This window comes from Priestia sp. FSL H7-0729 (assembly GCF_038005685.1).
In the GTDB taxonomy this organism is placed as follows: Bacteria; Bacillota; Bacilli; order Paenibacillales; family Paenibacillaceae; genus Paenibacillus.
The window spans coordinates 1-461373 of record NZ_JBBOTQ010000001.1 but is presented as its reverse complement, the minus strand read 5'-3'; the positions used below and the strand labels follow the sequence as shown (position 1 = coordinate 461373).

Below are 461373 nucleotides of genomic sequence, written 5' to 3'. Positions count from 1 at the left end.
AATCGGTACTCTTTCCAAGGCGATCGGGGTTGTCGGCGGTTATGTGGCGGGTAAACAACAACTGATCGAATGGTTGAAGCTGAGAAGCCGTCCGTTTCTGTTCTCGACATCGCTACCTCCGGCGGCAATCGCTTCCTGTAGCGCTTCTATCGACATTTTGATGAATGACAAAGAACTGATCGAGAAGCTTTGGGAGAACGGCAATCATTTGAAAAATGGCTTGAGCCGGCTTGGATATGATGTAGGCCAAAGCGAAACGCCGATCACACCTTGTATCATTGGCGATGAAGTGACCACCCAACAGTTCAGCAAACGGCTCTATGAAGAAGGCGTTTACGCCAAGGCAATCCTGTTTCCTACGGTCCCGAAAGGAACTGGAAGAATACGCAACATGCCGACAGCTGCCCATACCAAGGAGATGCTGGGCCAGGTGATCTCTGTTTATGAGAAAGTTGGCAAGGAAATGAAGCTAATATAGTGCATTCGCGGGAGTCTATTTCGGGAGGAATGTCTTATGAACAAGATTTTGGTGACCGGGGCACTGGGCCAAATCGGTTCTGAGTTAGTTGTTAAATTACGTGAGATTTATGGTGCGGATTACGTCGTTGCTACGGATCTTAGGTCATCAGCCCACGAAATTACCCGATGCGGACCATTCGAGCTGCTGGACGTGACGAATGATAAGGCGATGTTCGAAATTGCCAAGCGGTACGAAGTGGATACCATCATGCATTTGGCTGCGCTGCTGTCGGCTACCGCAGAGGAGAACCCCCTTCTTGCCTGGAATTTGAATATGGGCGGGTTGATGAATGCACTTGAAGTATCCAGAGCGCTCGGCTGCCAATTGTTCACGCCAAGCTCCATTGGATCTTTTGGCCCTACGACTCCGAAATACAATACCCCGCAGGATACGATCCAGCGGCCCAATACGATGTACGGCGTGAACAAAGTGTCCGGCGAACTGCTTTGTGATTATTATTTTTACAAGTACGGCCTGGATACCAGGGGGCTGCGATTCCCAGGATTGATATCTTATATGACGCCTCCTGGCGGAGGAACGACGGATTATGCCGTGGAAATTTATTACGCAGCCGTGACGGCTGGCCGGTATAGATCTTATATCGCCAAGGGCACAGACATGGACATGATGTATATGCCGGATGCCCTGAACGCTATTATCGATTTAATGGAAGCGGATTCATCCCGGCTGATGCACCGAAACTCATTTAATGTCACTGCAATGAGCGTAGATCCGGAGGCGATCGCTGCAGCGATTCGGGAGGAATTCCCCGGTTTTATCCTCGATTATGACGTTGATCCGAAGAGACAGGCGATAGCCGATAGCTGGCCACATTCCATTGATGCGACGGCAGCAAAAACAGAATGGGGATTTCATACCCGCTACGACTTGAAAGCCATGACGAAGGATATGTTATCACAGCTAAGCGGGAGGCAAATGCTTCGCAAAGCTTAAAGTTATTGTAAACTCGCTTTAAAGAGCGAGTAGAAATACAAAAGAATCTGCAGCAAGAGGAGGTTTGACGTTACCCATACCTTTTGCTGCAACTTCCTCGATTACCGATTAAAAGAAACCGACCTTGTTCCAACTTTAGTAGAATTTAAGGTCGATTTGTTCGTTTTAGTGAGGGGATACTACTACTAATGTAATAAAGATAAATCCATATTTCATGGCTAGACGTTAATAGAGCCTTTACTAATCCTAACTGTCAATTATGCTCTTGATATTTTTAATTGTTGCGAAGTGCATCGCTTCATGATAAATCAGAAACCCCAGTAATTGTTCTGCATGAGTAAAGATACGTCCTGTAGAAGACTTGTAATGAGGATTGATTTCTTCTCTCAATTTGCTTAAAAGTGTTGATTCAACCCTCCCAATTTGTTCGGTTAACAATTCGATTATCTGTGCCATCGTTGGAGGCTCTATATTCCAGTCAGATGGTTTCGTTCCAGGATCAAACAACTTATTAAAATGTGCAGGATATTTGGTTACTTGCCCAGTAAGTTGGAAAGCGAACTTCTCATGAATAACATACATGTGGCCTAGATTCCATTTTATATTGTTTTTCAAACCTGTTGGAGTTATTTCCGAGGTGGAGTCATTTATATTCCTCACATAATCAATTGCCTGACGGCGAACAAATCCCAATTGATCTGCGACAAAATTGCTCATGTTATTGACCTCCCATAAAGTCGATAATGAATTATTAAGAAAAAATCACTTGTTTTCTGGGTGAAGAAATTCCGCCAGTTATACAAAAAAATACTTTTGTGTCAGTGTGCAGAGTTGCTTTCAGAAACATAAGTTGAGACTCGTTGTGACAGATTTGCCAACGTACGTTCAAAATAGGATTCATCATGAAGTGCTCTACTCAGAATTAATCCCCCTTGAATACTAGCAATTGTTTCCTCTGAAATTTGGTCAGCAGTATCTTTAGAGATACCTGCTCGAACTAGTGCCGCACTTAATGATTCAATCCATCTAATAAAATATTGCCGAATCACAGCAGCGAATCGATCTCTTGTTTCGTCCAAAGCGAATGCACCAATAAGGCATATACGCTGACCGGATTGAAAATAAGTATTGACCTCTTGCCACATATGATCAATGGCTGCCTTGGTTTCATTCTTTTCTAGCGGCTCAAAAATGTTCTTGATAAACCATTGATCAATATGAGCGAGAATTTCAGCAGCCATCTCATCTTTTCCACCGGGAAAGAAATAATATAAGCTTCCTTTAGATAGACGCGTACGGGCTGTAATTTTACTCAAGGATGCGCCCTCATAACCTAATTCACGAAATACCTCAGTGACAAGAGGAATGACATCGGATTTTTCAAAAACAGTGCGCGTCATAGGTTTAACTCACTAAGGCTTGGATGTTCAGCAGGGCGCGTACCGAGAGGCCAATGAAATTTGCGATCTTCTTCCTTAATCGGCATGTCATTAATCGAAGCAAATCTACGTTGCATTAAGCCGTCATCAGCGAATTCCCAATTCTCGTTCCCATACGATCTGAACCAATTGCCACTATCATCACGCCATTCATATGCAAATCTTACTGCAATACGATTATCCGTATATGACCAAAGTTCCTTAATAAGGCGATAGTCCAGCTCTTTAGCCCATTTTCGAGTTAATAAAGAGACAATCTCTTGGCGGCCTGTTATAAATTCGCTCCGGTTTCTCCAATAACAATCCTCAGTATATACAAGGGAGACGCGCTGAGGGTCTCGGCTATTCCAGCTGTCTTCTGCCATACGCGTTTTTTGGATTGCTGTCTCCAGAGTAAATGGGGGAGTTAGTTTATTCATTCATTTTTCCTCGCTTTCTATACTGTTTGCGCTAGTATAAACCGATCGGTCTATAATTGCAAGTGTACATCCCAAATTCAATATCTAATTCGAATTGGTTACAGAATCATAATGTACCAAGTAGCCGTCAATCTTATGCATAGCAGCTCTTTTTGTGTACTACCAATGATCAAGAGGGGGTTCATTCTTCATATGCGTATTCTATGAAATAATGAAAGAGCAGGACGTCTCCTATAGAGGAGACGTTCTACTTTTTCTCGAACTTAATTTAGTCCTGCAAAAACTCGATCAATGCTGCATTAAATTGTTCAGAATGGGTCGCATTAAATCCATGGGGCCCACCTTCGACAACGACCAGTCGACTGCCAGGAATGGATTCATGAGTACGTTGTCCACTCACCTCCAAAGGCACGATAGCATCTGAATCGCCATGGATAACCAGTGTTGGAATATTAAATTTCTCAAGATCCTGACGGAAATCGGTCAGTGCAAAGGCAGCAATACAATCCAATGTGCCTTTAGGTGAAGCCGCAGCTGCAATATCCCGATTATAGATGCGGAATGGTTCGCTCACGAGGTCTGTACGGTCTCCAGCAGCGAAAAAGTTACTTGTAAAACCATCCAGGAAGGCTAAACGATCCGCCTTTACCCCGTTTTGGAATTCTGCAATTGTTGCATCATCCAATCCGCCTTGAGGATTATCTTCGGTTATATAGAGATATGGAGGAACGGCTCCCGCAAATATGGCTTTGGAAACGCGCTCTGTTCCATAGGTTCCCACATAACGTGCAACTTCGCCGCCGCCCATGGAGAATCCGACTAATGTGGCATCGTGCAGATCAAGGTGTAGAATCAATTTATGCAAATCCGAAGCGAATGTATCATAGTCATAACCATCCCAAGGTTGAGAAGACTGACCGAATCCACGACGGTCATATGTGATAACACGGTAGCCTGCTTCAATTAAGGCAGGAACTTGCTTCTCCCAGGATCGCCCACTCAAAGGCCAGCCATGAATCAGAATAATTGGTTTTCCCGCACCATGATCTTCATAATACAGTTCAATTGGTTGTTCATTCTCAGCACCTACATTTACTTTAGCCATGGAAAATACCTCCATTAGTTGTTATATTTTTGTTTATACAGAAGCTATTTGGCTCAGAAACATGAATGGGGCTTGTTCATGGATCACCTCACTTTATATACCGTTTGTATCAATATAAACCGATCGGTTTATAAATGCAAGTTTTTAAATCTTACCTGGTCAACCGCTGATTAAACCAACCTAGAGACAATAACTCAAAAACACAAAGAAAGCAGCTGATCAATCATCGGCTGCTTTTTTCATTTTATAAATGATAGTTACCTTGGGAGAGACCAGAGACAGTTTATGACACAACGGGCAGCGATTATTATTATAAACTATTCTCGTTAGAGGTTCCCCTTAATAACTTTCTGTATGCGAGAGGACTGAGCTTCATCTTTTTTTTGAATGATTCTATAAAATAACTTTGGCTACTGAATCCCATATATGAACTTGCAACGATTGTCTTGTCAAGGGAAGATGAGTTGCACGGGAATAATGGCGTTCTTAGGAGAATACATATCTTCCATCTGTTCACGTAACAGCTTGACTGCTGTTCGTGCCATTTCCTGTTCATCCTGCTGCACATAAGCTACGCCAGAAAGATGTGGATTATCGAAAGATAGCAAATCGATATTGGAGCGATCGTTCAGACGACAGATAGCGGTCGATGTAAGGCGTGCTGTTTCTTCAGTCAAGGAGAAGGCTGCCGTAATTTCACTGTGGTTCTGTAAGAATTCGCTTACATAGTCCAATGCATGCTCGCTGCGTAGAATGTTGAGAGGGATGTGACACCACAAGCTCTTGTCAATCGAGATACCTTGATCTGTATATGCCTGCTCGAAACCAAGCGTGCGATCCTCGACGGCTGTATTGGCATTTTCAGGTGAGATGAGCGCAATCTGCTGATGACTCTTGGATAACAAATGGGATACGGCCTTATACGCACCGCCGTAATTGTCGGATGTAATGGTGTACGTCTCAATGTTGCGCAGATAGCGGTCGATGAACACACACGGAAATCTGTCGAGCGACAGACGCAGTAATGATTCGTTGTACTTCTCATCTTCCGTCGGAAAAACGATCAGCCCCTTCACACCGAGTTCCGTTAGTGTACGGATGACGTTTGTTTCGATAGAGGAGGACTCTCGCGTGATGCTAAGTACCATGTTGAGGCCGGCTTCTTGCAGGAATTGTTCTGTGTAGTCAACGAGCTTTTGAATGACACGGGTTCTCATCGTCGGAATGATGAAGCCGATGAGCGGTATGGAGGACGCGCTGCCTTGGGATGGTGGAGAATGGATGCTAGAAACAACAAGACTTGAAGAGACGAATGAGCCTTTGCCTTGTACGCGTATAATTAATCCTTCGTCAGCGAGTAGGGTTAGGGCGTTCTTGACGGTAATTTTACTTACTCTGAATTCGTCCATTAGTTCTTGCTCAGAAGGAATGCGGTCTGTGGGCCGAAGCTGCCCTGATTTAATTTTCTGTATAATATTTTCTTGAATTTGTTTGTAGAGCGCCAGCTTTTTCAAAGAGTAGCATCTCCCCATAAACTTTATGATTTTATAATCAATTGGTTATATAAAGCCTATTTCATATATATTATAATACGGCATGTAAAGCGCTTACAATATGAAATCTGAGAAATTGTTGCGATGGGGTCTTTTCTTTGAACGGTTAGAATGATGTTGAGAATGGTGGTGCTAAGATGGATTGAAACCGCTTAAATTAACAGAACTAACTAGTCAGCCGACTTTTCAAATGCATAACACAAAAAGAGAGGATGACGAACAAATGAAAAAACGCAGTATGTTAATCTCCATCGTTACAGTCCTTATGATGTCCCTTTTTTTCACAGCATGTGGTAACCCTTCTGATTCAAATACGGAAACACAGCAATTAGGCGCTAATGCCGGTGAGAACGCAACAGAATTGTCGTTTTGGACATTTGTGGATTTGCACGGCAAGCATTTGGATAAAATGCTGGGCTTATGGAACCAAGAGAACCCAGACAAACAGATTAAGTTGAATGTAACGGTTATGCCTTACGATGATATGCACAACAAGCTTTTATTGGCAGTTACAAGCGGAAAAGGTGCTCCTGATATCGCGGATATCGAGCTTGGTCAATTCCCTAAATTCCTGGAAGGTGACAACGTTCCACTGGAATCTTTGAATGATGTATTTGCACCATACAAAGACGTTGTTGTTCCTTCGCGTGTCGAGATTTACTCCAAAGCCGATCAGGTTTATGGCTTTGATTATCACGTAGGTGCAACACTTGCTTTCTACAACACTGAAATTCTCGAACAAGCAGGTGTTGACTACAAGAAAATCATAACGTGGGAAGATTACAAACAAGCAGGTATCAAGGTTTATGAAAAGACTGGCAAGTACTTAGGTACTGCTGATACATCTGCTACGTGGCAAGCATCGTTGCTGTTAGCTCAGCAAAACACTGATTTTACAGATGAAAATGGTAATCCAAAGGTGAACTCGCCTGAAATGATTAAAGCGTATGAAATGTTAGTTGATCTGCAGAAGAACAATGTTATTCATACGATCCCAGGCGGACAACCCGACACAGAAGAAGCAAAAGGCGAATACAACAAAGGAAACTACGCAAGTGCATTGATGCCTGAGTGGTACATGTCCCGCTTTGTAAACGAAATGAAGGACCTTAACGGTAAGTATGCAATTGCTCCATTGCCTGTATTTGAAGAAGGTAATCCTCGTTCGGTTGGCTTAGGTGGTACTGGGACAGTTGTTACGAAGAGTGGTAAAGACGTTCAATTGGCCAAAGAATTTGTAGCCTTTGCTAAGCTTTCGAAAGAAGCTACGACTGAAATCTGGAATACACTTGGATTTGACCCAATCAACATGGAAGTATGGAAAGACGATGCAGTAACGAAAAACCCTGATAATGAATACGTCCAATACTTTAAAACAAATGCATTTGATACTTTGAATGAAATCAAAGACGAAATTCAAGCGATCAAATCCGTTAAAGCTTCACCGACCATCGGCAATATCTTCAATACGGTTACTTTGAACGCCATCTTTGAAGATGGTCAAGACGTGAAGGAAGCGTTGGATGAAGCACAAGCAGCAATTGAACAAGAATTGAAATAAATATAATAAGTAAATGATTTGGTTAAACCTGTCGGCAGGTATAGTAGTCGGCAGGTTTAACCTTAGTCAAGGGAGATTGAGAATATGATAAAGAAATTTGTATACTCTCAAAAAGTGGCGCCTTATGTTTTTGTGTTGCCATTTATACTTATATTTTTGATATTCTGGTTTTTTCCACTTGTAAATTCATTCGTAATGAGCTTTCAAGATCGGATGTTGGGACAGGATCCTAAATGGATTGGTGAAGCAAATTATTCGAAACTACTTACTGATAAAGTGTTTTTGACATCTATTAGAAATAGCGTTGTGTACATGTTAGGAACCTTAGTGCTGTTAATTCCTTTCCCAATGTTATTCGCCGTTATGATCAACAGTAAGTTAATGAAGGGAAGAGAGTTTTTTAAATCTTCGTTCTTTCTACCTGCGTTAACATCTGTCGCAGTTGCGGGTACCATTTTCCGCCTTACATTCGGTGAAATGGAAGGTTCATTAATGAATAGTTTCCTGGGTCTATTTGGTATAGAGCCTATTAAATTTTTGAAAGACGGAAATTGGAGTATGGCAGCACTGTTAATCCTCGCATGTTGGAGATGGACAGGTGTTAATATGCTTTACTATCTATCCGGTTTGAAAAGCATTGACAATGAATATTATGAGGCTGCTTCAATTGACGGGGCATCTGCTTGGCAGAAGTTTAGAACGATCACAATGCCATTATTGAAGCCGACCACAGTATATGTTACGACAATAAGTGTTTATGCAGGATTAGCCATGTTTACCGAGAGCCTGATGATGTTCAACGGTAACAATTCACCCAAAAATATTGGCTTAACCATTGTTGGATACCTGTACAGACAAGGGATTGAGCAGAATAAGCTGGGTTACGCAGCTGCAGTTGGTATCATTCTGTTAGTCATTGCTATGGTTATCAATTTAACGCAGTTGAAATTTAGTGGAATGTTCAAAAAGGAGGAGGATTAAAGTGGGCAGAAGTCAGACGAGGAGTGATTTCATCTCTAGAATAGTAATTATTTGTTTATTCATAATACTATTCGTTTTAATTATGATTCCATTCTATGCAGTGGCCCTATCTTCCTTTAAACCCGGTGAATCATTAGTTAGATATGGTCTTAACCTAAGTTTGGATTTTGAAATCATGAGTTTTGATAATTTCATCTATCTGTTTACTGGACAACATGATTATTTTGTGTGGTTTTGGAACAGTATGATTTTAACAATCGTTCAAGTGGTTTTAACGCTTTTTGTAAGCGCATTTGTTGCTTATGGTTTTGCAGCATATGATTTTAAAGGTAAGAACTTCCTCTTTATTTGTGTTTTGCTCATTATGATGGTGCCTTTCGAAATACTGCTGGTTCCTTTGTACAGCCTAATTAATGATTTGGGAATGGTGAATAGCTATTCGGCAATCATTCTGCCCGGTATAGCCAATGCCGCAACAATATTTTTCTTCAGGCAATATCTACGAAGCATACCCAAAGAGATTATTCAATCCGGGCGGGTTGATGGGGCAAACGAGTATGCGATTTATTTTAGACTAATTATGCCGATTATGAAGCCATCCTTTGCAGCGATGGCCATTCTGAATGGTATGAATAGCTGGAATAATCTGTTGTGGCCATTCATGGTGTTAGGAGATCAGAGTAAATATACACTTCCAATTGGTTTGAAAACGTTGTTAACTCCTTATGGCAATAACTATGATCTATTGATCGTGGGCTCCTTCTTCTCCATCATTCCAATTTTTATACTGTTCATTGCTTTCCAGAAATACTTCATAGACGGTATGACTGCAGGTGCAGTTAAAGGGTAGTAATATTATGATGAAACAGGTGATAAGATGGAAGTCCAAAAAAGAGTGTTACACGACGTACAACCATTGATTGAGCAGAAAGCCGATCCTTTTATTTACCGACATTCAGACGGTTATTATTACTTCGTAGCATCCGTTCCGGAGTATGACCGGATTGAAATCCGTAGAGCCCAGAACCTTGAAGGGCTTGTTACATCAACTCCTGTAGTGATCTGGAGAAAGCGCGAGACGGGTATCCTTAGTGCCAATATTTGGGCACCTGAACTGCATTTTATTGATGACAAATGGTACGTGTATTTCGCTGCCGCACACACGACGGAAACGAATGAAGGCTTGTTCGATCATCGGATGTACGTGCTAGAGAATGAAAATGTCAATCCGCTCGAAGGCAGTTGGACGGAAAGAGGGCAGGTTCGTACCGAATGGGAAAGCTTCGCCCTTGATGCCACTACCTTTGAGCATAATGGCAGCCGTTATTACGTATGGGCACAAAAGGATCCAAATATCGAAGGTAACTCTAATCTGTATATATCCAAAATGAGCAATCCATGGACGCTGACTGGGCCGCAAACGATGATTTCAATGCCGGAATATGACTGGGAAATCATTGGTTATAAAGTGAACGAAGGCGCGGCATTTATTCGCAAGGATAATCGGGTATTCCTCTCTTACTCGGCTAGCGCCACCGATTTCAATTATTGCATGGGCTTACTTGAAGCCGATGCGGATGCTGATTTGCTCGATGCCGCCTCATGGCGCAAGTCGCAAGCAGCGGTTTTCTCCACTGATGAGAGTATCTCAATGTATGGTCCCGGTCATAATTCCTTCACGGTGTCAGAGACTGACGAAAAGACGCTATTTGTGTTCCACGCAAGAACGTACAAGAACATTATAGGAGAACCGCTGTACGATCCGAATCGCCATACATTTGTGACGGAGCTTTTGTGGACGGCAGACGGTAGGCCTGATTTCCGCGGCTCTGTTGCAGCACTTGCACGTTCTGTAAAGTGAACGAGTGTCCAACAAGGTTGGTTGATGGATTCAGTTATCCCGGGAAAACATATCAAAAAAGAAAAGTCGCTGATCAATAGGATCGGCGGCTTTTTTTATGTTATCGGTCCGAGTTATAGTCCATGCCAAGGACAAGAACTTCTACGATTGCCGGAATGGACAAGAACATTGTCCGATTGCCGTTTAAATGTGCATCTAAAGGACTGGATTTGAGTCACTTACAGCTAGACGACCTGTAAGGGGTAAGTTTCTGATTTGTTAGAAGGCTAGCATATGACAAGGTTGTAATTATGTAAATTTCAGTTGGAAATGATGATTTCAGCCTGATGTAATGATTTGTAAAATAAGGTTATCAAAAAAGAACAAGGAGAGGTTCCCATGACAAAGCCAGACGTCACGCACCATCCACAGACCTCAGGTTATAGCCATAAAATCAACGATCCATTCTGGTCGCATTATATTGAACTGGTCCGCAACGTAGTTGTTCCTTATCAATGGGAAGCGCTCAATGACCGTATCGAAGGAGCTGAACCAAGCCGGGCCATTCGGAATTTCCGCATTGCTGCAGGGGATGAAGAGGGCGTTCATTATGGCATGGTTTTTCAGGATAGCGATGTTGCGAAATGGATTGAAGCAGCTTCGTATCTGCTCTCCGCGAAGCCCGACCCGGAACTGGAGGTCCTCGTGGATTCTGTTATTGAGATCATAGCTCGGGCACAGCAAGCCGATGGCTATTTGAACACGTACTTTACCCTCCGTGAACCTGGGGCGCGCTGGACGAATCTCGCCGAGTGTCATGAACTCTATTGTGCAGGACATATGATTGAGGCTGGTGTGGCGTACTATCACGCCACGGGCAAGCGCACGCTGCTGGATGTGGTTATTCGCCTGGCGGATCATATAGGCACCGTGTTTGGTACAGAGCCGGGACAATTGCCAGGTTATGATGGACATCAGGAGATTGAACTTGCACTCTTCAAATTGTATGAGACGACAAAGGAAGAGAAATATCTGGAACTGAGCCGTTATTTTCTGGATCAGCGGGGAGCGAATCCGCATTTTTTTGTAGAAGAATGGGAGCAAAGGGGCCGTACCATACATTTTGGCGAGTTGGACATGGTTCACCGTCATACGTACTCCCAGTCCCACCTGCCCATTAGGGAGCAATCGACAGCAGAAGGTCATGCGGTTCGCCTGGTGTACATGTGCTCGGCTATGGCAGACGTAGCTGCGAAAACGGAGGATATGCCGCTGAAAGAAGCCTGTGAACAGTTGTGGAGCAACATCGTAAGCAAGCGAATGTACATTACGGGAAGCATTGGTTCATCAGCCAAGGAAGAAGCATTTACAGGCGATTATGATCTGCCGGGAGATACTGCCTACGCAGAGACCTGTGCCTCAATTGGCCTGATCTTTTGGGCGAAGCGCATGCTGCAGATGGAGCAGGATAGCCGGTACGCAGATGTTATGGAGCGGGCACTGTACAATACGGTGATTAGTGGAATGTCTCTGGATGGCCAACGTTTCTTCTATGTGAATCCGCTTGAAGTCGATCCGAAGATTCAACGTGTGAATCCTAATTATGCCCACGTGCGAACACGCCGGCAAGGGTGGTTTGGTTGTGCCTGCTGTCCGCCGAACATTGCGCGATTAATTGCCTCGTTGAATCTATATGTATATACCCCGGCAGTAGAACAGGCTACGTTGTATGTGCAGTTGTACATCGGCGGGGAAGGGGAGTTCACACTTGAGGGTAGGAGAGCAGTCCTGACCATGGTCTCTGACTATACCTCCACCGGTAATGTGAAGTTGATCGTTCGGCCAGATGCCGCGGAGGGAATGCAGTTTACGATAGCTCTGAGAAAGCCGGACTGGTCCAAGATTCCCGAGCTGTGGATTAATGGGGAGAAGACCGAACAGGATGAGTTCACTTTTGAATGCGGTTACATTAAGGTGACCCGTACGTGGAAAGCCGGTGATGAGATCAAGCTTCACTTCCCAATGGAGTTGCTGCGGATGAAAGGGCATGATCACATCAAAGCCACTTTCGGAAAAGTAGCCATCCAGCGGGGACCGTTTATGTACTGTCTCGAAGAAGTCGACAATGGCCGCGACTTGCATCGCATTCAGCTGCCCCGAGATGCCGAGTTTCATATCGGTAGCGGGGAAGTGATGCCTCTGGAGGTTCCGGCACTTACAACCATTGGACAGAGAATCGTATCCGAAGAAGAATGGGGGATACATCTGTATCGAAGTGATGTTCACTGGGATACACAGCCTGCCGAGCTTCGGTTCATTCCTTACTTCACTTGGGCCAATCGGGATGAAGGAGAAATGAGCGTTTGGGTTCGCGAAAGTGAATAAAAAGAAGTCTACTAGTGCTGCTGCAGTTTATTGATCTGAGTTGTTGAACTTGCTGCGGAAGTTGGAAGGAGAGATGCCCTCTTTTTTCGAGAAACAGGAAGAGAAGTAGGATACATGATTGAAGCCGATCTCTTCGGCGATGCGAGCAACGGACCAGGCGGTTTGCAGCAGCAGCTTCTTGGCCTGTTCGATTCTGTAATGCAGCAGATATTCCATGGGTGTCATGCCATACACTTTCAGCATGCTGCGTGCGAGATAGTTTGGATGGTAGTTGAGTTCCTTTTGCAACATCGGATTGGAGATCGGTAGCGGGTAATTGTGGCGGATGTAGAGTTCAACTTTCTCGGCAATCCGGATTGCGGCAACGTCAGACAGTGAAGACAGCCCAAGATCCAGATGCTGCATAAATTGCTGGAAGGTCGCCTGTCGTTTCCAATTGCGCATGGACTGAGGTTCCTGATCAAGCTGAGAGAAATGCTCCAGCAGTTCCATATCTTTGATTGCAATGTGCAAATGTTTGGGAATGAAGATGGAACAGACATCACAGTGGTTCAGATATGCGCTCACCTTATGTGTCTCGATTAACTCGGCTTGATTGGCGAGGCATTCGTCCATGTTGGCAGATTCTCTCCAGCTGCCAAAGGTTTGAAAATGAATCCAGATCATTTCCGTTTCCGCCTTACAGGCTGCGCTGCCGTAATGATGTCCATCCGGCTTAAGGATCAGTGCTTCTCCTTGGTTCAGAATCCATTCAGTCCCGTTCTCGCTAATGGCGAGCGAACCGCGTGTAACAACAATTAGATCAAAAACACCGATGTCACTGCGGCTAATGTGATATTCACCGGCTTGGTAACAAGCACGTCCGCAATCAATAAAATAGGGAATGGGCGGGGTGATGAAATGAAGGATGGGCGAGTCCAATCCGGCACCTCCGAGCAGGTTGAAATATTTAAAATCCATGTTGGCATCGAGCATTTATTTTTTATGATACAGCAAGTAACATAAAAAATAAAGCGCTTACGAAATTCAGTTTTAACCTTCCACGGATTCAGGTTTAGAACCTTATCTTCACTCTTTAGAGATTCTACTTTAGACGAAAGAATGAACGTCATTTTCGATGGATCGGTCAAAGATATTTCGTAGAAGAAACTATACTTACCGGTTTAAGAGAATTAAACCCCTAATGGATATGATCACATATATACAGGAGGTTATAATGACAATGATTTCGAAAAAGTGGAAGCCGCTCATGATTGCGCTGCTCTTGGCATTTTCAAGTCTGCCGCTGCAGGTTAGCGCTTTGCCTGGGGCCGCGATGGCTGCGGTAAAGACCGGTATCTCCAATGCCAGCCTGTCGGCCAAAGTCGGCGACTTAGGTCAGATTGAAGAGCTCTATATTAACAACAATCCTACCAATAAACAGGGGAAGCCAATCAATTTCGTCCTGCCTAACACTACATCGCCGCAGAATGGTACCCAGCACCAATGGATGGGGGAACTGATCTTCTCTTACCGTACGGGTGCCAATGGACAATTCCCTGATAACAGGGACGGCTTTGTAGAAGTTGATACCAATAAAACATTGGCTGCCGGGGGATCTACACAAGTCTCGACCATTAATCCGGATAACCCCTATATGAACAAGACCGCATCAGCAGACGGCAAGAAGGTAGAAGTCAACTTTATTGGACAGAACCTAAATTCTACAGACCAGCGGGTAATGAAGGGCTTCGATGTGAAATCCGTATTTGATATGGAGACCGATGATGGTTCAATGCTTTGGGAAATTACGGTGAAGAACAAAAGCAATCAGTATATCGAATTCGGGGATATCGGCTTGCCGATGCCTTGGAATAACAAATATCAGACCTTATCCGATACCTATGATGACCGTGTGACGGTGCATAATTTCGCAGGTGCTGACAGTGGGTATTCTTATGCCATCCGCACCAGTGGTGAGGGGAACTTCATGCTCTTCACTCCGGTGCCGGAGAGCGGCGCTCGAATCGAGTATGTGGATTATTGGATGCATGAAGCAGGAGAGCGACGTGCTGCAGATACCTTTAAGAACTGGACAGGAGACAGTGGCGGCTGGTATCCAGGGCTGAACGTGCTCTATATTCACTCCAAAGAAATCCAGAAAACGGGACGCGGATACTTCACTGATGCTTCCAGCCTCGTTCTAGGACCGGATGAGTCCAAGACGTATAAGTTCAAATTCTCAGCAGTCCGTGGAGGAGACAACACGCCGCAGGAAAGTACCCAAAGCCCAAATAACAGTTCGACCTCGATGGAAGACCGTGAAGCCAATCTGCGGTCCATCCTATATAAATCAGGCATGATTGATGCCGTAGCGGTGCCGGGCTTCCAGACTGCAATCAATATGCCTGTCAAGCTAGACCTGCACTATGACGACAATATCGTTGATGTACAATCCATCGATATTCAAAATGTGGCAGAGAATGATCCTTTTGATGAAGCGCATATTCCGGATATCAAGCCTGGGAAGAGCAGAAAGGAAATGGTTGACAACTCGCGGGCCGGACGTGGACTGTCTGACGGGAACCCTGGCTACAACGAGTCGGTTGAGTTTGTGGAGACCAAGATCGTAAATGGTGAACAGCATCACATCTATTCGCTTCAGTTTGATTCGATCGGCAATAACAGCGTGCGTATCGAATATAAGCTGAAGGACGGCAACGAATGGGTGGATAAATTCACTCAATTTGAATTCAATGTTCTAGCCGAGCTCGATGCAGTCTCGGATGCCCATTCCGAATTCATGGTCCAGCAAACACAGGATAAGAACCTGGAAAGTCCGACTTATGGTAACTATTTCGACTGGTATCTTACAAGTGGCATCGATCTCAATACAAGCCATTGGGGGGATGACTGGAGCCATGATAACATCAACTTCATGACGATGAAGAACTATCTGGCTCCAAGTCCCGATGAAATTCGCTCTATCGAGACATACCTGATTGATTTCATGTGGGAACGATACATGAAGAATACGCAGGATAGCTACATCGTTGCGAACTGGCTGAAAGATTCTGGAGCGTACACCGACAAAGATAAGCCTTATACTCGTACGTTCTCCGAAATCATGGAAGCTACAGGATTTTTCAACATGTACCGGATTCAGAAGGCTTATCCTAATCTGATCGAGTACCGGGAATCGCCTCAGTTTTATCTGGAGAAAGCTTATAACATCTACTATAAGCGTGTTTCCACCGGGGCCATCGGATTCTATGGCGAGCAGCAAATCCCGCATATGATTGAAGCACTGAAGGAAGAGGGGATGCAGACCGAGTCAGCCAATCTGCAGAAAAAGTTCGCCCTCGACAAGGGACGGAATATGACTAGAGCCACTTATCCTTACGGGTCGGAATTTGAATATGACAATACTGGCGAAGAAGGGGCTTATGCAGCAGCGAAGGCACTGCGCACGTACTATCCAGCAGACGCACTTACAGGTGCAGCTGAGAAAAGTATGGAAATGGCCGATTGGAAAACACGTGCCATGCGCGGTATTCAGCCTACCTGGTTCCATTATTCCGTGCCCGTTTTCCGCGGCGGTGAAGGCTGGTGGAATTTCCAATACACTGCGTCTCTAGCAGGATACATTATGGATGACTGGTTAAGGTATGAGAACGATGGCAGATCGGTGGAGCAGAAGGCCATTGCACAGCAGCGAAATTATGCCGCGAAGATTTCGAACTTCAATGCCGTCAATATGGGACAGATTTCGGCTAATTCAGTTGGCAGTACCTCTTGGAGATATTCGATGTATAAAGGAGGTACAGGTACGAAGGACGTATACGATGGCGGCTCACGCGTCATGAGTAACGGCTGGAATGATTTTTCGGGCGAATCGGAAGAAGGCCTCTATGGTTCCCTTCTTAGCATCAGTTCCGATATTGTTACAGATCCGATATTCGGGCTCTTTGGTTATGGAGCGCTGGTGAGTGACCAAGGAGACAGCTACAACATTACGCCGAAAGACGGTTTCGGCAAACGAATCAATCTGATCGATGAGAAAATCTATTTGGAGCTGGAAAGTGATAAAGTAGAAAGCGCGCAAATTCAAAAAAATGGTAAGGGTTTTACACTTCAGCTCCTGAATCCATCAGGGAAAGCGCATACTTCACGGATTTTGTTTGATGGAGTGGGGATGGAGAATGGCTACTATACCATGAAGCTGGATGGTGCAGCTGCCGGACAGTTCTATGTTCAGAACAATGAAGGCGTTGCCATGTTTCAGATGGGTAGCGTGCAGCGTGCTGAATTGATCATTGAAAAGTCAGCCGGCGGCGAAAATGAAGCTCCGCAAATTACTGTAGAGCTGGCGACACAACATCCACAGGCGTTGATTCCATTTATGCTGAATGGGATTGTAACCGATGATGGCGCGCCGAAAGGGACTCTATCTTATCAATGGGAAGTGGTCAGCGCTCCGGAAGGCGGCAAGCTAACCTTTACTCATCCGAAAGCAAGCATTACACAGGCTACGGGTACCAAAGCAGGTTCGTATACGGTTAAGCTTAGTGCAAGTGATGGACAACTGATTGGCTCCAGCCAAATCATCTTCGAGCTGGCTTCACCGCCGGATAAACAGCCTCCAGCAATAGGCCAAGTGACTGCGGTTCAGGATGTTTCCAATAACAGTATTGTAGTATTGTCAGGGGAGGCAATTCCTGACCCTGTGCATAGCGATGCAGAAGAACCCCAGTTGAAGTACACTTGGGCCGTCAAGCAAAAGCCTGAAGGTTCAGCAGACATTTCCTTTGTAGATGGTGACAAAGCTGCAGCCTATGCGCGTATAAGCACGGCAGGCACCTACACGTTTACCTTCAGTGCGGCAGACGAAGATAAGAAGGCCAGCAAGGATATAACGATAGAGATCAGGGAAGATACCGTTGACGTTTACCGGGCATTAAGCGTAGTGACCAAGAAGGATATTGAACCAGAACTTCCTAGACAAATCTATATTTTGTCAGAGGAAGGGTATCTAGAGCAGGAAATCACTTGGGATGCTATTGATCCAAGCAGCTATGCTAGTGTAGGCCAATTTGAAGCCAGAGGAACGGTCAATGGAAGTGCTTTGGAGGTATGGGCTACCGTACATGTCGTGAATACTGAGCTGCAAAATGCGGCGCTGACAGCCAAGGCTTCCGCTAGCTTCTCTGGTGGCGACGGTTATCCGGAAGCGATGAATAACGGCATTGAACCTAAAAGCTCGGCAGATTTCTCTCCGAACCGAGGTGCCCCCAACAGTGCATGGCATAACTGGGGTAGAGAAGGAGATCCAGCATGGGTGACGTATGAATGGGATCAGCCATTCCTGGCCTCATCCATCGATGTATATGTATTTCAAGACAACGGCGGAAACTTTCGTCCGAAGGATATGCAGCTTATGCTTCGCGGCGAAGATGGGAAATGGTATACCCCGCGAGACATAAAGGGATTGGGCAATGAACTTAATAAATACAATACAACGACCTTTGAGCCAGCCTATATTACAGGTGTTCGTATGGACATGAAGCCTTCCGTTAATGGCAGTGGTATTCTGGAATGGAAGGTATACGGCTATACCGGAGCGGTAGATAAGACAGAACTGATCAAGGTCTATAACTATGTAAATACATTAAATGCTTCGAACCTTGCAGATCCAGGTCTTGCACCAATCGAAGCGGCGAAGACGAAAGCAGCTGCTGTGATCAAGAATATAAATGCCACAGACGAGGAGATTGCCCTGGCGCTCGAAAAGTTGCTGACGGATTTGCGTCTGCTGAGTCCGAATGACGGTAATATGGCTTTCCTCGCGAATGCTTCTTCCAGCTTCACCTCACCCTGGGAGAGTCTGGCGGCAGTGAATGATGGAAGGAAGGATAGCAACAACATTTCGCATTGGGGAACCTGGGGTCATGAAGGCGCAGAGGAGTGGGTGCAATATGAATGGCCGCAGGGTACATCTATCAGGAGTTCGAATTTGGTGCTGTGGTCAGATGGCGGTGGAATCAAGCCGCCTACCCAAATTGTATATTCCTACATCCCGGCGGATAGCGCAACTGATGAATGGATAACAGCGGGAACGATTACGGAGGGAATCAAAGTGGTTGAACATATTCCAGCAGAATCCTCCAATCCTTACACATTTGACTCGGTGCTGAATGTAAAGGCAGTGCGGGTTACCCTGACCAAACAATCGCGGGCAGGCGATAACGGTGTAGGCCTATGGGAATGGGAAGTTCACCAGGCCATACCCAATCCTGATCGTGAGGCTCCAGTAACACCGGCCGGTGTGGCACCGTCCATTCCTGATGGAGATGACGGCAAACTGATCGGTGTGACAACAGAAATGGAGTATAGGAAGGAAGGCGAAGAAGAATATATTGCAATTGCAGGAATTGAGGTCACAGGTCTCACCGCCGGTAAATATTATGTCCGGTACATGAAGACCGGTTCGCTGAGCGCCAGCCTGGATAAGGAAGTCGTTATTCCGGAAGGGCAGACACAGGAGCAGGCTTCACCAGATGCGAGTGGGTGGGTGATCTCACACGCCAATTCGGATACCGGCTTAAAAGGCATAATTGAGGGCTTGGATGATACGATGGAATACCGGAAGCTGGGCGAAGAGGACTACACGCCTGTTACAGGTGCAAGTATCAACGATCTGGAGCCTGGCAGCTATCAGATCCGGTATGCAGCCACAGACAGCCTAAAGGCAAGTCCGCCGGTAACCGTGGACATTCGCAATGAAGCCAAGGCAGACAGAGAGGCACCAACAGCGGAAGGACTCGTCATTACACCGCCTACAGCGGCAGGCGAGAATGATGGCAGAATTGAAAATGTGACTTTCGATATGGAGTACCGAAAAGCGGATCAAGGTGGTTACATGCCGGTTAGTGGATCCAGTATTGAAGGCCTCGAGGCCGGCAGCTATGAGCTCCGGTACGCCGGGACGGATATGAGCAATCCAAGTCCTGCTATCCTGATCGTTGTGCCTGACGGAACCAAGCAGGAGCAAAGTCCGCCGTCCAGTGCAGAGGTCAAGGCTGTAAATGTCAGTGCAGCCGGGGCCAAGGATGGTAAGATCACTGGTGTAAGTCCTGTAATGGAATATCGGCAAGTAGGAGTGAACGCTGGCAGCTGGAATGCGATCACAGGCACAGAGGTTACAGCTCTTGGTAACGGACTCTACGAAGTAAGATATAAAGAAACGGCAACTCAATATGCGAGCCAATCCCTTACTGTCGTTATCAACGATCCAGTTGTCAATCCAGAACCACCGACGGAAACACCGTCGTCAACAAATGCACCTGTGTCAGTGACCACACCTTCACTGGCTGCTGAAGACATCAAAGTCGAAGGGAATTGGATTAAGATTGTGGCACCAAAGACGGATACCAAAACCGGTAAAGCTAAAGGAGCACCCATCCGGCAGGAATATCTTAATAAGGCTCTGGAGCATGTAAAAGCGAATAACATGAATATTAAAACAATCATGGTGGACATACCGAAAGCAGAGGGAGCCAATTCCTATGCGGTTGAGCTTCCGGCAGCTGCACTAACCGCAGCGCATGCCAACATCAAGATTGAGATTAATACGGAATTTGGAACCGTTGCAGTACCTTCTAATTTGCTGAAGTATGTATCAGGTGCCAAAAATGTGGAACTGTCACTGAACCGGCTAGATACAGTAAAGCTTCATTCAGATGTAAAATCAGTGATAGCCAGCAGACCTGTTATTGCATTCGCTGTTCAATTAGATGGAGAAGAAATGGCAACCTTGAATGCACCGGCTGAAATCAGACTGCCTTATACTCCTGATGTTGAAGAATTGGCCAATTCCAAATACCTTACAGTTTCGTACGTGGCTGTAAACAGTACATTTGTTCAGCTACTGAACGGAAAATACGACAGTGCTCTACAAGCCATGGTTTTTCCAGCCGCAAACACAGGTCAATATGCAGTTGTTTATACGAAGAAATTCTTCAATGATGTCATCAAGGATTCGTGGTACGCACCAGCGGTTGAAACAATGGCCTCCGAAGGATTCATCGACGGGACATCAGCAACAAGCTTTAGTCCCGGCCAAAAGGTCACAAGAGGTGAGTATCTAGCTTGGTTGGTAAGGACACTCGATCTCAAAGCAGAGTTCAACACCACATTCAGTGATATGAAGCGAACAGACCTCTATTATGAGGAAATCGGAATCGCCAAAGCACTCGGGATTGCCCTGGGCTCGAACGGCAGCTTTGATCCGGAAACAGAAATTGCTCGACAAGATTTGGCTGTGCTGACCACGCGGGCTTTGCGGGCAGTAGGCAAAATCGAGCAGAACCGTACAGCTGAGGAACTCAAAAGATTTACAGATGCGGCAAATGTAGCAAAGTACGCAGTTGATGATATGGCGACTATGGTTAAAATGGGTTTCATAAACGGGCGAAGCAATGTCATCTTGAGTCCTACCGGAACGACAACCAGAGCAGAAGCTACACAAGTACTGTATAAGATATTCTTACAGCTATAATTAAAGAAACCGACCTTGATCCTGTTTTCTGCAGGTCCAAGGTCGGTTTCTTTTTTAGGGAGTGCTTCAAGCATAATACCGTGCCAATGATAATTACCCACGTTTTTTAGCTATTAACAACTTAATATTGATTACGATATATATCACTCTCTATCTAGCCAGCTACTGTTCGCAAGCATTTATCACTCATCATCTATAGCAATACCTGCGGCTTTTAAGTGTCCATGAGTTAGAATTTTTCCGAATTGAGAAGCAAGTTCACTTGGAGTATAAGAAAAATCATTTTTAACCCACCATATTACAATGCCCATAAAAGTAGATGCGATATATTGAAGTAATAATTCCTTTGAAATCTTCAGGGGAATATCATCCAAGCCATCTACCACTGTATTTTTTATAATTCCCTCCATTTTTGATTGAAACCCATAAATTCTATTCTCATCAATTAACAATGCTTTATAAAAGGGAATATTGCCTTTAATTTTCTCAAGTATGGTTTGCATTAGTTGTTCAAGCATAGAGCCACTTATAGGAGATTTACTGCTCGAACAAAGCTTGAGAGTACTCTTTAATTCTTCTAACAATTCGTCCATAGATACATTTAATAAATCGGGTTTGTTCTGATAATGAAGGTAAAATGTATTTCGGTTAATCATCGCCTTATCGGCAATATCTTGGATTGTAATCCCTTCGTACCCCTTTTCATTTAGAAGTTCTATAAACGCCTTTTTTATCGAATGTTTGGAGCGAAGGATACGCAAATCGGTTTTTTTGTTCATTATGACTCGTTCCCTTAACTTTTTTTTGTTAGATATACGACATTTGGCCTCAAACTGTATTTTATCTCTCAAAATCAAAATTATTAAACATTGAATGCTGACCTTTTGTTAATCATAATAAACAAAAGATAAATATACAACAGATTGACCATTATTTATCTTACTGATAATTAACTCTAACTAAGGGAGAGATTTTAGATGAAAACGATAGCGATTGTTGGAGCAGGCGCAGGATTAGGCATGTCCATTGCAAAGAAATTCGGACAAAATGGCTTTCGCGTAGCGCTTATTGCACGAAATGAAGAAAAATTGAACCAACTGGTTATTGAATTAGAACAATTGGGAATCGAAGCTGCTTCATTTCAAGCGGACATATTAAACAAAGAACAAATTGAGACGGCTTTTGCTGCTGTTAAAGAGAAGTACGGATTTATTGATGTTCTTGAATACAGTCCCACGCCGAGCTTTGACTCAGTAGCGCCAACACTAGATGTAACTGAAGAAAATGCGTTATACCAATTTCAATATAATGTTTTAGGTGCTCTATCAAGTGTTAAACAAGTACTTCCGGATATGTTGGATAAGCAAAGCGGTGCTCTGTTATTTACAACTGGAGGTGCTTCAGTGCACCCAGTTCCAAGGATGGGTAATGTCGGAATTGCAATCTCAGGACTCCGTAATTATATCTTTAATTTGAACAGCGAATTAGCGGACAAAGGAGTTTATGCAGGTCACCTTTCGATCGGAATCTGGATGCAGCCGAATTCAGGAGTTCAAGATAAAATCGCTGATATTTGGTACGACATGTACACCAAAAAAGACAGAGTAGAAGAGTTTATAACTGAAGATAAAGTGTGAATTGAATAATTTATTTTAAAGGAGATACAAGAAAGAATATGAATATCACCATTTTTGGTGCAAGTGGTGCAATTGGACAGCTTGTAACACAACTAGCTTTAGATCACGGAGATTTCGTTACGGCATACGTCAGAAACCCCCAAAAAATCAGCCTCAAACATCCAAATTTGAGCCTTGTACAAGGGGAGCTTTCGAATACTTCTACCATCGAGAAGGCCATTACCGAATCCGATGTCGTAATCAGCACATTGGGGCCAGCATCCGATATGTCACGAAAGCTTAAAGGCACGCCGATTGCTGACGGGCACGAACTGATGATTAGGGCTATGAACGAACTTAACAAAAAAAGGTTCATTACACTTGCGACGCCAGCTTTGCAATCAGATGACGATAAGAAAAACATGTCCACGATACTTCCAGGTGTATTAGCCAAAGTTCTCCTTCCAAACGGTTATGCAGAAATGAAGAAAATGGAAGGAATGATTAAAAAATCGAATCTGGATTGGACAGTCGTTCGAATTATTAACCCCAATGTAAAATATACAGGGCAGTCTTACGACTATTCATTCGGAGATCAATCGGCTAAATGGTCTGTTTCTAGAGAGAATGTTGCCGAATTCATGTACTCTGCCACTCGAGACAACCAATTGATTAGAAAAATGCCTATTATTTATAACAAATAAGCTCAATAAAAATGTAGTATTCACCGCTTAAGGTGGTTAGTGAGGGAGGATTCAAAATGAAAATCGAGATATGGTCAGATTATGTTTGTCCATTTTGTTATATTGGTAAACGACGATTAGAATCTGCACTGGAGCAATTCGCTCTTTCGAATGAAGTGCTTATTGAATATAAAAGCTTTGAACTTAATCCGCAAACATCCATGTACTCAGGCAAAAGTATGCATCAAATACTTTCTGAGAAACATGGTATGAGCATCGAGCAAGCGAAAAAGGCACATGCTGAACTTGAACAACAAGCAGCAATGATGGGTCTCGTGTATAATATCGACCAAATAAAGCCCACCAATACGTTTGATGCGCATCGTTTAACCCAGTATGCCAAATCTGTGGGTAAAGATCAGGAATTAGCAGAGAAGCTGTTCTACTCTTATTACACGGACGCCAAGCTAATTAGTGATCATGTTACTTTAGCAGATATTGCAGAATCAGTTGGAATGAATAGGGACGAGTCAATGGCAGTTCTCCATGATCCATCCAAATATGCTGGCGAAGTGCGTTCAGATGAAGCCACAGCAAAACAATTAGGGATAACAGGAGCACCTTTCTTTGTCATTGATGGAAAATACGCGATATCCGGCGCACAACCAACAGAGGTATTTTTAAAAGCTCTTAACCAAGCATCTCAATAAATAATACCAATAAGCATTCTAAAAAAAGGTGTCGACTGCTTTTTGTCGGGACCCTTTTTTTATTGTATAAGCCCTTTGATGAGAGATTCGGATAAATCCACAGTAGAGTCGTATATGTACCGAGAATGTGAGTTGAAGTAATTGAATGAAGAGAAGGACAGGAGACGAATATGAGTAAATGTAATGATGGAAGACTATGTTCGGTTGGATATCCTGCATTAATAATGCAGGAATTATGTTTCCTCCTTACTCCAAAACGGTTAATGGGTTTGAGAACCAGTTCGAAAGGCTGAATGCTATGTTAGGAAGTAAAATGGATGAGGATTTCAAATCAAGAACAGGGATCTCGCCGAATCAGTTTAGAAAATATTAGAGTTATCCGGACAAACAACTTAATGGAGTGAGTAATAAAATGAAATATTAATTGCTTCTCAATCGTGTATGCGATATATTGCATATAAGAATAATCGTAATGAGGATGAAAACCATGCCAATTCCTAAAGATTTTTCCTTACCCGTTCGTATGTCCGCAAAAGAAAGAGCGTTTTCTCAGATTCAGCGATGGATCATTGATGGAACACTGCAACCAGGTGAAAAGCTTATTGATGCGGAAATGGCTGAATCGCTTGGAGTTAGCCGGACACCGATTCGGGAGGCATTTCAGTTACTCGAAGTTCAAGGCCTCGTGTCTATGCATCCAGGAAAAGAAACAAAAGTAACGAATATTGAGAAAAACGATATTTTTAAGATGTATTCAACCATGGCTGCTCTTCAGGCCTTGGCTGCTGAAATCACCGCCCAAATTATTGTTCCAGAACAGATTGAGAAACTAAGATCTATTAATTTGGAATTTGCAAATTCCATTAAAAATGGTCAAGTGTATCAGGCCATGGAGGTGGATGAACAATTTCATAATTATATTGTGGAGCTCTCAGATAATTCTTATGTGGCCACATTTAATACCTCTCTCCAGATTCACATTAGGCGATTTAAATATGTGTTTTTAAAACAACCTATTACAGCTACACTTGCTTCAGTCGAAGAGCATGATTTGATTATTAAAGCTTTTGAAGGCAAAAATAGTGAGGATGCTCACGTAATAATGAAACAAAATTTTATTCGACCAATGCAGGAACTGAACGAAATACTTTGAAATGAGGGGTAAGGACATGGAAAACAAAAAAGATCTTCGTATTCGAAGCAAAGTGATCAGTGAAGGTGCTAACCGGGTTCCGAACAGAGCGATGCTGCGTGCAGTGGGTTTTCAGGATGAGGATTTTAAAAAGCCAATGATCGGAATAGCGAGTACGTGGAGTGAGGTAACGCCATGTAATATGCACATCAATGATTTAGCGGTGCAAGCTAAGCAGGGTGCACGTAATAACGGCGGTGCTCCACTAATTTTCAATACAATTACCGTTTCGGATGGGATCTCCATGGGGCACGGCGGGATGTTGTTCTCACTGCCAAGCCGGGAAGCTATAGCTGATTCGATTGAAATTGTAACCGGAGCGGAGCGTTTTGACGGCGTGGTTGCGATCGGTGGGTGTGACAAGAATACTCCTGCATGTCTGATGGCTATTGGACGGATGAACATTCCTTCCGTTTATGTATATGGAGGAACCATTCAACCGGGTAATCTCGATGGTAAAAATGTAGATATCGTTTCGGCTTTTGAAGCCGTGGGTCAATATCAAGATGGGAAAATAACAGATGAACAGCTGCATAAGGTCGAATGTAGCGTTTGTCCAGGTCCAGGGGCTTGTGGCGGCATGTATACCGCTAACACGATGGCGGCAGCTGCAGAAGCAATGGGTATGTGTTTACCTGGTTCTTCTTCAACATCAGCCATTTCAGCCGATAAAGCATTGGAGTGCGAAGCAGCCGGTAAGCAGGTCATCTCACTTCTTGAACAGGAGATCTATCCAAGAGACATTATGACGAAGAAAGCATTTGAGAATGCGATCACGGTTGTTATGGCTCTAGGCGGGTCAACCAATGCGTTTCTCCATCTGCTAGCTATTGCGCACTCGGTTGAAGTAGATCTAACCCTGGATGATTTTGAGCGTATTCGTTTGCGTGTTCCTCATTTGGCGGATCTGAAGCCAAGTGGTCAATACGTCATGCAGGACTTGAATGATATTGGTGGTGTTTCCGGGGTAATGAAGCTATTGCTTGCTGAGGGTTTACTTCATGGGGATTGCCTCACCGTAACAGGTAAAACGTTAGCGGAGAATTTAGCGGAATCTGCTCCACTTGAAAATGATCAAGAGATTATACGACCGCTCAATAATCCACTTAAGCCAAATGGACCACTGGTTGTACTTCGAGGAAATCTCGCCCCTGAAGGCGCTGTTGCGAAAATGTCAGGCATGAAGATCCAACAGTTCTCTGGCCCGACTAAGGTGTATGATAGCGAAGACGAAGCGACAGTAGCGATTATGAACGATGAAATTAAAGAAGGGGACGTCGTGGTCATACGCTATTGTGGTCCAAAAGGTGGACCTGGTATGCCTGAGATGCTTTCCGTTACAGCACTTATCGTAGGAAAAGGACTCGGTGGGAAAGTCGCCCTTATCACAGATGGTCGATTCTCGGGTGGTTCACATGGATTTGTAGTCGGCCATGTATCACCTGAAGCACAAGTCGGTGGACCGATCGGTTTGCTTAGAAATGGGGATATTATCACGATTGATAGTGACATCCAAGAGATGAAGGTTGAAGTGTCAGAAGAAGAGTTAGCCGCTCGAGCGAAAGCCTGGGTACAACCTCCACTGAAAGTGAAATCCGGTGTACTTGCCAAATATGCTAAATTAGTTTCCTCCGCTTCCAAAGGGGCAGTAACCGATTTGATGGAATAAACCAAATACAATCAATAGATTTTAATGAGTACTTCTTCAAGTCGCTCCGCTATGCGGGGCGTCTTTTTGTTGCTATCAATCACATGAACGATATAGATATTGCGATTGAAAATAGAGTTCATTATGGATAGGAGACAATGTGGAGAGAGCGATATTAATCATATCTTCAAGATCTTCACGGCTAGCACCGTTCACGGCCTGAATCGACATGCCAGATATGAGAGTTGCGACATAGGTGTAGTTAACAAAGGTGACTCTTATCCACTTTAAACATTGTATAAAGTCATCTAGGAATGGAGACGGTATGAAGAAAAAGGTGGTTAAGAAATGTATCGTTTGTATATATCGTTACTCTGTCTATTGATGTTGATCTCACCATCTTATGCTTCCCCTTCCTCTGAAGATGCAGGTTCTCTTATCAATGAACTCCGTCAAGGAGGGTATATTCTTTATGTTCGTCATGGGGAGGCGAATGTAGGAGAGGATCAACCAGGATTTAGTCTGATGGATTGTTCCACCCAAAGGAACCTGAGCGTTATAGGAAAAGAGCAAGCAAAAAAATATGGGGAAGCCTTACGAAAACTTAACATACCCGTTACTCTTCCGGTCGAATCAGGTCCATTATGTAGAACTGTGCAAACTGCCGAAGCGGCATTTGGTACACAAAATGTAACTATTAAAGAATTCTGGTTGAGAATATATGAACTTAGCAAGAATATAGGTGCTGAAGATTCAAAACAAATAGTTAAGGACTTTACAAATGAGGTTGAACATGTACCACCTAATAATTCGAATAGAGTTATAATAGCTCACTCTTTTCCATCCGGTATTGGTCTAGGAGACATCCCCAATATGGGAACGGTAGTAATTAAACCGCTGGGAAATAATCGAGGGTATGAGGTTATTGGAAGGCTGAACCTTGAGGATGTATTAATGCTGGCAAATATGTAGTTATTCAACCTAAAGTAAAGGAGCTTTTGTTAGAAAAAGCTCCTTTTTAATTTAACTATAATTTGATAAATTTTAAAATTTCTTCGTTTGAATTTCCAATATACTGAAATGGGCGGAAATTGTACATTTTTTCGGGGGAAGATCTTTAGTATGTGTATAGGAAAAAACAAGAGGGGCTTATACAATAGAGAATGTAAACGCTTGCTTTTAATTCTGAGGATGCAATCACTGAATGATCGTAATCCCGTAATCGCCGGATATTGGAGTGTTATTCCTGGACCGAGCGCGGGAATGCCTACATGCTGGCCGATGAGGCGCCTTGGGCAACGTTACAGAGAACGCCAGCTCTGCTTATTATGAAAGATTCTACTATTCCAATACCAAAGGAGATGCCTTATGAATCAACAACAACTACCTAAGCCCCACCAGCCGCTCGTAACCCACATCTTCACTGCGGACCCGTCCGTCCATGTCTACGAGGGCAAAATCTACATCTATCCTTCCCATGACCTCGATCATGACGAGCCGAGCAACGATAACGGCGACCAGTATAAAATGGAAGACTATCATGTGCTCTCGATGAACAACTTCGATTCCCCAGTGGTTGATCACGGCGAAGCGTTACATCTGAGAGATATTCCGTGGGCCTCCAAGCAACTCTGGGCACCGGATGCCGCTTATAAGAACAATACCTATTACCTGTTCTTCCCGGCACGGGATCATGACGGCATCTTCCGTCTGGGTGTGGCAACATCAGAGTCTCCGGCAGGCCCGTTCACGCCACAGCCGAATTATATGGAAGGCAGCTTCAGTATCGATCCGGCCGTACTGGTGGATGAAGACAATCAGTCATACATCTATTTCGGCGGACTCTGGGGCGGGCAGCTGGAGAAATGGCAAACCGGCAGCTTCGTGCCAGATGCAGAAGGACCTACTCCAGACCAGCCGGCGCTTGGACCGCAAGTTGCACTGCTTAGCGACGACATGCTGTCTTTCCAGGGCAAGCCTGCCGAGATATCGATTGTCGATGAAGACGGAAATCCGATTCTGGCCGGGGATGAGGAACGAAGATATTTTGAAGGCCCATGGGTGCATAAATATAACGGCTATTACTACCTGTCCTACTCTACAGGAACCACGCATAAGCTCGTATATGCGATCAGTAAGAACCCGATGGGACCCTTCACGTTCAAGGGAGAGATTCTCTCTCCGGTTATCGGCTGGACAACCCACCACTCCATAGTGCAAGTTGAAGACAAGTGGTATCTGTTCTATCACGACAGCTCCCTGTCGGAAGGGGTCAACCACAAGCGTTGCGTTAAATATTCCGAGCTGAAATACAACGAGGACGGAACGATCCAGAAGATCAATCCTTATCCGGATGCCGAGTAAGCTAATGGGTCAGCGGAAACAGATAAGATTACAAGATAAGGCATAACATGAGGCAGCTCCTGACGGGGCTGCTTTTTTAATAATAGAACTAGTTGTCTCACTCTATTAATACTGGGACTGGTCGTATTTCTAATCAATTACGGATCTTTGTTGGTGTGAATGGTCTGTTAAACCAAGGAGTGAGTATAGTTGGAATCCAAATTATTAAGAATTAATGCTGACATCCCCAAACTAAGAGTGGTAGTCTAAATTAGAGGATGAGTGCTAATAAAAAAAGACAGGGCAGTATAACTTGGAAAGGAGATTTTGCTTGTGGATGCATGGCTGAGCAATGAAAACCGCGCATATGTTGGTCTTGATCCTGTTGAATCGCACTGGGATAGGGTAGACATCAAGAAGGGCTACTATGTTTATTTTGATGGAGACGTCATTCGTAAACGAATATCGAGCCTGCCGGAAAGCTATGTGGAAGAGGATGTGTATATTGAGGTGCGTGATCGGCAATTTGTTGTGCCCAAAACCAGCAGAGGCAAGGAGAAGAAATTGACCTACACGACAGTATCCGGCTTCAAGGCAGAAGGTGTCACGTTCTCCGCTGGAATCAGTACGTATGATGGTAAGAGTTACGTTACAGCTTATAATACACGTAACAGCGTGAGTCTACCGATTTCGGGCTGTTCCCATATGTCATGCAAAGCAGAGGTCATCTCCTGGCTGGAGCATTTTCCGGGCACCGTGCCGGATGACTATGACCGCAAGCTGGATCGATTGAAAAATATGCCAAATCAACGTTATCAGGCGGTGCCAGGTGATATTTTCAGAGTAGAGTTGGATTTGCATACTGATGGGTATGTGCTTGTGATTGGTAACCTTCGTCAGATGGAAAAGGATCATTTATTTGCCGAGCAAAGCATCTGGAGAACGGTCTTGACCATGCCGCTGTTTGTTAGGCCCTTCTTATGGAAGACAACGGAGCGTTCCCCATTGCTAGCGGATATTTTGGCGGCACCGATGTCGGAGACAACGAGGATTGTGATGGATGACTTCTTTCTGCGTGGAGGATATGAGTTTGTGTATCATAAACCATTGGAGGAAGAGGATATCCTATTTCCTATAGGGTACGGACCGACAATCAGCGTGACGAATGAGCGTGTAGTCCGTTTGAGCTGGGGCTTGGGCACGTTGCATAAACCAGAGGAGCAAACGACATTTAGGCTGGAACGGAATTTCATGAATCACGGAGCTTACTCGGGTCTGACTACCGAATGCTTTGGCCCGCCGTCTGAGCGTATGCATGAGAAGGACCTGGCCCATCCGCAGTATGCGAAGGAGCGTAAACTGGCGTTGGCGGAATTCGGATTATCGGAGGACATTACATATGATGAATTTTGCCAGAAAACGGGGGCTATGACCCGCTCGCAGTATATTGATTATGTAAAAATAAAGTATCCCATACCCCGTTGCACAAAGTAACGTATGCCTTCCGCGACAGTAGCCTGTCTTTAGCCTTGTAGTGTAGGGTAGGGTAAGGGTATGTCGTTGGAGAACAACATTGTTTCCATTCAAGTCGCTATTATAGCGGCTTTTTTTGTTATATTGAACCAAGTTCTTATATCAAGCTAAGGACAAGAACCTCAGATACAGAACTCGCTGAGATTCTGTAAAGCCAGAGTGAATAGAATTAACAATTGTACCGTCGAACTCAGATTTCCATCTTGTAATCACTTAGAGTAACTTGACTGTCCCCTCACATGATCCCTGCTGAACAGGTGACAATTTCCTTTTTTGGATCAATTGTTCAGAATCGGTTCAGAATCCAACTGTATAATACCCCTTAAGTCTTTTGATATAAAAAAATCAACTAGAAAGGATGTAAAGAATGAGCAAGAATATGCTAAATGCAAAGAGAGCAGTATCTATGATACTTACCTGTCTATTAGTTCTGGGCGGTATCCCCGGATTTCACACTTGGGGAGGAGAGCGTGCTCACGCAGCCACCGAATCTTGGACAACTTTAGGTTCCCCGGGGATTAGCTCTGGACAAGCTGAATATATTTCACTGGCCTTGGATCCTCAAGATAATCCTTATGTTGCTTTTAAAGATGAAGGAAACCTCAATAAGGCATCGGTCATGAAATTTGTTGATGGTGCATGGGAATATGTAGGGGACCCAGGAATCTCAACAGGACAAGCGGCTGAGTTGTCCCTAATCTTCGATAAGCAAGGTACACCATACCTTGCATACTCGGACGCAGCCAACAATTATAAGCTGGCGGTTAGGAAATTCACGGACGGTCAATGGCAACCCGTGGGGGGGCAACACGCCTCGGTAGGTATAGCGGACAATATTCAAATCACCTTCGATTCCCAAGATAACCCTTATATTCTCTTTAGAGATAGATCGAATGTGAATGTTCCTGTTCCCCTTGTCCTCAAATTTACGAGTGGTGCCTGGGCAACTGTCGGTGGAGCACCTGTAGTAACACACGATACCAATGAAATGGCTCTAGCATTGGATTATCAGAATACTCCTTATGTTGTCTATAATGATGGAACGGACAATTATCAGATGTCTGTTAAGAAGCTTAATGGTAATACGTGGGAATATGTAGGCCAAAGAAAGCTAACTAATGGTCAAGCCTCACATTTTTCAATCGCAATCGGATCAGACGATATCCCTTATATTGCTTTTACCAATCAAGATATTTCTTTTAGAAACTCTGTAATCAAGTTTACGGGTACGCAATGGGAGACTCTAGGAACCAGTGGCTTAGCCACGAATGCCTCCAGAGAAAACATATTGCTTTTTGATTCGATAGGAACCCTTTATATTGCTTATAGCGAAAACGGCGGCATGTTCGGTGGGTCACGTCCTCAAGCAGCTGTCAGAAAGCTCGTCGGTAATCAATGGCAACCTGTTGGAGGAGGTAACTTCACAGGACCTAACACTCTTAACCAAGTGCAGAATATTTCGTTTGCTCTGGACTCCAAGGACATTCCATACGGCGCTTACCGGGATCAATCAGCTGGTCAGAAAGCAACCGTGAAGAAACTGGTTACCCAGTATAACGTCAACTACAATGGAAACGGTCATGAGACAGGTAGTGTTCCCCTAGACAATCAGGGCTACTCTACGGTATCACCGGTCGTCACAGTAGCTGGAAATACAGGGAATATGGAGAGAGCAGGTTACACTTTCTCACACTGGAATACAGCAGCAGACGGAACGGGCACAAGCTACAATCCGAATGATACGTTCAACATCAGCAACACTGACGTCACACTCTACGCACAATGGCAAAGTGGGATTTCTGAGATTACCTTCGTCACGAACGGAGGCACCTCGATCTTGCCGCAGTCGGTCGAAAATAATTCTAAGGCAACAGAGCCATTGCCACCAATTAGAGATGGATATAAGTTCTTCGGCTGGTACACGGATATGGAGATGACACAGGCCTATGATTTCGAGACACCCGTGACTAGTAATATGACGCTTTATGCCAAGTGGCAATCCGAGAATGCAACACTGGCCAGCTTAAATGTAGGTCAAGGTACTCTTGATCCAGGTTTTATGCCAACAGAACTGGATTATCAAGTCGATGTAGATCCTGAAGTAACCAGTCTAGACTTCTCCTTCTCTAAGGCTGAGAGCAGCCAGATTGTAAATGTCACTGGGGCTACTGAGCAATCCGTTATTGATGATGTGTATTCCTATAGGGTTTCTAACCTGGTGACAGGCATGAACACTGTACAGATTATCGTTACAGCTGAGGAGGGCAACATCAATACTTACAATCTAATTGTAAAACGTACTAGCTTACTTAGTGAAAATGCCGATCTGGGCGGTTTAAAATTGTCGAGCGGTACATTATCTCCAGCCTTCAGCCCGGATGTGGAGCAGTATACAGCAACTGTAAGCAGTTCAACTAGCTCGTTATTAGTTAGTGCCACTCCTGTTCAAGAGGGTGCGAGCGTACAGATCAATAGTACGAGTGGAAATATTGCAAATATTGCGCTCGAAAACGGAAGCAATACAGTAACCATCGAGGTGACTGCACCGAATGGCAGCGCTAAGAAGACATACACATTACTCATTACTCGCAGTATCAGCAGTCCTGATACCCCAATTGATAATAATCCAGGCAGTGGAAACTCTGCTGGAACTATTGGTACAGGTGGAGCGAGCAACGGTGGTGCAGGTGTTACTCCCCCATTGACAAATAATAATAGCAGCAGCGACGTTCAGGTACTGGTGAACGGCCGGGCAGAATCTGCAGGAAGCTTAACAACTACCACAGTGAATGGAAAGCAGGTTGTGAGGATCTCTGTAAATGCGGAAACAATCGCGCAAAAGCTGAATTCCGAACCCGCTGGCTCTGTAATCACGATTCCAGTCACGGGTAGTCATAGTACGAATGCGAGTGTAATTATCGGTGAGTTGAATGGACAGACAGTGAAGCTCATGGAAGATAAACAGGCGGTGCTGGTGCTTCAGACAGACACAGCAAGTTATACACTACCAGCAAATCAGATTCAAATTAAAAGTGTGGCTGATCAGCTTAAATTGAATAGTAACGACTCCCTTGAGAGCATCAAGCTTCAAGTTGAGATTGCTGAAGTAGATCCGACTACGCTGGAAGCAGCGAAGTCCGTTGCACAGCAAGGTGGATATACGCTAGTCGGAACACCTGTGGAATTCAACGTGATCGCTAGCTATGATGGTAACACTACATCTGTAAATGAATTCAGTAGCTACGTAGAGCGTACCATTGCTCTTCCAGCCAACAGTACTCCTGACCAAATGACAACAGGCGTCGTTATTGATAAAGATGGCAGCGCTCTTCATGTACCAACGAAGATTACAACAATAAACGGCGTGTACTATGCGCAGATTAGCAGTTTGACCAATAGTGCATATGGTCTTGTGTACTATCCTCAATCCTTCACGGATGTGGCAAACCATTGGAGTAACACAGCAGTGAACGATATGGGTTCACGTATGATCGTGAGCGGCGTATCGGACAGCACGTTCGAACCAGATCGCAGCGTTACACGCGCAGAATTTGCAGCCATCGTCGTACGCGCACTTGGTCTGAAGCCAGCTGATGGAAGTAATATTTTCCCTGATGTCAACGAGACAGACTGGTATGCAGGTTTCGTGAAGACCACTACTGACTATGGTCTGATCAGCGGCTATAAGGACGGCACATTCCGTCCTCATGAGCAGATTACCCGACAGGAAGCAATGACTCTAATCGCACGAGCTATGAAAGTGACAGGATTGGACAGCCAGGTGCCTGCTAATGCAGTGCAGCAATTGTCAAGCTTCGCAGATTCAGTACAAGTAGCCGAATGGGCGAAAGAAGCAGTAGCAGCCAGTATCCACACGGGAATTCTGACAGGTCGCGATTCGAATACGATTGCGCCATTGCAGTCGATCACAAGAGCTGAGACAGCTACAATCCTTAGACGACTACTGCAACAGTCTGACATAATTTAAGATAACAAAGATTCATGACTAGTTGAGTATCACCACTGACGCTTACGTCAAAAAACTAAGTTTTTTTAAACCCGTTAATCTATGATATGATGAGATTAACGGGTTTTTGATCGGGATGAAGTGGATTGGGTGCGGTAATGGAACAATGTTGTTGTCGAGGGATAAGAACATATTCCCATTGAAATCGCTATTATAGCGGTTTTTTTTATTTTATCGATACAAGTTCTTGTCCCGAGCCAAGGACAAGAACTTGTACCGACTTCCGGAATGGACAAGAGTATAGTCCGATTACCGGGTAGATGTACATCTAAACATTTATCAAAAGCACTTAAATTATTTCTACTAGTGGAATTGGTATCAGCCAAATAAAAAAGAAATAGTAAGGGAGAGACGAATAATGGCAAGTGAAAAAAGGGTTAGAGTGAAGATAGGAGATGTCTTCGCAATTAGTCTTAATCAGAATCGTTATTGTTATGGCCAGGTTGTATCTGAAGGAAGGAAAGAATCAGATGTATCTAAAAGAATTTGACTTAGACTTACCATATATCGCGAATGATAAAAGCATTGAATCTATAATGAAAATACAAAAATGTGAGTACAACGAAGCAACAAAATTAGATTATGAATTAAATTGGAAATGGAAAAGACGTTCATTTAGATTGGAAACTCGCTGTATTACAGCGATGTTTGAACGTTTATTTGGAAAATACAAAACGAAAGATTGTTGGAGAATCCTAATAGAATGTGTAGAAAACATATCGGACGAAAGAATTGTTAATGATTCAGGTGTGTGTTCGGCGCCAATCCAATTTAATTTGAATGACTTTCGTGAAAAAAATGAGTTTGAGAAAAAAAAGGTTTCACTTCGACTACTCATGGACGGGATCGAGAAACTTGCTCTACGTAATAGTTGGAAGATTGATCCATTTAGAGAAATAGCATTACAAATTGAAGATTTAGGTTATGTAAATGAATGGACTTGGAAAGAAACAGTAAAGAGTCCTAATAAGAAGTACAATGCTAAAGTTATATGCCAACATAATGTAGAAAGCAATAGCTATTCTACAACGAGATGGTACGCAAGTGCTTTTAGAAAAGGTCATATCAGAACAACCAGATGAATTTGCCTATGCTAAACATTTAGGCGAACTTAAATGGGAATCTGATTTTGAAGTTGCTTTGATCAATAAAAAAGGAAATGAAAAGTATTTGGTAGCCATTGAACACTAATTATATTGTCGTTAGAAAAAACTGTATAAGGACAATATGCCCACTTGATGGAAAAGGAAAAGAACGTATCAACAATTTAACAAAACAAGATTTACCAACACCTCATGTTAAAGACAACTCAATACCTGGGGGAGTTAGACCAGCAGGAAAAGATGAATTCCGCAGAAGAGGTAGATATGATGAACACATTAAAATGGCTCCAAAACTGGTATCTTGAAAACTGTAATGGTGATTGGGAGCATTCGTACGGTGTTAAAATTGATACTGTGGATAATCCCGGTTGGTCTGTCAAAATCGATTTAGCAGATACTTTTTTAGAGGATGCTCCGTTTGATATGATCGAAGAAGAGAGAAATGAAGATGATTGGTTCTACTGTATTGTAAGGGATAGAGTGTTTCACGGTGCAGGGGGAGCATCAAATTTGGATGAAGTACTAGACTGCTTTAAAAATTGGGTTTCGAGTATAGAGAGATGTTAATTATGTAGTACCTGAGGAAGAGACCTTAATTGGTTAAATGCCATTTAAGGAATTTAGGTGTTTTTCTGTACAAGTGGATATGTTGATGAAATCTCCTTTAGAACAAATTATTAATCGGCTTGAACACAAGGAAGAATGGGTACTAGATGAATGTTCAGAGGGTTATATCTACTACAACATCTATAATTCTGAATTTAAAATTGTACTTTATGAGGACGAAAATGCTCGACTTGAGCAAAACCATGATTTTTACGCCTTTGCGATGAACGACCCAGAAACCTTGTATCGACAGTTTGACATTCAATATCAAGGTATTCAACAATTTAGGGGACAAATCGTTGTTCTTGATCGTGGTCGATACCCAACGGTTATTCCTGAAAAGAGTAGGGCTCAGTTTTTAGAGGATTATGACTTTGGATATTTCATTGATGGTAGTACGACTTATAAACTGAGCGATTTTTTTACATTGAGAATAACGATAAAGAAGGGATTTCACGTAAACTTTTTTTAAAGTTATACTTTTATTTAAAATGAAGCCTACGCTAGCTTGAGCATATGAAAACACTAAAAAGCAGCTGATCAAAGTAATCGGCTGCTTTTGTTCGAGTCTTAGATAAGGGTAGTAAAGCATGAGAGCGTTTAGTCATGACCGATCGTGTCTGTAAGGCTATCTCTGAGCCAGCCTGAAATCATTTCTTCCGAATCCTAAATAATTTAGTTAGGATTAATAATGAATATTGAAATAACCACCACCGAGGCCATTCGGAGATGATGCATATATTTGTTGATAACCATAGGCCCCTGGAATTATTACTGTTTGACTTCCATATTGAGTGGCTTCATGTCTTACAGGATATAATGTTCCATTCTCATTTCTGAGTTGGAAGTAGTAGGTGCCTAGAACATTAGCTTGAAAAGTTATTGTAATTGTTCCCGTCATATAAATATATGGAGTGTAAACTCCACTATCAAAATAACCGGGGTATGGATTGCTTGCAAATATACTGATTCCATCTTTCACTTGTCTCTGCATAAGAATATCTTGTGAGACAGGGGGAGTGGGAGTCAAAGCTTGATCAGCAAAAGCAGCTTGAAAAGGGACTATCATAGAGAGGGCTGAGAGTAATGCAATCGTTGTTTTTTGATATTTTTTCACGATCAACATCTCCTTGAGAGTTTTTGATTTTACATTTTGACATGATTTTTACAAGTAAAACAACAAGGAACAGTGAAAAGGATACTAATTAATGTTTTCCTCCCCCCCAAGATATAAATTGGTTTTACAATGATAACAATACACATATTTCCATAATAAAACAGATACAAAAATCACTATCACTCCAATTTATGTAATATTTTTGAATTAATTAACAAAATTTTCACTTATTATTGTTAAAAAATAAGAACAGAGGTTGGCTTAATAGGAACGTCTTGGGTGTGTGAGTTGCGCCGGCGGGCGCTATGGAGCTGCGTGGATCTCGTCCGGATTGGAGAGAGCAGCCGCGAGCCGGTCGCTCGGACTTCAGCTCGTCATCGCTCGTGTACGTGCCTGGTTGCTCGATACTTCCTGAGAAGGACAAAAGGACAGACTGCTTCGTCATTGGTGTGTGAGCTGCACCGTTGGGCACTATGTATAAAGAATGCGCTTATCACAGCTGTTTTTTGTAGAATGACATAGTCGCCAACCAAGAAACTCCTTATAAAACAAGGGTTGACATAAAAGTTGTCAAGGGACAAGAACATATTCCTATTACCGATTAGCCATATATTTAATTGTTGTTTTACCCGTTAATCCATTCAATTTACGGGCAGAATAGCGCATTAGATGTGTTGTACTTTGAATACATTGCAATATAACAACTGATACCTAATGTGCCATGAATCGTACCAGACCCGTGATGAACTGATCGCTAAAATCTCGGCAGGGCGCGACGAATCATCCAAACAATTATGTAAAAATCCGCGCTAGCAAGGGGGGCATACACACCCCTTGCTAGCACGGGTTCTTATCAAGTACGATTTCACTATTTGTCACAGAGGATCAACTAAAATTAAAGTGAGCAGATTGCCTTACAAGGATTGCCGACAGCCAAAGTGTAAGGCGGAATATCCTTAGTAACTAGACTACCTGCACCGATTACACTGTTCTCGCCGACCGTTACACCTCTTAGACATCTGAAAAGGATCGGTCTCCCGACCCTGCTCACATAGCCTAATAAATTATTTAGTTTCCATCAGTTGAAGGATATGTCTTGTTAACTAAATCAAGCCCGTAATCTTCCAGATTGCCATTAACCGCATTCATTGTCCAGTCGGATATGGACATACCTACATTCTCAAATTTATCGAGAAAATGGGGTGTGGCTATAATGGTGTGCATCGTTAAATTTCGTGGATCATCGTACCATGGTAACCCATCCCAAATAAACAAATGGGCTCCAGCTTGTTTTTTAAACTTAGGTATCGATTCATTTAATATTTGCTGATATATATCTGTCTTTCCTTCGTCGACCTCCATTTTTCCTGCATCAAAGTAATTTTGTACCTTCGCTAGATCTCCGTCCCTTGTAGAAGAATCAAATAATATGTTAACCTGATCCCCCCACTTCTTGTGTAGTGCAGTTAAACTGTCTAAAGTAATATTGTTAGACACTAATCGGTCAGATATATGTTTTGGTGATTTCCATACATCTGTTGCGATACTATGCCAGTCATCATTGAGAAGCAAAGATGAATCCACTAAAACCGTCTTACTCTTTGCTTCTGGGAAATAATTAGTAAATACATCATCGGAAAGGAGCGATGCACCCCATCCACCGGCACTATAGCCTGTAACTAAAACTGCATCGGGATTGTTAATATTAGCATGCTCCATAACTTCTTCCATCGTCGTGGTGAAATTAGTATATCCATTATGGTACAGTGTTTTTTTCTTTCCTTTTTTGTCTGTAAATTTGAACTCTCCAGTTCCTGCATGAAAGTCTCCTGTAGCATACGGGAAGGCAATCACAGTCCAATCTTGAAAAGGATTAACATCCGATGCTGTAGCAATTCCGCCCATGTTCATTGTGAAATTTGCCAAAAAATCGATAGGAAGCTCTTTTGTATTAAAAGTTTCGTCTCTCGCCGTTTCTTCATTGACGCTGACCCCGCCTCCTGCGAAATAAACAATCACTTTATTTTCACTGCCTTTTTTAAAGAGCGCTCGGTATCTGCTTCCATCAGATGCTTTCATATCGCTAGTTGTAACACGATACCATTTATCAATTTTCGGATCATCTTTTAGTTTTGGATATTGCAAAACAAATAAATAAATACACAACAAGACAACCATAATCACAGCAAATATAATGCTCAAAATTTTAAAAACTTTCTTCATGTCGATCCTCCGAAATTCGCTTTTGATGATGTGTAATGTATTTTATTCGGTTGGCATGTATCGTTTCAGATACTCGTTTACCTTATCCATATATTTGGCATAGATTTTATTATCATTTTGCAGACCGTGCCCTGAATGGGGGAATTCAAGATAATCATGCGGAACATTGTTTTCCTCTAATGCGCTGATCAAATGTTGTACTGCTGCGAATGGAGCTACCTTATCGTGTTTTCCATAGGCAGCAAGTGTGGGTACAGAATTTTTATCAACCCACATAAACGGTGAAATATCTTTAACAGCTTCATCATAGCTTGCTGTTCCAATCATATCTGGTGTAATCGTGTTACCGGACATAATGCTGAATAAGCCTGCTGCTGCATCTGGATTCTGGTCGAAACCGTAGGGAGTCCAGTCCTCTGGATAAAAGCTGGGCGGACCTACCGCCTCAAAGATCATTTTGACAGGGAGTGGAGAGGTGGCTGCATCACGATAAGCATATAATAGCGCAAGAGTACCGCCTGCCGAGCCACCGGATATAGCCATTTTATCTAGATTGTAGCCTAACTTTTCCGCTTCTGCTTTTACAATGGGAATACTTTTTTTGATTTCCTGTGACATGGTGTACACCGTGGCTTCGGGGTTATTTTCATTGCGCAGCGTATAATTAATACCGGCGGCGACATAACCTTTTGACGTGAGCCATTTCAGCATATTGACATCATCACTTTTGTCACCGGTTGTAAAACCGCCTGCATGGAGATATACGACGAGACCATAGTTTTTCTTTGTATGATCTGCTGGAACATAGAGGTCAAATTTATTTTGCTCCTTATCGTCATAGGCGATATCCGTATATACCCGCCCAACCGTGTCATTCCAATTAACCTGCATTTCTCCAGACAGTGGATTGTATGTCATTTTGATGAATGCTGAAGCCGCGAATACAACAATGAAAGTAACTATATAGATCAATCCCCACAACACTCTTTTTCTGCCTTTCCCTTTATTTGTCATAAGAAGTTACCTCCGAACAGAGTACCACCGAGCATAAAATTTAAAACGGCCCGCACCGCAAGCCGGCCTAATACTGCAGCTACGATGATAATTAAAATTAAAGTAATAATGCGATTTCGTGTGAGTGTCATTTGCTATATCTCCTCTTATTTTGAACACGTCCATTGTACAAACAACATAAAATAGACGTATCATTTTTTGTGTAACAAATGTATCATCGGTTAAGATTAGAATCAATGAATCAACTCAAAATGATACAGAAAGGATAAAATGTAACGTGGCAGATAACAAAATGAAAAGCACACATGTGAAGCTACAAATCACAAAATCACTTCTTGATTTGTTGAAAATGAAAGAACTTAAGGCTATCTCAATCAGTGAACTTACCTCCTCAGCACAAGTCAGCCGCGTTTCGTTTTACAGGAATTATGATGAAAAAGAAGATGTACTAAAGGAATATCTTTATCATTTAATAGACAGTTGGCATGCAGAATATCAAGATAGTGGGGGCACATCGGAAGATGAACTTTTGGGAAGTTTGTTTGGACATTTTAGTAAACACAGAGAGTTTTATCTGCTTCTGAGTCAAAGGAATTTGTTCTATCTGTTGAAGGAAATACTTAAAGAGCTATTCGGACCCAAACCAGAATATCCAAACTTCGGTGCTTATGTAGCGGCTTATTTTTCATATGGGTTGTTCGGCTGGATTGAAGAATGGTTTGCCAGAGGAATGCAGGAAACTTCAGAAGAGATGACTTTGCTTCTGCAAAGTCGTGATTTGAATAAAAAATAAACTTCTTGAAGTTGTCGGTATCTGTACATTTTCCCAGTAGAAAACAATCCCATTTTCTCATTGTAAATGCTGAGAAAAATGGGATTGTTTCTAGATTGAAGGAAGAGTCACTTCAAAAGTTGTACCTGTGTCATCAGAGCTTGCAACCTGAATTGTCCCACCATGCAGTGCAACAATCTTATGTGCAATGCTCAGACCCAATCCATTACCAGGGGAAGAATGAGATGAATCTCCTTGATAGAATTTATCAAAAATGTTTTTTTGCTGACTCTCATTAATCCCAGGACCATTGTTGTGAATCGATATACGAACCTGTTGGTCCTTCGAGTCCATAGCGATTGTGATCTCGGAATATGAAGGTGAATACTTAATGGCATTGTCCAGAAGATTGATCCAAACCTGACTAAGCATGTCCTCATTCGCCGTAACCATCAGTTCAGACGAATCGAACTGAAAGCTTATATGCTTCACAGACCATTTCGGCTCTAACAATACAATCACCGTTCGGATGTGTTCAGTTAAGTTGAATGACGTTTTCTCCGTAATGATGGCTTGGCTTTCGACCTTCGATAACTGAAGCACATTCGTAGCAAGTTCAGCCAACCGTTCAGATTCATTGATGATGATATCCAAATAATCATTGCGTTCCTCATCGGTTAAGTTTTTTCTTTTCAGTACTTTTGCGTAGCCTCGCAAGGAAACAATCGGTGTTTTGAATTCATGCGAAAAATTATTAATAAAATCGGAACGTAACATTTCAAGACTACCGAGTTCTTCAGCCATGTGATTAAAACTTCTGTTCAGTTTTCTTAGCTCTTTTGGCCCTTTAAGCTGAATACGAACCGAAAAATTTCCTTTGGCCAATTCTTCAGACGCACGTATGACTTTTCGAATCGGAGAGAGCGGTATTCGGCTAAATACCAACGATGCAAGGATACTGACCAGAATACTCACCGTTCCAAAATATGTAATAAGAACCAAAGCGCCACCTGAATCTGGATCTTCGGCTGGAGGAGAAGGGTAAAGTCCGATATAGACAAAAAATACGACAATGACCAGCGAAAGAAAAATAGAGACGAGCAAAATAAACAACACAATGAACGTAAACATAAACGTTAGTCCAAATCCACGGAGAGACCTCTCTTTAATAAAATTCATTATTTTTCTACTCACTATGTTTTACCGCCTTATAGCCAATTCCTCGGATCGAGATAAGCTCAAATTCGGGATAATCGCCAAATCGCTTTCGTAATCGATTGATGTGAACATTTAATGTGATATCGCTAGTTTCGGAGTCCATGCCCCAAATTTCATCCATTAATTGAATACGGGTAAAAATTTTGTCCGGATAGGACAGCAACTTGTACAATAAATAAAATTCCTTCTGCGGTAGTGTCTGCACTTCATCTTCTCTTGTCACCGACAATTCATCGTATTGTAGTGTAATTTTACCTAGTTTGAGCATCCGTTCGTTCTGGATCTTGGCTCGACGCAACAAAGCTTTCATTCGCAGAAGCATTTCGTCTTCGTCCACGGGTTTGACCATATAATCATCTGTTCCTGCCATGAAGCCTCTACGTTTGTCAGCGGGTAGATGTTTGGCACTAACCATCAGTATAGGGATATCATTTCTGCCCTCTCGGATCGTGTGAGCCAATTCGAATCCATCCATTTGAGGCATCATGATATCAAGAACAATCAAATCAATATGTTGCCTGTCTAACAATTCCAATGCCACAATGCCATTCTCCGCCAGAAATACCTCGTATCCTGCAGATCCTATAATCGTCTTCATTAATTTGGCGGTATTTATATCGTCTTCTACAACGAGGATTTGAAACATTCCGCTCATTCCTTCCTATACATCTGTAATAACTGAACTGCATTCTATCACAATCAGCACCTTGAGGTGAACAACGAAGGTTCACTCTTCCTCGTTTATTTTCAGTTTATACACTCGTGGTAATGTGAGTCCAGTGAAGAACAATTCATCTACCAGCGAATGCTTTGAATGTTCAAATATGCATCAGCTTGCTCATTCAGACTAATTAAAGATGGAGGTGCAGCAATAATATTAAAATGATCACTTGCTTGTAGATTAGGGTCTCAAAATCATGTAAATGTTATTATGACCCTGATTCCATAAAACGAAGCATAGGAATAGAACAATTAGGGAAATGGTTGAGGTGAAGTTTTATGAGAATAATTAAAAGAGTTTTATTAAGTGTAGTTGCAATCGTAATTGTTGTTATTGTAGGACTTCTTGCGATTTTTGCGTATCGCAGTGCAAATTATTATAAATTAGTGGAGACGGATAAGCCCATTGAAGCACAATATACAGCACTTGGGCCATACAAGGTTTCCTATCAGGAATTCGACTCAGAGAATGCTGCCTTTAAGAAAAATGAGATTTGGTATCCATCCGACATGAACAAAAGTGAATCTCCACTCCCCCTTGTCATCATGGCTAATGGTACGGGAATTACGGCTTCCAAATACAAAGCGGTTTTTAAACATTTGGCTTCCTGGGGGTTTATTGTAGTGGGTAATGAGGATGAAAATTCAAGAACTGGTGCATCTTCATCAGCTAGTCTTAACTTTATGCTAAGTTTAAATAAGGATCGCACCAGTGATTTTTATGGAAAGATCGATGTAGACAACATTGGAATTGGGGGACATTCCCAAGGCGGCGTAGGAACGATTAATGCTGTAACCAAACAGGACAACGGCAACTATTACAAAGCCATGTATACAGCAAGCACGACGTCAAGCTTCTGGGGACAGGAAGGCCAATTGGGAACGGATTGGAGTTATGACGTATCAAAGGTCCATATTCCCACTTTCATGGTTGCTGGTACAGGATCTTTTGATGCGGGAACTGCCGAAGATATCATGGCAACAGAAGGGCAAGGTATTACTCCGCTTTGGTCACTTCAGAAAAATTATGCCGATATTCCCCATACAGTAACCAAAGTTATGGCAAGACGTGTCAACACGGATCACGGTGATATGCTCACGCATGCTGACGGATATATGACAGCGTGGTTCATGTATTGGCTGAAAGCTGATGTACAAGCGGGAAATGTATTCTTTGGTGACGATGCAGAGATACTTACGAATGCGAACTGGCAAGATGTTACGAGAAGTCCGCAATAGCTACATGAAGCGATTTTTTTTAAGAAGATCCCATTTTCCAAGAGGACACTGAAAAAGTCTCTTATAAAAAAGCTAAAAAAACGAGCCTCTAGAATCACTTCTAGGGCTCGTTTTGCGTTCCGTAAATCATATTTGACTCCCTAAAGTTTTGGGTCATAGGCATCATCACATCAGTTTATTTTCAGTTTATTCAGATCAGATATATTACTTAAGGAAAATAGGACACAATTTGTGTTAATCAAACCTGGAGGAATATGGGGAGGAGTGAGTATTGAAAACATTAAAAATTTGTCTGTTCGTCCTCGGACTATTGGTTCTCAGTTTTATCATTGTGAAGTGCATTCAAGTTGGAATACTTGTTCAATTTAAGAGTATTTTTAATGGCACAATAGAACCGAACGTCAATTAAACGGGAGTTGATTTTGCGTCATCTTATTGCAATTTCATTGGAAAGGAAGAGGAATGGGGGGTACTGGGACCCAATGCAGGACAAACCCTGAATCCCAGCAGTTTGGAAGAATATGCTGAGAATATACGAAACGAGATTCGTAAAGTGAAGCAGTTGACGAATAAAAGCTTTGCGGTAAATTATATGTTTCCTTTGGATGAGAGTGGTACTAATCCGTTTACTACCTTGCTTTTCAATATTTTAGTCGAAGAAGAGGTGAAATATGTTGTCGCCATTGGTAATCAGATGATTCCAAGCGAAATGGAAAAATTAAAAAAACAAGGGATAACGGTTCTATATCGACCGATCACACCTACCGTTCAAAACACCATGGAAGCTGAAAAACATGGAGCCGACGCAGTTATTGTCACTGGTAGTGAAGCAGGCGGGCATATTAGTCAGTTCAATGTTAGTCTGTTTACGCTGTTACCCCAAGTGACTTCAGTTGTCGGTTTACCAGTGGTTGCTGCCGGAGGAATTATTGATGGACGAGGAGCTAAGGCAGCCTTTGCGATGGGAGCCCAAGGGGTATATATGGGAACAAGATTCATTGCAACCGTGGAAAATCCGGCGAGTCGTGCTGCTAAACAGGCGATTATCGAGGTTCACAGCGAAGAATTGCTCGAACTCGAAGGGGTTCATGAACGAACCATTCCAACGCCAGAGGCGTAAAAGCATAACAACTCATTCAAGAGGGGAAAGCTCAAGAAGCGGTTCCTTACCATAAAAACGGATATAAAGAGGTACTCCTACTGGGGGACTTGGAACAAGGGACCATTAGCGTTTCTCCATCAGCAGGGGGAATTCAAGAAATTCTGACTTGTCAGGAAGTTGTAGATGAGATTGTTAACCATATTAGTCATTCATGAGAGCCATTGTAATCAATGGTACTCTGGTTATTGTTCATTCATTTTAGATGTTTACTCACATTGTTCTTGAAATCTCGTGGTATCATGCCGTAAATAGCCTGGAACACCCGATTGAACGTAAGCTGTCTATCGAATCCTGCATTTATCCACACCGTTGTTAGAGACGCATTTGTGGTACGAATTAACATGGAAGCATACTCAACCCGAAGCATCGATAGATAGTTTTGCAGGTTCATCTTGAATCGCTTGGAGAAGATACGAAATTCCCAGTTATTTCGTAACGGTGAACCATATCAGGAAATATCATTGTTGCGTCACCTTCGTGCAAATCATATGTTTGATCATTCACTTCAATCCGTTGAGATCCTGAAATGACATAGAATTTCAAGATATCCATGCATATGTGGAGGGAAAGAATTCTCCTTCAAATTCCGGATAACCGATAATTCATCCTTACGAATCTCAAAAAAAGGTAACATCCGTCTTAACCTCCAGTGCAATTTTGGGCTAGTTTTATATTCTTTCAAATAGATGGAGGAGCAGGACATGCGAAAGAGTAAAACGTTTATCTATGTTGCAACTACAAAATCTTTAACAGAGCGTGTAAGCGAAGGGCACCAAAGCTTAATTCTGCAGGTGAGAAATACACTAGGACTTGTCATTGGAGTCCATAAGTGAACGATTGCATTATACGCCGAACTATCTTACCGAAAATACGCGCGAAGGAGGAAATCTTATTAATCTATGTCGTGGGACAAGAACATGTTCCCATTGAAGTCACTATTATAGCGGCTTTTTTATTTTATCGGAACAAGTTCTTGTCCCAAGCCAAGGACAAGAACTTGTTCCGATTATCGATTAGGCGTATATCTAAGCCTGCACGGCGAATCAATTCAATCGCTGTTCTGCCCTTGAGCGTTAACTGCATCTTCTTCCCCTGCAGCGTAATGTAACGAGGTAGAATCGCTTGGGGGCAGAAGTACAGAGTATCAGGAAGCAGATCATGGCGATTCCACATCTATACGTTCTGGACAGCAGAAAAACCGGGTACAGAGCATTACGTTACATCCTTCGAGCAGCGAGGGGGATCGGTCATGAAGGGGCCAGTGAAGACATGGCTTGGTGCCATTATTGCATTAGGCATGATTGCACTACTTATCGGATCGATCTTTAAAGGGAATCGCATTGAACAAGAACAGCGCTGCGGAACGCTAACGATCGTCAAATCCAAAATGACCAATGTAGAGCTGGAGTCGCAGAAGGAAGGACAACCCAATATTAGTACGTTAGCTTATATCATTAAGGTCAAATTAGTGGATGGACAATGGAAGCTTGATGATTTGGGTGTACGTTCAAGGGCGTGGAACCCATGAGGATATTGCGAAAGAAATCCATGTCGCTCGCGCTATCGACTACCGGGGGATCGAACGGGGAAAGGACTGTGTGTTCTCCAATACCCATACCGGGCTGGTAGACTGCTTCATTGGGATGAAGGAGCTTCAGCAGGAACACGCCAAGAGTGACGTCCTCTTTGGCACCCGTGCTTGCCGCATGCGGGTGGTCACTTGATCGGTCAGTTCCAGAAAAATGTTACATTAATTAAATCCAAACCCCAGAGTTAGCTGTCTATATAACAGGAGGTGAACGACAATGATCGATGCACAGCAACAAATCAACGCCGCACAAAACGGAGATCACGATGCTTTCGTTTCTCTTATAAAGGATCGAACGGATAAGCTGCACCGAGTGGCTCGCCATTATGTACGGGAGTCCAAAGATGCGGAGGATATCGTTCAGGATGCCCTGGTTAAGGCTTATGAGTCACTGCACACGCTGCAGCAACCCGAAGCCTTTGAGAGCTGGCTTACCAGAATTGTGGTGAACCAGGCGCTCAATTATTTGGAGAAATCCAAGCGTGTTCACCTGAGCGATGACCCGCAGGTTCACGAGCACGCGGCCGTTAATGATATTGATCAAACCCTGGATCTGGAGCGTGCATTGGCCAGTCTGAATCCAAAGCTGCGTCAGCTCCTATTCTTAAAGTATAAGAAGGACCTGACCCAGCAGCAAATCGCCCATCTCCTGGATATGTCATTAGGTACTGTAAAAACACAATTACGGAAGGGGCTGGAACATTTGCGCAACGAAATGGCTCAAGATTTTCTCGAACGAGACCTGGATACATTACGCCTGCAGTTAAGACAACAAGTAGAGCACCAGTTTGCGGTTTCACCGGATTATGATCTGATCGTCAATGACTATCAAGAGAATACCATGAGGGGAAAAGGAAAAGGTGAAGCGGGATTTTTGTGGATTAAATCTGGGAGTGATGACGCCGTTTCTGCTACTCTCTCCAAGGACGGCAACTTGATAGACTATTCCATTTCCTGGGCCTCATTGGACAACGAGACACGGCTATCTGAGGAGAAGCTCAAACAGCAGGCAGAACAATTCCTGGAAGATCATTATCCCGGCGCACTGCGTGATTTTCCGTATTGTGCGATGGAGTGGATGGAAGGGATGTTTGGGTACACACGACAGCAGAAGGCGATGGGGCTGCCGCTTCCTGAGACGGGATGCCTGATTATGGTTCACCCCAGCGGTCGCGTGCTCGGATTTAGGTACTACGGAACCGTTCCAGGGCCGGCACTCCCAACCATGATCACATCAGAAGAGGAACAGATGGCGTGTATGAAGTCGAATTTTTTGCTACATGTGGAATATTGCGTATTGGACAAAGCCGTGTACACGGATGGTGATGATCAGGTCCATCTTGTTTACGCCCCCCGAAGTAGAGGACTAATTTATACTGCATCATCACAAGAGGAAGTTCCAACAGCCTATAGGGCAGAAGTTGTCCCCTTTGACCCAAGAACTCTGGACGAGTGGGCAGGTGAGTTCCCGATCGCACGAAGCCTAGAAGAGTTGATCGGCGTAGACAACGACCAATTTCAGTTAGTACAAGACGACAATATTGGCTCGAACACCAAGTTGATGGTGTGGAAGCAACAGAATGAAGAGCGTCCAGCCAAGAATGTCCGGTCTTGGAAGGTCTATTGGGCTGATCAGATGGAGGGAGCGGTCAAGGCGCGAGTAGACAGCCAAACCGGACAACTGATTGACTTTGTTTCGCATGGTAAGCCAGATCAACTAGCTCCATTAACCTGGGATCGAGACGCATGTATAGAAGTAGCTATGGACTATTCCGAGGACTAGCAGCCGAAATGTTGCCGTATCTCAAGCGTCTAACTGAAGAGACCGACGACGAAGATCGTTTGGAAATCATTCGCTTTGGTGTATATGTTCAAGACGTATCTGTCAGGGATGAATGCTATCAACTAGCTGTTGACCGCTCTAATGGGAGGGTAAAAAGTTTGATGTCCCCCTCCATAAGGCCAGAACAGTTAAAGAAGCTGGAGACCGTGCCTTCATTTGATTACCAGACAGCCATCCTCCGATGGACGGCACAGGCCAAGCTGCGTCTGCAATGGGAACGGATGCACAATGCTAGGGCGGAAGAGGCCCCGTACGAACTAGTGTATCGAATGATTGGTAGCGAGCACGAGCGGACGCCCGAAGTGCTTGATGCGCATACGGGGAAGTTATATGAAAATACTTTTTACTGAATAACAAAAAGATGGTCAGAGGAAGCAAACCATATATGGAATTTATTAAACTCCAAAATCAGTTGAAGCATATGTTAGTCCTTGTTGCGAAGGTGAGGAAGAGGAACTTACCTAAGAAGGAACAATGTTCTTGTAGTAAAATAATACTCGAAACGGAATAAAAAAAGGTGACTGCATATACGCAATCACCTTTTTTTAATGAAGATCAGCAACTATATTACCCTTGAATCCAATCCATAGTAACGATAGAGGATTTGCTTGGCTCTAGCATAGATGCTCCACCTAAATAAGTATCCCCGAAGATTCCTTTTTGATAAACTTGACAGAAAGTTGACTTGTAGACGGGATATCCAACTACAATTCCAGTTTTTTGACCTGGAATGTTCATTGGAACCATAACTGATGTAGAAACGCCCACTGATTCGTTAAGTGATCGTCCGAACTCTGCCGCCACAAACTCTTTCACTCCAACGCTTAGGGAGGTTTGTACCTCAACAGCAACGTTCTCATTTGCGGAGACTGTGATTTCTACCCCATTGCAACTTTGTCCTTTTGCCTTTGTGCAAAAGTGCTTTGCTCTTGCGATTTCAGTCCATCCATCGATATATTGAGGTGTTCCTTTTGTAAGTTTAAACCCAAAAATATTCTGAGGGTTAACAGATTCATTATCCTCTTGCAAGAATTCTCTTGAGCCGCGCGGGTCAGTATTAACAACGCGAATCGTTTGTAACTTCGCACCTTCTGACGGCTTTTCAATACCGTACTTGGAAATGATTTCATCTTGGTTTTCTTCTGTCACTTCAATGACTTCGTTTTCCTTTATCGGTACACCATTAAGATAAACGTAACCGCTTTCGATTTTACCTGAGTCAACTGGAATTACTTGTGTCTCAGATGCGCTTGCAAACGAATAAACTGATACAGATAAAGCCATGATTGATGCCAACATGAGTGATAACTTCTTTTTCAAAGAATTATTTCTCCTTTAGTATTATATACTAATTATATCCAATAACCCAAAAGGGATCAACCTATATTTGTAAATTAAATATATAATATGGATTATTGTTCACGTCTTCTATTACAAGCTGTTAATTACTGATGTATGATGAGAGAAAAGAGATATTTGAAGACAATTTGTATTACCCATTAGATAAAGACCTTGACATTGATTTAGTGAGTCCATTGGCAAAAAAACATTTGATTCAAATGATTCAAGATAGAAAAATTCTGAAAAGTCACCAACTTAAACTTGAAGACATGACTCATCTGATATCCCACGACAGGAGCGTAAAGGAGTGAAGTGTACATGAAAGGGCATGGATGGGGATCAGGTCACGGCTGGCGGACCGGTACAATGCCGATGAGATTATGCTGGCTACGGTATCGCCGGATTTTGGACATAAATGCCGGATGTATGAGCTGCTCGCTGAGGTAATGAGGCAGGCGTGAGCCTTTCTTTGCTGGCTGCGTACGGACTTTGGACATAGGACTTTTCTGCCGAAACGGTTTAACCTCCGGCTGGAATCGATAGCTGCATAACCATTTTTTTGGGGGAAGATGTGTTGAAAGTAAACGTTCGGATTGGCATGAGGCGGACAAGGCCTATGTTCCAGCTGTGGATCGGCCAGTCTGGTCCGTTCGTAGGGCGTTCTCACCACGAGCTAACGTATCTCCAACTCAAAGGGGGTGTCTCAAGCAGCCATTTCATGGCTTTTGAGACACCCCCTTCTTATTTAACTTCCAATTATATTGATCTGTAAGTAACCATTGAAAGTGAAGGATTGCATTCAGCGTTGGTAAGGGTACAGGCAGAGGTAACTAGATACCAAATAGGATATTTAAAATTACGTATGAGGATTTTCATTTAATGCAAAGCCAAGGGGAATAACTTTCTCATAGAGATAAAAAGAATTCTTGTATTCATGCCTTATCGCAATTCATAAGGTATAATTTTATTGTAATGATTCTTTGATTTAGCAGTAAAACACAACATCTATAGGAGACTCTTATGACCACTGAACAGTATAGTGATATTTTATTGGACTCGGTTCCAGAGGTGACTCAGGTTAACTACACTTACAGACAAAGTGCGAATGTACTTTTCAATTTCATGCCTAAACTTGAATACCTAAAAAGTAAATTAAGCAAAAAAGCATTGATTCCGAGATTTTATGAGGAAAACATTGCTTATTTGGATTTGTCACATATGGACAAAGTGGCATTTCCGATGGTCTGCTTCTGTGATATTCATCTAAACAAATTAACGTACCATATGGGAGGCTCAAATAGCTCTGATGGATATGGGCGATACGGAATTGGTATGAGCAAGACGTGGGGCATCCAAGAAGGTGTTCAGCCGATTAGTTATATGAATAGTTCATCTGCTTTACTCTCTGACTTTAAAATAGCATTCAAGCACGCTATGGAACAAATGAATGATGGTACCGGGGATGAAATTCTTCAAAATCAATTGTTAACACACTTGCTTTTTATCAAACCCTTAAACGGAGAAATGGCTAAGCAAAGAGGCACTTCTTTTGAACACATATCTAAGAATTTTCATGATGAGAGGGAATGGAGATTCGTCCCTAATTTTAGTGATGTAGATACAGATTTAAGTTTATTAATCCCACAAAACGTTCTGGTGAATAACCTGAACAACTTGGTATGTAACGCTTATTCAGAAGGCATTGAGCAAAAAGAAGAACTGTGGTTGAAGTTTGAATATGAGAAGATTGAATATCTCATTGTGGATACAGTTGAAGATCGAGATAATATAATTCATTTCATCATGGATGAATTACACACTGATCATGCCACAAAATATATTCTAATCTCTAAAATTATGGTGTTTACTCAATTAGAGAAGGATTGGTGAAGCATGTTTTCTAACTTTAAAGAATCATTTAAAAAATCGGATGGTAATGTCATCCCAAAAGAAATTGTTGAGTCTCTCAATAAAAGGTTACCTGATGGCCTAATATACAAGCGTGTAGCTAAAGACCTCGTAGTAGCAGTTCCTAGCGAGGGTAGGGAGATGCAGTTGTCCGCGAAGGTAAAAATCCCTGAAAATCTAAAAATCTACGAACCGGAGCAGCTCTATGATATTCTCTACAGAACACAAACTGAACTTAAAATTGATAAAAATGTTCCAGTGAAAATAAATGGAATCGATATAGCTTTAGATGAAGCTGCATTAGCTCCCCTAATTGCAAGCAAGAATACTGAATTCTTCCTACAGCCAAGGCCATTCCCGTCACCTTATGAACTTGAGTTTTCTGGAAATGGGCACACTAGAACATTAACTATGCAAAGGCAGCCCCTAGCTGATCTAAATAAAACTTTGATAAAGAATATAGACGATGACGCTTTGCAGGTATCCATGACAGTAATTGAGGATACAGAAACACTTCAATTTTCCTTTAATTTCAATCTCCAAAATGTTGATACTATCGATGAAGTATTAAGTGTTTTATTAGTATATCAGGCATTTATTCAGGGGGACGGACAGGTTATTGGTATGAACTTACCCTCAGCTCCAATCAGCGACGTAGAGAAAGAGACATTGAATGATCTATTAACTTTCTGGAGCAAGATGAGTAACGTTGAGAAAAAGTTAGGTATCCAATTTCCATTAGATCTGCCATTAAGTGATGAGGAAGACATATGGTTAATGAAACTGTACGCATCCTTTGTTAAGGAAGAGCCATTTAGAGAGAATATAGAGTATACTTCGATTTCATTTGATCCTCCTGAGAATATTGATAAAGAACGGTTAATTAGTCAATCGGCTGGTTTTACGTTTTTGCAGCCTGAGAATATCAACCTACTTGGGGTAGATCTGGAACTGTTTGCAGTGATGGGCGTATATGATTTGCGTATTACAGATATAATCCCCAGTAAAACAGAGCAAGGAAAGTGGGAATGTATAGTTGAGAATAGGTCTGATCAAAAGAGCTTCAGGTCGATGATATACCTTAAGTCGTATGAAGAGGCTTTGGAGTTTCAAAAGAACATAAAAGCGCTTCATGAGGCTCGAGATTTGTTTAGCATATTTGAAGAAGATAAATAACTTTAAATTATACTGTGATGTGTAGATCCAATTGGTCGATTCTTTCATTAGGGATAAGATCGGTCCAATCCATTGGTTCAGAAGTAAAGCCGGTACCGTAGGTGGAGGTTGTTAATTATGAAGAATCAGCCTCAAAGGCAGTCGACAAACTGAAGGAACTTCTAAAAACACATCCAGGAATTAAGCAATATGAATTGGCCAAAATGTTAGGGGTATCCAAACCGCGAGTGTCACAACTACTTAAGAAGATCCGAGCAAAAGATAATATGAATTATTAAGAATGCCAGTTAACCTATATACACCCACGGAGGAGAAAATCATGAATAAAGAACATATTTCTAATGTCACGAACAAGATTGTACCTCTCATTAAAGAGTGGCAGAACCGGCCTCTGCAGGCATCTACGCCATCGTCTATTTGGATGCCATTCACTTCAAAGTGAAGCAAGATGGAGCCATTCAACAAAGCTGCCTACATGGTCATTAGCATGGATCTGAACGGTAATAAGGACGTGCTGGGCATGTGGATCGGGGAGAATGAATCCTCCAAGTTCTGGCTGAGCTTGTTAAATGAACTTAAAAATCGTGGAGTGGGGGACATCCTCATCATCTGTGTAGATAATCTCTCCGGGTTCTCTCAAGCCAAAATTATTGACAGACCCAACAGTTGCGGGACGACTTAACTACCGTTAGAAGTCGGAACTTCTTAGGAAGCACCATATTCGGCCAAGTGATCCCCGCAGTTCCTGCGGTTCGGTGTTCGTTACACGGAAGCGGTCAGACTAATTTGGAGCAGGCCCCCTCAGCTCGAATATCATCATCACATTGGAGATCTCACTCCAAAACCATCAACATTGCATCACTCAATTAATGTAACTAAGAAAATCGGATGAAGGGATTGAGTTTCCTAAAATTTGTGCCTATGCTTATGCTTATGTTTTTTGGAGGAAATCTATTTTAAAGGAGGAACATTTCTATGGCTACAATTCTTTAAGAACAACCTTGATTTCTGATGCCGAACCACTAATTATCAGGGATCTTCTGGAGTATTTTTCTGATCAGGTCGTCAATTATCAAATGAAGATTCTCCAAAGGCTTGATGCGAGGATACTTTCCTGGATTCTTGAAAAACTAGTCATGCAGTTCAGTGGAAATTTCTTCTGTGCTTGGTTAGAGATTGCAGAGAAGAGGAGTAAAGAAATTAGCGTACCATCATGGCAGGAAATTAAGAACATGAGAGATCAGTCTTTTCCCAGTGTTGCTTTTAAATACAATTTTGATGAGAACAGCTCTTCCAGCAGCATTGAGTATTATCATTTAAGTAAAAATAACCCGATACTTAATAAATTCAAATGTCCTTATCAGCATGAAAGTGCTACACACCACAAAAAGTTGCGATGTGTAGTATTGACATAAAGTCGCCAACTAAATGTCCTAGAGAAGAAAAGAGAGATAAATTCTCTAGGAGATTTACATATGTACAAAATACGAGTTTTGTGAAACAGTACTAATGATTTAAAAGCTGCACAGTGATTTTAACCCTGTACAGCCAATTCCTTATAATCTCCTGGATTAATCCCAGACTACTTCTGTTCCTGCTATAAAGTCGTGAATCGCACGTCGATCTTCACGCATACCGACCATAAAAGCGCTCACGATTACTCCGATACCCAAAGTTATTACATACACAAGTCCAGCCACAACAACTCGCATTAGCATTGTACCAATTTTGGGCGGTTCGTGTGTATCGTAGCTACGGATTCGAATTCCACATATACGTTTTCCAATGGTTCGACCATACCAGTAAACTGGTAATAAAATTGAGTATAACGCACTAAGTAGTTTCGCAATCGGCTCATCCGCATCAAAGTTGCCGGTAAGAACACCCGCAATAATCACTAAAGGAATTGAAATAATAAGACTATCCAGAATGCTTGCTCCTAATCTAATCCAAAAACCTGCTTTATACAAAATACTTTCCTCCAAACTACAATTTTAAACTAAGCGGCTAAATTTCTTCATAAACTCCCTTCATTAGAAAACATCTAAATTTATGTACACAACTCAAATAGTATAACAGAAAATTTTACCTATTTACGGTATAACTCCTATTTTTCTCATTTATCTTTGTGAATTTTATTACAAACTAATGAATTTCATAATTGATGTCGTCCATTCACTTTTTACACTTCAATAATCCCCTTTTTATTTTTGTAGCTTCTGCTTCGTAATAACACAATAATAATTATGTAAACTTAGTAAGGATACCTAACAGAAGTTAAGTCCTATTCTGTTCATTCTACATCTGCCCTCTTCGCCAAATCTTAAACTCCACAATAGCATAAACTACACCGGCGATGGCAAAGATCCAGACAGATGTCATTGGGTTGAGTTGATATCCATTTACGAAATATGGACTGTACATTTGATCAAAAATCCACAACCCTCCCCATCCAAAACCACACATATATATGATAGTTCTCACTGCAAGAAAGCGCACATATTTACGCAACAACCATGTGATTGGGCTCAAAATTACAACATAAAAAGCCAATATATAGTGACCGAATCCCAGGATGAGCGACAAGATATATATCAGAACTCCAAGATTACGCAAGCCATAATACTCTGTTGTTGTTATTTGGTACCCTTCAATCCTTTCAAGAACAATGAGTGCTGTAAAAAAAATCCCGATAAATAATAGTCCTAATACCACAAATCGTTGAATCGCGTTCACCAACATCAGATCCCCCCCAATGTCTAAACGCATCAAGAAGCGCTCAAGTTACATGATTTCGAACAAATAACACAAAGACTCGTCTACTTTTGTTCTTTTAGAGCCTCCAGCGCGATCTGTTTGCCGCCCCATCCCTCTGGATCAGAAATACCGTGCTTAAACTTGAGAATGACTGGTGAAGTATTTACATTCTCGCCAAGCAAAAGAAAGTGTTGTTGGAAAAATTGTTTTTCACTTGTATAGATAAATATGACTTTTCTGTTCTAAAACCCCCGTAATAACTTTCATTTAGTATAGATAAATATGTGAATTGACTACTTATTACATAAGCAGTAAAAGCCGCCATCGTTGATGGCGACAAAGTTCAATCGATCGTGGTTGGTCATGCAATTAGAATGACACTCACATATGGAATGCTTTCCAGAACGAACCTTCTGTATTAATGATATCCTTGATCTGGACAAAAGGAATCGTAAACGTTGGAAATCCCGCCGCATAAGGTGCGATATCATATGGATTGAAGTAGAGATGCAGCGCATCCGCTGTGACAAAAAACGGCTGATCCGCACTAATACCCTTGTAAGTGTCCGGAAACACATACGAGTATTGAGGATCATTTTTGATCTGATCCCCCACAATCTGGCTTAACACTTTTACGTAGTCACTATTTGGCTTAAATAAATCCTTCAGCTCATACAACTGGCCATTCGTCAGGTTAATGATGGCATAGATCATGGTAGGCATACCATGCGCCGCACCCGCTGGATAGTTATAACCTGTGAGTTGCAGCTGCAACAATTGCTGCTGATAGAACGTGATATCAAAATCTCCTGTATACGTGTAATCAAGCTGCTGATCGGCAGGGATCGGTTTAACCTGTGAGAGCTCCTTCAACTTGGCATTCAGCGCAAGCTGCTCCGCTTGGTTCATTAATCCCTCCACTTGCGGATAATATACGAGATAGTCCCTGTTCGGTTTGTACTTCTCTTCACGTACACGATACGGCGTATGAAGTGGAACGATTGTATTTTGCCGCCAGATGATCTGCCCTGCCCGGTTCACATAAGATAAGCGTTGGTCTACATAGGCCTTAATCAGATCTGGTGCCACGACCTCCAGCGTACCCGAACCTTCTACATGAGGATACCCAGCGGCAGGTCTTCCACTCAGATCCAGCAGATAGGTCTGTCTTCCGTCCGAAGCAGATGCCAGACCGTTTGTATAATTGCCTACATCGCGATAAATGAACTCCGTAAGCCTTCTACCATTAATCTCTGCAATCGCGTATACAGAGCCAATATAAGGCTGCTCCGGATTAATGGCTTGCCCCAACGCATAACGATGCTCTCCTAATTCGCGAATATCATTATACGCGGGTTGAATAATAAATGATCCTTGCGTATTAATGACCCCATAGTTCGATTTGTAGTCCTCCGCTGTATTGACAATCGCTTGCCCGCCGCTAAAAGGAAATGCAGATGAAAATTTGGGCTGAATGCGAATATTACCCCGTTCGTCGATGTATCCATATTTGCCCGAAGCCTCTTTTTGAAAAGCAAGCAGTCCATCCCCCAGTGGTCCCACATAGGCATATGGATAAGTCGCGAGTCGATGTCCATTGCGATTAATAAGCGCATATTCATTGTCTTTGATCTGCACAACCGCTTTGCCATCTTGAAAATCATTCCCTGACGTGAACTGTGCCGGAATCACCTCAGTTCCCGAGGCATCCAGATAACCATAGAGACTCACCGAGCCACCTGTCTGACCAGGGTTTGAATTGTAAAACAACGCGCGGCCGTCCTTCATATTCGAGATATACGGGTAAGCCCGTTTGGTCAGGACTGTACCTTGTTCATTAATCATCTTAAATCCTTGAGAATCAATCGTTATCGCCCGTTCTTCGGAAAAGGAATTGATGGAATCGTATACAGGTTGAACGACATACTGCCCTTGAAGATTAATTACGCCAGCATGACCATCCTTCACAACCACAGCCAATCCATTGGGCTGGAACGCTTGCGCGTCATCCAGAACCGGCTCAAGCCGAATGTGACCTTGGGCATCCATATACCCCCAACGCGTCCCATTCGTGGTTCGAACGGAGATGGGATATAACCATGTCGTTACACGGGCATGGCTTATAGGGACCATCGCCTGCTTAATTTTCTTTTCCAACCCCTGTAGCACCTCTCTGGAAGGATACGCTTCCGGGAAACTGAGTGCCTTCTGAACTGAAACGAGTGCTGCCGGATATTGACCTGCATTGTACTGAGCATCTGCAAGGTAATACCAGTAGAAGATATAATCAGGATATTGCTCGGTTAGTTGCTCGTAATATTGCACCACTTTGGGATAATATGCTGCATATACGTCCGGTGCAGGAACCCATTTTCCATTCTGCCATCGGATAATCTCTACACGATAGGCTTCACCTGTATCATGTATCCAGAGTGCGATCTCCACCATGCCATCTCGGCCATGCGAACCAGGCATATCTATAATCTCTGCATAGCTATAATATAGATCGTCAGGCGCCAGATCTTTGAGCCCTGATTCAGTCCACTCATATACGGCAAGCTTAGACCAAATCGATCCAATCCGCCAACCGATGATGAGATTGTTCCTTGCCGTTGAAGTTACAGGAGCTGCTGTCATTAAAGTCACCCCATACCCCAATCCCTTAATTAGAGCCATCTTGATCCAATGTCCTTGAACAAATTTCAGGATGAGCAAATACAGCTCACCATTCAACTGGTAAACTGCCGCAATCTCCGGCATACCGTCACCGGTAAGATCTGCCGCATAGATCGCTGGATGTTGAACAGGTTTATCAATAGTGACGACCGTTGCACCAGCCGGTATATGTTGATTCACAATCTGCGTTAACAGCGGTTCGCTCATGGACATCTCAGTTTCCTCCCTTATGACCGCATTCGCCTAATGGTATGCGTCATAAATTGGGATATGACATGTAATTCATTTTATATAAGTTGAACTAAAGAATATTAACACTTACCACTCCGATGACAAAACAACCTTCAGATCACTGTTATCCACTTTTTAATTATTTATCTATCTTGCAAAGTCACTTTCTTTCCATTGATTATCAGGTAGCTCACATCGTTCACCGGAATGGTCTTAGGGGATATCCACTTGATGAGATCCTGATCCAACTGAAGGAAACCTGATGCGCCAGACAACTCTGTACCGTCCTTCAAGTATACTTTAATACTCAGATCTTCCATCCGAAAATTGCTCAACGCCTCTCCTTTAAGTGTGACACCAACCGAGGAGAGTGTTACATTTGCCTGTAAGCCTCCATTTGCATCAAGCTGAATGTTTCCCGTCTTACTCGAAGTGTTTTGACTCAAGTTAAAGGTCGTTTTCCAATCTCCCTGCACAACTTCACTAATACTTGTAAAGCTACCTTGAAGTCTCAGTGTATCTAATTTATCTACAGCGGACAGATCATAAACAAACTCCTTATAATCTCCTCCATATCTAACCCCGTCTTTCATGTAATGTCCATAGCTAATAGAGTATTCAGGTATATCTAACTTTTGACCTTGCTCATCCGTGAAGTAAAAATATCCATGATTATACTCGCCTATCCTATTATCGGGATTAATCTGAATGTGGAACTTGCCATCCACGAATCCCATATTGGAGATATGCATCCAATCAATACCGGAAACGTGGACATTCGTGACATCCTGATGCAGGACAGGAATTGGATCAGTATCCAATTGAATATCAGTTTTACCTCCCGAGCCGCTTATGCGATCTCGATCCAGGATTTCATAGCTATTGATTTTCTTTTCTTGTAGCAACTGCTCCCAGTCCACTTGTACGTTGTAACCATCTTGAAGAGATGTACCCGACATCAGCGTATTAATCTGAACTGTAATTCGGTTCTTGGTGACTTTTCCTTGAATGAGGAATCGAACAATAGCCGTTTTCTCCGCATCATCATAATGAATAATCTGAGCGTTGTTTGCATTACCTCCGCTTACCCTGTAATCATAAACATCCAGTGTCTTGTCAATACGATGACCCGTCAGATCCGACAATGAAACATAGATTTCCGTTGTATCTCCGTCCCTGACAGCACCTATAACCTCCATTCGAATCCCTTGATCTTCACTCACGTGGTGAACAGGCTGAAGAATACCAATTCGATCTGCACCTATAAAATGAAGAACAGAAGACAGATCAATGATTCCAACTGATGCAGCTGCCCCTGTAACCAGACATAAAGATAACGCACCGGTTATAGGAATATAGATGGCTTTGCGATACTTTCTCCTCCTATTTATGGACTTCTCGGTCTGTGCGGATGGGTATAAAATGGGTGCATATAAAGATGAACCTGATCTCGTCGTGGTTCTTGGCTCATTTAGCGCCAATTTGTCATAGAATAACTTCTTAATATTTATGAGGTTCTGCTCAGTGAATTTTTCTTCGGATTTTCGCATTTAATCGCCTCCTTTATTTCCTGTTCATCCACCATGATCTCAATCGTTGCCTGGAGCGATAAAGCTTGTTATGGACTTGCCTAACGTGCAGGGACAATGCTTCCGATATTTCATGGGGTTTCTGTCCTTCGTAAAACCGTCGCTTCATAATTTCCCGTTCCGGTTCTGGAAAAGATTCAATCATGTGATTAAGTTCCGTATATGTCTCTTTACTGATCATCTGAACCAACAAATCCTCCGTTTGCACCAAATGAATCTCTTCTTCATATGTAAGCTCAGATCTTCGCTTAAGTTTCCTGTAGCGATCAATTGCTTTATGTTTGGTGATCAATGCAAGGTAATTTTTCAGGCTACTTCGCCCAGATTGGAACGCATCCGGATTCTGCCAGAAAGCAAAAAATGTATCTGCAACGCATTCTTCAATCTCTTCTGTCGATGCATGATGTAGGATGGAATGAGCAATCTTCCATAACAAACCTGCATAATGATTCATCACCCATTCCATAGCCTCCGGATCACGATTCGCCACTGCCTTTCGTATTTGTTCTTCTTCCACGATTATTTATTCCTCCCTTCCATGCTCATATGAGTCACGAATGTTCGTGTTGATCCTTGATTCATACCTATATTCGTTTGGCAAATAACTTTTACTTACTCCACGATAAAAAAAGATTTGCAGTGACCTTGTGGCCTTCTGCAAATCTTCTTATTTCTATACTATATCTTATTCATTACATCAGATCGCTTCATGCGCCTTCGCTTCGCGGTTACTAACCAATATTATGCCTCTTCTTGTACACTAAGCTGTACATATTGGGTGAGACGACAATATTGAAACAGCAGCAGCTCTTCATTACCTTGCCCAAGAGCCACGCTACGCCCTTCCTTGATAACGTGATTCAACAACTCATGCTGGAAACTCATCTGCAACCGCAAGGATTCCACTGCGAGCTGCTCAAGTACTTCAATATCGCGGATTGCAAACTGGGATACACCACGCAGTAAAAGCTCTTCTGACCAGCCACTAATACGCTGCATGAACTGATTATATTCTTCCAAGTCTCCCCATCCTTCCATTCCCGATATCCAATTTCAGACTGAGCACCGTCTGACCCTTCAGGAAACTGATCGGGCTAATGCGTTTGGGTTCCACCCGCACAAAGGCATAGAAGTGTTCAAGGGATTGGGAACCATATCCTGACTCCAGTCTTTGGATCATCGTCTGCCAATCTGTTGAATACGGGAGAGTGAGAGTCAGTAGTTCTCCATCGGTACTCTCAACCTTTAGGACAAGATCTTGCGTTTGTTTGACAAAGCTATGGTCCACCATTCGGGCAACTTTGATCACAGCCAGTCGTTCTCTAGGCGCAGTGAATAAGGCGAATGTTCGCGATTCCTCTTGAAGTACAGACGATACATTTTGCATGGTTCTGCCCATATTTAACGTTTCCACACTCGTTCGTGGCAAAATCGCAAGTTTGGCACCTTCCCCGGAAGAGATCCGGCGTTCTTCATTCACTTTAACTGAATGGAATTGAACTTCTTCACCCACAAACTGGCGAAAGGTCAGATGAGGCAGCCATGGTGTGAATGCACCATAATGCTCTGTATATGAGAACTGCTGGTCATCATAATACACAGCACGTACATCACTATAGGTGTAGATTTCCTCATCATCGAAACAATAGAAATAATAGGTGATACCGCGGAAACCGGATCGTGTCTCCCATGCATCGGCTCCCAGTCCATATAGATGGAGTGAAGGCACTGTATAGTATTTACTTCGAAAACTGCCAATGAGCTGACTCTGTTGAATGGTTGATACTTGTTTCTCTTCAAGGACCTGGAGTGCAAGATACAGCTTGCTTACCCGATCCAGTATGGATTGCATGGAGAAACGTATATGTCTGTTGAAAAACAACTGTAGTTCGCCTTGTATCCCTCGTAGACTGCGTTCTATGTCAGGCAGGTTGCCACTATGAGCTGCAATTGCTAAAGTCTCCAGTTGTGCCATATAGGACTGCGGAAGACGGGCCAGTCCCGTCTTCAACAATCCTGCCAGCATCATGCGACATTCCTGCACCGTCTGCAGAGAGAACTTGGCTTCGTACACCCGTCCACTTAGTACCCCCGTATCCTCCAGCCCTTTTAGTGCTCGATATCGTAGCAGAGCTTCCAGCTTGGCCATCTTTCCAGCTGTCTGCGGTACCTTACATAACGCTTTTGCAAGACTAGCTTCCTCGGTAAAAGACACCTCAATATTCTGGGCTGTCAGATGTACCGTAAGAAGTGAATCTTCAATGATCTTAATTTCTTCTGGGTACCTTAGTCGGAAAACAACTTCCTCTATCATGTAAGAACTATATGGTTTAATGAGTAGTGTTAGATCAGACTCCGTCATCCAGCGGAAGCGCGAATCGATCTCACGAGGCACCCCAGGCGGAACTTTACCGGGATCGTCCATGTTTGATACTTCGTTTGACACTGAGTCTGTTACGGATATGTCTTTTGATACGTCCAACGAATCATTCTCAGAAATTCCTAATTCCTTATCCGGCATTTCCTTCTCATCTGCACTCATCGAACCCTCTGAAGAATGTTCCCGTTGATCATATAGTATGGCGATCAGCACATGCTTGCAGATATGCTCTGACGGACAGGAACAATCCCAATGATCCAGCGTATTCTCAAGCGTACAGCGTGTACCATCACTTAACTCGCAGCTCACAGATGATGCATTCCATGTGTACGTTACACTTACACCATTGTCCAACTCTTTTAAAGACCTTTTGTACAGTCCCTTGTTAGCGTACCGGATTAGATAATCCTCTGTGCACAGCTTCGAAAAAATCCGGAATTTCTCCTTGAATGCATTCACGTTATCAACGCCCCGTTGCTCTCAGAATATCGTAGATCGTTTCACTGAATACACGACCTGGAACGTTGCCCAGAGCAATCGGTTTGTTGTCACCGTAGTAATAATATTGCTTGTTATTAGGTTTAAAGAAATGTAGAGATTCAAGGGTGATGTCATCCAATCCCTCGTAATACGAAATACTCGTACCACTGAATTGTAATTCCGCAACAAGATCTCCGTACTCTTTATAAAACTCATGATACCAGCCGCCGTCCTGTGCCTGTCCTTTGATCCAACCGTATTTCTCCAGTGCTTTGGGGAAAGACGTTGGTGAGAAGTCAGACTCAGGCAGACGATCGTATTCATTCTTCGTCTTGTCCTCATCTTCAGGCTGATGAATTTCACGATTCAGTTGTTCAAACGGCTGCTTGATCTCGTAATCCTCCAACTGCGTTGTCCAACCTTCAAGCGTCGCCTGATCCAGTTCCAATGGGTGTATAAGTCCCACTTGTGCACCTGAAGGCAGATCAACCTCATCTTCATCCACGGAATTAAAGGTGCCGTCCTCCATATAACGGAACGTACTGATCAGAGCGCCATCCTCATACGTTCCCCAGATCAGACCAACAGCAAATTTTTGCATGATGACATTATCGACAAACAGGGATTTCCACTCATCGGCAGACCATAGACGTTGCTTGGACAATGACTCTTCCAGACGCTGCGCCTGAATGTTAACCATGGATTTGAGATCTTTTTTCAGCTGCGTAAACCGCGCCTTGGACTGTGCTGCGAGTTCAGGATCGTCTTTCTGTGCAGGAGCAGGCAGACTCTTCACGGATTTGCCCGTTTCTTCATTGAGAACAACCACTTGCAGGTCTCCATTGACCTTAATCAGGAAGGAGCGTTCTCCGTAACTCAGCTGCATGGTTCCTTTTTCATCAAAACCAAGCGTAGTGACCAGCCGATCTTCCAATTGTTCCGAGGTAAGTCCCATATTATCAGCTGCAAGCTGCAATGCTTCTTCTGCTGCACCTTTCACTTGTCGGTTCTTCACGCCACGTTTGATCTTGTCAATCGCCATAAGAGCGGATGGATCTTTCAGATAAGCGAGCACTTTTACAGCATCTGCTGCAATCGCGCCACGACTGTTTTCGGTCCATTCCTTAATTTGCGGAGCCAGAATATTCACAATCTGAATATCACCAAAGAGTGCTGAAACATACATCACCCACTTCTCTTTCGCAGGAGCACCTTCCTGAATCCAGACCTGAAGCAATTCACTTGCAAAACGAGCGAGCGATGCCTCACTTACGTAGTCCCGTAATTCATTTAACCTTTCATTGGGACCAGATGTATGATCCAAAGATTGCACCAGCACATAAAGCTTAATTCGGTCATCTACCGGCTGATTATCTTCTGTCCGTATCAGGGAAGGGAGATCTTTCAGGGACAACCAGCTTAGTCTGGACAGCTTTTTGCTATCTGCCTGATCGGCGAGTGCAGCATGAGCATACTCCGGGCTCAGATCCGCGGTATCGAGCAGAATTTGAATCAGGTTCTTCCAATCCGCTGCCTTCTCTTTCTTCAAAAGCTCACCGTACAACTCCTTGCTGTTTTCCAGACTGCGGACTGCGGTCAGAGCCATCTCTTTGATTCCCGCTTTTTTCTCCGAAAGGTATACGAGCGTATACAAGTCCTGATCAGGTATCCGATTGAATTCCGCTAAAGCCACACCGTTGGCCTTCTTGGACGAATCCTGCAATCCGGCACGAACCGCTTCGGCCAGTTGTTTCTTCGAGAGCTCATTACGCTGTTCAAAAGTAATCTCCAGAACTAAAATACGCGTATCCGTTGGCAGTTTCTTGTACTGTGTCAGTGCGTAGTCCAGATTCTGCTGAATGATTCGGCGGTATTCCTCATGTGGCATGGCTTTGTATCTGTAGTCGGTCATGCCATTCAGAGAGATCAGGCTGGTTAGCAATTTCTCGCGTTGCACCTCAGGATCTTGACCATAACGTTGAAGTAGTTTCTCTCCACTAAACGCGTATGAGTTATACATGTCTGAGACAATATCCAGCGTCCAATCGGGATGAGTGGTCAATATTGCGAATCTGCGCATCGCTTCCGACTCCATGGGCAGAAAACTAATACTAATGAGATTATGAACACGCTTCTTGTCCCGATTCAGTTGATTAAACAACCCGCGACTATTCGGGTCTTGCCAATATTCCTCAAGGGTGTTTTCCCCACTTAAATATCTTGCAATCGCAATTCCTTGGCGTCCCCCATCCAATGGATGCCGAAGAGCGTTGAATACCGCTTGCTCCAACGACACCTCCGCATTGGGCAGCTCCAATCCCTGATCCTCCATGAATTTTTGAATGCAGAGTTTAAGGAATGGCGTTTTGATAATCTCGTAAGCTCGAATCGCTTGTTCAGGATGATTCGTGATCGCAGATCGTAACATGTTCCAGGATACGGTATACATATTAAGCTCATCTCTAAGCATTTCAACCAACTGATAAGGCTCATCCAGAGGCAAAAGTCCAGCAAGCAGATCATTCGGACTCTTTGCTCTCGGGTCCATACTTAGCAGGTAACTGCGAACTTCAAGTGGATAAATCTCATGTAACTGATGCAGGGTGTGAAGCAAAATATCCCCGATTTCACTCTTCGCATCAAGAAACCGTTGTTTGCCTCCACTAATATTAATCAGGTACAACAAGGCACTGCTCACCAGTACCATCGTTTGATGGAATACAGCGTGTGAACACTGCTCTTTTGAAGAGTATGACGTATTGGGGTACATCTCAGCTATGAGCTGACTACGCTTCTCCTTGAGGAATTCATCCTTCAATTCTTGGGAAGATCCGTTATGCTTCCCTTGAATGTTACTGACCACTATAGGTTCAATCAACGTATGTAGCTCATCCCGCAACTGATCAGGATCATTCGCCATCACATGTTGAAACAACATTGGCAACGATTGAGCAGAAGATTCAATCTCTGCATTAGAAGGGGTATCACTCAGCTTCGAATATAGTTGCAGGAGCATTAATGCATTAATGACATCCCGATAATTCCCCTGACTGTCCGCTTTTTTGGAATCAAAAAGCCACTGGGCACGTTTTAATTTACTCTTCAATTCAGCCAGAATTTCGTTTTCGCCCGCAAACTGTTTGATCTTCTCCAACCGGGCCAACAACCCGCCCATGCGATCAGAACTTTTGCTTTTCCCGCTTAAGCCGTAGGCTTCTGAATCATTTCCCATACAGATGGTAAAGGCATCCGTTCTCCATGTATTTCTTTTGGAATAAGTCGATTCCAGATATATCACAATAGCCCCTGCACGGTAAAAGATGTCTCCATCCTCTTTTTTGGCGAGCTTCATGAGCAGATCAATCGTTTGATATACATAATGACTCGAATTTCCCAACATATCCGGGAACTTGTCTGTCGTTCCCAAGACATAATCAATAATCTCGGAGCTTCGATCTGTTTTTAATGAATACTCGTTTGAACACGTTACTGCGAATTTTTCCACCAAAGTTTCTACTGCACGGTCTGCGGTAAGCATTACACATTCCTCCTTGAATTTAAGTGATGATCTCGCCAATCCAATCCGCAAGTTCGTTAGGCGTAATGGCTGCTACATGTGCGCCCATATTGGTTAACGTCTGTGCTGCGTGTTGGTTATAGACTGAATTCCCGTTAAAATCGAGCGCAGTGAGAACCAGCAATTTGCAGCCTGCATCGATGATATCTTTACAGGCTTTGTACATCTGTGCAATCGGGTAACCTTCCTCCAGGTCACTGACCAGAATAAAGATCGTCTTGCCCGGATTATCGATCAGCGTCTCGCCATAACGCAACGCTTTGGTAATATGTGTCCCCCCGCCCAGCTGTACATTCATAAGCACGTCTACGGGGTCTTCCAGTCTGTCGCTCAAGTCAACCACTTGCGTATCAAATATGAATAGTTTGGTTCGTAGCGCATTCAGGCGATAGAAGATGCTGGCCATTACCGAACTATAGATAACTGAATCCAGCATACTGCCACTTTCATCCACACCAATGATGATGTTCCACTTGTTATGAGGCTGTATATTCCCGTCGAAATACAGTCGATCAATCACAAATCTGCGCTTGTTCTTATCATAATTCTTCAAATTTTTGGTGATGGTTCTTTTGAAATTCAGATTGCGTAAGGATCTTACTGAACTGGAGGTATAGCGACTGCGCTTACCCATGATACTGGCTCGAGTCTGAGATTCAAGCTTGCTTCGGAGTTCCTCAACCACCGTCCGCACGATCTCTTTGGCGCTCTTCAACACCTCACCTTTCATTCGGCCTTTGAACTGCATAATGTTCTTGAGCAGATTCATGTTGGGTTCAAGGGATTCAAGCAGCTTTTTGTCTGTTAACAATTCGGTCAGTCCATAGCGGTCGAGTGCCTGTTTCTCCAAAATTTCTACCGTAGGTTTGGGGAATAGCCCCCTAACCTTGTGCAACCATTTCGGTACAGTCAGATTGGACGCACCTCGTCCTCCCTCTTTTCGGTAACCTTGTTCTTCACCGTATTCACGGTTATAGAGATACCCCAGAATCTCATCCATTTCCGTATATTGAAATTCATTCGAAGTGTATTGGTCTGTATTGCACAGCCCTTCTTCGGCCGATTCACCGAGAATCAGACGCCAGCGATTTAAGGTTTCAGCAGAAGGATGCTCCCCTCGTTTGCCTCCATCCAGATTGGACCTTTCATGGTTATCTCTGGATTCGCCCGCTCTCCGATTCGCCTCATTCATATTAGCTTCCATGCGGCAAACTCCTTTCGAAGCGCTTCGTCCCATGCTTTGGACTGGATCAGCATCTGTTCATCAACCGCAGGTCTCGACATCTCCTCTGGCTCAACCTGATGCAGACTTGCCACCCGTTCAGCAATCAAGCCCGTCTCCATTGGTGTAAAGTAGGTGAATGCCAACCGCAATTCCGGTACCATACTGATGAAATCGTCGTATGACAGCTTTTCAATTAAAACATTCAACTCGGATAAGAGCTGATCTTCATATAAAAAAGCGTCACGTGCTACCGTGAATACACCTTGTAAAAAAAGTGCCGTTTGACGGGTCTGATCCGGTGTACCATGGATATAACTGCGAGCACGATCAACAATCTCATCCCTGGGCCTGTCGCCGAGCCCTGAGGAAATAGCTACACATACTCCCTCCAATTGAGCCGGAAGCTGGTGATCAGACAGAAGCTCATTCAGATGAATTCGGAATGTCTCATCCCGAAAATACGCCTCTGATGACTCCGCGAGCATGGCTAGCAGCTTCAATCCCTGAATAATGCCTTCATGTTCATCCGGATTGGCTCTGGAGAGCTGTAGCAACTTGTCCACAGCGTTCCTAAAAGCTTCGGATACAAGATCAGGCAGATGTTGCTCTTCAGATAATCCTAGTAGCCTGCGGTGCTGGTGAATTCGGTTCAAGACTTGCAAGCTGTTACATAAGGATAGAAAATTCCCGTCGGTTCTCAGCGCCGAGCGCACCTGTTCATAGAGCTTCATTGCTGTGTCTTGAAGCCCCATGAGCAGTGCTTGAAGCATGAGCCCGGCAAGTTCACCGCTATGATGATCCGGGATCTCCTGCATCTGTTCTTCCATTTTGCGTGTGGCTGCTCCAGCAAGCGTTCCGCCATAGAGGGAGTTCTCTATTAATCGGGATTCAATGCGGGAAGAGTACATATAAACCCAGGTTTCGCGAACCAGATTCATGTCACGCTCTGCGATCCAGTCTGGCCCCGATTGCCGTTTCGCGAATTCTGGAACCAGATAGGTGATGCATTGAATCAATTGGCTTATCTGACGATGCTCCGGTTTCGCATACAGATCCAGCACTTTCTTGTGTTGTCCTGTTGTGCGAATCTGCAATTTGTAGACTGTACAACGCGCCTTGAAATCCTCCACGATGGGGATACTGAATGAATTGGGAGCCACGCTTCCAATGACGTCTCCTGTCAACAACTGCTGTAGCTCTTGCAACGGTTTATCGGTAGCCAAGGTAAGCTCCCCCTTCACAAAGGAAGAGAGTGCTGCATCCATCAACTCGTAGACGCCGCCTTCCCTTTTACCCCGCAGCCCGGCAAGCCCCTGAATCATACTGTACGCCTCAATCGCATCACTGGTTGATACATGTTCGTGACCGTCCCGCAATGTGCGCATCAGCCGAGACAATAAGTCCAGAGCCGTTAGATTGTAAGGTGTCCTCTTCTTGCGGAGCAGCTGGTTCCAGATCTGATTGTAATAATTCACATAGGGCATGCCGCTTGCATATCCATTAAGCCGATCCGCTTCAGCAAAAGTATAGACCATCGGGTACATCTGTTGGTGAACCGCACTTGGTTCAACCGCACATTGTGGAGACGTACCTGTTTTACCTTGTTCAACTGAAAATTGATCCGCCTGCTGTTTATCCATCTTCGACTGTTTCAAGTCGGATTCATGTTTCTCCGGCACTAACAGTCCATACGTATGAAATCCACCAGTAATGACAAGCACACGGTCATGCTCCTGTACCGCTTGTTGAATGCGTTGTTTCATATGTGCTTCCCTTGCCAGATCACCAGTAGAGTGTAATCGTTCCACGGAATAGCACATTCGGGAAAGTGTGCAATATGTGAATACATCCTGTACGAATTCGGGGGTGGATTTTTCCAGACCGCCAATCTCAAACACTTTTTCCCACAATTCATCAAAACTGCGACAGTTTGTTTTTTGGCACAACCGGTTAATGAAGTCAGACCCCGCAAGCAAGGTTTCGTCTTGAATGGAGATCTCCTTTTGTTCTATCTGGCCGGATTTGGATGCACGAGTGGAGAAATGTTGATAGTCCAGATCAATAAACTTCGCCGGAATGTCCAGTCGTTTTGCTTCTTTCAAAGCCACATATTCTGGCGAATAACGAAGCATCGGATAATAGCAAGCTTCTCTTTCCAATTCAATCTCATAAGTGTAGTACAGACTGACAGGAGGTAAGGTTGCCTCATCACTCAAAACCGAAATTAATGGATTACCACTCTCTGGTCCTTCAATCAGAATGATATCTGGCTTGTACTCTTCGATTAAACGTAACAAGTGATATGAACATGCGGGACTATGATGTCGTATTGGATAATAGACCGTATGATTACTCAGGTTATACACCTGGGATTCGAACAAGGATTGCAACTGATCAACATCAGGGTCCAGCACTGCTGTTAACCGATCCATTTTTTCTCCTCATAATAGTCCTTCCACATTCCCTCTTCCCTGGAACGCTCTTTTACGACCTTGGAGAAGTAGGTTTTGAGAATGGACAGATCCTTGTCGTTTTCCTTTGCAATCGTCCCTAGCATGTTCTGAACTAACCGATCAAGCGCAATAGCCTTATCTTCGTAGTAATAGGAAGTCATCGCACTCTGGACATAGACAGACACTGCTTCTGCTGTACTCATTGAGGCTTGAGGTGTATCGAGCTTGTAGCCTTCCCGTGTCATGCCGGTGCGCAGTTCCATAAATGTTGTAGCCAGCAATTCAACCACATCCGGGTTAATGTCAATATCAATTCCACTATGTAATAACAGGCTTCGTGCCTGGGATTCAATAATTTTGGCTTCCATCTTCACGTTATGAATGGGTTTGATTGTTTCAAAATTGAAGCGCCGTTTCAAGGCACCGCTCATTTCGTTAACACCTTTATCCCGAATATTGGCTGTAGCAATAACGTTAAATCCCGGCTGGGCAAACAGTACACCGCCATCCAATTCAGGAATGCTCATGACCTTGTCACTGAGAATACTGATCAGACTATCCTGCGCTTCAGCGGGACAACGTGTGATCTCTTCGAAACGGGTAAGAATGCCTTTCTTCATTCCGTTATATAACGGCGATGGCACAAGTGCAGCTTCCGAAGGGCCTTTGTTCAGCAACATGGCATAATTCCATGAATACTTGATCATGTCTTCCGTCGTACCTGCTGTACCTTGAATCGTGTTCAGACTCGTACCGGAGATTGCAGCGGTCAGAAGTTCACTAAGCATGGTCTTGGCTGTTCCGGGTTCTCCCACAAGCATTAACCCCCGATTGCCTGCCAGAGTGACTACTGCACGTTCGATCAACACGTCATTGCCATAAAATTTGCGGGTAATCGGGATTTCTTCTCCATTTAATAGCGCTGGCTTATCCCTGCCAATAATAAAATCACGCACATAGGCGGGAGATAACAGCCAGTTCGGAGGGCGTTTTCCCTGATCCTCTTCTCGCAGTGCACGTAATTCAACCTCATATAATATCTCGGCGGGTGGTTTAAGCATCTCCATCGTCAAGGTGTCTCCTCTCACATAACAGATCGTATGTTCTTATTCCTATCATTTTATCACAGCACTCGAACAACTACCCGGTAAAACGATAAAAATGGTTGAAACGTCCTTCTTATCAGCATTCTTCCTAAGTCCATGGACATAGCCTCTAGCACAAATATGAAGGTGAAATATCCTCACAGTCGTGCCAAAACACGGGTTTTTAATCCGAACAGCATGCTTATAACTAGTACATTTGCATTGTAGGTCATATGATCCTAGGAATCATTACACTTCCCATATTGTGTTTCAACCAAATGAGGACGAATATTACGATGAATATTACAAAGAAGACACAGGTCAACAACCGATGTCTTCTTATACATTCTTATTTCACCCGATATCAATTAATTTTGATCGAGAATACTCATCTCTCAGATGTTCCTGCTACATTCTACGCCCGCATGAAGCGGAATACAGCTCGTACCACTCATAACGGGTAAGCTCAATATTGATTGCATCACGACAGGCCAGAATACGTTCTGGTCGAATCGAACCAATGACAGGCTGAATCCCTGCTGGATGCTTCATTAACCAAGCCAGTACAATAGCTTCCGGTGTCACCCCACGCTCCTTGGCCATTCGATCAACCCGCCCAGCCGTATGCTCAATCTCCGGACGTTGTCCCTCAACCACTCTGCCCGTAAATCGTCCTTGAGCAAGTGGCCCCCATGCCTGTAGTTGAATAAGTTCTGCCTGACAATATTCCATGGTGCCATAGGGAAATACGTTGTCTCTGGCTTGGGGGCGATTCACCGTCACACCAGCTTCTACGAATCCGATCTTGTCGAGACTCATCTCCAGCTGATTCACTATTAGAGGTACTCTACTATGAAGCTGAAGAAGTCGAATCTGTTCAGACCCCATATTAGACACACCAAAATGGCGTACTTTACCGGAATGATGCAGATCAGCCAGGGCTTCTCCAATCTCTTGTGGATGGGCGAGCGGATCAGGACGGTGTAACAGCAAAATATCCAGATATTCGATTCCGAGTCGATCCAGAATACCGTCTACACTCGCCAGGATATGTGCACCTGAGGTGTCATAACGCTGCGGTCCTTCATCATCCCCCACAAGACGTATACCACACTTCGACTGTATAATGATCTGTTCGCGTAAGCCAGGAGTTTCGGATAAAACTCGCCCCAATACATGCTCTGCCTTACCGCGTGTGTATATATCCGCCAGATCAAAATGGTTAATGCCTATTTCGATCGCAGCTTCTACCGCTCGATGACCTTCCACGACAAGATCTGAGGTAATGGGGAGCCCGTCCCATTCACCCCCAAACCGCATACAGCCAAGAACCATTCGACTTGCCGGAATCTGGTGGTGATGCAAAGGAAGTTGTGCGTAAGACATGTCAGCGTTCACCTCATTTTAATTTTACGAAGTTTGGTTATGGATTCTCTCTACCATGTCTTCTTCCAACTCCCTCTATTTTCCTGCACTATTATCCACATGGACCAAAAACAAGGTTTCAAAAGCCTACGTATTGAATATATAGAAGGTGCAGATATATGAAGGAATATGAGAGGAGATTTTGCATTTGAAACCGAATGAAATGAACGAATCCTCAAAACCAGCGTTTTTTACCAAAGAATTCACGCAAAACCCTTACCCGGTATATGAAAAGTTAAGAAAAGATGAGCCTGTTTTCAGAGTCATGTTTCCACATGGAGAATTCGGCTGGATTATTACCCGATACGAGGATGCCGTCCAGATACTGAAAGATCCGCGTTTCAGCAAAGACATGGTCCGACGTTACGGCGCTGACAATCAAAGTATTTTCTCGAATAATATGTTATTTTCTGATCCGCCAGATCATAGACGTCTTCGGGGACTTGTGCAAAAAGCTTTCACGCCCAAAATGGTCGCAGACATGCGAAGCCATATTCAGGACATTGCTGATGATCTGCTGGACAATCTTCCATCACAGGAAAAAATGAATCTGATCGATGACTTTGCCTTCCCGCTGCCCATCATTGTGATTAGTGAGATTCTGGGAGTACCTCTTGAGGATCGTGACAAATTCCGCATGTGGTCCAATACGGTAATTGATGCCTCCACAGCCGAGAGTGCCGAGCTGTTTGAGCAGCATGCCAAGGAGTTTACGGATTACCTTACGGCCTGGTTCGCGAAAGTACGCCAGAATCCCGGCGCTGATCTGATCAGCCAGCTCGTCATTGCAGAAGAATCAGGGCAGCAGTTAACTGAACAAGAACTGCTTGGCGTTGTCTCCTTATTAATCATTGCCGGTCATGAAACAACGGTTAATCTCATCGGCAACGGCATTCTCGCCCTGCTGGAGCATCCGGAGCAACGCGAACTGCTGATCAAGCAGTCCCAGCTTATTCACAATGCCATTGAAGAGATGCTTCGTTACAACGGACCGGTGGAGTTCAGCACATCTCGCTGGGCTCTGGAAGATATTGAATTCCGTGGAGAGCACATCGCTCAAGGTGAACTTGTTATCGTTGCGCTTGATTCGGCTAATCGGGACGAACAGCAGTTTAAGGATGCTGATATCTTCGACATTACCCGCGAGAAGAGTTCACATCTGGCCTTTGGCAAAGGCATTCACCTTTGTCTCGGAGCACCGCTTGCACGCCTGGAAGGTGAGATTGCGGTCAGCACACTTCTGAAACGTTTTCCAAATATACAGCTTCAGGCAGATGTGAATGAACTGGAATGGAGACCTGGCATGATTGTTCGTGGTGTCAAGGAAATCCCGGTTCAACTTAAATAATGGCTAATGAGGAATACATGAAAGTGAGGCACATGACATCATGGAAATGAACACCTTGGTATGGATTGTTTTGCTGCTTCTGATCCTTGTATTACTGGTCAGAGTCACCAGCCTGCAACGCCAATTGAATGAATTGAAAAGAGATGTGGAGCGTCTGGAGAATGGTTCAACCGCAACCTCCAGCCCACGCTCCAACTTCAATTACACCTTGTCGCCGAAGGAAGCATCTCCTTCACACACAAGCCATCCAGCCCCAACGGATCTGGATCAGGAGCTGCTTGCACTTATACAACAAGGGAAAAAAATTATGGCGATCAAACGACTGCGCGAGGCCAGAGGTCTATCCTTGAAAGAAGCCAAAGACTATGTCGATGCACTGGATCGGTAGACGAATTGTAAAGCAAAAGAGAAAACAAAAAGAGAGGTCACTGTACGCATACAGTGACCTCTCTTTGACCATTTTAACGATTCTATTGCCGATAAGCTTAACGCTTATTGGGCTGTAACTGCACCATCAATCGGATATACTGCACCATTGATATACGGCGCTTCATCTCCCAGAAGGAAGGAAACCAGGTTCGCGATCTCTTCCGGTCTGCCAAGGCGTCCAGATGGAATGCTGTCCACCGTTGCTTTGAACACTTCAGGGTTATCTTTACCAAACTGAACAACCATTGGTGTCTCAATAGTGCCTGGCGCAATCGCGTTCACACGAATGTTATCCTTGCCATATTCAATTGCAGCTGTGCGGGTCAAACCGACCACGCCATGTTTGGTTGCTGCATAAGGTGCCACCGCGGGTACACCAACAATACCAGCTGTAGAGGCTGTATTCAGAATGGAACCCCCACCTGTCTTGAGCATTTCCGTAATCACATATTTCAACCCGTAGAACACACTTCTCAGGTTAATATCAATAATCTGGTCAAACTGCTCGATCGAATGTTCAATCAACTTGATCCCAGGACCCGCAATACCAGCATTATTAAAGAACATGTCGATTCGCCCGAACTCTTCGACTGCTTTTTTTACATAATTCTCAACTTCAGGTGCTTTACTCACATCTGCTTGTACAAAAATAGCTTTACTTCCCAGCTTCTCAATCTGCTTAACGGTTTCACGACCTGTCTCTTCGACAAGATCCACAACAACAATGGATGCGCCCTTTTCAGCCAGCTTTAGCGCTGCTGCTTGGCCCAATCCACTTCCTGCTCCAGTAATAATGGCTACTTTTCCTGCGTGACTCATGTTGATCTCCTCCATGGGTGTGTGTCATCTGGTGATTGTTCAGATACGATACGAAAACGTACGTACATGCAATGTTGCCATATGTAGGTCAAAAATGGCATAAATCTTTCCTGCCTTTACCTATTCTAATAGACTTTCGACATAAAAACAAATCATATAATATGTATTCATACTATATAACATGGCACATTTTCAGCGGTTTTATTGAAGGAGCACGCACATTAATGTCTTGCTGCATGCTCCTATTTTACATCTACAATACTTTTAAGATCGGTATCCATACCACTTCAAATGGGTCAGTTGCATATCGTAATGCCTATCTCAGCAGATTGGTTTTTGCCAATTCAATAATTTCGTCACCGCGTCCGTTTAACACGGCTTTCATCATCCATAAAGTGAATCCTTCCGCCTGTTTGAACTCAATCTTCGGAGGTAAGGACAATTCCTGACGGTTCACCACGACATCAATCAGTACAGGACCATCATGCTGAAGTGCACGCTGCACAGCTCCCTCCAGTTCAGCCGGATCTTCAACCCGAATCCCTTCCATGCCCATGGCCTGAGCAACCATCGCAAAGTTGGGATTGACAAGCTCTGTTCCTGATTCCAGGAATCCGGCAGCCTTCATCTCCAGCTCAACAAAACCGAGTGCTCCATTATTAAACACCACAACTTTGATCGGCAGATTATGCTGTTTCAATGTCAACAGATCACCCATCAGCATCGTAATACCACCATCACCCGACAACGAGATGACTTGTCTTCCCGGATCAGCGACCTGAGCGCCAATTGCCTGTGGCAAAGCGTTTGCCATCGTACCATGACTGAATGAACCAAGCAGCCTGCGATTACGAGACATCTCAATATAACGGGCCGCCCATACTGTCGGTGTACCGACATCACAGGTGAAGATGGCATTTTCAGCTGCAGCATCACTAATGACCTTTGTCAGGTACTGTGGATGGATAGGCTTTTTACCCGGTTTTCCAACGGCTAGCTCGTCCAGTTCTTTACGTACTTTCACATAACGATCCACACTTTTACTCAAATGTTTGTCACTGTGTTCTTCTGTTAGATATGGAAGCAAAGTTTCAATGGTTGCTTTTACATCCCCACATACGCCATAATCCAGCTTCGTACGCCGACCGAGATGGGTAGATTGAATGTCGACCTGAAGCACTTTCGCATCTTCGGGATAAAATTGACGATATGGGAAATCCGTTCCCAGCATCAATAATACATCACAGTCCATCATGGCATGATAACCGGATGAATACCCGATTAGGCCAGTAAGGCCGACAGAGTAGGGGTTGTCATACTCCAAATATTCCTTGCCTCTTAACGCAATAACCATGGGGGATTTCAACCGATCACAGAGCTGCATAAGGGATTCCCGAGCGCCTGCGCAGCCTGCACCGCACAACAACGTAATTTTTTTGCCTTGATTCAGATATTCTGCCAATTTCACGAGTTCCGGCTCAGAAGGATGTACCACAGGATTGGTCGCGTGATATACATGCTCTGGCACAGGCAGATCCGCCGCTTCAAGTCCAGCTACATCCCCCGGCAATACAACGACAGATACACCTGAACGTGCGACTGCTGTCTGGATGGCCATCGTAAGGGAACGAGGCATCTGTTTCGCTGTTGTAATCACTTCACAATAATCGCTACATTCCTGGAACAGATACTCCGGATGAGTCGCCTGAAAATATTCGCTGCCAATCTCGTCACTCGGGATATGGGCAGCGATGGCGAGTACAGGCACACGATTGCGATGACAGTCGTACAGACCGTTAATCAGATGCATGTTACCAGGCCCGCTACTTCCTGCGCAGACAGCGATACTTCCACTAACCTCAGCGTCTGCCCCAGCAGCAAATGCAGCCACTTCTTCATGTCGCACATGAATCCATTCGATCTTGCCCGAACGACGGATGGAATCAAGTACCGCATTCAAGGAGTCTCCAACAATGCCATATATGCGTTTGATGCCAGCGTTCAATAAGGATTCAACCAGAACGTCCGCGACTGTTTTTTTCATAAGTGATAGGTCTCCTTTAATTGCTCATTTTGATTATGTTTCCACTCTGTTAATATACCTATTCTTATACCCCAATCTTCTGAAACCCGAACCAAATCATATGTATGTCTGGATATATAAAACGAAAAACCTGCCCCTTAAATCGTTATTACAGTGTTAGCAAAATGCCAAAAAATCCGCTTGTCGAATGACAAACGGATTACGGTTAAACTCAATTTATTCATATTTTATGTGGATTTCCAACCAAATCCAACGCGTACACTAGATGGCAGGCATCACATTTCCGCCACTTACCGGGATATAGGCACCCGTGATAAATGAGGACAGATCCGAAGCAAGAAAAGCTACCGCATTGGCGATTTCCTGATCTTCACCCCTGCGTTGGAGTGGTACAGTCCGCGTATATGCCTCATCATGTCCAGGCTCACTGGAGCGATCACGCTCACTAATCGTCCATCCAGGTGCAACCTGGTTTACAGTAATCTGATACTCGCCTACCTCTTTGGCAAGCACCCGATATACGCCATCCATGCCACGTTTGCCAGCAGTGTAGGCAGATTGGTGAGCGAAGTTTTGCATCGCACATTCCGTATTAATGCCAATGAATCGACCGGCTTTGACATCTTTCATATGAGGAATGAAAGCTTTGGCTAGATACACACTCTGCATAACACAGGATTCGAATTGGCTTAAGTAATCTTCAGGAGACTGTTCCAACACCGTTGTCCATTCATATTGAATGACCGCATTGGCAACGACGATATCCACTCCGCCGAGGACAGGCTGAATCTCATCACGCACCCGAAATGCCGTATCCTGCTTCGTAATATCTCCCTGTACAATTACAGCCTTACGACCAAGTGCTTTAATTTCATCCTGAAGCTCCCGGGCCTTGGTATCATTATTTATATAATGTAGAGCCAGATTGGCGCCACAGGCTGCCAACGTGCGGGCGATCACTCTCCCCAGTTGACCCGTTGCGCCTGTAACCAGAGCCGTTTTTCCGATGAGATCCAATTGCATAACAGCAAAAACCTCCTTTAATTTATTTTATCGAAAACGGTTTCGAAAAACGCTATACTCTCTCGCTAATCACAAATATGAAGAGAAGAATACAGCATTATACAATGCTGTATATGGTAAGTCAGCTTTCTTCCCTATATGTAGAGAAAGAATATTAATTATGATGTTGAATAAGATCAATTTCCTGGAAGCGACTGACTTCCTTTTCCCAACGCTCTTCTACATATTGACGGTGAACCGGGTGATTGTTGTATGCATCATACGCAGCCTGATCCGCAAAGACCATCGAAAAGCTGTAGTCAAACTCATTCTTCTCACTTACCTGTTTCAGAACCTGAAATTGCTCTACCCCAGGAATGACAGCCAGTGCATCCGAACTTTCCTTCAAAAAGGCTTCGGCCTCCGGTGTATCTTTACCCGCGTAAAGTGTAAACGTTACCATATGTGTGATGCTGCTCATCTCTATTTCCTCCTCCAATATGTTCGTACTCTGTTTCCTAGTGTACATCCGAATGTGTTGTAAGCGCAATAATTGGTTGAATTAATTTTTATTAATACACAAAAAAACCTCAGGACGAATCCCGAGGTTTTCTTGTAATGTATGGACAAACTTATTTGTTGATGTTGTATTTACGGTTAAATTTATCAACACGGCCACCGATATCCACGTTTCTTTGTTTACCAGTGAAGAACGGGTGGGATGCGGAGCTAGTGTCCACACGGATTACTGGGTAAGAGTTACCGTCTTCCCATTCCATAGTTTCGTTAGAGAACTTCGTGGAAGAACTCAGGAATTTGAAATCAGCACTTGCATCGTAAAAAATTACGAGTTGTGTCTTTGGATGGATGTCAACTTTTGGCATAATCTATTTACACTCCTTTAATATGGGTACTTCTTTAGAATCAAACTAAATTTTATTATACTCTTTTTTTGGACAAAGTACCAGCAGGATTTGAGGAATACCTAAAAAAAATATGATTACTGTGATTTTGCACCTAATCAGTTGTTACGCCGTCCCTTTCTCCAGTACATTCAACATGTACTCCAAAGCCTCCAGTTCATCCCTGCCCCTTGTCTGTAATCTGACAACACTACCATATCGAATGGGAAGTAACGCCATTCCAAGCAGGCTTTTGACATCTACACGATGCTCATGCTCAGACTCCATATACGACAAAATAATATCCGAGGAAAAACGTGACGCTTGAGAAGATACCGACATCAGATCATCCCGATGAAAATCAGCGTGTATCATAAATTCATGTACTCTCACAACCTTCATTTCCTTTCGCTAGGTACTTGTTCACCGTTATGGTGTGTATCCTTTTATATATTAAAATCTTCATGAATTATACCATGTTATGGGAGCTTGTCATCCCTTTATTTCGTAAAAAAAACAAAAAAGAGTCCTGAACTGCCGGACTCTTTCAAGTGGTTCTTATCTGCCGTTCGGATATACCATGACCTTCAAACTACCGCTCTTATTGTGTAATGCACGCTCCATCGCTTGCTGTGTCTCTTCGAGTGAATAACGATCTGTAATCAGGGACATTACGTCATGCTGACCAGAGCTCAGGAACTCTATCCCTGCCGGATACGTGTTGGCATAACGAAATATGCCATAGATATCAACTTCATTGTCCGCAATAAAGGGAACATTGAGTGCGATCTCATCCTGTGCAGGCAGGCCCACAATCGCCAGTTTTCCTCCACGTCGAAGGGAATACAGAGCGGATTGTAGTGCCTTCGGATTTCCCGCTGTTTCCCATGCGGTATCGACACCCAGACCATTGGTTAACTCGCGAATCACAGCCAGCGCGTCTTCATTCCGCACATTAATGGTATGAGTGGCCCCCATCCGGCGGGCTGCTTCCAGCCGAACTTCCTCCAGATCCGTTACAATGATCTTCTCTGCACCAAAAGATTTGGCAGCAGCCACAGCCATCAGTCCAACGGGACCCATACCCATAATCGCAAGAGTCGTACCCGGAGCAAACTTGCTCCGGCGTGCAGCGTGAATCCCAACAGAGAATGGCTCGTTCATGGCTGCTTCTTCATAAGACAGATGATCCGGGATCGGGAATACCATGTCTTCACGCATCACCATGTATTGTACAAATGCGCCATCCACCGGAGGGGTCGCCAGAAATTGTACATCTGGACACAGGTTATAGCGACCTTCCTTGCATGCCGTGCAACGTCCGCAAGTCACCCCAGGCTCAATAGCAACCCGATCGCCTGTTTTCAAACGTGATACGTTCGAGCCCACAGCAGCAATGATCCCCGCACACTCATGTCCCAGAATGATTGGTTTCTCCACTACAAATCTGCCGATGCGTCCATGTTCAAAATAATGCACATCCGAGCCGCACACACCTACAGCCATCACCTGAATTAACACCTCATCTGCTGCGGGCTGCGGAACGGGTTGTTCCTCAATAATAATGTGTCCTGGCTCTGTCATGACAGCGGCCTTCATGAACTCGGGCAGTTGATGTTGTCCCATACGTATCTCCTCCTCAGGTATGTCCATGCTGTCTATTCTACATCAAAGAAAACAAGGTATATTCTCTCTTTACTTTCACCAATCAATAGATTGTTCGACCTTGTTCGTCCGCAATGCCGCTCTTACGATAGAAATACGTATTGATCATGTCCCGCCATTCCTTCGCATGTTCGGCCTGATTATCCTGTAATGAAGCAACTTTGCTGAAAATGTGCGGGTCAATTTTGCCCTCCAGCTGTTTCCATGTCTCGGCTAACGCCTCCGCCTGCGCAACACCTTCAAAGTGTGTATCATAAATATGCTGAATGACCGTCTTACCTGAATGCAGAACATGGGTGTACGGCACGTGATGGAAAAATAAGATCAACTCATCCGGACAGGTGTCCAAGGACTCATAGCGATCCGCATTCTCAGGGTGATACTGTGATGTGTATCCTGTACCGCTCTTCACGGTTCGATCTACACCAATGCCATGACAATCGGCAAAGTGATACGTTCCCCATTTGGAATACTCGTATCCATCTACATTGGGCCCGTAATGATGCTCGGGATTAACCATCCAACCCACGCCGAGAGGGGCCGTGTAATTCTCATAGATATCTAATGAAGTCAAAAGCATGCCCGTAACCTGCCGTACAACTTCTTCATCATGTCCAAATGTGAGTCTCACCCACTCATCGGCAATCTCTTCCGCGGACAGCTCCGGATTCCACGCAAGTCTTCCGTATCCATACAGATTCGCCTGCGCGAGTGGATGTCCTGTCCAACAGGCATCAGCACCAATGTTGGAGACTGCCGCGAAGCCACTGTGAGGTCGTTTATACAGAGAACCGTCCGCAATTCTCTTGATCTCTGAACCTTCACCTTTAGCGTATGTGTCAAAGTCAAGTACTTCTTTCCACTGGGGAACCAGATAACAGAGATGACGCTGTTGCCCGGTATACTCCTGTGTGATCTGGAATTCAATCACCTGATTCGTATGTTCCATGGCGCCGAACAGTGGGGATACCGCCTCCCTCACCTGAAAGTCCATCGGCCCATTCTTGATCTGCAAAATGACGTTATCGGCAAAACGCCCGTCCAGCGGCGTAAAGTGGTCATAAGCTGCCCGTGCGCGGTCTGTGGAACGATCCCGCCAGTCTTGCTTGCAGTTATAGACGAAGCAACGCCAGATCACCAATCCACCGAATGGCCGAAGGGCTTCAGCCAGCATGTTCGCACCATCAGCATGATCACGGTTATACGTGAACGGTCCCGGACGATTCTCGGAGTCTGCCTTGATCAGGTAACCGCCAAAATCCGGAATGGCTGCATACACCTTCGCTGTTTGAATGTTCCACCATTCCCGTACCTGCGCATCCAGCGGGTCGGCCGTCTGCAATCCACCAATCTCGATCGGACTCGCGTAGTTGGCGCTCAGGAACAATCGAATGCCATACGCTCTGAATTCAGCGGCAACCTTCGCGACATCACCCAGATAACGTTCTGTCAGAAACAGGCTCTCACGACGATGTACATTGACATTGTTGATCGATATGGCATTCATACCCGTCGAAGCGAGCAAACGTGCGTAGTCCCTGATGCGGTCCAAGTCCAGTGTGAATTCCCCGTTATCATAGAAAATGGAGTCTCCTGCGTATCCACGTTCAATGCTGCCGTCCACGTTATCCCACTGATTGATCATCCGTAGCGCATTGGTAGGCTGCTCTGTAATGAAGCTCCGTTTACTCACAGCACCATCCGCCTCACTTGCACTTCCTTGATCCATTGTCAGTTCCCGGAGCAGATGGAATGCACCATACAACACACCTTGGGGAGTCTCTGAACCAATGATCAGTAGACCCTCGGTCTCACGAATGATGTACCCTTCTCCTTGAACCGTTGAACGCTCTGTCTCACTGAACGACGCAGCCACCGAAGTGCTCCCGTTCCAAGTACCGATTCGTATTGCGGGAGCAGAAGCCTGATTGTCCCGCTCACTTTGCTGAGCATCAGACAGCTGACTGACTGTCGGTTTCACGCCATACAACTTCTCCAGTCCCCGTGAAAGTTCGGTCAGCGCTGTTGTGATTACTCCATGCTTCTCTTCCGCCATTATCCGCTTGCTCCACGCAGGAGCCGTCTTTGGGGCAAGTCCATTTGCTCTTGGCAATTCGGAGTGGTACACCAGCCATGCATCATACTGCGGACCTGACAAGGCAGATTGAACGATAGATTGGCTCATTGTACCGCCTCCTTGCTCGCATAGATCTGGGTAAGACGATTGCCTTTTCCTTCGAGTAACCATAGAATCGACGTTACACCACGCGGATAGTACTTGCTACCAACCGCTACACCAGACAGGATCTGGTCACTCCAGCACCAGTAGGATTCCTCCGGATGCAGCAGCCAGTTGACATGAGCTGCGTCTGCTGCCTTGCCTGTCTCATTCCATTCTACGTCCAGAAGCTCTCTTGCGATAAACTGGGACAAATAGATTTTGCTTAACCACGAGTTATTGCTGGTCGAGGACAGTTTCCAGCCGCCATCTTCGAACAGGCATGTTCCCGGTACAAGAACCGTCTTCAGATGAGTTTGGAGTGCTTTCAGATAAGAGCCAAAGCGACCATTGACATCCAGTGCTGCTTCACAGCCCGTAAAGTAAGGGAACACCAGACCTTCAATCGCCGGAATGATTCGAGAATCATTATTCTCTGCAATAACAGCCGGAATGTAGCCTCCATCCGTCAACTGTGCAGCAATGCTGGCAGCGCAGCGATCCGCCTGAAGCCCTGCTTGATGTGACAGATCTGCCAACTTCTCCGTTGCGAACAGCTTCTCCAATGCAACATAGACCGCCCAACATTTACCTGCTAGATAGATATTATTGCGAGACTGACCAAGTGACACATCCAGGCTATCGTAAGTTGTAATTTCCGCTCCACCTTGGGTACGACTGCTATCCAACCCCATCAGACCGTTACGCTGCTCCGCGTTAGGATGGTCACGATTAAGCATGCTTTCGAAGCAATCCTGGATAACAGATAACATATTTTTCACAAATGCTTGATCCTTTGTCTGTTCAATGTATACGGTCGCGCAACAGAGCCAGTTCACCAGTTCCTCGTGGCTCATCTGTGAGAAGCAGTCATCAATGCCAACCAACTCATATGCCGAGTGCCCCGGGCGTGAAAACACATTTGCAACACCAATATCATGGGTGAAGGTAATTCCACCTGGATATAACTTCTCTTCCCCCGGGAAACGAACCTGATCGGTATAACTGTATCGTTTCACAAACCACTCCAGCTCATTACGCACCGTCCATGGATTCAAGGCAAGCTCGAAGTACAACTGATCAGCTGTCAGATCAAGTGTATTCATCATCCGATACTCCCCTTCGTTCACCACCCAGAGTGGTTCACCATCAGCATCCAGCAGTTGGGTACTGGCATAATAGCTGTGAATGGAATGAGCAAGCATGAATGATTGGTCTTCAGTCAAAGCCGCTGTTCCAAGGCGCTGTTCAACTTCTCCACAAGATGCGGTCAACTCACTGAAGCGTTGGAGTGCATACGCTCCTGCTGCCTGAATATCGGAGAAATATCGCGTATACCAATACGTTGTGTCCATTCCAGTTGTCACAATGCCCCCGCGATAAAAACATACAGCGAATTGATACGTACGTTTCTCTCCAGCCGGCACCTCCATCAGTAGTGCAGCGGTTGAGCCAAGTCCAAATTCCAGATTCTCCCGATGTTGCTCCTGCAAGAGCTTCTCCAGCGTAAACCCGCGTGCGGGCCACAGTCCGTCATCTGCCGACATAATTGCTGTAAGTCGACCTTGTCCCACACCTGTGATGGAGCCATCTTCCGGTCCCCCAATCAGACGCATCGCAGAGTACGGATCATTGCCCTGATAACCAAAGTAGGCTTTGCGTGATTGTTGACCTTGCGTATTGTCAATCGTCATCTCTACCAATACGGCAGGTACGAGTGCATCCATTAAGGCTTCACGATCCCCACTTGTTGGATCAGGTACTGGACGTACAGGCGAGTAGATACGGAATGTCAGATCTCCTGCAGTCCACGTATCCGTACCTGAGGTAAATTCACGGGTAATATCTTCATCACGAAAAGACGCAATCAGAGGTTGTGGAACTTGGGACGCTGTGGTTGACGCCGTGTCACCATTCTCCAATTTCTCTACATCATAGCGGCTGCTCTCATCTTCGGAAGCTTCATAAAAAGGAAGCGCCTGATAATTCTCTCCATCACGAGATTGTAATCCAATATATACATTCTGGTCTGCCGGTTTGCCGAGTTCAAGACCCAACCCGCCTTTGGCTCCTTTGTACCCCAGTGTAAAACTCGCAAAAGCACCAATTGGTGCGTGATGTGCATTATAAAAGATGGATTTGGATGTGCTCACGAATCATAACCCCTCTCAAAATAGTTTGCATACGTTTTCATTAGCCCCATCCTAACACGTGGTTTCAGCTCAGACCATGAGCAAATCAATCTGATATTTACCCAAATCAAGCTGATAGACTATAATGGATTAAAGCGGTTACACAAAAGCATTCCATTTGATATAAGTGCGTAATCAAAAGCGCTTTTTTTGAACAACCTCTATAAAGGGGGATCTTCCATGTCTTCAACGTATTTACCTCCTACTTTGGGAGAAAGTGTCCATGAAATTTTTTATCCAGATGTGCAAACAACCGTCAACCTGTTCGCCATTCATTTACGAAGTGTCGGTACGGACTGGGATTACCCGGCGCATGAACATCCTCAATATGAATTGAATTATGTTACGGAAGGCGAGCAGCGCATGATGGTGAACGGAACCCTATATATTCAAAAGGCTGGCGAACTGCTCCTGATTCCTCCAGGGAGCATTCATTCCAGCCAGAGCCATAACGGTAAGGGATTCACGTATTTTTGCATGCATTTTGACATTGATGATCAGTTGTTTCTATCATTGCTGGCTCGCATCAAACAAGTGCGATTTAGTAGGGATAGTCCGGTTACACAGCAGATTGAGCCGGTTTTACGCAAACTGATGTCATCTGCGGAGGATGAAACAGCAAATACAATGGTGCAGCGTATGCAGCTGCAATCTGCGGTATTCGAATTATTTGGCCATCTGTGGGAGGCGGTCTCACAAGAGGCAGCGCAATGGTTTACCGACGACGGACATGAAAAGATTGAACTCGCCCACCAGATTCGCAATCGACTGCAAGGCCTGATGAGTCAGCAATTCAAACAGGGACACGAATCGAATGGTCACTATGGCATCGATGATATTGCAGCAGAGCTGGGCATCAGTTCTTCTCATTGTAATCGCGTGTTCAAGCAGGTATTCGGTCAATCTCCTCGTGCTGTATTGTCCCAGTTAGTTTTGCATGAAGCGAAGCTTCTTCTGGGCAATCCGAAGCTATCCGTTCAGAATATTGCCGTCATGCTTGGTTACAAGGATATTGCCCATTTCAGTCGTCAATTCAAACGCTGGTCCGGCATGTCACCATCCCGCTATCGACAGGAACAGCCTGCTCTGGAATGAAGTCCAGTAGCAGGCTGTTTGTCTTTCTTATTATTTATTTCAACAAACGCTTAATCAACTTCAGCTTGTTATCATACGGTGGATACAGAATTGGCAGATTCAATTTGGTGCTTTTTTTCAGTACACTTTTCAGATGGGAAAAGGTTTCGAAGCTGTACTTGCCATGATATGAGCCAACACCGGAATGACCAACACCGCCAAATGGCAGACGTGGATTCGCAACATGTGTGATGGTATCGTTAATGCAGCCCCCGCCAAAAGAAACTTCGCGTAGTACTTTGTCCTGAATCTGGGTGTCGGAAGTAAACAGATACAAGGCGAGCGGTTTCGGTCGCTTTACGATTTCCGCAATGGCTTCATCGAGCTTACGATAGCTGATGATCGGCAGAATCGGTCCAAAAATCTCATCTTCCATCGTCGCTACATCCCAGGATTCCGCATCAATTAATGTAGGTTCAATGAAACGGTCTTCCTCATCCGATGCGCCACCATATATCACTTTGGCCTGATCCCGTTCAATCAGAGTTGTCAGACGCTTAAAATGACCCTTGTTCACGATTCGCCCATAGTCCTTATTCTGCTGGATATCCGTACCAAAGAAGGATACGATCGCTGCTTTCATCTCTGTAATTAACGATTCCTTCACGCGCTCATGCACGAGCAAATAATCGGGTGCAATACATGTCTGTCCTGTGTTGAGCAGTTTGCCCCATATAATGCGCTGGGCAGCTACTTTGATATCCGCCTGCTCATCAACGATGACCGGACTCTTGCCTCCCAGTTCCAACGTAACGGGAACAAGATTTTTGGCAGCTGCCTCCATTACAATCTTGCCAACCGGTACACTGCCTGTGAAAAAGATATAGTCAAATGGCGCGTTAATCAGCGCTGTCGTTGTGTTTTTGGCACCGTCAAGTACTTGAACGTATGCCGGTTCGAACACGGTAGCTATCATTTCACGTACCACAGCGGACACCGCAGGTGTATTCTCTGACGCTTTGAGCACGGCTGTATTGCCTGCCGCAATTGCACCTACCAACGGTTCGATCAAGAGTTGAAATGGATAATTGAAAGGTCCGATGATTAGAACAGACCCATAGGGTTCAGGTATAATAACACTTTTGGAACCGATGAGTGCCATTTGCGTTTTCACTTTAACGGGTTTCACCCATTTCTTCACTTTACGAATGGTGTGTGTGATGCTGTCCATCATAAATCCGATCTCGGTTGTGTAGGATTCGAACTCACTTTTGCCCAAATCCTGATATAGCGCTTCTGTCAGTCTGGTCTCATACTTTTGAATGGCCTGCTTGAGTAGGGTCAGACGGGCAATTCGAGCTTCTGCCGATCGTGTGGCCCCGGAACGAAAAAACTGTCGTTGCTGCTCCAAAATCTGTTCAACTTGTTGACTGGTTACTTCCTGTTTCATTGTTGTCATATATACATGCTCCTCTATTTAATATGGATTAAGCGTTTAAACTTACGAACCTATTAGGTACATGCAAAAGCATGTTTTATCACTACCACTATTAATCTACAGACACTCTTCTTCCAAAGCAGCTACCAGTTCCTTCAATAGTTCCACCGATGCACTCAATGAAGCCGAATAATAGCGCTGTGTGCCTTTCTGTTCCACGGATATGAGTCCCTTCTCTAACAACAGCTTGAGATGATGAGATATAGCTGGCCGGGACAGGCTGGATTGTTCGGTAATTTCATTCACCGTCATTCTGCCCTTCTCGGTGAGTGTCAGCAAAATGGCTTGACGATGGTTGTCACTTAACACCTGAAATAACGGGATACAGGTTTGGAAAACGCTGATTGCTTTCTGTCCCATGGTTTCACCTCTATACGATTTCTTTATAATATTCTAACGTATAAATTCTCCGTTATATGCGTCTGTTGGTTTAAACATTCGAACCCAATAAACTGAATTGTACTCTGCATTTCCTTGAACTGCAAGTGAATCGTCAACTAAATTTAATATAATGCTGATAAAGCGCTTCCATACTACCATACAAGTATGGTAGTATGTCAATGAAGGAGTTGAAGTTGTGGAATATACCCCAAAGTTATCATCCAAAGCCGGTTTGCTATCTGTTGCGAGCAGCATGTCTTCCATGAATAAGCAATCTTACTCAACGCGAGATGTCGTTTACTTCACGCTGAAACAACTCATTCTGAGTCTGAAAATGCCTCCGGGAACAGCTATTTCTGAGAAGGAAATTTCGCTGGAATTCCAGGTGAGCCGGACTCCTGTTCGAGAGAGTTTTGTAAGGCTTGCTCAGGAAGGTCTGCTGGAAGTGTACCCACAGCGTGGCACATACGTCTCTCTGATTCAGGTCGATCTCGTTGAGGAAGCAAGGTTCATGCGTGAACAGCTCGAACGAGCCGTAATCAGGCTTGCCTGCGAGAACTTTCCGAAAGAACAGATGGTAGCTCTTGAACAGAACCTTGCGTGGCAGCAGGAATGCAGGATCAAACCGGATGATGAACGAATGTTTCAATTGGATGAGGAATTCCATAGCACTCTTTTTGCAGGCTGCAATAAAAGCAACATCTGGACGGTTATCCAGCAGATGAATGTACATTTGAATCGAAGTCGCATGTTACGCCTGTCCTCGGATCATCAGTGGGATCACTTGATTGAACAGCACCTGTCGATGGTCAAGGCCATTGAGCAGCATGATGCTGACACAGCAGAGCGACTGATGCAGGACCACTTGCATTTAACTGTCACCGATTTGGCTGTCCTGCAGGATACATATCCTTCCTATTTTCAATGACTGCATTTTTCTTACTACTATTCATGATGAGGTGAACGTGATGAGAATGGTTTTTCGCTGGTTCGGCGAAGGCAATGATACGGTAACGCTGGATCATATCCGGCAGATTCCGGGTGTAGAAGGTATTGTGTGGGCACTGCACGATGTTCCCGCTGGCGAGGAATGGCCAATGGATAAGATACTCGCTGTCAAAACGGCAGCGGACAAGGCGGGGTTACATCTGGATGTCGTTGAGAGTGTGAACATTCATGAGGATATCAAGTTGGGTCTGCCATCAAGAGATAAATACATTGCGAACTACATTAAAACGATGGAGAAACTGGCTCAAGTGGGCGTTAAGGTCATCTGTTACAACTTCATGCCAATCTTCGACTGGCTTCGCACGGATATGCACAAGGAAATGGAGGATGGCTCAACTGCCCTCTTTTATGAGCACAGTAAACTCGCAGATATAGAACCCCTGGAACTGGTTCGACGCATTACCGAAAACTCTGAACTCACCATGCCAGGTTGGGAACCGGAACGATTGCAGTATTTGACAGGTCTCTTTGAAGCCTACAAGAATGTAACCGAGGATCATATGTGGGAGCACGCACGTTATTTCCTGCAAGAGATTATGCCTACAGCCGAACGGTTGGGGATTCGAATGGCCATCCATCCGGATGATCCGCCTTGGCCAATCTTTGGATTACCGAAGATTATTACGAGTCAGGATAATGTACGAAAATATTTAAATCTATATGATAGCCCATATAATAGCGTGACACTATGCAGCGGATCTTTGGGAGCGAGTGCTGATAATGACATTATCGGGATGATCCACGAGTTCAAGGATCGGATTCCATTTGCCCACATTCGTAATGTCAAAATCTACGAAAACGGCGACTTTATCGAGACCTCACATCGCAGTCAGGATGGCAGTGTTGATATTGCAGGGGTTGTTGAGGCTTATCACGATATCGGTTATGAAGGTTATGCAAGACCCGACCACGGTCGTCATCTCTGGGGAGAACAGTGCCGACCTGGCTATGGACTCTATGACCGGGCTTTGGGAATCATGTATCTCTGGGGCGTCTGGGATTCCCTGCAAAGGAGGGCAAAAGCATGAGTGAACACCAATATGAACGCTCAACTCGTCTCGAAGGCAGAACAGTTGTAATCACCGGAGGTGCTGGGGTATTATGCCGGTCCATGGCGGAAGAACTCGCTCGCCATGGTGCAAGTGTAGCCATTCTGAACCGTACCGTGTCCAAGGGACAAGAAGTTGTAGCTGCAATTGAAGCTGAGGGTGGCAGGGCGATTGCTGTTGCCTGTGACGTAACCCAGGCTGAGAGCGTGCAAGCGGCGGCAGATGCTGTGCTGGAGCAACTTGGACCCTGTGATATTCTTATTAATGGCGCCGGTGGCAATAACGCCAGTGCCAACACCACGAATGAAATTTTCAGATTGGAAGATCTGGCGCAGAATGATGTCACTACGTTTTTCGATGTATCTGTAGAGGGATTTCGTCAGGTGATGGATCTGAATTTTGTTGGTTCTCTCATCCCCACTCAGATCTTTGCAAAACATATGATAGAGCGGGATGTACCTGCCACTGTCATCAACATTTCTTCCATGAGCGCCCCATCGCCCATGACGAAAGTTCCTGCGTACAGCGCTGCGAAGGCAGCCATTAACAACTTTACGCAGTGGCTCGCCGTTCATCTGGCCGAATCCGGTATTCGTGTGAACGCTATTGCACCCGGATTTTTCCTGACTGAGCAAAACCGTAATCTATTACTGCAACCCGACGGCTCACCTACGGAGCGTTCCAGTAAAATTATTGCTCATACACCCATGCGCCGTTTCGGCAAACCGGAAGATCTGCTGGGCACATTGATGTGGCTTGCGGATGAAAGACAGTCCGGATTTGTCACTGGCACAGTCATTCCAGTAGATGGTGGATTTATGGCGTACTCTGGTGTATAACGATAAAGGCGAGTGCTTCGCTTTGAAACCGATACTTGGAATACTTATCCATGTGTCGGTTTTTTGCGTTCAAGCATAAGTTCACCCAGCCTAGGAAATGCTTGTCATAGAGAATTGGAGAAGTGAAGTAAAGGAAGGTGATACATATATGATGGAAGAAACATGGGTTGTGGCAGTTAGATCTATTATTGCCTTCCTGACCCTGATCATCTATACAAGGGTGCTGGGCAAACAGCAAATGGGTAACTTAACGTATTTTGATTACATTAACGGCATCACAATTGGTTCCATTGCGGGAACGTTTGCAACGGATCTCTCGTCCAAAGCGTGGATTCATTTTGTGGCCTTAACCATTTTCACAATCATTACAATCATCTTTCAGTACATTACACTCAAGAATCGTACCATCTCCAAATTAATGGACTCTGACCCCACCTTAATCATTCAAAACGGTAAAATTCTCGAACAGAACCTGAGTAAAATGCGAGTCAAATTTGACGAATTAACCATGATGCTGCGGCAAAAGGATGTATTTGATATTACAACGCTGGATTATGCTATCCTGGAACCGGACGGTAGCCTCTCTGTTGTTTTGAAACCTGAGAATCAACCTGTCACCGCGAAAGACATGCATATGCACCCACCCAAGAGCAAGCTGATGACCGAGATTATCATTGATGGCCTGCTGATTAAGCAAAATCTGGAAGAAAGAAACAAAGACATTAACTGGCTCAGCGAGCAGCTGAAAAAGCAAAAGATTACGATACAAGATATTGCTTTTGCCGCCATATTGCCCAATGACAAATTGTATGTGGATCTGTTCAAGGATAAAATCACTGAAAAAATCGATATGGGTGATTATGAGGGGCCTTTCTAAACTCTTTACATCAAGGAGGCGGTTGAATGAAAACGCGTTTCTGGCTGTTATATGTGCTTCCGATCTTCCTCATTCTTGTGTTCGTTGCAATTATGGCTAGCGGAGCCTTTCTAAAAAAGCCCTTTGGCACCGATGATCGCTTGCTTCAATCTATACAAACCTTAGAGAAAGATGTTGAGGGCAAAAAGTGGACTGAAGCCCAATCTCAAGTGAATTACGCCATGAATGCCTGGGATAAAATCGTCAACCGCATTCAGTTCAGTGTCGAGCGTGAAACCATATATGATATTCTGGGCACCCTTGCGCGGATCAAGGGCGGCGTTGCGGCAGAGGATGATAAAGCGATTATGGAAGAGATATATTACTTTTATGTGCTATGGGATAATCTTGGAGATTAAATTTAATGCTTTTAATATCAGATGTAAGCCCAAATACAAAAGGCACTTTCCTTTATATGAAGAAAGGAAGTGCCTTCTTTGCTTTGATATAACTTTATATTCGTTACGCTCTTCGTAATCCCCGAGAACGTGATGAACGCGAAGTGCCTTCTTTCCGGAAAAAGAGTGTAAGCGCACCTTTGGCACACCACAGTGCAAACAAAGCAAACAGTGTTCCCCAGAATAGCGCCGGAAGGAATGTCTGCTGAGCGAGATTCGCCGCATCCCCTGCCCGTGAAGGCTGAGTCCAGGACATTAATCCAACGTATACGGCACTGACGACCGACTCTTCCAGCGTAAGAAACGCCAGTAGCAGATAATAGAATTTCACGATCTTGGCGCCAAATATCATGATGACCACATTCAGAACGATGAACCCGGTCAACCATAACATGCCGAACTCCCCCCTGACATATAACAGGAGCGAAACCAGAGCGACAGCCGTCATAATCCCAAGTCCCCACATATGCAAGCCTTTGCGATATAAGTAGAACAATAGCCAGGCGAACAAGGATGCACTGATATATCCCGCGAGAGAAACCAATATGGATCTGCCTGGCGTCAGCATGGATGAATACGTTACACCGCTATGATCAGCGTACAATTCAATCCGCAGCACTTTACCAGATAACACCAGTGTCATTAGTGCATGACCGAATTCGTGAATCATCGTATCCAGGTTACGGAACAAGGACGAGAATGGAATGAACCGTGTTAGAAAGACGGAGCCTAGCAGAAAAAGTATCGTTTTGACCCACTTATTCAATCGTGTCATACCTCCTTTACCTTCAAATGAAGCCTATCCTTTATACTACGCTTTTTTCACTCGATTCGTTTCGGCTTCCAAACTGTAAGGCGCAGTGCTCCATCCACCAGCAGAAGCTCCGATTGTGTCCAATGAAAAAAGAAGACAAATCATAGCGGCCTTTTTCGGCCTCTAGCGTAACAAGCAGTCGATTCCGCATCCGATGGAGCGCATAGTGCACGAACTGATCTGCAACTTCACTTTGTACCAGAGTAACATAAGCATAAAGCGAATGATCGACAGGTTCGTCAAGCGGACTCACCCCTGCACATGAAAATTCCGTCTTTACCCCCGCCTTCTGAAGTATGGACAGTGCCTTCACGAGTTCGGCATCGACTTCAACACCGTTCCAAATCTCTGTTTTCTTCGCGGATACCGTATGTTTGTCACGTTCCGTCCAGTGCATCAGCTCCAGCTTGCGTCTTCTCCACAGATGGGCAGGCTGTTCACTTAACAGCACTTCATGTTCCTCATTTAAATTCATGCAACGCTTCCTCCTGTTCTCCTTGATCCGGTCACCTTATTTAAACAAAGAGAGAGCACATCACTGTGCTCTCTGCTTTGCAAAAAGGGAAAGGAATGGCAATCCATTCCTCAGCATGTTGTATTATTGTACCTTTTTCGGTGAGAGGCATCAAACTGATCTTTTATTATTCGTTCAGCGCCAGTTTCAGAGCCTCCAAATTTTGTCTCATCACGCTAATGTAGTCCATTCCTGCCGCGATCTCTTCCTCGGTGAGTCCCTCGATCGGGTTTAATACAGCCGTTTTGGCTCCCACTTCACTTGCGATCGTCTCAGACACTTTGGATGAAACCAGTGTTTCGAAGAAAATTGTCTTCACCTGATGCTCTTTCGCAAAATCAATGACAGATGCCATCTGTGCTGCCGAAGGTTCTTGCTCAGGAGACAAGCCTGCGATGGGCACCTGTTGCAATCCATATTCCTTGGCAAGGTAGCCAAATGCAGCGTGTTGTGTGATAAAATCTTTGCGTTTGCTATCCGTCACAGCCGCCTTGAAATCTTGATCCAGTGACTCCAGTTGAGCAATGTAGGTATCTGCATTCTGCTTGAACTGTTCAGCATGTTCCGGGGCGGCCTGCGCCAGTCCTGCTTCAATATTACGTACTTCTTTGACAGCCAATGCAGGTGACAGCCATACATGGGGATCCAGTCCACCGTGATCGTGCCCGTGTCCTTCTTCCGCCTCAGCGTCATGATCGTGGTCGTGTTCTTCCGTAGTGACTTCAACCGCATGATCGTGATCATGTTCCTCTGCAGTCGCTCCATTTGCAGGGTCATGGTCATGGTCGTGTTCTGTTGCCTCCGAATCTTCATGATGGTGGTCATGTTCTCCACCTTCAAGCAGATCGATGTCTTTGCTTGCTTCCACTTGAACAAGTTTTCCGCTACTAAGGCTGTCTTTTACTTGATCCATCCATGATTCCATACCCGCACCATTGTATACAAGTACATCCGCTTTTTCAATGCTGGCAATATCTTGTGGTGTTGGCTCCCAATCATGAGGCTCCATTCCTGCTGGAACGAGTGTATGCACATCAGCCAGATCACCTGTCACATTTTTGGTGAACTCATACATCGGGTAGAAGCTGACCTGCACGTTTAATTTTGCGGTTTCCGTCTCGACTGGAACGGAAGTGCCTGTCGAAGCTGTATTTGCATCAGAAGCGGATTTTTGTCCGCAGCCTGCGACGATAAGTGTGAGACTGAACAACAATCCGAGCGTAGCTTTTTTACTGAATTTCATGTGATGTATTCCTCCTAGAATGGTTGATCAGGATGACGTGCTGTGATTTCGTTTCTTTACGATGACGTTTGCGATTATATCGTGCAATCAGCTTTTGCGCTGATATTCCAGTCAACAGGATGACCAACAGGATGAGTGCAATTGTTCCTCCCGGTGGTGTATTTAGATGGTAAGATGTTGTGAGTCCGCTAAAAATACCGATTAATCCTGTAATTACCGCTACAATGATGGCTGCTGTAAAACTGCGAGACACTCGGAGTGCCAAGGCAGCAGGCAATACAATGAGAGCAGACACCAGTAACACACCGACGATCGGCATGGCTGAAGCTACAGTCATTCCTGTCAGAATGGCAAAGGCAAACGATAAACCTCTCACCTGAACGCCCCCAATGGAAGCTGTCTCTTCATCAAAGGTAAAGTTATAGAGCGGTCTTCGGAGCAGGATGAAAAAAAGCAAACCTATGACACATACTCCGGCCATCATCCACAACTGCATATCGCTAACCGCGACAATAGATCCAAATAAGTATGAACTGAATGTCTTGGACAGATTGGTTTTCAGACTCATCAACACCACAGCAAGAGCCAGCCCTGAAGTCATGATGATCGCCACAGGTACCTCGCTGTAGGTACGGTAACTTCGCCGAAGTTGTTCAACCAGTAATGCACCAATAATTGCAATCGCGAATCCGCAGATCACCGGGTTAAGATTCATGACCGAACCGAGCGCAACCCCTGCGAGTGAGACATGGGATAACGTGTCTGCCATAAGGACCTGCCGCCTGAGCATCAGATAGACCCCGAGAATTGGAGCGATGACTCCAATCAGTCCACCTGCCCAGAAGGCACGTTGCATGAATTCGTATTCAAACACTGCCATTCCTCACTTTCTTGCCGCTCCAAAGTAATCGTTCGATCCAATCGATCTCCCATCTCTTCCAGTCCGTGAGTAACCATAATAATCGTTAACCCATGAACATCAGCATAGTGGCGCATCAGATTGTAAAACCCTTCACGGCTGTGGCGGTCCATTCCCGTTGTAGGCTCATCCAGTACCAGAACCTGCGGTTGCCCAGCCATAGCTCTTGCAATACAGATCCGTTGCTTTTGTCCACCGGACAGCTCACCGACACGTGTATTCCGATATTCCCACATGCCAACTTCCCGCAGACTGCGTTCAACGATGGCAGCCTGCTCTGCTGTGAAGCTGCGGAATAGTCCTAGCCTGGTGTAACACCCCGACCGGACCAGCTCATTCACCGTACTGGGAAATCCACTATTGAACGATGCAACCTGCTGGGGCACGTAACCGATATTGAACTTGTTCCCACGTTTTAACTGCGGATTCATATGTATCGTGCCGCTCCAGGGCTTCAATAGCCCTAGCAGCAGCTTTAACAGGGTCGTTTTGGCAGAACCATTGGGACCTGTGATGCCTATGAACTCTCCCACATGGATATCCAGCGACAGTTGATCAATGACCGGCTCTTCGCCATATCCAAATACAACATCACGCATGGAGGATAGTATCATGCCTCTCCCTCTTTTCGTAAATATTACGATTTAAAAATAACAAAAAAATTTATCTGGTTTCCCGGTGGATCGTCATTTTCTTCAAACGTGGGGAGTACTTCTTCATCTCAAGTCTCTCTGGATGGTTACGTTTGTTCTTGGTTGTTGTATAGTTGCGGTCCCCGCACTCGGTGCAGGCTAAGGTTACAATGACTCTCATGGTTGTTGCCTCCTCTTATTTAATCGTAATAATTACTATTTAACAATCTTAGCCTATGCCTTTTCTTTTGTCAACTCTACTATGTTGAAGAATCTTAATTAATCGTAAAAATGTTGATTAGAACATAGGAAAGATGTATGTTGCCGCACGTACAAGCATATATTTTGGTAAAGTCCTAGTTGTGGAGGTCTGTTTCATGAAAATGGCAGCCAATCTGAAGCTCCTGTCCTTGCTGATCCCTTGTGCATTTCTTGTTCCCGTGTTGATCACAATGGCTCCAGACTTGAAGGAAGCATGGAACAGTGAAGCTTTGCAAAATATGAAAACCGTATTCATAGGTATCTTTCTTGAAGCCGCACCATTTCTGCTCATGGGTGTGTTATTGTCCTCGCTCATGCAGTGGTTTGTATCCGAAGAAATGGTCCGCAAACTCACGCCCAAGAATCCGATCGGCGGTGTGCTGGTTGCGGGGCTGCTCGGTATTATTTTTCCCATCTGTGAATGTGGCATGATCCCGGTCGTAAGAAGGTTGATGCACAAAGGCATGCCTGCCTATATCGCAGTTACGTTCATATTGAGCGGTCCTGTCGTCAATCCCATTGTATTTACTGCTACCTTGCTCGCCTTTCCCTCCCATCCTGAGATTACCATCGCCCGCATGGGACTCGCCTTTGCCGTAGCAGCTTCTATAGGCATGCTCGTGTATGTATTCGTTCGTCGTAATCCCCTTCGGTTGCCAAAAGTCGCAGTGACAGAGGTTAAGACGCATCCCGGATTTAAAATGGCTCAACCTCATGCTCCTGCAAATGCTCATGACCATAACCATGTGAAAAACTGGCGCAGCTTCTTTATCCATGCCGGAGATGAATTCGTCGATATGAGCAAATATCTGGTAATCGGTGCACTGATTACAGCCTGCATCCAGACATTCATTAGCCGCAGCGATCTGATCTCACTTGGCAATGGCCCTGTCGCCTCTTACGTGTTCATGATGGGCTTTGCTTATGTCCTGTCTCTCTGCTCCACTTCGGATGCTTTTGTGGCTTCTGCGTTCTCCCATACGTTTGCACTGGGGCCGCTGGTATCCTTCCTTGTGCTTGGTCCAATGTTGGATTTCAAAAGCACGCTCATGTTACTCTCAACCTTCCGTACCCGGTTTGTTATTGGGCTAAGTCTAGCCATTATTACACTCGTCTTCGCCGGCTCGTGGTTGATTAATCTGCTGGTATAAAGGTTGAGCAACATACTTCATGACCTGAATGGTTAATCCCATGAACTAACTTACTGAAGATGAATAGAAATGAGGTGATGTTATGAACCACACTATTAATACGATGAACAAACCTCCTATTCCATGGTCACACGTCATCCAATGGCATAACTTGATCCGTGCGGTCTGGATCGGCGGGTTGGCAGTTTACATTATTAACTTGAACTCTAGTGATTCGCTTCATTATTATCTGGCTCCTACCATGCAAAAACTGTTGCTATGCTGCCCTGTTCCCTTATTGTTTATCGCTGTTATCATGGCCTGGCATGGACTGTTCAGTAGAAACGAGATTCATTGTGACTGTGAGCATCCACCGCCCTCAGGGTTCCTTCGCAGTTCAATGGTATATGGCCTGATTGCCATACCCTTGTTGCTGGGATTTCTGTTACCTGATCGGGCTCTCGGCAGCTCCATGGCCAGTCAGAAAGGTATGTCTCTCACCTATGCCCCTCCCGAGATTCGTCGGAAAGAACCTTTACCTGATCCGGCAGCGCAATTGAATGTACAAGATCTCACACAAAAACCAACGACCGTTCAGCCTGCATCGGCCACCAAAGTACAGTTCATTCCCCCAGACGAGTATAGCCGCGAATTCGCTGAACTGGCGGAGAAGTTGTATGCAGAACAGGTCATCCGAGTCTATCCCGAGATCTTCTCTGAAACCCTCGGCACGATTGATATGTTCCAGCGACAATTTGCAGGCAAAGATATCTCCTTAACCGGTTTCGTTTATCGTGACAAAAGCATGGATCATGAATCACATTTTGCACTCGGGCGATTTCTCGTCATGTGCTGCCCTGCTGATGCGGCTCCCTTCGGCGTGATGATTCACATCCCGGAAGCGGATAGCTTCCCTACAGACAGTTGGGTGCAAATCGATGGCAACATCGGCTCGGCACAGGTGAACGGTAAGGATACCATTGAGATTCGGGCCACAAAGGTGACACCTGTATCCGAGCCGTCCACCCCTTACATTTATACGAGTGCCGATTCCGTGATAGCGTATGAACAAATAAAGAGCCGGTAATCGCTATCATTTAACAGCGCACTATTCAACAACAAAAAAGCCCCAAAACTATGGATTACATAGCTTCGGGGCTTTCATGTTCAGTCAGGAGTGAGATTTCATCTCATCTACTCTGATGATTTATTATTCGGTTACGATATCATGAACCAATACAGGCGCATCGGCATGATCCGCAATTGTAATGTTTTCTTTGATCTTCGCGATGACGTCTGCTACGTCTTCACGATTGGCATGGATCGTTACGAGGGACTCACCAGCTTTGACTGGGTCGCCGACTTTTTTGTTCAGCATCAGACCAACAGCGAGATCAATTTCGGATTCTTTCGTTGCACGGCCTGCGCCGAGCAGCATTGCTGCCGTTCCGATTTCGTCAGCGACGATTCCAGCAACATAGCCGTCTTTATCTGCTGGGACTTCAACCAGGTATTGTGCTTGTGGCAAACGATCTGGATGATCCACAACCGAAGAGTCTCCTCCTTGGTTTGCCAGGAAATCTTTGAATTTCTCCAATGCTCTACCGTTCTGGATCACTTCTTTCAATTTCTCCTCAGCATGCTCCAAGGAATCTGCCTTGCCAGCAAGGAATACCATCTGACGTCCAAGAGCCAGACACAACTCTTCCAGATCTTTCGGTCCTTTACCTTGCAGGGTTAGGATGGCTTCTTTCACTTCAAGCGCATTACCGATCGCCAGACCCAGTGGTTGGGACATATCGGAGATAACCGCCATCGTTTTACGTCCAACATTGTTACCGATGCTTACCATAGCATGTGCCAATTCTTTAGCATCTTTTGTTGTTTTCATGAATGCACCGGCACCCGTTTTAACATCCAATACAATAGCATCTGCACCTGCCGCAATTTTCTTACTCATGATGGAGCTGGCGATCAGTGGGATCGAGTTAACGGTAGCTGTTACATCACGCAGAGCATAGAGCTTTTTGTCAGCTGGCGTGAGGTTACCACTTTGCCCAATAACGGCAACCTTGTGCTCGTTCACGAGTCGAATGAACTCTTCTTTTTCAAGCTCTACGTGGAAGCCAGCAACGGATTCCAGCTTGTCTGTTGTACCACCCGTGTGACCAAGTCCACGTCCGGACATTTTGGCAACAGGAACATCCAGCGCAGCTACGAGTGGAGCGAGCACCAGTGTTGTTGTATCGCCAACCCCTCCTGTGGAGTGCTTGTCTACTTTGATGCCTTCGATAGCAGACAGGTCAATCGTTTCACCGGAATTCACCATCGACATGGTCAGGTCCGCGCGTTCCTTGTCTGTCATATCCTTGAAAAATACTGCCATCGCCCATGCGCTGACTTGATAGTCCGGGATCTCTCCTTGAGTGTATCCTTGAACAACAAAATCAATCTCAGCTGTTGTCAGTTCTTTTCCGTCGCGTTTCTTGGCAATAATGTCTACCATTCTCATGATGATCTCTCCTTGTGTGTGAAATTGATTGTATAGAACACGTTGTAGTTACAGCGTTCCGGCCCCGGATCGTTCCTCCGATCGCTGTTGTCTCCAAGTTTTTTTGATCCTTTTTGCAATGGGAAAACTCGGAGACAAAGGCGAACGCTAACGCTTCTTCAGAATCGATTCCGGTTCCTTCACTCCGTGCTTAAGACAAATGCTTCGATTAAAATCAAATGATGTTTGAATATAATTCTGATCGCTGTTGTCTCCAAGTTTTTTCGATCCATTTTGCAATGGAGAAAACTCGGAGACAGCGTATCCTTCCGAAGCAGCTTTCTTTCAGCAAGCTTTTAGGCGAGCGCTAACGCTTCTTCAGAATCGATTCCAGGTCCTTCACTCCGTGCTTCGAACAAAAGTTTCGATAAAAATCAAATGATTATGAATATAAAATACAACAATTACAGTGTGATTGCTGTTTCCAGAGCTACTACCATCATGTCGTTGAACGTTTTTTGACGCTCTTCGGCAGATGTTTCTTCGCCTGTCAGAAGGTGGTCACTTACCGTCAGGATGGTCAGTGCGTTAACACCAAACTTGGCAGCGATCGTGTACAATGCTGTTGTTTCCATCTCTACGCCGAGTACGCCGTGCTTCATCAATTTCTCAGTGACGGAACGGTCGTCACGGTAGAAAGAATCGGAGCTGAACACGTTACCGACGTGAATCTTCATGCCTTTAGCTGTTGCACGGTCATATGCTTCTTTCAGCAGAGAGAACGTAGCGATTGGCGAGAAGTCATATCCACCGAATACGTGCTTGTTCATGCTGGAATCTGTACATGCTGCTTGTGCAAGGATAACGTCACGTACACGTACATGCTCTTGCATACCGCCACAAGTACCTACACGGATCAGGTTTTTCACGCCATATTCACTGATTAACTCGTTAGCATAGATTGCAAAGGACGGGATACCCATTCCTGAACCTTGCACCGAAATACGGTGTCCATGATATGTACCTGTGTAACCGAGCATTCCACGAACCTCGTTGTAACATACAACATCTTCAAGGTACGTATCTGCAATATACTTCGCGCGCAAAGGGTCCCCTGGCAATAGGATTGTTTCTGCGATATCTCCGGGTTTTGCTCCAATATGTGTACTCATGAATGAATCTCCTCCAGTAATATATAGTCTATTATGATGGCAGGAACCGGAGCAGCAGAGCTACTCCGATGTCTCCTATCCCATTTTCGTAAAAACCTATTTCAGATCCTTCAAGAAGCTGGTGCCGTATTCTGGCATTTTCACTCCAAAGTTCTCGGCTACGGTTGCGCCAAGGTCAGCAAATGTGCTGCGCAGATCAAGCTTTTTGCCCTCACTGAAGCGTGGAGAGTAAGCAAGAAGAGGTACATATTCACGTGTATGGTCAGTACCACGATAGGTCGGATCGTTACCATGGTCAGCTGTAATCAGCAGCAGGTCATCGTTGGTCATTTTGGCAAAAATCTCTGGCAGTCTTGCATCATAGTCTTCAAGCGCCTGAGCATACCCTTGCGGATCACGACGGTGACCATACAGGGCATCAAAATCAACCAGGTTCAGGAAGCTGAGTCCAGTGAACTCTTCATCCATCGTCTCAGACAACTTGTCCATGCCATCCATGTTCGAGACGGTACGAACAGCCTTGGTCACACCTTCGCCATCATAGATATCTGCGATTTTACCCAGGGCAATCACATCAAATCCGCCATCTTGCAGTTCATTCATAACCGTACGACCAAAAGGTTTGAGCGCGTAGTCATGACGATTCGCAGTACGTTTCCAGTTACCTGCTTCCCCTACAAATGGACGTGCAATGATGCGGCCGAGCATGTACGGATCTTCGAGTGTTATTTCACGGCAAAACTCACAGATCTCGTACAGTTCTTTCAGTGGAACAACATCCTCATGTGCTGCAATTTGCAGAACCGAATCCGCGGATGTATAGACGATGAGCGCGCCAGTTTCAACATGCTCTGCACCCAGCTCATCCAGAATTTCCGTGCCGCTGGCCGGTTTGTTACCGATTACTTTGCGGCCCGTTTTCTCCTCAATGCGCTGAATCAACTCATCGGGAAAACCATTCTCGAACACACGGAAAGGTGTATCAATGTAAAGACCCATCAGCTCCCAATGACCTGTCATGGTGTCTTTGCCTCTGGATGCTTCCTGCATCTTGGTATAATACGCTTTAGGTGTATCCGCTACAGGAACACCCTCAATTTCTTTGATGTTGGACAGTCCGAGACTGGCCATGTGAGGCATGTTCAGACCTCCGCGTTCACGTGCAATGTGACCGAAGGTATCCACATCAAAATCATCGAATTCTGCTGCATCTGGCGCTTCGCCGATCCCTACAGAATCCATAACGATTAGATGTACTCTTTTAAATGTTGACATAACCTAAGCACTCCTTCCAATAATCCGGTTTACAAGAACAGTCCGGCGATGATCGCCGACAATACACTGACAAGCGATGCACCGTAAAGCAGTTTCAGACCGAAGCGGGCTACCACATTACCTTGTTTCTCATGAAGTCCCTTCACCGCACCGGCAATAATACCGATGGAGGAGAAGTTGGCGAACGATACGAGGAAGACGGATACGATCCCTGTTGTTCTGGCAGACAATAATGTCTCTTTCGCTAGAGCAAGCATGGCGACGAATTCGTTGGATACCATTTTGGTTGCCATAATACTTCCCGCCTGAATCGCTTCCTTCCAAGGAACACCCATAATAAAGGCTAATGGTGCAAACACATAACCAAGCAGCTCCTGGAACGAAATGCCAAGCACCGCGCTGAAAATTCCGTTAACAAGTGCAATCAAGGCAACAAAACCGATTAACATCGCAGCCACGATGATGGCAACTTTGAATCCATCCAGGATGTATTCGCCCAGCATTTCGAAGAAGGACTGTTTCTCCTCTTCCTGTACTTCCAATATATCTTCTTCCTCTGTAACCTCATAAGGATTCACAATGGAAGCAATGATAAAACCGCCAAACAGGTTCAGCACAAGTGCCGTAACCACATATTTCGGATCAATCATGGACATATAGGCACCGACAATCGACATCGATACCGTGGACATCGCCGAAGCACACAAGGTGTACAGCCGATGTTTTGGCAACAACCCAATTTGTTTTTTCACAGAAATGAACACTTCAGATTGCCCCAATACAGCCGAAGCAACCGCGTTATATGATTCCAGTTTGCCCATTCCGTTGATTTTGCTTAATACCAGACCAATATATTTTATAACAAAAGGTAAGATTCGGATATACTGCAATATACCAATAAGTGCAGAGATGACTACAATCGGCATTAGGACGTTCAGGAAGAACGGAACACCGCCAGTTGCGTCTTCAACCTTCGTCAAATCACCGAATACAAACGCAATCCCTTCATTTGCATAATCAAGCAAACTTTTAAATACGGTCGCAAATCCACCAATCAGCCATGTCCCGACCCCCGTATTCAGCAAGGCATACGCCAGAATAATCTGTAGAACAATCATAACGACCAGCGGCCGATATCGAATCTTTTTTTTACCGTTGCTTGCGATATAAGCCAGTCCAAAAACAACGAGTAAACCAAGAAGGGCAATTAGAAATTTCATTTGATCTCTCCTTTGAAGGTAGTTAAGCCGGATGTGAAATTCAGCTCAAAGGGTGTCTAAAAGCATTTTTATAAGTAATCTTTCAGAAAACTTATGAAGCGCTTACAATAAGTTCCGTTAATTAAAATATAAGTGTAAAATGGTGTTCCCTGTACCTGAGACGAATCCTCAAGTACAGAGAACATAACATTACTTTTATTTATCAAGCTTTTTCTTTTCCTGATAAGATGCTTTTGCTTAATAAGAAGATGTAGACTGACCGCCCTGCATAATCTTCACGCCAGAGCTTGCACCGATCCGAGTCGCACCCGCTTCAATCATTTTCTGCATATCTTCCAGGCTACGTACACCACCGGAAGCTTTAACGCCTACATCAGGACCTACTGTTTTACGCATCAAAGCGATATCTTCAGGCGTTGCTCCACCTGTGGAGAAACCAGTAGAAGTTTTAACAAAATCAGCTCCTGCTCGTACAGCTGCCTGACAAGCACGTACTTTCTCTTCATCCGTCAACAGACAAGTTTCAATAATAACTTTCACCAAAGCTTTACCCGCAGCCGCTTCAACGACAGCACGAATATCTTGTTCAACATAATCATCTTTGCCATCTTTCAAAGCACTGATGTTAATGACCATATCGACTTCAGTTGCACCTTTAGCAATCGCATCCTTGGTTTCAAAAGCTTTTGTCTCCGTTGTGGATGCTCCCAGAGGGAAACCAATAACAGTGCAGATGTCTACGCCAGTACCCTGCAACTGCTCAGCAGCATAAGCAACCCAACCTGGGTTAACACATACAGAAGCAAATTGATATTGCTTCGCTTCTTCGGTTAACTTGGCCATTTCACTTTGCGTTGCGTCCGCACGAAGCAACGTATGGTCGATCATTTTAGCTAATTGTGGTGTAGTCAATTGAATCTCTCCCTTATCTGAACTAGTTATTTTCTATACCCTTACACTAACATGAACATATGTAAAAATCAACTTGAACTTTTGTTCACACCTTAACTTACCGTTCTTGCTTCTTTATATTTTCTGCCTAACAAAGCAAAACATCCGCCCTTTTTACGTGGCAGATGTTGTCATCCATATCCATTTGAAATTAGAATCGCAGTAATGCCTGGGCTGTGTACTGATCCGTAACCAGAATATTCGCATAATGACCTTTAAGCGCGGCGTGAATCGCTTCAATTTTGCGTTGTCCTCCGGCTACCAGAATGGATTTTTCCTTATTTCTCAATTCAGCCAAGTCAATGCCGACGGTTCTGCTGTTGATCTCTTCACTGATCAACTGACCTTCCGCATCAAAAAAGCGTGAACAAATGTCACCTGCACCGGAGTTCATCAGTAATTGCTGCTCTTCTTCATTGAAGTAGCCGAGCCTGAACAATAACGCATCTTCTTTCACAGTACCCACAGTGAACAAAGCAATGTTAGCCTGTCTGCCAAGCTCTACGATTCTGCCGATATGGCGATCGGCTTCGACCATGTTTTTTACTTCAATGTTGTCGAAAATAACAGGCAGCGGCAAATACCTCGGTACTGTATGGAATGCCTCAGCGAATAAATGTACAATCTCAGCCGCATACGTATTGACATGGGAATGGCTCACGCCCCCCTTCAATTGCACGACTTCGACACCTTTAACCTGCTTGGGGCGAAGCTGCCGTGCTACGGCATGCATGGTTGTTCCCCAAGTCACACCGATAATATCTGCATCCTGAACCGTCTCTTGAAGGTAGTCTGCTGCTCGTTTGCTAATATGCTTCTGTATCTCTTCATCACTCTTCAGAGGGGCAAAACACACAAGTGCCGTATCCAGATCATATTTCGACTTAAGTTCTCCGGCAATGATGTCGATATCCTCCAGCGGGTCCATAATTTCAATTCGCACGTATCCACGATCTTTGGCGTACTGTAGCAATCTTGACACCGTGGGACGCGACACGCCCAACCGGGCGGCAATATCCTGCTGGCTATAATCGGACTGATAATACAATTTCGCTGCTTCAATGCTTAATCGTTGCTTCTCCAGGTCCATTCCCATGTGCGCTCATCTCACTCATCCTATTGTCTTTGGAAAATAATACTCGTCCTGTATATTATACATGGATTGAGTATCTGGTCACTATATAGCAACCAATTCAGTATCATGATCGATCCATTCAATTCCTATCTGACGTATAAAACGGGGAAAACGATGCATACTACTGCGGTCGCTTCATCATTGCCAAGATCGCTTCATCCCATTAATCGCACAGAGAGGAAGAACTACATGTCTACCTTATTGTATATTACTGCCCATCCTCATGATCATGAAACCTCCTTCAGCATGGCTACGGGCAAAGCATTTATTGATGCGTATCGTGAAAATCACCCTTCGGATGAGGTTGTTCACCTCGATCTGTATCGCTCAGATATTCCCCATATCGATGCGGATGTCTTCAGTGGTTGGGGCAAACTGCAATCGGGCAGTGATCTGACTGCCGAAGAACAGGCGAAAGTAAGTCGTTTGAATGAACTGTCGGATCAATTTGCCTCAGCAGATAAATATGTTTTTGTAACACCGATGTGGAACTTCTCATTCCCTCCCATTCTGAAGGCTTATGTGGACTCCATCTGTGTAGCCGGCAAAACATTCCGTTACACCGAACAAGGTCCTGTCGGACTGTTGACTGACAAAAAAGCCTTGCATATTCAGGCCCGCGGCGGCATTTATTCCGAAGGCCCAGCGGCTCAGATGGAATCCGGTCATCGTTACTTAAGCATTATCATGTCTTTCCTCGGTGTGCCGAAGCTTGATGGCATTTTTGTCGAGGGCCATAATCAATATAAAGATCGTGCAGATGAGATCAAGCAACAAGCTATAGAGCAAGCACGAACTTTCGCAAAACAATTTTAAGAGAGTCGTTCAAATAATACGCTTTTAATTAAGAATGATGCCTTGTGGCATCCATCAAAAAAAAACAAAACCCGCGTGTTTCCTAGGGATATTCCCAGGAAACACGCGGGTTTTTGATGTATAATCAACCTAGAGCTTATTGATGTCCAGCACTGGCACGGCTCATGGTTTCAAGTTTACGTGTGATCGCATGACGGTCTACTTTCAATCCCCAGATCATCTCAATAATCTGCTCTTTCTCCTCAGGATTGTCAGCATGCTTCAGTTGTATTAACAGATCATGCATCTGTTCATTAATGCCTTCAAATTGGCTCCATAAATCCTGTCTTACCTCTGTAGAATCCAGATGATGATTCGCATCGACTTCTTCTTTCAATGCTTGCAGAATGGCATCTTTCCATTCCTCATCACCTAGCTGTTTTGCAATGTTCAGGAGATCCAGATAATCGTCAACAAGAAGTGAGTTCAATTCAGCATGTGTTTTCATCGTTTATTGCATCCCCTTTTCGTCTATTTACCAAGTATTATACTCGGTATTTCAGGTTATGCAATACTTGTGGAGAAAAATATAAGATTATCTAGTTTCATGTCAGGTTTTGACGAATGATTAACCCGTCTTAAGACTTGAGTTGTTGCAACAGCTGCACACGGTAGGCTTCACTTTCAAGGGATTGAATTTCCTTATATTCTTCAGCAGTTAACACTTTGGGTTCTCCGGCTGCCTTGGCGATCATATATACTTTCGCGCTTTCTTCCACCACCTGGGTGCGGTAATAGGCTTCGCGGAGGTTTTTACCTGTAGTGACCAATCCGTGATTGACGAGAATGAGTGCCGTATGTTCCTCTACCTTTGCTGAGACTGCATCGGCAAGTTGTTTCGTCGTTGGCAGAACATATGGAACGAACCCGATGTCGCCTACCAATGCAGACTGATCGGGGAACAAGTGTGGCAATTTATCGAAAACGAGACTGAGTGCGATCGTATACGCAGGATGCGTATGCACAATGGCTTGGATATCCGCATGGATACGATAGCTATACAGATGCATCAATACTTCAGAAGATGGACGTGTTGATCCCGCACTAGTCTGACCTGTCTCGATATCAATAGCAATCCACTCATCCGGTTCCAAGTCTTCAAGTGCATAACCACTTGGAGACAACAGCATCGTTCCTCCAGCACGAGCACTCAGATTCCCGCCGGGTCCTACCACCAACCCTTGAGCAACTGCTCTGCGGGCATATTTCGTCAATTCTTCCCTTATTTGCTGTTCAGACATTGTTCCTCACCACTCCTCATCCTTTTTTTTTAGCAAGCATTTTGCATCCATGTTCATTGCATCTGTTCATTACCGTTTGATTTGATACAAACTTTGGTAGCTTGCATATGCTTCCTGCCACAGCTCTATATCCTTAGGCTCATAGGTCTCGGGGGAAAAGGAAGCAGCCATGACTTCCCGGACCTCGGCCAAGCTCCCCACTTCTCCATGTGCCAAGAACTGCAGCATGCAATTGCCAGCCGAAGTCGCCTCTGCCGGGCCCGCCACCACCGGAATACCTGTTGCATTGGCTGTAAACTGACACAATAGTCGATTGTGTACGCCGCCACCAACCATATGAATGACACGAGGTCTTGTATCTGTAATCCATTGCAGTTCATCCAGCGTCTGCCTGAATTCCAGTGCAAGACTTTCCAGAATGCAGCGCACAATCGCTCCAGTCGTTTCGGGTACAGTCTGTCCGCTGACACTGCATTGTTGCCGTATTCGTTCAGGCATTTTCCCTGGCGCCAGATACACACCATCTCCCGGAGATACGTAACATTGATGCGGCGTTGCCAAGGTAGCCAGCTGAACCAGTTCTTCGTGTGAAAAGAGTTGATTTTCCCGCTCCCACTGTCGTTTACATTCCTGTAGCAGCCACAGACCTGAACGATTTTTCAGGGTGCGAACTTTGCCATTCACGGTCCCTTCATTCGTGAACCCCAGTGCACGGCTCCGGTCATCCAATACAGGCGTATCACGTTCCATACCCATAAGAGACCAGGTTCCACAACTGATAAACGCAAAATCTGAATCCATCGCTGGAATCGCTGCCAAGGCTGAGGCTGTATCATGTGATCCCACTGAGACGATCTGCATCGGTCCAGTTTGTAATTCTGCGCACAATTCAGGCGTTAAATTACCCAGTACGGTACCGGACTGAACGAGCCTTGGAAATAATGTTTCAGATATACCAAGACGCCCGATCAGATGTTCATTCCAACGTGCCTCGCCTGCGTGCAACAGCCCACTGGTACTTGCAATCGTATACTCACAAGCCTGCTGACCGGATAGATAATAGTGAAATAAATCAGGCATAAATAACATCCGCACATCCGGACGCAAACCCTCGGCCTGCTCTCGTACACTCCCTAGCAGTTGAAATACGGTGTTGATCTGCTGCGGCAGGACACCGGACATGGCATACAGTTCTTCTTCTTTCACCATGTGCAGAACTTCTTCCATCCACTGTGCATTGCGTGCTTCCCTATAGTGACGTGGGTTCGAGTACAATCTTCCCGCACCATCCACCAATCCATAGTCCACTCCCCATGTATCCACTGCTATTGAACGGACCGATGGAGAGATACCTTGCGTCCCTTTCACAATGCCTTGTTTTAATTCATGAAAAAGTCGCAAAAAATCCCAATACAATTCGCCCCCCAGCTGCACGGGTTCGTTGTTGAATCGATGCACTTCTTGTAACGAGAGTCTGCTTCCATCAAAAGAACCCCGGACTACACGTCCACTACCGGCGCCGTAATCGGCAGCAAGCACATGTGTTGCTTGATTGCCCATTCTACCAAGCCTCCTTAACTCTACGCGATATGCCGTATTCGAGTTCTGAACACAGCTTTCAAGAGAACGCCATGTTACCTCATTTCAAGGAACATGGCGTTTTGACAGGAATGGAACGTTATTTCAACGATACAGCGGGCCAAACACACTGCAAGCACGGTAGTCTGCACTCTCCGGTTCACTGGTGCCGAATAATCCCCATGCACGCGGACGGAAAATCTCCGATTCAGGTACATTGTGCATATTGACCGGAATACGAAGCATGGAAGCGAGCGTAATCAGGTCAGCACCTATATGTCCATACGAGATGGAGCCATGATTAGCGCCCCATTGATTCATGACCTCGTATACGGAAGTAAACGCTCCCGATCCGGTTAGAACAGGTGCAAACCAGGTGGATGGCCATGTTGGATCTGTTCGCTGATCCAGCGTATCATGCACATCTTCAGGCAGATCGACGGTGTATCCCTGAGCAATTTGCAGTACCGGTCCCAGTCCTTTGACGAGATTCAGACGTGTCATCGTTACAGGCATGCCACCTTTGGTCAGGAAATCTGCTGAGTAGCCGCCTCCACGGAAATATTCTACGGATGCAGGTCTCCACGATGTTGCTTTCAGACATTCCTGAACTTCCTCTTCTGTAATTTCCCAGAATGGCTTGAGGACAGGCTTCCCGTCTCTGGACTGTTGTCCTGTGCCATCCAAAGCTGCGGAACCCGAGTTAATCAGATGCAGGATGCCATCCTTTGCGTTTCCTTCCAACTGGTGACCTGTCACACGCTGTACCGAATCCGGACTCCAATACGTACGTACATCAGCGAAGATCTGAGCCGTATGTGTGAGCAACGAACCGAACAACATCGATACGCCATTCAAGCTATCATTTTCTGTTGCAACCAGATAAGGCGCACGTTTGCCATTCCAATCAAAAGAAGAGTTCAATATCGACTCCAGAAAATCTCCGTTTGGAGAATGATCCGTCCACTGCCGTTGTCCCTGGAAGCCGGATACAATGGCGTGGTGGCCCATCGATTCCTCTGTAAACCCCAGCTCTGCCAATCTCGGGTTGCCCGCCATGAGATCACGCACGATTTGGGTCATTTTCACAACCGTTTCCCATTCGTACTCTTTGCGTTTGCGATCCGTTTGCAGATGGGTAGCGTTGTTGTCCGGACCTTCGCTACAATTCTCCTTCACCCATGCCAGCGCGAGCTTATACTCCTCGGGGTCGTAGATTTCTTCTTCGATACGGCGAGTAAGTTCGCTCATATCCACGTATTCATTGCGCATGCCCAGATACTCCTGGAAAAATGAATCGTTCACAATCGAACCCGCAATTCCCATGGACACCGATCCAATGGACAGATACGCTTGCCCTTTCAAGGTAGCGGCTGCAAGACCCGCACGGCTGAAACGGAGCAATTTCTCACGCACGTCATCGGGAATCGTTGTATCTCCGCCATCCTGTACATCCTCTCCATAGATCCCAAAGGCCGGAATCCCCTTCTGTGCATGGGCAGAGAGTACTGCTGCCAGATATACCGCACCCGGACGCTCAGTTCCATTAAAACCCCAGATCGCTGTAGGAATGGCTGGCGACATGTCCATCGTTTCGGTACCATAACACCAGCATGGTGTCACGGTGATCGTTACACCCACGTTGGAACGGCTGAATAGTTCAGATGCTGCGGCCGCTTCAGCCACTCCACCAATACAGGTCTCAGCCACAACACACTCTACTGCTGAGCCGTCAGGGTAACGCAGTTCGGCTGCAAGCAGCTCGGCAACGGATGTCGCCATCCGCATCGTCTGCTCTTCCAGTGACTCCCGAACACCCTTGCGTCTTCCATCAATCGTGGGACGAATACCAATCTTGGGGAAAGCCTGCTTATAACGATAATCCTGATGTGTCATACTGGAATGCCTCCTTCAATTCGTTTCATAGAATTTGGGTTGAATTGAGAAACCTTCTGTCTGATCCATATGCATTGATTGGAATGAGATAATGACGGAAATACAACCGATACCCGAGTGGCACGCAAGAGATGCATACACAGATTATCAAGAGCATTACTCGATATTGAATGCGTTTACATATTTGAAAAAATACCAATAAACCATTTCATTAATCAGCTATGGATGTAGTCCCTCTATTCAAGAAAATGGAACGTGCATAAGCGAATTCAACGAAATGGTTTATGTAGTAAAAACGTTCAGAACCCTTTAGGGTTATCGGTAACCCTAACATAGCATGAGCCTATCTTGCTGTCAATTGGCATTATCCTATAGAATGGTAAGACTATGTTGCGGAAAGGTTAGATCTCTTATGATTACCATTTACGATATTGCCAAAAAAGCCAACGTCTCCGCCATGACGGTCTCCAAGGTCATTAACCATACAGGCCGCATAAGTTCCGCGACACGCGAACGTGTGCAACAGGTGATCGACGAATTGGGCTACATTCCAAACTCCAATGCACGCAGCCTTGTGCTTCAACGAACCCAGATGCTCTCCCTGCTGATTACGGATATTACCAACCCTTTTTATACAACACTCGCCCGTGGTGCCGAAGATGCAGCCCATCTTCGCGGGTACCGGCTTTTATTCGGTAATAGTGACGAGGATTACAATAAGGAAAAGGATTACGTGGATGCGATTCTGTCCACTCGGGTGGACGGTGTACTCTTTGCCCCGGCGGGAGATCGGTCTCTGCCTCATCTGAAACAGTTACAGGAACGTCACATTCCGTTTGTCTTTCTGGACCGCACCGTACCTGGCATTACATCAGATATCATTGCCGGTGATAGCCGGGAAGGTGCAATTGAGCTGATCCGTTATTTGGTGCAATTGGGACACCAGCGCATTGCACTGGTCAATGGTTCTTCGGAGGTTTCTACCGCCAGACTGCGGGAAGAAGGTTATCTGGAGGGTTTGCGTGAGGCTGGAGCAGATCTCGATCCCGAGCTTGTACTTCGAACCGGGTACCGGGATTTCAGCGATGAAGAGGGAGTGGATCGACTACTCTCTCAACCGGAGCAACCAACAGCCATTTTTGCAGCCAACAACATGCTGGCGATTGGGGTCATCCGGCTTTTGCGCAAACGGGGACTGCGCGTGCCAGAAGACATCTCCGTCGTGTGCTTTGACGATCTGGATCTGGCTTCTGCCTTTGATCCTTTCTTGACCGTAGTGGCACAGCCCGCATATGATTTTGGGTTTCGCGGCGTACAGATGCTAATCGACCGGATTGAGGGAAAAGCCCCTTCCGAATCCCAGACCGTCATCCTTCCATCAGAACTGCGCATACGTGCTTCTGCCGCTGCCCCACGTGAGCCAAAATAGAGTTTGGCGCAAGAGTAGACTGAATTAGTTCCAATTCAGATTTGAAAAGAGATACAACATAAAACAGGGTGCACCGGAGAATACGCTCTGGTTGCACCCTGCTTTATGTTTCATTTGTTAGAATGATCTATTCCATCTATTCGTTTGGTTCATCAATTCCCATTCAGGCGATATGTCTACCGCTCCGACTGTAATGCGAGAGCGACTTCTCGAACAAGTCCCGGGAACCAGTCCATCAGAGGTTCGAACGTATATCCAGCTTGTTCTGCCTTGGTCGTCACCATCGTCCATGATTGCTCAACGCCGAAGGGTGACATATCTTCTTTCACCGTTTCCGTGAGGATCTGGGACTGCATGCCCGTGACCGTCTCGATCAGATGTATCATGGCTGACAGCGTAATTGCACCCTTGGAAGCTGCATTCACCGGACCGGTAATGGAAGAATGTCCCAGCCAAGCAAGAAATCTTGCCGCTTCGGTAGAATTAATGAATCCAATCTCTGCATCCGGATTCGGCATGCCAATCGGTTTTCCTTTTTGCACATGTTCAATATGAAAATGAAGTCTTCTCGTATAATCATCAATCCCGAGTACAATTGGGATGCGCATCGCCACAACCGGGAAATCCGCTTCCTGGAAAAAGACAGCCTCCGCAAGCCGTTTGCCTTCGCCATATGATAAATCTTCCGCACTCCCATACTGTAATGGATATGTATACGGGTCAAAATCCGTTTCCTTGAATCCAGGTCTGGGATCACCGTACACCGAGAGTGTCGATGTCAAAACGTACCTTTTGGTGCGTCCTGCAAAAGCTTCACATGCCGCTTTCGCTGCATCCGGGGAATAACAGATATTGTCGTACACAACATCCCACATGTCTGTCTGTGCAACCTCTGCCAGAGATTCCGGGTCTTCACGATCCATCTTGATCCGGTTCACTTCCGGTCCGAAGTCGACATCCGTGTTACCGCGAGTTGCGACTGTAATCTGCGATTTTCCTTCCCACAGCAAGTGATCCACGAGACGTTTGCCGAAGAAGCGTGTACCCCCAAGTATAAGAACTTTATTCATCCGAAAAACCTCCTATCTTGTTCGATTTTGTTTCACAATTTGAAGCATGGTGTGCGCATTGCGTTGAAACTCATATGAAGTTGGTTCTTCGGATACCGTGTACCCAAGCTCTTCAAGTATTAATTTTAATGCATCCATATGCTTGTAACGTTCGCCAGACAGATCAACTGTTGGAAAAATGCGAACCTCTCGTTTGGTCACACGCAGTAGTTCCATCACGGTTGCAACATGAAAATCAACATCCAATCGATCCGCATACGTAAACAGGAAATGGGCGGATAACGTCAGATCGAATTGTTCATCCGCAAAGGGAATATCCGGGAGCACAGACGCTACATAACGGTCAGGAAACTTTCTCATATCTGCAATACAGTCTGTGATGGCACGAGTTCGTTCTTCCTTTAACCCCTGGATGGATTCAAATTGATCCCACACATAGTTCCCTTGCACGGGTTCCATCTGTTTCATCGTATGCTCAATGTCCTGGAATCCCTTTAGTTCAAGCTCGTCAATCTCGTAGTGGTAGGCAATGTCCACGGCCATGGGGTCAGCCCCCGATTTGCGCGCTTGGCTACTGAACGAACACGCTCCACTTGGACAATCCAGAATGGACTTGCCAGCAAGATCCTCCACCGTTAAGTTGAACATCTTCATATATTCCTCGAAGGTTCTTCCTATGAAAATAATCTGTGTCAGTTCCAAACTACCAGAATCATGGGACTGCTGATCTTCTCTGCTGTTCTTCTGCTCTTCTATACTATTGCTCTGCTCTGCTCAACTCTTCTCATCTCGTCTCAGCTACCTTTCCTGTTTTGGAATCAATCGTTAGGGAACACAAGCCCAATCTGCTTCCGAATCTGATCCATGACCTGCATCGTAACATAAGAGCGTTCATACGTGTTCATACTGGATTCCTTTTGGCCTTCCTGAACCAGATTCACGAACTCCTCCACTTCATAATACATCGCCGGATGTTTTTGCTCGACTGTGAGCTGTTCCACCGTACCGTCATTGTATCGTATCTCTGCATGTTCAGGTGAACCAATCTTGTCAATGATGATGCTGCCCAGTTCCCCCATAATTTCGCTTGGTAGATGAGAGTTGGAGATTTTGGAGTATGTAACGACCGCATCCATCCCATCATAATCCAGCAGCACGCTACCCTGTCCATCCACGCCTGATTCCAGCATCATCGCTTGGGATTGAACCCGATTAGGTGCACCGAACAAAGTAATCAATGGGTAGAGACAATACACACCGAGATCCATTAACGCCCCATTGGCGAGTTCAGGCTTGAACGCGTTCAGGACGATGCCTTCTTTGTACTTGTCGTAACGCGAAGAATACTGAGAGTATCCCGCGACGTATTTGCGGACAGGCCCGATTTTATGCAGGCTTTCCTGTACTATTTTGAACTGGGGAACAAGGGTCGATTTCATCGCTTCCATGAGTAGAACCTCGTGTTCTCGTGCTGTATCGATCATACTCCGAACTTCGGCGCTATTTGCAGCCAGAGGTTTCTCGCACAATACATGTTTGCCGTTTCTCAGAAAAAGCTCAGCCTGCTCTGCATGAATCGTATTTGGTGTTGCAATGTAGACTGCATCAATCACATCACTTACCGCCAACTCTTCCAGATCGGTGAATCGGTGTTCAACATCATATTTATCTGCAAATGCATTAGCCTTTTCTTCAGTTCTTGAATACACAGCGGTTAATTTGAATCCTTCAACCTGTGCTGCGGCTTCAAGAAGCCTTTCTGTAATCCAGTTGGTACCCACTACGCCAAAACGAACCATGCTACCTACCTCTTTCATCTATAAATTTCATTTGAGATATTAACTGCTTTCCATCTTGTATATTGTAGCTCATATTTCGTTCAGATTGAAGGAAAGAGCCATATCCCAAAATATTGATATCTTGCTTTTTAAGCTGAAACTTCGTCAATCCCTTGGAATCAGGGGTATAATTAGAGATGAGGTGATCACCGTGGAAAGTCCAGATCAAGATCGTATACAGCCCGAATCAATAGATGAAAAATACTGGCATGCCATCATCCACAACGATAATTCTTATGATGGAACGTTCTTTTACGGTGTGCAGACAACGGGCATTTTCTGCCGACCTTCCTGTAAGTCCAGAGCACCCAAAGCTGAAAATGTACTGATATTTCAACATGTCGAAGAAGCATTGGCACGAAAGTTCAGACCATGCAAACGTTGTAAACCAACAGGCGAGCGTGTACCTGATCAGGAGTGGATATACGGGATCACGGATTACATCGAACATCATTACGCCGAACCTCTAACCTTGGATGTCCTTGCCACTGTAAGTCATGGCAGTCCTTATCATCTGCATCGTGTGTTCAAGCGGATTACAGGCCGCACACCGGTTCAATATATTCAGGAAAAACGAATCACCGAAGCCCGGAAGTTGCTTGAACATACCAGACTTACTGTCACTGATATTGGACGCCAAGTCGGTATACCCAACTCAGCTTATTTCATTACTGTATTTCGCAAACACACAGGTCTCACACCTGCACACTACCGCGAAAGGCATGAGAACTTATGAAAACAAATCTTACTTACAAAGTACCCAAAACATTACTCAACAAGGGGACAGGGTTTCTTAATGGCTATACACATACGCTGAATCCTTACACAGGCTGCGCCTTCGGTTGTTCCTATTGTTATGTCAGACAGATGCCTGTCTCCTTATTTCGCAAAGAGGATTGGGGGAGCTGGGTTGATGTGAAACAGGAGGCCTCCCGAGTGTTCGCCAAAGAATTGCAGCGTGCCCTGGCGAAAGGCAAAGTCACGCTGTTCATGTCATCCAGTACAGACCCGTATCAACCCGCCGAATACAAGGAGTGTATCACGCGTTCATTACTTGAAACGATGGTACAGCATCCGCCCGATTTTGTATTAGTCCAAACCCGAAGTCCACTCGTTACCCGGGATATAGATCTGTTAGCACAGTTAGGTGACCGGGTTCGGGTCAGCATGACGGTGGAGACAGATCTGGACGATATGCGCAAGCATTTCAGTCCTTCCGCTCCCCCGATTGCAGGCCGCTTACGTGCATTGGAACAGTTGCGAGATGCCGGAATACCCACTCAGGTTGCGATTGCTCCCGTATTACCCAGCAGTGAACAGTTTGCAGCTATACTGAGACCTCTGGTTCAGCGTGTATGCATTGACGATTATTTCATGGGCGATGGCAGTGAGGGCAAGCGCACCCGTCGACTCGGCATGGAGTCGCTATACCAGCAAGTTGGGATGGAGCACTGGTATCAGCCAGATGCGTATCAGACTGTGGTTCAGCGAATGAAAGACCATTTTGCCGAGAATGAAATTTGGATCAGTCAGGCGGGATTTGAGCCATAAGTGACTATTTAAGTTGTACCAAAGAATATATACACTGGACACTCCGATGACAGAACAACCTTCTGATCGCTGTTATCTCCAATTTTTTCTGATTCGATAAAAAAACAGCCCCTTTCCTGGTTTGGAGGAAAAGGGGCTATTCGTCATAACGTAAACTTTAATAGTTATCTTACTTATCCAATGTATACAATGGCAGATCCACTGGCAATGCAGCCGGGCGCTGACACGAACTTTTCATCTGGTAAAACGTCTGTTCATCGGATGAATCGTGGAATGCCCACATGGCCTCAAGAACATGGTATGCCAGTTCCCCGCTCGCCCGATGTGCACGTCCGCTATGTGCTGCATAGGCCATATCTGCTACACCAATGCCTCGTGTATTCTCCTGATACCCTGGGAGGAGCGGAACTTCCGTCCATTCCTGTTCACCCAGCAAGCGGTAACGTACCGGACCGCCGAAGGTATTGGGGTCAGGTACTTGCAATGTACCGTGCGTGCCATATATCTCAATCGGTGGCAATGAACTTCCGCCAAATACGTCAAAGCTCGTAATCAGCGTGCCAATGGCACCCTGCTCAAACTGCAACAGACCCGTAACGTGAGTTGGAATTTCGACGGGAACCACTTGGCCTCTCTTTTTCTCACTCGTAATCGTGCGTTCTTCCATGGCTTTACCTGTCATGCCCGCAATGGACTTGATCGGTCCCATCAGTTGAACCAATGCCGTGAGGTAGTATGGACCCATGTCAAACATTGGCCCACCGCCTGACGCGTAATAAAACTCCGGATCTGGGTGCCAGTGTTCATGACCACGGCTCATCATAAATGCAGTCGCCGCTACCGGCTTTCCGATTACTCCTTCCTCCACCAATTGAAGTGAAGTCTGGATGCCTGATCCAAAGAACGTCTCTGGTGCGCAGCCCACAAGCAGTCCTTTACGCTTCGCTGTTTCGAGCACAGCCTGACCTTCCTCACGGGTAACTGCTAGTGGTTTTTCCACATAGACATGTTTGCCTGATTCGAGGGCCCGCAAGCATACATCCGCATGAACGGAAGGAATCGTCAGGTTGATGATCAGCTCAATCTCGGGATCAGCCAAGATTTCATCCACGCTGTATACGTTTGGCACGTTATAGGCTGCAGCTTGCTCCTCTGCACGTTTCCGATCAAGATCCGCAACAGCAACAAGTTCCAGCACCTCGAACCGGTGACAGTTTTCCATATAAATACCGCTGATTTTACCGCAGCCAATAATGCCTACTTTCATTGTTTTCATGCCTGAGGCTCCCTTCGCCGTGGATCAGAAATGGTTTATCCATTGAGGATGAATTGTTGACACTGAAGTTACGTTTGCAATCAAACTACAATCTCATTAGTTCTGGTTGTCCGCCATACCTGTATACACTTCGGTTGCTGCACTTACTCGACTCTTGGCAAGTTCTTTGCCTGCTGCTGTCCACTTGAAACCACTGCGCATCATTTCAGTCACAGGTTTCATGTCTACAATGTCAGCATGGTGTCCCAGTGAGTTGTAAAATACCCGACCTGCGCCCCATCGTTTAGTCCAGACAACAGGCATATCCACCGGTCCATTCGCTGCATGCGGACCACTCACCACTGGAAAACGAGTTGTGGCCAACACTTCCACTGCCGGGTCTACGTGCAGGTAGTACTGTTCACTTTTTACCTGAAAATCTTCAATGTGATCCAGTAACGGGCTAGAGCCGCGCTTCATGTTCACCATATACTCCACACCATCGTTACCTGGATGAGCAACCCATTGTCCACCCGTCATGAACTGCCAGTCTACGTTATTTCGGAAGGCATCACACATCCCGCCATGAAGACCAGCCAAGCCCACCCCACTCTGAACAGCCGCTGATACGTTATTGACCAGTTCCTGCTCAATCTGTCCCATCGTCCACAAGGGTACGATCAAATCCAGACCCATCAGCTTCTCTGCATCTGCATAAGACTCCAACGTATTCGAGACTTCAACCTCAAACTGCTCTTCCTTCAATATACGTTCAAAAATCGCTGCTACCTGCTCCGGTTCATGTCCATCCCAGCCGCCCCATACAATAAGTGCTTTACTCATCGTTTCATCACTCGCTTTCGGATATATTAGTTGTGTTCAACTCTAATCCTGACGTCTCTGTCTCGCTGTACATCTTGCTCACATTTCTTCAAGCGTCACCCAGCGCCGCTCCGTCACCGAACGTTCCACGGCTTCCAGTACAGCCTGACAAGCGACCCCATCGTGGAAACTCGGTGATGGTTGTCGTCCTTCAGAGATCGCAGTTACCAGCTCCAACATTTCATGCGTGAACGTGTGCTCGAATCCAATCGTATGTCCGGCAGGCCACCAGGCTTCAGCATATTTGTGTGCAGGATCGGTTGCCAGTACACGACGGAATCCCTGTACGTCCTCTTCATCCTTAGTAAAATACACTTCCAGTTCATTCATACGCTCAAAATCAAATCGTACACTGCCAAGACTGCCGTTAATCTCAAACGAGTTCGTACTGCGATGGCCCGCTGCAAAACGTGTAGCCTCGAAGCTGCCCAGCGCACCTCCTGCCAATCGGGCCAGGAATAGCGTCGCGTCGTCGACGGTTACTTCTCCTTTGGGTGCATCCGCATTCGAACTACCTTTTGCACTCAGTCCGGTCATCTCGGCTGCAAGTGGTCGTTCTTTGATAAATGTTTCGCTCATACCGATAACTTCCTGGAATTCACCAACGAGGAAACGAGCCAGGTCGATTAAGTGCGCACCCAGATCCCCATGGGAACCGGAGCCAGCTACTTCTTTTTGCAAACGCCATACCAGCGGGAACGAAGGGTCCATGATCCAGTCCTGAAGGAAAAACGCACGGAAATGATAGATTTTGCCCAGTCGTCCGCTCTCCACCAGATCCTTCGCTAATTGCACTGCTGGTGAGAAACGATAGTTGAACCCGACCATATGAGCGACTCCGGCCTCCTCTGCTGCCTGAAGCATCTCACGCGAATCCGCGAGGGACAGAGCAAGTGGTTTCTCACAAAACAGGTGCTTGCCCTGACGGGCTGCTTCCAAAGCAATTTCCTTGTGGGCATCACTTGGCGCGTTAATATCAATCAGGTCGATATCATCCCGCTTCACCAGTTCGCGCCAATCGGTTACACTTTCGGACCAGCCGAACTGATTCGCTGCTTCCTGCACTCCCTGCTCGTTACGTCCACAGATCACAGACATCTCAGGCTGCAGCGGAGCAGACGGAAAAAACATCGGCAGACTGCGATAGGCATTACTGTGGGCCTTCCCCATAAACTTGTATCCAACCATTCCGACACGAAGACGATTTGACATGGTCATTTCCTCCTTTGGAATAATAAAAAGTCTTTCAATATGTGTACCAATAAACTATTGACGGATAGAAGAAGCACGGATGATCAATTCGGTAGGCAACAACGCTCTCGCTGATTCGGTTAGCGTCACAACTGAGTTATTCGCCTTATGCGTGATACCTGCAGACCCATGCATAAGCTTCGATGCTGCAAGTTCACCCATCTCAAAAAATGGAACCCTGACGCTGCTCAGCGGCGGAACCGCCATCTCGGCGGCATCGGAGTCGTCATAACCGACAAATGCCGGAAAATCCTCCACCCGAATTCCCCGCTCACGCAAACCATGCATGACCCCAATGGCCATCCGGTCATTGGCCGCAAATACAGCATCAATCTCATGTAGGCGATCTGCTACAATCGCTGCTGCCTCAATCCCACTTCTTCTACTATAATTTCCCTCAAGCAAGAGACTTGGATCCAACTCCATACCTGCTTCTTGCAAGCCAAGACGGACACCTTCCATTCGCTCCTGGCTGTTGGAATAGCTGTCTGGACCATTGAGAAAAGCGATTTGGCGATACCCCTGATCCGTAAGATGGCGTATGGCAAGCCTGCTGCCTTCCACATGATCCGCATCCACTTCCGTGAACGATTGGCCCGCAAAATGCTGATTCATTACACAGAATGGGTGTCCTTCCTGGTGAAGCTGCTGCATGGCTGCCAGTTCTTCATGTTCATCTCGGGCACCAAGGATAATGCAAGCATCCACTTTCTGACGCCGGAACAGATCCGTATAATTCATCACTTCACCGGGTGTCCGGAACATAACCAGCAGGTCCATGCCATTGTCTCTGGCTTTGCTTCCAATCCCACTCAGCATTTCCGAGAAAAAATACGCCGAGAACAGATGCGCCTTCGGAACATAAGGCAATACTACGCCAAGGTTCCCGCTTTTACTTCTGGCAAAACTGCGAGCAAGTGCGCTGGGCACATAGCCTAACTGTTCGGAAGCTTCAAGAACCTTGCGGCGTGTCTCTTCCTTAATAGGACCTACCCCATTATGCACCCGGGAGACCGTCGCCTCGGAAACACCCGCAAGATCAGCCACTTCTTTACGAGATGCCATGAATTTCACCCCCCTTTATATAAGTTGAACTAAAGATTATTTACACTGACACTACGATGACAGAATAACCTTCCAATCGCTGTTATCCCCAGATTTCTTTTGATTCCCTTTTCTTAAGGGAAAATCCGGTGATAAAGGCGAACACTTCGCTTTTTCAGGTTTTTTCTGTCCTCTCCGTTATCGTGTAAATGATTAGTTCAACTTATATAACTCATCAGCAATAATGTAATAATTAAAAATCGATATTTATGTACGCGCGTACATTTTCTCATGCTATGTAACCGTTGTCAATGCTTTAATACAAAAAATAATGAGGGCTTGGATTAACCCAAACCCTCATTATTTTCTTGCCAGCGCTGATACTTTTATTAACTCCTTGCCCTGTAACCTTAGGGGTTCAAGTTACTTATCAAACTCACTACAACGCTCTCAGTTGATGCTATTTGTTTAATTCATGGAGAGTCCGGCTCACAACGTGGTGGTAACACTATGATCAACGGAGGATTGACTAAACTCTGCCTGTTCCAACGTTTTTACATGATTCGGAATGCGGTCCGATGGTTCAGGCGTGGATTGAAGCTGTCTTACTTTGTGCAGCACTTCTTTGTTAGGCAAGAAGTGTTGGGAACGAATGAATCGAATGGTTTTGGTTTTGGCACGCATGACAATCGAATCCGTCTCGGCGCGATCATCCGCAAGATACCGTACCCCTCCCAAGATCTCCCCTGGCGTCACACCCGTTGCGGCAAAAATGACGTCCTCCGTACCGATCATATCCTGCATCGTTAATACTTTGTACGGATTATCAATCCCCATCTGCAGGCAGCGCTGGAATTCGTCTGCATTGGCAGGCATCAGGCGACCTTGAATCTCGCCCCCAAGGCAAGATAGCGCTGCGGCAGCCAGCACACCTTCCGGCGCTCCTCCAGATCCGACATACAGATCAATGCCCGCCTCCGGGAAGGCCGGTGCCATTGCACCCGCCACATCACCGTCACTGAGGAACTTGATCCGCACGCCGACCTTGCGCAGTGTCTTAATGATGCTCTCATGTCGCACACGATCCAGAATCATCACTGTCAGATCCGAGATGTTTTTGTTCAATGCGGCAGCGGCTTTCTCCAGTGTGACTTCAACCGGATCTTCTATGCTGACCTTGCCTACAAGTGCAGGCCCTACCGCCAATTTCTCCATATACATATCCGGTGCGTGGAGCAGGTTACCTTTTCCCGCCACTGCAATAACCGATAGAGCGTTGTTTAGTCCTTTGGCCACGATTTCTGTACCTTCGAGCGGGTCTACAGCCACGTCAACCTCAGGCCCCTCAGCGTTGCCCACTTCCTCGCCGATGTACAACATGGGTGCTTCATCCATTTCTCCTTCACCGATTACCACCGTGCCGCGAATGGACACGGAATCGAACATGGCGCGCATGGCCAAAGTAGCTGCTTCATCTGCACTGTTCTTGTCGCCTCGTCCCATCCAGGGTGCTGAAGCTAACGCAGCCAATTCTGTTACTCTGACAATTTCCAACGCCAGTTCGCGTTCCATATTTCCCACTTCCTTTCCAATTTCCAAAAGCATATCGTGAAAGCGGTACTAAATCCATCGCAAATCCATATGGAATTGATCTATAATCGGCGTCGTAGCGCCTTTCGAACGATTTATACCTTATTTATCCAATTAATATTTTGATTGATTTCAGCCCTTTTTTTGGCTCATTCGAAGAGTACAATCCACCTCATTTCTCACTTGATACATTAATTTTATTTTCCATTTTCCGCGTCTAAAACCAAATAGTTTAACATGATGAATTAGCACGCCCTTTTCATGCGCAAAAAGTTCTTCTAACATGATATATGTACAACTAATATAGTGATTATTAAGAACGTAACACGATCTATTAGACGACAAACGAAAACGATTTTCGAATGGCTGTCCAAACGCAGAAATAAACTAATAAACTGTACTGATCTTCCTCGAATTCAATCGGCTCCCTTAACGATTATTGAGCTGAATTTTACTGTCCATTATGTATTAATCAGGACTTTAACTTTTCCTAAAGCCATAGATACAGCTTATGATGGTCATCGAAAATAATAAGTTTACATAATATTAATTATGTGATTTTTCTCGTCCATTTCTACATTTTATTATTCAACGGTTCTGGCAAAACATAAAAAAGCCCGAAAGAATTCTGCTTAACAGCATTTTTTCTCCCAAGCTTATCTCCTCATTGAACCAGTTACTGTATCGTTTTGGTCATTATAAAATCAATCTGTTGCTCATCTCCCATGTAAAAAGTATGAGCTCCAGTCTGTACAAACCCCATCTTTTCATAAAAGGCGATGGCATTTTCGTTTTTCTCCCATACCCCTAACCAGATACTTGTTTTATGATGTTCTCTTGCCACCTCTATGGCTTTATGGAGCAATACTTTACCAAGGCCATGTTTTTGGAATTCTTTCTTGATGTATACCCGCTCAATCTCAAGGGATTCCACGCCCATCTTCTCAGACTGGGCATCATTGATATTTACCTTCATATACCCTGCAAGATCATGATTGACGGAAATAAAATGAAATTGTGAATCCGCCATGGACAGTTCTGCTTCTAATTGTTTCCGATTAAACGCCTTTTCCAGATAAGCTTTCATATTTCCAGGTGAATTTTGCGCTTTAAACGTTTCATTAAACGTCTCATAACTGATCTCCTGCAGTTCACTTATATGTTCACTGGTGCATCTCTCTATACGAATCGTCATCTATATTCACATTCCTTTAACAAGTTAATCATGAATCATTTGTTGCAAATGCAATAAAAAAGGATTACATTGAATTTATCTTACTTTTGTTGTATTTGCAACATAATATCAAAAAAAGAGGTTGAATGAATTGAAATATGTGCTTTTTGTCGCAGGTATTCTCATCTTAACGCTGGGCATTTCCCTTACCATCCAATCAGATCTGGGCACCTCGCCGTTTGATGCACTTTTGGTAGGGCTTTCCCAACATGTAGGCCTAAGTGTAGGAAGCTGGGAGGTCATCATTGCTTTCCTATTGATAGGATGCAATTCGCTTCTGAAGAAGCAAAAACCCGAGTTCTTGGGACTCGTCACCGCATTCATTACTGGTGTGGGAATTGATCTATGGCTTTATGTATCTGAATCTTTAGTCACGCCGGTAGTTTGGTACAACCAACTCATGACTTTTGCCATTGGCTTAGTAATTATAAGTATCGGCACGGCAATCTATTTACAGACCCATTTTGCCCCCATTCCGATTGACCGCTTAACATTAATTCTGCATGAAATCACTCGAACTCCCTTATTTGTATCAAGAACATTCATTTACTTTGTATTTCTGATATTGGCATTCCTCCTCAGTGGTCCGATCGGGCTTGGAACGTTGTTAACCGTCTGTTTTGCAGGTCTCCTCCTTCAGTTCATCATGGCCCATACGAAAAAGCTAATAGATCGCATAGTAACAGACAGGGATACATCATCACATACTTAAAGTGAAAAAGAACATTCCGTCTAACGGGTGTACCACCGACTACACAATAAAAGGCTGAATCAGAGGTTTAACCCCTGATCCAGCCCATGAAAAGTGCTTCTCCCTTACGGCTCAATTCCCCATACCAGCTGACCATTCACATAACCAGTAACCTTATCATGGTTTGCGAACTGACTACCGGATGCCTTGAACGAGTAATCGTTAGTCTGAGTGTAATTCGTCCAATTGTTCTTGGAGAAGCGAGCTTGAACCTCTGCGCTCTGACCTGCATTCAGCGTTCCCGCCGCACTTGTAAAGCCCACTTCAAGATAATGATCCGCCCCGGCAACTGGAGTCGCCAGTTTAACGAAATTGCTCGTTACATTCGCGCTGCCCATACTGGCCCAGTCGGACCAGAAACTCTGAGCTTCTTCCCCGTCAATCGTATAGTAATACCGGAGTTTTACATCACTCAACGAAATGGCCGAATTACCAGAGTTGACCAATTTGAATTTGGGTGAAATTCCGTTGGTGGATGCACTTGTATTGCCGTTAAAGGCTTGAATCGTCAAATCCCCTGCTGGCACAGTAACCGTGCTATCTACTACGTTCACCGTAAACACAGCGTTATTTCCTCCATTGAAGTGAAAGGTCAATACGTTCTGACCCAAGGGCAGCGTAGCGAGATAGGATTTGTTCAGAACAACAGCAGAGCTGGACGCTGTATAATTCTGACCGGATACAAGCGTAGCATTCCCCTTCGTGATGCTTGTAAGCTGACGGCCGTTGAGGGTGAGAGTGACGTTAATATCCTGCGCGGGATTCGTCGCTTTATCAAATGTTGCACTCACAGGAGAAATCGCAGCATTCGTGCTCGGTGTTGAATCCACAATTTTGACTTTTAACACAGGGTCCTGCCCTTGATTAAAATCCAGAACAATCGAATGGTCGCCAACTGGCAGGGTCGCCAGATAAGCTTTTTTCAGCAGCAATGTGCTTCCGCTCAGAGTGTAGTCCGTGTTTGCGGTCAACACATAGTTGCCTGCCCGAAGAGCGTTCAGTGTATGACCATTTGCATTCACAGTTACAGCCTTGTCGCTTTGATTGGGTGTGTATTTGTCAAATTCAACGTTTGCAGGGGTAATGGATGCGCTGGGATTCGGATTGTTAACCTTTAGATTTGGCAGCTCATCCAACGTAATGACATAATCACTTTGATAAAGTGTTTTCAATGTTGCCGGATAATTAAATGCAGAACTCATCAGATGCTCGCCATACCAAGGACAGAAGTACAGCCATCCTGATTTCTCCTCTGTCAGATTTTTCACGCTTGGGATTGTGTCATTCTCCGTCATGGCTACCATTTTCGTACCGTTCGTCAACTCAACAAGCTTATAGAAAATCGAGGTAATTGCATCCTCATTCGGTACGCCAGACAAACCGTCATAACGGTTATAGATCGTATTATATTTATCATATCCGACAAGATCTACCTGATCATCGCCCGGATACCAAGCAGGAGAAGTGCTGTATACGTAGCTGTTGTAGGTCCAGATCAGATTGTGCAAGCCATACGTCTCGGTCAGTTCGGTATAAAGCAGATCCCATAGCTCTTTGTACACTTCTGCGCCTGCCGAAGCCCACCAGAACCATGCACCTTCCCCGTTCAGTCCGCCGTTGCCTTCAGCTTCATGATACGGACGGAACAGAACCGGCACGTTGTTGTCCTGCAAAATTAGCAGTTGTTCTGCCAAATCCTCAATGGTCATCATCACGTATTGATACTCTTTGGTACCGGGAATTACCGCATTTGCTGTATTAAAATTCGTTTCGGTTGGCTTATACGTAGCTTCTTTCCAGTCTACAAAGTCACCGAGCTCATACGTATTGAAATTTCGAGGCACATTGATATGCCAGGAAGCTGTTGCAATACCATCACGGTTATTCACCCAATCAATCATGCGATCGGTTGTACCGTCTTCCCAACCATACAGCGGATTGTAATTCATCAAATCAAAGCCGCGAATAGCCGGATACTTCCCGGTCAGATCATGAATCCATTCGAATTCAAGCTCTGAATCTCCGTCATTCCCTCCTCCGTAGATTTCTTGTTGACCAGAAATAATATTGTTACCATATACCTCCGTTAAATAATTCATCAAAATTTGTGTTTCCGGTGTGGCCTCAGGATCACTCAGAATAGGCTGTACATTCAGGGGGTCCAGATCCGCATAATCCACTGTAAAAGTATCAAAATACGCGAAGCCCCAGCCAGCCTTCAGCTCAATCGTGTTGGCACCCTGATTCAGCTTGTGAAAGCCAAAATCGAAGTCTGACCATGTTGTCGTGTAAGGCAGCATGAACGCCCCTTTTGTAACACCATTTACGATTAAATTTTGTGACCTGCCATCTGCACTGAGCTCCTGCATATATCGTGTGGAGATTGCGTACATGCCGGTTTCCGGGACAGTAACTGTGAAGGTTAGTGTGCCAGAGTTCTGCATCCAGACAAATCCGGCCCCTGAGAATCCGGGCTTGGGTTGTCCATAGATCGAAGTGACCACTTGAAGATCCGGGGTGAGTTGCGCATCTTCGCTTTCGATGGTGAACAGTGGGGTGTCTGCATGAACGGGCGCTGTCATTAATCCAAATAGTAGGGCCAATGCCAGCATCATTGCGGTTGCCTTTTTGAGCAAATTTTTCATCAATTCCATCTTCCTTCCCAAGTGAAATATGATAATGAAATGTCAATGAACCCATTCATGATGACGCTTTCATTGTAAACATAGCATGCACAACAATTTTTGTAAATATATGGTGATTGCAATTGTTAAAACTTCTTTTATACCAATACTTTCAAGATTAATCCTTAAAACGATCTGTACCCTGATGATTCTCCGAAAACGGTTCATTATCTCACCAAAATCGGACCTTAATTTCATCTCCCGTTATATGATTGAAGACATAAAAAAACAAAAAAAAGCATTCCTGGATCGAATGCTTTTTCAAAAAACGTTTCTTCAATTCACCTTGCTTAAGTCTTCGTCCCGTCTCAACTAATAGTCTCCTCGGCAGATATTTCCTTTATCGCACAGCTTTCCCCTGCCTTGCGTACCGCCCGAATAATGCCACCGTAGCCGGTACAACGACACAGATTCCCGCACAACCCCGTTTCAATCTGTTCTTGAGAAGGCTCAGGATGTGCATCCAACAATGCCTTGGTTGAGATCACCATGCCCGGAGTGCAGTAACCGCACTGGAAGCCCCCTTCCTCCACAAAAGCCTGTTGAATCGGATGCAGGGTGCCTTTCTCCTCGCCATGCAGACCTTCAATGGTCATTATGTCACTGCCTTCACATTGATAAGCCATGACAAGACAGGAATTCACGGGCTCTCCATCTATCAGAACCATACATGCGCCGCAGCGACCAACTTCACAGGATACTTTGGTACCCGTCAGTTGCAAATGAGTCCGAAGCACATCAACAAGTCGAGTCGTTTGCGCGATCTCCAGATGTTTCTCTTCGCCATTCACAACGGCTGTCCAGTGACTCTCAAGTGGCTTACTCATGATGGACTCACTCCTTCCTGCAAAGGTACATTTAAAGGCCTGACCAGTAGTTCCCTCGGTACAGGGAGACGGTTAACCCATACGCCTGTCGCCTGGTGAATGGCGGCTGTAATGGCTGGCGCAAGCGCTACGGAACCAATCTCACCAATGCCCCTGGGCCCGAATGAATCACCCTCGGGTAAGTCTTCGATGGCTTCAACCTCCAGGTTGGTATGAATGTCCTTAATGGTTGGGATCAGATACGTGTCGAGGTTCGTGGTTACATAACGGCTGTCCTGCATGACCGCATCCTCGGTCAACGTGAATCCCAACGCCATGACACTCCCGCCTTCAATCTGTCCGATATAGCCCATAGGGTTGATAACCGGACCTGCCGCTACGACATGGCGTGTATCGAGCAGCTTGGTTTCTCCGGTCAACGTATTGACTTCCACCTCTGCCGCAACCGCCGCATACGTATACAAATAATGCCCGCCTACCACATTGTCCGGCGTAGTTGGGTAATCGAACTTTGTATCGAAAATCCATTCATCGGCTTCGCCCTGCGTCGCGAGTTCAGCATACGAGATCACTAAGCCTGATGCGCCCCCCTCTTTCGCCTTGTATTGGGATGCACCCAAATAACTTTCAGCAACTTGAGCACTTTCAGTCCCCTTAGCAACAATCTCAACCACTTCAGTTCTTTCAGCCTTCTCTGCTTTTCCTGCTTCAGACATTTGATTTACGTCTTCCAGTGCCAAGGTTACTTCCTTCTCGCTCTTTCCTGTCCTTTGCACATCTGTTTCTATTTCTGTTTCTACTTCTAAAGTTTCGGCAGGAAGCTGGCCTTTGCGCCATATCCCCCCAGGTCCTGTTGCCAGTTCATCCGCCGGAATGCCCGACAATTCAGATGCAACAGCGAGAGCACGGGAACGAAAAGGAGTCTGCAAACGTTGAAGGGCCATCCAGGCCATCGTTGTTGAACGTGAAGCCGTACTTGATCCGCTGTGTGGCACACGATCCGTATCTCCAATAATGATACTGAGATCCGATGTACTGCATTGGAATAGATCACATAACATAATTTCCAGCGTTGCAACGAGCCCCTGACCGAATTCCTCGTAGCTGAATGCCACCTCAATCTTGCCTTCATTATTCAGGGACAAGCGACCGCCCGCAGGATCTGGAATGCCATAACCGAGCCCTGCACCATGCATGGCAATTGCTGCTCCGACACCACGCTTGATCCATGGCGGCAAAGTAGGATCTGTCGGGGGATGCTGATGTTTCTGCCACAGTTCGGAGCGATCCAATGCCTCCCATACTTGGGACAGTCCATCCGTAACCAGAATACGTTGATTCAGCGGTCCGGGATCATTCTTTTCTCTCATATTACGTCTGCGGAACTCCCAAGGGTCCATGTTCATGATCTCTGCAAGCCGATCCATCTGGCCTTCCATGGCAAAAATCGCCTGGTTCCCACCAAATCCACGAAACTCACCCGACAATCCATTATTCGTATACACAGACACACCTTCCACATCCACATGAGGGATGGCGTATGGTCCAAGACAATGCTCGGTACAGAAGTTCAACACGGGTGCACCCAGTGTGGCATACGCTCCCGTATCTGCTGTAATGCGGACACGATGCGCTTGTATGATGCCTTCTCGACTCATACCCGTTTGCATTTCAATCTTCATTGGATGCCGTTTCAACCCTGCACGCACGGATTCTTTACGTGAATTATGCATTTTCACAGGACGTCCGCATCTCAAGGCCAGCAGTGCACCATAAGGCTGTACGTTAAGCTCATCTTTTCCGCCAAATGAACCCCCAATCGGTGAAGACACCACACGAATATCTTCTTCAGGACAGCCAATAATCCGCGCAAGCTGCATCCGATCCTTATAACCGTGTTGCGTTGCCGCAAATACATTCAGCCTTCCCTCTTCATCCGGGACAAACAGGCCACCTTCTGTCTCCATGTACGCATGCATCTGGCGAGGTGTATAATACGTCTCTGTCACGATATGATCACACGTGGCAAAGGCTTGCTCGGCGGCTCCACGTTTGATCTCCGTCCGATGCAGCACATTACCTGGACCATGCTCATGCAGCTCTGGTGCACCGGGAGCCAACGTAGCGTCTGTGCTATTAAGCGGAGTGAGTTCCTCATACTCTACGCGAATCGCATCCAGCGCAAGTGCCGCACGTTCCGGGGAATCCGCAGCAACCGCTGCAATGGCATCCCCAACATAACGAACGATATCCTCGCAGAATACAGGCTGATCCGGGGTGGCTATGCCAAAACGATTCAGACCAGGCACATCTTTGGAGGTCAGAACCGCATAGACACCTTCCAACGTTTCGGCTTCCGAAGTATCTATAGATAATATGCGAGCATGAGGATAATCACTTCGCAATACTCTGCCATGAATCATGTCAGGTAGCGTCATATCCGTCAGATATTGAAGCTGACCTGTTACTTTGGGTGCCCCATCTGGCCGCAGGTGCCAGCGTTTCCCGCTCTGTTTCCGATTCAGCAGCACAATGCCTCTCCCCCTTTGCTTGATCCCATTTAACTATACGTGAAGTGCCTCCCATAGCCCGGCACCAAGCAGGTTGCCTGCGGTCTGTTTACGATAATGTTCCGTTGCAAATGCATCACCATAAGTTGTAAATTCTTCAGCCACAGCAGCTGCAAGAGCCGCCGCTTGCATGACAGTAGCTTCGCTGTTAAGAAGCAGCTGTTCTGACTCCAGCAGTCTCATCGCCATGCCTGAGCCCCCGCCTGCAGCAATCGCAATCTTAGTCCAGCGATGATCCGAATCAATCTCACCGTATAACGCAACCGTCACCAGCGATGCACTGAACGTCTCCCGTCGACCCAACTTGCGGTAAAAGGAAACTTCCCTTGCAGCAGGCATCTGCCCACTGTCCACATCAAGTAGAGAGGATGGTCTCATCGGGATATGAATCGATATTAATACATCCCCTGGATTACGGCTGCCATCCCGTCCACCCTGAAGCCAGGAAGACACACTGCGGATTTCAATTCCGCTGTCCGTCAACCAGTGCAGCTTCGCATCATATACGAGCAAAGCAGGCAGTGTATCCCCTACTCCGGACACAATATTCCCGCCAATGGTTGCCACATTACGAATGGAAGGGGCAGCAATTCCATTCACCGCCTCTTGCAGGATCGGCAGTTGATGCAGCAACACTTGTGAAGCACATTCCTTTAATCGGGTCATTGCGCCAATGACGATCTCATCTCCACGATTAGATATCCCTCTCATTTCAGGAACACGAGCCAGGCTAATCATGTGTTCAGGTGCAGGAATCAAGCCTCCCTCCCACTGGGTTCGCAGCAATGTTCCGCCTGCCGTGAAACAACATATTTCCTTCAGTCTACTTCTCAACGTTTGCAGTTCTTGCAGGTTCTCCGGCTGCCATACCGATGGCAATGCTCCAGAACCGTATGCTGGTGTTACCATCGCCGCATCCCCTTTCTCTCTCTTCCATGGGCAGGACATTCAACCGTCTGATCCAGATAATTCTTCAAATCATATGAGAGTTCAGCAGCAACGTCAATTACCTTCACATCGTTTTGGATAAATGTATAAAACCTGTGTTCTATTTGTGCTTGATGCATTATGATCTATCAAAAGCTAACATGTAGTTTCTTTCTCCACACGTAAAAAGAAGACAAACAGGCCAACCAGACTGCCTGGCTGACCTGATCATGTAATTAAATTATACATAGTTATTAATCTTCTCCTGTTATATAGTCTGCCTGCCCCGATTCATATACATGATTCAAAATGCGTTCCAATTCCGGTTCTGTATCTGCGTCCCAGAAACTCGTCTCAGACAGGGGTACATGTACTCCGGAATAATTAGCGCTGCGCATAATCTTGCGTGCCCCCTCATCTCCATGCAGAGACAACAGAGGACCGAACATATGGGAGCGAAAAGCAACGGGCGGCTTGCCTCCCTCACCGTTAGTAGCTGCGACATAGTCACACAGCTTGTGGGCAGCCAGTGCTGTGCTCACCCGATTAATATCCTGCGCCTTTAATAGAGGCTGATCACCCAGTAACATGAGAATGCCCTCCGGTTGGTACTCCATGGCCGACAATACGCCAGAATGAAGAGAATTCGCCATGCCACAAGCATAGTCGGCACAGACTACAATTCGAAGTCGCGCTGTGGGATGATAGGCATAAGTGGCAGAATCAACCCATTTTACAGGCAGCCAAGCCAATGAATCTTCCGGTTTGACCACACAGACCACTTGATCCAGATCCGAATCCAGCGCAGCTTCCAGTGACCATGCAGCCAGTGACCTCCCGTCTGGCATGACAACCGAGAGTTTATCCCGACCAAGGCGACAACTCTTACCTGCTGCCAGAACGATGCCCGTCATTCGCATGTGCAACGCTTCCCTTCTGCCCCACCTCAGAACTCAAGGAAGAAACCTTATGTTTACATGCGATCAATTCCGCTGCAATGCTGATGGCGATCTGTTCGGGACCGTCCGCCCCGATGCTCAAACCAACGGGAGAATGTACATTTTTCAACGGTGGTAAGCCATCCAGCAGACGGGCTGTTCGTGTTTTGGAACCCATGATCCCAAGATACGCGTACTCACAATCCACTACCATCTCCAACAGTTCACGTTCGCGGGGAAAATTGTGAGTCATCAATATCAAATAATCCCCTTTGGTTACGTTTAACAGAGGCATAATCTCACGCGGGAAACCCAATACTAGTTCAGCTTCAGGGAATCGTTCCGAGGTGCATAAGGACTCTCGCCAATCCGCTACAACCACACGGAACCCTGCGGATCGGGCGAGTCTGGCAACAGGAATAACATCATTCCCGGCTCCGATGATTATCAACCGAGGTGTAGGTGTGTACAGTGAAGTGAGTTGCAGCGGGAGGTCCCAGGGATTCGTTGAAACCGTGTTGTTGGTCGCTATTTCAGCGTCCGCCTTAGAGATATGTTGTGAATTAACGGATAGATGGGAAGAGTGAGATCCGTTTGACGTAGCAGGTATCACTTCAGGCACAAGCGTAAGGCGAGGTATATCGGGAGAATGTTGTGTTGATGTTGAATGTTCATACTTGGTATTTCCACTGCTGTGCTGCATATCAACCTGCAATGGCGATCGATTATGATTCGCTACGCGATCATGAGGAGGGACGAGCGAAGGACGCAAGACCGGATGATGCTCTTTTTCCGTAGCCTCAATCCGTTTCCATCCATATTGAACCCTTGTGTAATCATCTTGAAACGTTCGGGTTAACGCTGTTGCAGCGCCGGATTGCAAACACTCATGCATCTTCTGCAACGTAGATCGGAGTTCACCACACACTGGTTCAAGCAACACAACAACGATTCCGCCGCAGCCAATGGTCTCCCCCCAGGACAGATCATCCTCGGGACGCATGTCGTACTCCGCGAATCCCATCTGCTTCGTATCCAGCACATGGCTCACCCGGGCCTGAAGATCACTCTCCAGGCATCCCGGACTGATACTACCATACATTTGGCCTTCCTCGGTCAACAGCATAGAGACTCCCTGCTTACGGTAGGCATGACCCTCTACCTTAATCGCTGTTGCGAGCACGCAGCGCATTTCACGGGCTGCGATTGTACACAGATCATGCATTTCCATAGTCGTCTCCATCCTTTCTGGAATTGCATAAGTTCCCTTCAATCAGATGCGCTTCATCAATCTCGCAATACTTTTATCCGACTCACGTAGGACAATGCCACGATCGATCGTCTGAATCTTACGATTTTTGAGTACAATGCTGCCATCGATAATTACGGTGTCCACACAACTACGTGTTGCGGAATAGACCACGCGTGAATAGACATCCGTCTCATAAGAAGGGTACGTGTGGAAATCATCCAGATCCAGCAGTAGCATATCTGCCTTTTTGCCCACTTCGAGACTGCCGATTTCCTTCGATAAGCCGAGCACCTCTGCACCACCCATGGTAGCCATGCGCAGTACGGTCCGGGCATCCATCACCGTTGGACCATGAGGAATCTTCTGCATCAGCGCTGTGAGGCGCATCTCCTGAAACATATCCAGATTGTTGTTGCACGCCGCACCATCAGCCCCGATCCCAACAGCGATCTGACGATTCAGCAGATCCGGAATATCTGCTACTCCGGAGGAAAGCTTCATATTCGATCCAGGACAGTGAGTGACTTTGACTCCGCGCTTGCGGATGATCTCTTTCTCTTCCTCACTCAACCATACACAGTGGGCCAGCACCAATCTTGGGGTAGCCAGACCAATATGATCGAGGTATACGATGTTACGCATTCCGCGTTCGTGTTCTACGAGTTCGATCTCTCCACGATTCTCGGAGGCATGGGTGTGGACTTTGACATGATATTTATTGGACAGGTCGCGTACCTCTATCAGCAATTCTTCAGTACACGATACAACAAAGCGTGGACAGAACGCATATTGAATGCGACCTCCGCCAAAACCGTTCCATTTCTCCAGCAGATCCACACTCTGTTGCAGCGAAGTTGCTGTATTCTCACGCAAGGGTTCCGGAACTTCGTCTCCATGATCCATCATCACCTTGCCAGAGATGACCCGGATGCCGCTCTGTGCCATCGCCTGAAACGCCGAGTCTGTGTGATGTACCGTCTCCATATCCAGAATGGTCGTGGTTCCGCTGGAGATCAATTCGCCAAGTCCGAGCATTGCCGAATAATACACGGACTCCTCATCATGCGCTGCTTCCAGCGGCCAGATGCGTTGACGGAGCCAATCCATCAGTTCCAGATCATCCGCACGTCCACGGAACAAGGTTTGACACAGATGAATATGTGTCTGGATGAAGCCCGGCAACAGTACTTTGCCGCGAGCATCAATGACTTGGTCAGCCTGAACATCGATATGCGCTGCAATCTCCTTGATTTTGTTATCCTCGATCAACAGATCTCCAATGAACACTTCTTCTTCTGCATTCATCGTCACAAGCTGTGCGCCTTTCAGCAGGATCGTTCCCATGCCAATCTCCCCTATCTGTGTCTGTCTGTATCATTCAACTCGCTGTTATCGTGTAAATATCCCGTTGAAATTATAACTGTTCATGCAGCTGTTACCATCCAATAGCTATACCATCGCCTCTGGGGTCTGCCGCGCCACTAATCATGCCGTCCTCACGAATGACAATGCCTTGCGACTGTCCCATAATACCGTCCCACGGTGCTCTCGCTTCAACGTTATGTCCCCACTGGGCAAGGGTTGCACATACGTCATCATGATATCGGTTCTCCACACGCAGCGTATCGCCTTCTTCGCCCCAGGTACGTCCGTACACCCAACGTGGCAAGCTGATTGCTTCCTGAATGTTCAGCCCGTAATCAAGCACGCCGGTAAGCACCGATAATTGTGTCTGCGGCTGGCCTTCTCCCCCCTGTGTACCCACGAGCATATAGGGTTTGCCATCTCGTGTAACAAGGCCCGGCATGAGCGTATGGAATGAGCGTTTGTTGGGTTCCAGAACGTTAGCGTCCCTCGGGTCTAATGAGAAAAACGATCCCCGGTTCTGCATGATAACCCCCGTATCCCCTGGGACATAGGCTGCACCGAAGTCAAAATACAAGCTTTGAATGAAGGAAACGGCATTGCCTTCGCTATCAACAACCGCTGCATACGCCGTGTCCTGACCTATCGTTTTGGACAAAAACGGCTGTGCCACAGGTGGAGCAGACTGAATCTCGTTCCACAATTGGTCTCCGTAACCCTTGGATAACAGATGTTCCAGCGGAATGTCCCTGAAATCAGGGTCCGTCAGATAACGATCACGATCACGAAACGCCTTTTTCACCACTTCCGTCATCAGATGATAGAATTCGGGTGACGTGCGTGCCACCGAGGACAGATCCATATGCTCCAGCATATTTAACATCATTAGCATGGAGAAACCCTGCGAGTTGGGCGGCATCTGATGAACCTCATACCCACGATACCCTGTACTGACGGGCTTCACCCATTCTCCCTGATGACCTGCAAAATCCGCTGGTGCAAGCATGCCCCCATCCTCACGAATAGCCGAAGTCAGACGATCCGCGAGTTCTCCTGTATAAAAAACATCTCGCCCTTCTGTCTGAATCAGACGAATCGAGGCAGCAAGATCAGGCTGGATCAACAGCTCGCCTTCCTGCAAAAGTGTACCCATAGGGGCAAATACCGCTCGCAGCGGTGTATGACCCAGTATGAAATCCTCATCCCTTTCCATCCACAGGCGAAGATTCCGGGATACAGGGCATCCTTTTTCCGCATACTGCGCAGCAGGTTCAAGCAGTTGCTCCCACGGTAACTTACCGTACCGGGTCCAAACTTCCCACCAGGCATCGACCATTCCCGGAACCGTGATGGCACTAAGTACACCGCGCTGAGGAATAGCACTCATACCCATCGCTTTGAACGTATCGGCATGAATGCCTGCGGCTGAGCGACCACTTCCGTTATAGGCGGTAATCTCACCGCTGGCTCCATCATGAATCAGGAAGAAGGCATCCCCGCCAAGTCCGGTCATATGCGGATATACCACGCCCAATGCTGCACTGACCGCAACAGCAGCGTCATAAGCATTCCCGCCCTGCTGGAGGATGGAGCTTCCCACTGCACTCGCCAGATAATGAGGAGTAGTAACCATGACCTCTCTGGAGATTGGCATCTGATTTAACATAAAGCGCCCTCCTTCCCTGCATACACATCCAATGCCGCCTGCACTGCTTCACCGGCTGGTAACACATGACGATGACGGAGAAGGACAGCTTCCAGCGCTCCCAGCACATGAAGTACGTTTTTGCGTTGGCAGCTGAATCCCATTGTACCGATCCGCCAGATTTGCCCTTTCAACGGTCCGAATGAACTGGCAATCTCAATGCTAAAATCGTTTAGCAACATGCTGCGCACCGACTCACCATCAATTCCCTCCGGAATCGTGATACAAGTGACCATCGGAAGTTTACTGGACATATCCCCATACAGTTGCAGTCCCATTCCCTGGATTCCAGCGACCAATGCACGTTCATTCACAAGATGTCTCTGGAACCTGGATTCCAATCCTTCTTGCAGCAATATGCGCAAACCTTCGTGAAGACCATAGAGCATGGAGGTAGCCTCCGTATGGTGGTTCAACCGTGCTGAACTCCAGTAATCCTGCAATTGGCTCAGGTCAAAATAATTGCTGGCAATGGTTCGGCCTTCTGCCCGCGCACTGGTTGCGTCTCGGAGTCCGCGTTCAACAGTTTTGCGGCTCATCAGTTTCTGTTCCACACGATTGTTGTACGTGAGAGGCGCCATCCCTGAAGGAACGGACAGGCATTTCTGCGTTCCGCCCATCACCGCATCCAGATACCAGGCATCCGTCTCCACGGGAGTCCCGCCGATCGTTGCCACAGCATCTACAACGAGTAAAATATCGAGCTCGCGACAGGCTTTGCCAATCTCGGCAAGGGGCTGCATCTGTCCGGTGGAAGTTTCACCGTGAACCATGGCAACTAATTTTGGTTTATGGGCATGGATCGCTTTGATCACCTCTTCCGGATCAAATACCGTTCCCCATTCCGTTTCAAAAAAGACAACCTCGGCACCACAGCGTTCCGAGATTTCAACCAGCAGATGTCCAAATCGTCCGTAGATCGGGACGAGAACTTTGTCACCGGGCTGGATCAGACTGACCAACACCGCTTCAATGCCTGAACGGGATGTGCCATCGACCGGATAACACCACTCGTTATCTGTCATATATAACTCACGCAGCATTGCCATCGTCTCGTTCATCAAGGAGGTGAACTCCGGGTCAAACTGCCCCAGGATAGGAAAGGATAATGCTCTGAGAACACGTGGATCAACTTCAACCGGTCCCGGGGTCATAATGGTCCGCAAGGACGGAGATAACTCTTTATAGCTGGACATCTGCATTCAACTCCCGTAACCGTATTTATAGAGTAGCCGGACCAGAACCTGAAAACCGTGCATCAGGTCTGCTTCAGCTGTATATTCAAGTGGATTATGACTGATACCGTCCTGACTCGGCACAAAGATCATGGCCGTCGGACAAGTCGGCTGAAAAATCTGCGAATCATGTCCCGCACCGCTTGGCATTAGCCAATAGGACAACTGCTCCTGCTCACAGGTATCTTGGATGTCTGAGATCATCTCTGCATTCATAGGAATGGGCGTCACCGACAGATGTTCTTCCCAGTCCAGTCCGAGCTGCTGCTCGGCTGCAATCCGACTAAAAGCCTGGAGCATATCCTGCCAGCAACGATCAATACTTTCCTGCCGGATATGGCGGATATCCAATGAAAACACCGCCCGTCCTGCAACCACATTCCCAACACCCGGATCGGCTGTGATTCGCCCAACCGTGGCTACCAGCGGTTCTCCTGCTTCCAATGCGTTATTCCTTACTGCAGTAATCATCTCAGCTGCTCCAGCAAGTGCATCTTTGCGCCAGGACATCGGCGTTGTTCCTGCATGATTCGCTTCCCCGCTTACCGTAATACTGAACCGCTTCTGACCTACAATATCGGATACGACTCCAATCGAATGTCCGAGACGTTCCAGAACCTGACCTTGCTCAATGTGAAGCTCAATAAAGGCACCATATTTTTTCGCAGCCGGTCTATATGCACTATTGGGCCCAAAACCCGCATCGCTGATCGCTTGTGCAAAGGTAACGCCATCTTGATCCCTCAAATGCTCCACATCTTCCAGAGAGGTTGTTCCTGTTATACTGCGTGAACCCCAATATGCAAAAGGGAATCGACTCCCCTCTTCCTCGCATAGGGATACCACTTGAAGTGTGCGCTTCGGCGCTCCAAAATGCTTCTGCAAATACTCCAAAGCAAGGACACCCGCCACCACACCGTAAGCACCATCATATTTGCCACCATACACCACGGTATCCATATGTGATCCGGTCACGATCGGTAATTCTTCAGCACCAGTCGCTGATCCCATACCCTCGCCCTTCAGTGTGCCATACAGATTCCCGGACTGGTCGAACTCGGGAGACAGCCCTTTTTCCTGCATTTTGGCAGCAAGGGCACCTTGTGCTTCACACCAAGCCGAGTCATACAACAGCCTTGTGACGCCGCCCTGTGCGTCTGCACCATATGTCGACAGCCAGTCTAGCATGGCTTGCAGCTCCACCTGTTCCATATCTGGCAAAGAAAGAGGTGCATTATTCGTACCGGATGACCGGTAAATTCCAGACTCCGTCATGGCGTTTCCTCCGTTCCCGCTTCGATGGGACTAGAGGAGTAAGCCGCAATGTGTTGTCCGACAGGCACAGGAGATAACCCGGATTCCGAGTTGTAGACGCGCTGCCCACGGCAAAATACATCTGCTATCTGACACTTGAATGTACGTCCTACATAAGGACTCTGTTTATGCGTATAGAGCAGATCCTCTGTGTTCAGGTTTGTACTCTTCTCCCAATCAATCAGAACCAGATCTGCATCCATGCCAATTGCAATCTCCCCTTTATTCTCCAGACCAAGCCTTCTGGCAGGCTGCAGAGAGAGCACTCTTCCGAGCAACGGGAGGTCAATATTTCGCTGAAGATGTCCATCCTCCAGCATGATTAGCAGTGTGCTTTGTGCCCCGGATATGCCGCCCCAGATTTCAAAGAAGTTATCCGATTGTTTCATGGATGGCGGGCAAGGAGAATGGTCTGAGGCAATAACATCAATCATTCCTGAACTCAGTGCATCCCATAACTGCTCCTGCTCGGAAGAGCTGCGAAGAGGTGGAGCGCATTTCGCTACAGCACCCAATCGGACCACATCCTTCTCGGTCAGCGTCAGATAATGAGGGCATGTCTCCGAAGTGACGTCTTGCCCACGCCGTTTGGCTGCTGCAATCAGATCCAACGCTTCCCGGGTGCTAATATGCACAAAATGCAGCGCACACCCGGTCTGTTCGCCGTATTTCAACGCTCGGGCAACCGCGACGACTTCAGCTTCCACAGGACGAGAGCGGATATAATCCATCGGTTCCGTCTTTCCCTCAGCGATGCTTCTCGCACCGAGTTCGGCAACGATGCCTTCGTCCTCTGCATGAAGTGCCAGCACACGGTTTAATGTTGCAAGTTCTTTCATCCCATCCAGCAGCGTATGATCATCAGCTCTGGCAAAGATGTCTTCCCCATCACCACCCGGTTCCGACATGAATGCCTTGAATCCGGCAGCACCCAGCCGTGTCAGTGGAGCAAGTTCCTCCCGGTTGCCGGGAACCAGACCTCCCCAGAAGGCATAATCCACATACGATTGGTCTGCCGCCGCTTTCCTTTTCATGTCCCATGCTTCCGGCCTTGTGGTTGGCGGTACGCCGTTAAGCGGCATATCAACATAGGTCGTGATTCCCCCTGCGGCAAGGGCTGCCGAACCCGATCGGAATCCCTCCCAACTGGCGAGTCCGGGTTCATTGAAGTGTACATGAATGTCCACGACACCCGGCATCACTGTAAGCCCCTCAGCTTCTATGATGCAAGTCGCTTCACCAGCGGTCAGCCGTGTGGACAGTTCCGTAATTTTCTCACCCGTAATGCCAATATCCAGTTGCTCTACCCGATCTCTCAGCACCACCCGGCCCCCCCGGATGATGGTATCAAATGTTGTCATGTGGATGACCCTCCCCCTGAATCAGAACCGGATATGTGCATGTTCAGCTTCCCCGGTATGTACTGTAACCTCCTGGAGCAATCAATAATGGAATATGGTAATGGCTTGAGGCATCAGATACGGCAAAACGTATCGGAACAATCGTCCATAATGCCTGCCCCAGCTCCTCCAATGAACGATGTGCGTAATAACTCTCAACATGGAATTGAAGCTCATATATCGCTGGCTCCAACTTGCCTCCATCCAGCAGCGGTGCATCCAAACGCCCATCCGCATTGGTCACCGACTCAGCTACTTTTGTCTTGCTTTCCTGTTCTCCATTCCTATTCAGGGTATACAGTTCGATCCGAACACCCGCAGCAGGCACGCCTTTGGATGTATCCAGCACATGTGTTGTAATTCGTCCTTCAGACATCGACATTAGACATCACCTGCTTTCCCGGCGTCACGGCCATCTGTTCCCAGATCATCCCTTGTCATCGAGAAACCCTGGAATCCATAAGGTGGTCTCGGTTCGGTAAATACTTTGCCTTCTCCCTCTTTCACTTCCTCCAGCACTGTCTCCCAAGTCCGATTGTTGGATTCAAATGAAACCTCACTCAGTTGTTCAAATCGACTTAACAACCTTCGTCCAATCTGGTAAATCAGATGTTGAATGGAAGCAGATCGACACTCGTGAAACACCGCAGCAGCCAAATCTCTGACCTGTTCCGCCGCTACATACCGTCCACGCTGATCATCCATGCCATCTCTCGGATCTTCATAACGCCAATTGATGTTCAGGAAAATAAATAACGGTCGATCCCATGTCTCTGGAAGAGTGGTATATTCATCCTGCATAAATCCGGCAAATTCACTGCCTTTGACTTTGATCAGTCTCAGATCGGCTACACCACTGAAATGGTTGCTTAATTCGATCGAGTCTCCTGTTCGTTCTGCTTCCACGGCAGCTGTCGCACGATCATTCTGTGAATAACGAAATACGAGCGCACTCGGTCGATAACTCCCTTCCAACCCAATCGGTACATCTTCAAAAGGAATCTGGTCCGCTGTCATCTGAACCTTGCTCATCTGCGGATACGTCTCCAGGAAACGCCGACTTACAAGCGCAAGAAATCCTTCCACCGTCGCCCCTGTGTAATCCGCTGCATGTTTGAGAATGAAATTCTTCATCGAATCGGTTGCCACCACCAGCGAATTATCCCCTTCTGCAAAAGAAGGCAAGAATTCATCGCCCTGCACGGCGACCTTAATGTTTAATCCAAACAGAATATTGCTGCGTCCCATAAAAGGAGATTCCGGAATGGACTGTATACCCGTCAACGGTTTGGCGTAGGAACGGTACATCCACACATCCCCTTTGCCGTAATACATGGTCCGCTGCTGCACTGCGGCCGGCTTGCTCACGAACTCATGTTCATGACCGATCTGTGCGAGCCATTGCTCCAAGCGAATGCCCGCAATCTTGAATACTTCCTTCAATGCAGTCTCGAATTCTTCTTCCCTGCCTCGGCGATGACGTTGCCTCATGGATTCGAGGATGGAGCTCGCGGTATGGCCTTTTACAGCCAATATAAAAGGAAAGCCAAATTGGCTTGTATATGCTTTGTTTAAATGTTGAAGTTCGTTGTATTGCTCTTGTGAGAGTGAATCAAGGCCTGCACCTGCCTGCTCCTGAACGGAGTTGCTGCTCATGCTGATTCGTGCCCCAAGATCCGGGTGATTTCGAAGCAACTGCAACTTCACCTCATCATCCGATGCCTGAACCACATCCTTCATCACGTTCATCATCTGTTCAATTGAATCAAACGGTCGTAAAAGCCCGGAACGTTCTGCTACCCATGATGATTCCTCAAATAAGCCGCCAAACGTATGCACGAACTGCGTGATAGACCAGTTGTTAACAAGTTTAATTAAGTCGCTCATGTTAGAACCTCCGGTCTGTTGTGGATTATTGTTCTTCATTCTAAGTGTCGTTCAATGTCGCGACAACAATATTTACGCAATTTTGTAATATAACATAACATCAGAGTTGCGATTTGTTTGCCGTGCACGGGAAGTTCAGCTTTTGTTGTCCTTAAACATGAAAAAACCGCACTCCATCAAGGGAATACGGTTCATGGTTCTGAGACTCAGTAACATTGTCATCTTGCACAATGCGCGGTTTAGAGTTGCACATTGTGCGGTCTTGCAGCTGCTTTGTCCCGCACAAACTTGCGGAAGGTGAAGACCAGCTTTAATTTCAGCAGATCATTTGTTTTCTTAAAGTCCATTTGCAGCAAGCTGCCGACTTTCTCCATACGATAAGTGACTGTGTTACGATGCACAAACAGCTGCTTGGCAGCTTCATTGATCAGTCCATCATTCTCGATAAAGGACTCCAATGTATTCATCAATACCTGATTGGGATCACCATCCCTGGCAAGTAACGGTTCAAGTACTTTATTGCAGTAATTCTCCATGATGTTATCCGGTACATGTTGGAACACATAGGCAAATTCGAGCATTTCAAATTGCAAAGCACGGTCTTTCATGCCGAATCGACGAGCCAGTTGTCGGGTATCCAGACATTCCTGATACGCTTCACGGAGCGATTTGGGTTCGTGTTTCATTTTGCTGATCCAGAAACGCGGGGCCGGTGCCCCTTTTGCTTCTTGTGCTGCCAGCACATCACCGAACCGGTTCAACAGAAAACCTGACAGTTCCTCTCCATAGTCTCTCCCTGTTGGACAGGTATAGATGGACAGAATGCCATCTTCGATCTGAAAATGCTGTGAGGCCGTGAATTGCATCAGTGGATTGTATTGTAATTCACGATGAATCTGTTTAAGCAGCTTTCCCTCGGCGAAGAGAGTCGGCTCAAGCGTAATCAGTACGCACTGATACGTTCCCTGGAACAGATGCACACCTTTATTCTCACTCATGGTGGTCAATTCCTGAATGGTCATTTTGTTATCCAGATATTGTGAAAGCAGCGTACGCATCTCATCTTGCACGGTCGGATTAATATGCTCACGATAAGTCATATCCATATAAAATGCCAGTACATCAGCAGCCTGTTGGAACAGCTCCTCCTCTGCCCGAAGCGATAAGGCTGAATCGGTAAACACCAGCAACGATCCGTATTCTTCATCATTTTGCTTGATCGGTACGCGATGACAACTACCCTGATTCCATTTCACTCGGTGCATGACCGATTTCCATGGCCAGCCCTGGGTTACAGCATCTCCTGCAATGCCTTCACTACCGTAAAGCACATGCCCACGTGAACCAATGACGGCAAGTGGATAATTCAGCACCGTAGCAAGTTCGGCAAACACATTCCGGTGTGGCTGCTGTTGCAGTGCAAACTGCATTAATTTCTTTTGCTTCTGCACAACCTCATGCAGCAAGCGGTTACTGCGTTCATGTTCAGCCTTGAACAAGGCATTCATCTGGTCCGAGAAGGTGAATTGAAAAGGAAGCTCAAGCAATGGTAACCGAAGTCGATCCGCTTCCTCGACAATGCCTTGAGGAATGGACTGCCAGAAGCGTCCCAGCTTGATGCCGAGTCCTGCACAGCCACGTTCGTTCAAGCGCCGCATCAAACGCAGTGCATCTGTTTCACTGTCTTTCATAATAAAAGCGGTGGTGAACAACATTTCTCCGGATTTGATCCAATCCGCGATATCAGGAGCGTCCATGACATTAACGGATTTCATCATCCGTGAAGTCCCTTCTCCACCCGCAACCAGTTTGGCCTCGGACAACGGGTATACCTGTAAAGCCTCTCTAACCGTAAGTTGCATGGACACTACCTCCCATATATATAACACGTAATCATGTTATTTTCGTTTAAGCAGAATTATTTCTGGATTACATTCCTAATTAAATCTATATTCATCCATTTAATCTCGTTTGTTGTTAAGTATTATAACATCATTTTTCTTAATAAAGCTTACATGGCAAAAAAATAAAACCTATGACCTAATTACAGCGCACTTCCCTGTAATCGGCATAGGTTTTAGATCAGATCTCCAATGTTTCGTGATTCATCCATAATTTCATACGAGATAATACATCTTTGATATTCAGCGGTTTGCTGAGATAGTCGGAAGCGCCTGCTGCGATACATTTCTCCCGATCCTCTTTCATGGCTTTGGCTGTCAGTGCAATGATCGGAAGCTGAGTCATGCCAAGCCGTTCACGGATCTGGCGAGTCGTCTCATAACCATCCAGTTCCGGCATCATAATATCCATCATGATAATATCAGGCTTGACGCCTCCACGCTCCAACAATTCCAGACATTCGTACCCATTTTGAGCTGAAATGACATTCATGCCGTATTGTTCAAGAGCGTTAGCTAGCGCATATACATTTCGAATATCATCATCAACGACAAGCACTTGACGACCACTGAGCAACGCTTCTTCCAGAGGTGTCAATAAAACATCAGATTGTTCAGAAGTCATTGAAGGAAGCTTATGAATCTCAGGTGTAGTGGTAGCCACCTCATTGAGGAACAACCGTGATGCATTCATCGTCTCAGGTTCATCTCTTCGCAGTGGTAGGAAGAGCGTGAATACACTGCCATGGCCTTCACGGCTTGTTGCCGAGATTGAGCCCCCCAGCAATGTCGCAAGTGATTGAGAGATGGATAGGCCCAGCCCTGTGCCACCATATTTTCGTGCTGTAGCTCCATCCGCCTGTTTGAAGGCATCAAAGATCTGCAGAAGTTTGTTATCTGCAATGCCAATTCCCGTATCACTGACGGAGAACGCAATCACGTCGGTCTCTTGCCCTTTCGCTTCAGGGTTAGCCAGACTCATTCGGGAGATCGTCAAGGCAACTTCCCCCTCACTAGTGAACTTGAATGCGTTCGAGAGCAGATTTCGGAGAATCTGGTGCAATCTCATCTCATCGGTCACAATGGTTTCCGGCAAAGGACTTTGGAGCTGAATCCGGAAATCTATTTTTTTCTGCTCCGCTGTTTTCAGGAAATACTGATTCATGACTTCAGGCAGACTGCCCAGATAGACATCATCAAAATCCACTTCCATCTGCCCAGCCTCCACTTTGGACAGATCCAGAATATCATTGATTAGATTCAGCAGGTCCTTGCCTGACTTGTGAATGACAGAAGCATAGTTCTGCTCTTCACTGTTCAAGTGTTGATTTTTATTTTCAGACAATATTTCGGACAAAATCAACATGCTGTTAAGCGGAGTCCTCAGTTCGTGAGACATGTTGGCCAAGAATTCGGATTTGTACCCCGAACTAGTTCGAAGCTGATCGGCTACGACCGAGAGTTCATTGGCGGATGTCTCAGCAGCGCTCTTCTGTATTTCCAAGCGTTCATTAAGCATATGAAGTTCTTCGGTCTGCATTTGCAGCTCCTCTGTCTGAGACAGCATCTCTTCAGTCTGTACCTGAAGTTTCTCCGATTGTGCCTGTAATTCTTCATTCAGAACTTGTGACTCATCATATAATTGCTGTAATTCCATGCGAGTGACCGTTGAGTGTAGTGAAACACCGAAAATCTCTGTTAGTTCTTGCATCAGCTTCATGTCATGCTCTTGCAACGGTTTCATTGAAGCAAGCTCAATTACCGCTATTGTTCTACCTTCGAACAGGACCGGTACCACGGTAAGTGATGTGGCGGATGCATGTCCAAGACCCGATGAGATTCGGATATAGTTTTGAGGCAGATCATTCATGCGCAAGACTCGCTTCTCGACAGCACTTTGCCCAACAAGTCCCTCACCTGGGGCAAGTGACACTTTACCGAGCGAACGTTCTTTCTCTCCATCCGCAGCGTATGCAGCCACGCGTAGCAGTCGATTGTCTTTCCAATGATATAAGACGCTATAAGGCACTTCAAATAACATGGCAAGCTCGTTCAAGAACAGGCGGGACAATCCCTCCAGATTGGTCGGATTCTGCAAAAGTGTAGCAATCCCCGCGATCTGATCCTTGACCCGATTCTGTTCTTGTACTTCATCCAGCAATTTGTTCGTTTCGTGGCCCAGGTCCCCCACTTCATCATGTGTCCGCACCTGGATTCGTTGCTTCAGGTTTCCACCTTTGGAGATATCACTGATCGTCTGCATAACATCTCGTAACGTTTTGACGATATTGCCTGATATCACCAGAGCTGCTGCAATCGATAATGCCGCAATAACGCCCCACAGCGTATACATAATCGTCAGCAGTGTGGAACTGCGTTTGGCAAGTTCCGTAACCCTCGCCTCGGTCAGAGCGATCTCTGTGTTACGGAAGGTGGTAAGTTGGGAGCGAATTAGATCAATTTCAGTTTTACCCGGATCAGATTGAAAGAATGCAACAACTTTTGCTTGATCCCCTTGCTTTTTCAACTCCACTAACGGCTCTCCAGCAATCTCAATCCAGCGCGTAATATGGGCTTTGATGCTTTGCAAACTTTGCTGCTGTGAAGGATTGTCGCTAATGAGAGCGTTCAACTGATCATAGTTGGAACTCCACTGGGACAGACCTTGGGAATAAGGCTCCAGGTAGCTCTCATTGCCTGTAATCATGAATCCACGCTGTCCTGTCTCCATATTCAAGACATTTTTTTCAATTGCATTGGTCAGATTATGTACTTCCAGATCATGATGAGAGATAAAATCATTTTCCTTCTGTAACACATTAATCTGGGCCGTAAGCACTAGCAGAACAGCTCCAAATAAAAGCACAACCACAAGATAGCCCAATAAAATTTTGGAGCGTATCGTAAATCTTCTCGTTTTTGACAACGCAGAAACCTCCAAATATATACGAATCCTATTCAATTAAATGAATACTGGTGCATATGTAGTTTATATGTATACGTATAGTCTGACAAGCTTTAAGTTCATCGGAATCCATAAGAAAAACGACCTACTTATGCAGGTCGTTCTCTTCATTGATCTACACTGCTCATTTTGACTGATTTTAGGCCTTTGGAGCGATCATTTTGGCTGGATCAACATATTGATCAAATTGCTCTTCCGTAAGCAGCCCTGTTTGTAACGTCGCCTCTTTTAAAGACAAGCCTTCTTTATGTGCAAGCTTCGCAATTTTAGCTGCATTCTCATAACCAATATGCGGATTGAGCGCCGTAACCAGCATAAGTGAATTGTTCAGATTATGTTGAATCTGATCCAGGTTAGGCTCAATGCCTACGGCACACTTGTTATTAAACGCAATAATGGAGTCCGCCAGAAGTTGCACGGATTGCAAGAAGTTATAGATAATAACCGGTTTGAATACATTCAGTTCAAAATTACCCTGACTTGCCGCGAAACCAATCGCTGCATCATTACCCATGACCTGCGTAACCACCATCGTAATGGCCTCGCTCTGAGTTGGGTTGACTTTACCCGGCATAATGGAGCTGCCTGGTTCATTCTCCGGAATACGGATCTCGCCCAATCCACTGCGAGGGCCACTGGCCAACCAGCGGACGTCATTGGCGATTTTCATCAAATCAGCTGCAAGCGCTTTAACAGCACCGTGCGCATATACGACTTCGTCATGACTTGTAAGTGCATGGAATTTGTTTGGTGCAGATACAAAATCTTTCCCCGTATGTTTGCCAATCTCCTTGGCAGTGAAGTCCCCAAAGTCCGGATGAGCATTGATGCCCGTTCCAACAGCTGTACCGCCGATCGCAAGCTCCTTCAGGTACTGTACACTTTCACGGATCATACGCTCACTCTTGCCTAGCATGGCTTCCCAACCGCTGATCTCCTGGCCAAGCGTAATTGGTGTTGCATCCTGAAGGTGGGTACGTCCAATCTTGATAATATCCTTGAATGCCTCCGACTTGTCAGCAAAAGTGGCTTTTAATACCGAAATTGCCGGCAAGAGTTGATCCTCAACAGCCAGAACACCTGCGACATGCAATGCCGTTGGGAAAGTATCGTTGGAGCTCTGGGACATATTCACGTCATCATTTGGATGCAGACGCTCTTCCTTTCCCTTTTGCTCCAGCAGTTGGTTCCCCAGATTGGCAATCACTTCGTTTACGTTCATATTGGATTGCGTTCCGCTACCAGTCTGCCACACGACCAGTGGGAAATGGTCATCAATACGACCTGCAATAATCTCGTCTGCTGCATAAGCGATGGCATCGGACTTAGCGGCAGATAATTTACCTAATTTATGGTTGCTGGCCGCAGCACTTTTTTTCAAAATGGCTAGCGCACGGATAACTTCCATCGGCATATGTTCACTGCCAATGGGGAAATTCTCCTTGCTGCGCTGCGTCTGAGCTCCCCACAGCCTGTCGGCTGGTACTTTCATTTCGCCTAACGTATCTCTCTCAATGCGGTATTCCACTTGCTTGTCCTCCTCCAAAAAGATGGTTTGGGTCTCTACAAAGCTTGTGTATCTCGTCATATTATACATGATTTACGAGCAGGTTTTCACCTTTTCGACAAAATTGTAAGCGTAGCGCAAAACGAACGTGAATTATTTTTGTGCCGCAATTGGATACAATCGGCTGCTCTGTTCGAATAGTTCACCTGGTTCCAGACCGACCAATCCGATTTCTTCTGCCGGGATGCCTTCAACATTAGGAGCGTTAACCAGGTTCATCTGTGGTTCAGGACAGAAGAATTCGCCACCCATGTTATTATTCCAGATCATCCAGTGCTTGTAGGAAGTACCTACATCATATACCAGTTTGTCTCCAGTACGGTGGTCCGTGAGCTCCATATAGTTACGACCATTTTGCGGTTCTGCAGTGTAATGATTATCCATGGCAGCAAAGAACGGACTAACTCCGTCTTTCTTCAATTGTTCTTCCTCAGGTGTAAGCGGTTGAAATTGTCCTGTTGGCAGAGAACGCTCATTCAATTCACGTCGTTGCCCAATCGTAACTTTGGCCGTGTAATCCGAGGATTGACTATCCGGTGCAAAAGGAACAGCAATTGCTGTGTGGAATGCAAACAGATTAGGCATGTATTCTTGCCCGTTATTACGAACAATCAATTGTTGCTGAAGCCCTTGGCTGCTCAAAGAGTAACGAAGCGTCACGGTGAACGTAAACGGCAGGTACTGATAGAATGCATGTCCTTCTTTCACATCTTGGCTAAGCAACACATAGCTCTCCAACTGATCAGAACCATATCCTTCGACCTTCCACTCCGCATCATGCAAAAATCCATGCAAATGGTTGCCTGTAGCCGGTTCGTTCACAGGCAATTGATAGACTTTACCATTCCAGGGGAAACGTCCATCCTCATAACGGTTCGGTGGAGAAAGAATCGGAATTCCATAGACCGCTGGTGCAGCCATAAACTCATCCATCTGATCCTGATTCGGTTCTCTCAAATAACGGAAACCCTTTTCAGTGTCACGGAAAGCAACGAGGTTGGCACCCACGCTTGGAATAACTGCCGCTTCAAACTGATTAAAACGAAGCCAAATGGCCGGTATCCCTCCAAATTGTTCTTCAAATGCTGCATTTTGTTGTGTCATCGATATATGTACCTCCTGCATACTAAGGTTATATTATACGGCTCGACTATATCATGCCCGAGCACAAAATACCAATCTATGATAGAGAACAAATTCATGATAGAAAAACAAAAAAGACAGCTGCAATCCGCTGCGGCTGTCTCTGCTTGCCTTCTTCTGTTGGTTCAATTAATCCACATATTTGCCGTGATCCGGCACAGTGCTCTCTTCAAAATCCATATCAAGCCGCTTCAGGGATTCTGCCAGCATATTTCCGCTCAAGGCATGCCCATGCCCGGTAATCGCAAGTTTTGGCTCCAAATGCCTTATATGCTGGACGGATTGATGAGCTGCCTGCCAATCAGTCGTGAAATAGGAAGGCGGGCCATGCAACTGTTTGTCCTGAAGCAACACACTCCACAGCGATTCCTGTTTCACTGTGATGATCGCGTCTCCTGCAATTAATAAACGGTCTGCTTCCCGGAACAGCGACACATGCCCAGGAGTATGACCTGGCGTGTGCACCCACTCCCACCCTGGTACGCCTGGAACGGAATGATCATTGGGTAAACTGAATATCCGATCATCCAGATTGATCGCCTCATTAGGATAAGCGAATGACAACCTGGACATCAAACCTCCACCTACAGAAGGGTCCGCTGGTGGGTAATCTTTCAATCCTGTTAAATACGGAATTTCAAGCGGATGAGCATACACCGGTACACCCCAAAATTGTTCCAGCTCAATAACGGTCCCCACATGGTCGAAGTGACCATGCGTCAATATGATCGCAGACGGCGGACCCTGAAATCGTTCTGTTGCAACCTGAACAATATGATCTGTGAACCTCGCCATTCCGGTGTCCACGAGGACCCAGTTCCTGCTTCCTGGCTCTCCGATGAACACGACATTAACAAATAGTGTACGCAGACTGAGAATATCGGGCGCGACTTCTTCAAGTCCCGTCAACCCTTCTGTAATCAGATTGTCAGATGCCATTCACGGTTACCTCCCATTTGGCGGATTGTCTCTCTGGTTCCATTCTTCTCGTAGACTTCCCTTTTCTGGATCATCTATTCAACATTTCCAATAAAATAGACGGTATACACCCTGTTTCGGGCATACACCGTCTAGTATAGTCATCGACACAACACAATAGAACAAGAACATCTCGGCTAGTTAAGCCGGAAATGCCTCCAAAGCAGCATCGAGCAATTGATTGTACAGATCGTCATCATTCTCCAGTAACTCGTCCATACGCAGTAACTCTTCTTCATCACCCGATTGCTCCGTGAAATGCAAACTGTAGTCCCAATCCTTTCCGTTCTTGCTCATGAAGGTAATCTCATATACTGACTTTTCGCCTTCTGTGCGATAAACGGTATTTCCTACATATCCTTTTTCACCTTCACGGCGCATTTCAGCACTTATAATTTCAATATTCACAATCATTCTCTCCTTTAATCTTTCATCTACAGGCGGTCTCCAACATTTCTGGGAAACCTAGTTTGGTAATTATTATTGGTTAATTGTACAATATATAACGTAGCAACGTATACCTTATTCAATGAAGGAACCATTCTGAGTCCTTACATAGTTGTAATGAGGACTATAATAGCCAACAAGCTACGATATTATTATCACATTGGAGGAAAAAATAGCATGAATACTTTTGAAACGAATCTGCAGCAGTATGCTGAACTGGCTGTACAAGTCGGTGTCAATATCCACCCCGGACAGACACTTGTGGTTAACGCGCCAATCTCTGCAGCACATTTTGTACGACTGATTGTCAAAGCAGCGTACGGTAAAGGCGCCAAATTGGTCAAAGTTAACTGGAGCGATGAGACCGTTACACGTCTTCATTACGATCTTGCACCAGATGAAGCCTTCTCCATTGAACCGAAATGGTTTGCAGCTGAGATGACTGAACTCGTCGAAGAAGGTGCCGCTATTCTGCACGTCATCGCTGAAAATCCGGATCTGCTTAATGGTGTAGCTCAGGAACGCATCATTACTAGCCAAAAAGTGCGCGGCAAAGCGCTCGAAAAATACCGTTCGTATCAGATGGCTGACAAATTCAGCTGGTCTATCGTGGCCGTCCCTTCTCCGGAATGGGCAGCTAAGGTGTTCCCGGATCTGCCAGAAGCACAACAAGTGGATCGCCTGTGGGACGTCATTTTCAAAACCGTACGGATCGGTGAGCAGGATGCTGTTGCCGAATGGAAAACCCATTTGCAAAACCTTGATTCCCGCGCTGATCTGCTGAACAACAAAAAATACAAGAAGCTTCACTATACAGCTCCAGGCACAGACTTGACCATTGAACTTCCGGAAGGCCATATCTGGGTATCCGGTGGAAGTGTGAATGAGCAAGGACATGTCTTTATTGCCAATATGCCTACGGAAGAAGTATTCACGGCTCCGCTGAAAACGGGTGTTAACGGCACAGTGCGTAGCACGAAACCACTGAGCTACGGCGGCAACCTGATTGACGGATTCTCCCTTACATTTGAGAACGGTCGAATCGTAGATTACACCGCTGAGCAGGGACTGGATGCACTCAAAAACCTGATTGAGATGGATGAAGGTGCACACTATCTGGGTGAAGTAGCCCTCGTTCCACACCAGTCACCAATTTCGGATACAAATATTTTGTTCTACAATACGTTGTTTGATGAGAATGCCTCCAACCATTTGGCGATTGGTAATGCCTATGCCTTCTGTCTGGAAGGTGGTAAAACGATGTCCAAAGAAGAGCTGATTGAACGTGGTATGAACTCCAGTCTCACTCATGTAGACTTCATGATCGGATCTGGAGAAATGAACATTCACGGCGTAACCTCCGAAGGCACGGAAGAGCCGATCTTCCTGCAAGGAAACTGGGCATTTTAATCCCGTTTGATGTGGAGAGAGGAGATTACTCCTCTCTTTTCCTGTGTCAACAGGTCAAAAATTCAACAACTGGAGGGAACGCATATGTTAAGTTTTGAACAAAAACTGGATCGTTACGCAGAACTGGCTGTAAGAGTAGGCGCAAACGTGCAGCCAGGACAAGTATTTGTCATTAGTGCAATGATTGATACCGCTGAATTTGTACGCTTGTTGGTGCGTAAGGGATACGAAGCTGGCGCCAAGCAGGTTATTGTAAAATACGGAGATGAAACCGTCAATCGCTTGCGGTTTGAGATGGCCCCTGAGGAGTCCTTCCAAGAGCCACCGAAGTGGCATGCAGCGGAGCTTGAAGAACTGGCAGCCAATAATGCAGCTTTTTTGACCGTATTGTCATCCAGCCCAGACCTGATGAAAGGTATTGACCCGGAGCGGATTTCCACCCATCAGCGTACATTTGGCCTAGCGATGGCCAAGTACCGTCAGTATCAACAGGCGGATAAAATGAGCTGGACGGGCGTGGCTTGTCCATCCCCCGATTGGGCAGCCAAAGTATTCCCGGATCTCCCTGCAACGGAGCAGGTTAACCAGCTATGGGAAGCCATTTTTGCAGCGGTGAGAGCCGATCTGGAGGACCCTGTTGCAGCCTGGGAACAGCATATTGGAAGACTGGAAACCAAGGCAGTTGCCCTGAATAACAAAAAGTATCAAGCACTGCACTTCCTCTCCCCGGGGACGGATCTGACCGTTGAACTTCCTGAGGGACATATCTGGGCACAAGCTGGCAGCGTGAATGAGCAAGGTACGCCTTTTGTAGCGAATATCCCTACAGAGGAAGTATACACAGCTCCAGCCAAGCATGGTGTTAACGGTACAGTATCCAGCACCAAACCGCTCAGTTATGGTGGAAGCATCATTGATCGTTTCTCACTCACCTTCGAGAATGGGCGCATTATTGATTTTCATGCGGAGGAAGGTCACAATATGCTCGAGAGACTCATCTCTATGGATGAAGGTTCGCATTACCTTGGCGAAGTAGCTCTAGTTCCCTTCCATTCCCCAATTTCAGAAAGCGGTATCTTGTATTACACCACATTGTATGATGAGAACGCCTCCTGTCACCTTGCAATCGGCAGTTCTTATGCCTCTAATATCCAAGGTGGCAAGACAATGTCTCCCGAAGAACTTGCTGCTCGCGGCATGAATTCCAGCATTACTCATGTGGACTTCATGATGGGCTCGCCCGAGACGGATATCTACGGTATTACGGCAAACGGTGAACGTGAAGCCATCTTCCTTAAGGGAGACTGGGCATTCTAACGGGATAACGGTTAAGTTCTTCCCCGGAATATATTTTCACTGAACAGTCATCAAGGCTTTCTTGCAACCATGTGCTTATGGTTGCAAGAAAGCCTTTTTATTAATTTTCAGCAATTTGTCCGGAGGCAGCACATGCTCTCTTCATCTGGTTTTTTTCGGACCAACCTCCCATTGTATCGTTTCCATATTATGTTGTAAAATGTAATGATACCAATGTTTGTGGATTGTTCACCAGAAAGGAGAACATCATGGCCAATCGGCTCCAGTTACTACTCGCCTCAGATTTCCATAATTTAGGATCTACACTTCAAGAAGAAGTGTATTATGAATATTATAATATGGTACATGGTCTTATCGTTTATATCATCAAGGAGCGTGCAGCAGCAGAAGATATTATTCAGGAAGCTTTTATCAAAATCATTAAAAACAAACCCATCTTTGAAGACGAGGTCAAACTAAAAGCCTGGCTCAAGGTCGTCACGCGGAACACCGCTATCAATTATCTGAGAAAAAATAAAAATAACCGTAACCAATTGGATACAGATAGTGTTTTTATAGATATAGAGACGATGAATCAGACAGCAGCTTCCGTGGAAAGCATGGTAGAGACGCAGATGATGGAAGAGTCTATTGAATATTATCTCGGACAGCTCAAACCGGAATATCGTGTACTGGTGGAGTTACGGTGGAAAAAAGGTCTCTCCTACAGAGAGATGGCCGAACTGCTGGATACCTCCGAAGACATTGTGAAGCAACGTTTGTTCAGAGCCCGCGGCAGTATCAAGAAGAAATTACATAAGGAATGGGGTGGAAGCATTGAGCAAAGGCAAGTCCGATAAGCATGTGGAGCGATTCGATTCAGAGATGGAAGACGACTATTTCGACGCTGCGTTTGATCTGGCTTTTGATGAAGCTTTCCATCAGGCCGTCTCTGCCCCTTCCGCCTCCCATACCGAATCCATGCAGCAATCCTGGCAGAAGGTACAACGGGAAATTAACAGAATCGGTTTACGTAAAAAAAGAATACGTACGTTAAGGCTATCTGTTGTAGTCGCTGCATCCGTGACCATCGGGGCGGTTATTTTCAGCCTGCCGTCCGGTACACAAGCCGTATCCCCATTTGTGCAATCCATCAAGGATTGGGGCAATGGCATGAAATCCATTATCATTGAGGATCGTACGACCCATCTGGGGGCTGATCCGTCAACAGCCAAAACGCCTCCACCACCGGAAACGGGATTGGAAGATATGCTTAAAGCACAAGAAGAAGAGGCTCTTCATACACCTTCGTATGAGTTATCGAGCCACATGCTTCGTCCAGTACTTGTTACGGAAGAGATTGCACGCGAAGGGTTCATGGGTGACTTTCTGTTATCCAAGGCCATTCCGGAGCGATTCAACAAGGTCAAGTTCGAACTCGTACTCGATACTGAAAACCCTGTGAATCCTGACGATTATTATGAGTCCACACAAATGCGAGTTCAATATACCAGTGAAGGCAAAAGCATAGAGGAGGAGATTATCCAGTTTGATTATGTCTATGTTATGCCTGGGGAGAAAATTGAAGGGGCCATGCTTCGTGACATGAGCACCGTGAAGCTGGCTGACGGCACAGAAGCACTAATGTATATCGGCCCACCCTATAACTCCTTTCAGTGGATGATGGGTTCCAACAATATGAGTCTGTTTGGCACCCTTTCGGAAGAAGAAATGACTGCTATTGCCAACGATTTTCAAGAGCAGAAGTTTCCCGGCAGCACCCGTCGCTAAGTTTAAAATAACACGTTGCCAGAGACATGTTTGCTTGTATCCGTAGTACTTCCATCATACGCTGTATGAATACTGGTAACGCGATAATAATATCCTGGCATAACGGTCCAATCCGATGAGGCATTCAATAGATTTGTATTCGTTGCATTGTTGGAACTGGCTTTGAAAGTTACCCATGCTGTTCCTGTCCAGCGCTCAAGTCGATAATCTACGGAAAGTGTCTTCATTGCTGTATATGTTGTGGTTTTGGTATTGACAATAGCCGACAGGCCTCCTCCTGGGATAATTGCACCGACCGCCTGATAGATATGTCCAAGTTCGCGAGTGTTAGCAAGCGAATGGATGGATGGTTCTGGCGGCGGTGGAGCTGTAAGAGCACCAGAGGACACGGTGATCGTCGGGCTTGCAACGGCTGGCTCAGACGTAGATATAGCCAGGAGCGTTGGCACCATTAACAAGGCAACAAGGCTTATTTTTAGTTTAGATGCTGCACTTTCCGTTTTCATTTTCCGCATATTATTCCATCCTCCGCTTCATACTTGATTTTGTGTAAGGGTATAAACGGACGGATCGGGTGACAGGTTTCAAAAAAATTTAGACGCTCCGATGTTGCTGTCGGAAGCGTCTTTTGTATTTTATATACATTTCTAACATTGTGAAACTTAAATTATTCCATCCCGTATGTATTGGATAATGCCAATATTAATAACTGCACTACAGAATCATGAGCATGCAAAAAAAGCTGTACGATGACCATTATGTCACCATACAGCTTCATTTGTTTCAATTTTGATCTGGCTACGCGCCTTCTTCTTCAACCAACAGTTCCAGCTTAATCACATTTACTCGGGAAATCCGTTTATGCTCTGTCTCTTGAATGACAAATACATAACCTCCATACTCAACCGATTGACCGACCTCAGGTGGAATGGCATCTACTCTGGAGTATAGCCAGCCTCCGATGGTATCGTAATCGACACGATCCATCTCCAGTCCGAATCGTTCACTGACTTCTTCAATCAGCATCAATCCATCAATGGAGTATTCCATCTCATCCACTTGCTCAATGGCAGGACGCTCCTGGTCGAATTCATCCTGAATCTCACCTACGATCTCTTCCATGATATCTTCAAGTGTGACAAGCCCGGAGGTTCCCCCGTATTCATCAATCAGAATCGCAATCTGTGTCTTGCTGCGCTGCATTCGCTTGAGCAGATCACTGATCAGGGTAGTATCTGGCACAGCCAGGATAGGCCGGATCACGGAGATGGTATCCGTAAGTTGGGATCGCATCAGATCCTTAATGTGAATAAAGCCGATAATATGATCCTTGTCTCCGTTATATACCGGATACCTTGTTCGCATACTCTCACTGGCAATCTCCAGATTTTCCAGCATGGACTGATTGGCATTCAGACAGATCATTTCCGTCCGCGGAATCATTATTTCACGGGCAGTTGTATCCGTAAAATCAAATATATTATCAACAAGTGCTAATTCAGTGTTATCAATTAAACCGCTCTTATTGCTTTCTTTCATGAGAATACGTAATTCATCTTCACTATGCGCGTCGTCCATCTCGGAAGCAGGTGCCATTCGGAACAGTCTCAACAAGCCGTTAGCCATACCGTTCAGTGCCCATATGAATGGATACATTAATTTGTAGAAGAACGTTAGCAAGGCCGCTGACCACAGTGTGATCGTTTCAGACTTTCGAATCGCCATCGTCTTGGGAGCAAGTTCCCCCAATACAATATGCAAGATTGTAATAATTACAAATGCAATGGCAATAGAGATTCCATGAACATAGACCGGTCCTAGTCCAAATGCGGTAAACAGAGGCTCTAACAGGTGTGCAATTGCAGGTTCACCCAACCATCCAAGTCCCAGTGAAGCCAGCGTTATACCTAATTGACAAGCTGACAGATATGCATCCATATTACGTATGATATTGGAAGCGTATTTTGCATTTTTGTTGCCTGTTTCCACCAAAGCCTCAATCCGACTTCCACGAACTTTCACCATCGCGAATTCCGCCGACACAAAGAAACCATTCATTAATACAAGTAAACCGATTAATAATAAATTTAAAATACTCGGTAAGGGGTCACTCAAATTTTCATCCTATTCGCCGTCATTCTTCGGCAAATAGGTCCACCTCCTTCGAAAATGTAGGATATTAGCCATTCTGCCGCTCATATGCAATTTCAACTTCCCAATGCTTCCACCTCCACCTTGTTCTGTCGAATAATAAAGATATGCTTCTTTTATTATATAATTCTACACTACACAGTCAATCCGTGTCCTATGACAACGAAATGGCACAAACGCCTTTTTTCTTTAACAAAAGTAATGATTACGCTGTTTCTTTAACATTTTATAAACCATCATCTAACCAGTTCAAAAAGAGTATCCTAGCTCATGCTTCCGCGTGGCTAGATACTCTCTTTTCGCAATACTGTTATTTTCTCAAATTCTATCCGCTAATTACAATGTCGACTCAATCTCTACTACAGTCTCAGAAGCAGGATTCCAGCGCCATCTGGCTTGTTTTCCACTTGCATTATGCAATCCACCGATCCAGAATTCGTCTTGCTCAAGCAGTGCCCAATCGGCTTCTCCATTCAATACCTGAATTCCGAGTTCCGTTAACGACAGGACTCCGTCCCGGAATGTTTCATCATGCTGCATGAAATTAGGGAATGTTGTTGCACCGGTCATCTGAAGTAGAGCATGCGTTCCTTCTGTCATTCGCCTCAGATGTGCCCAGTATTCAAGATCACCCATCCCAAGAATATGCAGCTTGTCCCCAACCTCGCGAAATAATGGATATGGACGATCTACACCCGCTCTTATGGTCTCCAGTGTTGTCTGCTCAATGATCCCTAGACCGTTCAATACAGATGGCAAACGAGACAAGTGTGCCTTAAAGGCAGCTTTTGTAAAGGGTAGCGCAGAAGTGTCCGTCTGCAAGTAATCCAGATGATGCCGGATATCCGTTGACGTATAGGCTTCCCAGAACTGTGCACCGGCTTGTAGCTCGTCCGTGTTAATCACATGCCAGCTACCGGACAGCCGCTCAATCTGTGTGGAGGTAAGCTGTCCCAGTCCTCTAAAGTGCTCAATTTCTGGATACGAGTCAATACAGAGCAGATTTAGTATCGTATTCTGGAGCGCTTGTCCTTTGAAATAATGTAACAGGTAAGATAACATCGTCTGATCATAGAGGTCGTATTCAAACCATAGGACAATCTCCTTATATTGTTGAAACGAATGCAACTTGCGTTCAAGCTCCTCAATCTGCAAGTATTCCGTCTGTGGAATGCCCAACTGCCGTTCTAATACGGATGCCCGATTCTTCCGCTCCTTTGCATCATCCATATGTTGAACTACCGGTCCGAACGTGTACAATTCTCTCCATACGAGGATATCTCCCTCGATTCCACTCTCTCTTAAACGATTGGCAGCGTGATCCCCATTCATAATGTGTAACAACCCTTTTCCTCCTTCATACAAGTCACTGAACACAGAAACCAGATCCCTTACTGGCATAGAGCGCTTAAGTTTGGATCGGGCATCGAACAGTCTTTTCTTTAATGCAGGTACCTTGACCCCGAGGAAATCCGATATTTCCTTGAGTGAGTATCCTTCCAAATAAAACAGTTCAACAGCTATCCGCATCGATGATGGCAGTATTGCAATAGATTCACGCAGCGTACGATGCATCTCGTTTTGCACCGCCTGTTTTTCCGGATTATGTGCCTGATCCTCCTCTTCATGGAAAACATGCTCCAACTCCTGAACGGGAATCATGGTATGCTGCTTGCGTCGTAACCAGCGATAACACTGTCTCTCCACGATCACCTTGAACCACCCCGGAAAGGCCTCCGAGTCCTCCAGCTTGGACAGATTGCCAAAGGCCTCAGTAAATGCCTCCTGTACGACATCTTCAGCCCAAAATGTGTCTCCTAAACGATTGTAGGCAACAGCAAGAGCCATCCCGCGATATTGAGACATCAGTTGTGCGTAAGCTTCGGGTTCCCCCTTCATCGCTCCTTCAATCCAAGACTTCAATGCTATGGACTCCCTTCATATAGGCATGTTGCTTGTTCTGTTCATATATAAGTGCCATGTTTTTATCAAAAGGTTACGTCTGACTCGGTCTATTGAAACAATTTCGCATAAATGCTTATGTAAAAAGCCGTCCCGTCTACAGATAACCTCCGCATTCGGGACAGCCTGAAATTCAGTATGTGTCAGAGATGTCAAATATCCATTGAAATCGTGAAGCGCCGATTAACGTCTGCTTGGAGCTTGTGGGTAGTTACCTACCACGCCCGGATATTGATACAACAATGGCTCATCAAATGTAGCATAGTCGAAGTTGACCATCAACAGCATGATCCGTCTTCCTGTCTTCGGGTCGCTGATAATAATATGGTCACGCCCCGCTGCTTCAATAATACCTTGGAATATGCGAGCGTTCCATTCTTTGTTGCCTTCGTATGTCATGTAGAACGTTCCGAATTTGCCAAGATTCAGACGCAAAATATTCTCGATGTACGATTGCTCAAATTGAGGAGCCGTTGTTGTAACCACAGCACCCGTGGGTGTCATTGGACTTCCGCTGGATACAAGTGGCGGTACACTAGTTGAGCTAGGGGATACCATGCCTGGTGTTGGTGACATGCTAGGCATTCCGTTACCAATTTTGTATGACGTACCTTGAACCTGAGAATTGGCTTGTTGACCCAACACAGAATTCGCTTGCTGACCCAGTGTTTGAGTCGTTGGTTGATAAGGCTGATTAATCATTGTGATTCCTCCTAAAGTTTAATATACTTCCGGACAGTCATCGCCTGTCGGACTGAAGAAACAATGTGCTTTGAAACGTCCTGTATTTTGCTGGTTATACCACGTATCCGGACAGTCGCCCACAGGTCGGAAAAACCACAACGAGTTGCTGGCTGGCCAAAACCGTTCTCCATTGATTACACGTTGCGCCAGACGAATCTCGGATTGTCTCGCCCGTTGGTAGAAGTATCCCTTCTGTGTTGACTCGAAGCCTCCGGGGTTCTGAAATACCATGCGGTTGATGTCTCGAATATCCCCAAAGTCCAGACAGTCCACCAGCACCCGGTTCACACCTACATTGCCTACAAGCAACATGCCCTGTTCGCCGTCACCTTCAGCCTCCGCCCTCAGCAGTCTAGCGAGCAGCTTGACGTCCTCTGAGTTGGCTTTAATAACAGCCATAGTTTGTTACCTCCCTTATTTCAGCTGTTCATCACCGTACATCGTATTGTGCAGGAGCCCATTCGGTGACACGATTCCATCTTTTTTCCACAAAAAAAGCCCGGAACCCCACCCAAGGTGAAGTCCCGAAGCAATTCATTTCTTATAATACTCGCCGGTTTAAGGCTTGGCTTCAATCCAATAATCGTAAGCATGAACAATGTTGCCCTGGTAAGCCTGATGTTCGGCCAGCAGATCCGGAAGCTTGGCAAGCTGAAGTTCCATCTCCGCTGCCCCTTTCTCATAAAAAGAAATATGAGGACCTTCATGATTCTGCTTCATCTCAACCGAAATCATCAACCTTTTGCCCAGACGATCTGCAATCTCCATCTCCTGACTCACAACAGCAGCAATGCCATTGGACCCTTCTGCATGATTACGGAATGCCATCATCGACACATGATCAAGTGTATCAATCATAAACTCTGTCACAGACATGTCTTTTCCCGGCAACGGGAAGGTATCCAGCCATACAGCAAGATCTGCACTTGTTTCAAGATCGCTGTCCTTCTTCGTTTCTTCCTGGAAAAATGTAATGTTGGCCGCCCATTCAGTCAACAGGGTGTCCGGATTACTTTCCCACTCCGGCAAAGTGTAAGGCTCAATATCCAGATGGATGCCTTCAAATCGTTCATCCGGCTCGGATTCAGCATTGTAGTTTTTCACATAATCAATCAATCGCTGAATGCGTGGACGGTTTTCCTTTTTGCCCCAGATCGGGTGTCCGCCCATCGCATGGATCTCAATGCCCTGCGCTTTTGCCCTTTTCACAAAACTGCGGTAACTGGAATAAGGTTGATCCAGATCTAACCGAACATACAACCAGTTAATATTTTGCGCTCTCGCAAACTCTAGTATGTGCTCTCCCCCGTCATTCGTCACCTGAGAGGCCTCCCAGATATACGTCCCCCGAATCTCGGGTGATGGCAGTTCTGATGGCTCCAATTGTCCCCAGTATACGATGTCATGTACAGCAGAACCAGCGTAGGAAGTATGGCTGCTGAATGCTGCGGCAACTTCTTCCATAACGCTTTCCAGCTGCGATGCACCTTTACCGGCAAATGTCGTAAATTCCTCACCAGGCATGGGTTTGGTGTTCAACCCAACCGTGACGCTTACATCGCTGGTATCGGCCCAGTTCATTTCCTGTTCAATTAAACGGATAATCCCATTATTCCCTTGTGCGTTATCACGGTAAGCGAGTAAAGTGACATGATCTACTTGTCCAATGAACCAACGTGACAATGGTTCGTTATCTGCATCCCCAGCAACTCTATTCCCTGTAACGGTGTACGAATCCAGCCAAAATGGCAGATCCATATTCATGGCAACTGCACCATCCTGTCTCACTTGCTCAAATAACAGATTCATATTCGCTACCCAGGATTGTACCAGTGACTGGGCATCTTCTTGCCAAGCTGGTAACACATAGGGCTTGATATCCAGATGAATGGCATCAAATTGCTCGTTGGGCTCAGCAGCCTGATTGTAGTCAGTTACCCATGACGCTAATCTGAGCATGGGGCCTTCACGGCCACTTACCGCCCAGGATGGATCACCTCCCAGCGCTTCAACCGCAATACCTGCACGGCTAGCTTTGGCTATAAACGTCTGGTATACCTCCTTGGAGAGTGTCATGTCTACATTCACGTACAGCCTGTTTATCTTATGTTTAGCTGCATTGGCCAACAGCTCATCTCCGTTGCTAACAGACTGTGCCTGCCATACCCAGGCCGCCCGTATATCCGCGCCGTCAGCTTCAGCAGGTGACTCATTCCCTATCATTATCATCCCTCCGATCAGCAGTAACAGCCAAAATACCTTCCGGGATTGTTTCCCGAACATATACTCCCTCCATTCCTCTACTGTTGTAAAATCACATTTATTATAGCAACCGAGTTATCAAAAACAAATAAGCCCAAGTGCTTAACTTGGGCTTATTACTCTTAAGTTGGTATAGCGGAGGGCTCGTCCGGCTCTATCCCGGTTCTAGTCCTCATATATCATTTTTCGGGTCATGCCTCCATCAATAACGAGGTTGGTCCCTGTGACAAAGGTATTGCTTGGATCAGATAAATATAGACAAGCACGGGAGATATCGGAAGGAACACCCACACGACCGGAGGGATGCTGTTCATGATCCTCCTTTTTCAATTTATCCATGTCACCTGTCTCAATCCATCCCGGACTGATACAATTGACCCGAATTTGGTCTTTGCCCAGTGAGACCGCCAGCGCATGTGTCAGAGCCACAATCGCTCCTTTGGAAGCGGCATAAGCTTCGGTATCCGGCTCAGACATCAGTGCACGTGTAGAAGCCATATTGATAATGGCACCCCCGTGTTCATTGCTTTTCATATGTTTGGCTGCTTCCCGACTCGCCAAAAAGCAGCTTCTCACATTCGTATTGAGTACATCGTCCCATTCTTCCAACGTTAGCTCATAGGGTGATTTCCATTTGGCGAGTCCTGCATTATTCACCAAAACATCAATTTGTTTGAATTCATCTACGGTCGTACGAAAAAGGTTCGTAATGTCACGCTCGCTCCGAACATCACATTGGACAAAAATGGCTTCTCCACCTTCATTACGAATGGAAGCTGCGGCTGCCGCACCCTCCGCTTCCTTGTAGTCAGCAAGTACAACTTTGGCCCCGGCAACCGCATAAGCCTCAGCCACACTCCGTCCTATTCCCTGAGCGGCACCGGTTACAACAACGACCTGATCTGTAAATGACATATTCATTGCCTCCTCTATGGTAATGATCCTTTGATCATAATCTCATTATGCCTCTTCTTATATAAATACACGTCAGGGCCATTAAGAAACGCTTGTCCAGCAAATAATCAAAAAAAGCTCACGCCATCCTGGCGCAAGCTGCTCGGTTTAACCACGTAGGCGTTCAGAATACACGCGATTATATCGCTCGAAGCCTACATAACGCGTTCCTTTGAATGAGAGCCGTCCTTCGTCCCCCTCAGCGCACAAACCATACTCCTCGCCATTCACTTTGAATTCGAGCCGATCTCCACTCTCTACTTCAAAGGTGACGTAGTATAACGTTCGTGCTGTACTGCCTGGTTCAGATTGCGACTGACTCATCTTCATCCGTCTGCTGGTGATACGTGAAGGCACGGTCAACAGCGGCTCCGAGTTGTTGCGTCCCCACCTCCATACCTCTTTTCCCATCGACAGAAGGACTATACCTATAATCAGAACAAATACAACCGGAAAGACGGTTCCAAACAAATCAAACATCCAGGATGATTCAATGCCCATGTCTCTCCCTCCGTTCATACAACTTAGGACAGCCGGAGTCTTGACCCGTCTTCTGTAATGTATATGCGGACGGACACGGAACTTGTTAACCCGATTAAATATTTGAACAATAAAATCAAGGAAGGAGTGAATGAATACATATGTACAACATCAGCTCCAACGGAGATAACAGTCTGAGTAAAGCACTGTGATCTCCGTTCAAGCACACCAACGTTACCATTGGGGATGCATATTTAATAAAGCAAAGTACAATTAGCCAGGGCTGTTAACGGACTCATGCTAATTGTGTGATCACAAGGTGCCGATACAGGTCTTGTTCCGCCCGCAAGTGGCGTAATTGTTAACGCAGTAGAATTACCAGCTGGGTTCCGAACGGTCAGAATAGAATTAATCACGGTTGTCTGTACCAAGGCCATACCCACAATCTGAGACGTTCCCGTAGCTCTCCCAACTACTGTAGGGGCCAAATCCGTCCCATTGAGGGTCAAGATTAATTGACCCGCTTCATTGATGCTCACTTGGAACAAAATCTGATACGTACCAATGGCTGCCAGATTGAATGAACTAGGCCCCGTGCGGGCGATCGTTGTTCCACTTGTTGGCCCATCCTGAGGAAAGCTTACATCCGTACCGGGAGCAACCGTTGCAGCATTATCAGGTGGCATCAGTGCGAAAAAGTCAGCGAATCCCAGCACGCTTCCGGCTGCTCCTGTCGCTCCTGTAGATCCTGTTGCCCCAGCGGGACCAGCTCCTCCTGTCGCTCCTGTCCCACCCACTGCTCCAGCAGGGCCTACCGCTCCTGTTGCACCAGCTGTACCTGCCGGGCCTACTGCTCCAGCAGGGCCTGCCACTCCTGCTGCACCGGCTGTGCCTGCCGGGCCTGCCACTCCTGTCGCACCCGTCGCCCCAACAGCTCCAGTGGGGCCAGGAAAACCTTGAGCTCCAATTGCACCGGCAGGCCCAGGGTTACCCTGCGGACCCTGTGGCCCTACAGCCCCTGCCTCTCCCGGAATTCCCTGGGCTCCCATGGGTCCAGCAGGTCCGACCGGACCTTGAGAGCCTGCGGCTCCAGCAGGACCAGGCTGTCCCTGAGGTCCTTGTGGTCCAGGCGGCCCTCCCGCCGGTCCTTGAACTCCAGGTGGCCCTTCTACCCCTTGTTTACCTGGAATACCCTGTACACACTGCACGCCTTGTATCCCTTGTGGTCCTGTTGGGCCAACGACAGTAGGAGTAGATATGTTCACTTCTGGAGGCGGACATTTTACGTGAACGAACTTCTTAACCACTTTCAATCGGCGTTCTTTTCTTTTAAGTTTACACGGATGTAATGCTGCCTTTTTTCTCTTCATTCGTTTCTTCACTTCTGAATGACTCACCATGTGGACACCTCCCTATGGACATAGTTTAACGTAAGTATGTAGATGAATAGATGCGTGGACGAACAACCAATTTAATTAAAAAGCTCAGCTGATTTACAAGAAAACTATAAATTCCGTAGCAATTGCCCATACGTTTTATCTATATTTCATAACCATCGACTAAAGCGAACTTGTTTACGTAGGGAGATTTGTTCACAGAAAAACTCATGCCAATTGGGCATGAGTTTCATGTTTTAACCATGCAGATTTTTCGAATAATGCCGATTCGTTCGTTCAAAGTAAAAATACCTGTCCCTTGAGCGGGCCTTCTTAAATCTGCTTAGGATGTACAACGATATATGAGTTTTGACAAAAGGGTAACCACGAACTCCATAACGTGTTTAGTTCACTTATGCTGATTTTTCGGTTGTAATACTCTTCATCACAATTAATCTTGTGATCTAACGATTCAGCCAAGTAAAAATGCGTTTCATCGTAACCAACAACAGGAACAAAATGCAAGTAACGTTGTTTGGCATGGACTCTAATAAATAAAATAACAGGTACCCCTTGACTGATCTGTTGCTTCAACGTATTCACATTACCACGTAAGTACTTTGCCTGGTATCCTCGCTTTCTGAAAAAAACAACAACCGCTTTCGGATATACGGTTCCATCCAGTAATTTGCGAGGATAGGTTTCATAAAGCTTAGTACCGTTGGACTCCAAACCGAAATGTCTCAAGACGAACGCACTGGAAAATGCAGCACATTCATAATTCTTTTGCATATCCAGTCGATTGGAAGATTGAATGTAATATGTACTTGGCACATTGACGGTGTTCATGCGATCTTTCTTGGGAAAACTGAAATAGATAGAGATCACCCAGAGGATGATCAACCAAAGTAATACATTGAGAAACAATACTTGTCCTCCTTCGCTTAGCAGACGATATACACTACTCTTTAAGTATCCTTAGGTATTCATTCCTCGCACCAGTTTTTTAGAACCCATTCTTTAATCTGTTCAGCCACTTCCTCTGCTGTAAGTTCTGCCGTTTCAATTTTTTGCATTGGCGGGTCAAATGCAGTTTCCGAATTCTGAAGTAGCCAATTTGCAAAATTCTTGTGATCTTCGATCGAGTTCTCATCCCACCCACGAGCTCTTAAACGCGTCTCGCGAGTAACGTCGTCACAATGCAAATTCATATATAGAATTCGATCAAATCGATCGATGTAGTCGGACGATGCAATGTTTTCCGGCACCATCGTTCCGCATAAAATGGTTCCTCGTCCACTTAGCGATATGCTATACGCAATCCTCAACCAATTCTCTTTGGCAATCTGCCTATCCACATTATCGATGATATCCATATCAAAGACGTCAAATTCGGGAAGCTGCTTGCGAACAAGCGAAGAGATCGTTGTTTTTCCTGTTCCACTTGCGCCTGTCACTATAAATAAAGGTATTTTGTTCATATAAGTTCCCCCAATAACTAAGTCCGCTTCTAAAGTTTCCTCGCTTTGATCACAAAGGTTACAGGTAACACCTTCGCTCTTTTAAGGAGATTATCGCTATTATCATGTAATTGCATAATATCCTCATCGGATTCCTCGATCATGTGTTCAATGACAAATCCCGCTTTTGCTAACGCATTGACATAGGTTGATAGTTGACGATCAGCCAAGGTTAGTTCACCCTGAACAAAATCAGGAGATACCGCATACCACGATTCATCAGAATATGGCTTATTAAAAACAAATCTATCGTTTTCTTCAACAACACATCTATGAATTGGATGAGACCAGCTGAAAATAAAAATGCCATCTTTCTTTAAATAAGAAGCGATTCGGCTGAAAGTACCTTGAAGATCAGTGGTCCAACCGATGGCATAAATCGAATACACAGCGTCAAAATAATTCGTAGGAATACCACATTCCTCTTCCATGGGTGAACTTATCAATGTTGCCGAAATACCGTGTGTCCTCAAGTGTTGTTGTGTCTTTTCTATCTGTTTCTGGGATATATCCATACCCCATAGCTCGCCAGCTTTGTGGTCTCCATGATACTGCAAGGATTGACCATCTCCACAGCCCACCTCTAACATCTTTAATTCTGAGACATCACCAAAAAGTTGGTGTTTTTCTTCTGAGATAAACGCTCCATAATGTGGAAGCACGATCGCTCTCAAAAAGTCATTCCCTTTTGTATTCCAATAGAAGCTGTTTGTTTCATAAACACTGTTCTTGTCCATCTGTTAGCCTCCCTTTATACACTACATACAACCAGAACATCACTTGTTACCTTCGTTGAAATATGTAATCTCATTTCCATTAAGTAAGCTTGTAAAGCCGTTCTTGTAGTAAGGCATCAGTTCATCTGCCTGTGTTATATCCAACCATGCCATCTCAGAGATTTCATCTGGTCTTGATATCCCTTCTCCCCCTCCGACAATTTCTGCTCTGAATGTGATAAAAATGGCATGTTCCTGTATTTCTTCAAATTTACACTCGTTGATTGCTACAATACCGTGCACGCTAACATCAAGTCCTGTTTCTTCTTGGGCTTCCCGGATTGCTGCTTGTTCCCATGATTCACCAGATTCAACAGCTCCGCCAGGCAGCGACCAGCTTGAACGCCCTACATTCTTTACTGCAAGCACTTTAGACTTGGATGGATTGGTCAGTAGTGAGTAAACTACATCGACTCGTTTCATTGATATGAACCTCCTTTCCGGAAACATTAAATATTATTCTTATCACTGAACTCAATGCAAAAAGGTTGCATCTCAGGGTTCAAGCAATACTCTATTCTTTCTCTGAAGTTTTTCCATTCGACTTTTAAAATCGCTTCTTCAATTGGAAAGAAACCAGACTCTAAACTCTCCGATGATGTCATTAATTCCCCACCTATCGGTCTTGCTAGAAATAATGTGTTACAGATTGAATTTTCGATATTCTGAAAGATGCCGCAGAATTTGATGATTTCAATGTCGATGCCAGATTCTTCTTTCGTCTCTCTGATCGCAGCTTGACTAAGAGATTCTCGTTCTTCCACTTGACCACCTGGCATTTCCCATCCTCTTCGTGGACCTCTAATAAGTAATAATTCATTTTTGTCGTTGATCACGATTGCAGCGGCAGATACGATATGTTTTGGAGGGCTCATTTTTTCGACTCCTTCTATAGAGATTGATATACGTTGGAATATAATAATAAAACCAGACTAAAAGAAGTTATATATCCCGTCTTCAAAATAATTGTACTCTTCATCCGTTATTCTTAACTTTCCATACCCGTTATAAAATATTTCTTTATCTCTTTCATTATCAAACGCATTAAGTTTTGGTCTAATGGCTAATGCTACATCATATCTTGGATCGCCATATGCCGCTCCTGCCCAGTCAATAACTCCAACAATATTGCAATCATTAACTAGCACATTATCTATAGTAAAATCTCCATGAATGAAAGTATGGTCTATTGGTTTTGGCCTTGCTTTTTTCAACTGTTGAAGTCGTTCTGCTGAGCCGTCTACAGCAAAGTGAGTTAGATTATATTCTGCTTTGTTAAGCATTGTATCTAACCAGAGACTGTCATTATTCAATAATTCAACAGGACAAGAACATTCATGTATTTTCTTTAAACAGAGCCCAAAGTTAAAAATCGCTTTTTCTTTACTTTGAAGGTCAGGCATCGTAGAGAGAAATTCTCTTAAACTTATTCCGTCAATATAATCCATCAGAAGCCATCTCGATGTCTCCTCAGTATGAAACAAAAATACCTTTGGAACAGGGAGTCCCGAATGATGAAGGTATCGAAGCATCTTATATTCATCGGATAACCATTCATTATATAGATCGTTTTCTGTCTTCTTGATGATGTACTTTTGGTCGAACGTATCCAGAATAGCCACAGTAGAAGTATGACCTTGCTTAGGAAAAGTGATTTTCTGAACTTTCCCTATATGTTCTTTTATTTCAATGGGGAGATCCTGAATATTCATGGTTTCGTCCTTTCTGTTATTTCGTACCCTTTCTGATTGAGTGCACGTTGCATATCGCTCTAAAAGTACAAATCCCATCCCATAATAAAAGTAGCAAATAGGAAAGCAGATATGCCAGACATGATATAAAATACCGTTTGCTTTTTACTGTAATTTCTCTTCAGCAATTTGTAGAACATCAAAACAAGGTACGCCGCTGCTAGAATCACATAAACCAAATTGAAGATGAGATGGATGCGTAATGAAGAATAGGGGGAAAAGCCTAAGGCGCGCATGAACAATAGAGTCGTATTTAAAATCAATGCTACACTGGCAATATTAATAGCAATATGATACTTATCAAAGCCTGTACCGGGTCTTTCCCAGTTTTTTAATTTGTATTTGGATAACCGAATAATATAGCCAATTATCGCTCTCAAACTGAGTAGGATGGCTACTGCAAGCGCAATAAAAGATGCTTTGATCAAGTTTATCGTCAAGTTGGATACGGGCAAAAAGTCATTATAAGGAATGGAGACCTTCTCAATAGTCCCGTTACGCTCAACAACATTTGCAAAGTTACTAAGGTCAAATGTTGTATACTTCTGCAGACTTAACATCGAATATGCCTTCGTAAAACCGGAAACGACCCGTCGCGCAGGCAGATAATATCCTCCACTCTCAGATGTAACCGAATTTGTACTGAAGCTACTTCCAAACACTTTTTGGACAAGACCAACACTATAAGCCATTTCATTTGACTGGTTTGTCATGACCACTAACCCAAATTTAGACTCCGGGTCAATAACAAATTTACTTGTAAAGCCCGCCGTACTTCCAGCGTGTTCAAGTGCAGGCACCCAGTACTCCACTTCAAAGAAGCCATGTGCAATTCGAGGATTAGAAGTTCCATCATAATATAGACTTGGTGACAGCATCTCGTCTAACGTTTCCTTATTCGTGAATAATAAATTGCTATGATCCACCGGCATTAAAGCTGCGAGAAATTTAGCTGCATCCTCTGCTGTGCCAATGGCGGCCCCCGCAGGGTATAAGCTTATGTATGCTCTGTTCTTAGGGATGAGTTTCAGACTCGTAGTGTACCCTTGAATCTCATTTCTCTTTTTCAAGACGTTTAGATTATCATGCTGTGACGGGTGCATCGAAGTTTCTTTCATATTCAGCGGTTTAAATATATGTTCATTTACATATTTATAAAATGGTTGTCCGCTTTGCACTTCAACGATGTAAGCAGCCATAGCCGTACCATAGTTTGAATAAGCAACGACACTCCCAGTTTTATCAATCTGCCTTGGCTCAAATTTTTGTAAAGCTTCACCTAACTCCACAATATCACTCTCGGATGAATACCATAAATCGATCAATCTATCCTCCCACCCTGCGTTATGATGCATTAGGTTCCTTAGGGTGATGGGAGCATCGTATTCAAGCTTCTTAAGAAACCCTTCTGGTAAATATTCCTGAATATCGGTATCCAAATCAAGCTTCCCCTGCTCTACAAGTTGCATAACACTCGTCCAGACTAACAGTTTAGAGGTTGAACCCCATTCAAATACACTAGAGGTGTCTGCCTGTCTCTTTTGCTCAAAATCTGCGTAACCATAGGCCTTATTCACAATCGTCTCACCGTTCTTGATAGCTACAACCGATACGGCAGCGGTTTTCTTTTGATTTGTGGCCACATATGAATCAATCGTTTCCTCTAGTGAAGACAACGCAATTCTGGAGGGTGTTGTCTCCACCTGCTCTACCTCAGCGCGCGCAGATACCGGACATGTCATTATGATGAATACAAGTACAAGAACAGAAGCGATTGCTTTATTAACATAGGAATATTTTTGATTAATCTTCATCCGCTACCCCCTTATTATCTAATATAGTTTTCATGCCTTTATAACAAAGACTATAGGGAACATATTTGATTTATTGGCAAAATTGTTATTTTGTAGTTGCATTAATTCATCATCAGATTCCTCAATCAATTGCTCAATGGCAAATTCAGTTTTGGCCAACGTATTCACATAGGTTGATAATTTACGACCGATAGTGGTGGCTTAAATCAATTCCACATTTTGAGAAAATTACCTTAATTATTTCTATAATAACCCATGCTGCAATATTCGCGAAGTACATTTAAAAGCGCATACATTTCACTCCAAATCAAAAAGAACCTCAGGAGCGTTCTTCGTGAATATAGCTAAGCGTTATATCAGACCCATCTTACTATCTTTTCGCTGACATAAGTTTGTAGTTATACAAGTTGATTTATTGCTTCCCATCTGAGTTTTAGTTATAAAAAGTATCATTTATATATTGAATCATATTACGCATCCTCCCTGCCTTGGGCAGCGGAAAGAAAGCATCGAACAGTTAGAGAGAGGTGTCCTATGGAATAATATATGGTTACATATCAATCCAGCAACATAAATTATTTTAAAATATAAAAATCCCTGCTAACTTTTAATGTCAGCAGGGATCCTTTTTCATTTTTAAACTTCCACAGCTTCCGGTCTTTTCACTTGAAGAGGCGGAGGAATAAGCCACCCTTTTTCTTTACTCATTTGGAGAATACGAAGGCCTAAAGCGGTTTTGGTAACGTGATATTTCGCAAATAAGGCTCCGATATCTTCTCTAATGGATTGGCCCATAACTTGACTACAAGCAACCAATCCCATTGAAGTATCAGAAGCAATACTTGCTGCTATCTCAGGATCTGTAATCCTTGCACCAACAGGAATGTCTTCCAGTTTTACTGGAGGTCTTTCTGGTAAAACTGGTGTTGTAGCAATTCCGTTATCAATGAGGAGAGTATCACACTCTTTGATCTCAAGTTTAGCTTGATCAATTAGTGCCTCCAATATTTTTTTCAAATCTTTATCTCCTGCATGATTAGAAAATGCTTGGTAAAAGGAAAGTGCCCCCTTCGCGACCGTTGAACATTGCCATACGCTGAAGATTTCACCGTAATGCATAGGTTCATTTTTTGGATTACCACTTAATATTCCCATCATAACAGCTCCTTCAAATTTTAATGACCACCAGAAGTATAGTTCCATGTTCATGAGATACATATTCATAAGTAAAAAAATACCGATGGTATAATGGATTCATTTTTTTCGCACAGCGACACGCATGTAAAAAGCGCTAGTTTTGTCCATTAATTGTTTGCTAATCCGCCTGCGGAAGGGTAGGAAATCGGATAATTCTAAACTTCTGGGTATACTACAGCAAGTCAATTTAACATCGATAAGGAGGATGAGCTAATGAAAGAAGAATTGAATTACGGTACAGATTATAAGTTTATTCCTGTAACTTCAGTGGGAAGTGGTATGGGGACTGAAATACTACCTGATTTATTTTGCTACACGATTCAAATTGTAAATATCTGTTTAGTAGGTAACCCGAAATCTGACGAGTTCGTTTTAGTAGATGCCGGAATGCCAAAGTCAGCAAATGAAATAATTTCTGTCATTGAGGAACGTTTCGGTGCAAACAGCCGGCCCAAAGCAGTAATTTTGACCCATGGACACTTTGATCATGTCGGAGGGGTGATCGAACTCGTAGAACACTGGGGAGTTCCGGTTTATGCACATCCGCTAGAGCTCCCGTTCCTCACAGGGGTAAAAAATTACCCGGAACCAGACCCTACGGTTGAAGGTGGTTTGGTAGCGAAGATGTCGCCATCTTTTCCCAATGAACCAATAAACCTTGGAAGTCATGTACAAACGTTACCCCCGAACGGAAGTGTACCCCATATGCCAGGATTTAGGTGGATTCATACCCCAGGACATTCTCCCGGTCATGTTTCGTTGTTTAGGGAAAGTGACGGAGCGTTAATCGCAGGTGACGCCTTTGCTACTGTAAAACAAGAGTATATGTATAAAGTATTAAATCAGGAATTGGAGATAAGTGGACCCCCTCGCTATTTAACAACTGATTGGGAAGCTGCAAAGCAATCTGTTGTTAAACTTGAGAGTTTAAAGCCATTGGTTGCTGTAACTGGCCATGGACTACCGATGTCTGGTGAATTACTAACAACAAGCCTGAGAAAACTGGTTAATGAATTTGACCGTATTGCCGTTCCGGATTATGGAAAGTACGTAAACTAATTTTTCTCTTCGAGCATAGTACTGTGAAGTGATAAATATGAGTGCGCTGTGGAAATGTGATTTTTTCAGTTGTTTTCAAAAAAAATAAGCCCCCAGCAGGGGGCAAAACGTTGATATATCAGCTTTTTTTGATCAGTCTTGATGACTAAGCGTACATCAAGTCCATAAACCCGCGAGTTACTTCTCCACCTTCTGCTGGTTCGGGCTGGTCTGCCTGTGCGTGTTCTGCCATGCAAGCCTTCACCGCTTCCTCTGTCGTACAACGATTCGCATCGTCACATGTGTAGCATAATTGAAGCATATATCTGGTTAAATCGTCCGCCTGCGTGAATTGAGTCTGATCGTTGGTTCTCATCTTCATCACTCCTTCTCTTGTTGAGTTAAATATATCACCTTCTAACAGTTTTATTTGTGATTTATTTCACAAACTAAACAAAAAAGAAAAGGAACCTTTCGGCTCCTCACTTTCCCTATATCTAATCACATCGATAACACTCTACATTTAAAGCACTTTCCAATGTACACCGCCGTCCACCGTTTGCAATAACAACGATCTTTTGGCATCTGTATTCTCAACCAATACCCAGCCTAGCTTGGAGGTAATCATCTGAATCTTCACGATCTCGGGATAGTCTTCGAGTATTTTCTCAAGCACACTGCTTGCAGGAAGAGCATTCCACGTTTTACCCGTATCCTTGGTGTGGTAGGTTATGCCCTTTTGCATGGCCCAACCTTCCGATGCATTCAAAAATACAGGTGAAAGATTGCGATTCGCACCCGTTTGTTTGTTTAAAGTAAAATTGGACAGCTTCCAGCTCTTTCCGCCATCAGCGGTAAAGAATCCATTGAATGTCGTGCTCTCCCCATGGGAACATGACATGGACATCCAGGCTGACTGTGCTTCACGTCCAAAAAATTGTGGTGGACTGATACTGAAATTACCACACCCGTTGAATTTTTTTCGATCAAAGAAAGATGGTCCTGCATCCCAGTTCTCTCCGCCGTCTGTGGTCACATACAACTTCGGTGTACCGAACTCAATCGCTGTCAAGAAACCATGCTTCGGATCCGAGAAAGTCATGCCTGTGGTATATCCACGTCTGGAAATCTCTTCTGCTTCCTGTTTATTGTCTTCATCACTGGATGACATCCGATTCCAGGTAATTCCGCCGTCCTCGGTAAAGTACAGTTTCTTGTCCTGCTTACCAATAGCGGTATCTACCGTGGTAAGAATCCAGCCTTTTTCAGGAGATACAAATGAGATCGCAGTCACTTTATCCGTCTTGGATAGAGAAGAGAGACTCCAGGTTACGCCCCCATTGTTGGTGCGAAGCACCATGGTATCTGTTCCCCCCATGCCTTCTCGAACAATCCAACCATGTGTACGATCTACAAAATAAATGCTTTGTCCATATTTAGGGTTAGCCGGAAATTGTACATTTTCCGAGGGTGAAATATTAGTCCAGGTTTTCCCCTGGTCCTGTGTATAGTACAGTCGCAACGCATTCCGCGTCACACCCCACGCCAATCCCCCGTTGTCATTGAGCAACTGAAAATCGGTTAATCGGGTCTGTATTTGGTACTTGGCCATATCTGCAGATTCTGTACTGTTTACAGGGGGAACGACAGTTAATGTCTGCCCTGTATTCCCGGCGTCCTCTTGCTGCTGCGGAGGTTCTGCTACCGGAGGTTGATCTGAGTCGGTGCATGCAGCGAGTAAGGCTGCTATACCTATAGACAGCAATGCTGTCTGCGCGATTTTGATCCATTGCGAACGCAAGTGGGTTCCACCTCTCTCATCCAATATACAGGCGCGCATGCCTGTCCTATGGCGTTATATTTACGATTCATCAGAATCCACTGCTCCTATTCTACCACAAACCTTGCGTAAAAGGCTCATTGCCCCATCTAGGGCTGCCCTACTCCCTCTTTTCAACTGAAGCTCTGGGCTAGGTGTTGCACATGTATATCATTAATTTCATCCTAAACTGTTTTTCGACGGAATAATTGGTAAAAAGACATGAAATGTGAACTATTTTATAGACAACACTCGCTTTATATTCTGTAATCCCTTAATATGGATGGGAGTATAACCCAAAAGGAGTGGATATGAACATGACAAATAGTGCAGCATTGAAACCAAGTCGTGTCGTGATTGTAGGCATGGGTGCGGTGGGAACAACAACGGGATACACGCTAATGTTGAGACAGCGTTCGTCCGAGTTGGTATTTGTGGATGTGAATCATGATAAGGCAACCGGCGAAATGCTGGATATGAACCACGGTCTTCCGTTTACGGGTGGCGTGAAAGTATGGGCTGGCGATTATTCCGACTGCAAAGATGCAGATATCATTATTATTACAGCAGGTGCTTCCCAGAAACCAGGCGAGACCCGGATTGATCTGCTGAAGAAAAATGCAAGCATTTTCAAAGAAATTATTGAGCGTATTACTGAAGTGAATTCTCATGGTATTTTGTTAATCGCAACGAATCCTGTAGATATTCTGTCCTATACTTCATGGAAACAAAGCGGATGGCCGGCTTCTCGTGTCATTGGTTCAGGTACATTGCTCGATAGCGCACGTTTCCGTTACCTGATTGGTAAGAACAAAGGGATCGACCCACGGAGTATTCACGCCCACATTATTGGTGAGCATGGTGATTCCGAAGTACCCGTATGGAGTTTGGCTAACGTTGCAGGAACAGATCTGGAATTGGATGAAGAAACACAACAGGATATCTTTGACCGTACCAAAAATGCAGCGTATGAGATTATTAATGCCAAAGGCGCAACTTCCTATGCAATCGCCCTTGCTCTGGACCGCATTGTAGCTGCAATTCTCGGCAACGAAGGCTCCGTTCTGAACGTGTCCACATTCCTCGAAGATTACAATGGCGTCTCGGATGTCTATCTGGGCGTACCATGTGTTGTAGATCGCAACGGTGTGCGCGAGATTCTGCCTCTTCCATTGAATGAATCCGAGAAAGTGGCTTTCCAGGCTTCTGCTAACAAATTAAAAGAACAAATCGCTGGATTGGAGTAACCCAGGCTTAGAACACGAACTCTTTTATGTTATGAACAATTCAACGCATTAAACGTTATGAATTAAGATACTCGTTATAGCCCAAAGAACCATTTGTTTCTTCCAGAGAGAAAATTCAAATGGTTCTTTGGTTTGATATCAATAATAAGAAAGACTGCTTAAGATACTAGACGTCTGATTAGGTTAACATAATATTAATTATGTTATAATATTCATCATCTATATGAACACAGAAAGAGCCTGTCACTTGGACAGACTCTTATTTTGGATTACATATTGGCTTTCTTACTTCTTAATATGTCGGGAGTTTAACATCCAGCAGAGCCATGGCCTCTTCTTTCTCCCTGCTGGTGACATGTGTATAGACAGTTGTCGTTTGAATCGATGCGTGACCGAGCAGCTCCTGTACCGTACGCAGGTCGGCTCCACGCCGCAACATCATGGTCGCGAAGGAATGACGCAGCTTATGACTGGAGTAGTTTTGACGTTGATTGGTTGGTGATTCCTGCTGGAAGCGTTCAAAGGTTTCCGTTGATATGAGCTGAATGCTGCGAATCGACAGTCTCTTTCCTTTTTGCGAGACAAACAGTGCTTCCTCTTTCGGTCGCCAAGGTTCCAAACGCTCAGCCATCGCTTGAGACAATACGTTTGCCACGGTCTCCGGTACAGGTAGCGAGCGCCATTTACGACCTTTACCAAATACATCCAATGTACGCCGCTCCGCATTATAGTCTTTGCAATCCAAAGCATGCACTTCTCCAACCCGTAATCCCATATACCCCATCAGTAGGAAAACAGCCAGATTGCGTGTGCGATACTTGCCTTCTACCGACTCCAGGAAACGTGTCAGCCCACTTTCATCAAGGAAAACGGGCGCACGGTTCTTCTCGGTTTTGGATTTTTTGATCCCAAAGGCAGGATTATTGGTTAACAATTCGAGCTCAATGAGGGACTTGTAAAAGCAGTTCACCGCCGCATGTTTGCGATTTCTCGTGGCATCACTAACCCCACGCTCCCGGGCACGGGACAGAAAAGACAACACATGCAGCTTTTTGACCTGCTCCAGTGACTTCCCTTGAATGGAGATCAGGAATTCCACCACGTCACCCGTGTATGATTTTACCGTATGGCCTGTATATCCGGCGTCCTTCATCCATATGTGAAAAGCTTCTAGCTCGTCCGCATATTGCTCCTGGATCTCCTCAGTCATCATCTGTCTTCCTCACCTCAATTCGGTTAAAATTGACTAAGATTAATTACACGGGCACTGCGATGACAGAACAACCTTCCTAAGCTAAACAGATACCCTACTCTTCTTCCACTATGACAACGTTGATCAACGGAATAATCACTTCGGGTTCGCCCTGACTGCGCGTAAGTACAAACGATGGCAATGGATTCTCGTGCAGGCCATTTACGGATTCACAGATCTGAGTATACATATCCATATGCAATGTCTCACCTTCACCCGCCACATCAATGAGAGGCCAATCGTTCTGAACACAGGCAGGCCAGTTCGCCAGTTCATTCGCCGGCACAATACTTAATTGCTGAATGGACGGATCGATACGGTAGATTCCTTGCCGTTCAGGTTCATCACCCAGCTTGTCCACGGCAAGCATTCGAGCAGATGACTGGTCCGGTGCAGAATAGAGTGAATAACACCACGGCGTCACGCCCCATGCCATCGCAATTAGACCTTCTTCCAGCAACGTATCCGACAGTTCCCCTTCTGCAAATTGTTCAATCAGATTGTGGTTACCTGGTCCGATCAGTTCCTCTATACGTTGAGCAAGTCGAGGCAGGTCAGCGAGAATGAATCCTCCTCTGCCGTAGGAGTCAAACACATGGTGATTTCTGCTCCACACAGCTTGAGATGATGAATTCAAGGACGCTGCTTCTGCCGGGAAAAGCGATATATATACGGTAATCACCTGCGCGTACTTAACCATCGCAATCTGCTCAGGTTCAAGCGCGCCTTCAGCAATGCGAGGTGTTTTCATATGCAAGGAGATTCGAAGTTCGTATTCCCCTTCTGTAAATGCTGACCAACCCAGATTAACCTGCTGTTCTACACCTTCAATAGAAGCAATGGAGATCGTGCTATCCGGTTTCAGGTTAACAGCATACTGCATGTATGCCAGCTCCTGACCATAGATGATATTGGCATCCTGACGATTGACCGGTGAATCCAACGGTTGTGCAATGACAGATACCTTACGTCCATCCTTCAGAAGACGCTGCGGATCAATATCCAACTGTAAGGTTTGTGAATCCTCTAATTGTGAAACAATTAATTGCGCCTCTGCAAGTACGGATGAGTCAGCTAATGCAAATCCAAAAGTTGCATTTTGATGATTTGAATTCGTATGTAATGGTGTGTTCATGATACATCCCCTCTCTTATGTCTGATGGCATGTCACAACCCCAAATATATTTCATATTTGGCTTAGCCGCAACCCCGCCCCCGTGATTAAGTTCGTCACGTCCCTAATTACTTACCCATATATGAAGAAAATTCCAACCTTCCCCTGCTGTTATCCTCCTTTGTCCTGCTATATAAAAAAATCCCCATCCCGCTTCGCCTAAGCGATACGAAATGAGGAAAAATGAAGATGTTCTCGGGTAAAGACCTTCTCGACTAATCTATTTGTCCTTCGCTCTGAAAGCACTGGAGATCCGGCGTGCCGGATTCAGATGACTGTAATGCCGTCCATACGCAAAGTAGATAATCAATCCGATGATCAACCAAGCAAAGAACGTTATCCATGTCAGAGCCGCAAGGCGTGTCATCAGGTATACACAACCCAAAGCACTCAGAATCGGAATCAGTGGCACAAGTGGAACGCGGAATCCGCGTTTGAGATCCGGGTTATTTTTACGCAACACAATAATGCCCAGACTTACAACTGCAAAAGCAAACAACGTTCCGATGTTCGTAAGCTCTGCCAAGTGTCCCAGCGAGATGAACCCGGAGAACAAAGCCACGATAATGCCTGCAACCCATGTTCCTACCGCCGGTGTCTGACTCTTACCACTAACTTTGGAGAAGACGGGAGACAGCAGTCCGTCACGAGACATGGAATAGAGCAGTCGTGTCTGGCCATACATCATGACCAGCAATACCGTCGTAATCCCCGCAATTGCTCCAAGAGATACGATCCAGGATAATCCCTTTAATTGAACAAATTCAAATGCAAACGCCACCGGATCACTTACATTCAACATGTTATACGGCACAATGCCTGTGAGAATCAACGAAACAACAATGTAGAGCACCGTACAGATCGCCAGTGACGCAATAATACCGATCGGCAAATCCCGTTGTGGCCGTTTGACCTCTTCTGCCGCAGTGGAGACCGCATCAAATCCGATGTAAGCAAAAAATACCGTAGCTGCTCCCGCAGTTACGCCTGAGATACCAAAGGGCAAGAAGGGTTGCCAGTTCGTTGGCTCTACATAGAAGACACCCACACCAATGAAGATCAACACCACGATAATTTTGATCGCGACCATGATGCCGTTCGCACGAGCCGCCTCCTTCACCCCTCGGGTTAACAGGAAGGTGATAATTAACGTAATGACCGCAGCCGTGATGTCAAAATAAGTTCCTTTTTCCGGACTGAACGCACTCGTCAGTGCATGTGGTAACTCCAATCCGAATCCGGACAATAACGTCTGGAAATATCCTGACCACCCGCTGGCTACTGCCGCACTCGCGAATCCATACTCCAATATCAGATCCCATCCCAGAATCCAGGCAATCACTTCACCAAAAGCCGTATAACTATACGTGTACGCACTACCCGATGCCGGTATGCTTGAGGCAAATTCCGAGTAACACAAGGCAGCGAATGCACATATGATACCTGCCAGCAAAAATGACAGTACAAGTCCGGGTCCGGCATACGTTGCGGCAGCTACACCGGTAAGCACAAAAATGCCTGTACCAATAATGGCACCTACCCCAAGTGTGGTTAAATCCAACGGACCGAGCGCTCGTTTCAATGCACTGTTGTTATCGCCCCCGGAGGCAATTGGTTTTTTACGAAATAATGAAGATCGTTGTTCGTTCTCACGCATAGTCATGTTCCTCTCGTCATGAATCTTAAATGTGCTATGGATGTAGCAGAGATTGGATGGCTTCCCATCTGTTCTATGAAAAAGTCATTTGTTCTATCTTATCGATCACCTATAAAAACCTATCGAATTCTACACGTTATCGCGTTGCTTGGTTAAATTTATTTTTAAGGATCTCTTATTTTGTTCTTTTTTCGCGAAAATTATCATGAACTGTTGCACGGTGATGAATATGAAAATCGTTTTAAAACAAAACTGCGTATAATTTATATTATGCGCAGTTTTATGAGCCTTAATTTTCGTGATTAATACATTATCATCCTTGTTATCCGAAGTTAAGAAAAAGAGAGCTCTTTTCGTCTTTTTCCGCTGTCTCTTCCTCTCTTATCCTGTCTAATTCAACGATATGAAGGCATGTAAAAGAGCCACATATCATTATGCGGCCCTTCATTTCTTACTATAGGTAGAATTGTATATAAAAATACGAACTGACTTCATTTCAGTTTTCTATGAAAAACGATTCATGAAAAAGCAATTCTCTCCGCATCCGACATCCGATATTGGGATAACAAATAATCTTTGCTCTTCATCGCCGTATGACGAATTGCGTCCAGATCAACATGGAGCAGCTTGCCCTCTCGCTTCACGAGTCTACCTGCCACAAAGACCGTATCCACGTTGGATGGATTGGCAAATTGCACAACAGCGCCGATTGGATCATGAACGGGGAACATATTCAGATCGGTGGTCCGAATCATGATCAGATCTGCTTCCTTCCCTGGGGTCAACGTGCCCACCTTCTGTTCCAATCCCAATGCTTGGGCACCAGCTGAAGTTGCGAATCTCAGTACTTGGCTTGACTGCAAGTTCAATTCACCCGGCATCTCACCCTGTTTCAGAAGTTGTTCATTGGCTCTGGATCGTTCAGCTTGCAATGCAAACTTCATCTGTGAGAACATATCTCCGCCTGTGGACGTTACCACATCTACACCCAGTGTAGGGGTTCCCCCGTGTTCAAGAAAATATCCGGTGCCCGGATATCCATGCCCCATCATCATTTCGACCTCAGGTGTGACCGACAAGGAAGCGCCGCTATCTGCCAGCATTTTGTATTCATCCATGCCCATAGTGTTACCATGAACAATATTCACTCTTGGACTCAACAGTCCCGCTTCGTACAAGTGGCTAATGGATCGATCCACAGAACCCCAAGTGCCAAATCCGGCATGCATGGAACAGATTGCATCCAACTCTTGAGCCAGCTCGATCTCCTTCACGGTTGTATCCCAATGGCTGAACTCCGGACCACGAATAGCAAGCCCATAGGTAAGCAGCTGATCCCGTGATGAAAAATACCGTTCTTTGACTCTTCGCACATCATTCGAATATGTCAGTAGGCTATCCCGATTCCAATAGTTTGTCTCACCAGGTACTCCGTGAGCAAATACCGCGCGAATCCCCGCATCCTGAAGTCCACGAATCAGTTCATCTGTGTGCTCAGTGGAGTATGGCATGCTCCAATCTAATACGGTCGTCACTCCTGCATTAAGCGCTTCCAAGGAACCGAGCAGGTTAGCAATATAACTATCTTCTGGACGGAGCTTGCTTCCCATCGCACCATAATAGAGATTCTGCAAATAAACGGGTAACGACCAGTTGGTTCCCGCTGTTTTGACCAGTGATTCCCACATATGCCGATGCGTGTCCACCAGCCCAGGCATAATAATCATCGATGAAGCATCAATGACCTCCGCACCCGGAATATCCAGGTCGGGCTGGATCGCCATGATCAGTGAATCCTGAATCAGAACGTCTGCCCTCTTATACTGTCCAATTCGAGCATCCATCGACAACACACAGCCATTTTTCAACAGATAACTTGTCCGCACAAGACACATCTCCCATCTGATTTGGTTAGAAAGACGATCACATTCTTTATACGAATTCGTACTGCTTCTGACTATTTTTTCGCTAGTATATATACATTATATAGTTATTGTTAGTATTTATCAATTTTGGGATTTGCGTTTCGCCCGAAATCTTCTAACCTTCATCAGATTGCCACACATCTTATCATCACAGTACTTCTGTGTTCTGCTTCGGGTGTCATCATAGAACATCCAGCGACAATCCGAATTATCACAGATCCGAATCCGATTACTCTCACCCTCCACCAAAGTCATAGCAAAGTCAGCAGCAACCTCAGCCATAACCTGCTGCCAATGAGCTTCTACAGCTACCAATCGAAGTTTCAATTCCTGATCAATTGTAATCAATGTTCTTTTTACACGCCCTGCTTCCATAACGCTGTTCAACCATTGTTTTTCTGTATCCGTTAATGATGACCCACAAGACAAGCGGGCTCCAAGAGCCATCAATTTATCCCTGAAATTTCTCATCGATAACTCATCTTCTGGAGAGGCAGGGACAGAAGCCTGAAGTTGCCATCGATCCAAAAATTCTTGCTGCCAGCTCCCCTTACCGAGCCTGTCCTCCGATCGATCTCCCCCACGCCAATCATGATAATCGCTGTTTACAAAATCAGTCCAAAGTCTGTCCATGTTTACCTCCGTTCAGTGTAACTATCTTAATTCAATAAAGGCGGTTACACTCTGTCTTTGATGTGTTATATTAAGTGTAACCTCATTAATCAGTTTTAGCTAGTTACGTCATACATCACAATAATACTCAAGGAGGAAACGGCAATGACAAAAACAACAGCATTAGATGTGTTACTGATTCAAAAGGATGATACATGGGATCAATGCAATTGGATTGTACCTTTGTCGAAGTCCTTGGAAGGTCTTACAGCAGAACAAGCAGCCTGGATTCCACCCTCAGGAGGATTAAGCATCTGGCAGTTGGTTAACCATATGTATTATTACAATCATCGCTTATTATGTCGTATTCAAGGTAAAGAGCCTACTCTTCCTGCTGTAGACTCCAATGAATACACGTTTGGTAATCCTGGGGATGCAACGGATGAAGCCGGATGGAATACACTGATGAAGAGTACAGCTCGATTAGCCCAACAGTTGCGAGATCAATTGGCTGCACTTGAAGAATCTGACCTTGAAGCTGCATATATGGATTCCAAAGAGAAATGGGCACACGAACTTGCCCGGTGGATACTTCACGATGCCTATCACGCAGGCCAGATCGTGCTCCTTCGCAGACAGCAAGGAAGCTGGAAAATCGTTTTCTAAAATAATGCTTGAACTGCTAGCGCTTACAGGAATAAGATGAACTTATTAATGTTACAGCTTGTTTAATACACTATATAATTGAATAGGATCTTCGGGGTAGGGTGTAATTCCCAACCGGCGGTGATGTTCTTCGGAACCAGCCCGCGACTCGCTAGTTGTTCTTAACAAAGGACATCTAGCGACTGACTTGGTGTGAATCCAAGGCCGACGGTACAGTCCGGATGAGAGAAGATCAACACATTGACATGCCGTTCATGGGAAGGCCTCTTTCCTGACGCATGTCCTTGGATGAGCCCCCGTTTATTTGGTTTATACCAAAACGGGGGCTTTTGTCGATTTTGCCAACTGAAGATTCCGTGTTCTGACGAAGGAGTCCTGAATATGGAAAAGACATCAGCAGCATCACCTGTTTACCGCAAGGAACGAAGTAATACCGGATTCTGGCTTGTAGTTCTCGGAGCTGCCCTGTGGGGTGTGGACCCACTCTTCCGCATTATTTTACTCAAAACAATGACATCCACACAGATTGTACTGGTCGAACATATCATCGTAAGTCTGGTCGCCATTCCCGTGCTGTGGAAATTCCGGGCTGATCTGAAAAACCTGCGTGCTCGCCACTGGATTGCGGTGATCTTTATCTCATGGGGAGGATCAGCACTCGCAACAGTATTGTTCACCATGGCACTTACACATAACGATCCGAATACGGTGCTGTTATTGCAAAAAATGCAACCCCTCTTTGCTATCGTACTGGCTAAGCTGTTATTGAAAGAAACGTTGCCACGTCGCTTCGGCGGACTGTTCATCATCGCATTAGCAGGAACGTATCTACTTACATTCGGCTTCACATTGCCATTAGGGAACTGGGACAACTGGATCCATGCTGGAAGCTTATTATCTCTTGGAGCTGCTGCTTTATGGGGAGGTTCAACGGTTATGGGCCGACTGATGTTAGGGCAGGCACGTTACGAAACCGTCACCTCCCTTCGCTTCGTGGTTGCTCTCCCGCTCCTGATCTTTATGACGTGGAACGAAGGTGCGGCATGGACACTTCCATCCGGAACTGGAGAACAGACTGCTGTCATTCTCAACATTCTCGGTCAGGCCTTGTTACCAGGTCTGCTCAGTCTTCTGTTGTATTACAAAGGTCTGTCCTCAACCAAAGCTTCTGTTGCAACTCTCGCGGAACTTAGCTTCCCGATGGCAGGTGTGTTGGTGAACTGGATTGCTTTCCGAACATTGATTACATGGGAGCAACTGCTCGGTTTTATCCTGATATGGGTGGCGCTTTTCGCCATTTCCAAACAGCAGGAACGATCATCAACTCCGGCCGATGCGGCACCAAAGCTGCGAACAGAGTAAGGTAATGTCCGAGCATCACATATAAATCAATAATCATCAAATATTAAAATTAAACCATTGCACATCAATTAGATGAGCAGTGGTTTTTTATTTCCATGACTCGATAATAATTGAACTGTTTTGTCTTTTGTCTAAACCGGTGGTACGATGACATATGGAATAAACAGATGAATTATATTCAGAGAGGAACGATCAACATGTCTTCATTCTCATATACCTCCTACGACGCCGTAGGTTTGGCTGAACTGGTCCGATCCCGGGAAGTATCCCCGGTTGAATTGCTGGAAGCGGCGTTTGCACGCCTTGAAGAAGTGAATCCGCAACTTAATGCGGTCATTCGTACATATGAAACCCGTGCACGGGAGGAAGCTGGCTTAGTTCGCCCTGGAGAACAACCTTTTGCCGGTGTGCCCCTGCTCTTGAAAGATATTTCGCAATCTTTGGAAGGTGAATTTCTAACTTCAGGCTCACGTTTGTTCAGCGAGCATCGCGCATTACGCAATTCGAATTTTGTCACTCGACTGCGTGATGCAGGTTTTATCATCATGGGACATACCAATACGCCCGAGTTTGGCTTGAAAAATATTACCGAGCCCCGTCTTCATGGTCCAAGTCGCAATCCATGGAATATTAATCACTCCCCAGGCGGTTCAAGTGGCGGTGCCGCCGCCGCTGTAGCTTCCGGTATCGTTCCACTTGCCGGTGCCAGTGACGGAGGCGGTTCGATCCGTATCCCGGCTTCTTTTAGTGGCTTGTTTGGTCTGAAACCAACTCGCGGGCGCACACCTGTAGGACCAGGAGTTGGTCGACAATGGCAAGGCGCGTCGATTGATTTCGCCCTCTCTCGCTCGGTTCGGGACAGTGCTGCATTGCTTGATACCTTACAAGTCATACAGCCTGAAGCTGCATTTCATGCCCCACTCTTTCCAGGCAGTTACTTGGCAGATATGAGCTATCCACATCAACGCAAACTGAAAATTGCATACACAACCGATTCGCCCGTAGGTACACCCGTCAGTCCAGAAGCCAAAGAGTCTGTATTCAAGCTCGTTCGCTGGTTGGAAGACCAAGGTCATCATGTTGAAGAAAAGCTGAGCCCAGTCAACGGAGTCAGATTAATGGAGAACTATTACATGATGAACAGTGGAGAGATGGCCGCGATGATCTCTTCTATGGAACGCTCCATGGGTCGGGCTCTGACCTCCGATGATATGGAGATTGAATCATGGGTTCTGGCTGAAGCTGGAAAAAAGGTGTCCGCTGCGGAATTCGTGCATAGCTTAGCTGAATGGGATGTAGCTGCAGCCCAGATGTCCACTTTGTTCGAGCGTTATGACTTCTACATCACACCCGTTAATGCTTTTCCTGCGCCTAAGATTGGTGAATTAACACCTCATGATGAACAGATCCATAATCTGATGCGGATTAGTGAGTTGGACAAGACCCAGCAGCAACAACTCATCTATGAAATGTTTGAGCCAAGCCTTACTTATACTCCGTTCACCCAACTTGCAAATCTGACCGGCCAGCCTGCGATAAGTGTACCTCTGCATATGACACCTGAAGGTTTGCCAATGGGCGTTCAAGTGATGGCAACCAAGGGACGCGAAGATTGGTTATTACATCTGGCTGCACAGCTGGAACAATCAGAACTCTGGGTCGGAATGAAAGGTAACCCCATGTTTCCAGCTTAGAACGTTCAGCGTGTATCTACCTTTATCATTGATCTTTACCCACCTGAGTAGGATGTGTTGCCAAAATAGTGCATGAAAGCTTCGTCTGCTCCGCATACTGAAAGCAAAAATAGCGGAGGAATGTGACGAATGAATATCAAACAGTCTCATAAACAGTCCTTTCGTATCCCTGCCAAAACGGGATATGCTCTGAAAGTAAACAAGGGTTCTTTATTACGTATAACAGATCTGGAGGGACAGCAGGTCATTGATTTTGTGGCTTACGATGCGCACGATGCTAACCATCGCTTGGACCCCGGTGTGACCATGGACGTATTGCGTACTTACCGAATTAAACCTGGACAGTTTGTGTATTCCAATCAATATCAACCAATACTCAAGATTGTCCGTGACACCGTTGGGGTACATGATTTCTTTAACTCCGCTTGTCGTCCAGAGATGTATGAGGTGTTATACGATAAAAAGGACCACGCCAGTTGTTATCACAATCTGAACACGGCACTGGAACCCTTTGGGATCTTACCACCGGATCAACACTATCCCTTTAATCTGTTTATGAAGTCCGTTGTTGAGGGTGAAGGTAAGATTGATGTTGTAGCTCCCGATTCTCGAGCGGGGGATTATATCGAGATGGAGGCATTAATGGATCTCACGATTGGGCTCTCCGCTTGCCCTTGTGAAGAAAGCTCATGCAACGGCTACAACTGCACTCCAATCCAATTGGATGTGGAACTTTAACAGAATAACAAGGCCTTGTTATGATACAAAGCAGCTTGTTCTAATTCACTCCTTGCGGGAATACGATGACTTGTACCCATTTTCTGTGACGACTGGTACAATTCATCGAACCCGTTAAGGAGTGAACGTGTTTATGTCTGTACTGTTCAGTTATATTATTCTGGGAATATCATTGTCCGCTCCAATCGGTCCGATTAACGCCGCTCAACTCGACCGTGGAGCCCGACATGGATTCATGCATGCCTGGATTTTGGGGCTCGGCGCCATGTTTGCGGATTTGGTGTATATGCTGCTGATTTATTTTGGAGTTGCCCATTTTCTGGACACGCCGTTTATGCGCTCTTTTCTCTGGTCATTTGGAAGTTTTATTCTGATTTACACAGGAGTGGAAACACTCTCGAAGCTTAGACAAGGAATTCAAGGCAAATCTACTGCGGAAGCGACTGTTCGAAAATCATTTATTTCCGGCTTTTTGATGGCCCTGTCCAATCCACTGAATATTTTGTTTTGGCTCGGCATCTACGGCTCCATTCTCGCGACGACAGTGAAACATACGGACACGGCTCATTTGCTGCTCTATAGTTCAGGCATATTCATCGGTATCTTGGTATGGGATGTCATCATGGCTGGAATGGCCAGTAGATTCCATAAACATAGCAACGAAAACATCTTACGCTGGATCTCGGTTATTTCAGGAATTTGCCTAATTGGATTTGGTTTGTATTTTGGGTACGAAGCTGTGCGTTCCATTTTTTTCTGATAATAAAATCAGGCTGGACAGTCACCCAACTTCCCCCGCATTAATACTGTAACGGTATCATGTGGAATGGAGTTGGGAATCCATGGCGGAGCTGTATAGTGCCGAAGAAATAAATAGTTTATATGAGCGTCTTCCATCTTGGCAGCAGGACGCTTATTCGCAATTTGCAGATATGATCGCCGATGAAAATAATACGTATCCATGTGTACCAGGACGAATGGGATTTCTGTCAGGACATTTGAGATATGGCTTTACGTGTGACCCCCGATCAGAACATGCTGCTGGAGATATGGCCGATTTGCTTAGACAATATGGTCCTGTCTCCAGAGACACTGGTCATTATGCTTCCATGGTCGTGATCTGTGAGACGCCAAGTGATCTGAAAGATCATACAACGGTGGAGCAATATCAGACCTTATTCTGGCAAATGCTTAATCGGGTAAGTTCACACGATACCGAGCCTTGGCCGGAACATATTTCAACTGATCCTCATGATTCATCATGGGAGTTTTGCTTTGGCGGAGAGCCATATTTTTGTTTCTGTGCGACTCCCGCACATGAACTCCGAGCTAGTCGGCACTTTCCTTATCTCATGTTTGCCTTTCAACCGCGATGGGTATTCGAATCCATTAACGACAACACGCCTCTAGGCCGTAAAATGAAAACTTTGATTCGCAAACGTCTCGCTGCGTATGATGCTGTACCTGCTCACCCGTCACTGATGTGGTATGGTCAGCAGGATAATCTGGAATGGAAACAATATTTCTTGCCTGATGATGAGCAGACACCTTCCAAATGTCCATTCATGCGGATGAAGCAAGCTTTGGGCAAGTTGACGAAATAATCTTACGTCGTTCATTAATCCGTTGTACGACATCCACGAAAGTTGCTGAAAGGTACTTATGGTTTGGATGGTGCTGACTGCGGTGGTTTCGAGCCACGTAATTTGTGAACGATATACGTGATGATCCCAAGGAACACCAGAAGTCCCACACTTGCCAGCAGACCCGTTCTGCTGGCTTTTTCCATCGCTGTTCCGGCCACTGCAGCTACAATGAATACGATGGCAATCCATACTTTGATGCGATTCCACTTCACAGGCTTCATTTTCTTAATGTATGTGATACAGATGAGCAGCCACGTATACATCAATACCAGGCTACCTGCAGTCGTCACATATTCAAACAGGCTCTTGGGCATCCATAATGCCATCAATGTTGAGAGGAGTAAACCGGCCGCTGTACAACATAATGCCTGAACCGGAATGTCTTTTTTCCCCCACGTTTTCGTAAATAGCTTCGGCGCATCTCCATCTTCTGCAAGTTTCATTAACATGGATGTAATCGCATATAGTGAAGCCACCATCGTTGAGAATCCTGCAATGATCAGAATTCCGTTGAGAATGTGGACCACTATGGTTAAGCCGATGGTTGACATGGCTTTGACAAGCGGACTTTCATCTGGAGTCAACTGAGCTGATGGCACGAGCAACAAGATCAATGCTATCGCAATAACATAGAGTGTACTCACCGATAATAGCATTACTCGGCCTGATTTCACTGCATCTTTTGGCTCTTTCAGGTTGGCTGCCATCAAGCCCATGACCTCGATCCCGGCAAAAGCAAAGAATGCGTAGATGAAACCGGTCCATACCCCTTTACCTCCATGAGGGAACCATTCATTCTTTAATTGTTCGGGGGTCACTTTTACAGGTAACCACCCCAGACAAGCTGCTCCTGCTATAGCTATAAATGCAACCGTTGCAGCAAGTTTGATTACAGCAAGAATATTCTCCGTTTTGGTTAATCCTTTCGCTCCCAGTGCAGCAATGAACAGGCCGATAGCCGCGTATACCGCAACAAATGCCCATAGCGGAAACTTGGGAAACCAGAATTGAGAAAAGAGACCCAGTGCTGTCAAAGAGCTACCCATGATGAGCATTTCGGAGAACCAGTACATCCATCCACTTCCAAAACCAGCCCACGCTCCAAATGCTTCGCCTGCATAGGTTCGAAATGCCCCTTCCTTAGGATCATCTGCCGTCATCTGCGCCAGCGCACCAAATACAAAATAAGTACCCGCCGCAGCGAGCACCAACAATACGAGTACTGAGATGCCAGCCCAATGAATCGCGAGACTGGTTCCCAGGAAAAATCCCGTTCCGAGCGTGCAGCCCGCGCCAAACAAAGACAGACTGACCCAACTTAGTTTTTCGTCATCCTTCTTCGTGTGTACCTGACTCTTCATGATGCTCCTCCTTCTGCCTTATCCCCTTACGGTTTACAGGTCATGGAGGTTTTATGTCTGCATTGCCAAAAGAATTATTATTAGTTTACATAATAATTAATATGTATTTACCTATATAAAATTTTACTATCTCCGTTATGCGGAAAACTTTATCAACTAAAAAAAGAAAAACCTTCACTTTAAATATTGTGAGAGGTTTTTCCTTTGGATATATCTAATCTGATATGTCTAATCAAAATTTGCATCTACTTATTTTTGTGTTGCTTCGTACAGACGATGTAAAATGGTTGCTGCTTCAGCACGTGTCACAAAATCTTTTGGACGAAGGTATCCGTTATTTGCAGTAATAATACCCATATTAGTTAGTGTGTATAAAGCTTCTGCCTTAAAATCTTGAGAATCACCATCATAATAGTATTCTCCTTCATCCTGATCAATGTAAATCACCGGATAATTAACCGAGAAATTATCATAGTAACTTGCAGGACGAACCTTAATATCCTTGTAGTTTGAAGTTGCAGAAAGTACATCTTCAATTTCGGGATGCAGGGTCTGATCGGTGAAATTAGTTCTAATTGAAGAAATCATTATAATATCCCATCGAGTTAAAGGTTTATCAGGTTTAATTGAAAATTTATAATCTGGGTATTGCCCATCTAAACCTTCAAAAAAGCTCCACACGTAATCTCCATTGAATATAGCTGCAAAATCTTTGTTTGCCCAATGTTTACGTGCATCTACAAACTCTGAAGATTTTCCATCTGAATAATTAATTTCTGGGAAAAGCTTATGAAACATATGTACAAACTCTGCTTTGGTTATCGTTTTACCTGGTTTAAAACTTCCATCCTTATAACCGCTAATAACGCCTTTACTTACCATCAATTCAATAGACTCAGCAGCCCATTCATATTTTTTGCCCTGAACATCAGAAAATGTATTTGCTGCATATGAGGATTGGGCAAAAAATAATGACACAACGATCAGTGGCATTACTAGCCACTTCTTTTTAAACATTAACCTTCACTCCCCCTGTTTTATATAGATCAATCTACTGATTTAATATCGGCCTTTCAAGACCAAGTTATTAGAGTACGATAAGATTATTCCTATAATTCACTGCATTTTTGTATATTCCCATAAAAATAGTCATTGACATTAAAAGTTTGAAGTGGTTTCTCTTTCTAACGTGGTGGTGCGTCAACGTAACTATATGCTAAATGGTAACTAAGGTGAGAAAATGTTTTTCTATTCTGAATTTTTCATATGTTGAAATAATATAATAAAATCGTTGTTTCATTCATATCAAACGCAGATTTGCTATTTTTCTTATAATCTCAAAAGCTTCGTCGTTTTTTATAAATTTAGTCGTTTGTAAAACGAAAAGTTCCCTTCCTGGGAATGTTCTTTTTCATCCTTTTTCATCGGTTTTCGGACTAGACTGACGTGTAAACGTGGTTCCCTAGTGGTTTCTCAGCCCTTGTTCTGAAACTGTTGTGAATTTTTCATATGTTGAAAATATTTTATGTTGGGTAAAAAAAAGCCGCCATCATGGCGGCTTCGTTAATAATTCTGTTTTTAATTTTAAGTCCTACCCGTCCAATCTGCTCCGGCAATTTCCTTCCATCTAGCTCTAATCTCGTCATACAGCTTCTGAGGTAACGGCCCCTTGGCCACAAGATCCGCATTTTGCTGCCAGCGATTGGGCTTAGCTGTTCCTACAATAGCCGTATCTACGCCTTCCGTACTTAGTGCAAAACGCAGTGCAGTTTCTACCGCTGCCTGGGCATCTTCACCCAGAAAACCATATTCAAGTTCACTTAAACGCTTCCAATATACATATGGATATGCATCTTCGGAGAGCGTTTCAAATGTCCAGGCCACATTAGCAATGGGCCTTTTGGCGATTACTCCCATATTTCTCTTTCTCGCCTCAGGCAAAGTCAGCTCAATCGCTTCCTGATCTGCTATATTTAATGAAGTCTCCAGGCTATCAAATACTCCGGTCTGAATCGCATAGAGCGCATCTGTTGTATCCCCACTATATCCGATAAACCTGGTCTTCCCTGCTTCCTTGGCACGTTGCAGTACTTCGATTACTGCTCCTTGTCGAAGTACCTCTTCAGAACAACTATGCAAATGGATTACATCCACATAGTCCGTTTTCAACCGCTTCAGACTACGATCAATTGTCTGCTCCAGTACTTTGGCGTCCCAATCCGGACCATCAATCCCGGCTGCATGTCCACATTTGGTGAACAAATAGTATTCATCGCGCCGATGTGACAACACCTCGCCAATTAACTCCTCGCTGTCACCATAACATTCAGCCGTATCAATCACGTTTAATCCTGCATCCAAGGCACTATTCAGCAATTGTTCAACATCGCCTCTGGATGAATCCCGAATCTCCGACCCACCGAACCCTAGTGTGCTTACTTTCATACCCGTGTTTCCGTAATTACGCGTCTCCATAGTTATCTTCCTCCAAGTTCAGTGAATTGGGTACAGATAATTAGAAATACAGAATAACAGCCCTTATGTTATTACCCATGTGTTGGTTATGTCACCCATTTTTAGACTGCTACCAACTTAACTCATCTAGAATCCGTAAATGGACATGCCACCGTCAACCAATAACGTCTGACCTGTGATGTATCCCGCTGCATCCGATGCCAGGAATACGACCGGTCCTACCACTTCCTCCAATTCTCCGACACGCTGTAGCGGTGTACGACTTACAATTTCCTGCAAATACTGGGGATCATCCAGCAGCTTTTCGGTCAGAGGTGTTCGGAAATACCATGGTCCTACTGAATTGACACGGATACCATATTTCCCCCATTCCAGTGCGAGCACTTTGGTCATATGAATTAATGCAGCTTTGGTCGCACCATATACAACCCCTGTCCGCAAAGCCGTATGCCCACCTACCGAAGAGATGTTGATGATCTTCCCAGTCCCACGTTCTTTCATATGCTTACCCGCCAATTGCGAAGCAAAGAAAGCCGATTTTAAGTTTGTCTGCATGATGGTCTCCCACTGCTCGTCCGTAACTTCCAGTGCCGGTGTCCGTATGTTCATACCTGCGTTATTCACCAGAATTTCCAGACTACCCATCTCCGAGATTGCCTCTTGAAACGTCTCTTCCATTTGTTCTTTTGATGTCACATCCGCAGTTAGAGCGAGCGCTTTACGCCCTGTCTGTTCATATATGTATCCGGCTGTCTCCTTAATTTCTTTCATTGTTCGGGATACAAGCACAACGTCACTGCCGGACTGGGCAAGTCCAATTGCAATTGCTTTTCCGATCCCTCTCCCTGCACCTGTCACCAGTGCTGTCTGTCCATCGAGATGGAATGTGGGTACGTTCATGTCACTCACTCCTTCATTAGATTTATAAGTTGAACTAAAGATTATTTACACTGACATTACCATGACAGAACAACCTTCCAATCGCTGTCATCCCCAGATTTTTTATATGTAGGTAAATCCCTATTTGAATCAGGTTACAAAATACTGGCTTGGATTGCCCAGTTCCGGATGGAACTTCTCTCGAAAACGGCCTCCCGTATAATCCCCTATAATTTTTCGCCAGAACGCCTGCGCAATGACGTTGTTACGAACCTGGGTCACTTTCCATCTTCCTGGGAAACGTTTGAACAGCTCATATGCTGCCCGAGTGCCTACGCCACTACGCCGATACTTTTGCATCACAAAAAACTCAGTCAAATAGTAGTCGTTATCCTTACTTCCAGGCTCTAATTTCTCCACCAAAGCAAACCCTGCAGGTGCCCCATCACTTGTAATCAAAAAAGGAAACTTGCGGTCTTCTTCTGTCCAGAATGCCTCCAGGCCGGGATATTCCGGAAAAATACCGTTGCTGTCCACATCAATATTGAGATATTTGGTAAAATCATATAGATAAAATTGCATTAAATGCCGAATCACCTGACTGCGTTCCCGGGGAACCAGCTCTATTTTCATATTCATCCGGTTCACCTCCTCTGCTCTGCGTATACTAATTACTTTAAAGGTTTACGCGCCGAAGGGCAAGGAAGCATCTCCTACATACTGCCTACTTAGGTGAACAAGCTGTGAGCATGTAAATTATGGTACACTAGAGCATAGAATACTATTAATTTGAATATTAATTTTATATGTTTTTCACATGGAGGTGTCGAACTTGACCAACGTGCAAAAAGAGATTGATCGACGCAAGCTGGATGACAAACTACCTTCCATGCCTTGGTTCGTTCAGCAATTCATGGACTACAAGCTGCCTGACTTATCCCCCTCTACCCTGCTCGAATACCTGAGAGATTACGAAGCTTTCTTCGGATGGTTGCGTGCAGAAGGGCTGTCCGAGGCAAGCTCTAATAAAGAAGTAACGTTGAATGAACTGGAAGTCCTTCGCATGGATTCAGTTACCGCCTATCGGTTATTTCTCACAACCAAACGGGAAGGAACCAATTCCAGAATTACCGTCTCTCGCAAACTTTCTTCCCTTCGCTCCCTGTTTCATTACCTGAGCCAGATTGCGGAAGATGAAGACTTCTATCCTTTGCTGAAGCGGAACATTATGGCCAAAATCGAGATCAAGCGTACCCATAAACCCAAGGATACCGCTGCCAAACTCAAAGGTAAAATCCTGGAGGAAGAAGAGCTACTGGAATTTATCGGCTATATCCTTGAAGGTTACGCTGTCGATATGGAGAAGAACAAACAGGCACTGTATTCCCATGAACTCAACAAAGAACGGGACGCTTGCATCGCCAGTCTGATTCTCAATTCAGGTTTACGGGTATCGGAAGTGGTGAACCTGAACGTCGATGACCTCGATCTGAATAACAAACTCCTGTATGTTTATCGCAAAGGTAATAATGATGAGACGTACAAAACACCCGTATATTTCAGGGAACAGGCCAAGGACGAACTCGCAACCTATATGAACTTGCGGCAATCACGTTACCGTACGCCCAAGCGGGAGAAAGGTCTGTTCATTGCTTTGCGTAACGGAGATTCAGAAGGAAGCCGAATGACCAAAAGAGCGATTCAGGCCATGATCATGAAATACGCCAAACGTTTTGGCAAACCATTCTTGACCGTGCATAAATTACGACATTCATTCGCTACCGACTATTATCTGCAAAACGACATCTACAAAACCAAGGAGCAGCTTGGACACGCTTCTACAGAAACGACCGAGATCTATGCTCACCTTACTGATAAAACGATGTCCGAAGCCATCGAACGTCGTACAGAAGATGGGATATAACATCCCGAACATCATAAAAGCAGCAAACCGTATCAAGGATTTCGATCCGAGAAAGGTCTGCTGCTTTTTTTCGTTTGTTTCGGATCATTCGAAGGAAAGAACATAAACAGAATGATTTTAGTTTACATAATAATTATTACGTTATTATTTAATAGCATCACTCACACTATTGTACTTAATTCATGTGCAGCCACCATCATGTCACACTTCATAAAGTTTTACCGATTCGACTTCATCCATCAGTCTTGCTTTCTCTTGACCATCTCTAACAACGCTTCGGCTATCTCCTTCGTTTCATGCACCGAGTACCAAGTTATATCTTTGCTAACGATGCTCGGCTCCATACACTGCTCTGAAGATAACCATGAGATCATGCCGACTACCCCTTCAAGCTGATTAACCATGCTCAGATCTTTCTTTTCTCGAACCATCACGAATTTGGGATAAGGAGCATCCTTGAATCCTTCAATAACAATCCAATCATACCCGGAAAGATGACTTAACATATCCTCCAACCTGGTTGCTTTTCGTTCCATAATCGCAGTACGCTTCTCCGACATGACAACCACCGCCGATGCCCCTGCCACCCCGAATTGATACGAATCCGTTCCTTCTTGATCCATCTCAAAATGGTCATGTCCATCATGCTTAATTGCCGCTACCTTAAGTCCCATGGAAGAAAAATGTCTGATCAATGCGGCTGTCATAGTTGTCTTCGCCGTGTTTTTGTATCCTACAATTTGTATGATATGCGGTTTTGTATTACTCATTGTAGTCATCTACCACTACCTCACATGACCTGAGGGCAGTTTGAGAATGCGCACCTGCTCACCCGCAGGAATACCTTTTTTCTCAGGCGGAACCACAATCAGGCAATCACTGTCCTTAATGGTGATCATCACACTGGATTCATCTACACGGGCAGCAGCCGGTATCGCGTACACCATGCCGTTGCGGATTTCTGTGCGTCCACGTACGAATCGTGTGAAATTGTTCACTTTCGTGTATTCTTCTTCCAAAATTGCAGTCCATTCTTCCAAATAAGGATAAGCATCTGCCTGCATGGAACGAATGGTTGGACGAACAAACAGACCAAAACCTACAAAACAAGCCCCCGGGTTACCCGAAAGTGCAAAAAGTAATTTATCTTTATACACAGCAGCTGTGGTTACACTCCCTGGTCGCATCGTCACTTTATTAAATAACATCTCCACATGTTCTTCCAGCACAAGTTCGCCCATAATATCATAATCCCCGACAGATACGCCACCTGTGGTCACTACAATATCATTATCTTGAATAGCTTCTTCCAGTTTGGCCCTTGCTGTATTCACATCGTCTGCAATTGAACCATACATTACAGGCTCTCCACCTGCTTCAACGACCAGAGAACGTAGCATGTAGCTGTTGCTGTTGCGAATCCGACCTGGTTGTAATGGCTCGTCAACATCAAGTAATTCCGTGCCTGTTGCGAATATCGCCACCTTGGGACGTTGAAAGACGGGAACTTCTGCTATGCCAAAAGTAGCTAACACCGACTGCTCTCCTGCTCTGATGATCGTTCCTGCTTCAAGCAGTTGCTGTCCCTCTTGGACTTCCAGTCCAATTGGTGTGATGTTAGCACCCGGCAATATGTGCCGTTTCAATGCAATCCACTGTTCTCCGTTCTCTATCTTGCTCTCCGTCATCTCCATCATGACTACTGCATCTGCACCTTCCGGAACCTGTGCACCCGTCATAATGCGAGCCGTTGTACCTGAAACAATGGTGTGGTCCGAGGTGTAGCCGCAAGGAATTTCATCAATTACACGAAACCAAACTTGATGATCACTAGATGCATCTATGGTATCTGTACTTATAATCGCGAATCCATCCATACCTGATCTTCGGAAGAACGGATACGGATGAGGTGCCTGAATGTTCTCTGCAAGAGTACGTCCATGGGCAGACTCAAGTTGAACTTTCTCTATGTAGCCTATAGTAACTCTTGCAGCTATTTTGGCTTGGGCATCCGGTACCTGTACAGCTGTACGATTGAATTTGGCAGTCGTCATATCATGTGAATGTGAGTTCAGTTTCAAAAGTGTTTATACCTCCTAGAGACTATCATCTTTTAAGAAAGTGTAGCCCGAATACTGTAAGATAACAAGTACATCACGTATTGAATTTTGTGACAACATCTTATTTCATATAGGTGTAACATTCCTTGATCTATATTCAACATGAAAGGCTTCTTGTCTGCTCATAATATAATTGACTAAAGGAGGCGATGAATATGAGTGAACAATGTGAATTATGTGGAAGAGAGCCTGTAACCACGACCGTTCATCATCTGACTCCCAAAGAAATGGGAGGTACATTTCTGCCAACGGCCAACCTGTGCATCCCCTGTCACAAACAGATTCATTCTCTATACACCAATCAAGACATCATAACGCTTGGCCTTACGGACCTGCAGTCTTTGAGACAAGCTGAACGAATGGTTCCCTTTATCCGCTGGATACGCAAACAACCTGCTTCAACCATTCCCCGTGTACGGAAATCCAATCATGTTCGCAAATCTTAGACCAAAAAGAACAGCTCCAAGGTAAATGTTCCGGCAGAGATGAATCTGCCTTACCTTTTCGCTGTTCTTATTCATTGGACTATTGAATGGTTGCGGACACGCCTAGAATTAGAACATTATCTACGCCTCATAATGCGGCCGCCGCCCACTCTGGTTTTCGGTTTTTTGTAGGATTTCTTAGGTGAATCAAACAATCCGCCCAGACCACCACTGCTTTTGTTACGATCAATGGTTCCCTTGCTCTGATCCTTGTTGCGGTTGAATAACCCTCCGCCAGATCCCACACTTGAATCTTTGTCGCTTCCGCGCCTTGTAATCGTACCTTTCCGATCAACAGTAATGGGTGGAGCAAGCTTCTTGTCATTACTTGTTGGTGCTCGATAAGATCCTGCACTCGGTTTATATGTTTCTTTATTGGTATATCCTCGATAGTTGCCATAACCTCGTCCGCCAAAAGAATCGAACAGATTACCAATTAATGTAGCGGTGAGGTAACCTTGTAAAAAAGATGAATCGTAGTTCTGCCGAACATATTCCTTCGAGTCCACCTCAACCAAGGTATCCTCCGGCTTGTTCGGATCTTGTTGCAGGTGATAATACTCGTCCTGATACACGAGGAACATACGCTCTGTGTTCTCTGCAGAGATCTGATCCGGTTGCCTTTGGTCAGACAATTCCTGGGCCACTTCTGGAACGGTGCGGTCCGAAGCCCGGTACACATAGGACGTTGAGTTACCACTGCCGTTAACCGATTCAAGCGGGTATGTGTCCTGAACAGAAGGTGCTCCGCACGCGGACAACAGAGACATCACAAGGCTGAGGACCAGCATTAATTTTAATCCATGTGCCAAGTGTTTTTTCATTGGGAACCTCTCCTAGCTCGAACGAATCACTTTGATATCCGCAGGAAGAATGGACTCACCCTCATACAGTGTAAATCTTCTGTCTTGCCACTCCACGCGAAGAAGCATATTATCATCGGACTGATACTGCCATACTAATTGTTCTCCAGCCTGGCCATAGGGCGTTCTGCCTGCTGTTGATACCATTCCTCCATACTCTTCCTCCAGATGATATGCGCGTCCATCCAGATCCAGCAATGTAGGTACTTCATCAGGTGCATCAAGCCTGCCATCAATGGGTGTATATAGGGCGTAACGTGTGAGTTCCCGTTCTTCGATATGCAAATATCGAAATGCGGTACCATCCTGCAGCGTGAGCACAACTGCATTTCGAGCGCGATTTTGTACTCGACCAACGACTTCATAAGTGACGAGAGAAACCTCACATATATCACCGGGTGCAAGCTGAAGCATGGTTTTCTCTGCCTGCGGTGGTTCAGGTTTCGTTAGTATTCCTTTAATTCGTTTCCATACACTCATGAGAATTACTCCTGTTCCTTATCTTATAAACAAGCTGCAATAATCAGTGCGCCCACGATATGTAAAGCGCCAGAGAACAACCCGTATCCGGTCTTCCCCTGCTGTATTCCGGTATCCAGATCCAGATTGGCCCATCTGCGAATCATAAAGTGTACAACACTCTCCAGAATCAACAAAATGATAAAGGATACAATGGAGACCAATAATGCTTCACCAAGATGACCCGCCGTAGAAATGGACGTAGCGAGTACATACCCTTGTGCAAATAATTTCATCACCATACGAGTGGTAACTGCCATGTTGCCAGCCTTAACTTCAGCAAAATCCTTATATTTCGTGAACAGTGAATCAACATACATCAAGACAAACAGCAAAACCGAACCAGATACTGTCCAGACCAGCATCGCCAAAATGTTCAAATCCATTTACACAGCCCCCACATCTCAACATGAACCGCATTTAAAAGCGAAGGAGAAACACTCTTCTCCTCCGCTGGTCAACCCTGCTGACTTACAAGGTATTAATTCTTATTATCGTACTGTTTCATCAATGCTGCGAGTTCATCTTCAACAGCCTGATCCTTACCCAACTTCTCGAACTCTTCATCCAAGGACTTACCTTTGGAAGACATTTCGTTGCTTGCTTCTGCCTGTGCTTCCATCTGCATCATTTTCTCTTCCATGCGCTTCATACCAGCACTTGCAGTATCGGAACCAAACCCATTCAACGCTTTGTTGATTTCCGTTTGAGCTTTTGCTGCATTGTAGCGGGCTACCAGTGTTTCGCGTTTGTTCTTCATTTGAGTCAATTGCTTACGCATCTCGTCCAGCTTGCCACGCAGGTTATCTGCTGAAGCCTTGTTTTGATCATAGCTGGTTTTGTACTCAGCCATCTTCTCTTCAGCTGCTTTTTTCTCTTCCAAAGCCCTGCGGGCCAGATCCAGGTTTTGAGCACGTGCCGCCGTATGCGCCTGCTCTTCACGTTTTTTCACCAGAGCTTCCTGCTCTTCGAATAGCTGCTTGAATTTCTTCTCAATGGCGATCTGTTGAGCTACTGCTTTCTCCGCATCTTCCAGGTCCTCTTGCATGTCACGGATATATTGGTCCGTCATCTTAATTGGGTCTTCTGCTTTGTCAATAATGGCGTTGATGTTAGACATGGTTAGATCACGCAAACGTTTGAAAATGGACATTATGTTATTCCTCCTAGTCGATATTACATCGTATATAAACATACATACGCAACAATCTACAACTCGTTTCAATTTTAGCAAATAAAATAAAAACTTGCGATTGCTCTTTATATAAGGAAGTTCGTTTATCTTCTCAGGAAGATCTTTTATCTTTGCTCAGTTGATCCTCCATCAGCCTCTCTGCAGTCTGCACGATTTCATCAATCTGCATCCGCGTGATGGAATCAAAATGGATACCCATGATTACCGTGACTGTTACTTTCAACTGTAGAGCCGCCTTTCGGGCTAGCCGCTCACACAACTCTTGCTCCTTATGACCCGGAATATGTACCGTCGTCCCGCTGACGCGCTCATGGTCTACATAGAACGTAGCTACAGCACCAATATGTGCCTTTCCTCCGGTAACGAGAAAAACCTTATCTTCACCTGCTTCAATCACCTGTAAACGTATGGATTTCAAATCATATGTACTCATATCCTATCCACCTATCCTTTTCTATATGTTATATATGGAGGAATTATGGCCATCATGGGATAAATAGACAATGAAACTTCTCACACTACGCATATTTTATGGAGAGCCCGGGCATACCAAGAAGAACGTCATTTTGGAAAAGGAGGCTGTTATTATGCGTATACGCCTCATCATGCTGATGGTTATCGTTATTTTTCTCGGAGGATATCATGCTCCGGTTTCATCGCGGGATTCTTCAAGCCCGCCAAGTGAATCGGTATCCGGTTCAGGTTCTGGGGAAGAAGAACAACTGACATTGGGACAGTTACGTCAAAAATATGCCGATACGTTCAAAACCAATGGTCCTTCAACGAAGAAGGTTGCACTGACTTTTGACGATGTGCCTGATCCACGCTTTACTCCACAGGTACTCGATGTATTGAAGAAATACGATGTTAGAGCTACATTCTTCATCGTAGGTAGTCGAGCTGAGAAACATCCCGATCTGGTGAAACGCATCGTTAAGGAAGGGCATATGGTTGGTAATCACAGCTACAATCATCCGGAATTCAGTAAGCTGTCGATGAATGCCTTTCGCAAACAGATTTTACATACCGGGGATATTATTCGACGGCTGGCGGGATATACGCCCAAGATGATTCGCCCGCCTTATGGAGACATTAATGAGGAGCAGCTGCGATGGGCTGCCAGACAACATTATAGCATTGTGAACTGGAACGTAGACTCACTGGACTGGAAAGGCCTTTCTAAGGAGCAGGTGAGAGATAACATCCTGTCTGCTGTCAAACCTGGCTCCATCGTTCTGCAACATGCAGGAGGCGGTGTAGGATCTAATCTAAACGGAACGATTGAGGCTTTGCCAGAAATTATTGAGGAACTGCGTAATCGGGGATATGAACTGGTCACCTTGGACGAAATGCTGGGATTGCCAAAGGCCAAAGATTAGGATACCGTGAACCGTAACTGAACAAGATTACAAATGTTAAAGGGTGCCTGTTCAACCGCAAATTTAGCGATTGGCAGACACCCTGTTTGAATTCATTTTAGATGTAATTTACGCTCTACTTCAGAATGTACAGCTCGATATCCTGAAAACCAAACGTGCTTACAGACTGCTTGCTACCCGGGATGAAGATATCAATCCGGTGACCCTTGATTGCACCGCCCACATCACGTGCTGTGGCTACAAAAGCCTGTTTTGGCAATCCTGGATGGCTGTGACCCGTTACCAGTACTTTAGTTCCAAGTGGAATCACACTTGGATCAACTGCAATCGTGCCCAGTTCAAGATCATTCCCGAAATAATCGACAGCACCCCATCCTCCATTTTCAGACGGATCTGCAGAGTATGCCGTTGCTTTCACATTCACAGCTTTGCTGTAATCGAATGTTTTACCCCAGGCTTGAACCACTTTGTTGTCTGTGTTCACGTCCAAGCTTGCAGCGGTAACCGTTTTGGCTTGGGTCTTGCTCTCCGTCGCTGCGGCAGCTACATTGTTTGCCTTACCAGGGATCGTAATTTTCAAACCACCATAGATGTTGTAAGGCGAGATGTCGTTGTTTGCTTTAACTAACGTGTTGATTGCTACTCCGTATTGTTTCGATAAGGTGTAGAAGGTATCCCCCTCTTTGGCCACATGAACTGAATCGGCGTGAGCCGGAACGGCTTGAATGAGCATTGCTGTTGTCATTAATGCTACTGCTGTTTTGGCTATACGTTTCTTGTTAATCATGGTCTTCCTCCCTCATTATGCCTGCGAAGTTAGTTGTCGGATTCGGATGAGGAGCCCACCCTATAGGTTCATCATTACATTTGAAACGATATGTACCCCTAATTCACCCCAAGCAGTGTGCTGTAGATCTTCCCCCTGCACAATCTGCATCGTTACATCCCCCGCACTCCCTGTCCGGAAGTTTCGGCAGAGTTCAATATATCACAATTTTGTAACCTGAACTTGTAGTAATTCTTACCAAATAGTTTTAACATGTGCAAACAGGTGTAAGAATACTGAATACTCTAAAACTGTTGAGCGAGATGTCCCCTATATATTTGGTAACAGAATAGTTACTTTTTCGAATCCTGGATGTTATTATTACACAAATAAAATAGCGTCACCGACTCGAAGTCAGTAACGCTATGTAATCATTATAATTAGAGTACTTTCGCAAGAAAATCACGTGTACGTGAATTTTTGGGTGCTCCAAACACCTCATCAGGTGTTCCCTCTTCCACAATTACCCCGCCATCCATGAACAGGATACGGTCTCCCACTTCACGTGCAAAACCCATCTCATGTGTCACGATGACCATGGTCATACCGCCTTCTGCAAGACGTTTCATGACATCCAGTACCTCACCGACCATCTCAGGGTCCAGTGCCGATGTGGGCTCGTCAAACAGCATCACATGCGGTTGCATAGCCAATGCCCTAGCAATGGCGATCCGTTGCTTCTGTCCACCGGACAGCTGATTCGGGAATGTATCTTTTTTATCGTACAAGCCCACAGTTTTAAGCAGATCAGCAGCAATTTTCTCCGCTTCCTGAGTGGATTGTTTCTTCACTTTAATTGGAGCAATTGTAATGTTTTGCTCTACCGTTTTGTGTGGGAACAGGTTGAAATGCTGAAACACCATGCCCATTTTCTCACGAGTTGCGTTGATGTTGTGCTTCGGATCGGTGATTGACACGCCTTCAAAATCAATCTCACCCGAGGTAGGCTGTTCCAGCAGATTCAGACAACGCAAGAATGTACTTTTTCCTGAACCGGAAGGGCCAATGACCACGACAACCTCACCTTTGCCAATCGTCACGTTAATGCCCTTAAGCACATCGTTATTTCCATAAGATTTGTGTAATTGTCTAACGTCTATCACTTGCACTCAACTTCCTTTCCAGTCGTCCCAGCAGCTTGGACAAAATGAACGTCATTACAAAGTAGATGGCTGCTGCAATCAAAAATGGACTCAAGCCTTGGTACGTAATGTTTTTGACTACACTTGCCTGATACATAATGTCCACCATACCGATAACGGAGATAATGGAGGATTCTTTGATGATGGTTATGAATTCATTACCAATTGCCGGCAATACAGCTTTGAAGGCTTGCGGTAAAATAATATAACGCATTGCTGCTCCTCTGCCCATCCCCAAGGAACGGGCTGCTTCCAGCTGACCACGATCCACACCTTGAATACCTGCACGGAAAATCTCTGCCAGATAAGCACCACTATTGATTGAAAGTGTAATGATACCTGCCTGAAGTGCAGTGAAGTTAATGCCAAAGCTCAGGGAAAAACCGTAGTAAATAATCATCAGCTGTACCAGCATCGGTGTACCACGGATCACTTCAACATAAGCCGTACCGATCCAGCGCAAGATTGCAGCGTCATGCAAACGGAACAAACAGATGATCAATCCAATAATTACCCCGAAGATAACCCCAAGTGCAGACAACAGAAGTGTGTATCCTACACCTGTAGCATAGAAACTTTTATATTCCCAGAATACTTGGAAAATATTTTGTGATTTGTTCGCTTTATCCGCCATCAAGAGGCTGGCGTCCGTCACCATCTGATTGATTTTATCTTCACTTTTCAGTCGCTCTAGTGTTCCATTTACTGCAGCTAGCAGCTCGGTATTACCTTTACGAATCCCGATTGCTGCTTCTGCTTGCTCTTCGTCCGGAACAGCAGCAGCAAGTCCAATGATATCGTCTAGATAACCTGCAGCAACGGTATCTTCAACGATTGCCGCGTCAATGCGTTTTGTTTGCAGTTGAAGCACAATATCCGAGATTTTATCCAGCGCAGTAAGTTTCGCTCCTGGAATACTCTGTCCGATCGTTTCCTGAATCGAGCCTTTCTGAACGCCAATCTTCGCATTTTCAAGTTCTGCCATGGTTGGATATTTGTCTTTATCCACATTGCGAACCATAATCACTTGTTTTGATTTATAATAGGTGTCGGAAAAATCGATACTTTTCTTCCGCTCATCCGTCGGAGTCATACCTGAAATTACCAGATCAACACGCCCGCTCTGCAATGCAGGCAGAAGACCGTCGAAGCCCATATCCTCAATCACAAGCTCAGCGCCAAGATCTTTGGCAATCTCTTTGGCGATCTCAATATCAAAACCAACGATCTCATCTTTGCCATTAATTACTTTATGGAATTCATAGGGTGCAAAATCGGCACTTGTACCGAGCACCAGCTTTTTACTGCTTGAATTATCTGTAGATCCACTTGCAAGCGCCACAGGAACGGCAGTCGTCAGCAGAACGACAAAGGTCAACAGCATCATGGTGTAACGACTTATCAATTTCAACCTTGTTCTCTCCCCTTACAATACGTTGTATGCTTCTCATGTTGATGACTGAGTCATTATAAAGTACAATGCATGATTATGCAATGCATTTTAACATTACAAATCTTGACTTGTTTCTGAAAAAATAAAGCAAACATGATATAATCAATGAATTATTTTCATTTTTGCATAAGGAGTTTACTAATGACATCTAACAAATCACAAATTCTGACGGTTATTGATCAATATGCTTCCCGTTTTAAAGCCATTTCATCATATATCGGTGCCAACCCTGAACTGGGAAATGAAGAGTATCTCGCTTCTGCCCGTTTGAAAGAAGAACTGGTCTACCACGGTTTCACTGTAGAGGCTCCTATTCTTGGACTGGAGACTGCTTTTATTGGGACTTATACCGCTGTCAAACCCGGTCCTACCATTGCACTATTGTGTGAATATGACGCCTTGCCGGAGATCGGTCACGCTTGTGGTCACCATCTGATCTGCATGATGAGTCTAGGAGCTGCCGTTGGGCTGAAAGCCATTCTGGATGAAGTAGGTGGAACGATTAAAGTGTTTGGTACACCCGCAGAAGAGACACGTGGTGCCAAAGTTCCGATGGCGGAAGCAGGCTTGTTCGATGACTGTGATGTTGCCCTTATGGCGCATCCTTACTATGCCTACGAAAAATCAGGCAGCTCGCTGGCGATTGACGCTGTACAATTTGAATTTCATGGCCGATCTTCACATGCTGCTGCAAGTCCGCACGAAGGCATTAATGCTCTTGATGCCGTCATTCAAACGTTCAACGGAATCAATGCATTCCGGCAACAAGTGAAAAGCACCGTTCGGATTCATGGTGTGATTAATAACGGAGGTCAGGCAGCAAACATCATTCCTGACTATGCTTCTGCACAATTTTATGTACGTGCAGCAACCCGTAAAGAACTGAATATCCTCACAGAACGTGTGATTCAGATCGCTGAAGGCTCTTCTCTGCAGACAGGTTGCAAGCTGGTGACATCCAACTATGAAACATCCTATGACGAAATGGTCACCAATGAAGCATTTTCAGCTGCGTTTAGTCAAAATCTGATCGAACTCGGCATCCCGCAGGAAGAGATTGTGAGTGGTAACGATCATGGCTCCATGGACATCGGTAACGTTTCCCTAAAATGTCCTGCAATCCACCCGTACATCCGTGTTGTGGATGAGGTTCATACCCTGCACTCCGTAGCCTTCCGTGATCTTGCACTCCAGGAGCGCGCGCTGGATGGCATGATTCTGGGAGCAAAAGCACTTGCTACAACAGCCTATGACGTACTCAATCAGCCAGAGCTGCTTCATACCATCCGAACGGAGTTCGAGCAAGCTATTCGCTAAGAATCTAATTAACATGTTATATAGGCACCTTAAACAGACTTGAATTCCAAGCTGTTCAGGGTGCCTTTTCTTAATTAGCTGTACGTATATTCAGCAAGAATCTGGAAATGCTGTGAAAGAAACCTTTGAAAATGATGAAAATAGTACATTTTATTACAGTAAATGTGGTTCATTTGCTGGCTAACTTGGTTATTTATAACTATAAGTGCGTGTTCTAAAGACCATTTTTCATAACTTATCCTATTCAGGAGGTGCTGTCATGCTGCTAGAAGCCATGTATCATGTTCCTCGTGACAAGTGGGCTTATGCCTATAATTCGTCCACCATACATCTGCGCGTACGAACCAAACGTAATGATGTGCAATACGTGACTGCACTGACCGGAGATAAGTACAATTGGAACGGAACGTATAAGGAAATACAACTGGAGAAGGCTGCTGCGGATAACATGTTTGATTATTGGGAGGTTGCCGTCAAGCCACAATTCAAACGTCTCACCTACATATTTCGGATAACTGCAGGTTCGGAAGATGTTTTTCTTGCCGATAACGGAATTCATTATGAGCCCCCCTATCCAACCGGAGGATATTATGAGTTCTCCTATATACATGAAATTGATGTGTTTAAGGTACCCGAGTGGGCCAAAGAAGCCGTCTTTTATCAGATCATGACTGAGCGCTTTGCCAATGGTGATCCCAAGCTGAATCCACAAGAAACCCATGACTGGGGTGGCAAACCGGAGTTGGACAATTATTTCGGTGGTGATCTGCAGGGTGTGCTGGATCATTTGCATGACTTGACTGAACTTGGCGTGAACGCCATTTACTTTACCCCGCTATTCCAAGCCAATTCCTACCACAAATACGACACTATAGACTATAAAAAAGTCGACCCTCATTTCGGTACTAATGCCCTGCTCAAACAATTGACAGAAGAATGCCATCGCCTGGGTATCCGGGTCATGCTTGACGCTGTGTTTAACCATTGCAGTGAAGACTTCCCTCCTTTTCAAGACGTTCTCCAGAATGGAAAAAACTCAAAGTATGCCGATTGGTTCCACATCAATGAATATCCGGTTCAGATCAGGGACAGTATCCCTACCTACGATACATTTGGTTTCTATGGCAACATGCCCAAGTTCAATACAGCCAACCCGGAGGTTAAAGCATATCTACTTGATGTAGCAGAGTACTGGATTAAGGAAATCAAGCTGGATGGCTGGCGTCTGGATGTAGCCAATGAAGTGGATAACCATTTCTGGCGTGATTTTCGCAAGGTTGTTAAGGCAGCAAATCCGGAAGCTTATATTGTTGGTGAAGTATGGAGCGACTCCTTAACCTGGCTCATGGGTGATCAATTCGATTCCGTCATGAATTACCCATTTGCCGACAAAGTGCTTCAGTTCTTCTGTGGTTCCATGGATGGTTATCACTTTGCCAATGAGATGGGTTCACTGATTATGCGCTATCCACAACAAACCAATGAAGTGATCTTCAATATGCTGTGTAGCCATGATACCCCTCGCCTTCTTACTCGGTTAGGAGAAGACAAACGCCGATTAAAATTGTCCGTTGTATTTCTTTTCACCTATATCGGTACACCCTGTATTTTCTACGGCGATGAGGTGGGAATTAGTGGTCATGCTGACCCGGATTGTCGAAAATGTATGGAATGGGACCCTGCCAAGCAAGACAGAGAACTGTATGATTTCTATCGTCTGATGATCGATTTACGAAAAAGCAATGAAGCCCTGCGCATAGGACGCTTCCGCTTCCTTAAGGCGGATCACCATGATCCCTGTATTGTGTACGAGCGTGTTGATGACAACCTTCACTTTACCGTATGGATGAATAATACACCTCAAGATCGAACGCTTTCTCATCCCATGGAAACGAAAGACTGGAAGGATGCATTGACTGAAGAGCCTGTGTTTCCAACCGATGGAATGATGAATATTAAACTCGACCCTTACGGCTACCGCATTTTGTATAGACAGCTTGATCCAGCGACCATCCAACATACTAAAGTGTAAATTCACACAGTTATATAAAAGAAAAAAGAAAACACTTCCACCATCTCAGATGTTGACTTTCATTCTGAACTTTGGAAGTGTTTTTATTTATTTCATTAAAAAAGCCACAGCATGATATGCTGCGACTCATTCAGGATTACATCAGTTTACAGGCTCATGCGTGATCCGACGATAAATATCCATATATTCTTCAGCTGAAACGTTCCAGCTGTACTCACCACTCATTGCATTTTTCACGATCTTCTTCCAATGTTCTGGCTGTTTGTAGATCTCCTCGGCACGCCGAATGGTATTCATCATGTCATGTGCATTAAAGCTTGTGAATGAGAAACCATTCCCTTCTCCGGTAAACTCATTGTATGCCTGCACAGTATCGTTCAGACCGCCTGTTTCCCTTACGAGAGGCACACTACCGTACCGCAGAGCCAGTAGCTGACTAATGCCACATGGTTCGAATCTCGATGGCATCAGGAAGATATCACTGCCTGCATAGAAGCGGCGGGATAACCCATCGTTAAACGTGATCTGGGCAGACATTTTGAGCGGATAACGATTAGCGGCTTCACGGAACCAGTGTTCATACATCGGCTCTCCTGTTCCCAATACAGCGAATTGAATGTCATCATAGTACAACAGTTCATCCAGGATACGGCAGACCAGATCAAGCCCCTTAGAGTCCACCAGCCTTGTCACCATCACCATGAGAGGTACATCGGGGCGAACAGGAAGTCCAAGTTCCTTTTGCAGCTCAATTTTGTTCTCCGTTTTCTTGGACAGACTTGTTCTGTATTTCACTGGAATTTTGGTGTCCGTTGCCGGGTTGTAGCTCTTGGTATCAATCCCGTTCACAATCCCGCTGAAACGATCTCCAAGTGAGCTTAGCAGTCCGTCCAACCCGTATCCATAATAAGAGGTTTGCACCTCCTGTGCATATGTTGGGCTTACGGTTGTCACATGGTCAGCATACACAATTCCTGCTTTTAAGAAATTGACATTACCGTAATACTCAGCTCCATCCACAGTGAAATATCGATCATCCAGTTCAAGGATTTCACTGAATAACTCATGCGGGAATACCCCTTGGTACAACAAGTTATGTATGGTGAATACCGTACGAATATCACTGTAGAATGAATCGTGTCTGTAATGGGCTTCAAGCACCAAAGGAATCATTCCTGCATGCCAGTCATGACTGTGCAGCACGTCAGGTTTGAACTCAATCTGTGGCAACACTTCGAGAACTGCGCGGTTGAAGAAGGCGAAACGCTCACCGTCATCCATATACCCGTACACTCCATCCCGTCCAAAATAATATTCATTATCCACAAAATACACTGGAATCCCATCATGAACCAGCATTTCTATCCCACAATAGGGTCTGCGCCAACCGAGAGGCACATCTGTTGTAATGACTGGTTTCAACGCGTCTTTGTACTCATCGGGAATCCCCTTATATTTTGGCATAATCACCCGCACATCTGCCCCGCTCTTCTTCAATGCAAACGGGAGAGCACCGATTACGTCAGCAAGGCCTCCTGTTTTGATAAATGGATGTACTTCAGCAGCAGCAAATAGAATATTCATGCCTTTGTCCTCCTCTTCGGTTTCAGCGTGTTGTTTTCTTTCTTATTTTTCGTTGTTGAACTGACGGAAGTAATACTCGCAGGCGATTCATCCGTTTTCCGACGCGTGTTCTTTTTTAGAATCACAATGCTCAGCGGAGGCAAAACTAATTCGAGACTATGCGGATGCCCATGAAAAGGAATCTTTTCGGTAGGCAGCTGCATATCATTAGTAATGCCTGAACCGCCGTAAACGGAATGGTCACTGTTCAGAACTTCGGTATACATACCGGGACGCATGACACCAATCCGGTAACGCTCCCGCTTGACCGGCTGAAAGTTAATGAGCACAAGGAGTGTATCCGCAGGTTTTTTTCCTTTGCGTACATATGAAATGACACTCTGGTCCTGATCATCCGGAGTGATCCATTCATAACCGTCCAAGGAATGATCAAGCTCCCACAAAGCTTTTTCGCTCAAGTACAGGTTAGACAGCTCACGCTCAAACTTATGCAAGTTGCGGTGACTGTCATAATCCAGTAAGAACCAGTCCAGTTGGTCCTCATCTTTCCATTCGATGAACTGGCCAAATTCTCCACCCATAAACAACAGCTTTTTCCCTGGGAAAGTCATAAAATAGCCCAGAAAAGCACGCATGCCAGCAAATTTCTGCTCGTAAGTTCCTGGCATCTTGTCGAGTAGCGACTTTTTGCCATGAACAACCTCGTCATGAGACAGAGGTAGCACATAATTTTCTGCAAAGGAGTATACGACCGGGAAAGTCAGCAAATGATGTTTGGAAGGACGCTCGTGAAAATCAGATTCCATGTAATCAAGCGTATCATTCATCCAGCCCATGTTCCATTTGTAGTTAAAGCCCAGACCACCTTCATCTACAGGTAAAGTCACCATTGGCCATGCACTTGATTCTTCAGCCATCATCAATGCATAAGGGAAATACTTGAACACCGTCTCATTCAGCTGCTGCAAAAAAGCTACAGCTTCCTTGTTTTCAAGACCACCTTCATCATTGGCACGATATTGCCCTGGCTGCTTCTCAAAATCAAGCCGAAGCATACTCGTAACCGCATCAACACGGAGTCCGTCAAAATGATACATCTCCATCCAATATAATGCATTGGAGATCAGAAATGAACGAATTTCAGGTTTCGAGTAGTCAAAGCTGAGTGTGCCCCAACCTGGCTTCTCTGCTAACATCGGATCTGCATACTCATACAGAGGCGTACCATCAAACATACGCAACCCATGAGCGTCTTTGGCAAAATGTGCAGGTACCCAATCCAGCAATACACCAATCCCAGCCTGATGTAATGTATCCACCAGGTACATCAGATCTTTTGGATGCCCGAAACGACTGGTTGGTGCGTAAAAGCCTGTGTTCTGGTATCCCCACGAAAGGTCATATGGATGCTCACTGAGGGGCATCATTTCAACATGTGTATATTTCATTTCTAATAAGTAAGGAACGAGCAAGTCAGCCATCTCGCGATAACTATATAGGCTGCCGTCTTCTTTGCGCTTCCAGGTTCCCATGTGCATTTCGTAAATATGTAGAGGTTTGTTATACATGGCACGTTGTTTGCGTCTCCATGCACCATCTTTCCATTTATATCCTTCGATTGAACTGGTGACAGAAGCTGTCTGAGGTCGAACCTCTGCTTGAAATGCATATGGGTCCGCTTTGAGCAATTCTGTACCATCTTCCGTTAGTATACGGAACTTGTATAAAGTTCCTTCGCTGATTTCCGGAAAAAAACGACTCCAAAATCCTGATTCGGGTATCTTATATAAAGGTTCCTTTTCGCCTTTCCATTCATTGCGGTCCAGAGCCAGTCCTACTTCTGCGGCATTTGGTGCCCATACGGTAAAGCGATATCCTTGACGGCCATCGCAAGTCTCAGGCTGCGCGCCCAACATTCGATAACTGTGATGAAGGTTGCCTTCATGAAATAAATAAATATGCTCCGGCAAAATATCCGAGTGTGCTAACGGTTGAATGGCCAAGAGATCACCTTCTTTTCAAAAAAATAGATATAACAGTTACCATTACCCCATTCTAGCCAAGTTGAAAAGAAAAATGCGGTGGTTTAGAAAATGTTGTCTTTTTTCTGAATTTTTACAATATCAATAGTTTCATTTGTTCTACTTTGCGTTAATGATGTACTACAATGCACAATATTTTGGGAGGGAAACGATTATGTTTAATAAAGATTGCATCGCTATGCTGTTGGCGGGAGGAGAAGGGAAGCGATTAGCCCCTTTAACCTCGAGTATCGCAAAACCCGCTGTACCGTTTGGCGGGCACTACCGGATCATCGATTTTCCTCTCAGTAACTGCGTAAACTCAGGGATCGATACTGTAGGAGTATTGACGCAGTACCAAGCGGAATCGTTACACGATCATATTGGTGGAGGAGAACCATGGGGACATGGCGTCTCAAGTGAGGCAGGAATTTCCTTGCTTCCATCTTATCATACAGGAAATGACGAATACTTGGGAACGGCGGATGCTATTTATAAAAATATTGACTATATTGATCAACAAAACCCCGAAAATGTTCTAATTTTGTCGGGTGACCATATTTATCATATGAATTATCGTGATATGTTGGAGGCTCATCAGGCGAATAATGCAGCAGCAACGATTTCAGTTATGGAAGTTCCATGGGACGAAGCACATCGCTTTGGGATTATGGCTGCCGATGCTGATCTGCGTGTGACAGAGTTTGCCGAGAAACCGGCTGAACCGAAAAGTAATCTGGCTTCAATGGGCATTTATTTGTTCAAATGGGAGTACCTGAAGCGCCATCTCCTGGAAGATGCTGCTAATCCTGAGTCCAGCCATGACTTCGGTAAAGATGTTATTCCTCAAATGTTGAATGAAAACAATCCCCTCTTTGTCTATAACTTTAATGGTTATTGGAAAGATGTAGGTACAGTTAAAAGCCTTTGGGATGCTCATATGGATCTGTTGCATAATGATGAAGACTGGAGTCTGCAAAAAGAGAACTGGCCGATGTTTACTCGCGAATGGCGCTCTAAGCCAAGTGCTTATAAGGCTAGACAAGCGAAGATTGAGCATGTAGCTTCCATGATTCATGACTCTTGTGCCATCGAAGGTCACGCAGAGCGTTCTGTAATCTTCTGCGGTGCTGAAGTAGGTAAGGGTTCCGAGGTAAAAGACAGTGTCGTAATGCCTAATGCACGTATAGGCCGCGGAGTTCACATCGAGCGCGCCATCATTGGTGAAGGTGCGATTATCAAAGACGGTGCAATTGTGAAAGGTACTGCGGATGAAATTGTTGTCGTTGGACCTAACGAGATTGTCTCTGCCAAACCGGCTGTTCGTACGCAACCCGTTCGCATGTTGAAAGAAGTATATGAGAAAAGTGGGCGCTTGCGCGCTGGTGAGCTCTCTTCATAAGAATATCAAAAAAGGCGAGCCTTCGATGGCTCGCTTTTTTTGGTGTTGATATTTTTTTGTAGTGAAGCTTATCATTCGATCGATATCGTAGAAATTTATATACAACCTTAAGACTTTTCTTGATCCAATTTCACTTCACTTGCTGCTCTTTCTTCAGGGAATGCAGTATCACAAGACTGCGTTACAGGTTCTTCTAAATCCGTCTCCTCAGCCACAGCAGGTAGCGTAACCGTAACGATTGTACCTGATCCAAGTTCACTCTGCATCGTAATCGTTCCCTCATGCAGTTCTACCAGTTCTTGCGTAATCGCAAGTCCAAGTCCCGTTCCCCCATTTTGGTGATTAACCTGGAAGAAGCGGTCCCGTACTTTGATGAGGTGTTCTTCACTAATTCCGATACCGGTGTCCTGAACAGCTGCAATAATCTGACCATTCTCCTCTTTGACGGACAAAAAGATCCACGAATTCTCATGTGAAAATTTGATCGCATTATCCACAATGTTTAAGAAGACTTGTTTCAGTCGATTCCCGTCTCCATGGACATTATAAGCACGAGTCTCGTCCGTTTCCAATTTGAGATGAACCTGTTTTTGTTCCGCTTTGGCCCAGACATTCAACATGGTTTCCTGCACAATTTCGCGAATGTTGACCGTTCCTTTAACCAGCTTCATCTGATTCTGTTGCAATTTGGAGAAATCCAACATCTCTTCAACTAGTCCGATCAATCGTTCGGTTTCCTTGGAAATGATACCCATGCCAATTCGGGTTTCTTCCGGGTCATAACCGCCAGAGTCCAGTGTCTCGCTCCAGCCTTTAATACTGGTCAGAGGTGTTCTTAATTCATGTGAGATCGAAGAAATAAAATCATCCTTGATCTGATTACTGCGCACGATCTCATGTGCCATGAAGTTAAGCGTAGATGCCAATTCGCCCAGTTCGTGCTTATAGTTTCCTTTAACCCTGACATCCAGCCGTCCTCTGGCCATTTGGGCAGATACTGCGGTGATATTGTTGATTGGACGTACAATGGAATTTGCCATACCAATACTGATGATCAATACAAGAGAAAGCACAGCTACACCTACAGCAGCTGCAAGCAATCCCATCACCAGTAATTTTGAATTAACTAGGTCAAGAGATGTCAAGTACCTGACAACGTAAGTATTCTCGCCTCCAAGGTCAAGCTTATGAGATACTGCCATCACTTGTTCACCTGTAATTGGCTGTCTCCCGACCCAACGACCTACGTTCCCGTTCATCGCCTGAGAGATGTCACTGGTCTGAAGAACGGCATGTTCTGACTCAAATGCAGTAGAACTGGCTAATACTCTTCCGTTCAAATCGAGAATTTGTAATTCTGTATTATCAAGCTGAAGATTCACAAGCAGATACGATAGATTATTACCATCTTCTGCCCCATTCACGAGAGACAATGGTTCTTTAAAATCATTTGTCATCGTAATCCGCTGGTTTATCGTATTATAAATGCTCTCATAATAGTATCTTTGCACTGCGAGCATAAATATGAATTCAACTAGCAACAGAGCAAGAAAAACTACGATGAAGTAATGTAATACGATCTGTCGCGTGATGCCTTTTTTAATCATTGCTCCCGGCCCTTCCATTTGTACCCGTGACCCCATACAGTCTGCAGGTATTCGGGCTCGGAAGGATTGTTCTCAATTTTTTGACGCAGACGACGAATGTTAACATCCACAATTTTGGGATCACCCATGTACTCTTTACCCCATACATGATCTAACAATACGTCGCGGCTGAGCGGTGTATTCTCTTTTTCCAGGAAAAACTGAATCAGGGAAAACTCCGTTGGAGTCAATTCAATGGCTTCATTCTGTTTCTTAAATTGCTTCGAGATCAGGTCCAGTGAAAATGGTCCGGACTGGAACGTAACTTTCGCTGCAGTTTCCCGATGCACGTTCACACGCCGTAACAATGACTGAATACGTGCAATCAACTCGGTTGGGCTGAAAGGCTTGCTTACGTGATCATCTGCACCTACCGAAAGTGCGTATACTTTATCCTGTTCCTGAACTTTCGCGGTTAAAAAGATGATGCCGAGACGTTCATTGGTTTCACGAATCCGTCGACACACCTCAAATCCATCAATACCTGGTACCATGACATCCAGCAGTGCCAGATCAATATCCGGCACCGTTTGCAGTATGCGAAGCGCTTCATGACCGTCACCCGCTTCAAGCACTTCGAATCCGTTTCTTTTTAGATTAATCACAATAAAACTGCGGATGGATTCTTCATCCTCAAGAATAAGTACTTTACTCATTAAGTTCTTCCTTTCTATTTGTCTGCGATAAATTTTCTAAGAGTCCAGGGTTCGCATCGAGTTGAGAACCACGTGAGGCAATAATGTGTTCATTGTTCCGTGTGATTTCTTTCCAACTCTTCCCTTTCTCCTGTTCCCACTGCGAAAGTGTGAAGTATTTAATTTCACCAACAGTTTCATCAGTGTCAATCATTTTAAAGCGAATATACTTATCTTTTTCTGATTTAGTATCAATAGTTATTTTTCCATACCAATCCGATTTGAGATTTAAATGAAATGAATTTGAATCATCTCGATACTGAAAAGAGACAAATTTCTTCCCATCTTTTCCATCCCATTGGTAAAAAGTATAAAACCACATTCGCTCATCAAAAACATAATGCTCCCAACCCTTTGGTGTTTCTTTTAATCCAAATTCAATAATATCATCATTATTGACATCACTACTTAAAATTTTGTCATCTCTATACGTTTGATCGGGTGATTTGAAAGCATTTATCAATTTATCGTCTTTTACATATATGATTTGTGAAAAAGTACTTCGATCATCTAACTCAGCATCCAATACAATACCCATATTCTTCTCAGCAATCTGTCCGCCGAGTGCGCTATATATTTCTTTCACAGTATAGTCAGTCTGAATGCGATCTACTTCTTTAAAACTACCCTCATTAAATTGATATAAAGCAACTGTGGCAAAACCACTTGTATTTAAAGTCACTATCACAAAATCACTTTCGTTGTCCCCATTTAAATCCAGCGCGTTTCCTTGAATATCGTCAATAATAAATTGATTGTAGGGCACACCACCCATTACCTGTTCAAGGGCACCTCCTTTGTAGGAGTAGGCCATTAAAGCTTTCTGGGCTTCAACACTCACCCCCAGAATAATGTCTGGATTTCCGTCATTTGTAATATCTAATAATTTAAACGACTGCAAACTATTCCCTGGAACATCAAATGTAAGTTTTTTCACCCATGTTTCACCTTGTTCTTCTAAGAGCATTCCATGAATCCGCACATTCTCATTAGGAGTTTCATAGAAGACAATAGCCTCACGAGTACCATCACCATTCAAATCAGCAACACGAATCATGCTTGTATTATTCAGATCTTTGGGCCGGATTAGCTTGCTCTCCGATGGTTGTTCTTTCTGTACAATTGTATATAATTTCTCCTTGTCCATAGACATCATAGGTTGCTTCATCAGAAGCTTGGGGTCACTTATGACTGTACAACCGCTCAGAACAGAACCAAGCATGATTGCCATAGTTCCTGCTGCAATGAAGCGGCCCCACCGTGAATTAAACAATCTCATCACTCTTTTCAATAGTTTAAATCTGGTTTTTTTCTTGCTGTGTCAGTCTTCGTCCACGAATATCAAAAGCGATCTTGCCGTCTGCCAGTCCCCAGATTCGCGTGGCATGTTTCTCAGCAAGTTCAATAGGCAATACGGCAATGACCGTTGCACGTTCTTCTTCACATAATTTGCGCAGCGTTTCCAGCACCGAATCTGCTGTATGAGGGTCAAGACCAATTACAGGTTCGTCGGCCAAAACCACTTTGGCACCATGAGCAAGTGCTCTTGCAATGGCAACACGCTGCTTCTCTCCACCACTGAGCTTCTCTGCGATTTGATGTGCTTTATCGAGTAATCCCAATCCTTCGAGATAATCCATAGCACCCATATAATCATCGGAACGTACCATACCAGTTACCATTCTCCATACGGGAGTCTGACCCGATCGTCCGATTAATACATTTTTAAGAGCCGTACGTCTGGGAAATAATTCTGGATTCTGTTCCAGGTATGCCCATTCCCGTTTGATTTTCCGTTTTCCAGACCAGCCTTCTTTCAAGATCTCGGCACCATCCACCGTAAACCGGCCGGAATCCCATTTTTCCATCATGGCCAGACATTTGAGCAGCATGCTTTTACCGCTACCGCTTGAGCCAACTACAGCTATCATCTCACCTTGTTGCATATCAAATCGAATATCCCTTAGAACGGGAACGCGGTCCACGCCCACGGATTTACTCAAATTCTCTACTCTGATCATCGCGATGTCTCCTCTTGTCCATGTTTTTCCCTACCACTAGTGTACTCGGAAATGGACATCAATTTCCATGCGAACACCAGCTTCTATTTTAACACAGATTCGAACTCAGGTTTACGACGAAATAATATACCTGCCACGCCAAACAGAAGGTACATGATTCCAAGCAGGGTGAACATGCTTCCGGGTGAAATCCAGTTGATCATTTGACCACCCAGATTCGGTCCGATAATGCTTCCAATCGTGAAATGAAAGGAAGCCACCACGTTGGCTGCGGGCAGCAACACTTTAGGCAAGATGTCTGCGGCATAAGCCAGGCCTAGTGAGAAAAAGGAACCGACCAGACCACCTGCGATTGTTAACAATATAAGTGTCAACCAGAAATGCGTGCCTGCGACTGGAACCAGCATGAAGACAATTCCCCCGCTGATCCCCGCAAACATCAATATCTTCTTACGCCCATATCGGTCACTCAACATTCCGAGCGGCAATTGAAGGAACAGCCCCCCTATACCGATAAAAGGAAGTAACGACGAAATCTGATTGGTATCGAATCCGATACGCAGGCCATACACAGGGAAGTTACTATTCATACCAGCCTCCATGTATCCGTATAGAAGTGCAGGTAACAGTGCATACCAAGCCCATGCCAGACTGCGACGGAAACGACGTTCTGGCAGCTGGCCATGCTCTGCTTTTTCCGGTTTTGTATCCGGAAGCTTCATTAATACCAGTACAAGTACTGCTGCGATACATACGAACAATACCCAGAAAGGGACAGCATCACCGAAGCCAAGCAGCTTAATTCCCAGCGGACCAATACTGAATCCGAGACCGTAGGACATGCCATATAGTGATATGTAGCGTCCACGCTTTTCAGGAGCGGTAACAAGCAGTACCCAGAGCTGGGCCGCATAATGAAGTGCGCTGTCTCCTATTCCAACGATCAGACGCAATATGAACCATATTTTAATATCTGGAAAATACGGAAATAGTATTAAAGGGACCATGACTAATATCAGGCCACCTACAATCAGCTTTTTGAACCCTAGTGCTCCCAATAACCGTTCCGCAACGAGAGTCATGGCAAAAGAGCCAATGTACAACGCGGCGGCGTTTAAGCCGTTTAAACCTGGTGAAACCCCTTTTTGTTCCAAAAAAATCGAAAGCACAGGCAGCAAAAGCCCCTGACTTACACCCGCCACCACAATAACCGTAATCAGAATAAGATAGTTGGCCGTCGAGTGTGATAGTCTGGGACGAGTAATCAATGACACGAATTCATTCCTCCTGAGAGCACACAAAGAAAAATCGCCATCGCTGACGACTTTTGTATGTTATACATATCGTTTTGAACTGCTATTCATAGATCGGGGCTTGCCCCGAACTTGAACATTATAGTGGACAACGCCCTGCAAAACAAGCCATAATAGTAGTTAAGTCGCTGCGTACATTTAGATGTGACGGGAGGATTCTGCAACATTATGGCTTATCATGTGAAAATTGATGTTTCACCGATATATGAAATGCTTAACAGCTTTCTGGTTTATGTCACGAAAAAATGGATTCAGCATCTGGATATTGGTCCTGAATGGATTCAGGAAGTGGAAGGAAAACTAAGTTCCAATGTACGAGCTGCGCTCGCACCTGCGGCCACTTGGCCTTTTGATGATTTTGATGTTTTGTTTGCATGGGCAGCATATCAAAATGATACATCGGAGAATCGTGATTTCCTGGACATGCTTGCCGGAATGTCAGCGGAAGACCTATATGCACGTGTGTCTCCTCTTCTGCCCGCTCTTACAATAGAAGAATCTACGCGCATTCGGAACAGTTATGTCCCATTATTGCGACTATGGGATGAACACTACTGTCAGAATATGAGTGAAGATCAGCGTGTATGGCTGGAAGAAGATGCCGATGAAAAACGCATATTGCTTGATAAAATGGGTCCTGAATTACTGATTGAATATGCTACAGCAGGCGTTCTCGTTGAACCGATGCCTGGACTGAACGAAGTCATCCTGTTTCCAACGGTACACAATCGTCCTATTAATATGTACTGCTTCTATGAGGGTATGATGATTATGCAGTATCCCGTAGATGCACCTGAGGAGAACGAAGACCAGCCGCCAACATGCCTTTTACGCTTCACCCATGCACTGGCGGATCCCGAAAGACTTCGTCTGCTTCGTTACGTATCGGATGAACCCAAGTCTCTCGCTGAGATGTGTGAAGAATTGGATAAAGACGAAGATACCGTCAAAGATCAGGTAATGGCGCTACGTATCGCAGGTCTGCTACGAACCCATCTGCTCGGAAGTAACCGTAAAGAGAAATACAGCATTCGCCCAGATGGCGTATCTGAATTGAATATGTTTCTGGAATCCTACATTCGCATATAATTACTTGCATCATTGCAGAGTTGCTGGCTACAAGGAGTGAGTTAGAACATGAAATTAATGAAACAACATATTTTGTTTGACCTTGATGATACACTCGTATATTGCAACAAGTATTTCAACCTGATTTTGGGAGAATTCTTTGAGAATATGCAGGAGTGGTTTGATGGACATGCTCTGACAACGCAAGAGATTCGCGAAAAACAACTGGAGATTGATGTAACTGGAGTGAACAAGCTTGGCTTTGCGAGTCATCATTTCCCGCAATCCCTGATTGATACCTATCGGTATTTCTCAGGCAAGTTCTCCAGATTAACTTCTCCCAGAGAAGAGTCCTATCTGAGCAAGTTGGGCATGAGTGTGTACGATCAGGAGGTTGAACCCTACCCCCACATGGTTGAAACGCTTGAGAACCTCAAAGGTGCTGGACATTCCCTTTATTTATATACCGGCGGCGAAACCGTGATCCAGCAGCGTAAGATTGATCAGATGAAGCTCTCGGCTTATTTTGATGATCGGATCTATATTCGGCAACACAAAAATATTGAGGCACTGGAAGGCATTCTGTCTAATGGTCCATTTGATCGTCGTGCAACATGGATGATCGGCAACTCACTGCGGACAGATATTATGCCCGCGGTAAAGGCTGGAATTCACAGTATATACATCAAACAGCCGAATGAATGGCAATACAACATCGTAGAACTTCAGCCTAATCCGGAAACATCGATGTATACCATCACTGCATTAGAAGAGGTACCCAAAGTCATACACGAAAATATACAACAACAGCAACAGAAAAGGACCCTTGGATAAGGGTCCTTTTCCTTTATGATAACCAATCAGGCATCCTGTTTCTCACCAGATAACTTGCCAGTTACCACGTCTTGTAAAATAATACGTGCTTTCACCGTACTCCCGTCTTTTCGTTTGAAAGACAATACTTGGGTACTCCCCTTCTCAATCAGCGATTTTAACATCGTACTGGTGATTTTCTTGCCTGCATACTCTTTCCATACCACAAACGAACAGCCTTCCTTGAAACGTGAGCATCCGTAGCCCTTCTTGCCCTCTATGATCTGACCTGTGCAGCCGGGAGAAGGACAAGGTGCCAGTAATTCTCTCACTCCCGATGGGCTCGCACTTGACGATGATGCTTTGGTGGTCGTACTTTTCCCACTGCCAGCTCTAGATGAAGATGCCGAAGTCTGACGGGTTGATTTTGCAGTTGAACCACCACTAGCTGTCTTGGCAGATGTCCTCGTATTGCCGACTTGGGTTCTGGCTCCCTTGCCTTTCCCTCTGCCCGCACGAGAATCTTCTCCAAAAGCATCTGCCGGCGCAGGAGCTTGCACACGTACTTTCTCGATAATGGACAACGTAAATTTCTTGACATTCTCCATGAACTTGTCCTGACCTGCCTCACCTTTGGAAATCTGATATAACCTTCTTTCCCATTGCCCGGTCATCTCAGGTGAAGTTAACAGATCCACGCCCGCCCGGCGAATCAATTCGATAGCCGTTCTGCCTTTGAGCGTTAACTGCATTTTTTTTCCCTGGAGCGTAATGTAACCTACGTTTTTGAGGCGCTCAATTGTAGCTGCACGTGTAGCCGGAGTACCCAAACCACTGTCTTTCATCGCATCTCGCAGCTCTTCATTCTCGATCTGCTTGCCTGCACTTTCCATCGCCTTCAGCAATGTTCCCTCGGTATAACTTTTGGGAGGCTGGGTCGCTTTCTCCTTGAACTCACTCTTCGTACATTGAACAGGCAGTTCAGGTTGCACACTAAAAGCCTTGTCCGTCCACTCTTCGGCTTCCTCTTCATCATTGCCGTTTTTTTTGGTCTTCTTCTTGCCTGCACCACCCTGATCCTGATCTCCGGAACCAAGCACCACTTTCCATCCGAGAGAGAGCAGTTCTTTGACAGATGTCTTAAACTGATGTTTCTCCACTTCCGTGAGCACGGTATGTTGTTTATACTCCGCCGGAGGATAAAAGTGAGACAAGAAACGCCTTACAATCAAATCATAGATGTTCTGTTCATCCTTGGATAAGGTACCTGGTCGCTTTAAAGTAGGTAAAATTGCATGGTGATCTTCAACCCTGCTCGGATTACATACCCCTTTATTATTTTTATGAACAAGCTCTGGCTTAGCCCCTTGCGCAAGCTCACTATAGGTACCATTTTTAAGCAGGTTTAGCGTTTTATGCATTCCTTCAATATTCTGTTCAGTAACATAGTTGGAGTTGGTCCGCGGATACGAAATCACCTTGTGTTTTTCATACAAGGCCTGCGCGATATCCAGTGTTTTTTTGGCTCCATATCCGAACTTGGCATTGGCTTCACGCTGTAAAAGGGTCAGGTCATACAAACGATACGGATACTCCTTCGTCTGCTTCGCTTCATATTTAGTAATCCGCCCTATCTTGCCCTTCACACTGGCTGCAATGGCCTCTGCTGCCTCGGCATCGGTCAGCTTATCGCCTTGACGCAGACCCCGGTACTCGACACCTTCCTGCCGAAACCAGGCGGCCACTTCATAAAAGGTCTGTGACTGAAACGCTTCAATCTCGATTTCCCGATCATAGATTAGCGCGAGTACCGGCGTCTGCACACGGCCTACAGACAACAATGCATTATGACGGGTTGTAAAAGCCCGTGAAGCGTTCATGCCGATCAACCAATCGGCTTCACTTCTGGCACGAGCAGCGTGGGTCAAATTTTCAAATTCAGAGGCATCCTTCAGACCATCAAAACCACGTCTAATGCTCTCTGCCGTCAAATCCGATATCCATAAACGCTTTACAGGCTGACGCAGCTTCAATTGCTGTTGTATGAGAGCGAAGATGTACTGCCCCTCTCTCCCTGCATCGCAAGCATTAACGATCGCTGAAGCTCGTTTCGCCAGTTCTCCAATCATTTTGAGCTGATCTTTCGTCCTCGGATTGGGTACAATCTTGAACTGATCGGGTATGATCGGCAGATCCGCTATATTCCAGCGCTTGTACTTTGTATCATAGGCATCCGGTTCAGCCAGTCCAAGCAAATGCCCTATCGCCCAGGTGATGATGTAATGTTCACCTTCCAGATACGTGCGATTGTTCTTGGCCTTTGGTTCTATGACGGCGGCAATGGTTCGACCCATGTCGGGTTTTTCCGCTATAACCAGTGTCTTCATCCGTCCATCTCTCCTCCTTCACCGTCCGCATGACGGCAAAAAGGGGCATTCCGCCGACGGAAGCCCCTTGCTTCTGAAACTCATTATATCAGATTTTGGATTCGGGAGCACCTTCCCGAAATGAATTAACCTGCTGCCTGTTCTTTTAATACATGCTTTTGTCTGCACTCTTTGCATACCCCTTGGAAATCCAGACGATGATCCGTAACAGCAAAACCATACTGACGCTCAATCTGTTGTTCCAAACGAAGCAGACCATCTTCCATAATTTCTTCTACTTTACCACATTCTGTACAGATCAAATGATGATGATGATGAGAACCGTCCGTACTTCGCAGATCGAAGCGGGCAGCACCATCGCCAAAGTTAATCTTCTCAACGACTTGAAGATCACTCAACAATTCTAAAGTTCGGTATACGGTAGCCAATCCAATCTCAGGGAACTGCTCCTTCACGAGAAGAAATACTTCTTCTGCGCTAAAATGATCCTTTTCATGTTCAAGCAATACACGTACAGTTACTTCCCGTTGTTGTGTTAACTTATATCCCTTTTCAACCAATTGATTTTTAATGTGAAAGATCTGTTCTGAAATGGACTTGTCCCGGTTACTTGCCATAGCAGGTCGCACCTCCGGTTTATATTCATTGGATTTTTCATCTATCGTATGGATTCATAGCTTGAGTTAATCCTTATTTATAATAATTATAATATAATAATAAATCTTTTTCTCTTAAAAAGCAATGCAATTGCTCACACTTGCATGAAATATGTAGTCACATTGGTTAAAATAACAGCAAACAACCTTCGCTAATCGCGAAGGTTGTCATTTATATCTTGCTCTATACTTTATACCAGAACCGAAGCACCCATCAAGTATTTGTCCACTTCACGAGCAGCCTCACGGCCTTCATTAATTGCCCATACAACCAAACTTTGACCACGACGCATGTCACCTGCTGCAAATACTTTATCCACATTGGTGTTGTATTTGCCGTAACGTGCCTTAACGTTGGTGCGACGATCTGTTGCAAGTCCCAGTTGCTCTACCAACGTTTGTTCCGGTCCATCAAAACCAATGGCAATCATGGCCATCTGAGCCGGGAATACACGCTCTGTACCTGGAATCGGCTGATAAATCTTACGACCAGTCTCATCCACAATACGCTCAATTTGCACTGTGTGCAATTCTTTGAGGTTCCCCTCATCATCTCCGACAAATTTCGTTGTCATGATGGAGAATTCACGCGGATCTTGACCAAACAACGCTTTGGCTTCCTCTTGTGCGTAATCAAGTGTGTATACGTTCGGGAATTGTGGCCAAGGGTTGTTAATGCGATCACGTTCCATAGGTGCTTGTGTATGCGTACCGAATTGAGTGATCGTACGACAACCATGACGCAGCGATGTAGCTACACAGTCAGATCCGGTATCACCGCCACCAATGACGATAATATCTTTATCCTTAGCGGACAGGTATTGACCATCTTCCAGATTGGAGTCCAGATAGCTCTTAATACTGCCATTCAGGAAATCCATGGCGTAATGAACGCCTTTCAAATCGCTGCCTTCAATATTGAATTCACGCGGCTTCGTTGCACCACCACACAATACAACAGCGTCATATTCATCCACCAGTTGTTGTGCTGCAATATCTTTACCAATCTCGGTGTTTGTAATGAATTGAATACCTTCTGCTTCGAGCAGATCAACACGACGTTGAACTACGTTTTTATCCAATTTCATCGTCGGGATACCATACATCAGCAATCCGCCGACACGGTCCGAACGCTCATATACGGTTACCGAGTGTCCTGCTTTATTCAACTGAGCCGCAGTAGCTAGTCCCGCTGGACCTGAACCTACCACAGCTACACGTTTACCCGTACGTTTTTCAGGAGGCTCCGGAACGACCCATCCTTCTTCGAAACCTTTTTCAATAATGGCTTCTTCAATCGTTTTGATGGTTACAGGCTGACCAATTAAGCCAACTGTACACGATCCTTCGCAAGGAGCTGGACAGATGCGACCTGTAAACTCTGGGAAATTATTCGTTTTGTGAAGGCGCTCAAGTGCTTCTCTCCACAGTCCGCGATATACAAGATTATTCCATTCTGGAATCAGGTTATGCACGGGGCAACCTGACGTGCCACCAATCATATCTATACCTGTATGGCAATACGGGGTACCACAATCCATGCATCGTGCACCTTGTGTTCTGAGCTCTTCTTCAGCCATGTGTTTATGAAACTCTTCCCAATCCTTAATCCGCTCCGCTGGCTCACGATCTGTTGGCAGTTGACGTTTGTATTCCATAAATCCAGTAGGTGTAGACATCTTACGTTTTCCCCCATCCGTTCTTGTCTTAATCCCTTCATGTGCATGGTTCTATATGAAATGGATTACTCGTTTCTTGAGTTTTTGTCTATTGTATCACAAAATCTTCTCGAAGATATTTCAATTATAGTAGCATTTACTGTGATGAATATTAAATGGATTATCCGCATAATTATTTGTATTTTATACATCATATCTTTCAAGTCTACCGACGGTCAATACCCTTATTTTGGTGTTAAATGTGTTTATGATCTGCAAAATCCGCTGTATGTTAAAGGAATAAAAGAGCGAAACGTTATATAAATGTTAGGTAATTTGTCATGAAATTCAACATATTCTGCTACAAATCGTTATTTTTTCCGAATATTAGTCTCGTTTTAGGACTTCACAACGTTAAAACCCCAATTTATTTACACTTTTTTACTGTTAAATGCTTATTCACATGTATATTATACATAAATATCAATAAATATGTTATATTCATGTGATATGTACTCCAAGCTAAACAAGTGACTCTTTTTTATCAAAGAAAGAAAAGACGCTGTTCACGAATATTTCGCAATCAGCGCCTCTCATCATACAAATACAACCGAAGTCATGATTTTCTTATGCCACTTTTAACGTTTACGCTCATAAAATTCAAATGTATACGCGTGGACATTTTTTTCATCCTGTTCGCCTTCAATCTGTTCAATCAGTTCCCATTCGGACCAATCCACTTCGGGGAAAAACGTATCTCCCTCAAAATTCTCATGAATTTTGGTCACCACAAGACGATCTGCAAGGGGCAAGAACTCGCGATACACTTGCGATCCCCCAATTACGCACAGTTCCTCACCTTTGGTTACGCTCAGCCCTTCTTCAATCGTATGTACGATTTCAGCCTGTTCCACCTTGTAGTTCAGATCTCTTGTCACTACGATATTACGGCGCTGAGGAAGCGGCTTGCCGCCAAAAGATTCCCACGTGTTACGCCCCATGATAATCGTTTTGTGTAACGTACGTTGTTTGAAAAAGGCCATATCCTTGGGTAAACGCCATGGAATCGAATTATTCAATCCGATCACACCGTTCTCCCCCATTGCCCATACCAATTCAATACTCAAGGGTAATACACTCCTTCAATCCAAGTCTCTCATCGAGATTGGATACATAATTAGACTGCAATTGGAGCTTTAATGCCCGGATGATGCTGATAGTTCTCGAATTCGAAATCTTCAAACTTATAATCAAAAATAGAATCCGGCTTACGCTTGATTACCAGCTTAGGTAACGCATAAGGTTCACGCTCCAGTTGAGTTCTAACCTGATCAACATGGTTGGAGTAGATGTGAACATCCCCTCCAGACCAGATGAAATCACCCACCTCAAGATCACATTGCTGGGCGATCATATGAGTCAAGAGCGCATAACTCGCGATGTTGAACGGCAACCCGAGGAACGTATCCACGGAACGCATTGTAAGCATACAAGATAATTTACCCTCTGCAACGTAAAACTGAAACGCGAAATGACAAGGTGGAAGCTTCATATTGTTGATCTCAGCCACATTCCATGCGCTGACAAGGTGACGTCTTGAATCCGGATTATTTTTGATCGAATCAATAACTGCAGCGATCTGATCAATTTTTTCTCCGTTTGGTGCTTCCCATGTACGCCACTGCGAGCCATACACCGGTCCCAGATCTCCATTTTCGTCCGCCCAGTCGTCCCAGATCTTCACACCATTTTCTTTCAGATAAGATATATTGGTATCGCCACTCAAAAACCACAACAGTTCATGAATAACCGATTTGAGATGAATTCGTTTGGTTGTTACCAGCGGAAATCCTTCGGAGAGATCATAACGGAGTTGTCTGCCGAATACGGATTGTGTTCCTGTTCCCGTACGATCTCCTTTATGAACGCCATTGTTCAGAATATCCTGTAATAAATCGAGATAGTTTTTCATGTTGTTATCTCCTCGCACTTCTTATTTCTTATCTTTGCTTACTCAGACTAAGACTGGCATACACCACATCACGTCCGATCATTTTAATATTGTATCATCTGAGCCTCAGGATAAAAAGGGCTTACTCAAACATTATGCTAGGTGTGACAATATAATATAACATGTAAATTTTCATATAATTTCTCCCATTTCTTCATTAAAAAAGAGACGAATAACGCGTTAGCGTCATTCGTCTCTTCTGATATACGTATAATGCCGGACGGATCCGAAACTTAGATGATCTTAACGGGAGATGATGTGGATCGGGTGACCCATAACCAATTCCGCAGCTTCCATCACGATTTCGCCCAAAGTTGGGTGAGCGTGAATTGTGAGAGCCAGATCTTCCAATGTAGCACCCATCTCAATTGCCAAACCAAGCTCAGCAATCAAGTTGGAAGCTTCCAGACCTACGATTTGGCAACCCAATACCAGGCCGCTTTCTTCGTCAGCTACGATTTTCACGAAGCCTTCAGCGTGGTTCAAAGATACAGCACGGCCGTTACCCGCATAAGGGAATTTGCCTGCTTTTACTTTGTAACCTTTTTCTTTAGCTTCTTTTTCAGTGTAACCTACGCTGGAACACTCTGGATCTGTGAACACAACAGCTGGCATACATTTGTAGTCAACTACAGATGGTTGTCCTGCGATTGCTTCAGCAGCCACTTTACCTTCATAAGAAGCTTTGTGTGCCAGAGCCAAACCAGATACGATGTCACCAATAGCGAAGATGTGAGGAATGCTGGTACGACCTTGGTGGTCAACTTTGACGAATCCACGCTCGTCAACGTCAACACCAATCATATCGAGACCCAGTTCTCCATCTGTGTTTGGACGACGTCCAACAGTTACCAGCAGGTAATCTGCAGTTACTTCTTTGGACTCACCATTTACAGAGTACTTAACAGTTACATCTTTATCCGTTTGCTCAGCACTTTCAGCTTTTGCACCCGTTACGATTTCGATGCCTGTTTTCTTCATGTTTTTAGCCACGAGGCTAGTCATGTCTTTATCGAAACCTGGCAGTACTGTATCCAAACCTTCGATGATTGTTACTTTCGCACCGAATTTGGAGTACATTTGACCAAGCTCAGCACCAATATATCCGCCACCGATAACGATCATGCTTTTTGGTACTTCAGGCAAGTTCAGAGCTTCTGTCGAAGACAGAATGCGTCCGCCAAACGGGAAAGGTTTCAGTTCGATTGGACGGGAACCTGTTGCAATAATTGCATTTTTAAATTTGTAACGCGGAGACTCGTGGTCATTGAATACACGAGCTTCGTTTTCGTTGATGAACATGCACTCACCGTTGAAAACTTCAACTTTGTTGCCTTTGAGCAAACCAGCTACGCCGCCAGTCATTTTCTTAACAACGCCGTTTTTGAACTCTTGAGTTTTGCTGAAGTCCACTTTTACGTTCTCAGCAGAGATACCAAAAGCTTCACCGTGAAGTGCAGACTCATATTGGTGTGCAGCTGAGATCAGGGCTTTGGATGGAATACATCCACGGTTCAAACAAACACCGCCCAGTTCGGATTTGTCTACGATCAATACGCTTTGGCCCAGTTGAGCAGCGCGGATGGCAGCTACATAGCCGCCAGGACCCGCACCAATTACTAATGTATCGATATTGAGAGAAGCGTCGCCTACTACCATATCTTACACCTCCATAACAAGCAACTCAGGGTTAGCGAGCAGCTGTTTAATGTAATTCATAAAGTTTTGTGCTGTTGCGCCATCGATGATACGGTGGTCAAAGCTCAGGGAAAGAGCCATTACAGGTGCTGCAACTACTTCGCCGTTTTTGATCACTGCTTTTTCGCTGATGCGTCCTGTTCCGAGAATAGCAACTTCAGGGAAGTTGATGATTGGAGTGAAGAACATACCACCAGCAGAACCGATGTTACTGATGGAGATTGTGCTTCCTCTCATTTCATTCGCGCTCAATTTGCCGTCACGACCACGAGCAGCCAAATCACGGATAGAATCAGCGATCATCCAGATGGATTTACGATCAGCATCTTTGATAACAGGAACGATCAAGCCGTTGTCTGTATCTGTTGCGATACCGATATTGTAGTATTTTTTGTAAACAATTTCGTTAGCTTCTTCATCAATCATAGCGTTCAGAGCCGGGAATTGGCGGGAAGCCGCAACCAGTGCTTTAACGATGAATGGCAGATAAGTAACTTTTGTTCCTTTTTTCTCAGCGATTGGTTTCATGCGAGTACGGAAAGCAACCAATTCAGTTACGTCCACTTCGTCCATGATTGTAACGTGAGGAGCTGTGTAAGCCGATTTAACCATTGCGTTAGAGATCGCTTTACGAATACCTTTGAATGGTACGCGCTCTTCTTCAAGGTATTGATCAGCTGCAGCCGCTGTTGGTGCTGCGGATTTTTTCTCTTCTTGAGCCGGAGCTGCGGAAGATGCCGCTGCGGAAGAATCGCCACCGTTTTTGAAGGATTCAACATCTTCTTTGGTTACTTTACCATTGTTGCCAGTGCCGTTAACCTGAGCGATGTCCACACCTTGTTCGCGGGCAAATTTGCGTACGCTTGGAGTTGCCAAAACGTCTTTAGCAGGTACTGCTGGAACACTGTTGTCGCCGCCTTCTTTAGCTGCATCCGAGCTGGAAGCTGCTGCAGAAGAACCGCTAGTATCAGCTCCGCCTTGAGCTGCATCTTTCTCTTGCTCGCCTTGATCGCCAGCAGGAGCGTCGTCTTGCTCAGGAATTTCACCTTCAGCATCAATGATCGCTACAACTTCTCCAACGTGGCAGATTTGGCCGTCTTTAGCAAATACTTCTGTAACTGTTCCGTTAACCGGACAAGGTACTTCAACTACCGCTTTGTCGTTCTGTACTTCCATGATGATATCGTCGTCAGTTACTTTGTCACCGACTTTGATGTGCATCTTGATGATTTCACCTTCGTGTAGGCCTTCGCCTAGTTCAGGGAATTTATATTCAAATTTAGCCAACTGAAAAACCTCCTTGATTATGTGCTCAATCCTGAAAACAACCCTTAACTCCAAGAACCAACTGTTACTGCTAATGCAAATAACTGTTACTCAAGGGGCTAATGGCTGTTTACAGTGCAGCCTGCGCTGCGGTGTGAATCACCATACTGCGCCTTGCGGCATGTCAGATGATTAAATTAGAAATTTACGACTTTATTAACCGCAGCAATGATACGTGCCGGGTTAGGCAGCCATGTATCTTCGATTTGTGCAAAAGGATATACAGTATCCGGACCAGCTACACGCAGAACCGGTGCTTCCAAGTGCAGGATTGCTTTTTCATTGATTTGGGCAATGACTTCAGCTGCAACACCTGCGCTCTTTTGAGCTTCCTGAACAACAATTGCACGGTTTGTTTTCTTAACAGAAGCAACGATGGTATCGATGTCGATCGGGCTAACCGTACGAAGGTCGATAACTTCAACTTTGATTCCTTGTTTTTCGAGTTCCTCTGCTGCTTTCACAGAAGTATGAACCATCATACCGTAAGTAATGATTGTTACATCGGAACCTTCACGAACAACGTTCGCTTTACCCAATTCAACAACGTAATCTTCTTCAGGCACTTCTGCACGGAAAGCATGGTACAGGTTCAAGTGCTCCATGAAGAATACAGGATCGTTATCGCGAATAGAAGCGATCATCAGACCTTTTGCATCATATGGGTTAGAAGGAACAACCACTTTGATACCTGGTGTTTGCGTGAGCAAACCTTCCAGGGAATCTGTATGCAATTCTGCCGCTTTTACACCGCCACCAAATGGTGTACGGAATACGATTGGAGAATTGTATTTTCCACCGGAACGGAAACGCATACGAGCAGCTTGCACTACCATTTGGTCAAGGGCTTCGAAGATAAAACCAACGAATTGGATCTCAGCAACCGGACGGAAGCCTTGTACACCCAGACCTACAGCCAGACCACCAATAGCGGACTCAGCCAGTGGTGTATCAAATACACGCTCTTCGCCAAACTCTTTTTGCAGACCTTCCGTTACACGGAAAACGCCGCCTACATTACCTACGTCTTCACCGAAAAGCAGAACGTTAGGATCACGTTTCAACTCCACGCGAAGCGCATCACGGATTGCTTCTTTCATGTTCATTTGTGCCATTTGCTTCATTTCCTCCTTAAACATTGACAGTTCACATTTGAATTCGTACATGTATACCGGGACATTAAAGTCGCGGATGTTTATGCTTTATCGGAAAAAACTTATTGGAAATCAGCTTTTTGCTCTTCCAAGTGCTTAGGCGTTTGTTCGAACATGCTGTCGATCAAGCCTGAAATCGTCATTTTCTCGGTTTTTTCCGCTTTTTTGATCTCTTCATTTACTTTAGCTTTTGCTTCTTCTTTCACACGTGCTGTATCTTCTTCAGTCCACAGACCTTTTTTCTCCAGATATTTAGCAAAACGTGCGATAGGATCTTTAGCAGACCATTCTGCCTCTTCTTCTTTTGTACGATACTTGGAAGCATCATCCGAAAGGGAGTGAGGACGGAAACGATATGTTACTGCTTCGATCAATGTTGCGCCTTCTCCGTTACGTCCACGCTCAGCAGCTTCCTGAACAGCTTTTATAACAGCGAAGATGTCCATACCGTCAACTTTAACACCTTTGATACCTGCTGCTACCGCTTTGTGAGCGATGGACAGAGCTGCTGTTTGTTTAGCAAAAGGAGTTGTGATGGCATAACCATTGTTTTGAACGAAGAAGATAACAGGCAGTTTGTATACACCAGCGTAGTTCAGACCTTCATAGAAGTCACCTTCAGAAGAACCGCCATCACCTGTGTACGTGATAACAACTTGTTTTTGTTTCTTCAGTTTGTAACCCATAGCGATACCCATTGCATGCAGAATTTGTGCACCAATGATGATTTGTGGCATCAATACATTAACGCCATCTGGAATTTGTCCACCATGTTGGTGTCCACGGGAGTACAAGAATGCTTGATAAAGAGGAAGTCCATGCCATACGAGTTGCGGAATGTCACGATAGCCAGGACATACAAAGTCTTCTTTTTCAATTGCAAATTCACTACCAACCATTGTAGCTTCTTGACCAGATACTGGAGCATAGAAACCAAGACGACCTTGACGGCCCAGGTTTACTGCACGGTCATCCCAAGTACGGGTAAATACCATGCGGTACATAATTTCTTTTAATTGATCATCGGAAAGTGTAGGCATCATGTCTTTGTTAACAATTTCGCCGTCAGGAGACAGCACGGACAGAGCTTCTACATCCTCTGTATACACTTCATAAGGAACCTTGCTCATTTTTTTCTTCACCTCAACAAAAAATTTGAATATCAAGTTCCGCTGTTATAATATTATTATACACCTGTTTCACTCCATACGTCAAAGAAATCCGTAATTTTTTTTATGTTTCCTGCCGGATTGTATGTATAACAGGGGATTAATATTGGTATAACAGCATAATACATGATTGCGTGTTTGACCTAACCCCGCACAAGGGTAATCTTACCGTATTGCGCGGTCGAATGCAAAAAATTAACCGAGAAAGGTGACGTTTTATGACGGATTCCCGCTATTTGAAACGCACGATTGTGAAGGAAGAGATTGAAAGTCGTTATCTCGGGGAGAAACGAACGCTCCGTATTTACCTTCCTCCGGGCTATAACGAATTACTTAGCTACCCTGTCGTATACTGTCAGGATGGCGAAGAGTTTTTCAATTTCGGGCGAATTGCCACAACAGCTAACCGAATTATTTTGGACGAAGGAGCCGAACCTTTCATTATTGTAGGGGTTCAGGTCGATGTGTCTGTGAGAACGCAGGAATATGCTCCATTCGGAGATCGGTTCAAGGCATATACCGCTTGCTTCGCTGAAGAGATTATTCCCTATATAGAAGAGAAATATCCTGTGCGTCGTTCTCCGCAGGAACGTGTACTTGCCGGAGACTCGCTTGGTGGCAGTGTTTCGCTTCATCTTGCTCTGTTATATCCGGATCTGTTCACACGTGTCATCAGCATGTCTGGGGCATTCTACTCCGCTTCTCAGGAAATCTATGCAGCAGCCGAAGATTTATCCTGGCTCTCAATCTGGATGATCGTTGGTTTACAGGAGACTGCCTTCACAGCAGATACTGGTACGTATGATTTTGTACAATTGAACCGGGATACCCGTGATTTGCTGGAAAAACGAGGTGCTCTCGTCTCCTATCAGGAAAAAGACGGGAATCACCAATGGGGTTTTTGGCAAAAAGAATTGCCAGAAGCATTGCTTTATTTTCTCCAAGAAGGATGAATAAACCACTCCAATAGGCGGCTGAAATGCCGCTTTTGTTTTACATCATTATGATACCGCTTACAATTGTAACCTAAAAAAGAAGCAGGATACCCTGCTTGGTTGATTGCTCACTCCTGCTTCTTTGTCCCATTACAAGTTAATTATCATATTAGGTTTATTACTAGGCTATGGAATGTTCCTCTTCAATCTTTCTCAACAGAACGTCGCAACCTGCGTTAACCAATTCGTATACCTCTTCAAAATTGCCTGTGTAATACGGGTCAGGTACTTCCCTAAGTTTTTCCTCCGGAAGCATGTCCATAAACTTGATGATATCCGCCTCAGCTCCGCCTGGAACGTTGCGTACATTATCTGCATTCGAATTATCCATAACCACAATGTAATCAAACTGAGTAAAGTCTTCGCTGGCGAATTGTCTCGCTGCCATGTCGGCATAAGAAATCTGGTACGAATCCAGCAATTTTCGAGTCCCTTCATGTGGAGGTTTACCAACATGCCAGTCTCCTGTACCGGCAGAGTCCACTCGAATCTGGTGTTCATGCCCCTTCTCCAGGACTTTGTGACGCATGACAGCTTCAGCCATTGGTGATCTACATATATTGCCCAGACATACAAACAAAACGTTAATCATATTAATCCCCCTTACTTAACGTACCTTGAAGTACCGACGATGTTGGCTGTGTTGCGATGCTCTCCGGCTGAGGACTGACGTTGCCCGTCTCAGATGGCACGAGCGAACGACGTGGCAGTTTCCATTTATAATGTACAGAACACATCCGGAAGAACACAACGGCCGCGAAACAAAACAATAATCCGGCATTTGTTGTTAACCAACCCATACCTATGACAAAACCAGCTGTCATCGCCCATACAGCATAAATCTCGTCACGCAATACAAGCGGTTTGCGTCCAGCAAGCACATCACGGATAACGCCTCCACCAATACCGGTCATTACTGCTGCTACGATAACTGCGCTAATCGGATGTCCCATATTCGCCGCGTACAATGCCCCTTGGATTGCAAATGCTGCAAGTCCGATTGCATCAAATAACGCCTCTGTTCGCTTCCAGTGACTAATCCACTTGAGGGGTAATATAAAGGCGATGGCTACAGATACTAAGGCTAACATAATAAGTGATCCCTGACTCCATAGTGTCGTTACAGGTATACCTATAAGTACATTCCGGATAATCCCGCCTCCGAATGCCGTGACAAGTCCTAGCACCAGTACACCCAAAATGTCATATTCCTCTTCCATCGCCACGAAGGCACCGGACATTGCAAATGCGATGGTACCTATAATACTGAATACTTCAAAAATGTGTAAGTCCAACCTGTTCAAACCTCACTTTTCAAGTCATCTCCATGTCGCTCTACCCATTGTATCCGCGAGCACTGAAATTGTGCAACCACATTTTGTGGATTATACTGGTTTAATGAATACATTTGTACAGGTTTCAACACCATATTTGAACAATGAACTATTTGCTCAGTACTAGGAAGGATGTATTAAAATGACGGTGAAACGGATTGTTATTTTTACAGGCGGAAATCTATCTCCGGAATTACTTCAGGAAATACATGAGGATGACATGATCATCGCGGCCGATCGCGGCGCATTATTTTTAATTGAACACGGCATTCAGCCTCATGTTGCAGTTGGAGATTTCGACTCTATCTCCGAAGAGGAACGTATAATTGTTAGTAACAATAGCACTACATTCATTACATGCGACCCTGTTCATAAGGATCTGACCGATACGGAAATGGCTTTTGAAACAGCGTTAGATCACGAACCTACTCACATTCTAATGTTAGGCGCGACAGGTACACGTATGGATCACACACTTGCTAATGTACATATCATGGTTCGCGCGATGCAGCATCATATCTCCTGTGCCATTCAGGATAAGCACAACTATATGACACTCACAACATCCAAAGCTGTGGTTGAACACCGTAGCTATAAATATGTTTCTTTGCTCCCTTTGACCCATGAAGTCACAGGAATAACTCTGGAGGGTTTTATGTATCCGCTGGATCAAGCCACCATTCGCATGGGACAATCCTTGGGTGTGAGCAACCAACTCTTGGGCACTTCCGGCACAGTCACCATTGATAGTGGCTTACTACTGATCATTCAAAGCAAAGATTAAATATATCAGCATGCATTCTTAATTATTACGTTTTTGTAACCAGTAATTTCGATAATAAAACAGGTTCATACACAACAAAGACCCTTGAGATTCAAGGGTCTTTTCTATTTCATCTTTATTTATCATTCGTCAATGATTAATTTTTTGACATTTTTAATTGTATTTTAATAAACTTACCCAAACCACTGTGGCACAAGGGATTACACGTCCGTATCCAATTTCTAGGCTGTTACAAAGCTGTTATACTCGCTCTAGCAACTTAACGAAAACGAATTTTGGAGGTACTAACTAACATGAAAACAAACATCTTTGTCCAAAAGGCCGTAACCGTCGGGTTGTGCGCTACACTAGGTTTTGGAGCTGTATTAATGACTAACGCCCCTGTTGCACAGGCAGCAACTGCTTCTGTGTCCACAGGTCAACAGATTGTTAACTATGGTAAACAGTTCACTGGAACTCCATATAAATTTGGTGCTTCAACATCAACAACCAAAGTTTTTGACTGCTCTTCTTTTATGAAATATATTTTCAAAAAGTATGGTGTAGACTTGCCGCGCACATCCGTTAGCCAATCTAAAGAAGGTACAGCAGTATCCAAAGCTAATCTTCGTGTTGGCGATCTTGTATTCTTCTCTAGCGGCAGCCGTTCTACGGGCTCCAACATTACTCATGTAGGCGTATATGCAGGAAACGGAAAAATTCTGCATACCTATGGATCTCCAGGAGTAACGATCTCGGATCTGAACTCCGGTACTTGGAAGAGAACGTACATTAAAGCTCGTCGTGTACTTTAGAACCTTTTATATTAAATGAATTAGGGCCGGATGATATGATCCGGTTTTTTCTTTTACCCTTTTTTCGCCATGCTTCAAACTGGTGATTCATGGAATGCGGTGAAATATCTAGTTTTTATCGTGTAACATGTAACCGATCCCACGCACAGTATGAATCAACTTCACACTTCTTCCCTTATCCACCTTAACCCTCAGATGTTTGATATACACATCCACCACGTTGGTATCCATCGCATACTCATACCCCCATACTTCCCGTAAAATATCACTTCGTGTACAGGCTTCATTCACATGCAAGGCCAGGAATTCCAGCAATTCGTACTCTTTTGGTGTTAATGTCAGGTACTCACCCGCACGATTCACCCGCCTTGAACGCAAATTCACTTTAAGATCATGAACTACAATGACTTCTTCCCCCTCTTGTGTTGCATTCGCAAAAACACGCAATAAATTTCGTATTCTAGCCAGCATCACGTTCAAGTGAATGGGTTCCTCCATTACGTCATTAGCTCCGTAATCCAGCCATTCCACGATGATTTGAGGAGATGCATTAGACGTGATAACCAGCAGAGGTACAACCTGACCTGTATCTATCCATTGTTTCAACTCTGCCTTTTCCTCTTGAATTCGATGCGCCTCCCCCTCACCCTGGTCTAGCAGGATGATCAGGTTGAAGTGTGATAACGAATTATCGCCGGATTGGTTTAGTTCAGACCCTTCCTTTCGTTGCACCTCATACCCTTCGGCACACAATACATCCTGAATAAGGCTGACCCGCTCTCCTGCTCCAATCAGCAAAATGGCTGTTTTCACTATTTTTCACCCGGCCTGTCTCTGTCCCACTGCTCGCAGCAGTGGTTGGTACAGTTAGCATGCCGTAAAATGAAAAAGTCCATTCCCTTCAGGGAACAGACTTTGCTTCTTTCTTGCTTCAGCCAAAGTAGCGGTGAACGAGCGTACGTGCTTCAGCTGTATCTTTTGTTCCGTGTACAAGGACACGTCCATCCTGGAAAATGACCATTCTATGGACTCCTGTTGTAAAAGAAACCAGAAAAGGATTGGATTCCACTTTACCTTCTTGAAGTCTATCCAGGCGATCCGCCGTATGTTGAAGATTCAGATTCATGCGCCGTGCAGGGCGGATCTGAACGGTATCCCTTCCACACAACACATCGGTTTTCTCCAGGTTGGACGCAGAAAGATATGGATACGTTGCGGAAGTGCCGCAGGAAGGACAGTCTTGCTTTTTCGCACCATCCACATTGATGGATATGTATTCGTTCCTCCACATGTCAAATGACAATAACTTGCGTCTCAATGCATTGGCATTACCACTAAGCAACTTCATTGCCTCTGCTGTCTGATTCGCCGTTACCATCTGTACCGCTTGAGGAATAATGCCAGACGTATCACAAGTATCTCCCCCCAGAGGGACTTCACCTAGCAAACAATTCAAACAAGGGGTATCGCCAGGCATAAACGTATAGGTAATTCCGTAGCTACCCACGCATCCACCATAAATCCAGGGAATACGGTGCTTCTGTGCCATGTCATTAATGAGTAGTCGGGTATCAAAATTATCCGTTGCATCCAAGATCAAGTCGGTATGCTGAACGAGTTCTTCCAATTCATCTACTCTGACATCCAATACTTTCCCTTCCACATGAACCGTGGAATTAATGGCAGACAGACGTTTTTCGGCCGCCATCGCCTTCGGTATCCGTTCAATTGCATCCTGCTCTACATATAGTTGCTGTCGCTGCAGGTTACTCCACTCCACATAATCACGATCCACAATCGTTAAGTGTCCTACACCGGAACGTACTAACGTTTCCGCGATCCCTGTTCCGAGTGCGCCAGCGCCTACAATTAAAACTCTGCTGCTCTTTAATCTAGCCTGACCTTCCTTACCAAATGGCGCGTAGCGTTCCTGTCTGGAATAACGATCGGCCTGTTCTGAGGATGTTATTTGATCTGTCATGTATGAACCATTCCTTCCACCGGACTACTGGCTGCTGCATAACGCTTCACGGGTATCATGCCTGCCTCATATGCCAATCTGCCTGCCTCTACCCCCAATCGCATAGCTTTAGCCATGCTTACTGGATCTCCTGATCCGGATACAGCTGTATTTAATAATACACCATCCGCACCAAGTTCCATCGCATACGCAGCATCTTTCGGGGAGCGCAATCCTGCATCCACAATCACAGGCACAACAGCCTGTTCAATGATGATCTCAAGGTTATAGGGATTAATGATGCCCCTTCCAGCTCCGATGGGGGAAGCACCAGGCATTACAGCATGTACGCCAAGCAATTGCAGCCTTTTGGCCAGAATGACATCATCCGAAATATAAGGCAACACAGTAAAGCCCTTTTCAAGCAAAATTTCGCAAGCCTTGTACGTTTCAATCGGATCTGGGAGCAATGTTATTCTATCACCGATGACTTCAACTTTTATCATATCACAAAGTCCTGAAGCCCGCGCAAGCTCGGCAATCCGCACCGCTTCTTCCGCTGTGGAAGCCCCAGCCGTATTCGGAAGAAGAGTGTATTGGTCCAGATCCAATGTATCCAGGAAATGCGTCTGATTACGTTCCTCCAGGTTCAGACGACGAACAGCAAAGGTCAAAACTTCCGTTTTAGATGCTTCCACAGCCTGACTTTGCACTTCCAGATCCGAAAACTTGCCTGTTCCGAGCAACAATCTGGACTCAAACGTATATTTACCAATGTTTAACATCATCAACCGCCTCCTACAAAATGTACAATCTCGATTCGATCGCCTTCTCTTAATGCCGTCGTTTCATGATACTCGCGGGTTAAAATATGCTTATTCAGCTCTACAACTACAGTCTTAACTTGAAGGTCCAATGATTGGAGCAGTTTATCCACTCGATTCAATCTGTCATCAATCTCCATCCGTTGGCCATTAACGATGATATTCACTGCACCACTCCCTCTCTGTTCAATCGCTCAGGGCTCAGCACCTCAATCCCGAGTTCTTCCGAGCTTTTACCAGCGATTAACTCCGCGATAAGCCTGCCTGTTATCGCACTAAGCAAGATACCGTTGCGGTAATGTCCACAGGCGGCGAACAACCCGGGTATACTCTTGCATGCACCAATATAAGGCAGCCCATCTGGAGTTGCCGGTCTTACGCCCGCCCACGCTCGCATGAATCGTGCTTCTTTCATCCCAGGTACCCAGTGGGTAGCCGCAGTTAGCAGCTTCAGAACACTCTGTACAGAAACGTTCAGATCGGTTCTGCCTGGCAGACTGGTTGCCCCAAGCCAAACTTCGCCATTGGCTTTGGGAACAATATAGATATCCTCTGCATACACCGTTCTGTCAGGTCTGTACCCTGCATGTTCAACTGAGAACTGAACGGCGGCTATTTCACCTTTTACCGACCACACAGGCAAGCTCAAATTTACATGTCTCATCAATTCTTCACTCTGTAATCCAGCCGCTATAATGACGTGTTTACATTTCATCTCGCCGATCGATGTGGTAACCCCCTGGACGCCATGTTCGTTTGCTTGCACACGTATATCCTGTATGTCCTCGATAACCCGTGCTCCCAATGCTTGAGCGGATTCGGCGTATGCCTTCGTTAGATGGATTGGAAGAATCTCACTCTCGTAAGGTCTGTAGTAGGCTCCATACGTATCTCTGTTAAGCCAAGATGCCTCTTGTTGTACAGTGGAACGATCCCACCACACCTCATCAGCAGACAAACCAGAATTTCGATTGTTCTTATAGTGGCTTAATTCGCTGTATGATCGAAAAGGGGTGAGGAATCCATGGCGTTGCAGTCCAACTTCTACCTCGCTGAGGGTAGCCATTAGCACTTGTTGCTCAATAAGCAACTGCCTGCTTTGCCTGGCAAGCTTAGCCATCAAAGGATGAACAAAATCCTCACTATCTGCCGCCAGCATTCCAGCCGCTGCGCAAGAAGTGCCTCCTGCAATCGCCGAACGCTCCAGCAACAGTACATCCTGTCCTCGGGAAGCAAGTTCATATGCAATGGCACAACCAACAACGCCCCCGCCTATAATAATCGTTTCTGCACAAATTTTATCCAGTTTATCAGCAACACTCTTGCTTCTTGATTCCGGTTCAGGTTTCAGTTGATGACTGAGATGATTCCTGTTCTGACCCGTTACAATCTCTTTCATCCTCTCATCTCCTTTCAGCGGCTCAGACTTCCTGTAGCAACGATAGCCTGCCTTAGTGATGCAGCGGCCCGATCCGGTGAATCGCTCGACCATACATTTGAGATCACAGCGCCCCCCTGTGCGCCTGCGGAGCGAATCGCATGAATGTTACCCGGCCTTATACCTCCGATCGCGATGACAGGAATGGAGACACTTCTGCATACTTCATCAAGAGCATATAACCCTCTTGGTTCAAGATCAGGTTTACTGTTGGTTGAGTAGATATGCCCGAAGAAAAGGTAATCGGCTCCCCGTTCTTCAGCAATTTTTGCCTCCTCGATGGAATGAACAGATACACCCAGACGAATTCGCCGCACATTGCTTTTAACATCATTATTGGAGTTGTACTTGAGCAAAGCCTCTTGCGCCCAATGTACACCGCCATAGATGTCATTCTGTGAAGGCAGTTCTGAGCCATTGATAACGATGCGACAAGAGGGAATGCCAGCGCTACGCAGATTTTCAGCCCAAGCAATCTTGTTTTGCCATGTGAGTTGTTTCTCTCGTATGTGAATATAATCCACCCATGGCCATACGTCCTTTGCAGCTTTTACAAAAGATGCTTGATCCCCTGCACCCGTAGATACAACATGCAATTCAAATGATTCGTGAACATGTTCATGAGAAAATGCCGTACCATCCCTCTCCTTCCATGTGTAAATTCTATAAAAACACAAAAAAGCCACTCCCGTAGGGGAGTGGCTGCGTAGTAATCATAGGATCAGATGACTGACTAATACATACAGTTCAATTCGTGCCAATAAAGCTATAGAACTTATAGCCATACCGTTATAAACGGAACTGCATGTTTCAATTCGCTAAGCAGACGGTTGAAAGCCTCTCGAGTTACCGTTTGCTCACGTCATTCACTGAAACGCGCTCGCCACTTCCCTACGCTGGTATGATCCAGATCAGGTGCAAAGGGTCCGGAATCGCATTCTTCCATCTCAGCCGCATCGTGCGGCCCCCCTAGTGTTCATATGAAGTTGTAGCCTATGTTACCATAGACGGATTTTTTTGTCACCGTCATTTCTGTTAAACATGGTCTTGAATCTTCTAGTTTTTCTCGGACCATTCTTCGACATTCCATGTTTTGGTAACCCAACCCTCGTAGAAATCAGGTTCATGAGATACAAGTAACACCGTTCCCTTGAATTCTTGCAAAGCACGCTGCAACTCCGCTTTGGCTGTGACATCGAGATGGTTTGTCGGCTCATCGAATAAAATCCAGTTGCTTTCACGCATCAAGAGTTTGCATAAACGAACCTTGGCTTGCTCTCCACCACTAAGCATGTTAAGCGGACGGGTAATGTGCTCATTTTTCAACCCACAGCGAGCGAGATGACCCCGGACCTCATTCTGGGTCAAATGTGAAAACTCATTCCACACATCCTCAATGGGCGTGATGTTGCCAGCACGAACTTCCTGTTCAAAATAGGCCGTTTCGAGATAATCTCCCAAAAAGGTCTTTCCACTGAGTGGAGATATTTTGCCCAGAATGGTTTTCAGCAGTGTAGATTTACCCACACCATTACAGCCTACGATGGCAATTTTCTCACCACGTTCAATTGTCATTGTCATCTTAGGCAGCAAAGGATACGTATATCCAATTTCAAAATCAATGCCCTCAAAGACCGTTTTGCTGCTCGCACGGGCATCCTTGAATTTGAACGTTGGTTTGGCTGCTTCATCTGGACGATCAATACGTTCAATTCTGTCCAGCTGTTTCTCCCGGCTCTTCGCTCGACCTGAAGTTGAAGCACGTGCCTTATTACGCTGAATGAAATCTTCCTGCTTCTTGATGTACTCTTGCTGCTTCTCGTATGCATCAATATGCTGGGCTTTATTCATATCAGCCATCTCCAGGAACTTGTTATAGTTCGCTGCATATCTCGTTAATTTGGCAAATTCCAGATGATAAATGACATTTACGACTTCATTCATGAATTCCGTGTCATGGGAGATTAAGAGAAACGCATGCGGGTAATCCTTCAGGTAACGTGACAGCCATTCAATGTGCTCTACATCCAGATAGTTGGTCGGCTCATCTAGCAAAAGAGCTGTAGGTTTCTCAAGCAGAAGCTTGGCAAGAAGCACCTTGGTACGTTGTCCACCACTTAGAGCTGCGACATCTCGATCCAGACCAATTGCGGACAAACCAAGTCCATTGGCCATCTCTTCCACTTTTACATCAATCAGATAAAAGTCACCCTGTTCCAGTTGTTCCTGAATATCGCCCATCACTTCCAGCAACTGCTCCAGCTTATCTGGATCTGCATCTGCCATCTGGTCTGTAATATTCATCATTTCTTTTTCCAATTCAAGCAACGGAAGGAAAGCATCCTTAAGCACATCACGAATCGTCTTGCCTGGTGTAAGCTTCGTGTGCTGATCCAGATATCCATAACGGACCTTAGGTGTCCATTCCACTTTTCCACTGTCTTTAAGCAATTTACCGGTAAGGATGTTCATTAATGTAGATTTACCTACACCATTGGCACCCACAAGTCCTACGCGCTCTCCGGCGAGCAAACGAAACGATACATTTTTAAATAACGTGCGATCTCCAAAATTGTGACTCACGTTCTCTACTGACAATAAACTCATAAGATGAGGTTGCTCCTATCTATTAGACATTACTTTTATTATGGTTCCGAAACCCTATTCTAGCACAGGTCCCGTCTTTTCTGAAAGTAATGTAAACAGTTCATGAACCTCTTCCAAGATTTTGTCATACAGGCTACCCTAACGATTAGAGCAGTTATATTCGAAATAGCCTTGTGCAGCTGCTTGTCTTGCGTCTGTGAACACTTCTTCGGCACGGTAACCATTACCACATGTGGAGGGATAGTAGTACTTAATACCCGTTAATGGATCTACTCCACCTACGATGGCTGTTTTCTTTACAAGTCTGCCTCCACCAATCGCATAATTGTTGATCTTCTGGTCACCCACACCGATCCCCTGGATAAAAGCCATAATCCCTGTATCGTTAATGGAGTTATACCAATCTTCTTGTGCAATCAAGGGCATCGTAAATGTATAGGAAATACCGTTCTTTCTGGCAAACTCATTATGACGGTTAATCACATCAGCCAGATCATCCTGCACACTAGTTACAATTCGGCTTCGTCTAACTTGCTCAAATACGTCGGCATTTTGAAGTAAAGGAATCTGAGAGCTAGCAGCAAGTTCTTTTTGGAATCCCTCAATCCATTTCCCTGCGTTTGCATCGTAAGCATATACGTAGTCATCCAGTGTAAAGTTAATGCTGCTACCATTTGAATCGGAATATGTATAAGGTCTTTTGGGGCTCCACACTTGCCTGAAAGAATCATCACGGTTACCTGTCAACTCTGTTTCTGTTGATAACATATAATAGCCATCGTAATCCAGAATAACCACGGCAGGAATGTAATTAAACATGTTTCGAATAGCTGCGGGATCATCCTGAATTCCCATATTTAAAGCCATTGTCTGAGTAAACGTCAACAGGGCAAGCTCCTTGTCCGCTTTAACAAACTTGGTTGAATCATAACCTGCTTCATCATTTTGTTTCTCATTTTGATGCATGACTGCACCTGCATCCATGACCGCGGTTTGAAGTGCGGATCTGTATCGATGTCCAAGATAGATAGCCTCTTCGGCATCCTGGGTATGGAGTGAGATGATCCAGAAGAGCGGAAAGAAGATCAGCACAAATACTATGGATAGCTCAGTAATCTTCATTGAGGACCATACCTCCGTAGGTTACAAATACCGCTGAAGCCTGAGTTGTACCACTGAGCCATTCACGAATGAGCATGGAAGGTGTACGATTTGTATTTTGGAGCGTCACGGTGAAAAAATCCCCTGTCGTCAACGTATATCTTCGGCCAGGATCCTCAGCTGGTATCACACCTGAGGATGGGAATAGCCTATCTCGAATCTGAGCTGAATAATATCCATCCTGTACAACCTCGTAAGTTCCGGTAAAACTGTTGTTGTCCATCGGGTCTGTATAGTGAGGTACATATTTCTTATGTGAATGTTCCATCGACACCTCATACACATTGCCCGTCTGGGCCAATTGCTCCTCAAACTCAGCCAACATTCGAGGTGAAATATATCCTTTCGTTCGGACAGCATCGACAAAACGTGTTACATTTTGATTAGCCGTCATACGTGCTATATCGTCCTGCCGATCAGCTGTTTCAGCAGCTGGATACACATAGAGCAGAAGGACTGCGAGCAATACGGCAAGCAGCTTGGATGCGGCATTAATCAATTCATACTGGCCTCCTTCCAAAAAACAATCTTGAGCAGTTCCCCAGCTTCATTTCGTATAAACTCAGGTCTGTAGGTGGCATCAAGCTGGACAGGAATTGTCGCTGTTTTGCTGACAAGAGGATCGATCACATACGAAGTCCCATCTACCTCCACAGGAATGCCTATACCTGTCATCTGTCTCACGGTATGTATCACTTCCGCACCCTTGTACTGAGATGGTTTAGTGGTATGCAATGTTGTTGTCAATCGACCCTCCATACCTGCTGTTGTCTGTACTCTGTCATTCAATGAAGCTGATAAAATCTTAACATTATGTTGCCCGTACAGGCAGGCTGTCACAAACAGGACAACCGCCGTACAAAACAACATGAGATGCTGGGTATTTTGGGACATGTGAAACCAACTCCTGTCAGGATTGCTGGAAGATCAGCCCTCTTACCACGTTGGAACGGTCTTTTACGATAATCGCTTTGAATTTACCACTTGGATTGACATATTGATTGTCTTTTTCACTCATGGTCTGGTTAATAATCCCCACTTTATCGTCAGGAGCAATAACCGAGCCGTAGTCGGCATTATTGAGATCCTGTGAAATGTTCAATTGGTTGCCGTACCATTGACCCGCTTTATTTTTACCTGTAATAACTTGAATACCGAACTGATCCTTGTCCGCATATTTACGCAGCGCATTAGTTACCTGTGATCCACTGATGGTGGTTCCGTCATACACCGTAAATGCAGCCTGAGACAACTCGGTCTGGATATCAGCAAAATTGTTCTGGGCCGTCTTGGTTGCCTCCTGAGCTGAAATAAACAAAAGAACTACAATTGTGATCAGAGCGATTGTCAAAAATATCCCTGCTGCTACCTTTAAAGCGCTTGATGCATTGTTCATGATAAATCCTCCCAGTTATAAGTTATTAATATATTTCAGACTGTCACACGAATGAATGGTGCTACAGTTTCTGAATTTGTTCATAATAAATGTTCATCTGCAAGAAGCTCATGCCGACTAGTGGAATGACCAGATACAAAAAGATAAGTGCATACATGGGTGTAAATCCAATGGTTCTTCCCCATGATGCTTTGACATCTATCATTTTGCTGTACTCTTGCTTGCGTTGTTCAAAATAAAATGCCATCATGCTCTCCAGATCATCAAAGGCTTCACGTATTGAGATTTTGCCAAGAGCAAGCTGTAATTTATCAACCAGTCTCTGGAACTCGGGCAAGCCCGCCTCTTCCTTTAATTGTTCAAGTGCATGCTCTGGCCCATGTTCAAAATGCAACAAACATTTTTGGAGCGGACGCTTGAAAATGACGGCAAATCGATTAAGCCATTCCAATATCTCTTCGACTGACATCCTGTCCATCTCACGCAGAATGGATATCACTGTCTGAAATTGATAGATTTCATGTCGCATATCCAACTTTCGCATTTTCCGCTGAAATAACATGAGCCATATGGGCATGTAATACCCTGCTACACCCACGACAATCGCTATAATCATTTCCCACCAGCGTACATATTGCTTGTTATACACCTCAAGTTTTTGCATAATGCGTGCGATCGTCTCAGCCTGGGTATCATGGTCCAGCTGAACGGGAGATAGCTGCTGTAACGCACCCGAGATGTCTTCGTATGTAGCTCCTCGGTTCATTTCTACACTTTTCAGCACGGATTGATCCAATGCTGTTTTTTCCTCGGCCTTCCTGAGGTCGGCTTCAGCCATTGCACCAAACATACGGTCATCCCGGATCGGATCATGCAAGATGTGATTACGTTCAACCTGATGCAACAGCAAAATGCAACCCATTGTAAGGACCAAACAACTTGCGAATAACATCACTCGACGAATGGCAAGCCATTCATATTTCAACTCTGAGCTACTCTCCCTCATCAGCCGTATTGTTTGACTGTACTGAGTACTGCCAGGTTTCGCTGCAAACAGCATCGCCAATTTCCGTATAAACGTTTGTTTGTACAGAAGCTGATCCAACCATGAACGCTTATGCCCTGATCGGAAACGGGTCTCATCGTATTGCTGAAGCCTTTGCAGCAGCAAATAGGCAAGGATGATGATTACATAGATCGATATTTTGGTAATAAAACCGATTTTGCTACGGTAAAATTCATCCATCGTTGGAAAACTGACTCTAGCCCAGCGTTCGATTGGAGCGGTGAACAATACAGGTGCGAGCGCAATGATATTAAGTCCTTTGAGCAAATAATCCAATTTATCACGCCGTAATATCTCCAAGTGAATCTCCTGAGTCAAGTTACCCAGTCCATTAAGATAGATAGAACCTTGAGCTCTGTCCTTATCCCCGAACTCCATGACCATGTAGGAGACGCCGGCGAATCCTTTGAGAAAACGGTTGGGAGCCACTTCGTAATAACGCTCAAGTGCTTCATTCGGATCTGGAGAAGTTAAAGCTTCGTAGATTAGTCTTACCTGTTCCGCTGCTTCTCCTGTACCTGCTTCAGCCGCTTCATAGAGTGCTTCTTCAACCATGCCATGCTGATGATACCGATGCCTTACATCCGCGAAGAGATCCAACATCTGCACCAGCAGCCTTTTCTCCATACGACTGAGGCACATATCTAGCACCAGACTGTTTAGCACCACGGCACAGAGCACGGACAATATTACAAAGGTGAAACCCGGCTGCAGAAGAAACAGAATGACACTTATACCTCCATAGCCTCCAAGGATAATGAAAACCACTGTCATCGTCAGCCTGCGAAGGGATGGCTCATCCCCCACATGTCGAAATGAAATACGCTTCTGCACTTGTAGAATATAGGCGGATAACACTGGAACTTTCATTCCAAGGCGGTAGGATTGCAACAAAAATGACCCCAGTCCCTTGAACCCCTTCCCGCCAGGAGTTAGAATCACGCCGGATGGACTTGTTGGGCTACCTCCCTTGCGACGTAAAACACTTAAAACCAGAAGTGTGACCAGCAACCCTCCTGCACAAATACTTAATACGAGGAGCAGAATCCATTTAATTGTCATGCGGCTCACCCCAGTGTTGCTTCATAAACTGTTCAAATTTCTCAGCATCCTGTAATGTCATCTGTTCTCGCATATCCATCATGCATCCCGAAGAGATTGGAGATGTTGCAACATACGCCCCATCTCTATACTCCACAACATTATGAAATGTAAAACCTGCCCTCTCTTCCACGCTGTCACCTTGATTCGCACGAGGTAGACATTCCGTAATACGTTCGATATATCTTCGTCCCTCAGCATCCTTCTTCATATGAACATCGAAGTTGATGACACTCACAACCTGCTCCTCAGCAATATGCTCATGCTGGAACATGCCTGTTTTGAGCAAGGAATTACGGAGGGAGAAGACCAGATCACGAAACGTTTTGGCATGGTGGGTAAACAGGGTGAACAGACTGGCAACCTGAGACATTTGAATCATCCATGCGGCCACTTCATCACTCGCAACCTCACCAAGAATATTGACGGTACCATCCGTTTTTTTCTGCAAATCAAGCCCTTGTTGACCTGAAATATGTTCAGTCTCTCGGAAACTCAAAATATTACGTCGGCTATAGATCCGTCTCAATTGAAGTTCGAACGCCATCTCCTGCACCCGAAGGGTGTACGATGCATAGATGTGTTTGACCATAGCCATAAGCAACGTCGTTTTACCCGAACCTTGTGCTCCGGTTACAGCTGTGATCCGGCTTCCTTTCATGAGGTATTGAAGTAATTCGATCGGCAGATTTGCGTTGTTACCTGTAATCAACTGTTCTAATGAAGCATTCGGAATATCAAACTTCCGGACAAAGAATGCCCACGATTCTGCAAAAGGAGGACGAACAACTACGACACGGGAGCCGTCTTTCATCTCATTCACCTTGTATCCACTTGCTTCCGACAACTGTCCGGGATAATTGTATTTGTATATATTCTGGCATACCCTTTTCAGTTCACGGATACTGCCGAATGACAGAAAGGATAGATGAATGGACTTACCTTTGTAAAAAATCCAGACACTTTCCATACCGCTAAGCGGTTTTTCATGTGCATCATCCTCCAATCCTTGTTCCAGCAACTCATTCCATGATGCCGGTTTTCGAAGCCCCATATTATGAACAGCATCAAGCATACCGCTGACACCACCACTAACACCATCAATACGTTGGTCCCTTATCTCATCAACAACCGAGAACCCTTTATAATGTTGGTAGATACGCTGCACGATAATATCTATCTTTTCTCTGAATCCAAGCTCTCGATATTCGCACTCGAAAACATAGTGAATGTCTTCCTCGGAAATATAATAACTCCCTCCGTCGTCCGTACCATCCTCCATTCTCAGCCTTCCCAGATCGTAGGTATCAATCAATCGGGAGAGTGCATCCACACCGAATTGCTGTCGGTACAGATAAAACACAATTTCAAATCGGTCCTGGATCGTCAACAAATCTGGTTCTGCAAACAAAATAACTTCATCTACATTGGATTTGTTCAGACCTATGCTTCGGGTCAGTAGATCTCCTATCAAATTTTTCACATACGTTTTGTCGCTGATACTGCCTGAGACACAGCCCTTCAGCGCTTTTCTCATCTCGGCACGTTGATTGATTCTTCGACGGTATTCTTCTTCGTGCAGACCTGCATCCGCAAGTTGACTATGACTAAGCTCATGAAGTGAGTTCTTCACCTTCTCAATCAGCGTGTCAATCGTGAATGATTCCTGTTCAGGAACACGAGCATTCTTTTCACGAAGAAACGTTCTATACTTGAACCAGATATACGTCAGACACAGAATCAAAATTAAACTTATCCATATCGTATTCCATAGCATTCGAGGTTCAGGCTCCCCTTTCCAGCCTCTTCAGAACTGTGCGCATACCGGCACCGTCCATAATCAGGCGAGCGAGTTCGCTCATGCTTGCAGCAAAGCTCCCTTTACGAATATCCTTATCCTCAGTCAAACTTTCCAACTGCAAGTACCTAGCGACATCTCGGCGATTCATTGCATCCAGATATCCGGTTGTGTAGGGGATCGCAGAGATCGTGCCTTTGTATCTGAACTGGCGCCGAATATTGGAGAGCGTTGCACGGGAATGCGAATCGTATTTGTTGATTACAACATGCATATTCTGTTTGTTCAGTCGTTCTGGCAGGATCTCCTCAAAGAACAACTCCAGATTTCGCATATTTTGATCGAGATTAATGACAACATAGTCCGCGTGTTGCAGCTTGAGCTGTGAATCGGCATCAGCATGATCCGCATCCAGAAGAACCAGATCATAATACTCATTGGCTACGTTCAGCAGCTTTTTCACAGTCTCATCATGTTCCTGCGGGGAACGTTCCATTTCATCAATTCTTCCAGTTAGAAAATCAAGTCTTTCCTTCAGCAGTGGCTTGGTATAATCCCTGAGATTGTGCTTATTCAGACTTCCGCTCGAATGCAGTCGTTCAATCGCATCCCAGCCACCCTCTTCAAAGGAGAACACAAAATCTGCTGAGTCCGTATCTTTGGATGGTAGAGCAGCTTCTGTGCCAGTTCCGGCAAGGCCTGCATTAACAAGTAACACTCTTGTTCTGTAGTGAAGTGCCATCGCATAAGCACTAATTAATGTGCTTGAAGTGCAACCCGTTCCTGCAAAAGGGCTCCAAAAGGTAATGGTGCTCATGCTCTCATCCTCTCTGCTTCTTTCATTGCACGGCGACTACGAACACTTTCCCAACCTGTTAACTGCTCAACCACGCGACACAACGATTTTTTGTAATTTCGCGACAAAGGTCCCAGATGAACTCGGCGATGATGCTCATTCTCAAGCTTAACTGCTGCTGTTAACTCATCCCACGGAAGCACTAAGGATTCTCCTGTCCATACAAACGGACTGCCCTCCAGATATGCCCACAGATAACGAGCTTCAAGCTTGCAGTCAACCCCGTTAATTAAGAGCCTCTGAAAAGAAAGCTCACCAGGCAATGACTGATCTTCAAGCAACCGTTTCAACCAGCCCTTGCCACGTTCCAGATTGTAACGCTCATAATCACTTACCCAGACTCTTACATCAGCGGTTAGCCAAAGATTACGTGAAGCAAAATGCGAGGTCTCCATGTCGTATAACACATAGTCATAACTGTCCAACCGCTCGCCATTTACTTCAAGATGATTCTCCACAGCTGCTGAAGTGACAAAATGACAAGCGATATCAAACCCCTCAAATTCCGTAATTCGCAAAGACTGCTGACTATCACCTACACCGTACCCATACTTCTGCTGTAAGGTTCCATCAACGAGCAAGACCTTGTTGCCTGTCGAAGCCAATATTTTGCAAAGATATAGCATCAGATCATTCTTCTCACATAAACCCGCAAAGATCCATGTATGCATAGATGTTATAACTCCCTTCTTTGTCCAAAAAACCTTGTTATCCGAATTGATTTAAAGTGAACACTCATATTGCTCTCTATTCTCCGCCCGTTAGCAGACTCTGCTGTTCATCTGATTGTGAAGCTTGCGCAGAATTATCTACGCTTCCAGCATTAGCTCCTGCACCGTTTCCTGAACCATCATTCCAAGTGACACCATCCGATGTTGCCGAATTATTTGCTGATGGACGACTGTTATAGGTAACTGAAGATTGTGCCACATCCTGTTCAACCCCTTTTGATGGTGCTGTCACGGAGGCAGCCAGTGAACTTTCAAGCGAACTTCGCACCTGTCTGGATAACTCCTGTTCCGCTCGTCGAACAATATTCGGATCACTTTCCAGTAGTTTTAACACTTCTGAATTGGCAGGATACGTCGCGATTGCAGGTGTCTGAAACTGTGGTTCTACATAGGTTAAGGCATAGATTGAAGCTTTATGTAAATAGGCATCTACAATTGCACTGGAGAGTGACAGAATCTCTTCCTCCGTCATCGTAATCCATAAGGTAGCTGCATTGAGTCGTTCCACTTTCTTCTTCGATAAGAGAACATAGTCCTGTCCGGTAGGGAATTGGATACGAACATCAATAATATCTCCCTTAACAAGTGAGGACGGCAGTAACACAACCTGCAGCTCTCGATTTCTTAAATCAGGTGGAGCCGGTGTATCCTCATACACCATCTCAGTGGTAATCGCTGTTCCTTTTTTCAACTCTATTTTGGCTACTTGCCCTTCCATCTGCTTGGTACTGGACCAGAGATTTCGCGGTGCTTGTGCATCCGGAACAGCAATGAGCTTCAGATCCTCCGGTAATATCGGTTCACCTGCTTCAATATCTCGAACCGTTACCCATCCTTGTGCTCCCGAATCCCATTGTTGCTTCAATTCAGCTTCCTTTTCCTCATATGCTGATAAATAACGGGCTTCTACAGCTGACCTGACATCACCCATCGTTTTGACATTGTAAATAACATATCCTCCGAACACCAACCCTACAGCGCCTGCTCCGATAAGCCCGGCATAGATCAGTTTACGGCTTTGTTTTCTTAATTTAGACAAAAGAGGCTCTCCTTTCGTAATCTCGTCTAATCCTGTACTTTCCTTCTTGAAAAGAACGAACGTTTCTTGGCTTGTCGTGCCATCATATGCGTTAAAATATGAGAAAACACTTTATCCATCTGTGCGTCCTTGTCAAAAGGATCAATATGTAACGGCAGACCATAAACACTCGCTGTATCCAGCGTTTTACGAATGCGTTGTACAGCTTCAGTTGCTGCGAGGGGCAGACAATATATCCATTTCTCTTGAGGATACCGATGATGTGATCGAACAAAAGCGCCTATCTCCGCCTGCCTCCATTCGGCACCTGAGCCTATAACAATCGGCAGATCTGCACGCAGAAATTCTTCCAGCCTGTTCTGGTCCTGACCACTACCGAGGTCCATCACGATGAATTGATAGCTCCCCCCAAGCAAAGACAAAATATCTGCTCGCCCGGATTGTTTCCAATAATGCACACCATCCACTGCAAACTGTCTGCCTGCTGGCACCGGTTTACCCGCTTGAGCGATTTGTTGAATTCTTGCAAAGGATTGAGAGCGAGGAGACATTTCAATCACAGCTACTTTAAAGTTTTGCCTTTCGAGATAATGACTGATAGCTATAGCTGTATGGGTAACCCCTACACCAGATGAAGCACCAGTCAAGGCAATAACTCTTGTTCCGCCATTCAAGGTCATGGTTGTACCTCCACCAGGCGTTATTCCACCAGGTATTCGGAGCAGTTCCTTCCGCACCTCATCCGCAGATTGGAATCGCTCCTCGGCATTATACCTTAACAGTCTTCTCGCCACAGGGATGTACGTCCGTGGAATATCACTCCGAATAGAGCTTTCCACACCTTGTATCCATTCCGTATACGCCCCACTAGTCATAAGATACAGCAGCAATGCTCCGAGTCCATATAGATCTGATCGGGCATCGGTCTGACCCGAGCCGTATTGTTCTGGAGCGGCGAATCCAGCTGTTCCCAACTTGACGGTATCTTCGGCACTTTGCGGTTTGTAACTTCTGGCGATGCCAAAATCGATTAATCTTACTTCATGTTCCGGAGTGACCATGATATTGGATGGTTTCAGATCCCTATAGATGACAGGTGGATTCAGATTATGCAGATAACTCAACACATCCAGTAATTGAAGCACCAGCTCCGTTAGCTGCACCATCGGGATCTTCCCGCGGCACTGCTTGAAATACTCACTGAGCGTTAACCCTTCAATGTATTCCATCACCAAGTAGGTATAGCCATCTTCATCCGGGACAAAAAAATCAACAATTTGCGGTAATCTTGGATGACGAAGGGATGTAAGGAGAGCGGCCTCTGTCTCCATGCTGCCTTCATATGGCATAGCCGTCACACTTTCTTTAATTGCCCATATCTTGCCCGGCAATTTTAAATCCTCCGCCTCGTATACATGGCTCATTCCGCCTGTTCCCAGAATGGATACGATACGATATCTACCTCCCAGCAGGCTTCCGCGTTCCAGCCTGGCCGGATGTCTCATACCAATTCCTCCTTCAATACACAACAAAAAAGGGAAAGCTTCACCGAAGAAGAACAGACCGGATATCCGGTTTCGTTCACTTCGGGATGCTTTCCCTTAGGTTTGTTATGGTTAATATTGGTATCATTATAGTACAGGCAGGAATAGATTGTAAAGCACAAATTCTAATAAGCTTTATCGAATCAATTTCATAACACCTTTAGTTGCTTTAAGCAAGGTTAGATCTCTTAATATTTAACCATATAGAGTGTGATCTCTTCCCGGTTATGGAACAACTGCTTGGAACGTTGTATCTGCATCCGCGAACGCTCAAACGTATCGATAACATCCTTAATGAGTGCGAGCGGTTTTTTATGCAATAACTTCACGGTAACAATCGCTGTTCCCCCAGGTTGAAGACTATATAGAAGGTCTGATACAAGTCGGCTCATCAGCTTGGGACTCCAACTCATATCACATACGAGCAGATCGAATTCTCCTTCGCGAAAGCGTACATCCCCTGCATTTTTCTTCAAGAATGTCAATTTTGGTGATGCCAGCAGCGTTGCATCCATCTTCGCCGGATCTACTGCCGTTACTTCAAGCCCGCGTTCAAGCAGGAACGAGGTCCATCCACCTGGTGCTGCACCGATATCAAGTGCTCTATGAAATGAAGTAAAGTCAATGCCAAACGTTTGCTCGGCTTCAAGCAACTTGAACTTGGCACGCGAGATCTGTCCATCTTCTTTTTGAAAACGTACGGCTCCCCCGCTCCAGTCTGACAGGTTCTGTTCAGGTCTGGATACGCCAGCATACAACATATCATTCGCAGCAAATACCGAAATGACATATTCAGCATCACGTACAACCCATTCACAGCCTAGCTCATCCAGTTTTTCTGTCAGCAATTGCTTCAATGAAGCTGCATTTTCTTGCCAAAAGGCCCCGTCTGTCTTCCGTACCTGTAGTACGACAGGGGTACCCGTCAGTTCCTTATGATTCATTACAAATGCAATCAATTTCTCAATTGACTGCTCCGAATCTTCTGTATTCTCCTGAAACTGAACAGGCTGGATATGACGTAAAAACGTTGGATACTCTTCCCACAGCTTACCCGAGACTTCTTCCTCTGCTATAGGCAGACTCGCAAGTAAAATTTCTCCTGGTACGAGTACCGTGCTCTTGACCGCACCAAATGTACGGCGCAACTCTTCCTGAGCATATGGGGCAAAGCCATGATTGGCTGTGCAGATAAAACGGGAGAAGTTGCCTTCTTCCCAAGACGATTGTGTACTCAAATTGTGTTACCCTCCAGAACGTACGCGTATCCACGGACGACCGTTATCCCACTGGATATCGACCGGAACATCGTACGTATGCTTAATTGTATCTTGTGTCAAAACTTCATGCTTGGGGCCAGCCGCCGCAATACGTCCATCGCGGATCAAAGCCACATGCGTAAATAAAGGTACGATCTCTTCAACATGATGCGTTACATACACCACTGTAATGTTACGCTGGCGTAGCCGATCAATCTCAGTTAACATTTTCTCACGTTCATATAAGTCTAATCCGGCACAAGGCTCGTCCATAATCAGCAATTTTGGCTCAGCCATTAAAGCCCGAGCAAGCATGACTTTTTTGCGCTCCCCTTGGGATAGTGTGCCAAGCGGATTATTGGCCAGATTAGCAAAGCCCATATCATCTAGCAAACTAAGCGCCTTGGCTTTTACTTCATCAGGAATGGTCTGATAAAAACGCAAAAAGGCATAAGCTCCTGTAGCGACAACCTCCCATACCGGATCTCTCGGTGTGAGTTTCTCAATCAACGTTTGGCTGATATAACCAATTTCCTTACGTACTTCCCTGACGTCACATTGCCCATACAGATTACCGAGTACTTCAATGCGTCCCTGGCTTGGAAACATATATCCGTTCATCATTTCCAGTAACGTTGTTTTGCCAGAACCATTCCGACCCAGAATAACCCAATGTTCGCCTTGTTCAATGTGCAAATGTACGTTATCCAAAATCTGATTCTCTTCTCGTCTAAGTGAGACTTGTTCTATTGAGATTATACTCATTTCAGCACCGCCTTCCGGATCTCCGAGAGCAGATGCTCCACAGAGCTCATCCGATAAACCATTTTTGGAACATCTTGCTGCCCGTCAAACAGCATCACTGCTGGCACGCTTGAAATTTGAAATTGTTGTACGAGTTCAGGAATGTCATGGATGTTCATTTCAGATAAAATGCCTTCTGGCAGCATATGCTCAACGACTTCCAACATACGCCGGGCTGCCGCACATGTCCCACATAAAGGGGTATATATAAATACAGCCTGTGGCATACCTTCCCATACGCCGCGCATTAACATTTTCGATGTAATTGGCTTCATGAACGTTCTTCTCCCGCAGCAACACTCAGCATGACCTCACCCGTCATTGGACCATTATGAATGGTTACCGAATCGGGTTTGTTGCTATATAACATCTCGTACATCTGACGTTTACCAAACATACTGCTTGTATGCAGATAGATTTCACGTGGAAATAAACCTTCACGTACAATGGATGCCGCAACCTCACCGCCATTCGGCGAATCCGGACCAAGCTCATAATCCAGAGACAAAATGTCCACGTCACCTTCTCTTAGCAGCATCAAGCACTCTTCTGCATTCGTTGCCAGAACAAATCCTTTCGGACACGCCCGATAGTCATCCAAAAAAACATGCATAAAATCGCTCCTCTCCCCATTATAGCCAGGAACGCATGAGCGCTATATCATCACGGTGCGTTCCATCTTCGCCCGTTTCTGTCTCAAGCACAACAACCGCTTTTTGGAACTCAGGCGCAGTTAACAATGCTTTCATTGATTCATTTCCGATGTATCCCTGTCCGATCCTCGCATGTCTATCCTTACACGAACCCGACGCATATTTTGAATCATTAAAATGTACAGCAGCAACATCATCCCAGTATCCGAGCACCTTGCCCTTGTCAAGCATCGCCGCTTCGTTGCCTGACGACCACAAACCTGAAGCAAAAGCATGGCATGTGTCAAAACAAAAAGCAATATGCTCCGGATATCGGCTCAATTTGCGAATCTGTATCATTTCTTCTATGGTTGTGCCCATGGGGCCATGATCACCTGCCTGATTCTCAAGCAGTACCTTTGAATGACCATTCCAATTCTCCAAAGCGGTATCCAGACAATGTATGAGGTTCTGATACCCCTCCAGCGGATCATTTGTTTTGATATGTCCAAAATGGACCACCGTTCCAACAGAACCGCAAGCATTCGAAATTTCAAGATCATTGCGAATAGAAGCTATTGTAGCATGAAACCCCGCCTCTCCACGGGTCATGCCCAACGCCGGATTCGTAGGATAGGGTGAATGAGCAATCGAAGCCAGTCCATGCTGTTCACACCAATCCCTGCATTGCTCAGCATCCTTGAGATCCAGACTTTTCAGACCAAGACTACGCGGGTTCTTCGGAAAATACTGAAACGCCGTTGCTCCCATCGCATGTGCTCTCTTGGCTGCTTGTAGAAATCCACCTCTCGTGCTGACATGTGCCCCGATTCCGTTGTTAGGCTTCATGCTGGCATTTCGGACAGAAGAATGCCTTCTTGCCCGTAATTTCCACTCGTTCAATCGTTCCCCCGCAGCGCGGACAAGTCTCGCCTTCCCGATCGTACACCCGGCATTGCTCGTCAAAGCTTCCGGTCTTCGTATCCCCTTGCATCAGTGGCATTTCCATATATCCACCTTCAGATGCTGCTTCGCGCAACACGGACTGCATCGAATGGAACAAGCGCTCCGTCAGCTCAGGTGAAGTTGCGATGTTCTGCGTTTTGGAGCTTGGTCTCAGACCTGCAGCAAACGCAATCTCATCCGAATAACAGTTGCCAATCCCTGCAATAATATGCTGGTTAACCAACGTTGTCTTGAGTGTACCCCGGCGACCTTTCAACAGAGAAGCAAAACGTTCAACGTTCATCCGTCGATCCAAAGGTTCCGGTCCAAGATCGGACATTGCCGCTTCGGTTTCTTTCGAAGTAAGCAGATGTAAATACCCCAAACGCAGTCCAATAAAGAATAAAATGTGATCTCCAAACTGGATTTCCACCTGTGTGGAACGATCAGGGCGTTCCTCTTCCGTGCCCCAGAAAATCATACCGCCCAACATGAGGTGCAGCACCAGACGTTTGCCATTAGCCAGGTGGAAAATCAAATGCTTCGCTCGGCGCTCAACAAATATGATGCGATTGCCTGTAAGTTCATTGATAAACAGATCGGGCTCCGTATTTATCGTTTTATCGCGGTTAATTACAACACCTGTAATCGGTAGATCAAGTATTTTCTCGGACAATAAGGTCCGGTAATTTTCCATTTCCGGCAGTTCCGGCATCGTACATTACCCCTTTTTGGAAGTTTGGTCTGTCTCTTGCGACAGCCACTCCATCAATTTATGCAAATCTTCAAACACATGATCAGGTCGAGCTTTTGCTGCTTGAATGTGTCCATCCATATTTTCCCGTGTTGTCACACCGGTAAGTACCAGCAACGTCTCACATCCTGCTGCAACTCCAGCTGCGATATCGGTTCGCATATTGTCTCCGATCACTGCCACTTCATGAGACGCCAGGTTCAGCCGGCTGATGGCTGACTTCATTATAACACTGGACGGCTTGCCTATGACTGTAGGACGAACTCCGGTTGCCGCTTCAATTGCTGCTCCAATCGTTCCCGCCCCGGGAGTCAGTCCATCATCGGAAGGAAGCTGCAGATCCGGGTTGGTCATGATAAATTTTGATCCCGCATTAATCCACCTTAGCGCCTTCGTCAATTTGTGATAGGTAAATTCACGATCAATCCCCTGTATCACGTAATCCGGTGCATCTTCTGTCAATTTTAGTCCTGCTTCTTCTATGGCTTGCAGCAGTCCTGCTTCACCAATACATGCCACTTTTGCACCCGGAGATTCTTCAGCAACGTATTCAGCAGCTGCCACAGCAGAAGTACATACCTGAGACGCGTCGGCAGGGATGCCCATCCCGTTCAGGTGATCTGCCACACCTTGTGGTGTGCGAGAAGAATTATTGGTTACGAATAAATACGGCTTTCCTAGCTCTTGCAGTGTTCGAATAAGCTGATCGGCTCCTTCGATACGATGTCTGCCATGATAGAGCGTACCATCCAAATCAATCAGATAGGCCTTAATCACACACAGCACTTCCTTTCTTTATTCCATTAACGTTTCATGTCCTTAATCATTTACCTTGAACTTGACCGCGAACCTATGTATTCAGGCAAAAAATAATGGCTTGCTGACATATGCATGTAACAAGTCGAACCGAATCGAACACAGACGGTTTAACTCGCGCGTCTTCTGTACAAGCTTGTCATTTCCTGCGCTTTCCCGGAAAATAATTTGAATCATTTCCCGCTTCATATTGCCCATCCTACACGCTTTCTGACCAGATTGCAAAAGGGACCGCGGGAGTTCCTCTCCCTCAGTCCCGTGCAATTACCCGGTTCTTTATATGACGTGTTGAGCCGTGCACTGGATCGCATTCATGGTTAAGATTCTTGCTTGCGATGCACGACGGGAATAAGCTGGTGTTCGTTTGCAAGTCTCGTATTCGGAAATACGGACTGTGCCTCTTCCAAAAGTGGCTGCAGTTGATCCTCATCCTTATAACGTGAGCTAAAGTGGGTCATGATCAATTGCCCGACATTCGCTGCTCTAGCCGCTTCTGCCGCTTGTTTTGAAGTACTATGATAATACTCATGCGCTGTATCGGCCAAATCATGCATAAATGTAGCTTCATGGACCAGTACATCTGCATTTACGGAAAGCGGCTGTACATTGTCACATGGACGTGTATCACCCAATATGGTGATTACCATGCCGCGTTTTGGCGCGCCCAATACATCATCTGGACGAAGCGAATCACCGTTATCCAGCGTAATGGTTTCTCCACGTTTAAGCCGGCCGAACAATGGGCCTGGTTTCAAACCGTATTCCGCCAGTTTGGCTGGGTCCAGGCTTCCTGGACGATCTTTTTCCGTAATCCGGTATCCGTAGCTGTCAATTCGATGCTCAAGCAAAGCAGCTTCCACGATAAAACTGTCATCTTCAAACAGGACGCCACCCGTGTGTTCCACGATATTCAACTCATAGTTGACTCGTGATTGGCTAAGCTCCATGGTTGTACTGATCATTCGTTCTGTACCTGGAGGACCATATACCGTTAACGGTGTTGTGCCACCTTGGTAGGCTCTGCTCGAAAGCAGTCCCGGAAGTCCAAATACATGATCACCATGCAGGTGAGTAATGAATATTTTCTCCAATTTGCTTAGTTTAAGCGGAGAACTTAAAATCTGATGCTGCGTTCCTTCCCCGCAGTCAAACAACCACAAAGCTCTGCGCTCATCCAACATGCGTAGCCCAATGGAAGTTACATTCCGTTGAAGCGTAGGTACACCAGCATTAGTTCCCAGGAAATATAGTTCCATTCTGGATCGCACCTCTTTCCGTTGCCAGCAAAAAACCTCCGACAATGCGGAGGGCTTTGCCTGACACTCAACTGATTTATGCCTTTTCTACGTTAAAATACTTGGCTTGCGGATGGCTGAATACCATCGCTGATACGGATGCTTCAGGTTCCATCATGAAACCTTCAGTCAATTCCACACCGATATCCTCAGGCTGTAACAACTTGAACAGCGGTCCTTGGTCTTCCAGATCCGGACAAGCGGGATATCCAAAGGATACCCTGATCCCCTGATAACGTGCACCGTGACGTTGCTTCATCGTCATTTGCGCAGAATCCGGGAATCCCCAGATATCTCTCATCATATGATGCACACGCTCAGCTAATCCTTCTGCTACCTCAAGTGCTACGGATTGCAGAGCATGCGAGCGAAGGTAATCCCCTTGATCTTTCCACGCCGTTGATAGTTCACGCACACCATGTCCGGCAGTCACAACCATGAAACCAACGTAATCCATTTGACCGGATTCAACTGGCTTCAGGAAGTCGGACAGACACAGAAACGGCTCGACTTTTTGACGTGGGAACGTAAAAGTATGCAAGATATTGCTGGTGTCCTTTGGATCATAGATAATGACGCTGTTACCGCTGGACTGAGCCGGGAAGAAACGATACATGGCATGCGCCTGAATAATCCCGTCACGAACTGCCTCTTGCATGATATCATCCACAACTGCTTTCAGATCGGTAGCCTTTTTGTCACCTGAAGCAAGCAGTTGTTCCACTGAGCCGCGCAACCCTAAATGGTGTCCAAGCAGCATCTGCATGTTAACGTATGGAATAATATGGGATAACGGATAGTTGCGCATCGTATGCCGTTCCAGATCCGGCGGTACAAGAACCGGATGATCTACAGCAATATCCGAACGCTCCACTCGTGTAAGCTCTGGAAGTGCCTGAACAGCTACAGCACCTGAAGCATCCGCTTCTTTCTCGGCTTCCATCTCCAGTTGCATCGCTTCACGTGTAACGGGATTCATCAATTTATTCGCCAGATCCAGACCATCCATCGCGTCTTTGGCATATACAACCATTCCATTATACTCAGGACGGATACGGTTTTTGGTGAATTTACGTGTTAGCGCCGCTCCGCCAACCATAATAGGTACATCAATACCTGCTGTTCGCAAATCCTGAGCGGTAAGAATCATCTGCTGCGCTGATTTTACCAATAGACCCGAGAGACCGATCGCATCGACTTTTTCTTCTCGGTATGCCTCAATAATACGTTCTGGTGGTACTTTTATACCCAAATTAATGATACGGTAACCGTTATTGGACAGGATGATCTCTACCAGGTTCTTACCAATGTCATGCACATCGCCCTTGACCGTGGCCAGAATAATCTTGCCTTTAACCGAAGTTTCGTTCTTCTCCATGAACTGCTCCAGATATGCTACAGAAGCCTTCATAACCTCCGCACTCTGCAACACTTCAGCTACAATCAACTCATTGTTGTTAAAGAGACGACCTACTTCCTCCATCCCCCGCATAAGTGGACCGTTAATCACTTGAAGTGCTGTGTATTTGGCAAGGGCCTGTTCGAGATCTGGCAGCAATCCTTCTTTACTTCCTTCCACAACATATGAAGCGAGACGTTCTTCTAATGAAAGGTTCGAGATTTTTTCCTTCTTCTCTACCTTCTTGTTACGGAACGCCGCTACGAACGCCGCGAGTGTGTCATCATTGGTGTTATATAAAAGCTCTTCCGAGAGCCTGCGTTCTTCTTCAGGAATGGACGCATAACGCTCCAGTTTCTCCGTGTTCACGATGGCATAGTCAAGACCTGCTTTGGTACATTCATACAAAAATACAGAGTTCAGCACTTCACGTCCCGCTTCAGGCAGTCCGAATGAAATGTTACTAATCCCGAGAATCGTATGACATTCCGGCATCGCTTCCTTAATTACTCTTATACCTTCAATGGTTTCTTTGGCTGAACCAATGTACTGTTCATCTCCCGTACCTACCGGGAACACCAATGTATCGAAAATGAGATCTTCTGGTTTGAGTCCATATTTGTTCACCAGCAGATCGTAAGAGCGCTTGGCTACGTCAAGCTTGTCTTCTCGACTAATCGCCTGACCCCGCTCGTCAATCGTTCCGACAACAACCGCACCACCATATTTATGAAGCAACGGCGTGATCAGCTCAAATTTCTCTTCGCCATCCTCAAGGTTAATGGAGTTAATTATCGCTTTACCTTGCGAGTACTGAAGAGCCAAATCAATGACTGAAGCATCTGTCGTATCGATCATGAGAGGAACCTTTACTTTTTTCACAACCAATTCAAGGAACTTCACCATGTCTTCTGACTCTTCACGGTCTGGATCTTGTACACACACATCGACAATGTGCGCTCCATTTTTCACCTGAGCACGGGCAATTTCCGAAGCTTCTTCATATTTGCCTTCGACAATGAGTCGTTTGAATTTCCGTGATCCCAGCACATTTGTACGTTCACCGACCATGTAGGGACGATTGTCCTGTTCGATATAGATTGGTTCTATACCAGACAATGCCGGTGGATGTGTTCCGTTCATTTCTCTTGGGGGGTACTGAGCAAGCGTATCACGCATAGCCCGAATATGTGCAGGGGTTGTCCCGCAACATCCACCAGCGATATTCAACCAGCCCTGTTCGGCAAAAGCACCTATCTTCTGAGCGAGCGAGTCTGGTGACTCATGGTAATTACCGTTCTCATCCGGGAGACCCGCGTTCGGGTAACAACTAACGGCAACCGATGCCATTCCGGAAAGCGAACGAATGTGATCACGCATGAACTCCGGACCCGTAGCGCAGTTTAGTCCTACCGAAATTGGGTTAAGGTGTTCTAAGGATATATAAAAGGATTCGATGTTCTGGCCCGCAAGGGTCGTTCCCATCGGTTCGATCGTTCCTGATATCATCAGGGGCAGTGTAACACCGCTCTGTTCGAAGGCCTGCTGAATTCCGATGCTGCCGGCTTTTACATTGAGGGTATCCTGGGAGGTTTCAAGCAGTAGCGCATCAACGCCTCCCTCTATTAAAGCAAGCGCTTGCTCCAAATAACTGTCGATAAGTTCCTGGAACGTTACTCCCCCAGTTACAGACAGTGTTTTGGTTGTTGGTCCCATCGCACCTACCACATAACGTGGAGATTCCGGTGTAGAGAAACGATCAACCGCAGCTTTCGCAATTCTGGCTGCTTCCAGGTTGATCTCGCGTGCCCGATCCTGAATATCGTATTCAGCAAGCACGACCGATGTCGCACCAAATGTATTGGTTTCAATTAAATCGGCGCCAGCCTCGAGATATTCTTCATGAATGCGCTGGATCAGCTCTGGACGAGTAAGCACTAACATTTCATTACATCCATCCAGATCTTCGCCGCCAAAATCTTCGCCAGTCAGATCAACTTGTTGAATCATGGTCCCCATCGCACCGTCGAGGATTAATATTCGTTGTTTTAATGCATCGTGTAGACTAATCTTATCCAATATCTTCACCCCCGCAAAACGTTAAATCTTAGTTTAACAGAAACTAACTTAATGTGAAAGATCGGGTTTTCTCGCGAAAGATGGCGGGTTTACACGAATTATGAACGGAATTTGAGAATCGACAAAAACAGAGCAATCCGATATAATTCAATTAAACCAAGTGGAAAAGAGGGAAAGAACATGGCTGAAATTGTTATCCGAAATACGAACGAACGCATCACTGGTGACGAAAATGTTCGAAATTTCTTGAACAAATACGAAGTATTATATGAGAAGTGGGACGCGTCCAAACTGAACACTGATCTGCAAAATAACTTTGGATTAACGGATGAACAGAAAACCGAAGTTTTGGAAACTTACGATTATGAAATCAGAGATTTGGCTGCACGTCGCGGATACCAAATCTGGGATGTCATCACATTGTCCGAGCAAACACCAGATATCGAAGAGAAGCTGGCCAAGTTCGAAGAGATCCACACTCACGCTGAAGATGAGATTCGTGCGATTGTAGCTGGTAAAGGAATCTTTGTTATCAAAGCTACAGATGATGTGGGCTACTTTAATGTAGAACTGTCTCCTGGAGACGTCATCTCCGTACCGGAGAATACACCGCATTTCTTCACCTTGATGGAGAACAAACAAATTATTGCTGTACGTCTATTCATCGAAAAAGATGGCTGGATCGCAGATCCATACCCTGATCCTACATTTATCAAACAAGCCTAACACTCTCGTGTTCCGACTTGCTTAACCAAAACCCCTGTTCAATTGAACAGGGGTTTTCGTATATGCGTACGGGCAGTATTATACAACAACGGTGCACTATATAAAATAATGCGGATATTTCGCTTTTATCGATTCCTGTTCAATTACAACCAGTCTAAGATGAGCTTCCATCACCTGAACAGCCTGTTCCGTTTTACGCTCTGTAATAAGCCGATATATATCTTTGTGTTGGGAGATAATGACCTCCAGATTTGAGTCCTCGGCTAGACGTAACAAACGCAACCGATTAAACGGAATATTCAGTTGTTGCAACATTTTCCATGTTCTCAGCTTACCCGTACCCTGGAACAAAATCTGATGAAATTCTTCATCCAGTTCAAAAAGACGATAGAAATTGTTTTTACCTACACAGACTTCCTGCATTGCAATGTTGGTTTCAAGTCGGAATCTGTATTCTTCAGGAAAAGAAGCACAAGCCAATGTCACGATTTCCTTCTCCATCTTCTCCCGCATAAACCTGCCTTCTTCCACATGCTCCAGATTAATATGAGAGACAATCGTTCCGCTCTGTGGAATAATGTCCAGCAGTTCTTCTTCAGCAAGCTTCATGAATGCTTCTCGTACGGGAGTTCTGCTCACCTGCAGTTCATCTGCAATCTCTTTCTCCGAAATCTTGGTGCCCGGCTTAAGTTCCAGATGGAGAATTCGTTCTTTTAACAGATTATATGAATATGCCCGGGTCGAGCCTCTAATTTTTTGATTTATTGACATGCCTAGACCTCTTTCTATCAGCCGTATTCATTCATTTTAGCACAAATTACCGTTCCACTTATATATCGGTGTGAAACGGTAATCTGGCCAACCTTAACGATATTATTGCTTATTTTCTTTGTAGGCTTTGTACGTGTCATTGGCAAGCTTCAGATAATTAGAAAGACCTTGACTGTCAAGCTCTTTGGCAAACGTATCGAATTCCGACAAGTCCCGCTCACCCAAGATAAATTTAAGTGTATTTTGGTCTGAATAATCTTTCAGTGGTGTACTTAGAAGTGTCACCCGTTCACGGTCCTCAGAAGAGTATGGAATTGGTGGTTCGGCCGGGATTACTTCCTTGGTATCTTTCATGTCTTGCTGAAATTTCAACTCTTCTTCACTGAACATCGATTGCAGCAGATCTGTTGTACCGCCGTAGGCAAACACACCACCAGAGAAGCCGAAGTCAATACGCAGATCTTTTGTGCCTTTTGGATTCAAACCATTATAGTTCACGTCTTCTACCAATTTACGTGTTCCGCCCTCTTTGGTAAATGTTTCGCCTTCAACGCCCCATTTGGCAAACTCTTGACCCTCATCGCTGTAGTATAACCAATCAACAAATTGCATAATAGCTTTGAAGTTTTCGCTTTTTTGAATTTTTCCGGAGATCATGACACCGTTCTCAAGTCTGGAGCCAGACATTAATTGACCTTTTGGCCCACCAGGAACTGTAATCTTCGCAACAGAGTATTTACCCTCTCCCAGCGTTTTGTTCATATCATTTCGGTGCAGCACTACCGTTTGGGAATTGCCGTTAATCATAAAAGATTTGCCTGATACAAATTTTTGTACAGCCTGATCATCATCCTGTGTGAAACTTTCTTTGTCCAGCAATCCTTCAGATACCAACTTGTTAAAGTACGTCAGTAGCTCTTTGTATTCTGGTGTTGTAGCTGTGTATACGAACTCATCCTGATCTTCCTTATACGTCAATCCGTTACCAAAGCCCCATCCAGCCTTGGTACCAAATCCGGTAGCAGCGATGTTCAATGTACTATTGAATTGGAAGCGATCCGAAAATGGAATGGAATCCGGGTAGATTTCTTTCAGCTTTTTGGCAGCATTGTATAATTCGTCCCATGTGGTCGGAATGGCGATGTTATTTTCTTCAAAGACATCCGTTCTTACGAGTATTGTGTAATCTGGCCATACTTCTTCATGCAGACCCGGGAGTACATAGTACTTTCCATCTTCCTGTCGAAGACCTTCAAGTTCATCTTCCAAACCCCATTTTTCCACTTTATCTTTGAAGTTTGGCATCAAATCAATATAATCGCTAATCGGCAAGATCGCACCAGAGGACACAAATGCAGCCTCTTCACCAGGGTACGTTTTAGGGATAACTAGTGGTGCATCTCCGGAGCTAATCAACAGAGATCTCTTCTGAGAGTAATCGCTCATGGGTACAATCGTTGGCTCAAGTGTAACACCCGTCAGTTCGGTAATTTTATTGAAAAGTAACCAATCTTTTTTATATGGATAAGTAGGTTGATCACTATATAGTATGGATAGATTAAATGGCTCCGTTGCCTTGAATGTATCCCCTACGTTGTACGTTTCCATCGCTGCCTTGGTTTGAACTTCTGTGACGTCACCTCCAGCTCCAGTACCGCTGCTACATGCTGCCAGAACAACGCTCATCATTGTTGCCAACACCATTTTACCAACAAACTTACGTGGCTTTTGATTCATTTAGGTTATCCCCCTGAGTTTAGTTTAGGTTGACTTTGCCTGAAACGTTAAACAACCTCGAAAAGTTAATCATGTGAATCACTTCAGCTGCTGCGTCTTACTGTTTAACAGACCCTAGCATGATACCGGTTACAAAGTATCTTTGGACAAATGGATAGATGGTGAGTATCGGCAAGATGGTGAGTACCATCGTTACTGACTTAATATTGGCAGCAATCTGTGTCAGGTTATCAGCTGAGGTTGCACCGGCAGTCGCCCCGCTAGTCGCTCCTGCAATCATATTGCGCAAATAAATGGTGACCGGGAACAGTTCTTTTTTGTCCAAATACAGAAAGGCTGGGAACCATGAATTCCAATGACCTACTGCGTAGAACAGCACCATGGTTGCCATAACTGCTTTACTTAGCGGCAAAATAATGCGTAACAGGATTCCGTAAGTGTTCAACCCGTCAATGGAGGCAGCTTCCTCCAGTTCTTCAGGCATATTTTCAAAAAATGACTTCATGATCAGCATGTTGTATATGCTAATTGCACCCGGAACAACAAGAGCCCACATGGTGTTGTTGAATCCAAGGGAATTAATCAAAACATAGTTTGGAATCAATCCACCACTAAAGAACATGGTGAACACGGCAAACATGGTCAAAAACTTGCGACCCATCAACCTCTTTTTGGACAGGGCATATGCGAAAATAGTCGTCATGAACATGGAGATTAATGTACCTACAACGGTGTAGATAATCGTATTTTTATAATTCGTCCAGAACATGCTGTCGCGTGAGATCGTCTTGTAGGTCTCCACATTGAACCCTCTTGGGAACAGACTAACCTTGCCCGAATTAATATACGACTCACTACTGAAGGATTGTGCCACAACATTCAAGAATGGATAGAGCGTTATAAATACCACGAACAGCAGAAAGATAACATTGAATACTTTAAATACCTTGTAAGATCTGGATTCCTGCATGATGCTCCTCCTTTACCATAAGCTTCTTTGTGTCAGTCTGCGTGAGATGGCATTTACGGAGAACACCAGAATCAGACCGATCAGCGATTCGAACAAGCCAATTGCGGTAGCATAACTGAAGTTACTGGATTCCAGTCCGACCCGATACAGGTAAGTGGAGATCACATCAGATGTCTCGTAGATAAGTGGATTGTACAAGAGTAAGATTTTTTCAAATCCAACAGCCAAGAAATTACCCATGTTCAAAATCAATAATGTCACAATCGTAGGCAAGATCCCTGGTATCGTTACATGAATTGTTTGCTTCCATCGATTGGCACCATCGATACGCGCAGCTTCATACAAAGAATCATCTATGGTTGTCAGTGCAGCCAGATACAGAATCGCTCCCCAACCCATACCCTGCCATACCTCAGAAGTGATATAGATTGTTCTGAACCATTCAGCACGCTGCATAAAAGGAATATTGTCTCCGGTGAAGAAAGCCACCAGTCCATTAATGGAACCATTCACTGCTGTCAGCTGCAAGATCATACCTGCAACAATTACGATGGACAGGAAATGCGGCAAATAAGACGCGGTTTGTACAAACTTTTTGAATCGTTTACTCTTCACTTCGTTCAGCATCAGTGCAAAAATAATAGGAACCGGGAATGTAAAGAGCAATGCGAGTCCGCCCAACATCAGCGTATTACCGAATACTCTCCAGAAGGTAGGATCCTCAATGAACATTTTGAAGTATCTTAATCCCACCCACGTTTCTCCAAATATACTTCCCCCGGGAACAAAACGTCTGAACGCAATCACATTACCAATCATCGGCCCATATTTAAAAATAAGGAGATAGATGATGGGAAGGATTAATAGTGAATACAGCTGCCAGTCTTTGCGAAACAAGGTTGCTGCCGTTCGTAATCTGCTTTCTTTACGTAAAGATGTCATGGTTAACGTTGTTTTAGCGGTTTCCGACTCCATGTGTTTTCACTCCGATCCAGAACTTGATAAGTGAGAATAATTCATGTAGAATTCCCATCGTTTCTCCTCTTGTAGAAGACAACAAATCTTTCAACTTCACCCCCACTGCGAAATAGACCATAGCTGAATGTAAGCGATATCATTTTAATTTTTATGTAGAATCACACTATTCAAGGTGCTTCACATCATGAATTAGCACTTGATAGGTAGTGTGATCTCCAAATCGAAAGGAGGTTTCTAAAGTATATGAAGCGCTTACATTAAATCAAAAAAATAGTTAGCAACGACTTCAGCTTCCATTCAAATGAATTAAGTCAAAAGAAATTGCTTAGGACAATCTAAATACTAGTCATACTAGTATGTTAGTTATATTTTAATCCAGCTTCCCCCTAATTTCAATAACTTTTAGTAAAAAAAAAATAGAATCTCATTTAACAAGGTCATTGAGTCAACATGATCAAATAAAAAAACATTGGAAACTTCAAGAACGACATCATCGTTCATTGAAGCTTCCAATGTTTCAGGGTGCTGAGGAAAGATGTTATAGCTGATCTGCTCAGAACTTAGCAATAAGCTGATCTAATTCCGATAAATGCGTTATTTCATGATCAGGCGCATAGGTTTCATTGTTGGTCTTATGCTCACGATTAATCCATACGGATTGGATGCCAGATGATAAAGCACCACGAATATCAGTCGTCAACTTATCCCCCACCATCATGCTCTCTTCGGGTTTAACTCCCAGTTTACTCAAAGCATGTTCAAATATCGACGGATCTGGTTTTCCTTTTCCAAAGTTACCAGAGATAATGATTTCATCAAAGAAAGGAGTCAATTCAGGTACACCATCCAGCTTCTCTTGTTGCAACGCAGGACAACCGTTCGTTAACAGCAACAATTTATACTTTCCGTGTAACTCACGTAAGGTATCCATCGTTTCTTCGTATACATGAGGTCTGGATCTCCGTTCTACTCCAAACTGTGTGGCTAATTGTTCAGCAAGATCTTCCCGATCTATACCCAACTTCAACAAGCCACGACGCCAAGATTCTTTACGGTAAACTGGAGCAAGTTGTTCCAACTGACGGAACTCAGGTTGATCCCCACCAGTAAAGTTAGCCCATAGGCCTTCAAATGGATTGATTCCAATCATCTTGGTAAACGGAAAGGTTTCATATGATTCATACAGCCCGCGTGCCTCATTACGAACAGCTTCTTCAAGTTCTTCTGGTTTAACACCAGTTTCTTTAGCTGCAATTAGACAAGTCTCATGAAAAGCTTCTCGAACACTACGCTCATCCCACAATAAAGTATCATCCAGGTCGAACAAAATCGCTTTTAACGCCATTCCGATCATCTACCCCTTTATGCAATAATTACTTTTCAACGGTTTCCACGGTGATCTGATGTGCTTTTGCAAACTTAAGCAAACGTTCTGCAATCGCATCTGTATCGTAACGGTTCAACAACTTGGTGAACACCCATCTTTTCCCACGACTGTTATGTTCGATAACAACTGTACCTGGTTCAATTCTGAATTTGACAATATCGTCAACCCCAATTGAACGTTCACGATTACCCTTCGTCGTTATAATCCGATTACTGCTAATCTTGATGTACGGACGACGAAGCATGAAGATGACTGCCAAAAATACGTAGAGCAGCATCGTCACCCAGTCCCAGGTTGTCATCGGAGCTTGCACAAGGAACGTGCTCATAAACAGATACAAAAAGGCGAGACCGATCAAAAATATAGGGAACAAAAGGCTGCGTCCCTTAAAGACCTCTTCACCTGGTGTACCTGTAATTGGTTGACCACTTTTTTTACGTTGCTGATTTAACTGCTTGGAATTTTTCTTAACCGTTCTCTCGAACGAACGCGACATGTGAATCCCCCTTATGTGTCTTTGTATCGGCTTACATAACTGTAAACCAACATGTCCCCCTATAGATTGCACACTCAAAATAACAGGAAGAAACCTAAATATCATAAAGATATCATTAGGTTTCGTTAGTGTTTGAGTTTGCCTTGGTGGCCTTTGTCATTCTCATCATCAACAATCTCAATGGTATCCAGTTGTTGTCTGAAATTACTGCGGATATTGCTCAAATAAATTTCTCTTAGCTCGGCACGTTCTGCAAGTTCTTCTTCCGTCAATCCAGTGGACTTTTGCTTACGAGCCAATTCGTTAATGCGTGCTACCAGACTATCTATATCCAAGCTTGTCCCCTCCAAAAATACAAAGTCATATTAACTTTGCCATGATAAAGGTAGCTTGTCAAGTTGACACGCGCTAAAGCATATGGATGTGCATTTTATTCTGTAAATTGCGGTAGAGCTAGTACTTGACCCACTTGAATGGAAGTCGTATGAAGTTGATTCACTTTCTTAATTGCTTCTATATAAATACGTGTATCCATATTCGTCGGTTTATGCTCCAAAGAAATACTCCATAACGTTTCCCCTTGTGAAACGGCGATCTTCCCTCCAGGCAGAACATCATTCTCATTGCCAGCAAATACAGTTAAAACAGTGCTGCATCCAATAAATATAATCAAAGAAGTAATGGCTACCTTTAACATCCACGTGGAAATCTTGAAACGCGCTAAAACCTTCTTGTAGTTCCCTATGTTAGACTTCACCAGTTCCGAATTCATCGGTTCATAAATGCTTTGATAAGTAGAATATCTCATTATATACCCGCCTCCAAACGTTTGTTCCTATCTGTTGAAATCAATATAACACGAACACTTGTTTTGTTCAATATATTTTTAGAACAATTGTTCGCTTTTTTTCGAAGGAAGCTTTAACATATTATGAAGTACTTTTGCAAAGCATTTGCTCATTTGCAGTATTATGCTCTGGATTTTGGACAGATTCTGTTCTAAAAGTTAAAAAACACTGATTTTATGCCATTTTATTTAGAACTTATGTTTGTACGAACGGAGGTTCTATGTTATAATTTTCCCAAACGTTACTAAAATGGGGTTGATACGGTATGTCGAAGATATCCAGCAGGCAGCAGGCAATTCTGGAATTTATACGAAATGAAGTCCGGTTGAAGGGGTATCCTCCTTCCGTACGGGAAATTGGTGAAGCTGTTGGACTGGCTTCCAGCTCAACAGTACATGGACATTTGGATCGTTTGGAGAAAAAAGGTTTGATCCGACGCGACCCTACCAAGCCAAGAGCCATTGAGCTTTTAAGCCAGGAAGAATCTGAGCATTCACATCAATTTGCTCACAGCGTTGCACGTATTCCTGTCGTTGGTAAGGTTACAGCCGGGGTTCCAATCACTGCAACCGAGAACATTGAAGACTACTTCCCTCTTCCTACACATTATGTAGGTGAACAGAAAGTGTTTATGCTTTCGGTAGTCGGAGATAGTATGGTGGAAGCAGGAATTGTTAACGGAGATTACGTTATTGTCCGTCAACAGCAAACTGCTGATAACGGTGATATCGTCGTTGCAATGACTGAAGACGATGAAGCTACAGTGAAAACGTTCTATAAAGAGAAAGATCATATTCGCCTTCAACCGGAGAATGCGACCTTCGAGCCTTTACGTTTGAAACACGTTAGTATTCTGGGTAAAGTCATTGGCCTTTTCCGTGATATTCATTAATAGTTAACATGAGTAACCAATCTAGACACATAGAAATACGAAAGAGGTTGTCCTGACGAACAGGACAACCTCTTTTTTCTTGTTTATATTTTTTTGCGGCTAATTATTCACTGCGTTTCAAAACACTTTTGTGGTGTGAGAACACATCAAAGCTCTGTTGTCCGTGATATGAGCCCATTCCACTCTCTCCTACACCACCAAACGGGAGATAATGCGATGTCATATGAGAAAGTGTGTCATTAATACATCCTCCACCGAAGGATACTTGATTCAGAACCTGATCCTGCAGTTGCTCATCCTGTGTGAAGAGATATAGGGCCAATGGTTTTGGCCGGCGAACAATCCCGTCCAGCATGGGATTCAGGTCACTGTACGTAAATACGGGAAGAATCGGACCGAAGATCTCTTCTTGCATGACAGGTGAATCCCAGTTCACATCTCCAAGTACAGTCGGCTCAATCAGCAGCTGCTCACGCACAGAACGTCCACCTAGCAGCGTTTTGCCATCTGTAAGAAATTTCGACAACCGATCAAAGTTACGCGCATTGACAATATGCGGGAAATCAGAATTTTGTACCACATCATCTCCAAATTTGTCTTTGATCTCTGCGCCAATTAGATCAATCAATTCATCATGAACTTGTTCATGCACAAGCAAGTAATCCGGAGCAACACATGTTTGCCCTGCGTTCAGGTACTTACCACGAACAATACGCTGAGCTACCAGCTTCAGATCTGCATCACTATGAACAATAGCAGGACTCTTACCACCTAATTCAAGAGTTACAGGAGTCAGGTGCTCCGCAGCTGCCTTCATCACAATGCGACCAACCCCTGTGCTGCCTGTGAAGAAAATATAATCAAACTTCTCTTTTAACAATGCTGTGCTGGCTTCAACTTCCCCTTCCATAACGGCGATATACTCATGAGGGAAGATCTCCTGAATCAGCTCATACGTCAGACGAGATACGGCTGGTGTTAATTCAGAAGGCTTGATAACTGCACAGTTACCGGCTGCAATTGCTCCAATCAGTGGACCAAACGCCAGTTGGAAAGGATAGTTCCAAGGTGCAATAATAAGAGCCACTCCGTACGGTTCAGGGTAAATGGTGCTCACCCCATCTGGCATAGCCGAATTGGTCGGGACTTGTTTTGGCGCAGCCCATTCCTGCAGATGTTCTAATGCAAAATCCAGTTCACCCAGAACAATGCGGATTTCGGAACCGTAAGCTTCCGCCTCGGATTTGTTCAGATCAGCACGAAGTGCATCTTGTATCCGTTGCTGATACTTCTCAATTCCTTTTCTAAGCTGTTGAAGCGCGTTAATTCGATACTCGATATTTTTGGTTTGTCCTGTATAAAAAAATGTACGTTGTTCTGTCACCATTTGTTTTGCCTGATCCATATTAACATCTCCAATTAATTATTTAAAATTAAATTGCTCAAAATTTAATTAAAGTATACCTCTTCTATATGAAACTTTCAACATACAATTGAAACATTGCTTTATATGTATCTGAACGAGGGTTGGAAATTTAAATGAGTGAAATTTAGAATTTGCCTCTATTACTTGGCTAATAAAATTTCTAAGGATGTAATTTAAAACTTTTGCTTCCGACAGGTTGATGAAATGTAGAAAGAATATATATTTCAATTCCGCTTTTTTAGGTTATTGGATAAATGATAATGATTTTGAGCTATAACAAGCATGATTTTATAAAATTCTTTAAATAGAAGGGTTTTGTTAGCACATATAAAAAGCTCCTCTTTTATTGATAAGAATAGGGTTTATGATTATCCAAATCTGCGATTGATACATTATGTGTTTTTGTAACTAAGGCATACAATAATATAACAAAAAAATTTGCTGCATATACCCGTGTTTGATCAATTTATTGTTTTTTTATATATTGTAAAGACAATACAGGAGGTGCTTTGTATGTGCGGAAGATTCACAATCACTGATCCTATAGAAGCGATAATGGACAGGTACTACGCTTCTATAGCTGATGGCTATGAGTATAAACCTAATTACAATGCAGCACCCATGCAGTTCATTCCAACCATAATCGGTAGTAAAGACGGTAATCGATTGGGTGCGCTCCGATGGGGACTCGTTCCTTCCTGGGCAAAGGATGATAAGATCGGGAACAAGATGATCAACGCCCGGGCCGAAACGCTGACAGAGAAGCCCGCCTTTAAACGTTTAGTTGAATCCAAACGCTGCATCGTACCATGTTCGGGATTTTTCGAGTGGCGTAAAGAAGGGACAGCCAAGACACCTATGCGAATTCTGATGAAGGACGACAGCATATTTTCATTGGCTGGTCTGTACGATACCTGGACAGATTCGGATGGAAACAAGCTGAGCACATGCACCATCATTACTACTGAACCAAATAGTCTCATGGAAGACATACACAACCGCATGCCGGTTATTCTGCACCCTGAGGATGAGGCGGAATGGCTTGGTAGAGTTAATGATGATGTCCAGTCATTGCTTGGGTTACTCAAGCAATTTGAAGCGTCTGCGATGCGAGCTTATGAGGTTCCGCAGGAAGTTGGCAATGTGCGGAACAATAACGAAGGATTGATAAAGAATCATCTAAATTAGTAATTGGGAATGGCTGGAGCGATGCTACAGGTGTCGCTCTTTTCAGTTCCGCTTTTGAAACATCTGGAAGGTTATACACTTATCTGATAGACTCAATTGAGTCAAATAGATTTTACAGAATTACATACATATTTTAGGGGGAGAAGATGGACAGTTTGAGTGATGTGTTTATGTCTGGGGTTGTTATTATATTGATTTTTATGATGTTTTATTTTGCTTTTATGTTTTTATATGCAATGGTAATTAACATCATAAATAAGATTAGACCACCTAGCAAATTAATGAGTTGTAAATCATGCGAGAGAGAGATTTCAAGAAATGCCTATGTATGTCCTTATTGTGGGCAACACTATGGAAGTTCTAGTGCTTTAGATTCTATCATTATTTGTTTATTCTGTGGAATCATTTGCTTATTAATTGCATTAGCAAGCTCAAACTTAATGCTTGAAGAATATGGTTATGATTTGTTGAGTGTCATAAAGAAACTATTTGATTGAATTATAAGAGCTCCTACTGAGCTCCTATTGTTGTACCCTAAAACTCAAGCGTATTACGAAAGTATCTCTTCCCCATGATCTTAATCATACTGAGCTATATTCTTCAACAAAGCCACAAATTCGTTCAAGAACAATCAGGTCAAGGAAGTATTCAGATCACATCAGATGTTATGCCCACATCTCAGGCAAGATCCAGAAAAGCAATATAGATAGATTTGAAAAATTCACTGAAGAAATTTTTGAATAAAAAAATATTTTGTGGGCATTTTGTGGGCACTTTGATTTTTCTTTAAATATATAGGTACTTGCCCACAAAAAGAAAAACCCCTCAGCGCTAGAGCGCCAAGGGATTGAGCTATTAGTACAAAGTAATATATTGATCGCGTTCCCATTGGTGGACTTGTGTACGGTACATATCCCACTCAATTTCTTTCAGCTCATAGAAGTGAGCCAAGGCGTGGTCGCCGAGAGCGTCACAAATGACTTCGCTGCGGATCAATTCATTCAATGCTTCTTTCAGGTCAGCTGGCAAGCTTGGAATGCCTTCTTCCACACGCTCTTCTTCTGACATGATGTAGATGTTACGGTCAATCGGAGCTGGTAAGGAAAGCTCACGTTTGATTCCGTCCAGACCTGCTTTCAACAAAACAGCCAAAGCCAAGTAAGGGTTAGCAGCCGGATCCGGGTTACGAACTTCAACGCGTGTGCTCAGACCACGGGAAGCTGGAATACGGATCATTGGGCTACGGTTACTAGCAGACCATGCTACGTAGCAAGGCGCTTCATAACCTGGTACAAGACGTTTGTATGAGTTTACAGTTGGGTTAGTGATTGCAGCAAACGCACGTGCGTGCTTCAGAGTTCCAGCCATGAAGTGACGTGCAGTTTTGCTCAGACCTAACTCGTCCGACTCGTCAACGAATGCGTTCTCATTGCCTTTGAACAAGGATTGGTTACAGTGCATACCGGATCCGTTCATACCAAACAGCGGTTTCGGCATGAATGTAGCATGTAAACCATGCTGACGTGCAATCGTTTTAACAACGAGTTTGAACGTTTGGATCTGGTCAGCTGCTTTCAGAGCATCAGCATATTTGAAGTCGATCTCATGCTGACCTGGAGCTACCTCATGGTGGGAAGCTTCGATCTCAAAGCCCATTTCTTCAAGAGTGATAACGATGTCACGACGACAGTTTTCACCAAGATCCGTAGGCGCAAGGTCGAAATAACCACCTTGGTCATTCAGTTCGGTAGTCGGGTTTCCTTTTTCGTCTGTTTTGAACAAGAAGAACTCGGGTTCAGGACCGACGTTGAAGGAAGTGAATCCCATATCTTGGGCTTCCTTCAGGTTTCGTTTCAATATGCCACGTGGATCTCCTGGGAACGGATTACCATCCGGAAGATATACGTCACAGATCAGGCGTGCAACACGGTTCTCTGCCACCCATGGGAAAATAAGCCAAGAATCTAGATCTGGATAGAGGTACATGTCGGACTCTTCAATACGTACATAACCTTCAATGGAAGATCCATCGAACATCATTTTGTTATCCAGAGCCTTAGTCAACTGGCTCACAGGAATCTCAACGTTTTTGATAGCTCCAAGCAAATCAGTAAATTGCAATCGAATGAATCGTACGTTTTCTTCTTTCGAGATGCGGAGAATGTCTTCTTTTGTATAGCTCACTATAACCTCTCCCTTTCTTATCTGCGTATTTGGCTTGCCTGTTATATTTGTACATTAGAAAGTTCCACGGGTCAAGGATTCTTACACCACAAGTGCATGATTTCCCCTCAATCGCCAAGTTATGCGAATTTACTTTTTGTTAAAGAATCGGGAAAGCTCTCCCTGAATGAGAGATACTTGTCCAGGTCTCTTACCTGATACAAGCTGTTGCTTCAGCAAGCGATGCAACTGCGTATCGGACAGCTCTCTGCGTTTAACTTCTGTATCTGGCGTGATAACTGTAGCTTCCTCGGATTCTTTCGAAACAGGATTCATCACTTGTTTGATGCCCGCGATGTTAACTCCTTTTTCAATCAAAGCCTTGATCTCTAGCAATCTCTCTACGTCATTAAAAGAGAATAACCGTTGATTACCTGACGTTCTCGCAGGAACGATCAAGCTGTGCTGCTCATAATAACGAATCTGACGTGCGGATAGATCCGTAAGTTTCATTACAATACCAATTGGGAATAAGGCCATATTTCTGCGAATTTCATCACCCATGTTTATCAACCTTCCAGTCATCTATTCTTCTCCCTATTGTACATTTAGTTATTAGTAAGTGTCAATGACGTGTTAGATAAACTCACAATAATTTACGATCTTTCATCGTCTGTAACGCCATTAAAACGCCATATTTGACATGAGAGTACGTTAATCCGCCTTGCATATACCCAATATACGGCTCCCGAATAGGCGCATCTGCTGATAATTCAAGACTTCCGCCCTGGATGAACGTACCTGCCGCCATAATGACAGGGTGCTCGTAACCAGGCATATCCCACGGTTCAGGAACCACATGACTATCCACGGCTGCTGCGCGCTGAATTCCTTGCACAAAGGCAATCAAATGCTCAGCCGAGCTGAACTGAACAGCCTGGATCAGATCAGTACGTGCTTCATTCCAAGCAGGTTTGGTTACAAATCCGAATTCTGCAAACATCGCAGCAGCAAATGTACTCCCTTTTATAGCTTGTCCTACAATTGTCGGTGCCATGTAAAGTCCTTGGTAGATGCCGCGTGTTGTTCCGAGCATTGCTCCAACCTCTCCCCCAATTCCCGGAGCGGTCAGACGATAAGCTGCCAGCTGTACGTACTGTTCCTTTCCACATATGTATCCACCGGTTTCCGCAATACCTCCACCAGGATTCTTGATCAGGGATCCGGCCATCAGATCAACTCCGACTTCTGTCGGTTCACGTTCCTCCGTGAATTCACCGTAACAATTATCTACAAATACGATGACGTCTTCTTTCAGCGCTTTAACACGCGTAACCATCTCAGCAATCTCAGCAATGCAGAAGGATGAGCGCCAGTCATAACCACGTGAACGTTGAATTCCAATGACTTTTGTTGCCGGTGTAATGTTATTCTCAACCGCTACCCAGTCCACTCCACCTTCAGCAGTTAAGGCCGTCTCACGGTAGCCTATGCCAAAATCACGTAGCGAACCTGTGCCATCACCGGGTTTGCCAATAACTTTATGCAATGTATCATAAGGCTTACCCGTGATGTACAATAATTCGTCACCTGGGCGCAACACGCCAAAGAGAGCTGTGCTAATCGTATGTGTACCTGAAGCAAAATGAGGACGTACTAATGCAGCTTCGGCACCGAATACATCAGCATATACTTCATCGAGCACTTCACGCCCACGATCGTTATACGCATAACCTGTTGAACCTGCAAAGTGAAAATCACTTACTTTTCGCTGTTGGAAAGCATTAATCACCTTCCATTGATTGTGATCTGTAATCCGATCTATCTGTCGAAGTTGTCCTTCAATCTGACGCTCCACTTGACGTTGAAGTTCAGATATTTCTGAATCAAAACTTACCATCTTACTTCATTCCCCTTCATAGCACGAATCTGACGTTGAATATCTATTATCGTGTCAACTTATCACATCAATATGTCATGAATATTACAATTCTATGAAATCTTCAAGCATATAACCAAATTTCTCATATTCACCTTTTTGCAATTCAACTTCATAAATGACATCATTTTCCTCAAAGCTGGTATCCACTACATCACCAATTTTGTAGAGTACCGACGTAAGGTCACCCCGTTCTGCCGGAATACGGAATCGTTTCGTGTCACCTGTCAGTTCCGTCTGAATCAATTCACGGATTTTAAGCAAATCCTCAGGGTCTAATGCGCTTACTTTGATGTGATCCTTATCCAATGGAAGCATCTCAAGTTGCTCTGGTGTGCACGCATCTTTTTTGTTATACAGGACTAACTGCGGCTTGTCCCCTGAACCGAGTTCTTGCAAAATCGTGTTAACCGTTCTCATCTGATCTTCACGCATAGCTGATGAGGCATCCACAACATGCAGGATGAGATCTGCTTCATTCACTTCTTCCAGTGTTGCACGGAATGCTGCAATCAGATCATGCGGGAGATTTTGGATAAATCCAACGGTGTCGGTAAGTACGATTTCTTTACCACTTGGAAGTTCCATCGTGCGTGATGTTGGATCCAGAGTAGCAAATAGCTGATCTTGAATATACACATCAGCAGCCGTCAACTGCTTGAGCAAGGTTGATTTGCCAGCATTGGTATAACCAACAAGGGCCACCTGAACAATACCTGTCTTTTTGCGGCGTTCACGATGCAACTTGCGATGACGAGTCAATTCTTCCAGATGACGTTTCAGATCATCGATGCGACCACGGATGTGACGACGGTCTGTCTCCAGCTTGCTTTCACCTGGACCTCTTGTTCCGATTCCGCCACCGAGTCTGGACAGGTTCTTGCCATGACCCGACAAACGTGGCAGCAAGTAACTATGTTGAGCCAGTTCCACTTGAATAATACCTTCTCTAGTGTTGGCACGTTGTGCAAAGATGTCCAAAATCAATTGGGTGCGGTCAATAATTTTGAGATCGAGGGTTTCTTCCAGATTCCGAACCTGTGCGCCTGACAATTCCTGATCAAAAATAGCTGTAGTTGCTTCGAGTTCCTCAGCAATTGCACGAAGCTCTTCCACCTTACCTTTACCAATGAACCATTTGGTATCCCGTTTTTCCCTGTTCTGAGAAAGCACACTTAGTACTTCTACTCCAGCTGTCTCCGCAAGTTTTACCAGCTCCTCTAAAGAGTACTCAGGATTGATACCTGTACGTTTTACATCATCCGTAACAAGACTCACCAAGACGGCGCGATCTTTTTTGACCATATCTGTATCATGCGTGCCATTTGTCATGTATATATTCACTCCCTCTAATTACTAATCCGTTGATAAACATTGTCACGAATATGCCATGGCATGCCTTAAGCCGAACCGGTTGGCCCGGCCGGCTGGTGTAAAAACTATATTATCGCTTACTTTCGCTCAAAGTTCAAATCCTCTGTACGGATTGTCATCAGCTCCAGTTTCCCTGGACTGCCCTCTGAATATTGTTCCAATAAACGAACCGCCTGATGCCTGATCGAACGCTCAATGGCATTACGAACATATCTGGCATTACTGAAGGCATGCAGCGAATCATTTTTTTCCTGAAGCAAATGCTGTTTTAGCTTGAGTATGGTCTGAGGCATTAGAATATAATCACGCTCTTTGGCCATAATCTCAGAGATTTGAATCAATTGATCAATGCTATAGTCTGGAAACTCCACTTGAATGGGAAAACGAGAAGGCAATCCGGGATTCGTCTGGAGGAAAAAATCAATTTCTTCCGAGTACCCGGCAAGAATCAGGATAAACTGATTTTTGTTATCTTCCATAGACTTAACAAGCGTATCAATCGCTTCCTTGCCAAAATCTTTCTCTCCCCCGCGGGCCAGACTGTAAGCTTCATCAATGAACAATATCCCACCGAGTGCCTTCTTGACCAAATCTCTTGTTTTCTGCGCCGTGTGACCGATATATTCTCCAACCAGATCCGCACGCTCTACTTCAATAAGATGACCTTTACTCAACACACCCATCTTCTGAAAGAGCTTGGCGACGATTCTTGCCACGGTTGTCTTACCGGTCCCCGGATTACCTTTGAAGATCATATGATACACGTGCGCACCACTAAGTAAACCTGCTTCAGTACGCATCTGAGCAATCTGTAGAAATGCATAGATCTCAAATACCAAGTCTTTGATATTTTCAAGTCCAACCAGTTGCTCCAATTCACCCTGTATCTCCTGGAAGTGCGCATGTTTGGTTAAACTCTTGGCTGCCTGTACTGCTGCCGCTTCATCTTTGACCAACATCTGAGGTTCCTGGTTACGCAATACAATATTAATTTGTCTGGATGGTCTGCCTCCTGGTTGCTCTCCTGCAGCCATGACCCGTCCGTTCATTCGCCATCACCTCTATTTTATCGGGCTGTACTCTCCTGATTATTAATGTATTCTATCAGGTGCTCCAATATTAGAAGGATCATGAAGAATTCTACGGTTAGGTACATGTCTTAGATCTGAATGTTTTTTCGAAACTCTCCATTCTCAAACAAACTTTGCCTGTGCTTCAGCGATAACTGAAAGTATGGGAATACATGTGCATCAATGGCATGCAGCAGTTCCTTTGCCGTCTTGTTCGCCAAGTCATAATCACCTGTCGTAATATGCTTCCGTGACAAGGCATCTTCAAGCTCATCTTCATCTAGCAAAAATACTTCCCCATCTTTCAGCACAACGACATCCAGATACAGGTCATCAAACCAAGGAACACCCTGATCCGTTATCCCCTGACTACGGCATGTATCAATATACCATTCCACAATCCGTTCCTGATCATCAAACATCGCTGTAACTACAAAGTGCTCTCCCTTCGGGTAATATTGCAGCCAGGAATAGCCTTTATCTGCGATACAGAAGGTACTGCCTCCATAGGTTTTCCACAAAGGTTCTTTCAAATCCTGTATGGTGTACAACGTAATATAACCTGTGAAAATTTTGGATTGAACGAACCGGCATGTGAATTGTCGGTTCGTAATCCGGCGCCAGTTCGCGCGGTCCCCGAATTTCCGTTTCATACGAACCCCTCTTTGCCGACTACAGGTCCGTGACCTGCTCTGATGTTATTGGTGAACAATGTAATAACGTCCGCATGATGGATTCCAGCGCTCTGGACCCGTCCTTGCACAACGTATTACGAATAGTTACAGCTTACCATATTTAAGGTATACACTCAAAATCAAGCTTTGTCCCACTTTTTCTTTTAATGATCTTCAATTAAAGAAGATCCGTATAACAGAAAAAACTGCTTCACCGGTTTCCCGGGAAGCAGTTTTTTCAATTTGGCTATGATGTAGCTATTTAGTCATTCATCGGCTATCCGCCGGTTCCGGCTTGAGAATCTGCAGGTGTGTCTGTTCCTCCAGTATCCCCACTCGTTCCATTGTCCGGAGTCACAACCTCGCCCGGTGTTGTTACAGCCCCATCATCGGAGCCTTCACCTGTACCGCCTGGATCTGTAGTCCCCTGACCAGGTGGGGTCGTGTTTCCTCCCCCAGGTTGACCGTTTCCTTGGCCGGCTCCACCGTTATTACCGTTATTACCATTGTTGCCATTTCCGTTGTTGCCATTTTCATTCCCGTTACCATTATTACCGTTCGAGTTGCCATTATCCGGTGAACCATTGTCCGGATTCTCCGTACCCGGCTGCTCAGGATCTATCTCTGTTCCAGGGTCTATACCAGGATCAGGTTCCTCCGGCGGCATTTCCTGCGCTTCAATCATCAGGGAGATGGTGTTCGAAGGATCCGTCTCCTGTCCTGATGCCAAGTCGTAGGCTGTTACATAGTACTCATAGGTAAGGCCAGGCAATGCACTTAAATCTTGTGCACTGGTCGATCCAACAGAATCAATGAGATGCGTAAACTGGCCTTCGGAGGTTTCTTTACGATACACCCGATATTGCGTGCTCGCGTCACCCGTTCCAGTCCAACTCAGTGAGACGGTTTGAGCATTTGGATCGTATGATCCACTCAAACCACTAACGGACAGAGCTGGCTGTTCTGGTTCTTCTACTGGCGGAGGTGCCTGCCCTCCAGCCGGTGCTTTGAATTGCTTCACGGGAACGCCTTTCAAAGCATCTCCCATGACTTTGGCAAAGAAAGCTGCGGACAGCTTACTGCTGTTCTTAAGCATATGATTGGCATCCGGATTGTCATAGCCCATCCAGACAGCGGCAGTCCATTCCGGTGTGTATCCAACGAACCATACATCACGGTTGGCACTGTTGCCAGAGATACCACTTTGAACCGTCCCTGTTTTACCCGCTACGGGACGATCCAGACGCGCTGAACGTCCTGTACCGTCATTAACAACATTCTGCAGCATCTGTGTAAGCTGATACGCATTTTGCTCGCTCATGACACGCGTTGTGTCCGAGTTATCGTGTTTATACGTGGTTTTGCCTGCGCTATCCTTTATTTCCTTAATTGAATAGGCTTGTCGGTACTCTCCGAGGTTGGCAAATGCACTATAGGCTTGCGCCATCTCCAGTGTATTTGTACCTTTACTCAGACCACCGAGGGCAATCGCCAAGTTTTTGTCTTCATCTGTCAACTGTATACCTACACTCTTGGCAAAATTAATACCTGTGTTAACGCCTATTTTATCAAGCAACCAAACCGCAGGAATATTTTCCGATTTTGTAATGGCATCTGTCATACTGATCGTCGAAGAATATCCATGCAAGTTACCCGGACAGTAGTTACCAAAACATTGCTTCGCATTGCTTAGCGAGGAGTTGGCACTGTAATTTCCTGATTCAAGAGCCGGTGCATAGGACACAATCGGTTTAAAAGCTGAACCCGGTTGTCTTCGACTCTGCGTTACACGGCTATAACCCTTGGTCTGATAATCCCGTCCACCCAGAAGGGCAACGAGACTGCCATTCTCATGGTTCATGATCACCATGGAGCCTTGAACCTGTTGATCATCTTTACTTGCCTCGAACAGACTATCATCTGTAAAAGCAGTTTCCATGGCTGTTTGAGCCTGAGCATCCATGGTTGTATAGATTTTGTATCCGCCGATATTCAGATCATCTTCCGTTTTACCTGTTACGCGTTCAGCTTCACGGAGCACATAATCAATAAAGGCTTGATATTTCATGTCTTTCTCTGGTCGCTTGTAGTTATAGTTAACCTCTTTTGCTTCATCCATCTCCGCCTTGGTAATGTAGCCTTGTTCGTACATCAGCTGCAATACCACACCACGGCGTGCTTTGGAGTCGTTTGGATTGCTTACCGGGTTATAGGCAGAAGGCCCTTTCGGCATAGCTGCCAATGTAGCAATTTGCCATAACTTCAACCTTTTGAGATCGGTAACTCCAAAATAAAATTCAGATGCCGCTTTAATCCCGTAACGCTGATGACCGAAGAAAATCCGGTTCAGATACATCGTCAGAATCTCGTCTTTTGTGTACTTGCGTTCTAATGCCATAGCAATCGATACTTCCGTTGCTTTACGGAAGAACGTCTTGTCACGGGACAAGAACATGTTCTTGGCAAGCTGCTGGGTAAGTGTACTACCACCTTCCACCATGGAACGAGCCATGACGTCCTTAACTGCCGCACGCCCAATGGACCAGATATCCACACCTTGGTGATCGTAGAAACGTTTATCCTCGGTCGCAACAAAGGCTTGCTTCACCAGTTCAGGAATATCGTCTTCTTTGACGGGTTCCAGCTTCTGAATGGACAGCTCCCCCATTAATTGACCATTGCGATCATATACTTTTGAAGTTTCATTAATTGTGGTTTTGTCCTTGTTGGCTTTGAGCAGATTTTCACCGCTCACCATAATAAATAAGTATCCGCCTAGTGCACAGAATATGGCGATCGCCATTGTGAAAAACAGTGTCCATCCAACGCGTTTACCCGTAATTTTTTTCTTTTTAGAGGTCTTTGGTTTCGCTTTTTTGGATGACTTGTTATTGTTGTTGCGATTGTTAGACCTCGACAACGGATCGTTTGGCATGTTACCTCCTGACTCCCTTTCAGTTGCATAAATTCTATTCGTCTGTTGGCTCAAGCATATATTAAACATATTTTGCCCGGAATGAAAAGAACAACCCTTTATTCAGGTTGCTCTGTTTCAATACCTATACTTGTAGACGAAATGGTTGGTGAAAAGGTTTCGTAATTTTTTAAGCTTCGCCGCTGTTATCTTGCTGCATCAGCGATACGCTGCGTTGCGGCGTGAACGTGGAGATGGCATGCTTGTAGACCATTTGCTGGCGTCCGTCGCTGTCAATGACGATCGTAAAATTGTCAAATGCCTTGATCGTCCCGCGGATTTGGAAGCCGTTGGTCAGATAGACCGTAGCAGGAATATTTTCTTTCCGCAGTTGGTTCAAGAACGTATCTTGGATGTTGATGGACTTGTTCATTAGCCGTACCCCCATTGGTTCATTTGAATTCGTGTTCAAGTAATATTCAATATCGCTGAGTAGCTTTCGTGCTATTATATCATGAACAGTTTCATATAATCCACAAAAACCCCTTGTCTGCTATTTTATACCCAATCTTTGCGAGATGAATAAATAGTAGACTTATCCATTATACACCGCTTGTCAGTTTTGCAAAAGAGGGACAAAATCTTCATTTTTAATCACTTTTATTCGTTGTTTGGAGAATAATTTATCTCTTTCATCTGTTGATGTGATAAGTAAAAACCTCTAGCCTTTTAATAACTAAAAGGTAGAGGTTTACATATCTTGATCTAAACCGTATCACTCAGATGAATACTAGTCATCGCTTAATTCAATCAAATTTCCGTGTAATCAATTCACTTATCTGCTTGTATTTCCCTTCAAAATCCTCGGTATCTGTCATGTCCACCCATTCAATATCCTTCATATGGCGGAACCAGGACAGCTGTCTTTTGGCAAACCGGCGCGTATCCCTCTTCAGCCACTCAACCGCAGCTTCCCAACTCACTTCCCCTTGCAAGAATGCTGCAATTTCCTTATATCCAAGACCTTGCATGGAAATATGACCTCTAGCCACTCCGCGTTCCAACAGGGACTTCACTTCATCTACCAGACCTTGTTCGATCATGAGATCAATCCGCTCTTCTACCCGGGTATATAACTTCTGCCGATCCATGGTCAAACCAACAATAAGAAGGTCATAAGGCGACTCTTTCTTCTGTACTGCCAACTGATCAGACCACTTCTCGCCTGTGAGGTGATGGATCTCAAGCGCACGCACAATTCGCCTTAGGTCATTCGGATGCAGACGATCCGCACTAACCGGATCCACTTCCCTCAATCGATCATGAAGGGCCTGTGCTCCGTGTTCTTCCGCATAGCTGAATTGTTCCTCTCTGAACGCTTCATCTGAACCACTATCGGAAAATTGGAAGCCGTAACATACGGATTCCACATACAGACCGGTGCCACCTACAATAAAAGGCATTTTACCACGTTCATGAATTTCACTAATCAATCGGGTACAGCTTTCCTGAAACTCGGCCACAGAATACGGGTACTCCGGTTCATGAATATCAATGAGATGATGAGGTACTCCCTTCATTTCTTCAGAGGTAATCTTGGCTGTTCCGATATCCATTTCACGATATACCTGCATCGAATCCCCCGAGATAATCTCACAATTGAAAGCTTGGGCAAGCTCGATGCTCATTCTTGTTTTGCCTACTGCTGTTGGTCCAACCAGCACAAGCAGTTTGGGTTTTCGTTTAGCTTCCACGTTCAACATTAATCACTCCGTACAGGGTTTTTGCATTCGCTCGATCAAGTATTTCGAATCCGAGCCTGTCAAACTCCGCGCTGCCGCGCTTTTCTTTCATAACGACACGTTTACGGGCAACCCGTCTCGCTTCCATAATGCTCTGTTCGTGCAACGCATGAGCGTTCGCATAATCTCGCAAGGGCTGTATAGCACTCGAATCCATCATCGGCTCACGGAACATGGGGTCAAAATATACAGTATCACAGCTCCGATCCGGCATGGAACGCAGCAACTCAAGATGATCCACATGCCGCAGATCTATGCGCCGAAAAGCCTCATCCACCAAGGGTTGATTGCTCTTATAATGGGACATGCCCTCCAGAAGCAGGGTATAGAGTGGTTGAGAACTTTCGCAGGCGATGACCCGTCCACGCTTACCTGCCGCAACCGAAAACACCAGCGCATCAGAACCGAGTCCAGCCGTACAATCAACAATGGTGTCCCCTTCAAGTACCGAACCAGCTTCCAGCATGGGATCGGCTTCCCCTCTTAAAACACGTTTAGCGCGAACAAATCCCATACTGGGGTGAAACTCAAGCTCCGTCCCATCTTTGCGAAACAAGCGGGCTCTGCCATTGAGTACCACTATTATTTCATTGATACCATAATGTTCAATCAATTTGGGTAAAGACGTTCTATTGCGCGGTACGTAGATACCTCCTGTCGTTTCGGCGAGCTTGCGTGCACGCTCCACCTGAGAGGCAATCTCCTTGTCACCGGTTGTAATGTACATAATGTCCCCCTAAATAGCTACATCACTCGTTTAAATAATTTTTCCAGATCATACGTTGAAAACGAAACCACAATTGGGCGCCCATGTGGACAAGTGTAGGGCTGACGACATGAACCCAGACGCTGAATCAGCACTTCTGCTTCCTGATCCGTCAGCTTCTGATTGGCTTTGATGGACGCCTTGCAGGAGCACATAATGGATGCAGCTTCTCGCATCTTGGCTACATCTATACTGCGTTCGCTTAGAACCCATTCGGACATCTCTTCGATAATGTCTTTCTCGTCTCCTTTGGGGAACCAGAACGGATGGGAACGCACACGGAACGTCTGTCCACCAAAATGCTCCAAATATACACCGGCCTGCTCGAACCAGGCCAGTCTTGTTTTCAGTTTTTCAGTCTCTGAAGGTGTAAACTCCAGCGTAATCGGCAGCAACAACTCTTGTGAGGCTTGAGCAGGATTGCCAAATTTCTCGTAATAGTACTCATAATTCACACGTTCATGAGCCGCATGCTGATCAATCAAGTATAAACCTTGGTCATTTTGTGCGATCAGATACGTACCATGATGCTGTCCAATCAGGCTCAGCTCCGGAAATGCAGGCATGGTTGCATCCGATTGAATGGCAGTAGCAAGCTTAGTGGCATCAGGCAAACCTGAAGTTTTCCACGTCCGTTCATTTCTCGCATTCGAAGACGGATTGTAGGGTGATCGTGCTTCCCTAACCGATGAAGTTACGGAATCGGACCGGTAGGTAGTCGATTGGCCTTCAGCCAACGGTTTCTCTGTTGCTACACGACCTCCATTATCTTGTGAAGAAAGGTCAGGCTTTGGAGAAGCTACGGAAGAACTTGTACTTACATCTTTAGTACCTTCCTGCACTGTAGTGATGGTCTGCCCCCCATCATGACTTGCCCCCTTCTGCAAAATATCCTCGCTCCAACTTTCTAACTGCTGAGGAGGATGTGTAACCTCAGGTGGAGCTTCGGGCAAAGGCACGGTATGTCCCTGTTCAGATACCTGCTGTGCTGGAGACACATCCGCCGGAGCATCCAAATCCAGATCATCATCTTCCGCAGTCAACTTCAGTGGTGCAACAGTAGGTTTCCCGAGTGGTCCTTGTTGTCCATACCCTTCTGCTTCAGGCTGGTCTTTCAACGGACCACGTGGAAAGAGAAATTGTTCCTGAATAAAGGAACTATCATCTCCGCGTCGGATCTGCTGCTTTTTGACCTGTGGAATCAATACCTCCTGCCGAAGTATCCCTCTCAAAGTTGTCTCCACGAATTCATACAGTTCCGGTTCCTTGCTGAATCGAACCTCCAGTTTGGCCGGATGCACGTTCACATCCACAAGGGATGGATGCATCTCCAATTGCACCACGACAAGCGGGAAACGATTAATGGGCAGCAAGGTATGGTAAGCTTTGAGAATCGCCTGATTAAGACCGTAATTGCGAACAAATCGCCCATTAACAATTGTCGACATACCACCACGATTCGCTCGTGTCCATTCTGGCAGGCTGATCAGCCCACTCACCCGGTAGTCCAGACTTTCTCCCTGAATGGGAAGCATCGCTTTGGCAGCACTTGTTCCATAGATCGCAGCAACCACTTGCAGCAGATCGCCGTTACCCAACGTCTGAAGCAACACATTCTCATTATGGCGCAATCTGAACGAAATGTTTGGATGAGACATCGCCATCCGGTAAAGAACATCAGATATATGTCCCAGCTCCGTCTGGATCGTTTTCATATATTTCAGTCGGGCTGGTGTATTGTAAAATAGTTCTTTCACTGCAAAATCTGTACCTTGGGGTGAGGTTGCATCTTCATGAGAGACTAAGTTCCCGCCTTCTATTACAATGCGGCGTCCTCGCCCGTCATTATTACTTGCCGATAATACTTCTACCTTGGACACTGCGGCAATACTTGCCAGGGCTTCCCCGCGGAAACCAAGACTTGTGATCTGGAACAGATCTCGTCCATGGGCTATTTTGCTAGTCGCATGACGATAAAAGGCGGTTTCCATATCCTCTGGCTCGATACCCGAACCATTGTCTTTGACACGAATACTGAGGAGTCCGCCCTCTTCCACCGTGACTTCAATCTTGGTGGCGCCTGCATCCACCGAGTTTTCCAGCAACTCTTTGACAACGGACGCAGGCCGTTCGACCACTTCACCCGCCGCAATCTGGTTGGCAATATGTTCATCTAGCACATGTATTTTCGCCACAGGTTTTCCCCTCCCTTATATTCAGGATAATTGCTGTGCCTTCAATTTGAGATCATTTAATATCTGCATCGCCTGAAGTGGCGTCATATTCATGACATCGATATCTTTCATTGTACGGATGAATTCGCGTGCTGGCTTATCTTCCACCACAACTACATCCGTTTTCGTTGCCACGTTCGGCTCATCATCCCCAAAGATGGACAGTTGAACCACATCCGAATGGCTTGCGCTGGACTGTCCTTTGCTATTTGATTTCTTGGCATGGGACTTTCCAGCCCCGGCTGAATCTTCTGTAGAAGGTGTGTAATCTGCACTTTCCGCAGTATCATGCTCCCTAAGCATAGAAGCCGAATCCGTGTGCTGGAATTCTACACCTTTTGCATGCAGGCCAGCTTCCTGCTTCTCATTCCCAATATATTCACTTCCCACAGCTACTTGGGCAGCCGCATGTTCGAATCCATGTAACAGTCCATTCGCCCGCTCAATAATGCTATCAGGCAGACCTGCTAGGCGTGCACAATAGATACCATAACTGCTGCTGGCTGCTCCGGCAATCAATTTGCGCAGGAAATTAACCTTGTCACCGCTCTCCTGTACCGCCATCGAGTAGTTGGCCAGCTTGTCCAGACTCTCCTCCAGGTGAGCAAGTTCATGGAAATGTGTGGATACAAGGGCTTTACAACCGATAATATCATGTACATATTCAATGACAGATTGAGCAATCGCCATACCTTCGCTGGTTGATGTTCCCCGCCCCAATTCATCGATTATAATCAGACTGCGCGGTGTCGCTTTGTCCGTCATGACCTGAATGTCAGCCATCTCCACCATGAATGTGCTTTGTCCACCAATGAGATCATCCGCGGCACCAATCCGTGTGAAAATGCGATCCATGATCGGCACCTCGGCTTGACCCGCAGGCACAAAACAACCCACTTGCGCCAAAATGGAGATTAAAGCAACCTGTCGCATATACGTACTCTTACCAGCCATATTTGGCCCAGTAATCAGCAGAATACGTGCCTCTTCCTTGGTCATTGCCGTGTGATTGGCAATAAATGCCCCATCTCGCATGACCGCCTCGACCACTGGATGACGTCCTTCTTCCACAACCAGGTCATAACCGTCGGTCAGCGTAGGCCGCACAAAGTTACGCTCAGCACTAATCACCGCAAATGATTGATACACATCAATCTCGGCTACCAGTTCGGCAAGCTTCTGCAATCTTGCAATCTCTTTGTTCAGCCGCTCGCGCAGTTCCGCAAACAATCCATACTCAATATCAACCATTTTGTCCTGAGCTTCGAGAATCAGTGTCTCTTTTTCTTTCAACTCCGGCGTAATGTAACGTTCTGCATTGGCTAAAGTCTGTTTACGTTCATAACGTCCCTCTGGCAGCGCGGACAGATTGGACTTGGTGATCTCAATATAATAACCAAACACTTTGTTATAGCCGATCTTTAGCGATCGAATGCCTGTCGCCTCACGTTCTCGCGCTTCCAGCTCCGCAATCCATTGTTTCCCGTTAACCGAAGCCTCACGCAATTCATCCAGACGTTCATGGTACCCTTCACGAATCAGACCTCCATCCCTTACGGATACAGGCGGCTCGTCTACAATGGCTTGCCCGATTGCTTCACGCAGATCATTGCAATCATCCATCGTTTCGGCAATATGTTGCAGTGTTGCGGAAGACGACCCCGCGCAAAGCTGACGAAGTCCTGGAATTTTCTCCAACGATGATTTGAGCGCATTCAGGTCACGACCATTGGCATTACCAAACGCAATCCGGCCAACCAAGCGCTCCAGATCATAGATATCTTTGAGTTCTGCCCGCAGGTCCTCACGTAATATAAACTGGTTGTACAACGTATCCACTGCTTCAAGACGCTCATTAATCTTCCCTTTTTGCAATAATGGCTTATCGACCCAGCGACGCAGCATTCTTGCACCCATGGACGTCTCGGTCCGATCAAGCAACCAGAGTAATGAACCTTTTTTGGAGCGTTCACGCACGGTTTCAACCAATTCCAGGTTCCGGCGGGTAAACGGGTCCAAGATCATATAATGATCCGGCTCATACGTTGAGATTTGGGTTAATTGTCCCAAAGAGCGTTTCTGTGTCTCACTCAGATAGGAGAAAAGACGAGCAATGCACGCTTGACGTTCAGGTTCCAATCTTGCCCATACAGCCTCGCCAAACTGCTGCCGGACCAAATCTTCCTTATTTTTTGTCCATGACGTATAGACCACAGGGCGACCGATTGGTGACGCCTCGGCTTCGACTGTTTCAAGCAGCGCAGCATCCCCTACCAGCTCCGACGGTTCGTAGATGCCGATCTCATCCTTCAGCCATTCCTTAGAGTAGGGCACGGATGTCACGTACAACTCACCCGTTGACAGATCACAGGCTGCGAGCGCGAGCGTATTTTGATTACCTGTAAGACACACCATGTAGTTGTTGGACTTGTCCCCCAGTGTTTTGCCTTCCATTACCGTTCCGGGTGTAACCACACGAACAATTTCACGTCGTACCATGCCTTTCGTTATACTTGCATCTTCCATCTGTTCACATATCGCAACTTTATATCCTTTTTCAATCAGACGCTGTATGTAATTGTCAGCCGAATGATAAGGTACACCGCACATCGGAATTTTGTCATCCGCGCCCCCGTTGCGTGCAGTCAGAGTGATCTCAAGTTCACGAGCAGCATTAATCGCATCCTCGAAGAACATTTCATAGAAGTCACCCAGTCTAAAAAATAAAAAAGCATCTTGTGCTTCGGCCTTCACTTGCAAATATTGTTGAATCATTGGCGTATACTGAGCCATGATGAATATCCTCCATCCCGTTCCTATAATGTCAGGAAGAAACGCGTCCTGGAAGGACAATAAGACGGTCAGGCACCGTGTTTGCGCCTCCGCCTTATGTGTTGGCTATTCGCCAGTTCCTTCAAGTGTTGCTCCTCCATATCTCCCGTAACTACTACTTATAAAAGACTTGTTTCTCATTATATCAAAAAAACGTCCATTCTTCATGAACCTGCCCGAATATTCCAGAGTTTGCGAATATCGCGGCTCTCATCCCAAGTTCTTCCCAGTTTTAATTGAAGGAGTAACGGAGACGCATATCGTTCATAACGTGCATATCCATCCAACCTCTTCAGATCATCTACCAGAGTTGGAATGTGTTCCTTAAACACTTCGCGCTTTCCTTCATAAAAAGCGGTATGAACCTCAGCCTTTGCCAACGGACGCTGCCGTAATTGAGTATACCCGCTCGCAATTAGACCCGCCAAGGCCACAACACCTTTTGCAACAAGGGGCGACACAAGAAAGCTGGGTAACGTACGATACTCAAATCCACCGTAGGATTTCAGGCGAAAATCACCAAGTGCTCCATAACGTGGCCGTCTTCCCGATCCACGCGGGTCTTGAAGGAATGCCAGCGGCAATGCCAGATAATTGTCCAGTGCGCGGAGGAGTTCTCCGGTAAGATTCACACCGCTAAAATGAATATGACCGCCCAGAGGTAACCCCCGCTGCGGCATCCCTCCTGCCTGCCAGATCAGCGAGTGGTCACTGATGCTGCGGGAAGCGGCTGCGAATGCCCTCATCAGATGAGCCAATAGCTCTCGTGGTTCAGAGCTGGGAGTGGGTCTCAACTCGGCAACCGGATATATGCGCCGGCCACCAATCGTCACGGAATCACAGCCCGCCATTCCTGTGCGTTCAAGAAATTTGGAGGCGGGTACGATTTTGGATTCCGGCATCTGCACCAGAAGAAACTCGGGGTCCATGCCGAGGATGGGCACGGTTCTGTGACTACGCTCCTCGTCCAGCAGTTCCTGATGATGCCTCCAGCTTTCCCTGTAGGTAGTCGCAAGGTTGGTTACCCCTTTCCAAGGACTCGGATCGATCGAAATAACTGCGCAACCCCCGTTCCCTGAGGATTCCATTCGAACTGCTCCATGATCCATCCCCAGCGTGTACAGCGTTTTGATCGCAAGTCGTTCTATACGCTTAAACAAGGTTGAACTTGCTTCACGCTCCAACAGAGTTTCCTGTGCCCCTCCCATGCCACTGGTATCCTTGCGCTTGATCCGGATCGCTTGCAGACAGCTAATCTCCACGTCATAGCGTACACGCAAGCCTGGTTCGCGTTTACGCCGATCCTGCAGTGACAACACTTCAATGCCTGCCTGTTTCAAGCGTTCTGTACGTTCTCCAGAAGTCATCCTTTCATATCGGAGTAATGCCTCCTCCGCTTGTTCTAACACATTCATGACGTCCCCCCTCCCGGATCATGCAACTAAAATAAAAATAACCCCGCAATGCGGAGCCTTCCCGTGAAAGGTATTCCAGGCATATTGCGAGGCTCGTTAACACCCATTTTTCAATATTTAAGAAGAAAGAGGGCTTACGCCCTCTTCACCGCGCCTTCAGGCGCATATGATACCTTAGGTTATCAAACACATGATGAATCAAACTCACAGCTCATCGTCGAGCAGATCGGGATCGAGATCGTCATAATCTCCATCGCCACTGCCAAAGTCATAATCCTTGTCTTCGTAATCACCGCAACCATCTGTGCAGACCTTCACACAAACTTTGGTTTCGGCAACGAGTTCTACAGCGAATTCCCGTTCTACACGGATAATTACACTGCTTCCACCCGCCGATACTGTGGCTTCCACACAGCTAGGTTCCTGCGTTGCATCCGCAGATACCTCCACTGTGGAAGTCCGGTGTTTCGGGTCCAGATAGGACAAAGGTACATGTTCTACATACGACACCGTTTCTTTGGCTACATCCGTCTGCGAATTCTTGTCATAGGAATACCAAATGTTGATATCGTAAGTACCAATAACTTCAATTCCGTCACCCGCTGATACGGCTTCATATTGGTGGTTGATAATCCAAGCCCCCAAAATACTTGTCGGCCCATTTGGCGGAGTCACGGTATGTGTTACGGTAGAGAACTTACGACCTTTGCCGCAGATCGCCTTCGTGATAATCTCTCTACATTGATGTTTATGACTCAATGACATCTTTAAACCTCCTCCATACAATCATTCACTACAAGTGTATGCAGGGCATTCGTCTAGGGTGACAACTATTTTCTATTATTCGTTTGTAGATTGGGACCGGTCCGAGATTGGGGACGGTGCTTTGTCCTTCTTCGCGACTTTCAGATACAGCGCGAGTTCACGGCACAACTGGAGAATTGCGGAACGAATCTCGAATTCTTCCCTTGTATCCGGCAGCTCCATACGTTTGAATTCTTCTTGCACATCCGCAAGAAGTTTTTCAGTTCGTCCGGTGTAGGATTCAGTAAGCACATCCTGACTGAGCTGATCGAACAGCTCCGAGACCATTTCCGCATGTGGCATCTTCTGATAGATCTGGGACACCAGATGCATCATGTGCTGGATGGAGTCGAGCTGCGTTTTGCGCATATAGAAGTAGACACTCCATTCCTCATTCGGATGAATCACCTGATTCTCAAGAGAACGCTTGGCTGCGTCAATACCACCCAAAATTGCTTTATCTGCTTCAATAAGTTCTCTACCCGCCCATGCTTCATTGGGATTACGCAGCGTAGCCGCGAATTCTTTGAAAATCTTTGAGAAGAGTTCATCGATCCGTTTGCGAATGCGCAGCATCTGTGGATCCGCTGCCGGCATATAGGCGAGGTTAACCGCCATTGCGGAACCAAGACCAATCAGTAGCAAAGCAATTTGTACGAGGACAACATTCACGTCCATCTCTCCGCCGCTGAACACCCGAAACACCACGACTGAACCTGTTACAATACCTTCCTTGAAGCCCACCCGCACAATAACGGGGAATGCGATCAATATGTATACGGCCAGTACCCAGTAATGGAATCCTAGAAAGTGAAAAAGTACACTTGCAAATAAAAGTCCAACGACTGAAGCAAAGAACCTCGCCGAGATGGTGCGAATACTTCGTTTTCTCGTTACATCCACCCCAAGAATGGCAAGCAATCCTGCTGATGTTGGTCCTGGCAAGCCGCACCAGTCCGCAATCAGCACGGCCATTAATGCGGCAATTGCGGTTTTTATTACCCTAAAACCCATTTAACATTCCATCTCCTCTAAGCTGTAAAAAAAATTGTTAGCCCGCTCGTCGCCTCATTCATTTATCATGACTAGTATGTCTCGTCCAAATATAAACTAGACGACATCAACCGACATGCGCATGCATGCCGGTCACAGCAATACGCCCCGAATGAGGGACGCTGGCAAGTTAGATCGTTGCGACAGAACCTCAAGGCCCTCTTCTCCAATCATCGCATTCATTCCAGATCAGCGCGGAATATTCATACTAAATATGGTACTTGATTTTACGGTATCGGGCAACGTGACACCCCTTGTGAAATTGTATACATATATAAACGTTCATCATAGGGACAAAACAAAACCACATTACCTGCGACCAGCCAGCAATTTGCGCTCTGCATAAACAACAAGTTGATACATGGCAGTTGCAACTGCCGCAATAATTAACAGACTTGATAATACAAGCGTGAAGTTGAATACCTGGAATCCGTAGATAATGAGATAACCAAGCCCTTGTTTGGCGACCAGAAACTCACCTACAATTACGCCCACCCAGGCCATGCCCACGTTCACTTTCAAGGTGGATACAATCGCCGGAAAAGAAGCTGGCAATACAACTTTCGTAAAAATCTCGGAACGGTCTCCACCAAACGTTCGAATCACTTTGACATAATTGGGATCCACTTCATTGAAGCTGTTATACACGACTAATGTTGTGATAATGACCGTGATGGATAACGTGGTCATGACAATGGCTGTAAATCCTGCGCCGAACATAACGATAAAGATTGGGCCAAGTGCTACCTTTGGCATACTATTGAACACAACCATATAGGGGTCCAGCACCTTGGACAAAAAAGGAGACCACCAAATCAGAACAGCCAGCAAGGTTCCAACAAGTGTTCCCAGCAAAAAGCCAACCGCTGTTTCCCCTACGGTTATCCCAACATGCGCCCACAACTCGCCACTAGCAATGTCCTTGCCGATCTGAGCAAAAATTTTGCTTGGATAACTAAATAACAGTACATCAATCCAACGGAGTCTGCCTGCCACTTCCCATAACAAGAACATACATACAAGCATAGATAACTGTACGGCAAGCACTTGATGTCGCCATCTGGCCACCTGCTGAATATGATTCCGATGCAGCTGTCCCATCCATTCGTCACGCTTTTCCTGCTTCGGATTCGTTTGATTCACGCGTCTTTCTCACCTCCCCCGGGCTGATCCAGTTCGCTCCATAATGCCTGAAACAGCTCATTGAACCCTTCTTGCTCCCTGGCATGGAATGGCTGAGCCTTCCGAATTTCATCGGGAATGATAAATTCACGACGAATTCGCCCCGGATTGCGATCAAGTACAATGACGCGATCACTGACCGCAATGGCTTCAGACAGATCATGGGTGACGAGTACAGAGGTTTTGCCAAACTGTTTTAACGTGTCCGAGACCAGATCCTCCAATTGCAGCTTGGTTTGATAATCGAGTGCCGAGAATGGTTCATCCAACAATAAAATTCCGGGGTCGGTTGCCAGCGTGCGCACCAGTGCTACTCGCTGTCTCATGCCTCCTGAAAGCTCTGAAGGGTATTGATTCTCCGTTCCGGCCAATCCCATACTTACCAGCAGTTCCCGTACACGCTCACGGCTCCGTTCTTCCAGTCTGCCTGTCAGTTCAAGACCGATCAATGCATTATCCAGAATGGTCCGCCATGGAAACAGATAATCCTGTTGAAGCATATAACCAATCTGTGCTGAGGGACCGCCGACGAGCTTCCCTTTAACCTTAACCTCTCCTCGAGTGGGGGTGAGCAGCCCGGCGATGATCGACAACAATGTCGTTTTACCACATCCGCTCGGTCCAACCAGACTAACGAACTCTCCTTTTTGGATCTCCAGACTCAAGTCTTCAATCACCAATGAAGCTTCACGCTCGCTGACGTATACTTGAGAGATCCCCTCCAGTCGGATCACACTTTCGGATTCAGGCATTCTGCTCACTTCCTTTCCTGAATACCCATTACTTTGATTTCGCAGCTTCTTCCGCGTAGGCATTATCCACAATTGCATTCAAATCTACGCGTTCTTTCAGCTCGTCGGCAGCACTCATGACATCAAGCAGATTGTTCCACTCTTCCTCATCAATGATCGGGTCCGTTGCATAGCTGCCCTGTTCCTTATAACGGTTTACACTACTGATCAAAATGGCTGGATCAATGTCTTTGAAAAAAGGAGTGATGACCTCCGCAATCTCTTCAGCGCTGTGGGAATCTACCCATGCCTGCGCTTTATGCAGACCATTCGTAAACTTCTCCACGATATCCTTATTGTCGTTAAGATAGCTCTGTTTCGTCATGAAGACCGTGTAGGGCAGACGACCACTTTCTGTTCCAAACGATGCAACAACCTTGCCTCGACCTTCTTTTTCAAAGATTGATGCCTGAGGTTCAAATAGTTGGACATAATCTCCTGTGCCTGAGGCAAAAGCAGACGCAATGTTGGCAAAGTCCACATTTTGTATCAGCTCCAGATCGCTTTTCGGATCAATACCATGTTTGCTCAGTGCAAACTCCCCTGCCATTTGCGGCATGCCGCCTTTGCGTTGACCGAGAAATGTCGACTCCCTCAGGTTCTCCCAATCGAAGCTACCTTCCATATTACGAGCGAACAGAAAAGTACCATCCGTCTGGGTCAGTTGGGCAAAGTTAATGACTGGATCTTCCGCTCCCTGCTGATAGACGTATATGGACGTCTCCGCGCCTACAAGTGCGATATCCACCGAACCTGCGAGTAATGCCGCCATCGTTTTGTCACCGCCAGCCGTTGTCTGAATCTCCACCTCAAGTCCCTGCTCCTCAAAAAAACCTTGAGCCACGGCCACATATTCCGGTGCGTAAAATACCGAACGAGTCACTTCGCCAATCGTAATTTTCGCTTCATTCTCTTCCTTGTTACAGCTGGTAAGCGCCACAATGATAATCAGCAGAATCACGATGCCCCGGACGAACCATGGCGTGTATTTCATGTTGTTTCCCTCCTTCACTGGTTTCAGCAGTTTCTCTCTATTATGGATATGCCGATGCCCAGCAAAAGGTTAAGAACTTGAATGCAAAAAAGAGCCGGGCAATCATGCCCGACTCCTCAGCTCTTCTAAGTGTTATTTCAATATGCTTTTTTTTGTATATTACAGCTTGTAAATCTCGGCATATTTGGCTTCCAGATAATCCGCAAGATAATCCGGGTTCAACTCTTCACCTGTTACGGCAACAATCAATTCGGAAGGCGTACGACTTTTACCATAGCGGTAGATCTTGTCTGTTAGCCATTCCTTAATTGGAATCAGATTACCTTCGGTAATAAGGGTATCAAACTCCGGCATTTCCTTGCGCAATGTATGTAGAATTTGAGCTGCATACATATTCCCCAGAGAGTACGAAGCAAAGTAACCAAAGTCTCCACCAGACCAGTGAACATCCTGCAGAACGCCTTCGCCATCATTCGTTGGCATAATACCAAGGTATTCCTTGTATTTTGCATTCCAGGTCTCTGGCAGGTCCTTCACTTCCAAGCCATCGTTAAATAACATTTTCTCAATCTCATATCGGATAATAATATGCAGATTATAGGTCAGTTCATCCGCTTCAATTCGAATGAGTGAACTCTCCACCCGGTTGATTGCACGATAGAAATCTTCCAGTTCAACCTCGCTCAGTTGCGGGAAATGCTGCTGCAAATCTTTGTAATAGCGTTCCCAGAATGGCAGGCTGCGACCAATCATGTTTTCCCAAAGACGGGACTGAGACTCATGAATCCCCATGGACGTTCCTTCGGCCAGAAGGGTACCCGCCAGACTGTCATCAATATTTTGCTCGTACAGGGCATGTCCGCCCTCATGCAGTGAACTGAAGACTGCACTTGCTACATCATCTTGCAGATAATGTGTTGTGATTCGAACGTCACCCGGGTTAAGGCCTGTTGCAAAAGGATGAACACTCTCATCCAATCGTCCAGCTTCAAAGTCATAACCCATTTGTTCCAAGATGAACAGACTGAACTTCTCCTGCTGTTCGGTGTCAAACAACTGATTCAGAAAATCTGTATTTGGCTTGTTTTCCGAAGCATTGATTTTCTCTTGCAGTGGCACCAAACGTGCTTTGAGCCGGGCAAATACAGCATCCACTTTTTCAACGGTCAGATCCGGTTCGTACATATCAAGCAGCGTATCGTAACGCGTATCCTTTACACCCCAATAATCAATAAACTCCTGTTTGAGCTTAACGATATCTGTCAGATATGGGGAGAACCCTGCAAAATCACTGTTATGCTTGGCATCTTCCCAAGCGGTTTCGGATTTGGCCGTGAGTACGGTATAGGCTTGCACTTTCTCAGGTGGTACAGATTGACTGCGATCATACTCTTTCTTGCAATCTTCAACCAGACGACGATCTATATCTTCGAGTTGTTCCAATACTGCTGGAGTAGTCAATGCATCCAGGTAGGTTTTCATGTCAGCCGAGGTTTGCAGCTTGAATGCTTCGGTGGACAACATACCCAGCGTCTCCGAACGAGTCGGAACGCCTTTTTTTGGCGCACCTGTGCGCAGATCCCAGTGAAGCAAACCAATGGCTTCATGATAGCTCTTGATTTTACGAGCCAGATTACGGAAGGATTCCAAATGTTCCTGTGTTTGTTTATCCATTGTTATCGTTCACCTCTTCAAAAAAAGTTTATTCACCTATTGATGATACTTTTCCTATTGCGTATAATCAACTTTTAACAGAGGCAAATCGCATTATCCTCCTCAAGATACGTGTTCCAAAAGTCTGGTTTTCATTACCGAGAAGATAGAAATGAATTTCAACTTCGATGCTGAGGATGCCCTTCGGATATGATTTGTAATCAAAAGTGGACTTTTTGAACAACCTCTATAAGGTTGGAGTAATGCCATTTGCTGACCGTGATACATCATTAAAGCAAAAAGGCGCGTAGGACAAGCTGCATCAATTGCAAGTGGCCGTGCTCGTCGTATTGGATAACAGGAGGCAATGGACATGAATAACATTCAAGAGATTTTGGCTTACAACAAATCATTTGTCGAGACTAAAGAATACGAGAAGTATACGGCTAGCAAGTTTCCAACCAAAAAGATGGTCATCATCACTTGTATGGATACCCGTCTTGTAGAGTTGTTACCGAAAGCGATGAATCTGAAAAATGGCGATGTAAAAATCATCAAAAACGCAGGTGCAATCATCTCCCAACCTTTTGGTAGTGTTATGCGTTCTGTATTGGTTGCTATCTATGAATTGGGCGCTGATGAGGTGTTGGTGGTAGGTCATACAGAATGTGGTATGGCTTCCCTGCATGCTGAAACGATGATTGGTCACATGACAGAACGTGGAGTTTCAGAAGAGGTCATGTCTACGCTTGAAAATTCCGGCATTCGTCTGCAAAAGTGGTTGCGTGGGTTTGACAGTGTTGAAGAAGGGGTAAAAGGAACTGTGGAAGTGATCAAGAAGCATCCATTACTTCCTCCCAATGTACCCGTTCACGGCATGGTTATCGATTCTGCCACAGGTGAGCTTGATGTTGTCGCTGAAGGGTATGGACAACAGGCATCTCTCTAAATGGTTTGGAGTGCGGACCTTATGGTTCGCACTTTTTTTTGTCTAAATTAAGGCGGTTGCTCTGTCAGGTTGTCAAACCATACAGTTTCAGTGTACACTTTTATGAAAGCGGTCAAAGAAAGCAAAAAGGTTTATTTTCTCTGACCCAGCCCTAATATTAAGGAGACATGTGCATGAACATACTTTCCTACGGATTGCTCGGGCTGCTTACCCGCGAGGAGTCATCGGGTTATGATCTGATGCTGAAGATTCAGCCGCATTGGCAGGCGAAACACAGCCAGATCTACCCACTCCTGTCCAAGATGGAAAACGATGAGTTATTGGCCTCCCGCTGGGTACAACAGTCTGACAAGCCGGACAAGAAAATGTACGCAGTTACGGAAAAAGGTATTGAAAAACTCTTGGAATGGATGATCACTCCTGTTACCGCACCAGTTACACGCGATGAGTTTAATTTGCGTATCCTGTGTGTTGGCATTGCGGAAGACGGAAGCATGAGACGCATTCTTAACGAGCGTAAAAGCTGGTTTATGGAACGCATACGTTACTTCGAGGATCTGAAGTCACGTATACCTCTGGATAATCTTCGTGTAGGCAACCGAGATTTTGGAAGCTACATCTTGGTACAAAAAGGGTTAATGCATGCGCAAACAGGCCTGGAGTGGTGTCATTGGGTTACCCAATTGCTTGATGGCCAAGCCGCAATTCAAGACCCAAGTCCAAGCGTTTCAGAAATTTAATAAAATTTGAAACGTTCCTGCAAGTTGACCGTATTACATGAGTAAGGCCCATTTTGGGCGAATCAAACAAATTAATCGGGGGGTTACGATCTTTACAATGAAGAAAAAATTCGGAGTTAAACATCTAATGATGGTATTTATGGCCTTTACATTATTGTTCGCAACAGTGGGAGTAACGAATCCGGACTCTGCGGATGCAAGACGTGGTGGCGGATTCAAATCCGGTACAAAAAGTTATACCAACACACCTAAGAAATCCGACTCCAATAGCAACGTGAATCAATCCAATTCCGGTAATAACTCTGGTACTGGTGCAGCTGCAACTCGTGGTGGTGGATTCTTCGGCGGTGGCGGAGGATTCATGAAAGGCATGATGCTTGGTGGTCTTGCTGGTATGATGTTCGGTGGATTGTTCGGTGGCATGGGCGCCCTGGGTAACATCCTCGGATTGCTCGTGAACGTTGCAGCAATCATGTTGATTGTTATGCTGGCTATGGCACTCTTCAGAGCCATCTCCAACCGTCGTAAACCTGCAGCGGATGGTCGTTATGACCGCCGCAATGATGATCGTGATGATGACCGTAACAGAAACGGACGGTACTAATCTCTATGGTTCTGAGCATGGATGAAATTGTGAATGCAATCTGTATTCATATGGCAGAACGTAAGGGTGTACGTCCAACCGATGTGAACGTAGAACTGAGCTGGGAAGAAGATACCGGTTATTCCGCTGAAGTTTGGATTCAAGGCCGTAGTCAATATCTGGTAGAGTCCAATATGATTGAAGCGATTCTTCGTTACCTGCACAGTGAATACAACATTCGGGCGTACCGTGAGAACGTACGACTTGATCTGGATGAAGAAATCACAGCGATCGTTAATCAATAATATAGGTCAGGCAATGACCTGTTATACAAAAGACCGTCTCCGCTCTGTCGCTTGACAGAGATGGAAGACGGTCTTTTTGTTTCTGTAGTTGTACTACGATTGAAGTTTAACCAGGCTGTAATTCTTTTTACCTTTACGGATAATGATGAATTTACCGCCAATGGCGTGCTCTGCAGACACCGTGAATTCAAGCTCCGTGATTTTCTCACCATTCATGGAAATTGCACCTTTAGTGACATCCTCACGCGCCTGGCGCTTGGATGGTTCCAGACCCAAATCCACGAGCCAGTCCACGATATTTTTGGCTTCGCCGTCCGTTTCATAAGTTGGCATTTCCTTGAAACCCTGCTCGATTTCGTCGGCTGTCAGGGAACGGATATCACCACTGAACAGCGCCGCTGTAATGCGCTTAGCCTGTTCGAGCATTTCTTCGCCGTGAACGAATTTTGTCATTTCTTCCGCAAGTGCTTTCTGTGCTTCACGTCTGTGCGGCTCTGTCTCTACCTTTTCGGCCAAAGCTTCAATTTCTTCTTTGCTCAGGAAGGTAAAGTATTTCAAGTATTTGATCACATCACGGTCATCTGTATTCGCCCAGAACTGGTAGAATTCAAATGGTGTCGTTTTGTTCGGATCCAGCCAGATTGCACCACCAGCTGTTTTACCAAATTTGGTTCCATCGGATTTAAGCATGAGCGGAATAGTCAAACCGTACGCCTTTGCTTCAGATCCTTCTTTTTTGCGAATCAGATCAAGACCACTCGTGATATTCCCCCATTGATCCGAACCGCCGATTTGAAGCTGTACATCTTCGTTCTGGAACAGGTGCAGGTAGTCGAGTGATTGAAGGATCTGGTAGGAAAACTCGGTGAAGGAGATTCCGCCTTCCAGTCTGCTCGCAACGACATCCTTGGCCAGCATCGTGTTGAGGTTAAAGTTTTTCCCGTAGTCACGCAAAAATTCAATAACATTGATTTTGTGTGTCCAATCGTAGTTGTTCACCATGCGAACCTGATTATCACCGTCTGTTACAAACAACTTCTTCATCTGCGCTGTCAGTGCATCCACGTTTTCTTGCACTTGCTCCATCGTTTGCAAAGAACGCTCTGCCTGCCGACCACTTGGATCACCAATCGTACCTGTAGCTCCACCAATCAAAATAACCGGACGGTGTCCTGCCAGTTGAAAACGTTTCAGCATCATGAAGGGAATTAGATGTCCAATATGCATGCTGTCCCCTGTAGGGTCAACACCGCAGTACAATGAGACTGATTTGGTTTCGGTCAATTCACGCAGTCCCTCTGCATCCGTCTGCTGGTTAATGGCGTCACGCCACTGTAGTTCATCAATAATATTCATTCCTATAACCCCTTTTCTATCCTCAGTATTCAGTCATGATTCACGTTAAATTGCAAAATAACACACTGGAACGGTTTTTTTGGACACAAAAAAATCGCCTCCTTGTCTTCATTAGACACAGGGACGATTATCATAACCGTGGTACCACCCAAATTGCATGGACAACATATGACCTTAACACGCTATCCATACCACTTTTGGCAATATATCGTTTGCCCATCCGCTTGGCATTACCCAAGTACTCCAGAGTGTAATTCGCAGCCCTTGTATGTATCAGGTTCCATCAACCCCTGACTTTCTGTAACAGGGACAAAGCCGCTACTGCGCTCTATCAACGTGATTCATGTATTCAATTTATAGCAAGTATAGCCGAACGTTTGAGTCATTGCAAGACCAAGTATGCAAACTTGGAATAGAACAACTGACGCTTCATTGAAACCAGGTTATATAGTCACCATGTTCAATTTTCCGTAATAATAACCATAGGATTTCTCTGCAATCTGATCCTCATTATTCCAAAATTGCTCATCCAAGACATCTAACTGCTGCTCTTGTTCCATTGAGAGTAACTTAGGAATATCCCACAGTTCAGTAAATGAAGTTAAGGCTGCCCAGCCCTGTTCAGATTCATTCTTTTTTTCGACAAATAATACAGCATACTCATACCATACATCATGGATATCTTGCTCGCTCACGTAACACACATCACTTTTCTTTATTCCGAGCTCTTTAACTCCTGACGTTTACCCGTCTGATACCAATGTAAATACGGATCACCGATCTGCTGGAAAGCTTCCTGAACACCCCTGTTCAGTTCCTTCATGACTTCATCTGTATAGTTCAAATGGGTCTTTATATTATCGACACCATGTCTTTCCAACAACTCTACATGCGTCGCGGTGAAAATAATATCCTCCAGCAGCCAATAGATGACTTCCTCCGGCTGTTTTACCCTTTTCTCTAACGAGACGAGACCACGTTCGTATATTTGAACGATATACGCATCTTTTCCATTCTCAACATAGGGTACACCGTCCCATTTAAAGGTCTCAAACAAGCGGTTAACATAGTTCTGCATCTGTTCCCTGCGGAAAGTTGTTCGCTCTAAAAGCTGTAAAAGGATGTCTGCCAATTGTTGTTTGCTTAAGATGTTGGACAATGAATACACCTGCCTATCAAATAAAAATGAAAAAGCTGCCCAAGGCAGCCTCTTCTTCCATCCTGTTCAATCAGGTCCCACAAAAAGTCTGGTACGAAGTATCGCACTGTGCAGGTAGTTCAGCATATTCAGCCTGCTCGGCTGAATGCGCAAATGGGTCTGAAAGAACAGCCAAAAGCTTCTCCATTACGCTAAGATCTCCGTGATTTTCTGCTCGCTCAAGCGCTTCTTCAACCCGGTGATTGCGGGGAATGACAGCTGGATTGTTTGTTCTCATTAACTGCTTAGAGACTTCCTTCGTTCCCTGCTGTCTGTCCAGTCTTGATTGCCAAAGGGCGTGCCATTCAGAAAATTCTGTCGAGGCATACATTGTTGTCCCATCCAATGTATCAAAGGTCAAAGCCAAGAACGTATTGGTATAATCTGCACTATGCTTCTCCATGAGTTCAAGGAGATCCTTGATCAGTGCTTCATCTTCGGCTTCTTCGTCCAACAAGCCCAGTTTGGCACGCATCCCCTTGAGCCAGTGCTGATGGTACAATTCAGAAAATTGTGCGATAGCATCCTGCGCAAGTTGCACCGCCTGCTCTTCATCTTCATGCAATAACGGCAGAAGTGTCTCGGCAAATCGAGCCAAATTCCAGCCGGCAATATAAGGTTGATTGCCATATGCATAGCGACCTTGTCTGTCAATGGAACTAAATACGGTCGCAGGATTGTAAGCATCCATAAAGGCGCATGGACCGTAATCAATGGTCTCACCACTAATGGCCATGTTATCCGTGTTCATCACACCATGAATGAAACCAACACGCTGCCATTGGGCAATGAGAGCCGCCTGCCGTTTAATCACTTCCTGAAGGAGCAAAAGATAACGATTTTCGGATTGAGCAACCTCAGGGAAATGTCGATGCAACGTGTAATCGGCCAACGCCCTAAGATCTTCAATAGACCCCCATCTTGCTGCGTACTGAAAGGTTGCTACCCGGATATGACTCGAAGCCACACGGGTCAAGATAGCCCCAGGTCGCTCTGTTTCGCGAATAATGTTTTCGCCTGTAGACACCACCGCCAGACTGCGAGTTGTTGGAATACCCAGTGCATACATCGCTTCACTAATGATATATTCGCGCAACATGGGTCCAACAGCAGCTCGTCCATCTCCGCCACGGGAGTAAGGTGTTCTTCCTGAACCTTTCAGCTGGATGTCCACTCGCCCACCCTGTGGCGTGATCTGTTCTCCCAGCAGCAAAGCCCGTCCATCACCAAGCATGTTGAAATTGCCGAATTGATGGCCTGCGTAGGCCTGAGCTAATGGTTCGGCTCCTTCCGGTGTCAGGTTACCTGCAAAAATTTGCGCTCCTTCATCACTGTCAAGAGACTCCACATTCAGCCCCAAACTGGATGCAAGCAGTCTGTTAAATATGATTAGCTTTGGTGATTCAACAGGCACTGCGCCCTGACTTGTAAAAAAGGGTTGCGGTAACTGTGCATAACTATTGTCCAAATTCCAGCCTTTGTTCGACGTCGCTTGTTGCATGATGCTCACAACTCCTTTTCTGTACCAAGGGATATCCCTCGGTTATATTTTAGCCTTGTGAACCAATGCTCATTTATGTAGTCGCATGGAAATTCAATGTAGAGGTTGTTGGCTTAAACGAACATATAAAATGTTCTTGATGAAACTTTAGCATATTTACTTATCTTTTGCATTCCTCATGAATCGTAACTTGGATGTAGGAAATAACACATCGTAGGTTTGACACAAAAATATCCAAGTGGTTTCTCTGCCAAGTGGAGTCATTCCCTTTCATTCCACTTCCCAGAAAAACCGTCTTGGATCTATTCCGTATACGCTATGGCATGTATGTTATTACAAGAATTACGTATGTGCTTCCTGAACCTGTACGGGTTGTACAGGTAAGCTTTCTTTTTTAAAACTGAGGTTAAAGAATACATTGAGCAGGATCGCTGACAGACTTCCTGTGATAATACCATCGCTAACAATGATGCGAATACTTTGAGGAAGCTGGGCAAACAAATCGGGTACAGCGGTAACGCCAAGTCCAAGAGAAACGGAGCAAGCCACGATTAACAGATTGGATTGTTTACCGAAGTCGACGTTTTGCAGCATTTTGATCCCGGATGAGACGACCATTCCGAACAGGACAACCGTCGCTCCTCCAAGGACAGCGCTTGGAATAATGGTTGCAAAAGCAGCAACCTTCGGAATGAGCCCCAGAAAGACCAGAATACCTCCGGCTGCAACCACAACATTGGTGGTTTTTACTTTGGAAAGTTGAACCAAACCGACATTCTGTGCAAATGTATTGTATGGAAAAGCATTAAATATACCGCCAAGGACAAACGCGAGACCTTCTGCGCGATATCCCCGTGCCAGATCTTTTTCATTGATCGGTTGATCACAGATTTTGCTCAAAGCCATAAATACACCTGTTGATTCGATGATCACGACCGTACCTACAATTATCATTGTAATGATAGGGCCGATTTCGAAGGTGGGCCATCCGAAGTAAAAGGGCTGGGGTAAATGGAACCAGGAGGCTTCCTGTACAGCGGCAAAATTCACTTTTCCCATGAAGGCTGCGATGAGAGTCCCCACGATAATACCAAGGAGAACAGCCAGGGATTTAACCAAACCGCGAGCATATCGATTCAGAATTAGAATGAAAAGCAATACGCCAAAAGAAAGGGCCAAATTGTCCAAACTTCCAAAATTCTCGCTGTTTACTCCCCCCGCCATGTTTTTAATGCCGGTTGGGATTAACGCAAGACCGATGATGGTTACTACTGTACCGATCACAACTGGTGGAAATAATTTGACGATTTTGCTGAAAAACACGGCAAAAATGACGATAAATAACCCCGCTGCAATGATCGACCCATATATGGCAGGAATTCCGTACTGCGATCCAATCGCAATCATGGGTGTCACCGCTACAAAAGAACTTCCAAGCACCGCTGGCAAACCTATACCCAAATACTTCCCTTTCCGAGCCTGAAGCCATGTTGCAATGCCACACGTTAACAGGTCAATGGATACCAGATACGCCAACTGCTCTGCCGTCAGATTTAGTGCTCTGCCCACAAGCAAAGGCACCAGAATTGCTCCCGCATACATCGCGAGTACGTGCTGGATCCCAAGCGAAAATACTCTCATCTTTTTGGTTTCTTTCATCCCACGTTGCCCCCCTGAAATTAGAATCAACCGAACCACTGCAAAATCATGTTATGTTGATTCACATTATATAAACTATTCAGGGAAGTTCCATGATTCATAACATAGAATTGTGATAAGAGATAAAGAGCCTAACTAAAATTGGGCGTGTTATACAAAAGGTCTTATCAAACCGTTTACTTCGCGTCACGTTAGTTAACATAAGGGGTTTGGAACTACGCTTTTACAACTCGAAGAAAAAAAGAATGTGTGATTTAACTTCAATGACTCCATGTAAATATATAACGTCTGAACATCACTTATTTCATATCCTCAGCTTGTCCAGTTAAGAGGTTTGATGTTAAAACGTTGCTTCATGATCTCTCCGTTCTGGTGAACCATCTCCGTGAAAAACACCTCTTCTCTGTTCATCAGAACAACGGATGAAGCTCGGGTCCCATAGTCGAATTTCTCACTTCTAACGAAGATAGGTGATAACAAACGTTCCCACTCCAATGGAACGCCTGTATGAGGCAGAAGTTCGTCCACTGAAGGATCTGCCATTTGCAGCAAACCTAATATTTGTTCAGTGAGAGTATTCTCGTCTACGTTCTCCCCATGGATGATTTTCTCCAGCCCTTCTTTCCCACGTTTCACCTTGGGCCAATCTGTATTGATCAAGTGATTACTAATCCCGTATATTCCCGGTTTCAATTTCATCACGACATTGCCCACATTCGAATAATAATAGAGGTTCTCCGGATCACCCACTAACAAATTGTAGCCAGGATAATGATCTCGTCTTTGCTCCGCACGTTGTATGTATTGCTCAGGTGTGGAGGTTCCCTTTAAAAAGTCAGCAACCAGATCTCCTCTTGAGCCCTTGGCATGTATCTCTTCATTCGGATCACGATAATTCGTAACAGCAGCCAGACGCCCACCGGTTGTTACGCCCATCCAGGTTCCCATTTTTGACAAGTCTCGCCCTGCCAATATCTGAGGGTAATCTTCCCAATAATGTGCTTGAGCCGTAGGTCTGTGATAGAATTCATCCCTGTTTGACCCCAGTATAAGCGGATACGTTGGATGCATGTGGTAAGCAAATAAAATTAAACACATGGGAACCTTCAACTCCTATAGTCGTTAACCTCTAGAATCGCAACTTCATATCGCATAATCAACAACAATGACATCTTCCACCCAACCATCCAACGAAGCTACAAATGCCTGATGAGCAGGATGTGGACCATAGGCACGCAGTGCGTCCTGATCTTCAAACGTCACTCTCAACCCAATCGTATAACCTTGAATACGGTCCGTTTCTTCCGTTACATTGATCCCTGCGGTCAATGCGACAATCCCCGGGATTTGTTCCTGTAACGCGAGCAATTGATCCACCCATTCCTGCTGTTTGGATAGTGTGGTTTTATCGTTAAATTTAAAAACAACCAAATGATCAATCATCTTGTCATTTCTCCTTCGTCCATTCGAATAATTATTCAATTTCGTTAAGTTAATTCAGCAATTCCAATCCGCCCATCATATAGGGGACAACTCGCTGGGCCAAGTCAGCAGGAGATTCCCGTCTTCCATCCATATTCCATCGATACGTCATTCCATAGATCGACCAGCTTAACATGGTTGCAGTTATTTTTAGTGTTTTGGGATCTACATCCTTCGCCACTTTGCTCATTAATTCAAGCAGAAATTGTTCCAGCTGTGCCTTAATGTTTTCTTCAATTATCGGTGCAACCGTCTCATATTTCTTGATGCAGTCATTGCTTGAGACGTGATAATCACATAATGAAAATATAAGTTGCTGTATCGTTTCTGCTGATAAACGGCCATCCGGGTCCACCCTTTTCGTTACATATTCCATAAAAGCATCTGATAACAAGGCTTCAAGCAGTGCATATTTATCCTGAAAATGGGCGTAAAAAGTGGCTCTGTTAATTGTGGCTTGTTCCGTAATATTCTGAATCGTAATGCTGTTGAAATTTTTAAGATTCAATTGATTTAAAAACGCATCAAGGATTAATTGCCGAGTGCGAATGACACGCGGATCGTTCGAGTTTGGAGACAATACACCAGACATGTCCCAATCCTCCTTTGTACACAACATATTTGGCCAGACTCCTTCATTATAGATAAGTGCTATTGGTTCAACAAGTGAAAGTAAGTGCAATGCCACCATACAATAAGCCATGTCTTTCGCTTAAGCAACAAAACAATCGAACTGTTGGTTGAGTAGACTTGTTGGGATTGCTAACATTGCACTCGTACCCACTGAGAGGTACAACATAATGGAGGTGCATATTTTGAGTAATCCACAATATAACATTATTTCTACTGAGCGTCTGTTTCAACCATACACCGTTGCAAAGCTGACCCTGTCCTCGCGCATCGTCATGTCTCCCATGGCTCGCGCCTTCTCCCCCGATGGTGTCCCGGGCCCCGATGTAGCCGCATATTATCGTAGGCGTGCCGAGCATGGTGTTGGACTCATTATTACCGAAGGTGCGACCATTGAGCATCCGTCTGCATCAAGTGAGCCTAGAATCCCTCATATGTACGGAGCAGCAGCTCTTCAAGGCTGGTCTGAAGTGGTCAAACAAGTTCATGATGCTGGCGGCAAAATCTTTCCTCAGATTTTACACATGGGAATCGTTCGTCCTTCAGGATCTAAACCACACCCGGAAGCTGCATCACTAAGTCCATCGGGAATGGATATGGAAGGTACTCAAATAGGGGCACCCATGACGGAGGCAGAGATTGCGACAGTGATTCAAGCTTATGCTGATGCAGCCGTTAATGCGCAACGCATCGGTTTTGACGGAATTGAGCTTCACGGTGCACACGGATTTCTGATCGATCAGTTTTTCTGGAAAACGACGAATAGAAGGACGGATCGCTACGGTGGTGACCTTCGGAAACGAACTCAATTTGCGATAGAACTTGTCATGGCAGTTCGTGCTGCGGTGGGTCCTGATTTCCCTATTGCAATGCGTATTTCCCAATGGAAGATGAATGATTATCAAGCCCGACTGTTCGACACACCCGAACAACTGGAACAATCCCTTAGCTTGTTAGTTGACGCGGGTGTAGATATCTTCCACTGCTCGACACGACGCTTCTGGGAGCCCGAGTTTGAAGGATCTGATCTTGGATTTGCAGGGTGGGTACGGAAGCTAAGTGGTCAAACCACGATAACCGTCGGTTCTGTAGGTATGGCAGGTGATCCTGAAGCAGAAGGCAATGGAATAAAACATCCGGGGATGGGCGAACTTATGAAGCGATACGAGCAACAGGAATTTGACCTGGTAGCTGTGGGACGCGCACTTCTTGGTGATCCGGCATGGGCTGCCAAAATACGCGAAGGCCGCGTCTCTGAGATTCAGACTTTTACACCTGAAGTACTGGCTACGCTACACTAAGAACAATGATTTATCGTTCCAGACATTTTTTCTCACATCATTTTTTCACACATGTATGTAGGTTTGAACTCATGAATCAACTATACTATGCAAAGGGCTCGCTTTCCCTCCGGGATTGCGGGTATTTTGTTTTTGGAGATATCTATACGATCGAACACTTCGAACAATAGCAATATCGTTCAAGAAAATTCCTTCCTAGCAATCTATAATGACCTTAACATACCAGAAAGAAGGTGCATCATGATTCGGGAAGTCCGGACTGTGGTATTTGATACCGACTTACAGCTAGAAGCTTATCAGTTTGAAGGCATTATGCAGAAGTTTCCCAATCACTTTCATGACTATTATGTCATTGGATTTATTGAGCAAGGCAAGCGTCATCTCGTCTGCAACAATGAAGAATACATTTTGAATAGCGGAGACATGATTGTCTTTAATCCACTTGATCCTCATGCCTGCGAACAGGTCGATGGCAGAACGCTCGATTATCGCTGTATCAACGTCCAGCCTGAGGTTATGCGTGAGTATGCGAGAGAGATTACCGGACAAGCATACTTACCACGGTTTACATCCCCCGTTCTCTACCAAAGTGAACTTGTGGGTTCCCTGCACGAGCTTCATCAGATGATTCTGGAGGAACAATCGGATTTCTGCAAAGAAGAACGGTTACTCTTTCTGCTGGATCAATTGATGCGTGATTATTCAGATGCTAAACCGCCTGTTTCCACTCAGGATGTCACTATAGAGATCAGACGCATCTGTGAGTACATCGAATCTCGTTACATGGAGAGCATCTCATTAAACGAGTTAGCCGACTTGACGGAGATGAGCAAATATCACCTGCTGCGTTTGTTCACTCGCCAGAAAGGCATATCACCCTACCGCTACCTGGAGACGATTCGTATTAACCAAGCCAAACGATTCCTGGAACAAGGTCAGCTTCCCATTGAAGTTGCTGCACAGACAGGATTTAGCGACCAGAGCCACTTCACGAATTTTTTCAAAAAACTGATTGGCCTGACGCCCAAGCAATATAGACGTATCTTCAATCATGATTCGGAGTTGAAACGAGCCACCACTAACATCGTATGACAAGTCATCTTGGACATCAAAACACTAAAGCCTCTACCGGACATTTACTCGCTTTATTTACCATATTGATCTGGGGCACTACCTTTGTCTCGACAAAGGTTCTGCTGATTGACTTTACCCCAGTGGAAATTTTGTTCTTCCGCTTCCTGATTGGGTATTTGGTGCTCGTGTTGATCTATCCGCGTTCTCTGCGGACCTCTTCATTCAGGGAAGAGTGCTTGTTTATCGGAGCAGGCACATGTGGAGTGACTCTATATTTTCTCATTGAAAATATTGCGCTGGTGTACACAACCGCTTCCAACGTGGGTGTTATTGTCTCCATTGCCCCGTTCTTCACTGCCGTGCTCGCACATTTCTTCCTGGATGGTGAGAAGTTAACACACCGCTTTCTTATGGGATTTGGGATTGCCTTGAGCGGCATCCTACTCATCGCACTGAATGGCAGTTTCGTGCTGCAACTGAACCCGGTAGGTGATCTGCTTGCTTTTGTAGCACCTGCGGTATGGGCGATTTATTCAGTATTCATGCGTAAAATTGGCCAGCTCGGCTTCCACACCATTGGTGCAACCCGCAAAGTATTTTTCTATGGCCTGATCTTTATGCTGCCAGCTCTATTCCTGTTCGAATTCCATTGGGAACTCGGGCGCTTCACAAGGTTGACCAATCTTTCTAATCTTCTGTACCTCGGTCTGGGTGCCTCAGCATTGTGTTTCGTGACCTGGAACCGGGCTGTAAATCTTCTCGGAGCTATGCAAACGAGTGTATATATCTATCTGGTGCCAGTCATTACTGTCCTGTCATCTGCACTCGTTCTTCGGGAACAGATCACCTGGGTGATTGTAACTGGTGCGTTCTTAACCCTATTCGGCTCTTACATTTCAGAGCGCAAAGCACACAAGCTTAACAACAAAAAAAACACTAATCCGCTGAGGGGTTAGTGTTTGTTTCAGTGTTTGCTTCATTTTATCTCATTCAATTGAGACAGCAGAATTTCCAGTTCCTCTTGCTCCAGATGACGCCATTGCCCCCGCTCCAGTTGATCCAGCGTAATATTCATAATTCGCACGCGCTCCAGCTTCAATACGCGGTACCCCAAAGCTTTGCACATTCTCCGGATCTGCAGGTTGAGACCCTGTGTCAGAATAATACGAAACACATTTTCACTTTGCCTATACACTTCGCAGGGCTTGGTCACCACGTCCAGAATTTCAACACCATCAGACATGGACTTTACAAATTCCTCGGTTATGGGTTTGTCCACAGTCACTACATATTCTTTATCATGATTATGCTCCGAACGCATCATCTTGTTCACAATGCCTCCGTCATTCGTAAGTAAAATCAACCCCTCAGATGCCTTATCCAGCCTGCCTATCGCAAATATGCGAGAAGGATAATTCATATATTGAATGATGTTCCCCTCCACATGTTCTGCTGCTGTGCAGACAATACCGATCGGTTTATTCAGAGCAATGTAGACAGGTTCGCTGTCATTACGAGGAATCTCCTTGCCATCAATGAGTACCACATCATGAGGTTCAACATGCGCCCCTTTTTCACATACCCTGCCATTGATCGTTATGCGTCCGGCTGCAATTAATCGATTCGTTTCCCTACGGGAGCAGAATCCCGTTTCACTTATGTATTTGTTAATTAACATGTGTCACCACTTCTCATCTGTTTACTCCTGCAAGAGTTAGTACCTTGTACTGATTCTCATTCCACATCATCTCATTTATACTGAAATGAAGCAATGAATGCTTATATGAAAACATATAGAGCAGTACATAGGGAAAGCCAAAATACACACTGAAGGGAGTTTTACACATGTACAAAGTTACTCGATTTACAGTTGACCCCGATGATCCAAACCAAGACTCTGGCATGTGGATTGGTGGAGAAATTGCATACGTTGCAGACTGGCCGCTCAACCCTGAGGGGCAACCTCTATTACATCTGTTCTCCATCAATTGCAACACACTTTCACAGCAGGTCCATATCCCTTCTATACCACAAGATAAATATATCTCGGTCTTCTCGACTTACTCCGCTTCCGAATACTTTCTGGATCAGGTAACCTATACGGGAGATGAACTGGAGTGGAACGAGAATATTCTCGCCGGATGCACTTATGTCTCGGTATCTTCGCATCCACTTACTTCCGTATGTCCCGTGCCACCCATTCCGTTAAACGGCGTACGTTTGATTGAAATGGAGTTAGACGAACAGGAATTCCCTGCATTTTCATTCTTCTCCCCCACTTTACCAAACGGTGTGAAAGGAATCGACCACCTGGTAGAGGAATATCAACTGGTGTGTCAGATATATTCCGGAGATTTTCCTGAACCATATCGAGATGTATTGGGTCTTCCTGATGCAAACGGTTATTTATTTTTGCGAAAAGGTCCAGCATCTGCTCACGCACCATTCGCTGGAATTTTCTTTGTGCAGACTGCTTAATGGTGACAAGTGTTTCAGGTCCATCATATAGAACGGCTTGTCAGAACGTTTCCTGTCTACTTTGACAGGGGACGTTTTTTTAATATTCGCACGGTTTACAACTCTCGTTCAATACAAGTGACATCACTGTTAATAGGTCATAAAAAGGTCAAATACATTGATCGGATCTGTGTTTTCGACACGAAATCGTTTTAGGAAAAAATATAACACAATAAATATTTCCAACCTTCAAAACTTAACATTATTTTACAATAAAAAGCATGTACATTTGGGCATTTATGGTATAAGTTATATATGAAATAAACATTAATTACATAATATAAAATTTTTATCCAACTAGGAGGTGGGCTTTTGAAAAGAATATTCGCTCTAAGCTGCGGTTTTTATCTGTTAATCGGCATAACCAGCGTTGTGCTCGGTGCACTTCTCCCTGTTTTATTGTCACATTATGAACGCGGTTACAGTGATGGCGGATTTTTGTTGTTTCTGCAGTTTCTTGGATTTCTTGTCGGTGTAATTGTAGCTCCTGCCCTGACAGCCCGTATCGGAAGAAAAGCTATGCTGACCCTTGCCCTGATCTGTATTGTAGCCGCTTATACATTACTCGGTTTTTTACCATCCTGGTCTGTAGTTCTTCTTCTCACGATTATCGTAGGTTTCGGTTCAGGTATCATCGAACCCTCTGTAGGTGCATTCACAATCGAATTCACTGAGAATCAAAAGGCGGTCGCCATGTCCAAGCTGGATGTCTTCTTTGCTCTTGGAGCACTTCTCATCCCGGCTGTTGCTGCTTTATTCATCTGGATGGATCTGTGGCATCTTACTTTTTATACGGTGGCCGTGTTGTCACTGGTTCTCATGCCGCTGTGGATCACTATGCCCCGGCCAGCCGCACTTTATCTGAAACAGGCTGGCGAGAATATAGTGGCACATGCAGCAGGTAAAGCCCAATATTCGAGAAAACATCTGGGTCTGCTGACGATCTTTGTCATCTTCTTTTTCATCTACATGGGATTGGAATTGGGATTGATGAACTTCCTGCCCTCCATACTCGTAGAACGACTGCAACTTCAGGAATCTGTCGCATCGCTGAGTGTCTCCATCCTGTGGATTGCGATGATCATCGGTCGTCTTTTCTCCGGAAAAATAGCCGAATCCGTCAACTATATGCCTTTCCTGATCTGGAGTACGGTTGGCACGCTTTTTTTTACGGTCGCTATGGTATTTGTAACTGGACAGTGGGCAACGTATGTGCTCATCTTTGGAACCGGTCTGTTCATGTCAGGGCTTTTCTGTATCGCACTGGTCTACGCAAATGTTCTGATTCCCGGTATGACCGAGCGGACAACCAGTATCCTAATCGCATCGGGTGGTATCGGAGGTGCCATCTTGCAGTATGTGACTGGATGGAGTATGAGTACATGGCCTGTCGTGAATACGATCTGGATTTTGGCCGGATTCTGTCTGATCTTGCTTGTTACTTTGATGGTCTCTCATCTATGGACTGTAAAAAACAATGCAGTACGTGCTGCTCTCGCACAACATAGCAAGGAAATGTAAACATCGTTTCTTAAGGGAGGTGATGCCCGCATCATCCGGGATTGTTGAGCTTCGTTCGAGCTAGTACACCATTATATTGGAGGAAATCGTATGCAAACTTTAACCAACAACCGCTTCATAGCCGGAAAAGGGATTAAGTTGATTGACGATTCAGGTGTTGAATACCTGGATGGCGTGTCGGGCACGTTCAATCTGTCACTGGGCTATAATCACCCACATGTTGTCAGCAAAATTCAGGAACAAGTCGGCAATCTGACGCATATGTCTTCCTCCTTCACCGAACCGTACGTAAATGAAGTACTTGATCACTTAATCGAATATGCTCCAAACGACATTAATGCCGGATGGATGCGGGATATCACTGGTTCAACTGCCAACGAATGTGCAACCAAAATTGCACAGAAGTATACCGAATCGACAGACATCATCAGCCTGTATCTGTCCCATCATGGGCAGACCCAATTTGCCACCGGGATTTCGGGGAATGCCTTCCGGCGGAAACGCTTCCCCAATTCGGCTGTGGCTAACGCTGTCCATGTACCTGCCCCATACTGTTATCGTTGCCCATTCAAATCCTCAAATGGAGACTGCGGCTATCAATGTGTTGAAGCTATATCTGATGCGATAGAATATGCAAGTTCCGGCTCAGTCGCCTGTATGATTATTGAACCCATTCTCGGGAATGGCGGCAATATTATCCCTCCCGCCGGATATTTCAAACGACTGCGTAAATTGTGTGATGAACACAACATGCTTCTCATTGCCGACGAGGTACAGACCGGCATTGGTCGTACGGGAACCATGTTTGCCAGCGAACTGTTTGATATCCAGCCTGACATGATTACCCTCGCGAAAGGTCTTGGCGGAATCGGCGTTCCTGTTGCTGCTGTATTAATGCAATCCCGATTGAATGTGCTCGAAAAACACGAACACTCCTTCACCTCTGGAAGCAATCTGATCTCCGTAACCGCTGCCAAATCCACCCTGGAGGTGGTATCCGAACCCGGATTTCTCGATGCCGTGAAACGCAAAGGTGTAATTCTGGGTGAATTGCTGCATGAATTGGCTATGAAATACCCAAGTATCGGGGAAGCTCGTGGCGTAGGGTTAATGTGGGGGTTGGAGATCGTAGGTGACGGTAATGAACCGGATACACTTAAAACCAATGCCATTGTTGACCGCGCTTTTACAGATGAGCATCTGATCTTGAGAAGTTCAAGATATGGCTTCGGTAACGTGGTTAAGGTCCGACCTTCCCTCACCACAACCGAAGACGAACTGGTAGAGATTGTGGAGCGGCTGGATTCGGTAATTGCCAGCGTGCATTAAAACATTTCAATTCAACTGTTCGAAGTGGTCGTTCCGGTTACAGCTTTCTTTCAGAAAGCTTTGAGGCAAACGCTGCGCTTCTTCAGAATCGATTTCGCCCCCTTCACTACTTTCGTATCTTGTCAGAAACTGTTTTAAGATGAATCGCTATATTTATATTTATATTTTATATAATTACAAGGAGGTTATATCATGCTTGCATTGGTATACAAATCAGCCTGGGATGTCGTGCTTGAGGAACGACCTGTCCCGGAAATTACAAGAGATAATCAGGTGTTGGTTCGTATTCGTGCGACAGGTGTATGCGGTACCGATCTCGGTATTGTCAGCGGCAAATATCATGCGGTCCCTTCGGTCATTCTCGGTCATGAATCTGCCGGGGAAGTCATTGATGTTGGCTCTGCGGTAACGACATTGCAACCGGGTGACCGTGTTGTGATCGATCCTACCTACTATTGCGGACAGTGTGACATGTGCAGAACAGGCAGACAAAATCATTGCACACATAAGTCCGTTACAGAGACAGGTGTAAGTGCTGACGGGACATTTACGGATTATTATGTGACCGAAGATCGCTTTTTGTACAAATTGAAGGATCATGTGAGCTATGAGGAAGCGACTTTGACGGAACCGCTCAGCTGTATGCTGACGGGGATTAATCAGATCCATCTACTGCCGAATTTCAGAACGATCATCCTCGGTGCAGGCCCGATTGGCATTCTGTACAGCTACGCGCTCGCTTCCAAAGGCGTTACCGGCTGTCTCGTCGACATCTCGGAGGAACGCTTAGCGATTGCCGGCTCTATTGCACCAGATCGTTGGGAGGTTCATTCATCCTTCGAAAATGCAATCGAATCGATGTCACCCGCAACCCATCAGGTCGATATGATTGTCGATACAACAGGTGTTGTAGGTACACAAGTGCTTTCCCAGCTTGCCAGTGGCGGTTATCTGATGTTGGTAGGTCTAAGAGATGGAAATACGTCCTTTAATCCAAAAGAAGTCGTGGACCGCAGTCTTAAAATTATTGGTTCCATCGATTCTCTGGGAACATTTGCAACCGCACATTATATGATTGAACAAGGGATTATTCCGGCAAAAAAAATCATCACCCACTCCTTCCCGTTGGAGGATTACGAAGAGGCTTTCCGCACACTTGGCTGCGATATTCAGGGACGCACACTTCAAGCCTCTTCACAAGCCATTAAAGTTGTGCTGCAATCCAGTGGTTCCAGTTTCTAAAGTGGAGCATTAGCAAGGAATGGATTAGATTAGAGATATAGGTATACACAATCCTGGAGGAGGAATACAACATGGTAGCAAACCAAGAGTTTGGCGGACTGGGAGCGGCCGATGATGACATCATTCAAGCAGTCATTTTTGATATGGATGGTGTACTTATTGACAGCGAACCGATATATTTTGAGATTGAGCGCAGCTCTTTTGCCCATTTTGGCGCAGTAATGACCGAAGAAGAACACCATACTTATGTTGGAGTTACGCTGGAGTCCATGTGGCAGCAAGTATTGGACAAACATCAACTGACGGCTACGCTAGAAGAAGTATTGGCTTATCATCAGCACAATGTGATGCAAACCATGCTGGCTCATTCGAACTTGATGGCAATGCCTTCCGTGGAACGCTGGTTAAGCTGGCTGCATGAGCAACACATTCCCATAGCTGTTGCTTCTTCCTCTCCACGTGCACTGATTGATTTGATCATGGAGAAGACTGGACTTGGGCGATACTTTGAGGTACGAATGACCGGTGAGGAAGTCGAAAATGGCAAGCCGGCACCAGATATTTTCCTGACGACAGCTGAAATGATTGGCGCATCCCCGTCAAATTGTTTGGTGATTGAGGACTCTCGTAATGGTGTTCAGGCGGCCAAAAGTGCAGGCATGCGTTGCATTGGCTATCACAATCCGGGATCAGGCAACCAGGACTTGTCTAAAGCCGATCTTCAGATTTCCAGTTACGATGAGTTATGGACTTTGAAGGATACGTTGTCCTTTGAAGGCAGATTGCCAAGCCTGGCGAAGCTACGCTAGCCGAAGTAAGTCTGGAAGTAAACGCCTAAACATATCTATGGAAAAAACAACCCGACCCGCTTCCATTCTTTCGAATAGGAGCGGGTCGGGTTTTGCTTGCTGCAATGGGTGTTACATTAAAACACATGCTGTAATATCAATTAAACCGAAAGATCGAGACTTCCACCCAGATTGGGATGAGGAGCAGGTACAGACTTCAACATCTCCGTCATCTGCTGGCCTTGCTGCTGTGCCATGTCTTTTGTAATTGACATCACTTGCAAGCTTGCCGACTGTACGACTGAAGCTTGGCTCATTGCCATTGATAATGCTGCAATATCCATGATCTGTGCTCCTTTGTCTATCTTACTTTTGGGCGTACTTAATATATATCGGTTAATGGGGATCAAATGTTGAAGGAATAACACAACTCTACATATATTTAAGCAGACTTCATTGGTTTTAGTTGATATGTTAAACTCATTTGGGAGAGATGATCATGAATGGAAAAAAGTTCGTTGTTTTTTTCACGCTACTATGCGGTGGTTTCCTTGGAGCTTTCGGCATATTTATCTACTGGGTCTTGTCCGGTATCATGAAATAAAACACATGCCAAACAGGCAACTGCCTATCCGGGAGTTGCCTATCTCATTTCACTTTATACACTCATGTATAAGTTTACTTCCCCCTCAATCAATCCATACTTCACAAAACTATGATACAATCCATCTTCCTCTACTGTACCAGTAATATCATCTGCAATGGCTTTCAGACCTGGCTTTGCATTGCCCATGGCGATGCCGACGTTACAAAACTCCAGCATCTCGGCATCATTCATGCCATCCCCGATAGCAAAAGTATCCTCCTGCGACATGCCCAGATGTTTCAACAGATCGGCTATTGCAATAGCTTTGTGAATGCCAGGGATCATCAGCTCACCACTTCCTTCACCAAAGATCGGCACGGTGCACTGAATGACTTCAAATTTGCCTTCAAACTCCTGCTTGATTCGGTCAAACGGGATCACCGAGCTCTCCAGGAAACATACTTTGTTCACGTCATCCTTGTACAGGTCCGCCTCTCCATAGGTCAATCCGGCAATAAAAGGATGCGGTTTCAGCTCTTTTTTCTCTCTGGCAACCGGATCATTCTCCACATCTCCATAGATGCGGCGTTCCAAGTGAGGTTGAAGATTGCTACTTGCATACAGAGCCGAATTGGATTCAAGATAGAAGTCAATCCCATGTTCATTGAAGAAATCGACCATATGACGTACATCTTCTGCTGTCACCCTTTTATGATACAGCACGTCCTTACCAAACTCCACATAGCCCCCACCCGCACCAATAAGACCGTCAAATCCGACATCCCAGATGGAATCATAGATTTCTGCCTTGGAGCGACCTGTACATAAATAGATCAGATGCCCATTCTCTCTGGCCTGTTTACATGCCTTCTGTGCGGACAACGGAATGTTTCCGTCATCATCTACCAAAGTGCCATCAATATCAATAAAAACAATTTTCCGCTTCGTATCTTGCATCTGCTTTTACCCCCATCATGTATGTTGTCTATGTCTATACGAGCGAGTTCCGACAGTCATTTCCCTTACACAAAATTATTTATTCCGTGGTGTTCGCTGATCGATCAACTTCTCCAAAAATCCGGCAAAAGAATCAGCGTATACTTCAGGTTCCCCATTAAAATAATCCAAACGCATCACTTTATACTCCCCAAGGTGATCAGCCGTCTGCGTATCAAAGTAGTAATATTCATCCTCGTCCGGCACAAACAGCTCCAGTTTCCCTTCCTTCTTTGCGTCTTCATCGGCAAGTCGGTATCTATACAAAATGTCAACATCCGTAAACTCTCGGTGTTCCGAAGAAGTAATCGTCAGAATTTCTGTTCTGCTTAACAACGCTTGACCATAATTCAGAAGCCACCAGCGATACGATGGAGGTAACGAAAAACCCAACTCTTGTTCAACTTCAACAATCCAGCTCTCTTGAACTTGATGATTCGGAAACCAGCGTATAGCCTCGGTGTGCTCCAGCTTCTCAATCAGACTTGAATACATGGATAGATCTCCCCCAATACTATCAAAATATTATTTTCCTTCAATACATTCCAGTGTCACTTACATGCCAACTTGTCCATATGTACCGTCTGCCAGTCATCGTCCTGTTCAGCAATAACCGTAAACCCTTGGCGTTTCCAGAAATCTACGGCCCCTGGCAAGAAGCGATGTGTATGCAAATACAGCGTCGTATAGTGCATATCCTTCACCACATTCTCCAGTTCTTTAACCAGCATCGAACCAATGCCGTATCTGCGATACGCAGGATCTACATAACATTTCACAATTTCGGCTGCAGACTGGGCTGCATATCGACCGTCCACGACTTCAATACGTCCATCATATGGTAATATTCCAATCGTTCCTACAATGCCCGCATCCCCCATCATTGCAACGAGAAAAATCGATTCATCGGAGTCCAGGTAATGTTGCGTGAACTGCTCGAAGTCCACAGGTAACTTCGCGTGGTCCATCATAGGAAACACTTCTCTACGTACACGCATGGCAAAATCAATGGCATCATGAATCTGGTGTGCCTGAACTGGTGTGACTGTCGGTATATTCTGAAGTTGTGTCAATACATCCACATTCCTTATCCTCTGTATTAAGAGCTCCTGCTGGCCGTTCCATGAATCTTATTCCTGCCAGATCCGCTCCCTTCTTCTCATCTTACCGAATTTATCCGGCACTATCAATCTATCTACACTACTAACCAAATTGAATAAATGCCCTCGCAGTCTGATAGAGTTTGCATACGATAAGGCGTGTCACAATCCATATTGGAGGGAGAAACGCTCATGTGGTTATGGTTAGGAGTCTTCGGTTTCATTTTGTCAACAATCATCTTGATCGTGTATCGTTATCTGGACCAACGTGCCGAGAGCAAGTTTCACCCTCATGCTCCCAAGCAGCTCTTAGTCAAATTCAAGGAAGGTACAACGGAGGATGAGATGCACACCCTTCACAAAAAAGGGAGATGTAAGGTCGCTGAGACCTATGCAGATTTAGGATGGTACCGTGTGGAATCCCGCAAAAAAATGCACCGGATGCTTAAACACTACAAAGGTCATACGGTTATTGAACATGCAGAGCCGAACTATCTTGTTGAGGCATCTTTCACACCTAATGATCCGTTCTTTCCTTACCAGTACAACCTGTCAAAAATTAATGCACCCGCCGCATGGGACATTACTCAAAGTAACAGCTCTGTCAAAATCGCCATTATCGATACCGGTGTACAGTTGAACCACCCAGAATTGGCCTCCAAGCTTCTCCCCGGTTATGATTATGTTGATTATGATAACATCCCTGAGGATGGAAACGGTCACGGCACCCATGTGGCCGGGATCGCTGCCTCTGTTACCAACAATGGTGTAGGTATCGCAGGTGTTGCACCACTCGCATCCATCGTTCCGCTCCGGGTACTGGATAACAACGGGCAAGGAACGGTAGGTAATGTCGGTAACGGGCTTGTCTACGCTGCCAATAATGGTGTACAGGTTGTTAACCTAAGCCTAGGTGGTCCGATGGGAGATGCCTTCCTTCAAGCTGCCGTACAGTATGCTTGGGATCGTGGAGCTGTGATTATTGCCGCAGCCGGTAACGACAACACTTCATTCCCGATTGTACCCGCATCGTATCCCAACGTAATTGCTGTCGCTTCAACCAATCCCTCCGATCTCAAATCCAATTTCTCCAACTATGGTTCTTGGGTCGATATGGCGGCACCGGGTGATACCATTCTATCCACATACCTGGGAGGTTCCTATGCCTACCTTAGCGGTACGTCCATGGCTGCCCCTCATGTGGCTGGAGTAGCTGCACTTCTCGCTGCACAAGGGAAAACAAATGCTCAGATTCGGGATGCGCTGTGTTTCGCTTCTGACCCGGTATCAGGCTCCGGGATCTACTGGACATATGGTCGTTTGAATGCTTATCAGAGCTTGCAGGTGCCATAATACACCTACTATCGTTCATGATTATTCTAAGGCATACCTTTCTATTTTTTACCAATAAAAAAAACGAAGGGCATCTGTAATTGAGATGCTCCTTCGTTTGTTAAAACGTATTCCTTATTAAACTTTTGCCGCCCAGAGTTCAATTTCAATTTTAATCTCCGGTAGACCTAACTCCGTAATATATCCAATCGTCATTGCAGGATAATCCGTACTGAATAGTTGTCCCCACTCGGCATATAAGAAATCCCAATCGATTTTCTCGGTTGCCCATATGTTAACTTTGATAATATGTTCAGCATCTAAATGCTCGGATGCGAGCACCGTTTTAATATTAGTAAACGTATTGGTAACTTGCTCATTGAGACTCTCTGGAAAGAGTCCGCTGCGATCTGCTCCAATTTGACCCGAAGTCACAAATAACTCTGCATTCCTCGGGATTCTTGTAACATGCGTGTACTGACCTACAGGAGCTGGCATATTTACTGGATTTTTTCTAGTAATTTTGTCCATATTCATTTGTATTACCTCGTCATTTCCTAAGATTTTTCTGCGTTATTTCCTAGTTTTCTTCCGATTTTGGGCAGACTCCACCCTTGGAATAGATTCTAGAAAAAGACAGCAGTGGAGTATCCATATCCCGAAGATATAAACGCAAGTGATTTTTTCTTCATGAGTGGATGCTCCTCCCTTCTGAAGTGACAAGATTCTCTTCATATTTGTTATTATATCCAAAACCCACATTATGGGTCAAATTCGTCCACTTATAAACAAAGAGCAATCCCGTAGTAACGAGACTGCTCTTTGTTTATTTTATAGCGTCGGACACCTCGTATCAGAAATATTGTGCACCATTATTCGCAATAACATCTTTGTACCAGTGAAAACTCTTCTTTTTCACTCTGCGAAGTGTGCCCGTGCCATCATTATTTCTGTCTACATAGATATAGCCATAACGTTTTTTCATCTCTCCAGTACCCGCACTGACCAGGTCAATCGGTCCCCAGCTCGTGTAACCCAGAAGTTCTACCCCATCTTGAATCGCTTCAGCCATCTCGGCAAAATGACTATTCAGATATTCGATGCGATAGTCATCTTCAACGACATCATTGTCTAACAACACATCGGTTGCCCCAAGTCCATTTTCTACGATAAACAACGGTTTGCCATAGCGGTCATGAAGCTGATTACACGTAATTCGAAGCCCCTTAGGATCAATCGTCCATCCCCATTCGGATGCTTTCAGATACGGGTTCTTCACTGAACCAAATACATTACCCTCAGTCGAATCTTTCAAAATCTCAGGGTCCACACTGGTGCACCGGCTTGCGTAATAGCTAAAACCGATATAATCGACCGTGTTCTGCATCAATATCTCTGCATCTTCCGGTTGCATCTCAACCCGAATGTCATTTTCCCTGAAAAATCTTTTGGTATAACCCGGATATGCTCCCTTCGACTGCACATCGATGAAGAAGAACGACTCGCGGTCTTTCTCCATAGCCTTCCATACTTCATCCGGGTTAGAGCTATATGGATAGACCATTCCAGCCGCTAGCATACAGCCGATCTGTGCACCAGGAATAATCTCATGACAAGCTTTAACCGCAAGTGCACTGGCTACCAATTCATGATGTGCTGCCTGATACAGAACCTGATCTTTGTTTTCATCATCCTGCAGAACAATACCCGCTCCAATGTACGGGAGATGCAGCAACATATTAATCTCATTAAACGTCATCCAGTATTTCACTTTATTCCTGTATCGATTGAATAGCGTCGTCGCATATTTCTCAAAGAAACCAATCATCTTACGATTCTTCCAACCGCCGTAAGTCTCGACCAGATGTACAGGTACATCGAAATGGCAGATCGTTACCACAGGTTCAATGTTATATTTTAATAACTCATCAAAGACATCATCATAAAATTGCAAGCCTGCTTCGTTTGGCTCCGCTTCATCACCATTAGGGAAAATCCGTGCCCAGGCTATGGAAAGCCTGAGGCACTTGAATCCCATTTCTGCAAATAACGCAATATCTTCCTTATATCGATGATAGAAGTCAATCGCTTCATGGGAAGGATAGAATTCCCCTTCTTTTGGCTCATATGAATCCAGGTTACCCAGAGCAATATTCCATCGATTGGCACCAATCGGAATTAGATCTACAGTAGTTAACCCTTTGCCACCTTCCAGATAGGCGCCTTCCAATTGATTCGCTGCGGTTGCTCCTCCCCAGAGAAAATTCTCCGGGAAGGCTGTAAATTTATCATTCATTGAGGAGTTCCTCCTAAACCATCTGTGATTTCAATTAGCTTAATACCGTGATCAATTTATCTTTCTCATGAACGGATGCATCTTTCGTTCCCACAATGTCCAGATAATTTGAAGTGTTCGTGACAATGATCGGTGTTACCGTCTCATATCCAGCATCCTTAATCGCTTGCAGATCAAACTCAACAATCAGGTCACCTGCGTTAACACGGTCTCCGTCTTTCACATGGGTTGTAAAATGTTCGCCTTTCAGTTTAACCGTATCCTGTCCGATATGGATCAGCATCTCTACCCCATCATCGCTAACAAGACCAATAGCATGTTTGGTACGATATACGGTTTGAACGACACCTGTGATTGGAGATACCACTCTACCACTGGTTGGACGAATTGCAATCCCTTTACCCATGTGCTCTCCTGCAAATGTTACGTCATTAATTTCTTTTAGTGCAACGACTTCACCAGCCATTGGGCTTACGATTTCGTATCTGCTGTTCGGATTTGGATCAAGTACAGGTGTTGGAGCTGGTGTAGCTTCTACTTTGTCTTTAAATCCAAACACGTATGTCAAGACAAAACCAACGATGAATGCTACCAATACTGCAACGATGGACATATAGAATCCGGAATCAGGACCTGCTTCTTTGTTGATAAAACTTGGAATACCGAAGATACCCAGTCCACCAAAGACGTAAAGCTTTGAGCCTGCCCATCCTAAAATACCACCACCGACAGCACCACCAATACAACTCATGATAAATGGCTTTTTCAATGGAAGAGTTACACCATAGATTGCCGGCTCAGTTACTCCGAATATACCGGAAATAAACGCTGGAATGCTTAATGATTTCAACTTGGAATTTTTTGTTTTGAGCAGAACTGCAAGTACTGCACCCGTTTGGGCAAAGGAAGCGCCGAAGGACATTGCAAGAACTGGATCAGCACCCGATGTACTTAGGTTAAGAAGCATAACCGGTACAAGTCCCCAGTGGAGTCCAAACAGTACTAGCACTTGCCAGAATCCGCCGAGAACCAAACCTGTAATAATTGGACTCAATTCATAGATACTTGTTGTACCTGCACCAACCAATTGACCTGCCCAAGTGGCTATTGGACCAATTACAATGAAGGTTACCGGAACAATCACGAGCAAAGTGAAGAATGGAACCAAGAATGTACTAACCACTTTAGGAATGATGTTTTTGAAGAATCTTTCAATCTTGACAGCGAAGAACGTAGCAATAATGATCGGAATAACCGATGTTGAATACGTCATCAATATAACCGGGATACCTAAGAACGTAATATGAATTGGTGATTCAAACAATGTACCTGTAAACAAAGTATATAGTGGATCTCCTGCAGTCAAACCGGACAGCGTAGGATACACTAACGAAGCACCTATCGCCATACCCAGGAACGGTGAACCCCCAAATTTCTTGATTGCCGTGTATCCAAGGAAGATCGGGAAGAAGTAGAACAGTGAATCACCAAGTGCATTCAGCAAATGATATGTTCCGGATGTATTTTCGACCCATCCAAATGCTACAAACATGGCTGTAAAACCTTTGATCATCCCTGTTGCAGCCAACAAACCGAGTAATGGTGTGAACACACCGGAGATCATGTCGATAAATCGACTGAACAATCCAACTTTCTTGCCTGAGTTGTCTGCTTCCTCCTCAAACTGACCTTCAGTTGGGAAATTCCCCGCTTTAACAACTGCTTTATATACATCCGGCACTTCGTTGCCGATCACGACTTGATACTGTCCACCACTCTGCATGACGGTAATAACACCTGGCAGATTTTTAAGTTCTTCCGTTTTGGCTACGCTTTCATTTTTCAGTTTAAACCGCAGTCTTGTTACGCAATGGAATACACTGTTTACATTCTCGCGACCACCTACACCTGATAGAATGTCCTTAGCTAATTGATCGTAGTTACTCATTGTAATTCTCCCTCTCTAAGTAGACTCCCCATGACTTTTGAAACAAATAAAACCTGAACTACTGAACATACACAACATACCGGATCGTCCGGAAATCAGTCGTGTTATTCAGCAATTCAGGTTTTGCCCTTAACGGTTGCAACCCTGTAAGGCTGTACACATTAATATTTAATTAATTTTGATTATGAAAGTAAGTTGCATTCCATATCCTCAGAACTGAGGATGGTCGGAATTGCCTGATTGAACAGTTACAACCCGATTGATGTATGCGCTTACTTCTTGAACTCATCATAGTACATCTGAACTAGGTTTGCAACACTTATTTTTATTAAATTCATAAATAAATTAATGTGATCGAAAATAGAAAAAAGGGACCACTTCGAAAGTATCGAAATGGTCCCTATGCAGCATGATATTCATATTTTAAAATATGCACTAAAAGCAGAATTAACCAATAACCGTAATTAATTTATCCTTCTCTTGCACTGTACGATCTGTTGTTGCAACCACGTCCAAATAATCCGCCGTATTGGTTACAATAATCGGTGTTACGGTCTCATATCCCGCCTCAATAATAGCTTGAAGATCGAATTCAACGATCAAGTCACCCACACTCACACGATCCCCGTCTTTCACATGTGCAGTGAAATGCTGACCTTTGAGCTGCACCGTATCCTGACCGATATGGATCAGAATCTCTACACCTTGATCATCTACAAGACCGATCGCATGTTTGGTACGGTAAATCGTCTGTACAACACCATTAATCGGGGATACCACTTTCCCACTGGTTGGGCGAATGGCAATACCTTTACCCATATGTTCACCAGCAAATGTAGCATCATTAATTTCTTGCAAAGGAACGACCTCACCCGTCATTGGGCTGGCAATTTCGTAACGATTATTTGGATTAGGCTCAAGTACAACCTTCTCTTCTTTTACCGGCTCTGGAGTCTGTTTGGCAGCTTCCGGATTAGCAGGATCTTTGAAACCTACAAAATAAACGAGTACAAAGCTTAGTACAAAAGCAATAACTGTGGCGATCATAGCCATCCAGAATTCATAGTTAATCCCTGCTGTTGGACTAATCAGCGCTGGAACACCGAAGATGCCTGAAGCAAACACAAACATTTTGGAACCTGCGAATCCAATAATACCACCAGCTACGGCTGAAGAAATACAACTCATAATAAATGGTTTTTTCAGTGGCAAAGTAAGACCATAAATCGCTGGCTCAGTTACACCGAAGATCCCGGACACAAAGGCAGGGACACCCAGTGATTTGAGTTTGGTATTTTTTGTTTTGAGCATAACGCCAAGGACAGCACCAATCTGAGCAAAGGAAGCAGCAAACATCATCGCCAAGATTGGATCTGCTTTCAGTGTGGACAGATTGAGCAGCATGATTGGTACGATACCCCAGTGTAAACCAAAGATAACCAACACTTGCCACAATCCGCCAACAACAATACCTGTTACCAATGGACTCAAGTCATAGATGCCTGATACGCCTGCACCAATCAGCTGACTTGCCCATGTCGCGATTGGACCAATCAAGAGGAAAGTTACTGGAACAACAATCAGAATCGTAAAGAATGGCGTCAGGAACGTTCTTACGACAGACGGAATGATCTTTTTGAAGAACGCTTCTACTTTTGCACCAAAATAAGCAGCAATAATAATCGGAATTACAGATGAGGAATAACTCATCAAAATAACAGGGATACCCAGGAACGTGATATGAATTGGAGATTCAAACAATGTGCCTGCAAACAGTGTATACAATGGCTCTCCACCACTAAGACCGGATAAGGTCGGATATACAAGTGATGCCCCGATGGCCATCCCGAGGAATGGAGATCCACCGAATTTTTTCATTGCTGTGTAACCCAAGAAGATCGGGAAGAAATAGAACAGGCAGTCTCCTGCAGCGTTCAACAATTGATATGTTCCTGAAGCCGGGTCCAGCCATTCGAGAGAAGTAAACATGGACAGGAAACCTTTGATCATCCCTGTTGCAGCAAGCAAGCCGAGTATCGGTGTAAATACACCGGAGATCAAGTCGATAAATCGACCCAAGAGACTTTCTTTTTTGCCGGAAGATTCAGACTCATCATTAGAGACCGGTTCATCCGCATTCATATTTCCAACCTGTAGCAAGGCTTTATACACATCAGACACTTCGTTACCTACGACAACCTGGTATTGTCCACCGCTTTGCATTACCGTTATGACGCCGGGCAGATTTTTAAGATCGTCTGTCTTAGCATTACTATCATTTTTTAATTTAAAACGCAGTCTGGTTGCGCAGTGAACCACGCTGTTAATGTTCTGTTTTCCACCAACACCAGACAGAATGTCTTTAGCTAATTGTTCGTGTTTCATGAAGTTATTTTCTTCCTTTCTGGTTAAACACGGATTCGAAGCCTATTGGAGAGAATAAAAAAACCTGAACATTTGAATGTACGGAACATCCGGTTAACGGGTGTTCTGTCATTCAATCGTTCAGGTTTTGCCCTGGTGGTTGCAACCCTGCAAGCTGATCTATGGGATTATTCAGAAGTTGCATTCACAACTCTCTCAATATGAATCGTTAAGTACATCATTTCTTCGTCAGTTAGTTGATACGTGTAGTTGCTCTCAATGAACTTCTTGATTTTCTCCGAGCACTTGTGTGCTGCTGGATACTTTTTCTGAATCATCAGGAACAGTTCATCGTCGTTGTTGCTCTTGTAATGTTTTCCCTTCACTAAACGTTGAGCGAAAAACTTCAAATGCGTCACAAAGCGATAGAATGTTAGTGAGTTCTCATCAAAATCAATCTTGAAATGATACTTGATGATTGTCAAGATTTCCTGCATGACCTGCGTCATACTCTTGATGTTGGGCATTTCCTCGTTCAAAGCTGCATTAACAAAGTGAAGTGCCATAAAACCGGCTTCGTCCTCAGGCAGGATCACGCCAAACTGATCACAGATCATATTGAGCGCTTCCATTCCTACTTCGTACTCCTCTTTGTATAACTGCTTTGTCTCCCAGATTAACCCGTTGCGTATAGGCAGATTCTTGCGATACCGCTCAATGGCAAAGTGAATATGGTCTGTGAGATGTAAGTAAATGCTCTCATTCAGTTTCTTGCCAAGTTTTAATTTGGCATAAGCGATGATTTCCTCAGAAACTTTCATGTATTCCAGAGGAATGCTTGAGATTAATGCCTTGAAGTTTTCCTGAATATCTTCATTCTGTAAAGTAAATATCTTGTCGATATGCTGTTCGGAAACCATATCACCCGCCCGCTTCTGGTAAGCAATCCCCCGGCCAATGATAATAACTTCCTGTTGTTCGTCATTCATTGCAACTACAGCATTATTGTTCAGCACCTTCTCGATTTTCACTTCATCACTCCAATATACAGAAAAAGACAAACCAATCCCTTTTCTCAAGGTATACGGCTTTGCCTGATTCAACAGTTACAACCCGATATGTTGTACGCGCTTCCCTCATAATATTACAAATTTCTACACAGTGCAACAAAAAGTTAATATCGAATTAGCATGACTCCGGATCTAGGTAAATATACTCACAGGAGTGAGCAAAACAAGAATTATTTTACAGGTATTCAAGGTTTATTTTTATTACTCTCTTTCTCCAGTTCCGCTTCAATTCTTCGATTAATCACGTCCATTTGTTCTGAATCCAAACGATTTACTTGCGTGTATTCTTTATCCATCTCGTACTCTTGCGCCTCACCTTTGTTCATTAGCCCTAAATGATTCTTGATGTCTCGGATATCTTCACGCATATGCATTGTCTGACGGTAATGATCTATCACAAGGGCGAAAACAATGCCACCAGCCAAAATCGGACCGAATGGGATCAGATAACATAAAACAAGTCCTATGAGCAAAAAAATAACAAAATACATGTGTAATGCCCCTCTCATATAAAAAGCTACTCAGCTAAGATAAATGTTTCTCAGATTACAAACTAAATCGTTCCTGAATTAACTGTGCCACTTCATCCGGGCTCTTGTGTGTGTTATCAATCCGCATGTAATGCTCATACGTGATTTCCCCCGGCTCCGAATTCAGTCGATAATGCTTCATTGTATCTAGCAAATCTCGCTCAGACCACGCGATATCACGCTTTGTTGGCTTATGTAACAGGCGATGCGGACTCTTGTTACGCTCAAGCCTTTCCGAAGGTAGTGTTCATTCCATTAATTCAATTTTATGGACATTAAACTCTATAATACCTTCTTTGGCGCAAATAAAAAAGAGCTTTCAAGTGATTCCCTCAACGCTTGAGGGCTTGAAAACTCTTATCTTAACTATCATTTGTTTATTTTAAACTTAACGTCCAATCAGTACCCATCCCCACTTCATCCGGCGCAATCCCATCGCGCAGATCCATGAGAACAGGAGAGCAACAACATAAGATAGGACGATACCCACGCTGAAGTGCCGAGCCAGGTCATCTGAGAATTCACGTCTCCAGAAGAGCAGTACAAGTGGATGCATTAAAAACACACCGAACGCAACTGTACCCAAGGAATCCAGAACATGTGTAGCTTTACGAACTTCACTATGTTTTCCTCTGCCCATTCGTTCACTGAAGATCAGCAGGAGCAAGCAAGCTGACAACGTAAACAGATTTCGGAAGAGGAACAGCACGGTATAGGTTACCACCGGGTATGCAGCGAAAGCGGTTTTGATATAAGCATTACCATATATAAATATGGCACCACCACTCAATAACGCAACAATAAGCATATAACGGTGGAGGTAAAGTTTATTCATTGCCCATTCAAAGTTCAACCCAACCCATGCGCCAAATCCAATTACAATCAGATAACTGGGTAACAAGCTTCCGGTCCGTTCGAAGTGAAACTGCAAATGTAGTGCATAGAAGATCGCTTGACCCGCAATAAAGAATAATGGCAAGTACCGATTAAAAAGACGATGGCGTGTAAGCGATAGAAGCAATGGAAAAACGATATAGAATTGAAGAATAATCAGAAAAAAGTATAAGTGCGTATGAGCGGTTCCCATCACTAATTGTTTGGCAAATTGAACACCGTGGGTCAAAGGTTCTTTGCCAGCAAGCAACTGTTTAATGGCAAAGTAGATAAGGGACCACACCACATAGGGTACAAATACATAGAATAAACGCTTCTTATAAAAAGCGAGCATCCAACCCTTCTCATTCGCCTTGGATCTGTAGTTGTAGAACAAAACCAGGGATGATAGGAACAGAAAAGCTGGAACTGCAAATTGCAGGAACGTGTTCCAGAAGTAATACACATCATGATCTAGCGTATTCTTGGGGTAATGCGCAACTGCTGTTGAAGTCGCATGAATGGCTACTACTGCCATGATGGCAAAAGCACGGAAGAGATCCAGATACTCAATACGCCGGGGCCGATTAACCGGTTGATTCATAAAGATAACCTCACTTGTGACTGATATGGGATGATAGTTTCCGGCCGCAATCCAGATTCTATGCTTCATTTTAATCAGCAAGCGAGGGTATTACAATCATAATCTATATTATTTTCGATATATTACACCAATATTATTCATTATTCGACATTATCTATCCAGAATCGTTTAGTACTTATACGTAAAATGGTAACTCCCAGACCCCAGTGTGACTTCAACATCGTCTCCAATGTTTTGAATATCCTGAATTCCACTTATCCGATCCAACTGATCCAACGGTTTCCCTTGCTCCAGAACGACCTGTGCACTCGCTCCAGGAAGACGCACCATACCTCTCGTATTGACAGGAATATGCACGCGTATCTCCATTTCTCCCTCCGCCATCCGATGCCAGCTTGAAGCAACTGGACCATACATTGTCTCCAAACTCGCTTCCACCCAATCCAGTCCAGGTCCGGGTTGCGGCTCAATATGCACCATGCGGAATCCTGGCTGATGTTCATCGGACTTGATTCCGGCAACATAACGATACAGCCATTCCCCAATTGCACCATACGCATAGTGGTTAAATGAATTCATATCAGCACTCCAGAGACTGCCATCCTCTTTGATCCCATCCCAATGTTCCCAGACCGTCGTTGCGCCTTGAGTCACCTGATAGAGCCAGGATGGATAATCCTCTTGAAAAAGTAATGTATATGCCAGGTCGTGAAGACCTGCGTCAGTCAATACCGGATTTAGATAAGGTGTGCCTACAAAGCCCGTAGTAAGATGATTACCCGCCTCTTTCACGAGTTTCACCAATTGATCGACAGCACGAGTTCGGGCATTGTCGTCCAACAGGTTGAATTGAAGCGCGAGAACATGCGCTGTTTGCGTTGGAACAGCAATTTTGCCGGCTGGAGTGACGAATTCTTTATTAAACGCAAGAACAATGTTTGTATGCAACTGCTTGTAATACTCAGCATCATCTGTCTTTCCAAGCACCTCAGCCGCTTTTTGAGTTAACGAGACCGAATAGGCATAGAATGCCGTTGCCACATAATCTGTGTCCGTTGCACCGACATAACTATCGGGCTTGGAGTCGAGCCCCAGCCAATCGCCAAAGTGGAATCCCGTGTTCCACAAATACGGATTGTCACCCTGCACGTGAATGTATTCGATCCACCGTTTCATACTCTCATATTGCTCAGCCAGTAATCTGGCATCCCCATACATCTCATAGATGGTCCAAGGACAGATGACCGCTGCATCACCCCAAGCGGCTGAGGAATGACTGGTGTCACCCCATCCTTCTGACGTGGAACTTCTCAGATCCGGAACGAAAAATGGAATACCTCCATCTTCTCCTTGGTCTGCTTTCAAATCCCGTAGCCATTTGGTGAAAAAGGGGGCCGTGTTCATAAGGTACGAAGACGTGCGGACAAACATCTGTGCATCACCGGTCCACCCGAGCCGCTCATCCCTCTGTGGACAGTCTGTCGGTACATCAAGAAAATTCCCCTTTTGCCCCCACAATATATTGTGATGCAGTTGGTTCACCAGTGGACTGGAGCATGAGAACTGACCTGTTTGCTCCATGTTCGAGTGCAACACTATTCCAGTAAATTCATCCAGTCGAACATGTTCCGGGAAGCCAATCAGCTTCACATAGCGAAACCCTTGAAACGTAAAATGCGGTTCAAATGATTCCTCGCCATCTCCCTTGCAGGTGTAACGAATACACTGCTTGGCGGCGCGAAGATTATCGATGTAGAAGTTGCCTTCATGATCCAATATCTCAGCATGGTGCAGCTCCACCGTCTGACCCTCCTTACCTTGAATGCTGAATTTCACCCATCCCACCATATTCTGCCCCATGTCTATTACACGATCTCCCTGAGGTGTTGTTAACAAGGCGATTGGCTGTAGCTGTTCGACTTGGGTGACGGGTACGTTCTCCTGTGCAACGATGATATCTTTGGGATGCTCCAGTACGTTCACGGGTGACCAACTCACCTGAGAGGAATCCGACCAATCGGACTCCATCCGTGCATCATACGTCTCGCCCATATAGATGTCCGACATGCGAATGGCACTTGGAGCAGCCTTCCACTCCCCACTGGATAGGATGCATTCCTCTGATCCATCTGCATATTTCATATGTAGTTCCAGCAGCAATGCGGATGTTGAACCAAATATCTCCCTTTCTTTGTTCCAGCCAAGATATCCGCGATACCAACCATCTCCAAGATATGCACCTAAAGTATTTTGTCCATCTTGAAGCAGGTCGGTAACATCATAGGTTTGATATTGTAATCGCTTACGATAAGAGGTCCAGCCAGGTGTAAAATAATCTTCTCCTACTCTTGTGTTGTTCATATGCAACTCGTATAATCCAAGTGCTGTCACATATATTCTGGCAGACGTAACAGGTTGTTTCACATTAAACTGCTTGCGCATACGCGGGCATGACGTATCTCCATCATCTGATGCTTGAGCTGTGATCCATTCTGCTTGCCAGCAGTTATTACTGTCCATAAGTCCCATCTCGAAATAAGCTGTTTCGGACCAACTTGAATTATTTCCTGCATCATCCCATGCCTGAATCCGGTAGTAGTATCGCGTTCGCGGAGAAGGTTGAAAGGGGTTTAACTCCACATGTATGGACTGATCCGTACTTATCTCGCCAGAATCCCATGCCATCCCCTCAAAATCTTCTGTCAATGATAGCTGAATCTGGTAAGCGGATTGCATACAATTCCGGCGATCGGATTGCAGCTGCCAGCTTAATCTTGGTGATTTCACATCAAGGCCAATCGGATTCATTTTGTACTCACAGCGAAGGTGACTAACGTTGAACATCAGCAGATCGTCCTTTCCATCTTGGCTTCCCATACGGGGTTACGATATAATTATATCGATCCTGCTATCGTAAATACCCGGTGATCCGGACTATTTCATCCGGTGATTCAGCCATCTATGCGAGGAGGTTGCCTATGGATTCATCTGTACAACTTATGAAAAGCGAATACTTTCTGCATAATCATCTGCAACTTTTTGTCAATCGTTGCTCTGAGGATTTTATGCTTCCTTTTCACGCACATGAATTTATTGAGTATAGCTATGTTGCCGAAGGAAAGGGCTTTCATCATATCGGTGAAGATGTTATTCCCGTGAAGAAAGGCATGCTGTTTGTCATTCCTGTTGGCGTTCCTCATGTCTTTCGTCCTGTGAGCACAAACGTAACCGAGCATCCGTTAATTATATATAATTGTCTGTTTAATGCTGAATTGATCAACACGCTGACAGCCATCATTCAGGAAAAAGAAATCATTCAACATCTGACGGACCTGGCACAAAATCAGGTTCCTTATATATCCGTTGTGGATCACAACGATCAGATTGAAGACTTGATGGTGAAGCTATACCGTGAATCCTCCGTTCAGAGAATCGGTTCGTCTACCATGTTATATACCCTGGTAAGCCAGTTGGTATTGATGACCTACAGACAACTTTATCAAAAGGATCAGGATGTAGAAAATCATTCCACTGGTTTTGATTACATCCTTCACTATATCAAGGAACACGCAAGCAATCGTATTCGGATGTCTGATCTGGTACGCATATCAGGCTGGAGCGAAAAACAGATTGGGCGAATGTTTCTGCGGCATACCGGACAGACCTTTAGCGGCCACCTGCAACATCTGCGCATACAAAAAAGCTGCGAAATTCTAAAGAATTCACAGCACAAAGTTAGCCTGATTGCAGAGCTGGTCGGATATCGGGATATGGATTCATTCTATGCTGCATTCAAAAAAATAACAGGCGAAACACCTCTCGCCTATCGCAAAAAATCCAGAGCACCGCACTCTGGACCATAATTTTAAATCTCAGACACCGACAACCTGTAACAATTCATCTATGTATGCCTTAGCCTCTTTCCATGAAGACATCAACGGAAAGTTGTATCGCTCACGCTCCTGTATGTTCCACGGATGCGGGATACAGATGACCTTCTTGCCATCCTCATGCGCGGGAATCAGATTGTGTGCTCCATCATCAATGAGCAGATCGAATCCGAGCAAGTTTTTTCTTTTGCATGTAATAAACTGTTCTGCAGTTATAAATGGCATGTGCTGTTGAAGCCAGTTCCACTTCTCAACGACTGTTTTTGGTTCTGCTGCCGTCACGACAATGACATCATAAGCATCGTTCAGCTTTCGCATCTCATCTACAACATATTCGTCGTATAATTCCAATTCCTCGAACAGACCCGGCCGACCATAAAATACATCATGCGTACTCTCTGGATGACGCAAATGGGATGTATCCCAATGAATCATATCCTCATACCGCAACGGATGGGTCGGGAAGTTGAGGTTATTGTGATATATGGCCCGCTTGACCAGATGACATATCGTGTCATCCATATCTACAGCAATAATAGGTTTCTTCATGGTTATCCCTCCCCCAATACGATCACAGTATACCATCCAGCATGTTATGTAGTCATCTTCTATGCATTAAAGTGCCATTAGTGTTGGTGAGCATCTTGAGAGATTATAGTAAAAAGGCGCCCTGGCGCCGTTATACCAGCTACGCCCAGGGTGCCTATATTGGTTAATCTATTCCAAGTTCTCGCCATTCGAGGCAATGACTTTTTGGTACCAGCCAAAGCTCTTTTTCTTATACCGATTCAATGTGCCTTGTCCGTTGTCGTCCTGATCCACGTAGATCACGCCATAACGCTTGGACATTTCCGAAGTGGATGCGCTGATGATATCAATCGCTCCCCAGTTGGTATACCCCATGAGGTCCACACCATCCATAACGGCTTCTTTCATTTGTGTAATATGTTTTCTCAGATAATCAATACGATAATCATCGTTAATGGAACCATCTGCTTCAACCGTATCTTTCGCTCCAAGGCCGTTCTCCACTACAAACAGTGGCAATTGGTAACGATCATACAACTCTTTCAATGCAACACGCAAACCGATTGGATCAAGCTGCCAGCCCCACTCCGTACGCTCCAGATTCGGGTTCTTAATCGTACTGTACAGGTTACCACCCGTCACTCCATATTCCTCTGGGTTCACTGCGGACACCAAGGATGTGTAATAACTGAACGAGATAAAATCAACCGTATGCTCACGCAGGATCTGCTCATCTCCCGGTTCCATGGCAATGGTAATCCCGTTCTCTGCCCAGTACCGAGCCATGAACGTTGGATAACTACCACGAACTTGTACATCCGTATGCAGCAGGTTCAGCTGGTTATCGATCTGAGCTTGCAGCATATCTTCTGGCTTCGATGTCGCCGGGTAGTGAATCATGCGTGCAAGCATACATCCGATCTGGAAGTTCGGGTTAATCTGACGCGCCTTCTCTGTTACCAGGCTACTGGCTACAAATTGATGATGAAGCGCCTGATAAGAAGCCTGCATCGTGTTCTCCACACGGTCTTCAATAATACCGCCACCTGTGAACGGTTCAATAATGGTCGTGTTAATCTCATTAAACGTTAACCAGTATTTTACTTTGTCCTTATAACGGGTCATCACGGTTTCAGCATATCTCACAAAATGTCCAATCACTTCACGGCCAGCCCAGCCGTTATATTTCAGAACAAGTGCCATAGGCATCTCATAATGCGAGAGGGTTACCAATGGTTCGATATCGTATTTCCGGAGTTCATCGAACACTTCGTCATAGAAGCGCAGTCCCTCTTCATTTGGCTCGGCATCATAACCATTCGGGAAAATACGCGGCCAGTTGATGGACAGACGGAATGTCTTGAAGCCCAGCTCGGCGAACAGCGCAATATCCTCTTTGAAACGGTGGTAGAAATCAATCCCGTAACGCTTCGGATAACCCTCCGCACTGTGATGTGCCATTGCTTTCTCAACCGTTGCACTGGTAACATGCATCAGTTCTCTAAGGTTGGTGTAGTCCTTTTTCTCAAAATAAGGAACCATATCGGCTGTCGACCATCCTTTGCCGCCTGCGTCGAATCCACCTTCAGCCTGATTGGCAGCAATAGCACCGCCCCATAGAAACCCTTCCGGAAACCCTTGTCGATTCATCATGTCTATCTCTCCTCTTCGGATTGATTTAATCTTTGCTGATTAACCACTAATCTTAAGCATTAGATTCCAGCTTTCAATACGTCTTCACCCATCGTGATTTCGCCCAATTTCACAGGCAGAACCTGCTTGTAATCCGCTGTATTGGTAACAACCATAGCGGTTGTAATGTCATATTCTTTGGCAATCTCGGCCAGTTCAAATGTGAGCAACTTGTCCCCAGCCTGTACACGCGCTCCTGTAGCAACGTGTGCATCGAAGTACTGTCCACGCAGCTTCACGGTGTTAATTCCAACATGAATCAGCAATTCCATCCCGTTATCACTGCGGACAACGATCGCATGTTTCGTTTTGAACACATTCATGATGGTACCTGTCACTGGTGAAACCAGTTCGCCGACTGTTGGAACAAATGCCACACCTTTACCCATCAATTCATCTCCAAATGTTGGGTCATTAACTTCTTGGAGCGGGATCGCTTTACCTGTCATCGGAGCTACGGCTACCGCATCACTCGTTGGTGACGGAGCGCCCATATCGTCCACGTTCACGCTGGCAGCATCACTTGAAGCTACTTTCGCTGGTGCAGAAGAAGCACCTGGTGAGAATTGAGCCAACGCCTCAGCGTCTCCTTCTTCTTCCTTAATACCGAATATCGTAGACATAATCGTACCTACAACAAAGGCCAAGATCATCCCCCCGAAAGAATACCAGAAGGTTTGTCCGATCAGGGAAGGAAGTCCCGGAAGACCACCGTTACCCGCAAGCACATACGCTTTTGCGCCAAAAGCAAGGGCGAATCCGCCACCTACGGCACTACCAATCATGGCTGCGGCAAATGGTTTTTTGTATTTCATATTTACACCGTACATCGCCGGCTCCGTTACACCCATCAGAGCTGTAAAGCTCGTGGACAATGCCACGGTTTTGAGTTTTTTATCTTTTGCCCGGAAGAATACGCCGAGTGTCGCACCAGCCTGACCCATATTGGAGATGAAGGTCAATGGCAAGAATTTGTCGAAGCCCAGTGTAGCGATATTACTCAGGATGATCGGCACAAGTGCATAGTGCATTCCTGTCATAATAATGAGCGCCATCGCGCCGCCAAGAACGATACCTGCAATCAATCCGCCTTCATTCAGCAGCCAGTTGATGCCGCCAGACAATCCGCTACCTACAAATGTACCCAATGGACCGATTGCAATCAGTGTCACCGGAACCATCACAAGCAAGGTAATCAAAGGCACAAGCAATAGCTTGAGTGCAGCAGGGATAACACGGTCAACCCATTTCTCAACATAGGACATCAACCATACAGCGAGTAAAATTGGAATAACCGATGAAGCATAACTTACAGCCGTAACCGGAATTCCCAAGAATCCAACCGATTCACCGCTAGATAGCAATGCTGTCATGTCTGGGTACATTAATGCCGTACCTAGTGCAATGGCAACAAACGGATTACTGCCGAATTTGCGAGCAGCGCTGACTGCAATCAGTAAGGGCAGGTAGTGGAATACGCCGTCACCAATGGCTGAGAGAATACGGTACGTATCTGTTCCAGCGGACATCCAACCTATGGACACGAATAGTGCCAGTAACCCTTTGAGCATACCTGCCGCTGTAATCGCTGGAAGCATCGGGGCAAAGACACCTGCGATCGTTTCAAAAATTTTCAGCACGACATTTTGTTTTTTATCCGACTTAGGCTCTTTATTTTCCGTACTTTGCTGGATTGCAGGATGTTCCTTTACCATGGCGTCGAATACTTTCGACACATCATTACCGATAATGACCTGAAATTGATCACCAGAAATGTTAGTCCCCATGACTTTATCCAGTTTATTGAGTGATCCATTATCCACTTTATCGTTGTCTTTCAGATCAAAGCGGAGTCGAGTAACGCAGTGATACACTGAATTGATATTTTTAGTTCCCCCAACGGCTTTGATGATTTCCTGCGCCGCTTCTTGATGTTTCATGATGTCTTCCTCCTCATTTTTCCAATAAAAAATACCCGAACGAATATAGCGCACGTTGATGGCGCCATCTCATTCGGGTATTGCCTGATTGAACAGTAACAAGCCCATAGGATATCCAGTTGTAATTTCATTCTATTGCGTGGATTTTATACGTCCCGCTTGGTTTTCATCAGACGTTCCAGATGGAGCGTTAGATATAACTGCTCCGAGTGAGTCATGTCATACTGATAATTCTTATGGATAAAAGTCTCGATCTTGCCAATACATTTGAAAGTCTCCGGATAGTTTTTCCGAACCACTTCATACAAATATTCCTCGGCATCATCATGTGAAGAATGGGTAATGACACGCTGACAAAAATATTTCAAATGGGTGATGAAGCGGAAATAATTGACGCTATCTTCATCCAATTCGACGTTGAAGTGATATTTGATGATATTCATAATCTCCTGCAATAGCTGCATGAGATGAGTGACATCGTTCATGGAATCATTCACTTCCGCATTGATGAAATGCAAGGCAATATTGCAGATCTCATCTTTGGGGAATTCAATATCCAGTCTTTCCTTCAGCAAAGTCAATGCTTCTCTGGCCACATCATACTCCGCCTTATAGAAGTGCTGAACTTCCCAAGAAAGTGGATTACGAGTGATCATTCCTTTTTCCAAGCGCTGAACAGCAAAGTGAATGTGATCCGACAACGAGACATAGATCCCGTCACTGATGGTTTTGTTCAATTGTGTTCGTGCCAGTGTCACAATATCATCTGTTGCCTGCAAAATCTCAATCGGCACTTCAGCTACGATGGATTTAAATTTCTCATAGATCGATGTATCCTGAAGACGGAATACCTTCTCAATCCGTTCTTCATCAATCTCATCGCCTGCTTTGAACTTGAATCCGATACCCCGGCCGAGGATCAGTAGTTCCTGATTTTTGTCATCCACGGTACTGACAATATTGTTATTAAATATCTGTTTAATAATCATTCTGGACCCACCTGGTTTTTTTTGAGGAATAAAAAAGGGCAAAACCAAAACAGAAATAATAAAATCATTTCCATAGTGGTTTTGCCCGCATTACCGGTAACAAGCCTCGGATCTAATTTATCATAAGCTGAAAACGGTGTCAACAGGAAACCGATATTTGCGTTTATATGGTTATGCAAAATTTTACTTTTATAGTACATTGAAAGATATGTGCGTACTGACATTTAATAATATGACCTAAACTTAACAGGAGGATTCACTTTGAAAAAAATCGTTTCATTGACCGCATTTGTCGCTACCATGTCACTATTGTTGTCTGCCCCACTCACCTTGGCCGCAAATTCCAATAACCTCTCATTAATAGAGAGTCAAGAGTCTGCTGAGCACCTAGATTCGGAGACAAAAAAACTTCTAAGTGAAGAACTGGTTAAACTCGTGGGAAAACAGAACATTCAATTCACCACAATAGATTCATCATTTGATCCGTGGGTCATTAACGGAACTATTGATGGAACCGGGTTTGCCTATTTCACACAAACATACGATCCTGATACAAATCGTGTCGCGTCCACCCATATCATGTATGATAACGCTGATCTGAATAAAGTCATGGATAATGCGCTGCTCCTGAAGCTTGATGCCTTCCTAAAAACATTTGAAGATGAAGATATCTTCATTAAAGGTGGTTTCTGGCGTTTCAAAGCCAATGATCCAGAACATGGACATTTACTCCAGAACTACTGGGTCATCTTTGGACCAAGTCAACAACTTTACATCGATGTGGACAAAGGTAATCAAATGTCGGCAATTCTGCAATATAAAATCGATGATTCCTATGCCTGGATGACAAACATAGCACGAAATTCACTCAAAACACTTGGAATTCCCTCAGTAAAAGCCTTTGATTACACCTTATTTACCGTAGAAGGAAAAGATATGTTATGGCAGTATCGGGATGACGACAATCTAAATTATGTGCATATCGGCAGCAAGACCGGAAAAGTATGGAAAGTCACTAACGAACTAGGTATTAACTGGAAAAATGATGCTGATTTCAAAAAGTCTTTCGCCAAGCCCAAGCTCAACAAAAACAAAGCACTATCCATCGCTGCGCCTACAGTCAGATCTATATTTGGTATTAAGCTAAAAGGTTATTCCGTTCGTATCCAAAATAACGAATACACCTTTACGAAAAAAGGAGCCACAACGCTTATCGGTAAAATCAATACAAAAGGCGCATTTTATTCGTTTGAAGCCATTCCTGACAACGGAGTAAGAAACTAAACTTACATAATAAAAAAACAGGTGGCTTGAACTCCGATTTCCGGGAGATCAAGCCGTCTTATGTTAGTAAAAACGCCTTAATTAATCAGCGCGCGCCCATCTAAATTCGCATAAGAAATACTCCGCTTTATCATGACAGTGATCTGAGCTTGTCATCATAAAGCGGAGCCGGTATCATCAATCTACGGTTGACGTGTTTATAAGCTATCCCTTCTATCGAAGGGCCTTTCATCATTGCTGGAAGGTCACATGAATCTGTACAATCTCCGAACGACTGCTAGTACGAATTGGTGGTCCCCAGAAGCCAAATCCCGAGGTTACGATGGAATGCATGGAACCCTTTTGCAGATAACCCCAATCATTCTCATAAATAGCCTGTGTGATGAATTGAGCAGGTGCAATCTGACCACGATGGGTGTGACCGGATACCACCAGATCTACATTGTTCTGTTCCGCAATATCCAGGTCATATGGCTGGTGATCCATCATAAGTATCGGTTGGCTCAAGTCCGTATTTTGCATTAAAGTAGCTACTTCTGCACGATCCTTCTCTGTGCGATCTTTCCGACCAATTAGGGTGATCTTGTCATCCAGTACAATCTTGTCATCATACAATACTTGCATGTTGCTCTTCTCCAGCGCAGCGATCAGATCTTCAATCGGACCATCGAACTTATCGTGATTCCCAAGTGATGCATAGACGCCGTATGGAGCCTGAATATCACTGATAATATCCGCAATTCCGCTATTCAGATACATATCCAGATTGTCATCAATAATATCTCCAGGATATAGCACCAGATCCGGCTTCAGCGCATTAATCTCCTCCACCATGCGTTTGGCATGTGCAGGACCAGATAGAAGTCCGAAGTGCATATCAGCAGCCATGACAATGTTAAGCTTGTCTACACCTTCTACTTTTTTATCAATCTGGATATTATACGTTCTCACTACCGGGCTGTATGCGTTGAAAATTCCATAACTCATTGTGGAGACTAACAGCACCAGCGTAACAACACCCGCCCATTTCTGTGTGTGATGTCTAGGAATACGAGTTAATCTCAGCAACCACATCGTAAGATGAACGATAGGCAGGATCAGCAATAACAACGAGAAGATCGCCAGCCAGTAAGAACCGATAATACTGAGAAATGAGATGCTTCCAAATACACGTGCCAAAATGAAGGAAACGGCAAGGAATACAAGCGCTATAATATAAAACCATCGAAATCTGGCAGACACGACTGGTTTCATCCAACTCCAACCGCTCCAGCCTATGTAGAACACTAATAATCCATATACGACCAAAAACAATAACCCCGCTAATACAAACATTCCCGGTCTAACCTCCACGTCAATAAGTTGTATTCTGAATTTTCATCACGGATGTAATTCCGTCTGAACAAGTATAACGTAGTTGAAGAGTCAGATCATCTGTTTGCTGAACCCAGATTCGTACATTTTATTACAATTTGATGATATTCAAATTCGAACCATTAACGAGAAAAAGCACCCTTGCAGGCGCCATGAAGTTGAATTCATGATCGACTGCAAGGATGCTATATATTCGAAACGAATATTACTCGTTCGTGTCCATCCACTGGAAGTGGAATGAACCTTCTTTGTCCACACGTTTGAAAGTGTGAGCACCGAAGTAGTCACGTTGTGCTTGCAGCAAGTTTGCTGGCAAACGCTCTGTACGGTAGCTGTCGTAGTAAGAAAGAGCGCTGGAGAATCCTGGTACCGGAATACCCTGTTTTACAGCAGCCGCTATAACTTCACGCCATGCACCTTGATAAGACTCAACGATGTTTTGGAAGTAAGGATCCAGGAGCAGGTTTTTCAAAGCTGCGTCCTTATCATAAGCTTCTTTGATGTTTTGCAGGAATTGCGAACGGATGATACATCCGCCACGGAAGATCATGGCAATGTTGCCGTATTTCAGATCCCAGCCATACTCGTCAGAAGCTGCACGCATTTGTGCAAATCCTTGTGCATAGGATACGATTTTACTTGCAAACAATGCTTTACGCACGTTCTCGATGAACGCTTTTTTGTCGCCAGAGAATGCTTCAGTTGCTGGTCCACTCAGGATTTTGCTAGCTGCTACACGCTCGTCTTTCATGGCAGACAGGAAACGGGAGAATACGGATTCTGTAATCATGGACAATGGAACGCCGAGATCCAGCGCACTTTGGCTTGTCCATTTACCTGTTCCTTTTTGTCCAGCCGCATCCAGAATAACGTCAACCATTGGTTTTCCTGTTTCTGGATCGTATTTGGAGAAGATATCTGCCGTGATTTCGATCAGGTAGCTGTCCAGCTCCCCTTGGTTCCACTCGGTGAAGATCTCATGCAACTCTTCAACGGAAACGTTCAATACAGATTTGAGCAGGTGGTAAGCTTCACCAATCAACTGCATATCTCCGTACTCGATACCGTTATGCACCATTTTTACATAGTGTCCGGCACCGTCTGGTCCAATATATGTGCTACATGCATCATCGCCCACTTTGGCCGAGATTGCTGTAAGGATCGGTTCTACGAGTTGATAAGCACTTTCCTGACCACCTGGCATGATTGCCGGTCCTTTCAGTGCGCCTTCTTCACCACCGGATACACCTGCACCGATGAAGCGGAAACCTTTTTCTTCCAGTTCCTTGCTGCGACGTTGTGTGTCAGGGAAGTAAGCATTACCTCCATCGATAATAATGTCGCCTTGATCCAGATGAGGAAGCAGTTGTTCGATCGTTGCATCTGTTGCTTTACCTGCTTGTACCATGATCAAAATTTTACGCGGAGACTCCAAGGATTCCACGAATTCTTCAATAGTGAACGCACCTGTGAGGTTTTTACCCTCTGCTTCTTTCAGCAGATCATGGGTTTTCTCAGGGGAACGGTTAAATACTGATACCGAGAACCCTTTACTTTCAATATTCAAAGCCAGGTTTTTACCCATTACTGCCAATCCTATAACACCAATCTGTTGTTTACTCATTATGTCCTCCCAATGCTCCATGATTTATATGATTCTATTGTAAGATGAAACGAATAAATGTTCAGTGATTATTGTACTGTTTTTTTCCAGTCCGCTGCAAATTTGTCCATACCTTGATCTGTCAGTGGATGTTTGGAGATTTGTTCAATAACGGAGAATGGAACAGTCGCGATATGAGCTCCCGCCATTGCTACACGTGTAACGTGATCCGGATGTCTTACAGAAGCCGCAATAATCTGTGCATCCAGGTTATGTGTACGGAACAATTCAGCAATTTTGGTAACCAATTGCACACCATCCTCAGAGATATCATCAAGACGTCCCAGGAATGGAGATACATATGTCGCACCAGCACGAGCAGCCAGAAGCGCCTGATTCACCGTGAAGATCAACGTTACGTTGGTTTTCACGCCTTTTTTGGTCAAGTAACGGCAAGCTTCAAGTCCTGCAAGTGTCATTGGCAATTTGATCGTAATGTTTTTGTCGCTGTTGTTAATTTTGATCAATTCGTTTGCTTGTGCAATCATATCTTCGGCAGTAAGGGCATCTGGTGTCACTTCCGCAGATACGGACTCCACTTCAGGTACCAAACGCAAGATTTCTTCAATACGATCTTCGAATTTCACGCCTTCTTTGGCTACCAAAGATGGGTTTGTTGTTACACCGGACAATACGCCGATTTTGTATGCTTTTTGGATGTCTTCCACGTTAGCTGTATCGATAAAAAATTTCATGATTTAATTACCTCCAGATATAATTTTTTTTATGGTTTAGAGATTCGCATTAACCGCCAAGGGTATGCTATTTGTAACTACAGACTCCTGATCCGCCGGCTCATCAAACCACCAGTGGTGACCATCTTCTTCAAGCATAACATCTGATTCAGCCGGACCATAGCTACCTGCAGGATACAGGTGAAGTGGCAAAAGGTTTTCCTGGAATGCGTCCAGAATGGGTTGCACCCACGCCCATGACAATTCTACTTCATCCCAATGGGCAAAGAATGTTGGATCACCCAGCAAAGCATCACGAATCAGATTCTCGTAAGCTTCCGCAAGGTCACCTTTATCCGGAGAAAGATCGATATGAACCGGTTTGAATTCACCTTTATTCTCAGGATCACTTGCATTCAGTTGCAATGTCATACTCTGATCCGGACTCATCTCAATAACGAGCAGGTTTGGCTTGGAACCTTTGTTTTTCAGCACATTTGTCTGTCCTGAAGGTTCTTTGAATTCAATCACGATACGTGTTGATTTCTCCTTCATTCTTTTACCCGTACGAATGTAAAACGGAACACCGCGCCAGAAGAAATCATCAATTTGCAATTTGGCAGCAATGAATGTGTCATTCATCGTATTCTCGGCTACACCCGGTTCAGCAGCATAAGCATTGACTGGTTTACCTTGAATGCTGCCTTCTGCATACTGTCCACGGATGATGTTTGCGCCCACAGTTTGTTTTTGTAACGGCTGGATCGATTCCATAATGTGCTTTTTCTTCAATCCAACCTTTTCAGAAGAACTGTTGTATGGAAGCTGAATCGCCATCATCATAAGCAGTTGCAACATATGATTCTGGAACATGTCTCGAACTGCACCTACATGATCATAATAGGATGCACGTTCTTCGACACCTACAGTCTCATTCGCCGTAATTTGCACATTGGAGATGTAACGGTTGTTCCACAACGCCTTCATGATTGGGTTACTCTGGTGCAACGTCTCTAGACGCTGTACCATCGGTTTGCCCAAATAATGGTCAATCCGATAAATCTCTTCCTCCGTGAACGATTCGCTTAATTTGCGATTAAGATCTCTGGCGGACTGCAGGTCGTGACCAAATGGCTTCTCGATGACGAGGCGTTTCCAGCCCTCTGTGGAACCCAACCCACTTTCTTGAATGTTCTCGGCAATCGGTTCGAAAAATTCCGGACCAACCGAGAGATAAAACAAGCGATTGGACGGAATGCTCAGCTCAGCTTCTCTTTGTTCAACTAATCCCAACAGCTTTATATAATCTTCCTTATGGCTTATATTCAATACACTGTAACGGAAAGCTTTCACAAATGACTTCACAACTTCAGGATCAGCTTGGCGTCTGGAAAATTCATTTAATGATTTTTCCACTTGTGCCTGAAAGAATTCATCAGACCACTCTCTGCGCCCCAGACCAATCAATGAGAAGGTTTCCGGAAGCTTCTGCTCAAGATATAAGTTATATAAGGCAGGATATATTTTTCTTTTGGCTAAATCGCCAGTAGCACCAAATAAAACAATGGTAGTTGGTTCCATCTTACCGTTCTCCTTCCAAGTAACTCTGGTTTCTTTGTTGTAGTTACACTATAATACGTTTTGTAGCCATACAAGTAATTAATATATTTCACAGGAGCTATAGACAACATCTATGACAACAAATTATGAACTATATAAAGTCTTTTATTGGGCCGCCAAAACAGGCAGTCTGACGCAAGCTGCGAAAGCACTGTATATCACTCAACCCAGCGTCAGTCATGCCATCAAGCAATTGGAAGAGAGCTTTGGTCTCACCTTGTTTTATCGAAATTCCAAGGGTGTAGCGTTGACACAAGAAGGTGCCAGTCTGTACTCCTATATTGAACAATCCCAGATTCTGATCTCACTTGCGGAAGAAAAAATGGCCGCACTGAAGAATCTCGACAATGGTGAACTCCGGATTGGTGGCAGTGACTCCCTGTTCAAGCATTACATGCTGGCATATTTAGAGGAATTCCACACCTTATACCCTAATATCAAGCTGCATTTGAGTCACGGAACCACGCCGGAAGTCATCACCTTTCTCAAAGAAGGCAAGATCGATCTTGGTGTTGTTCGGATGCCCATTGTTGATCCACAGCTCGAAGTCAGAGAAAGCATTCAGTTGAAAGACTGTTTTGTAGCTGGAGAACGTTATGCTCAGTTAAAGGGCAAGGTCATGACACTTGAGATGCTTCTGGAGCATCAACTGATCCTCTTTTCCCGGAACAGCCGGGTTCGGATGGCTATAACTGAGTTGTTTAACAGCTATAATTACACGTTGAAGCCTGAGATTGAGGTCGGTAGCGTTGATCTGTTGATTGAGTTTGCGCGTCGAGGACTGGGCATTTCCTATGTCACACGAGAATTTATCTCCAAAGAGCTGGAAGAAGGTTCACTCTTCGAAATTCAGCTTGATGTCCCGCTCCCCCCTTCCCATGTCGGAATCATGACCAAGCGCAATATGCCAATTTCTCTGGCTGCTAATCGCTTCATGGATCTCATTTTCAAATCCTGAGTGGTTACAAGGTACAACAAAGAGCCCCACCATCCTGTTATGGATGATGAGGCTCTTTGGCCTGCATAAAGTTTATCTAATGGTTAGTGACTGACCAAATAGGACGCGTCCAAAATAAGGGCTACTTTACCATTACCCAGAATCGTTGCACCAGAAAGATGGTTCATCGCACCCAGATACGTACCGAGCGTCTTAATAACGACTTCCTGATTTCCTATGATCTCATCTACTGCATATGCTGCAATTTTGTCGACGGAACGCACAATCACCAGTGGAATGGTTTTGGATGTGCGATCTGTTCGTGAATAGTTCAATTTATCACACAGTCTGTGAAAAGGTACAATTCGACCATGATTCAGGATTGCTTGTTGCCCTTGGATCATCTGAATATCTTCAGGTGAAATTCGAACGATCTCGGCCACATTGTACATCGGCAAGATCAGAACACGACCCGATACTTTGACTAACAGACCTTTAATAATAGCTAAAGTGAGCGGCAGACGAATTGTAAACGTGGTTCCAACACCAACCTCTGTATCAATATCAATGATACCGTTGAGCCGTCCGATCTGACTACGCACGATGTCCATTCCAACGCCACGTCCTGATACTTCGCTTACAGAAGAAGCTGTAGAGAAACCGGGCTCAAATATAAGGTGTACAGCCTCCTGTGTTGTTAGGCGTGCAGCCTGTTCCTCACTAATAATGCCTTTGCCCAAGGCGGAAGCTTTGATCTTCTCTCCATCGATCCCTTTACCATCATCCGAATACCGAATGACGACATGATTTTCTTCATGAAATGAAGTTAAGGTAATACGTCCTTTGGCCGGCTTACCGTTTGCCGCACGAACCTCTACACTTTCAACACCATGATCAGCACTGTTACGGATGAGGTGGATCAGCGGGTCACTCAATTCCTCAATAATCATCCGGTCAAGCTCGGTCTCTCCACCTTGAATAACCAGTTCCAGGTCTTTACCCAGCTTTTGCGAAAGGTCACGAACCAATCTCGGGAAACGACTGAATAGTTGATCAATGGGTAACATCCGTGTCTTCATTACACCTTCTTGGAGTTCCTTGATAACCCTGCCCATATGATCGGATACACCACTAATATTCTGAATGAGTGAGGAAGGCTCTTTACGCGCACCCGATCCACTCAGATCTGCAAGGGATGTCTGATCAATTAGCAGCTCACCAACCAGGTTCATCAAATGGTCCAGTCGCTCAACACTTACACGAACTGTAGGCTGAGCAGCTTTCACTTTCTCTTCCGGGCCAGATGTACCCATATTCGTCACACTTGGTTTCTTTTGCTCTGTTTCAGAGATGAATTCAGCCGGCGCAGAAGTCGCTGCAACCTCATTGGATTCCAACATATACGGATCTATCTCCAGCACATGAATATCTGAGTCTGCAGACAACTCTGCCTTAAGTTGCTGTGGGTCCTTTGATGTAGCCACGATGAAGAGGAACTGACCATACTGCTCATCTTCATTCTGCACGCCCGGTTGGCTCTCCATGAGAGAAGTTGCAACAACCGTACCACATATGTCCTCAATGCGCTGTCGCAAAATATGATATCTTGCCGCTTTCATCATACACTTCTGCTCCAGCACAATGTGAATGGACAATAACTGCTTGCCTGACACAATAGCTACCTGTGCAACAATCGATTCTGCTGGTTTCAATTGAGGTGTAACAAGTTTCCCGACAACTGCCGGGGTTTGAATTAGATCTTTTATTTCTCGTACGACTGCTCTAAAGTCTCCATAGGCCTCTCCACGAATGTACTGATCACGAAGCACCTTCATGGCATCCAAAGAGCGGAACAACGTATCAATGAGTTCCGAAGTCATATCCGGTTTTTTCTCCCGGACCCATTCAAGGGCATACTCCACTTCATGCGTGAGATCGCTTAATTCTCGAAAATCCATTGTGGATGCCGAACCCTTGATGGTATGGGCCGCCCGAAATAGCGTTTGGACCAGTTCAACAGTAGGTGAACTCTCCAATGCCAGCAAAGACTGATCCATACGTTCCAGTTGATCATTCAGTTCTTCGATAAAGATGTCACGGTAGGCAGACAAATCCATCATTCGTGTATTCCTCCCTAACCGCCCAATATTTCGTCCAGTTTCAAAATGCCCACAAGCTTGTCTTCCTGTTGCCCTACACCATGGAAGAGCCCTTCACGGTTACGACCGTAACCTCCAGTTGGTGGATGTATTTCCGAATACGTGGTTACCTTGTTTACCCGATCCACGATCAAGCCAATATATTCATCCTGATACCGAACTACGATAATACGAGTTGCTCTGGTATCCGGTTCATCCGGCATCCCCAGCAGGTTGCGCAAGCTCATCACACATACAACCTTGCCACGCAAATTAACTACCCCTTTGATCTCTGGACGGCTGAATGGTATATCTGTAATGCTGAGCATTTTAATAATTTCGTGAATTTCTTCGATTCGAATAGCGCAAGTCTCTGCACCTACAGACAGCTCAATATATTGTTCCTTCTGAAGTGAAGACATCAATTCACCCTCAATTCAATGTGTTTTATTGGGTTTTGAAGGCAGCTGCTGAATTCGCCAGCTCTTCCGCCAGATGTGCCAAAGACTGGCAGGTTGCCGCAGTCTCTTCTGACGCAGCTGCGGATTCCTCACTGGACGCCGAGATGGATTCAACCGAGCTCATGACCTCCGCCGCTTGAGCCGCCTCTTCCTCACATGCAGCTGCAATTTCGTTTACTTTCTGCGAGGAGTTATTGACCATATCAATGATCTGATCAAATGCCTGTCCAGTCATGGAAGACTGCTCAACACTGGCTGCTACTGCCTGTACACTCTGTCTCGTGTTTTCCTGCATCGCTTTGATGATGGCAGTAATTTCTTTGGTCGCCTCACCGCTTCGTTCTGCAAGTTTCCGGACTTCATCTGCAACTACAGCGAATCCTCGTCCTTGCTCTCCCGCACGCGCCGCTTCAATAGCAGCATTTAGCGCCAGCAGGTTGGTCTGTTCAGCGATATCGTCAATCACTTCAATGATGTCACCGATTTTACGGGAATCATCTTCAAGTTTGGTCATTTTCGTATTAACAGCTTGCATGCCTTCCAAAGAAGTTCGTACAACAAGTCCACCTTCACGAGCAGTTTTCACCGTATCGTTGGACAGTTCAGCTGCTTCCTCCGCACTTACAGCGACGGAGTTAATGGCAAGTGAGAGCTCCTTGAACAATTCGGAGATATTTCCTGCCTCACTGGATTGACTTGTGCTCGTACTTGCAATTTCCTGTGTGCTGGCTGAGATCTGTTCCGAAGAAGCGGCAACACTTTGAGAGTTCATCACGATATTGTTGATTAACTCTTTCAAGTTGTCGACCATGCGATTCAATGCCGCAGCCAGTTGACCCACTTCGTCTTTGCTAGAGATGTCTGACTTAAGGGTCAGATTTCCATTGGCAACTTCCGTAGCTAGACCCAACATGGCCATGAGTGGCTTCGAAATGGAGCGAGAGATGATATATCCAATGAGGATACTGAAAAGTACGGATGCAACGACCATAACAATGGTGACTGCAAAGGAAGTTGTATAGGCTTCTTCAGACTTTGTGTTAGCCTGTTCTGCCAGGGTTACATTAAGGTTCACCAAGTCCGAGAGTGTTTTTACCACCTCATCACCTGGAGGTTTTAATGTTGATTTGAGGAATGTAATGAAAGCTGCATCATCATTTGATAACGCCATAGTGACGCCTTGATCAAATAGTTTCATATAACTGTCATACTGGGTATCTAACTTACGAAGCAATTCCGTTTCTTCCGGGGTAGTAGCAAGAGGACGATACGTAGCAATTCGCTCCTCCATGGATTGACGAATTGTAGCCATATTTTCCGTAACTCTGGTCTGTTCTGCTGCTGCAGTTTCAAAATTCAAATCTCGCACGTTAACTCGCAATCTCTGATAATCAACCTGAGCTGAGGACAGTTCTCTAACCGAGATCAGATTGTTGTTATACATCTCTTGCATTCGTTCATTCGTACTTCTCAATGTTACTACCGAGTAGACGCCAAGCGACGCGAGGATTATCGACACAATTAAAAATGCTGAGATAATCTTTGTTGCTGTTTTCAAATTGCCAAACCAATTCATGTAATCTCCTCCTAGGCATCGTAGTGTCCAGTTATGTATATAACGCTTGGTTGGTAAACCCTTCTCTAGGTCGCGCTCCAGACAACTTACGATCTATTTCGACATAAATATATTAAAACTGAATAGAAAATTTTTATTTCTATAAATTTGCACTATTATGAATTTTTATTTCAGATATAAAGAATCTTCTTTTTAATATAAATTATACTTTTTACCTATTAAATTGTTTTTCCATCTTACACTTATACGTATATTCAACACTTTGCATTGACACATACAGACATCTCCAAACAAACTTACATGTGGCATGGTCTTCTTATATTTACATATAAATATGTATAGTTCTTATGTCCAACGTCTATCGTTTCCCATGTAAAAAAATGATGTGTTATGCCATACTTACTCCACATTCCAAGACTTAAGTCTAATAAATACTTCCTCCTACTGAGTCCATTTTCCCATAAAAAAAACCAAACCCGTATCCATAAAGTTTGGTTTTGAAGCGAAAAACGTATACTTTAATTTAACACAGAAGCCATTTAAAACTAATTATTTATGTGTTATATAACTGCTCCAGTTCTATTAAGCGATCCTTAATCCTGTGTGGAATAATGCCAAACAGATTATCCCATGTCATAAACATCTCTGGTTTTAATACATATTCTTCGAACTCCATGGCAGGTACGAACGCTTTGGTCTGGAGATAACGCTCTACCTGAGCATCGATCTGTTCATTCGTTTCAAAATAACCTTGAAACAGCTCATTCACAAGTAGCCCATCACATCCGGCTTTGGAACCTGCTGCACTATACAGGTTAGGTAATAATTCAAATACAACCGGAAGTGGTGAGAAAGCATGTTTGCCAGGCTGCGAGTACAGTAGTACATGATGTCCAATCATATTGACCCGTTCCTTCAACAGTCCGCGCAGCACCTTCCCATGAAAGCTGGCTTCACAGTCTACAACCTCTCCGTCATGACCCACATAGATCCATACATGCTCCATTTCATACAAATGTCCAATCTCATAATCCCACCATATTGCATATTCAATCACATATTTCACTACCTCGCTTGGAAACTCGATGTCCCTTCTGAAAGATGGTGAAGGCCCGGTTTGATGCAACACAGAAACACCAACAAAATCCGGATAAAAGGGTTCGTTTCTGTCAAACATCAAAATAGGTGCATAACTCATTGCAATTTCAAGTGTTTCCATTTCTGACATATTCATTAAGGAGTCCTCCATTTTCGTTGGATGTTCATACTATACTACCAGAGAACATAACACACCGACTCAAACCCTTTTAATTTTTTTCTAATATAATGCCATCCCCTCCCTGAACTCCATTCGACAATTACATCCACACATCAAAAAACCTGCAACTGTGATGATCCAGTTACAGGCTCTATACTTTGATAATGAAAATAAGGCATCTTGAATTAAGACTTCAGCTTATTGGATGGTGACACGGACGTCTTGGACGGTGAGGTCGATTCATCAGAAACTTGCGTATCACATCCTATTGGCGGGCCCAGAATGGCATCATTCTTAATGGACGCAACGGCTCTGGCATACGCCTCTTCATCCAAACAGTACGCGCGATGAGCTACCTCCGGTGGTGTAGCTGCCAAGAAATCCGCTCCAAACACAATATCAGGCGTAGGTTGATCAAAGATCGTTAACACATATACATCATCTGTCTCAGCGACAAACCAATGAAACCAGCCTTTCGGGAATACCACAACCTGACCTGGTTTCAGACGATAGGTTAATCGTTCACGTGTAAACGGATTGAAGACTGACGCCGTAACTTCACCAGTGATGACGATAATCATCTCCGTAACATTGGTGTGCCAGTGCGGCTGCACAATAATTCCTTTGCTTAAGTACACGTTAAAGAAACCATTGGCAATGGTCGGCAGCTGTTCTCCAAACAACTGGGTTACATAGTTTCGTGAATCCCGCTGATAATTGACAACCGCATTGGAATCGGCAGCTAACGGAACATTCGGGGCTTGCAAAATCGGATTTATCATACGATCATTTCTCCTCCTTGAGCATACATCTCATCGTTGTACTGTATGCCGGAGAATAGAAAGTTAATACTGTTGACACATGTTATATAGAGTTCTTCATCCTGAACTGTAGGTTTCTATGAATCATGTAACTACTGAACTAGGCTTGACCAGGGAATCTGCCTCCGGCTGCAATGCCTTGAGATGATATGCGATCTATCTGCTTCATCTCATCATGCGTAAGCGAAACCTGTAACGCTCCTAAGTTCTCGTGAACTCTTTCCAGATTGCGGGTCCCCGGAATTGGAACGATATGTTCTCCCTTTGCAAGCAACCAAGCCAGAGCAAGTTGAGACACCGTACATCCTTTTTGCACAGCCATCTCTCGGATCAATCCAACCACCTCCAGATTCTTCTGAAAGTTCTCACCTTGGAAACGCGGATAGTGACGACGATAATCATCTGCCGGCAAATCGTCTATAGATCGAATCTGACCAGTCAGGAAGCCACGTCCCAATGGGCTGTATGGAACCAAGCCAATGTTTAATTCGTGCAGGACGGGCATAATCTCATCCTCAAGTTCTCGACTCCACAATGAATATTCCGTCTGCAACGCTGTAATCGGATGAACGGCATGTGCACGCCGAATGATCTCTACTGGCGCCTCGGACAAACCAATATATCGTATCTTCCCTTGTTGAACCAGATCAGCAAGCGTGCCGACGGTCTCTTCAATCGGTGTATTGGGATCAGGACGATGCTGATAATACAGATCGATATAATCCATCCCCAGGTTGTAGAGACTCGCATCTACTGACTTTTTGATATAGGCCGGATCTCCCTTGGGTCCCTGTGTGTGCGTTATACCAAATTTGGTAGCAACGATAGCCTCCGATCTCCGACCTTGCAGCGCACGCCCAAGCAATTTTTCATTCCCTCCAAATCGCTGTTTTTCATATTCTCCGTACAGATCTGCCGTATCAAACATGGTGACTCCCGCATCCAATGCACCCTGAATGGTATGTACCGATTCGTCATTATCCGGCATCATCATCACACCCAGGCCGAGCCCGGATATTCGCAATTGATCATTTCCCAGTGTTCTTGTCTTGAGCATGTGGCTCCCTCTTCTCATGTTAAAATAGAAACGTCTAATACAAACATTAAATAAATACGTTTGAACTTGAGTTCATTCTATTTCACTCCCGGGAGCCCAACCACACTCTGTTTATGCTAGTAAAGAAATTACCAGGATGAGTGAACCTTTACACGGTAACGGTAACAGGAACATAAATACAACAATGAATACCTGATTGGCTGTTTAGATTATTCATGGAAAAGATATCGTACGCATATCCAATACCATCTGTCCGATCCGTCGTTTCAAGCAGGACGCGATTGACTTGTTTCATTTCGACTTGGTGCAGATTCCAGATCGTTCGAAAGTCCACACTTTCTTCACTCAATTGTTTCACGATTCTGGCAAATTCGGGGTCACTCGGATACTTGTCATAGTACGTACGGAAAACCGCTACCGAGTGCCGAGCGAATTCCTCCCAGTTGTGCATACGCTCTCTTAGCGATGTGTCCAAAAATAAAATCCGCATCATTAAACGTTCATTCGCATTCATCGAGGTAAAGTTGAACAGGTTTGTATTGGCAGTCTCATTCCAGGCAAGTACCTCGGAACGTTCATTCGTAATAAAAGCGGGGTGAGTCAACTGACCAATAATACTCTGCCACCCTGGCTCCAGCTGAGAATACGAAGCAAGGAATTCATGTTCCTGATTAGGGTCCCATATGTCAAACAAATGATTCTTCTCTTCCAGCGTTAACTGGAGCGCATTCGCTATGCTCTCCATCACTTCTCGTGAAGCCGCGAATTCCCTACCCTGTTCAAGCCACGTGTAGTACGTTGCACTGACACCAGCCAATACGGCTACTTCTTCCCTTCTCAGACCCGGCGTTCTTCGCTGTCCATAAGATCCCGACAATCCGACTTGTTCGGGCTGAATGCGGCTTCTCCGCGATTTCAAAAACGCACCCAGTATCTTGTTGCGACTCATACCTGTGTCCATAACATCGTTCCTTTTTTATAGAGTGAATAGAAGCGAGTCAGACTCTTTCCCAAAATGGTAGCCTCTGAATAGCTTTGATATAATTCATTTATTCATATTTCTACAGAATACTAGATATCAAGTAGCTTAGCATCGATTAGTGCAGAACGAAAGGAGCGGAAGATGTAGCCGAACTTGATATGGAGATCACCAAAGCACGCAAACCGGTATGGCTTGAGGAGAACCTGAACAATCCATTTCGGGATTGGGATGGACGGGACCACATCAGAATATGGAACTGCATCAAGAAGATTCGATTAAGGTTAATCACGTGGAATTATATGAGGTATATGACTGCTTGAGGGATTTCTAGGTATTTCATTAATAAACAGTTATTTACGCAAAAAGGGGCCTGTAATAACATTGCAGGACCCTCTTTTGTATGAATACAATTTATAGCAATCTATTTTCACCTTCTAATTAAATAAAGAGATCAGCCTTAAGTGTCGTAACTAACCAGATAATGATGAAGTTCCGTGTTATAACAGCCGATACTATGCTCAATTAATCTGCCTTCTCCGTCGAAGGAGTTACGCAGGCGCTTAAGTACATGCATTCCCGGGGGAATCTTCAGCAGTTGGCATGTCTCAGGAGATGCCGGCTCTACAAAGAAACGGTCTTTGAAGTTTTCCAGCAAAATGTCGTTCTCCTCCAGTGAGTCATATAGCGATTGGATGTCTCCATTGATTCCTTCCTTCCCTTCGCCGGGCAAAGCAGCTGCTGCCAAAAAGTGTATCAGATGAATATAGGGTTGTCCGTTGAGAATGTAGAGCCTTTCAATCCGCTGGCAATATGGCCCGTAGAGACCATACTCCTTCGTACCGATATCATTGGCGAGTAACCGGGAATTCAGAACTTTCTTTTCCAGCTTATGACCCTCTTCTACGAGCAGTTCCGTAAACCGTTTGCCCTTTGAGAGCTTCTGATGAGAGGTATTGCGCATCACTATCGTTCCAACACCGCTTTTCTTCTGCACGTAACCTTCCTGGGACAGCTCTTGGACTGCACCGCGGACTGTCATTTTACTAACGCCAAATTCTTTCTCCAGCTGGGGTTCAGAGGGGATAGTGCTTCCGAGAGGATATACGCCATGTAGAATCCGATCTTTGAGAATTTTTTGGATTTGCTGATATAAAGGACCTTGCTTGCGCTTGAGAGACACTCAATGTTCACTACCTTTCAACATCTGAGGTATGGTCCGACAGCGCCCGGAGCACCTCATTCTCGGTAAAAAGCGCTGTATCGCCTTGGGTGGTATGGGCCAGCATCGCTGCTGCCACTGCCATATTAACCGTATGTTCCATCGGGTATTGCTGCAATTTCCCATGGATGATGGCGCTGGCAAACACATCGCCGGCACCGATCCGGTCGTACACCGGGAATGTCAGCTTGCGGGAAAATACGAACGTACCTTGATGATAGATATATCCTGTCAAGGAATGCGTATGGTCCGCGTTAATCTCACGGTGGGTTCCTGCTACCGTTCCGATCCCGAAGCGCTGTGCAACTTCAGGAATCGCGTGCTTCATCTGTGTTATTCTATCATATTCTCCGGTATCGATGCCAAGAATACCCTTCGCATCCTTCTCATTCATTAACACCAGATCTGCCAGCCCCAGCATTTCCTCATAATGCGGGCGGGCCCTGATATAGCCATCCGTCCCCCATAACGCAGGACGATAATTACAATCAAATACAACCTTGCCGCCAGCATACTTCACTTCCTCAGCAAGCCGTTTCATCTGCTTGCGCACGCCATCGTTCATAGCCAGCGTAATGCCACACAAATGAAGAACGTCGAGCCGGGAGGCAAGATCTTTCATATCATAATTGGCCGCATCCGCAGTATTGAAACTGCTGCCCAGCCGGTCTGTGTAAGTGACTCTGCCTGGACGGGCTCCAAAGCCATTTTCCAGAAAGTACATCCCAAGGTGTCTACCGCCGTGCCTAATAAGAGAGGTATCCACCCCAAGCTTGCGCAGATAAGCGATAGCCGCTTCGCCCACCGCAGTTTCCGGCAAAGTCGTAATAAGAGCGCCATTATGACCGTATCTGGCTAATGCTGCCGTTACATTCACCCCACTGCCGGAAAAAGAATACTCCAACCTGCTGCTCTGGACCAGCGTTTCGTAGCCCGGAACCTGGAGCCGCATCATCACTTCTCCAAAAGCAGCAATCCTAGGCATACCGGTCCACCAGCGATTTCATTGTTTCGAGCAGTCTGCGGACATCCTGTACGTTCGTACTCCCGGTCTGCGAATCAATAATTGAAGAATAGACATGTGGTATAACCTGAGGTACACCTGCCTGTAGTGCAATCTCTAGAATGGGTCCAAAGTTGTCCCGATCGATTCCGCCAGTTGGCTCCAGAGCAAAACCTGCTTCCCCACAAGCCTTGGCAACCGCACGGTACTCCTCTTCGAGCTTCAACCCCTGCATCGGATAATATTTGAGCGCGTTCCCTCCCATGTCACGAACCAGTGCAATGGCGGCTTGAACCGGAACAATGGCCTGCGGATCGGTTACTGAACTGATGGGGCCAGTCGATATATTTACATAGCCTGGTTGTCCGCATGGAGATACCAGGCAGTTAATCCAACTGTCTTTAGGTCCTAGATTGGCACGGGTTGCCCCCACTGCCGGGAATACCTGATTGATATGGCTGCCCGGATAGCTCGCGGCAATCTCCGCCACAACTGCAGCCTGACGGCTGTCTCCGGCCCCGAGTCCGATGGATACGGCATCTTGAATCGCCTGACCATATTCAGTCATGGCGACTACAGCTTTCTCCGACGTAGCATAGTTTTTGGAGAGCACACCTACAAGTACATATCCTTCCGCAGCCTGGTACACATCCTTAGCGTTTCCGATACTTCCAGCCAGTACATTTATTGCGGCCCTATTCTTATACAGACACTGCTGAATATGACTCATTCCGGTTTACCTCCCACGATTTCATGTATTCTGCTGACGATGACCTGCATATCATCCCCTTGCAGCGACCTTGGATCAATATCAAAATAACCCTGCTTGACACCATAGTCTCGGGGATACACCGCAATTGCGCCTTCTCGTAGTTGGTCATTCACTTTCTTCGCATCCACATCAGCAAGAGATGAATCAATCTGGACGCGTCCTCGGAAAATCGATCTTCCTGCTTCATCCTGCACGATGCGGACTGAGACACCAGGAAGTCTATCAAGTGGCTGAAGTGCCTCCAGCGTCAGCTTCTCTCGTTCACTATTATCCGCTTTGTCCTGATATTCCTCTAGAGCTTGAAGTAACCCAAAGATGGTCTCTTTGCCAACCTTCATGCTGCGGCCAATCCCGTGTAGCTGTACCTTTAGCCACTCGACGTATTTCATTTTACCGGCGACAATGCCGGAAGTAGGACCTTCAATAGCTTTCGACCCGCTGTAAATGGCCAGATCGGAGAATTGGATATATTTATTCAGATCCTCTTCTGCTGCCGCATCAACAATCAGCGGTACACCTCTACGCTGGGCAACCTCCCAGGCCTCTTCCACAGAAATCATGTTTTTCTGAACAGCATGATGGGATTTAACATAAAGAATGGCTGCAGTGCGTTCATTGATTGCCTGATCAATATGTTCCTTACGGCCTTCATTGGCATATCCGACTTCCACTACCCGACCGCCGCCAAGGAATATCATCGTTTCGACGGGCGCTCCATATTGCACATTATGGCCCTTTAGTATAATAATTTCATTTTTTAATATCGGTTCCTGGTGCAAACGAAGACTGAGATGTGGATCTCCGGCGGTCACAATGGCAGCCACCGACAGCGCAATACCACTGGATGCGGAGTTCACCACAACCGCGCTTTCGGAACCAAGTAACTGTTTAACATATTCTCCGGATTTGTCCACAAGATCCGCAATTTCCACGTACTGCTGTCCGCCCTGTTTCATCGCATCCATGACTGAATCCGTTGGTGCGGAAACGCCAAGGATGCTCATTCTTCCGCTGGCATTAATAACACGCTTCAATCCATACTTAGCCTGTAATGAGTGACCCATTAGCAAAAACTCCTTTCGCCTCAATATAGTGTTGCGTGACCCGGACATCTCCTTCCGAGTCCTCAAGTTGCTTTTCTCCTGCTTCCAGGGAAAACAAAGTCAGGTTTGCTGGCTGTCCCACCCTGATCTTCCCGAGCTCCGGCTTACCGAGCCACTCCGCTGGACTTCTTGTAACCGCGCGGATGACCTCTTCCAGACTGTAGCCGAGGTACAGAAATTTCGTCAGCACATTCGACATACTGTATACCGGACCATTCATACGGTTGCCTCGGTAAATGTCCGTACTGATTGTATTCAGCGCAATGCCTGCAGCCTTGGCCTGTTCTGCAATCCGGAAGGAAAAGCTCGCTGTGCCATGACCCACATCCAGATGAACTCCCCGAGCAGCCGCATTCAGTAATTGTTGCAGCGGTGTGCCATCCGGATGAAACAGATTGTTCGACTTACCGTTAAGATAATGGGTGATTACATCGCCCGACTGTAGTAGCTCCAGCACATCCGAGATCGCGGGCGGAGCAGAACCAATGTGAACCATAAGCGGAAGTTTCGTTTCCTCCGAGAGTGTGCGTGCGAGCTTGAGCGGTTGTATCCCGCTGTCTTTGACAACACTTTCGCTGATGCGGGCTTTCAGACCAACAATGAAATCAGGATAAGCCGCTACCGCCTCCAGGACCTTGGCTCGGTCAATCCATTCCAGATGTGACAGTTCATCCGTCCGTTCGAGACCAATCCTTGAAATATTCAACAGAGCATATACTTGTGTAGCTGCCTGTAGTCTTGTGGTATAGAAAGCTCCAATTCGGTCTGCACCACAGCTTCCGGCATCTACAAGTGTTGTTACCCCCTGCTTTACACCAATTTCGTCGATATCATCCCCATAGGGATCAAGCTCCTGAACGGCATGTACATGCAGATCAATCCACCCACTGGATGCATATAACCCTGAACAATCCAAAAGATTTTCTCCTTCAGCCTGGCCTGGCGGTGTTATGGCGGTGATAATCCCGTCCTGAATGGCGATATCCACGATCCGCCCGTCAACAAACTGCAAATTGCGCAGCACATTCTCTGTGCCCACTCATCCCATCTCCTTTTTCAACCCGTTATACAGACTAATTACAAAAAAAGATTCAAGACATGAAATCTGTATTTCCAAATCCTTAAAATAAGCCTGATGAGCTACTTCACTCTAAAGATTATAATGTTATAATGTTTATACTAGCACAAGTGTAATCCAGAAGAGAACAGTGATTTTAATCCGAATATCTTAACACGGGAGGGACTGCTTCATGGCAAATCCGGCACTTAAGCCATCCTTGCTCCACAGATTCAGGCTCAGCTGGAATCATTTCAAATCAAGGCTTCTGCTGAAGTATGCCTTTTCTTACATTCTCATATTTCTTATCCCTCTGACAGGTGTAACTATTTTTATATATGAAAACGCTGTCAAAGGTTTGCGTGTAGAAATCGAACAATCAAATGTCAATCAGCTTAACCAGGTGAAGATCACGATAGATAACCGGATGAATGAACTTCAGGAAATAGCGGGGAGAATCGCCTATGACAAACACCTGACCCCTTATATGGTAAATCACCCTTATTACAGCTTGGAGGCGATTCAGGCGTTGGCGAATTACAAAGCTAGCAGCATTGCAGAGGATCTGCTTCTCTACTTCCATAACGATTCCCACATCTATTCGCACCGCGGTTTGGCTAATCTTGATGTCACCTTTGGTAGCCTCTATCAGTTCGAGCATTGGAATCTGGAAGAATTGCAGCAGGACTTGAATGAAACCAGGCATCCCCTGGTCCGTGCCGCTGAGAATGTGAAGGTTAATTCCCGAATGGAACCGATGCTCGTCATGCTTGTGCCCATTAAACCGAATGATCCGTTTCCATATGGGACCGTTGTCTACTTAATGAAAGAATCCAACCTTACCGGGGTCATGGATTCGATTTTGAGTGATTTTTCAGGGAGCAGCTACATATTCAGTCCCTCCGGAGAGGTGTTGACCGCGAACAGCCATGGCATAAACCTTCCCCAAGACGAAATTGAGAACTTGGCTACACTTGAGCCCGGTATTCATAATTTGAAAATGGACGGAGAACAATACTCCGTTGTTTCTGTTCAATCGGAAGAAAATGGCTGGACCTATGTGACAACAATGCCAAGCTTCCAGTTCTTCAGCCGTGTCGTCCATGTCCAGACCCTGATCCTGATCGTATTTTGTATTGCTGTCATTACCGGCATAGCTGCTGCGTTGCTGCTAGCCAAACGGCAGTACCATCCGATCAGGGATTTGATCGACAAGATGAGAAGCAGCGGCGATGATGCTTCCAAGCTGCGCAATGAATGGGAATGGATACGACAGACCCTACACAATTACAGTGCGAAAATTGATTTTCAGGAGCCCTTCGTCCGGAATCAGTGCATGCTGCTGTTACTCAAGCACGGCAATCCGGATGATCCGGAGATTGAGCGAATGATTCTGAGCGCCGGATTCCGGCATCCTCAAGGACAAGGCCTCTATTTCTCGGCTATATTGTCTTGGGATGCTACGTTGCCTGACGACATGTCCTGGCAGGAACGGCATCTGTTGCAAGATATACTCAGCAATGTGTGTCTTCCAGGTACCCATGCTCAGATTTTCGGTGTAGAATTCTCGTTCAAAGAGCAGTTTGCTCTGATTATTTCACTTCCCGGTGATACGGAGAAGCCAGTTCATAACCAACTGGAACAGGTGATTGAAGCCATTCAAGCGGTAATTCGCGAGCACTCGCAGCTATCTCTGAGTATCGGTGTCGGCACGGCATACAGGGACTTGGCCCGTCTTAACCAATCCTTCATTGAAGCTGCTACAGCTCTGGAGCACCGAATCATACAGCACAGCGGTCAGGTAACTTATTTCGAGCAGCTTGCAGAGCTGAACCCTTCTGCTTCCGAGAACTTCTGGATTCCACGCAAATCCATGCTGAAACTGGAGCAGAGTCTAAAGCAGGGCAACGAATCAGTAACCGTGCAACTGATTACCGACACTATTCAAACGATTAAAAACGAGCCGTTACAGGTTCATCTACTGCGCTGCATCTGTTTCGATCTGTTGAATGCTTTTCTACGCACCGCCTCCGAGCTTGGTATGAACGAAGTGTTCGCCAATATGCCGGAATTGACTTCCTTTGAAACACTTGAAGAGCTGGAGAGTCGTTTGCTCTGTCTGGCCGCTGACATTTGCGCGCAGGTGGAGCTGAATACGAAGACAAGCGAGTCTACATTAATGGATGACATTCTGGTTTACGTGGATCAACAGTTTGCAGACTACACACTCAGCCTAGAGCATGTGGCACTTAAGTTTGCCATTTCAACTTCTTATTTAAGCCGGAGCTTTAAAGAGAAGACGGGCCGCAATTTCTCACAATATATCTGGCAACGGCGTGTAGATGAAGTCATGCGGCTGCTGGAGAACACTAGCGCACCGCTCAAAGAAATTATCGAGCAGGTCGGTTACATGGATGCGCCAAATTTCATCCGCAAGTTCAAAAAAGAAATCGGTCTGACGCCAGGGCAGTATCGCAAGGAACATGCCTTGAGAGGAGCTACTACGAAAAGGCCTGTTTAAATTGGCGGAGCTACTGCCCTTCCTGAAGGATGTGCTCCACCAGCTCGTCCAGTGGAACAGTTGCAAGCGCAATCGCCGTATCTGTTACCCCGTAATAGATATAGAGCAGTCCATCTTTGACTACATTTCCGGTTGGGAAGATGACATTTGGGATCTGGAACCCAAATTTCTCATAATACATCTCTGGCTCCATAATAAAATGATGCGTCCGTGCAATGATTTTCTCAGGCTGCTCCAGATCCAGCAGCATGGCCCCCACACGGTAGACAATGCCCTCATCGACGCCATGATAGAGTACCAGCCAGCCCTTGTCCGTGCGGATCGGGGGCGTAGAGCCCCCAATCTTCCGCGATTCCCAGGACGAGTTCTGCGCAGTAGCGAGCAGCTTGGGCTCTTCCCAGTTCACGAGATCCTCGGAGTAGGTAATCCACATGGCCGCCTTATCCGTACCGTATTCTTCTCCTACATACTCCTCAGGGCGGCGCAACAGTACGAATTTGCCACCTATTTTCTCGGGGAATAGAATGTTGTCCCGGTCATTAATATCAAGAGGTGTCGTGTCCGCTACGTACTCCCAATCCAGCAGATTATCTGATTTCAAAATGGAGGACCGGGTTAGCCAATGTCCCGCCTCGTCCCCCCACCCGTCCGGATATTCCGGAATAGAGCGAAGGGGGACGCCTGCCCCGGTGGGGTAATAATTCATGGCACAGGGACGAAGAGCGTAGTTCAGATAAAAGGTTCCGTCAATTTTGACAATCCGCGGGTCCTGCACACTACCATAAGGGAATCCCAGCATGTCTGGAGTCACGATGGGCTCATCCTTCACGTGGGTAAAGTTCACCCCGTCTTCACTTTCTAGCAGACCCAAATAATTTTTGCATGGAGTTAGGGAACCCGCGGTACGCTCAATCATATAAAATTTGCCGTTATCGATGATGACCGCCGGGTTGAAAACCGTAACCTTACGCCATTCATAATCTCCCGGCACAACAATGGGATTATTCGGATGTCTCGTAATTTGCATGTCTATTCCTCCTGCATCTGCATCAATGTTCAGGGACGCGTTGTATCCTTATAACTCATTTTTAACAGCAACTTTCTTCGCATGGACCTGATTAGTTGGATTTCCAACGATCATAGGCAGCCTGATTGATTTCAACCATACGCTCTCCGCCCATTTTCTTGACTGTCGCCACATAATTGTCCCAGCCCGTAAGCGGCTCCGCTCCAGTGATGAATTTCGCCTCCATCTGATTCACATATGTCTTCAAATCAGAATTCAGGCCACTGATTTCGGTCTGCTCTTCCACAGTAAGGAACAGGGTCGGAAACGGAATCCGTGCGCCTTTATCGAGAAGCTTCTGCTTGGTCTCCTCTTCTACCCAGAGGTCAAAATCTGTCTTCAGCCCCTTATTAATATCATCCATGGACAGGGTTGGAGCTGGAATGCCGTAGTTAGGTGTCAGCGTTGCCCGATAATCTTCCATTTCCTTACCGTCCGGTACCGGCAAGTAACGTTTGACCCGATTCTCTTTGTCTGTGTACTCCCAGAGAGTGCCCTCTGGACCTTTGTTAAAGAACATGGCACCTTCATAGGAATAGAGATAATCCACCCAGCGCATAGAGGCTTCCGGCGCAGGATTACTCTGTGTAATAGCAAAGGCGCCGCTTGTAATCCCTCTGTTCTTTGCAATCGCTGGGGCAGCAACTGATTCACTGTGGACAGGTGCAAACATCGGATCTGCCGTCGAAGGTTCTCCACCTTTGCTCATGTAGGCATGCCAGTCCGAAAAGAGGGCGATTTGATTGTTCTGTGCTTTGGCCTTCTTTTGCTCCGCTGTTTGTGAGAAGCTCTCATGATCCAGCAGATCTTCAGACCACAGGCGGTTCATATAAGTTAGATACTCCTTGTAACCTTCCTCAAGTGGTGTATAATGCACCTTGTCCGCATCATCCACATAAATTTCTTCTTCATAAATGCCGAAGGCACCAAGCAGCCATGTACGGATATCGCGGAGGTTCGCAGCGGGTGTTGTCACCGAGGAAATCGGAATTTCATCGGCTATGCCATTGCCGTTTGGATCTTCCTCTTTCACACGCTTCAGATACGTATACAGCTCCTCTGTCGTTTCAGGGAGTTTATCGATATTCAGCGCCTTTAGAAAGTCCCCGTTATACCACATCGGATTGCGGTACCAGTGCTGACTAAGTTCTACTACTGGCAAGGAATAGATATGCCCGTCCGGTGCAGTTATCGATTTGCGGACATCCGGATTCTCCTCCAACAGCGCCTTGAAATTCGGAGCATACTTTTCAATCAGATCCTCCAGTGGAATGAGGATACCCTGCTCTCCGTAATTCATCTGCTCTGCAGTTGTCAAACCGGCAGCATATAGGATATCCGGGTAATCCCCACTGGCGAGCACCAGATTTTTCTTCGTTTCGAAGCTATCCTTCGGTGCGTTCTTGTATTCCAGCATAATACCGGTCTTCTCCTGCATCTGCTGGAGTACCGCCATGTTCTCCCAGTTCTGAATGCCTACATCTGGTGCCATAAGAGACAGAGTAACGGGTTCATTAACAATCGGGAAACCTTCATTGTTCACAGCGACTTTTCCGAGATTGTTGTTCGCTTCACCTTCGTTTGAACTGCTGCAGCCTGCCAGTAATGTAATGACTAAAGCCGAAGATAACAGCAGCTTCCATGACTTACGTGTGGTTGGCATTTATAATTCCTCCCTTGATTTCATCACATTTCAGCTGTTTAACCTTTAACAGAACCTATCATGACCCCTTGGACAAAGTAACGCTGCAGGAACGGATAAATTGCGACGATGGGCAGTGTGGAGACAACAATGACTCCATATTTAATCAGGGATGCCGTTTCTGCCTTATTATTCATGGCGGTCGCTACCTCTCCGTTGATAGATGAGCCCGTCGTTTCCGCCGTCATTTCCTGAAGAACAAGGATCTGACGCAGAACCATCTGCAGCGGATACTTCGCTTCATCATTTAAATAGATCAGGGACGGGAAGTAGCTGTTCCAGTGGCTAACCCCATAGAACAAGGCCATAACGGCTACAATCGGTGCCGACAGCGGTAGAACAATGCGAATGAACAGCTTTAGATTCGTACAGCCGTCAATATGTGCTGCTTCCTGAAGTTCTTTCGGAATGGTCGTCTGAAAAAAGGTACGGGCCACGACGATATTCCAGACCGAAGCGGCCACCGGCAAAATTAATGCCCACATGCTGTTCATGAGTCCAAGGTTCTTGACCAGCAGATACGTCGGCACAATTCCACCGCTGAAGAACATCGTGAACAGAATGAGGCCCATGAACAACTGGCGCCCGACAAAATCAGATCTGCTGAGCGCATACGAGGCCGGCAGAGTGACGGCGAGATTGAGCAGAGTCCCTACCACTGTGTAAATAATGGTATTCCAGTAACCACTCCATATCTTAGGGTTCTCAAACACAAGCTTGTAGCCGTCCAGTGTTACATTCTTTGGAAACAACCACATCGCTCCCGAATTGACATCCTGCGGCGAACTGATTGAAGCGCTGAGAATATAGATGAGTGGATAGAGAACAACCAGCATTGCCAGACCCAGGTAAATATAAGTGCTGATCAGAAAAAGCTTGTCCCCTCGGGATTCTTTCATCGCAGTAACCAAAGACTTCAACTCCTTTCTACCAGAGGCTGTTCTCGCTGGTGCGTTTGGCGATCTGGTTGACCGTAACAAGCAAAATAACGTTAACTACTGAATTAAACAATCCGACAGCCGTAGAGAAGCTATACTGAGCGTTCACCAATCCGGCGCGGTATACATAGGTGGAAATTACATCGGATGCTTCCATATTGAGTGAATTCTGCAGCAGCAGAATCTTCTCGAAACCAAGACTCAGTATATTACCCATATTCAAGATCAGCATGATCGTAATCGTGGGTAATATCGTCGGCAGATTGATATGCAACACCCGTTTCATTCGGCTTGCTCCATCCATAATGGCTGCTTCATGAAGCTGGGGGTCTACGCCTGACAGAGCTGCGAGATAAATAATGGTTCCCCACCCGGTGCTCTGCCAGACGCCTGAGAAGACATACACTGTCTTAAACCATGCGGGATCCGTCAGAAATTGTGCTGGTTCAAGACCAATGAACTCGATGAACCGAACAATCATTCCGCTTGAGGGTGATAAAAAGGTAATGATCATACCTGCCATGACAACTACAGAAATGAAATGCGGTGCATAGGTGACCGTCTGGACCGATTTCTTGAACGGGCCGTTTCGGACTTCATTGAAGGCCAGCGCCAATATAATAGGTAGCGGAAATCCGATGGCAAGTTCATAGAAGCTGATACTGAATGTGTTCCAGAGCAGATCCCAGAAAAAATAAGAATTGAAAAACCGTTCAAAATGGTCAAAACCAACCCATTCGCTGCCCGTAATTCCTTTTGAAGGTACGAAATTCTTAAAAGCAATCTGAATACCGTACATCGGACCATAATGAAAAATAAGGAAATACAACAACGCGGGAAGCATGAACAGATAAAGCTCCCAGTTTTTCCAAATTCTTTTGCCAAGAGAGTTCTTATTAAAAGCAGGATTTACGGATACTACTATGTGACTCTCCTTCACTCTCTCACTCCTTTCTATGTCTTTCATTACCTACGGTTATGTTGCTGGTTTGCATTCTTGCTGACTCCCTTTTTGATAACGCTTACAAACCGAAGTATAGTGAACCGAAGATGACACGGTAAATATGTAGGTTCTGCATTGTCACGAATAGGATGTGTAAAACCGCGGTACTGCGGTACTTTCCGTACTGCAATAATGAGGATGGTTGCAATGGAGCAAGGCTGCAAATATGTGAATTGCGAACCTGCTTTCAAGCTGCAAAAGATACATATTGTGATCACCGAGCAACCTAAGATACGGTTTCGACATACGCAAATGGAACGAAGCAGAAAACATGCTGCTTCGTTCCATTTGAACAATTAGTATGGCAAGTTTCCCTCTCCTTTAATGGATGGAAAAGACTTCTTTTTTCAATAATTCTTCTGGCTCCTGTCCTATCTTATCACTGTGAAAATAATCGCGTATAACGCCGTCTTGAAGATAGTTAGCGATCGATACCATAATCATTCCTTGATCCAGTGCCAGATAAGCTTTCGCAATTTCTCCTGTTTCAACATTGACTGAGTCATAGAGACCATATTTGCCAACCATTTTAAAGTTCTTTAAAGCTTTAATATTCTTTCGAACAGCTTCAGGAGCATAATCCAGGGCAAGGAATGTTGCGTGTGCGGTCACCGTTGTTCCATCTTTATAACCTGAGGTCCCTAACGGCGTTGCTGCAAACTCACTGTAACCTGTCGGAGTTGCAGAAGGTGAGAAGCCCCATGCGGCATACCCTTTTTCTTTGGCATATTCGATCTGCAATTCAACATGACGCTGGTTGTTCAATCCCAAAGCTTGAGTACCCAGCTCTTTTTCCTTTATAACCATACCGGGCATAAGAGCTTCAAACATACTGCCTCCCCAGCTTGGCACGAACTTTTTATCCTTGTATACATAACTTCCTTCAAACACATCCACTCCATCGTACTTAACGGATTTGCCTTGAGGAATCTGAGCTTGCCAATCCCATTCTTGAGGTAATGTACGATACATCTTCCACCAATGATCTTGGGGAACGTCACCTTTCCCAATGGCAATATAACTGCCTACGCGTGGTTCCGTGTAAAACATTCCATAATGGTGGTCCGTCAGTGCGCCTTTAGCCACATCGTAGCCTCCGCGGAATTGGCCGACTTCAGGATCATATAGCGGGGTATAATTCATATTTTCGACCAACTTGCTTGTTTCCCCATGAAGTTCTTCATAGGCTTGCCCAACAACCATTAAACCAGCGGATAACCAGCCATTATCAACTTGGGAAATAAATTGTCCCCAATCTTTCTTCACTGAACCGTCATCTGTGTTATACCAGTTATAAAATAGGCCGTTCCACTTTTCTAACTTTTCGAGGGAATTGATAGTCGTTTGCAGACGATGTACAGCTTCTTTCTTCGAAATAATACCCAATTGTTGCGCTGAAACGGTGCTCATCATATACATGGCGATGTTCGTGGGCGAGGTACGTTTCGCTTCTTCTGTCCCGTTTTCAGTGAGCCGCACTTCATCGTAAGTCAAGCCAGTGTTCTGATCCGTATAGTCCTCAAAAAACATATAGGTTTTGTATGCAATCGCTTTCAATTCTGCTCGAAATCCAATTACATTACTTGAGTCACCTGCTGAAGCCATAGGAGTTAGAGCCAGGCTAGCTACCAGACAAAAAGTTAAAATAAAGTTGAACTTTTTTGCTTTTTTCATAAGTTTCTCCCTTCAAATGAACTCGAAACGTTTCGTGTATATGGTATCATAAAATTCCCATTTCAGTAAACTATAAAATATAACGCTTACAAATACTGAATATAATATGGGTCATTTAGAAATATTAATTCGAAACGTTTCATTATCGTGGCAACATTAAGGCAGAGTTTTAGATTCTGAATTAAATATTTTTCTATATTAGTATTTCTACCATAGTAAAAAACCTCTTCCATATGATAATAGGAAAGAGGTTAATGGAAATCTCGTGTATACTCCATCTAATTCAGGATATCCTCTATAGATGTAGCTGGATTTAACATGAACTCTTCAAATGTAGCTATCGTTCCATGTTCTTGATGTTCAATGTCTGCATATCCCATCATTTTTTTGCTCGGATTCCAGACAATCAGGATATGTGAGTATTGATCGATGTCCGAGGAAATACGCAGTAGTTTCTGTCTGCCCATTTTCATCTCCACGGTATCGATCAGATGAAAGAATTCTATATATCGGACACCTGATTCATTATCTGGCAAGTCTATTCTTCTGAGAGCGCCGGTTAGAAAATCAATGAGTTGCTGTGGCAGTTTATAAGACTTTAATGCATTCAATTTGTTGTTCATATCATGAAATTCTTGAGGTTCATACCCCTTGAGATATTCAGCCATTTCTTCATTTTTCTGACTCACTGCAATTGTGTACGCTCGCTCTCCATCCTTCTCCTGAATGGTCACATCTGCTCCCTGGTCCACCAGATATCGAACCATCTTCATGTTATTAAGTCTTGCAGCTACCGTGAGAGGTGTCGCCTTATACGGGTACACCATATCCGGTTCATTGTAATTAACGTCCACTCCTTGATCCAGCAAGTACTGAATTGTCTTCATATCGTGATCTGCTACAGCCTTGCGTAATGTTTTACCTCCATATTTACGAATATCCAACCCCAGTTCATTCAAGACTCTTATATTCTTTTTGTTGCCATAGTAGGCTTCATCATATGCACTGGATTTGACCCGATTAAGGCCATTTAACTTGGCACCTTGCTGGTACAGGTATCGCACCATTTCTTCTCCACAGTATCTAACTGTCTTCAGGATTGCCGAATTATTTTTGACATTCAGATTAACTCCATGCTCGACCAATAATTTAACCACTTCCGGTTGATTACAGATTAAGGCAAGGTCGAGTGGCGTTAATGCTATGTATTTACTGAGCGTAATCTCTTCTTCGAGATCCATGCCCTGCTTAATGAATTGTTCTACAGCCCCGGTGTCTCCCTCATATATTGCCCTGGCATGATCAGGGAGCGTTTTGAAAGATCCTTGATTTCCGATTTTGAACAAAGGTATACCCTCCTACTATTACATTTTTGCTACACTACAATCATTTTATTCCTAGCTACTAGTATACCTTTCATACCAGGATTACGTAATCGTTTGTTGAGCTTCGCTTAGCTAGTATGCTAAGATAATGGACACCTATTTCCACCAGTTCTTATTACAAATCAACCGTACAGAAAGGACACTATGAATCCTTCATTACTGTCATCCAAGTTACAACAGATCATTCCACCACTGGATCTGCGAAGCTGTCTGGTCAGCGTACGCGGTGAGATTATGTACGAACACTACCGCAACCACGAGGCTGCGACCGATATTGCAAAAATCAATTCATGTACCAAGAGTGTGCTGTCCGCACTCATCTGTATAGCGATGGATAAAGGCTTGTTGCCAGAGGCTTCAGCCCCAATCTCCACCTTTTTCCCACAGTTGACATTTGATCCTGACCCGAGTAAACCAGCGATTACACTGGAACAACTGCTCACCATGACAGCCGGATTCAACTGGGACGAGTTCGGCGGGCAGAATTCATTCCCTCGCATGACCCGCACCGATCATTGGGTGAATTTTACGTTGGAACAACGCTTAAGTCATGTACCGGGTACATATATGGAGTACAACTCAGGAGTATCACAGATTCTATCCACCATCCTGATGCAAAATGCTGACATGAACGTAGCTGAATTCGCAGAACGTTATCTCTTTGGTCCACTGGGAATTAAGGACTTTGAATGGGAAAGTGACCCACAAGGTGTCCATACTGGCGGATTCGGCCTAAAGATGCTACCCGCAGATCTTCTGAAATTCGGCCAGCTCTTTTTACAGCAAGGGATGTGGGAGGGTAAGTCTCTCATTTCCAGTCAGCTCGTTACCCGTTCAACGCAGCCATTCATTACAGTCACTCCACCAAATCACGGCAGTTATGCTTGGCATTGGTGGGTGGATGTCTATCCGAATGAAAGGTCTGTTGCCGAAGATATTGCTGCTGAAAACGACAGACCCCATCTCCAATACTATTACGCGCGAGGGTTTGGTGGTCAGTATGTATACATTGTGCCCGAGCTTGAACTCGTTACGGTGTTAACCAATGATAAACGAAAGAAAGAGAAACCTCCACTGGATGTTTTCACTCGATTAATCGCCCCTGAGCTGTGGAAAATGCTATAAATGCAGGCCGCTCTTGTATGTTGTTCGACCCATGGCTAGACCAATGAACCCCCAACCTGATGTAGGATAACCAATCCATAGGCTGAGGGTTTATTCCTTATGCCAATGCTTCTTCGATAGCAACCGTGATTGGATACGGACCAGACTCTTGATTCGAGAGCACAACCAGTTGTAGATCATAGTCTGGATACACGGAAGACATGAACGACACCCCTGGATCAAACCCCATGACATGAAATTTGAAAATCCCTTCCCCCTTGCGGTCAATCCAGATCCCCTGCCCATAATACTCTTCATCTTCTTGATGAGCATGTGGAGTTAATAACTGCCGTGTTGTCTCAGCATTCAGCAATTGGTGACCCAGCAAAGCATCCCAGAATCGAATCATATCCGGTGCTGTAACATAGGCCCCACCATCTGATCCACCTTTGACAGGAATGGAGAACATATTGGTGTTCCAGGAGCCATCTTCATGATCGATATACCCTAAAGCGCTGTTACGCGGAAGCTGATCTGTTACGAAATAACCGGAGTCCTTCATGCCAATCCTTTTGAAAATGTGCTCTTCCACATAATCTGTAAACGACAGTCCTGAATGTTGTTCCACAATAAGCCCCAGCACAATGAAACCCGCATTGTTGTAGTGAAAACATTCACCCGGAGCAGACTTCATCGGCAGCTGCTGAAACATGGGCAGAAAGTCACTTAATCGCCGCATTGCGTAAACCGGTCTGTCTTTCCACAATTCTGAGAAGTCATCCATCACTTCTTCATCGAAATAATCCGGAATACCTGACGTGTGTGTTAACAACTGATGAATGGCGATCCCTTCGTCCCACAGTGGAAACTCCACATTCAACACATCCGTCAGCTTGGAATCCGCAGACAATTTGCCTGCTTCAATTAGCTGGCATATACTCACTGCCGTGAAGATCTTACATCCTGATGCAATGCCGAACCGTGTATCCACCTGATTGGCAAGCTCTTCACTACGATTCGCATAACCACGTTTTATATTCAGAAGAGTTCTCCCGGCTTGCTGGAGTAATACAACACCCGAAAAATTCACACGTTCCATGACTTCTTCTACTTTTGTTGTCAGCTCTACTGCATTCAACATTTTGTTGTTCACCTACTTATCTATGTATTCATTACATTCTCATTCTTAATTCTTCGTTATACCATCCTGGATACCTGCAAAATTTCCATAAAAATAAGAGTCACTCCCTTATAAAAGGAAATAACCCTTATTCATACAACGTAAGATTAGGTTGGACATAGCATGCTCAAATGCTGTTCAATCACTTGTTCCACTCGTTTTACTGTAAGTCTATCTGGCTGCATTAACATATGAATGGCGAGTCCATCCACAAGAGCATATAACTTCTCTATCTCCATCTCAGCATCCAGTTCAGGATGTGCCATGCCATGCTTCTGCAACTCATGTATTACCCACTGAGCAGATCGATACATCCCCTGATGCATCTGATCACTTAACTTTTTTAATTCGGGGTACACCAATAATTTGGCTGTAAACGAAAACCAGACCTCCATTTCCATCATTCTGTCTTCATCCAACGGGAGAAATTGCAAGAGCAGATTCTTCATATCCTGCAGTACGGAACCGCTCATCTGTAACGCCTCCACCCTTTTCTGTACCCTTTCTGCAAAAAGATTCATGCAAAAGGCGAACAATTCGGCCTGTGTGGCAAAATAATGACGCATGGAACCTACAGATAGTCCCGCTTCCTTTGCTATATTCCGAACGGTAGCATGCTCGAGTCCGTGATCTTGTATGACCCGAACTGCTGCATCAGCAACGATTTTCCTTTGAGCTTCGTGATCTACGATTTTTGGCATGACAATATTATACACCATCCTTCTCTTTTAGTAATACACTGTGCTATAATATTTTTAATACACTGTACTAAATAAAAAAACAGCTGTAGGAGAGGAGTTCATAAGATCATGCTTACAACTAGTCCAACCAAAAAACGAAAGAGATTCAGAATTTTCACTATCATGGTGAAGCTGCTCTGCACAGTGCTACTACTAATTGGTGCAGCATTCCTCTATGAGTGGTTTGCTTCGTCGCAGGCCAAAAAAGATTTTCCACCTCCCGGTAAGTTAGTTCAAGTCAGTGGTTACCAACTACATATTCATAAACAAGGTAGTGGTTCGCCGACCATCCTTATGGAGGCTGGAAGTGGTGAGACAAGTTTGTCGTGGAGAGACATTCCTGCGACACTCGCCCAACATGCAACGGTGGTCACGTATGATCGTGCAGGATATGCCTGGAGTGAATCTGCCCCTACAGAACGTACAGGTGCGAATATCGTTCAGGATTTACACGCAGCTCTGGAGAAGGAAAATATCCGTGGTCCTTACGTTATGGTAGGTCATTCCCTCGGTGGGATGTATGCAAGACTCTTCGCACAGACCTACACAAGTGAGATTCAAAGCCTTGTCCTTATTGATGCGAGACCTGAGGACGATGAGAAGAATACCAAGGCTTTGTTGGAACAGGCTCAGTTTCAAGGAAACCCGTCTGCCTCCTTCCTATCCTTACTGAAGTTATCCGGCGCTTTCAGATTATTTCCAGACTTATTGCTTGATGGTCTGGTTGCCAAGCAAGATCGGGATACTTTTGTTAATGTGATTGCCACCCCCTCCTTTTTTCATGCCAAAGAGGGAGAAGCCTTACTCGCCTATTTAACAGAAGATACTATTCGTGGCCAAAATCTTGGATCAATGCCTGTGCGTATCATTGCACGCGGACGTCCTCAAGACTATGCTCAAGCAGGGATTTCAGTTGAAATGGGGCAGAGGCTCGAATCCATATGGCAATCGGGGCAGCGTAACATGTTGAATATATCTAAGGATAGTCAGCTCATTACGGCCACCCGCAGTGGGCATATGGTTATCCACGATGAACCCGAACTGGTTGTGAAAACCATCCTTGAGTTAATCTCTAATAAGTAGAGGTATTTTTCTTCAGAACATCCAGGGCTCAATCCAATGTTAAAAAGCTGTTCCAACAGCCATATTGTATGACTTGGAACAGCCTATTCAGCAATATACATTAAGATTAGATGTAATGAGTTCAGCATCAAGATAACATAAATTAGCGTAAGGCTTGCAGGTCCGCCTTGGGAGTTCATGCACTCTTCTTCATTTCACGGGGAGACCTTGTATTGATCAGATAGTATAGCGTGGCATAGATTGTGATGATAAACGTGCCAAAGAACAGGCAAAACGCAAGAGACGGACGGCTTACACTTTCGCGCATCAGTTCAATCAGCGTCTCGCGATTCGTCAATGCATCCCAGCTATTCAGTCGATATACACGTCCAAGCAATACCCCGTAACTTCCCAAAGCACAGCCAGCCAGTACAAAGCTCCAGGATGCCCAGCGTCCGATTCGGTGATAGATCACTTCCTGAAGCTGATACATCGACAGGAATCCAAGTAGAAGTCCAGTCCAGACAAACATTAATACAACACTCAAGTCGTACCAATACGTATAGTCCACTCCGTTCCCACCATAATACCGGGTACTTCTCGCTGTCAGATGAACCAAATCCGTAACAATGTAAGAAGAGTTCGGGAAAAATAACAACCACAGCAGACCACTTGCGACTGCAAGCCATACAGCACCTTTCCATTTCACATGACTTAGAAGATAAGCTGCATAAGAAAACACAAAAGGAATCCAGCCCAAGAACAGATTCCAGATCAGGAAGCGAAAATAACTTTGATCCAGCCAATCTGCGGCTACGTAGTACAAGCCCAGCGTTACTATTGTGACCACACTAAGGAAAATAAATATGTGAATATAATTCAGTTTTCTCAATGACTCTAACCTCACTTATGTACATAAATTTACTACTCTCCAAGCATACTAGAATCATACCATTTACCAAAGGAGAATCAAATTTACAATGAATCCAAATTCCATGAACCCTCAGAATGCAGTACAGCCCACATTGAATACGAATCCAAATATCAGCCCTAACTTAAATCATGGTGGCCATGAGATGTTCGATGTGCATGAAATTCTGGCCTCCACCATTAACGTGCTGGATCAATATATGATCTTTCGTACATTTGTGCAGAGTCAGGAACTGATTGGTATTCTGGACCGACAGTATAACTTCATTTTATCCCAGTACAATCTGACAGCAGAGTGTTTTGCATCCGGACAGAAGCCTCATCAAGAGACGGCAACCTACATGATCCCCAACATGGTACCACCGGTATATGGCCTTAAGCCCTCAGCACCGAAAAAGCCAAACCAGAGCTTGGCTGACGTAAAGGATGCCGGGATTAGCGGTCATATGCTGGGACTGATCAAGTCACATGCGAGTCTTCTTGGCATGTCTTGCAGCGAAATTACGAATGGAACGGTTCGTCGAGTCATCGCTTCGCAGATTCAGCATTTTATTGAGATGGCTTATGAAATTTTCATGTTCCAGAATAAAAACGCCTATTATCAAGTACCTCAACTCACACCAAGTGATACACAACAGATGCTTCAGGCTTATATTCCAGCAACCGGAGCACCACAGATGCCTGTCAGCAATAAACCATTTCATTAATTAGAAAACAAAGCCAAATACCAGGACAGTCTCTTTAACCCAACGGGTTGTAGAGGCTGTTTTTTTGGGATATATGTAATCCATTTTCGTGCTTAAGACACTTGATTCGGTTACCAGAAACTGGTTTAATCAAAGTCTAACCTGTACATATTCAGCTTACGGATCATAAGATATAAAATACGGGGAAATGCCGTTATACGTGAATTCAAATGGCTTTTTCTTCATTAAGAGGAGGTATACGAATGAGATGGAAGCAACCTGCTAAACTTGGTTTACTGGCTATGGCTCTCGGCTGTACTGCCATTGGCTCGACATTTACCACCTCAACCACACTGGCTGCACCTGTTCCCGCTTCCAAAGCGGTGTATCATCAATTCCAAACCTATCGAACAGAAGCAGTGAAGTCCACACAAAGTCTGGTTAAAGCACGTAAATATCTCATGAATCATATTGATAAAGTCGGTCCTTGGCAGGCAACATTAATGACCCTGCAATTGGAGAATATGCAGAATACGAAGCTGGCGGATATGGATAACCAAATGTATACGGAACAGTTTCAACAAGCCCTATCGCAGGCCAATGAACAACTTGGTTACGAACAGAAGCTTACATATAGTCGTCTGCTGAAAGAAATTAAAGATCCGTCAGTGAGGAAGGTTCTGCAGGAAGCATCTGATCTCGGGTTCAAACTGGAAACCAGTGAAGGCTTGTATTACCCCATCATCAATTATGAGATATATCAAAAGTTCAAACCTTTTGTTAAGGCTGATATTGCCGCGTACATTGATATTATGGCTACCGAGTCCAATCAAATGACAACTTCAGATGGTGGCATTATCATCTCTTGGAATGAATTAATCCAGCGTGCATTGGAGAAAGAAGCCTTTTTGAACAACTTTCCGAATTCCAATCGTGCATCAACAGTGAAGCAGTGGTTATTTGTTGAATATCTGTTTTACGGAAGTGACAATACGCCTGCTTATGATTGGTACACGGAAGAAGAAATCCGCACCATGGACCCTGAGGTGAAAAAGGCTTACGAGAAAGCTTTGGCTAAGCGGGAGCCCAATACGGAGAGTGTTCTTTTGGACACCATGGAGAAAATTTTACTAGTTCTCAATCAGAACAATGATGAGCTTACACCAGAAGTGAGAGCAATTATTGAATCTGTTGAACAACACTTTGCCCTTGAATAATAAGGTGGAGCAAATCACAAATGGAGTGCAAAAAAAAGCGGCAATCCTCGGAACAGAGGTTGTCGCTTTTCCGTTTATATATCTAGTCCTTACGTTCTGATCAAAGAGTTGTCGTGTGTACCGATATAAGTTTGTTCGGATTCACGACGAGGTAAACACCCTCAATCCGCTCCCCGGAAGAGTCCAATTCCAAACAGAGTACCTCGGACAACTGTCCTTCTTTCATCAACGCGAGTTGAAGCTCGCCATTGATCCACATCGGTACCCATTCTCTTTCACGCAATCGCGTAAGGACCCGCCGCGAGGTCAGAAGGGCAAGCACGCCTTTGTGAACACTCATCGTTCTCATAACAGTATGCACAACACCACCGCCATCTGCTGTAAATACAGGCTGATCCGCCAATAATTCGAGCATGGCAGAGACGTCATAACGAAGGAAAGCCGTTGTAAACCGGCTCAGCATTTCGCCTTTGGCTAACATATCCGCATCACTCTGCTCGATCGGGGGAAGTCTTTCAGGCAAGTTCCGTCTAGCGCGGCTAAAGATTTGACGGCAGTTACTTTCCGTTTTGCCCAGCCAATCCGCTATTTCGGAATAATCATATCGGAACGCTTCACGAAGTACAAAAACAGCCCGTTCCATGGGCGAAAGCCTCTCCAACATGACCAGATAGGCGTAGGATATCATTTCTTTCTTCTGCATCGTTTCCTCTGGCCTATTTTCCACTTCACTGTCACCAAGGGGCTCTGGCAACCACTCACCAATATAACTTTCCCGCTGGTTGCGGGCGGAATGAAGCAGATTTAAACTTCGGTTCACAACGAGTCTGGCAATGTAGGACTTCGGATTACGAATATCCTGAGCAGACGTGCTTTGAATCCCCGCAAAACAATCCTGCACAATATCTTCAGCTTCTACCACACTGCCCAGCATGCGGTAAGCAATTGAAAATGCATAATTTTTATAACGAATATACAATTCACCAACGTCCAGAGAAGACACTTCAGGCTCATTGGTGTAGGGATTGGAATTCATAAGAATGGCCTCCTCTGGCATGGTGCGTGTATTTTTAGTTAAAGCAGCCCGGATACATTCCTGTTGTAATCGCAATCCGGTTCCAGTTATTAATCGTGTTAATGGCTAGGATCAGATCCACCAGTTCGGATTCACTGAAATGTTCGCGGACCTTGTTGTACAATGCAAGGGGTACACCCTGTTCCGAGATTCGAGTCACGGCTTCAGCCAGCTCCAGCATAACACGTTCTTGATCCGTGAATAAAGGTACTTCACGCCACACACTTAACAAGAGAATATGATCCGCGTAATCTCCCATTTTCATCAGATCTTTGGCATGCATATCGAGACAAAAGGCGCAGCCATTGATCTGAGACACACGGATTTTTAACAACTCATACAATACTTTATTTTCAAATTGCCCGGATATATACTGCTCCATCGCCATCATCGCTTTAAAAGCGCCTGGACTCACTGCTCTGTAGTTCGTTCTTAAATTCATTTCATTCGCCTCCGTCATTTGGTTTACATACTGTAGACAAACGACGGCCGGGATCTGTGACATACTTTGCGAAAATCTTTTTATTCCCACCAAAATGTATGCTCAATTAACAGATATTACACTGAGATTCTAACAAAACATCTCCATATATCCATCCATCAGTTAAAGAAATAACATCCTAAAAGGTTGTTCTCTTTTACTACAAGTAACATCTGACGTAATGTAATTCCGAAAATTTCCGTGTTCATGTACGGTTTTTGCTGTACTGTTTGTGATTTCAACCAAAAGTAGGTTGGATATATTGATACTTTGACCAAAAGAGTAGTAACATACGTCTAATTAAGTTAACTTTTCTGACATGAAAAGAGAAACGTTATTCATATTGGCAAGGAGTGTTTTACTATGATAACTACCAACGCAAACCCTAATGTGACGCCCGAATTGCCTAGAGGTTGCACCTTCACCGCTGAAGACTGGCATGTATTATCACAATATTGGTATCCAGTAGCACAAGCTACCGAAGTAACAGACAAACCACTTGCTGCTCAATTACTCGATGTGAAGCTGGTTCTCTATCGAAGTAATGATCAGGTTGTCGTAGCCAAGGATCTTTGTTTTCACCGCGGGGCCCCACTTAGCAAAGGCTGGGTAGAAAATGGCGAGATTGTCTGTCCTTATCACGGTTTCCGTTATAATTGTGAAGGAAAATGTACCGCAGTACCTGCACACCCAAGTTCCAAAATCTCACCTAAGCTCAAACTCATTGTGTACCCGGCAGTTGAACGTTATGGCTTAATATGGACTTCACTGGCGGGAACGGAAGAACAGATTCCATCCTTCCCTGGATGGGATGATCCAGATTATATCAATATTTTAATACCCAACTTTGATATTGCTGGTTCCTCTGGACGACAAATGGAGGGCTTCCTGGATGTATCCCATTTTGCCTATGTGCATACGGAAACGTTTGGTGATCGAAACAACACAGAAGTCCCCCAATACAAAGTGAAACGCGAGGGGAATGAGTTACTGGCCGAGTATTGGAGTACGGTGAGTAACTATGGCAAAGGGCAAGATCTGGTTGCACCAGAAGGTTTCCAATGGTTGCGCGAGTTCCGGGTGTTCCCGCCCTTCGCAGCTTCGCTTACAGTGCACTTTCCAGGAGAAGACAAGCTGAATATTCTCAATTGTGCTTCCCCGATCTCTGCCCGGTATACACGTCTATTCTGTCCAATCACACGCAACTTTGACAAAGACGCTCCGATTGAAGACACAATCAAGTTCAACTTGCAGGTATTTGAAGAAGACCGTGAGATGGTCGAGTCACAGAAGCCGGAGGACCTCCCCCTTGATCTGCATGCCGAGGCCCATATTCCCGCAGACCGTACTTCAATTGCTTATCGGCAATTATTAACGGAGATTGGCTTGGGACGAAATTACACTTCGTAAGTAGATAGTATAAATACTAAGGTGGGTCTTCAAACTCACGTAAGCTATCGAGATAAATTTATTAAGAATTTGTCAGCATCTAAAAAGTTTTGAAGTCCCATTGCTGCGGGTTGTGGCGAATAAGTTGAGAATATTCTAAGGAACATCAGACACCTTATTTCCCAAAATCCCCGATATAAACGCATCAATCGGCTTATTTATTCTCAAATAGCGTGTCTCAGATTCTTTAATTTCTGGGCACGCTTCAAATCCTTGATTTAAGACGCCTGCGATTCGTTAGCGCTTCACACTTCACTCTAAACACGTTCAGGTATGCATCGGCTTTCGTCAAGTAATGAAGACACCCTTAATCAAGAAAAAGAAGCGTCCTCCAAGGCCAAGGGACGCTTCTTTTTCTATACCTAATTCAACTGAAGTACCTATGTGTACTAGATAAACCTCCCCTTATAAACCGTCATCTTTCCTCTTGAATATCCGTATTCACAGGAAGCTCTCTATAATACGGGCAGCCCGGTTCGTGGATAATACGTGGATCGACCCAAGTGCCCCAGTACGGAAGCCGGTTTACGTAAGGTTGCATATTGGGCAGAGTATTTGGTGCCATGTTTGGTTGTGCATTTGGTTGCATATTCGGCTGTAAGTTTTGTTGCATGTTTGGCTGTACGTTCGGTTGTACACTTGGCATTACGTAAGGCTGATGATTCACATTTGGAGCACTGTTAGAGACAGGAGCAGTCGAAGTCTGGCAATCGGCTGGCGGGCCAATAATCACTGTTTTTTGGATGGGAGCCAGCGCTTCTTGAACTTTTTTCTCGTCCAGACAGTACGTATAAGCCAAAAGTTTTGCAGGTGTAAGACGCAAGATGTCTGAGCCAAATATCGCCTCAGGCACAGGAGCATCAAAGATCGCCAGTAAATGCGTATGATCTACAGTAGCCACTTCATAGTGCCACCAGCCTTGAGGTACATTAGCTACCTGCCCTGGTGTAATTGGGAAATGAAGCAACTCGTTCGTAAACGGATTAATGAGTGAGACGACTGCTGAACCGCTGATGCAGTATACCAGTTCTGTTGCATTCTGATGAATATGAGGTTCAACCACATTGCCTGTGCTAAGGAAAATATCCAGTAAAGAAGTATTGCCGAGGGTGTTTAACTGGTTGATGGACAGAGAATTAATGTAGTTGTTCTCATCCTTCTTGAATAACGGGTTTTTGCTTAAATCATAAGTAAATTGAGTGCTTGGTAAAGTGTAATCCATGTATGAAGTTGCCAAAATAAAACGCCTGCCCTTCGCTCTCGGTTTAGGTCATAACCTATATGCCAGCTTATGCCCAGCGCCCAGATCCGTGAGCCCATTTCCGCCAAGTTTTGATCGCATAACAAATATCCCTGACTCGGATACCCGGAGCAGGGATATTTGGCTACATGTTCTTTTTCATTTCCCAGACTTCTTCCCAAGAGGTACCAAATGGAATATTCATTAAGTCTACATACTCCAGCCAGTGCATTCGTTTGACAACATCCGGAGTTCCCTTAATTAGTGCATTCGTCACCAGTAAAGCGCGTAGATTCTTCAGTTTTTCCAATTCAGGAGGGAATTCACGTATACCAGAATATACAATTTCGAGATACTTCAGCTCACTTAATTCACCAATTTCAGGTGGAATACAATTTAATCCCAATTCAGTTTGTGGTTTGGGCCTCCAACCTGGTTTAGATTCAAAAGGACTCCCACAATAAATTCTTAACTCTTGAAGATGCTTCAGTTTCTTGATCTCAGCCGGAATACGCTCCAAATCAAGCGTTGTAATGACCAATCTTTCCAATGAGGTCAGTTCGAACAGACTTGCAGGGAGCGAATACAGATTCTGCTCAAAAATCGTCAACTCCTTCAAGTGCTTCAACTCCCGAATTCGTTCAGGAAGTTCACTCAATCCATGTAAGCTGATATCCAGCTTATCAGTCTGATGCCTGATAGCATCGTCTAGAAGGTGATCGATTTTTTTATGACGGTCCAACTCAAAGAACAAACCCGGTATCCTCTCCATAAGTTCACTCGCTTCTTTGTATGTAATCGTCATGCCGTACATATGCTCGTGGGCCACTGAGAAGAAATAATCATTCCCGTCTTCCGTCATAAAACAAAGATCATCCGGCAATAAAGGATAGCACCAATCATGAAAACGATTGGCTTCTTCTTTGAGTACTTGACCCGATTCCGGCGTACAGCGATATGTATAATAGGTGCCTTCTGAATAATAAGCCCCGCTTTTTAACATCATCTCTTCCATCGTAGCACGTTCAACTAAATAGGGTTTCAATCGCTCTAACACACGAACTACTTCGGGTATTTCGCTCTCATCGTACCTTTGTCTGTCAGCCAGCATAAAACGATCTGTTTTCTCGATCAATTCATCAATCAACAGTTCGTAGGCAGTTCCTTTTGGATCGGTGTGAAAAGCTACGGCCACTATAGATTCCTCCTCATGACTCTATATTAATTGTTCTTCAATCTGCTGTATCATCTGAAACCACTGTGGCATAGGCTGATATCATCAATCCAGTTATTGGAGGCTTGTTACATGGCATACGGCCCTGGTTCAGTGTCATCCCCGCAACCTGCGGGTTATCCTTACCCTTATTATCCACCGCCACCACCACCGTATCCTTACCCTTATCCCTATCCATACCCGCCTATCGTTCCTGTTCCACTACCATATCCGATTGGTGGTCCTTGGTGGCACGGTGGATATCCCGGAGGTGGTTACCCCGGTGGACACCCTGGTCATTTCCCAGGAGGTGGCTATCCCGGCGGACCTCACGGAGGTGGACCTGGTGGGCACGGTGGTCCCCCAGGCGGCGGATTTCACGGACATCGTTTCTTTCAGTGGTAATCATAAGACTTATGTAAAGTTCAGGTTCAGTTCAGATAAAGGAGCTGCTTCGGCAGCTTCTTTATTTTTAAGGAATTGTCTAATCGTTCAGGATTTAATATGTGATCTCATCCATCCCCTTCAGATTATGGTTCGACATACTGAGAAGATCCATGAAGCTAGGTGTTAGATAATAGACAAAGTCCGGATCGTGCACGTACATAATAATCTGCCCATACGTCCCTTCCTCCGCTGGATCGAAATCGAGCATTAGATACAGTGAACCTCCCGCAATCGTTGCAAAAGGAATCCATGGTTTATGGAACAGGTATGGCTTGATCTCCGGGTCCAACTGCTTCATTTCCTCCACGGAATAATACTCTTCCAGCTTCTCATCCACTTCACAGAAGTATTGTTTGGTCTCTCGAATCTCTTCCAATGACATCAGATAAAAGGGGGTACATCGGCCCGTCTCGGCATCACCCGGGTACAGCACATGCAACCCGTAACCACTGCCGTCTTTCCTCTGGTAAAAGGTACGAAAATCGCCAGGTAGCCGGACGCCATACTCCTTTTTGAATAGATCCAGACTTTCCTCGGATACCCCTTCCCGATGTTGATATTCCTCGTACAATTGGCGAATCTCTTGATCCTGTATTTTTTCATCCAGCAAGCGATTCAGCTCGTCCATAAGTACGTTTAATGTTAGATACGACTCCGGTTTCACTAGATCTCCCCTTTCTCAGCTCTGCCATTCTCTTCTTGCACATATTGATGATATTCCCAAAATGCTTCTTCCTCTCCACCGCCTTCAATCAGAACCATAACTGCGTAAGAAAACATATTAAGCCATTGTTCCATCAATTCCACCTGTTCGTCCGAAATGAGGTTGTTGCTGCGAAGCATGCCCTCAGGTTCAACAGCCCAAGCACGTGCCATGTGACTAATTCCCCATAGACAAGCCATGACTTCCCGATCCAGTGTAGGCTGTTTAAGTTCTGTTGCCAGAACCCGCAATATCTCCATCAGTTCATGAAAATTCTCCTCAATTAAATATCCACGGTAAGGCCGCAGACTGCCAATAAAACCGTTATCCATCTTGGGATGACTCAGGTCATCATAAGAAAAGCAGTGACATTTTAATAACGTTACAGCCTCTTCACGTTCCATCCCTTCACCCCTTACTAGGTCAAAATGCTACCTCACCAGCGCAGAGGTTCTTCTCCACGCCACAACACATACCGCTCCAACTCACGAAGAGTGCCTGTACCGATCCCGTACTCGTCCATTTCTTTGGAACGAAGATCGAGCACATGCAACATGCCACCATAGGTGCCAACTGCAAGTTTGGATCGCTCTGGTGATACGGCGAGAGAATAAATCGTACTACCTACAAAATGGCGCCATACTTCCTCTCCCTTGCTATTCACACAATACAGATAACCGTATGCATCTCCAAGCACCATGCCCTCCTCTATTTCAGCTGCTGCATACACACGTGCATTCTCATCCATCACTGGCCAATCTTCCTTTGTTTCGTTGCCTGCAATTGATTCCAGCGGGACCTGTATCGTGACCCCGTTATAGAAATGACATGCGTTAAACCAGACGGTCTGGTTATCACTGGTGAATGCTGCATAATGAGGGTAGCTCGATTCTGGATAGAGAGAGTATGTCTTGCTCAGCCGACGGTCCATCACCATATGATTGCTCCCTTGGCTGCCATAGGCAATCCATCGACCATCCCGAGATACCGCGGCATGCCCCATATCTATCTGTGTATCCTCTAACTCATATTCTTCGATCTCTGCCAGATCGGGATGAAGTAAGGTCATTTGATCTTCCGTTACAAGATATATCCCGTATCGTGAATGTATAAGTAGTGCCCTGCCTTCATCCATAGGGATAAGTCCCTCTAGTGTACCTTCGGGATGCTCACAATCCGCAAGTGATTCAATCCGAGGTGAGGACGACTGTATCCGGGATTGAATATCTACCCAACGATATGTCGCTATCTCTTGTCCTTCCAACTTGCGATCTGGCTGACGAATGACACGAATCCCATCCGGTCCTGCAAGTGCATAGTCCAATCCGTCTGATGAGCAACCTGCAAAAGTATACGAAGAAATCAACTGCCATCCGTGCTGATCCATCGTATAGATCTGACCATTCTCTGTGAAGATACCCGTGTTCCATACACACGTTTCTTCGTTCAGATAACCCACAACTTTGACCGCCTGCATGGAAGCCTGAAACGTCTCGTTTAGTGGCCACGTCGCTGCTGGCAGCTCACGTCGGAGCACCTCCACGTCACCGTGGAGATTGGCCTGTCTCACCATATGGAATACTTCAGTACTCATTCCGCTTCTGGAGTCTCCCTCCAGCTCGGATTCATCTGGTTGCTCTCCAGCCATGCTTCTCCGGACAAATGCATTAACATCCTTTGCATAACGCTTGCCTTCATTACGCCACTGTTCCGCGATGTCTTCCTTTAACCACTTCATAGGTTTCCCTCCACTCTAACCCTGTTCATGTACCGTACAATGATGTGCTTGCAAAAACAGACTGATATCGTTATCTGTGGCCTCTTCAGCACCGTTTTTTTCTTCATAAAACAAGGCAACTTCTCTTCCAGTTGCATAGTTAAAACGTACATATCCGCCCATTGACGCCATAAACAGCTTGCACATGTACTCATTCTCCAACACAGCGTCCCACTCGTATTCCGTTTTACATTTCTCTGCCAGTGCCTGCATTGAACTTCCCTGTTCCGTGCCTGAAAAATGGTAAAACGCATGCTTCCGCAATTCATTCCACGGTTCATAGAATGATGGGGCTATCGGTTTATCCTGACGGTAATACCCACAATAGATTCGGTCCAGCGTTTCGCCAAATTCAGTCTCCGAGCATGTCCATAAGGTGATATTTTCATCATGACGCGGTAGCCACAATAGCCCGTCAACTTCAGGATGAACAGCAAGGAAATCTCCATCTACAGAACTGCCGATGGTAATGCACTGCTCAAGTTGATGCAGACTTATAGGCGATTCATCCGTATGTATCCAAAAATCATATTGAACAAAAGGTTTCAATACTTCTGGGTCTGGCCTCTGCACATTCATCCATCCCGTATAGGTACCTTCCCCGTAGTGTTCAATCCAGTTGCGGTATGACAAAGGCAGCGAGATGGCGTGCTGTTGTTCAAAGTGATCCAGTTCCTCCGCTGGAACCGGCTTAAGTACACGGGATACAATATACATTTGTCGACATCTCCCATCTCAATTTGGTTCATTCGCTACAGATCTAAGCCAGTTCTTCCTGTACAATGTTAGTCCATACCCCTTTACGATTCAGAATACGAATGGCAAAGGCATCATATCCATCACGTTTGACCTGATCAAAATGCATGCGTTCTCCCGTAATCAGTTCATATGCGCCATTTTCATCTACATCTTCGCCGAACTCTTCATCCCAAGGCACATTGTAATAGGCCGTTAATTCCACCTCAAAGATGTCCTCTCCTTCAACATCCAGATAAGGGCGAAGAGGTCTGTCACGTAGTGTTTCTTCCGAATAGGTCTCACATAACATGGCATCATATCCGTGCTTGGCGGCATCAATCAGCAGATAACGCTCACCTGTGACGGTATGCTCCGCATGTACAAGAAGCGGTGTCGAATCATGCCAGGTAATCAGATCATCTTCCATTAAGTCACCATAATAAAAAATATGGAATTTGTCATGACCATCACTCGTTTGAAGTTTGCCTTTCCACTCCACTTCCTCGGAATTTATGTCCTCGTCTTTTCTTGTCAAACCTTCCAGATAAGCAGGTCCGTGTTGCACACCATACTCATTCATCATCTCGCCTCCGATTTGTTCATTCGAATGGTTACCACTTTGTGTTCCTCATCCACTGTCAGTTTCACATCGATGTTTAACTTGTCGCGAAATAACGCCGTAATATTGATATAAGGATCGCGGGCAGCTTCGCTGCCACTCCCACTGGTACGACTCATTCCCTGATGAATAATGGATTGTACGAGCAGTTTATCCCCCTTGCCAGTGTTATCGTAGGAATAAATCACCTGCCCTTCCTGATCATACAGATTCAGAACGGTTTTAAAATCATTGGCGTTCTCGTACTTTTTCTCGGTCTGCACATAGGCGTGGTCCGTGTGTTCATAGTTTACAGTACCTTCCAGATACGGATTGTCTCCCCCGGGCTTCACTTCATACTCCCGATAGGCCAGATTAAACAGATATTGGAGATGATTCATATCGATCCGGTAATAAAGCTGGCGGTTATCCTCTTGTTTATCCATCGCTGCAAAACTGTTAATCAGCGGCCAGGCTGCATAGGACTTGCCATTCACATCAACCGCGAGAGCATAGTCAGATAAGACTGTCTGTTTTTGAAATATGCCATAAGTCTGTAAAATAAAATAAGCAGGAATCATCAACATACCCAGAATGATTGCAAAAATAGTTAATTTAAATCGTAGTTTCATGTTTCACTCTCCCTTGCAGCTTTAACGCTTCATCTTCGCTTTCAGTCTCATCCAGTCTTGTGCTGAAGCTTCGACAGTGTACGCACAACCATATCCCTGTTCTTCGCTTCCTTAATATAAGCCGGGATACTGTGTGAAGCTGTTTTTAAAGGCATGTTTCCAGGTTTTTCACGCAGATCTGCGGAAACATAAGCGATGAGATAATTTAAGTGCTCCCGATTCACTGCCCATATTATTTTTCCTCTGAACTCATCCAGGAAGTATAGTTCCAATCCGAACACAGGATCTTTCCCTGCACGAATCTCGGAAAAATACCTTCCGTATATCGGCTTCGCATGTAATTCAACCTGATTAACAGAACCACAATGTGGACATTCCACATGGGTTGATCGGTGAGACGTCTTCTTCTCGTCTGAGACCTCCACGTTAAACCAACGTTCACATACAGCACAATTCCCCTTGGCTTTATATTCATACACTGGTTCTTCAAGAGCTTGAGCGTAACATTCAAAACACTTCCATCCCAGTTGATTGTTCCGTTGTTCTATAGATGCGTGTCCACCGCATTTTGGACATTTCACATCAACCTGCTCGCCCCGACGAAGTACCGAATAGAAACTGTACTTATACGCACCTTCATCTTCGAAACGTTTCATTCCGTATCCACCCTTCCTTCTGTAACTAAGATATACACAGCCTGAAAATACGTAACATTTACCAATCCATCTCTCTAAAATTATATGTAACTCCGTTCCTCAGCACAAGAATGGAAGCCAGATTGTTGAAAATGGCTCTAATAAGACATACCCAAGTGTGTGCCCCGTCACACCAGCTCCTGCCTCAATAACGTAATCTATAACTACATAAATACCGGATTGAAAGAATACCTGCTTTTTATATTGTGAAAAACATCACTTAGTAAAGGTTGTGCACCTATGTTCTCCTTCATAAATATATATAAATGGTCACTCGTATTCGCCATATTCACAGCAACTCTCTCTCACTGTAGTTCCACCGATACGATTAAACCTGTTCACAACGATGAAGTCTCCTACTCTGCGGCCAGTCAACCTCCAGTGGACCCAATCATTCGCAGAGAAGGAACTACGGTATATATTGAAATGACGGCTCAGGTTACAGATGTCGAAATCTCCGAAGGTGTGATCTACAACGCCTGGACATTTAATGGTACTGTTCCGGGACCCGTTCTGCGAGTGACCGAGGGAGATACGTTGGTGTTCACGTTGAAAAATAAAGATTCCAGCTTGCCTCACTCCATGGATTTTCACGCGGTACACGCTGCTCCCAGCAGCAAATTTATTGATGTTATGCCAGGCGAGGAAGGCACGTTCACCTATCCCACCTCCTCACCCGGTGTATTCATGTATCACTGTGGAACCAAACCAGTTCTGGCCCATATTGCGAACGGCATGTACGGCATGATTATTGTTGAACCCAAGACTGGATACCCATCTGATCACTTGGTTGATCGTGAATATACCCTTGTTCAGAGTGAATGGTATAAGGAACATGACTACGAATCTTTTTTGAATGGGGAACCCGATTATGTCGTATTTAACGGCAATGATTATGGATTAGTAAAACATCCCCTGTTAGCCCAAGTAGGAGATACAGTGCGGATCTATGTCAGTAATGCCGGACCCAATGAAGTCTCATCCTTCCACGTTGTGGGTACCATTATGGACCGTGTGTATACCGATGGGAATCCACGCAACATCCAGTATGGCATACAGACGGTTATGCTTCCCGCAAGTGGTGGAGCTGTCGTAGAGTTCACCGTAACCGAAGAAGGGGATTATGCAATTGTAACCCATCAGTTCAATCATGTAGCCAAAGGCGCTGCCGCTGTTCTGCGTGTGACCCAGGATGGTACGGATCACGGTGGAACCGCAATGTCTCACTAAGACATGACAATAGACAATAATTATACCCATTCTGAACAATTCGAGGTGATGAAACGATGATCTGTACACACGAAGCGAAGGATGCCTGTTTCTCCAAAGTATCTCTGTTCCAGCATCTTGATCCTTCCGAGTCTGCATTGCTGATCTCCCTTCTGCATACCCACAAATATAACAAAGGCGAAGTTGTCGTCCAGGAGGGCGAACGCTCAGATACGCTCTACGTGGTCCATCAGGGATGTGTAAAGTTATCCAAATACAATGAAAATGGCAAGGAACATATTATCCGGTTTCTGTTTCCCGGCGACTTCTTCGGACAAGATTCCCTATTACACCAAAAACCACATGCTGCGCACGCTGAAGTTCTGGAGCCTTCTTCCATCTGTTCTATAAACAAACATGACTTTGACCAGTTACTTGAACATGATCCGAACCTTGCTTACCATTTCCTGCTCGCCATTTCCAATCTTCTCCGTGAAACCGATGAATGGAACAGCTCGCTCAGTGCGATGACAACGGAACAGAAGATTGCCAAGCTGCTTTTGTTCTTCCACAACCGGAATCATGCAAAGCATGAAATTCGATTGCCTGTTTTCAAAAAAGATATGGCCCTGCTGCTCGGGATCACGCCGGAAACACTTAGTCGCAAACTTGCCATAATGCAGACCCAGGGATTGCTTCAGGTTACAGGGAACTGCATCCTTATTCTTCAATTGGAGCAGCTCAGGGAAATGGTTCCGTCCTGAACTAAAGATTATTCGCACGAACACCCCGAGGGCAGAATGACCTTCCCATCACTGTTAACGTGTGAATGATTACTTCAGCTTATATAGCTTTGGGACAAGTATTATATTACACATTGGATGTGAGTATCGTCACAGTGAAGCTTAGCGTTACAGTATACAGTTAAGAAAAGATCTACAGGAGGTTTATACGATGAATACGGTTGTTAAATTGGACAAACAGATCATTATGCACAAAATGCAGGAGCTATGTTCACTGCTATTACAAGATGAAGGCTACAAAGAGATGCGGGACATGATTGATCAGTTTGCAGCAGATGAGCAAGCCACAGCCCAGTATGAGCGTTTTATGGAAAAACACCAGGCACTGGAGGAAAAAGAACGGCAGAATATTGAGTTGCTTGCCTCTGAAATTCAGGTGTATGAAGAGGAAGAACGTGCTCTTTATGATCATCCCCTCATTCGTCGGTTTATCTATGCTCAACGGGAGTTCAGTCAGCTACATCAGCAGATCAGTCACTATTTCACGAAATCCGTGGAATTGAACCGCCTGCCCGAAACTAATGAACTAGGTAAGGAAGCTTGCGGGTGCGGAGGAAGCTGCTCAGGCAGCCATTAATATCATCCTTCGTTTAAAGAATAAAAAAGAGTATCCGACCAGAAATCATTCTGCTCAGATACTCTTTTTATATCAAGTGATTGGAAGCTTATTCTGTCATCTACAGATCCAACAACAGCGATACGAGCAATCCCATGGATGCAATCAAACCCACAACTGGCCCGCCCTCTTCAAATGCTTCAGGCATCATCGTTGAGCAGATCATCGCAATGATTCCGCCACCTGCAAATGCACCAATTGCTGCCCCCATCTCCTCTGGGAGCTGCTCCAGAAACAGATATCCACCCAGCGCTGCAAGTGCAGAGATCAACAGTACACTCAGCCACATCAATATGATTTTGCCACGGCTGTACTTGCCTTGTAGTCCAACCGTACTGGACAGACCTTCAGGAATATTGCTGACAAAGATCGATACCACCAGCACCACACTGACACCGTTGCCAGCCAATAAGCTGGCTCCAAGCATGATGGATTCCGGTATCGCATCCATTACCGTGCCTGCAAAGATCCCGAGGCCGCTTTGATTCGAGTCTCCCGACTTTGCCGAACGTTTGCGCCCTGCCCCTCCTTTTGCAGAGACGAGCAGGTCAAACAGGGTATACACGACGGCACCTGCCGTAAATCCAATGGCTGTGGGTATAATCCCCCCATCATTCAGCGCATCTCCGAGAAGTTCAAAGGTTGCTGCACCGATTAATGTACCTGTCCCAAAAGCCATGATCCAGCCAATGACTCGTTTCGGTATCTTCATAAACAATGCTGCGAGTGCGCCTATAACAACCGCTGAGGCAGAGATGCCGCCCCACATGAATGCAGTCCACATCCGGGCCGACCCCTCTCTTGTTCAATCATGTTCTAACTTCTATCATTCCATTAACCCTCGCTGACCAATTAAAAACAATCCTGTAACGTTGTGATCTATATCACCTGATGTGTTCAAAAATCACGCTATGATGAAATGATGCGGATTACAACAGAATAGACCAGAGCAGGAACTGCACGGCTCCAATGATTTCAATCATACCTACCTTCATAGGGCGCAGTGTTCTGCCAGCATATATGAAGGTGCGCACAGCGGAATATACATAGGCCAACGACATCCATGGGTTTCCGATCACAATGGGTATGATGATGATAAGGATATGTACCAAACGCGTTAGCATCTGCCAACGCTTATTTGTTCGCTCTCGAAAGACCGATTTCACAAAGAACGTACTTCCTGTAAAATGTAAGAAAGAAAACAAAACTACGATCACCATGCCATGGTCCCACTGCCCACCTCCAATGAGATAAGCCGCTGCTCCGCCTAGAGAGAAGACCAGCATGGCACAAAGGTCATTGGTAAGCGAACGTTCTACTTTATGTCTAACATGCCAGATGTTCACGAGCAACAGGCCGCACAACACAGGGCCGAAGAATAACAATGAGGTATGATCGAGAACGGGTGGGATCAGACAGATTAGAGCCACTGAACCGTAGATTGCAGCCCATTTGTAGAGACGATGCCGATTGGCATTTTTTTTCAAAGACTGTAGTAAGGGTACGCCGTTAAATATAATCCAAGCCAGGCTACAAATAAAGGCACATGCAGCCAATGCGGTCCACTTGCAATCATACCTACCAGAAAAGGTACACTAACCATGGCCCAGCCGCCATGTTCATGAGGGATAACGATTGTATGCGTAGTGGTCTTCACTTCAAAGTTAACCTCCTAGAGTTGAGTGATATCGTAATTCTGAAATATAAACACAGAGAGGAAAGATTCTCATGAGCAGGGTAAATAAAGATACAGCAGCAGAGTTTCTACAACAGTTCCCCATCTTCCAGGACCTTAGCCCTGAGGAATTAAAGCAGGTCGAAGATATCGCTATTTCCAGAAGCATTCACAAGAAAACGGTTATTTTCAGCGAAGGTAGCGAAAAAGAAGCTGTTTTTTTCATTCGTACCGGCATTGTAAAAGCTTATAAAACGGATGAGAATGGACATGAACAGATTGTCTCTTTCCTCAAAACAGGAGATATGTTTCCGCACACCGGCTTTTTCAACGCACACCCCTACCCGGCTACCGCTGAAGCGATTACCCCTACCGAGCTACTGGCCATTCCTGTCAGATTATTCGAACGATTAATGCTCAGTACACCATCGATTGCGATCAAAATTATGCGTGTACTCGGTGACAAAATACGAGAATTACAGGATAAATTACAAGTACTCTCTGGTCAGGATGTGCGCAACCGTGTGCTTTCTTTCCTCTTAATGCTTGCAGAGCAACACGGACAGATGGTCGGAGACCAGATTATGATCAACCTGCCCATGACACATCAGGAGTTCGCCAATTCCATCGGAACTACCAGGGAAACAGCGAACCGGCTTCTAAACCAGCTTACGAAAGAGCATTTGCTCGAAGTGGATCGCAGCCGGATTATCATTCTTGATTTACAAGCATTGAAGCAACAAAGGGATGCTTAACCACCCAGCTCCACTGCTGGTCCCCCCACGCCCCTTACACCAATCTCTGTGTGCAAAAAGAGACCTTAACGCCTGCAATTGATGTTAAGGTCTCTTGCTGTATGCACAATTACTGACGCATGTATCAGGCTACTGTGAGCTCTGGCCTGCCCATGTCACTGAACATGCCCGCATAATATTTGACTTCGCCGGCTTCATTACGGATCGCCGTTATACTCAGCCATTCCTGATAGACTTCCCCGTTTTTCTTCCGATTCCAGATCTTACCTTGCCAATATCCTTTCTCACGTAATTCCAACCATAATTGGTCATAGAATCGTTTATCCTGCTTGCCGGATTTCAACAGACTTGGCTTCTGTCCAACCGCCTCTTCAGCGCTGTAACCAGTGACTGCAGTAAAGGCTGGATTCACGGAAGTAATCACACTGTTCGTATCTGTAATCAGAATGGCTTCAATCGTATTCTCCAGAATGCTGGCAGATAACTGAAGCTTCTCTTGGTAGAACATCCAGATCACAAGTACAAGGCTGACCAGCGCAATCTGTGACAACGCCATGAAACCAATGGCATAATGCCCCGTCATGTTATACAACAAAGTCAACATCAATGGTGGGAAGAATCCGCCCAGACCACCCATAGCCGAGATCATGCCATTCGCTACACCTGGTTGTTTAACGAAATACATTGGCACTAATTTGAAAATGGTCCCGTTACCCGTCCCTGCGCATAAGGCCACAGTCAGGCATCCAATGGTATAGATATAGAATGAGGGCGCGAAGGATAATACGATTGCTGCAATCGTTAATCCGCCGAAGACAAACATTAATATTTTGAACGGGTTAAATCGATCTCCAAGCCAGCCTCCAACAGGTCGCATGATGGTAGCAACGAGAATGAACCCCGCTGTACGAATACCTGCATCGACTTTGTCCATCTGGAAGTGACTGACTAAGAAATTTGGCAAATATACCGTAAACGCCACGAATGAGCCAAAGGTCAGAAAATAAAATAAGCAGAGCAACCATAGTTTATTGTTGTGTGATATGGCCTTCAATTGTTGCATGAGCGGAACATTAACACGAGTTTCCTTTTTGTCCCCCAGAGCAAAATTCAGCGCTGCCATCCCTAGTAGCAGAATACTGTAGAGCAGCACCGTCGTAGACCATCCCATTTGATTGGCGATCAGCGGGGCTCCGAATGCAGACAGTGCTGTACCCAGGTTACCAATTCCGTAGATCCCATTAACAAATCCATGTCGCTCTTTCGGATAATATTTGGGCAATGATGTTACACCGACGGAGAAGACGGCTCCCCCAATACCGAGGAATAGTCCACCAATCACCAGATCACTGAACGACGTCGCACGGCTAATCCACCATACAGGAGCCAGCAACAATACAAAGCTGATCATGAAAATAATACGTGCCCCATATCGATTCGTCCAATAACCAATCGGAATACGGGCAATCGATCCGATCAACACAGGAATTGCTGTTGCCCATGCAAGCTGAGAAGACGTAAGCGCAATATCCTCTTTTATAAATGGCATCAGAGAGGACAGGATAACCCATACCATGAAACCAAGAACCAGACTTGCAGTTTGCAAGGGCAGTTGAACCTTACCTTTATGTTGCATTTACATCGCCCTTTCCTTTTTTTGTTCCTGATTCGGATACACAGCTCCATCTCTTCTGCGATACAACACATAACTGCGTTTCAGGTAACCCAGTGGCATACTTAGCATGTGAACCAGACGAGTGAATGGAAACACGCAGTACAGTACAAAGGTAAGCAGAATGTGTACTTTGAAGTTCATTGGTACCGTCTGCATCAGAACCGGATCAGGCTGGAATACGATCAGACCGCGCAGCCACGGATTAATTGTTGTACGATAGTCGAAGCCTGTGTGATTCACCGCATTAGCCGAGGTTGCCAGTATTCCGGTGACAATGACAATGATCAACATGGCAAGGGCCAGCCAATCCCCGATGCTGCTTGTGGCCCGCACTCTGCGAGCAACATAACGGCGAACTAGCAAAATGACTGCACCTGCAAATGCAATGATCCCCGCAGGCAATCCTCCTGCAATAGCCATCATGTGATATCCTTCATCACTCAGGCCGATCCAGCGATAGAACTCCACCGGGACAAGCAGACCGGCAATATGTCCACAGATTACGGCGAAAATCCCGATATGAAAGAGTAAACTGCCCCATTTTAACATGCGTTTCTCCAGCATCTCACTGGACTTGGACGTCCAACTGAAGGGATTCGTCACATATCTCCAGATCGTTGCCGTCACACAGAAAACAATGACCATATACGGAAGAGCACCCCATAACAACAGTTCCAATGTACTCACCGATTCCCCCTCCTCATCTGAGCCGCAATCTGCATAAGATCTTCAGGTTGTTGGTTAACTGCTTCTTCTTGTTTGGGTACATCAGGCGCTGGGGGCTCAGGAATGACCTGTAACATCAGACTGAGCAATGCTCCATATGGGCTGTTCTGTCCGGTAATGCTCTCGGTCATCGTGACCAGAGCCTTATGGCAACTGGAGAGCACACCCAAGGCATCTTCCTCGGGAGCCTCAGCTACAAATTCAAGTACCATAGGCAGATAATCCGGCAACTCACTTACTTCCATATAAAATCCCGCAGCTTCATATCTGCGTTTCAATTCGATCAAAGCCGGGCCCCGATCTCGTTCATCGCCATGAAGAGCATACGTGAGATAGAGGTTACACTTTTTATCAAAATCGAATGTTCGAACGTAAGAATCCTGCCACTCAATCGAGCTAACAGCCTGTGCTTCATCTACAAATGTCAGCAGGATCTGGTTCATCGTCTCATCCGAAATGGACTGTATAGCTCCCTTAACGCCTTGCAGTCCTTCTCTCCACGCTGTATCGGGATATTGCAACAGATAAGAGATCAGTTTACAGACCATTCTTCTCGTATTCGTATCGTAAAACAGAACCTGACCTGTTCCTTCATTGGGTTCGATCGTCATCGTTGTCATTGTCTCCTCTCCCATCAGAATACCCCGCAAGAACCTGGACCACCTGCAAAATCAAGTCCGCAGCTGCCCTGTTCGCTGAAAAGATCTTCCACTTCCTCACGGTGAGCTGGCGGGATGACAAAACGGTCATTGTATTTCGCAATGGCAAGCAGGCGGTACATGTCCTCCACTTCTTGAGCATCCATGCCTACTCTTTCCAGCAATGCTGATTCACTGATCTTACCCGTCTGCTGATTACGCATGTGAATGCGCATAACTGCCATCTTCCGCAGTACTTCACGGATTCGATCCGTATCTCCTGCCGTAAGCAGATTGGCCAGATATTCCACGGGAATACGCATGTTATCAATCGCCGGGAAGATATCATTGGCCTCCAGCGAACTCCCCTGCCCCTCTACCCGATTGGTAATCGGGCTAAGCGGTGGAATGTACCATACCATCGGCATGGTGCGATATTCTGGGTGAAGCGGGAGCGCAATTTTCCAATCAATAACCATTTTATAAATAGGGGACTGCTGCGCTGCAATAATCCAATCCTCTGGAATGCCGGCCTCACGCGCTTCACGAATCACCTCAGGGTCATTCGGATCAAGGAAAATATCCATCTGGGATTCATAGAGATCCTGGTCATTTTCAACCGAAGCCGCGGCTTCAACACGGTCTGCATCATACAGCATCAGGCCGATATAACGGATACGTCCCACACAGGTTTCGGAACAGATAGTTGGCAGGCCCGCTTCAATCCGTGGGAAACAAAGGGTACATTTCTCGGCTTTGTTCGTCTGCCAGTTGAAATAGACTTTTTTGTAAGGGCAACTGGATACACAGAACCTCCATGCGCGGCATGCATTTTGGTCAACCAGTACAATCCCGTCCTCTTCCCGTTTGTACATCGCTCCGGAAGGACAGGAGGACACACAGGCCGGGTTAAGACAGTGTTCACATATCCGTGGTAGGTACATCATAAATACCTGTTCAAAATCCATTTTGATCGAGTCTTCGACACCCTTCATATTGGGATCTTCCATCCCCGTTACATGGGCACCTGCCAGATCATCTTCCCAGTTCGGACCCCACTCCAGATTCATATATTCACCGGTAATCTGGGATTTCGGTCTGGCTACAGGCTGATGCTTTTTCTCCGGACTGTTCGTCAGTTTCTCATACTCGTATGTCCATGGCTCGTAATAATCATCAATGGTAGGCTGATCCGGATTATGGAAAATGTTAAGCAAGCGTCTTGCCCGTGTGCCGGACTTCAATTCCAGTTTGCCATTCTTCATCTCCCAGCCACCGCGATAACGCTCCTGGTCCTCCCATTGTTTCGGATAACCGACCCCTGGCTTGGTCTCCACATTGTTCCAGTACATATATTCTGCACCTGGACGATTGGTCCAGGTGTTTTTGCAGGTTACGCTACATGTATGGCACCCGATACATTTGTCCAGATTCATGACCATACTGACTTGTGCTTTAATCTTCAAGCCAATCCACCTCCTGCAGTTTTCTTATGATGACGTTGAGGTCACGCTGGTTGCCTGTCGGGCCATAGTAGTTGAAGCCATAACTTAACTGGGCATAACCACCGATCATATGTGTTGGCTTCACATGAATACGGGTCGGACTGTTATGCGTACCACCGCGTGTTTGTGATATTTTGGTACCTGGAACGTTAATGTGACGGTCCTGAGCGTGATACATGAAAGCCATGCCGCGAGGAATACGATGTGTTACTACGGCTCTGGCAACGACTACCCCGTTACGGTTGAAGCATTCGATCCAGTCGTTGTCGACCAGTCCGGCTTCTTCTGCATCTTCGTAGTTCATCCAGATTGTCGGGCCGCCTCGGAACAAGGTCAACATCGGCAGCGCATCATAGTACATACTGTGAATCGACCACTTGTTATGTGGTGTCAGATAATTCAGGACAATTTCCTTGCCACCTTCAATCGGACGTTTGCTTTTCGGATGGAACGGTGTATGTTTCAACACAGGTTTAAATGTCGCTAATGTTTCTCCGAATTCGCGTAGCATCGCATGATCAATGTAGAACTGCTGTCTGCCCGTCAATGTACGCCATGGAATCAGGCGCTCCACATTGGTGGTGAATGGCGAATATCGACGTCCGCCTTTTTCCGATCCGCTGAAGGCAGGCGAGGTAATGACCGTTTTCGGTTTGGAAGTGATCTCGTCAAATGTAAAACATTCCTCAGACCGTTCCTCAGCCAAATCTTTCAAATGAAGTGCCGTTTTCTGTTCCAGCGCTTCCCACGCACGTACCGCCATCTTGCCATTTGTTGTACTAGACAAGGTCAGAATAGCCTCCGCAACATTACGGTCTGTGCTCAGATCCGGACATCCTTTACCAATGCCCTCCTTCCGGTTCACACCGAGAATGCTCTTGAGCTTCTCGTACTCTTCACTCGCAGACCAGGATATGCCTTTGGTACCGATCGGTTTGTCCTTCACAACAGGTCCCAGACTGATCATTTTGTTGTATACGGCAGCATAGTCACGTTCCACGACCTGAATATGCGGCATCGTTTTCCCCGGAATCGCTTCACATTCTCCCGCGCTCCAGTCCTTGATCTCTCCGTACGGTTGAGCAAGTTCATCCGGTGAATCATGCAAGAGCGGTGTAGCAATGATCTCCTTCTGAGGCCCATCGAATTGCTGCGCAGCCATCTCGGAGAATACACGTGCGATTTCCTTGAAGGTATCCCAGTCGGAAAGGGATTCCCATTGCGCGGCTACTGCCGGGTTGAATGGATGAACGAACGGGTGCATATCCGTACTGCTTAGATCGCTTTTCTCATACCAGGTCGCTGCTGGCAGTACAATATCGGAGTACATGGCTGTACCTGCCATCCGGAAATCCATGTTGATCATCAAGTCCAACTTGCCTTCCGGTGCTTCATCCACCCACTCTACATGCTCTGGGCGCAGGCCATGATCATCATCGTTCAGCAATCCATTCGTTGCACCGAGCAGATGTTTCAGGAAATACTCATGTCCCTTGCCGGAACTTGAGATCAGATTCGCTCTCCAGACAAACAGTACACGTGGGAAGTTCGCCGGATCATCCGGTTGCTCGATCGAGAACTTCAGATTTTTGTTCTGCAATTCAGAGGCCACATAAGCACCGATCTCATCCTTCGTCGTTGCTCCCGCCTGTAGCGCATCCTGATGCAGATCAATCGAGTTACGATTGAATTGTGGATAGGATGGCAGCCAGCCCATACGTGCAGCCATCACATTATAATCAGCCACATGCTGGAACCGCGGTTTACCCTCAAGCGCTGAGGTCAACTCTCCGACTGGGGTCTCCTCGTATCTCCATTGATCTGTTGCAAAGTAGAAGAAGGAGGTTCCGTTCTGCAGACGTGCAGGTCCAGTCCAGTCACGAGCAAAGGCAATCGTCTGCCAGCCTTCAGCCGGACGCAATTTTTCTTGACCGACATAGTGGGCCCAGCCTCCGCCGTTCACACCCTGACAGCCAGTCATCAGAATCAGGTTGATAATGGCACGATAGATTACATCAGAGTTATACCAGTGGTTAATACCGGCTCCCATAATGATCATGGACCGACCTTTGGTATCGATCGCATTCTGTGCGAACTCGCGTGCAATCTGTACGACGGTCTCTTGGTCCACACCAGTGATTTTCTCTTGCCACTTTGGAGTGAATGGTTTTATCTGTGCTGCATGCGAAATGTCGTCTCCATAGTTAATACGTACACTCAACTGCTCCACACCAGTGACTACTTCTGCTGAGTCCGCAGAACGCGTCATTACACGTTCAATTCCGTATTTGGCAAGTACCAGATCGTATACAGCTGTTACTGTAATCCATCGATCCTCAAGCCATATTCGACGTACAGGAATCTGCCGCTGCATGACATGTTTCCCCTCATCATCAAAGTACGGCAGTTGAATCGTAACCAGATCATGATGAACGCCAAGCATGGATAGTCTTGGATCAATCGGCTCACCGTTCTCTACCTGTTCCATTTTGAGATTCCATGTGCCTTCTTCACCCCAACGGAAGCCCAAACTTCCTTTTGGCATCGCATAAGTTCCACTGTTTTCATCGTAAACGAGCGTTTTCCAAGCCATGTTATTACCTGTAATGCCCAGATCTTCCCCAACGAGAAATCTGCCTGCTGTGTGTACGCCGTCCTTTTCTTCCACAATCAGCAGATTTGGAAAGTCCGTATACTGTTTGGCATATTGCATGAAATAGTCCGTAGGCTTTTCAATATAAAACTCTTTCAGGATGACATGGCCCATAGCCATTGCCAGAGCGCCGTCCGTTCCTTGTTTTACCGACATCCATGTATCTGCAAACTTCACATATTCGGCATAATCCGGACTAATTGATACCACTTTCGTTCCCCGATAACGTGCTTCAGCCAGGAAATGGGCATCGGGGGTGCGCGTCATTGGCAGATTCGAACCCCATACCAGAATGTATCCGGAGTTGTACCAGTCGCTGCTCTCGGGCACATCGGTCTGATCGCCCCAGATCTGAGGTGAAGCCGGTGGCAGATCCGCATACCAGTCATAAAAGCTGAGCAATGGTGATCCCATCAGGGATAGGAAGCGCGACCCTGCTGCATAACTGACCATCGACATGGCCGGAATTGGAGAGAAACCAATAATCCGGTCAGGCCCGTATTCTTTGATCGTATGAATCAGTGAAGCGGCGATAATCTGTGTCACTTCACCCCATGACGCGCGAATTAATCCACCTTTACCCCGCACCGATTTGTATCTTTTCACTTTGGCCGGATCATCCGCAATGCTGGACCATGCTTGAACAGGGTCACCATGCGTCTGAAGCGCATCACGCCACATGTCCAGCAACGCACCACGTACGTAAGGATGTTTGACACGCAGTGGGCTATACAGATACCATGAGAAGCTCGCTCCACGTGGACATCCCCGTGGCTCAAATTCCGGCATATCCGGTCCAGTTGAAGGATAGTCGGTAGCCTGCGTTTCCCACGTTACAATGCCGTCTTTCACATAGATCTGCCAGCTACATGATCCGGTACAATTGACTCCGTGTGTGGAACGCACCACTTTGTCATGCTGCCAGCGGCGGCGGTAGACATCTTCCCAGTCCCGGTTGACCGGGGACATCTCACTCCATCCTTCCGCACTTTTTTCACGTTTGGCAAAATATTTGAGTTTGCCCATCCAAGGCATGCTTTTGTTACTCATTGTTGTCCTCCCACATATATGACCTGTTGATGCAAGTCCTGACTCCTGAACTGCTGTTGCTAACCCCCGATTTGCGACATATGTCGCAGCGTTGGCGTGCCGCCGATCTGTTGCCCGTTTAAGGCTTTTAACATGTCATGTGTTTCGGGTTTGGCTCCGAGCGCCTTGTAAAATAAATCCCGCACCGCCTTGTCATCACCTACGAGTGGACGAACATTGAACTCATCCGACCAGTAGAGACAAGGTTTGATATTTCCATCTGCCGTCAGCCTGAGCCGATTGCAATTCCCGCAAAAATGGCTACTCACCGGGTGAATCAGACCAAACGTTCCGGCAGCTCCCACAATGCGATAACTGTCTGCCGGACCATTCCCGTAAATCTCTCCACAGCTTTCGTAATCCCATCGTGCTCCACATGTTTCCAGCACATGTTCGAGAGGCATATACCCTGATCTCCAACCATCTCCACTTTCTCCAATAGGCATGTACTCAATAAAACGAATATGAAGGGGTTCATCCCGGGTCATCCGCAGAAAATCTTCCACCTCATCGTCGTTCACGCCTTTCATCAACACCACGTTCAGCTTGATCGGATAAAATCCGGCCTGTTGGCTGGCCTTAATTCCATCCAGCACACGCTGCACCTTGCCACCTCGAGTAATGCTTGCGAATCGTTCTGGCTTCAAAGAATCCAGGCTTATGTTCACCCGGGTTAACCCCGCAGTCTTTAGCAGATCCGCATAAGGTGCCAAATAGATACCATTGGTTGTCAATGCAATGTCCTCAATTCCTGGAATAGCGGATAACATCGCAATCAGTTGATCCAGCCCCTTGCGAACAAGAGGCTCCCCTCCGGTCAAACGCAATTTCCGAATGCCCAGTGGAGCAAGCGCCTTAACGATGGACGTGATTTCTTCATAGGACAGGATGCGTTCTGTCGGTTCAAATTGCATTCCTTCCTCCGGCATGCAATACACACAGCGGAGATTACAGCGATCCGTAACCGAAATTCTCAAATAATCATGCACTCTTCCAAACGGGTCCATTAATGTTGATTCCATACACGTACCTCCCTTCTCTAGGGTGCTGTCTTCATATCAGCCGAAGGAGGAACCTAATCTTCCTCTCATCCAGTGTCATCTTGACGCTAAATATAAGGATGTCTCGCTCGACGAACTGTGCAAAATATCACAAGAAGTGAAACATAGCGCACAGTCGCACATTTAATTATGCTCCGCAACCCTTTTCCGAACAGGATTCTAATCTAAATAAGGCAAAATTATGGCAATAGTAAATGTGTGAGCAGGCTCACACAGCCCTCTCTTCACGTTTTCTATAATCAAATTGCAACACCACACTATCCCTATTTGGAGGAATGACACATGAACACATACGCAGCAACCATTAATGCCACGGAGTATCCACCGCATTTGAAACATAAAGTTATTTTCGAAACGTTTGATCAGTTGCAACCACAGGAGTCCATGCTGCTCATCAACGATCACGATCCCAAGCCCCTTCGATTCCAGTTCCAGTCCACACATCCCGACGGCTTCAACTGGGAGTATATTGAACAGGGTCCTAAGACGTTCCAGGTCAAAATCAGCAAAATATAGATTGGAGCTGAACCGCTATGGCGCACGTTGAAATCATTGACGATACTACACTTCGCATTACGCTGCGGCTGGAAGACGCCACAACCATGGTTCAAATGGCGCAGCGTGAGCAAGCGGAATATGCGCAAGAGATTATCACCATTTATGAGAAAATGCCTGTATTCGAATATACTCATTTCTGTTTCTACGCCTATGACAGTGCAAGACTATTTGAGCGTGTACTCGGAATGGACCCGAAAGCCTATCTCTCCTTCTCCCTCGATGCGCCAGAGTCATTCTTCTATGCGCTGTACGGTGGAATGGCCGCTCTGTATAAATCGTCTCTACAGTTGGTAGAGGCGGATGTAGCCAGTGCAGGATCGGATGTGAACGCACATGTCTCCATCTGATGTTCATATTGTTGAATTGGATGTGCGTCCTCATCTGAGTAAAAAGCTAGAGCCGTTCCAGCTGATCATGGACACGGTCAAAGGCCTTCAGCATGAAGATGTCTTTGTACTACACGCTCCATTCAAACCAACGCCTCTGCTTGGTATTCTCAAGCTGAAAGGATACTCCAGCACATCGGAACGAAAGGGTTCGGATCACTGGGTTACCACGTTTGTACACAAAAAAAATAAAACCGGTGCAAAAGCATGTTCTGCAATGGTTTTATCTGGATCGGAAGCTGATTCTGATCCAGATTCCGACGAAGAATCAGCTTCATGCAAAGGACATCCGGGAGAGCAAGCTGTTGCGATTGAAAACTTTGAATCTCTACAGGCTCCCACCGTTATACTCGACAATCGCGGATTGGAACCGCCACAACCCATGATGCGAACACTTGCCGCACTGGAGCGTTGCAAATCTGGGGAAGTCGTGTTGATCCACAATGACCGTGTACCTGTATTCCTGATTGAAGAGTTGAACAATCTCGGTTGCCTCTATACGGTCGAGGATCAAACGGATGGCACAGCCAAAGTGAGAATTGAAAAAGGGTAAGGAGGCGAACGCCATGTCCAGGTTGCCGTTTCTTTTTATCATCACGGGCATCTTTGGATTTGTAATGTATCATGCCTTCTCCCTGCTCTCGCTGACAGGCTGGCTTGGTGATGAACTCAGAGGACCCGAAGGCTGGTTTCACGCTCATTTGTTTGTGCTTGGATGGGCAACGATGCTGGCCATGGGTGCCGTATATCAGTTGATACATGTTATTTTGCAATCCAATATCTATAGTCTGTTTCTCGGTTATTGTCATTATTTCTTGTTCAGTATCGGTATCGTGGGCATGTTATACGGCTTCATTCGTGCAGATGTCATATGGATTGCCGGTTCTGCTACAATCGCGCTTTCAGGCATTCTATTGTTCGGGTGGAATATGACCGTTACCCTCATCCGAGCTTCACAGTGGAATCCGGTGACGATTAGCGCCGCCTGCGCCTGCCTCTATCTGGTGCTCACCGGGTTATCCGGTATGCTAATGGGTCTGAATTTTGCCTTTGGTGATTGGAATGGCTTGCATGAACGCTTGTTCGGCGCACACATCTGGATGGGGACACTCGGATGGTTTGGCATGTTAATTACCGGCTTCAGTTACAAAATGCTGCCCATGTTCTACCTGTCCCACAATTATTCCATTCGATTGCAGAAAGCGGTCTTGCTCCTGTGGAATGCAGCTGTAATCACAGGCGTTGTCGCTTTTCTCACAGGCATCAAGGGTGGCTTGCTCTGGTTCGCGCTTTTGCTTCTAACCGCAGCCCTGCTCTTCTATGTGTATCACTTGGAGCAAATTCAGGAAAAACGGCACAAAAATAATCCGGGTCCAGGCATTCGCTGGTCTGTGTATGTAAGCCGTGGGCTTGCTGTATATGCTGTTGCCCTGCTGATCTATTCCGCGCAAGGGACTGAGCTGCTACTCCATCCACGTGTTGTCCTGCTGTCTGGATGGGTATATCTTGGGGGCTGGGTGTCTCTCACTATACTCGGGTATGCCTCCAAAATCGTGCCTTTTCTGTGGTGGACCCACAAATATGGCAAGCAAGCAGGCAGACCCGGAACACCGCTAATGGCAGGTATGCTGAGTGAACGGTATGTCCATTGGGGTATGCTCGCCATGGTCGCTGGAAGCCTTCTGCTTGTCAGTGGAATTCTAATTAATCTGGCAGAGGTCATGATGGCTGGGGGGACGATTTTGTCTCTTGTCTCCATCGTATATATCGCAAATATTGCTTTGGTATTCAGGCGTTAACCTAAATAAGGTGGACTGGAGAGTGAACATCATGGAACAAACGACTCATTTGCTGGAATGTCTCAAGGAAGTATATGACCCTGAATTAGGTGTCAACATCGTTGACCTGGGTCTGGTATATGAAGTAAGGGAAGAGCCTGAACGGGTTCATGTACGGATGACGCTGACTACACCGGGCTGCCCGCTGCACGATACGATTGTCGGTGCCGTGAAATGGGTGTTGCAGGAAAATACGAATAAGACTGATATTGATGTACAAGTCGTGTGGGAGCCACAATGGTCTCCACAGCTGATGTCAAATGAAGCCAAAGAAATGCTGGGATACTTCTAGGTAGAATGACCCGTGACCGGATGAATGAACAAATTGCTGCCGGAATACGAAGAAGCGTACTTAAGATCTGATACTCTCAGACCCAGGTATGCTTTTTGTTTACCGATGGGAACGTACACTTAATCTACTACCCCAAGATTGCTAGAAGGACGTGTATTTAAGAAGAGTATTCTTTAATAAAAATAAATAAGGAAAACCCATAGTCGAGTTCCCCTTATTTTAAGTGCCGATCAATGAATCATTTTATGGTTTATGGGTTCCTTGATACTGAATGTTAGATGTCCTTTGCATACGAAGCTGCTGGCACTTTGTTTAACACCACGAACAAACGAACTTCCTGATCTCCTGTATTATGGAATGCGAACTCCACTTCACCGTCGCAATGAATTACATCCTCTTGTTTTACCACTTGTTCTTCACCATCCAGAATAAGTGTGCCAGTACCTTCGACCACCAGCAAAATAACGTCTGCGCCCGGATGTTTATGAACGGGAAGCTGCTGACCTGGCAGAAAATGAAGTACAAAGGTCACTCCTCCACCCTCTTGGAATAAAACCCGTTTCGTAAAACGATCCTCACTGAATGCTTTAACTTCTTGCAATGACGTAATACTCATATCATCGTCCTCCTCGATAATGTAATCTGTTGATGCATTCATCTTAACGCAAGAAAGCCCGCGATTCCTTGATCTGAATCAAGAAATGCGGGCAATCAACGGATCATGTTCTGTACCTTATAATCATTCATTTCCTGGATGACTAAACCATCATTTTGCGCAGAGAAGATATATATCTGGAACGGATAACAAAGAAATAAAACGTCTGTGCAAGGACAAACGCCCCAAATACAGTCAACACCGGAACCGTATAATTGGTAATACCAAATTCAGTCAGGAATGGCTTAACCACGACCAAAGTTTCAATGATAGCTACCCCGATCGGTAAAAAGAACAGAATGGCAATCTGAACGGTGGATGATCGTTTCATCTCGTCGAAACTGAGACCCATTTTCGAAAGAGAGTGCACCATTTTTCCATCGGCTTCAAGATCGGTATGCAGTCTGAAATACAGAAAGCTTGCCGAAGAGATGGAGAAGATCAATCCGATAAATATGCCCAAGAAGGTAAATAGTGCTGTACCCTGTCTGTATCTTTCAAAATCTCCATATCGAGTGGTCAGAAATCCGGAGTAATTCTCATCCGAAGCATTATCGCTTCGAATGGTATCTGCGGACGAAAGTAACTGATCGCTAACCATGGCTTCCGAGGAGTGGCGGTCAGGTACCGCATGACCCCAGGCAGGAATCTGATACAGAACTTTGCCAGATAATCTATTTTCATGGATCTGTTGTGTGATCTCTTCAAACTTCTCATCCGGGAGGACAACTACACCTGTTGAATAGATCAAGGTTGCAAACCGTGTCTCAACATCCGTGGCTGTAACTCTTGCTTGCATCGGGCCAGCTTCTAGATTCAAGGTCAATGTGTCTCCTTCCGCATAATTGCGAAACCTGTTTCGATCGATCTGAGCCTGATCCTTCTCATTCCGCGAATCTACGAATAATGCTGCACCTGAATCCAATTGGAATGTCTTTTTTCCTTGGATCGTATTGAATCGGTTGTAATGACTGAGTGGCATGACTGAGACAGCACTCTGATCTGCATCAGACCAGAAGTACTCCAGATACACTTGCTGATAATCCAAGCCTGCGGTTTCAAGTGTCGAATCAATAGCGCTCATATCCATTTGATCCGATGGTGTGTACACATTGTATATGACTGGAAAATCGTTGTTGGTAAACTGCTCCCGATTCTCCTGATCCAGTGACAAAATCACAACTGCACTCATCGAAGCAATCGCAATGACTACCGTCACCATAAAGAGCATCCGAGCATTATCCTTCATTTTGTAACTCATCTCTGAGATCCATAACAGACGAGTACCATGCCATACCGTTTTGCGATTACGCTTTAATACCCGTATAATGAGCACGGAAAGTTGTGAGTAGAAAAAATACGTCCCCGCGATGCCTGTAACTGCTGCGAGCAAGATCGTACCGCCGCTCAATTTACTGCGGAGTACTACAAATCCGATTGTAAGTAATGTCAGGCCCAGAAGTGAGAAGAACCACGAAGCTTTGGGTTCTTTTTTAGGTTTGCTGGTCCCTGTCAAAAGCTCTAACGTCCGTTTATTTCCGATAAATATCAATGTGAAGAGTGAAATGCAGAAAAATAATAATAGAAAGGCCCCAATCGTAATCAGCATCGCTTTCACCGGAAAATAAAAGGGCAGATCTTCCATCCCGATAAAACGAGTAGTTAACATCAGGAACAGCTTCGACAATAACAGGCCTCCGCCGATACCTGCAATAATGGAAAGACAGCCGATCAACATATTTTCCAATATGACCAATTTCCGAATCTGTCCAGGCTCCGCACCAAGTATGGTTAGAATGCCAAACTCCTTGTTCCGTGATTTGAGAAAAGCACTGATGGAATACATGACAAAGAAAAATGCAAACACATATACAATAATTGAAGCAATCTGCATCCCCATTGCGGTTGTGTCACCCATCGGCAACTCGGTCACATACGGATGATAGATGAACACTGCATAAGCGAAGAAAATCATGACCATAAACACACTGCTCAGAAAAAAAGCAATATACGCTCGCCCATTCCGGCGAATATTGTTAAACGCGAACTGAGGAAAGCTCATGTGAATTCCCTCCCCAGAAGGATAACGTATCAATGATCCGCTGGAAGAACGTCTGTCGATTATCTCCGCGGTGTACCTCGGCTGCCAGTTTTCCATCCTTGATGAATACAATTCGATTACAATAACTTGCAGCAAGGGGATCATGTGTAACCAGCATAATGGTCGTTTTCTCCTGCTGATTAATCTGTTCAAGCGACTCCATGACAGCCTGAGATGAAGTGGAATCCAATGCACCAGTGGGTTCATCCGCCAATACAATTGAAGGCATATTGATCATGGATCTCGCAATGGCTGTGCGCTGTCGCTGTCCGCCCGAGATTTCGTAGACTCGTTTATCCAGAATGTGATCAATCCCGAGCTTGGCTGTAATGCGTTGTAGTCTACTCTCCATCTCCTTCAGTTTGACCTTGTCCAGTGTCAATGGGAGTACAATATTCTCGGCAACCGTCAGCGTGTCCAGCAGATTGAAATCCTGAAAGACAAATCCGAGTTCCCGACGTCGGAACATGGCAAGTTCTTTCTTTTTCATATCAAACGGATTCATGCCATTAATCAATACTTTGCCCGAGCTGGGTTCATCAATGGTCGAGACCATGTTTAACAATGTAGTTTTGCCACTGCCGGACGGGCCCATAATACCCACAAACTCACCTTGCTTGATTGTCAGATGAATATCACTAAGGGCTTGAGTTTGTACTTTACCCTGATATACTTTGCTCAGTGCTGATACTTGTAACATTTCCATACGTATTCCCCTCCGAATCTATCGTTCTATATACGTTATTACTATTCTTATCCTAACGGACCTCCCGTAACGGCGCTATCGAATTACCTTAAACTTCTCTTACAACCCGTTTAAGGTTTTGTTCCCCTGCCTTCTCCATTACACTTCTGTGCATGTAAAAAAGTACCTCACCCATGTGATGGGCAAAGCACTCTTTACTTTGGAACTTTTGTATGCATCCAACTGAATCTAACCAATGTTCCTTCATTCGGCTCCGAAAGCAACTCTACCCGGTTATCCAGGCGTGCACTGATCTCACGGACCAGATATAAGCCCATCCCTGTGGATTCGTGGTATTGCCTGCCCCGTTCACCTGTAAAATAGGGATTGAATACGCGATGAATATCCTCCGACGAGATGCCAATCCCCTCATCCTGAATGTCCAGGATGGTACGTTCTTCCTGCTGGTAGCCGGTTATGATCACTTTTTTGCCTGATTTTCTATCGGAATAGTTCACTGCATTCGTCAGGATCTGGGTGAACATGAACCGCAACCATTTGGAATCACTGTAGATCTGAAGGTCGCCCTGCATACGGATATCCGGCGTAATGCCTCTGCGAATAAACAAACGTCGGTTCTCAGCTATACTGCTCCGAAGCACATCTTGCAGAGAAAGCAGCTCCACACGAAAGTCCCCTTCGAACTGTTCAAGCCGCGAGGAATGTAAAACCATTTCAAGTCCTTTGCGAATCTTATCCAGCTCATCCTGAATACTTGCAGCCGTCTCATCTTCCACATCCTCCAAGGTCAGTTGGATAATAGACAACGGGGTCTTCATCTGATGAACCCAGCGATTCATGAATACCACCTGCTGTTCCTTGCTAGTACGTAATTGACCCATCTCGTTCTGCCGATTACGCTCCAGTTCATGTAATAATTCCTGGATGGCTTCCGCCACGAGCGAATTTCCAAGCGTTTGGAAAGGCTCGTTTACCAGTTTACGTGGTTGTTCAAGCAGACGATAATACGCTCGCAGCTGGAGGTAACGTATGATCAGATAGACCAACAGCACAACAGTACTGATCAGCATGCCATAAAGGACAATCTTCATCGGACGGCCCTCACCAGAGAGCCAATACACACACGGAACCAGCAGCATCTGCAGCACATAAAATCCGATTAACATCTGGTGGTCTTTCAGGAAAAGTCTCATTTCCCTTTTCCCTGTGCGGATGAACCCAGATCCAACACACGATAACCCGCTCCGCGAACCGTCTCCAAAATCTCTTCTGCCCCCAGCTCCTTCAACTTCCGGCGAACGCGTGTAATATAGACATTCAACGTATTATCATCGATAAAATGCTGATCTTCCCACATCTGTTCAAGCAATTTTTCCCGGCTGACCACTCGTCCAGCCTTCGCCATCAGCGCTTCCACCAGTATCGCTTCCTTCTGTGTCAGCTCTGTTGAGCGTTCATCATATTCCAATACGAATCGCTCAGGATAGAGGATCATGGGACCATTCGTAACTGTTACTTCCTGCTGAACAGCAGCATAAGAACCATAGGCTCTGCGCAGCTGACTGCGGACTTTGGCAAGCACAACTTCATATTGAAAAGGTTTTGTAATATAATCATCCGCTCCATGCTCCAATGCCATAATCTGATCCATGCCGCTATCCCGAGCGGATATGAATAAAATGGGACATATGGAATGTGTGCGTATCTGTCTGCACCAATAATAGCCATCATATTGAGGCAAGTTCACATCCATCAGCACAAGATCCGGTGCCATCTTTACGAATTCATCCAATACATGACGAAAATCTTCTGTGACCTGTACCTGAAATCCATTTCGGGTCAGATAAGCCGCCAGCAATCCTGCTAGCTTGGCATCATCTTCAACCAACATTATCGACTGCATCGTTAACCCTCTTTCCGTTTCCTGACGTCAGTGTATCACATCTAGTTACCCATTTTAGTTGGAAACGGCTTGGAAATAAAGGGTCAGACTACGAGACGCCCCCTCTTCTCTGCCAAACCAATGATAGCCTCCACCCCTGAGTTGAACTCAAGAAAGTCCTGCTCGACCCCGTCGCTGAAAATAACTCCATCCTCCGGCATCTGGGATACAATGTGCAATGGTTGCTTCGAATGGATCTGTCCAAACACCAGGTTGGCCGCTGTCGTTCGGCTTGGAAAGGGTTCTCTTACTGAGAAATACAAGTACGGCGCATCCCAGTTAAAATGACTCAATTCCCTCCTGCTTCCATGAATGGATGAGGATGCAACAGCAACCTCATCTTCCGAATTCATGTTCTGCCACGCCGCCGATCCTACAATTCCGGTGGCTCCAGCCAGCACACTTTTGAACCAACCTGTCGATCCCATGCCTGTGGATACAATGATACCGCTGGAGGATTGTTGTTCTAAGGATGTACCCAAACGCACTTCATAACGTGCCGATACATGTGTCTTTCGACCAATGAACAGATCGTTGACGCCATATAGATACTGTCCATCATTGAGTTCTACTTTGGCGAGTGTGACTTCTTTCAAGGTTCTCTGTTTTCGAATGACATCCGGGACAATGAAGCTCAGATCCTCCACGGTAAAAGGTAATAACACCCCGTCCCACCGCATCGGGTCCGGGTTCACACCAATGAGCGGTTGCTCGGTTACGTATTTGAGGGTATTAGCTACAAGCCCATCCTGTCCAACCACAACCACGATATCCTGCTCTCCAAAAATAAAGTTCGGTACATGTTCCCGATCAATGGTCTGTACACGGCCCAATTGCCCCAGTTGCTGTTGCGCCTGCTGCACAGATAACCGATAACGACGGTCTTCCTCCATATAATCACTGAAGTCGGCGCCCAGACGTTCAATATAAAACTGAGCTTGCTGCACCGTATTATATCGAACCACCAACTCTTCCAGTCGGGTACGACGCTTAACGAGAATGAGCTTGTGTTCGCTCATTCGATCGTCCGGCGCAGCCTGATGACGTACTGATTTCCCTGCTTGCTCTGCCTGCTCTCTACTTCCTAATCTCATCGCCCTCTACCTCCCTGATCTCTGCCCGGCGCGGGAGACATCAACCCCTGCAACAGATCCGGCGAGATATTAAGCTGTCCGATCTTGCCTGCATTTTCAGCCAGTTCCTGGAATGCAAGTGCAATCAACTTATCGGAATTCATGCCCATGTTTGCCATCGCTTGCAGTACACTCGGCTGTACATGTTGCAACGAATTCATCACGGCAGCGATCTCATATGCTTTGGCATCGGCTTCCGCATTGTGATTGGCAATGGTTAACTCAATCAGTTGCTGCTTACGTTCCTCCATCGCTGTATTGAACTGAAGTTGCTCTTGCTCCATCTCGTTTTGTTTCTGTTTCACCGAGCGTTCTGCCTGCAATTGTGTCTCACGAATTTGCTGTTTTTTTGTCTCCACGGCAATTTCGGTGTTCAGTTCGTTCTCCTTCACTCGTCTCTCCTGTTCAATCGATGCATTGCGACGCACATACAGCGCTTCATCTGCTTGACGTAAAATCTCTTCCCTCGCTTGTGCTTCCAATGCACGCATCGTCTCTTTATTGGGCAGAATGGCCAGGATGGATAGACTCATCAGCTCAACGCCCAGTTTCTCCAACTCTTCACTTTGCACAACTTCGCGTTTCATGCTGCTTGCCAGCCGTTCACTGGATTGAATGGCCTCCTTCAACGGCATTTTCTCCAGATATTTCTTGGTTAGTACTTTCGCTGTGGTGATTACCCGTTGGTCCAGTTTGCCGGTGTCGTCTGAAATATACCGATTCTTGCGCAAATTGTATGTGTAATTCAGGCTCTGTGTTATTTTCAAATAATCTACAATGCGATAACTTAGCTGTCCCTGCACAGTAACGGTCTGATAGTCCGCCGTAATCTCTTCGAACATAAAAGGTACATCCACCGAGGACACGGGTAGCACCACTACCGATGTGGTGGGCTCATAATAATAGAAGGACAATCCAACACCCTGACGTTGTACCTTACCATTTTTCACCTTCATGACATATTCACTGGGTTGAAACTTCGCAAATCGGAATCCAAACATGGCTCATTCCTCATTTCTTAATATTATCGTTTTGATATTATCGAAATGATAACAAACAAATTCGATATTGTCAATACGACATTAACAAATATTCGTATGCCTATATAGAGAACCGGAAGTAGTCTGAACCTCTTTTTTTCCGCAAAACAAAGAGACCGAATCCGTTGATTCGATCTCCTTACCTGCTTCGTTATATTCTAATATAGTTGTTCCATCAATCTGGCGACTGCAACAGCCCCTTGTGCTCGGTTCGCTGTTTCTTTCGGAGCAAACGTGCCATCAGGCATACCGTTAAGCAGTCCAAGTTGTTGCATCGAAGTTACAGCTTCTTTGGCGTATGACGCGATCTCGTCGTTGTCTACAAATACCGTATGTCCTTGTGCAGCATTGTTCGCATTTTGATCACGTTGGGCAACCTGCAGCGCTCGATTCAGCATAACGGCCATATCTTCTCGTGAAATGCGTTCGTTGGCCCCGAAGCTTCCATCCGCTCGGCCTTGAATAATGTTCATCTCAATGCCAAGTCGTACTGAATCGGCATACCACTGCCCTTCCTTCACATCCGTTGGGAGCGAAATGGATGCATCGGACTGGCGTGCATCACCAATGCCTTTAACTATCATTTGCAAAAATTGTGCTCTGGTCAGTTCACCTTGCGGGGCAAAACGTGTTGCGCTCATCCCCGTAATAATTCCCTTACCGTAGAGGTCCTGCACTTCATGGAGAGCCCAATTGTAATTTTGCAGATCATGTAATGGCACTTCAACTTCTGCAATGACATAACTGCCGGATTCCAGCGGTTTGAACGCCATCGTCTTCGTTTTGTCATCGTACTTGGAGTACGTAACAGGTGTCATCTCCCCAGTTGGAGATATGGAATGAACGATCATAACCACATCATTCAGCTTAGGCTCTTCTACACTGGATAGAGCAACTTCAATTGCTCTGTTTGTCCATGATAATGGCTTATTGTTCATTAACAAATTCACATCAATAATTGTATGATGACCGATTGCTGCTTTTTGAGATGTGGATAGTGCATCTGTTGATCCTTTTGCCACTACAATGTCGAACGTTCCCGCAGTCTCTGCAATGGTTAGCGGCAGTGATTTTAGAGGAACACGAACGGTAGTCTGTCCTACGACTACATCCAGAGATTTTACTTCCTCGGAACGAACCCATGCTGCCAATTGACTTGCAGCCAATTGGAACGTAACTGTGTTGGCTGTATTAGGAACGTCTGCGACTAACTTCAATGTACGATTTCCTGCATCCATGGACTGCAGTGCCTGAGTTAATTGGGATGCAGCCGGACGAATCGAATACTTGTCATCCACGGTTGCTGTTCCTTTTATCGTGATTGAACCCTTCTCTGGTGCAGTGCCCGATCCAATGGGTGGGGTTACATCGGGATTCCCTGTCGAAGGAGCTGTTCCCGGATTGGAAGGTTGTGAAGGTACACTCGGTTGAGATGGCTGACCAGGGCCAGGTGTACTATCTTGACGCACAAGTTTACTCATAGCATCTTGTAACGATTGATCTGCATTGCTTACATCTTGCGTTGAAGATTCAACATCCAGCATGAACGCCTTCGCTTCAGAAAGCGCCATACTGAATACATTCCAGCTTGAAGTCGTGTATTCGGTTTGCTTTAATTTCTCAGCGGTATCTACCGTAGCTTGAAGTGCAGATTTATCCGCCGGGAACGTACCGTAGGCTTCAAATTCCATGAATCCTACCCATGTGGGACCTGCTGTAATCGTTACGCGAATATAACGTCCCTCCGTGCCTTCTGGAAGAACATGGCTAGGTGCGGTCGATACAACCACATCACTTGTGGTGTCCACTACTTTCACAAAATTTTGGTTATCATTGGATACTTCAATCTTGTACTTGATACCGCCACTCCACATCGACATCTCGATCTTGCGAAGGTTAGCGACTTGCCCCAAATCCACTTGCCACCAGCGATCAATACTATTATCTGTTCCCCATGAAGTGTTCGGATTGTTGTCAATTGCACCTTCAGGAGAGTTGGCTTGATTGCCTCCAGTTCCTGCACTGCTTGAAGCCGTTGCCGTTTTGCCCGTTGTTAAAGCCTCCAGAGAGATCAGATTAGTAAAGGCTTGTTTCAACGTACTCAGTGCTGAATTCACTTCAGACTGGACAACAGCTTGGTTATCTCGGACCTGAATCGCTGCCTTCAAAGATTGCTGCAATACAGACCAGCTCCGGCGTGTATAGGAAGATTCATTCTGCTGCTGCATTTGTTGAATGTACTGGTGCAGCTGTGTTTTGTCCACATTGGATAGACCTTGAATCGCATCATCTAAACGTTTAACCGCTGTATTCGCATCCGTCTGTGTTGCTCTTGGATCATTCAAGACCTGATCAGCGCCTTCCAGCGCTTTGGTCAACACCGCCCAAGTGGCCGCAGACCAGTCAGCCTGCTGATACGTACGCCCTTCTGATATTTTGGCTCGAAGCTCGTCAAGCTGCGGAGGGATCACCTGCATTTGCTGCATCACATGTTCTAATGCCGTTGTCGCTGCATCTGTATCTGCTTGAGTCACTCCACCCGGCGTGTATGCCTGTTGGTATATTGCATTCGCTGAGGAGATTGCCGGAGCCAGAGTACCCCAGCTTTCCGGAATAAAATCAGTCTCGACTAATGATTCGGCTCGTGCAAGCGCCGCAGCCAGTTGTTGGCGGTCTGCGGGCAGAAGATTTAATCCGCGTTTGTACACATCAAGGGACCATAACGCTCTGCCTTCATACGAATGCCCGCCGTTAGCCGGAAATTCGTCGTAGTCAAACATCGCTTGGTTCTCCCATGCATTCCCTTCGGATGCAATCCAGCCTACACCGGCCGGAATCCATGCTGGCTCCCAGTAGAAGAAACCTGCTCCATGATTATTCGGCACATTTGCAATCATATCCATAATGCCAGCGATGGCATCATATTGACCTTGAACGGTTGCAGGGAAGTCTGCTCCCCCTACATGAAGCGCTTCGTCCGATCCAATGATATTTCCGTGAGCGTCCCCGTTTTTATATGAAAATGGATACGATGTCTCGGCAATAATCACGTCTTTTTGGAACTTGTTAGACACTTCATTCATGGTCTTCTGCACATCGGCAAATGTCCCATGCCAGAATGGATAATATGACAGTCCGATAATGTCATACTTCAGTTCGCGTTTCTCCAGCTCACTGAAATACCAGTCGAACGTATCCGCCTTGCCTCCTTCTGCCAGATGAATCATGATCTTCACCTTATCCGCGTTATTGGTGATCTCTCCTTCTACTGCACGTACAGCATCAATTCCACTTTTCAGCAAGGCAACATTTTGCTCGAAATCCACGTCGCTACTCAAGCCGTTCAGAACACCACTGTTGATCTCATTACCGATCTGCACCATATCTGGCATAGCGCCCTTTGCTTTCATTTCTCCCACAACTTCAAACGTATATTTGTATACGGCTTGCTTCAGCTCTTCGGGGGAAAGACCTTCCCAAGCTTTGGGACGAAGCTGCTGACCCGGGTGCGCCCACTCATCCGAGTAGTGGAAATCCAACAGGATCTTCATGCCTTTTTGCTTCACCCGCGTAGCCAAACGAATGACATCTTCCTTATCGTTGTAGCCCCCTGATTTCTGTGGATCATTCCACAGACGAAGACGCACATAATTGACACCGCGATCCTTGAGAATATCGAGCAAATCACGCTCTGTACCGTTGCTGTCCACGTATTTGCCACCTTTGTCCTCAATGGCAGTCAACGTAGAAATATCGACACCTCTCACATAGTCTTCACGATATCCCTCAACAATCACCTTGGCTTCAGGCCGAGGCTCTGGAGGCGCACCATATACTACACCTGTCACGGTAAAGCTGCCCGCATGTGCATACTCTGAAGGGTCGATATGATCCCAAGTCACAGGTACCATTCCCGATTTTTCATTCTGGTACCATGCTTTTACCTCGTTGGGCAGAATTGGCGCACTTCTGGTCACCGTTCTCACTTCGATCGGATCATATCCTTTAATATTGGCTGGTTCAGTTCCTTCAGCTTCTCCCCAAACTTTGAACTCCAATATTTCCGGCCAGACTCCCTCACCCTTGTAAAAAGATATGTTCAGTCTGATGTATCGCACATCATTCTGCTGAAACGTCAGATCAGCGATCTGTTTGGGATCGGCATTTTCACTTTGATCAGCAACGTTGGTCCATGCCTGCTGGTCAGCAGATGTTTCTACCGTATATTTCACAACAGTGTCTTCTCTCCACGTTATTTCCGCTCCGGACAGATTGTAGTATTCACCCAGATCAATCATGGCCCACTGTGGTTGTTCCGTTGTCACTCCAGCCGTAGCAGCCCAATGCGTATCACTTTTACCATCAACCAAATGCTCTTTCTTGCTTCCCCACTCCAAATATTCTGTGCTTACCGTAACTGCCTTGTTAAGTGCCACGTTCACTTTTGCCTCTTCTGCAGCCGCTGGACGAACTATCAACCCCAGATCACAGAACAACATTAATAATACTAGACACCCACTTATGTACCTTTTGTTCACTCTTGATCTCCCCCTTTTTGTGTTTGATTGTGCATGGATCAATGAATGTGATGAATCCTCCTCATTGTAAGCGCTTAATAGTGGTGGGTAACACGGCATTTTCCAAAGGAAACAGCAGTTATTTTAACAATATAATCCTGTAAAAGTTACATTTGAGCTATAAGAATCCACGATTTGTAAGAAACAAAAAAATCTGTCCGTCCACCGGAAGGCGGAAGCAGAACAGATTTTTAGGTATATGATCGTCGCTACACTTATTTGGAGAGTTTTAATTCAAGCTGTACCTGAATATCATTCTCCGTCGAAAGCACAACCGAGTGCGGATTTTCCATTCCGAAATCTTCGAACGTTACCATCGATGTTGCCGACAATAATACTGCATTATTCTCATAAGCCGCTTTTGCATCAAAAGTGACTTCTTTTTCAATACCTTTAACCGTAATTGTACCATTCATTTTGATATCAACCGTTTGACCGACAGGCCATTCCGCAGGTACCCCTTCAAATGAAGTCGCTGTAAATGTAGCTTGCGGATAAGTCGCAATATCGAAGAAATCGGCTTGCTTCACGTGACCATCACGCTGTCCATTCCCGGAATCAATCCCATCCATCTCGATCTGTCCTTCTGCTTTCATCTGGGAAGCATCGTCTACATTAATAGTCCAATTGCCTGTTACCTGCTCGTCCACAAAGTTAACCGTCTCCTGCGAAGTAGTCACAGAGAAGTAAACTTTGGAACCTTCACTGATGCTCCAGTCTCCGTTCAATTGCTCTGCTCCCGCAGTTTTATTAGCGACAACCGCACCTGTACTGTCTACTGATGTTGTCGAAGTCGCTGTGCTGGCAGGAAGCACCTGCTCAATCTCCACGTTGTTCCCCAAGTAACTATTGGCCAGATAGTAACCACCACCGATTACGGCAACCGCCGCCACACCTGTAATAAGCCATGCTTTTGCTTTCTTGTTCATCTGTATGTTTCCTCCAGTATATGATTGTTTAGATTGCTTGTTGATATGGATCATATCAACCGAATGTGTCAGGAAGAAGTCAAGATACGACAAGTCCCTAATTTTTTTCAAATCCGTAATACAGGATTGGCTTTACGCTCTGGCTCATGTAAAATCAGTACAAGTTTATGAAATGAAAGGAGAACGCTTTTCTTGAAATCCATACTTATCGTCGAGGATGAACAAGCTATTGCACGAGTACTGGCTGCTTATCTGAGAAAAGCAGAATTTGAAGTTCATCATGCAGCAGATGGACCGACTGCACTTAGCCTTTTTGATACCGTAACGCCTTCCCTTGTATTACTTGATGTGATGCTGCCAGGAATGGATGGATGGGATCTGCTGCGGATTATTCGTGAAAAAAGTGCTTGTCCCGTAATCATGCTAACCGCACTGGATGACATTTCAGACCGTCTTAACGGATTGAATGCCGGTGCTGACGATTATATGAGCAAACCTTTTGTACCGGAAGAAGTGGTCGCCAGAGTGAATGCGGTGTTGCGGCGTAATCCACATTGGACCTCGGGTGGCGAAGAGAAGCGTTCCTTTGGAAATCTCGTCATTGATCTTGCTGCCAAGCAGGTGCTGCTGAACGGTGCAGAGGTTGCACTAACACCTCGTGACCTGTCATTACTGTTCTTCCTGTCCGATTATCCGAATCGTACGTTTACCAGAGATCACCTTATTGAACAGGTATGGGGGATGGACTATGATGGCAGTGACCGTGCTGTGGATCTATCGATTAAACGACTACGTCAAGCCCTCTCTCACTGGTCGCCAGAGACGGGGGAAATTCGGACGTTGCGAGGAATGGGGTATCAATTTTGGATCGCCAACTGAAACAAAAGAAACCGAAACGAACGATATCCATTCTGTCACACTGGACACTGCGATATTTTCTGATTCTATGCATTGGTTTCACAATTATTGTGGCTGGGGCACTCTACTGGATTCGAACAACTTCCATTGAGAAAAGCCTCAAAACTGCAGAACTGCTTGGTCTGGAGATCGCCGATCATGTGACCAGTGAAAATAATATGCTACGGGTTCCACCCGATCTGGACAGACTGGTAACCAAGCGAGAGAAACTATTTAATACAGATCATTATTTTTGTGTCATGATCTTGGACAACAACAATCAATTGATCTTTTCCCAGCCTAAAATGGAACAAAAAGATGTGCAGTATCGACTGTCAGACGACTATCTTGAACCGCGGAACAACAAATATGCAGGTGTAACGGTTAACATATCCGAGGGCGATCAAACCTTGGGTAAAGTGTGGGTCATGCAGTCCAAACAATCCATTACATTTGGTCCAGAGACCATATGGCTCGTGGCTCTAATCCTCGGAGGACTAATCCTCTGTGGATGGTTCACAATCTATCTCCTGTCCAATAAATTATCCAGACCTATTCGTCAGGTAGCCTATGCAGCTGAACAGATTCGAGGTGGCAATTATAATGTGAGTCTTGACTTGAATACACGAGAGCGTGAGATCAATGAACTTGTTAATTCATTCCGCGATATGGCCTCTCGTCTCCAACAACTCGAAGAATGGCGCACACTTTCGCTGGCAGGGGTAAGTCATGAACTCAAGACACCGGTAACTTCCATCAAGGGACTCGTTATGGCAGTACGTGACGATGTCGTGAGTCCACAGGAAGGGAAAGAATTTTTGGATATTGCTTTGAAGGAATCTGAACGCATGGAGCGTATGGTCGCAGATTTGCTTGACTATAACGCCATGGCTGCAGGAAGTGTTACCGTTCGCAAGGAACGGACGGATCTGAAGCTGTTGGTCGGTGAGATCATCTATCAGTGGAAGATTGCGTATGAGGACAAAATGCCAGAGGTTCAGCTGCACTCCCCTCCAGTCAACTTCTTTACCATGGGGGATGCTCTCCGCATTCAGCAGATCATTGTTAATTTGCTCAATAACGCACTTCATGCCACAGCTCCTGAACAAAAGGCTGTCTTCGATATTTATCTACGCGCAGAAGAACAGATGCTGTATGTTGATGTCAAGGACAACGGCACAGGCATCGCTGCCGAAGACCAACCCAAGATCTTCGAACGCTTCTATCGTGGAGAGCTCAAGAAACGTCGTAACCGTGGACTGGGTCTAGGCTTAACCTATAGCCGGTTACTCGCTCAGGAACAAGGCGGTGAACTAACACTTGTCTCCAGTAGTCCGGAAGGGAGCACGTTCAGATTAAGCCTGCCACGCTGGACTGCAACGCAAGAAGCCATGAATACAGAAAAAGCATACGGAGCAGCCGTTAAAGTGTAACGCAGCATGCTAACATGACAAATAGCCCAGGATTCCATTCAGGAGACTGGGCTATTTCAGCGTTTTTACAGTCAACACTCTAATACACGTGGCCTATATTCATCGTAAGCATCCGAGATCAGTTGCTTATGAAGTGTACTGCTGGCAATGATCGCTTTCCGTTTTGCTTTCAAAACGATCTGCTCTATATCCGCATAACTGCACCCTGCCAAGCGTTCACATATGTAATCTTCCAGCCGGGTCTCCTGTTCAAATGCCCCCACCAACTTGCTGATATACAATCTGCGACTTGAATCATCAGGCATTCCATAGGTCATCTTCGTATCAAAACGCCGCCATATGGCATGATCCAGTTGGGTTTCCAGGTTCGTTGCAGCCACCAGAATACTGTCTCCATCGAATTCGTCCAGACACTGCAACAACGTATTGACGACACGAGCCATCTCTTTCACTTCATCATTACTCTCACGTGTCCGACCTATGGCATCAAATTCATCAAGAAATAACACGCAGGGATTCAATCGCGCATATTCGAATAACTTGCGAACATTACTGCCCGTCTCCCCGAGATGGCTATGAATGATTGCATCTAATCTCACGAGTACCAATGGCAAATCAAGCTGCTCTGCCAGATGTGATGCCGTTAATGTTTTACCTGTACCGGGAGGCCCGAACATGACCATTTTATTGGGGATGGACACATCATGCTCCCTGAACTTCTCTTTCATGCCCAGAATGGTAATGAATTCGTTAATGATGCGATCATTTTCGGGGGAAAATACAATATGCTGGGATTTGCGCCTACACTCTTTTGGCGTGTAAAAAGCAGCCATATCGATCCCTTTTGCTCGGGGAATCCGGTTCATATGGTTTATTTTGCTCATGTATACACATGCTCCTTCATTTATAGTTTCAGTCCGTGATTCAAGTTATATAAGTTGAACTAATAAATATTTACACTGACCACTTCGATGACAGAACAACCTTCCGATCGCTGTTATCCCCAGATTTTTTGATTATTTCCCTAGAGGGGAAATCCGGGGATAAAGGCGAACGCTCCGCTTCTTCAGGTTCTTTCTGTCCTCTCCGTTTTCGTGTAAATGCTTAGTTCAATTTATATAGAATCCATTAGATTTTAATCGTAATTATTACTATTAAATAATAACATACTAATGCCTTTTTGCAAATATAACCACAGCACGTCCACTATTTTGCCACAGATGGGGGCATTTGGTTGCAAGCTTCAATAAAATTTGCTATTCTAAATATGCATCGTTGTGTATAACGCAAAAAAGCCCTCCAATTTTCGTGAGAGCAAAAATTTTCCATGTTCGCAAGCGGCAACTTGCTACATTTGGATTCTTTATACCAACGAATGTAATCCAATTAAAGTGAGGTTAACAATCATGGCAAAAGACGTATTGTGTGAAGTTAATTCCTGTCGTCACTGGGCTCAAGAGAACAAATGTAACGCTTCTTCGATCTACATCGTGAGCCACAGTACCAAAGAAGCAAGTCAGTCTGCTGAAACAGACTGCAAGACTTTTGAAGTAAAATAGTAATTTCAAGTGAAATACTTAAAGGAGCCCTTACCGGTTCCTTTTTTCTTTGTCTATTGTAACAAGAATGATAATTATTATCAAGCCCTAATCGGTAAAAATCCTCTTCACCTCTTAAATGCACATTGGACAGATCACCTACGTACACTACGTAAGAAATGAGTCTGCCCATGAACGATTAGAACCAAGAGGTGAATAACAATGCCTGTTAAAAATGGCACACAGTATCGGGAACGAATTGATGCTCAGTCCGTACCTTGCTGGTACAAAGGTAACCTTATTACTGGAAAACGATCTGAACATGTAGCATTTGCTGGTTTAATGGAGACTCAGATGTACATGTATGATCTGCAGTCTGATCCTAAATTTGCGGAAACGATGACGTATGCCTCCCCGGCCGACGGAAAACCTGTGGGCATATCTTTCCTGCCCCCAACCAGTGCCGACGACCTCCGCAAACGACGGGAAGGGATGAATATCTGGGCAAATGTCCATCATGGCTTTCTTGGTCGCTCACCCGATTACATGAATACAGCCATCATGTCCTTTTACACAGGTGCCGATCTTCTGAGCGAATTGTCTCCCCAATATGCAGAAAATCTCAAGAATTATTATGCCTACTGCCGTGATCATGATATTACGCTATCCCATGCCTTCATTCAGCCCTATGCCAGCAAAATCTCAGGACAATTGGATGCCACTGAGGATGCCATTGCCGCAAAGGTCGTAGACCGCACCGAGGAAGGCCTCATTATTAGCGGAGCATTCATGATGGCTACACAAGCTGCCACTTCGGATGAGATTTTTGTCTATCCTTCCCCTTCTCCTGCCCCATTTGATGACGAAAATCCATTTGCTTTCTCTTTTGCTGTCCCTAATGACCTTCCAGGAATCAGTCTGGTATGCAGGGATACCTATGCAGCCGAATCTCACACCAACTACCCGCTGAGTTCCAGATATGAAGAAATGGACAATATCGTCATCTTTGACCGGGTGCTTGTTCCGTATGAACGAATATTTTTTGCAGGAAGTGAGGAAATGTCCTCGCGTCTCTTCAGTGGTAGCAACTTTCATATTCACGCAGGTCATCAGGTATTGTGTCGTTATATTGCCAAGACAGAATTTGTTCTCGGTACGCTCCAGCTTCTCACGGATACACTCGATCTGAATACGGAAGCACATGTTATTGAGAAAACTGCACGTCTGTTCGCAGGTCTTGAATCGTTAAAAGCATTGGCTTTGGCCGCAGAGGCAGGTGCCATACCAGACGGAAGAGGATTTGTATTACCTGCACCCAAACCATTGATGGCAGCCAATCTGCTTTTTCCGAAACTTTATCCTGAGATGATTGAAATTCTGCAACTTTTGGGTTCGAGCGGGGTAATTATGATCCCTCAGGAAGAAGAGTTTCAATCCGATATCGCTCCTTCACTGAATATCTATCTGAAAGGAAACGATATGGCTTCTTATGAACGCAACGCTTTGTTCCGGCTGATCTGGGAGCTTGGAGCTGGATCATTCGGGGGCAGACAGACCCAATTCGAACGATTCTTTTTTGGCAATGTCCTTACCGTATCCAATCGATTGTACTCCGTCTACAACAAAGATCAGACCAATCGTCAGCTCGTTCGTAATTTTCTCTCCAATACCAGCAAATAAGTAACTAATGAATCGTTTTATACCAGATGGTCATAGACCGTCATCAGTTCAGAGGCTGGTCTGCTTGCATCCACATCCCGCAATCCAGGCTGGTCTCCGTAACCGATATGGAATACCCCTAGCACCTTCTCTGCACTTGTCAAACCCATCAGATTCATAAATACAGGATGTTGTTGATAATCATTGATCTTCCAGACAGCATTCAAACCCTGTTCCGCAGCCAGAATACTAAAACGTTTGCTCCAGGCTTTCGCCGGCAGAAGATCATCCTCACGGGCATTCATAGGTGCCACGACAACCAGATGTGTAGGGATCGCTTCCGTGTATTGATATGTAGCCCAATCGCCGTAGCGATCAGCCAGATGGGGTGGATAGCTCTGTCTGACCGCTTCCAGATATAGCTGTCGCCCTTCGCCTGCAAACAACATAAACCTCCAAGGTTCTGAACTCATCACATATAATGAAGGATCTGCTTCATCAAGCAGCTTGCGTATAACCGACTGGGGTACTGGCAACGGACTGAATTCGCAAGTTCCTGCACGTCTTTTGCTGCTTATATCTTGACTTAGACCGGTAGACATGGCAACTTTCCCTCCTCTATCTGCATGATAGATCGTTATTCTTCAACCGCCTTCACATCAACCATGTTTTTTTCGGTTCAACGGCTTCCGTTCTCCAGCGATCTACCTCTTCGTGTATGCGCACTTTATCACGCGTCGTAAACTGTTCTGACTCCACCACTTCCGCTTGCGGCATGCTATCACGTATCAAGTGAATGTAGTCCATGGAACGTATCAGAGACTGGCGTCCAGGAATGTACCTAATTTTGCATCCTTCCAACAAGCAGTATATTTCGATCATCCCCGGTAATTTTCCGAAGGCTTCCCAGCAGAATACACTGACCATATGCTGAAACGCCTCGACTACATTCGGATCATGGACAACCATATATTTCTGAATAAGCAGCGAATCCCAGCCTTCTGGTTGCCAGGCCGCCTGAAATATCATCGACAAATGCATGGATAATGAAGGTAACTCCGTTCTCCACTGTTCGAATAGAATGGCTGGATGCTTCAGATCATCGTTCATTGCAATGGCGAGTGACAGTTCATCCGTGATCTTGCTCTTCACATCCCAGTAATGGAGAACCGATTCGAAACCTTCTGTCTTTCTGGGCCACCACTTCTCTAGTAAATACTGTACGGGTACTTCTTTGCGAACATCGGGGTCGAGGCTATAAAAGGCATTGACCGCATGGCTCACCGCATATTGTACACGGTGCCTCCATTGCAGTGGAGGACGCTGCTCAGAAACGGGTTTAGGGCGGATGAACCGGTGTGGGCTGCGCAGCATTTCTTCCAATCTGTAATCTTCAAGCAGACGTACAGGAAGGTCATTCCTTCCGATTGGCATCGCCGCCTGAATATTATGTCTTAACATGATCTTTAGGACACCTGTAATCCGGTAGCAGCAAAGCGTTTGCCAAAGTCACGGCATGTTTCCTTCTCCTGCTCAAGCGGACTGTATTCTATTTTCAACATCTCTGGAGATACCTCCGCCCCACGCTCTTGCAGCTTGGCAGCCGCGAGATCAACTGCACCGCAGTACTGCTCATACGAGGTGTCACCACTTCCAAACACCGCGGCTCTCTTACCGCTCAAGTCAAGCTCATCCAGCTCCTCATAGAAATCAAGGAATTCATCTGGCAACTCCCCGTCTCCCCAAGTGTAGACGCCAATCATGAATCCGTCATAATCCAATACATCGGATGCATTACAATCCGTTACGGACTTCAGGTCCGCCTCGTGGCCTCCCTGTGTAATTCCCTCTACAATCAGTTCTGCAATTTCTTCTGTATTTCCCGTCATGCTTGCATAAGCCACTAACAATTTAGCCATCTATTTTTCCCTCACTTTAATTAGATCATGTTATATTCTCTCTATGAAGAAAGAATGAATTTTGGATTAACAAAATCATATGTGATAATGATTATCATTGTCAAATTAAATTTTGGATATCTTTGTTTTTCAGTATATGGCGCACATTGGATTTCAACACAGCTAAACAACCTTCACCCTTTTAAGGTCAGATGTAATACCTTCCTCCAATGATCCCGTCCCCCAACTGGCGTACAAGCCCTTTTTTGTTGTACAATAGTATCCAAATGACTTTTGAAGGATGGATAAATCATTATGTACGTAGCTAAGAATTGGAAGGACTATGAAGTAATTGATACAGGAGGCGGCGAGAAACTGGAGCGTTGGGGAGATGTGATTTTACGCAGACCCGATCCACAGATTATCTGGCCCCTTGAGCAAGAAACCAATGAATGGCGTCAAGTGCATGGTCACTATCATCGCAGCTCTTCCGGTGGCGGTAACTGGGATATGAAAAAGCCCATTCCCGAGCGCTGGACGATCGGATACGAAAACCTGAAATTCCACATTAAACCTACCAGCTTCAAGCACACTGGTCTGTTCCCTGAACAAGCCGCCAACTGGAGCTGGATGATGGATAAAATATCCAATGCAGGACGTCCAATCTCTGTCTTGAACCTGTTTGCCTATACAGGCGGAGCAACGGTAGCCGCAGCTTACGCAGGCGCTTCTGTCGTGCATGTGGATGCAGCTAAAGGCATGGTTCAATGGGCCAAGGAAAATGTTCAATTATCCGGACTGGCTGATCGCCCTGTTCGTTTTATTACAGATGATGTATTCAAATTCGTACAACGGGAGCAACGGCGTGGAAATCGTTATGACGCCATTATCATGGACCCTCCTTCTTACGGCCGCGGTCCGAATGGCGAGACATGGAAACTGGAAGAGAACCTTTATCCTTTCCTGAAGTCGTGTATGACGATCTTGTCGGATAATCCATTATTCATGCTGGTTAACTCCTACACTACGGGCATCTCCTCCACGGTTCTGCGCAACATGTTGACCATGACGATGTCTGCTCAGTACGGTGGTGACATTACCGCAGGTGAAATTGGTCTGCCGATCACACGTAGTGGTCTTGATCTGCCTTGTGGTATTCTGGGCCGTTGGGAGTCTTAATCATGTCAGAACATCGGCATGATCACGATGCAATTCCGATTCTGTTTGAAGACAACCATCTGTTAGGTATTACGAAGCCGGTCAATGTACCTACCCAGGAAGATGCATCAGGTGATCCGGATTTGCTTACATTGTTGAAGCAGGATCTGAAAGAACGATATAACAAACCTGGCAATGTCTATCTCGGGTTAGTACACCGACTTGATCGTCCTGTTGGAGGGGCAATGATCTTTGCCAAGACATCCAAAGCAGCTTCGAGATTGTCCGAGACAGTGCGGGGACGTCATTTCCGTAAAATATATGTGGCTGTTGTCCATGGCAAGTTGCCTGCACAGCAGGGAACGTTAAAACACACGCTCCTGAAAGATGCACGTACAAATACCGTTACGGTTGTACCTAAGGGTACGGCCGGCGGTAAGGATGCCGTTCTGGATTACCGTGTTATCGGGGAGACAGACCGTTACAGCCTCGTCCATATTGAACTGCACACCGGCCGATCTCATCAGATTCGGGTGCAAATGAAAGAAATCGGCTGCCCTCTATACGGGGATCAGAAGTACGGCGCAAGCGTGAATAAACCCGGGCAACAGATTGCTCTATGGTCTGTGATTGCTGCTTTTCCTCATCCAGTTACCAAGGAAGAAGTTATTCTGCAATCTTTGCCTGCAAGAGAATTCCCCTGGGCAGAATGGCCCGCTGCCGTGTACCAAAAAGCTTTTGGACAACCTCTATAAGTGCACAGGATCAGGTTAGGTCTGTCCATAAAACGTGTCGTTCAGATACAGAATCTGAACGACACGTTTTTTAATATTTTCAGTTTTATATCTAAGACACAGAGAGGAGACATTTTGATGACCCCGTTTACCAAACAAGTCATTGCGATCATCGCGGCGATTCCGGAAGGTAAAGTGATGACTTACGGCCAGATTGCAGCTCACGCTGGAAGTCCGAGAGCCGCGAGACAAGTCGTACGTATTCTGCACTCCATGAGCCGCAAGGAACGTCTGCCCTGGCACCGTGTCGTCAATGCAAAAGGTGAAATCTCCATACCGGACGAACACTCGCGCATGATGCAGGAAACAGAACTGATTAGCGAAGGTGTGGAGTTTCAACTGAACGGAACCATTAATCTCAAACAGTTCGGACATGAGCCCGATCCTGTATTTCTTATCGATCCAACGATCCAGCCCGAATAATAAAAGTACTCTCCTCCTATCGCGCACACCAAAAAAAGAGAACTCAGGCAGTTAGGGGGTACCCCTTTTCAACTGCTAGAGTTCTCTTTTTAGCTTTTACCTGATATTTGTTATGCTGTAGCCGTCGCTTTTTCCTGTTCTACAGTAACAGGTTCAACAGCCGGTTTCGTTTTACGAATAAAGAACGCCATAATTAAAGCAACCACGGTCATTCCGGTAGCCACGATGAAGGCATAGTTAACACCATAAATCGTTGCATCTGCTGTAGCAGCTAACATTGCTGTCTTATCATTAGGATCAACCTGACCGGCAGCCACTGCATCCGCCAGATGTGTTTTGAGCTTGCTGCTCATGATGGTAACGAGAATGGCTGTACCGATCGCACCGGCAACCGTACGCAATGTATTGGACATCGCTGTACCATGTGCGTTCAGACGTTGAGGCAGTTGATTCAGACCTGCTGTCTGGATCGGCATCATCAGCATCGACATACCGAACATACGAGCCGTGTAGATAAACATCATGTATCCGTAAGTCGTATCGATGGCCAGACGACTCAGTCCAAATGTTGTGATCGCCGTAATGGCAAGACCTGCAACCGAAAGCCAGCGAGCGCCTACCTTATCAAATATACGACCCGTGATTGGAGACATGATCCCCATCAATATCGCACCAGGCATCATCAGAAGTCCTGATTCAATCGGTGAGAAACCACGAATGTTTTGCAGGAAAATAGGAAGCAGGATCATACCTGCAAACATCGCCATCGTCACAAGCATATTGATGATTGTCGTTAATGAATACATATTGTATTTGAAAATACGGAACTCAAGGAGCGGATGATCTGTTGTCAGTTGACGAATAACGAACAGAATCAGGGATATCGCACCTACGACGAGGCATCCAATAACAATTGCACTGCCCCATCCATCGGTACCCGCATCACTGAATCCGTAAAGCAAACTACCAAAACCAAGTGTAGATAAAATAACACCTGGATAATCCAGTTTAGGTCTGGATTGACGTGTTACGTTTTTGACAAAAGCAATACCAATTGCCGTTGCAATAATAGAGAATGGCAAGATGATGTAGAACAATAATCTCCAGGAATAATGCTCAACTACATAACCTGAAAGTGTCGGCCCAATCGCAGGAGCCAGAATCATCGCGATCCCCATGGTTCCCATGGCCTGACCGCGTTTCTCAATCGGGAAGATGGTCAGGAATACAACGGTCATCAGAGGCATCAGGATACCTGCACCTGCCGCTTGAATAACACGGCCTACCATCAGAATGGTGAAGGTGGGACTAAGACCACAGACTAACGTTCCTATGGTAAATAGAGTCATGGCTGTAATAAAAATTTGACGTGTTGAGAATTTGGCAATCAGATATGCCGTAACCGGAATCAGTACACCGTTGACGAGCATGTAACCCGTGGTTAACCATTGGGCTTTGTTTGCATTAATCGCGAGGTCTTCCATGATTTTAGGAAGAGCTACGTTCATCAGGGTTTGGTTCAAGAATGCCACGAAGGCACCAATTAACAATGCCGCTACAATCGGGCCTTTCTTGATGTTGTCCATCGCTGAGGATGGTGCTGCAGCAGTAGTCGTGCTCATATGTTGTTCATCTCTCTTCCTTGTAACTTTTCAATCATTTGACTATGAATTCTAAGTAGGTGCTCAAGGTCTTCCTTCGAAATATCCAGAATGGGTGACACTCTCCCCATCCACAGATGGTGGGTTTCCTGTTGGGCCTGCTCCCCTTTATCCGTGATCTGAAGTTTAACGGATCGGCGGTCAGCATCCGAACGTGTCCTAACGATATACTCGCCCTTTACGAGCCGCTCCACAACTGCACTCATGGAACTGCTACCCATATGGCATAGCTCAGCCACTTCGTTGATGCCGATGGAAGGACGCTCCCTCAGGATGGATAACACCATAAACTGAATCGAAGTCAACTCGATCTCCTTGTTTTCATTCCAGAATGCTCGAAAAAGCATTTGATTCACTTGGCGGAATGAATTGATAATATAGAATACTTCATACGTATCAGTCATTGTTTCACCCTTTTACTTATGGAATATAATATTTCGTACACGAAATATCAGGGGAACAATTATTTATTATAACAAAAATATTTACATAGTCAACTCTTTACATATGAAATCACAAAATAATATTGGGACATACTAAACGGTGTTATTTCTTGCCTTCCATCGACTAACCTGGACACAATGTGTATCATATGTAATTTGTAAATAAAATAACCATAGGGTTCCTGCATGAAACGAGCAGGTACTCCTATGGTTACTCAGAAGAGTGAGCATTGTATTATACCGAAGTAGATAATGCAGGCTCTTTGGTTTTGGGTGTTGTCATTTTGCCTAGCAGATATACCAGCAATTGTTGATTGTGCATCGATATGTTACTGAGAACAGAGTTCATGAATTCATTGCGGATGGATATCCCCCGCTCTGTTTCCATTCTTCCTTTATCGGAAAGAGAAACCCAGACAATGCGTCGATCCTGATTATCCCGATTCCTGCGAATCAGATCATTCTTTTCCATCCGATCGAGCAGCATGGTTACGGCAGCTGGCGTAGTCGCCAGATAAGGAATCAGATCCGAAGGTTTCATCTTCTGATGATCCTCAAGCACCTCCAGAACAGCTAACTGAGCCTCCGTCAATGAGGGTGCCAGCTCTTGATCCATATGCAATTTATAATCTTTGGTTAGTCTGGACCAGCACTTGGCAAAATCGGAATTATACATCTTGCATCGCTCCTCTCTGCAACCGGTTATCACTTCACCTGCTTAAGTTTTCGCCCTCCAAAGCCGCATTCCTGCTGCCTTTTTTCAATTTCCTAGCGATCGACCGTAATCGACGAAGGTTGTTAAACTTCGCATGGATGTGCTCTTCTAATCCGCCTTCGAACAACAAAAAAAGACTCTTCGCATGACAGGATTAGCTGCGCTGCGAAAAGTCTTATTTGCTTGTTTTTTTTATGATGATGCTGGTTGATTCTCATTGAAATCCCTCAGAAGTTCAACGATCTCATCCTGTTTGTCCACAGGAACGAGCAGTTTGCCAATATGTTTGCGCTCCGTAATCGGAATACCTTCCGAAGAGATCGGATGCACGTGGCCTTCCTTGGTCATGACGGTGATGTTACGTTGCTCTCTGCAATAAAATGCGCCAACAATACGGCTGCCATTCGGTTTCACACGTTTGCCTTCTTTGAACTCGAATGTGGCAAGCCCCTTGCCTCCACGACTCTGTACAGCATAATCCAGAAGTAATGAACGTTTACCATATCCCAGATCGGACAACACGGCAACTTCACCTTCATCTCCTGCAACCCATAGGGCGGATACAACTTCATCTGTATCTCTCAACTGAATACCACGAACACCACCGGATACACGTCCCATAGGATTGACCTCATCCTCACGGAAACGAATCGCCATGGCTTCTTTTGTAATCAACATAACATCTTGGTCACCCGTACTCAGATGTACTGATAACACTTCATCGTCCTTGCCCACTTTACAAGCCGCAACTGCACCGGAACGTTTGGTAACGTAATCCTTCAGTTCCGTTCGTTTCACCTGTCCTCTTCGGGTGACGAAGACCAGACTGTGATTCGGCTCTTCAAAGGATTTCACAGCAAGCACACTTGCAATACGGTCGTCTTTCGCAAGTGGAATGACATTCACAATAGCTGTGCCTGGATCCTTCCACTTGAATTCAGGTACCTGATGAACAGGTAACAGGAAATACTGACCTTTCCTTGTAAAGACAAGCAGATTCTCCAGCGTATTTACTTCCAGAACCTGAGCGATATAATCGCCGTCTTTTACACCACTTCCGCTCCGTTCACCACCAGAACGTGTAAAGGACTGCATGCCTGTACGTTTCACGTATCCTTCTTTGGATAATGTAACAAATACATCTTCCGCATTCACAAGCACTTCGAGATTAACCTTGAGTTCTTCCACTTCGCCTTGGATCGCAGAACGACGGTCTATACCGTATTTCTCACGAATCTCCATCAATTCCTTGCGGATGACCCCGATGAGCTTGCGGTCACTATCCAGAATGGATCGTAATTGCGCAATCTTTTTCATCAGTTCACCGAGTTCCTTCTCCAGAGAATTAATCTCCAGATTCGTCAAACGGTACAATTGCAACGTAAGGATGGAATCCGCTTGACGTTCCGTGAATCCAAACATCCACATCAGGTTATTTTGGGCATCTTGTCGGTTCTTCGACGCTTTAATTGCTGCAATGACCTCGTCAAGGATGTTAAGAGCTTTAACCAAGCCCTCCAGCACATGTGCACGGTCTTCCGCTTTCTCCAGCTCAAACCGGGTACGGAATGTTACAACTTCCCGCTGATGGGCAATGTAAGCCTCCAGAATTGATTTCAATCCCATTTGCTGTGGTGCTTTATTCACAATTGCAACCATATTGAAGTTGTAAGTAACTTGAAGGTCGGTTTTCTTCAGCAAGTAAGCCAAAATACCTTGTGCGTCAGCTTCTTTTTTCAGCTCAACCACGATCCGTAGCCCTTCACGTCCGCTCTCATCACGCACTTCGGCAATACCTTCGACCTTTTTCTCAAGTCTAATGTTCTCCATCGCTGTAACCAGACGCGACTTCACGACTTGATAAGGGATCTCGGTAATGACGATTTGCTGTTTGCCACCGCGCATATTTTCAATCTCGGTTTTGGACCGGATATAGATCCGTCCCTTACCTGTGCGATAAGCATCCAGAATGCCGTCACCGCCCATAATCAATCCGCCGGTTGGAAAGTCAGGACCCTTCATGAACATCATGATCTCGTCCAGCTCAATCGACGGTTTCTCCATTACAGCGATGGAAGCATCAATGACTTCACGCAAATTGTGTGGAGGAATCTCCGTTGCAAACCCTGAGGAGATACCGCTGACACCATTAACCAGCAAGTTCGGATAACGGGATGGCAATACAACCGGTTCTTTGGCTGTATTATCAAAATTATCCTTAAACAGAACGGTCCGTTTCTCGATATCGCGAAGCATCTCCATCGCGATGGGCGACAAACGGGCCTCCGTATACCGCATCGCCGCTGCCGGGTCATCATCCTGTGATCCCCAGTTACCATGACCGTCCACGAGCATATGGCCCATTTTCCATGGCTGAGCCATCCGCACCATGCCCTCATAGATGGATGAGTCACCATGTGGATGATAATTACCCATTACGTCCCCAACGGTTTTGGCAGACTTGCGGTAAGTCTTGTCAGGCGTATTACCTGAATCGTACATGGCGTACAGAATACGCCGTTGTACTGGCTTCAATCCATCCCGTACGTCGGGAATGGCTCGATCTTGAATAATATATTTGGAGTAGCGACCGAAACGGTCCCCTACGACCTCTTCGAGAAAGGCCGGCATAAATTGTTCTGATGGACTCATTCCAAGCACCTTCTATTCTTCGTACTCTGTAAAGTCGACGTTCTCTACAATCCAGCGTTTCCGCGGATCAACCTTGTCACCCATGAGCGTAGATACACGACGTTCTGCTTTTGCTGCATCAACAATCTGTACCTTCAGCATCGCACGAGTCTCCGGATTCATTGTTGTCTCCCACAGTTGATCCGGATTCATCTCACCAAGACCTTTATAACGTTGAAGCTCAACATTATTACCGAATTCCTTCATATAATTCGCCAGTTCTTCATCCGTCCATGCATATCGAACGCTCGCGAGCTTACCAGACTTACGAGTAAGTTTGTACAATGGCGGCTGAGCAATATATACTTTGCCTGCATCAATCAAAGGCTTCATATAACGATAAAAGAAGGTTAACAACAGCACCTGAATATGTGCGCCGTCCGTATCTGCATCGGTCATAATGATAATTTTGGAATAATTGCTGTCTTCAACTGCAAATTCGGTTCCGATACCCGCGCCGATCGCCGCTGTAATGGCACGATATTCTTCATTTTTGAGAATGTCCGCCAGCTTCGATTTTTCCGGATTGAGCGGTTTTCCCTTGAGGGGCAGAATAGCCTGAATCTTCGAGTCACGTCCCTGTTTGGCAGAACCCCCTGCGGAATCCCCTTCGACGATAAATAACTCATTTCGGGTAAAATCCTTGGATTGTGCGGGCGTCAGCTTGCCGTTTAGGTTGGAACTTTCGCTGCGTTTCTTGCCTGTACGCATATCATCACGTGCTTTGCGCGCCGCTTCTCTGGCTCTGGAGGCTTGAACGGCTTTGCGAATTAACGTTTGCGCTACCTGCGGGTTTTCTTCCAGGAACCGCTGAATATTTTCGGACACGACCGAATCCACAGCACTCCGTGCAGTTGCACTTCCAAGCTGATCTTTCGTCTGACCTACGAACTCAACCTCCGACATTTTGACACTGATGACGGCCATCATACCTTCACGCAGATCATTACCTTCGAGGTTTTTATCTTTTTCCTTAATCATGCTGGTTCGCCGTGCGTAATCATTCATTACACGGGTATACGCAGCCCTGAATCCGGTCTCATGAGTACCGCCACCCCGAGTAGGGATCGAGTTCACGAACGAAGCCAGTGTCTCTGTATAACCCGCGTTATACTGGATTGCCACTTCGACTTCGATGTCATCCTTCTCCGCATAGAAGTGAATAACATCATGCAATACATCTTTATTTTCGTTAAGAAAAGCTACAAACTGGCTTGCTCCGCCTTCATACATGTATTCATCCTGATTGCCCGAACGTTCGTCCTTGAGCACAATTTTCAGACCTGAATTCAGAAAAGCGATCTCCTGAAGGCGTTCTGCCAATGTATCATAATTAAATTGAATGCCATTCTGAAACACCCGAATATCCGGTTTGAATGTCACTTTCGTACCTGTCCGATTGGTATTGCCCAACACTTCGAGACCGGACACCGGTTCACCGACATGTTCAATCCCTTTTTTGTCCTTCCAATACTCGAATCGCTGACGATGAATCTTGCCATCACGGAAAATCTCGACTTCAAGCCACTCGGATAATGCGTTTGTAACAGACGCACCTACACCGTGCAAACCGCCTGATTTTTTGTATCCTGATCCACCGAACTTTCCGCCTGCGTGCAAAATCGTAAACACGACCTGGGGAGTAGGAATCCCTGTTTTATGTATACCTGTCGGAATTCCCCTTCCGTTATCCTGAACCGTAATAGAACCGTCCTTATGCAGCGTGATATCGATTTTGGAGCAGAATTTGGCGAGATGTTCGTCGACAGCGTTGTCGACAATTTCCCATACCAAATGATGTAAACCCGAAGTGCTGGTGCTGCCGATGTACATCCCCGGCCGTTTCCGTACCGCTACCAGCCCTTCAAGTACTTGAATGTCGTCCGCGTCGTAGCCTGAAGACCCCTGTCCTCCGCCTGTCGAACCTGCCGACATATCGATTTGCTCGACCATTCATGCTCCCCCTTCTTAACTTGCAACTAAAAAAATGCCTAAAATGCAAACAGATGTTTTCTTATCCTTGTCCATTTTAATTCAAGATATCCCGTTTCGTAAAGACAAGGAATGACACAATGAGTGAAGCAACGCCCCAAACACTAAGCACAATAAGGGAAAAACCTAAATTCATACCCTCGATTGGCGGCAATCCACCTGACAAATAATCAGGAAGTTCGAGGTTAACCATGAACAGATATTTCGCCGTCTGCCAAGATGCTGCCATACTGGTCAAGATTGTTCCTGCAATCAGAGCAGCCATCATAATCACAATACTTGCAGCTGTACTTCGCACAAGTACGGATACCATAAATGCAAGCATAGCCACGATTACACTCACAAACCAGATCAGTCCTGCCTGCATAAGCATATACAACCACTGGTCTACAGCATGTACTGCCGACATATCGACATCTGTTCCCACAACCTTGAATCCTGTGAAGATTGGCATGTTGAATCCTTTGTACCCAAAGACCGCACCCGATATGACATAACATATAATGTAGGCTGATACCACGATGATTGAAACAAACATAATCAGCGTAATTAATTTGCTCAGAAGCACTTTCCAACGTCTAACCGGACGTGTTAAAAGCATTTTAATCGTACCTGTGGTACGTTCACCTGAAACAAGATCTGAAGCAATGGCCATGATCAACAGTGGAATAAACAATCCAACTGCATTGTTCATGAACTCCCGTGTGAAGGTAACACCACCCGGTTCTTTGGGATTGATGTCATTTTCGAGATAATACTGCATCTGCTGGATATACACGGTTCTATATTTCTTGTACTCTTCAGGTACCCGATCGCTACCGAGCGAGTTTTGATTGTCTGTGATGGCCTGTTGCAGTTCAAGCCGCCAGTCGCCGCCAAACTTGTCACGATTATTCTCCGCAGATTTCATCTGGGCATACGTAAACATCGGTACGAGGATCGCAAGTACAATAAATATAATATAAAGCCGTTTTTTCTTCACCATCTTAATCGTTTCATTCCGGATCAGCGGCATGATATTACTCAATGGATTCACCTTCTGTCATTTTTAAGAATAGTTGTTCGAGTGTAGGCTGAATCCGCTGTACCCCTTCAACCTGAATACCAGCTTGAACCATCTGCTGCACCATATCAGGAATTCGATCTTCGTGCATCTCGGCAACCACAGCGTTGGGACCAAGACCCGCAACAATGGTATCATCCATTACATCCGCAGGTCGACTTACCAGAGCAATCCCTGCATCCAGTAACATCTTTTTGCCTTGCTCCAGTGGGGAAACATGCCATATCGCCAACTTGGAATGATCTTCAATCAGTTCGCTTACGCCTCCAACGGCAAGCACACGTCCCGCACTGATAATCGCTACTCTGTCACAGAGAAGCTGGATCTCACTTAACAAGTGACTGCTGACAAATACAGCCATCCCTTCACTTGCAAGTTGTTTAATAAAGACACGAAGTTCCTTAATTCCTTTTGGATCAAGGCCATTCGTCGGTTCATCCAGAATGAGCAGACGAGGCCGCCCAAGTAACGCTTGGGCAATACCGAGCCGCTGACGCATACCAAGTGAGTATGTTCTGACTTTATCGTGAATACGCTGATCCAATCGTACAATATCCACAACTTCCTGGATACGATCATTATCCACTCCCGGTTGCATGCGGGCAAAATGTTCCAGGTTCTCCCATCCGGTCAGATAGGTATATACCTCGGGATTTTCAACAATGGAGCCTACATACTTCAAAGCACGCTCAGGGTCTCGATTCACATCATAACCACAGACTTTAATTTTCCCTTCTGTCGGTTTGATCAGATCCACCAGCATCCGTATCGTTGTTGTTTTTCCTGCACCATTAGGACCGAGAAATCCAAAGATTTCACCAGGTTTTACGTCAAATGTAACGTCTTTAATGATCCACTTGCGTCCGATCCGCTTCTTCAGATGCTGTACTGAGAGGACGGAATCATACTGCTTCTCTGCCATTTAATTTCCGCTCCCTTCTGCCGGTGTATCTGTCTTGAATTCCTGCGCAATCCGAACTGCAATCTGCTCATAACCTTGTCCGTTGGGATGGAAATGATCTGAAGAGAGATACTCACCCAGATGATTTTCAAATAAATCGAATGTAGGGACCAGTGTCATCTTGTCCTCATTGTTCAAAATATCCAGTGCAGCATCGTTCCATGCAGCAACAACTGCATTACCTGGCTTCTCCAATTCCTTCACATCGCCAAATGGATTGTACAATCCTATGTACGCAATCTGTGCATCGGGATTGATTTCTTTGACTTTCTTCAATATCTCTTGAAGGCGTTTCGACGTTTCCGGTAAAGCCGCTGCCAGCTGCTCTGCTGTAGGCGGATCTTCCCCCTGTAGAACTTGCCCTCCCTGGAAAAGATCATTTGCGCCGATCGAGAGCAAAATAAAATTGGACTGCTGTAGTACGTAACGTACGCCTTGCTCATCGAGTTTTTTCAATAAAGCATCCGTTCTCAAACCGTTTACACCCAGATTATTAAGAACCTGAACGTCATATCCTTTATCTTTAAGCAGGTTCCCTGCACGTCTCACAAAACCGAGTCCCTCATCATCCCCCGTACCTCTTGCCAGGGAATCGCCGATGACAGCCATCCGAATCTTCCCATCTTCCACGACAGCGGGTTCTCCTTCCTTATCCTTGGATGGAGCAGTTGCCTTCTGGCCGGTAGTTAACGCTGAATCTCCCTCGGGGAAAATCACGTCTTTTATAGCGTATCCAAATCCAAATAACAACAACAAGGTTGCCAAGATGGATACTGTACTGACAGTTCTCCAGATCCATGGTGCAGAATCAAGGCTTCTTTTCTTTTTCATCATCACATCTCCGCTCATGTTACACCAGTCCGGGTGCTTAATAATTTATAATGACTTTACATTAAGGCGTGTCTGAAAATCCGCTTTCTTCGGAGTTTTCAGACACGCCTTAATGATGCTATTCCTAAATAACATAAATGTTCTGTCGTTAATTTGCAAATCTTGGCGCTATATTCGCAGAATTCGTTTTCCATATGTCATTTTACGGAAAAAAGGTTATACCATACACAGTTCCAACTGTGCTGATATAACCTTTTGATAAACAAATTTTTAATTACTTCATTATAATTGCTTATTTACCGATAAACTCTTGAGCCCAGTATCCGTTGTAGAAACCTACACCGATATGCGTAAAGTTTTTGCTCAGAATATTCGCTCGGTGTCCTGCACTATTCATCCAGGCTGTTACAACTTCCTGAGGTGTTTTTTGTCCTTTGGCAATGTTCTCACCTGCATAGCTGTAAGTTACTCCGAATTGTTTCATCATATCAAACGGAGAACCATACGTAGGTGACTGGTGATCAAAATAGTTATTGTTGCTCATATCTTTTACTTTGGCAACAGCTACTTTGTCAAGGAGAGCATCTGAAGCCAGCGCGCTCAGACCTGCTTTGGCACGTTCAGCGTTCACAAGCTTTACTACTTGCGTGGCAAAGTCAGATTGTGTGCTTTCGCTACCACTATTACTTGTGTTGTTACCTGTGTTACCCGTATTTGATGGATCTTTAGCCGGTGTAGTCGCCGGTTTTTCTTCTTGAGTTGGTTGTGCTGGTTTAGTCGGTTGCTCAGGCTTAGTTGTTGGCTTTGTAGTCGGCTCAGCAGGTTTCGTTGTTTGGTCAGGCTGTGTAGCAGGCTTCTCTACGATTTGTCCTTCGGATACCGTGTATCCATTTTGTTTGAGCCATTTCTCCAGATATGCTTTCAAGCTGTCTGTACTTGTAATTTTGTAAGTAGTGACAGTCTTATATGTTGAATCTGCAGCTGACGCGGAAGCAGGAAGCATTACACCTACGGCCAGTACGGCTGTCAGACTACTCGTTACGACAGTTTTCATCCATTTCTTTTTCAAATTCATTCATCTCCTTAAGATTAATTATTACAACTTTGTAATTAATACTCTAGCAGTATATCAATTCAACAGGAGATTGTGAACCTATAAAATATGGAAAAGTAACTTTTTTGTCATTTTCTAGCCATAAAAAAAAAGACATTCAGACTAAAATGCTAGTCGAATGCCGCTTCACCATCTATTTATCAGTCACTACATCAGAACGTGCAGATCAGGATATCATGAGAATTTCCATGCAATAGAAGAAACTTATTTTATACTACAGAAGAACTTTACTGAACCGATAGCCTCTCTTCTGAAAACCAATGTGCTCATAAAAAGAGTACGTTGTTGAAGTTACTTCACGGTTCGCACCCGTGACAAACAGTTGTTTACCACCTTGCTGTCTGCCCCAATCTTCGGCACGAGCCATCAGACGACGGCCAATACCACCGCCACGATGTTCTTGACCTACAATAAGGGAAGTAATTTGTGCGGCAGGTTCTGGATAGGCATGACTTTGCACACATTGCAAGCCAATCACACCAATAATTTGTTCATCCACTTCGGCAACAAGCATGCATGCATTTGGGTTGGTTTCCAAACATTCAATGCGTTCTTTCATAACATTGGCTGTTGTCGGATAGCTGACCTCTCGCATCAGTCCCGTTACCGCTTCAGCATCTCGCAGTTCACACTCTCGGATCATCAGTACAGGGGCCTCAACATTATTGGACATGATTTACCTCCACTTTCAGCATATTAGCGGCTTGTACCGCTGTTTTACGAGCTTCTTCCACATCTTGACCAGCACTTAGCGCTACAGCCATTCGGCGTCCTACTTTGGTCTCAGGTTTGCCAAATACACGAATCTGAGTACGAGGAAGAGCCAACGCCTCTTCAATCCCGCTTATAGTAAAGTCAGATGTTTCCTCATTAGCCTTCAGCGTTGCTGAAGCTCCCGGTGTCAACAGATGTACATCCGTGACCGGAAAACCAAGAATTGCACGTACATGCAGCGCAAACTCGGAACTGTCTTGCGTCACCATTGTAACCATACCTGTGTCATGTGGACGAGGAGATACCTCGCTGAACACAACACCATCCGGAGTCAGAAACAATTCCACTCCAAACAGTCCATAGCCGCCGAGTTCATCCGTAACGGATTTGGCAATATGACAAGCCTGCTGCCATTGCTCCGGAGTCATTGCATGAGGTTGCCAGGATTCGACATAATCCCCGTCCTTCTGAATGTGACCAATCGGAGGACAAAATACGGTGCCTGATACAGACCTAACGGTGAGTAATGTAATCTCACTGTCAAATTGCACAAAGCTCTCCACGATAACACGAACGGATTTGCCACGAGCCCCCGAAAGAGCAATATTCCAGCAATCCTCTACGTCGCCCGGTGTTCGGCATACACTCTGCCCTTTGCCGGAAGAACTCATCAATGGTTTAATGACACAAGGTGTGCCAAGCTTACGTACGGCTTCCTGAAGTTGTTCCAGGTTGTCCGCAAAAAGGTAATCAGCTGTCGGAAGTTTCAATTGTTCGGCTGCAAGACGACGGATGCCTTCGCGATCCATCGTTAGACGTGCAGCTCGGGCAGTAGGTACTACACAAAATCCTTCTTCCTCTAGCTCCAGTAGTGCTTCTGTTGCAATAGCTTCAATCTCAGGTACGATGTAATGAGGTTTTTCTTTACGGATCAACTGTTTCAAAGCTTCGGCATCCAGCATGTCGATGCAGTATGACCGGTGTGCGACCTGCATTGCAGGTGCGTTCTCATAACGATCAACAGCGATCGTCTCTACTCCCAGTCGCCCAGCCTCAATAACGACCTCTTTTCCCAATTCTCCACTGCCTAATAGCAGCATTTTTTTGGCTTGAGCCGTATAAGGAGCACCCCACATGTTCTTTCCAATCCTCCCAAAGAGAAATCTTCTATATCTGTCTCTCTATTTTCGGGGTTTTGGTTAAAGATTGCAAGAGTGTCCCCTATTTTTCTTGTGAATTTTACAAGATTTTTTGTGTTTTTTCGATCAAATTTTACAATTACCGCTCACAGATTCGATACTCTTTCCATTCCTCCCAGAATTAAGGAAATGTTAAATGAGTATATTTTAATACTCCGACAAATCTGGACAAGCAAACAAATCCCAAGTCTATGAACTTGGGATTTGCCGATTTTTTTCTCTGAAGATTTCATTATGCGAGGAAACATAAGCCATTTTGGGTGCATCTGGCTTCAGATATTGCTTCGCACTATTGACTGCCACTATTGCGTCATTGAAGGCACCTGCAATGAGTCTCACTTTGCTCTCGTGGGTCGAACAGTCCCCTGCTGCAAAAACACCTGGGAGGCTCGTCTCTGCTTGGTGGCTCATTAGAACCATTCCATCGTCCATCTTCAGCCCACAGCTGGCCAGATCACTTAAATTACTTTTATATCCATGACTAATGACGACATCATCCACTTCCAACACCACATTGTTCTGACTTTCCTTATGTGTAATCACAACCTTGCGGATGTTTAGACCATCACCATGAAGCTGCGTGATGCTATATGGTGTTCTCACATCCGTTATATTGTGCATCTCGCTTACATTTCGTTCCATTGCGCGGAACTCCTTATTCCGATGGATTACGACTACGCTGCGAGCTATTTTAGCAAGTTCAATTGCCCAGTCTACAGCACTGTTACCTCCACCTGAAATGAGTACGCGCTTCCCGGAAAAATGTTCTGGATTTTGTACGGTGTAATGAAGGTTCTCATAATTACATTCAACTGGCTCCTGAAGCACCAATTTCTGAATTTCTGCGATACCGCGGCCTACTGCAACAATGATTGTACGCGTATAGTGTATCTCGCCTTCAGCAGTATACAGAGCCAACATTTCGTTATCCAGCCTGGCGAACCGATCTACTTTGCAATTCAATTCAACCGTTGGATTAAAGGTATTCGCCTGCTGAACCAGATACTCAATCAACTTTGAACACTTCATTGGTGGCAGGCCACCCACATCCCAAATGGTTTTTTCGGAATAAGTATGCAGAAAACCACCAAGTTGGTCTTTGCCTTCAACGATCTTAACTCTCATATCACGCATCCCGGCATAAAAAGCCGCATATAATCCGGCTGGACCGCCTCCGATGATAGTCAAGTCATAGATATCTTCCTTATTCATTTTGGACACATCCTGTTATTTAGTTGTGAAATCAGAGATACGTGTAACATGAATCGTTTGCCTTATTTATTTTTCTCTTCAAAGACAGCTACAATGTCATCAATAACATACTCGTCGGCCAGTGGAGACATCCCCAGATTGAGCCATTCCTTACCACCAACCATGTACACATGATTATTTTTGACTGCTTTCAGATTTTTCCATAGTGAAGTTGCCAACATCTCTTCAAATTTCTTTTTAATTTCAGGATTCTTATCGTCATCCAGTTGAACGATCAAGTGATCTGCATCGTATTCAGGCAACACTTCCATGGATACCGACATGGCAACTTGATCTTTCGGGAAATTCGGGAGCGGATTCATACCCAGTCGTTTGTGCACGAAGTTTCCACGGTCAAGGTTCTCCCCGTGGAGAACAATTTCTTTTTCCATGACTCGAATATAGAGAACTGTTTCTTCTCCAATCATCTCGTTTAATTTGTCAGCTGCAACTTTTTCCTTTGCCACCAAATCTTCAATAACCTTTTCTGCCTGTTTTTCTTTGTCCAGAATTTTGGCAATATCACGCAATTCGTCCCGCCAATCATCACGTTGTGGAAGAAGTACAGTGGGTGCAATCAGAGCAAGCTGATCATAATCCTTTTCGGACCACCAGTCAGGAGCTATAATTAAATCAGGCGTTGTCTCCATAATCGCTTCAAAATTCGGCGTTCGTGCGATGCCCATTTTCATGGTATTCGCGAATGGCACTTCCAAATAAGAAGGTTGATCCTCATGATAGTTCTGCACAGCAACAGGTACGATGCCAAGTGCATACAAAAACTCCGGATATACAAGGGATAGGCCCACTACTCTTTGTGGTTCAACCGGAATTTCAATTTCTCCCATCTTAGTAGTCACTTTTTTTACTTGGTTTGTTTCTGATGTGGACGTATTGGCAGAACCAGTCTTTTGACCTTCGCTCGTAGCCTCATCTTGCCCCGCTGCACCACAAGCCGAAATAATAAGCACCAACATCATGGTGCATAGTACCGTTAACCATCTGAATCTCATTCTTTATGTACCCCCTATATGGCATGTAGTTATGACAACATCTAATTAATAATAATTATCATTATCATTATGATATAGGAGTAAGTATATTAAAATATGTTCAGGTATGATATTGACTATTCAGACTTTTTGCTATGGACGATCTTGCCATAGCTTTAAAATTTCATCCAACATAAGCTCATGGGTAAACGCCGTGTAGTCCAGCAGGACGCTCGACAAAAGGACATCTATTCTGCCATTCTGTACCGCTAACAGCTCAAGCCATTCTTCAGACTTACGCACAACAGACCATGTATGCCTGGATGCCTCATCATCACCCGCAATCAGTAATATTCTTTCAACGTTAAGAACAGACAACTCCTTAATGCTCACTGTTCCCCGTTCCCAATAAATTTCAATTCCTTCGGGACCTTCCATTTGCATATCAACGTAAAAAACGGAAGCAATGCTCCTTGGGCCTAACAATTGCAACTCTTCGCCATAAAATTTGAGTACAACTAGCTTGTCTTTTCGTATGAAATCCGCAAGCTGATTCTTTATGACCGTTGCTTTCTCTTCATATCTTTGTAGCCATACCTCTGCAATATCCGACCTGTTCAAAAAGCTTGCAACAACTCTCAAATGTGCTCTCCAATCCCCTTTTTCCCACGTAAGGTCACACACAGGAGCAATGGAATGAAGCTGACTTTGCAGAGCCTCAGACTCCGTCCCAATCGTTATTATATAATCAGGCTTAACTAATTGAAGCTGTTCCAGCCAAGTGGTCTCACTCTCGGCGAGAGGCATAACTTTGTCTGTTTCGTATTTACGTCTATAGTAGTATGTCCATGGATGACTGGCTGGTGCTGCACAGGGAATGATCTGCAATGCAATCAGTATACCAATGCTCAGGGAATGAACTGCAGCAATTTTTTGTTTGCTATTACGTATAAACGCTGCTGGTGGAATGCCGGAGAACTGCTTAAATTTACGCCGGAAATACGTCTCATCCTGGTAACCCACGTAAGATGCCACATCCTTGAGTCGATAACTGTGATCATTTCTCATTAAGATCTGGGCTTGTTTAATTCGATATAGTGTTAAATAGTCCACTGGACTGTAACCATACCTTTTCTTGAATAAACGCATGAAATGTCGAGGGCTCATTCGTGCCACATTTGCTAATTCCTCAATGGTTAATCTCTTGGAATAATTTTGCTCCATGTATTCTTTGACATGTTCAATTGGTGAAGCCAGATCCGTCTTTTCTGCACGGGCTACGTCGTAAAACATGGTATACAACAATTCCTGAAAACGAATCTGACCATAGTACCTTTGCAAACCATCCTTCTTCAATGTGTGATGGTAAATCATCTGACAGATCACGCCAACAGCAACGGGTGAAGATGAGCTGACCTCGCCATTCACTTCATTACGTAAAAGTTGCTTCATCATCTCAAGGGCTGTTCCACCCTCCTGCTCCAGTGCGTACATGACATCAAAACTCATGTGATACACACCTCGTTCGTCCAACGAATGCACATTTGCCTCAACCAATTGCCCTGGGAAACCTATGTACAGCCCGCCCGTCTTTAATTCGACGAAACTGCCATCTATCTTTAACCACCCTTGTCCACTGGCTACAAATAATAACATGTATGTTTCAATGAAGTGTTTCCTTAGAAGCCACTCCGTCGCAGGATCACTCGTATAATTCACCTGGATAAGCCTGAAATTCATATGATCCAGGTGATCAAAATGCTTTGAATTTATTTCGTTGTTGTCCATCTGCATTGATCTCCCTCCAGCCATGAACGATGATATTAATTTCATTCTTCGAAAATATAACATACCACACTAACCATAAAAAAAAACACTCCGGCTATCCTCTATACCTGTCTTCAATGAATAAGATGCACTTATTATTGAAGGATCAGGCTATAGAACGCCAGAGTGTTATAAGTTCATAGGTGTTCAGACGCTTCACTGGCGTCCAAGGAGTTCATTACAAAAATCTGTATTGAGCTTCAATGAGCCCATTATAGACGCCTTGTTTTTGGATAAGCTGCTCATGGTTGCCCTCTTCTTTAATTTCACCATGATCCAGGACAATAATGTTATCTGCATTCCGGATGGTGGAGAGTCGGTGAGCGACCATAAAGGACGTTCTTCCCTGCAACAATACCTTCAGTGCTTCCTGGATTTTAAGCTCTGTCTCGGTATCAATGCTGGCAGTAGCTTCATCCAGAATCAATATGCGAGGATCGGCAAGGAGCGCACGGGCAAAGGATAACAATTGCCGTTGTCCCATGGATAATACGTTCCCTCTTTCTTCGACTTCGGTATCATATCCGCCAGGCAGCTTCATGATGAACTCATGCGCATTGACTGCTTTGGCGGCCTCTTCCACTTCTTCATTGGTTGCATCCAGTCGTCCAAATCGAATATTGTCACGAATCGTACCCGAGAAGATGAAGGTATCCTGTAATACAATACTGATCTGGCTGCGTAAACTCTCTACCGTTACATCCCGCACATCCTGTCCGTCAATGGTGAGACGTCCACCGGATATATCATAGAAACGACTGATCAGGTTGATGATCGTACTTTTACCTGAACCGGTATGACCAACGAGTGCAATTGATTGTCCCGCAGCCGCCGAGAAGCTGATTCCTTTCAGCGCCTGTCTGCCCTTCTCGTATTCGAACACCACATTTTCGAATGCGATATCCCCTTTAATAGAAGGAAGTGGCTTGGCACCTGGTTTATCCGCAATACTTGGTTTTTCATCCATGAATTCGAAGATACGCTCCGATGATGCCATCGCAACCAATAGCTGATTGTACATCTGTCCCAGACGGTTGATTGGATCCCAGAAGTTGCCGACATAGTTGGCAAACGCGACAAGTAATCCCACAGTTAACTGATCCTGTTGAATCAGATAAGCACCAAACCAGAAGAGGATCAATGTACCGAATCCGCCGGTGATCTCAATCAATGGTCCGAAGCCCTGGTTCATTGCTGATGCCCTATCCCATGACTTTTTGCTGGACAAATTCATATTGTCAAAATACTTCATGTTCTCTTTTTCCTGTGTATAAGCCTGAGTCACGCGAATCCCCTGAATGGATTCATTCAAGTGAGAGTTAATCCGGGAGTTCTTCATGCGCACATCCTGCCAGGCACGACGGATCAGCACCCGCAGTTTGGTCGAGATGATAAACATGATTGGCACCGTAATGATTACGGCAAGACCCAGTTTCCAGTTAATCAACAGCAAGATTACAATGATCCCGAGCAACTGCACGCAGTCGATCATGACGTTAACTGCACCGTTAGTGAACAGATCCTGCAGGGAGTTAATATCATTCGTCACACGCACCAGTACGGAACCTGCCGGTCTTTTGTCAAAAAAGTTAAAGGACAGCTTCTGGATATGCTTGAACAGATCCGAGCGAAGATCGTAGATAACGCGCTGTCCAATAATGTTCGTCAATTTGATCCGGTACGTATTGGCTGCCCATTGAATGAGATACAACACGAATATGGAGCCTGCGATCAGATAAAGCATCGTCATACTTGGCAGCCCTGTTGCCGGTGCGATGGCCCGGTCAATCGCCAGACTGATCAGAAAAGGTACGGATAATTTCGTAATGGTACCGAGAATCATCATTAGAATAACGAGTGGCAACAATTGTTTCGCATAAGGTTTCATGTAAGCAAATAGACGTCCGAATTCTTTCCAGTTAAACGGTTTTTCAATAATTTCATCGTCCTGATACACGAATCGTTCATTCAGTTTCTTCTCGGAGGCCCCTTTGGCCTCGCGCCTGTCTGCTATCGTTTCGGCACTCATGAATTCACCTGCTCCCCAGCCTCCCGCTTACCGCGGGCAATATAATCTGCGTATTGAATTTTATAAACATCCTGGTATGGTCCAGGTACTTCAATAAGTTCGGTATGTTTCCCACGTTGTACCACGCGACCTTCATCCAGCACCAGAATCTCATCTGCATGTCTTAGTGAAGATATCCGGTGTGCAATAATAAATGTAGTCCTACCGCGCATGACTTCCTGGAAACCGGATTGAATCTCATGTTCCGTCTCCATATCCACGGCGCTGGTTGCATCATCGAGTACCAGGATTTTCGGATTTTTCAGCAAAGCCCTTGCGATCGCAATCCGCTGTTTCTGTCCACCCGATAATCCCATGCCGCGCTCACCAACCACCGTGTCATATCCGTCCGGGAACTCCATAATGAAGTCATGAGCTTTGGCCAGCTTGGCTGCACGGATAATCTCATCCATGGTGACATTCTTAAGTCCGTAGGAAATATTATTGCGAATGCTGGATGAGAACAGGAAGGTTTCCTGGAAAACAGAAGCGATCTGACTCCGCAAACTGCGAATGCCTATATCTTTGATATTTTTTCCATCCAGCTTGATCGTACCCGAGTTGACGTTATATGCACGCATCAGGAGCTGAATGATGGTCGATTTACCTGACCCTGTGCCACCGAGGAAACCGATTACAGAACCGGGTGCAGCATCAAAATTAATATCGGTTACCGCTGGCATTTTGTTGCCGTAGGCAAAGGTAACGGAATCAAATGTCACATGACCATTCACTTGGTCTGCTTCCACAATGACCGGATCTTGCGTTTCTTCCACATCCACTGGCGTATTGAGCAGTTCGAGCACCCGTTCACCTGAAGCCTTGGATTGCGTATAGTTGTTGATATGGAACCCCAGATTCCACATTGGACCGATTATGTACCAGATCAAACTGAAAAAGGCAACGAGTTCACCAAGTGTCAGCGTATTCTGTATAACCATTCTTCCACCGATCACCAGCAACAGCACGATGCTCACCGAAGCAAGTATCTCCATGATCGGAAAATAACGACTCCACAAGGTTGCGGCATGAATCTGATTCGTCTTGTAACGCTCATTGCGTGTGGAGAATTTCTCCACTTCATAAGGCTCACGTGCAAAGGATTTTACCGTACGCACGCCAGTAATATTCTCCTGTACCGCTGTCGTCAGTGAACTGAGCGCCAGCCGCATCTCCTGAAACGCAGGGTGAATTTTGGATTCGAATCTCAGCGCAACGAAGGCAAGTAATGGGATGCATATGAGCGTGAACAGTGTAAGCTGCCAACTCATGGTCATCATCATGATTGCGCCGAATACGACCATCAAAACCATGTTGAGAATCTGGGCGAAACCAAATCCGATAAAGTTACGGATGGCTTCCAAATCTCCCGTGAGGCGGGACATCAGATCACCTGTCTTGGCCGTATCATAATAACGGAAGGATAAGAATTGAAGCTTTTCATAACATGCGTTACGAAGTCTGTACGCCAGGAAGTTACCCAAGCGTCCTCCAAAAAATCCATGTAAAAACTGCATTCCCGCTTTCAAAATCACTACACCTAACACAGTCAAGGCAATTATGGGAACGTCTTCAAAAGTGCGCGGAACAATAATATCATCAATCAGTATCCTCAGCATGTACGGATACACCAACCCAAGTGCGGTCGCTAAGGCGAGGAACAAGATTGATACAAATAAATACGTTCGCTTTTCCCAAAAAAAGGTTTGCAGTTGCCTAAGAACATCCATGTTTCTCCTCCTCTTATGTCGTTCAAAAATACTATGAACATTTATGAAGTTTATCACCGTACCCCATTCGCGGCAAAGCGAATAACAGACCATATTCTGCCTGCTTTCAGCTTATTGACGCATTAACGAAGGTAAATACCCACCTTTCAATCAAATGTTTGAATATTCTCTTTATTTCAGGTTGTTCGTACCAAAAAAAGGCTCCCTATATGCCTTTTCGGCAGGGGCCTTTTTGAGGTTAGTTTCACAACATTTTCAATGTGTTGCTGTATCCATCATTTCTTTTTACAAAGACTTCCAGAGAATACGCGTTATACCGTGATTTTAACGGTGTTCAATCTGTTCCAGTTGGTTGGACAAGCTGGTCCATTGCTCCGCCGGAATTCCGCTTTCCAGTGTATCTTGAATTCCGCTCACCGCCTCGTCCAGACGTTCTTCCAATTGACGGGATTGGTGTTGCAATGACTGACATAGCTGGTTGTCATAAAACTGAATCAGTTTGTCTTGCGCAGCAGGAAGAACTTCAATGATCATCTGTTTGAGGACCGGATCAAGTGCCTCCTGTAACCGCTGACGCCCATCTCCTTCGAAGAACTGTTTCGGATTGCGGAAATAATTCAAATAGCTTTTCCATCCAGACGGTTCTTCCAGACGAACTTCTTCAAGCACAGGTGTACTCCAGCGTTCGGTCAGTGGCAGTGACACATCCACGCCCCCTGATAACTGTCTCACCTCATCTATACAATCCGTAACTTGCTTCGTCAGCCAAGTCTGACCTGCCTGTTCAAGTCTGAGGGTGGTCGCGAGCAATTCCTGCTCCAGCTCAATCGCAATCATACGTAACAGCTCACGTCCACACGCTGCAAAAGCAGTCTTCAGGTTGCCCTGATCCTCCCGAAGTACGGATGGATGGAATGCTTCTGCCATGAATAGGCCAAGGCGGTAGGCAAGTCGCTGCCGCACATGGAAGAGCAGTTCTGCTGTTTCCTGTGACAACTCTTCCTTCATGGAGCGTGCTGCAAGTTGCTGTATACGCTGGCGTGACTGTCCCTGGATGGTCTCCAGTTCATCCCTCCGCTGCTGCAATGCTTCTTCTCCCTGAGCTGCATCCTCCGCGCGTTTCTTCAGCCGCTGAATGACACGTGCCATCTCTTCGGAAGCACCACCTACGGCAAGATCAGCTAATTCTCTGCCTGCAAATTGGTTGAACTCTTCCTCAAAACGGATAAAGCCGGATTGCTCAAGCAGCTTCGAATCACCTGCCATCTTGCCTTCCATCGCCAGTATGCTGGATACCGGGAAGAGTCGTGGTGCCCGAATTCCATTACTGCGCAATTGGGTGCTCACATGATCGAGAACCTGCTCCAATTCTTTTTCAGAGGAAGACAGGTCGCTGGCATTCACGACAAAGAACATCTGATCCATGGCAGAACTATCTTTGACACGTCCCAACTGATTCAGGAATTGGCGATCCCCTTGGGAGAAAGCGTGGTTGTAATACGTTACAAAAATGAGGGCATCCGCATTCTTCATATAATTGAAGGTTACACCCGTATGACGAGCATTGACAGAGTCAGCTCCTGGTGTGTCGACCAGTACAATACCCTGTTCCGTTACGTCGCAACTGTAGTAGAGATCGATACTATCTACAAAGCAGGACTTCTTCTCGTTTGCGACAAAGTTACGATAACCGTCCAGATCCACCAGCACATCCTGACCTAGCTGGTCCGCTGTTTCTTCCCAGCCGGCTGCTGCCGCCTGCAAAAAGCTGTAATGCGGACGTCCCGCGGGGTGCACATCCTGTGGTGAGAGGGAACGTACTCGCTTCTGCCACTCGGTTCCAGGCTCACCCAGTCCAAGCAAACGGAAGGAATAGGCGAGGTCTTCCTGGAAGGCGTCCCGGGTCTTCATACGGACCCTGGCTGTTCCATGCTCCGCTCCCCCGGCAGGAGCCATGATCCGGTTAATCGCCGCTGTTGTTGGATGCGGCGAGACGGGTAATACAGCTTCGCCCAGCAACGCGTTGGCGAAGGAGGATTTGCCGGCGCTGAATGCTCCGAACAGCGCCAGAGTGAACGTGCCGCCCGCAAGCGAAGCCGCGCGTGCACGCAGATCCCGTACCGCCGACCCCAT

The 461373-nt window shown here is 45.2% G+C and carries 406 protein-coding genes, 4 pseudogenes, 3 riboswitches and 1 other annotated feature (1 of these 414 only partly in view); of the genes and pseudogenes, 115 read left to right on the top strand and 295 right to left on the bottom strand.

Features of this window, described 5'->3' with window-relative positions; translation table 11 throughout:
• Both MHH93_RS02050 and MHH93_RS02045 read left to right on the top strand, forming a co-directional pair.
• Positions 1–478, top strand: partial view of a glycine C-acetyltransferase gene (locus MHH93_RS02050; protein ID WP_500052557.1) — the final stretch only. It extends 713 nt beyond the left edge of the window; only the last 478 of its 1191 coding nucleotides appear in the window; its start codon lies off the left edge, out of view; its stop codon occupies positions 476–478.
• Between the two features lie 36 nt (positions 479–514).
• Positions 515–1474, top strand: coding sequence for an NAD-dependent epimerase/dehydratase family protein (locus tag MHH93_RS02045; protein WP_500052555.1), 960 nt, complete (start codon positions 515–517; stop codon positions 1472–1474).
• A gap of 246 nt (positions 1475–1720) precedes the next feature.
• Here MHH93_RS02045 and MHH93_RS02040 read toward each other — a convergent pair whose 3' ends face one another.
• The 5 genes from MHH93_RS02040 to MHH93_RS02020 form a co-directional block, all read right to left on the bottom strand.
• Positions 1721–2191 (bottom strand): DinB family protein, encoded by a 471-nt coding sequence (locus MHH93_RS02040; RefSeq protein ID WP_500052553.1) that lies wholly within the window; start codon positions 2189–2191, stop codon positions 1721–1723.
• Between the two features lie 101 nt (positions 2192–2292).
• Positions 2293–2874, bottom strand: a complete 582-nt coding sequence (locus MHH93_RS02035; RefSeq protein ID WP_500052552.1) for a TetR/AcrR family transcriptional regulator — start codon at positions 2872–2874, stop codon at positions 2293–2295.
• On the bottom strand, positions 2871–3332 hold the full coding sequence (locus MHH93_RS02030; protein ID WP_500052551.1) for a nuclear transport factor 2 family protein: 462 nt from the start codon (positions 3330–3332) through the stop codon (positions 2871–2873). Before MHH93_RS02030 ends, MHH93_RS02035 begins: the two co-directional genes overlap by 4 nt.
• Before the next feature lie 268 nt (positions 3333–3600).
• Positions 3601–4437 (bottom strand): alpha/beta fold hydrolase, encoded by an 837-nt coding sequence (locus tag MHH93_RS02025; RefSeq protein WP_500052550.1) that lies wholly within the window; start codon positions 4435–4437, stop codon positions 3601–3603.
• Between the two features lie 449 nt (positions 4438–4886).
• On the bottom strand, positions 4887–5951 hold the full coding sequence (locus MHH93_RS02020) for a GntR family transcriptional regulator (protein WP_500052548.1): 1065 nt from the start codon (positions 5949–5951) through the stop codon (positions 4887–4889).
• 262 nt (positions 5952–6213) lie between these two features.
• Here MHH93_RS02020 and MHH93_RS02015 point away from each other — a divergent pair, with 262 nt between their 5' ends.
• From MHH93_RS02015 to MHH93_RS01995, 5 genes are all read left to right on the top strand, one after another.
• A complete protein-coding gene (locus tag MHH93_RS02015) occupies positions 6214–7551 on the top strand; it encodes an ABC transporter substrate-binding protein (RefSeq protein WP_500052547.1) in 1338 nt (445 codons plus the stop codon).
• An 84-nt stretch (positions 7552–7635) separates the two neighbouring features.
• Positions 7636–8532, top strand: a complete 897-nt coding sequence (locus MHH93_RS02010; RefSeq protein WP_307535908.1) for a carbohydrate ABC transporter permease — start codon at positions 7636–7638, stop codon at positions 8530–8532.
• Between the two features lies 1 nt (position 8533).
• Positions 8534–9382, top strand: coding sequence for a carbohydrate ABC transporter permease (locus tag MHH93_RS02005; protein ID WP_500052545.1), 849 nt, complete (start codon positions 8534–8536; stop codon positions 9380–9382).
• Positions 9383–9409: 27 nt separating this feature from the next.
• On the top strand, positions 9410–10393 hold the full coding sequence (locus MHH93_RS02000) for a family 43 glycosylhydrolase (RefSeq protein ID WP_500052544.1): 984 nt from the start codon (positions 9410–9412) through the stop codon (positions 10391–10393).
• A 378-nt stretch (positions 10394–10771) separates the two neighbouring features.
• The gene (locus MHH93_RS01995; protein WP_500052543.1) at positions 10772–12757 is read left to right on the top strand and encodes a glycoside hydrolase family 127 protein; all 1986 of its coding nucleotides are present in this window, start codon (positions 10772–10774) and stop codon (positions 12755–12757) included.
• A 27-nt stretch (positions 12758–12784) separates the two neighbouring features.
• Here the strand turns inward: MHH93_RS01995 and MHH93_RS01990 are convergent, their stop codons facing one another.
• The gene (locus MHH93_RS01990) at positions 12785–13678 is read right to left on the bottom strand and encodes a helix-turn-helix transcriptional regulator (RefSeq protein WP_500052541.1); all 894 of its coding nucleotides are present in this window, start codon (positions 13676–13678) and stop codon (positions 12785–12787) included.
• Between the two features lie 295 nt (positions 13679–13973).
• Between MHH93_RS01990 and MHH93_RS01985 the strand changes: the two genes are divergently transcribed.
• A complete protein-coding gene (locus MHH93_RS01985) occupies positions 13974–21293 on the top strand; it encodes a DUF5695 domain-containing protein (protein ID WP_500052540.1) in 7320 nt (2439 codons plus the stop codon).
• Between the two features lie 182 nt (positions 21294–21475).
• Here MHH93_RS01985 and MHH93_RS01980 read toward each other — a convergent pair whose 3' ends face one another.
• On the bottom strand, positions 21476–22072 hold the full coding sequence (locus MHH93_RS01980; protein ID WP_500052539.1) for a TetR/AcrR family transcriptional regulator: 597 nt from the start codon (positions 22070–22072) through the stop codon (positions 21476–21478).
• A gap of 198 nt (positions 22073–22270) precedes the next feature.
• Between MHH93_RS01980 and MHH93_RS01975 the strand changes: the two genes are divergently transcribed.
• The 13 genes from MHH93_RS01975 (at position 22271) to MHH93_RS01915 (ending at position 37226) form a co-directional block, all read left to right on the top strand.
• Positions 22271–22930: an SDR family NAD(P)-dependent oxidoreductase gene (locus MHH93_RS01975; protein WP_500052537.1), complete on the top strand. Its 660-nt coding sequence runs from the start codon at positions 22271–22273 to the stop codon at positions 22928–22930.
• A gap of 38 nt (positions 22931–22968) precedes the next feature.
• The gene (locus MHH93_RS01970) at positions 22969–23613 is read left to right on the top strand and encodes an NAD(P)-dependent oxidoreductase (RefSeq protein WP_500052536.1); all 645 of its coding nucleotides are present in this window, start codon (positions 22969–22971) and stop codon (positions 23611–23613) included.
• A gap of 56 nt (positions 23614–23669) precedes the next feature.
• Complete coding sequence (locus MHH93_RS01965; protein WP_500052535.1) at positions 23670–24302, top strand: DsbA family oxidoreductase; 633 nt, start codon at positions 23670–23672, stop codon at positions 24300–24302.
• Between the two features lie 487 nt (positions 24303–24789).
• Positions 24790–25455, top strand: coding sequence for a GntR family transcriptional regulator (locus MHH93_RS01960; protein ID WP_500052534.1), 666 nt, complete (start codon positions 24790–24792; stop codon positions 25453–25455).
• A gap of 16 nt (positions 25456–25471) precedes the next feature.
• Entirely contained in the window at positions 25472–27163 is a 1692-nt protein-coding gene (gene ilvD / locus MHH93_RS01955) for a dihydroxy-acid dehydratase (RefSeq protein WP_500052533.1), read from the top strand.
• Positions 27164–27490: 327 nt separating this feature from the next.
• Positions 27491–28114, top strand: coding sequence for a histidine phosphatase family protein (locus tag MHH93_RS01950; protein WP_500052532.1), 624 nt, complete (start codon positions 27491–27493; stop codon positions 28112–28114).
• A 396-nt stretch (positions 28115–28510) separates the two neighbouring features.
• On the top strand, positions 28511–29506 hold the full coding sequence (locus tag MHH93_RS01945; protein WP_500052531.1) for a glycoside hydrolase family 43 protein: 996 nt from the start codon (positions 28511–28513) through the stop codon (positions 29504–29506).
• 312 nt (positions 29507–29818) lie between these two features.
• Complete coding sequence (locus tag MHH93_RS01940) at positions 29819–30979, top strand: immunity 26/phosphotriesterase HocA family protein (RefSeq protein ID WP_500052529.1); 1161 nt, start codon at positions 29819–29821, stop codon at positions 30977–30979.
• 658 nt (positions 30980–31637) lie between these two features.
• The gene (locus MHH93_RS01935) at positions 31638–35006 is read left to right on the top strand and encodes an S-layer homology domain-containing protein (RefSeq protein WP_500052528.1); all 3369 of its coding nucleotides are present in this window, start codon (positions 31638–31640) and stop codon (positions 35004–35006) included.
• Positions 35007–35403: 397 nt separating this feature from the next.
• A complete protein-coding gene (locus MHH93_RS01930; RefSeq protein ID WP_500052527.1) occupies positions 35404–35535 on the top strand; it encodes an Imm26 family immunity protein in 132 nt (43 codons plus the stop codon).
• Positions 35516–36127 (top strand): hypothetical protein, encoded by a 612-nt coding sequence (locus MHH93_RS01925; RefSeq protein WP_500052525.1) that lies wholly within the window; start codon positions 35516–35518, stop codon positions 36125–36127. Before MHH93_RS01930 ends, MHH93_RS01925 begins: the two co-directional genes overlap by 20 nt.
• 261 nt (positions 36128–36388) lie before the next feature.
• Positions 36389–36715 (top strand): immunity 53 family protein, encoded by a 327-nt coding sequence (locus tag MHH93_RS01920; protein ID WP_500052522.1) that lies wholly within the window; start codon positions 36389–36391, stop codon positions 36713–36715.
• An 85-nt stretch (positions 36716–36800) separates the two neighbouring features.
• Complete coding sequence (locus MHH93_RS01915; RefSeq protein WP_500052521.1) at positions 36801–37226, top strand: hypothetical protein; 426 nt, start codon at positions 36801–36803, stop codon at positions 37224–37226.
• 213 nt (positions 37227–37439) lie between these two features.
• Here the strand turns inward: MHH93_RS01915 and MHH93_RS01910 are convergent, their stop codons facing one another.
• Positions 37440–37871 (bottom strand): hypothetical protein, encoded by a 432-nt coding sequence (locus MHH93_RS01910; RefSeq protein ID WP_500052520.1) that lies wholly within the window; start codon positions 37869–37871, stop codon positions 37440–37442.
• Between the two features lie 283 nt (positions 37872–38154).
• On the opposite strand from MHH93_RS01910, the gene MHH93_RS01905 reads away from it, so the two are divergent.
• Complete coding sequence (locus tag MHH93_RS01905) at positions 38155–38286, top strand: hypothetical protein (protein WP_500052518.1); 132 nt, start codon at positions 38155–38157, stop codon at positions 38284–38286.
• A gap of 480 nt (positions 38287–38766) precedes the next feature.
• On the opposite strand, the pseudogene MHH93_RS01900 reads toward MHH93_RS01905, so the two are convergent.
• From MHH93_RS01900 to MHH93_RS01890, 3 genes and pseudogenes are all read right to left on the bottom strand, one after another.
• Positions 38767–38886 (bottom strand): annotated as a pseudogene (locus MHH93_RS01900) (sugar O-acetyltransferase); the annotation flags it as partial.
• 53 nt (positions 38887–38939) lie between these two features.
• A complete protein-coding gene (locus tag MHH93_RS01895) occupies positions 38940–40094 on the bottom strand; it encodes a pectin acetylesterase-family hydrolase (RefSeq protein ID WP_500052517.1) in 1155 nt (384 codons plus the stop codon).
• A gap of 42 nt (positions 40095–40136) precedes the next feature.
• Positions 40137–41108: an alpha/beta hydrolase gene (locus tag MHH93_RS01890; RefSeq protein WP_500052515.1), complete on the bottom strand. Its 972-nt coding sequence runs from the start codon at positions 41106–41108 to the stop codon at positions 40137–40139.
• 277 nt (positions 41109–41385) lie between these two features.
• Here MHH93_RS01890 and MHH93_RS01885 point away from each other — a divergent pair, with 277 nt between their 5' ends.
• A complete protein-coding gene (locus tag MHH93_RS01885) occupies positions 41386–41901 on the top strand; it encodes a TetR/AcrR family transcriptional regulator (RefSeq protein ID WP_278294890.1) in 516 nt (171 codons plus the stop codon).
• A gap of 90 nt (positions 41902–41991) precedes the next feature.
• Here MHH93_RS01885 and MHH93_RS01880 read toward each other — a convergent pair whose 3' ends face one another.
• Complete coding sequence (locus MHH93_RS01880; RefSeq protein ID WP_500052513.1) at positions 41992–43074, bottom strand: HAMP domain-containing sensor histidine kinase; 1083 nt, start codon at positions 43072–43074, stop codon at positions 41992–41994.
• The gene (locus MHH93_RS01875; RefSeq protein WP_500052511.1) at positions 43067–43744 is read right to left on the bottom strand and encodes a response regulator transcription factor; all 678 of its coding nucleotides are present in this window, start codon (positions 43742–43744) and stop codon (positions 43067–43069) included. Before MHH93_RS01875 ends, MHH93_RS01880 begins: the two co-directional genes overlap by 8 nt.
• A gap of 353 nt (positions 43745–44097) precedes the next feature.
• On the opposite strand from MHH93_RS01875, the gene MHH93_RS01870 reads away from it, so the two are divergent.
• Both MHH93_RS01870 and MHH93_RS01865 read left to right on the top strand, forming a co-directional pair.
• Complete coding sequence (locus MHH93_RS01870; RefSeq protein WP_500052509.1) at positions 44098–45057, top strand: poly(ethylene terephthalate) hydrolase family protein; 960 nt, start codon at positions 44098–44100, stop codon at positions 45055–45057.
• A 511-nt stretch (positions 45058–45568) separates the two neighbouring features.
• Positions 45569–46177, top strand: coding sequence for a nitronate monooxygenase (locus tag MHH93_RS01865; protein WP_500052508.1), 609 nt, complete (start codon positions 45569–45571; stop codon positions 46175–46177).
• 235 nt (positions 46178–46412) lie between these two features.
• On the opposite strand, the gene MHH93_RS01860 is transcribed toward MHH93_RS01865, so the two are convergent.
• From MHH93_RS01860 to MHH93_RS01850, 3 genes are all read right to left on the bottom strand, one after another.
• The gene (locus tag MHH93_RS01860) at positions 46413–46631 is read right to left on the bottom strand and encodes a helix-turn-helix domain-containing protein (RefSeq protein WP_500053298.1); all 219 of its coding nucleotides are present in this window, start codon (positions 46629–46631) and stop codon (positions 46413–46415) included.
• Positions 46607–46771: an AraC family ligand binding domain-containing protein gene (locus MHH93_RS01855; RefSeq protein WP_500052507.1), complete on the bottom strand. Its 165-nt coding sequence runs from the start codon at positions 46769–46771 to the stop codon at positions 46607–46609. The genes MHH93_RS01860 and MHH93_RS01855 overlap by 25 nt, the downstream gene beginning before the upstream one ends.
• A gap of 405 nt (positions 46772–47176) precedes the next feature.
• Entirely contained in the window at positions 47177–47302 is a 126-nt protein-coding gene (locus tag MHH93_RS01850; protein ID WP_500052506.1) for a hypothetical protein, read from the bottom strand.
• A gap of 166 nt (positions 47303–47468) precedes the next feature.
• Between MHH93_RS01850 and MHH93_RS01845 the strand changes: the two genes are divergently transcribed.
• The 4 genes from MHH93_RS01845 (at position 47469) to MHH93_RS01830 (ending at position 50000) form a co-directional block, all read left to right on the top strand.
• Positions 47469–47747, top strand: coding sequence for a hypothetical protein (locus MHH93_RS01845; protein ID WP_500052505.1), 279 nt, complete (start codon positions 47469–47471; stop codon positions 47745–47747).
• Positions 47710–47943, top strand: coding sequence for a hypothetical protein (locus MHH93_RS01840; RefSeq protein ID WP_500052504.1), 234 nt, complete (start codon positions 47710–47712; stop codon positions 47941–47943). The genes MHH93_RS01845 and MHH93_RS01840 overlap by 38 nt, the downstream gene beginning before the upstream one ends.
• 177 nt (positions 47944–48120) lie before the next feature.
• Positions 48121–49590 carry a sigma-70 family RNA polymerase sigma factor gene (locus tag MHH93_RS01835; RefSeq protein WP_500052503.1) on the top strand — a complete coding sequence of 490 codons (1470 nt, stop codon included), beginning with the start codon at positions 48121–48123 and terminating at the stop codon, positions 49588–49590.
• Entirely contained in the window at positions 49554–50000 is a 447-nt protein-coding gene (locus MHH93_RS01830; RefSeq protein WP_500052501.1) for a hypothetical protein, read from the top strand. Before MHH93_RS01835 ends, MHH93_RS01830 begins: the two co-directional genes overlap by 37 nt.
• Before the next feature lie 217 nt (positions 50001–50217).
• Here the strand turns inward: MHH93_RS01830 and MHH93_RS01825 are convergent, their stop codons facing one another.
• The gene (locus tag MHH93_RS01825; RefSeq protein ID WP_500052499.1) at positions 50218–50970 is read right to left on the bottom strand and encodes a hypothetical protein; all 753 of its coding nucleotides are present in this window, start codon (positions 50968–50970) and stop codon (positions 50218–50220) included.
• Between the two features lie 353 nt (positions 50971–51323).
• On the opposite strand from MHH93_RS01825, the gene MHH93_RS01820 reads away from it, so the two are divergent.
• From MHH93_RS01820 to MHH93_RS01800, 5 genes and pseudogenes are all read left to right on the top strand, one after another.
• Positions 51324–51452, top strand: coding sequence for a hypothetical protein (locus MHH93_RS01820; protein ID WP_500052498.1), 129 nt, complete (start codon positions 51324–51326; stop codon positions 51450–51452).
• A 559-nt stretch (positions 51453–52011) separates the two neighbouring features.
• Positions 52012–52881, top strand: coding sequence for an abortive infection system antitoxin AbiGi family protein (locus MHH93_RS01815; RefSeq protein WP_500052497.1), 870 nt, complete (start codon positions 52012–52014; stop codon positions 52879–52881).
• A gap of 3 nt (positions 52882–52884) precedes the next feature.
• On the top strand, positions 52885–54075 hold the full coding sequence (locus MHH93_RS01810; RefSeq protein ID WP_500052496.1) for an abortive infection system toxin AbiGii family protein: 1191 nt from the start codon (positions 52885–52887) through the stop codon (positions 54073–54075).
• A 101-nt stretch (positions 54076–54176) separates the two neighbouring features.
• The gene (locus tag MHH93_RS01805) at positions 54177–54353 is read left to right on the top strand and encodes a MarR family transcriptional regulator (protein WP_500052495.1); all 177 of its coding nucleotides are present in this window, start codon (positions 54177–54179) and stop codon (positions 54351–54353) included.
• 56 nt (positions 54354–54409) lie between these two features.
• Positions 54410–54718: pseudogene (locus MHH93_RS01800) on the top strand (transposase); the annotation flags it as partial.
• A gap of 928 nt (positions 54719–55646) precedes the next feature.
• On the opposite strand, the gene MHH93_RS01795 reads toward MHH93_RS01800, so the two are convergent.
• The 12 genes from MHH93_RS01795 to MHH93_RS01740 all read right to left on the bottom strand — a co-directional run bounded on the left by MHH93_RS01795 (position 55647) and on the right by MHH93_RS01740 (position 73914).
• On the bottom strand, positions 55647–56045 hold the full coding sequence (locus MHH93_RS01795; protein WP_500052493.1) for an RDD family protein: 399 nt from the start codon (positions 56043–56045) through the stop codon (positions 55647–55649).
• Between the two features lie 328 nt (positions 56046–56373).
• The gene (locus tag MHH93_RS01790; RefSeq protein ID WP_500052492.1) at positions 56374–56817 is read right to left on the bottom strand and encodes a hypothetical protein; all 444 of its coding nucleotides are present in this window, start codon (positions 56815–56817) and stop codon (positions 56374–56376) included.
• A gap of 396 nt (positions 56818–57213) precedes the next feature.
• Positions 57214–59721, bottom strand: coding sequence for a WG repeat-containing protein (locus MHH93_RS01785; protein ID WP_500052491.1), 2508 nt, complete (start codon positions 59719–59721; stop codon positions 57214–57216).
• Positions 59722–59882: 161 nt separating this feature from the next.
• Positions 59883–61289 carry a hypothetical protein gene (locus MHH93_RS01780; protein WP_500052490.1) on the bottom strand — a complete coding sequence of 469 codons (1407 nt, stop codon included), beginning with the start codon at positions 61287–61289 and terminating at the stop codon, positions 59883–59885.
• Positions 61290–61302: 13 nt separating this feature from the next.
• Positions 61303–61845 (bottom strand): sigma-70 family RNA polymerase sigma factor, encoded by a 543-nt coding sequence (locus MHH93_RS01775; RefSeq protein ID WP_500052488.1) that lies wholly within the window; start codon positions 61843–61845, stop codon positions 61303–61305.
• A gap of 224 nt (positions 61846–62069) precedes the next feature.
• Positions 62070–62348, bottom strand: a complete 279-nt coding sequence (locus tag MHH93_RS01770; RefSeq protein ID WP_500052487.1) for a hypothetical protein — start codon at positions 62346–62348, stop codon at positions 62070–62072.
• Positions 62335–64167 (bottom strand): hypothetical protein, encoded by a 1833-nt coding sequence (locus MHH93_RS01765; RefSeq protein ID WP_500052485.1) that lies wholly within the window; start codon positions 64165–64167, stop codon positions 62335–62337. Before MHH93_RS01765 ends, MHH93_RS01770 begins: the two co-directional genes overlap by 14 nt.
• 4 nt (positions 64168–64171) lie before the next feature.
• The gene (locus MHH93_RS01760) at positions 64172–67726 is read right to left on the bottom strand and encodes a DUF4132 domain-containing protein (RefSeq protein ID WP_500052483.1); all 3555 of its coding nucleotides are present in this window, start codon (positions 67724–67726) and stop codon (positions 64172–64174) included.
• 19 nt (positions 67727–67745) lie between these two features.
• Complete coding sequence (locus MHH93_RS01755) at positions 67746–68969, bottom strand: VWA domain-containing protein (RefSeq protein WP_500052482.1); 1224 nt, start codon at positions 68967–68969, stop codon at positions 67746–67748.
• Positions 68954–71422: a DUF5682 family protein gene (locus MHH93_RS01750; protein ID WP_500052481.1), complete on the bottom strand. Its 2469-nt coding sequence runs from the start codon at positions 71420–71422 to the stop codon at positions 68954–68956. Before MHH93_RS01750 ends, MHH93_RS01755 begins: the two co-directional genes overlap by 16 nt.
• Positions 71410–72510, bottom strand: a complete 1101-nt coding sequence (locus MHH93_RS01745) for an ATP-binding protein (RefSeq protein ID WP_500052480.1) — start codon at positions 72508–72510, stop codon at positions 71410–71412. The genes MHH93_RS01750 and MHH93_RS01745 overlap by 13 nt, the downstream gene beginning before the upstream one ends.
• Positions 72511–72936: 426 nt before the next feature.
• A complete protein-coding gene (locus MHH93_RS01740) occupies positions 72937–73914 on the bottom strand; it encodes an aldo/keto reductase (protein WP_500052478.1) in 978 nt (325 codons plus the stop codon).
• 202 nt (positions 73915–74116) lie between these two features.
• Here MHH93_RS01740 and MHH93_RS01735 point away from each other — a divergent pair, with 202 nt between their 5' ends.
• Together MHH93_RS01735 and MHH93_RS01730 are read left to right on the top strand one after the other, a co-directional pair.
• Positions 74117–75301, top strand: coding sequence for a cytochrome P450 family protein (locus tag MHH93_RS01735; RefSeq protein ID WP_500053296.1), 1185 nt, complete (start codon positions 74117–74119; stop codon positions 75299–75301).
• A 40-nt stretch (positions 75302–75341) separates the two neighbouring features.
• A complete protein-coding gene (locus MHH93_RS01730; protein ID WP_500052477.1) occupies positions 75342–75689 on the top strand; it encodes a ribosomal protein L7/L12 in 348 nt (115 codons plus the stop codon).
• A gap of 104 nt (positions 75690–75793) precedes the next feature.
• Here MHH93_RS01730 and MHH93_RS01725 read toward each other — a convergent pair whose 3' ends face one another.
• The 9 genes from MHH93_RS01725 to MHH93_RS01685 form a co-directional block, all read right to left on the bottom strand.
• Positions 75794–76549, bottom strand: a complete 756-nt coding sequence (locus tag MHH93_RS01725) for an SDR family NAD(P)-dependent oxidoreductase (RefSeq protein WP_500052476.1) — start codon at positions 76547–76549, stop codon at positions 75794–75796.
• Between the two features lie 316 nt (positions 76550–76865).
• Positions 76866–78593, bottom strand: coding sequence for a ubiquinone-dependent pyruvate dehydrogenase (gene poxB, locus MHH93_RS01720; protein ID WP_500052474.1), 1728 nt, complete (start codon positions 78591–78593; stop codon positions 76866–76868).
• Positions 78594–78854: 261 nt separating this feature from the next.
• Positions 78855–79616, bottom strand: a complete 762-nt coding sequence (locus tag MHH93_RS01715) for an SDR family NAD(P)-dependent oxidoreductase (RefSeq protein WP_500052473.1) — start codon at positions 79614–79616, stop codon at positions 78855–78857.
• 154 nt (positions 79617–79770) lie between these two features.
• Positions 79771–80076 carry a Dabb family protein gene (locus tag MHH93_RS01710; RefSeq protein WP_076317704.1) on the bottom strand — a complete coding sequence of 102 codons (306 nt, stop codon included), beginning with the start codon at positions 80074–80076 and terminating at the stop codon, positions 79771–79773.
• A gap of 151 nt (positions 80077–80227) precedes the next feature.
• Positions 80228–80479: a type B 50S ribosomal protein L31 gene (locus tag MHH93_RS01705; protein WP_062834756.1), complete on the bottom strand. Its 252-nt coding sequence runs from the start codon at positions 80477–80479 to the stop codon at positions 80228–80230.
• A 144-nt stretch (positions 80480–80623) separates the two neighbouring features.
• The gene (locus tag MHH93_RS01700; protein WP_026081056.1) at positions 80624–80890 is read right to left on the bottom strand and encodes an HPr family phosphocarrier protein; all 267 of its coding nucleotides are present in this window, start codon (positions 80888–80890) and stop codon (positions 80624–80626) included.
• A gap of 165 nt (positions 80891–81055) precedes the next feature.
• On the bottom strand, positions 81056–82123 hold the full coding sequence (locus MHH93_RS01695; protein WP_500052470.1) for an NAD(P)-dependent alcohol dehydrogenase: 1068 nt from the start codon (positions 82121–82123) through the stop codon (positions 81056–81058).
• A gap of 82 nt (positions 82124–82205) precedes the next feature.
• The gene (locus tag MHH93_RS01690) at positions 82206–84347 is read right to left on the bottom strand and encodes an alpha-glucuronidase family glycosyl hydrolase (protein WP_500052468.1); all 2142 of its coding nucleotides are present in this window, start codon (positions 84345–84347) and stop codon (positions 82206–82208) included.
• Positions 84344–86533, bottom strand: a complete 2190-nt coding sequence (locus MHH93_RS01685; RefSeq protein WP_500052466.1) for a glycoside hydrolase family 52 protein — start codon at positions 86531–86533, stop codon at positions 84344–84346. Before MHH93_RS01685 ends, MHH93_RS01690 begins: the two co-directional genes overlap by 4 nt.
• Before the next feature lie 219 nt (positions 86534–86752).
• On the opposite strand from MHH93_RS01685, the gene MHH93_RS01680 reads away from it, so the two are divergent.
• The gene (locus MHH93_RS01680; protein WP_500052465.1) at positions 86753–87667 is read left to right on the top strand and encodes a helix-turn-helix domain-containing protein; all 915 of its coding nucleotides are present in this window, start codon (positions 86753–86755) and stop codon (positions 87665–87667) included.
• Positions 87668–87701: 34 nt separating this feature from the next.
• Here the strand turns inward: MHH93_RS01680 and MHH93_RS01675 are convergent, their stop codons facing one another.
• Both MHH93_RS01675 and MHH93_RS01670 read right to left on the bottom strand, forming a co-directional pair.
• Entirely contained in the window at positions 87702–89105 is a 1404-nt protein-coding gene (locus MHH93_RS01675; RefSeq protein WP_500052464.1) for an aldehyde dehydrogenase, read from the bottom strand.
• Between the two features lie 96 nt (positions 89106–89201).
• Complete coding sequence (locus tag MHH93_RS01670) at positions 89202–89504, bottom strand: ArsR/SmtB family transcription factor (protein WP_500052463.1); 303 nt, start codon at positions 89502–89504, stop codon at positions 89202–89204.
• A gap of 274 nt (positions 89505–89778) precedes the next feature.
• On the opposite strand from MHH93_RS01670, the gene MHH93_RS01665 reads away from it, so the two are divergent.
• The 5 genes from MHH93_RS01665 (at position 89779) to MHH93_RS01645 (ending at position 93696) form a co-directional block, all read left to right on the top strand.
• Complete coding sequence (locus MHH93_RS01665; RefSeq protein WP_500053295.1) at positions 89779–90453, top strand: GntR family transcriptional regulator; 675 nt, start codon at positions 89779–89781, stop codon at positions 90451–90453.
• A 40-nt stretch (positions 90454–90493) separates the two neighbouring features.
• On the top strand, positions 90494–91561 hold the full coding sequence (uxuA, locus tag MHH93_RS01660) for a mannonate dehydratase (RefSeq protein ID WP_500052462.1): 1068 nt from the start codon (positions 90494–90496) through the stop codon (positions 91559–91561).
• Positions 91558–92421, top strand: a complete 864-nt coding sequence (locus MHH93_RS01655; protein ID WP_339307963.1) for an SDR family oxidoreductase — start codon at positions 91558–91560, stop codon at positions 92419–92421. The genes uxuA and MHH93_RS01655 overlap by 4 nt, the downstream gene beginning before the upstream one ends.
• A 148-nt stretch (positions 92422–92569) precedes the next feature.
• Positions 92570–93298: a DUF421 domain-containing protein gene (locus MHH93_RS01650; RefSeq protein ID WP_083684362.1), complete on the top strand. Its 729-nt coding sequence runs from the start codon at positions 92570–92572 to the stop codon at positions 93296–93298.
• Positions 93299–93324: 26 nt separating this feature from the next.
• On the top strand, positions 93325–93696 hold the full coding sequence (locus tag MHH93_RS01645) for a DUF4363 family protein (RefSeq protein WP_500052456.1): 372 nt from the start codon (positions 93325–93327) through the stop codon (positions 93694–93696).
• 103 nt (positions 93697–93799) lie between these two features.
• Here the strand turns inward: MHH93_RS01645 and MHH93_RS01640 are convergent, their stop codons facing one another.
• The 6 genes from MHH93_RS01640 to rpmG form a co-directional block, all read right to left on the bottom strand.
• Positions 93800–94501 carry a M50 family metallopeptidase gene (locus MHH93_RS01640; protein WP_500052451.1) on the bottom strand — a complete coding sequence of 234 codons (702 nt, stop codon included), beginning with the start codon at positions 94499–94501 and terminating at the stop codon, positions 93800–93802.
• A 40-nt stretch (positions 94502–94541) separates the two neighbouring features.
• Positions 94542–95024, bottom strand: coding sequence for a hypothetical protein (locus tag MHH93_RS01635; RefSeq protein ID WP_500052448.1), 483 nt, complete (start codon positions 95022–95024; stop codon positions 94542–94544).
• 166 nt (positions 95025–95190) lie between these two features.
• A complete protein-coding gene (locus MHH93_RS01630) occupies positions 95191–96306 on the bottom strand; it encodes a metal ABC transporter substrate-binding protein (protein WP_500052446.1) in 1116 nt (371 codons plus the stop codon).
• On the bottom strand, positions 96293–97186 hold the full coding sequence (locus MHH93_RS01625) for a metal ABC transporter permease (RefSeq protein WP_500052444.1): 894 nt from the start codon (positions 97184–97186) through the stop codon (positions 96293–96295). Before MHH93_RS01625 ends, MHH93_RS01630 begins: the two co-directional genes overlap by 14 nt.
• Positions 97132–97839: a metal ABC transporter ATP-binding protein gene (locus tag MHH93_RS01620; RefSeq protein ID WP_500052442.1), complete on the bottom strand. Its 708-nt coding sequence runs from the start codon at positions 97837–97839 to the stop codon at positions 97132–97134. Before MHH93_RS01620 ends, MHH93_RS01625 begins: the two co-directional genes overlap by 55 nt.
• A gap of 49 nt (positions 97840–97888) precedes the next feature.
• The gene (rpmG, locus tag MHH93_RS01615) at positions 97889–98038 is read right to left on the bottom strand and encodes a 50S ribosomal protein L33 (RefSeq protein WP_036613813.1); all 150 of its coding nucleotides are present in this window, start codon (positions 98036–98038) and stop codon (positions 97889–97891) included.
• A 196-nt stretch (positions 98039–98234) separates the two neighbouring features.
• Between rpmG and MHH93_RS01610 the strand changes: the two genes are divergently transcribed.
• Complete coding sequence (locus MHH93_RS01610; protein WP_500052438.1) at positions 98235–99269, top strand: permease; 1035 nt, start codon at positions 98235–98237, stop codon at positions 99267–99269.
• Positions 99270–99351: 82 nt separating this feature from the next.
• Complete coding sequence (locus MHH93_RS01605) at positions 99352–100335, top strand: TIGR03943 family putative permease subunit (protein ID WP_500052436.1); 984 nt, start codon at positions 99352–99354, stop codon at positions 100333–100335.
• Positions 100336–100458: 123 nt separating this feature from the next.
• Here MHH93_RS01605 and MHH93_RS01600 read toward each other — a convergent pair whose 3' ends face one another.
• From MHH93_RS01600 to deoR, 6 genes are all read right to left on the bottom strand, one after another.
• Positions 100459–101760, bottom strand: a complete 1302-nt coding sequence (locus MHH93_RS01600; protein WP_500052434.1) for a pyrimidine-nucleoside phosphorylase — start codon at positions 101758–101760, stop codon at positions 100459–100461.
• Between the two features lie 443 nt (positions 101761–102203).
• Positions 102204–102911 (bottom strand): purine-nucleoside phosphorylase, encoded by a 708-nt coding sequence (gene deoD, locus MHH93_RS01595; protein WP_500052432.1) that lies wholly within the window; start codon positions 102909–102911, stop codon positions 102204–102206.
• A 96-nt stretch (positions 102912–103007) separates the two neighbouring features.
• A complete protein-coding gene (gene deoB, locus MHH93_RS01590) occupies positions 103008–104186 on the bottom strand; it encodes a phosphopentomutase (protein ID WP_500052430.1) in 1179 nt (392 codons plus the stop codon).
• Positions 104187–104215: 29 nt separating this feature from the next.
• Positions 104216–105406, bottom strand: a complete 1191-nt coding sequence (locus MHH93_RS01585) for a NupC/NupG family nucleoside CNT transporter (RefSeq protein WP_500052428.1) — start codon at positions 105404–105406, stop codon at positions 104216–104218.
• A 237-nt stretch (positions 105407–105643) separates the two neighbouring features.
• Positions 105644–106294: a deoxyribose-phosphate aldolase gene (gene deoC, locus MHH93_RS01580; protein ID WP_500053294.1), complete on the bottom strand. Its 651-nt coding sequence runs from the start codon at positions 106292–106294 to the stop codon at positions 105644–105646.
• Between the two features lie 214 nt (positions 106295–106508).
• Positions 106509–107447, bottom strand: a complete 939-nt coding sequence (deoR, locus tag MHH93_RS01575; RefSeq protein ID WP_062836066.1) for a DNA-binding transcriptional repressor DeoR — start codon at positions 107445–107447, stop codon at positions 106509–106511.
• A 234-nt stretch (positions 107448–107681) separates the two neighbouring features.
• Between deoR and MHH93_RS01570 the strand changes: the two genes are divergently transcribed.
• Positions 107682–108308, top strand: a complete 627-nt coding sequence (locus MHH93_RS01570) for an FMN-dependent NADH-azoreductase (protein WP_500052426.1) — start codon at positions 107682–107684, stop codon at positions 108306–108308.
• A 136-nt stretch (positions 108309–108444) separates the two neighbouring features.
• Here MHH93_RS01570 and MHH93_RS01565 read toward each other — a convergent pair whose 3' ends face one another.
• From MHH93_RS01565 to MHH93_RS01550, 4 genes are all read right to left on the bottom strand, one after another.
• Entirely contained in the window at positions 108445–108795 is a 351-nt protein-coding gene (locus tag MHH93_RS01565) for a hypothetical protein (RefSeq protein ID WP_500052424.1), read from the bottom strand.
• A gap of 130 nt (positions 108796–108925) precedes the next feature.
• A complete protein-coding gene (locus tag MHH93_RS01560; protein WP_500052422.1) occupies positions 108926–109588 on the bottom strand; it encodes a class II aldolase/adducin family protein in 663 nt (220 codons plus the stop codon).
• A gap of 69 nt (positions 109589–109657) precedes the next feature.
• Positions 109658–111148 (bottom strand): rhamnulokinase, encoded by a 1491-nt coding sequence (locus tag MHH93_RS01555; RefSeq protein ID WP_500052420.1) that lies wholly within the window; start codon positions 111146–111148, stop codon positions 109658–109660.
• 123 nt (positions 111149–111271) lie between these two features.
• On the bottom strand, positions 111272–113062 hold the full coding sequence (locus MHH93_RS01550) for an L-fucose isomerase (RefSeq protein WP_500052418.1): 1791 nt from the start codon (positions 113060–113062) through the stop codon (positions 111272–111274).
• Between the two features lie 412 nt (positions 113063–113474).
• Here MHH93_RS01550 and MHH93_RS01545 point away from each other — a divergent pair, with 412 nt between their 5' ends.
• The gene (locus tag MHH93_RS01545) at positions 113475–114491 is read left to right on the top strand and encodes a LacI family DNA-binding transcriptional regulator (RefSeq protein WP_500052416.1); all 1017 of its coding nucleotides are present in this window, start codon (positions 113475–113477) and stop codon (positions 114489–114491) included.
• A 176-nt stretch (positions 114492–114667) separates the two neighbouring features.
• On the opposite strand, the gene MHH93_RS01540 is transcribed toward MHH93_RS01545, so the two are convergent.
• The 3 genes from MHH93_RS01540 to MHH93_RS01530 form a co-directional block, all read right to left on the bottom strand.
• Positions 114668–115561: an NAD-dependent epimerase/dehydratase family protein gene (locus MHH93_RS01540; RefSeq protein ID WP_500052414.1), complete on the bottom strand. Its 894-nt coding sequence runs from the start codon at positions 115559–115561 to the stop codon at positions 114668–114670.
• Positions 115562–115573: 12 nt separating this feature from the next.
• Positions 115574–116215 (bottom strand): SAM-dependent methyltransferase, encoded by a 642-nt coding sequence (locus MHH93_RS01535; RefSeq protein ID WP_500052412.1) that lies wholly within the window; start codon positions 116213–116215, stop codon positions 115574–115576.
• A 164-nt stretch (positions 116216–116379) separates the two neighbouring features.
• The gene (locus MHH93_RS01530; RefSeq protein WP_500052410.1) at positions 116380–117360 is read right to left on the bottom strand and encodes a Gfo/Idh/MocA family protein; all 981 of its coding nucleotides are present in this window, start codon (positions 117358–117360) and stop codon (positions 116380–116382) included.
• 190 nt (positions 117361–117550) lie between these two features.
• Between MHH93_RS01530 and MHH93_RS01525 the strand changes: the two genes are divergently transcribed.
• Positions 117551–118135, top strand: a complete 585-nt coding sequence (locus tag MHH93_RS01525) for a bifunctional transcriptional activator/DNA repair enzyme AdaA (RefSeq protein ID WP_500052408.1) — start codon at positions 117551–117553, stop codon at positions 118133–118135.
• A complete protein-coding gene (locus MHH93_RS01520; RefSeq protein ID WP_500052406.1) occupies positions 118132–118950 on the top strand; it encodes an SPL family radical SAM protein in 819 nt (272 codons plus the stop codon). Before MHH93_RS01525 ends, MHH93_RS01520 begins: the two co-directional genes overlap by 4 nt.
• Before the next feature lie 169 nt (positions 118951–119119).
• Here the strand turns inward: MHH93_RS01520 and MHH93_RS01515 are convergent, their stop codons facing one another.
• The 6 genes from MHH93_RS01515 to paiA form a co-directional block, all read right to left on the bottom strand.
• Positions 119120–120226, bottom strand: a complete 1107-nt coding sequence (locus MHH93_RS01515) for a Gfo/Idh/MocA family protein (protein ID WP_500052404.1) — start codon at positions 120224–120226, stop codon at positions 119120–119122.
• A gap of 96 nt (positions 120227–120322) precedes the next feature.
• Positions 120323–121048 carry a ThuA domain-containing protein gene (locus MHH93_RS01510; protein WP_215077644.1) on the bottom strand — a complete coding sequence of 242 codons (726 nt, stop codon included), beginning with the start codon at positions 121046–121048 and terminating at the stop codon, positions 120323–120325.
• A gap of 78 nt (positions 121049–121126) precedes the next feature.
• Entirely contained in the window at positions 121127–122299 is a 1173-nt protein-coding gene (locus MHH93_RS01505) for a Gfo/Idh/MocA family protein (protein ID WP_500052402.1), read from the bottom strand.
• A 54-nt stretch (positions 122300–122353) separates the two neighbouring features.
• Positions 122354–123403 (bottom strand): LacI family DNA-binding transcriptional regulator, encoded by a 1050-nt coding sequence (locus MHH93_RS01500; protein WP_500052400.1) that lies wholly within the window; start codon positions 123401–123403, stop codon positions 122354–122356.
• 468 nt (positions 123404–123871) lie between these two features.
• A complete protein-coding gene (glpX, locus tag MHH93_RS01495; protein ID WP_500052398.1) occupies positions 123872–124954 on the bottom strand; it encodes a class II fructose-bisphosphatase in 1083 nt (360 codons plus the stop codon).
• Positions 124955–125648: 694 nt separating this feature from the next.
• The gene (paiA, locus tag MHH93_RS01490; protein ID WP_500052397.1) at positions 125649–126167 is read right to left on the bottom strand and encodes a spermidine/spermine N(1)-acetyltransferase; all 519 of its coding nucleotides are present in this window, start codon (positions 126165–126167) and stop codon (positions 125649–125651) included.
• Positions 126168–126297: 130 nt separating this feature from the next.
• On the opposite strand from paiA, the gene MHH93_RS01485 reads away from it, so the two are divergent.
• Positions 126298–126918 carry a YczE/YyaS/YitT family protein gene (locus tag MHH93_RS01485; RefSeq protein ID WP_500052395.1) on the top strand — a complete coding sequence of 207 codons (621 nt, stop codon included), beginning with the start codon at positions 126298–126300 and terminating at the stop codon, positions 126916–126918.
• 104 nt (positions 126919–127022) lie between these two features.
• Here MHH93_RS01485 and MHH93_RS01480 read toward each other — a convergent pair whose 3' ends face one another.
• The 19 genes from MHH93_RS01480 to MHH93_RS01390 form a co-directional block, all read right to left on the bottom strand.
• Positions 127023–129602, bottom strand: coding sequence for a X2-like carbohydrate binding domain-containing protein (locus MHH93_RS01480; RefSeq protein WP_500052394.1), 2580 nt, complete (start codon positions 129600–129602; stop codon positions 127023–127025).
• A 347-nt stretch (positions 129603–129949) separates the two neighbouring features.
• Positions 129950–130468, bottom strand: coding sequence for a (2Fe-2S)-binding protein (locus tag MHH93_RS01475; RefSeq protein WP_500052392.1), 519 nt, complete (start codon positions 130466–130468; stop codon positions 129950–129952).
• A complete protein-coding gene (locus MHH93_RS01470; protein ID WP_500052390.1) occupies positions 130465–132999 on the bottom strand; it encodes a molybdopterin cofactor-binding domain-containing protein in 2535 nt (844 codons plus the stop codon). The genes MHH93_RS01475 and MHH93_RS01470 overlap by 4 nt, the downstream gene beginning before the upstream one ends.
• A gap of 33 nt (positions 133000–133032) precedes the next feature.
• A complete protein-coding gene (locus MHH93_RS01465; protein ID WP_500052389.1) occupies positions 133033–133947 on the bottom strand; it encodes an FAD binding domain-containing protein in 915 nt (304 codons plus the stop codon).
• A 272-nt stretch (positions 133948–134219) separates the two neighbouring features.
• A complete protein-coding gene (locus MHH93_RS01460) occupies positions 134220–134885 on the bottom strand; it encodes a nucleotidyltransferase family protein (RefSeq protein ID WP_500052387.1) in 666 nt (221 codons plus the stop codon).
• Positions 134851–136134 (bottom strand): XdhC family protein, encoded by a 1284-nt coding sequence (locus MHH93_RS01455; protein WP_500052385.1) that lies wholly within the window; start codon positions 136132–136134, stop codon positions 134851–134853. Before MHH93_RS01455 ends, MHH93_RS01460 begins: the two co-directional genes overlap by 35 nt.
• 42 nt (positions 136135–136176) lie before the next feature.
• Entirely contained in the window at positions 136177–137499 is a 1323-nt protein-coding gene (locus MHH93_RS01450; RefSeq protein ID WP_500052383.1) for a 5'-deoxyadenosine deaminase, read from the bottom strand.
• A 91-nt stretch (positions 137500–137590) separates the two neighbouring features.
• A complete protein-coding gene (gene ggt, locus MHH93_RS01445; protein ID WP_500052381.1) occupies positions 137591–139186 on the bottom strand; it encodes a gamma-glutamyltransferase in 1596 nt (531 codons plus the stop codon).
• The gene (locus tag MHH93_RS01440) at positions 139180–140421 is read right to left on the bottom strand and encodes a pyridoxal-phosphate-dependent aminotransferase family protein (protein ID WP_500052379.1); all 1242 of its coding nucleotides are present in this window, start codon (positions 140419–140421) and stop codon (positions 139180–139182) included. Before MHH93_RS01440 ends, ggt begins: the two co-directional genes overlap by 7 nt.
• A 6-nt stretch (positions 140422–140427) precedes the next feature.
• Positions 140428–141735: a Zn-dependent hydrolase gene (locus MHH93_RS01435; protein ID WP_500052378.1), complete on the bottom strand. Its 1308-nt coding sequence runs from the start codon at positions 141733–141735 to the stop codon at positions 140428–140430.
• The gene (allB, locus tag MHH93_RS01430) at positions 141732–143135 is read right to left on the bottom strand and encodes an allantoinase AllB (RefSeq protein WP_500052376.1); all 1404 of its coding nucleotides are present in this window, start codon (positions 143133–143135) and stop codon (positions 141732–141734) included. The genes MHH93_RS01435 and allB overlap by 4 nt, the downstream gene beginning before the upstream one ends.
• Before the next feature lie 43 nt (positions 143136–143178).
• Entirely contained in the window at positions 143179–143556 is a 378-nt protein-coding gene (uraH, locus tag MHH93_RS01425) for a hydroxyisourate hydrolase (RefSeq protein ID WP_500052374.1), read from the bottom strand.
• On the bottom strand, positions 143556–145061 hold the full coding sequence (gene pucL, locus MHH93_RS01420; RefSeq protein WP_500052372.1) for a factor-independent urate hydroxylase: 1506 nt from the start codon (positions 145059–145061) through the stop codon (positions 143556–143558). The genes uraH and pucL overlap by 1 nt, the downstream gene beginning before the upstream one ends.
• 239 nt (positions 145062–145300) lie before the next feature.
• Positions 145301–146923 (bottom strand): PucR family transcriptional regulator, encoded by a 1623-nt coding sequence (locus MHH93_RS01415; RefSeq protein WP_500052370.1) that lies wholly within the window; start codon positions 146921–146923, stop codon positions 145301–145303.
• 220 nt (positions 146924–147143) lie between these two features.
• Positions 147144–149888 (bottom strand): CHASE3 domain-containing protein, encoded by a 2745-nt coding sequence (locus MHH93_RS01410; RefSeq protein ID WP_500052369.1) that lies wholly within the window; start codon positions 149886–149888, stop codon positions 147144–147146.
• A gap of 178 nt (positions 149889–150066) precedes the next feature.
• A complete protein-coding gene (fumC, locus tag MHH93_RS01405; RefSeq protein WP_500052367.1) occupies positions 150067–151455 on the bottom strand; it encodes a class II fumarate hydratase in 1389 nt (462 codons plus the stop codon).
• A gap of 132 nt (positions 151456–151587) precedes the next feature.
• Positions 151588–152598, bottom strand: coding sequence for an aldose 1-epimerase (locus tag MHH93_RS01400; protein WP_500052365.1), 1011 nt, complete (start codon positions 152596–152598; stop codon positions 151588–151590).
• A 168-nt stretch (positions 152599–152766) separates the two neighbouring features.
• The gene (locus MHH93_RS01395) at positions 152767–153576 is read right to left on the bottom strand and encodes an MBL fold metallo-hydrolase (RefSeq protein WP_500052363.1); all 810 of its coding nucleotides are present in this window, start codon (positions 153574–153576) and stop codon (positions 152767–152769) included.
• A 180-nt stretch (positions 153577–153756) separates the two neighbouring features.
• On the bottom strand, positions 153757–154029 hold the full coding sequence (locus MHH93_RS01390; RefSeq protein WP_047843332.1) for a hypothetical protein: 273 nt from the start codon (positions 154027–154029) through the stop codon (positions 153757–153759).
• A gap of 210 nt (positions 154030–154239) precedes the next feature.
• On the opposite strand from MHH93_RS01390, the gene MHH93_RS01385 reads away from it, so the two are divergent.
• From MHH93_RS01385 to MHH93_RS01370, 4 genes are all read left to right on the top strand, one after another.
• A complete protein-coding gene (locus tag MHH93_RS01385; protein WP_440389480.1) occupies positions 154240–155472 on the top strand; it encodes an aminopeptidase in 1233 nt (410 codons plus the stop codon).
• Between the two features lie 84 nt (positions 155473–155556).
• On the top strand, positions 155557–156789 hold the full coding sequence (locus MHH93_RS01380) for an aminopeptidase (RefSeq protein WP_500052360.1): 1233 nt from the start codon (positions 155557–155559) through the stop codon (positions 156787–156789).
• A 248-nt stretch (positions 156790–157037) separates the two neighbouring features.
• Complete coding sequence (locus MHH93_RS01375) at positions 157038–157628, top strand: RNA polymerase sigma factor (RefSeq protein WP_500052358.1); 591 nt, start codon at positions 157038–157040, stop codon at positions 157626–157628.
• The gene (locus MHH93_RS01370) at positions 157606–158559 is read left to right on the top strand and encodes a hypothetical protein (RefSeq protein WP_500052356.1); all 954 of its coding nucleotides are present in this window, start codon (positions 157606–157608) and stop codon (positions 158557–158559) included. Before MHH93_RS01375 ends, MHH93_RS01370 begins: the two co-directional genes overlap by 23 nt.
• Before the next feature lie 2 nt (positions 158560–158561).
• Here the strand turns inward: MHH93_RS01370 and MHH93_RS01365 are convergent, their stop codons facing one another.
• The 17 genes from MHH93_RS01365 to MHH93_RS01285 all read right to left on the bottom strand — a co-directional run bounded on the left by MHH93_RS01365 (position 158562) and on the right by MHH93_RS01285 (position 175504).
• Positions 158562–159074, bottom strand: coding sequence for a hypothetical protein (locus tag MHH93_RS01365; protein ID WP_500052354.1), 513 nt, complete (start codon positions 159072–159074; stop codon positions 158562–158564).
• Between the two features lie 283 nt (positions 159075–159357).
• On the bottom strand, positions 159358–160674 hold the full coding sequence (locus tag MHH93_RS01360; RefSeq protein ID WP_500052352.1) for a hemolysin family protein: 1317 nt from the start codon (positions 160672–160674) through the stop codon (positions 159358–159360).
• A 372-nt stretch (positions 160675–161046) separates the two neighbouring features.
• Complete coding sequence (locus MHH93_RS01355) at positions 161047–162633, bottom strand: sigma-70 family RNA polymerase sigma factor (protein ID WP_500052350.1); 1587 nt, start codon at positions 162631–162633, stop codon at positions 161047–161049.
• Positions 162634–162855: 222 nt separating this feature from the next.
• Complete coding sequence (gerQ, locus tag MHH93_RS01350; protein ID WP_500053293.1) at positions 162856–163317, bottom strand: spore coat protein GerQ; 462 nt, start codon at positions 163315–163317, stop codon at positions 162856–162858.
• A gap of 75 nt (positions 163318–163392) precedes the next feature.
• Complete coding sequence (locus MHH93_RS01345) at positions 163393–163815, bottom strand: cell wall hydrolase (protein WP_500052345.1); 423 nt, start codon at positions 163813–163815, stop codon at positions 163393–163395.
• Between the two features lie 159 nt (positions 163816–163974).
• Positions 163975–165639, bottom strand: a complete 1665-nt coding sequence (locus tag MHH93_RS01340) for a hypothetical protein (protein WP_500052342.1) — start codon at positions 165637–165639, stop codon at positions 163975–163977.
• Between the two features lie 204 nt (positions 165640–165843).
• The gene (locus MHH93_RS01335; protein WP_500052339.1) at positions 165844–166593 is read right to left on the bottom strand and encodes a glucose 1-dehydrogenase; all 750 of its coding nucleotides are present in this window, start codon (positions 166591–166593) and stop codon (positions 165844–165846) included.
• 147 nt (positions 166594–166740) lie between these two features.
• Positions 166741–167133: a DUF2500 domain-containing protein gene (locus tag MHH93_RS01330; protein ID WP_017688132.1), complete on the bottom strand. Its 393-nt coding sequence runs from the start codon at positions 167131–167133 to the stop codon at positions 166741–166743.
• A 233-nt stretch (positions 167134–167366) separates the two neighbouring features.
• The gene (locus MHH93_RS01325) at positions 167367–168512 is read right to left on the bottom strand and encodes a collagen-like protein (protein ID WP_500052333.1); all 1146 of its coding nucleotides are present in this window, start codon (positions 168510–168512) and stop codon (positions 167367–167369) included.
• 309 nt (positions 168513–168821) lie between these two features.
• Positions 168822–169415, bottom strand: coding sequence for a C39 family peptidase (locus MHH93_RS01320; RefSeq protein WP_500052332.1), 594 nt, complete (start codon positions 169413–169415; stop codon positions 168822–168824).
• Between the two features lie 59 nt (positions 169416–169474).
• Positions 169475–169969, bottom strand: a complete 495-nt coding sequence (locus MHH93_RS01315) for an AAA family ATPase (protein WP_500052329.1) — start codon at positions 169967–169969, stop codon at positions 169475–169477.
• Between the two features lie 29 nt (positions 169970–169998).
• Positions 169999–170745, bottom strand: a complete 747-nt coding sequence (locus MHH93_RS01310) for a class I SAM-dependent methyltransferase (RefSeq protein WP_500052328.1) — start codon at positions 170743–170745, stop codon at positions 169999–170001.
• Between the two features lie 39 nt (positions 170746–170784).
• Positions 170785–171207, bottom strand: a complete 423-nt coding sequence (locus MHH93_RS01305; RefSeq protein ID WP_500052326.1) for an NUDIX hydrolase — start codon at positions 171205–171207, stop codon at positions 170785–170787.
• Positions 171208–171233: 26 nt separating this feature from the next.
• Positions 171234–171659, bottom strand: coding sequence for an NUDIX hydrolase (locus MHH93_RS01300; protein ID WP_500052325.1), 426 nt, complete (start codon positions 171657–171659; stop codon positions 171234–171236).
• A gap of 57 nt (positions 171660–171716) precedes the next feature.
• Positions 171717–172496, bottom strand: a complete 780-nt coding sequence (locus MHH93_RS01295) for a phosphotransferase (RefSeq protein WP_500052323.1) — start codon at positions 172494–172496, stop codon at positions 171717–171719.
• A 59-nt stretch (positions 172497–172555) separates the two neighbouring features.
• Entirely contained in the window at positions 172556–174349 is a 1794-nt protein-coding gene (locus MHH93_RS01290; RefSeq protein WP_500052322.1) for a serine hydrolase domain-containing protein, read from the bottom strand.
• A gap of 636 nt (positions 174350–174985) precedes the next feature.
• Entirely contained in the window at positions 174986–175504 is a 519-nt protein-coding gene (locus tag MHH93_RS01285; protein WP_342570247.1) for a DUF3231 family protein, read from the bottom strand.
• A 255-nt stretch (positions 175505–175759) separates the two neighbouring features.
• On the opposite strand from MHH93_RS01285, the gene MHH93_RS01280 reads away from it, so the two are divergent.
• The gene (locus tag MHH93_RS01280; protein WP_500052320.1) at positions 175760–176605 is read left to right on the top strand and encodes an MBL fold metallo-hydrolase; all 846 of its coding nucleotides are present in this window, start codon (positions 175760–175762) and stop codon (positions 176603–176605) included.
• 145 nt (positions 176606–176750) lie between these two features.
• Here the strand turns inward: MHH93_RS01280 and MHH93_RS01275 are convergent, their stop codons facing one another.
• Both MHH93_RS01275 and MHH93_RS01270 read right to left on the bottom strand, forming a co-directional pair.
• Positions 176751–176960: a hypothetical protein gene (locus MHH93_RS01275; RefSeq protein ID WP_500052318.1), complete on the bottom strand. Its 210-nt coding sequence runs from the start codon at positions 176958–176960 to the stop codon at positions 176751–176753.
• Between the two features lie 147 nt (positions 176961–177107).
• The gene (locus MHH93_RS01270; RefSeq protein ID WP_500052317.1) at positions 177108–178385 is read right to left on the bottom strand and encodes a WD40/YVTN/BNR-like repeat-containing protein; all 1278 of its coding nucleotides are present in this window, start codon (positions 178383–178385) and stop codon (positions 177108–177110) included.
• A gap of 335 nt (positions 178386–178720) precedes the next feature.
• Here MHH93_RS01270 and MHH93_RS01265 point away from each other — a divergent pair, with 335 nt between their 5' ends.
• Complete coding sequence (locus MHH93_RS01265) at positions 178721–179650, top strand: L-lactate dehydrogenase (protein WP_500052316.1); 930 nt, start codon at positions 178721–178723, stop codon at positions 179648–179650.
• Positions 179651–179942: 292 nt separating this feature from the next.
• On the opposite strand, the gene MHH93_RS01260 is transcribed toward MHH93_RS01265, so the two are convergent.
• The 5 genes from MHH93_RS01260 to MHH93_RS01240 all read right to left on the bottom strand — a co-directional run bounded on the left by MHH93_RS01260 (position 179943) and on the right by MHH93_RS01240 (position 186291).
• Positions 179943–180863, bottom strand: coding sequence for a tyrosine-type recombinase/integrase (locus MHH93_RS01260; RefSeq protein ID WP_500052315.1), 921 nt, complete (start codon positions 180861–180863; stop codon positions 179943–179945).
• A gap of 94 nt (positions 180864–180957) precedes the next feature.
• A complete protein-coding gene (locus MHH93_RS01255; protein WP_500052313.1) occupies positions 180958–182037 on the bottom strand; it encodes a hypothetical protein in 1080 nt (359 codons plus the stop codon).
• 259 nt (positions 182038–182296) lie between these two features.
• Complete coding sequence (gene bcaP, locus MHH93_RS01250) at positions 182297–183733, bottom strand: branched-chain amino acid transporter BcaP (protein ID WP_339783304.1); 1437 nt, start codon at positions 183731–183733, stop codon at positions 182297–182299.
• A gap of 518 nt (positions 183734–184251) precedes the next feature.
• Positions 184252–185628 carry an amidohydrolase family protein gene (locus MHH93_RS01245; RefSeq protein WP_500052311.1) on the bottom strand — a complete coding sequence of 459 codons (1377 nt, stop codon included), beginning with the start codon at positions 185626–185628 and terminating at the stop codon, positions 184252–184254.
• Between the two features lie 111 nt (positions 185629–185739).
• Positions 185740–186291, bottom strand: a complete 552-nt coding sequence (locus tag MHH93_RS01240) for a CGNR zinc finger domain-containing protein (RefSeq protein WP_500052309.1) — start codon at positions 186289–186291, stop codon at positions 185740–185742.
• A 144-nt stretch (positions 186292–186435) separates the two neighbouring features.
• Here MHH93_RS01240 and MHH93_RS01235 point away from each other — a divergent pair, with 144 nt between their 5' ends.
• The 6 genes from MHH93_RS01235 to MHH93_RS01210 all read left to right on the top strand — a co-directional run bounded on the left by MHH93_RS01235 (position 186436) and on the right by MHH93_RS01210 (position 192334).
• Positions 186436–186936 carry a DinB family protein gene (locus MHH93_RS01235; protein WP_500052307.1) on the top strand — a complete coding sequence of 167 codons (501 nt, stop codon included), beginning with the start codon at positions 186436–186438 and terminating at the stop codon, positions 186934–186936.
• A gap of 83 nt (positions 186937–187019) precedes the next feature.
• Positions 187020–187173, top strand: a riboswitch (FMN riboswitch).
• 144 nt (positions 187174–187317) lie between these two features.
• Complete coding sequence (locus tag MHH93_RS01230; RefSeq protein WP_500052306.1) at positions 187318–188298, top strand: DMT family transporter; 981 nt, start codon at positions 187318–187320, stop codon at positions 188296–188298.
• Positions 188299–188495: 197 nt separating this feature from the next.
• Entirely contained in the window at positions 188496–189992 is a 1497-nt protein-coding gene (locus MHH93_RS01225; protein ID WP_500052304.1) for an amidase, read from the top strand.
• A 129-nt stretch (positions 189993–190121) separates the two neighbouring features.
• Positions 190122–190730 (top strand): DUF1989 domain-containing protein, encoded by a 609-nt coding sequence (locus MHH93_RS01220; protein ID WP_500052302.1) that lies wholly within the window; start codon positions 190122–190124, stop codon positions 190728–190730.
• Between the two features lie 133 nt (positions 190731–190863).
• Positions 190864–191490, top strand: a complete 627-nt coding sequence (locus tag MHH93_RS01215; RefSeq protein WP_500052300.1) for a LysE family translocator — start codon at positions 190864–190866, stop codon at positions 191488–191490.
• Between the two features lie 82 nt (positions 191491–191572).
• A complete protein-coding gene (locus MHH93_RS01210) occupies positions 191573–192334 on the top strand; it encodes a YqcI/YcgG family protein (protein WP_500052298.1) in 762 nt (253 codons plus the stop codon).
• Between the two features lie 56 nt (positions 192335–192390).
• Here MHH93_RS01210 and MHH93_RS01205 read toward each other — a convergent pair whose 3' ends face one another.
• From MHH93_RS01205 to MHH93_RS01185, 5 genes are all read right to left on the bottom strand, one after another.
• Entirely contained in the window at positions 192391–193737 is a 1347-nt protein-coding gene (locus tag MHH93_RS01205) for an amino acid permease (protein ID WP_500052296.1), read from the bottom strand.
• 249 nt (positions 193738–193986) lie between these two features.
• Positions 193987–194754 (bottom strand): S-layer homology domain-containing protein, encoded by a 768-nt coding sequence (locus tag MHH93_RS01200; protein WP_500052294.1) that lies wholly within the window; start codon positions 194752–194754, stop codon positions 193987–193989.
• A 567-nt stretch (positions 194755–195321) separates the two neighbouring features.
• Positions 195322–196212: an aldo/keto reductase gene (locus MHH93_RS01195; protein ID WP_500052292.1), complete on the bottom strand. Its 891-nt coding sequence runs from the start codon at positions 196210–196212 to the stop codon at positions 195322–195324.
• A 126-nt stretch (positions 196213–196338) separates the two neighbouring features.
• On the bottom strand, positions 196339–197112 hold the full coding sequence (locus MHH93_RS01190) for an SDR family NAD(P)-dependent oxidoreductase (RefSeq protein ID WP_500052290.1): 774 nt from the start codon (positions 197110–197112) through the stop codon (positions 196339–196341).
• 129 nt (positions 197113–197241) lie between these two features.
• Positions 197242–197730 carry a GNAT family N-acetyltransferase gene (locus tag MHH93_RS01185; protein ID WP_017688107.1) on the bottom strand — a complete coding sequence of 163 codons (489 nt, stop codon included), beginning with the start codon at positions 197728–197730 and terminating at the stop codon, positions 197242–197244.
• A 193-nt stretch (positions 197731–197923) separates the two neighbouring features.
• Here MHH93_RS01185 and xerS point away from each other — a divergent pair, with 193 nt between their 5' ends.
• Complete coding sequence (gene xerS, locus MHH93_RS01180; protein WP_500052288.1) at positions 197924–199015, top strand: tyrosine recombinase XerS; 1092 nt, start codon at positions 197924–197926, stop codon at positions 199013–199015.
• Between the two features lie 239 nt (positions 199016–199254).
• Here the strand turns inward: xerS and mobB are convergent, their stop codons facing one another.
• Together mobB and MHH93_RS01170 are read right to left on the bottom strand one after the other, a co-directional pair.
• The gene (gene mobB / locus MHH93_RS01175) at positions 199255–199794 is read right to left on the bottom strand and encodes a molybdopterin-guanine dinucleotide biosynthesis protein B (RefSeq protein ID WP_500052286.1); all 540 of its coding nucleotides are present in this window, start codon (positions 199792–199794) and stop codon (positions 199255–199257) included.
• A 6-nt stretch (positions 199795–199800) separates the two neighbouring features.
• Positions 199801–201069, bottom strand: a complete 1269-nt coding sequence (locus tag MHH93_RS01170) for a molybdopterin molybdotransferase MoeA (RefSeq protein WP_500053292.1) — start codon at positions 201067–201069, stop codon at positions 199801–199803.
• A 221-nt stretch (positions 201070–201290) separates the two neighbouring features.
• On the opposite strand from MHH93_RS01170, the gene hlpB reads away from it, so the two are divergent.
• Positions 201291–201581 (top strand): HNH nuclease-like protein HlpB, encoded by a 291-nt coding sequence (gene hlpB / locus MHH93_RS01165; RefSeq protein WP_500052284.1) that lies wholly within the window; start codon positions 201291–201293, stop codon positions 201579–201581.
• 116 nt (positions 201582–201697) lie between these two features.
• Here the strand turns inward: hlpB and MHH93_RS01160 are convergent, their stop codons facing one another.
• From MHH93_RS01160 to lpdD, 5 genes are all read right to left on the bottom strand, one after another.
• Positions 201698–202444, bottom strand: a complete 747-nt coding sequence (locus MHH93_RS01160; RefSeq protein ID WP_500052283.1) for a DUF4247 domain-containing protein — start codon at positions 202442–202444, stop codon at positions 201698–201700.
• 12 nt (positions 202445–202456) lie between these two features.
• Positions 202457–202963: a DUF4178 domain-containing protein gene (locus MHH93_RS01155; protein ID WP_076317633.1), complete on the bottom strand. Its 507-nt coding sequence runs from the start codon at positions 202961–202963 to the stop codon at positions 202457–202459.
• A gap of 23 nt (positions 202964–202986) precedes the next feature.
• Positions 202987–203388 carry a DUF350 domain-containing protein gene (locus MHH93_RS01150; RefSeq protein WP_500052281.1) on the bottom strand — a complete coding sequence of 134 codons (402 nt, stop codon included), beginning with the start codon at positions 203386–203388 and terminating at the stop codon, positions 202987–202989.
• A 95-nt stretch (positions 203389–203483) separates the two neighbouring features.
• Complete coding sequence (locus tag MHH93_RS01145) at positions 203484–204155, bottom strand: PspA/IM30 family protein (protein WP_076210133.1); 672 nt, start codon at positions 204153–204155, stop codon at positions 203484–203486.
• A gap of 133 nt (positions 204156–204288) precedes the next feature.
• Positions 204289–204630, bottom strand: coding sequence for a prenylated flavin chaperone LpdD (gene lpdD, locus MHH93_RS01140; RefSeq protein ID WP_500052279.1), 342 nt, complete (start codon positions 204628–204630; stop codon positions 204289–204291).
• Positions 204631–204784: 154 nt separating this feature from the next.
• On the opposite strand from lpdD, the gene MHH93_RS01135 reads away from it, so the two are divergent.
• Positions 204785–205576 carry a polysaccharide deacetylase family protein gene (locus tag MHH93_RS01135; protein ID WP_500052277.1) on the top strand — a complete coding sequence of 264 codons (792 nt, stop codon included), beginning with the start codon at positions 204785–204787 and terminating at the stop codon, positions 205574–205576.
• A gap of 115 nt (positions 205577–205691) precedes the next feature.
• Here MHH93_RS01135 and MHH93_RS01130 read toward each other — a convergent pair whose 3' ends face one another.
• The 3 genes from MHH93_RS01130 to MHH93_RS01120 all read right to left on the bottom strand — a co-directional run bounded on the left by MHH93_RS01130 (position 205692) and on the right by MHH93_RS01120 (position 208955).
• Positions 205692–206363, bottom strand: coding sequence for a 3D domain-containing protein (locus tag MHH93_RS01130; RefSeq protein ID WP_500052275.1), 672 nt, complete (start codon positions 206361–206363; stop codon positions 205692–205694).
• Positions 206364–206365: 2 nt separating this feature from the next.
• Positions 206366–206562: riboswitch (cyclic di-AMP (ydaO/yuaA leader) on the bottom strand.
• A 220-nt stretch (positions 206563–206782) separates the two neighbouring features.
• On the bottom strand, positions 206783–207505 hold the full coding sequence (locus MHH93_RS01125) for an amino acid ABC transporter ATP-binding protein (protein ID WP_500052273.1): 723 nt from the start codon (positions 207503–207505) through the stop codon (positions 206783–206785).
• Entirely contained in the window at positions 207492–208955 is a 1464-nt protein-coding gene (locus tag MHH93_RS01120; protein ID WP_500052271.1) for an ABC transporter substrate-binding protein/permease, read from the bottom strand. Before MHH93_RS01120 ends, MHH93_RS01125 begins: the two co-directional genes overlap by 14 nt.
• A 183-nt stretch (positions 208956–209138) precedes the next feature.
• On the opposite strand from MHH93_RS01120, the gene MHH93_RS01115 reads away from it, so the two are divergent.
• Both MHH93_RS01115 and MHH93_RS01110 read left to right on the top strand, forming a co-directional pair.
• Positions 209139–210314: a M20 family metallopeptidase gene (locus tag MHH93_RS01115; RefSeq protein ID WP_500052269.1), complete on the top strand. Its 1176-nt coding sequence runs from the start codon at positions 209139–209141 to the stop codon at positions 210312–210314.
• 259 nt (positions 210315–210573) lie between these two features.
• The gene (locus MHH93_RS01110; protein ID WP_500052267.1) at positions 210574–212346 is read left to right on the top strand and encodes an alpha-glycosidase; all 1773 of its coding nucleotides are present in this window, start codon (positions 210574–210576) and stop codon (positions 212344–212346) included.
• Positions 212347–212487: 141 nt separating this feature from the next.
• Here MHH93_RS01110 and glgA read toward each other — a convergent pair whose 3' ends face one another.
• Together glgA and glgB are read right to left on the bottom strand one after the other, a co-directional pair.
• Positions 212488–213930, bottom strand: coding sequence for a glycogen synthase GlgA (gene glgA / locus MHH93_RS01105; RefSeq protein ID WP_500052265.1), 1443 nt, complete (start codon positions 213928–213930; stop codon positions 212488–212490).
• Positions 213927–215933 (bottom strand): 1,4-alpha-glucan branching protein GlgB, encoded by a 2007-nt coding sequence (glgB, locus tag MHH93_RS01100; protein WP_500052263.1) that lies wholly within the window; start codon positions 215931–215933, stop codon positions 213927–213929. The genes glgA and glgB overlap by 4 nt, the downstream gene beginning before the upstream one ends.
• A gap of 193 nt (positions 215934–216126) precedes the next feature.
• Here glgB and MHH93_RS01095 point away from each other — a divergent pair, with 193 nt between their 5' ends.
• Positions 216127–217353, top strand: coding sequence for a glucose-1-phosphate adenylyltransferase (locus MHH93_RS01095; protein ID WP_500052262.1), 1227 nt, complete (start codon positions 216127–216129; stop codon positions 217351–217353).
• A 107-nt stretch (positions 217354–217460) separates the two neighbouring features.
• Here MHH93_RS01095 and MHH93_RS01090 read toward each other — a convergent pair whose 3' ends face one another.
• The 5 genes from MHH93_RS01090 to MHH93_RS01070 form a co-directional block, all read right to left on the bottom strand.
• Positions 217461–218960: a sensor histidine kinase gene (locus MHH93_RS01090; protein WP_500052260.1), complete on the bottom strand. Its 1500-nt coding sequence runs from the start codon at positions 218958–218960 to the stop codon at positions 217461–217463.
• Positions 218957–219655, bottom strand: coding sequence for a response regulator transcription factor (locus tag MHH93_RS01085; protein ID WP_017688086.1), 699 nt, complete (start codon positions 219653–219655; stop codon positions 218957–218959). The genes MHH93_RS01090 and MHH93_RS01085 overlap by 4 nt, the downstream gene beginning before the upstream one ends.
• On the bottom strand, positions 219648–220967 hold the full coding sequence (locus MHH93_RS01080; RefSeq protein WP_500052258.1) for a hypothetical protein: 1320 nt from the start codon (positions 220965–220967) through the stop codon (positions 219648–219650). Before MHH93_RS01080 ends, MHH93_RS01085 begins: the two co-directional genes overlap by 8 nt.
• Positions 220968–220989: 22 nt before the next feature.
• A complete protein-coding gene (locus MHH93_RS01075; protein ID WP_091020744.1) occupies positions 220990–221715 on the bottom strand; it encodes a phosphonate ABC transporter ATP-binding protein in 726 nt (241 codons plus the stop codon).
• A gap of 83 nt (positions 221716–221798) precedes the next feature.
• Positions 221799–222989 carry an MFS transporter gene (locus tag MHH93_RS01070; RefSeq protein WP_500052257.1) on the bottom strand — a complete coding sequence of 397 codons (1191 nt, stop codon included), beginning with the start codon at positions 222987–222989 and terminating at the stop codon, positions 221799–221801.
• Between the two features lie 207 nt (positions 222990–223196).
• Between MHH93_RS01070 and MHH93_RS01065 the strand changes: the two genes are divergently transcribed.
• Positions 223197–224117 carry an ArsR/SmtB family transcription factor gene (locus MHH93_RS01065; RefSeq protein ID WP_500052256.1) on the top strand — a complete coding sequence of 307 codons (921 nt, stop codon included), beginning with the start codon at positions 223197–223199 and terminating at the stop codon, positions 224115–224117.
• Between the two features lie 48 nt (positions 224118–224165).
• Entirely contained in the window at positions 224166–224930 is a 765-nt protein-coding gene (locus MHH93_RS01060) for an HAD family hydrolase (RefSeq protein ID WP_500052255.1), read from the top strand.
• Positions 224931–224956: 26 nt separating this feature from the next.
• On the opposite strand, the gene MHH93_RS01055 is transcribed toward MHH93_RS01060, so the two are convergent.
• From MHH93_RS01055 to pdhA, 9 genes are all read right to left on the bottom strand, one after another.
• Positions 224957–227296, bottom strand: a complete 2340-nt coding sequence (locus tag MHH93_RS01055; RefSeq protein ID WP_500052254.1) for a type IA DNA topoisomerase — start codon at positions 227294–227296, stop codon at positions 224957–224959.
• Between the two features lie 125 nt (positions 227297–227421).
• Complete coding sequence (gene fur / locus MHH93_RS01050; RefSeq protein WP_036613667.1) at positions 227422–227913, bottom strand: ferric iron uptake transcriptional regulator; 492 nt, start codon at positions 227911–227913, stop codon at positions 227422–227424.
• A gap of 230 nt (positions 227914–228143) precedes the next feature.
• Positions 228144–229631: a glutamate synthase subunit beta gene (locus MHH93_RS01045; RefSeq protein WP_500052250.1), complete on the bottom strand. Its 1488-nt coding sequence runs from the start codon at positions 229629–229631 to the stop codon at positions 228144–228146.
• Positions 229632–230248: 617 nt separating this feature from the next.
• Positions 230249–230737 carry a dihydrofolate reductase gene (locus MHH93_RS01040; RefSeq protein WP_500052248.1) on the bottom strand — a complete coding sequence of 163 codons (489 nt, stop codon included), beginning with the start codon at positions 230735–230737 and terminating at the stop codon, positions 230249–230251.
• A 50-nt stretch (positions 230738–230787) separates the two neighbouring features.
• On the bottom strand, positions 230788–231582 hold the full coding sequence (gene thyA / locus MHH93_RS01035) for a thymidylate synthase (protein WP_500052246.1): 795 nt from the start codon (positions 231580–231582) through the stop codon (positions 230788–230790).
• A 282-nt stretch (positions 231583–231864) separates the two neighbouring features.
• A complete protein-coding gene (gene lpdA / locus MHH93_RS01030; protein WP_036613658.1) occupies positions 231865–233280 on the bottom strand; it encodes a dihydrolipoyl dehydrogenase in 1416 nt (471 codons plus the stop codon).
• Positions 233281–233283: 3 nt separating this feature from the next.
• The gene (locus tag MHH93_RS01025) at positions 233284–234606 is read right to left on the bottom strand and encodes a dihydrolipoamide acetyltransferase family protein (RefSeq protein WP_500052245.1); all 1323 of its coding nucleotides are present in this window, start codon (positions 234604–234606) and stop codon (positions 233284–233286) included.
• 176 nt (positions 234607–234782) lie between these two features.
• Positions 234783–235760, bottom strand: coding sequence for an alpha-ketoacid dehydrogenase subunit beta (locus MHH93_RS01020; protein WP_500052243.1), 978 nt, complete (start codon positions 235758–235760; stop codon positions 234783–234785).
• A gap of 101 nt (positions 235761–235861) precedes the next feature.
• Positions 235862–236929: a pyruvate dehydrogenase (acetyl-transferring) E1 component subunit alpha gene (gene pdhA / locus MHH93_RS01015; protein ID WP_017688072.1), complete on the bottom strand. Its 1068-nt coding sequence runs from the start codon at positions 236927–236929 to the stop codon at positions 235862–235864.
• A gap of 257 nt (positions 236930–237186) precedes the next feature.
• Here pdhA and MHH93_RS01010 point away from each other — a divergent pair, with 257 nt between their 5' ends.
• The gene (locus MHH93_RS01010; RefSeq protein WP_500052240.1) at positions 237187–237921 is read left to right on the top strand and encodes an alpha/beta hydrolase; all 735 of its coding nucleotides are present in this window, start codon (positions 237187–237189) and stop codon (positions 237919–237921) included.
• A 163-nt stretch (positions 237922–238084) separates the two neighbouring features.
• On the opposite strand, the gene MHH93_RS01005 is transcribed toward MHH93_RS01010, so the two are convergent.
• Entirely contained in the window at positions 238085–238555 is a 471-nt protein-coding gene (locus tag MHH93_RS01005) for a low molecular weight protein-tyrosine-phosphatase (protein ID WP_500052238.1), read from the bottom strand.
• A gap of 1 nt (position 238556) precedes the next feature.
• Positions 238557–239258 carry a trimeric intracellular cation channel family protein gene (locus MHH93_RS01000; RefSeq protein WP_500052236.1) on the bottom strand — a complete coding sequence of 234 codons (702 nt, stop codon included), beginning with the start codon at positions 239256–239258 and terminating at the stop codon, positions 238557–238559.
• Between the two features lie 181 nt (positions 239259–239439).
• Between MHH93_RS01000 and MHH93_RS00995 the strand changes: the two genes are divergently transcribed.
• Positions 239440–240081 (top strand): thiamine diphosphokinase, encoded by a 642-nt coding sequence (locus MHH93_RS00995; protein WP_500052234.1) that lies wholly within the window; start codon positions 239440–239442, stop codon positions 240079–240081.
• 293 nt (positions 240082–240374) lie between these two features.
• On the top strand, positions 240375–240875 hold the full coding sequence (locus MHH93_RS00990; RefSeq protein WP_278294634.1) for a C40 family peptidase: 501 nt from the start codon (positions 240375–240377) through the stop codon (positions 240873–240875).
• 108 nt (positions 240876–240983) lie between these two features.
• Here MHH93_RS00990 and MHH93_RS00985 read toward each other — a convergent pair whose 3' ends face one another.
• The 26 genes from MHH93_RS00985 to metH all read right to left on the bottom strand — a co-directional run bounded on the left by MHH93_RS00985 (position 240984) and on the right by metH (position 268379).
• The gene (locus tag MHH93_RS00985; RefSeq protein ID WP_500052231.1) at positions 240984–241688 is read right to left on the bottom strand and encodes a winged helix-turn-helix domain-containing protein; all 705 of its coding nucleotides are present in this window, start codon (positions 241686–241688) and stop codon (positions 240984–240986) included.
• Between the two features lie 118 nt (positions 241689–241806).
• A complete protein-coding gene (locus tag MHH93_RS00980) occupies positions 241807–242856 on the bottom strand; it encodes a ThiF family adenylyltransferase (protein WP_500052229.1) in 1050 nt (349 codons plus the stop codon).
• Positions 242853–243620, bottom strand: a complete 768-nt coding sequence (locus tag MHH93_RS00975) for a thiazole synthase (protein WP_500053291.1) — start codon at positions 243618–243620, stop codon at positions 242853–242855. Before MHH93_RS00975 ends, MHH93_RS00980 begins: the two co-directional genes overlap by 4 nt.
• 2 nt (positions 243621–243622) lie before the next feature.
• On the bottom strand, positions 243623–243826 hold the full coding sequence (gene thiS, locus MHH93_RS00970; protein ID WP_500052227.1) for a sulfur carrier protein ThiS: 204 nt from the start codon (positions 243824–243826) through the stop codon (positions 243623–243625).
• Entirely contained in the window at positions 243823–245058 is a 1236-nt protein-coding gene (gene thiO / locus MHH93_RS00965; protein ID WP_500052225.1) for a glycine oxidase ThiO, read from the bottom strand. Before thiO ends, thiS begins: the two co-directional genes overlap by 4 nt.
• A 14-nt stretch (positions 245059–245072) precedes the next feature.
• Positions 245073–245774, bottom strand: a complete 702-nt coding sequence (locus MHH93_RS00960) for a thiamine phosphate synthase (RefSeq protein ID WP_500052224.1) — start codon at positions 245772–245774, stop codon at positions 245073–245075.
• Between the two features lie 194 nt (positions 245775–245968).
• Positions 245969–246078: riboswitch (TPP riboswitch) on the bottom strand.
• Positions 246079–246153: 75 nt separating this feature from the next.
• Positions 246154–247704, bottom strand: a complete 1551-nt coding sequence (locus MHH93_RS00955; protein ID WP_500052222.1) for an ABC-F family ATP-binding cassette domain-containing protein — start codon at positions 247702–247704, stop codon at positions 246154–246156.
• 138 nt (positions 247705–247842) lie between these two features.
• Positions 247843–248826 carry a hypothetical protein gene (locus MHH93_RS00950; protein ID WP_500052220.1) on the bottom strand — a complete coding sequence of 328 codons (984 nt, stop codon included), beginning with the start codon at positions 248824–248826 and terminating at the stop codon, positions 247843–247845.
• Positions 248813–249364, bottom strand: coding sequence for a hypothetical protein (locus MHH93_RS00945; RefSeq protein WP_500052218.1), 552 nt, complete (start codon positions 249362–249364; stop codon positions 248813–248815). The genes MHH93_RS00950 and MHH93_RS00945 overlap by 14 nt, the downstream gene beginning before the upstream one ends.
• Positions 249361–249759: a hypothetical protein gene (locus MHH93_RS00940; RefSeq protein ID WP_500052216.1), complete on the bottom strand. Its 399-nt coding sequence runs from the start codon at positions 249757–249759 to the stop codon at positions 249361–249363. Before MHH93_RS00940 ends, MHH93_RS00945 begins: the two co-directional genes overlap by 4 nt.
• A 16-nt stretch (positions 249760–249775) precedes the next feature.
• On the bottom strand, positions 249776–250261 hold the full coding sequence (locus tag MHH93_RS00935; protein ID WP_062834890.1) for a hypothetical protein: 486 nt from the start codon (positions 250259–250261) through the stop codon (positions 249776–249778).
• Between the two features lie 61 nt (positions 250262–250322).
• On the bottom strand, positions 250323–252389 hold the full coding sequence (locus MHH93_RS00930) for a hypothetical protein (protein ID WP_500052214.1): 2067 nt from the start codon (positions 252387–252389) through the stop codon (positions 250323–250325).
• Positions 252379–254205, bottom strand: coding sequence for a pilus assembly protein CpaF (locus MHH93_RS00925; protein WP_500052212.1), 1827 nt, complete (start codon positions 254203–254205; stop codon positions 252379–252381). The genes MHH93_RS00930 and MHH93_RS00925 overlap by 11 nt, the downstream gene beginning before the upstream one ends.
• A gap of 7 nt (positions 254206–254212) precedes the next feature.
• Positions 254213–255043 (bottom strand): CpaE/TadZ family protein, encoded by an 831-nt coding sequence (locus tag MHH93_RS00920; protein WP_500052210.1) that lies wholly within the window; start codon positions 255041–255043, stop codon positions 254213–254215.
• Positions 255040–255753 carry a hypothetical protein gene (locus MHH93_RS00915; RefSeq protein ID WP_500052209.1) on the bottom strand — a complete coding sequence of 238 codons (714 nt, stop codon included), beginning with the start codon at positions 255751–255753 and terminating at the stop codon, positions 255040–255042. Before MHH93_RS00915 ends, MHH93_RS00920 begins: the two co-directional genes overlap by 4 nt.
• A 76-nt stretch (positions 255754–255829) precedes the next feature.
• Positions 255830–256852, bottom strand: coding sequence for an SAF domain-containing protein (locus MHH93_RS00910; protein WP_500052208.1), 1023 nt, complete (start codon positions 256850–256852; stop codon positions 255830–255832).
• 26 nt (positions 256853–256878) lie between these two features.
• Positions 256879–258357: a serine/threonine protein kinase gene (locus MHH93_RS00905; protein ID WP_500052206.1), complete on the bottom strand. Its 1479-nt coding sequence runs from the start codon at positions 258355–258357 to the stop codon at positions 256879–256881.
• Between the two features lie 227 nt (positions 258358–258584).
• Positions 258585–259634 carry an SAM-dependent methyltransferase gene (locus MHH93_RS00900; RefSeq protein ID WP_500052204.1) on the bottom strand — a complete coding sequence of 350 codons (1050 nt, stop codon included), beginning with the start codon at positions 259632–259634 and terminating at the stop codon, positions 258585–258587.
• Between the two features lie 6 nt (positions 259635–259640).
• Positions 259641–260420 (bottom strand): ABC transporter ATP-binding protein, encoded by a 780-nt coding sequence (locus MHH93_RS00895; protein ID WP_500052202.1) that lies wholly within the window; start codon positions 260418–260420, stop codon positions 259641–259643.
• On the bottom strand, positions 260417–260734 hold the full coding sequence (locus MHH93_RS00890; protein ID WP_062834898.1) for a thioredoxin family protein: 318 nt from the start codon (positions 260732–260734) through the stop codon (positions 260417–260419). Before MHH93_RS00890 ends, MHH93_RS00895 begins: the two co-directional genes overlap by 4 nt.
• On the bottom strand, positions 260731–261072 hold the full coding sequence (locus MHH93_RS00885; protein WP_500052201.1) for a cyclic-phosphate processing receiver domain-containing protein: 342 nt from the start codon (positions 261070–261072) through the stop codon (positions 260731–260733). Before MHH93_RS00885 ends, MHH93_RS00890 begins: the two co-directional genes overlap by 4 nt.
• A 19-nt stretch (positions 261073–261091) precedes the next feature.
• Positions 261092–261940: a deoxyribonuclease IV gene (locus MHH93_RS00880; protein WP_500053290.1), complete on the bottom strand. Its 849-nt coding sequence runs from the start codon at positions 261938–261940 to the stop codon at positions 261092–261094.
• Positions 261930–262751, bottom strand: a complete 822-nt coding sequence (locus tag MHH93_RS00875) for an Fpg/Nei family DNA glycosylase (protein ID WP_339234519.1) — start codon at positions 262749–262751, stop codon at positions 261930–261932. Before MHH93_RS00875 ends, MHH93_RS00880 begins: the two co-directional genes overlap by 11 nt.
• A 6-nt stretch (positions 262752–262757) precedes the next feature.
• A complete protein-coding gene (nucF, locus tag MHH93_RS00870) occupies positions 262758–263567 on the bottom strand; it encodes a 5' nucleotidase NucF (protein WP_500052200.1) in 810 nt (269 codons plus the stop codon).
• Between the two features lie 356 nt (positions 263568–263923).
• Positions 263924–264862, bottom strand: a complete 939-nt coding sequence (gene rnz / locus MHH93_RS00865; protein WP_500052198.1) for a ribonuclease Z — start codon at positions 264860–264862, stop codon at positions 263924–263926.
• A 76-nt stretch (positions 264863–264938) separates the two neighbouring features.
• Complete coding sequence (gene metH / locus MHH93_RS00860; protein ID WP_500052196.1) at positions 264939–268379, bottom strand: methionine synthase; 3441 nt, start codon at positions 268377–268379, stop codon at positions 264939–264941.
• Between the two features lie 180 nt (positions 268380–268559).
• Here metH and MHH93_RS00855 point away from each other — a divergent pair, with 180 nt between their 5' ends.
• Entirely contained in the window at positions 268560–269105 is a 546-nt protein-coding gene (locus MHH93_RS00855) for a cupin domain-containing protein (protein ID WP_047843398.1), read from the top strand.
• A 96-nt stretch (positions 269106–269201) separates the two neighbouring features.
• Here MHH93_RS00855 and MHH93_RS00850 read toward each other — a convergent pair whose 3' ends face one another.
• From MHH93_RS00850 to MHH93_RS00815, 8 genes are all read right to left on the bottom strand, one after another.
• Entirely contained in the window at positions 269202–269876 is a 675-nt protein-coding gene (locus MHH93_RS00850; protein ID WP_500052194.1) for a GntR family transcriptional regulator, read from the bottom strand.
• 102 nt (positions 269877–269978) lie between these two features.
• Positions 269979–271613: an ABC transporter substrate-binding protein gene (locus MHH93_RS00845; RefSeq protein WP_500052193.1), complete on the bottom strand. Its 1635-nt coding sequence runs from the start codon at positions 271611–271613 to the stop codon at positions 269979–269981.
• Positions 271614–271710: 97 nt separating this feature from the next.
• Positions 271711–272583: a carbohydrate ABC transporter permease gene (locus MHH93_RS00840; RefSeq protein WP_091020710.1), complete on the bottom strand. Its 873-nt coding sequence runs from the start codon at positions 272581–272583 to the stop codon at positions 271711–271713.
• A gap of 12 nt (positions 272584–272595) precedes the next feature.
• Entirely contained in the window at positions 272596–273525 is a 930-nt protein-coding gene (locus MHH93_RS00835) for an ABC transporter permease (RefSeq protein ID WP_371129062.1), read from the bottom strand.
• Positions 273526–274114: 589 nt separating this feature from the next.
• Entirely contained in the window at positions 274115–274906 is a 792-nt protein-coding gene (locus MHH93_RS00830) for an HAD family hydrolase (protein WP_500052191.1), read from the bottom strand.
• 28 nt (positions 274907–274934) lie between these two features.
• Entirely contained in the window at positions 274935–275444 is a 510-nt protein-coding gene (locus MHH93_RS00825) for a hypothetical protein (RefSeq protein ID WP_017688037.1), read from the bottom strand.
• 125 nt (positions 275445–275569) lie between these two features.
• Positions 275570–275779, bottom strand: coding sequence for a DUF896 domain-containing protein (locus MHH93_RS00820; protein WP_500052190.1), 210 nt, complete (start codon positions 275777–275779; stop codon positions 275570–275572).
• 95 nt (positions 275780–275874) lie between these two features.
• Positions 275875–276252, bottom strand: a complete 378-nt coding sequence (locus tag MHH93_RS00815) for a LysM peptidoglycan-binding domain-containing protein (RefSeq protein WP_500052188.1) — start codon at positions 276250–276252, stop codon at positions 275875–275877.
• Between the two features lie 305 nt (positions 276253–276557).
• Between MHH93_RS00815 and lexA the strand changes: the two genes are divergently transcribed.
• Positions 276558–277184: a transcriptional repressor LexA gene (gene lexA / locus MHH93_RS00810; protein ID WP_017688034.1), complete on the top strand. Its 627-nt coding sequence runs from the start codon at positions 276558–276560 to the stop codon at positions 277182–277184.
• A gap of 103 nt (positions 277185–277287) precedes the next feature.
• Here lexA and MHH93_RS00805 read toward each other — a convergent pair whose 3' ends face one another.
• Positions 277288–278589 carry an aldehyde dehydrogenase gene (locus tag MHH93_RS00805; RefSeq protein ID WP_500052186.1) on the bottom strand — a complete coding sequence of 434 codons (1302 nt, stop codon included), beginning with the start codon at positions 278587–278589 and terminating at the stop codon, positions 277288–277290.
• Positions 278590–279123: 534 nt separating this feature from the next.
• Between MHH93_RS00805 and MHH93_RS00800 the strand changes: the two genes are divergently transcribed.
• Positions 279124–279798: an SOS response-associated peptidase gene (locus MHH93_RS00800; protein ID WP_500052185.1), complete on the top strand. Its 675-nt coding sequence runs from the start codon at positions 279124–279126 to the stop codon at positions 279796–279798.
• Between the two features lie 146 nt (positions 279799–279944).
• Positions 279945–280295: a hypothetical protein gene (locus MHH93_RS00795; protein ID WP_500052184.1), complete on the top strand. Its 351-nt coding sequence runs from the start codon at positions 279945–279947 to the stop codon at positions 280293–280295.
• A 358-nt stretch (positions 280296–280653) separates the two neighbouring features.
• Here the strand turns inward: MHH93_RS00795 and glnA are convergent, their stop codons facing one another.
• The 19 genes from glnA to MHH93_RS00700 form a co-directional block, all read right to left on the bottom strand.
• Positions 280654–281982, bottom strand: coding sequence for a type I glutamate--ammonia ligase (gene glnA / locus MHH93_RS00790; protein ID WP_500052183.1), 1329 nt, complete (start codon positions 281980–281982; stop codon positions 280654–280656).
• A 129-nt stretch (positions 281983–282111) separates the two neighbouring features.
• Entirely contained in the window at positions 282112–282525 is a 414-nt protein-coding gene (locus tag MHH93_RS00785) for a MerR family transcriptional regulator (RefSeq protein WP_056689944.1), read from the bottom strand.
• An 82-nt stretch (positions 282526–282607) separates the two neighbouring features.
• Entirely contained in the window at positions 282608–283861 is a 1254-nt protein-coding gene (locus MHH93_RS00780) for a methionine gamma-lyase family protein (RefSeq protein ID WP_500052181.1), read from the bottom strand.
• 84 nt (positions 283862–283945) lie between these two features.
• A complete protein-coding gene (gene hflX / locus MHH93_RS00775) occupies positions 283946–285232 on the bottom strand; it encodes a GTPase HflX (protein WP_500052180.1) in 1287 nt (428 codons plus the stop codon).
• 119 nt (positions 285233–285351) lie between these two features.
• Entirely contained in the window at positions 285352–286323 is a 972-nt protein-coding gene (locus MHH93_RS00770; protein ID WP_500052179.1) for an AAA family ATPase, read from the bottom strand.
• Between the two features lie 110 nt (positions 286324–286433).
• Entirely contained in the window at positions 286434–286997 is a 564-nt protein-coding gene (locus MHH93_RS00765) for a ribonuclease FAU-1 family protein (RefSeq protein WP_062835000.1), read from the bottom strand.
• Between the two features lie 298 nt (positions 286998–287295).
• A complete protein-coding gene (locus MHH93_RS00760; protein WP_500052177.1) occupies positions 287296–289953 on the bottom strand; it encodes a transglycosylase domain-containing protein in 2658 nt (885 codons plus the stop codon).
• A 169-nt stretch (positions 289954–290122) separates the two neighbouring features.
• Positions 290123–290365, bottom strand: coding sequence for an RNA chaperone Hfq (hfq, locus tag MHH93_RS00755; RefSeq protein ID WP_017687918.1), 243 nt, complete (start codon positions 290363–290365; stop codon positions 290123–290125).
• Between the two features lie 373 nt (positions 290366–290738).
• Entirely contained in the window at positions 290739–291695 is a 957-nt protein-coding gene (miaA, locus tag MHH93_RS00750) for a tRNA (adenosine(37)-N6)-dimethylallyltransferase MiaA (RefSeq protein ID WP_500052175.1), read from the bottom strand.
• Complete coding sequence (locus tag MHH93_RS00745) at positions 291676–292461, bottom strand: class I SAM-dependent methyltransferase (RefSeq protein ID WP_500052174.1); 786 nt, start codon at positions 292459–292461, stop codon at positions 291676–291678. Before MHH93_RS00745 ends, miaA begins: the two co-directional genes overlap by 20 nt.
• Before the next feature lie 17 nt (positions 292462–292478).
• A complete protein-coding gene (gene mutL / locus MHH93_RS00740; protein WP_500052172.1) occupies positions 292479–294695 on the bottom strand; it encodes a DNA mismatch repair endonuclease MutL in 2217 nt (738 codons plus the stop codon).
• 21 nt (positions 294696–294716) lie between these two features.
• The gene (gene mutS / locus MHH93_RS00735) at positions 294717–297527 is read right to left on the bottom strand and encodes a DNA mismatch repair protein MutS (RefSeq protein ID WP_500052171.1); all 2811 of its coding nucleotides are present in this window, start codon (positions 297525–297527) and stop codon (positions 294717–294719) included.
• Positions 297528–297730: 203 nt separating this feature from the next.
• Positions 297731–298981, bottom strand: coding sequence for a putative amidoligase domain-containing protein (locus MHH93_RS00730; protein ID WP_500052169.1), 1251 nt, complete (start codon positions 298979–298981; stop codon positions 297731–297733).
• A gap of 204 nt (positions 298982–299185) precedes the next feature.
• Positions 299186–299746, bottom strand: coding sequence for an outer spore coat protein CotE (locus tag MHH93_RS00725; protein ID WP_062835006.1), 561 nt, complete (start codon positions 299744–299746; stop codon positions 299186–299188).
• A 75-nt stretch (positions 299747–299821) separates the two neighbouring features.
• Entirely contained in the window at positions 299822–300799 is a 978-nt protein-coding gene (locus MHH93_RS00720) for an aromatic acid exporter family protein (RefSeq protein ID WP_253437983.1), read from the bottom strand.
• A gap of 348 nt (positions 300800–301147) precedes the next feature.
• A complete protein-coding gene (locus tag MHH93_RS00715) occupies positions 301148–301939 on the bottom strand; it encodes an ABC transporter permease (protein ID WP_500053289.1) in 792 nt (263 codons plus the stop codon).
• A gap of 38 nt (positions 301940–301977) precedes the next feature.
• The gene (locus MHH93_RS00710; protein ID WP_500052168.1) at positions 301978–302772 is read right to left on the bottom strand and encodes an ABC transporter ATP-binding protein; all 795 of its coding nucleotides are present in this window, start codon (positions 302770–302772) and stop codon (positions 301978–301980) included.
• Between the two features lie 28 nt (positions 302773–302800).
• Positions 302801–303805: an ABC transporter substrate-binding protein gene (locus MHH93_RS00705; protein ID WP_500052167.1), complete on the bottom strand. Its 1005-nt coding sequence runs from the start codon at positions 303803–303805 to the stop codon at positions 302801–302803.
• Between the two features lie 159 nt (positions 303806–303964).
• Positions 303965–305479: a carboxypeptidase M32 gene (locus tag MHH93_RS00700; RefSeq protein ID WP_500052165.1), complete on the bottom strand. Its 1515-nt coding sequence runs from the start codon at positions 305477–305479 to the stop codon at positions 303965–303967.
• A 352-nt stretch (positions 305480–305831) separates the two neighbouring features.
• Here MHH93_RS00700 and MHH93_RS00695 point away from each other — a divergent pair, with 352 nt between their 5' ends.
• The 4 genes from MHH93_RS00695 (at position 305832) to MHH93_RS00680 (ending at position 308035) form a co-directional block, all read left to right on the top strand.
• Positions 305832–306407 (top strand): beta-class carbonic anhydrase, encoded by a 576-nt coding sequence (locus tag MHH93_RS00695; RefSeq protein ID WP_339234698.1) that lies wholly within the window; start codon positions 305832–305834, stop codon positions 306405–306407.
• Positions 306408–306580: 173 nt separating this feature from the next.
• Positions 306581–307147, top strand: a complete 567-nt coding sequence (locus MHH93_RS00690; protein ID WP_253437997.1) for a PadR family transcriptional regulator — start codon at positions 306581–306583, stop codon at positions 307145–307147.
• Between the two features lie 97 nt (positions 307148–307244).
• Entirely contained in the window at positions 307245–307751 is a 507-nt protein-coding gene (locus MHH93_RS00685) for a hypothetical protein (protein WP_062835013.1), read from the top strand.
• 5 nt (positions 307752–307756) lie between these two features.
• Positions 307757–308035, top strand: a complete 279-nt coding sequence (locus MHH93_RS00680; protein WP_017687903.1) for a YxcD family protein — start codon at positions 307757–307759, stop codon at positions 308033–308035.
• Between the two features lie 93 nt (positions 308036–308128).
• Here the strand turns inward: MHH93_RS00680 and tyrS are convergent, their stop codons facing one another.
• From tyrS to MHH93_RS00640, 8 genes are all read right to left on the bottom strand, one after another.
• Positions 308129–309391, bottom strand: a complete 1263-nt coding sequence (gene tyrS / locus MHH93_RS00675) for a tyrosine--tRNA ligase (RefSeq protein WP_500052164.1) — start codon at positions 309389–309391, stop codon at positions 308129–308131.
• A 116-nt stretch (positions 309392–309507) separates the two neighbouring features.
• Positions 309508–309735: a binding site (T-box leader), on the bottom strand.
• 99 nt (positions 309736–309834) lie between these two features.
• On the bottom strand, positions 309835–310086 hold the full coding sequence (locus MHH93_RS00670) for a hypothetical protein (protein WP_500052163.1): 252 nt from the start codon (positions 310084–310086) through the stop codon (positions 309835–309837).
• Between the two features lie 20 nt (positions 310087–310106).
• The gene (locus tag MHH93_RS00665; protein ID WP_500052161.1) at positions 310107–310550 is read right to left on the bottom strand and encodes an Imm63 family immunity protein; all 444 of its coding nucleotides are present in this window, start codon (positions 310548–310550) and stop codon (positions 310107–310109) included.
• A gap of 70 nt (positions 310551–310620) precedes the next feature.
• Positions 310621–312090, bottom strand: coding sequence for a protein adenylyltransferase SelO (locus MHH93_RS00660; RefSeq protein ID WP_500052160.1), 1470 nt, complete (start codon positions 312088–312090; stop codon positions 310621–310623).
• 342 nt (positions 312091–312432) lie between these two features.
• On the bottom strand, positions 312433–313749 hold the full coding sequence (locus MHH93_RS00655) for a nucleobase:cation symporter-2 family protein (protein WP_500052159.1): 1317 nt from the start codon (positions 313747–313749) through the stop codon (positions 312433–312435).
• Between the two features lie 312 nt (positions 313750–314061).
• Positions 314062–314847, bottom strand: a complete 786-nt coding sequence (locus MHH93_RS00650) for an NRDE family protein (protein WP_500052158.1) — start codon at positions 314845–314847, stop codon at positions 314062–314064.
• Positions 314848–314892: 45 nt separating this feature from the next.
• The gene (locus MHH93_RS00645) at positions 314893–315192 is read right to left on the bottom strand and encodes a Dabb family protein (protein ID WP_500052157.1); all 300 of its coding nucleotides are present in this window, start codon (positions 315190–315192) and stop codon (positions 314893–314895) included.
• A gap of 49 nt (positions 315193–315241) precedes the next feature.
• Positions 315242–315823, bottom strand: a complete 582-nt coding sequence (locus MHH93_RS00640; protein WP_500052155.1) for a TetR/AcrR family transcriptional regulator — start codon at positions 315821–315823, stop codon at positions 315242–315244.
• 223 nt (positions 315824–316046) lie between these two features.
• Here MHH93_RS00640 and MHH93_RS00635 point away from each other — a divergent pair, with 223 nt between their 5' ends.
• From MHH93_RS00635 to MHH93_RS00625, 3 genes are all read left to right on the top strand, one after another.
• The gene (locus MHH93_RS00635) at positions 316047–317162 is read left to right on the top strand and encodes an NADH:flavin oxidoreductase (RefSeq protein WP_500052153.1); all 1116 of its coding nucleotides are present in this window, start codon (positions 316047–316049) and stop codon (positions 317160–317162) included.
• A 240-nt stretch (positions 317163–317402) separates the two neighbouring features.
• Positions 317403–318254: an AraC family ligand binding domain-containing protein gene (locus MHH93_RS00630; RefSeq protein ID WP_500052152.1), complete on the top strand. Its 852-nt coding sequence runs from the start codon at positions 317403–317405 to the stop codon at positions 318252–318254.
• Positions 318251–319192 (top strand): DMT family transporter, encoded by a 942-nt coding sequence (locus MHH93_RS00625; RefSeq protein WP_500052151.1) that lies wholly within the window; start codon positions 318251–318253, stop codon positions 319190–319192. Before MHH93_RS00630 ends, MHH93_RS00625 begins: the two co-directional genes overlap by 4 nt.
• 20 nt (positions 319193–319212) lie before the next feature.
• On the opposite strand, the gene MHH93_RS00620 is transcribed toward MHH93_RS00625, so the two are convergent.
• Positions 319213–319914, bottom strand: coding sequence for a pseudouridine synthase (locus MHH93_RS00620; RefSeq protein WP_500052150.1), 702 nt, complete (start codon positions 319912–319914; stop codon positions 319213–319215).
• A 167-nt stretch (positions 319915–320081) separates the two neighbouring features.
• On the opposite strand from MHH93_RS00620, the gene MHH93_RS00615 reads away from it, so the two are divergent.
• From MHH93_RS00615 to MHH93_RS00595, 5 genes are all read left to right on the top strand, one after another.
• Positions 320082–320714, top strand: a complete 633-nt coding sequence (locus MHH93_RS00615) for a hypothetical protein (RefSeq protein WP_500052149.1) — start codon at positions 320082–320084, stop codon at positions 320712–320714.
• A 351-nt stretch (positions 320715–321065) separates the two neighbouring features.
• Entirely contained in the window at positions 321066–322274 is a 1209-nt protein-coding gene (locus tag MHH93_RS00610; protein ID WP_500052147.1) for an MFS transporter, read from the top strand.
• Positions 322275–322364: 90 nt separating this feature from the next.
• Complete coding sequence (locus MHH93_RS00605) at positions 322365–323603, top strand: aspartate aminotransferase family protein (protein ID WP_500052146.1); 1239 nt, start codon at positions 322365–322367, stop codon at positions 323601–323603.
• Positions 323604–323795: 192 nt separating this feature from the next.
• Positions 323796–324845, top strand: coding sequence for a zinc-dependent alcohol dehydrogenase (locus MHH93_RS00600; RefSeq protein WP_500052145.1), 1050 nt, complete (start codon positions 323796–323798; stop codon positions 324843–324845).
• A 71-nt stretch (positions 324846–324916) separates the two neighbouring features.
• The gene (locus tag MHH93_RS00595; RefSeq protein ID WP_500052144.1) at positions 324917–325654 is read left to right on the top strand and encodes an HAD family hydrolase; all 738 of its coding nucleotides are present in this window, start codon (positions 324917–324919) and stop codon (positions 325652–325654) included.
• A 140-nt stretch (positions 325655–325794) separates the two neighbouring features.
• Here MHH93_RS00595 and MHH93_RS00590 read toward each other — a convergent pair whose 3' ends face one another.
• From MHH93_RS00590 to MHH93_RS00575, 4 genes are all read right to left on the bottom strand, one after another.
• A complete protein-coding gene (locus MHH93_RS00590; RefSeq protein ID WP_105599263.1) occupies positions 325795–325977 on the bottom strand; it encodes a YjfB family protein in 183 nt (60 codons plus the stop codon).
• A gap of 314 nt (positions 325978–326291) precedes the next feature.
• Complete coding sequence (locus tag MHH93_RS00585; protein ID WP_500052143.1) at positions 326292–327176, bottom strand: Cof-type HAD-IIB family hydrolase; 885 nt, start codon at positions 327174–327176, stop codon at positions 326292–326294.
• Between the two features lie 75 nt (positions 327177–327251).
• Positions 327252–327710 (bottom strand): SMI1/KNR4 family protein, encoded by a 459-nt coding sequence (locus tag MHH93_RS00580; protein ID WP_500052142.1) that lies wholly within the window; start codon positions 327708–327710, stop codon positions 327252–327254.
• Positions 327711–327766: 56 nt separating this feature from the next.
• On the bottom strand, positions 327767–328297 hold the full coding sequence (locus tag MHH93_RS00575) for a GNAT family N-acetyltransferase (RefSeq protein ID WP_500052140.1): 531 nt from the start codon (positions 328295–328297) through the stop codon (positions 327767–327769).
• A 210-nt stretch (positions 328298–328507) separates the two neighbouring features.
• Between MHH93_RS00575 and MHH93_RS00570 the strand changes: the two genes are divergently transcribed.
• Positions 328508–329668, top strand: coding sequence for a S8 family peptidase (locus MHH93_RS00570; RefSeq protein WP_500052139.1), 1161 nt, complete (start codon positions 328508–328510; stop codon positions 329666–329668).
• A gap of 117 nt (positions 329669–329785) precedes the next feature.
• Here MHH93_RS00570 and MHH93_RS00565 read toward each other — a convergent pair whose 3' ends face one another.
• The 9 genes and pseudogenes from MHH93_RS00565 to MHH93_RS00525 all read right to left on the bottom strand — a co-directional run bounded on the left by MHH93_RS00565 (position 329786) and on the right by MHH93_RS00525 (position 342176).
• The gene (locus tag MHH93_RS00565) at positions 329786–330184 is read right to left on the bottom strand and encodes a RidA family protein (RefSeq protein WP_500052137.1); all 399 of its coding nucleotides are present in this window, start codon (positions 330182–330184) and stop codon (positions 329786–329788) included.
• Between the two features lie 316 nt (positions 330185–330500).
• Positions 330501–331943 carry a 6-phospho-beta-glucosidase gene (locus tag MHH93_RS00560; RefSeq protein WP_500052136.1) on the bottom strand — a complete coding sequence of 481 codons (1443 nt, stop codon included), beginning with the start codon at positions 331941–331943 and terminating at the stop codon, positions 330501–330503.
• A gap of 34 nt (positions 331944–331977) precedes the next feature.
• Positions 331978–333891: a beta-glucoside-specific PTS transporter subunit IIABC gene (locus tag MHH93_RS00555; protein WP_500052134.1), complete on the bottom strand. Its 1914-nt coding sequence runs from the start codon at positions 333889–333891 to the stop codon at positions 331978–331980.
• 447 nt (positions 333892–334338) lie between these two features.
• Complete coding sequence (locus MHH93_RS00550) at positions 334339–336276, bottom strand: beta-glucoside-specific PTS transporter subunit IIABC (RefSeq protein WP_500052133.1); 1938 nt, start codon at positions 336274–336276, stop codon at positions 334339–334341.
• Positions 336277–336443: 167 nt separating this feature from the next.
• Positions 336444–337286: a BglG family transcription antiterminator LicT gene (gene licT / locus MHH93_RS00545; protein ID WP_017687870.1), complete on the bottom strand. Its 843-nt coding sequence runs from the start codon at positions 337284–337286 to the stop codon at positions 336444–336446.
• Between the two features lie 224 nt (positions 337287–337510).
• Positions 337511–337816 (bottom strand): hypothetical protein, encoded by a 306-nt coding sequence (locus MHH93_RS00540; protein WP_500052130.1) that lies wholly within the window; start codon positions 337814–337816, stop codon positions 337511–337513.
• Positions 337817–337871: 55 nt separating this feature from the next.
• A pseudogene (locus MHH93_RS00535) lies at positions 337872–338090 on the bottom strand (shikimate kinase); the annotation flags it as partial.
• A gap of 153 nt (positions 338091–338243) precedes the next feature.
• On the bottom strand, positions 338244–339332 hold the full coding sequence (locus tag MHH93_RS00530; protein WP_500052129.1) for an acyltransferase: 1089 nt from the start codon (positions 339330–339332) through the stop codon (positions 338244–338246).
• A gap of 168 nt (positions 339333–339500) precedes the next feature.
• Entirely contained in the window at positions 339501–342176 is a 2676-nt protein-coding gene (locus MHH93_RS00525; RefSeq protein ID WP_500052127.1) for a family 78 glycoside hydrolase catalytic domain, read from the bottom strand.
• A 134-nt stretch (positions 342177–342310) separates the two neighbouring features.
• Here MHH93_RS00525 and MHH93_RS00520 point away from each other — a divergent pair, with 134 nt between their 5' ends.
• Positions 342311–343195: a helix-turn-helix transcriptional regulator gene (locus MHH93_RS00520; protein WP_500052125.1), complete on the top strand. Its 885-nt coding sequence runs from the start codon at positions 342311–342313 to the stop codon at positions 343193–343195.
• 9 nt (positions 343196–343204) lie between these two features.
• On the opposite strand, the gene MHH93_RS00515 is transcribed toward MHH93_RS00520, so the two are convergent.
• The 4 genes from MHH93_RS00515 to licT (MHH93_RS00500) all read right to left on the bottom strand — a co-directional run bounded on the left by MHH93_RS00515 (position 343205) and on the right by licT (MHH93_RS00500) (position 348371).
• Positions 343205–343771 carry a 5' nucleotidase, NT5C type gene (locus MHH93_RS00515; RefSeq protein WP_500052124.1) on the bottom strand — a complete coding sequence of 189 codons (567 nt, stop codon included), beginning with the start codon at positions 343769–343771 and terminating at the stop codon, positions 343205–343207.
• Between the two features lie 168 nt (positions 343772–343939).
• Positions 343940–345403, bottom strand: a complete 1464-nt coding sequence (locus tag MHH93_RS00510; RefSeq protein WP_500052123.1) for a glycoside hydrolase family 1 protein — start codon at positions 345401–345403, stop codon at positions 343940–343942.
• 59 nt (positions 345404–345462) lie between these two features.
• Positions 345463–347382: a beta-glucoside-specific PTS transporter subunit IIABC gene (locus MHH93_RS00505; RefSeq protein WP_500052122.1), complete on the bottom strand. Its 1920-nt coding sequence runs from the start codon at positions 347380–347382 to the stop codon at positions 345463–345465.
• Positions 347383–347528: 146 nt separating this feature from the next.
• On the bottom strand, positions 347529–348371 hold the full coding sequence (licT, locus tag MHH93_RS00500; protein WP_169481106.1) for a BglG family transcription antiterminator LicT: 843 nt from the start codon (positions 348369–348371) through the stop codon (positions 347529–347531).
• Positions 348372–348632: 261 nt separating this feature from the next.
• Here licT (MHH93_RS00500) and MHH93_RS00495 point away from each other — a divergent pair, with 261 nt between their 5' ends.
• Positions 348633–349655: a hypothetical protein gene (locus MHH93_RS00495; protein ID WP_500052120.1), complete on the top strand. Its 1023-nt coding sequence runs from the start codon at positions 348633–348635 to the stop codon at positions 349653–349655.
• Between the two features lie 231 nt (positions 349656–349886).
• On the opposite strand, the gene MHH93_RS00490 is transcribed toward MHH93_RS00495, so the two are convergent.
• The 4 genes from MHH93_RS00490 to zwf all read right to left on the bottom strand — a co-directional run bounded on the left by MHH93_RS00490 (position 349887) and on the right by zwf (position 354947).
• A complete protein-coding gene (locus MHH93_RS00490) occupies positions 349887–350990 on the bottom strand; it encodes a metallophosphoesterase (RefSeq protein ID WP_500052119.1) in 1104 nt (367 codons plus the stop codon).
• 244 nt (positions 350991–351234) lie between these two features.
• Positions 351235–352653 (bottom strand): NADP-dependent phosphogluconate dehydrogenase, encoded by a 1419-nt coding sequence (gene gnd, locus MHH93_RS00485; protein WP_339255977.1) that lies wholly within the window; start codon positions 352651–352653, stop codon positions 351235–351237.
• Positions 352654–352721: 68 nt separating this feature from the next.
• Entirely contained in the window at positions 352722–353387 is a 666-nt protein-coding gene (fsa, locus tag MHH93_RS00480; RefSeq protein ID WP_091020607.1) for a fructose-6-phosphate aldolase, read from the bottom strand.
• A 36-nt stretch (positions 353388–353423) separates the two neighbouring features.
• Complete coding sequence (gene zwf, locus MHH93_RS00475; RefSeq protein WP_500052117.1) at positions 353424–354947, bottom strand: glucose-6-phosphate dehydrogenase; 1524 nt, start codon at positions 354945–354947, stop codon at positions 353424–353426.
• A gap of 112 nt (positions 354948–355059) precedes the next feature.
• Between zwf and MHH93_RS00470 the strand changes: the two genes are divergently transcribed.
• Positions 355060–355944: a LysR family transcriptional regulator gene (locus MHH93_RS00470; RefSeq protein ID WP_036672843.1), complete on the top strand. Its 885-nt coding sequence runs from the start codon at positions 355060–355062 to the stop codon at positions 355942–355944.
• Positions 355945–356027: 83 nt separating this feature from the next.
• Here MHH93_RS00470 and MHH93_RS00465 read toward each other — a convergent pair whose 3' ends face one another.
• The 12 genes from MHH93_RS00465 to MHH93_RS00410 all read right to left on the bottom strand — a co-directional run bounded on the left by MHH93_RS00465 (position 356028) and on the right by MHH93_RS00410 (position 369352).
• Positions 356028–358043: a chemotaxis protein CheW gene (locus tag MHH93_RS00465; RefSeq protein WP_500052110.1), complete on the bottom strand. Its 2016-nt coding sequence runs from the start codon at positions 358041–358043 to the stop codon at positions 356028–356030.
• Positions 358044–358057: 14 nt separating this feature from the next.
• Entirely contained in the window at positions 358058–358483 is a 426-nt protein-coding gene (locus MHH93_RS00460) for a chemotaxis protein CheW (RefSeq protein ID WP_264927214.1), read from the bottom strand.
• Between the two features lie 25 nt (positions 358484–358508).
• Complete coding sequence (locus MHH93_RS00455; RefSeq protein WP_500052107.1) at positions 358509–360098, bottom strand: methyl-accepting chemotaxis protein; 1590 nt, start codon at positions 360096–360098, stop codon at positions 358509–358511.
• A gap of 553 nt (positions 360099–360651) precedes the next feature.
• The gene (locus tag MHH93_RS00450; protein ID WP_500052106.1) at positions 360652–361332 is read right to left on the bottom strand and encodes a hypothetical protein; all 681 of its coding nucleotides are present in this window, start codon (positions 361330–361332) and stop codon (positions 360652–360654) included.
• 209 nt (positions 361333–361541) lie between these two features.
• Positions 361542–362138 (bottom strand): cupin domain-containing protein, encoded by a 597-nt coding sequence (locus MHH93_RS00445; protein WP_500052105.1) that lies wholly within the window; start codon positions 362136–362138, stop codon positions 361542–361544.
• 139 nt (positions 362139–362277) lie between these two features.
• Positions 362278–363234 carry an aldo/keto reductase gene (locus tag MHH93_RS00440; RefSeq protein ID WP_500052104.1) on the bottom strand — a complete coding sequence of 319 codons (957 nt, stop codon included), beginning with the start codon at positions 363232–363234 and terminating at the stop codon, positions 362278–362280.
• 148 nt (positions 363235–363382) lie between these two features.
• Positions 363383–364195, bottom strand: a complete 813-nt coding sequence (locus MHH93_RS00435) for a helix-turn-helix transcriptional regulator (protein ID WP_500052103.1) — start codon at positions 364193–364195, stop codon at positions 363383–363385.
• Positions 364196–364673: 478 nt separating this feature from the next.
• A complete protein-coding gene (locus MHH93_RS00430) occupies positions 364674–365396 on the bottom strand; it encodes a GntR family transcriptional regulator (protein ID WP_500052102.1) in 723 nt (240 codons plus the stop codon).
• A gap of 10 nt (positions 365397–365406) precedes the next feature.
• Positions 365407–366420 carry a sugar kinase gene (locus MHH93_RS00425; RefSeq protein ID WP_500052101.1) on the bottom strand — a complete coding sequence of 338 codons (1014 nt, stop codon included), beginning with the start codon at positions 366418–366420 and terminating at the stop codon, positions 365407–365409.
• Entirely contained in the window at positions 366413–367168 is a 756-nt protein-coding gene (gene dagF, locus MHH93_RS00420) for a 2-dehydro-3-deoxy-phosphogluconate aldolase (RefSeq protein WP_500052100.1), read from the bottom strand. Before dagF ends, MHH93_RS00425 begins: the two co-directional genes overlap by 8 nt.
• Positions 367165–368274, bottom strand: coding sequence for a DgaE family pyridoxal phosphate-dependent ammonia lyase (locus tag MHH93_RS00415; protein ID WP_500052099.1), 1110 nt, complete (start codon positions 368272–368274; stop codon positions 367165–367167). Before MHH93_RS00415 ends, dagF begins: the two co-directional genes overlap by 4 nt.
• Positions 368252–369352: an amidohydrolase/deacetylase family metallohydrolase gene (locus MHH93_RS00410; protein ID WP_500052098.1), complete on the bottom strand. Its 1101-nt coding sequence runs from the start codon at positions 369350–369352 to the stop codon at positions 368252–368254. Before MHH93_RS00410 ends, MHH93_RS00415 begins: the two co-directional genes overlap by 23 nt.
• Positions 369353–369563: 211 nt before the next feature.
• Between MHH93_RS00410 and MHH93_RS00405 the strand changes: the two genes are divergently transcribed.
• A complete protein-coding gene (locus MHH93_RS00405) occupies positions 369564–371891 on the top strand; it encodes a helix-turn-helix domain-containing protein (protein WP_500052097.1) in 2328 nt (775 codons plus the stop codon).
• Positions 371892–371901: 10 nt separating this feature from the next.
• On the opposite strand, the gene MHH93_RS00400 is transcribed toward MHH93_RS00405, so the two are convergent.
• The 6 genes from MHH93_RS00400 to MHH93_RS00375 all read right to left on the bottom strand — a co-directional run bounded on the left by MHH93_RS00400 (position 371902) and on the right by MHH93_RS00375 (position 379620).
• The gene (locus MHH93_RS00400) at positions 371902–372918 is read right to left on the bottom strand and encodes a glycoside hydrolase family 130 protein (protein WP_500052096.1); all 1017 of its coding nucleotides are present in this window, start codon (positions 372916–372918) and stop codon (positions 371902–371904) included.
• Positions 372919–373009: 91 nt separating this feature from the next.
• The gene (locus tag MHH93_RS00395; protein ID WP_500052095.1) at positions 373010–374620 is read right to left on the bottom strand and encodes an extracellular solute-binding protein; all 1611 of its coding nucleotides are present in this window, start codon (positions 374618–374620) and stop codon (positions 373010–373012) included.
• A gap of 38 nt (positions 374621–374658) precedes the next feature.
• Complete coding sequence (locus MHH93_RS00390; protein WP_253438227.1) at positions 374659–375570, bottom strand: carbohydrate ABC transporter permease; 912 nt, start codon at positions 375568–375570, stop codon at positions 374659–374661.
• Between the two features lie 16 nt (positions 375571–375586).
• The gene (locus MHH93_RS00385; RefSeq protein WP_500052093.1) at positions 375587–376564 is read right to left on the bottom strand and encodes an ABC transporter permease; all 978 of its coding nucleotides are present in this window, start codon (positions 376562–376564) and stop codon (positions 375587–375589) included.
• 357 nt (positions 376565–376921) lie between these two features.
• Positions 376922–378274, bottom strand: a complete 1353-nt coding sequence (locus MHH93_RS00380) for a glucoamylase family protein (RefSeq protein ID WP_500052092.1) — start codon at positions 378272–378274, stop codon at positions 376922–376924.
• A 278-nt stretch (positions 378275–378552) separates the two neighbouring features.
• Entirely contained in the window at positions 378553–379620 is a 1068-nt protein-coding gene (locus MHH93_RS00375) for an ankyrin repeat domain-containing protein (protein ID WP_500052091.1), read from the bottom strand.
• Between the two features lie 183 nt (positions 379621–379803).
• On the opposite strand from MHH93_RS00375, the gene MHH93_RS00370 reads away from it, so the two are divergent.
• The gene (locus MHH93_RS00370; RefSeq protein ID WP_500052090.1) at positions 379804–380784 is read left to right on the top strand and encodes a serine hydrolase domain-containing protein; all 981 of its coding nucleotides are present in this window, start codon (positions 379804–379806) and stop codon (positions 380782–380784) included.
• Between the two features lie 97 nt (positions 380785–380881).
• On the opposite strand, the gene MHH93_RS00365 is transcribed toward MHH93_RS00370, so the two are convergent.
• Positions 380882–381904 carry a serine hydrolase domain-containing protein gene (locus tag MHH93_RS00365; RefSeq protein ID WP_500052089.1) on the bottom strand — a complete coding sequence of 341 codons (1023 nt, stop codon included), beginning with the start codon at positions 381902–381904 and terminating at the stop codon, positions 380882–380884.
• Positions 381905–382050: 146 nt separating this feature from the next.
• Entirely contained in the window at positions 382051–382644 is a 594-nt protein-coding gene (locus MHH93_RS00360) for a TetR/AcrR family transcriptional regulator (protein WP_500052088.1), read from the bottom strand.
• Positions 382645–382752: 108 nt separating this feature from the next.
• On the opposite strand from MHH93_RS00360, the gene MHH93_RS00355 reads away from it, so the two are divergent.
• Positions 382753–383766 (top strand): alpha/beta fold hydrolase, encoded by a 1014-nt coding sequence (locus MHH93_RS00355; protein WP_500052087.1) that lies wholly within the window; start codon positions 382753–382755, stop codon positions 383764–383766.
• 175 nt (positions 383767–383941) lie between these two features.
• On the opposite strand, the gene MHH93_RS00350 is transcribed toward MHH93_RS00355, so the two are convergent.
• Positions 383942–384637, bottom strand: a complete 696-nt coding sequence (locus MHH93_RS00350; RefSeq protein WP_500052085.1) for a DUF1361 domain-containing protein — start codon at positions 384635–384637, stop codon at positions 383942–383944.
• 103 nt (positions 384638–384740) lie between these two features.
• Here MHH93_RS00350 and MHH93_RS00345 point away from each other — a divergent pair, with 103 nt between their 5' ends.
• Both MHH93_RS00345 and MHH93_RS00340 read left to right on the top strand, forming a co-directional pair.
• Positions 384741–385382 carry a spore coat protein gene (locus MHH93_RS00345; RefSeq protein ID WP_500053288.1) on the top strand — a complete coding sequence of 214 codons (642 nt, stop codon included), beginning with the start codon at positions 384741–384743 and terminating at the stop codon, positions 385380–385382.
• A 242-nt stretch (positions 385383–385624) separates the two neighbouring features.
• Positions 385625–386578, top strand: a complete 954-nt coding sequence (locus MHH93_RS00340; protein WP_500052084.1) for a hypothetical protein — start codon at positions 385625–385627, stop codon at positions 386576–386578.
• A 100-nt stretch (positions 386579–386678) separates the two neighbouring features.
• On the opposite strand, the gene MHH93_RS00335 is transcribed toward MHH93_RS00340, so the two are convergent.
• Both MHH93_RS00335 and MHH93_RS00330 read right to left on the bottom strand, forming a co-directional pair.
• On the bottom strand, positions 386679–387614 hold the full coding sequence (locus MHH93_RS00335; protein WP_500052083.1) for a sigma-70 family RNA polymerase sigma factor: 936 nt from the start codon (positions 387612–387614) through the stop codon (positions 386679–386681).
• Between the two features lie 34 nt (positions 387615–387648).
• Positions 387649–388095, bottom strand: coding sequence for a carboxymuconolactone decarboxylase family protein (locus MHH93_RS00330; protein WP_500052082.1), 447 nt, complete (start codon positions 388093–388095; stop codon positions 387649–387651).
• 402 nt (positions 388096–388497) lie between these two features.
• Between MHH93_RS00330 and MHH93_RS00325 the strand changes: the two genes are divergently transcribed.
• Positions 388498–389544: a Rieske 2Fe-2S domain-containing protein gene (locus MHH93_RS00325; RefSeq protein WP_500052081.1), complete on the top strand. Its 1047-nt coding sequence runs from the start codon at positions 388498–388500 to the stop codon at positions 389542–389544.
• A 454-nt stretch (positions 389545–389998) separates the two neighbouring features.
• Here MHH93_RS00325 and MHH93_RS00320 read toward each other — a convergent pair whose 3' ends face one another.
• A complete protein-coding gene (locus MHH93_RS00320) occupies positions 389999–390820 on the bottom strand; it encodes a cupin domain-containing protein (protein ID WP_500052079.1) in 822 nt (273 codons plus the stop codon).
• A 148-nt stretch (positions 390821–390968) separates the two neighbouring features.
• The gene (locus MHH93_RS00315) at positions 390969–392018 is read right to left on the bottom strand and encodes a leucine-rich repeat domain-containing protein (RefSeq protein WP_500052077.1); all 1050 of its coding nucleotides are present in this window, start codon (positions 392016–392018) and stop codon (positions 390969–390971) included.
• A 111-nt stretch (positions 392019–392129) separates the two neighbouring features.
• Here MHH93_RS00315 and MHH93_RS00310 point away from each other — a divergent pair, with 111 nt between their 5' ends.
• A complete protein-coding gene (locus MHH93_RS00310) occupies positions 392130–392441 on the top strand; it encodes a hypothetical protein (RefSeq protein WP_500052076.1) in 312 nt (103 codons plus the stop codon).
• 94 nt (positions 392442–392535) lie between these two features.
• Here MHH93_RS00310 and MHH93_RS00305 read toward each other — a convergent pair whose 3' ends face one another.
• Genes MHH93_RS00305 through MHH93_RS00275 form a run of 7 tightly spaced genes read right to left on the bottom strand, consistent with a single transcriptional unit; the run spans position 392536 to position 397587 of the window.
• The gene (locus tag MHH93_RS00305) at positions 392536–393147 is read right to left on the bottom strand and encodes an SMI1/KNR4 family protein (RefSeq protein WP_500052074.1); all 612 of its coding nucleotides are present in this window, start codon (positions 393145–393147) and stop codon (positions 392536–392538) included.
• Positions 393147–393590, bottom strand: a complete 444-nt coding sequence (locus MHH93_RS00300; protein WP_500052073.1) for a hypothetical protein — start codon at positions 393588–393590, stop codon at positions 393147–393149. Before MHH93_RS00300 ends, MHH93_RS00305 begins: the two co-directional genes overlap by 1 nt.
• 32 nt (positions 393591–393622) lie before the next feature.
• Positions 393623–394924, bottom strand: coding sequence for a hypothetical protein (locus MHH93_RS00295; RefSeq protein ID WP_500052071.1), 1302 nt, complete (start codon positions 394922–394924; stop codon positions 393623–393625).
• Between the two features lie 15 nt (positions 394925–394939).
• Entirely contained in the window at positions 394940–395680 is a 741-nt protein-coding gene (locus MHH93_RS00290; RefSeq protein WP_500052070.1) for an SMI1/KNR4 family protein, read from the bottom strand.
• Positions 395681–395723: 43 nt separating this feature from the next.
• Positions 395724–396284, bottom strand: coding sequence for a hypothetical protein (locus tag MHH93_RS00285; protein WP_500052068.1), 561 nt, complete (start codon positions 396282–396284; stop codon positions 395724–395726).
• Positions 396281–396931, bottom strand: coding sequence for a hypothetical protein (locus MHH93_RS00280; protein ID WP_500052067.1), 651 nt, complete (start codon positions 396929–396931; stop codon positions 396281–396283). The genes MHH93_RS00285 and MHH93_RS00280 overlap by 4 nt, the downstream gene beginning before the upstream one ends.
• Before the next feature lie 47 nt (positions 396932–396978).
• Positions 396979–397587, bottom strand: coding sequence for an FmdB family zinc ribbon protein (locus tag MHH93_RS00275; RefSeq protein WP_500052065.1), 609 nt, complete (start codon positions 397585–397587; stop codon positions 396979–396981).
• A gap of 279 nt (positions 397588–397866) precedes the next feature.
• Between MHH93_RS00275 and MHH93_RS00270 the strand changes: the two genes are divergently transcribed.
• From MHH93_RS00270 to MHH93_RS00260, 3 genes are all read left to right on the top strand, one after another.
• Positions 397867–398856: a multicopper oxidase domain-containing protein gene (locus MHH93_RS00270; protein ID WP_500052064.1), complete on the top strand. Its 990-nt coding sequence runs from the start codon at positions 397867–397869 to the stop codon at positions 398854–398856.
• Positions 398857–398912: 56 nt separating this feature from the next.
• Positions 398913–399599, top strand: a complete 687-nt coding sequence (locus tag MHH93_RS00265) for a Crp/Fnr family transcriptional regulator (protein ID WP_500052063.1) — start codon at positions 398913–398915, stop codon at positions 399597–399599.
• Positions 399600–399789: 190 nt separating this feature from the next.
• Complete coding sequence (locus MHH93_RS00260) at positions 399790–400215, top strand: YlbF/YmcA family competence regulator (RefSeq protein WP_500052062.1); 426 nt, start codon at positions 399790–399792, stop codon at positions 400213–400215.
• Positions 400216–400315: 100 nt separating this feature from the next.
• On the opposite strand, the gene MHH93_RS00255 is transcribed toward MHH93_RS00260, so the two are convergent.
• Entirely contained in the window at positions 400316–401038 is a 723-nt protein-coding gene (locus tag MHH93_RS00255; protein ID WP_500052061.1) for a ZIP family metal transporter, read from the bottom strand.
• Positions 401039–401183: 145 nt separating this feature from the next.
• A pseudogene (locus MHH93_RS00250) lies at positions 401184–401830 on the bottom strand (YwiC-like family protein).
• Positions 401831–401982: 152 nt separating this feature from the next.
• Here MHH93_RS00250 and MHH93_RS00245 point away from each other — a divergent pair.
• On the top strand, positions 401983–402684 hold the full coding sequence (locus tag MHH93_RS00245) for a Crp/Fnr family transcriptional regulator (RefSeq protein WP_500052060.1): 702 nt from the start codon (positions 401983–401985) through the stop codon (positions 402682–402684).
• A 124-nt stretch (positions 402685–402808) separates the two neighbouring features.
• On the opposite strand, the gene MHH93_RS00240 is transcribed toward MHH93_RS00245, so the two are convergent.
• From MHH93_RS00240 to moaA, 6 genes are read right to left on the bottom strand one after another with little or no spacing between them, the layout of a single operon-like run.
• Positions 402809–404320 carry a nitrate/nitrite transporter gene (locus tag MHH93_RS00240; RefSeq protein ID WP_500052059.1) on the bottom strand — a complete coding sequence of 504 codons (1512 nt, stop codon included), beginning with the start codon at positions 404318–404320 and terminating at the stop codon, positions 402809–402811.
• Positions 404321–405046, bottom strand: a complete 726-nt coding sequence (gene narI / locus MHH93_RS00235) for a respiratory nitrate reductase subunit gamma (protein WP_500052058.1) — start codon at positions 405044–405046, stop codon at positions 404321–404323.
• Positions 405043–405705 (bottom strand): nitrate reductase molybdenum cofactor assembly chaperone, encoded by a 663-nt coding sequence (narJ, locus tag MHH93_RS00230; protein ID WP_500052057.1) that lies wholly within the window; start codon positions 405703–405705, stop codon positions 405043–405045. Before narJ ends, narI begins: the two co-directional genes overlap by 4 nt.
• Positions 405706–405719: 14 nt before the next feature.
• Positions 405720–407189 carry a nitrate reductase subunit beta gene (gene narH, locus MHH93_RS00225; protein ID WP_500052056.1) on the bottom strand — a complete coding sequence of 490 codons (1470 nt, stop codon included), beginning with the start codon at positions 407187–407189 and terminating at the stop codon, positions 405720–405722.
• Positions 407179–410931, bottom strand: a complete 3753-nt coding sequence (locus MHH93_RS00220; RefSeq protein ID WP_500052055.1) for a nitrate reductase subunit alpha — start codon at positions 410929–410931, stop codon at positions 407179–407181. The genes narH and MHH93_RS00220 overlap by 11 nt, the downstream gene beginning before the upstream one ends.
• Before the next feature lie 59 nt (positions 410932–410990).
• Positions 410991–411992, bottom strand: a complete 1002-nt coding sequence (gene moaA / locus MHH93_RS00215) for a GTP 3',8-cyclase MoaA (protein WP_500052054.1) — start codon at positions 411990–411992, stop codon at positions 410991–410993.
• A gap of 321 nt (positions 411993–412313) precedes the next feature.
• On the opposite strand from moaA, the gene MHH93_RS00210 reads away from it, so the two are divergent.
• The 5 genes from MHH93_RS00210 to MHH93_RS00190 are packed head-to-tail and all read left to right on the top strand — an operon-like array spanning position 412314 to position 415105.
• Entirely contained in the window at positions 412314–412547 is a 234-nt protein-coding gene (locus MHH93_RS00210; protein WP_500052053.1) for a DUF2249 domain-containing protein, read from the top strand.
• Between the two features lie 17 nt (positions 412548–412564).
• Positions 412565–412936 (top strand): hypothetical protein, encoded by a 372-nt coding sequence (locus MHH93_RS00205; RefSeq protein WP_500052052.1) that lies wholly within the window; start codon positions 412565–412567, stop codon positions 412934–412936.
• Entirely contained in the window at positions 412923–413528 is a 606-nt protein-coding gene (locus MHH93_RS00200) for a DUF2249 domain-containing protein (RefSeq protein ID WP_500052051.1), read from the top strand. Before MHH93_RS00205 ends, MHH93_RS00200 begins: the two co-directional genes overlap by 14 nt.
• 13 nt (positions 413529–413541) lie before the next feature.
• Complete coding sequence (locus MHH93_RS00195) at positions 413542–414774, top strand: hypothetical protein (RefSeq protein WP_500052050.1); 1233 nt, start codon at positions 413542–413544, stop codon at positions 414772–414774.
• Between the two features lie 31 nt (positions 414775–414805).
• Positions 414806–415105: a metal-sulfur cluster assembly factor gene (locus MHH93_RS00190; RefSeq protein WP_036613395.1), complete on the top strand. Its 300-nt coding sequence runs from the start codon at positions 414806–414808 to the stop codon at positions 415103–415105.
• Between the two features lie 274 nt (positions 415106–415379).
• On the opposite strand, the gene MHH93_RS00185 is transcribed toward MHH93_RS00190, so the two are convergent.
• The 9 genes from MHH93_RS00185 to MHH93_RS00145 all read right to left on the bottom strand — a co-directional run bounded on the left by MHH93_RS00185 (position 415380) and on the right by MHH93_RS00145 (position 428188).
• Positions 415380–415721: a cupin domain-containing protein gene (locus MHH93_RS00185; RefSeq protein ID WP_500052048.1), complete on the bottom strand. Its 342-nt coding sequence runs from the start codon at positions 415719–415721 to the stop codon at positions 415380–415382.
• A gap of 142 nt (positions 415722–415863) precedes the next feature.
• Complete coding sequence (locus tag MHH93_RS00180; RefSeq protein ID WP_500052046.1) at positions 415864–417822, bottom strand: ABC transporter permease; 1959 nt, start codon at positions 417820–417822, stop codon at positions 415864–415866.
• Entirely contained in the window at positions 417797–418567 is a 771-nt protein-coding gene (locus tag MHH93_RS00175) for an ABC transporter ATP-binding protein (protein ID WP_278294483.1), read from the bottom strand. The genes MHH93_RS00180 and MHH93_RS00175 overlap by 26 nt, the downstream gene beginning before the upstream one ends.
• A 194-nt stretch (positions 418568–418761) precedes the next feature.
• Entirely contained in the window at positions 418762–419760 is a 999-nt protein-coding gene (locus MHH93_RS00170; protein WP_500052043.1) for a sensor histidine kinase, read from the bottom strand.
• The gene (locus MHH93_RS00165) at positions 419757–420470 is read right to left on the bottom strand and encodes a response regulator transcription factor (protein ID WP_500052042.1); all 714 of its coding nucleotides are present in this window, start codon (positions 420468–420470) and stop codon (positions 419757–419759) included. Before MHH93_RS00165 ends, MHH93_RS00170 begins: the two co-directional genes overlap by 4 nt.
• Before the next feature lie 83 nt (positions 420471–420553).
• The gene (locus tag MHH93_RS00160; protein ID WP_500053287.1) at positions 420554–421528 is read right to left on the bottom strand and encodes a diacylglycerol kinase catalytic domain-containing protein; all 975 of its coding nucleotides are present in this window, start codon (positions 421526–421528) and stop codon (positions 420554–420556) included.
• 71 nt (positions 421529–421599) lie between these two features.
• Complete coding sequence (locus MHH93_RS00155) at positions 421600–422643, bottom strand: SPFH domain-containing protein (protein ID WP_500052041.1); 1044 nt, start codon at positions 422641–422643, stop codon at positions 421600–421602.
• 197 nt (positions 422644–422840) lie between these two features.
• A complete protein-coding gene (locus MHH93_RS00150) occupies positions 422841–427220 on the bottom strand; it encodes a glycosyl hydrolase 53 family protein (RefSeq protein ID WP_500052040.1) in 4380 nt (1459 codons plus the stop codon).
• Positions 427221–427474: 254 nt separating this feature from the next.
• Positions 427475–428188, bottom strand: coding sequence for a YceI family protein (locus MHH93_RS00145; protein WP_500052039.1), 714 nt, complete (start codon positions 428186–428188; stop codon positions 427475–427477).
• Between the two features lie 192 nt (positions 428189–428380).
• Between MHH93_RS00145 and MHH93_RS00140 the strand changes: the two genes are divergently transcribed.
• Positions 428381–429067, top strand: a complete 687-nt coding sequence (locus MHH93_RS00140) for a response regulator transcription factor (protein ID WP_342570512.1) — start codon at positions 428381–428383, stop codon at positions 429065–429067.
• Entirely contained in the window at positions 429052–430518 is a 1467-nt protein-coding gene (locus tag MHH93_RS00135) for a HAMP domain-containing sensor histidine kinase (RefSeq protein WP_500052038.1), read from the top strand. The genes MHH93_RS00140 and MHH93_RS00135 overlap by 16 nt, the downstream gene beginning before the upstream one ends.
• Positions 430519–430589: 71 nt before the next feature.
• On the opposite strand, the gene MHH93_RS00130 is transcribed toward MHH93_RS00135, so the two are convergent.
• Positions 430590–431402, bottom strand: coding sequence for an AAA family ATPase (locus tag MHH93_RS00130; protein ID WP_500052037.1), 813 nt, complete (start codon positions 431400–431402; stop codon positions 430590–430592).
• A gap of 522 nt (positions 431403–431924) precedes the next feature.
• On the opposite strand from MHH93_RS00130, the gene MHH93_RS00125 reads away from it, so the two are divergent.
• Complete coding sequence (locus MHH93_RS00125; protein WP_500052036.1) at positions 431925–432077, top strand: DUF1540 domain-containing protein; 153 nt, start codon at positions 431925–431927, stop codon at positions 432075–432077.
• Between the two features lie 201 nt (positions 432078–432278).
• Entirely contained in the window at positions 432279–433736 is a 1458-nt protein-coding gene (locus MHH93_RS00120; RefSeq protein ID WP_500052034.1) for a 4-hydroxyphenylacetate 3-hydroxylase N-terminal domain-containing protein, read from the top strand.
• Positions 433737–433753: 17 nt separating this feature from the next.
• On the opposite strand, the gene MHH93_RS00115 is transcribed toward MHH93_RS00120, so the two are convergent.
• The 3 genes from MHH93_RS00115 to MHH93_RS00105 are packed head-to-tail and all read right to left on the bottom strand — an operon-like array spanning position 433754 to position 435634.
• Positions 433754–434317, bottom strand: coding sequence for a nitroreductase family protein (locus MHH93_RS00115; RefSeq protein ID WP_500052032.1), 564 nt, complete (start codon positions 434315–434317; stop codon positions 433754–433756).
• A gap of 52 nt (positions 434318–434369) precedes the next feature.
• Positions 434370–435176 (bottom strand): hypothetical protein, encoded by an 807-nt coding sequence (locus MHH93_RS00110; RefSeq protein ID WP_500052029.1) that lies wholly within the window; start codon positions 435174–435176, stop codon positions 434370–434372.
• A 5-nt stretch (positions 435177–435181) separates the two neighbouring features.
• A complete protein-coding gene (locus tag MHH93_RS00105) occupies positions 435182–435634 on the bottom strand; it encodes a flavodoxin (protein ID WP_500052027.1) in 453 nt (150 codons plus the stop codon).
• A 294-nt stretch (positions 435635–435928) separates the two neighbouring features.
• Between MHH93_RS00105 and MHH93_RS00100 the strand changes: the two genes are divergently transcribed.
• The 3 genes from MHH93_RS00100 to MHH93_RS00090 all read left to right on the top strand — a co-directional run bounded on the left by MHH93_RS00100 (position 435929) and on the right by MHH93_RS00090 (position 437988).
• Positions 435929–436792: a class I SAM-dependent methyltransferase gene (locus MHH93_RS00100; RefSeq protein ID WP_017687801.1), complete on the top strand. Its 864-nt coding sequence runs from the start codon at positions 435929–435931 to the stop codon at positions 436790–436792.
• Positions 436793–436794: 2 nt separating this feature from the next.
• A complete protein-coding gene (locus MHH93_RS00095) occupies positions 436795–437526 on the top strand; it encodes an RluA family pseudouridine synthase (RefSeq protein ID WP_500052025.1) in 732 nt (243 codons plus the stop codon).
• A gap of 117 nt (positions 437527–437643) precedes the next feature.
• Entirely contained in the window at positions 437644–437988 is a 345-nt protein-coding gene (locus MHH93_RS00090) for an MGMT family protein (protein WP_237174759.1), read from the top strand.
• A 110-nt stretch (positions 437989–438098) separates the two neighbouring features.
• Here MHH93_RS00090 and MHH93_RS00085 read toward each other — a convergent pair whose 3' ends face one another.
• The 17 genes from MHH93_RS00085 to MHH93_RS00005 all read right to left on the bottom strand — a co-directional run.
• Positions 438099–439610, bottom strand: a complete 1512-nt coding sequence (locus tag MHH93_RS00085) for a DHA2 family efflux MFS transporter permease subunit (RefSeq protein ID WP_500052024.1) — start codon at positions 439608–439610, stop codon at positions 438099–438101.
• Positions 439607–440053 (bottom strand): MarR family winged helix-turn-helix transcriptional regulator, encoded by a 447-nt coding sequence (locus MHH93_RS00080; protein ID WP_500052023.1) that lies wholly within the window; start codon positions 440051–440053, stop codon positions 439607–439609. The genes MHH93_RS00085 and MHH93_RS00080 overlap by 4 nt, the downstream gene beginning before the upstream one ends.
• Positions 440054–440327: 274 nt before the next feature.
• Positions 440328–440768: a MarR family winged helix-turn-helix transcriptional regulator gene (locus MHH93_RS00075; RefSeq protein WP_472477356.1), complete on the bottom strand. Its 441-nt coding sequence runs from the start codon at positions 440766–440768 to the stop codon at positions 440328–440330.
• Between the two features lie 231 nt (positions 440769–440999).
• Positions 441000–443459, bottom strand: coding sequence for a DNA gyrase subunit A (gyrA, locus tag MHH93_RS00070; RefSeq protein WP_500052022.1), 2460 nt, complete (start codon positions 443457–443459; stop codon positions 441000–441002).
• Positions 443460–443471: 12 nt separating this feature from the next.
• Positions 443472–445451, bottom strand: a complete 1980-nt coding sequence (gene parE / locus MHH93_RS00065) for a DNA topoisomerase IV subunit B (protein ID WP_253438346.1) — start codon at positions 445449–445451, stop codon at positions 443472–443474.
• Between the two features lie 76 nt (positions 445452–445527).
• On the bottom strand, positions 445528–446517 hold the full coding sequence (locus tag MHH93_RS00060; RefSeq protein WP_253438348.1) for an ABC transporter permease: 990 nt from the start codon (positions 446515–446517) through the stop codon (positions 445528–445530).
• The gene (locus tag MHH93_RS00055) at positions 446510–447475 is read right to left on the bottom strand and encodes an ABC transporter ATP-binding protein (RefSeq protein WP_500052021.1); all 966 of its coding nucleotides are present in this window, start codon (positions 447473–447475) and stop codon (positions 446510–446512) included. The genes MHH93_RS00060 and MHH93_RS00055 overlap by 8 nt, the downstream gene beginning before the upstream one ends.
• Positions 447476–448345: a GDSL-type esterase/lipase family protein gene (locus MHH93_RS00050; RefSeq protein WP_500053286.1), complete on the bottom strand. Its 870-nt coding sequence runs from the start codon at positions 448343–448345 to the stop codon at positions 447476–447478. It lies immediately after the preceding gene.
• A gap of 292 nt (positions 448346–448637) precedes the next feature.
• Positions 448638–449414, bottom strand: coding sequence for a CAP domain-containing protein (locus MHH93_RS00045; protein ID WP_500052020.1), 777 nt, complete (start codon positions 449412–449414; stop codon positions 448638–448640).
• A 259-nt stretch (positions 449415–449673) separates the two neighbouring features.
• Positions 449674–450132, bottom strand: a complete 459-nt coding sequence (locus MHH93_RS00040; protein WP_253438357.1) for a GNAT family N-acetyltransferase — start codon at positions 450130–450132, stop codon at positions 449674–449676.
• Complete coding sequence (purT, locus tag MHH93_RS00035; RefSeq protein WP_500052019.1) at positions 450122–451309, bottom strand: formate-dependent phosphoribosylglycinamide formyltransferase; 1188 nt, start codon at positions 451307–451309, stop codon at positions 450122–450124. The genes MHH93_RS00040 and purT overlap by 11 nt, the downstream gene beginning before the upstream one ends.
• Before the next feature lie 252 nt (positions 451310–451561).
• Positions 451562–452584 carry an NAD(P)/FAD-dependent oxidoreductase gene (locus MHH93_RS00030; RefSeq protein WP_500052017.1) on the bottom strand — a complete coding sequence of 341 codons (1023 nt, stop codon included), beginning with the start codon at positions 452582–452584 and terminating at the stop codon, positions 451562–451564.
• 62 nt (positions 452585–452646) lie between these two features.
• Positions 452647–453636 carry an ABC transporter substrate-binding protein gene (locus MHH93_RS00025; RefSeq protein ID WP_500052016.1) on the bottom strand — a complete coding sequence of 330 codons (990 nt, stop codon included), beginning with the start codon at positions 453634–453636 and terminating at the stop codon, positions 452647–452649.
• A 132-nt stretch (positions 453637–453768) separates the two neighbouring features.
• The gene (locus MHH93_RS00020) at positions 453769–455409 is read right to left on the bottom strand and encodes a helix-turn-helix domain-containing protein (protein WP_500052015.1); all 1641 of its coding nucleotides are present in this window, start codon (positions 455407–455409) and stop codon (positions 453769–453771) included.
• A gap of 211 nt (positions 455410–455620) precedes the next feature.
• A complete protein-coding gene (locus tag MHH93_RS00015; RefSeq protein WP_500052014.1) occupies positions 455621–457471 on the bottom strand; it encodes an ABC transporter ATP-binding protein in 1851 nt (616 codons plus the stop codon).
• Entirely contained in the window at positions 457468–459240 is a 1773-nt protein-coding gene (locus tag MHH93_RS00010; protein ID WP_500052012.1) for an ABC transporter ATP-binding protein, read from the bottom strand. The genes MHH93_RS00015 and MHH93_RS00010 overlap by 4 nt, the downstream gene beginning before the upstream one ends.
• A 324-nt stretch (positions 459241–459564) precedes the next feature.
• A partial coding sequence (locus MHH93_RS00005; RefSeq protein ID WP_500052011.1) for a dynamin family protein occupies positions 459565–461373 on the bottom strand: 1809 nt, incomplete at its 5' end.

Bases quoted from the DNA above. Each gene is read 5' to 3' on its own strand.
- MHH93_RS02045 (WP_500052555.1), top strand. From the start codon at position 515: ATGAACAAGATTTTGGTGACCGGGGCACTGGGCCAAATCGGTTCTGAG.
- MHH93_RS02040 (WP_500052553.1), bottom strand. From the start codon at position 2,191: ATGAGCAATTTTGTCGCAGATCAATTGGGATTTGTTCGCCGTCAGGCA.
- MHH93_RS02035 (WP_500052552.1), bottom strand. From the start codon at position 2,874: ATGACGCGCACTGTTTTTGAAAAATCCGATGTCATTCCTCTTGTCACT.
- MHH93_RS02030 (WP_500052551.1), bottom strand. From the start codon at position 3,332: ATGAATAAACTAACTCCCCCATTTACTCTGGAGACAGCAATCCAAAAA.
- MHH93_RS02025 (WP_500052550.1), bottom strand. From the start codon at position 4,437: ATGGCTAAAGTAAATGTAGGTGCTGAGAATGAACAACCAATTGAACTG.
- MHH93_RS02015 (WP_500052547.1), top strand. From the start codon at position 6,214: ATGAAAAAACGCAGTATGTTAATCTCCATCGTTACAGTCCTTATGATG.
- MHH93_RS02010 (WP_307535908.1), top strand. From the start codon at position 7,636: ATGATAAAGAAATTTGTATACTCTCAAAAAGTGGCGCCTTATGTTTTT.
- MHH93_RS02000 (WP_500052544.1), top strand. From the start codon at position 9,410: ATGGAAGTCCAAAAAAGAGTGTTACACGACGTACAACCATTGATTGAG.
- MHH93_RS01995 (WP_500052543.1), top strand. From the start codon at position 10,772: ATGACAAAGCCAGACGTCACGCACCATCCACAGACCTCAGGTTATAGC.
- MHH93_RS01985 (WP_500052540.1), top strand. From the start codon at position 13,974: ATGACAATGATTTCGAAAAAGTGGAAGCCGCTCATGATTGCGCTGCTC.
- MHH93_RS01980 (WP_500052539.1), bottom strand. From the start codon at position 22,072: ATGAACAAAAAAACCGATTTGCGTATCCTTCGCTCCAAACATTCGATA.
- MHH93_RS01975 (WP_500052537.1), top strand. From the start codon at position 22,271: ATGAAAACGATAGCGATTGTTGGAGCAGGCGCAGGATTAGGCATGTCC.
- MHH93_RS01970 (WP_500052536.1), top strand. From the start codon at position 22,969: ATGAATATCACCATTTTTGGTGCAAGTGGTGCAATTGGACAGCTTGTA.
- MHH93_RS01965 (WP_500052535.1), top strand. From the start codon at position 23,670: ATGAAAATCGAGATATGGTCAGATTATGTTTGTCCATTTTGTTATATT.
- MHH93_RS01960 (WP_500052534.1), top strand. From the start codon at position 24,790: ATGCCAATTCCTAAAGATTTTTCCTTACCCGTTCGTATGTCCGCAAAA.
- ilvD (WP_500052533.1), top strand. From the start codon at position 25,472: ATGGAAAACAAAAAAGATCTTCGTATTCGAAGCAAAGTGATCAGTGAA.
- MHH93_RS01950 (WP_500052532.1), top strand. From the start codon at position 27,491: ATGTATCGTTTGTATATATCGTTACTCTGTCTATTGATGTTGATCTCA.
- MHH93_RS01945 (WP_500052531.1), top strand. From the start codon at position 28,511: ATGAATCAACAACAACTACCTAAGCCCCACCAGCCGCTCGTAACCCAC.
- MHH93_RS01935 (WP_500052528.1), top strand. From the start codon at position 31,638: ATGAAATTTGTTGATGGTGCATGGGAATATGTAGGGGACCCAGGAATC.
- MHH93_RS01930 (WP_500052527.1), top strand. From the start codon at position 35,404: ATGGCAAGTGAAAAAAGGGTTAGAGTGAAGATAGGAGATGTCTTCGCA.
- MHH93_RS01925 (WP_500052525.1), top strand. From the start codon at position 35,516: ATGTATCTAAAAGAATTTGACTTAGACTTACCATATATCGCGAATGAT.
- MHH93_RS01920 (WP_500052522.1), top strand. From the start codon at position 36,389: ATGAATTCCGCAGAAGAGGTAGATATGATGAACACATTAAAATGGCTC.
- MHH93_RS01915 (WP_500052521.1), top strand. From the start codon at position 36,801: ATGAAATCTCCTTTAGAACAAATTATTAATCGGCTTGAACACAAGGAA.
- MHH93_RS01895 (WP_500052517.1), bottom strand. From the start codon at position 40,094: ATGAAGAAAGTTTTTAAAATTTTGAGCATTATATTTGCTGTGATTATG.
- MHH93_RS01890 (WP_500052515.1), bottom strand. From the start codon at position 41,108: ATGACAAATAAAGGGAAAGGCAGAAAAAGAGTGTTGTGGGGATTGATC.
- MHH93_RS01875 (WP_500052511.1), bottom strand. From the start codon at position 43,744: ATGTTTCAAATCCTCGTTGTAGAAGACGATATAAATACCGCCAAATTA.
- MHH93_RS01870 (WP_500052509.1), top strand. From the start codon at position 44,098: ATGAGAATAATTAAAAGAGTTTTATTAAGTGTAGTTGCAATCGTAATT.
- MHH93_RS01855 (WP_500052507.1), bottom strand. From the start codon at position 46,771: ATGGATATCTTGAAATTCTATGTCATTTCAGGATCTCAACGGATTGAA.
- MHH93_RS01850 (WP_500052506.1), bottom strand. From the start codon at position 47,302: ATGCAGTTAACGCTCAAGGGCAGAACAGCGATTGAATTGATTCGCCGT.
- MHH93_RS01845 (WP_500052505.1), top strand. From the start codon at position 47,469: ATGAAGGGGCCAGTGAAGACATGGCTTGGTGCCATTATTGCATTAGGC.
- MHH93_RS01840 (WP_500052504.1), top strand. From the start codon at position 47,710: ATGATTTGGGTGTACGTTCAAGGGCGTGGAACCCATGAGGATATTGCG.
- MHH93_RS01830 (WP_500052501.1), top strand. From the start codon at position 49,554: ATGTATAGAAGTAGCTATGGACTATTCCGAGGACTAGCAGCCGAAATG.
- MHH93_RS01820 (WP_500052498.1), top strand. From the start codon at position 51,324: ATGGGGATCAGGTCACGGCTGGCGGACCGGTACAATGCCGATGAGATT.
- MHH93_RS01815 (WP_500052497.1), top strand. From the start codon at position 52,012: ATGACCACTGAACAGTATAGTGATATTTTATTGGACTCGGTTCCAGAG.
- MHH93_RS01810 (WP_500052496.1), top strand. From the start codon at position 52,885: ATGTTTTCTAACTTTAAAGAATCATTTAAAAAATCGGATGGTAATGTC.
- MHH93_RS01790 (WP_500052492.1), bottom strand. From the start codon at position 56,817: ATGTTGGTGAACGCGATTCAACGATTTGTGGTATTAGGACTATTATTT.
- MHH93_RS01785 (WP_500052491.1), bottom strand. From the start codon at position 59,721: ATGTCCATGAGCGAACCGCTGTTAACGCAGATTGTGAATCAACATATA.
- MHH93_RS01780 (WP_500052490.1), bottom strand. From the start codon at position 61,289: ATGCGAAAATCCGAAGAAAAATTCACTGAGCAGAACCTCATAAATATT.
- MHH93_RS01760 (WP_500052483.1), bottom strand. From the start codon at position 67,726: ATGCTTACCGCAGACCGTGCAGTAGAAACTTTGGTGGAAAAATTCGCA.
- MHH93_RS01755 (WP_500052482.1), bottom strand. From the start codon at position 68,969: ATGGAAGCTAATATGAATGAGGCGAATCGGAGAGCGGGCGAATCCAGA.
- MHH93_RS01750 (WP_500052481.1), bottom strand. From the start codon at position 71,422: ATGGATCGGTTAACAGCAGTGCTGGACCCTGATGTTGATCAGTTGCAA.
- MHH93_RS01745 (WP_500052480.1), bottom strand. From the start codon at position 72,510: ATGGAGATGCTTAAACCACCCGCCGAGATATTATATGAGGTTGAATTA.
- MHH93_RS01740 (WP_500052478.1), bottom strand. From the start codon at position 73,914: ATGTCTTACGCACAACTTCCTTTGCATCACCACCAGATTCCGGCAAGT.
- MHH93_RS01735 (WP_500053296.1), top strand. From the start codon at position 74,117: ATGAACGAATCCTCAAAACCAGCGTTTTTTACCAAAGAATTCACGCAA.
- MHH93_RS01730 (WP_500052477.1), top strand. From the start codon at position 75,342: ATGGAAATGAACACCTTGGTATGGATTGTTTTGCTGCTTCTGATCCTT.
- MHH93_RS01725 (WP_500052476.1), bottom strand. From the start codon at position 76,549: ATGAGTCACGCAGGAAAAGTAGCCATTATTACTGGAGCAGGAAGTGGA.
- poxB (WP_500052474.1), bottom strand. From the start codon at position 78,593: ATGAAAAAAACAGTCGCGGACGTTCTGGTTGAATCCTTATTGAACGCT.
- MHH93_RS01715 (WP_500052473.1), bottom strand. From the start codon at position 79,616: ATGCAATTGGATCTCATCGGAAAAACGGCTCTGGTTACAGGCGCAACG.
- MHH93_RS01710 (WP_076317704.1), bottom strand. From the start codon at position 80,076: ATGAGCAGCATCACACATATGGTAACGTTTACACTTTACGCGGGTAAA.
- MHH93_RS01705 (WP_062834756.1), bottom strand. From the start codon at position 80,479: ATGCCAAAAGTTGACATCCATCCAAAGACACAACTCGTAATTTTTTAC.
- MHH93_RS01695 (WP_500052470.1), bottom strand. From the start codon at position 82,123: ATGGGACAACATCAACTGCCCGAGTTCATGAAGGCCGCTGTCATGACA.
- MHH93_RS01690 (WP_500052468.1), bottom strand. From the start codon at position 84,347: ATGAGCCAATCTATCGTTCAATCTGCCTTGTCAGGTCCGCAGTATGAT.
- MHH93_RS01680 (WP_500052465.1), top strand. From the start codon at position 86,753: ATGTCTTCAACGTATTTACCTCCTACTTTGGGAGAAAGTGTCCATGAA.
- MHH93_RS01675 (WP_500052464.1), bottom strand. From the start codon at position 89,105: ATGACAACAATGAAACAGGAAGTAACCAGTCAACAAGTTGAACAGATT.
- MHH93_RS01670 (WP_500052463.1), bottom strand. From the start codon at position 89,504: ATGGGACAGAAAGCAATCAGCGTTTTCCAAACCTGTATCCCGTTATTT.
- MHH93_RS01665 (WP_500053295.1), top strand. From the start codon at position 89,779: ATGTCTTCCATGAATAAGCAATCTTACTCAACGCGAGATGTCGTTTAC.
- uxuA (WP_500052462.1), top strand. From the start codon at position 90,494: ATGAGAATGGTTTTTCGCTGGTTCGGCGAAGGCAATGATACGGTAACG.
- MHH93_RS01655 (WP_339307963.1), top strand. From the start codon at position 91,558: ATGAGTGAACACCAATATGAACGCTCAACTCGTCTCGAAGGCAGAACA.
- MHH93_RS01650 (WP_083684362.1), top strand. From the start codon at position 92,570: ATGATGGAAGAAACATGGGTTGTGGCAGTTAGATCTATTATTGCCTTC.
- MHH93_RS01645 (WP_500052456.1), top strand. From the start codon at position 93,325: ATGAAAACGCGTTTCTGGCTGTTATATGTGCTTCCGATCTTCCTCATT.
- MHH93_RS01635 (WP_500052448.1), bottom strand. From the start codon at position 95,024: ATGAATTTAAATGAGGAACATGAAGTGCTGTTAAGTGAACAGCCTGCC.
- MHH93_RS01630 (WP_500052446.1), bottom strand. From the start codon at position 96,306: ATGAAATTCAGTAAAAAAGCTACGCTCGGATTGTTGTTCAGTCTCACA.
- MHH93_RS01625 (WP_500052444.1), bottom strand. From the start codon at position 97,186: ATGGCAGTGTTTGAATACGAATTCATGCAACGTGCCTTCTGGGCAGGT.
- MHH93_RS01620 (WP_500052442.1), bottom strand. From the start codon at position 97,839: ATGATACTATCCTCCATGCGTGATGTTGTATTTGGATATGGCGAAGAG.
- rpmG (WP_036613813.1), bottom strand. From the start codon at position 98,038: ATGAGAGTCATTGTAACCTTAGCCTGCACCGAGTGCGGGGACCGCAAC.
- MHH93_RS01610 (WP_500052438.1), top strand. From the start codon at position 98,235: ATGAAAATGGCAGCCAATCTGAAGCTCCTGTCCTTGCTGATCCCTTGT.
- MHH93_RS01605 (WP_500052436.1), top strand. From the start codon at position 99,352: ATGAACCACACTATTAATACGATGAACAAACCTCCTATTCCATGGTCA.
- MHH93_RS01600 (WP_500052434.1), bottom strand. From the start codon at position 101,760: ATGAGAATGGTAGACATTATTGCCAAGAAACGCGACGGAAAAGAACTG.
- deoD (WP_500052432.1), bottom strand. From the start codon at position 102,911: ATGAGTACACATATTGGAGCAAAACCCGGAGATATCGCAGAAACAATC.
- deoB (WP_500052430.1), bottom strand. From the start codon at position 104,186: ATGTCAACATTTAAAAGAGTACATCTAATCGTTATGGATTCTGTAGGG.
- MHH93_RS01585 (WP_500052428.1), bottom strand. From the start codon at position 105,406: ATGAAATTTCTAATTGCCCTTCTTGGTTTACTCGTTGTTTTTGGACTG.
- deoC (WP_500053294.1), bottom strand. From the start codon at position 106,294: ATGATCGACCATACGTTGCTTCGTGCGGACGCAACGCAAAGTGAAATG.
- deoR (WP_062836066.1), bottom strand. From the start codon at position 107,447: ATGGACCTGGAGAAGCAACGATTAAGCATTGAAGCAGCGAAATTGTAT.
- MHH93_RS01570 (WP_500052426.1), top strand. From the start codon at position 107,682: ATGTCTACCTTATTGTATATTACTGCCCATCCTCATGATCATGAAACC.
- MHH93_RS01565 (WP_500052424.1), bottom strand. From the start codon at position 108,795: ATGAAAACACATGCTGAATTGAACTCACTTCTTGTTGACGATTATCTG.
- MHH93_RS01560 (WP_500052422.1), bottom strand. From the start codon at position 109,588: ATGTCTGAACAGCAAATAAGGGAAGAATTGACGAAATATGCCCGCAGA.
- MHH93_RS01555 (WP_500052420.1), bottom strand. From the start codon at position 111,148: ATGGGCAATCAAGCAACACATGTGCTTGCTGCCGATTACGGCGCCGGT.
- MHH93_RS01550 (WP_500052418.1), bottom strand. From the start codon at position 113,062: ATGACACATCAGGATTATCGTTATAAGCAGGCTTTCCCCAAGATTGGT.
- MHH93_RS01545 (WP_500052416.1), top strand. From the start codon at position 113,475: ATGATTACCATTTACGATATTGCCAAAAAAGCCAACGTCTCCGCCATG.
- MHH93_RS01540 (WP_500052414.1), bottom strand. From the start codon at position 115,561: ATGAATAAAGTTCTTATACTTGGGGGTACACGCTTCTTCGGCAAACGT.
- MHH93_RS01535 (WP_500052412.1), bottom strand. From the start codon at position 116,215: ATGAAGATGTTCAACTTAACGGTGGAGGATCTTGCTGGCAAGTCCATT.
- MHH93_RS01530 (WP_500052410.1), bottom strand. From the start codon at position 117,360: ATGGTTCGTTTTGGCGTAGTGGGTACCAACTGGATTACAGAAAGGCTT.
- MHH93_RS01520 (WP_500052406.1), top strand. From the start codon at position 118,132: ATGAAAACAAATCTTACTTACAAAGTACCCAAAACATTACTCAACAAG.
- MHH93_RS01515 (WP_500052404.1), bottom strand. From the start codon at position 120,226: ATGAAAACAATGAAAGTAGGCATTATTGGCTGCGGTAAAATCAGCGGT.
- MHH93_RS01510 (WP_215077644.1), bottom strand. From the start codon at position 121,048: ATGAGTAAAGCACTTATTGTATGGGGCGGCTGGGATGGACATGAACCG.
- MHH93_RS01505 (WP_500052402.1), bottom strand. From the start codon at position 122,299: ATGTCAAATCGTCTTCGTGTCGGAATGGTTGGATACAAGTTTATGGGG.
- MHH93_RS01500 (WP_500052400.1), bottom strand. From the start codon at position 123,403: ATGGCATCTCGTAAAGAAGTGGCTGATCTTGCGGGTGTTTCCGAGGCG.
- glpX (WP_500052398.1), bottom strand. From the start codon at position 124,954: ATGGAACGCGAACTGGCGTTGGAAATTGTCAGAGTAACAGAATTGGCT.
- paiA (WP_500052397.1), bottom strand. From the start codon at position 126,167: ATGACGATTCGTATAGAGAGATGCACCAGTGAACATATAAGTGAACTG.
- MHH93_RS01480 (WP_500052394.1), bottom strand. From the start codon at position 129,602: ATGAAAAATTTGCTCAAAAAGGCAACCGCAATGATGCTGGCATTGGCC.
- MHH93_RS01475 (WP_500052392.1), bottom strand. From the start codon at position 130,468: ATGAGTAAGCCACTTGAGAGTCACTGGACAGCCGTTGTGAATGGCGAA.
- MHH93_RS01465 (WP_500052389.1), bottom strand. From the start codon at position 133,947: ATGGTAACACCAGCATACGGTTCTGGAGCATTGCCATCGGTATGGCAG.
- MHH93_RS01460 (WP_500052387.1), bottom strand. From the start codon at position 134,885: ATGCGAATGACGGGCATCGTTCTGGCAGCAGGTAAGAGTTGTCGCCTT.
- MHH93_RS01455 (WP_500052385.1), bottom strand. From the start codon at position 136,134: ATGGAAATGCATGATCTGTGTACAATCGCAGCCCGTGAAATGCGCTGC.
- MHH93_RS01450 (WP_500052383.1), bottom strand. From the start codon at position 137,499: ATGGGAACGATCCTGCTGAAAGGCGCACAGCTTGTGACGATGAATGCA.
- ggt (WP_500052381.1), bottom strand. From the start codon at position 139,186: ATGTTAAATCAGATGCCAATCTCCAGAGAGGTCATGGTTACTACTCCT.
- MHH93_RS01440 (WP_500052379.1), bottom strand. From the start codon at position 140,421: ATGTCCAGCTATAAAGAGTTATCTCCGTCCTTGCGGACCATTATGACC.
- MHH93_RS01435 (WP_500052378.1), bottom strand. From the start codon at position 141,735: ATGACGGAGTCTGGAATTTACCGGTCATCCGGTACGAATAATGCACCT.
- allB (WP_500052376.1), bottom strand. From the start codon at position 143,135: ATGACAACATTTGATACCATCATCCGGGGGGGCCGGGTGGTGCTGAGA.
- uraH (WP_500052374.1), bottom strand. From the start codon at position 143,556: ATGTCGATGTCTGAAGGACGAATTACAACACATGTGCTGGATACATCC.
- pucL (WP_500052372.1), bottom strand. From the start codon at position 145,061: ATGAGCGACTTAATTAAACTTGTTAACAACTGGTCTATCACGCAGTTC.
- MHH93_RS01415 (WP_500052370.1), bottom strand. From the start codon at position 146,923: ATGCAACTTACGGTTAGAGAGGCTTTACAGGTATACCCGTTGTCCGAG.
- MHH93_RS01400 (WP_500052365.1), bottom strand. From the start codon at position 152,598: ATGACACAACAAAATGCAGCATTTGAAGAACAATTTGGAGGGATACCG.
- MHH93_RS01395 (WP_500052363.1), bottom strand. From the start codon at position 153,576: ATGGCATCTGACAATCTGATTACAGAAGGGTTGACGGGACTTGAAGAA.
- MHH93_RS01390 (WP_047843332.1), bottom strand. From the start codon at position 154,029: ATGATTGTGAATATTGAAATTATAAGTGCTGAAATGCGCCGTGAAGGT.
- MHH93_RS01385 (WP_440389480.1), top strand. From the start codon at position 154,240: ATGAATACTTTTGAAACGAATCTGCAGCAGTATGCTGAACTGGCTGTA.
- MHH93_RS01380 (WP_500052360.1), top strand. From the start codon at position 155,557: ATGTTAAGTTTTGAACAAAAACTGGATCGTTACGCAGAACTGGCTGTA.
- MHH93_RS01375 (WP_500052358.1), top strand. From the start codon at position 157,038: ATGGCCAATCGGCTCCAGTTACTACTCGCCTCAGATTTCCATAATTTA.
- MHH93_RS01365 (WP_500052354.1), bottom strand. From the start codon at position 159,074: ATGCGGAAAATGAAAACGGAAAGTGCAGCATCTAAACTAAAAATAAGC.
- MHH93_RS01345 (WP_500052345.1), bottom strand. From the start codon at position 163,815: ATGGCTGTTATTAAAGCCAACTCAGAGGACGTCAAGCTGCTCGCTAGA.
- MHH93_RS01340 (WP_500052342.1), bottom strand. From the start codon at position 165,639: ATGATAGGGAATGAGTCACCTGCTGAAGCTGACGGCGCGGATATACGG.
- MHH93_RS01335 (WP_500052339.1), bottom strand. From the start codon at position 166,593: ATGTCATTTACAGATCAGGTCGTTGTTGTAACCGGTGCCGCTCAGGGA.
- MHH93_RS01330 (WP_017688132.1), bottom strand. From the start codon at position 167,133: ATGGGCATTGAATCATCCTGGATGTTTGATTTGTTTGGAACCGTCTTT.
- MHH93_RS01325 (WP_500052333.1), bottom strand. From the start codon at position 168,512: ATGGTGAGTCATTCAGAAGTGAAGAAACGAATGAAGAGAAAAAAGGCA.
- MHH93_RS01315 (WP_500052329.1), bottom strand. From the start codon at position 169,969: ATGAACAAAATACCTTTATTTATAGTGACAGGCGCAAGTGGAACAGGA.
- MHH93_RS01310 (WP_500052328.1), bottom strand. From the start codon at position 170,745: ATGGACAAGAACAGTGTTTATGAAACAAACAGCTTCTATTGGAATACA.
- MHH93_RS01305 (WP_500052326.1), bottom strand. From the start codon at position 171,207: ATGAAACGAGTCGATGTAGTTTACTCACTACTGACCAATCCATCCAAG.
- MHH93_RS01300 (WP_500052325.1), bottom strand. From the start codon at position 171,659: ATGAGCCCTCCAAAACATATCGTATCTGCCGCTGCAATCGTGATCAAC.
- MHH93_RS01295 (WP_500052323.1), bottom strand. From the start codon at position 172,496: ATGAATATTCAGGATCTCCCCATTGAAATAAAAGAACATATAGGGAAA.
- MHH93_RS01290 (WP_500052322.1), bottom strand. From the start codon at position 174,349: ATGAAGATTAATCAAAAATATTCCTATGTTAATAAAGCAATCGCTTCT.
- MHH93_RS01285 (WP_342570247.1), bottom strand. From the start codon at position 175,504: ATGGGAATATTAAGTGGTAATCCAAAAAATGAACCTATGCATTACGGT.
- MHH93_RS01280 (WP_500052320.1), top strand. From the start codon at position 175,760: ATGAAAGAAGAATTGAATTACGGTACAGATTATAAGTTTATTCCTGTA.
- MHH93_RS01275 (WP_500052318.1), bottom strand. From the start codon at position 176,960: ATGAGAACCAACGATCAGACTCAATTCACGCAGGCGGACGATTTAACC.
- MHH93_RS01265 (WP_500052316.1), top strand. From the start codon at position 178,721: ATGACAAATAGTGCAGCATTGAAACCAAGTCGTGTCGTGATTGTAGGC.
- MHH93_RS01260 (WP_500052315.1), bottom strand. From the start codon at position 180,863: ATGATGACTGAGGAGATCCAGGAGCAATATGCGGACGAGCTAGAAGCT.
- MHH93_RS01255 (WP_500052313.1), bottom strand. From the start codon at position 182,037: ATGAACACACCATTACATACGAATTCAAATCATCAAAATGCAACTTTT.
- bcaP (WP_339783304.1), bottom strand. From the start codon at position 183,733: ATGCGTGAGAACGAACAACGATCTTCATTATTTCGTAAAAAACCAATT.
- MHH93_RS01245 (WP_500052311.1), bottom strand. From the start codon at position 185,628: ATGTGTCTTGTGCGGACAAGTTATCTGTTGAAAAATGGCTGTGTGTTG.
- MHH93_RS01240 (WP_500052309.1), bottom strand. From the start codon at position 186,291: ATGGACAGACTTTGGACTGATTTTGTAAACAGCGATTATCATGATTGG.
- MHH93_RS01235 (WP_500052307.1), top strand. From the start codon at position 186,436: ATGACAAAAACAACAGCATTAGATGTGTTACTGATTCAAAAGGATGAT.
- MHH93_RS01230 (WP_500052306.1), top strand. From the start codon at position 187,318: ATGGAAAAGACATCAGCAGCATCACCTGTTTACCGCAAGGAACGAAGT.
- MHH93_RS01225 (WP_500052304.1), top strand. From the start codon at position 188,496: ATGTCTTCATTCTCATATACCTCCTACGACGCCGTAGGTTTGGCTGAA.
- MHH93_RS01220 (WP_500052302.1), top strand. From the start codon at position 190,122: ATGAATATCAAACAGTCTCATAAACAGTCCTTTCGTATCCCTGCCAAA.
- MHH93_RS01215 (WP_500052300.1), top strand. From the start codon at position 190,864: ATGTCTGTACTGTTCAGTTATATTATTCTGGGAATATCATTGTCCGCT.
- MHH93_RS01210 (WP_500052298.1), top strand. From the start codon at position 191,573: ATGGCGGAGCTGTATAGTGCCGAAGAAATAAATAGTTTATATGAGCGT.
- MHH93_RS01205 (WP_500052296.1), bottom strand. From the start codon at position 193,737: ATGAAGAGTCAGGTACACACGAAGAAGGATGACGAAAAACTAAGTTGG.
- MHH93_RS01200 (WP_500052294.1), bottom strand. From the start codon at position 194,754: ATGTTTAAAAAGAAGTGGCTAGTAATGCCACTGATCGTTGTGTCATTA.
- MHH93_RS01195 (WP_500052292.1), bottom strand. From the start codon at position 196,212: ATGGAGACGCGTAATTACGGAAACACGGGTATGAAAGTAAGCACACTA.
- MHH93_RS01190 (WP_500052290.1), bottom strand. From the start codon at position 197,112: ATGAACGTACCCACATTCCATCTCGATGGACAGACAGCACTGGTGACA.
- MHH93_RS01185 (WP_017688107.1), bottom strand. From the start codon at position 197,730: ATGAATATGAAAATAGAGCTGGTTCCCCGGGAACGCAGTCAGGTGATT.
- mobB (WP_500052286.1), bottom strand. From the start codon at position 199,794: ATGACTACAATGAGTAATACAAAACCGCATATCATACAAATTGTAGGA.
- MHH93_RS01170 (WP_500053292.1), bottom strand. From the start codon at position 201,069: ATGACGACTGCCAAATTCAATCGTACAGCTGTACAGGTACCGGATGCC.
- hlpB (WP_500052284.1), top strand. From the start codon at position 201,291: ATGAGTGAACAATGTGAATTATGTGGAAGAGAGCCTGTAACCACGACC.
- MHH93_RS01160 (WP_500052283.1), bottom strand. From the start codon at position 202,444: ATGAAAAAACACTTGGCACATGGATTAAAATTAATGCTGGTCCTCAGC.
- MHH93_RS01155 (WP_076317633.1), bottom strand. From the start codon at position 202,963: ATGAGTGTATGGAAACGAATTAAAGGAATACTAACGAAACCTGAACCA.
- MHH93_RS01150 (WP_500052281.1), bottom strand. From the start codon at position 203,388: ATGGATTTGAACATTTTGGCGATGCTGGTCTGGACAGTATCTGGTTCG.
- MHH93_RS01145 (WP_076210133.1), bottom strand. From the start codon at position 204,155: ATGTCCATTTTCAAACGTTTGCGTGATCTAACCATGTCTAACATCAAC.
- lpdD (WP_500052279.1), bottom strand. From the start codon at position 204,630: ATGAGTACATATGATTTGAAATCCATACGTTTACAGGTGATTGAAGCA.
- MHH93_RS01135 (WP_500052277.1), top strand. From the start codon at position 204,785: ATGCGTATACGCCTCATCATGCTGATGGTTATCGTTATTTTTCTCGGA.
- MHH93_RS01130 (WP_500052275.1), bottom strand. From the start codon at position 206,363: ATGATTAACAAGAAACGTATAGCCAAAACAGCAGTAGCATTAATGACA.
- MHH93_RS01115 (WP_500052269.1), top strand. From the start codon at position 209,139: ATGACATCTAACAAATCACAAATTCTGACGGTTATTGATCAATATGCT.
- MHH93_RS01110 (WP_500052267.1), top strand. From the start codon at position 210,574: ATGCTGCTAGAAGCCATGTATCATGTTCCTCGTGACAAGTGGGCTTAT.
- glgA (WP_500052265.1), bottom strand. From the start codon at position 213,930: ATGAATATTCTATTTGCTGCTGCTGAAGTACATCCATTTATCAAAACA.
- MHH93_RS01095 (WP_500052262.1), top strand. From the start codon at position 216,127: ATGTTTAATAAAGATTGCATCGCTATGCTGTTGGCGGGAGGAGAAGGG.
- MHH93_RS01090 (WP_500052260.1), bottom strand. From the start codon at position 218,960: ATGATTAAAAAAGGCATCACGCGACAGATCGTATTACATTACTTCATC.
- MHH93_RS01085 (WP_017688086.1), bottom strand. From the start codon at position 219,655: ATGAGTAAAGTACTTATTCTTGAGGATGAAGAATCCATCCGCAGTTTT.
- MHH93_RS01075 (WP_091020744.1), bottom strand. From the start codon at position 221,715: ATGATCAGAGTAGAGAATTTGAGTAAATCCGTGGGCGTGGACCGCGTT.
- MHH93_RS01065 (WP_500052256.1), top strand. From the start codon at position 223,197: ATGGCTTATCATGTGAAAATTGATGTTTCACCGATATATGAAATGCTT.
- MHH93_RS01060 (WP_500052255.1), top strand. From the start codon at position 224,166: ATGAAATTAATGAAACAACATATTTTGTTTGACCTTGATGATACACTC.
- MHH93_RS01055 (WP_500052254.1), bottom strand. From the start codon at position 227,296: ATGAAGACACTGGTTATAGCGGAAAAACCCGACATGGGTCGAACCATT.
- fur (WP_036613667.1), bottom strand. From the start codon at position 227,913: ATGGCAAGTAACCGGGACAAGTCCATTTCAGAACAGATCTTTCACATT.
- MHH93_RS01045 (WP_500052250.1), bottom strand. From the start codon at position 229,631: ATGTCTACACCTACTGGATTTATGGAATACAAACGTCAACTGCCAACA.
- thyA (WP_500052246.1), bottom strand. From the start codon at position 231,582: ATGAAAAACTATCTCGATTTATTACAGGATATTCTGAACAATGGCGTT.
- lpdA (WP_036613658.1), bottom strand. From the start codon at position 233,280: ATGGTAGTAGGCGACGCTTCTCTCAATATCGATACATTAGTAATTGGT.
- MHH93_RS01020 (WP_500052243.1), bottom strand. From the start codon at position 235,760: ATGGCACAAATGAACATGAAAGAAGCAATCCGTGATGCGCTTCGCGTG.
- pdhA (WP_017688072.1), bottom strand. From the start codon at position 236,929: ATGAGCAAGGTTCCTTATGAAGTGTATACAGAGGATGTAGAAGCTCTG.
- MHH93_RS01010 (WP_500052240.1), top strand. From the start codon at position 237,187: ATGACGGATTCCCGCTATTTGAAACGCACGATTGTGAAGGAAGAGATT.
- MHH93_RS01005 (WP_500052238.1), bottom strand. From the start codon at position 238,555: ATGATTAACGTTTTGTTTGTATGTCTGGGCAATATATGTAGATCACCA.
- MHH93_RS00995 (WP_500052234.1), top strand. From the start codon at position 239,440: ATGACGGTGAAACGGATTGTTATTTTTACAGGCGGAAATCTATCTCCG.
- MHH93_RS00990 (WP_278294634.1), top strand. From the start codon at position 240,375: ATGAAAACAAACATCTTTGTCCAAAAGGCCGTAACCGTCGGGTTGTGC.
- MHH93_RS00980 (WP_500052229.1), bottom strand. From the start codon at position 242,856: ATGACAGATCAAATAACATCCTCAGAACAGGCCGATCGTTATTCCAGA.
- MHH93_RS00975 (WP_500053291.1), bottom strand. From the start codon at position 243,620: ATGTTAAACATTGGTAAATATACGTTTGAGTCCAGATTGTTGCTCGGA.
- thiO (WP_500052225.1), bottom strand. From the start codon at position 245,058: ATGAAAGAGATTGTAACGGGTCAGAACAGGAATCATCTCAGTCATCAA.
- MHH93_RS00955 (WP_500052222.1), bottom strand. From the start codon at position 247,704: ATGAGTTTATTGTCAGTAGAGAACGTGAGTCACAATTTTGGAGATCGC.
- MHH93_RS00950 (WP_500052220.1), bottom strand. From the start codon at position 248,826: ATGAAGATTACTGAGCTATCCATAGTATTTGTGCTGATCTTCTTTCCG.
- MHH93_RS00940 (WP_500052216.1), bottom strand. From the start codon at position 249,759: ATGTCCCAAAATACCCAGCATCTCATGTTGTTTTGTACGGCGGTTGTC.
- MHH93_RS00935 (WP_062834890.1), bottom strand. From the start codon at position 250,261: ATGAACAATGCATCAAGCGCTTTAAAGGTAGCAGCAGGGATATTTTTG.
- MHH93_RS00930 (WP_500052214.1), bottom strand. From the start codon at position 252,389: ATGACAATTAAATGGATTCTGCTCCTCGTATTAAGTATTTGTGCAGGA.
- MHH93_RS00925 (WP_500052212.1), bottom strand. From the start codon at position 254,205: ATGCTATGGAATACGATATGGATAAGTTTAATTTTGATTCTGTGTCTG.
- MHH93_RS00920 (WP_500052210.1), bottom strand. From the start codon at position 255,043: ATGAGCACCATTACCTTTTGGAGCCCTTTTGCAGGAACGGGTTGCACT.
- MHH93_RS00915 (WP_500052209.1), bottom strand. From the start codon at position 255,753: ATGCATACATGGATCTTTGCGGGTTTATGTGAGAAGAATGATCTGATG.
- MHH93_RS00905 (WP_500052206.1), bottom strand. From the start codon at position 258,357: ATGAGACATCCGGCCAGGCTGGAACGCGGAAGCCTGCTGGGAGGTAGA.
- MHH93_RS00895 (WP_500052202.1), bottom strand. From the start codon at position 260,420: ATGAGTATAATCTCAATAGAACAAGTCTCACTTAGACGAGAAGAGAAT.
- MHH93_RS00890 (WP_062834898.1), bottom strand. From the start codon at position 260,734: ATGAAGCCAATTACATCGAAAATGTTAATGCGCGGCGTATGGGAAGGT.
- MHH93_RS00885 (WP_500052201.1), bottom strand. From the start codon at position 261,072: ATGCATGTTTTTTTGGATGACTATCGGGCGTGTCCGAAAGGATTTGTT.
- MHH93_RS00880 (WP_500053290.1), bottom strand. From the start codon at position 261,940: ATGAAGCCTAACAACGGAATCGGGGCACATGTCAGCACGAGAGGTGGA.
- MHH93_RS00875 (WP_339234519.1), bottom strand. From the start codon at position 262,751: ATGCCGGAACTGCCGGAAATGGAAAATTACCGGACCTTATTGTCCGAG.
- rnz (WP_500052198.1), bottom strand. From the start codon at position 264,862: ATGGAACTATATTTCCTGGGAACTAATGCTGGTGTACCTACGCTTCAA.
- MHH93_RS00855 (WP_047843398.1), top strand. From the start codon at position 268,560: ATGGCTGAAATTGTTATCCGAAATACGAACGAACGCATCACTGGTGAC.
- MHH93_RS00850 (WP_500052194.1), bottom strand. From the start codon at position 269,876: ATGTCAATAAATCAAAAAATTAGAGGCTCGACCCGGGCATATTCATAT.
- MHH93_RS00845 (WP_500052193.1), bottom strand. From the start codon at position 271,613: ATGAATCAAAAGCCACGTAAGTTTGTTGGTAAAATGGTGTTGGCAACA.
- MHH93_RS00840 (WP_091020710.1), bottom strand. From the start codon at position 272,583: ATGCAGGAATCCAGATCTTACAAGGTATTTAAAGTATTCAATGTTATC.
- MHH93_RS00835 (WP_371129062.1), bottom strand. From the start codon at position 273,525: ATGACATCTTTACGTAAAGAAAGCAGATTACGAACGGCAGCAACCTTG.
- MHH93_RS00830 (WP_500052191.1), bottom strand. From the start codon at position 274,906: ATGGCGTTAAAAGCGATTTTGTTCGACCTGGATGATACTTTATTGTGG.
- MHH93_RS00825 (WP_017688037.1), bottom strand. From the start codon at position 275,444: ATGTCGCGTTCGTTCGAGAGAACGGTTAAGAAAAATTCCAAGCAGTTA.
- MHH93_RS00815 (WP_500052188.1), bottom strand. From the start codon at position 276,252: ATGAGATATTCTACTTATCAAAGCATTTATGAACCGATGAATTCGGAA.
- lexA (WP_017688034.1), top strand. From the start codon at position 276,558: ATGTCGAAGATATCCAGCAGGCAGCAGGCAATTCTGGAATTTATACGA.
- MHH93_RS00805 (WP_500052186.1), bottom strand. From the start codon at position 278,589: ATGGATCAGGCAAAACAAATGGTGACAGAACAACGTACATTTTTTTAT.
- MHH93_RS00800 (WP_500052185.1), top strand. From the start codon at position 279,124: ATGTGCGGAAGATTCACAATCACTGATCCTATAGAAGCGATAATGGAC.
- MHH93_RS00795 (WP_500052184.1), top strand. From the start codon at position 279,945: ATGGACAGTTTGAGTGATGTGTTTATGTCTGGGGTTGTTATTATATTG.
- MHH93_RS00785 (WP_056689944.1), bottom strand. From the start codon at position 282,525: ATGGGTGATGAAATTCGCAGAAATATGGCCTTATTCCCAATTGGTATT.
- MHH93_RS00780 (WP_500052181.1), bottom strand. From the start codon at position 283,861: ATGGTAAGTTTTGATTCAGAAATATCTGAACTTCAACGTCAAGTGGAG.
- hflX (WP_500052180.1), bottom strand. From the start codon at position 285,232: ATGACAAATGGCACGCATGATACAGATATGGTCAAAAAAGATCGCGCC.
- MHH93_RS00770 (WP_500052179.1), bottom strand. From the start codon at position 286,323: ATGAACGGACGGGTCATGGCTGCAGGAGAGCAACCAGGAGGCAGACCA.
- MHH93_RS00765 (WP_062835000.1), bottom strand. From the start codon at position 286,997: ATGAAACGGAAATTCGGGGACCGCGCGAACTGGCGCCGGATTACGAAC.
- MHH93_RS00760 (WP_500052177.1), bottom strand. From the start codon at position 289,953: ATGCCAAACGATCCGTTGTCGAGGTCTAACAATCGCAACAACAATAAC.
- hfq (WP_017687918.1), bottom strand. From the start codon at position 290,365: ATGAACAAGTCCATCAACATCCAAGATACGTTCTTGAACCAACTGCGG.
- miaA (WP_500052175.1), bottom strand. From the start codon at position 291,695: ATGTTGAACGTGGAAGCTAAACGAAAACCCAAACTGCTTGTGCTGGTT.
- MHH93_RS00745 (WP_500052174.1), bottom strand. From the start codon at position 292,461: ATGTACATTACAACCGGTGACAAGGAGATTGCCTCTCAGGTGGAGCGT.
- mutS (WP_500052171.1), bottom strand. From the start codon at position 297,527: ATGGCTCAGTATACGCCAATGATTCAACAATATTTGCAAGTGAAGGCC.
- MHH93_RS00730 (WP_500052169.1), bottom strand. From the start codon at position 298,981: ATGAATGTGTTAGAACAAGCGGAGGAGGCATTACTCCGATATGAAAGG.
- MHH93_RS00725 (WP_062835006.1), bottom strand. From the start codon at position 299,746: ATGTCATTGAGTCATAAACATCAATGTAGAGAGATTATCACGAAGGCG.
- MHH93_RS00720 (WP_253437983.1), bottom strand. From the start codon at position 300,799: ATGGGTTTTAGGGTAATAAAAACCGCAATTGCCGCATTAATGGCCGTG.
- MHH93_RS00715 (WP_500053289.1), bottom strand. From the start codon at position 301,939: ATGGGACAGCTGCATCGGAATCATATTCAGCAGGTGGCCAGATGGCGA.
- MHH93_RS00710 (WP_500052168.1), bottom strand. From the start codon at position 302,772: ATGCCTGAATCCGAAAGTGTGATCCGACTGGAGGGGATCTCTCAAGTA.
- MHH93_RS00705 (WP_500052167.1), bottom strand. From the start codon at position 303,805: ATGAAATACACGCCATGGTTCGTCCGGGGCATCGTGATTCTGCTGATT.
- MHH93_RS00700 (WP_500052165.1), bottom strand. From the start codon at position 305,479: ATGGATAAACAAACACAGGAACATTTGGAATCCTTCCGTAATCTGGCT.
- MHH93_RS00695 (WP_339234698.1), top strand. From the start codon at position 305,832: ATGAATAACATTCAAGAGATTTTGGCTTACAACAAATCATTTGTCGAG.
- MHH93_RS00690 (WP_253437997.1), top strand. From the start codon at position 306,581: ATGAACATACTTTCCTACGGATTGCTCGGGCTGCTTACCCGCGAGGAG.
- MHH93_RS00685 (WP_062835013.1), top strand. From the start codon at position 307,245: ATGAAGAAAAAATTCGGAGTTAAACATCTAATGATGGTATTTATGGCC.
- MHH93_RS00680 (WP_017687903.1), top strand. From the start codon at position 307,757: ATGGTTCTGAGCATGGATGAAATTGTGAATGCAATCTGTATTCATATG.
- tyrS (WP_500052164.1), bottom strand. From the start codon at position 309,391: ATGAATATTATTGATGAACTACAGTGGCGTGACGCCATTAACCAGCAG.
- MHH93_RS00660 (WP_500052160.1), bottom strand. From the start codon at position 312,090: ATGCAACAAGCGACGTCGAACAAAGGCTGGAATTTGGACAATAGTTAT.
- MHH93_RS00655 (WP_500052159.1), bottom strand. From the start codon at position 313,749: ATGAAAGAAACCAAAAAGATGAGAGTATTTTCGCTTGGGATCCAGCAC.
- MHH93_RS00650 (WP_500052158.1), bottom strand. From the start codon at position 314,847: ATGTGTTTAATTTTATTTGCTTACCACATGCATCCAACGTATCCGCTT.
- MHH93_RS00645 (WP_500052157.1), bottom strand. From the start codon at position 315,192: ATGATTGATCATTTGGTTGTTTTTAAATTTAACGATAAAACCACACTA.
- MHH93_RS00640 (WP_500052155.1), bottom strand. From the start codon at position 315,823: ATGTCTGGTGTATTGTCTCCAAACTCGAACGATCCGCGTGTCATTCGC.
- MHH93_RS00630 (WP_500052152.1), top strand. From the start codon at position 317,403: ATGATTCGGGAAGTCCGGACTGTGGTATTTGATACCGACTTACAGCTA.
- MHH93_RS00625 (WP_500052151.1), top strand. From the start codon at position 318,251: ATGACAAGTCATCTTGGACATCAAAACACTAAAGCCTCTACCGGACAT.
- MHH93_RS00620 (WP_500052150.1), bottom strand. From the start codon at position 319,914: ATGTTAATTAACAAATACATAAGTGAAACGGGATTCTGCTCCCGTAGG.
- MHH93_RS00615 (WP_500052149.1), top strand. From the start codon at position 320,082: ATGTACAAAGTTACTCGATTTACAGTTGACCCCGATGATCCAAACCAA.
- MHH93_RS00605 (WP_500052146.1), top strand. From the start codon at position 322,365: ATGCAAACTTTAACCAACAACCGCTTCATAGCCGGAAAAGGGATTAAG.
- MHH93_RS00600 (WP_500052145.1), top strand. From the start codon at position 323,796: ATGCTTGCATTGGTATACAAATCAGCCTGGGATGTCGTGCTTGAGGAA.
- MHH93_RS00595 (WP_500052144.1), top strand. From the start codon at position 324,917: ATGGTAGCAAACCAAGAGTTTGGCGGACTGGGAGCGGCCGATGATGAC.
- MHH93_RS00590 (WP_105599263.1), bottom strand. From the start codon at position 325,977: ATGGATATTGCAGCATTATCAATGGCAATGAGCCAAGCTTCAGTCGTA.
- MHH93_RS00585 (WP_500052143.1), bottom strand. From the start codon at position 327,176: ATGCAAGATACGAAGCGGAAAATTGTTTTTATTGATATTGATGGCACT.
- MHH93_RS00580 (WP_500052142.1), bottom strand. From the start codon at position 327,710: ATGTATTCAAGTCTGATTGAGAAGCTGGAGCACACCGAGGCTATACGC.
- MHH93_RS00570 (WP_500052139.1), top strand. From the start codon at position 328,508: ATGTGGTTATGGTTAGGAGTCTTCGGTTTCATTTTGTCAACAATCATC.
- MHH93_RS00565 (WP_500052137.1), bottom strand. From the start codon at position 330,184: ATGAATATGGACAAAATTACTAGAAAAAATCCAGTAAATATGCCAGCT.
- MHH93_RS00560 (WP_500052136.1), bottom strand. From the start codon at position 331,943: ATGAATGATAAATTTACAGCCTTCCCGGAGAATTTTCTCTGGGGAGGA.
- MHH93_RS00555 (WP_500052134.1), bottom strand. From the start codon at position 333,891: ATGAGTAACTACGATCAATTAGCTAAGGACATTCTATCAGGTGTAGGT.
- MHH93_RS00550 (WP_500052133.1), bottom strand. From the start codon at position 336,276: ATGAAACACGAACAATTAGCTAAAGACATTCTGTCTGGTGTTGGTGGA.
- MHH93_RS00540 (WP_500052130.1), bottom strand. From the start codon at position 337,816: ATGTATTTTGTTATTTTTTTGCTCATAGGACTTGTTTTATGTTATCTG.
- MHH93_RS00530 (WP_500052129.1), bottom strand. From the start codon at position 339,332: ATGAATCAACCGGTTAATCGGCCCCGGCGTATTGAGTATCTGGATCTC.
- MHH93_RS00525 (WP_500052127.1), bottom strand. From the start codon at position 342,176: ATGTTCAACGTTAGTCACCTTCGCTGTGAGTACAAAATGAATCCGATT.
- MHH93_RS00520 (WP_500052125.1), top strand. From the start codon at position 342,311: ATGGATTCATCTGTACAACTTATGAAAAGCGAATACTTTCTGCATAAT.
- MHH93_RS00515 (WP_500052124.1), bottom strand. From the start codon at position 343,771: ATGAAGAAACCTATTATTGCTGTAGATATGGATGACACGATATGTCAT.
- MHH93_RS00510 (WP_500052123.1), bottom strand. From the start codon at position 345,403: ATGATGAATCGACAAGGGTTTCCGGAAGGGTTTCTATGGGGCGGTGCT.
- MHH93_RS00505 (WP_500052122.1), bottom strand. From the start codon at position 347,382: ATGAAACATCAAGAAGCGGCGCAGGAAATCATCAAAGCCGTTGGGGGA.
- licT (WP_169481106.1), bottom strand. From the start codon at position 348,371: ATGATTATTAAACAGATATTTAATAACAATATTGTCAGTACCGTGGAT.
- MHH93_RS00490 (WP_500052119.1), bottom strand. From the start codon at position 350,990: ATGTTTGTATTAGCGGGGTTATTGTTTTTGGTCGTATATGGATTATTA.
- gnd (WP_339255977.1), bottom strand. From the start codon at position 352,653: ATGAGTAAACAACAGATTGGTGTTATAGGATTGGCAGTAATGGGTAAA.
- fsa (WP_091020607.1), bottom strand. From the start codon at position 353,387: ATGAAATTTTTTATCGATACAGCTAACGTGGAAGACATCCAAAAAGCA.
- zwf (WP_500052117.1), bottom strand. From the start codon at position 354,947: ATGGAACCAACTACCATTGTTTTATTTGGTGCTACTGGCGATTTAGCC.
- MHH93_RS00470 (WP_036672843.1), top strand. From the start codon at position 355,060: ATGACAACAAATTATGAACTATATAAAGTCTTTTATTGGGCCGCCAAA.
- MHH93_RS00465 (WP_500052110.1), bottom strand. From the start codon at position 358,043: ATGATGGATTTGTCTGCCTACCGTGACATCTTTATCGAAGAACTGAAT.
- MHH93_RS00460 (WP_264927214.1), bottom strand. From the start codon at position 358,483: ATGTCTTCACTTCAGAAGGAACAATATATTGAGCTGTCTGTAGGTGCA.
- MHH93_RS00455 (WP_500052107.1), bottom strand. From the start codon at position 360,098: ATGAATTGGTTTGGCAATTTGAAAACAGCAACAAAGATTATCTCAGCA.
- MHH93_RS00450 (WP_500052106.1), bottom strand. From the start codon at position 361,332: ATGAATATGTCAGAAATGGAAACACTTGAAATTGCAATGAGTTATGCA.
- MHH93_RS00445 (WP_500052105.1), bottom strand. From the start codon at position 362,138: ATGATAAATCCGATTTTGCAAGCCCCGAATGTTCCGTTAGCTGCCGAT.
- MHH93_RS00440 (WP_500052104.1), bottom strand. From the start codon at position 363,234: ATGCTCAAGACAAGAACACTGGGAAATGATCAATTGCGAATATCCGGG.
- MHH93_RS00435 (WP_500052103.1), bottom strand. From the start codon at position 364,195: ATGGACACAGGTATGAGTCGCAACAAGATACTGGGTGCGTTTTTGAAA.
- MHH93_RS00425 (WP_500052101.1), bottom strand. From the start codon at position 366,420: ATGCCTAGGATTGCTGCTTTTGGAGAAGTGATGATGCGGCTCCAGGTT.
- dagF (WP_500052100.1), bottom strand. From the start codon at position 367,168: ATGAGTCATATTCAGCAGTGTCTGTATAAGAATAGGGCCGCAATAAAT.
- MHH93_RS00415 (WP_500052099.1), bottom strand. From the start codon at position 368,274: ATGGGTCACTCATTACAGGCTAAGTATGGATTGAAGCGTGTTATTAAT.
- MHH93_RS00405 (WP_500052097.1), top strand. From the start codon at position 369,564: ATGGCAAATCCGGCACTTAAGCCATCCTTGCTCCACAGATTCAGGCTC.
- MHH93_RS00400 (WP_500052096.1), bottom strand. From the start codon at position 372,918: ATGCAAATTACGAGACATCCGAATAATCCCATTGTTGTGCCGGGAGAT.
- MHH93_RS00395 (WP_500052095.1), bottom strand. From the start codon at position 374,620: ATGCCAACCACACGTAAGTCATGGAAGCTGCTGTTATCTTCGGCTTTA.
- MHH93_RS00385 (WP_500052093.1), bottom strand. From the start codon at position 376,564: ATGAAAGACATAGAAAGGAGTGAGAGAGTGAAGGAGAGTCACATAGTA.
- MHH93_RS00380 (WP_500052092.1), bottom strand. From the start codon at position 378,274: ATGAAAAAAGCAAAAAAGTTCAACTTTATTTTAACTTTTTGTCTGGTA.
- MHH93_RS00370 (WP_500052090.1), top strand. From the start codon at position 379,804: ATGAATCCTTCATTACTGTCATCCAAGTTACAACAGATCATTCCACCA.
- MHH93_RS00365 (WP_500052089.1), bottom strand. From the start codon at position 381,904: ATGTTGAATGCAGTAGAGCTGACAACAAAAGTAGAAGAAGTCATGGAA.
- MHH93_RS00360 (WP_500052088.1), bottom strand. From the start codon at position 382,644: ATGCCAAAAATCGTAGATCACGAAGCTCAAAGGAAAATCGTTGCTGAT.
- MHH93_RS00355 (WP_500052087.1), top strand. From the start codon at position 382,753: ATGCTTACAACTAGTCCAACCAAAAAACGAAAGAGATTCAGAATTTTC.
- MHH93_RS00345 (WP_500053288.1), top strand. From the start codon at position 384,741: ATGAACCCTCAGAATGCAGTACAGCCCACATTGAATACGAATCCAAAT.
- MHH93_RS00340 (WP_500052084.1), top strand. From the start codon at position 385,625: ATGAGATGGAAGCAACCTGCTAAACTTGGTTTACTGGCTATGGCTCTC.
- MHH93_RS00335 (WP_500052083.1), bottom strand. From the start codon at position 387,614: ATGAATTCCAATCCCTACACCAATGAGCCTGAAGTGTCTTCTCTGGAC.
- MHH93_RS00330 (WP_500052082.1), bottom strand. From the start codon at position 388,095: ATGAATTTAAGAACGAACTACAGAGCAGTGAGTCCAGGCGCTTTTAAA.
- MHH93_RS00325 (WP_500052081.1), top strand. From the start codon at position 388,498: ATGATAACTACCAACGCAAACCCTAATGTGACGCCCGAATTGCCTAGA.
- MHH93_RS00310 (WP_500052076.1), top strand. From the start codon at position 392,130: ATGGCATACGGCCCTGGTTCAGTGTCATCCCCGCAACCTGCGGGTTAT.
- MHH93_RS00300 (WP_500052073.1), bottom strand. From the start codon at position 393,590: ATGGAACGTGAAGAGGCTGTAACGTTATTAAAATGTCACTGCTTTTCT.
- MHH93_RS00295 (WP_500052071.1), bottom strand. From the start codon at position 394,924: ATGAAGTGGTTAAAGGAAGACATCGCGGAACAGTGGCGTAATGAAGGC.
- MHH93_RS00290 (WP_500052070.1), bottom strand. From the start codon at position 395,680: ATGTATATTGTATCCCGTGTACTTAAGCCGGTTCCAGCGGAGGAACTG.
- MHH93_RS00285 (WP_500052068.1), bottom strand. From the start codon at position 396,284: ATGATGAATGAGTATGGTGTGCAACACGGACCTGCTTATCTGGAAGGT.
- MHH93_RS00280 (WP_500052067.1), bottom strand. From the start codon at position 396,931: ATGAAACTACGATTTAAATTAACTATTTTTGCAATCATTCTGGGTATG.
- MHH93_RS00275 (WP_500052065.1), bottom strand. From the start codon at position 397,587: ATGAAACGTTTCGAAGATGAAGGTGCGTATAAGTACAGTTTCTATTCG.
- MHH93_RS00270 (WP_500052064.1), top strand. From the start codon at position 397,867: ATGTTCTCCTTCATAAATATATATAAATGGTCACTCGTATTCGCCATA.
- MHH93_RS00265 (WP_500052063.1), top strand. From the start codon at position 398,913: ATGATCTGTACACACGAAGCGAAGGATGCCTGTTTCTCCAAAGTATCT.
- MHH93_RS00260 (WP_500052062.1), top strand. From the start codon at position 399,790: ATGAATACGGTTGTTAAATTGGACAAACAGATCATTATGCACAAAATG.
- MHH93_RS00255 (WP_500052061.1), bottom strand. From the start codon at position 401,038: ATGTGGACTGCATTCATGTGGGGCGGCATCTCTGCCTCAGCGGTTGTT.
- MHH93_RS00245 (WP_500052060.1), top strand. From the start codon at position 401,983: ATGAGCAGGGTAAATAAAGATACAGCAGCAGAGTTTCTACAACAGTTC.
- MHH93_RS00240 (WP_500052059.1), bottom strand. From the start codon at position 404,320: ATGCAACATAAAGGTAAGGTTCAACTGCCCTTGCAAACTGCAAGTCTG.
- narJ (WP_500052057.1), bottom strand. From the start codon at position 405,705: ATGACAACGATGACGATCGAACCCAATGAAGGAACAGGTCAGGTTCTG.
- MHH93_RS00220 (WP_500052055.1), bottom strand. From the start codon at position 410,931: ATGAGTAACAAAAGCATGCCTTGGATGGGCAAACTCAAATATTTTGCC.
- moaA (WP_500052054.1), bottom strand. From the start codon at position 411,992: ATGGAATCAACATTAATGGACCCGTTTGGAAGAGTGCATGATTATTTG.
- MHH93_RS00210 (WP_500052053.1), top strand. From the start codon at position 412,314: ATGAACACATACGCAGCAACCATTAATGCCACGGAGTATCCACCGCAT.
- MHH93_RS00205 (WP_500052052.1), top strand. From the start codon at position 412,565: ATGGCGCACGTTGAAATCATTGACGATACTACACTTCGCATTACGCTG.
- MHH93_RS00200 (WP_500052051.1), top strand. From the start codon at position 412,923: ATGTCTCCATCTGATGTTCATATTGTTGAATTGGATGTGCGTCCTCAT.
- MHH93_RS00195 (WP_500052050.1), top strand. From the start codon at position 413,542: ATGTCCAGGTTGCCGTTTCTTTTTATCATCACGGGCATCTTTGGATTT.
- MHH93_RS00190 (WP_036613395.1), top strand. From the start codon at position 414,806: ATGGAACAAACGACTCATTTGCTGGAATGTCTCAAGGAAGTATATGAC.
- MHH93_RS00185 (WP_500052048.1), bottom strand. From the start codon at position 415,721: ATGAGTATTACGTCATTGCAAGAAGTTAAAGCATTCAGTGAGGATCGT.
- MHH93_RS00180 (WP_500052046.1), bottom strand. From the start codon at position 417,822: ATGAGCTTTCCTCAGTTCGCGTTTAACAATATTCGCCGGAATGGGCGA.
- MHH93_RS00175 (WP_278294483.1), bottom strand. From the start codon at position 418,567: ATGGAAATGTTACAAGTATCAGCACTGAGCAAAGTATATCAGGGTAAA.
- MHH93_RS00170 (WP_500052043.1), bottom strand. From the start codon at position 419,760: ATGAGACTTTTCCTGAAAGACCACCAGATGTTAATCGGATTTTATGTG.
- MHH93_RS00165 (WP_500052042.1), bottom strand. From the start codon at position 420,470: ATGCAGTCGATAATGTTGGTTGAAGATGATGCCAAGCTAGCAGGATTG.
- MHH93_RS00160 (WP_500053287.1), bottom strand. From the start codon at position 421,528: ATGAGCGAACACAAGCTCATTCTCGTTAAGCGTCGTACCCGACTGGAA.
- MHH93_RS00155 (WP_500052041.1), bottom strand. From the start codon at position 422,643: ATGTTTGGATTCCGATTTGCGAAGTTTCAACCCAGTGAATATGTCATG.
- MHH93_RS00145 (WP_500052039.1), bottom strand. From the start codon at position 428,188: ATGAACAAGAAAGCAAAAGCATGGCTTATTACAGGTGTGGCGGCGGTT.
- MHH93_RS00130 (WP_500052037.1), bottom strand. From the start codon at position 431,402: ATGAGCAAAATAAACCATATGAACCGGATTCCCCGAGCAAAAGGGATC.
- MHH93_RS00125 (WP_500052036.1), top strand. From the start codon at position 431,925: ATGGCAAAAGACGTATTGTGTGAAGTTAATTCCTGTCGTCACTGGGCT.
- MHH93_RS00120 (WP_500052034.1), top strand. From the start codon at position 432,279: ATGCCTGTTAAAAATGGCACACAGTATCGGGAACGAATTGATGCTCAG.
- MHH93_RS00115 (WP_500052032.1), bottom strand. From the start codon at position 434,317: ATGTCTACCGGTCTAAGTCAAGATATAAGCAGCAAAAGACGTGCAGGA.
- MHH93_RS00110 (WP_500052029.1), bottom strand. From the start codon at position 435,176: ATGTTAAGACATAATATTCAGGCGGCGATGCCAATCGGAAGGAATGAC.
- MHH93_RS00105 (WP_500052027.1), bottom strand. From the start codon at position 435,634: ATGGCTAAATTGTTAGTGGCTTATGCAAGCATGACGGGAAATACAGAA.
- MHH93_RS00100 (WP_017687801.1), top strand. From the start codon at position 435,929: ATGTACGTAGCTAAGAATTGGAAGGACTATGAAGTAATTGATACAGGA.
- MHH93_RS00095 (WP_500052025.1), top strand. From the start codon at position 436,795: ATGTCAGAACATCGGCATGATCACGATGCAATTCCGATTCTGTTTGAA.
- MHH93_RS00090 (WP_237174759.1), top strand. From the start codon at position 437,644: ATGACCCCGTTTACCAAACAAGTCATTGCGATCATCGCGGCGATTCCG.
- MHH93_RS00085 (WP_500052024.1), bottom strand. From the start codon at position 439,610: ATGAGCACGACTACTGCTGCAGCACCATCCTCAGCGATGGACAACATC.
- MHH93_RS00080 (WP_500052023.1), bottom strand. From the start codon at position 440,053: ATGACTGATACGTATGAAGTATTCTATATTATCAATTCATTCCGCCAA.
- MHH93_RS00075 (WP_472477356.1), bottom strand. From the start codon at position 440,768: ATGTATAATTCCGATTTTGCCAAGTGCTGGTCCAGACTAACCAAAGAT.
- gyrA (WP_500052022.1), bottom strand. From the start codon at position 443,459: ATGAGTCCATCAGAACAATTTATGCCGGCCTTTCTCGAAGAGGTCGTA.
- parE (WP_253438346.1), bottom strand. From the start codon at position 445,451: ATGGTCGAGCAAATCGATATGTCGGCAGGTTCGACAGGCGGAGGACAG.
- MHH93_RS00055 (WP_500052021.1), bottom strand. From the start codon at position 447,475: ATGGCAGAGAAGCAGTATGATTCCGTCCTCTCAGTACAGCATCTGAAG.
- MHH93_RS00050 (WP_500053286.1), bottom strand. From the start codon at position 448,345: ATGAAAAAGAAAAGAAGCCTTGATTCTGCACCATGGATCTGGAGAACT.
- MHH93_RS00040 (WP_253438357.1), bottom strand. From the start codon at position 450,132: ATGTCCAATAATGTTGAGGCCCCTGTACTGATGATCCGAGAGTGTGAA.
- purT (WP_500052019.1), bottom strand. From the start codon at position 451,309: ATGTGGGGTGCTCCTTATACGGCTCAAGCCAAAAAAATGCTGCTATTA.
- MHH93_RS00030 (WP_500052017.1), bottom strand. From the start codon at position 452,584: ATGAATAAGGAAGATATCTATGACTTGACTATCATCGGAGGCGGTCCA.
- MHH93_RS00025 (WP_500052016.1), bottom strand. From the start codon at position 453,636: ATGAGATTCAGATGGTTAACGGTACTATGCACCATGATGTTGGTGCTT.
- MHH93_RS00020 (WP_500052015.1), bottom strand. From the start codon at position 455,409: ATGCAGATGGACAACAACGAAATAAATTCAAAGCATTTTGATCACCTG.
- MHH93_RS00015 (WP_500052014.1), bottom strand. From the start codon at position 457,471: ATGAGTGCCGAAACGATAGCAGACAGGCGCGAGGCCAAAGGGGCCTCC.
- MHH93_RS00010 (WP_500052012.1), bottom strand. From the start codon at position 459,240: ATGGATGTTCTTAGGCAACTGCAAACCTTTTTTTGGGAAAAGCGAACG.